378 protein-coding genes, 6 pseudogenes and 1 riboswitch (2 of these 385 only partly in view) are annotated in these 461,373 nt (G+C 63.2%); of the genes and pseudogenes, 145 read left to right on the top strand and 239 right to left on the bottom strand.

The genetic code is table 11. The annotated features are described in order from the left end of the window. From D8W71_RS13785 to nhaA, 8 genes are all read left to right on the top strand, one after another. Nucleotides 1-1,119, top strand: the 3' portion of a protein-coding gene (locus tag D8W71_RS13785; protein ID WP_236077425.1) for a condensation domain-containing protein. The gene continues 276 nt to the left of window position 1, outside the view; 1,119 of the gene's 1,395 nt are visible here — the last part of the coding sequence; its start codon lies off the left edge, out of view; the stop codon is at nt 1,117-1,119. A gap of 65 nt (nt 1,120-1,184) precedes the next feature. Then, nucleotides 1,185-2,081 (top strand): sulfurtransferase, encoded by an 897-nt coding sequence (locus D8W71_RS13780; RefSeq protein ID WP_121114151.1) that lies wholly within the window; start codon nt 1,185-1,187, stop codon nt 2,079-2,081. A 2-nt stretch (nt 2,082-2,083) separates the two neighbouring features. After that, the gene (locus D8W71_RS13775; RefSeq protein ID WP_121114150.1) at nt 2,084-2,497 is read left to right on the top strand and encodes a SufE family protein; all 414 of its coding nucleotides are present in this window, start codon (nt 2,084-2,086) and stop codon (nt 2,495-2,497) included. A gap of 121 nt (nt 2,498-2,618) precedes the next feature. Continuing rightward, nucleotides 2,619-4,094: a condensation domain-containing protein gene (locus D8W71_RS13770; protein ID WP_121119141.1), complete on the top strand. Its 1,476-nt coding sequence runs from the start codon at nt 2,619-2,621 to the stop codon at nt 4,092-4,094. 147 nt (nt 4,095-4,241) lie between these two features. Beyond that, nucleotides 4,242-6,038, top strand: a complete 1,797-nt coding sequence (locus D8W71_RS13765; protein ID WP_121114149.1) for an acetyl/propionyl/methylcrotonyl-CoA carboxylase subunit alpha — start codon at nt 4,242-4,244, stop codon at nt 6,036-6,038. 37 nt (nt 6,039-6,075) lie between these two features. Further along, nucleotides 6,076-6,510, top strand: a complete 435-nt coding sequence (locus D8W71_RS13760; RefSeq protein WP_121114148.1) for a DUF1707 SHOCT-like domain-containing protein — start codon at nt 6,076-6,078, stop codon at nt 6,508-6,510. Further along, nucleotides 6,507-7,214, top strand: a complete 708-nt coding sequence (locus tag D8W71_RS13755; protein WP_121114147.1) for a haloacid dehalogenase type II — start codon at nt 6,507-6,509, stop codon at nt 7,212-7,214. Before D8W71_RS13760 ends, D8W71_RS13755 begins: the two co-directional genes overlap by 4 nt. 154 nt (nt 7,215-7,368) lie before the next feature. Next, a complete protein-coding gene (nhaA, locus tag D8W71_RS13750) occupies nt 7,369-8,679 on the top strand; it encodes a Na+/H+ antiporter NhaA (RefSeq protein WP_121114146.1) in 1,311 nt (436 codons plus the stop codon). Here nhaA and D8W71_RS13745 read toward each other — a convergent pair. From D8W71_RS13745 to D8W71_RS13735, 3 genes are all read right to left on the bottom strand, one after another. Next, a complete protein-coding gene (locus D8W71_RS13745) occupies nt 8,661-9,275 on the bottom strand; it encodes an AAA family ATPase (protein ID WP_442971970.1) in 615 nt (204 codons plus the stop codon). The genes nhaA and D8W71_RS13745 overlap by 19 nt on opposite strands. Before the next feature lie 5 nt (nt 9,276-9,280). Further along, complete coding sequence (locus D8W71_RS13740) at nt 9,281-9,664, bottom strand: VOC family protein (protein ID WP_121119137.1); 384 nt, start codon at nt 9,662-9,664, stop codon at nt 9,281-9,283. Nucleotides 9,665-9,826: 162 nt separating this feature from the next. Next, nucleotides 9,827-10,204, bottom strand: a complete 378-nt coding sequence (locus D8W71_RS13735; RefSeq protein WP_121114145.1) for a VOC family protein — start codon at nt 10,202-10,204, stop codon at nt 9,827-9,829. Nucleotides 10,205-10,259: 55 nt separating this feature from the next. On the opposite strand from D8W71_RS13735, the gene D8W71_RS13730 reads away from it, so the two are divergent. After that, nucleotides 10,260-11,102 (top strand): helix-turn-helix transcriptional regulator, encoded by an 843-nt coding sequence (locus D8W71_RS13730; RefSeq protein WP_236077424.1) that lies wholly within the window; start codon nt 10,260-10,262, stop codon nt 11,100-11,102. Between the two features lie 70 nt (nt 11,103-11,172). On the opposite strand, the gene D8W71_RS13725 is transcribed toward D8W71_RS13730, so the two are convergent. After that, nucleotides 11,173-11,709, bottom strand: a complete 537-nt coding sequence (locus D8W71_RS13725; RefSeq protein WP_121114144.1) for a nucleotidyltransferase family protein — start codon at nt 11,707-11,709, stop codon at nt 11,173-11,175. 163 nt (nt 11,710-11,872) lie between these two features. Between D8W71_RS13725 and uraD (D8W71_RS13720) the strand changes: the two genes are divergently transcribed. Genes uraD (D8W71_RS13720) through pucL form a run of 4 tightly spaced genes read left to right on the top strand, consistent with a single transcriptional unit; the run spans nt 11,873 to nt 15,535 of the window. After that, the gene (gene uraD / locus D8W71_RS13720; RefSeq protein ID WP_121114143.1) at nt 11,873-13,777 is read left to right on the top strand and encodes a 2-oxo-4-hydroxy-4-carboxy-5-ureidoimidazoline decarboxylase; all 1,905 of its coding nucleotides are present in this window, start codon (nt 11,873-11,875) and stop codon (nt 13,775-13,777) included. Between the two features lie 9 nt (nt 13,778-13,786). Next, on the top strand, nt 13,787-14,290 hold the full coding sequence (gene uraD / locus D8W71_RS13715) for a 2-oxo-4-hydroxy-4-carboxy-5-ureidoimidazoline decarboxylase (protein WP_121114142.1): 504 nt from the start codon (nt 13,787-13,789) through the stop codon (nt 14,288-14,290). Next, nucleotides 14,287-14,613 (top strand): hydroxyisourate hydrolase, encoded by a 327-nt coding sequence (gene uraH, locus D8W71_RS13710; RefSeq protein WP_121114141.1) that lies wholly within the window; start codon nt 14,287-14,289, stop codon nt 14,611-14,613. The genes uraD (D8W71_RS13715) and uraH overlap by 4 nt, the downstream gene beginning before the upstream one ends. 1 nt (nt 14,614) lies before the next feature. Next, nucleotides 14,615-15,535: a factor-independent urate hydroxylase gene (gene pucL, locus D8W71_RS13705; RefSeq protein ID WP_121114140.1), complete on the top strand. Its 921-nt coding sequence runs from the start codon at nt 14,615-14,617 to the stop codon at nt 15,533-15,535. A 20-nt stretch (nt 15,536-15,555) separates the two neighbouring features. On the opposite strand, the gene D8W71_RS13700 is transcribed toward pucL, so the two are convergent. Beyond that, entirely contained in the window at nt 15,556-16,185 is a 630-nt protein-coding gene (locus tag D8W71_RS13700) for a DUF2461 domain-containing protein (RefSeq protein WP_121114139.1), read from the bottom strand. Nucleotides 16,186-16,370: 185 nt separating this feature from the next. On the opposite strand from D8W71_RS13700, the gene D8W71_RS13695 reads away from it, so the two are divergent. Both D8W71_RS13695 and D8W71_RS13690 read left to right on the top strand, forming a co-directional pair. Continuing rightward, nucleotides 16,371-17,186 carry an FAD binding domain-containing protein gene (locus tag D8W71_RS13695; RefSeq protein ID WP_121114138.1) on the top strand — a complete coding sequence of 272 codons (816 nt, stop codon included), beginning with the start codon at nt 16,371-16,373 and terminating at the stop codon, nt 17,184-17,186. Further along, nucleotides 17,180-19,876 (top strand): molybdopterin-dependent oxidoreductase, encoded by a 2,697-nt coding sequence (locus D8W71_RS13690; RefSeq protein ID WP_121114137.1) that lies wholly within the window; start codon nt 17,180-17,182, stop codon nt 19,874-19,876. Before D8W71_RS13695 ends, D8W71_RS13690 begins: the two co-directional genes overlap by 7 nt. Here D8W71_RS13690 and D8W71_RS13685 read toward each other — a convergent pair. Both D8W71_RS13685 and D8W71_RS13680 read right to left on the bottom strand, forming a co-directional pair. Continuing rightward, nucleotides 19,825-20,901 (bottom strand): lysylphosphatidylglycerol synthase transmembrane domain-containing protein, encoded by a 1,077-nt coding sequence (locus tag D8W71_RS13685; protein WP_121114136.1) that lies wholly within the window; start codon nt 20,899-20,901, stop codon nt 19,825-19,827. The genes D8W71_RS13690 and D8W71_RS13685 overlap by 52 nt on opposite strands. Beyond that, the gene (locus D8W71_RS13680; protein WP_121114135.1) at nt 20,898-21,335 is read right to left on the bottom strand and encodes an Lrp/AsnC family transcriptional regulator; all 438 of its coding nucleotides are present in this window, start codon (nt 21,333-21,335) and stop codon (nt 20,898-20,900) included. Before D8W71_RS13680 ends, D8W71_RS13685 begins: the two co-directional genes overlap by 4 nt. An 83-nt stretch (nt 21,336-21,418) precedes the next feature. Here D8W71_RS13680 and D8W71_RS13675 point away from each other — a divergent pair, with 83 nt between their 5' ends. Beyond that, nucleotides 21,419-22,435 (top strand): acyl-CoA dehydrogenase family protein, encoded by a 1,017-nt coding sequence (locus D8W71_RS13675; protein WP_201265056.1) that lies wholly within the window; start codon nt 21,419-21,421, stop codon nt 22,433-22,435. On the opposite strand, the gene D8W71_RS13670 is transcribed toward D8W71_RS13675, so the two are convergent. Together D8W71_RS13670 and D8W71_RS13665 are read right to left on the bottom strand one after the other, a co-directional pair. Next, entirely contained in the window at nt 22,415-23,125 is a 711-nt protein-coding gene (locus D8W71_RS13670) for a CPBP family intramembrane glutamic endopeptidase (RefSeq protein WP_121114134.1), read from the bottom strand. The genes D8W71_RS13675 and D8W71_RS13670 overlap by 21 nt on opposite strands. A 39-nt stretch (nt 23,126-23,164) precedes the next feature. Next, a complete protein-coding gene (locus D8W71_RS13665) occupies nt 23,165-24,334 on the bottom strand; it encodes an NAD(P)H-binding protein (protein WP_121114133.1) in 1,170 nt (389 codons plus the stop codon). 68 nt (nt 24,335-24,402) lie between these two features. Here D8W71_RS13665 and D8W71_RS13660 point away from each other — a divergent pair, with 68 nt between their 5' ends. After that, complete coding sequence (locus tag D8W71_RS13660; RefSeq protein ID WP_121114132.1) at nt 24,403-25,002, top strand: ribulose 1,5-bisphosphate carboxylase large subunit; 600 nt, start codon at nt 24,403-24,405, stop codon at nt 25,000-25,002. 6 nt (nt 25,003-25,008) lie between these two features. Here D8W71_RS13660 and D8W71_RS13655 read toward each other — a convergent pair whose 3' ends face one another. Continuing rightward, nucleotides 25,009-26,142, bottom strand: coding sequence for an acyl-CoA dehydrogenase family protein (locus tag D8W71_RS13655; protein WP_121114131.1), 1,134 nt, complete (start codon nt 26,140-26,142; stop codon nt 25,009-25,011). A 302-nt stretch (nt 26,143-26,444) separates the two neighbouring features. Here D8W71_RS13655 and D8W71_RS13650 point away from each other — a divergent pair, with 302 nt between their 5' ends. After that, a complete protein-coding gene (locus D8W71_RS13650; protein WP_121114130.1) occupies nt 26,445-27,674 on the top strand; it encodes an aminotransferase class I/II-fold pyridoxal phosphate-dependent enzyme in 1,230 nt (409 codons plus the stop codon). Beyond that, nucleotides 27,671-29,218, top strand: a complete 1,548-nt coding sequence (locus D8W71_RS13645) for an NAD-dependent epimerase/dehydratase family protein (RefSeq protein ID WP_121114129.1) — start codon at nt 27,671-27,673, stop codon at nt 29,216-29,218. The genes D8W71_RS13650 and D8W71_RS13645 overlap by 4 nt, the downstream gene beginning before the upstream one ends. Here the strand turns inward: D8W71_RS13645 and D8W71_RS13640 are convergent. Both D8W71_RS13640 and D8W71_RS13635 read right to left on the bottom strand, forming a co-directional pair. Beyond that, nucleotides 29,133-29,672 carry a J-domain-containing protein gene (locus D8W71_RS13640; protein WP_121114128.1) on the bottom strand — a complete coding sequence of 180 codons (540 nt, stop codon included), beginning with the start codon at nt 29,670-29,672 and terminating at the stop codon, nt 29,133-29,135. The two genes, D8W71_RS13645 and D8W71_RS13640, sit on opposite strands and share 86 nt — an antisense overlap. A 50-nt stretch (nt 29,673-29,722) precedes the next feature. After that, complete coding sequence (locus D8W71_RS13635; protein ID WP_121114127.1) at nt 29,723-29,974, bottom strand: modification methylase HgiDII; 252 nt, start codon at nt 29,972-29,974, stop codon at nt 29,723-29,725. Nucleotides 29,975-30,059: 85 nt separating this feature from the next. On the opposite strand from D8W71_RS13635, the gene D8W71_RS13630 reads away from it, so the two are divergent. Next, nucleotides 30,060-34,598 carry an ATP-dependent helicase gene (locus tag D8W71_RS13630; RefSeq protein ID WP_121114126.1) on the top strand — a complete coding sequence of 1,513 codons (4,539 nt, stop codon included), beginning with the start codon at nt 30,060-30,062 and terminating at the stop codon, nt 34,596-34,598. 1 nt (nt 34,599) lies between these two features. Continuing rightward, nucleotides 34,600-35,382, top strand: coding sequence for a DNA-formamidopyrimidine glycosylase family protein (locus tag D8W71_RS13625; RefSeq protein WP_121114125.1), 783 nt, complete (start codon nt 34,600-34,602; stop codon nt 35,380-35,382). Between the two features lie 9 nt (nt 35,383-35,391). Here the strand turns inward: D8W71_RS13625 and D8W71_RS13620 are convergent, their stop codons facing one another. The 4 genes from D8W71_RS13620 to D8W71_RS13605 form a co-directional block, all read right to left on the bottom strand. Continuing rightward, nucleotides 35,392-35,877: a class I SAM-dependent methyltransferase gene (locus D8W71_RS13620; RefSeq protein WP_153275385.1), complete on the bottom strand. Its 486-nt coding sequence runs from the start codon at nt 35,875-35,877 to the stop codon at nt 35,392-35,394. A 110-nt stretch (nt 35,878-35,987) separates the two neighbouring features. Continuing rightward, nucleotides 35,988-37,736 (bottom strand): glycerol-3-phosphate dehydrogenase, encoded by a 1,749-nt coding sequence (gene glpD / locus D8W71_RS13615; RefSeq protein ID WP_121119131.1) that lies wholly within the window; start codon nt 37,734-37,736, stop codon nt 35,988-35,990. A 136-nt stretch (nt 37,737-37,872) separates the two neighbouring features. Beyond that, complete coding sequence (locus D8W71_RS13610) at nt 37,873-39,054, bottom strand: aminotransferase-like domain-containing protein (RefSeq protein ID WP_121114123.1); 1,182 nt, start codon at nt 39,052-39,054, stop codon at nt 37,873-37,875. A gap of 157 nt (nt 39,055-39,211) precedes the next feature. Beyond that, the gene (locus D8W71_RS13605) at nt 39,212-40,615 is read right to left on the bottom strand and encodes an NAD(P)H-quinone dehydrogenase (RefSeq protein WP_121114122.1); all 1,404 of its coding nucleotides are present in this window, start codon (nt 40,613-40,615) and stop codon (nt 39,212-39,214) included. 162 nt (nt 40,616-40,777) lie between these two features. Between D8W71_RS13605 and D8W71_RS13600 the strand changes: the two genes are divergently transcribed. Continuing rightward, complete coding sequence (locus D8W71_RS13600) at nt 40,778-41,242, top strand: gamma-glutamylcyclotransferase (protein WP_121114121.1); 465 nt, start codon at nt 40,778-40,780, stop codon at nt 41,240-41,242. A 59-nt stretch (nt 41,243-41,301) separates the two neighbouring features. Here D8W71_RS13600 and D8W71_RS13595 read toward each other — a convergent pair. From D8W71_RS13595 to D8W71_RS13585, 3 genes and pseudogenes are all read right to left on the bottom strand, one after another. Next, nucleotides 41,302-42,464: pseudogene (locus D8W71_RS13595) on the bottom strand (M20 family metallopeptidase). After that, on the bottom strand, nt 42,461-43,630 hold the full coding sequence (locus tag D8W71_RS13590) for a M20 family metallopeptidase (RefSeq protein ID WP_121114120.1): 1,170 nt from the start codon (nt 43,628-43,630) through the stop codon (nt 42,461-42,463). Before D8W71_RS13590 ends, D8W71_RS13595 begins: the two are co-directional and overlap by 4 nt. A 15-nt stretch (nt 43,631-43,645) precedes the next feature. Then, entirely contained in the window at nt 43,646-44,353 is a 708-nt protein-coding gene (locus D8W71_RS13585; RefSeq protein WP_121114119.1) for an enoyl-CoA hydratase/isomerase family protein, read from the bottom strand. A 188-nt stretch (nt 44,354-44,541) separates the two neighbouring features. On the opposite strand from D8W71_RS13585, the gene D8W71_RS13580 reads away from it, so the two are divergent. Together D8W71_RS13580 and D8W71_RS13575 are read left to right on the top strand one after the other, a co-directional pair. Next, on the top strand, nt 44,542-45,369 hold the full coding sequence (locus tag D8W71_RS13580) for a purine-nucleoside phosphorylase (protein WP_121114118.1): 828 nt from the start codon (nt 44,542-44,544) through the stop codon (nt 45,367-45,369). Then, a complete protein-coding gene (locus tag D8W71_RS13575; protein ID WP_121114117.1) occupies nt 45,366-46,967 on the top strand; it encodes a phospho-sugar mutase in 1,602 nt (533 codons plus the stop codon). The genes D8W71_RS13580 and D8W71_RS13575 overlap by 4 nt, the downstream gene beginning before the upstream one ends. A gap of 55 nt (nt 46,968-47,022) precedes the next feature. Here the strand turns inward: D8W71_RS13575 and D8W71_RS13570 are convergent, their stop codons facing one another. Both D8W71_RS13570 and upp read right to left on the bottom strand, forming a co-directional pair. Further along, nucleotides 47,023-47,853 (bottom strand): DUF2797 domain-containing protein, encoded by an 831-nt coding sequence (locus D8W71_RS13570; protein WP_236077423.1) that lies wholly within the window; start codon nt 47,851-47,853, stop codon nt 47,023-47,025. Between the two features lie 68 nt (nt 47,854-47,921). After that, complete coding sequence (gene upp, locus D8W71_RS13565) at nt 47,922-48,545, bottom strand: uracil phosphoribosyltransferase (RefSeq protein WP_121119127.1); 624 nt, start codon at nt 48,543-48,545, stop codon at nt 47,922-47,924. Between the two features lie 94 nt (nt 48,546-48,639). On the opposite strand from upp, the gene D8W71_RS13560 reads away from it, so the two are divergent. Genes D8W71_RS13560 through D8W71_RS13540 form a run of 5 tightly spaced genes read left to right on the top strand, consistent with a single transcriptional unit; the run spans nt 48,640 to nt 51,993 of the window. Then, on the top strand, nt 48,640-48,939 hold the full coding sequence (locus D8W71_RS13560) for a type VII secretion target (RefSeq protein ID WP_236077422.1): 300 nt from the start codon (nt 48,640-48,642) through the stop codon (nt 48,937-48,939). Beyond that, a complete protein-coding gene (locus D8W71_RS13555; RefSeq protein WP_121114115.1) occupies nt 48,936-50,084 on the top strand; it encodes a C40 family peptidase in 1,149 nt (382 codons plus the stop codon). Before D8W71_RS13560 ends, D8W71_RS13555 begins: the two co-directional genes overlap by 4 nt. After that, the gene (locus D8W71_RS13550) at nt 50,081-50,404 is read left to right on the top strand and encodes a hypothetical protein (RefSeq protein ID WP_121114114.1); all 324 of its coding nucleotides are present in this window, start codon (nt 50,081-50,083) and stop codon (nt 50,402-50,404) included. Before D8W71_RS13555 ends, D8W71_RS13550 begins: the two co-directional genes overlap by 4 nt. Continuing rightward, nucleotides 50,401-50,703, top strand: coding sequence for a YbaB/EbfC family nucleoid-associated protein (locus tag D8W71_RS13545; RefSeq protein WP_236077421.1), 303 nt, complete (start codon nt 50,401-50,403; stop codon nt 50,701-50,703). Before D8W71_RS13550 ends, D8W71_RS13545 begins: the two co-directional genes overlap by 4 nt. A 15-nt stretch (nt 50,704-50,718) precedes the next feature. Continuing rightward, nucleotides 50,719-51,993, top strand: a complete 1,275-nt coding sequence (locus D8W71_RS13540) for a primosomal protein (protein WP_121114113.1) — start codon at nt 50,719-50,721, stop codon at nt 51,991-51,993. 1 nt (nt 51,994) lies between these two features. Here D8W71_RS13540 and D8W71_RS13535 read toward each other — a convergent pair whose 3' ends face one another. Beyond that, nucleotides 51,995-53,119: an adenosine deaminase gene (locus D8W71_RS13535; protein ID WP_121114112.1), complete on the bottom strand. Its 1,125-nt coding sequence runs from the start codon at nt 53,117-53,119 to the stop codon at nt 51,995-51,997. A gap of 195 nt (nt 53,120-53,314) precedes the next feature. On the opposite strand from D8W71_RS13535, the gene D8W71_RS13530 reads away from it, so the two are divergent. Both D8W71_RS13530 and D8W71_RS13525 read left to right on the top strand, forming a co-directional pair. Beyond that, nucleotides 53,315-54,835: an APC family permease gene (locus D8W71_RS13530; RefSeq protein WP_121119123.1), complete on the top strand. Its 1,521-nt coding sequence runs from the start codon at nt 53,315-53,317 to the stop codon at nt 54,833-54,835. Between the two features lie 16 nt (nt 54,836-54,851). Continuing rightward, the gene (locus D8W71_RS13525) at nt 54,852-55,709 is read left to right on the top strand and encodes a universal stress protein (protein ID WP_121114111.1); all 858 of its coding nucleotides are present in this window, start codon (nt 54,852-54,854) and stop codon (nt 55,707-55,709) included. Nucleotides 55,710-55,727: 18 nt separating this feature from the next. Here the strand turns inward: D8W71_RS13525 and D8W71_RS13520 are convergent, their stop codons facing one another. Beyond that, entirely contained in the window at nt 55,728-57,140 is a 1,413-nt protein-coding gene (locus D8W71_RS13520) for an NAD(P)/FAD-dependent oxidoreductase (RefSeq protein ID WP_236077875.1), read from the bottom strand. Beyond that, a complete protein-coding gene (locus D8W71_RS13515; protein WP_121114109.1) occupies nt 57,137-58,654 on the bottom strand; it encodes a gamma-aminobutyraldehyde dehydrogenase in 1,518 nt (505 codons plus the stop codon). The genes D8W71_RS13520 and D8W71_RS13515 overlap by 4 nt, the downstream gene beginning before the upstream one ends. 141 nt (nt 58,655-58,795) lie before the next feature. Here D8W71_RS13515 and D8W71_RS13510 point away from each other — a divergent pair, with 141 nt between their 5' ends. Together D8W71_RS13510 and D8W71_RS13505 are read left to right on the top strand one after the other, a co-directional pair. Beyond that, nucleotides 58,796-59,260, top strand: a complete 465-nt coding sequence (locus tag D8W71_RS13510) for an Lrp/AsnC family transcriptional regulator (RefSeq protein ID WP_121114108.1) — start codon at nt 58,796-58,798, stop codon at nt 59,258-59,260. Continuing rightward, nucleotides 59,257-60,624, top strand: a complete 1,368-nt coding sequence (locus D8W71_RS13505; RefSeq protein WP_121114107.1) for an aspartate aminotransferase family protein — start codon at nt 59,257-59,259, stop codon at nt 60,622-60,624. Before D8W71_RS13510 ends, D8W71_RS13505 begins: the two co-directional genes overlap by 4 nt. Here the strand turns inward: D8W71_RS13505 and D8W71_RS13500 are convergent. Together D8W71_RS13500 and D8W71_RS13495 are read right to left on the bottom strand one after the other, a co-directional pair. Further along, the gene (locus tag D8W71_RS13500) at nt 60,621-61,901 is read right to left on the bottom strand and encodes a thymidine phosphorylase (protein WP_121114106.1); all 1,281 of its coding nucleotides are present in this window, start codon (nt 61,899-61,901) and stop codon (nt 60,621-60,623) included. The two genes, D8W71_RS13505 and D8W71_RS13500, sit on opposite strands and share 4 nt — an antisense overlap. After that, nucleotides 61,894-62,307, bottom strand: coding sequence for a cytidine deaminase (locus tag D8W71_RS13495; RefSeq protein WP_121114105.1), 414 nt, complete (start codon nt 62,305-62,307; stop codon nt 61,894-61,896). The genes D8W71_RS13500 and D8W71_RS13495 overlap by 8 nt, the downstream gene beginning before the upstream one ends. 269 nt (nt 62,308-62,576) lie before the next feature. On the opposite strand from D8W71_RS13495, the gene sdhC reads away from it, so the two are divergent. Genes sdhC through D8W71_RS13475 form a run of 4 tightly spaced genes read left to right on the top strand, consistent with a single transcriptional unit; the run spans nt 62,577 to nt 65,994 of the window. After that, a complete protein-coding gene (gene sdhC / locus D8W71_RS13490; RefSeq protein WP_121119121.1) occupies nt 62,577-62,987 on the top strand; it encodes a succinate dehydrogenase, cytochrome b556 subunit in 411 nt (136 codons plus the stop codon). Further along, nucleotides 62,987-63,442, top strand: a complete 456-nt coding sequence (locus D8W71_RS13485; protein WP_121114104.1) for a succinate dehydrogenase hydrophobic membrane anchor subunit — start codon at nt 62,987-62,989, stop codon at nt 63,440-63,442. Before sdhC ends, D8W71_RS13485 begins: the two co-directional genes overlap by 1 nt. Nucleotides 63,443-63,458: 16 nt before the next feature. Further along, on the top strand, nt 63,459-65,210 hold the full coding sequence (gene sdhA / locus D8W71_RS13480; RefSeq protein ID WP_121114103.1) for a succinate dehydrogenase flavoprotein subunit: 1,752 nt from the start codon (nt 63,459-63,461) through the stop codon (nt 65,208-65,210). Between the two features lies 1 nt (nt 65,211). Continuing rightward, nucleotides 65,212-65,994, top strand: a complete 783-nt coding sequence (locus D8W71_RS13475; protein WP_121114102.1) for a succinate dehydrogenase iron-sulfur subunit — start codon at nt 65,212-65,214, stop codon at nt 65,992-65,994. Nucleotides 65,995-66,070: 76 nt separating this feature from the next. Here the strand turns inward: D8W71_RS13475 and D8W71_RS13470 are convergent, their stop codons facing one another. Both D8W71_RS13470 and D8W71_RS13465 read right to left on the bottom strand, forming a co-directional pair. After that, a complete protein-coding gene (locus D8W71_RS13470) occupies nt 66,071-67,276 on the bottom strand; it encodes an acyl-CoA dehydrogenase family protein (RefSeq protein ID WP_121114101.1) in 1,206 nt (401 codons plus the stop codon). Continuing rightward, entirely contained in the window at nt 67,273-68,463 is a 1,191-nt protein-coding gene (locus tag D8W71_RS13465; protein WP_121114100.1) for a CaiB/BaiF CoA transferase family protein, read from the bottom strand. Before D8W71_RS13465 ends, D8W71_RS13470 begins: the two co-directional genes overlap by 4 nt. A 105-nt stretch (nt 68,464-68,568) precedes the next feature. On the opposite strand from D8W71_RS13465, the gene D8W71_RS13460 reads away from it, so the two are divergent. Continuing rightward, nucleotides 68,569-69,300 (top strand): IclR family transcriptional regulator, encoded by a 732-nt coding sequence (locus tag D8W71_RS13460; RefSeq protein ID WP_121114099.1) that lies wholly within the window; start codon nt 68,569-68,571, stop codon nt 69,298-69,300. A gap of 75 nt (nt 69,301-69,375) precedes the next feature. Here the strand turns inward: D8W71_RS13460 and D8W71_RS13455 are convergent, their stop codons facing one another. The 3 genes from D8W71_RS13455 to D8W71_RS13445 all read right to left on the bottom strand — a co-directional run bounded on the left by D8W71_RS13455 (nt 69,376) and on the right by D8W71_RS13445 (nt 72,437). Then, complete coding sequence (locus D8W71_RS13455; protein ID WP_121119119.1) at nt 69,376-70,203, bottom strand: aldo/keto reductase; 828 nt, start codon at nt 70,201-70,203, stop codon at nt 69,376-69,378. Nucleotides 70,204-70,247: 44 nt separating this feature from the next. Then, nucleotides 70,248-71,225: a Gfo/Idh/MocA family oxidoreductase gene (locus D8W71_RS13450; protein ID WP_121114098.1), complete on the bottom strand. Its 978-nt coding sequence runs from the start codon at nt 71,223-71,225 to the stop codon at nt 70,248-70,250. Nucleotides 71,226-71,405: 180 nt separating this feature from the next. After that, complete coding sequence (locus D8W71_RS13445) at nt 71,406-72,437, bottom strand: LacI family DNA-binding transcriptional regulator (RefSeq protein WP_121114097.1); 1,032 nt, start codon at nt 72,435-72,437, stop codon at nt 71,406-71,408. Between the two features lie 106 nt (nt 72,438-72,543). On the opposite strand from D8W71_RS13445, the gene D8W71_RS13440 reads away from it, so the two are divergent. The 4 genes and pseudogenes from D8W71_RS13440 to D8W71_RS28415 all read left to right on the top strand — a co-directional run bounded on the left by D8W71_RS13440 (nt 72,544) and on the right by D8W71_RS28415 (nt 76,288). Next, nucleotides 72,544-73,551, top strand: coding sequence for a Gfo/Idh/MocA family protein (locus D8W71_RS13440; RefSeq protein WP_121114096.1), 1,008 nt, complete (start codon nt 72,544-72,546; stop codon nt 73,549-73,551). Further along, complete coding sequence (locus D8W71_RS13435) at nt 73,548-74,450, top strand: sugar phosphate isomerase/epimerase family protein (RefSeq protein ID WP_121114095.1); 903 nt, start codon at nt 73,548-73,550, stop codon at nt 74,448-74,450. Before D8W71_RS13440 ends, D8W71_RS13435 begins: the two co-directional genes overlap by 4 nt. A gap of 4 nt (nt 74,451-74,454) precedes the next feature. After that, the gene (locus tag D8W71_RS13430; protein ID WP_121114094.1) at nt 74,455-75,435 is read left to right on the top strand and encodes a Gfo/Idh/MocA family protein; all 981 of its coding nucleotides are present in this window, start codon (nt 74,455-74,457) and stop codon (nt 75,433-75,435) included. 173 nt (nt 75,436-75,608) lie between these two features. Further along, nucleotides 75,609-76,288 (top strand): annotated as a pseudogene (locus D8W71_RS28415) (TIGR00266 family protein). A gap of 29 nt (nt 76,289-76,317) precedes the next feature. Here D8W71_RS28415 and D8W71_RS13420 read toward each other — a convergent pair. Then, nucleotides 76,318-77,481 (bottom strand): Gfo/Idh/MocA family protein, encoded by a 1,164-nt coding sequence (locus tag D8W71_RS13420; RefSeq protein WP_121114093.1) that lies wholly within the window; start codon nt 77,479-77,481, stop codon nt 76,318-76,320. A 145-nt stretch (nt 77,482-77,626) separates the two neighbouring features. Between D8W71_RS13420 and D8W71_RS13415 the strand changes: the two genes are divergently transcribed. After that, the gene (locus D8W71_RS13415; RefSeq protein WP_121119117.1) at nt 77,627-78,631 is read left to right on the top strand and encodes a LacI family DNA-binding transcriptional regulator; all 1,005 of its coding nucleotides are present in this window, start codon (nt 77,627-77,629) and stop codon (nt 78,629-78,631) included. Here D8W71_RS13415 and D8W71_RS13410 read toward each other — a convergent pair. Then, a complete protein-coding gene (locus D8W71_RS13410) occupies nt 78,628-79,410 on the bottom strand; it encodes a GntR family transcriptional regulator (RefSeq protein ID WP_121114092.1) in 783 nt (260 codons plus the stop codon). The genes D8W71_RS13415 and D8W71_RS13410 overlap by 4 nt on opposite strands. A gap of 219 nt (nt 79,411-79,629) precedes the next feature. Here D8W71_RS13410 and iolC point away from each other — a divergent pair, with 219 nt between their 5' ends. The 7 genes from iolC to D8W71_RS13375 all read left to right on the top strand — a co-directional run bounded on the left by iolC (nt 79,630) and on the right by D8W71_RS13375 (nt 87,234). Beyond that, a complete protein-coding gene (iolC, locus tag D8W71_RS13405; RefSeq protein ID WP_121114091.1) occupies nt 79,630-80,628 on the top strand; it encodes a 5-dehydro-2-deoxygluconokinase in 999 nt (332 codons plus the stop codon). Next, on the top strand, nt 80,621-81,520 hold the full coding sequence (locus D8W71_RS13400) for a Cgl0159 family (beta/alpha)8-fold protein (protein ID WP_121114090.1): 900 nt from the start codon (nt 80,621-80,623) through the stop codon (nt 81,518-81,520). Before iolC ends, D8W71_RS13400 begins: the two co-directional genes overlap by 8 nt. Nucleotides 81,521-81,523: 3 nt before the next feature. Continuing rightward, on the top strand, nt 81,524-82,420 hold the full coding sequence (iolB, locus tag D8W71_RS13395) for a 5-deoxy-glucuronate isomerase (RefSeq protein WP_121114089.1): 897 nt from the start codon (nt 81,524-81,526) through the stop codon (nt 82,418-82,420). Further along, the gene (iolD, locus tag D8W71_RS13390) at nt 82,417-84,375 is read left to right on the top strand and encodes a 3D-(3,5/4)-trihydroxycyclohexane-1,2-dione acylhydrolase (decyclizing) (protein ID WP_201265344.1); all 1,959 of its coding nucleotides are present in this window, start codon (nt 82,417-82,419) and stop codon (nt 84,373-84,375) included. The genes iolB and iolD overlap by 4 nt, the downstream gene beginning before the upstream one ends. 20 nt (nt 84,376-84,395) lie before the next feature. Then, nucleotides 84,396-85,271, top strand: a complete 876-nt coding sequence (locus D8W71_RS13385; protein WP_121114088.1) for a sugar phosphate isomerase/epimerase family protein — start codon at nt 84,396-84,398, stop codon at nt 85,269-85,271. 92 nt (nt 85,272-85,363) lie between these two features. After that, nucleotides 85,364-85,942 carry a MepB family protein gene (locus tag D8W71_RS13380; protein ID WP_236077873.1) on the top strand — a complete coding sequence of 193 codons (579 nt, stop codon included), beginning with the start codon at nt 85,364-85,366 and terminating at the stop codon, nt 85,940-85,942. Next, complete coding sequence (locus tag D8W71_RS13375) at nt 85,939-87,234, top strand: D-alanyl-D-alanine carboxypeptidase family protein (RefSeq protein ID WP_121114087.1); 1,296 nt, start codon at nt 85,939-85,941, stop codon at nt 87,232-87,234. Before D8W71_RS13380 ends, D8W71_RS13375 begins: the two co-directional genes overlap by 4 nt. Before the next feature lie 27 nt (nt 87,235-87,261). Here D8W71_RS13375 and yhjD read toward each other — a convergent pair whose 3' ends face one another. From yhjD to D8W71_RS13330, 9 genes and pseudogenes are all read right to left on the bottom strand, one after another. Then, nucleotides 87,262-88,287, bottom strand: a complete 1,026-nt coding sequence (yhjD, locus tag D8W71_RS13370) for an inner membrane protein YhjD (RefSeq protein WP_121114086.1) — start codon at nt 88,285-88,287, stop codon at nt 87,262-87,264. A 52-nt stretch (nt 88,288-88,339) separates the two neighbouring features. Continuing rightward, nucleotides 88,340-89,377 (bottom strand): tryptophan--tRNA ligase, encoded by a 1,038-nt coding sequence (gene trpS, locus D8W71_RS13365; RefSeq protein WP_121119111.1) that lies wholly within the window; start codon nt 89,375-89,377, stop codon nt 88,340-88,342. A 45-nt stretch (nt 89,378-89,422) separates the two neighbouring features. After that, complete coding sequence (locus D8W71_RS13360; protein ID WP_442972031.1) at nt 89,423-90,235, bottom strand: exodeoxyribonuclease III; 813 nt, start codon at nt 90,233-90,235, stop codon at nt 89,423-89,425. 54 nt (nt 90,236-90,289) lie between these two features. Continuing rightward, a pseudogene (yidC, locus tag D8W71_RS13355) lies at nt 90,290-91,180 on the bottom strand (membrane protein insertase YidC); the annotation flags it as partial. A gap of 63 nt (nt 91,181-91,243) precedes the next feature. Next, a complete protein-coding gene (locus D8W71_RS13350) occupies nt 91,244-91,564 on the bottom strand; it encodes a DUF6412 domain-containing protein (protein WP_236077872.1) in 321 nt (106 codons plus the stop codon). 62 nt (nt 91,565-91,626) lie between these two features. Then, complete coding sequence (locus D8W71_RS13345) at nt 91,627-91,917, bottom strand: DUF6412 domain-containing protein (protein WP_121114083.1); 291 nt, start codon at nt 91,915-91,917, stop codon at nt 91,627-91,629. Nucleotides 91,918-91,964: 47 nt separating this feature from the next. After that, nucleotides 91,965-93,449, bottom strand: a complete 1,485-nt coding sequence (locus D8W71_RS13340; protein WP_121114082.1) for a DUF4153 domain-containing protein — start codon at nt 93,447-93,449, stop codon at nt 91,965-91,967. 75 nt (nt 93,450-93,524) lie between these two features. Continuing rightward, nucleotides 93,525-94,511 (bottom strand): HAMP domain-containing sensor histidine kinase, encoded by a 987-nt coding sequence (locus tag D8W71_RS13335; protein ID WP_121114081.1) that lies wholly within the window; start codon nt 94,509-94,511, stop codon nt 93,525-93,527. Next, complete coding sequence (locus tag D8W71_RS13330; RefSeq protein WP_121114080.1) at nt 94,508-95,182, bottom strand: response regulator transcription factor; 675 nt, start codon at nt 95,180-95,182, stop codon at nt 94,508-94,510. The genes D8W71_RS13335 and D8W71_RS13330 overlap by 4 nt, the downstream gene beginning before the upstream one ends. Nucleotides 95,183-95,435: 253 nt before the next feature. On the opposite strand from D8W71_RS13330, the gene D8W71_RS13325 reads away from it, so the two are divergent. Further along, complete coding sequence (locus tag D8W71_RS13325; protein WP_121114079.1) at nt 95,436-96,473, top strand: ABC transporter substrate-binding protein; 1,038 nt, start codon at nt 95,436-95,438, stop codon at nt 96,471-96,473. A gap of 110 nt (nt 96,474-96,583) precedes the next feature. Here the strand turns inward: D8W71_RS13325 and D8W71_RS13320 are convergent, their stop codons facing one another. Next, the gene (locus D8W71_RS13320; protein WP_121114078.1) at nt 96,584-97,741 is read right to left on the bottom strand and encodes an MFS transporter; all 1,158 of its coding nucleotides are present in this window, start codon (nt 97,739-97,741) and stop codon (nt 96,584-96,586) included. 316 nt (nt 97,742-98,057) lie between these two features. After that, nucleotides 98,058-98,187: riboswitch (SAM riboswitch) on the top strand. Between the two features lie 177 nt (nt 98,188-98,364). Here D8W71_RS13320 and D8W71_RS13315 point away from each other — a divergent pair. Both D8W71_RS13315 and metX read left to right on the top strand, forming a co-directional pair. Next, nucleotides 98,365-99,702 carry a bifunctional o-acetylhomoserine/o-acetylserine sulfhydrylase gene (locus D8W71_RS13315; RefSeq protein ID WP_121114077.1) on the top strand — a complete coding sequence of 446 codons (1,338 nt, stop codon included), beginning with the start codon at nt 98,365-98,367 and terminating at the stop codon, nt 99,700-99,702. Then, nucleotides 99,699-100,856 carry a homoserine O-acetyltransferase MetX gene (metX, locus tag D8W71_RS13310; protein ID WP_121114076.1) on the top strand — a complete coding sequence of 386 codons (1,158 nt, stop codon included), beginning with the start codon at nt 99,699-99,701 and terminating at the stop codon, nt 100,854-100,856. The genes D8W71_RS13315 and metX overlap by 4 nt, the downstream gene beginning before the upstream one ends. 12 nt (nt 100,857-100,868) lie before the next feature. Here the strand turns inward: metX and D8W71_RS13305 are convergent, their stop codons facing one another. Genes D8W71_RS13305 through D8W71_RS13295 form a run of 3 tightly spaced genes read right to left on the bottom strand, consistent with a single transcriptional unit; the run spans nt 100,869 to nt 102,660 of the window. Next, nucleotides 100,869-101,144 (bottom strand): DUF3017 domain-containing protein, encoded by a 276-nt coding sequence (locus tag D8W71_RS13305; protein WP_121114075.1) that lies wholly within the window; start codon nt 101,142-101,144, stop codon nt 100,869-100,871. A 3-nt stretch (nt 101,145-101,147) separates the two neighbouring features. After that, nucleotides 101,148-102,014: a bifunctional methylenetetrahydrofolate dehydrogenase/methenyltetrahydrofolate cyclohydrolase gene (locus D8W71_RS13300; RefSeq protein ID WP_121114074.1), complete on the bottom strand. Its 867-nt coding sequence runs from the start codon at nt 102,012-102,014 to the stop codon at nt 101,148-101,150. Between the two features lie 37 nt (nt 102,015-102,051). Further along, on the bottom strand, nt 102,052-102,660 hold the full coding sequence (locus tag D8W71_RS13295) for a pentapeptide repeat-containing protein (protein ID WP_121114073.1): 609 nt from the start codon (nt 102,658-102,660) through the stop codon (nt 102,052-102,054). Between the two features lie 33 nt (nt 102,661-102,693). Here D8W71_RS13295 and D8W71_RS13290 point away from each other — a divergent pair, with 33 nt between their 5' ends. Further along, the gene (locus D8W71_RS13290; RefSeq protein WP_201265390.1) at nt 102,694-103,158 is read left to right on the top strand and encodes a tRNA (cytidine(34)-2'-O)-methyltransferase; all 465 of its coding nucleotides are present in this window, start codon (nt 102,694-102,696) and stop codon (nt 103,156-103,158) included. Here the strand turns inward: D8W71_RS13290 and D8W71_RS13285 are convergent. Further along, the gene (locus tag D8W71_RS13285; protein ID WP_121114071.1) at nt 103,155-104,099 is read right to left on the bottom strand and encodes a DUF4349 domain-containing protein; all 945 of its coding nucleotides are present in this window, start codon (nt 104,097-104,099) and stop codon (nt 103,155-103,157) included. The genes D8W71_RS13290 and D8W71_RS13285 overlap by 4 nt on opposite strands. Before the next feature lie 188 nt (nt 104,100-104,287). On the opposite strand from D8W71_RS13285, the gene D8W71_RS13280 reads away from it, so the two are divergent. The 3 genes from D8W71_RS13280 (at nt 104,288) to D8W71_RS13270 (ending at nt 107,748) form a co-directional block, all read left to right on the top strand. After that, the gene (locus D8W71_RS13280; RefSeq protein WP_328588829.1) at nt 104,288-104,803 is read left to right on the top strand and encodes a DUF6764 family protein; all 516 of its coding nucleotides are present in this window, start codon (nt 104,288-104,290) and stop codon (nt 104,801-104,803) included. A 205-nt stretch (nt 104,804-105,008) separates the two neighbouring features. Then, nucleotides 105,009-106,724 carry an aa3-type cytochrome oxidase subunit I gene (gene ctaD / locus D8W71_RS13275; protein ID WP_121114070.1) on the top strand — a complete coding sequence of 572 codons (1,716 nt, stop codon included), beginning with the start codon at nt 105,009-105,011 and terminating at the stop codon, nt 106,722-106,724. Between the two features lie 70 nt (nt 106,725-106,794). Then, a complete protein-coding gene (locus D8W71_RS13270) occupies nt 106,795-107,748 on the top strand; it encodes a HAMP domain-containing protein (RefSeq protein WP_121114069.1) in 954 nt (317 codons plus the stop codon). 4 nt (nt 107,749-107,752) lie between these two features. On the opposite strand, the gene D8W71_RS13265 is transcribed toward D8W71_RS13270, so the two are convergent. Further along, nucleotides 107,753-108,256, bottom strand: a complete 504-nt coding sequence (locus D8W71_RS13265) for a metallophosphoesterase family protein (protein WP_121119105.1) — start codon at nt 108,254-108,256, stop codon at nt 107,753-107,755. 59 nt (nt 108,257-108,315) lie between these two features. Beyond that, nucleotides 108,316-111,600 carry an error-prone DNA polymerase gene (locus tag D8W71_RS13260; RefSeq protein WP_121119103.1) on the bottom strand — a complete coding sequence of 1,095 codons (3,285 nt, stop codon included), beginning with the start codon at nt 111,598-111,600 and terminating at the stop codon, nt 108,316-108,318. A 205-nt stretch (nt 111,601-111,805) separates the two neighbouring features. Here D8W71_RS13260 and D8W71_RS13255 point away from each other — a divergent pair, with 205 nt between their 5' ends. Beyond that, nucleotides 111,806-113,935 carry an MMPL family transporter gene (locus D8W71_RS13255; RefSeq protein WP_201265342.1) on the top strand — a complete coding sequence of 710 codons (2,130 nt, stop codon included), beginning with the start codon at nt 111,806-111,808 and terminating at the stop codon, nt 113,933-113,935. A 337-nt stretch (nt 113,936-114,272) separates the two neighbouring features. Then, nucleotides 114,273-116,273 (top strand): SDR family oxidoreductase, encoded by a 2,001-nt coding sequence (locus D8W71_RS13250; RefSeq protein ID WP_121114068.1) that lies wholly within the window; start codon nt 114,273-114,275, stop codon nt 116,271-116,273. A 13-nt stretch (nt 116,274-116,286) separates the two neighbouring features. Here D8W71_RS13250 and D8W71_RS13245 read toward each other — a convergent pair whose 3' ends face one another. The 4 genes from D8W71_RS13245 to D8W71_RS13230 form a co-directional block, all read right to left on the bottom strand. Then, nucleotides 116,287-116,796: a hypothetical protein gene (locus D8W71_RS13245; protein WP_121114067.1), complete on the bottom strand. Its 510-nt coding sequence runs from the start codon at nt 116,794-116,796 to the stop codon at nt 116,287-116,289. Continuing rightward, nucleotides 116,796-117,578, bottom strand: a complete 783-nt coding sequence (locus D8W71_RS13240) for an alpha/beta fold hydrolase (protein ID WP_121114066.1) — start codon at nt 117,576-117,578, stop codon at nt 116,796-116,798. Before D8W71_RS13240 ends, D8W71_RS13245 begins: the two co-directional genes overlap by 1 nt. 61 nt (nt 117,579-117,639) lie before the next feature. Beyond that, complete coding sequence (locus D8W71_RS13235; RefSeq protein ID WP_121114065.1) at nt 117,640-119,193, bottom strand: DNA polymerase Y family protein; 1,554 nt, start codon at nt 119,191-119,193, stop codon at nt 117,640-117,642. Continuing rightward, nucleotides 119,190-120,059 carry a hypothetical protein gene (locus tag D8W71_RS13230; RefSeq protein ID WP_121114064.1) on the bottom strand — a complete coding sequence of 290 codons (870 nt, stop codon included), beginning with the start codon at nt 120,057-120,059 and terminating at the stop codon, nt 119,190-119,192. The genes D8W71_RS13235 and D8W71_RS13230 overlap by 4 nt, the downstream gene beginning before the upstream one ends. A 209-nt stretch (nt 120,060-120,268) precedes the next feature. On the opposite strand from D8W71_RS13230, the gene D8W71_RS13225 reads away from it, so the two are divergent. Continuing rightward, nucleotides 120,269-121,492: a serine/threonine-protein kinase gene (locus tag D8W71_RS13225; RefSeq protein WP_121114063.1), complete on the top strand. Its 1,224-nt coding sequence runs from the start codon at nt 120,269-120,271 to the stop codon at nt 121,490-121,492. On the opposite strand, the gene D8W71_RS13220 is transcribed toward D8W71_RS13225, so the two are convergent. The 6 genes from D8W71_RS13220 to D8W71_RS13195 form a co-directional block, all read right to left on the bottom strand. Continuing rightward, complete coding sequence (locus D8W71_RS13220; RefSeq protein WP_236077870.1) at nt 121,485-122,159, bottom strand: response regulator transcription factor; 675 nt, start codon at nt 122,157-122,159, stop codon at nt 121,485-121,487. The genes D8W71_RS13225 and D8W71_RS13220 overlap by 8 nt on opposite strands. Next, nucleotides 122,156-123,295: a sensor histidine kinase gene (locus D8W71_RS13215; protein ID WP_121114061.1), complete on the bottom strand. Its 1,140-nt coding sequence runs from the start codon at nt 123,293-123,295 to the stop codon at nt 122,156-122,158. The genes D8W71_RS13220 and D8W71_RS13215 overlap by 4 nt, the downstream gene beginning before the upstream one ends. Further along, the gene (locus D8W71_RS13210) at nt 123,292-123,978 is read right to left on the bottom strand and encodes a YqeB family protein (protein WP_121119099.1); all 687 of its coding nucleotides are present in this window, start codon (nt 123,976-123,978) and stop codon (nt 123,292-123,294) included. The genes D8W71_RS13215 and D8W71_RS13210 overlap by 4 nt, the downstream gene beginning before the upstream one ends. 68 nt (nt 123,979-124,046) lie before the next feature. After that, nucleotides 124,047-124,694 carry a response regulator gene (locus tag D8W71_RS13205; RefSeq protein ID WP_121114060.1) on the bottom strand — a complete coding sequence of 216 codons (648 nt, stop codon included), beginning with the start codon at nt 124,692-124,694 and terminating at the stop codon, nt 124,047-124,049. Then, nucleotides 124,691-125,986: an ATP-binding protein gene (locus tag D8W71_RS13200; protein WP_121114059.1), complete on the bottom strand. Its 1,296-nt coding sequence runs from the start codon at nt 125,984-125,986 to the stop codon at nt 124,691-124,693. Before D8W71_RS13200 ends, D8W71_RS13205 begins: the two co-directional genes overlap by 4 nt. A 77-nt stretch (nt 125,987-126,063) precedes the next feature. After that, nucleotides 126,064-126,813 carry an NADPH-dependent F420 reductase gene (locus D8W71_RS13195; RefSeq protein WP_121114058.1) on the bottom strand — a complete coding sequence of 250 codons (750 nt, stop codon included), beginning with the start codon at nt 126,811-126,813 and terminating at the stop codon, nt 126,064-126,066. Between the two features lie 50 nt (nt 126,814-126,863). On the opposite strand from D8W71_RS13195, the gene D8W71_RS13190 reads away from it, so the two are divergent. Then, nucleotides 126,864-128,273, top strand: a complete 1,410-nt coding sequence (locus D8W71_RS13190) for a PspC domain-containing protein (RefSeq protein WP_121114057.1) — start codon at nt 126,864-126,866, stop codon at nt 128,271-128,273. After that, nucleotides 128,266-128,511, top strand: coding sequence for a hypothetical protein (locus D8W71_RS13185; protein ID WP_121114056.1), 246 nt, complete (start codon nt 128,266-128,268; stop codon nt 128,509-128,511). Before D8W71_RS13190 ends, D8W71_RS13185 begins: the two co-directional genes overlap by 8 nt. Nucleotides 128,512-128,514: 3 nt before the next feature. On the opposite strand, the gene guaA is transcribed toward D8W71_RS13185, so the two are convergent. The 4 genes from guaA to guaB form a co-directional block, all read right to left on the bottom strand. Beyond that, nucleotides 128,515-130,104, bottom strand: a complete 1,590-nt coding sequence (gene guaA / locus D8W71_RS13180) for a glutamine-hydrolyzing GMP synthase (RefSeq protein WP_121114055.1) — start codon at nt 130,102-130,104, stop codon at nt 128,515-128,517. Nucleotides 130,105-130,137: 33 nt separating this feature from the next. Beyond that, nucleotides 130,138-131,895 carry a GMC oxidoreductase gene (locus D8W71_RS13175; RefSeq protein ID WP_121114054.1) on the bottom strand — a complete coding sequence of 586 codons (1,758 nt, stop codon included), beginning with the start codon at nt 131,893-131,895 and terminating at the stop codon, nt 130,138-130,140. 274 nt (nt 131,896-132,169) lie between these two features. Beyond that, nucleotides 132,170-133,309, bottom strand: a complete 1,140-nt coding sequence (locus tag D8W71_RS13170; protein WP_121114053.1) for a GuaB3 family IMP dehydrogenase-related protein — start codon at nt 133,307-133,309, stop codon at nt 132,170-132,172. A gap of 49 nt (nt 133,310-133,358) precedes the next feature. After that, the gene (guaB, locus tag D8W71_RS13165; protein ID WP_201265340.1) at nt 133,359-134,882 is read right to left on the bottom strand and encodes an IMP dehydrogenase; all 1,524 of its coding nucleotides are present in this window, start codon (nt 134,880-134,882) and stop codon (nt 133,359-133,361) included. Between the two features lie 276 nt (nt 134,883-135,158). On the opposite strand from guaB, the gene D8W71_RS13160 reads away from it, so the two are divergent. After that, nucleotides 135,159-135,563, top strand: a complete 405-nt coding sequence (locus tag D8W71_RS13160) for a DUF5319 domain-containing protein (RefSeq protein WP_075838865.1) — start codon at nt 135,159-135,161, stop codon at nt 135,561-135,563. Nucleotides 135,564-135,652: 89 nt separating this feature from the next. Here the strand turns inward: D8W71_RS13160 and D8W71_RS13155 are convergent, their stop codons facing one another. From D8W71_RS13155 to D8W71_RS13145, 3 genes are all read right to left on the bottom strand, one after another. Next, a complete protein-coding gene (locus D8W71_RS13155) occupies nt 135,653-136,651 on the bottom strand; it encodes an anti-sigma-D factor RsdA (RefSeq protein WP_121114051.1) in 999 nt (332 codons plus the stop codon). After that, the gene (locus D8W71_RS13150) at nt 136,644-137,222 is read right to left on the bottom strand and encodes a sigma-70 family RNA polymerase sigma factor (RefSeq protein WP_121114050.1); all 579 of its coding nucleotides are present in this window, start codon (nt 137,220-137,222) and stop codon (nt 136,644-136,646) included. Before D8W71_RS13150 ends, D8W71_RS13155 begins: the two co-directional genes overlap by 8 nt. A 122-nt stretch (nt 137,223-137,344) precedes the next feature. Then, a complete protein-coding gene (locus D8W71_RS13145) occupies nt 137,345-138,178 on the bottom strand; it encodes a hypothetical protein (protein WP_121114049.1) in 834 nt (277 codons plus the stop codon). 795 nt (nt 138,179-138,973) lie between these two features. Here D8W71_RS13145 and D8W71_RS13140 point away from each other — a divergent pair. Next, nucleotides 138,974-139,267, top strand: coding sequence for a WhiB family transcriptional regulator (locus D8W71_RS13140; protein WP_121114048.1), 294 nt, complete (start codon nt 138,974-138,976; stop codon nt 139,265-139,267). 71 nt (nt 139,268-139,338) lie between these two features. Here the strand turns inward: D8W71_RS13140 and groL are convergent, their stop codons facing one another. The 4 genes from groL to D8W71_RS27980 form a co-directional block, all read right to left on the bottom strand. Then, nucleotides 139,339-140,952, bottom strand: coding sequence for a chaperonin GroEL (gene groL, locus D8W71_RS13135; protein WP_121114047.1), 1,614 nt, complete (start codon nt 140,950-140,952; stop codon nt 139,339-139,341). A gap of 98 nt (nt 140,953-141,050) precedes the next feature. Then, nucleotides 141,051-141,350: a co-chaperone GroES gene (gene groES, locus D8W71_RS13130; protein ID WP_008718149.1), complete on the bottom strand. Its 300-nt coding sequence runs from the start codon at nt 141,348-141,350 to the stop codon at nt 141,051-141,053. Between the two features lie 301 nt (nt 141,351-141,651). Continuing rightward, nucleotides 141,652-141,852 carry a potassium channel family protein gene (locus tag D8W71_RS27985; RefSeq protein ID WP_236077868.1) on the bottom strand — a complete coding sequence of 67 codons (201 nt, stop codon included), beginning with the start codon at nt 141,850-141,852 and terminating at the stop codon, nt 141,652-141,654. Next, a complete protein-coding gene (locus D8W71_RS27980) occupies nt 141,828-142,205 on the bottom strand; it encodes a hypothetical protein (RefSeq protein WP_236077867.1) in 378 nt (125 codons plus the stop codon). Before D8W71_RS27980 ends, D8W71_RS27985 begins: the two co-directional genes overlap by 25 nt. 140 nt (nt 142,206-142,345) lie before the next feature. On the opposite strand from D8W71_RS27980, the gene D8W71_RS13120 reads away from it, so the two are divergent. Then, nucleotides 142,346-144,073: an Hsp70 family protein gene (locus D8W71_RS13120; protein ID WP_121114046.1), complete on the top strand. Its 1,728-nt coding sequence runs from the start codon at nt 142,346-142,348 to the stop codon at nt 144,071-144,073. A gap of 1 nt (nt 144,074) precedes the next feature. Here the strand turns inward: D8W71_RS13120 and tsaD are convergent, their stop codons facing one another. The 8 genes from tsaD to glmS form a co-directional block, all read right to left on the bottom strand. Continuing rightward, nucleotides 144,075-145,130, bottom strand: a complete 1,056-nt coding sequence (gene tsaD / locus D8W71_RS13115; protein WP_121114045.1) for a tRNA (adenosine(37)-N6)-threonylcarbamoyltransferase complex transferase subunit TsaD — start codon at nt 145,128-145,130, stop codon at nt 144,075-144,077. Next, nucleotides 145,127-145,618, bottom strand: coding sequence for a ribosomal protein S18-alanine N-acetyltransferase (gene rimI, locus D8W71_RS13110; RefSeq protein ID WP_121114044.1), 492 nt, complete (start codon nt 145,616-145,618; stop codon nt 145,127-145,129). Before rimI ends, tsaD begins: the two co-directional genes overlap by 4 nt. Further along, nucleotides 145,615-146,277: a tRNA (adenosine(37)-N6)-threonylcarbamoyltransferase complex dimerization subunit type 1 TsaB gene (gene tsaB / locus D8W71_RS13105; RefSeq protein WP_121114043.1), complete on the bottom strand. Its 663-nt coding sequence runs from the start codon at nt 146,275-146,277 to the stop codon at nt 145,615-145,617. Before tsaB ends, rimI begins: the two co-directional genes overlap by 4 nt. Nucleotides 146,278-146,343: 66 nt before the next feature. Next, complete coding sequence (gene tsaE / locus D8W71_RS13100; RefSeq protein ID WP_121119097.1) at nt 146,344-146,799, bottom strand: tRNA (adenosine(37)-N6)-threonylcarbamoyltransferase complex ATPase subunit type 1 TsaE; 456 nt, start codon at nt 146,797-146,799, stop codon at nt 146,344-146,346. A gap of 31 nt (nt 146,800-146,830) precedes the next feature. Continuing rightward, complete coding sequence (locus D8W71_RS13095; protein ID WP_121114042.1) at nt 146,831-147,871, bottom strand: alpha/beta fold hydrolase; 1,041 nt, start codon at nt 147,869-147,871, stop codon at nt 146,831-146,833. After that, complete coding sequence (gene alr, locus D8W71_RS13090) at nt 147,868-149,202, bottom strand: alanine racemase (RefSeq protein ID WP_121114041.1); 1,335 nt, start codon at nt 149,200-149,202, stop codon at nt 147,868-147,870. Before alr ends, D8W71_RS13095 begins: the two co-directional genes overlap by 4 nt. Next, the gene (locus D8W71_RS13085) at nt 149,199-150,638 is read right to left on the bottom strand and encodes an NAD(P)H-hydrate dehydratase (RefSeq protein WP_121114040.1); all 1,440 of its coding nucleotides are present in this window, start codon (nt 150,636-150,638) and stop codon (nt 149,199-149,201) included. Before D8W71_RS13085 ends, alr begins: the two co-directional genes overlap by 4 nt. A gap of 31 nt (nt 150,639-150,669) precedes the next feature. Next, nucleotides 150,670-152,532, bottom strand: a complete 1,863-nt coding sequence (glmS, locus tag D8W71_RS13080; protein WP_121114039.1) for a glutamine--fructose-6-phosphate transaminase (isomerizing) — start codon at nt 152,530-152,532, stop codon at nt 150,670-150,672. A gap of 75 nt (nt 152,533-152,607) precedes the next feature. Here glmS and D8W71_RS13075 point away from each other — a divergent pair, with 75 nt between their 5' ends. Continuing rightward, nucleotides 152,608-153,462 (top strand): dienelactone hydrolase family protein, encoded by an 855-nt coding sequence (locus tag D8W71_RS13075; protein ID WP_121114038.1) that lies wholly within the window; start codon nt 152,608-152,610, stop codon nt 153,460-153,462. Nucleotides 153,463-153,478: 16 nt separating this feature from the next. Here the strand turns inward: D8W71_RS13075 and D8W71_RS13070 are convergent, their stop codons facing one another. The 3 genes from D8W71_RS13070 to D8W71_RS13050 are packed head-to-tail and all read right to left on the bottom strand — an operon-like array spanning nt 153,479 to nt 155,948. Next, entirely contained in the window at nt 153,479-153,679 is a 201-nt protein-coding gene (locus tag D8W71_RS13070) for a hypothetical protein (protein WP_121114037.1), read from the bottom strand. After that, the gene (locus D8W71_RS27375; protein ID WP_153275384.1) at nt 153,676-155,649 is read right to left on the bottom strand and encodes a hypothetical protein; all 1,974 of its coding nucleotides are present in this window, start codon (nt 155,647-155,649) and stop codon (nt 153,676-153,678) included. Before D8W71_RS27375 ends, D8W71_RS13070 begins: the two co-directional genes overlap by 4 nt. Further along, complete coding sequence (locus D8W71_RS13050) at nt 155,646-155,948, bottom strand: hypothetical protein (protein WP_121114033.1); 303 nt, start codon at nt 155,946-155,948, stop codon at nt 155,646-155,648. Before D8W71_RS13050 ends, D8W71_RS27375 begins: the two co-directional genes overlap by 4 nt. 155 nt (nt 155,949-156,103) lie before the next feature. On the opposite strand from D8W71_RS13050, the gene D8W71_RS13045 reads away from it, so the two are divergent. Further along, complete coding sequence (locus D8W71_RS13045) at nt 156,104-157,144, top strand: LLM class F420-dependent oxidoreductase (RefSeq protein ID WP_121114032.1); 1,041 nt, start codon at nt 156,104-156,106, stop codon at nt 157,142-157,144. A 3-nt stretch (nt 157,145-157,147) separates the two neighbouring features. On the opposite strand, the gene glmM is transcribed toward D8W71_RS13045, so the two are convergent. From glmM to eccCa, 8 genes are all read right to left on the bottom strand, one after another. Next, the gene (glmM, locus tag D8W71_RS13040) at nt 157,148-158,482 is read right to left on the bottom strand and encodes a phosphoglucosamine mutase (RefSeq protein ID WP_121114031.1); all 1,335 of its coding nucleotides are present in this window, start codon (nt 158,480-158,482) and stop codon (nt 157,148-157,150) included. Between the two features lie 115 nt (nt 158,483-158,597). Continuing rightward, the gene (gene rpsI, locus D8W71_RS13035) at nt 158,598-159,143 is read right to left on the bottom strand and encodes a 30S ribosomal protein S9 (RefSeq protein WP_121114030.1); all 546 of its coding nucleotides are present in this window, start codon (nt 159,141-159,143) and stop codon (nt 158,598-158,600) included. Next, nucleotides 159,140-159,583 (bottom strand): 50S ribosomal protein L13, encoded by a 444-nt coding sequence (gene rplM, locus D8W71_RS13030; RefSeq protein ID WP_121119095.1) that lies wholly within the window; start codon nt 159,581-159,583, stop codon nt 159,140-159,142. Before rplM ends, rpsI begins: the two co-directional genes overlap by 4 nt. Before the next feature lie 184 nt (nt 159,584-159,767). Next, nucleotides 159,768-160,109: a TraR/DksA family transcriptional regulator gene (locus D8W71_RS13025; RefSeq protein WP_236077865.1), complete on the bottom strand. Its 342-nt coding sequence runs from the start codon at nt 160,107-160,109 to the stop codon at nt 159,768-159,770. Nucleotides 160,110-160,211: 102 nt separating this feature from the next. Continuing rightward, complete coding sequence (locus tag D8W71_RS13020) at nt 160,212-160,505, bottom strand: WXG100 family type VII secretion target (RefSeq protein ID WP_121114028.1); 294 nt, start codon at nt 160,503-160,505, stop codon at nt 160,212-160,214. A gap of 83 nt (nt 160,506-160,588) precedes the next feature. Continuing rightward, nucleotides 160,589-160,897, bottom strand: a complete 309-nt coding sequence (locus tag D8W71_RS13015) for a WXG100 family type VII secretion target (protein WP_236077864.1) — start codon at nt 160,895-160,897, stop codon at nt 160,589-160,591. Nucleotides 160,898-161,063: 166 nt separating this feature from the next. Beyond that, complete coding sequence (locus D8W71_RS13010) at nt 161,064-162,698, bottom strand: type VII secretion-associated protein (RefSeq protein ID WP_153275383.1); 1,635 nt, start codon at nt 162,696-162,698, stop codon at nt 161,064-161,066. After that, entirely contained in the window at nt 162,695-166,714 is a 4,020-nt protein-coding gene (gene eccCa, locus D8W71_RS13005) for a type VII secretion protein EccCa (RefSeq protein WP_236077863.1), read from the bottom strand. Before eccCa ends, D8W71_RS13010 begins: the two co-directional genes overlap by 4 nt. Nucleotides 166,715-166,955: 241 nt before the next feature. Here eccCa and D8W71_RS13000 point away from each other — a divergent pair, with 241 nt between their 5' ends. From D8W71_RS13000 to mycP, 3 genes are all read left to right on the top strand, one after another. Next, nucleotides 166,956-167,966, top strand: coding sequence for an LLM class flavin-dependent oxidoreductase (locus D8W71_RS13000; RefSeq protein ID WP_121119091.1), 1,011 nt, complete (start codon nt 166,956-166,958; stop codon nt 167,964-167,966). A gap of 102 nt (nt 167,967-168,068) precedes the next feature. Then, nucleotides 168,069-169,577, top strand: coding sequence for a type VII secretion integral membrane protein EccD (eccD, locus tag D8W71_RS12995; RefSeq protein ID WP_121114026.1), 1,509 nt, complete (start codon nt 168,069-168,071; stop codon nt 169,575-169,577). Next, nucleotides 169,535-171,025, top strand: a complete 1,491-nt coding sequence (mycP, locus tag D8W71_RS12990) for a type VII secretion-associated serine protease mycosin (RefSeq protein WP_121114025.1) — start codon at nt 169,535-169,537, stop codon at nt 171,023-171,025. The genes eccD and mycP overlap by 43 nt, the downstream gene beginning before the upstream one ends. Here mycP and eccB read toward each other — a convergent pair. Then, nucleotides 170,974-172,425 (bottom strand): type VII secretion protein EccB, encoded by a 1,452-nt coding sequence (eccB, locus tag D8W71_RS12985; protein WP_121114024.1) that lies wholly within the window; start codon nt 172,423-172,425, stop codon nt 170,974-170,976. The genes mycP and eccB overlap by 52 nt on opposite strands. Before the next feature lie 251 nt (nt 172,426-172,676). On the opposite strand from eccB, the gene eccE reads away from it, so the two are divergent. Then, nucleotides 172,677-174,440 (top strand): type VII secretion protein EccE, encoded by a 1,764-nt coding sequence (eccE, locus tag D8W71_RS12980; RefSeq protein ID WP_121114023.1) that lies wholly within the window; start codon nt 172,677-172,679, stop codon nt 174,438-174,440. Here the strand turns inward: eccE and D8W71_RS12975 are convergent. Further along, a complete protein-coding gene (locus tag D8W71_RS12975; RefSeq protein WP_121114022.1) occupies nt 174,425-174,991 on the bottom strand; it encodes an NADPH-dependent FMN reductase in 567 nt (188 codons plus the stop codon). The two genes, eccE and D8W71_RS12975, sit on opposite strands and share 16 nt — an antisense overlap. Before the next feature lie 79 nt (nt 174,992-175,070). Here D8W71_RS12975 and D8W71_RS12970 point away from each other — a divergent pair, with 79 nt between their 5' ends. After that, complete coding sequence (locus D8W71_RS12970) at nt 175,071-176,726, top strand: amidase (RefSeq protein WP_121114021.1); 1,656 nt, start codon at nt 175,071-175,073, stop codon at nt 176,724-176,726. 6 nt (nt 176,727-176,732) lie between these two features. Here the strand turns inward: D8W71_RS12970 and truA are convergent, their stop codons facing one another. The 22 genes from truA to rplN form a co-directional block, all read right to left on the bottom strand. Then, nucleotides 176,733-177,641 (bottom strand): tRNA pseudouridine(38-40) synthase TruA, encoded by a 909-nt coding sequence (gene truA, locus D8W71_RS12965; RefSeq protein ID WP_121114020.1) that lies wholly within the window; start codon nt 177,639-177,641, stop codon nt 176,733-176,735. A 5-nt stretch (nt 177,642-177,646) separates the two neighbouring features. After that, nucleotides 177,647-178,219, bottom strand: a complete 573-nt coding sequence (gene rplQ, locus D8W71_RS12960) for a 50S ribosomal protein L17 (protein WP_121114019.1) — start codon at nt 178,217-178,219, stop codon at nt 177,647-177,649. 34 nt (nt 178,220-178,253) lie between these two features. Then, the gene (locus tag D8W71_RS12955; RefSeq protein WP_121114018.1) at nt 178,254-179,318 is read right to left on the bottom strand and encodes a DNA-directed RNA polymerase subunit alpha; all 1,065 of its coding nucleotides are present in this window, start codon (nt 179,316-179,318) and stop codon (nt 178,254-178,256) included. A 97-nt stretch (nt 179,319-179,415) separates the two neighbouring features. Continuing rightward, nucleotides 179,416-180,021, bottom strand: coding sequence for a 30S ribosomal protein S4 (rpsD, locus tag D8W71_RS12950; RefSeq protein WP_121114017.1), 606 nt, complete (start codon nt 180,019-180,021; stop codon nt 179,416-179,418). Between the two features lie 25 nt (nt 180,022-180,046). Next, entirely contained in the window at nt 180,047-180,457 is a 411-nt protein-coding gene (gene rpsK, locus D8W71_RS12945; protein ID WP_121114016.1) for a 30S ribosomal protein S11, read from the bottom strand. Further along, nucleotides 180,457-180,831: a 30S ribosomal protein S13 gene (rpsM, locus tag D8W71_RS12940; RefSeq protein ID WP_121114015.1), complete on the bottom strand. Its 375-nt coding sequence runs from the start codon at nt 180,829-180,831 to the stop codon at nt 180,457-180,459. The genes rpsK and rpsM overlap by 1 nt, the downstream gene beginning before the upstream one ends. Before the next feature lie 206 nt (nt 180,832-181,037). Further along, nucleotides 181,038-181,151 (bottom strand): 50S ribosomal protein L36, encoded by a 114-nt coding sequence (gene rpmJ / locus D8W71_RS12935; RefSeq protein ID WP_025347279.1) that lies wholly within the window; start codon nt 181,149-181,151, stop codon nt 181,038-181,040. A gap of 91 nt (nt 181,152-181,242) precedes the next feature. Continuing rightward, nucleotides 181,243-181,464 (bottom strand): translation initiation factor IF-1, encoded by a 222-nt coding sequence (infA, locus tag D8W71_RS12930; RefSeq protein WP_005140011.1) that lies wholly within the window; start codon nt 181,462-181,464, stop codon nt 181,243-181,245. Nucleotides 181,465-181,684: 220 nt separating this feature from the next. Continuing rightward, nucleotides 181,685-182,482: a type I methionyl aminopeptidase gene (gene map / locus D8W71_RS12925; RefSeq protein WP_121114014.1), complete on the bottom strand. Its 798-nt coding sequence runs from the start codon at nt 182,480-182,482 to the stop codon at nt 181,685-181,687. Continuing rightward, complete coding sequence (locus D8W71_RS12920; RefSeq protein ID WP_121114013.1) at nt 182,482-183,036, bottom strand: adenylate kinase; 555 nt, start codon at nt 183,034-183,036, stop codon at nt 182,482-182,484. The genes map and D8W71_RS12920 overlap by 1 nt, the downstream gene beginning before the upstream one ends. Further along, the gene (gene secY, locus D8W71_RS12915; protein WP_121119089.1) at nt 183,033-184,355 is read right to left on the bottom strand and encodes a preprotein translocase subunit SecY; all 1,323 of its coding nucleotides are present in this window, start codon (nt 184,353-184,355) and stop codon (nt 183,033-183,035) included. Before secY ends, D8W71_RS12920 begins: the two co-directional genes overlap by 4 nt. A gap of 298 nt (nt 184,356-184,653) precedes the next feature. Continuing rightward, nucleotides 184,654-185,097, bottom strand: coding sequence for a 50S ribosomal protein L15 (rplO, locus tag D8W71_RS12910; RefSeq protein WP_121114012.1), 444 nt, complete (start codon nt 185,095-185,097; stop codon nt 184,654-184,656). Between the two features lie 2 nt (nt 185,098-185,099). Continuing rightward, nucleotides 185,100-185,279: a 50S ribosomal protein L30 gene (gene rpmD, locus D8W71_RS12905; RefSeq protein WP_037108932.1), complete on the bottom strand. Its 180-nt coding sequence runs from the start codon at nt 185,277-185,279 to the stop codon at nt 185,100-185,102. Continuing rightward, on the bottom strand, nt 185,279-185,947 hold the full coding sequence (rpsE, locus tag D8W71_RS12900) for a 30S ribosomal protein S5 (RefSeq protein WP_121114011.1): 669 nt from the start codon (nt 185,945-185,947) through the stop codon (nt 185,279-185,281). The genes rpmD and rpsE overlap by 1 nt, the downstream gene beginning before the upstream one ends. A gap of 34 nt (nt 185,948-185,981) precedes the next feature. After that, the gene (gene rplR, locus D8W71_RS12895; RefSeq protein WP_121114010.1) at nt 185,982-186,395 is read right to left on the bottom strand and encodes a 50S ribosomal protein L18; all 414 of its coding nucleotides are present in this window, start codon (nt 186,393-186,395) and stop codon (nt 185,982-185,984) included. 1 nt (nt 186,396) lies between these two features. Beyond that, nucleotides 186,397-186,936 (bottom strand): 50S ribosomal protein L6, encoded by a 540-nt coding sequence (gene rplF, locus D8W71_RS12890; protein ID WP_121114009.1) that lies wholly within the window; start codon nt 186,934-186,936, stop codon nt 186,397-186,399. A 15-nt stretch (nt 186,937-186,951) separates the two neighbouring features. Beyond that, nucleotides 186,952-187,350 carry a 30S ribosomal protein S8 gene (gene rpsH, locus D8W71_RS12885; RefSeq protein WP_068380855.1) on the bottom strand — a complete coding sequence of 133 codons (399 nt, stop codon included), beginning with the start codon at nt 187,348-187,350 and terminating at the stop codon, nt 186,952-186,954. 539 nt (nt 187,351-187,889) lie between these two features. Next, complete coding sequence (locus D8W71_RS12880) at nt 187,890-189,356, bottom strand: APC family permease (protein ID WP_121114008.1); 1,467 nt, start codon at nt 189,354-189,356, stop codon at nt 187,890-187,892. 150 nt (nt 189,357-189,506) lie between these two features. Then, the gene (locus D8W71_RS12875; protein ID WP_019663559.1) at nt 189,507-189,692 is read right to left on the bottom strand and encodes a type Z 30S ribosomal protein S14; all 186 of its coding nucleotides are present in this window, start codon (nt 189,690-189,692) and stop codon (nt 189,507-189,509) included. Nucleotides 189,693-189,696: 4 nt separating this feature from the next. Continuing rightward, nucleotides 189,697-190,269, bottom strand: coding sequence for a 50S ribosomal protein L5 (rplE, locus tag D8W71_RS12870; RefSeq protein ID WP_121114007.1), 573 nt, complete (start codon nt 190,267-190,269; stop codon nt 189,697-189,699). Nucleotide 190,270: 1 nt separating this feature from the next. Next, on the bottom strand, nt 190,271-190,588 hold the full coding sequence (gene rplX / locus D8W71_RS12865) for a 50S ribosomal protein L24 (protein ID WP_115963675.1): 318 nt from the start codon (nt 190,586-190,588) through the stop codon (nt 190,271-190,273). Next, nucleotides 190,589-190,957: a 50S ribosomal protein L14 gene (gene rplN, locus D8W71_RS12860; protein ID WP_008718280.1), complete on the bottom strand. Its 369-nt coding sequence runs from the start codon at nt 190,955-190,957 to the stop codon at nt 190,589-190,591. Between the two features lie 382 nt (nt 190,958-191,339). Here rplN and D8W71_RS12855 point away from each other — a divergent pair, with 382 nt between their 5' ends. Together D8W71_RS12855 and D8W71_RS12850 are read left to right on the top strand one after the other, a co-directional pair. Further along, a complete protein-coding gene (locus tag D8W71_RS12855) occupies nt 191,340-192,179 on the top strand; it encodes a hypothetical protein (RefSeq protein ID WP_153275382.1) in 840 nt (279 codons plus the stop codon). A gap of 115 nt (nt 192,180-192,294) precedes the next feature. Continuing rightward, the gene (locus D8W71_RS12850; RefSeq protein WP_121114005.1) at nt 192,295-193,644 is read left to right on the top strand and encodes an AIM24 family protein; all 1,350 of its coding nucleotides are present in this window, start codon (nt 192,295-192,297) and stop codon (nt 193,642-193,644) included. Nucleotides 193,645-193,716: 72 nt separating this feature from the next. Here D8W71_RS12850 and rpsQ read toward each other — a convergent pair whose 3' ends face one another. The 11 genes from rpsQ to rpsJ are packed head-to-tail and all read right to left on the bottom strand — an operon-like array spanning nt 193,717 to nt 199,007. Then, nucleotides 193,717-193,995, bottom strand: a complete 279-nt coding sequence (gene rpsQ / locus D8W71_RS12845; RefSeq protein ID WP_068380845.1) for a 30S ribosomal protein S17 — start codon at nt 193,993-193,995, stop codon at nt 193,717-193,719. After that, nucleotides 193,992-194,237, bottom strand: a complete 246-nt coding sequence (gene rpmC / locus D8W71_RS12840; protein WP_019663551.1) for a 50S ribosomal protein L29 — start codon at nt 194,235-194,237, stop codon at nt 193,992-193,994. The genes rpsQ and rpmC overlap by 4 nt, the downstream gene beginning before the upstream one ends. Next, nucleotides 194,237-194,653 carry a 50S ribosomal protein L16 gene (gene rplP, locus D8W71_RS12835; protein WP_121114004.1) on the bottom strand — a complete coding sequence of 139 codons (417 nt, stop codon included), beginning with the start codon at nt 194,651-194,653 and terminating at the stop codon, nt 194,237-194,239. Before rplP ends, rpmC begins: the two co-directional genes overlap by 1 nt. A gap of 2 nt (nt 194,654-194,655) precedes the next feature. Further along, the gene (gene rpsC, locus D8W71_RS12830) at nt 194,656-195,459 is read right to left on the bottom strand and encodes a 30S ribosomal protein S3 (RefSeq protein ID WP_121114003.1); all 804 of its coding nucleotides are present in this window, start codon (nt 195,457-195,459) and stop codon (nt 194,656-194,658) included. After that, nucleotides 195,459-195,881: a 50S ribosomal protein L22 gene (rplV, locus tag D8W71_RS12825; protein ID WP_121114002.1), complete on the bottom strand. Its 423-nt coding sequence runs from the start codon at nt 195,879-195,881 to the stop codon at nt 195,459-195,461. The genes rpsC and rplV overlap by 1 nt, the downstream gene beginning before the upstream one ends. Continuing rightward, nucleotides 195,878-196,159 carry a 30S ribosomal protein S19 gene (rpsS, locus tag D8W71_RS12820; RefSeq protein ID WP_008718309.1) on the bottom strand — a complete coding sequence of 94 codons (282 nt, stop codon included), beginning with the start codon at nt 196,157-196,159 and terminating at the stop codon, nt 195,878-195,880. The genes rplV and rpsS overlap by 4 nt, the downstream gene beginning before the upstream one ends. Before the next feature lie 13 nt (nt 196,160-196,172). Continuing rightward, the gene (gene rplB, locus D8W71_RS12815) at nt 196,173-197,012 is read right to left on the bottom strand and encodes a 50S ribosomal protein L2 (protein ID WP_121114001.1); all 840 of its coding nucleotides are present in this window, start codon (nt 197,010-197,012) and stop codon (nt 196,173-196,175) included. Between the two features lie 39 nt (nt 197,013-197,051). Continuing rightward, complete coding sequence (gene rplW, locus D8W71_RS12810; RefSeq protein ID WP_121114000.1) at nt 197,052-197,357, bottom strand: 50S ribosomal protein L23; 306 nt, start codon at nt 197,355-197,357, stop codon at nt 197,052-197,054. Then, the gene (gene rplD, locus D8W71_RS12805) at nt 197,354-198,025 is read right to left on the bottom strand and encodes a 50S ribosomal protein L4 (protein ID WP_121113999.1); all 672 of its coding nucleotides are present in this window, start codon (nt 198,023-198,025) and stop codon (nt 197,354-197,356) included. Before rplD ends, rplW begins: the two co-directional genes overlap by 4 nt. Then, on the bottom strand, nt 198,022-198,687 hold the full coding sequence (gene rplC, locus D8W71_RS12800) for a 50S ribosomal protein L3 (protein ID WP_121119087.1): 666 nt from the start codon (nt 198,685-198,687) through the stop codon (nt 198,022-198,024). Before rplC ends, rplD begins: the two co-directional genes overlap by 4 nt. Before the next feature lie 14 nt (nt 198,688-198,701). Then, nucleotides 198,702-199,007 carry a 30S ribosomal protein S10 gene (gene rpsJ, locus D8W71_RS12795; RefSeq protein ID WP_003938093.1) on the bottom strand — a complete coding sequence of 102 codons (306 nt, stop codon included), beginning with the start codon at nt 199,005-199,007 and terminating at the stop codon, nt 198,702-198,704. 520 nt (nt 199,008-199,527) lie between these two features. Here rpsJ and D8W71_RS12790 point away from each other — a divergent pair. The 7 genes from D8W71_RS12790 (at nt 199,528) to D8W71_RS12760 (ending at nt 205,870) form a co-directional block, all read left to right on the top strand. After that, a complete protein-coding gene (locus D8W71_RS12790) occupies nt 199,528-200,019 on the top strand; it encodes a hotdog fold domain-containing protein (protein ID WP_121113998.1) in 492 nt (163 codons plus the stop codon). Between the two features lie 19 nt (nt 200,020-200,038). After that, the gene (locus D8W71_RS12785) at nt 200,039-200,935 is read left to right on the top strand and encodes a prephenate dehydrogenase dimerization domain-containing protein (protein WP_121113997.1); all 897 of its coding nucleotides are present in this window, start codon (nt 200,039-200,041) and stop codon (nt 200,933-200,935) included. A gap of 5 nt (nt 200,936-200,940) precedes the next feature. Next, nucleotides 200,941-201,885, top strand: coding sequence for a diiron oxygenase (locus tag D8W71_RS12780; protein WP_121119085.1), 945 nt, complete (start codon nt 200,941-200,943; stop codon nt 201,883-201,885). A gap of 124 nt (nt 201,886-202,009) precedes the next feature. Next, nucleotides 202,010-202,981, top strand: coding sequence for an ATP-binding cassette domain-containing protein (locus D8W71_RS12775; protein WP_121119083.1), 972 nt, complete (start codon nt 202,010-202,012; stop codon nt 202,979-202,981). Further along, nucleotides 202,978-203,823 (top strand): ABC transporter permease, encoded by an 846-nt coding sequence (locus tag D8W71_RS12770; RefSeq protein WP_121113996.1) that lies wholly within the window; start codon nt 202,978-202,980, stop codon nt 203,821-203,823. Before D8W71_RS12775 ends, D8W71_RS12770 begins: the two co-directional genes overlap by 4 nt. Nucleotides 203,824-203,825: 2 nt before the next feature. Beyond that, a complete protein-coding gene (locus D8W71_RS12765; protein WP_121119081.1) occupies nt 203,826-204,674 on the top strand; it encodes an ABC transporter permease in 849 nt (282 codons plus the stop codon). 230 nt (nt 204,675-204,904) lie between these two features. Continuing rightward, nucleotides 204,905-205,870, top strand: a complete 966-nt coding sequence (locus D8W71_RS12760) for an esterase/lipase family protein (RefSeq protein ID WP_236077861.1) — start codon at nt 204,905-204,907, stop codon at nt 205,868-205,870. Between the two features lie 45 nt (nt 205,871-205,915). Here D8W71_RS12760 and D8W71_RS12755 read toward each other — a convergent pair whose 3' ends face one another. The 9 genes from D8W71_RS12755 to D8W71_RS12710 all read right to left on the bottom strand — a co-directional run bounded on the left by D8W71_RS12755 (nt 205,916) and on the right by D8W71_RS12710 (nt 292,871). Further along, nucleotides 205,916-219,892 carry a non-ribosomal peptide synthetase gene (locus D8W71_RS12755; protein WP_121113995.1) on the bottom strand — a complete coding sequence of 4,659 codons (13,977 nt, stop codon included), beginning with the start codon at nt 219,890-219,892 and terminating at the stop codon, nt 205,916-205,918. A 140-nt stretch (nt 219,893-220,032) separates the two neighbouring features. Then, nucleotides 220,033-232,737 (bottom strand): non-ribosomal peptide synthetase, encoded by a 12,705-nt coding sequence (locus D8W71_RS12750; RefSeq protein WP_121113994.1) that lies wholly within the window; start codon nt 232,735-232,737, stop codon nt 220,033-220,035. A 426-nt stretch (nt 232,738-233,163) separates the two neighbouring features. Beyond that, entirely contained in the window at nt 233,164-236,907 is a 3,744-nt protein-coding gene (locus tag D8W71_RS28185) for a non-ribosomal peptide synthetase (protein WP_153275381.1), read from the bottom strand. Then, on the bottom strand, nt 236,898-245,390 hold the full coding sequence (locus tag D8W71_RS12735) for an amino acid adenylation domain-containing protein (protein WP_442972049.1): 8,493 nt from the start codon (nt 245,388-245,390) through the stop codon (nt 236,898-236,900). The genes D8W71_RS28185 and D8W71_RS12735 overlap by 10 nt, the downstream gene beginning before the upstream one ends. 326 nt (nt 245,391-245,716) lie before the next feature. Next, nucleotides 245,717-259,774, bottom strand: a complete 14,058-nt coding sequence (locus tag D8W71_RS12730) for a non-ribosomal peptide synthetase (RefSeq protein ID WP_121113990.1) — start codon at nt 259,772-259,774, stop codon at nt 245,717-245,719. A 112-nt stretch (nt 259,775-259,886) separates the two neighbouring features. Then, nucleotides 259,887-290,012, bottom strand: coding sequence for a non-ribosomal peptide synthase/polyketide synthase (locus tag D8W71_RS12725; protein ID WP_121113989.1), 30,126 nt, complete (start codon nt 290,010-290,012; stop codon nt 259,887-259,889). Nucleotides 290,013-290,384: 372 nt separating this feature from the next. Continuing rightward, nucleotides 290,385-290,810: a PPOX class F420-dependent oxidoreductase gene (locus tag D8W71_RS12720; RefSeq protein WP_121113988.1), complete on the bottom strand. Its 426-nt coding sequence runs from the start codon at nt 290,808-290,810 to the stop codon at nt 290,385-290,387. 10 nt (nt 290,811-290,820) lie between these two features. Continuing rightward, complete coding sequence (locus D8W71_RS12715; protein ID WP_121113987.1) at nt 290,821-291,426, bottom strand: TetR/AcrR family transcriptional regulator; 606 nt, start codon at nt 291,424-291,426, stop codon at nt 290,821-290,823. Continuing rightward, nucleotides 291,423-292,871, bottom strand: coding sequence for an amidohydrolase (locus tag D8W71_RS12710; RefSeq protein WP_121113986.1), 1,449 nt, complete (start codon nt 292,869-292,871; stop codon nt 291,423-291,425). Before D8W71_RS12710 ends, D8W71_RS12715 begins: the two co-directional genes overlap by 4 nt. A gap of 41 nt (nt 292,872-292,912) precedes the next feature. Between D8W71_RS12710 and D8W71_RS12705 the strand changes: the two genes are divergently transcribed. Continuing rightward, a complete protein-coding gene (locus D8W71_RS12705) occupies nt 292,913-293,350 on the top strand; it encodes an acyl-CoA thioesterase (RefSeq protein ID WP_121119077.1) in 438 nt (145 codons plus the stop codon). Here D8W71_RS12705 and D8W71_RS12700 read toward each other — a convergent pair. The 13 genes from D8W71_RS12700 to mftE all read right to left on the bottom strand — a co-directional run bounded on the left by D8W71_RS12700 (nt 293,338) and on the right by mftE (nt 309,278). After that, nucleotides 293,338-295,278, bottom strand: coding sequence for an acetoacetate--CoA ligase (locus tag D8W71_RS12700; protein WP_121113985.1), 1,941 nt, complete (start codon nt 295,276-295,278; stop codon nt 293,338-293,340). The genes D8W71_RS12705 and D8W71_RS12700 overlap by 13 nt on opposite strands. 179 nt (nt 295,279-295,457) lie before the next feature. Next, nucleotides 295,458-297,080 carry an AMP-binding protein gene (locus tag D8W71_RS12695; RefSeq protein WP_201265338.1) on the bottom strand — a complete coding sequence of 541 codons (1,623 nt, stop codon included), beginning with the start codon at nt 297,078-297,080 and terminating at the stop codon, nt 295,458-295,460. Between the two features lie 54 nt (nt 297,081-297,134). Next, entirely contained in the window at nt 297,135-297,908 is a 774-nt protein-coding gene (eutC, locus tag D8W71_RS12690; RefSeq protein WP_121113983.1) for an ethanolamine ammonia-lyase subunit EutC, read from the bottom strand. Continuing rightward, nucleotides 297,905-299,317 carry an ethanolamine ammonia-lyase subunit EutB gene (locus tag D8W71_RS12685; RefSeq protein ID WP_121113982.1) on the bottom strand — a complete coding sequence of 471 codons (1,413 nt, stop codon included), beginning with the start codon at nt 299,315-299,317 and terminating at the stop codon, nt 297,905-297,907. The genes eutC and D8W71_RS12685 overlap by 4 nt, the downstream gene beginning before the upstream one ends. Continuing rightward, nucleotides 299,314-300,753, bottom strand: coding sequence for an ethanolamine permease (gene eat / locus D8W71_RS12680; RefSeq protein WP_121113981.1), 1,440 nt, complete (start codon nt 300,751-300,753; stop codon nt 299,314-299,316). The genes D8W71_RS12685 and eat overlap by 4 nt, the downstream gene beginning before the upstream one ends. Before the next feature lie 121 nt (nt 300,754-300,874). Further along, complete coding sequence (locus D8W71_RS12675) at nt 300,875-301,843, bottom strand: cation diffusion facilitator family transporter (protein WP_121113979.1); 969 nt, start codon at nt 301,841-301,843, stop codon at nt 300,875-300,877. 26 nt (nt 301,844-301,869) lie between these two features. Next, entirely contained in the window at nt 301,870-302,409 is a 540-nt protein-coding gene (locus tag D8W71_RS12670; protein WP_201265337.1) for a DUF779 domain-containing protein, read from the bottom strand. After that, on the bottom strand, nt 302,409-303,932 hold the full coding sequence (gene adh / locus D8W71_RS12665) for an aldehyde dehydrogenase (protein ID WP_121113977.1): 1,524 nt from the start codon (nt 303,930-303,932) through the stop codon (nt 302,409-302,411). The genes D8W71_RS12670 and adh overlap by 1 nt, the downstream gene beginning before the upstream one ends. 98 nt (nt 303,933-304,030) lie before the next feature. Beyond that, nucleotides 304,031-305,323, bottom strand: a complete 1,293-nt coding sequence (locus tag D8W71_RS12660; protein WP_121113975.1) for a helix-turn-helix domain-containing protein — start codon at nt 305,321-305,323, stop codon at nt 304,031-304,033. Nucleotides 305,324-305,436: 113 nt separating this feature from the next. Continuing rightward, entirely contained in the window at nt 305,437-305,571 is a 135-nt protein-coding gene (locus D8W71_RS28180; RefSeq protein ID WP_268959862.1) for a hypothetical protein, read from the bottom strand. 50 nt (nt 305,572-305,621) lie between these two features. Further along, nucleotides 305,622-307,070, bottom strand: coding sequence for a mycofactocin dehydrogenase MftG (mftG, locus tag D8W71_RS12655; protein ID WP_121113973.1), 1,449 nt, complete (start codon nt 307,068-307,070; stop codon nt 305,622-305,624). After that, on the bottom strand, nt 307,067-308,464 hold the full coding sequence (gene mftF / locus D8W71_RS12650; RefSeq protein WP_201265336.1) for a mycofactocin biosynthesis glycosyltransferase MftF: 1,398 nt from the start codon (nt 308,462-308,464) through the stop codon (nt 307,067-307,069). The genes mftG and mftF overlap by 4 nt, the downstream gene beginning before the upstream one ends. A 103-nt stretch (nt 308,465-308,567) precedes the next feature. Beyond that, nucleotides 308,568-309,278 (bottom strand): mycofactocin biosynthesis peptidyl-dipeptidase MftE, encoded by a 711-nt coding sequence (mftE, locus tag D8W71_RS12645; RefSeq protein ID WP_442972030.1) that lies wholly within the window; start codon nt 309,276-309,278, stop codon nt 308,568-308,570. 126 nt (nt 309,279-309,404) lie between these two features. Here mftE and D8W71_RS12640 point away from each other — a divergent pair, with 126 nt between their 5' ends. From D8W71_RS12640 to D8W71_RS12630, 3 genes and pseudogenes are all read left to right on the top strand, one after another. Continuing rightward, entirely contained in the window at nt 309,405-310,121 is a 717-nt protein-coding gene (locus D8W71_RS12640; protein ID WP_121113966.1) for a GntR family transcriptional regulator, read from the top strand. A gap of 134 nt (nt 310,122-310,255) precedes the next feature. Then, nucleotides 310,256-311,815 (top strand): annotated as a pseudogene (locus D8W71_RS12635) (NCS1 family nucleobase:cation symporter-1). 10 nt (nt 311,816-311,825) lie between these two features. Continuing rightward, complete coding sequence (locus tag D8W71_RS12630) at nt 311,826-312,566, top strand: aspartate/glutamate racemase family protein (protein ID WP_121113964.1); 741 nt, start codon at nt 311,826-311,828, stop codon at nt 312,564-312,566. 69 nt (nt 312,567-312,635) lie between these two features. Here D8W71_RS12630 and D8W71_RS12625 read toward each other — a convergent pair whose 3' ends face one another. Both D8W71_RS12625 and D8W71_RS12620 read right to left on the bottom strand, forming a co-directional pair. Then, entirely contained in the window at nt 312,636-313,286 is a 651-nt protein-coding gene (locus tag D8W71_RS12625; protein ID WP_121113962.1) for a Rid family hydrolase, read from the bottom strand. A 27-nt stretch (nt 313,287-313,313) separates the two neighbouring features. Further along, a complete protein-coding gene (locus D8W71_RS12620) occupies nt 313,314-314,891 on the bottom strand; it encodes a flavin monoamine oxidase family protein (RefSeq protein WP_121113960.1) in 1,578 nt (525 codons plus the stop codon). Nucleotides 314,892-315,140: 249 nt separating this feature from the next. On the opposite strand from D8W71_RS12620, the gene D8W71_RS12615 reads away from it, so the two are divergent. Continuing rightward, entirely contained in the window at nt 315,141-316,646 is a 1,506-nt protein-coding gene (locus D8W71_RS12615; RefSeq protein ID WP_121119074.1) for an APC family permease, read from the top strand. Continuing rightward, a complete protein-coding gene (locus D8W71_RS12610) occupies nt 316,646-317,386 on the top strand; it encodes an IclR family transcriptional regulator (protein WP_121113958.1) in 741 nt (246 codons plus the stop codon). The genes D8W71_RS12615 and D8W71_RS12610 overlap by 1 nt, the downstream gene beginning before the upstream one ends. A 21-nt stretch (nt 317,387-317,407) precedes the next feature. On the opposite strand, the gene mftD (D8W71_RS12605) is transcribed toward D8W71_RS12610, so the two are convergent. From mftD (D8W71_RS12605) to mftA, 5 genes are all read right to left on the bottom strand, one after another. Beyond that, entirely contained in the window at nt 317,408-318,580 is a 1,173-nt protein-coding gene (gene mftD, locus D8W71_RS12605) for a pre-mycofactocin synthase MftD (RefSeq protein WP_121119072.1), read from the bottom strand. Between the two features lie 10 nt (nt 318,581-318,590). Next, on the bottom strand, nt 318,591-319,766 hold the full coding sequence (gene mftD / locus D8W71_RS12600; RefSeq protein WP_121113956.1) for a pre-mycofactocin synthase MftD: 1,176 nt from the start codon (nt 319,764-319,766) through the stop codon (nt 318,591-318,593). Between the two features lie 12 nt (nt 319,767-319,778). Then, the gene (mftC, locus tag D8W71_RS12595; protein WP_121113954.1) at nt 319,779-321,011 is read right to left on the bottom strand and encodes a mycofactocin radical SAM maturase; all 1,233 of its coding nucleotides are present in this window, start codon (nt 321,009-321,011) and stop codon (nt 319,779-319,781) included. Between the two features lie 99 nt (nt 321,012-321,110). Beyond that, entirely contained in the window at nt 321,111-321,401 is a 291-nt protein-coding gene (gene mftB, locus D8W71_RS12590) for a mycofactocin biosynthesis chaperone MftB (protein ID WP_121113951.1), read from the bottom strand. A 2-nt stretch (nt 321,402-321,403) separates the two neighbouring features. Beyond that, on the bottom strand, nt 321,404-321,517 hold the full coding sequence (gene mftA, locus D8W71_RS12585; protein ID WP_072803353.1) for a mycofactocin precursor MftA: 114 nt from the start codon (nt 321,515-321,517) through the stop codon (nt 321,404-321,406). A gap of 114 nt (nt 321,518-321,631) precedes the next feature. Here mftA and mftR point away from each other — a divergent pair, with 114 nt between their 5' ends. Both mftR and mftM read left to right on the top strand, forming a co-directional pair. Further along, complete coding sequence (gene mftR, locus D8W71_RS12580) at nt 321,632-322,261, top strand: mycofactocin system transcriptional regulator (protein WP_121113949.1); 630 nt, start codon at nt 321,632-321,634, stop codon at nt 322,259-322,261. Next, a complete protein-coding gene (gene mftM / locus D8W71_RS12575; protein WP_121113947.1) occupies nt 322,258-323,079 on the top strand; it encodes a mycofactocin oligosaccharide methyltransferase MftM in 822 nt (273 codons plus the stop codon). The genes mftR and mftM overlap by 4 nt, the downstream gene beginning before the upstream one ends. Here the strand turns inward: mftM and D8W71_RS12570 are convergent. From D8W71_RS12570 to D8W71_RS12560, 3 genes are read right to left on the bottom strand one after another with little or no spacing between them, the layout of a single operon-like run. Continuing rightward, nucleotides 323,072-323,722, bottom strand: coding sequence for a MadR family response regulator transcription factor (locus D8W71_RS12570; RefSeq protein ID WP_121113945.1), 651 nt, complete (start codon nt 323,720-323,722; stop codon nt 323,072-323,074). The genes mftM and D8W71_RS12570 overlap by 8 nt on opposite strands. Before the next feature lie 6 nt (nt 323,723-323,728). After that, nucleotides 323,729-325,066, bottom strand: coding sequence for a MadS family sensor histidine kinase (locus D8W71_RS12565; protein ID WP_121113943.1), 1,338 nt, complete (start codon nt 325,064-325,066; stop codon nt 323,729-323,731). Continuing rightward, nucleotides 325,063-326,280, bottom strand: coding sequence for an iron-containing alcohol dehydrogenase (locus tag D8W71_RS12560; RefSeq protein WP_121113941.1), 1,218 nt, complete (start codon nt 326,278-326,280; stop codon nt 325,063-325,065). The genes D8W71_RS12565 and D8W71_RS12560 overlap by 4 nt, the downstream gene beginning before the upstream one ends. 260 nt (nt 326,281-326,540) lie before the next feature. On the opposite strand from D8W71_RS12560, the gene D8W71_RS12555 reads away from it, so the two are divergent. Beyond that, the gene (locus tag D8W71_RS12555; protein ID WP_121113939.1) at nt 326,541-327,578 is read left to right on the top strand and encodes a ferredoxin--NADP reductase; all 1,038 of its coding nucleotides are present in this window, start codon (nt 326,541-326,543) and stop codon (nt 327,576-327,578) included. Here the strand turns inward: D8W71_RS12555 and D8W71_RS12550 are convergent. The 6 genes from D8W71_RS12550 to D8W71_RS12525 all read right to left on the bottom strand — a co-directional run bounded on the left by D8W71_RS12550 (nt 327,550) and on the right by D8W71_RS12525 (nt 333,935). Then, the gene (locus D8W71_RS12550; protein ID WP_121113937.1) at nt 327,550-328,200 is read right to left on the bottom strand and encodes an ABC transporter ATP-binding protein; all 651 of its coding nucleotides are present in this window, start codon (nt 328,198-328,200) and stop codon (nt 327,550-327,552) included. The two genes, D8W71_RS12555 and D8W71_RS12550, sit on opposite strands and share 29 nt — an antisense overlap. Beyond that, nucleotides 328,197-329,108, bottom strand: coding sequence for an oligopeptide/dipeptide ABC transporter ATP-binding protein (locus tag D8W71_RS12545; protein WP_121113935.1), 912 nt, complete (start codon nt 329,106-329,108; stop codon nt 328,197-328,199). The genes D8W71_RS12550 and D8W71_RS12545 overlap by 4 nt, the downstream gene beginning before the upstream one ends. Continuing rightward, nucleotides 329,105-329,926 (bottom strand): ABC transporter permease, encoded by an 822-nt coding sequence (locus D8W71_RS12540; RefSeq protein WP_121113933.1) that lies wholly within the window; start codon nt 329,924-329,926, stop codon nt 329,105-329,107. Before D8W71_RS12540 ends, D8W71_RS12545 begins: the two co-directional genes overlap by 4 nt. Continuing rightward, the gene (locus D8W71_RS12535) at nt 329,919-330,995 is read right to left on the bottom strand and encodes an ABC transporter permease (RefSeq protein WP_121113931.1); all 1,077 of its coding nucleotides are present in this window, start codon (nt 330,993-330,995) and stop codon (nt 329,919-329,921) included. Before D8W71_RS12535 ends, D8W71_RS12540 begins: the two co-directional genes overlap by 8 nt. Beyond that, nucleotides 330,950-332,566, bottom strand: a complete 1,617-nt coding sequence (locus tag D8W71_RS12530) for an ABC transporter substrate-binding protein (protein WP_121119070.1) — start codon at nt 332,564-332,566, stop codon at nt 330,950-330,952. The genes D8W71_RS12535 and D8W71_RS12530 overlap by 46 nt, the downstream gene beginning before the upstream one ends. A gap of 124 nt (nt 332,567-332,690) precedes the next feature. Further along, nucleotides 332,691-333,935, bottom strand: a complete 1,245-nt coding sequence (locus tag D8W71_RS12525) for an MFS transporter (RefSeq protein WP_121113928.1) — start codon at nt 333,933-333,935, stop codon at nt 332,691-332,693. Between the two features lie 97 nt (nt 333,936-334,032). Here D8W71_RS12525 and D8W71_RS12520 point away from each other — a divergent pair, with 97 nt between their 5' ends. Continuing rightward, complete coding sequence (locus tag D8W71_RS12520; protein ID WP_121113926.1) at nt 334,033-334,599, top strand: TetR/AcrR family transcriptional regulator; 567 nt, start codon at nt 334,033-334,035, stop codon at nt 334,597-334,599. Here the strand turns inward: D8W71_RS12520 and D8W71_RS12515 are convergent. Further along, the gene (locus tag D8W71_RS12515; protein ID WP_121113924.1) at nt 334,567-335,340 is read right to left on the bottom strand and encodes a glutamate racemase; all 774 of its coding nucleotides are present in this window, start codon (nt 335,338-335,340) and stop codon (nt 334,567-334,569) included. The two genes, D8W71_RS12520 and D8W71_RS12515, sit on opposite strands and share 33 nt — an antisense overlap. 5 nt (nt 335,341-335,345) lie before the next feature. Beyond that, complete coding sequence (locus D8W71_RS12510) at nt 335,346-336,521, bottom strand: cystathionine gamma-synthase (RefSeq protein ID WP_121113922.1); 1,176 nt, start codon at nt 336,519-336,521, stop codon at nt 335,346-335,348. A 73-nt stretch (nt 336,522-336,594) separates the two neighbouring features. On the opposite strand from D8W71_RS12510, the gene D8W71_RS12505 reads away from it, so the two are divergent. Continuing rightward, the gene (locus D8W71_RS12505) at nt 336,595-337,767 is read left to right on the top strand and encodes an acyl-CoA dehydrogenase family protein (protein ID WP_121113920.1); all 1,173 of its coding nucleotides are present in this window, start codon (nt 336,595-336,597) and stop codon (nt 337,765-337,767) included. Nucleotides 337,768-337,844: 77 nt separating this feature from the next. Here the strand turns inward: D8W71_RS12505 and D8W71_RS12500 are convergent, their stop codons facing one another. Continuing rightward, nucleotides 337,845-339,230, bottom strand: coding sequence for a cystathionine beta-synthase (locus tag D8W71_RS12500; RefSeq protein ID WP_121113917.1), 1,386 nt, complete (start codon nt 339,228-339,230; stop codon nt 337,845-337,847). Nucleotides 339,231-339,370: 140 nt separating this feature from the next. Between D8W71_RS12500 and D8W71_RS12495 the strand changes: the two genes are divergently transcribed. After that, entirely contained in the window at nt 339,371-340,333 is a 963-nt protein-coding gene (locus D8W71_RS12495) for an SGNH/GDSL hydrolase family protein (protein WP_121113915.1), read from the top strand. Nucleotides 340,334-340,395: 62 nt separating this feature from the next. Continuing rightward, nucleotides 340,396-341,616 carry an acetyl-CoA C-acetyltransferase gene (locus D8W71_RS12490; protein ID WP_121119068.1) on the top strand — a complete coding sequence of 407 codons (1,221 nt, stop codon included), beginning with the start codon at nt 340,396-340,398 and terminating at the stop codon, nt 341,614-341,616. 335 nt (nt 341,617-341,951) lie between these two features. Here D8W71_RS12490 and D8W71_RS12485 read toward each other — a convergent pair whose 3' ends face one another. Next, complete coding sequence (locus D8W71_RS12485; RefSeq protein WP_121113913.1) at nt 341,952-342,470, bottom strand: hypothetical protein; 519 nt, start codon at nt 342,468-342,470, stop codon at nt 341,952-341,954. Between the two features lie 63 nt (nt 342,471-342,533). Between D8W71_RS12485 and D8W71_RS12480 the strand changes: the two genes are divergently transcribed. After that, nucleotides 342,534-343,040 (top strand): hypothetical protein, encoded by a 507-nt coding sequence (locus D8W71_RS12480; RefSeq protein WP_153275380.1) that lies wholly within the window; start codon nt 342,534-342,536, stop codon nt 343,038-343,040. A gap of 29 nt (nt 343,041-343,069) precedes the next feature. On the opposite strand, the gene D8W71_RS12475 is transcribed toward D8W71_RS12480, so the two are convergent. Then, nucleotides 343,070-343,366: a hypothetical protein gene (locus D8W71_RS12475; protein ID WP_153275379.1), complete on the bottom strand. Its 297-nt coding sequence runs from the start codon at nt 343,364-343,366 to the stop codon at nt 343,070-343,072. A gap of 1,013 nt (nt 343,367-344,379) precedes the next feature. Here D8W71_RS12475 and D8W71_RS12465 point away from each other — a divergent pair. Beyond that, on the top strand, nt 344,380-344,736 hold the full coding sequence (locus D8W71_RS12465) for a 4-fold beta flower protein (protein ID WP_121113904.1): 357 nt from the start codon (nt 344,380-344,382) through the stop codon (nt 344,734-344,736). 108 nt (nt 344,737-344,844) lie between these two features. On the opposite strand, the gene D8W71_RS12460 is transcribed toward D8W71_RS12465, so the two are convergent. The 4 genes from D8W71_RS12460 to D8W71_RS12450 form a co-directional block, all read right to left on the bottom strand. Next, a complete protein-coding gene (locus D8W71_RS12460) occupies nt 344,845-345,660 on the bottom strand; it encodes a hypothetical protein (RefSeq protein ID WP_121113902.1) in 816 nt (271 codons plus the stop codon). A gap of 63 nt (nt 345,661-345,723) precedes the next feature. Further along, nucleotides 345,724-345,924 carry a hypothetical protein gene (locus D8W71_RS12455; RefSeq protein WP_121113900.1) on the bottom strand — a complete coding sequence of 67 codons (201 nt, stop codon included), beginning with the start codon at nt 345,922-345,924 and terminating at the stop codon, nt 345,724-345,726. A gap of 50 nt (nt 345,925-345,974) precedes the next feature. Then, entirely contained in the window at nt 345,975-346,148 is a 174-nt protein-coding gene (locus D8W71_RS27370; RefSeq protein WP_153275377.1) for a hypothetical protein, read from the bottom strand. 40 nt (nt 346,149-346,188) lie between these two features. Continuing rightward, nucleotides 346,189-346,926 (bottom strand): GAF domain-containing protein, encoded by a 738-nt coding sequence (locus D8W71_RS12450; RefSeq protein ID WP_153275376.1) that lies wholly within the window; start codon nt 346,924-346,926, stop codon nt 346,189-346,191. Between the two features lie 244 nt (nt 346,927-347,170). Here D8W71_RS12450 and D8W71_RS12445 point away from each other — a divergent pair, with 244 nt between their 5' ends. Then, entirely contained in the window at nt 347,171-347,677 is a 507-nt protein-coding gene (locus D8W71_RS12445; RefSeq protein WP_153275375.1) for a hypothetical protein, read from the top strand. 137 nt (nt 347,678-347,814) lie between these two features. Here the strand turns inward: D8W71_RS12445 and D8W71_RS27365 are convergent, their stop codons facing one another. Further along, nucleotides 347,815-347,970 (bottom strand): hypothetical protein, encoded by a 156-nt coding sequence (locus D8W71_RS27365; protein WP_153275374.1) that lies wholly within the window; start codon nt 347,968-347,970, stop codon nt 347,815-347,817. Between the two features lie 181 nt (nt 347,971-348,151). Next, nucleotides 348,152-348,994 carry a Bax inhibitor-1/YccA family protein gene (locus tag D8W71_RS12440; protein WP_121119066.1) on the bottom strand — a complete coding sequence of 281 codons (843 nt, stop codon included), beginning with the start codon at nt 348,992-348,994 and terminating at the stop codon, nt 348,152-348,154. Nucleotides 348,995-349,215: 221 nt separating this feature from the next. On the opposite strand from D8W71_RS12440, the gene D8W71_RS12435 reads away from it, so the two are divergent. After that, a complete protein-coding gene (locus D8W71_RS12435) occupies nt 349,216-349,638 on the top strand; it encodes a hypothetical protein (RefSeq protein WP_201265335.1) in 423 nt (140 codons plus the stop codon). 10 nt (nt 349,639-349,648) lie between these two features. Here D8W71_RS12435 and D8W71_RS12430 read toward each other — a convergent pair whose 3' ends face one another. Beyond that, on the bottom strand, nt 349,649-350,770 hold the full coding sequence (locus tag D8W71_RS12430; protein WP_121113894.1) for a class I SAM-dependent methyltransferase: 1,122 nt from the start codon (nt 350,768-350,770) through the stop codon (nt 349,649-349,651). Nucleotides 350,771-350,889: 119 nt separating this feature from the next. Between D8W71_RS12430 and D8W71_RS27620 the strand changes: the two genes are divergently transcribed. Further along, nucleotides 350,890-351,027: a hypothetical protein gene (locus tag D8W71_RS27620; protein ID WP_201265333.1), complete on the top strand. Its 138-nt coding sequence runs from the start codon at nt 350,890-350,892 to the stop codon at nt 351,025-351,027. Here D8W71_RS27620 and D8W71_RS12425 read toward each other — a convergent pair. Further along, nucleotides 351,010-351,534, bottom strand: coding sequence for a peroxiredoxin (locus tag D8W71_RS12425; RefSeq protein WP_121119062.1), 525 nt, complete (start codon nt 351,532-351,534; stop codon nt 351,010-351,012). The two genes, D8W71_RS27620 and D8W71_RS12425, sit on opposite strands and share 18 nt — an antisense overlap. Nucleotides 351,535-351,644: 110 nt before the next feature. Here D8W71_RS12425 and D8W71_RS12420 point away from each other — a divergent pair, with 110 nt between their 5' ends. Together D8W71_RS12420 and D8W71_RS12415 are read left to right on the top strand one after the other, a co-directional pair. Further along, nucleotides 351,645-352,799 carry an NAD(P)/FAD-dependent oxidoreductase gene (locus D8W71_RS12420; RefSeq protein ID WP_121113892.1) on the top strand — a complete coding sequence of 385 codons (1,155 nt, stop codon included), beginning with the start codon at nt 351,645-351,647 and terminating at the stop codon, nt 352,797-352,799. Then, nucleotides 352,796-353,278: an Lrp/AsnC family transcriptional regulator gene (locus D8W71_RS12415; protein WP_121113890.1), complete on the top strand. Its 483-nt coding sequence runs from the start codon at nt 352,796-352,798 to the stop codon at nt 353,276-353,278. The genes D8W71_RS12420 and D8W71_RS12415 overlap by 4 nt, the downstream gene beginning before the upstream one ends. A gap of 80 nt (nt 353,279-353,358) precedes the next feature. On the opposite strand, the gene D8W71_RS12410 is transcribed toward D8W71_RS12415, so the two are convergent. Both D8W71_RS12410 and D8W71_RS12405 read right to left on the bottom strand, forming a co-directional pair. After that, entirely contained in the window at nt 353,359-355,044 is a 1,686-nt protein-coding gene (locus D8W71_RS12410; protein ID WP_201265332.1) for a flavin monoamine oxidase family protein, read from the bottom strand. Next, nucleotides 355,041-355,853: a carbon-nitrogen hydrolase family protein gene (locus D8W71_RS12405; RefSeq protein ID WP_121113888.1), complete on the bottom strand. Its 813-nt coding sequence runs from the start codon at nt 355,851-355,853 to the stop codon at nt 355,041-355,043. Before D8W71_RS12405 ends, D8W71_RS12410 begins: the two co-directional genes overlap by 4 nt. Before the next feature lie 152 nt (nt 355,854-356,005). Between D8W71_RS12405 and speB the strand changes: the two genes are divergently transcribed. The 6 genes from speB to D8W71_RS27610 all read left to right on the top strand — a co-directional run bounded on the left by speB (nt 356,006) and on the right by D8W71_RS27610 (nt 360,668). After that, nucleotides 356,006-356,956: an agmatinase gene (speB, locus tag D8W71_RS12400; RefSeq protein ID WP_121113886.1), complete on the top strand. Its 951-nt coding sequence runs from the start codon at nt 356,006-356,008 to the stop codon at nt 356,954-356,956. A 21-nt stretch (nt 356,957-356,977) separates the two neighbouring features. Further along, on the top strand, nt 356,978-358,150 hold the full coding sequence (locus D8W71_RS12395) for a PucR family transcriptional regulator (RefSeq protein ID WP_121113884.1): 1,173 nt from the start codon (nt 356,978-356,980) through the stop codon (nt 358,148-358,150). A 150-nt stretch (nt 358,151-358,300) separates the two neighbouring features. Beyond that, a complete protein-coding gene (locus D8W71_RS27615) occupies nt 358,301-358,456 on the top strand; it encodes a hypothetical protein (protein ID WP_201265331.1) in 156 nt (51 codons plus the stop codon). Further along, the gene (locus D8W71_RS12390; RefSeq protein WP_121113882.1) at nt 358,453-359,508 is read left to right on the top strand and encodes a TerC family protein; all 1,056 of its coding nucleotides are present in this window, start codon (nt 358,453-358,455) and stop codon (nt 359,506-359,508) included. Before D8W71_RS27615 ends, D8W71_RS12390 begins: the two co-directional genes overlap by 4 nt. A gap of 61 nt (nt 359,509-359,569) precedes the next feature. Next, complete coding sequence (locus D8W71_RS12385; protein WP_121119058.1) at nt 359,570-360,118, top strand: Dps family protein; 549 nt, start codon at nt 359,570-359,572, stop codon at nt 360,116-360,118. A 394-nt stretch (nt 360,119-360,512) separates the two neighbouring features. After that, complete coding sequence (locus D8W71_RS27610) at nt 360,513-360,668, top strand: DUF6131 family protein (protein ID WP_201265330.1); 156 nt, start codon at nt 360,513-360,515, stop codon at nt 360,666-360,668. Between the two features lie 94 nt (nt 360,669-360,762). Here the strand turns inward: D8W71_RS27610 and D8W71_RS12380 are convergent, their stop codons facing one another. Next, entirely contained in the window at nt 360,763-361,785 is a 1,023-nt protein-coding gene (locus D8W71_RS12380) for an LLM class flavin-dependent oxidoreductase (protein ID WP_121113880.1), read from the bottom strand. Nucleotides 361,786-362,015: 230 nt separating this feature from the next. Between D8W71_RS12380 and D8W71_RS12375 the strand changes: the two genes are divergently transcribed. After that, nucleotides 362,016-362,600, top strand: coding sequence for a giguanylate cyclase (locus tag D8W71_RS12375; RefSeq protein ID WP_121113878.1), 585 nt, complete (start codon nt 362,016-362,018; stop codon nt 362,598-362,600). 11 nt (nt 362,601-362,611) lie between these two features. Here the strand turns inward: D8W71_RS12375 and D8W71_RS12370 are convergent, their stop codons facing one another. Beyond that, complete coding sequence (locus D8W71_RS12370; RefSeq protein ID WP_121113876.1) at nt 362,612-363,286, bottom strand: NAD-dependent deacylase; 675 nt, start codon at nt 363,284-363,286, stop codon at nt 362,612-362,614. A gap of 90 nt (nt 363,287-363,376) precedes the next feature. Here D8W71_RS12370 and D8W71_RS12365 point away from each other — a divergent pair, with 90 nt between their 5' ends. From D8W71_RS12365 to D8W71_RS12355, 3 genes are all read left to right on the top strand, one after another. Beyond that, a complete protein-coding gene (locus tag D8W71_RS12365) occupies nt 363,377-364,135 on the top strand; it encodes a TIGR02391 family protein (RefSeq protein ID WP_161965462.1) in 759 nt (252 codons plus the stop codon). Nucleotides 364,136-364,245: 110 nt separating this feature from the next. Then, nucleotides 364,246-364,530, top strand: a complete 285-nt coding sequence (locus tag D8W71_RS12360) for a hypothetical protein (RefSeq protein WP_121113872.1) — start codon at nt 364,246-364,248, stop codon at nt 364,528-364,530. 459 nt (nt 364,531-364,989) lie between these two features. Then, nucleotides 364,990-365,415 carry a hypothetical protein gene (locus D8W71_RS12355; RefSeq protein WP_121113870.1) on the top strand — a complete coding sequence of 142 codons (426 nt, stop codon included), beginning with the start codon at nt 364,990-364,992 and terminating at the stop codon, nt 365,413-365,415. Nucleotides 365,416-365,821: 406 nt separating this feature from the next. Here D8W71_RS12355 and D8W71_RS12345 read toward each other — a convergent pair whose 3' ends face one another. The 7 genes from D8W71_RS12345 to D8W71_RS12310 form a co-directional block, all read right to left on the bottom strand. Further along, entirely contained in the window at nt 365,822-367,285 is a 1,464-nt protein-coding gene (locus D8W71_RS12345) for a phage major capsid protein (RefSeq protein WP_121113866.1), read from the bottom strand. 4 nt (nt 367,286-367,289) lie between these two features. After that, nucleotides 367,290-367,919: an HK97 family phage prohead protease gene (locus tag D8W71_RS12340; protein ID WP_121113864.1), complete on the bottom strand. Its 630-nt coding sequence runs from the start codon at nt 367,917-367,919 to the stop codon at nt 367,290-367,292. Nucleotides 367,920-368,100: 181 nt separating this feature from the next. Further along, the gene (locus D8W71_RS12335) at nt 368,101-368,370 is read right to left on the bottom strand and encodes a hypothetical protein (protein ID WP_121113862.1); all 270 of its coding nucleotides are present in this window, start codon (nt 368,368-368,370) and stop codon (nt 368,101-368,103) included. Nucleotides 368,371-368,963: 593 nt separating this feature from the next. Continuing rightward, nucleotides 368,964-369,224 (bottom strand): hypothetical protein, encoded by a 261-nt coding sequence (locus D8W71_RS12325; protein ID WP_121113858.1) that lies wholly within the window; start codon nt 369,222-369,224, stop codon nt 368,964-368,966. A gap of 138 nt (nt 369,225-369,362) precedes the next feature. Then, nucleotides 369,363-370,409, bottom strand: coding sequence for an AAA family ATPase (locus D8W71_RS12320; RefSeq protein ID WP_161965461.1), 1,047 nt, complete (start codon nt 370,407-370,409; stop codon nt 369,363-369,365). Between the two features lie 294 nt (nt 370,410-370,703). Continuing rightward, a complete protein-coding gene (locus tag D8W71_RS12315; protein ID WP_121113854.1) occupies nt 370,704-370,889 on the bottom strand; it encodes a helix-turn-helix domain-containing protein in 186 nt (61 codons plus the stop codon). Nucleotides 370,890-371,287: 398 nt separating this feature from the next. After that, nucleotides 371,288-372,709 carry a recombinase family protein gene (locus D8W71_RS12310; RefSeq protein WP_121113852.1) on the bottom strand — a complete coding sequence of 474 codons (1,422 nt, stop codon included), beginning with the start codon at nt 372,707-372,709 and terminating at the stop codon, nt 371,288-371,290. Nucleotides 372,710-373,160: 451 nt separating this feature from the next. On the opposite strand from D8W71_RS12310, the gene D8W71_RS12305 reads away from it, so the two are divergent. Further along, nucleotides 373,161-374,171, top strand: coding sequence for a DICT sensory domain-containing protein (locus D8W71_RS12305; RefSeq protein ID WP_236077860.1), 1,011 nt, complete (start codon nt 373,161-373,163; stop codon nt 374,169-374,171). On the opposite strand, the gene D8W71_RS12300 is transcribed toward D8W71_RS12305, so the two are convergent. From D8W71_RS12300 to D8W71_RS12280, 5 genes are all read right to left on the bottom strand, one after another. Next, complete coding sequence (locus D8W71_RS12300) at nt 374,168-375,472, bottom strand: lipase family protein (RefSeq protein ID WP_121119053.1); 1,305 nt, start codon at nt 375,470-375,472, stop codon at nt 374,168-374,170. The genes D8W71_RS12305 and D8W71_RS12300 overlap by 4 nt on opposite strands. A 179-nt stretch (nt 375,473-375,651) precedes the next feature. Then, nucleotides 375,652-376,389, bottom strand: a complete 738-nt coding sequence (locus tag D8W71_RS12295; RefSeq protein WP_236077859.1) for a TetR/AcrR family transcriptional regulator — start codon at nt 376,387-376,389, stop codon at nt 375,652-375,654. A gap of 28 nt (nt 376,390-376,417) precedes the next feature. Further along, nucleotides 376,418-377,785, bottom strand: a complete 1,368-nt coding sequence (locus D8W71_RS12290) for a glycosyltransferase (protein ID WP_121119049.1) — start codon at nt 377,783-377,785, stop codon at nt 376,418-376,420. Then, nucleotides 377,782-378,807 (bottom strand): hypothetical protein, encoded by a 1,026-nt coding sequence (locus D8W71_RS12285; RefSeq protein ID WP_121113850.1) that lies wholly within the window; start codon nt 378,805-378,807, stop codon nt 377,782-377,784. Before D8W71_RS12285 ends, D8W71_RS12290 begins: the two co-directional genes overlap by 4 nt. After that, a complete protein-coding gene (locus D8W71_RS12280) occupies nt 378,804-379,724 on the bottom strand; it encodes a WcbI family polysaccharide biosynthesis putative acetyltransferase (RefSeq protein ID WP_121113848.1) in 921 nt (306 codons plus the stop codon). The genes D8W71_RS12285 and D8W71_RS12280 overlap by 4 nt, the downstream gene beginning before the upstream one ends. A gap of 77 nt (nt 379,725-379,801) precedes the next feature. On the opposite strand from D8W71_RS12280, the gene D8W71_RS12275 reads away from it, so the two are divergent. The 5 genes from D8W71_RS12275 to D8W71_RS12255 are packed head-to-tail and all read left to right on the top strand — an operon-like array spanning nt 379,802 to nt 384,313. After that, complete coding sequence (locus tag D8W71_RS12275) at nt 379,802-380,911, top strand: hypothetical protein (RefSeq protein WP_236077858.1); 1,110 nt, start codon at nt 379,802-379,804, stop codon at nt 380,909-380,911. Beyond that, a complete protein-coding gene (locus D8W71_RS12270; protein WP_121113846.1) occupies nt 380,908-381,987 on the top strand; it encodes a glycosyltransferase family 4 protein in 1,080 nt (359 codons plus the stop codon). Before D8W71_RS12275 ends, D8W71_RS12270 begins: the two co-directional genes overlap by 4 nt. Then, nucleotides 381,984-382,973: a glycosyltransferase gene (locus D8W71_RS12265; RefSeq protein ID WP_121113844.1), complete on the top strand. Its 990-nt coding sequence runs from the start codon at nt 381,984-381,986 to the stop codon at nt 382,971-382,973. Before D8W71_RS12270 ends, D8W71_RS12265 begins: the two co-directional genes overlap by 4 nt. Then, nucleotides 382,970-383,821 (top strand): glycosyltransferase family 2 protein, encoded by an 852-nt coding sequence (locus D8W71_RS12260; RefSeq protein WP_121113842.1) that lies wholly within the window; start codon nt 382,970-382,972, stop codon nt 383,819-383,821. The genes D8W71_RS12265 and D8W71_RS12260 overlap by 4 nt, the downstream gene beginning before the upstream one ends. Further along, nucleotides 383,822-384,313, top strand: a complete 492-nt coding sequence (locus D8W71_RS12255; protein WP_236077857.1) for a GNAT family N-acetyltransferase — start codon at nt 383,822-383,824, stop codon at nt 384,311-384,313. 6 nt (nt 384,314-384,319) lie between these two features. On the opposite strand, the gene D8W71_RS12250 is transcribed toward D8W71_RS12255, so the two are convergent. Further along, the gene (locus tag D8W71_RS12250; protein WP_121113837.1) at nt 384,320-384,514 is read right to left on the bottom strand and encodes a hypothetical protein; all 195 of its coding nucleotides are present in this window, start codon (nt 384,512-384,514) and stop codon (nt 384,320-384,322) included. 72 nt (nt 384,515-384,586) lie between these two features. Here D8W71_RS12250 and glgX point away from each other — a divergent pair, with 72 nt between their 5' ends. Beyond that, nucleotides 384,587-386,614 carry a glycogen debranching protein GlgX gene (glgX, locus tag D8W71_RS12245; protein WP_121113835.1) on the top strand — a complete coding sequence of 676 codons (2,028 nt, stop codon included), beginning with the start codon at nt 384,587-384,589 and terminating at the stop codon, nt 386,612-386,614. Between the two features lie 3 nt (nt 386,615-386,617). Here the strand turns inward: glgX and D8W71_RS12240 are convergent, their stop codons facing one another. From D8W71_RS12240 to D8W71_RS12225, 4 genes are all read right to left on the bottom strand, one after another. Then, nucleotides 386,618-388,369, bottom strand: a complete 1,752-nt coding sequence (locus D8W71_RS12240; protein WP_121113833.1) for an acyl-CoA dehydrogenase — start codon at nt 388,367-388,369, stop codon at nt 386,618-386,620. Between the two features lie 10 nt (nt 388,370-388,379). Continuing rightward, the gene (locus tag D8W71_RS12235) at nt 388,380-389,048 is read right to left on the bottom strand and encodes a ScbR family autoregulator-binding transcription factor (RefSeq protein WP_121119045.1); all 669 of its coding nucleotides are present in this window, start codon (nt 389,046-389,048) and stop codon (nt 388,380-388,382) included. A gap of 123 nt (nt 389,049-389,171) precedes the next feature. Then, entirely contained in the window at nt 389,172-389,786 is a 615-nt protein-coding gene (gene idi / locus D8W71_RS12230) for an isopentenyl-diphosphate Delta-isomerase (RefSeq protein WP_121113831.1), read from the bottom strand. A 65-nt stretch (nt 389,787-389,851) separates the two neighbouring features. After that, nucleotides 389,852-390,409, bottom strand: coding sequence for a TetR/AcrR family transcriptional regulator (locus D8W71_RS12225; protein WP_121113829.1), 558 nt, complete (start codon nt 390,407-390,409; stop codon nt 389,852-389,854). 115 nt (nt 390,410-390,524) lie between these two features. Here D8W71_RS12225 and D8W71_RS12220 point away from each other — a divergent pair, with 115 nt between their 5' ends. Together D8W71_RS12220 and car are read left to right on the top strand one after the other, a co-directional pair. After that, nucleotides 390,525-391,448 carry a DAPG hydrolase family protein gene (locus D8W71_RS12220; protein ID WP_161965460.1) on the top strand — a complete coding sequence of 308 codons (924 nt, stop codon included), beginning with the start codon at nt 390,525-390,527 and terminating at the stop codon, nt 391,446-391,448. A 149-nt stretch (nt 391,449-391,597) separates the two neighbouring features. After that, a complete protein-coding gene (gene car, locus D8W71_RS12215) occupies nt 391,598-395,077 on the top strand; it encodes a carboxylic acid reductase (protein ID WP_201265329.1) in 3,480 nt (1,159 codons plus the stop codon). A 17-nt stretch (nt 395,078-395,094) separates the two neighbouring features. On the opposite strand, the gene D8W71_RS12210 is transcribed toward car, so the two are convergent. Further along, nucleotides 395,095-396,552, bottom strand: a complete 1,458-nt coding sequence (locus tag D8W71_RS12210; protein WP_121113825.1) for an FAD-dependent oxidoreductase — start codon at nt 396,550-396,552, stop codon at nt 395,095-395,097. Between the two features lie 36 nt (nt 396,553-396,588). Further along, on the bottom strand, nt 396,589-397,494 hold the full coding sequence (locus D8W71_RS12205; RefSeq protein ID WP_121113823.1) for an AurF N-oxygenase family protein: 906 nt from the start codon (nt 397,492-397,494) through the stop codon (nt 396,589-396,591). A gap of 153 nt (nt 397,495-397,647) precedes the next feature. Here D8W71_RS12205 and D8W71_RS12200 point away from each other — a divergent pair, with 153 nt between their 5' ends. Continuing rightward, complete coding sequence (locus D8W71_RS12200) at nt 397,648-398,646, top strand: 2-hydroxyacid dehydrogenase (protein WP_121113821.1); 999 nt, start codon at nt 397,648-397,650, stop codon at nt 398,644-398,646. Here the strand turns inward: D8W71_RS12200 and D8W71_RS12195 are convergent. The 7 genes and pseudogenes from D8W71_RS12195 to D8W71_RS12165 all read right to left on the bottom strand — a co-directional run bounded on the left by D8W71_RS12195 (nt 398,610) and on the right by D8W71_RS12165 (nt 405,573). Further along, nucleotides 398,610-399,605 carry an FUSC family protein gene (locus D8W71_RS12195; RefSeq protein ID WP_268959867.1) on the bottom strand — a complete coding sequence of 332 codons (996 nt, stop codon included), beginning with the start codon at nt 399,603-399,605 and terminating at the stop codon, nt 398,610-398,612. The genes D8W71_RS12200 and D8W71_RS12195 overlap by 37 nt on opposite strands. A gap of 173 nt (nt 399,606-399,778) precedes the next feature. Continuing rightward, nucleotides 399,779-400,563 (bottom strand): annotated as a pseudogene (locus D8W71_RS12190) (TauD/TfdA dioxygenase family protein). Continuing rightward, on the bottom strand, nt 400,560-401,582 hold the full coding sequence (locus tag D8W71_RS12185; protein ID WP_236077856.1) for a D-alanine--D-alanine ligase family protein: 1,023 nt from the start codon (nt 401,580-401,582) through the stop codon (nt 400,560-400,562). The pseudogene D8W71_RS12190 and the gene D8W71_RS12185 overlap by 4 nt, the downstream one beginning before the upstream one ends. Continuing rightward, a complete protein-coding gene (locus D8W71_RS12180) occupies nt 401,582-402,874 on the bottom strand; it encodes an ATP-grasp enzyme (protein WP_121113819.1) in 1,293 nt (430 codons plus the stop codon). The genes D8W71_RS12185 and D8W71_RS12180 overlap by 1 nt, the downstream gene beginning before the upstream one ends. Beyond that, a complete protein-coding gene (locus tag D8W71_RS12175) occupies nt 402,871-403,701 on the bottom strand; it encodes an O-methyltransferase (RefSeq protein WP_236077855.1) in 831 nt (276 codons plus the stop codon). Before D8W71_RS12175 ends, D8W71_RS12180 begins: the two co-directional genes overlap by 4 nt. Continuing rightward, entirely contained in the window at nt 403,694-404,908 is a 1,215-nt protein-coding gene (locus D8W71_RS12170) for a sedoheptulose 7-phosphate cyclase (protein WP_121113815.1), read from the bottom strand. Before D8W71_RS12170 ends, D8W71_RS12175 begins: the two co-directional genes overlap by 8 nt. Continuing rightward, nucleotides 404,905-405,573, bottom strand: coding sequence for an HAD family hydrolase (locus D8W71_RS12165; protein ID WP_121113813.1), 669 nt, complete (start codon nt 405,571-405,573; stop codon nt 404,905-404,907). Before D8W71_RS12165 ends, D8W71_RS12170 begins: the two co-directional genes overlap by 4 nt. 346 nt (nt 405,574-405,919) lie before the next feature. Here D8W71_RS12165 and D8W71_RS12160 point away from each other — a divergent pair, with 346 nt between their 5' ends. Continuing rightward, the gene (locus D8W71_RS12160) at nt 405,920-406,480 is read left to right on the top strand and encodes a hypothetical protein (protein WP_121113811.1); all 561 of its coding nucleotides are present in this window, start codon (nt 405,920-405,922) and stop codon (nt 406,478-406,480) included. A gap of 1 nt (nt 406,481) precedes the next feature. Continuing rightward, nucleotides 406,482-407,135 carry a CDP-alcohol phosphatidyltransferase family protein gene (locus tag D8W71_RS12155; protein ID WP_121113809.1) on the top strand — a complete coding sequence of 218 codons (654 nt, stop codon included), beginning with the start codon at nt 406,482-406,484 and terminating at the stop codon, nt 407,133-407,135. Here D8W71_RS12155 and D8W71_RS12150 read toward each other — a convergent pair. Next, entirely contained in the window at nt 407,086-407,937 is an 852-nt protein-coding gene (locus D8W71_RS12150; RefSeq protein ID WP_161965459.1) for a YhjD/YihY/BrkB family envelope integrity protein, read from the bottom strand. The two genes, D8W71_RS12155 and D8W71_RS12150, sit on opposite strands and share 50 nt — an antisense overlap. A 264-nt stretch (nt 407,938-408,201) precedes the next feature. On the opposite strand from D8W71_RS12150, the gene D8W71_RS12145 reads away from it, so the two are divergent. After that, nucleotides 408,202-409,302: a GGDEF domain-containing protein gene (locus tag D8W71_RS12145; RefSeq protein WP_236077854.1), complete on the top strand. Its 1,101-nt coding sequence runs from the start codon at nt 408,202-408,204 to the stop codon at nt 409,300-409,302. Between the two features lie 7 nt (nt 409,303-409,309). On the opposite strand, the gene D8W71_RS12140 is transcribed toward D8W71_RS12145, so the two are convergent. Then, entirely contained in the window at nt 409,310-409,939 is a 630-nt protein-coding gene (locus tag D8W71_RS12140) for a hypothetical protein (protein WP_236077853.1), read from the bottom strand. Nucleotides 409,940-410,381: 442 nt separating this feature from the next. Between D8W71_RS12140 and D8W71_RS12135 the strand changes: the two genes are divergently transcribed. Continuing rightward, nucleotides 410,382-411,392 carry an Rv1355c family protein gene (locus D8W71_RS12135; protein WP_121119038.1) on the top strand — a complete coding sequence of 337 codons (1,011 nt, stop codon included), beginning with the start codon at nt 410,382-410,384 and terminating at the stop codon, nt 411,390-411,392. A 35-nt stretch (nt 411,393-411,427) separates the two neighbouring features. On the opposite strand, the gene thiD is transcribed toward D8W71_RS12135, so the two are convergent. Together thiD and dapA are read right to left on the bottom strand one after the other, a co-directional pair. Next, nucleotides 411,428-412,219, bottom strand: a complete 792-nt coding sequence (gene thiD / locus D8W71_RS12130; protein ID WP_121113802.1) for a bifunctional hydroxymethylpyrimidine kinase/phosphomethylpyrimidine kinase — start codon at nt 412,217-412,219, stop codon at nt 411,428-411,430. A 62-nt stretch (nt 412,220-412,281) separates the two neighbouring features. Continuing rightward, on the bottom strand, nt 412,282-413,160 hold the full coding sequence (gene dapA, locus D8W71_RS12125) for a 4-hydroxy-tetrahydrodipicolinate synthase (RefSeq protein ID WP_121113800.1): 879 nt from the start codon (nt 413,158-413,160) through the stop codon (nt 412,282-412,284). Nucleotides 413,161-413,448: 288 nt separating this feature from the next. Between dapA and D8W71_RS12115 the strand changes: the two genes are divergently transcribed. Further along, a complete protein-coding gene (locus D8W71_RS12115; protein WP_236077852.1) occupies nt 413,449-414,072 on the top strand; it encodes a GAF and ANTAR domain-containing protein in 624 nt (207 codons plus the stop codon). Between the two features lie 183 nt (nt 414,073-414,255). Here D8W71_RS12115 and D8W71_RS27970 read toward each other — a convergent pair whose 3' ends face one another. From D8W71_RS27970 to D8W71_RS12095, 4 genes are all read right to left on the bottom strand, one after another. Then, nucleotides 414,256-414,591 carry a hypothetical protein gene (locus D8W71_RS27970; protein WP_236077851.1) on the bottom strand — a complete coding sequence of 112 codons (336 nt, stop codon included), beginning with the start codon at nt 414,589-414,591 and terminating at the stop codon, nt 414,256-414,258. A gap of 228 nt (nt 414,592-414,819) precedes the next feature. Then, on the bottom strand, nt 414,820-415,734 hold the full coding sequence (locus tag D8W71_RS12105) for a glycoside hydrolase family 43 protein (protein WP_121113794.1): 915 nt from the start codon (nt 415,732-415,734) through the stop codon (nt 414,820-414,822). 140 nt (nt 415,735-415,874) lie between these two features. Further along, complete coding sequence (locus D8W71_RS12100) at nt 415,875-417,188, bottom strand: PP2C family protein-serine/threonine phosphatase (RefSeq protein WP_121113792.1); 1,314 nt, start codon at nt 417,186-417,188, stop codon at nt 415,875-415,877. Nucleotides 417,189-417,282: 94 nt separating this feature from the next. Beyond that, nucleotides 417,283-417,720 carry an ATP-binding protein gene (locus tag D8W71_RS12095; RefSeq protein ID WP_121113790.1) on the bottom strand — a complete coding sequence of 146 codons (438 nt, stop codon included), beginning with the start codon at nt 417,718-417,720 and terminating at the stop codon, nt 417,283-417,285. A 143-nt stretch (nt 417,721-417,863) separates the two neighbouring features. Between D8W71_RS12095 and D8W71_RS12090 the strand changes: the two genes are divergently transcribed. Beyond that, nucleotides 417,864-418,223, top strand: coding sequence for an STAS domain-containing protein (locus tag D8W71_RS12090; protein ID WP_121119036.1), 360 nt, complete (start codon nt 417,864-417,866; stop codon nt 418,221-418,223). A gap of 17 nt (nt 418,224-418,240) precedes the next feature. Here the strand turns inward: D8W71_RS12090 and D8W71_RS12085 are convergent, their stop codons facing one another. The 9 genes from D8W71_RS12085 to D8W71_RS12045 all read right to left on the bottom strand — a co-directional run bounded on the left by D8W71_RS12085 (nt 418,241) and on the right by D8W71_RS12045 (nt 423,474). Further along, nucleotides 418,241-418,621 (bottom strand): STAS domain-containing protein, encoded by a 381-nt coding sequence (locus D8W71_RS12085; RefSeq protein ID WP_121113788.1) that lies wholly within the window; start codon nt 418,619-418,621, stop codon nt 418,241-418,243. Between the two features lie 88 nt (nt 418,622-418,709). Beyond that, nucleotides 418,710-419,102 carry an OsmC family protein gene (locus tag D8W71_RS12080; protein WP_121113786.1) on the bottom strand — a complete coding sequence of 131 codons (393 nt, stop codon included), beginning with the start codon at nt 419,100-419,102 and terminating at the stop codon, nt 418,710-418,712. Between the two features lie 62 nt (nt 419,103-419,164). Then, the gene (locus tag D8W71_RS12075; protein ID WP_121113784.1) at nt 419,165-420,346 is read right to left on the bottom strand and encodes a zinc-dependent alcohol dehydrogenase; all 1,182 of its coding nucleotides are present in this window, start codon (nt 420,344-420,346) and stop codon (nt 419,165-419,167) included. Between the two features lie 90 nt (nt 420,347-420,436). Then, a complete protein-coding gene (locus D8W71_RS12070; RefSeq protein ID WP_268959861.1) occupies nt 420,437-420,868 on the bottom strand; it encodes a DUF5313 family protein in 432 nt (143 codons plus the stop codon). Continuing rightward, the gene (locus D8W71_RS12065; RefSeq protein ID WP_121113782.1) at nt 420,865-421,329 is read right to left on the bottom strand and encodes a MarR family winged helix-turn-helix transcriptional regulator; all 465 of its coding nucleotides are present in this window, start codon (nt 421,327-421,329) and stop codon (nt 420,865-420,867) included. Before D8W71_RS12065 ends, D8W71_RS12070 begins: the two co-directional genes overlap by 4 nt. A gap of 50 nt (nt 421,330-421,379) precedes the next feature. After that, nucleotides 421,380-422,360 (bottom strand): YihY/virulence factor BrkB family protein, encoded by a 981-nt coding sequence (locus tag D8W71_RS12060; RefSeq protein ID WP_121113780.1) that lies wholly within the window; start codon nt 422,358-422,360, stop codon nt 421,380-421,382. Then, nucleotides 422,360-422,854 (bottom strand): CsbD family protein, encoded by a 495-nt coding sequence (locus tag D8W71_RS12055; RefSeq protein WP_121113778.1) that lies wholly within the window; start codon nt 422,852-422,854, stop codon nt 422,360-422,362. The genes D8W71_RS12060 and D8W71_RS12055 overlap by 1 nt, the downstream gene beginning before the upstream one ends. A gap of 80 nt (nt 422,855-422,934) precedes the next feature. Then, on the bottom strand, nt 422,935-423,201 hold the full coding sequence (locus D8W71_RS12050) for a DUF1049 domain-containing protein (RefSeq protein WP_121113776.1): 267 nt from the start codon (nt 423,199-423,201) through the stop codon (nt 422,935-422,937). 102 nt (nt 423,202-423,303) lie between these two features. After that, nucleotides 423,304-423,474, bottom strand: a complete 171-nt coding sequence (locus D8W71_RS12045; RefSeq protein WP_121113774.1) for a CsbD family protein — start codon at nt 423,472-423,474, stop codon at nt 423,304-423,306. Nucleotides 423,475-423,793: 319 nt separating this feature from the next. Between D8W71_RS12045 and D8W71_RS12040 the strand changes: the two genes are divergently transcribed. After that, nucleotides 423,794-424,450: a DedA family protein gene (locus tag D8W71_RS12040; RefSeq protein ID WP_121113772.1), complete on the top strand. Its 657-nt coding sequence runs from the start codon at nt 423,794-423,796 to the stop codon at nt 424,448-424,450. Nucleotides 424,451-424,517: 67 nt separating this feature from the next. Continuing rightward, nucleotides 424,518-425,825, top strand: coding sequence for a competence/damage-inducible protein A (locus D8W71_RS12035; protein ID WP_121113770.1), 1,308 nt, complete (start codon nt 424,518-424,520; stop codon nt 425,823-425,825). Here the strand turns inward: D8W71_RS12035 and sigJ are convergent. Further along, on the bottom strand, nt 425,800-426,708 hold the full coding sequence (sigJ, locus tag D8W71_RS12030) for an RNA polymerase sigma factor SigJ (RefSeq protein ID WP_121113768.1): 909 nt from the start codon (nt 426,706-426,708) through the stop codon (nt 425,800-425,802). The genes D8W71_RS12035 and sigJ overlap by 26 nt on opposite strands. A gap of 268 nt (nt 426,709-426,976) precedes the next feature. On the opposite strand from sigJ, the gene D8W71_RS12025 reads away from it, so the two are divergent. Further along, nucleotides 426,977-428,197 (top strand): NAD(P)/FAD-dependent oxidoreductase, encoded by a 1,221-nt coding sequence (locus tag D8W71_RS12025; RefSeq protein ID WP_121119032.1) that lies wholly within the window; start codon nt 426,977-426,979, stop codon nt 428,195-428,197. A 78-nt stretch (nt 428,198-428,275) separates the two neighbouring features. Here D8W71_RS12025 and D8W71_RS12020 read toward each other — a convergent pair whose 3' ends face one another. The 6 genes from D8W71_RS12020 to D8W71_RS11995 form a co-directional block, all read right to left on the bottom strand. Then, the gene (locus D8W71_RS12020) at nt 428,276-428,998 is read right to left on the bottom strand and encodes a TetR family transcriptional regulator (protein WP_161965458.1); all 723 of its coding nucleotides are present in this window, start codon (nt 428,996-428,998) and stop codon (nt 428,276-428,278) included. A gap of 34 nt (nt 428,999-429,032) precedes the next feature. After that, a complete protein-coding gene (locus tag D8W71_RS12015) occupies nt 429,033-429,836 on the bottom strand; it encodes an SDR family NAD(P)-dependent oxidoreductase (RefSeq protein WP_236077850.1) in 804 nt (267 codons plus the stop codon). Continuing rightward, entirely contained in the window at nt 429,833-430,825 is a 993-nt protein-coding gene (locus tag D8W71_RS12010) for an SDR family oxidoreductase (RefSeq protein ID WP_121113764.1), read from the bottom strand. The genes D8W71_RS12015 and D8W71_RS12010 overlap by 4 nt, the downstream gene beginning before the upstream one ends. A 121-nt stretch (nt 430,826-430,946) precedes the next feature. Next, nucleotides 430,947-432,137 carry a glutaminase A gene (gene glsA / locus D8W71_RS12005; protein WP_121113762.1) on the bottom strand — a complete coding sequence of 397 codons (1,191 nt, stop codon included), beginning with the start codon at nt 432,135-432,137 and terminating at the stop codon, nt 430,947-430,949. Between the two features lie 207 nt (nt 432,138-432,344). Continuing rightward, the gene (gene fdhA / locus D8W71_RS12000) at nt 432,345-433,562 is read right to left on the bottom strand and encodes a formaldehyde dehydrogenase, glutathione-independent (protein WP_121119028.1); all 1,218 of its coding nucleotides are present in this window, start codon (nt 433,560-433,562) and stop codon (nt 432,345-432,347) included. Between the two features lie 177 nt (nt 433,563-433,739). Further along, a complete protein-coding gene (locus D8W71_RS11995) occupies nt 433,740-434,306 on the bottom strand; it encodes a TetR/AcrR family transcriptional regulator (RefSeq protein ID WP_121113760.1) in 567 nt (188 codons plus the stop codon). 78 nt (nt 434,307-434,384) lie between these two features. Between D8W71_RS11995 and D8W71_RS11990 the strand changes: the two genes are divergently transcribed. The 4 genes from D8W71_RS11990 (at nt 434,385) to D8W71_RS11975 (ending at nt 437,911) form a co-directional block, all read left to right on the top strand. After that, a complete protein-coding gene (locus D8W71_RS11990; protein ID WP_121113758.1) occupies nt 434,385-435,182 on the top strand; it encodes an SDR family NAD(P)-dependent oxidoreductase in 798 nt (265 codons plus the stop codon). Between the two features lie 75 nt (nt 435,183-435,257). Next, nucleotides 435,258-436,208, top strand: coding sequence for an alpha/beta hydrolase (locus D8W71_RS11985; RefSeq protein WP_121113756.1), 951 nt, complete (start codon nt 435,258-435,260; stop codon nt 436,206-436,208). A gap of 43 nt (nt 436,209-436,251) precedes the next feature. Further along, complete coding sequence (locus D8W71_RS11980; RefSeq protein WP_121113754.1) at nt 436,252-436,797, top strand: DUF6924 domain-containing protein; 546 nt, start codon at nt 436,252-436,254, stop codon at nt 436,795-436,797. Beyond that, complete coding sequence (locus tag D8W71_RS11975) at nt 436,790-437,911, top strand: GGDEF domain-containing protein (protein ID WP_121113752.1); 1,122 nt, start codon at nt 436,790-436,792, stop codon at nt 437,909-437,911. Before D8W71_RS11980 ends, D8W71_RS11975 begins: the two co-directional genes overlap by 8 nt. 44 nt (nt 437,912-437,955) lie before the next feature. Here the strand turns inward: D8W71_RS11975 and D8W71_RS11970 are convergent, their stop codons facing one another. The 5 genes from D8W71_RS11970 to D8W71_RS11950 all read right to left on the bottom strand — a co-directional run bounded on the left by D8W71_RS11970 (nt 437,956) and on the right by D8W71_RS11950 (nt 443,559). Further along, entirely contained in the window at nt 437,956-438,252 is a 297-nt protein-coding gene (locus D8W71_RS11970) for a hypothetical protein (protein ID WP_236077849.1), read from the bottom strand. 153 nt (nt 438,253-438,405) lie between these two features. Then, nucleotides 438,406-439,512, bottom strand: coding sequence for an ABC transporter substrate-binding protein (locus tag D8W71_RS11965; protein ID WP_121113750.1), 1,107 nt, complete (start codon nt 439,510-439,512; stop codon nt 438,406-438,408). Beyond that, the gene (locus tag D8W71_RS11960; RefSeq protein ID WP_121113748.1) at nt 439,512-441,272 is read right to left on the bottom strand and encodes an ABC transporter permease; all 1,761 of its coding nucleotides are present in this window, start codon (nt 441,270-441,272) and stop codon (nt 439,512-439,514) included. The genes D8W71_RS11965 and D8W71_RS11960 overlap by 1 nt, the downstream gene beginning before the upstream one ends. Then, nucleotides 441,269-442,384 carry an ABC transporter ATP-binding protein gene (locus tag D8W71_RS11955; RefSeq protein ID WP_121113746.1) on the bottom strand — a complete coding sequence of 372 codons (1,116 nt, stop codon included), beginning with the start codon at nt 442,382-442,384 and terminating at the stop codon, nt 441,269-441,271. The genes D8W71_RS11960 and D8W71_RS11955 overlap by 4 nt, the downstream gene beginning before the upstream one ends. 44 nt (nt 442,385-442,428) lie before the next feature. Continuing rightward, nucleotides 442,429-443,559 (bottom strand): PrpF domain-containing protein, encoded by a 1,131-nt coding sequence (locus tag D8W71_RS11950; RefSeq protein WP_121113744.1) that lies wholly within the window; start codon nt 443,557-443,559, stop codon nt 442,429-442,431. 181 nt (nt 443,560-443,740) lie between these two features. Here D8W71_RS11950 and D8W71_RS11945 point away from each other — a divergent pair, with 181 nt between their 5' ends. Next, nucleotides 443,741-444,637, top strand: a complete 897-nt coding sequence (locus D8W71_RS11945) for a LysR family transcriptional regulator (protein ID WP_121113742.1) — start codon at nt 443,741-443,743, stop codon at nt 444,635-444,637. A 14-nt stretch (nt 444,638-444,651) separates the two neighbouring features. Here D8W71_RS11945 and D8W71_RS11940 read toward each other — a convergent pair whose 3' ends face one another. After that, nucleotides 444,652-445,788 (bottom strand): PrpF domain-containing protein, encoded by a 1,137-nt coding sequence (locus D8W71_RS11940; protein WP_121119026.1) that lies wholly within the window; start codon nt 445,786-445,788, stop codon nt 444,652-444,654. Nucleotides 445,789-445,901: 113 nt separating this feature from the next. After that, complete coding sequence (locus D8W71_RS11935) at nt 445,902-447,293, bottom strand: SLC13 family permease (protein ID WP_121113740.1); 1,392 nt, start codon at nt 447,291-447,293, stop codon at nt 445,902-445,904. Nucleotides 447,294-447,431: 138 nt separating this feature from the next. On the opposite strand from D8W71_RS11935, the gene D8W71_RS11930 reads away from it, so the two are divergent. Further along, nucleotides 447,432-448,421: a LysR family transcriptional regulator gene (locus D8W71_RS11930; protein WP_121113738.1), complete on the top strand. Its 990-nt coding sequence runs from the start codon at nt 447,432-447,434 to the stop codon at nt 448,419-448,421. On the opposite strand, the gene D8W71_RS11925 is transcribed toward D8W71_RS11930, so the two are convergent. Continuing rightward, entirely contained in the window at nt 448,399-448,962 is a 564-nt protein-coding gene (locus D8W71_RS11925) for a TetR/AcrR family transcriptional regulator (RefSeq protein ID WP_121113736.1), read from the bottom strand. The genes D8W71_RS11930 and D8W71_RS11925 overlap by 23 nt on opposite strands. Nucleotides 448,963-449,080: 118 nt before the next feature. Between D8W71_RS11925 and D8W71_RS11920 the strand changes: the two genes are divergently transcribed. After that, nucleotides 449,081-449,746, top strand: a complete 666-nt coding sequence (locus D8W71_RS11920) for an SDR family NAD(P)-dependent oxidoreductase (RefSeq protein WP_121113734.1) — start codon at nt 449,081-449,083, stop codon at nt 449,744-449,746. A gap of 12 nt (nt 449,747-449,758) precedes the next feature. Here D8W71_RS11920 and D8W71_RS11915 read toward each other — a convergent pair whose 3' ends face one another. Then, nucleotides 449,759-450,733, bottom strand: a complete 975-nt coding sequence (locus D8W71_RS11915) for an ABC transporter substrate-binding protein (protein WP_121119024.1) — start codon at nt 450,731-450,733, stop codon at nt 449,759-449,761. Nucleotides 450,734-451,051: 318 nt separating this feature from the next. Here D8W71_RS11915 and D8W71_RS11910 point away from each other — a divergent pair, with 318 nt between their 5' ends. The 5 genes and pseudogenes from D8W71_RS11910 to D8W71_RS11890 all read left to right on the top strand — a co-directional run bounded on the left by D8W71_RS11910 (nt 451,052) and on the right by D8W71_RS11890 (nt 455,542). Beyond that, on the top strand, nt 451,052-452,035 hold the full coding sequence (locus D8W71_RS11910) for an ABC transporter substrate-binding protein (protein ID WP_121113732.1): 984 nt from the start codon (nt 451,052-451,054) through the stop codon (nt 452,033-452,035). Next, the gene (locus D8W71_RS11905; RefSeq protein WP_121113731.1) at nt 452,032-452,838 is read left to right on the top strand and encodes an ABC transporter ATP-binding protein; all 807 of its coding nucleotides are present in this window, start codon (nt 452,032-452,034) and stop codon (nt 452,836-452,838) included. Before D8W71_RS11910 ends, D8W71_RS11905 begins: the two co-directional genes overlap by 4 nt. Further along, nucleotides 452,835-453,668: an ABC transporter permease gene (locus D8W71_RS11900; RefSeq protein ID WP_121113729.1), complete on the top strand. Its 834-nt coding sequence runs from the start codon at nt 452,835-452,837 to the stop codon at nt 453,666-453,668. The genes D8W71_RS11905 and D8W71_RS11900 overlap by 4 nt, the downstream gene beginning before the upstream one ends. Then, nucleotides 453,668-454,457, top strand: a pseudogene (locus D8W71_RS11895) (class II aldolase/adducin family protein). Before D8W71_RS11900 ends, D8W71_RS11895 begins: the two are co-directional and overlap by 1 nt. Before the next feature lie 272 nt (nt 454,458-454,729). Next, entirely contained in the window at nt 454,730-455,542 is an 813-nt protein-coding gene (locus D8W71_RS11890; RefSeq protein ID WP_442972048.1) for an IclR family transcriptional regulator, read from the top strand. 129 nt (nt 455,543-455,671) lie between these two features. On the opposite strand, the gene D8W71_RS11885 is transcribed toward D8W71_RS11890, so the two are convergent. Continuing rightward, complete coding sequence (locus D8W71_RS11885; RefSeq protein WP_121119023.1) at nt 455,672-457,117, bottom strand: aldehyde dehydrogenase family protein; 1,446 nt, start codon at nt 457,115-457,117, stop codon at nt 455,672-455,674. A gap of 238 nt (nt 457,118-457,355) precedes the next feature. Between D8W71_RS11885 and D8W71_RS11880 the strand changes: the two genes are divergently transcribed. From D8W71_RS11880 to D8W71_RS11870, 3 genes are all read left to right on the top strand, one after another. After that, a complete protein-coding gene (locus D8W71_RS11880) occupies nt 457,356-458,255 on the top strand; it encodes an IclR family transcriptional regulator (protein WP_121113725.1) in 900 nt (299 codons plus the stop codon). A gap of 162 nt (nt 458,256-458,417) precedes the next feature. Beyond that, a complete protein-coding gene (locus D8W71_RS11875; RefSeq protein ID WP_121113722.1) occupies nt 458,418-459,959 on the top strand; it encodes an AMP-binding protein in 1,542 nt (513 codons plus the stop codon). A gap of 10 nt (nt 459,960-459,969) precedes the next feature. Next, a protein-coding gene (locus D8W71_RS11870; protein ID WP_161965457.1) for a CaiB/BaiF CoA-transferase family protein crosses the window boundary here: on the top strand, nt 459,970-461,373 show its 5' portion. 882 nt of this gene lie beyond the right edge of the window; the window shows 1,404 of its 2,286 coding nt (coding positions 1-1,404); it begins with the start codon at nt 459,970-459,972; its stop codon lies off the right edge, out of view.

Genomic DNA, 461,373 nt, shown 5'->3' with positions numbered 1-461,373 from the left:
GCGACCGAGGACGGAATCTCGCGTCGAGTGTATTCCGCACCGGAAGCGACGGTCGGCGTTCCGATGCCGACTGACGTGCTCGCCGCCGACGAACTCAGCGCTCACATTCGCACACGGATGAATCTTCTGTGCCATCCGTCGCAGAGTCCATCGTATTCCTTTGCGGCGGTGGATCGCCCGGATTCGTCGACCATCGTGTGCGGGTTCGACCACGCACACGTAGACGCTGTGTCGATGACCGTCGCAGCAGAAGAGATCTCGTCGCTGTATCGCGCACGTACGAAGAACGAGCGCATCGAACTACCCTCCGTAGGCAGCTTCGTCGAGTACTGCGCCGCCGAAGCCGAGACACCCGAGGTTCCTGCGTCCGATCCACGAATTCGAGCGTGGTCCCAATTCGTTGCAGACTGCGGAGGGTCGACTCCGGGATTCCCGTTCGACCTCGGAGTACCTTCCGGCGCAAACGCACCCCAGGCCACCACGATCCGGCCGATCGCGACCGCGACCGATGCCGAGAGCTTCGAGCGCCGATGCCGAGAAGGCGGGGCCGGAATGTTCTCGGGCGTGGCCGCAGCGATGGCCACTGCGTCGGCAGATATCGGTGGCCCGCACACGCTTCCGCTACTGTTCCCGCTTCATACGCGCCGCGACTCCGAATTCGCGCACGCCCTGGGATGGTTCACCACGAACGCTCCGATGAGTGTCACCGCGACAGCCTCGTTCGCGGAGACACTGGAAGCGGCACACCGCGCGTTCCGCGACGCCCTGCCGTTGGGGACCGTTCCGATTCCACGCGTGCTCGCGGCCCTGGGGGACCAATTCGCGCGCACGCGCCACGACGTGTTCATGATTTCCTACGTCGACTACCGCACCCTTCCCGGCGCGGGTGACGCGTTGCGCAACGCGCACCACATCAGCAATGTCACCACCGCAGACGATGCCCAGTTCTGGGTGTCGCGTACCGAGGACGGCCTCTCGCTCCGTTCACGCTTTCCCGACACACCGCTGGGTCGTTCGGCGATCGAACGTTTCACCGACAGCCTGGCGACCCTGATAGCCACCCAATCCAGATTCGACTGTGAACCCAGTGAACTCTCACTCGTCGGACCGAGCGCATAGGATCGATCTCGTCAGTCCAAGAAGATCCGCAGTTCGTCCCGATCCACAGTAGGAGCGAAGAAGAAGTGCCCATAGCAGCAGATCCCACCCCCGCGTTCGGCGACTATGCGCACCCGGATCGCCTGGTGTCCACTCAGTGGCTCTCGGCGCACCTGGGAACCCCAGGCCTCAAGGTCGTCGAGTCCGACGAAGACGTGCTTCTCTACGACGTCGGCCATATCCCCGGTGCGGTCAAGATCGATTGGCACCTCGACCTCAACGACCCCGTCACGCGCGACTACATCGACGGTGAGCAGTTCGCTGCTCTGCTCGGGCGAAAGGGAATCTCCCGAGACGACACGGTCGTCATCTACGGCGACAAGAGCAACTGGTGGGCCGCATACGCACTCTGGGTGTTCACGCTGTTCGGACACGAGGACGTGCGTCTGCTCGACGGCGGCCGAGATGCGTGGTTGGCCGAGAACCGCGAAACGACTCTCGACGTACCCGAGTATCCGGCTAGCGAGTACCCGGTCGTCGAACGCAACGACGCTCCCATCCGCGCGTACGCAGCCGACGTGTTGTCGAGCCTGGGCTCGATTCCTCTCGTGGACGTCCGCTCCCCGGCGGAATACACCGGCGAACGCACGCACATGCCGGACTACCCAGAAGAGGGCGCGTTGCGCGGCGGACACATCCCGACGGCCAGAAGCATTCCGTGGGCCAAGGCTGCTGCCCCGGACGGACGTTTCCGAACCCGCGCAGAGCTCGACGAAATCTACGGCGATGTCGTGGCGAACGACGAGGTCATCGCGTACTGCCGCATCGGCGAGCGATCGAGCCATACGTGGTTCGTCCTCACTCACCTGCTCGGGCATGGATCAGTCCGCAACTACGACGGTTCGTGGACGGAATGGGGCAACGCAGTTCGTGTTCCCATCGCACGGGGCGAAGAGCCCGGCGAACTGCCTGCGAAGAACTAGCCATGGCAGACCTACCCGAGTCTCTTTCGGACATAGTCGAGGACTTCGTGGCAGTGAGCGGACAGAACAAGCTGCAACTGCTGCTGGAGTTCAGCCGTGAGCTGCCCGATTTGCCACCGCACCTGGAACAAGCGGCCATGGAACCGGTGCCCGAGTGCCAGTCCCCACTGTTCCTGTCCGTCGATGCCGACGACCGCGACCACGTGAAGCTGTACTTCAGCGCGCCACCCGAGGCACCGACGACGCGGGGCTTCGCGTCGATCCTGCACCAGGGCCTCGACGGTCACAGCGCTGAGGACATCGTGGCTGTCCCCGACGACTTCTACTTGGCTTTGGGGTTGGGCGATGCGGTCAGCCCGCTCCGGCTGCGCGGGATGTCAGCGATGCTCGCGCGCATCAAGCGCCATCTGAAGTAGACGGTCGAGGCGACCCACGGTGCGAACCCGTGGGTTGTCTTGATCGATACACCTTTCCTCTCGTACACTCGAGGCAGTTGTTGTTGTTTCAAGTCGTTTCCGAGAGATGGTTCAGGGCTGCATGGAGTTCACCGAGCTGGCCGATTACGCCATTCCTGCCGGAACCATGACCGAATGGATTCCGAGCGTCGGGCCGCATGCCAGCACTCCCGTGCTCGCCGGATGGCAACCGGACGATCGGCCCACGTCCTACGTCCACGAGGCCCACCTGCGGACCAGTCTCGCGAGCCCGCGGCGAGGCAAGGAAAGCTGGCTCGGCGCGGCATTCGAAATCGACGGGCCACTCGACAAGCCAGCGTTTCGCCAGGCCGTTCTCGCCTGGATCGACCGGCACGAGTCCATGCGTTCCCACGCGTCGATCGACGAGGACACGGGCGAGCTGTCCAGGGTTACGGCCGCCGAGAGTGCCATCGACATCTGGCAGGTCGAACAGGAGCGGTGCGAGCAGTCGAGCGAGGTGTTCGAGCATCTGCAGTATTTGTTCGACGAGTTCACCTCACCTCTGGCGTGGCCGTCGTACGCGTTCGTCACCGTCGAACCGCTCCCAGGTCGCGGGCCGGACCGCATCACTGTCCTTTTCGCCGCCGACCACTCGATCATCGACGGCCTCTCCACGGTCCTCGTAGCGCACGAGATCTCTGCGCTGTATGCCGAAGCAAAGGACGGCACCGCCGCCCGACTGTTCGAAGCGGGGAGTTATCTGGACTTCGGCGTGTCCGAACGTCGTGTTCACGCGGAGCTCGAACACACCCACGAAGCGGTGGTCACATGGCAACGCTTCCTCGACGAGGGTAATGGCGAGCTTCCGGCCTTTCCCCTCGACATCGGCACACCGAACGGCCACCACACGGCCCAGAGCGGTTTGTCCGCGTGGATCCTCGATGCCGAGCGTGCAGATGCTTTTTCCGTCTCGTGCCGCAAGACCGGCAACAGTCTGTTCTCGGGGCTGCTCGCCGCACTCGCAGTCGGCGGAGCCGAACTGTCCGGTGACACGCACTTTCGGACGGTCACACCGGTCCACACCCGCGATCAACCGCAGTGGGCGTCGTCGCTCGGATGGTTCGTCGGACTGTGCCCGGTGTCGTTCGACATCGCGGGCGCCGAGTCCTTCGGTTCCATCGTCGCTCAGGCCACCGAGCAGGTGACGGCAACCAAGCCCGTCGCGCGCGTTCCACTCGATCGGGTGTTCCGCACGCTGGGCACCACTGCGGCACCACGGTTCGTCGTGTCGTTCATGGACGTTCGTTTCGCTCCGATGGCAGAGCACTGGCACGACTGGAATGCCCGCGCCCTTCGGAGTAAGCAGTACGACCACGATGTCTACATCTGGATCAACCGGACACCGAGGGGTGTCAACATCTCGGCCAGGTACCCGAACACCGAAACGGCGACGACGAATGTGCACCAGTACGTCGCGGCGCTGCGGCGCATCCTCGACGAGGTCGTCGACACCGGCACCGCCACCCTCCCCGACCGGACTGCCCGCGGACGAAGGCTCGATGCAGCGGCGTCAGGTCCGGTTGCTACCAATCAGTAGTGGCGGTGGTGTTCTTTGGGGAGGTTCCCCAGAATCACCCTCCAGTTTCGGATGCGATCTCGGCTGTGCTTAAACTCCGAAGAGACGCTTGTAACAGTGCGGCGCAAACGGCACCTGCACAGAACACTCGACACTCCAGGAGGCTCAGTGCCCAGCCATGCCAGTGCGCATATCACCAAGGTTCTCGTCGCGAATCGCGGTGAGATCGCTGTACGGGTGATCAGGGCAGCAGCAGACGCGGGACTGACCAGTGTCGCCGTCTACGCAGAACCCGACGCCGACGCACCCTTCGTACGCCTCGCCGACGAAGCATTCGCCCTCGGCGGACAAACCTCCGCAGAGTCGTACCTGGTCATCGACAAGATCATCGACGCCGCGAAGAAGTCCGGCGCCGACGCCATCCACCCCGGGTACGGCTTCCTGTCCGAGAACGCCGACTTCGCCCAGGCAGTCATCGACGCCGGGTTGATCTGGATCGGACCGTCCCCGCAGTCCATCCGCGATCTCGGCGACAAGGTCACCGCCCGCCACATTGCCGCCCGCGCCAAGGCACCGTCGGTCCCTGGCACGTCCGAGCCCGTCAAAGATGCCGACGAGATCCTGGCCTTCGCCGACGAGCACGGCCTGCCCATTGCCATCAAGGCGGCCTTCGGTGGCGGCGGACGCGGCATGAAGGTAGCCCGCACCCGCGAGGAAATCCCCGAGCTGTTCGACTCGGCCACCCGTGAAGCGGTCTCCGCCTTCGGTCGCGGCGAATGCTTCGTCGAGCGCTACCTCGACAAGCCCCGCCACGTCGAAGCTCAGGTCATCGCCGATCAGCACGGCAACGTCGTCGTCGCCGGAACCCGTGACTGCTCGCTGCAGCGCCGCTTCCAGAAGCTCGTCGAAGAAGCACCGGCACCGTTCCTGACCGAAGAGCAGCGCGCCGAGATCCACTCCTCCGCCAAAGCCATCTGCCGCGAAGCCGGCTACTACGGCGCCGGCACCGTGGAGTACCTCGTCGGCCAGGACGGACTCGTGTCCTTCCTCGAGGTCAACACTCGCCTGCAGGTCGAGCACCCCGTCACCGAAGAGACCTCCGGCATCGACCTCGTGCTGCAGCAGTTCCGCATCGCCAACGGCGAAGAACTCTCCATCACCGAGGACCCGACACCGCGCGGACACTCCTTCGAATTCCGCATCAACGGCGAAGACGCGGGCCGCGGCTTCCTCCCCGCACCCGGACCGGTCACCACGTTCGTCGCACCCTCGGGCCCCGGCGTGCGCGTCGACTCCGGTGTCGAGTCCGGCTCCGTGATCGGTGGCCAGTTCGACTCGATGCTCGCCAAGCTCATCGTCACCGGCGCGACCCGCGAGGAAGCGCTCGCACGCTCGCGTCGCGCGCTGGCCGAATTCAAGGTCGAAGGCCTCGCGACGGTCATCCCGTTCCACGCTGCTGTGGTATCCGACCCCGCGTTCATCGGCGACGGCGAGTCCTTCTCCGTGCACACCCGGTGGATCGAAACCGAGTGGGACAACCAGGTTCCCCCGTTCACCGCAGGCGAGCCGATCGACGAGGACGAGGCATTGCCCCGTCAGGCTGTGGTCGTCGAGGTCGGTGGCCGACGCGTCGAGGTCTCGCTTCCTGGTCAGTTCTCGCTCGGCGGCGGATCAGGAGCCGGCGCCGGCGGCGCGATTCGTCGTAAGCCCAAGCCCCGCAAGCGTGGTGGTGCAGGCGCAGGAGCGGCCTCCGGTGACGCTGTCACCGCACCGATGCAGGGCACCGTCGTCAAGGTCGCCGTCGAAGAGGGCCAGGAGGTCGCCGAAGGCGATCTGATCGCCGTCCTCGAAGCGATGAAGATGGAAAACCCCGTCAACGCCCACAAAGCAGGGGTGGTCACGGGCCTGTCCGTGCAGCCAGGATCCGCCATCACCCAAGGCACCGTTCTCGCAGAACTGAAGTAGTACGAAAGAAAACGACGTCCGGGTTAGTCTGTCTTTCATGGCAGACAACCCGGACGTTCGTATAGGTACGGCCGAGCGCGAGCAAGCGCTTTCGAACCTGAGTCAGCACTTGAGCGACGGGCGTTTGACCCTGACGGAGTTCGACGAGCGCAGCGCCGTGGTCACCTCGGCTACGACCCGTCGCGAACTCGACTCCGTGTTCACCGATTTGCCGACGCCGTCGCTCGCGCCCACCGCGTCTCGCCCGCTCGACATATCCAAGTCCTCCAAGCCTGCAACTCCCGCATCGACACCGCCCGTCCCCGACGACGGGTGGGACTGGCGTAAGGCTGTGATGGGTGCTGCCCCCATCATCGCGTTGATCCTGTTCTTCGTTGTGCCAGTGTCGAACAGCTGGTTGTTCTTTCTTCTGATCCCGCTCGCCGGCGCCCTGTTGTTCGGCGGCGACCGCTCGAGGGGGCGTGACCGCTGACCACCCAGCTACCTGCCGCGAAAGCGCTGCTGTTCGACGTCTTCGGCACTGTCGTCGACTGGCGAACGAGCGTCGCCTCACAGGTTGCAGCAGCGCTGCCGTCGACGGTGGATTCGTACGCATTCGCCGATCGCTGGAGAAGTTTGTATCAGCCTGCGATGGAACTGGTTCGCTCCGGCCGCCGCGAGTTCACTCGCCTAGATGTGCTGCATCTCGAAAGTTTGCGCACCGTGCTGGCGGAATTCGAGGTGACGCTTCCCGAGGAAACCGTCGTCGACTTGAATCGTGCGTGGCACCGACTCGATCCCTGGCCGGACTCCGTGGACGGCATCACCCTCCTGAAGTCCGCACACATCGTTGCGCCGCTGTCGAACGGCAACATCTCGCTTCTGCTCGACATGGCAAAGAATGCGGGACTGCCGTGGGACGCGATCCTCGGCGCCGAACCCGTTCGCGCCTACAAGCCGATGCCCGACGCCTATCTCCGCACCGCAGACATCCTCGGCCTCGCCCCGGGCGAGTGCATGATGGTCGCGGCACACAACTCCGATCTGGCAGCAGCTCGTGACTGCGGCTTCCAGACCGCCTTCGTCGCCCGCCCGAGTGAACACGGACCCCGGCAGACCACCGACCTCTCGGCCGAGACGGATTGGACCTACAGCACCGACTCGATCATCGAACTGGCGAAGAAGATGGGCTGCTAGAGGCGCTGAAAGGCTCCGCGATTTCGCAGGGACGACGCCGTCTCGGTAGAGTTGTCAGCGGTGCGCCGGGAAGTCTGGTCGGCATGACTCGACCATGCCCAAAAGTTGTTCGCTCTTGTTTCGACTCGAGTGACAACCGACCCGAAAGGCCCAGATGCCTACAATCTCGTCGCGCCCGCCTCTGTTCTCCCGCGGTTCCTGGTCGGAAGCCGACCGGATAGCTGCGCTGCTTCGCAAAGAGACCGTTGGTGGCATTCTCTTGCTCATCGCGGCTGTTGCAGCACTCGTTTGGGCGAACTCGCCGTTCGCGCAGAGCTATCAGAGCCTGATGGACTTCCGAATCGGACCGTCGGCCGTGCACTTGGACCTTACGATATCCACTTGGGCGGCCGACGGGTTGCTCGCCATCTTCTTTTTCGTCGTCGGACTCGAGCTCAAGCGTGAATTCGTCGCTGGTGACCTGCGCGATCCGAAGCGCGCAGCGCTTCCCATTGCGGCCGCAATCGGCGGAATGTTGGTCCCCGCACTAATTTTCGTGCTCGTCAACCGCAACACAGGCGACGGCGCATTGCAGGGGTGGGCTATTCCCACAGCGACCGACATCGCATTTGCGGTAGCTATTCTCGCCGTCATCGGCACCCATCTACCCACCGCACTGAGGACATTCCTTCTTACGCTCGCAGTCGTGGACGACCTCCTGGCGATCACCGTCATTGCGATCTTCTACACGGACGAAGTCAACTTCATAGCGCTCGCTCTCGCTGTGATCCCGCTCGGTCTGTTCACGATTGCCGTCCAGAAACGAATACGGTCGTGGTGGATCCTCATTCCCCTTGCGATTGCAACGTGGGTGTTGGTACACGAGTCAGGCATCCACGCAACTGTCGCGGGAGTGCTCCTGGGTTTCGCAGTGCCGGTGATCCGAAGCCGTGCGGCGGGCGGACCGGATGCGGGTCCCGGCCTGGCCGAACACTTCGAACACCGTATTCGACCCATTTCGGCCGGCCTCGCAATTCCTGTGTTCGCATTCTGCGCGGCAGGCGTGACCGTCGGCGGCTTCAGCGGATTGAGCAGCGCGATCACGGACCCCGTGGCGCTCGGAATCGTTGCAGGCCTGGTGGTGGGCAAGACGGTCGGGATTTTCGGGGTCACGTTCCTATTGTCGAAGTTCACGAAGGCGTCGCTCGACAGCACGGTCAAGTGGATCGACGTCGTCGGAATCTCGATGCTGGCCGGCATCGGCTTCACAGTGTCGCTGCTGATCGGCGACCTCGCATTCGGGCCAGGTACCGAACGCGACGACCACGTCAAAATCGGTGTGCTCACGGGTTCGATCTTGGCGGCCCTGCTGGCCTCGGCCCTTCTTCGAGCGCGCAATACGGTCTATCGAAAAATTCACGAGGACGAGACCCGAGACGACGATCACGACGGCATTCCTGACGTCTATCAGCAGGGAAAGCCCTGAGAAGCTGCGTCCGCCAGCGGTCCCGACGTCCATCGGTCGGCCTCGTGGTGAGACCTCAGTCGGACTACGGGGAGGTCCGGACGGCGCTCGGCAACCGCACGCACTTTCCGCTGGGTCGTGCGATGTGTGGTCCATGCCCAACGGACGATGTGATCGCGTTCGACGAATATTCGATGCAGCGGAGCCTCGATGTTGCCGTTCCACAGGACTTCTCGTCGCAGACGCCGTCGGACGGTTCTCGCAATCACTTGCTGCATGACTGTCGATCGCGGCAGATCGAGCCAGACCATCAGGTCTGCTCGATCTGCCAGCCGATCGCGAACCAGGCCGTACTGCCACTCGGTCACCCACGACTCGCGGCTACTGAATGCGTCGACGTCGGATTCGAACGACTCACGCGGAATCCAACTAGGGCCGTGATAGAGCGCGTCGATCTCTGTGTGTTCGGTCCCGAGTACCGCCGCAAGTCGTCCTGACAGCGTCGTCTTGCCCGACCCTGACGTACCCGCAACAACAATGCGGGTCGGCCGCCCAGGAAGGGGGTCGTCAGGGCCGAGAATCACTAAGTCACCGTACAACGGCACATCTGTGCCCACGCCGCCTACTCCAGGTACGACGTGGTCAACATTTCTATGAAATGTCCACTCGGATCGCGGAAGTAGACTCCCCGCCCGCCGTGATCGTGATTGATCGTCCCCGGTGCAGCCATGCGCGGATCAGCCCAGTGTTCGACGCCCCATGACGTCAGTCGGGCATACGCCTGATCGAACAATGCGTCGTCCACGCGAAAGGCGTAATGCTGGGGCTGAATCTCTTCGAACGGGGGCGTTGCGAATTGAATCAACGTTCCGTCGCCCAACAGGACGTTCGAGAACGGGCCCCATGATTCGGCCTCGGGGAGGCCGAACAACTCACGAAAGAATCGGGACGACTCGACGCCGTCCTTGGACACGATGATGGTGTGGTCGAACGAAACAACAGACAACGCTGCCTCCAGGGCAGTTCGACGCCTCCATGCCTGACGCAGTCCGTCATCGGCACGCGACGTTGACACACATCATGCCTATCCCACGGCATACAGGTCAAGAGCGAAAAGTGCTCGCGTCCGAGCACCTTGAATTCCCGAATGCCCGGGAACCAGCATCGTTCAGCCCCAGTTCTCCGCTTTGGTCAGGCAGAAGGGATGCCCGGACGGGTCGAGCAGTACGCGCCAGGTCTCCCCCGGCTGATCGGTGGGCATTCTCGCGCCCAGGTCGACGGCCTTGCGTGCCGCGGAGTCGAGGTCCTCCACCGACAGATCGAAGTGAAACTGTTTGCTGCCGCTCGGATTAGGCCATGCCGGAGCCTGGTAATCCTCGACACGGCCGAAGCCCAGCGCGTGAGAAGGTCCGGCGAGCATCGCGTAGTCCTTTTCGGCGTGCACGATGGCCCAACCGAGCAGGGACGACCAGAACGAAGCACTCGCTTCGGGGTCCGTACAGTCCAGCGTGATCATTGCGAGCGTGGCGACGGGAGTATCGGTCATGGTCGGTCTCCTCGAGAAGTCGTTGCGTGTCGGTCCAGCCTCCTAGACTCGCCCTGTGACGGCTAGTAAAAATCCGACAGGCCCCACATCGACGGGCTCGGGTGTTCTGCGACCCGATCAGTTGGCCCGGCATGTCGACCTCGTCAGGCTGCCGTGCGCGCCGTCGCTCACGCCCTGGGTGGAGAACTACTGGATGCTGCACTGGGATCTTCCGGCCGGGACGTCGTACCGCAGTTCGACACTTCCGCATCCCGCGCACACCCTCAGCGTCGAGAAAGGCTGGGTGCGTGACGGTGTCGCTGCGCTCGGCGGACCCGTCGTCGTGACCGGCGTTCTCACTCGCCGCTTCGACGTGACTCTGGCCGCGATCGGTTGGGTCTTCGGTATCAAATTCCGCCCCGGTGGCTTCACCAGTCTGACCGGCGCCGATGCGAGGTCTCTCCGAGATGAAACGGTGTCTCCGCCATCGAAGATTCCGACAGCGACGGTCGATGCGTTGGCCCAACTCGGACCGCACCTGAGTGCTGACGCCTGTCGGGAGAGCGCAGACTCGGCGTTGGAGAACCTCGGTCGCACAACCGATCCCGACTACGAAGAGCTACTCGGCATCATCGCGGCCATGTTGGACGATCGCACGTTGATTCGCGTCGCGCAGGTCGAGGCACACTGCAACATCGGCGCGCGTCGGTTGCAACGACTGTTTGCGAAATACATCGGAGCGCCGCCCAAATGGGCCCTCGCGCGGTACCGCATCCACGACGTCGTGAGCGAACTGGACGGCGGGTACGACGGATCGCTCGCGGACCTGGCCGCGCGATACGGCTGGTTCGACCAGGCGCACTTCTCTCGTGAGTTCACCGAACTCGTCGGCGTCCCACCGAGTTCCTACGGGGCGTGAGTTCGAACTCCCACAGTCCGCCATCGACCTGCGACAACAGCCGCTCTCGTGCCTGTCGAGCCAACGACGATCACGATCGATAGTCCTGGTCCACACCCGTCGCCCACTCGGAACACTCCACGAAGGCCACGTCGTCACGGCCGCGAAGAAAATCGCGAGCGCCTGTGTCCCCAGTGGCGCCGGCGATGACCGCATCCCAGTATTCACGCCCGAACACAACCGGGTGGCCGGGAGAACCGTCGAACACGGCGCGTGCGAGCCCGGTGGCCCCAGCTGCCTCCAGCACCGCCGCCACCACCTCGGACCCGACGTCCGGGGTATCCACGACATGCACCACCGCGAACGAAGCATCATCTGCCGCCGACAAGCCTGCTCGAAGCGACGCGCCCATCCCCGTCGCCCAGTCGGGTGCCCACACGGCACGAGCACTGTCGGGCATCGGAGCATCCGCCGCACCCAGGACGACCACAACCTCGTCGCATCCACCGTCCACCAGAGCGTCGACGGCTGTCTGCAACCATCGGCCGCCTTCGGCAAGAACCTTCGGCGAGCCGTATCGGCGTCCGGCACCGGCGGCCAACAGCACTCCGACCGCATCCCGAGACACCTGGCGACCTCCGGTTGGGCGTTGAAACAACGACGATGGCGGGACGCCCGAACACTAATGTGCCCGCTCGACTCGCGGCAACCCGCGTCATGCCGGATTCTGGTAGCACTTCTCCTGCAGCGTCGCAGGATTTCATGCCAGCTTGCTACCGCGAGGTGCCCATATGTCGGTCCTACCCATCAAGCGTCGCCGCGTTCATCCAGTCGACGAGGTTCTGCCCGTCCCCAAATTGGCCGCGTACGGCTTTCAGCACGTCGTCGCGTTCTATGCGGGCGCGGTGCTGGTGCCGATCATCATCGGGAGCGCGATCGGCCTGACCAACGAGCAGTTGATCCATTTGATCAACGCAGACCTGTTCACCTGCGGTATCGCATCGATCATCCAGTCGGTCGGCTTCTGGAAGATCGGCGTACGACTCCCCCTTCTTCAGGGTGTGACGTTCGCGGGCGTGTCCCCGGTCATCGCGATAGCCATGGCGAACGGCGGCGGCACCGAGGGGTTGCTGTACGTCTACGGTGCAGTCATCGTGGCAGGCCTGGTCACGTTCTTCATGGCACCGTACTTCAGCAAACTGCTGAGATTCTTCCCACCGGTGGTGACGGGAACGGTCATCACCATCATCGGCGTAGCGCTACTGCCGGTCGCGGTGAACGACGCGGTCACCAATCCGGCTACCCACGAACAGGACCCGACCAACGGGCGCTGGATGGCATACGCCATCGGCACACTGCTGATCATCGTGCTCATCCAACGCTTCTTCAAGGGTTTCATGGCGACGATCGCGGTGTTGCTCGGCCTCGTCATCGGTAGCGCCGTCGCGTTCGTGCTGGGAGACATGAGTTTCGACGGCACCGGCGAAGCATCGTGGGTCGGTTTCACGCAACCGTTCCTGTTCGGCGCCCCGAAATTCAGTGCCATCGCGATCATCTCGATGATCGTGGTCATGTTGATCATCGCGGTGGAGACCACCGGCAGTGTCTACGCCACCGGCGAGATCGTCGGCAAACGCATCAAGAAGGACGACATCGCGGCAACTCTGCGCGCCGACGGTGTCGCCACGGTCATCGGCGGCACGTTCAATTCGTTCCCCTACACGGCCTTTTCGGAAAACGTCGGCCTCGTGCGGCTCACCGGCATTCGAAGTCGATGGGTCGTTGCAGCAGCCGGCGTGATCATGATCCTGCTCGGACTCCTGCCCAAGACGGCCGCGGTCGTGGCGTCCATCCCGCCTCCCGTCCTCGGCGGCGCCGCCCTCGCACTCTTCGCGACGGTTGCCGTCGTCGGCATCCAAACCCTCTCGAAGGTCGACTTCACCGACCACCGGAACCTCATCATCGTCGCCACGAGCCTCGGTCTTGCCATGCTGGTGACCATTCAACCGACTGTGTCGCAGGGTGTTCCTGCGTGGCTGGAAATGTTGTTCGGCAGCGGCATCGTTCTCGGCGCGGTCACCGCGATCGTTCTCAACGTTCTGTTCTTCCATATCGGCAACAAGGGGCAAGCAGTCGCGGGTGGACCGGGTAAGGGGATCACCCTCGACAAGGTGAACGCCATGACACCGGACGAGTTCGCTTCTACCTTCGGTGGTCTGGTCCAGGGAACACCCTGGGTCGTCGAGCGGGCATACCGACAGGCGCCGTTCGCCGACGCCCACAGCCTGCGAGAAGCGTTCCAGGAAGCGCTGCTGGCCGGCACCACCGAGGAACAACTCGAGCTCATCAACAACTACCCCGACCTCGGCAGCGAGGACGCCACAGGCACGCTCTATGCCACCGACCACACCGGACTGTCCAACCTCGAGGAGGACGAGCACGAGTCAGTCGTTCAGCTCGCCGCGGAGTACCGACAGCACTTCGGATTCCCGTTGGTCATCTGTGCTCGGGAAACCGAGCGCTACGACCGAGTGATCGCCAACGGGTGGTCCAGAATCGAGAACGCGACGGCAGCCGAGCGGTCGTTTGCGATGATCGAAATCGCCAAGATCGCGAACTACCGCTTCGACGACCTGGTTGCCGACGCCAACCCGATTGCGGCCGCCCGGTTCGGCCGGTTGTCCGAGCACAGATAGCGAGATGCGTTGTTACACGAATGGATAGGTTTGGACGGATTCAACAGACTCTCGGACCGGCAGGCGATGCATGCGCTCTTCGAGTGCTGCTCGTCGTCGATCTGGGCGCGCCGCGTCGCCGGCTCACGCCCGTACGCAACGCGAGATCTTTTACTGGACAGAGCAGATCGAGTACTCGCCGAACTACCCGAAGCTGAAATCGATCAGGCTCTGGACGGCCACCCCAGAATTGGTGCGAGGGCAGACAACGCGTCGTCGAAACGGGAACAGGCCGCGGTCCAGGGCGCGGGGTCGGACGTGCTGGCGGCGCTTGCCGAAGCGAACCGAAAGTACGAGGCCCAGTTCGGGCACGTGTATCTGGTGTGTGCCACCGGACGGTCGGCGCCGGACTTGCTCGGTATCCTCGAGGAGAGGCTGGGGAACGACCCCGAAACCGAACGACGGGTGCTGCGCGTGGAATTGGCAAAGATCAACCGGATTCGACTGAACCGTCTGCTCGGACCCGAGCAATGAGCGGGCTGAGCACGCATGTGCTCGACGCCGTCACCGGAAAACCCGCAGCCGGGATCAGGGTCGCGCTCTTCCGCGCCACGGACGGCGAAATCGCCGCTGCTGACACCAACACCGACGGGCGCGTACCCGAACTGTTGCCCGGGCCGATCGATGCAGGTAATTACCGACTCTCGTTCGACACGGGCAGCTACTTCGAGACCCTCGGCACGGAGACGTTCTACCCGGAAGTATCCATATCGTTCGTCGTCGACGACCCGGATGCGCACTATCACGTTCCGCTGTTGTTGTCCCCCTTCGCTTATTCCACCTATCGCGGGAGTTGACATGACCGACCTGAACGGCAAGATCGTGCTCGGCGCCAACCAGTACGGGAAGGCCGAGAACCGCGTCGTACGTATCTACCGCGACACTCCTCGCCATGAGATCCACGACATCAACGTCTCGAGTGCATTACGCGGCGATTTCTCCCCGGCCCACCTCGTCGGCGATCAGTCGAACGTGCTGCCGACCGACACGCAGAAGCAGACCGCGTACACCTACGCCAAGTCGAAAGGTCTGGTGCACATCGAGAGCTACGGCCTCGATCTCGCGCGGCACTACGTCGACGACGTCGACCCCGTCGAGGCTGCGCGTATCGAGCTCGAGGAGTATGCATGGCAGAGAGTTGTCATCGACGGCGTCGAACACGACCACACCTGGACGCGCAAAGGCGAAGAGATACGAACTGCCGCAGTCACCGTCGACGGCACAGGTGAGCACCAGAAAACCTGGGTGATCAGCGGTTTCAAGGAGATGATCATCCTCAAGTCCACGGGATCGGAGTTCGCAGGCTTCCTCGAAGACGAATTGACCGTCCTGGAACCGACCCACGATCGCGTGATGGCCACGTCGCTGACCGCGCAGTGGCGGTACACGCACACGGATGTCGATTGGGACGGCGTGTACGCAGGCGTGAAGGCGGCCATGGTCGAACGGTTCGCCAACTTGCAGTCTCTCGCCCTGCAACAGACGTTGTACGCGATGGGCGAGGCAGTACTGAAGAAGTACCCGTTCATCGCCGAGATCCGCATGTCCGCGCCCAACAAGCACCACTTCCTCTACGACATAGGAAGATTCGGTATCGAGAACTCGGGCGAAGTGTTCAACGCCGACGACCGCCCCTACGGCCTCATACAGGCAACGGTCGAACGAGAGGACGCCCCGGACGGCGGAAGCGCATGGCGTACCTACTCGGTGGTGGGTTAGGCGCCTTCGGCGCAGGTCGCCTAGTTCAACACCTGCTCCGCCCACTCGACCAGCGGGTTCATCTTTCGCCACGCATCGCGGATCTCCGCAGCAGCCTTCGGAGTTTCGAGCCACTCGGGTGAACCGAAATGTTTGCCGACGGTCAAGCTCTTGTGGCGCAGGAGATCGATGCGTGGGTGATCTGCGTCGTATCCACGGGGTTTGGTCTTGAGTTGGTCACCACCGACCTCGAAGCCGGCTTTGTTCATGCCTGCGATGATGCCCTCGAGCTCGGATCCGCGGACCTCGGTGTCGACGGCCTCCCTGAAGCGTGCGATGCCCTCGGTCGTCGAGTGATAGAAGCCGCCGGCGACGAACAGTCCGGCGGGGTCGATCTGAACGTAGTACCCCAGAGCCGGGCCCTTCGCGACGAACGCGCCTTGGTGTGCCTTGTACGGAGTCTTGTCCTTGGAGAACCGGACGTCGCGATACGGCCGAAACAGCTTCGCGGTTCCGAACTCGGGTTCCAGTTCGGCGAGGAGCGCCGTCATAGGTTCTTTGACCGACTCCTGATAGACGTCCTTGTGGGCGTTCCACCACACCTTGCTGTTGTCCGCTTCGAGGTCCTCGTAGAAGTCGAGCGCCGCGAACGGGATTCCAGTGAAAGCCATGTTCACGATTCTAGGTGTCGGTGTGCACAGCCTCGTCGAACGTCGGGCGGATGTCCATCCCTGCCCTGGTTGTACGAACGGACGACAACTGCGTTGTGTTTCGGCAACGTTTCCGGCGCATCGCACCAGTACCCCGCAGCCGTAACAGATGTTCACTAGAGTCAGGACGGTGGAGGTGGTGACGGATGGATCTGGGAACGATCGAGGACATCGTGGTCGCACGCGAGCGGTCCGAACTTCCTCTCGGTGACGAACACACCGCTGTCATCGCAGGCGGGACCTGGTTGTTATCGGAAAAGCAAGACCATCTACGACGCCTCGTCGACATCACCACCCTCGGGTGGGCCCCGCTGACCGAATCGGACGACGGTCTCGACATCGCGGCGACATGCACCATCGAGCAGCTCTCGCGAGCGAGCTTCGACCGCGACTGGCCGGCCACCACCCTGTTCCACCGGTGCGCAACCGCATTGCTCGCCTCGTTCAAAATCTGGAAAGTTGCGACCGTGGGCGGAAACGTGTGCTTGGCTTTGCCTGCAGGAGCGATGGTTTCGCTCACAACAGCGCTGGACGGGGTTGCGTTGGTTTGGTCACCTGACGGCACCGACTACCGTATTCCGGTGACCGATCTGGTCACCGGTCCACACGAGAACGCATTGAAGGCCGGCGAGGTGGTCCGCAGCATTCGACTTCCCGCCCACGCCTTGATGTCCCGGACCGCGTTCAGGAAGAACGCTCTGTCACCGCTCGGGCGGTCCGCGTCCGTCGTCATCGGCAGAATCGACCCCGGCAACCAATTCGTCCTGTCGGTCACCGCGTCGACCACACGCCCCTTCGTCCTGCGCTTCCCGGAACCTCCCACCGCCGAGGTTCTCGAATCAGCGCTTTCGGACAGCATTCCGAACTCCGCATGGTACGACGATCCGCACGGTGCACCGGACTGGCGTGAACACATCAGCCGCAAGTCGGCTCGGGAGATCCTCGAGGAGTTGACGTGTTAGTCGGCATCAACGGAACACCGACAGAGTGTTCTCCCCGTCCCGGCCAGTGTCTGCGCACAATGCTGCGCGATCATGCTCACTTCGAGGTCAAGAAGGGCTGCGACGCAGGCGACTGTGGCGCGTGTTCTGTGCTGGTGGACGGGGAACCAGTGCACTCGTGCATATTTCCTGCGTACCGCGCGGCGGAGAAGGAGGTCACGACCGTCGCGGGTCTCGGCACACCGGACGACCTCCACCCTGTCCAGCGTCGGTTCGTCGACGCAGGCGGATTTCAATGCGGATTCTGTACGGCGGGGATGGTGGTGACCGCGTCGACGCTGAGCGAGGACGATCTGACCGAACTTCCCGAGCGGTTGAAGGGAAACCTGTGTCGGTGCACGGGGTATCGATCCATCGACGACGCAGTGCACGGCGTTGTCAACACCGAGAAACCTACCGAAGGGCCGTCTGCGGGTCGATCGTTGTCGGCGCCCGCTGCGACGAGAATCGTCACCGGTACCGAGCCGTACACACTCGATTTCGCACCCACCGGTCTACTGCACGCGAGTGTGCTGCAGAGTCCGCATTCACATGCGCGCGTGCTGTCGATCGACGCCTCGGCGGCCGAGGCCCTCCCCGGCGTGCGGCTCGTTCTCACCTCCGCGGACAGTCCTGATCGCGTGTTCTCGACCGCTCGGCACGACCAACGCGCCGACGACCCCGACGACACCCGGCTCATCGACACCGTCATGCGTTTCAGGGGCCAGCGGGTCGCAGTCGTCGTCGCTGAATCTCTCGCTGCCGCCGAGGCGGGATGCCGAGCTCTTGTGGTCGACTACGAGGTACTGCCTGCGGTGTTCGACCCGGGTGACGCATCGCTGATCGGTGCTCCCCTGGTCCACGGCGACAAGGGGCCGGAGTCGAGGATTGCCGACCCGGCGCGCAACCTCGTCGCCGAACTGCACGGCGGAATCGGCGATGTCGATGCAGCCGTCGCGGACGCCGATGCCGTGGTCAGCGGGCACTTTCGTACCCAGCGAATTCAGCATGTCCATCTCGAAACCCATGGAACCATCGGGTGGATCGACGACGAAGGCAGGCTCACGCTCCGGACCAGCACTCAGGTTCCGTTCCTGGTCCGGGACGAGATCTGCGAAATCTTCGGCGTGGAACGCGAGAAGGTGCGTGTGTTCACCGCCCGGGTCGGCGGCGGATTCGGCGGTAAACAAGAACTGCTGACCGAGGATGTCGTCGCTCTGGCCGTGTTGAAAACGGGATCGCCCGTGCAGTTCGAATTCACCCGCAAGGACGAGTTCACGGTCGCTCCCTGTCGCCATCCGTTTCGGGTGGACGTCACAGCGGCAGCGACAGCCGACGGCACACTGACCGCGCTCGCCGTCGACATCGTCACCGATGCCGGTGCCTACGGCAATCACAGCCCAGGCGTCATGTTCCACGGGTGCGGCGAATCGGTTGCCATCTACCGCTGCGCGAACAAGCGAGTCGACGCGAAGTCGGTGTACACCAACAACATTCCTTCGGGCGCGTTCCGGGGCTACGGGTTGGGCCAGGTCATCTTCGCCGTCGAATCGGCACTCGACGACCTTGCTCGCGAGCTGGACCTCGATCCGTTCGAGTTCCGCAGGCGCAATGTGGTCGTGCCGGGCGATCCGCTCGTCGCAGCTCACGTCGAAGGCGAGGATCTGATGTTCGGGAGCTACGGCCTCGATCAATGCCTCGACTTGGCCGAGCAAGCGCTGCGATCGGGCAACGGCGTCTCGGCACCCGCTGGATGGAAAGTCGGTGAGGGCATGGCTGTAGCAATGATCGCGACAATTCCGCCGCGCGGCCACTTCTCGGACGCGTCGATCGCCCTGTTGGCCGACGGCCGGTACCGAGTTCGTGTCGGGACCGCCGAATTCGGCAACGGAACCACCACTGTGCACACGCAGATCGCCGCAACGGAACTGTGCACGACGCCCGAACGCATCATCGTCGTTCAATCGGACACGGACGCAACAACATACGACACCGGAGCATTCGGATCTGCTGGAACCGTCGTCGCAGGCAAGGCCCTTTACGCGGCGGCGCGGTCACTGTCCGCGCAGATACTGGGCGTAGCTGCGGGGATCACCGGATGCACTGCGGACGCATGCACTCTCGGGCCGGAGGGCGTCCAGTGCACCGCGCACTTCGTGTCGCTGTCCGACGTACTCGCGGCCGCGGGAGGAATTCTTGTCGCCGAAGGTGACAGTGGCGGCGTGCCGAGGTCACTTGCCTTCAACGTCCAGGCGTTCCGGGTCGCGGTCGAAGAGTCGACGGGCACCGTTGAAATCCTGCAGTCCATCCAAAGTGCAGACGCGGGAACCGTCATGAATCCTCAGCAATGCCGCGGACAGGTCGAAGGCGGCGTGGCACAGGGCATCGGATCCGCGCTCTACGAGGAGATTCGCACCGACGGAGCTGGGAGCGTGACCACCGATTCCATTCGCAGCTACCACGTTCCACAGTTTGCGGACATTCCTCGCACCGAGGTCTATTTCGCCGACACCTACGATCAGCTCGGCCCGTTCGGCGCCAAGTCGATGAGCGAATCCCCGTACAACCCCGTGGCTCCTGCGCTGGCCAACGCGATCAAGGACGCGGTGGGCTCGAGGCTCTACGAACTGCCGCTGTCTTCGGAACGGGTGTGGAGGTCGCTGGGGAGCTGAGTGGGCACCCGCCAGTTCTTGCTCAGTCTCCAGTAGAGGTACGAGACCAGCCCGAGCGGTATCGGGAGAAACCATGTTGCAAACCTGAACAGAAGCACGGCAGCAACGAGCTGGGCTTGCGCGGTCGTGTCGAGACCGACGCCGAGAACCGCAATCAGCGCCGCCTCGGCGACACCGAGGCCGCCGGGCGTCGGCGCCACGAATGCCGCCAGCCACATCGCGCCGAAGGCGACCACGATGCGATCCCAGCCGATCTCGTGATGGTCGAGCCCCGACATCCGAACCGCAACACCCAACACGAGCGCGCCGAGAAGTTGCGACAGCACCATGGTCGCCGTCAGCGATCGCCAGCAGGTGCGCACGCGCCCCAGCAAGTTGACGCGGAACTCGGTGAGCACTTCTTCCATGTCGCGCGGCTCGATTCGACCGATGCGCTTCGCGAGTGCGGCGCGCATCCGCGTCAGCACTCGCCCGATTCGCCGCGCGAACCCGTCATTGGTGATGACGAGCGCAACGACCAGGCAGACCGCCATGACCACCGCACACGCGCCTGCGGCGACCCACACCGCAGAGCCGGTGACGGAACCGAACGTCACCAGGATCACCAGAGCAATCGACATCAACAGGTATCGCGACAGATTGGTCCAGATTCCGATCGCGATGATGGACGTCGTACTGTCCGCCAACGCGAAGCCCCACGATCGGTACATTGCAAAAGTCAAACCCGTTGCGACGGTCCCACCTTCGGGAACGGTGTTGGCGAGCGCCAACGACGCCGTGCGCGCGACGCCGGCTTGACGCATGGTCAAGCCGGGGAGCGTGTAGATCATCGGTCGGAACATCGACGCGAGATACACGAGACCGAGGGCCGATACGACCACTACCGATTCGATCGAGATCGAATCGAGTGCGCTCGACACCGCGCCGGAGTGACCGACGGTGCGATAGAGGAGCCACATCACCAGGCCCACCACGCCGTAGGACAGCACGGCAGAGACGATCCTCCGGACTCCTGATTTCGTCATCGGTCGTAGAAGGTCTGAAGAATGATCGTGCTCCGTGTACGGACATTGGCCGTCGCACGAATCTCCTGGAGGAGTCGTTCGAGGTCACGAGGTGACTCGACGCGAACGAGCAGGACGTAGCTCTCCTCGCCTGCGACGGAGTGACACGATTCGATGGCACCGATATGGCGCAACCGAGCAGGCGCGTCGTCGGGCTGCGCAGGATCGATCGGCGTGATGGCGACGAAGGCAGACAGCGGGCGCCCCAACGCTTCTGGATCGACCTGGGCGGTGTACCCACGAATGACGCGTCGAGACTCGAGTCGACGAACCCTCGATTGCACCGCCGAGACCGACAGGCTTGCCTTTTCCGCAAGGGTCGCCAGAGTGGCGCGTCCGTCCGCGACGAGTTCGTCGATGATCAACCGATCGATCCGGTCGAGATTTTCACTCACCTGCGCAATGTAGCCCAGACCCGATGGTTTCGGCCCGTCGGACCACAGACAATTCGGCGCGCGGAAGGAATAGGATGCTGCAGGTGACGTCCTGGCCGGAGCGCGCCCACGATATTGCCGACACCGTATTGTTCCCTGCCGCCGAGTCGGTGGATGCCGACGGCGAAATTCCCCCCGGTCATTTCGAGGTCCTGGCTGCCGAAGGGTTCTACGGCCTCGCCGCGAACTCCGACGACGGCCCGGAATTCGACGAGTTACCCGAAATCATCGAGACACTGTGTGGCGGTTGTCTCGCAACAGCGTTCACATGGATGCAGCATGCCGGCGTCGTGATGTCGCTGTCGGGCACCGACAACGCCGCCATGAAGGATCGATATCTCGGCGCGCTGGTGGATGGCTCGGTCAAGGCAGGCGTGGCATTCGCGGGCGCGATCCCCAGGCCGCCCAAGTTGTACGCCCGCCGAACCGAGACCGGGTACGTTCTCGATGGATCGGCGCCGTTCGTCAGCGGCTGGGGCATCGTCGACATTCTCCAGGTGTCCGCACGGGACGAATTCGACGATTCCATCGTGCACTCGATCATTCCCGCCGTGTCGGTTACCGGCATCACCGTCGAACCTCTGTCGTTGATTGCTGCTGATGCAAGCAACACCGTGCGCCTACGATTCGACGGAGTCGAGATCGCCGACGGACAGGTTGTGTCCGTGGTCGGCGACGAACAATTCCAGGCCGGACAGCTGTACGGCTCGTGGATCAACGGGTGCATGGCGATGGGCGTTGCTCGGCGCGCGATCACTCAGATGGAGGAACTCGGCGTCGACACCGAATCGTTCTCGCGTGAACACGGCGTCGTCAGAACCCGATTCGACGACGCGTTGTCCGGCAATTACGACATTTTCCAAGCACGGGCGGAGGGTTCGAACTTGGCAGTGCGGGCCGCTGCGGCGCTCGTCGCTGCCACCGGATCCAGCGCTCTCGTCGGGCACGGTACCGCGGAGCGACTCGTGCGGGAGGCCACGTTCACGCTCGTCGGGGCGAGCAGGCCTCAGATCAGAACCGCGCTCCTGCGCACACTGTCGTCAGACGAACAGCGGCGGTAACACGAACACCATCACCGTCGACCACGCCACGTGAGTCAGTATCGGGGCCAAAATCCCACCCGATGCCCTTCGCTGCAGGCCCAGAACGAATCCAAGCGTGATCGCGGCGAATGCCAACATGGGATTGCCACTTGCCAAGGTGACCACGGTGTAGATGACCGTAGAAATCACAACCGGGTTCCTGCGACCGATTGCGGCAAACAACGCTCCGCGGAAGAAGATTTCCTCCGCGACGCCGTTCAACAATGTGATGAAGACGATGAGGGCAAGCGACCCGAAGCGCGCATGGGCCAGCACGTTTTCGGTGAACTCGGCCAGCGGCGGAATCTGACGCACGATCAGCGCGCCCACCACGAACACTGCTCCTGCGGCCAAGCCGATCAGGATAGGCGTGACGATCGGACGACGTATCGAACCCTTGAAGGTAATCCTGCCCAGGTGCAACGGACCGGACGCGAAGCCGCCGATTATCCATGCAGCAGCGAGCCCGAGGGTCAGTGGATAGAAGGCACTGTCACCGGGATCCACCGACAACGACAGGCCCAGCAGCGTCGCACCGATGACCAGGGTGACGACCACCACGATTCGGCGTCGGAGAAACGCTTTGTCGGTTTCTTCGTGGTTGCGATCCACTTTCTCCACGAGTGCCGATTTGACGACGTCTCTGACGCTCGTCTGCCAGGTCGGCATCACACCTCCGATTGTTGGTCCCCCATCATGCCCGATGCGCTAATTGCCGCGCACCCGTCGTATCACCGATCGTGCGCGGTCCGAAACCCCGTCGACCACGTCCAAGTTGGTACGAACGACCGCGGCGACCGGCCACGAGTACAACAGCTTTCTCGCCCCCAGGGATTCCAGCAAGCTCCACGTCTGCCCCGACGATGCAGCCACGCCGTAACGCCTGATCCCGAGCTCGTCGCCTCCGCTCCACGCCGCGTCGGTCACCGCGAGTCGCAACGGATCTTTGAGGGCCCGAACACCCGGTGGCGTTCCCACCGACCCCTGAACGCTTCGATGCATCGCATCGCGGATGGTTGTTCTGCCACCTTCGGGTTCCCCGGCGGCGTCCACGATGCGCTGTTCGGACGTCGTCATCGTGTTGTGGAGCGAGCCGACGAGATCCTCCGCCAGCGCGTCCGGGATCGGGATGATCTTGCCGATCACTCGCCCGGCGAGTCCAGTCGGAACTCCCGGAGCTGGCAGCCCGACACGGGTGAGTCCGGCCGCGTCGACATATGCGAACAGCAGGTCGCGATACGGGACGACGTCCGGCCCGCCGATGTCGTACGCCCCGGCGGGCACCGTGGAACGCGACGCAAGGAGATAGAACAGGACATCGTCGACCGCTATCGGCTGAACGGGGTGACTCAACCACGTCGGTAACGGGAGGACGAGAAGCCTGTCGGCGAGGTAGCGGAGCATCTCGTAGGAGGTCGAGCCGGCCCCGAGGACGATCGCCGCTTTGAGCCAGACCAAGTCGACACCCTCGACATCGAGCGCCTCACCCACATCAGCTCGGCTGGCAAGATGCTCGGACAATTCCTCGTCACCGGGGACGAATCCACCGAGGTAGACGATGCGTTTCACACCGGCAGCGGCCGCGGCGCGGGCGAACTGTTCGGCGGCGCGCTTGTCCTGCGCTCGGTAGTCGGACTGACCGATGGCGTGAACGAGGTAGTAGGCGACGTCGATGTCTCCCGCGGCCTCGAAAGCACCATGCAGAGACTCTTGATCGGAGGCGTCCAACGCACACGACTCGACGTCGTCCCACCAGTCGAATACCTTCAGAGAATCCGGGTTCCTCGACGCGGCAACAACTGTGTCACCCTCGTCGAGCAACGCAGCTACCAGACGCGAGCCGATGTACCCGCTCGCGCCGGTGACAAGAACTTTCATACTTCGAGGCTAACCGTATCTTCGAAGTACTGCCGGGGAGCCCACATCGCTGTGGCATTGTTTCGGTCATGGCACTCGAACGTGCGGGCGTGGCACTACCCGATCGGTACGGCGTACTCGGCGTCTTCGGAATCGGCGTCGACGTCGTTCGATTCGGTGCCCGGTGGACCAAGGACACTGCGATGTTCGCGCTGGCAGTCCCCGGCCGCGTCGAAGCGCTACTGGACGAAGTGTCCGCGCTCATGGTTCGGATCAACGCGGTAGTCGACGCCGCACAACAGGTTGTCGCCGAGGCACAAACCACGACCCGGTCGGCGGACGGCGTCATAACATCTGCGTCCAAGGCATCGGTGACAGCACTCGAGTTGGTAGAGCTGTTCGATCCCATTGCACAACGATCGGCACCGTTCGCGAAGAAGTTCGTCGACAACCTCGACGAGAACGAGGTGGATGCCGCGATCGCGATGGTCGATCAGCTGCCCGGTCTCGTCGAGCACATGGAAGCAGTCATTCCTATCCTGGCGACCCTGGATACCGTCGCCCCCGAGATCCACGAATTACTCGGCGTGACAAAGGATGTACGCCGCGCAGTGATCGGGATCCCGGGGTTCAAATTCTTCCGCAACCGCGGCCAGGACAAGTTGGACGACGAGGAACTTCAGGAGTGAGCAAGCCTATTTGACGAAGGCGAACTCGTCTCCGCCGTGGTACTTCGTCAGCGTCTCCGAGATGGATCTACGTGACGGCGGATGGAATGCGAAGGCTTGCAACGCGCCCGCGAGGTAGCCGATATCCGGCGACTTGATGAACCCGATGCCGCCGAGAGATTCCATGGCTGCCGAACTGGCACGGACCAGTGCGTCGCGAATTGCGATCCGACAGAACAACAGTCGCGCCGAAATGTCCTGCCCCCTCTCACCGTCGTCGACCGCCCGTGCGACGCTCTCGATTGCGGCCATACTGCTCTCGATATCCGCCGCGGCCCTGGTATATCCCTCGAAATCACCCTTGTCGGCCGCGAGCATCTTCTCGAGAAGCAATGTTGCACCGCCCAGATAGTTGGCACTGATTAGCATGCCGAACCACAAGTAGCCGGTCATCTCGTGAACCCCGTCGGGATCGTCGTCGCTGTTGAGCAGCACAAGATCGGCCGGAACCTGCACGTCGTGGAGATTGACCTCGTCGCTCTGCGATGCCTCCAGGAACGGGGTGTCCCAGAATTTCTCGACTGTCATACCGTCGAGGCCCGCGGGTATCAACGCCACCGCGCGCTCGCCGTCCTTCTCACCCACGCCTTCCACCTCGACGCTGGCCGTGAGCAGGTCCATCGATCCAGACAGGCTGCATGGCTTCTTGCTTCCGTTGACGACATAGACGTCTCCGACCCGCTTAGCCTTCATGGTCGGAATGAACACGCTCCCACCTGGTGTTCCCTCGGAGAATCCGGACGCGATCACAGCATGCTGTTCCACCAACCCCTTGACGAGCGCCCTGTCGTCCTCGGACGCACCTCGCGCGAACTCGATGAGCGACGCGATCGAGAGATGATGCATCGTGGTCGCGGCGCCGAGCGAAGGCGAACGCGAACCTATCGCACGCTGCGCGCGTACCGCTTCCAGCGCGGTCGCGCCACTGCCACCGAGTTCCTTGGGGACGATCAGCGCGGTACCGCCGAACTCCTTGAACTTGGCGATAGCGTCACTTCCCCTGCTTTCGAGGTCCGATAAAGGCGTACGGTCCAGATAATCGAACAAGCCCGGGATGTATTGCTCCAAAATTTCGCGCTCTCGAACCATCAATGCAGTCATGACTCTCCTACTAATCGAAATGGGCATGGCAAACAAAGGTGAATCGAATTCGCAACCATTACTGCGGTACCCCGGCACCTACCAGGCAAAACATACAAATCCAGGTAAAGAGCAGCCCATATCGGAAAGAGGGAATCAGTCGGTTTTTACTTTTATATGCGCGGACCAGCGCAAATACGGATATCACGATTTCGACCAATCCGATTTCGCACCGGTGTCGAACTACTTAGAGAATTCGCGACCATCGATTCACTGCTCGATCATTTGTCATGCACTACCGATGCGTCAGGAGACCTCACGCAATGACCGTAAACCGACTGATCAAGCGACTCGACGGAGACGAACGAGTCGACCTGCTACGTGCTGTGCAGGACAGCGACGTTTCACCTTATTTTCGCGTGATGGAGTCGGCCACCGCGCCGATCGTCCAGGTGGAGGGCAAGGACAAGATCATGTTGGGATCCAACAATTATCTGGGTCTCGCCGATCATCCCGACATCACCCAGGGCGCACAGGACGCTCTCGACACCTTCGGCTCCGCCATCACCGGCAGCCGTCTGCTCAACGGCACCATGGACATACACCTGGAGCTAGAGAACGAGATACGCGAATGGCATGGCACCGAGGACGCCATGGTGTTCACCACCGGCTACCAGACCAATCTCGGCACTATTGCCGCCGTCGTGGGCAAGGGCGATGTCATCGTCGTCGACTCGGCCGCACACGCATCCATCCGCGACGGCAGTTCGCTGTCCGGTGCGACCGTCCGCAAGTTCGCCCACAACGACATGGAGGACATGGAGAGAAAGCTCCAAGAGCCCGTTGTCGGTGATGGTGCCGTACTGGTGATCGTCGACGGCTTGTACTCGATGGAGGGAGACCTCGCACCCCTCGGTGAGGTGACCGCGCTGTGCAGGAAGTACGGTGCGGCGCTGATGGTAGACGAGGCCCACAGTCTGGGAATCTATGGCGAAAGCCTCACCGGCGCAGCAGAGTTGTTCGGCACCGCGGGCGAAACGGATATCAGGATGGCGTCGTTGTCCAAGAGCCCGAGCTCGACCGGCGGGTTCATCGCAGGGTCCCGCGACCTACTCGACTCTTTGCGAATCCACGCCAGGGCATTTTTGTTCACCACCTCCGGCGTTCCGGCTGCGGTCGGTGCTTCCCTTGCGTCGATCAAGCTGATCCGTAGCGAGGAGGGAAGGCAACGTGCGCGTCGCGTTCTCGACAACGCCGAAGCGCTCCGCAGTGGCCTGGCAGCGGAGGGCCTCGACGTCGGTGCACGCTCACCGATCCCCGGCGGCGACACGGTGTCACCGATAGTGTCGCTGCACATCGGTGACGATCTGGTCGCAATGAGTTTGTGGCGAACCCTGTTCGACAAGGGCATCTTCACCTCCGCGGCGCTGCACCCTGCTGTACCTCGCAACGGCGCACTACTCCGTCTGTGCGCAATGGCTTCTCACACCGACGACCAGATCCGCACCGCGATCGAGGTCATCTCCGAATCTGTCGCGGAGTTGCCCAAGTGAGCCTGCGCATCGCAGTGACCGGTGCGACAAGCGATTTCGCCAAAGCGATCTTGCCCGCACTACTGGACGACGAAGACGTCGGCTCGGTTCTCGGCATTGCGCGTCGGCCTCTCGCGATGTCGCATCCGAAACTGGAGTCGATCCGCTGCGATATCCGGTCGAACGATTTGACGGACGTACTCCGGGGCGCTGACGTAGTGATCCACCTGGCATTCGTCGTCGAGGAGTTGAAGGACAAGACGGAGACTCACGACATAAACCAGCGTGGATCACGCAACGTCCTCGATTCTGCCTACGAAGCAGGAGTCGAGCGTCTCGTCATCGCGTCGAGCATCAACGCTTACGGCCCTGAGATTCACGACAACCTGATCGACGAAAGCTATTACCCTGCCGGAGATTCCGACCGGTACTACTTCCACGACAAGGCCGAGGTCGAGCACTACGCCGAATGGTGGTTACGTAGGCACCCCGGCGAGATGGCGGTGTCCATGCTTCGCCCTACCTACATCATCGGGCCCGACTTCTCCAACGACGGAATCGATCAGTTCACCGGAAAGCTGGCGGCGTTTCCGCAAGCAGACAAGGCGTCGTACCAGTTTCTTCATCAACGTGATCTCGCCGATGCTTTCCACCGAGCTGCCAAACAGGACCTCGACGGGCCGTTCAACGTTGGACCACGTGACCGGACCGGCGTTCGTGAACTAGCTGCGATGCAGGGGCAATTGCTGTTCGACGTACCCGAGAAACCGGCTATCAAGGCGGCCAACCTCGCTTTTCGATTGGGACTGACTCCCTTCTCGGGCCAATGGGTGACGGCAGGCGAACCGGCGGTCGACTCGGCAGCATTGTCGGAGAAGACCGGGTGGGCACCGACACTCACCTCCCGCGAATGCGCCGCAATCATGATTCTGTTGCAGGGCAGGCCGATTCTCGACGGACTGTACGCATTGACTTCGCACGCAGCGTGCGAGGCCGCGTTGGAGCCTGCGTCCAACTTCGTCGGAACGACGGGAGGGACACACGTCCAGTTGCCGACGCCCACCGGTCGAGTTCACGCCGAGGTTCACCGTGGTTCAGGCGCTGGAACCGTCGTCGTCCCGGTCAGGCCGGGACTGCACGCTCGATATCTGACGCCGATGGCGCGGGAACTCGCCGACGCGGGCATTGATTGTGTCCTGCTCGATCTGCCGGGCCACGGCCTCAGCACCGGCAGGCGAGGGCGGTTCTCCCGAAAGGAGTTCGACGACGCGGTGCGCGCAGCGGTGTCCTACGCAGGAGCCGAGTTCGACACGGCGGTCGTGCTGGACGTGGGGGAATCCCTCGACGCGTCCAGGTCGGCGGCGGTCCGCTCGTGGCTGAGCCACCGTCCGATCAACGTCGACGACGGACTTCTTCCCCGACGTGTCCGACCATGGCACGGCTCACCTGCCGTCGAGACGGTGCGCGACGCGAAGGCCGTCATCGAACTCGTAGGCCAGAAGCGAGTCTCCTCAGAGCACGTCGCCATCTACTCGGGCGCGAAGGGTTCGGGACCGGCGTGCTGACTCCTGACACACCGTTCATACGTGTCGCGCGGACCTCTGCGTCGGCTGCCGCCCGGTTCACCCGCCATTGCTCGACCCACTCGTCGACGTCGACAGGAGAGATCGGTATCAACGGCGGCGAGGGCATCCGAATCCACGCGACCACTCGTGCGTTCAACTCGTTGAGCTGCTCACGCACCGAGTGCTCGAAGCGAAGTCCGATCAGCGTGCGCGGAAGTCGTTCGATCTCCTTACGAAGCTGAAGCGACTCGGGTAGGAGCGCATCGGTAGTCAGGTTCTCGCGCTGCAGGAACCCTCTGACCCACCACAGTTCGTCATCGGTGGATGCGGGGATCGGCTTGCCCGCGCCTTCGAGATTCTCGAACGCCCCTCGCTCCTGCGCCTCGCGAATCTGCTTGTCGACGAAGGACTCGAAGGTGACGCCCGGCTTCTTTCGTTCGGTCACACCGACCATGATGCCTTCGAATGCCTTCGGCTGATGCGAGAGCGGTGGATCTCGGGATGCTATCCGTACTCGGCGACGAGTCTGTCGAACTCCGCTCGGTCGACCAGCTGCGGCTCGCCGATAGCGAACGCCTGGGCGTACTTGCCTGCGAGGTGGTAGTCCCGGCCCATGGGACCGCGCTCGCCGTCGTCCTCGTCGTCCTGGATACTCGCACCAGGTGGGACCTCGTTCTGAAGGCCGTTCGTTTTTTCACCGAGCCGAGCGTCGAGCTTCGCGGCAATTTTCTGCATGATCTCTTGGTCGTCGGTCATCTGATGGCCCTACCCGATCTCTCCGTATTTCACACCCCACCGGCACCGGTGGTTGTGTGTCGGTGCCTCGGGGCATCATGGTCGGATGGCCCGAAGAAGTGGTACCGACGTCGACAACGCGGCTGCGCTGTCGAAATTCTCGGCATCCACCCAGGAATGGTTCACCGGGGCATTCCCCAGCCCCACCTCTGCGCAGGCGGGCGCGTGGAACGCCATCTCCAGCGGCAAGCACACCCTGGTGGTCGCTCCCACCGGTTCGGGTAAGACGCTGTCGGCGTTTCTGTGGTCGATCGATCAGTTGGCAAGCCGCGGCCCCGTCGAGGAGCGCAAGACGAAGGTTCTCTACATCTCCCCGCTCAAGGCGCTGGCAGTCGACGTCGAGCGCAACCTGAGGGCCCCACTCGTGGGCATCACTCAGACCGCCAAACGACTCGGGTTGGAACCGCCCGACATTTCCGTCGGTGTTCGCTCGGGCGACACAAGCCCGGCCGATCGACGATCGATGATCAAGACTCCCCCCGACATCCTCATCACGACGCCCGAGTCTCTGTTCTTGATGCTGACCTCCGCAGCGCGTGAATCTCTCGCCATCGTGGACACGGTCATCGTCGACGAAGTCCATGCCGTCGCAGGCACCAAGCGAGGCTCCCACCTCGCGCTGTCGCTCGAACGGCTCGATCTGATGCTTCAGAAGCCTGCGCAACGGATCGGCCTGTCCGCGACGGTTCGTCCGCATGAAGAAGTCGGACGGTTTCTCACCGGAGCAGCACCTATCGAGATCGTCGCGCCTCCAGCCCCCAAGACCTTCGATCTGACAGTGCAGGTCCCCGTCGAGGACATGACCGAACTCGGCGTCAAGGAGCCTGCCGACGGGTCGGCCTCTGCCGCGCCGCAACAAGGTTCCATCTGGCCGCACGTCGAAGAAAAGATCGTCGACCTCATCCTCGAGCACAAGTCGTGCATCGTCTTCGCGAACTCTCGCCGATTGTCGGAGCGGCTCACCGCCCGGCTCAACGAGGTGTACTCCGAGCGCCTCGGCGACGGGGTGGACACGACGCACGGACCTGCGTCGCTGATCGGCGCGTCGAGCGACGTCGGCCACGGCGCCGAGCCGCTACTCGCTCGCGCCCACCACGGCAGCGTCAGCAAGGATCAACGAGCTCTCATCGAGGACGACCTGAAGACAGGCAGACTCAGGTGCGTCGTTGCCACCAGCAGCCTCGAGCTGGGAATCGACATGGGCGCGGTCGATTTGGTTGTTCAGGTGGAGGCTCCGCCGTCCGTGGCAAGCGGACTGCAGCGCGTCGGCCGAGCAGGTCATCAGGTCGGCGAAATTTCCAAGGGCGTGCTGTTCCCCAAGCACCGCACAGATCTGATTCACTGCGCCGTCACGGTCGAGCGGATGACGACAGGCAAGATCGAAGCGATGTTCGTGCCTGCGAACCCACTGGACATCCTGGCTCAGCAGACCGTGGCCGCGTGCGCCCTCGAGCCGATCGACGCGCACGACTGGTTCGACGCCGTCCGCCGTACGGGCAGCTTCGCCACGCTCCCACGGTCTGCGTACGAATCGACACTCGACCTTCTGTCCGGACGCTATCCGTCCGACGAGTTCGCAGAACTACGCCCACGCCTCGTGTGGGACCGCGACGCCAATACCTTGACCGGTCGTCCCGGAGCGCAGCGCCTCGCCGTCACCTCGGGCGGTGCCATTCCGGACCGTGGCCTGTTCACCGTGTACATGGTCGGCGAAAAAGCTTCTCGTGTAGGTGAGCTCGACGAGGAAATGGTGTACGAGTCGCGCGTCGGCGATGTGTTCGCGCTCGGTGCTACCAGCTGGCGAATCGAGGAGATCACTCACGACCGTGTCCTCGTCAGCCCCGCGTACGGACAGCCGGGCAGACTGCCTTTCTGGCACGGCGACGGGCTCGGCCGGCCGGCCGAACTCGGGCGAGCGCTCGGCGAATTTCTGCGAAGCACGTCGGAGCGAGAAGCACTGGCGGACAGACTGTCAAGCGACGGTCTGGACGCCAATGCCGTCACCAACTTGATCGCGCTTCTCGATGAGCAGAACACTGCAACCGGACAGCTACCCACCGACCGGACGATGATCGTCGAACGATTCCGCGACGAACTCGGCGACTGGCGCCTGGTGCTGCACTCGACCTACGGCCAGCAAGTACACGCTCCGTGGGCGCTGGCCATCGGGGCCAGGTTGATCGAGCGGTACGGAATCGACGCAGCCCCCACCGCATCCGACGACGGAATCATCGTCCGACTCCCCGACACCGAAGATCGGCCTCCCGGTGCGGATCTGTTCGTGTTCGAGACGGACGAGATCGCGGACATCGTCACCGAGCAAGTGGGCGGGTCCGCCTTGTTCGCCTCGCGGTTCCGCGAATGCGCCGCGCGCGCACTGCTTCTCCCCCGTCGCAACCCCGGCAAGCGCGCGCCGCTCTGGCAGCAGCGACAGCGTTCGGCACAACTGCTCGACGTCGCACGGAAATACCCGACGTTCCCGATCCTGCTCGAGACCGTCCGCGAGTGCCTGCAGGATGTCTACGACCTTCCGGCGCTCGAGGAGATTCTCGCGCAGATCGGGCGCCGACAGATCCGCATAGTCGAGGTCGAGACCCCGTCGCCGTCGCCTTTCGCGAACTCGCTGCTGTTCAGCTACGTCGGTGCGTTCATGTACGAGGGCGACAGCCCCCTCGCGGAGCGTCGCGCCCAGGCCCTGTCCCTCGACTCGACTCTGCTGGCCGAACTTCTCGGCCGAGTAGAGCTTCGCGAACTGCTGGATCAGTCCATCATCGAGACCACCGAACTCGAACTTCAGCGACTTGCCACCGACCGCCACGCCAAGGACATCGAAGGTGTCGCGGATTTACTTCGCATGCTCGGACCGTTGACCGCCGAAGAAGTGGCGGCCCGAACCGATGGCGAGGAGTCCGGACTGTGGCTCAGCGAATTGGCTACCGCCCGCAGGGCTTTGGAGGTCAGCTTCGCAGGGTCGACGTGGTGGGCCGCAATCGAGGACGCAAGTCGGCTTCGCGACGCCTTGGGCGTCCCCCTACCCATCGGCACTCCCGCAGCCTTCATCGAACCGGTCGACGATCCCCTGACCGACCTGGTCAGCCGGTACGCACGCACCCACGGTCCGTTCTCGGTAGCCGATCTTGCTACCCGTTTCGGTCTGGGAACGGCGGTGGCTCGGAGCGCGCTCGCCGCTCTCGGCGCTGACAAGCGCGTCGTCGAGGGAGAGTTCCGACCGGAGAAGACCGGCAGCGAATGGTGCGACGCCGAAGTACTCCGTCGACTTCGGCGTCGATCCCTCGCCGCGGCCAGACACGAGATCGAACCGGTGGCCACCGCGACGCTCGGTCGATTCCTCCCTGCGTGGCAGCACGTCGACAGCCGCCAGCTCAGTGGGATCGACGGGGTCGCCACCATCGTCGAACAACTCTCGGGCGTTCCGATACCGGCATCGGCGTGGGAGCCGCTCGTTCTGGCATCGAGGGTGCGCAACTACTCGCCGGCGATGCTCGACGAACTGACCTCCACCGGCGAGGTCATGTGGTCCGGACACGGGTCCATCACGTCCAAAGACGGCTGGGTGTGCTTGCACATGGCCGACACTGCACCGCTGACACTCGCTCCTCCCGCAGAATCGGATCTGTCCGAACTACAACTCCGCGTGCTCGACGCAGTATCCGCGGGCGGGGCGTACTTCTTCCGGCAGCTGTCCGACACCGTAGGCAGCACCGACGACGACAGTTTGCATGCTGCGCTGTGGGAGCTGGTGTGGGCCGGGCGGCTCAGCAACGACACCTTTGCGCCGTTGCGCGCGCTGCTCAACGCAACCACGCGATCGGCCCCGAGCCATCGCGCGCCTCGCAGAACACCTCGGCTGAGGTCGTACCGCAGATTCGAACGCCCAACCCTGCCTACCCGCACCGGTCCGCCGACTGCAGGTGGACGGTGGTCCAGGCTGCCCGACCTCGAACCGGACGCCACTGTCCGCGCACATGCCACCGCCGACGTTCTGCTCGAACGCTACGGCGTGGTGACACGTGGCGCGGTCATGAACGAGGGTGTGCCAGGCGGATTCGCGACGATGTACAAGGTGCTCACCACCTTCGAGGACTCGGGCCGAAGCAGACGCGGATACTTCGTGGATTCCCTCGGCGGCGCCCAGTTCTCCACCTCCGAGGTGGTGGACCGTCTGCGCACGTACGAGGAGAGGGAAAAGACGGGCGCCGTCGTCATGGCAGCCTGCGATCCTGCCAATCCCTATGGTGCAGCGCTGAATTGGCCGAAGCGAGTGACCGAGGACGAGATCAAACATCGACCCGGCCGAAAAGCGGGCGCCCTTGTCGTACTGCACGAAGGCGAACTCGCAATGTATGTGGAGCGTGGAGGTAAGACCGTGCTCACTTTCTCGGACGACGATGCTGTCACGTCCACCGCGGCTCACGCGCTCGCCGCCACCGTCAAACGGGGCGGCGTGGACAAATTGCTCGTCGAACGAGTCGACGGAAACGACATTCATGGGACTGCATTCTCCAAGGTGCTGACGGAAGCCGGGTTCTCCGCCACTCCGCGCGGCCTGAGATTGAGGAGTTGACGTGCCCGAGGGCGATACCGTGTACCGGGCGGCGAACGTACTACGCGCGGCGCTCGAAGGCAAGGTTCTGACCGGCTGCGATATACGCGTACCCCGCTATGCCACAGTAGATTTCACCGGCCACACTGTGGAGGCGGTTCTGTCCCGCGGCAAACATTTGCTGATCAGGGTAGGTGGCTACTCGATCCATTCTCATCTCAAGATGGAGGGCACCTGGCAGGTCTACCCACGCGGCGGCAAGTGGAGGAAGCCCACATTCCAGGCGCGAGCAATCCTGACTACCGAGGATTCCCAGGCCGTCGGATTCGAGCTGGGCGTCCTCGAGATCGTCGCCGATGAGGACGACGCCGTCGGCTATCTCGGACCCGACCTCCTGGGCCCGGACTGGGACGCGGCGAAGGCTGTCGAAAACGTGAACGCCGACCTTGATCGGCCCATCGGACTCGCTCTCCTGGATCAGCGCAATCTCGCGGGCCTGGGGAACGTCTACCGCAACGAAATTTGCTTTCTCCGCGGCATCGATCCGCGCACGCCGGTCAAGGATGCAGGCAACATAGCCAAGGTCGTCGACCTGTCGTACCGCACCATCGTCGCCAACAAGGACCGAAGCCAGCGGGTTACCACCGGTGACCGTCGAGCCGGTAGGCACTTCTGGGTGTACGGGCGCGAGAACAAGCCGTGCAGGCGCTGCGGCACAACTGTCGAGTTCGGTCTGCTGGGCGACAACCCGCTGGAAGAGAGACAGATTTACTACTGCCCCTATTGCCAGCCTGGTCCCAGCTGACGCCCGAAGTCACGTCGCAAGCACGAAGAGCCACTGCTGGGTTCCGGGTTCACCGACGCGCTCCAACGACGTCACAGTCCATCCGGCGCTCTCGACTGCCTCGCGCACAGCCTGCTCGCGCCAGTAGGTGAAATGCCTGGGCAGGTCGAGTTTCGCGGTGCTCCATTCCTCACCGTCGCCTTCTTTGACGGTGAATGCCAGTACACGAGATGCACTTCTGGCGCGCTCGAGCACGTCGAAGAACTCGTCTCGCGTCAGATGCAGGAGAACTGCGTTGGCGAAAATGCCACCGTACGGCCCGCCCAGGTCGTCCGTGACGACATTCAGCCGGCGCGCAGCGTAACCATCCGCACGCATCCTGTCGACGAATGCGGCAGTCGCATCGCTTCTCTCGACCTGTAACCCCAATCCGTCGAGATACACCGCATCCCAGCCCGGGCCACTGCCGATCTCGAGGACACGGCCAATCCGTACGGCCGACGCGAACTCGGTCATGAACACCTCGAGTTCCGGGCGAGTTCGTTCCGTCCGTTCGATGTAGAGGGCGGCGGCGCTTTCGTATGTCGCCAGCGTCCTGTCTTCTTCGCCGACTTCCCCGTTCGGCACTAGTCGCGAACGGGTGGCATCGACACGCTGACGGGCTCGAGGATCTCCTGACGTGCTTCGGGGGCGACGACACGCAAAGCATCGGCCGATTCGTCGTCGGGCTGCATCTGCGATTTGATCTCTGCCTCCACACGTGCGTTGTACGTGTCCACCTCCCGGTCGACCATCGCGGAATCCCAACCGAGAACCGGGGCCACGAGCGCGGCCACCTGGCCTGCGCAATTGACGCCACGGTGCGAGTACTCGATCGAAATGCGGGTGCGACGCGACAGAATGTCCTCGAGATGGAGCGCTCCCTCCGCAGCAGCCGCGTACACGGCTTCGACCTGCAAGTAACTCGGGGCGTCCGTGATCGGCTGCAACAACTCGGGCTTGTCCTTCGCCAACTCCAGAACCTCGTCGATCAGCGAGCCGTACCGATCGAGGAGGTGCGTAACGCGATACGGGTGGAGCCCGTGCACCTCGGCGAGGTGATGTGCCTGGTTCACAAGCGCGAAGTAGCCATCGGCGCCGACCAGCGGTACCTTCTCGGTGATCGACGACGCCACCCTCGCGGGGATGTCCTCCGCAGCGAGGTCGACTGCATCCTCGGCCATCACGCGGTACGTGGTGTACTTCCCACCCGCGATGGCCACGAGACCGGGCGCCACCCTCGCGACGGCATGCTCGCGGGACAACTTCGAGGTTTCGTCGCTCTCCCCCGCGAGGAGGGGACGAAGTCCCGCGTAGACACCATCGATGTCCTCATGGGTCAGTGGCGTCACCAGAACGGTGTTGACCTCGCTCAGGATGTAGTCGATATCGGCCTTGGTTGCTGCCGGATGTGCGAGATCGAGCTTCCAATCGGTATCGGTGGTGCCGATGATCCAATGTGCACCCCACGGAATGATGAACAGCACCGACTTCTCGGTTCGGAGAATGATCGCTGCTTCACTGACGATGCGGTCGCGTGGAACGACGATGTGCACGCCTTTGGACGCCCGAACGCGGAAACGACCGCGCTGGGACGACAACGCCTGAATCTCGTCCGTCCACACGCCGGTCGCATTGATGACGACATGCCCGCGCACCTCCGTCGTCGCACCGTTCTCCGAATCACGCACGCGCACACCGGACACGCGGTCCGCCTCGCGTAGGAATCCGACCACCTGGGTCGACGTTCTCACCACTGCACCGTAATGCGCCGCAGTTCTGGCGACACTCATCGTGTGCCGGGCATCGTCGACGACGGTGTCGTAGTACCGAATTCCGCCGATCAGGGACTTGCGTTTGAGACCGGGCGACATACGCAACGCGCCCGACCGGGTGAGATGTTTCTGCGCGGGTACCGACTTGGCGCCGCCCATGGTGTCGTACAAGAAGATCCCAGCAGCTATGTACGGGCGCTCCCATACGCGATGGGTCAGCGGGAACAGAAATTTAAGCGGTTTGACCAAGTGCGGCGCGAGCGTGGACAACGACAGCTCACGTTCGTGCAGAGCCTCGCGCACCAACCCGAATTCGAGTTGCTCCAGATACCTGAGGCCGCCGTGAAACATCTTCGACGACCGACTCGACGTGCCGGACGCAAAATCCCGGGCTTCGACGAGCGCAACCTTGAGACCACGAGTCGCAGCGTCGAGTGCGGCGCCGGCACCGACGACACCGCCACCGACCACGACGACGTCGAACTGCTCGGATCCGAGCTTCTCCCACGCCTCGTCGCGCGCCTTCGGGCCAAGGAATGTGGTGTTCGATCGGTTGCTCAAGTGCTCGCTCCCCACGTGAATGGACTGAAGACAAAAGTTTCGGTGCCGAAACAAGGCTACCGTTCAAGCCGAGTACCCGCCCGTGCATCAGCCCTGGTGTGTGGGAGAGCACGTGACCTCCGACACCCTGACACGCTCACGACAGCGCGTGAGCCGCCTTCAGCCTTCGCACAGCTTCGTGCAGCACCGGGGCGGGCGAGCTGGTGAAACACAGACGGAAAGCGCCCCGATACGCCACGTCGTCCGCGAACGCCTTGCCTGGCACGAACGCGACGCCGTGGTCGATGGCCGAGGCCAACAACGCCGTCGTGTCGGTACCGTCGTGGAAATTCGCCCAGACGAACATACCGCCGTGTGCAGGCGACACCGACAGCGCGCCACCCATCTCGAACTGAAGCGCTCGAACCAATTCCATTGCACGGGAATGATATTCGGTCCTCAATGAAGTCAGATGCCGCTCGAGCCAGGCTGTGTCGGTCAGCAGATGTGCGGCCATCTGCTGAGTCAGCGAAGACCCGCACAGATCTGCACCCTGCTTGAGCAGCTCGACGGCGTCACACACCTGCTTCGGCGCAACCATCCACCCCACACGAAATGCCGGAGCCAGAATCTTCGACGCGCTCGACAACCGCACAACACGGTCGGAGTACGACGCGATCGGTGCCGGGGGCGGGGTGTCGAACCAGATTTCGCCGTAGGGATCGTCCTCGAGTATCCAGAATCCGTATTCATCCGCGAGTTCGGCCAGGTGACGACGTTTCGGCGTAGACATCGTCACACCCCGGGGATTGTGGAAATTGCTCACCGTGTGCACCAGCGCGGGCCGCAGTCCGGCGGCGAGCCGTCGCGCAAGTTCGTCGGTGTCCATCCCGTCTTCACCGATGGGGATTGCTCGAATATCGGCACCTGCGATCGAGAACACCTGCAGTGCACCGGTATACGCGGGCTCGTCGACCACGACGATCGAACCCGGATCGAGCAATGCCTGCGCCACGAGAGTCAGCGCCTGCTGAGATCCGTGGGTGATCACCACTTCGGCTGCGTCGACCGGGCGGCCGATGATGTTGGCTTCGCGTTCGGCGACGACGTCACGCAGTTCGCGCCAACCCGAGGTCTCGCAATACTGCACAGCCGATGAACTTTCGAGGACATCGACCGCAGCGGCTCTGATCCGCGTGGTCGGAATCAGTTCCGTTGCAGGCAGACCTCCCGCCAGGCTGATGACATCAGCGCGCGCCGTGAGGGCGAGAAGGTCCCGAATTGCGGAACTCTGCACCGAGTCGAGTCGGCGAGCCAGAGTAGGAAGTGAAGTAGTCATGATCGATGCTCCCGGCGTCGAGAAACGGATGTGAAATACCCGAGGATCGACTGGGGCGTGAAGTGAGCCGGATGGTGGTCGGCTCACTCCACTGTGTCATGACAATTCAAAATATGAAACCGTTGTCCCATCTGGTGAGACAGCGCGGTTCCGCGGCTCAGTCGAGGTCGTCGTGGCGCATGAGCTGGCGCGCAGCTTCGGTGATGGACCCCGTCAGCGACGGGTACACCGAGAACGTCGCTGCAAGATCGTTCACCGAGAGGTTGTTCTGCACCGCCATTGCGATCGGCAGGATAAGTTCCGATGCCGTCGGCGCAACGACCACGCCGCCGATGACGACGCCGGTCGCCGGACGGCAGAAGATCTTGACGAAACCGCGCTTGAGCCCCGACATCTTGGCGCGCGGGTTGGTGCTGAGCGGAAGCATCACAGTTCGAGCAGGCACCTCGCCGTTGTCGATCGCCGACTGGGCGACGCCCACCGAGGCGATCTCCGGCCGCGTGAACACTGCCGATGCGACGGTCTTGAGTTTGATCGGCGTAACCGCTTGTCCGAGTGCGTGATACATCGCTATACGCCCCTGCATCGCGGCTACCGACGCAAGCGGGAGCAGGCCGGTGCAGTCACCAGCCGCGTAGATCCCTGCAACCGATGTACGCGAGACGCGGTCCACCCGAAGGTAGCCGCCGCGATCGAGTTCGATGCCGACCTTTTCCAGGCCCAGGCCCGACGTGTTCGGCACGGAACCGACCGTCATCAACGCGTGGCTTCCCTCGACGGTTCGTCCGTCGGCGAGTTTGACGATCACCCCGGTTTCGGTCCGCTCCACCGAGTCCGCGCGCGCGTGCTTGACGAGCGTCACGCCGCGCTCGTTGAACGCATCTTCCAGCACGAGTGCGGCGTCCTCGTCCTCGTGAGGCAGAACGCGATCACGACTCGAGACCGCGGTGACCTTCACGCCCATCTCGGTGTAGGCGGACACGAACTCGGCGCCGGTGACACCGGATCCGACGACAACCAGATGCTCGGGCAATGCCTCCAGGTCGTAGAGCTGGCGCCAGTTGAGGATGCGCTCGCCGTCGGGCTCGGCACCGGTGAGGACGCGTGGACTCGCGCCTGTCGAGATGAGCACGACATCGGCGTCGAGAATTCGCGTCGATCCGTCGGCGAGTGTCGCGCGGATTTGATGCGCGGCCATACCCACCTGCGAATCGATCATTTCGGCGCGACCCGAGATGAGTTCGACCCCCACCGAACGCACTCGTGCCGCGATGTCGGCGGACTGAGCCTGCGCCAGCGACTTCACTCGCTCGTGGATCTGAGGCAGTGCGATTGCTGCCTTCGACGGGTCGAGGGAGATCCCCAGGTCGTTCGCGCGACGCATTTCCGTCCTGATGCCCGTCGACGCAATGAACGTCTTGGACGGAACACAGTCCCACAGGACGCAGGCGCCACCGATTCCCTCGGAGTCGACGAGTGTCACCGTTCCCCCGTGCTGCGCCGCCACCAGTGCTGCCTCGTACCCAGCAGGTCCGCCACCGATGATCACGATCCGCGTCATTGATCCTCTTTCGAATTGGGGGAGATTTCTGCCTCTACGCTATTCCAGTGACGCCCGTCATGCAGCGGTAAGGCTTACTTCACTTGACCCCGACCAGCGGCAATACCCTTGACGGGGGTTGCCCCGCGACCACCGATGTCCCGACGGTTTAGGCTTGCCGACGTGCCAATCTATGCCGCCTACGGATCGAACATGCATCCGGAGCAGATGTTGCAGCGTTGTCCGCACTCCCCCCTGTCCGGAACAGGATGGTTGCACGGGTGGCGGTTGACGTTCGGCGGCGGCGACATCGGCTGGGAGGGCGCACTCGCAACGGTCGCTCCTGACCAGGACGAGAAGGTTTTCGTCGTCCTGTACGACGTGTCCGAGGAAGACGAGGAGAGCCTCGACCGCTGGGAGGGGTCCGAACTCGGCATCCACCGCAAGGTCAGGCTCCGCATCGAGACCGCCGACGGACCGGTTCTGGCCTGGCTGTACGTGCTCGACGCCTACGAGGGCGGCCTACCTTCGGCGCGCTACCTCGGCGTCATGGCCGAGGCCGCAGAAATTGCGGGCGCTCCTGCGGAGTACGTCCGCGATCTGCGCACCCGCAACAGCCGCAACGTGGGGCCTGGCACCACCAGCTGATCTGTGAACGGAAATACATAGTGGACTCTGTATTTCCGTTCACGTGCGACGCAGTCGGCTTAGTTCGGTTCGAGCGCGATGCTTGTCATCACCTTGACGCCGACGGCAAGCGCGCGTTCGTCGAGGTCGAACGTGGGTTGATGAATGTCGAGCTGCGGACCCGTGCCCGACCAGACGCCCAACCTTGCCATCGCACCCGGGATGTCCTCCAGGTACCAGGAGAAATCCTCCCCGCCGCCCGACTGGGCAGTATCGGCAAGCGCAGCCGGGCCTACGCGTCGGATCGCGTTCTCGAAGGTTCTCGTCACCGCGGCGCCGTTGACCACGGGCGGAACCCCGCGCTTGTAGTTCAGTTCGAAACGCACACCCGTCGGCGCCAGAAGTCCGGTGACGATGTCCTCGACCATCGGTTCCAGCAACGCCCATGTCTCGTGATCACCGGTGCGTACCGTTCCCGTCAGCATCCCGGTCTGCGGAATCGCATTGGGGGCCTGTCCTGCCACAACCGCTCCCCACACCATGACGGTACTGGTGCGAGGGTCGATTCGGCGGCTGAGCATGCCGGGTAGTCCGGTGATGACAGTGCCCAACGCGTAGACGAGATCCGTCGTCAGATGGGGGCGCGAGGTATGGCCTCCGGGTGAATCGAGGCGTAGCTCCACCGTGTCCGCCGCCGAAGTGATCGCGCCGACGCGCACGCCGACCTTCCCGACCTCCAGTCGTGGATCACAGTGCAGCGCAAAGATCTTCGTGACATCGTCGAGTCCGCCTGCGGCCACGACGTCCAGCGCTCCACCGGGCATCACCTCCTCGGCAGGCTGGAAGATCAGCCGAATTCCGAAAGGCAGATCAGGCAACGACGACAACGCAAGCGCGGTGCCCAACAGCACCGTGGTGTGTGCGTCGTGCCCACATGCATGCGAGACGCCGGGGACCGTCGAGCTGTACGTTGCGCCCGTGAACTCCTGCAGCGGAAGCGCATCCATGTCGGCGCGAAGCGCGACACGAGGGCCACTCGGACCCATGTCGCAGATCAGGCCGGTACCTCCAGGCAGCAGCTTGGGGGTCAGCCCGCCGCTTCGAGCGTTTCCATGACGAACGACGTGGTGGCGAATTCCTGTCGAGCCAACTCGGGGTTGGCGTGAATGTGCCTTCGCCACTGCGACAGATCGTCGGTGTGGTCGAGAATCCACTTGTCGACGAGCGCGAACCTGTCGATCATCGCGCAGACCGAGCTTGGACGCCCTCGAGCAGGCGAGATCTGACGTCGGTGTCCTGTGACGCCGCTGCGGCCGTTCTTGCGAGCAGCCGGGCGCCGTCGAGAACCGCAGTGTCCGCGGATGCGGTGACGCACGCGGCCGCGAATTCGGGCTGATGCGTCACGGCGCCGGACGAATCCAAGCCGATGACGGGATGGATTCCCGGAAGTACATTCGTCACGTTTCCCATGTCGGTGCTGCCCAGAGGGCGAAATCCTTCCAGTTCAGGTGCAAGTGGTGTACGTCCGATCGCTTCGGCTTCACGCCTGAACTGCGCAACCAGCCAGGGATCGGGCGTCAGTTCTGCGTATGTCGGTGAGATGGTACGGATCTCGTGCGTACAACCCGTTGCGAGCGCGCCTGCGTCGAAACATCGATACGCCTTCTCTGTCAACGCAGCCAAGGACTCCGAGGTGTGCGCGCGAAGGTAGTAGAGAAGTTCGGAGTGGCCCGGAACGATATTGGGCGCGAGGCCGCCGTCGCTGACGATGCCGTGGAGCTGCTGACCCGGCGCAAGATGCTGTCGCAGCAACCCGATCGCGACCTGGCTGACAGTGAGCGCATCACCCGCGTTGATTCCCCACTCCGGCGCGGCCGACGCATGGGCCGCACGACCGGTGAAACGAACAGCTATATCGGAAAGAGCCAGCGACGTCGCGCCGACGATGTCGAAGGGGCCTGGATGGACCATCAATGCCGCGGCAACTCCGTCGAACACTCCGCGTTCGAGCATCAGCACCTTGCCGCCGCCGCTCTCCTCGGCCGGAGTGCCGAGCACCCGAATTGTGATGCCGAGTTTTTCGGCGAACGGCGCAAGCGCGATCGCAGCACCGACGGCCGACGCCGCGATGATGTTGTGGCCACATGCGTGGCCGATCTCGGGGAGCGCGTCGTACTCCGCGCAGATGCCGATGGTCAATTCACCTGACCCATAGCTCGCAGTGAACGCGGTCGGGATGTCTGCGACACCGGAATCGATCTCGAAGCCGTGTGAGGCGAGAACCTCGCAGACCTTTGCCGCGCTGCGATACTCCTCGAACGCCAACTCCGGCTCCGAATGAATCGAATGCGACAGCGCGATCAGCTCTGGTGCGGCCCTGCGCACACCGGCATCGGTCTCATCGATCACCGCACCAGTCTGTCACTACTGGTTTCCGAAGCTGAAGTTGCTCTCGCCCGTTGGAATGTTCAGTGCAGCGAGTACGTCCGTGTGGATCCCCGCTTTGATGCCGGCAAGGTTCTTTCCGCGCGTGCTGGTGAGCGCCGCTGCGCGCTCCACAGCCGAGGTGAGCACCTGATCTTCGGCCACTGCGACATCTGCGATCCCGGACGCGACGGCGTCGACGCCTCCGTACCGGCGTCCCGTCGTCATCGCTTCGACGGCCGTCTGCTTGGGCAACCGGCCGGTGACCAACGCCGACATGCCCACCGTGAAGGGCATGTTCAGGTTGACCTCGGGCAGACAGTAGAACCCACGATCGGCACGTACGACTCGGAAGTCGTGCGCGGTGGCCAGCATGGCACCAGCACCGAACGCATGCCCCTGCACCGCAGCAATCGTCGCCATCGGGAACGCGAGGAGACGCGTGTACAGCGTGTGGACGCGGTCGAGGTACCACGTGACGTTGTCGAGGTTGGCGAACAGCCAATCGGTATCGAGTCCGTTGGTGAAGAACTTGCCGGTCGCGGTGGTCACCAGCGCGGCTGGTCCGTCGATTGCTTCGACCTCGTCCAGGAGCGCATGGATCTTCTCGATCCAGTCGGGGTGGAATCGGTTCTCGACGTTCTCGGCACCGTCCTTGTCGCCGAGGAAGAGAATGTGGACGTCACCGTTGCGCTCCAGATATGGCATGAGCGAATACTACCCGGCAGTAACTTGAGCGCTGCAGCGATATCGGTGGGCAGGACGCACCACTCGTTCTCTCTCGAGCGGGGGATCCCCCGCTCGAGAGAGGGTGATGGGTGCACTGTGCCCACACATCACCCGAGACGATGGCGGCCGGCGCCCGATGCGAGCGATCGATCTCCTAGGGTTGTCCCGTGGGAACTACAGACGCGCACGAAGCCGATCCGACTGTCGACCCGACGGGTGCCGCAGCGACGGCCGCCGCCGCCATCGCCGACGCGACAGGAGTCGCCGAACATTCGGTGGCCATCGTCCTCGGCTCGGGCTGGCAAGCTGCCGCCGATCGATTCGGCGAGCCGACAGCCACGATCCGCATGGCCGACCTCCCCGGGTTCGCACCTCCTTCGGCGTCGGGACACTCTGGCACCATCACGTCGGTGAACGTGGACGGCACCCACACCCTTCTCCTACAGGGCCGCACGCACGCCTACGAGGGTCACGAACTTCGGCGCGTCGTGCACCCCGTCCGCACCGCCATCGCGGCAGGATCGACCACCGTCGTCCTCACCAATGCAGCAGGCGGCATCCGTGAGGGTATGAGCGTCGGGCAACCCGTCCTCATCTCGGACCATCTGAACCTAACGGCGAGGTCGCCACTGATCGGCGCCGAATTCGTCGATCTGGTCGACGCGTATTCGACCGAACTCCGCGAACTAGCCCGAAGCATCGACCCGTCGCTCGAAGACGGTGTTTACGCAGGCCTTCCCGGCCCGCACTACGAGACTCCTGCCGAGATTCGGATGCTCCGCACGATCGGAGCCGACCTCGTCGGCATGTCGACGGTGCACGAAACCATCGCGGCACGAGCCCTCGGCGCACGTGTTCTCGGAGTGTCCCTGGTGACCAATCTTGCGGCGGGGATGACCGGTGAACACCTCGACCACAAGGAAGTTCTCGAAGCGGGCAAGGCATCGGCATCGAGGATGGGTGAGCTGCTGTTTCAATTGGTGACGCAGCTGTGAGCTCGGAACTCGCCGCACAGGTCGCGGCCTGGATCGACGCTGATCCCGACCCGTCGACCCGTGAGGAACTGACCGAACTGACCGATGCCGAACTGGCAGAACGCTTCCGCGCTCCGCTGAGTTTCGGAACCGCAGGACTTCGCGGTGAAGTTCGCGGCGGACCGAACGGCATGAACGTCGCTGTCGTCGTACGAACGTCCGCGGGAATCGGTGCGTGGTTAAAAGAGCAGGGCCACGACGGATCGACGGTGGTCGTCGGGCGCGACGCCAGGCACGGTTCCGAAGCGTTTGCGACAGCCGCCTCCGAAACATTTGCAGCCCAGGGCTTTACGGTGATCCTACTTCCCCGGCCGCTCCCGACACCCGTCCTGGCGTTCGCCGTGCGCGCGCTCGACTCCGAGCTCGGAGTGCAGATCACTGCTTCTCACAACCCCGCCGCCGACAACGGCTACAAGGTCTATCTCAGGGGCGGAGCGCAGCTGATTCCTCCTGCCGACGGGCAGATCGAAGCCGAGATTGCCGCTGTCGGACGCGCCATCGACGTACCCCGAGCGCTCGTGGCCCCCGGCGGATCGGATGTGACCGCCCGCTACCTCGACACCCTCCCCCACCTCGTACGGTCCAGCAGCAGAAATATCCGCATCGCGTTGACGCCCATGCATGGCGTCGGAGGCGAAATCGCCTGTACCGCGTTGGGGGGACTCGGATTTCGTGACGTACACGTCGTGACAAGCCAATTCGATCCCGACCCCGAGTTTCCGACCGTCGCATTCCCCAACCCGGAAGAACCAGGAGCATCCGACGCGCTTCTCGCTCTGGCCGATGAGGTCGACGCCGATCTCGCGATAGCGCTCGATCCCGATGCGGACCGGTGTGCGATCGGCGCGCGCGGGCCGCTGGGTTGGCGCATGCTCAGCGGCGATGAAACCGGCGCTCTTCTCGCCGATCACATCCTGAAGTCTGCCCCACCGGATTCGTTGGTGGCCAACACGATCGTCTCGTCTCAGCTGCTGTCGGCGTTGGCCCCCGCACGTGGTGCGCGGTACGCCCGGACGTTGACCGGATTCAAATGGCTCGTGCGCGCTGGAAACGGCCTGGTCTACGCCTACGAGGAAGCGATCGGCCACTGCGTCGACCCGTCCTCGGTCAACGACAAGGACGGGATCTCGGCGGCAGTGATGCTGGCCGACCTTGCCGCGACGCTGAAATCCGAGGGCCGCACGGTTCTCGACGTACTGGACGCTCTGGCAGTCGAGTTCGGGGTGCACGCGGGCACCCAGGTATCCACCCGCGTGGACGATCTGAGCATGATCGAATCGATGATGGCACAGCTGCGTTCCGATCCCCCGGCCCAGCTGGCCGGTCGTCCGGTCACCGTCACCGACCTGCTCGAGGAACCGGGTCCGCTGCGCACCGACGCGGTCGAGCTTTCGGGCAACGGAATCCGGGTCATCGTACGACCGTCGGGAACCGAACCCAAGATGAAGGCGTACCTCGAGGTCATCGAGCCGACCGCGGACCTCGACGACCTCCCGAGGGCACGAGCCGCAGCCGAGACCACCCTGGAGGAGCTTCGAGTCTTCGCCCGCGGCCTGTAGTCCTGTTGTGAGCGGAAATACATACTCTGCTATGTATTTCCACTCACGTGGACCTTCAGAACAGCGCCGACTGCACCGGCGGCAGCTCGGTCGAATAATCACCGAATTCGACACGGCGCCCTTTGAGTTCGTGCAGGTCGACGACGTAGGAGCTGTCCTCGACCGTGACGACAGCAGTCTGTCCGATACACGCGTCGACGGTGAACCCATGAGTCCCGGCTGTGAGGTCGTTCGGGTATGCGAGCCTGTTTCCCGTTGCAAGGTCACGGAATCCCGGTGCTTGCCAGGACTCGTCGACGATCCTGTATTCGGTCTCTCCGTCCTCCGGCTCGATCATCGAGCGCACACGCGCAGCGAGGGCGCCGGTCGCGGCATCGAGTCGGGCGGTGTCGATCGGTAATGCCAACGCTGCGGCCTTCGCGGACGATCTGACGGCCTGCCGCACCTGGAGCGCCTCGGTCACCCGGTCTTCGAGTACGCGAATCACCTTGCCGTCCTCGGCCCGGGCGACGTACTGGGCGCACATGGCGCCTTGCTCGGCAAGCCTGCCCCACTTTCTCGTATCCGCGGCGGTACCGACCTTGTGCACGCCGTTCGCGAACGTCGCGATGTACAGCCAATGTGGTTGCATGACGTGCGCTTCGAGCTCACGAGAGACGAATCCACCCCGATGGATGGTGTGCACGAAGCGAAATCCGTCCTTGGACTCGCACTCCGCGCACTGCGATCCCACATCGACCGGACGTTGCTGCGGGCACGCGACGTACTCCGATCCCTTTCCCTTTCGAAAGGCGATCCGCCCGGTACACCATCGCTGCACTCCGAGGGCCGCGAACCCGACACGGTTGCCGCGCAGGCCGACATAGCCGACTTCACGTGTACCCACGTCGACGAAACGAATACGAGGATCGCCCTCACTCGCGGGCCACGTCACCCCGAGGACGAGTGAGGCGGTCAGCGCGGACCGAACTGACGGTCACCCGCGTCACCGAGCCCGGGAACGATGAAGGCGTCGTCGTTGAGTCCGTCGTCGATGCTGGCCGCGACCAGTCGCACCGGCAGTCCCGACGCCTCGAGCGCGGCCACTCCCTCGGGAGCCGCGACCACGCAAATGGCGGTGACGTCCGCTGCTCCTCGACCGACAAGCAGCTCGATGGTGTGAACCATGGACCCACCTGTGGCCAGCATCGGGTCGAGGACGTAGACGGGCGTGCTGGAGAGATCGTCGGGCAGCGACTCCATGTACGGGACCGGCTGATGAGTCTGCTCGTCCCTGGCCATCCCGACGAATCCGACGCGCGACTGCGGGATCAGCCCGCTGGCTTTTTCGACCATGCCGAGTCCTGCCCGTAGCACTGGAACCAGGAGCGGTGGTTTCGCCAACCTGGTGCCCTTGGTTACTGCCACCGGCGTCTTGACGTCGAAGACATCGATCGCGGCGTTGCGGGTGGCCTCGTAGACCAACATGTGTGTGAGCTGGCGGAGTGCAGAGCGAAATGTCGCATTGTCGCTGCGTTCGTCGCGCATCGTCGTGAGCAGGGCAGCGGCCAGTGGATGTTCGACCACATGAGTTTCCATGACGACAAGGATAATTGCGGGAACCGATCCGAGCTCACGTGCGTCGAAACCTGTAGGCACTTCTCTGCGAAGAGACAACTCCTTGGGGGCGGCGATGACAGAAGTATCGGCAGTATCGGCAGGAATACACGCGTATTCCGCGACGACAGCGGCCATGGCGACCGAACTTGCGGCTGCCGCAGCAGCAGCCGTCGCAACCGGCCCGGCGATGCTTGCGCCCGTGTTCGGGCTGATCGGAACCGAATTTCTCGCTGCGTTCACGGGGGTCCACTCCGCCCACGCTGCGGCAGTCAGCAGTTTGTCGCACACTGTCGCCAGCATCGGAACGGCCGCGGCGCAGTCCAGCGCGGAGTACGACCTCGCCGACGCAGCCACCGCAGCGAGCCTGCTGTGATCGACCTCCTGGCGAAACCCATCACCGATCTATTGGAGGCTTTCGGTTCCGGCGCCGTCCCTGCCGGCGGACCCGCCGATATTCTGAGGTCGTCGTCCCGTGCATTGGACGCGGTACAGGGAATCGGACGCTCGGCCATCGGCGAACTCGCGAGCACGTGGAGCGGGCCGGCGGCCGGCGCAGCGGTCGAACTTGCGGAAAAAGCACACACCAGCGCGCTCGGCCTCTCCGACCATGGCGCCGAGATAGCTGCCGTTGTCGATCGCGCGTGCGAAAAGGTCCATGCGGGACTCGTCGAACTGCAGGCGATACTGCAGTCGTTCGTGTCCGTTGCGACGGCGTCGGCGCCGATGCTCCTGACGCCGCCGGGGCAGTCGATGCTCATCGCCGCCGCGATCGAACATCTCCAGCGTGCCCTCGCCGTGGTGGCCCGAGTGCGCGGTGAGCTCGCCGTGCACACCGCCGAAATCAGCGCCTACAGTGAACCGCCACCGGTCCCCGGACCCGCGGGGACGGCGCCCGCAACCTCGCCTGCGTTCACCCCGTCGAATCACGGTTCCGATCCCGGTAGCCAATTCGGTCAGAATTTTCTGAAAACCGTCTCGTCATCGGCCTCGGAGTTCGTTCCCGACAGATCGACCAGCTTCGGGACATCCCCTGCTGCCGCCGTCTCTGCACCGTCGTCGCAGGACATGTCGATGTACAGCGGCGTCCCTCCGAAAACCTCGGCAGAGGAACAAGACTCGGGGCGAGGTGTCCAGGTTGCGCTCCCGGATGGAAGCGTCGCAGTCGCTCCGAACGAGCAGGCAGCAGGAGCCGTGCGGAGTGCGCTGACGCAGCAGGGCACCCCGTATGTGTGGGGCGGGACCGAGCCGGGACGCGGTCTCGATTGCAGCGGACTCACCCAGTGGGCGTACGGGGAGCAGGGCGTCGAGCTACCTCGGCTGGCTCAGGAACAGAACATCGGATCCCAGGTCCGTCAGGACGAACTCATGCCGGGCGATCTCGCGGTATGGGACGGGCACGTCGCCATGGTCATCGGCAACGGACAACTGGTCGAGGCGGGCGATCCGGTGCAGGTCGGAGACATCAGAACCACCAACAGCGGAATGGGATTCATGGGCTTCTACAGGCCGACCGAATGAACGAGACAGCGGCGTGGGCCGCCACGAGATCGAAGTCCGTTCGCGTTTGGGCGACCGAAGGCGGCGTTCCCACGGAAGTTCGGATCGATACTCACGAATTGCGCTTCGGCGGAACAGAATTGGCTCACACGATTCTCGACCTACACGCCCGGGCCACCGCGGCGGCCCGGGCGCAGCGGCGCGCACAGCTCGAACGCGAAGGCGTCACCGAGGACGTTCTCGATCGACTCGGCCTGCCTCGCCCATCGCAGATCGCCGAGACCGAGAACGACCTGATGGACGCCGAAGCTCCGCCGAAGAGCTGGCTCGAGTCGCTGTGAACGACAAACTCGACTCCATTGTCGAGCGCGCCGATCGCGCACTGGCAACAATGCACGACGCCTCCGAGACACTGTCGGCGCTACGAGTGATGCGGAGATCGGTGGACGGGCTCGTCACTGTGCTGGTCGACGGAACAGGGGCGATGATCGATCTCGAACTGGAACCTGATCTGTCCCGCACGTCGGTTCGACACCTCGAGGCCGCCATCGTCGCCACTGCATCCGAGGCTGCGACCGAGGCGCTGCGACAGCGTGCGCGCATCCTGGAGCAGATGCAAAGTTCGCTCTCAGGCACCTGAGATAGGGTTCCAGCCATGGCTGGCGACATCATCCCGATCGAACTTGGTCTCACCCGCGGCGACTTCGTGACCCTGTGGGCTCCTCAGTGGCACGAAGGCGACGACGAGTGGGAGGCGTTCCTCGGACACGAGGACGACCTGTACGGATTCGAAGCCGTCGCACATCTGGCCGCGTTCATTCGCACCGACGACGACAACGACCTCGTCGACCACCCGTCGTGGAAGATCGTCGTGGCCCTCGCCGCCAACGAACTCGAACCCGACGAACTCCACCGCTTCGACCTCGTCGGTGTGCCGGAACTGGTGGCCGAAGATCCCGACTCGGACATCCTCGCCGAGCTCGCCGCGACCTTCGAGATCGTGCAAACCCTCGGCGACGTATGCGAACTGAGCACTGTCACTTCGTTCTTCGCTGGTAATCCGCATCTCGGATCGGTCGGCATCGGCGTCGACGCGTACGTCGGCAAAGAAGGCCAGAACCTCTGGGACCGGATCGGTGCGTCGGTAGCCAAGAGCTGGGACGACGTCATCGACGCCATCGACTCCGTGGTCACCACACCGGATGTCGACGCCTCCGCCGTCGAGGTCGCCGAAGCAGAACTCCTCGCGGCAGCCGAGAACGAGGTCGACGTCGACGACGTCTCGGACGAAGACGACGACAACACGGAAGACGACAACACGGAAGACGAGATCACCGAAGACCAGCGCACGGCCGATCCCGTCGCCGACGCTGCCGCCGACGCGAACTTCTGGACCACGGTCGGAATCGACCCCGTCCGCATCATCACCTCCGAGGACACCTACTACACGCTGCGTTGCTACATGGACGACGAGCCGATCTTCCTGGGCCGCAACGGCAGTATCACGGTGTTTCGATCGGAACGAGCACTCGCGCGATACCTCGCGGACGACCACGATCACGATCTCGCGAAGGTAAGCACCTACGCAGAGGTGCAGACGGCGGCCATCGACGGATCGCTCGACATCACCGTCACCGACGACAACGTCTACGTGCTGCCCGGGTTGGCCGACGATCTCGCCGGTGGACCGGAAGCCGTCGACACCGATCAGTTGGATCTGGCGGTGGAACTCTTCACCGACGCAGCCGACTTCGCCGATGACGACTCGGTCGACACCGCACTGGCACGTTCGACGCCTCTGGGCTGGTACGTCTCGTACACCCTCGAACCCGACCCGAACAGACTCGCCCCGAGCGCGCCGTTCGATGCTGAAGCCGAGGCGTGGCGAGCACTCGAGCGTGAGTTCGAGGCCCGCCTCCGCAAGGAGTGATCTAGCCGACGAGAACCGCGTATCCCGGCTTGACGACGTCGTCGATCAATTCGAGTCGCTCGTCGAACGGGATGAACGCAGACTTCATCGCGTTGATCGTGAACCGCTCCAGATCGGTCCAGCCGTATCCGAAGGTCTGAACCAGCTTGTGCATTTCGCGCGTCATCGACGTATCGCTCATCAACCTGTTGTCCGTGTTGACCGTGACGCGGAAACGCAGGCGCGCGAGGAGGTCGAAGGGGTGCTTCTCGATGCTGTCGACGGCGCCGGTCTGGACGTTGGAACTGGGGCACAGCTCCAACGGCATTCGGGTGTCCCTGACGTAGGCCGCAAGGAGACCGAGTGATGGTGTGCCGTCGGACGCAATCGAGATGTCGTCGATGATCCGCACACCGTGACCCAGCCGGTCGGTGCCGCAGAATGCAACGGCTTCCTGAATCGACGGTAACCCGAAGGCTTCGCCGGCGTGAATAGTGAAGTGCGCGTTTGCTGCTCGCATGTACTCGAACGCATCGAGGTGCCGACTGGGAGGAAATCCCGCTTCCGCGCCTGCGATGTCGAATCCAACGACACCGCGGTCGCGGAACCGTACGGCGAGTTCGGCGATCTCGCGTGACCGAGCCGCATGCCGCATCGCCGTCAACAGGCATCCGACGCGAATTCGCTTGCCGTTCACGCGCGCCGCCGATTCACCCGCCCGGAACCCTTCCAGGACGTGCTCGACGACCTGATCGAGCGTAAGGCCGCGCTCCAAGTGCTGCTCGGGAGCGAACCGCACCTCGGCGTACACAACACCGTCGTCCGCCAGATCTTCCGCACATTCACGCGCAACGCGGAAGAGACCTTCCGGGGTCTGCATCACCGCAACCGTGTGCGCGAACGTCTCGAGGTAGCGCTCGAGCGAACCGCTGTCGGCTGCGTTGCGAAACCACTCACCGAGCGCCGGCCCGTCGTCGGCAGGCAACGCGTCGTAACCGCACTCCCGTGCGAGCTCCAGCACCGTCTGCGGCCGAAGTCCGCCGTCGAGATGGTCGTGGAGGAGCGCTTTCGGGGCTGTCTTGATGGAACCAAGGTCGAGCGGCGTCGCGCCGCTGTTCGGGATCGACGATACTTCGGCAGTACTCATGGTTCGACGGTAGCGCGAACGGGCCCTGCCCGCGTGGCATCGGAACCGAACCGCAGCGTGGTTCGGCTACCTCATCTACAACCCATTTCGTTGCATTGTCACCTCTTTGTAAACAATTCCGTCGATCCTTAGCGAGACTGCAACCGAAATCGTATCGTTTGGACAGTCGGTCCGACCCCCGAGCTTGGAGTGATCATGTCTGTTGCGGAACCGCCTGCGACGTCTCCCCCTCCCGACGTTCCAGCGGGCAAGGGCCTGAACACCGGGGCCCTCGGCCTCGTCGGAAACATCGTCATCGGACTGTCGGCGGTCGCCCCGGCGTACAGCCTCGCCGCGACACTCGGGTACGTCGTGCTTGCTGTCGGCGACAAGGCACCCGCGATGTTCCTGGTGGCGTTCGTGCCCATGCTGCTGACGGCGTTCGCCTACCGTGAGCTCGGGCGCGACACCCCCGATTGCGGCACGTCCTTCACCTGGGGCACCAAGGCATTCGGGCCATGGGTTGGATGGATGGCAGGATGGGGGCTAGCGGTGTCCGCAATCATCGTTCTCGCGAACGTCGCGGAAATCGCAGCGCTATACCTCTTCGAATTCCTGGGCCTGGAGGGTGCCGCCGAATCCACGGCCGCGAAAGTCGCGCTCGGTTCCTTCTTCATCGTGTCGATGACCTACGTCAGTTTCCGCGGAATCCTCATCAGCGAGCGGATGCAGAACGTGCTGCTGATCGTCCAGTTCGGCGTCCTCATCGGCGTCTCCGTCACCGCTCTGGTCAAGGTCGCGGCAGGCACAGCGGGCCCGCAGGCCATCACACCTCAGCTGAGTTGGATCATTCCCACCGGGGTCACGATGTCCGATGCAGCCCAAGCCATCATCCTCTGCATCTTCATCTACTGGGGCTGGGACGCGTGTCTCGCTGTCGGCGAGGAAACGCGAGATTCGGAGAAGACTCCAGGACGAGCCGCTGTTATCACAACGCTGATTCTCGTCGCGACGTACGTTCTCGTCGGATATGCGGTGCAATCCTTCGCGGGTTTCGGCGAGACCGGAATCGGCCTCAACAACCCGGACAATGTCGACGACGTCCTGACGATCCTCGGCGATCCGGTCGCAGGCTCGATCGTCGCGTCGCTGCTGCTGCTGACCGTCTCGATCTCGGCGCTGTCCTCGACCCAGACCACGATTCTGCCTACCGCCCGCGGAACTTTGTCGATGGCCGTCTACGAGGCCATCCCCAAGCGATTCGCCAGCGTGCACCCCAAGTACATGACGCCAGGGTTCGGAACACTCGTCATGGGTGGCGCCGCGCTTGCGTTCTACTTGGTACTGACGTTCGTCAGTGCGAATGCGCTTCAGGATTCGGTTGCGTCACTGGGTCTGGCAGTTGCGTTCTACTACGGCATCACCGCCTACGCATGCGTATGGTACTTCCGCCGGACACTGCTGAAGTCTCTTCGGAACCTCTTCATGCGCGGCATCTTCCCGCTCCTCGGCGGGCTGTCGATGACCTGGGCTTTCGTGCAGAGCGCCGTGGACATGATCAAACCCGATTACGGCTTCACCGTGTACGGTCCGATCGGTGGGGTGTTCGTCCTAGGAATCGGCATGCTCGTGCTCGGGATTCCGTTGATGCTGCTGTGCTTCGTCGGTAACCGAGACTTCTTCCAGGGCAAGACCTTGACTGCAGCCACCGAGGTCAAAGTCCCGGACACCTACTAGTAAGGATCTCGAGAAGATGAAACTCACTGTCGGGTACCTCGCCACCCCGAGTGGCGACGACGGCGTCGCGCTGGCCGCAGTACTGGCATCGGCACTCGACGCATCGATCGACATCGTCATCGTGATCCGCTCCGACGAGCCGGTGATGGAGGGAAGCGGTCCGTACCGAAAGGTGCTCACCGCTCAAGCCGAACAGTGGCTCGCGGCGGCGCGATCGCTCGTCCCGGGTGACTTCGACGTAACGACCCACATCGCCGAGCACGAATCGTTCGCTCAGGGTTTGATGGAATTCGCTGCCGAGCACGATGCGGACATGATCGTCGTCGGCGGGGCGGGCGACGGGCTGCTGAACCGGCATACGGTCGGAACTGTTGCCGCGCAGCTGCTGCACGCGTCTCCCGTTCCGCTCGCGCTCGCTCCCCGCGGATATCGCGATCGCGCCGGACGTGCGCTCTCCTGCCTCACCGCCGCCGTACCGACGCGCGCCGGTGCGGCCGACCCGTCAGCGCTGGCCATCGCGATCGCCAGCGCTGCACACGTCCCGCTGCGGCTGGTTTCGCTCGTGTCCTTGGAGGACGGCGGTTTCGACAGCGACGGTCCATCTCTCGAGACCCGACGTCGCTATGTCGCCGCGGCAGAAGCAAACTTGGAGAACGCGACTCGTCGACTTCCTGACATCGAGGGACTCGAATCCGTCGTCGCCGACGGATCGAGTCTGGACGAGGCCGTGGCGTCGCTGCAGTGGTCCGATGGGGACATTCTGTTCCTCGGTTCCAGCCGGCTTGCGGCACCGAAACGGGTGTTCCTCGGCTCGAGTGCGGCGAAAATTCTGCGGGCCACCCCTGCCCCGGTCGTGGTCGTACCGCACGAGTAGGCGCCGTCGGCGAAGCGCCTAACTGTCGAAGCCCAACCCTGCCTTGTCCATCGCTCGGAGCCACCAGCCGCGCTTACCTTCGTTGCGATCAGCTCGGGCGAACTGATGCCGGGTGATGTTGATGCCCAACGATTTGGCAGGCTCGGGCGGAAACGGTAGTGGTTTGCTGCGCACCATATTCAGTCTGGTGCGTTCGGTGTCGAGGCCATCCAGCAGGTCCAACGCCGTGCGAGCGCCGAAATGCGACGCCCCCACCCCGAGCCCGGTGAACCCCACAACGCTGGCGACGCGGCCGTCGATACCGAGATCCCAGAACGCACTGAACCGAGAGCACGTGTCGATGGCGCCGCCCCACGCATGAGTTGCCTTGATCCCCTCCAGAGCCGGGAACATCTGCAACAGATGCTCGGCAAGCAGCGCAAACGTATCGGGGTCCTGCCGGCGTCGCGGGTCGACGTCGTCGCCGAAGTAGAACGCCTCCCAACCGCCGAACAAGATTCGGTCGTCGGCGGTCAACCGGAAATAATGAAACCGGTTCCCGCTGTCGGCCAACCCTTCTCGGCCCGACCATCCGATGAGAGCCATCTGCTCGGCGGTCAGCGGCTCGGTCATGATGACGTAATCCCATACCGGCACGATCCGCCTGCGCACCGATTTCCTCAACGGCTTCGTCGCAGCAGTAGCCAACAGAACCCGGCGGGCCTGGACCGTCCCGTACCCGGTACTCACACGTACTCCGGCACCGGACTTCGTCAGCTCCCCCACCTGACTGTTCTCGTGGATCGTGACGCCGAGCGACTCGGCCGCATCGGCCAGACCCCAGGCCAATTTGGCCGGATCGACGAGCATCACGTCGGGATCGAACAGAGCCCCCTGCGCCATGGGAGAGGACACCCGGCGGGCAACGGCTTCTCGGTCCAGATACTCCATCGCCGCGCCTACACTCGACGCGTCCTTAGCCATTGCCCGCAGTTCATCGGTCTGCCACTCGAAGTTCGCGATATCGAGTTCACCGGTGCGCTCGATACCGGCGTCGATTCCATATCTCAGACAGCTACTTTCGATCGCATCGAGCGTATCCGTTCCCATCCGCACAAGCGTCGGCATCTCCTCGGCGTACCGATCGAGACCGTTACCGAGCCCATGAGTGAGGCTCGCCGAACAGAATCCACCGTTGCGTCCCGATGCGCCGTCGGCGATACGGTCACCTTCCAAGAGCACGATGGACCGGTCCGGATTCTCCTCCGCTGCCTGCACAGCTGCCCACAGTCCGGTGAAACCACCGCCGACGATCACGAGATCCGCCGCCGATACGCCGTGATATCGAGGCCTCGGAGCCGGCCGCTCCGGGCGATCGAGCCAGAACGACTCGGGCGCAGCGTTCGCCACCATGTCGAACCCGCGGGTCGTCGGCTTCTCGGCCCAACTCACTGTGCCCCTCCCGCCGTACCCGGTCGTTCCGCAGGCTCCACTCCTGCGAACACTGTTCTGTGCCATGGTTTACGAGCGACGCCGGTGATGTCGGTCATCACATGCTTGACCGTCGAATATTCCTCGAACGAGTAGGTCGACATGTCCTTACCGAATCCCGACGCACCCACACCCCCGTGCGGCATCTCGCTGATGATCGGAATGTGGTCGTTGATCCACACACATCCGGCATGGATCTCTCGCGACGCCCGTCCCGCCCGATAGAGGTCCCTCGTCCATGCTGATGCGGCCAAACCGAAGGACGTGTCGTTGGCCATACGAAGTGCGTCATCGTCACCGGAATGTTTCGACACCGTCAACACGGGCCCGAAGATCTCCTCGCGGTACACCTCGTCCCGCTCCCCCACCCCGGCGAGAAGGGTCGGCAGGTAGAACGCGCCTGGTGCGTCGGGGGCACGGCCACCGCACACCACCCGAGCCTCGGTACGCGCAACCATGGCCGCGACTCGATCTCGGTGGGCGAACGAGATCAGTGAACCCATGTCCGTGGACGGATCCGACGGGTCCCCGACCACGACGCACCGCATCAACTCGGCGACACCGTCGACGAACGCATCGTAGAGCGGTTCGGCCACAATGGCTCTCGTCGCCGCAGTGCAATCCTGGCCCGAATTGATCAGCGCGCCCGCCACGGCGCCGTGCACGGCGGCATCGAGGTCGGCGTCGTCGAACACTACGAACGGCGCCTTTCCTCCGAGTTCCAGTTGAACCCGCGTTCCGTTCACCGCAGCCTGGGCCATGACGGTTCGGCCGACGGGAGTCGAGCCGGTGAAGGTCATGACATCGATTCCTGGGTGGCCGGACAGCGCAGCGCCCGCGTCGACTCCGGTGCCGGTCACGACGTTGAACACGCCGTCGGGAAGGCCCGCCTCGGTGGCCAGTTGCGCCAATCGCAGCGTGGTCAGCGGCGTCAGCTCACTCGGCTTGAGGACCACGCAGCAGCCGGCCGCGAGGGCGGGTATCGCCTTCCACACCGCCATCTGCAGCGGGTAGTTCCACGGGGTGATCGACCCGACAACTCCGATGGCTTCACGGCGTATCGACGAGGTGTGCTCACCCGAATACTCCGCCGACGCCTTGCCCTCCAAATTCCGTGCTGCACCGGCGAAGAACTCGATGTTGTCGATGCTGCCCGGGACGTCGAACTCGGTCGCCAGTCGAATCGTCTTGCCGGTCTGCACCATCTCTTCGCGCGCGAAATCTCCCGCTCGACCGGCCACCAGAGATGCCAGTTCCCGCAGCACGGAGGCCCGGTGCGACGGCATCGCCTGCGACCACGCCGGAAACGCCTCGCGTGCAGCCGTAACCGCGGCGTCGACTTCGGTTGGTGTCGCCAGCCGTAGGTGTGCCACCGCGTGCCCGGTTGCCGGGTTCACCACTGTATGCGTGCCCCCGGTTCCGTCGACTGCTCGTCCAGCGATCCAGCAGCCCGCGATCATCGGCGCATTCTCCATAACCGAACCCTACCGAGGCCGCCACGGATTCTCTAGTTTTTCAGGCTCTTGACGACGGATTCGGCAGATTATCTGCGAAATAGAAACTGAATCCTTCCCAGCAGGGTTGAGAATTCACGTCGGACAGTCCACTATCGACGTATGCCCGAACAGCCGCCGACCCCGTTGGACGACGTTTCCAAAGCAATCATCGAGCAACTGCAAGAGGATGGTCGACGGTCGTACTCTGCCATCGGGAAGGCCGTCGGCCTCTCCGAAGCCGCCGTGCGACAGCGTGTTCAGAAGTTGACCGAAACCGGCGTCATGCAGATCGTCGCAGTCACCGACCCGGTTCAGGTTGGATTCAACCGTCAGGCAATGATCGGGATCAGGTGCACCGGTGACAGTTACGAGCTCGCCGAGGAACTCGCCGCCCTCGACGCCGTCGACTACGTCGTACTCACCGCCGGCTCGTTCGACATCGTCGTCGAGGTCGTGTGCGAGAACGACGAGCACCTGTTGCAGATTCTCAACAAGCACATTCGAACAATGCCCGGTATCACCAGTACCGAAACGCTTGTCTATCTCAAACTCGTCAAACAACAATACAATTGGGGTACCCGATGACGAAAACCACAGCCGAACTCGACGCCTCGGCCGCCCGGCACCTGTGGGGCCACTTCGCTCGCCACGGCGCAGGCGTCACGCCGCCCATCATCACCCGAGGCGAAGGCTCGACCATCTACGACTCCAACGGCAAGAGCTACATCGACGGTCTGTCGGGGCTCTTCGTCGTACAGGTAGGTCACGGCCGCGAAGAACTAGCCGAGGCCGCGGCGAAGCAGGCCAAGGAACTGGCGTTCTTTCCACTGTGGTCCTACGCGACTCCGCCTGCGATCGAGCTGGCGGAGCGGCTCGCCGGGTACACCCCGGGCGACCTCAATCGCGTCTTCTTCACCACCGGGGGCGGCGAGGCCGTCGAAAGTGCGTGGAAGCTGGCCAAGCAGTACTTCAAGAAGGTGGGCAAGCCAGGCAAGCACAAGGTCATCTCACGGGCGATCGCGTATCACGGAACTCCGCAGGGTGCGCTCGCGATAACGGGTATTCCGGCCCTCAAAGAGCCCTTCGAACCACTGACGCCAGGAGCATTCCGCGTTCCGAACACCAACATCTATCGCGCGCCCGCACCACTGGACACCGATCCGAAGGCCTTCGGAATCTGGGCTGCGGACCGCATCGCCGAAGCAATCGAGTTCGAGGGACCGGACACAGTGGCCGCGGTCTTCCTCGAACCGGTACAGAACGCAGGCGGTTGCTTCCCGCCACCGCCCGGGTACTTCGAGCGCGTCCGTGAGATCTGTGATCGCTACGACGTGCTGCTGGTATCCGACGAGGTAATCTGCGCGTTCGGCCGAATCGGATCGATGTTCGCGTGCACCGACTTCGGCTACACCCCCGACATCATCACCTGCGCAAAAGGGTTGACGTCCGGCTACTCGCCCATCGGCGCGATGATCGCATCCGACAGGCTGTTCGAGCCGTTCGACGACGGCACTTCCAGCTTCGCTCACGGATACACCTTCGGCGGGCACCCGGTGTCCTCGGCGGTCGCAATGGCCAACCTCGACATCTTCGAGCGCGAGGGGATCAATGCCCACGTCGCGCAGAACGCACCCGCGTTCCGCGCGACGCTGGAGAAACTGAACGACCTCCCCATCGTCGGTGACGTCCGCGGTGAGGGGTATTTCTACGGAATCGAACTGGTCAAGGACAAGGCCACGAAGGAAACCTTCACCGACGCCGAAGCCGAGCGCATTCTGCGTGGTTTCCTCTCCACCGCCCTGTTCGACGCCGGCCTGTACTGCCGTGCCGACGACCGCGGCGACCCCGTCGTCCAGCTCGCCCCTCCACTGATCTGCGGACAGAAGGAGTTCGACGAGATGGAGTCCATCCTGCGCAGCGTGCTCACCGAAGCGGGCCAGCTCCTCTAGAGGCCGACACGTTCGATGACTATCGGCGACGTTTCGTAGGCGTCGCCGATAGTCCAGGCGTCGGCGATGGCCGCGGTGGCGTGCTCGAACTTCTCCGGAGTGTCCGTGTAGAGCGTTGCCAGCGGCTGCCCCGCGAGCACCCGGTCACCGGGCTTCGCGTGCAGCCGAACGCCTGCCGCCGCCTGGACCGGTTGCCCCTGCCGCTCGCGGCCTGCGCCGAGACGCCACGCAGCGACGCCGACCCCCATTGCATCGAGAGCGGTCACGACACCATCGGACTCGGCTGTGATGACCTGAGATTCCTTCGCTACCGGCAGCGCCGCGCCCGGGTCGCCGCCCTGTGCGGCGATCATCGCGCGCCACCGGTCCATCGCGCTGCCGTCGGCGAGCTTGTCGGCAGGGTCGACGCCCTCGATTCCCGCTGCCGTCAGCATGGTCCGCGCGAGGGTCACCGTCAGTTCGACGATGTCCGCCGGTCCGCCGCCCGCAAGGACTTCCAGCGATTCCTCCACCTCTACGGCATTGCCCGCGGTGAGACCGAGCGGTGAATCCATCGCGGTGAGCAGGGCAACCGTGCGCACTCCCGCGTCGGTGCCGAGGGCCACCATCGCTTCTGCCAGAGCACGTGCGTCGGACAAGTTCTTCATGAATGCACCTGCGCCGACCTTGACATCGAGGACCAGCGCGCCTGTGCCCTCGGCGATCTTCTTGCTCATGATCGAACTGGCAATGAGCGGGATCGATTCCACGGTTCCGGTGACGTCACGCAATGCATAGAGCCGTTTGTCGGCAGGCGCGAGGTCCGCGCCCGCTGCGCACACCACCGCGCCGACAGCGGGATCGGCGAGGATCGAATGGATCTCGTCGCCGGTCAGGTCCGCGCGCCATCCTGGAATCGACTCGAGCTTGTCGAGCGTTCCCCCGGTGTGGCCGAGCCCGCGACCGGACAACTGCGGAACCGCAGCCCCACAAGCAGCGACGAGCGGGGCCAGCGGCAGCGTGATCTTGTCTCCCACACCTCCGGTCGAGTGCTTGTCGACCGTGGGCACAGGAAGCGACGAGAAGTCCATTCGGCTACCGGACGCAATCATCGCCGCGGTCCACCGGCTCAGTTCCGGCCTCGTCATACCGCGCCACAGAATGGCCATCGCCAACGCCGACATCTGCTCGTCGGCGACCACCCCTTTGGTGAAGGCGTCGACGACCCAGTCGATTTGCGCGGAAGTGAGCGTGTGGCCGTCGCGCTTGGCTGCGATGATCGAAACTGCGTCAGACATGGTCGACCACTCTGCCCGAATCGAGGTCATCCGGCCCGAAGGCGGCGGGAAGCAACTGCCCCAGCGGCGTGGGGCCACTGTCGGTGTCCACGAGCAGATCCGCTCCACCGAATTCGAACAGCAACTGCCTGCACCGTCCGCACGGCATCAGGCGAGCACCACGACTGTCACAACAGGTGAATGCGACGAGCCGCCCCCCGCCCGTCGCCTGCAGATTGGACACCAGTCCGCACTCCGCACACAGGCCCAAACCATATGAGACATTTTCCACATTGCACCCGGTGACAATTCGATCATCGTCGACTATCGCTGCGGCGCCCACCGGATAGTTGGAGTACGGCGCATAGGCTTGCCTCATAACCTGATGAGCACTGTCTCGCAACGTTTTCCAGTCAATTTCAGCCATAGGTCCAATACAATCATGCCGTCGAGCCGGGTGCAGTGCGGTTGACTGAACCGATCATGAAGAATTGGAAAGGCAAACCTAACAACGAAATACTGGTCAGTACGAATCTCGAGTCGAATTAGTTCCATGTTTCCAATGGGTTTACAGTTCAAAGACGGCGGCTCTTCGATAACCGTTCGGAGCCGGAGTACGACAAATCGAGCCAGGCGTCCAAGCCCCGGCTACCAGGCTCGACGCGTCCACCAATGACGTTGGAGGCTTTGCACTCGATGAGTAGCACGACGGAAGTCGCTCCGGCCAAGGAGCGTAAGCGGTCCCTGTATCGCGGGGACCCAGGCATGTGGTCCTGGGTTCTGCACCGGATCACCGGTGTATTGGTCTTCTTCTTCTTGTTCGTCCACGTTCTCGACACCGCGATGGTGCGTGTCAATCCGGAGACGTACGACGCGATCATCGACACCTACAAGACGCCGCTCGTCGGCCTCATGGAGATCGGTCTCGTCGCTGCAGTGCTCTATCACGCACTCAACGGCATCCGCGTCATGCTGGTGGACTTCTGGTCACAGGGACCGAAGTACCAGAAGCTGATGCTGTGGATCATCGCCGCGGTGTGGATCGTGGTCATGGTTCCGGGAGCGGGCCGAATCTTCTACAACATGTTCACAGCGAGCGGGCACTGATGGCAACGACACACGGACCCGAGGCCAAGTCCCTCGGCAAGAACTACGACCGCCCAGCCAGTCTGGACAACCCACGTTCGCCGCGACGGAAGTCGCGGGGCAACTTCGAGCTGTATGCATGGCTGTTCATGCGCTTCTCGGGCCTCGCACTCGTCGTCCTCGTCCTGGGCCACATGTTCATCATGCTGATGCTCGACGAAGGCGTGCACCGGATCAACTTCGCGTTCGTCGCCGGACGTTGGTCGAGTCCCTTCTGGCAGTTCTGGGATCTGACGATGCTGTGGCTGGCCCAACTGCACGGTGGCAACGGCCTGCGCACCATCATCGCGGACTACTCCCGCAAGGACTCGACGCGATTCTGGTTGACGACTCTCCTCGTCCTGTCGATGATCCTCATCATGGGCCTCGGCACCTACGTCATCTTCACCTTCGATCCGAACATCTCGGCGAGCTAAGGGAACTGAAGCATTCATGCAGGAACATCGTTATGACGTGCTCATCGTCGGCGCCGGCGGCGCAGGCATGCGAGCTGCCATCGAAGCCGGCCCACAGGCTCGCACGGCGGTACTGACCAAGCTCTACCCGACGCGGTCGCACACCGGTGCGGCTCAGGGCGGCATGTGCGCCGCCCTCGCGAACGTCGAGGAAGACAACTGGGAGTGGCACACCTTCGACACCGTCAAGGGTGGCGATTACCTCGCCGACCAGGACGCCGTCGAGATCATGGCCAAGGAAGCGATCGACGCAGTCCTCGATCTCGAGAAGATGGGTCTGCCGTTCAACCGCACACCCGAGGGCAAGATCGACCAGCGTCGCTTCGGTGGCCACACCCGTGACCACGGTAAAGCCCCTGTTCGTCGTGCGTGTTACGCCGCAGACCGCACCGGCCACATGATTCTTCAGACGCTGTACCAGAACTGCGTCAAGCACGACGTCGAGTTCTACAACGAGTTCTATGCACTCGATCTCTGCCTCACCGAGACCGACAACGGCCCGGTCGCCACCGGCATCGTCGCGTACGAGCTGGCCACCGGTGAACTGCATATCTTCCACGCCAAGTCGATCATATTCGCGACCGGCGGCTCGGGACGTATCTACAAGACCACGTCCAACGCGCACACCCTGACCGGCGACGGCATGAGCATCGTCTTCCGCAAGGGTCTGCCCCTCGAAGACATGGAATTTCACCAGTTCCATCCGACAGGTCTCGCCGGCCTTGGCATTCTCATTTCCGAGGCCGTGCGAGGCGAGGGCGGCATCCTCCGCAACGAATCGGGCGAACGCTTCATGGAGCGCTACGCCCCGACCATCAAAGACCTCGCGCCCCGCGACATCGTCGCGCGGTCGATGGTGCTCGAGGTGCTCGAGGGACGCGGCGGCGGACCCAACAAGGACTACGTCTACATCGACGTGACCCATATCCCGGAAGAGGTTCTCGACGAGAAGCTCCCCGACATCATGGAGTTCTCGCGCACGTACCTCGGCGTGGATCCCGTGAAGGAGCCGGTGCCGGTCTACCCCACCTGTCACTACGTCATGGGCGGTATTCCCACCAAGATTCGCGGTGAGGTGCTGCGCAACAACGACGACATCGTGCCCGGCCTGTACGCCGCGGGCGAGTGCGCCTGCGTGTCGGTGCACGGCGCGAACCGTCTCGGCACCAACTCCCTGCTCGACATCAACGTCTTCGGACGGCGCGCGGGTATCGCAGCGGCAGAGTACGCAAACTCGGTGGACTTCACCCCGCTCCCCGAGGAGCCGGCCAAGATGGTCGAAGAATGGCTCGAGCTGGTCCTGTCCGATCACGGGCACGAGCGCGTCGCCGACATCCGGTCCGAGATGCAGCAGTCGATGGACAACAACGCCTCGGTGTTCCGCACCCAGGAGCGACTCGAGACCGCACTCAAGGATGTGCGCGCCCTCAAGGAGCGCTACAACCACATCACCGTGCAGGACAAGGGCAAGCGCTACAACAGCGATCTGCTCGAGGCCATCGAGCTCGGCTTCCTCCTCGAAATGGCCGAGGTGACCGTCGTGGGTGCTCTGAACCGCAAGGAATCGCGCGGTGGACATGCGCGCGAGGACTTCCCGGACCGCAACGACGCCGAGTACATGAAGCACACCATGGCCTACAAAGAAGGCACTGGCCTGCTCACCGACATCCGTCTGGACTACAAGCCGGTAATCCAGACCCGCTACGAGCCGATGGAGCGGAAGTACTGACATGAGCGCACCCACACTGGACAAGAAATCCGATCAGAACGATCTGCCTCCCGTACCGGACGAAGCAGTCATGGTCACGCTCAAGATCGCTCGGTTCAACCCCGAGAGCGGCGACGGACAACGGTGGGACACCTTCCAGGTGCCCACGCTGCCGACGGATCGTCTGCTCAACCTGTTGCACTACGTCAAGGGCTACCTCGACGGCACGCTCACCTTCCGTCGTTCGTGCGCGCACGGAGTCTGCGGCAGTGACGCGATGCGCATCAACGGGGTCAACCGTCTCGCCTGCAAGGTGCTGATGCGTGACATGCTCCCGAAGGACTCGTCGAAGACCCTCAACATCACAATCGAGCCCATCAGGGGTCTACCGGTCGAGAAGGACCTCATCGTCAACATGGAGCCGTTCTTCGACGCGTTCCGCGCCGTCAAGCCGTTCCTCATGACGACGGGTAACGAGCCGACTCGGGAGCGGATTCAGTCCGCCGCCGACCGCGCACGGTTCGACGATACGACCAAGTGCATCCTGTGTGCTTGCTGCACCACGTCGTGCCCGGTCTTCTGGAGCGACGGCAGCTACTTCGGTCCGGCTGCGATCGTCAACGCGCACCGGTTCATCTTCGACAGCCGCGACGAAGGTGCCTCCGAGCGTCTGGACATCCTCAACGACGTCGAGGGTGTGTGGCGCTGCCGCACCACCTTCAACTGCACCGACGCATGTCCCCGCGGCATCCAGGTGACCAAGGCAATCCAGGAAGTCAAGCGAGCGCTGTTGTTCGCTCGCTAGAATCTCACTCGCAAACAAGGTCCATTCATACGATTTGATCGTATGAATGGACCTTGTTTGCATTCTGGGGGGACGGTCAGACGAACGCGCTGAATCCCGTCACTCCCCTGCCCACGATGAGGTTGTTCATCTGCGAGGTTCCCTCGTACGAGTACAGGGCTTCGGCGTCGGTGAAGTAACGAATCACGTCGTGCTCGATCAGGATTCCGTTGCCGCCCATGATCTCTCGGGCCCAGCCGACGACCTCACGCAGACGCGTCGTGCAATAAGTTTTGGACAACGCCGCATGCTCGTCGTAGTGGATGCCTGCGTCCTGTAGCTGCGACACCCGCAATGCCATGCCGAGGCACGCGGTGATGTTGCCCGCCATCCGTGCGATGAGGTCCGAGATGAGCTGGAACGACGCGATCGGCTTGCCGAACTGCTCACGTTCCTGGGCGTACGCAACAGCCCGCTCGAACGCGCCGATCATGACGCCTACCGCTCCCCACGCAACGCCGCCTCGCGTCAGGCGCAGCACCTTGGACGTATCGGCGAACGAGTTCGCGTGTTCGAGCTTGTTGGCCACCGGGACTCGGCATTCCTCCAGATATACATCCGCATTTTCGACGGCACGGAGCGAGTACTTCCCTTCGATCTTCTCGGCGCGGAAGCCGTCGAACTCCTTCTCCACGACGAATCCTTTGACCTCGCCGTCGGCTTCGTCCTTCGCGAACACAATGATCAGGTCGGCGAACGTTGCGTTGCCGATCCATCGTTTGCTGCCGTTCAGAATCCAGTGGTCTCCGTCGAGGCGAGCGGTGGTCTCCAGTCCGCCCGACACGTCGGAACCGCCGTGAGGTTCGGACAGCCCGAAGGCACCGATCTTTTCCATGCGGCGCATGGACGGCAGCCAGCGCTCGCGCTGTTCCTCGGACCCGAGTATCGAGATACTGCTCATCGCCAGCCCGCTGTGCACGCTGAACATCGTCCCCGTCGACGGGTCGATTCGTGAGAACTCCATGCCGAGCCACCCGGTGAGCACTTTGCGTGCCGGCGTGCGTCCCTCGAATTCGTATCCGAGTCCGGTGATCTCGAGCTCGGCGATCTTCGGGAGCAAGTGCACAGGCGACTGGGCCTTCTCCCAGAACTCGTTGGCCCGTGGCGCGACCTCGGCGGCCAGAAAATCCCGCACCTTCAGCACGATCTCGGCTTCGTCGTCGGTCAGAATGCCTTGGTAACCGAACAGATCAGCGGCGAGGAAATCAGGTTCGAGCGGTCCGAGCGGGTCGTGCTTACTCATGAGAGGGACTCCTTTGTCCTGTCGGTCGACTCCACTGATACCCGATTCAGCTCGGCGAACACCTCGTCGTTGTGCTCACCCAGGCCGGGGGCCGGGCGACGAATCGACAGCGGAGTCTTGCTGAACCGCATGGGGATTCCGACGGCTCGGTAGGCACCCTCAGTGGGATGCTCGGCGACATCGAGGAGATGACCGTCTTGTACGTAGCGCGAATCCGACGCGTTCTCCATGTCGAGAACCGCAGCCATCGGAATGCTGTACGACGCGCACAGACTTTCCCACTCCGCCGTGGTCCGCTCCGGAGCGATCGCCTCGATCGCCCCGTACAGCTCGCCCATATCGTCGAGAACGGCCTGCCACGTCGAGAACCGAGGATCGTCGTTGAGGTCCCCGTGGCCAGAGGCGTCGAAGAAGTCGTGCACGTTGGCCGGGCTGTACGGCAGGATGCACGCCCACCCGTCCTTCGTCTGCACGGCACCGTGATTCGCACTGAGTGACCGGTAGAACCCCGTTGGCCCCACGGGCGGTTCGAAGGTGTGGCCGCCCAGATGTTCGACGAGATTGAACGCGAGCATGGTGTCGGTCATCGGCACCTCGATGTGCTGCCCCTCCCCGGTTGCACGCAGGTGGACGACAGCTGCCAGCGTGGAGTAGACGATGGTCAGGGCGCAGACCTTGTCGGCCAGAATCGTCGGAACGTAGTTGGCCTTACCGGTCGCGCGCCGCATGAGGTCGGTCAACCCGCTGGCCGCTTGGACGATCTCGTCGTACGCAGCGTGATCGGCAAGGTCGGAGTCGGACCGGAACCCCTGCGCGCTCGTGTAGACCAGGCTCGGGTAGCGGTCCTTCAGCGATTCGTAATCGAAGCCGAGCCGCGCCAGCGCGCCCGGTCGCATGTTGGTGACGAGTACATCCGCATCGGCCAGCAGCCGATGCAGATCGTTCTTTCCGCCTTCGGTCTTGAGGTCGAGCATGACGCTGCGCTTGTTTCGGTTGACGTTGAGCGCGAGCGCACCCATTCCGTCGCCGCGGCGAGGTACCGACCGCCGGGTGGAGTCACCGGTGGGCGACTCCACTTTGACGACGTCGGCTCCCAGGTCACCGAGTATCTGCGCCGCATACGGCCCCATGACGACGGTGGCGAGATCGATCACCCGAATGCCTTCGAGCGGTCCCTGTGTGCTCATGAGCTCCTCCTGATGTCTCCCCCGACCGATGCACACAACATTACCTACGCTAACAAGTTATACGCAATGTATTAACCGCCATACCTATATAGATAGAATCGATCAATGGCCGAAGACAAACGCCGCCCCCACCATCGAGCGGTCGACCGGATCGCAGCGCTGCTCGGCGCGGCCACGACCGAACCGCGCGGGCTCACGCTGACCGAGCTTGCCCGTTCCATCGACGCGCCTCTGTCGTCTGTGCAGAAGCTCGCGTACGGACTCGTCGCGTCGGGGTTTCTCGACGAGCGAGATGGGAGATACACGGTCGGACCGTTGTCGGCGGTGCTCGAACGGCGATCGGGTCGCACGGCCATCGCGGATTTCTCACGGTCCCGCCTGGCCGAACTTCACGAGCGAACCGGTGCGGCCGCGTTGCTCGTCGTCCGAATCGGCGACGACGCCGTCAATATCGAATCCGTCGGCCTCACCGACGCAGCGGCATTCGTCGACACGACACGATGGCGCTACCCCCTGCCCGCCACCGCAGGCGGACGTGTCCTGCTGGCCTATATGCCGGAGCGACCCCGCCGGGAGTGGGCCGCCGAGAATCTCCGCGAGGATCCGGAACGGACGATGATTCTTCTCGACGAGCTGGACACCATCCGCCGTACCGGAATCGCGGTAGGCCCGAGCGGAACCCTCCGCCCTGATCTCGAATCGGTTGCTGTTCCCCTGGTTCGCGACGGAGAAGTAGTGGCCGCGGTCGCTCTCACCCGTTCCCGCGTCGGCGCTCGCATACCTCTCGGCGCACTGAAGGATGCACTGTCGGCAGCAGTCAGCGGGCCACTGCCGTGACCGCTCGTCCCGCGCCCTTCGGCAGCAGCGGCCCGCCGAGTACGGCGAGGCTCATGGATACACCCGGCGCGGCGCTCAGAACTCCTCGTAGATGTCGGGATCCTGATCCCAGATTCGACCGCGTTCCAAACCCGAGATAGCAGCGACCTCCTCGTCGGTGAGTTCGAAGCCGAAAACGTCGAGGTTCTGCTTCTGCCGATCGGGGTTGGACGACTTCGGCAACGGAATCGCGCCGAGTTGCACGTGCCACCGCAGCACGACCTGACCGGGCGAGACACCGTGAGCGTGGGCGGCGTCGGCAACCGGAGATGCCTTCAGAAGTTCCGAACCACGCCCCAGGGGGCTCCAACTCTCGGTCACGATGCCGTGCTGCGCGTGGTAGGCGCGGAGTTCTGCCTGTGGGAAGTACGGATGCAGCTCGATCTGGTTGACCGACGGCACGACCGAAGTCTCCGCCTCCAGTCGATCCAGGTGCGCAGCAGTGAAATTCGAGACACCGATCGATTTGACCAGACCATCCTTCTGCAGATCGATCATCGCGCGCCAGGTGTCGACGTACTTGTCCACCTTCGGCAGCGGCCAGTGGATGAGCAACAGATCGATATAGTCGACGCCCAGATCGTTCAACGACGATCGGGCTGACTCCTTGGCCTCGTCGTATCCGTGGAATCGGCCGGGAATCTTCGTCGTGATGCGGATGTCTTCGCGAGGGACGGTCGACGCAGCGACGGCGCGTCCGACACCAGGCTCAGTTCCGTAGCTGAGTGCGGTGTCGATGAGCCGATACCCGGAATCCAAGGCGGCGGTCACTGTCGCCGCCATGTCCTCGCCGTCGGCTTCGACCGTGCCGAGGCCGAGCGCGGGAAGCTCTGTTCCATCGTTCAGAGTGACTGTCGGTGTCATGGGTGCCTCCAAGATGTGTTGTGACTCAGCCTCTGTGTCGTGGCTCAGTACTCGACGGCGACCGTGCGGCCACCTGAATTCATCGATAGCACGAGCGCGTCGGCGACGAGTCCCGCACGTAGTCCGGCATCGGCGTCGGCGAGGGTCGACGGCCGGTTCTGCTCGATGGAGTCGATCCATTCCTGCAATTCGAGACGGTATGCCTCGGCGTAGCGCGGGACCCAGTCGAGGGGATACTCGATGGAGCGTTTCAGTTCGCTGTCAACGATGACGTGCGCTGGGACTGCGAACGACGCGACACCGTCCTCGCCGACGATCTCACACCGCGTGTCGTAGCCGTAGCGCGCATTGACGAACAGTTCGACGGTCATGAGCACGTCGGATTCGGTACGCAGCAACATGATCTGCGGATCCTGGCGAATACCGGAGTGCTTCGAGGTGCGGCCTGCATGCCAGCTCACTTCGGAGATCGGTGAACCCAGCAACCACGGCATGATGTCGAGCTCGTGTATCGCGGAGTTGGTGATCGTCGCCGCCGAGTCGCCCGGACCTGCAACAACATTGCGGCTGACGCAGTGTGCGACGAGAGTCTCACCGATTCTGTCGGCAGACGATGCGCGCTTGAGTTCGTTGTACGCCGGGTCGAACCGCCGCATGAAACCGACGGTGATCAAATTGCGGACACCCTGCGCGGCAATGATTTTCCGGCACTCCTCGGCTGTCGGCGCCAAGGGCTTCTCACACAGAACCGGCTTGTTCGCAGCGAGCGCGGCGTGAACGAGCTCAGCGTGCGTGGAGTCGTGCGAGGCGACAATGACGGCGTCGACACTATCGCTCGCGATCAGTTCGAGTCCGTCTGCGGCAACCGCGGCATCGCGCATTTCGGCGGCGACGGACTTGGCCCGTTCGGCGTCGAAGTCCGCAACGACCGACACCTCCGCACCCGAAATCGAGCCGTTGATCTTGCGAGCATGGTCGGCGCCCATGACGCCGACACCGATGATTCCAACGCGTACAGTCATGCTCCGAGTATTACATCTGAATGTCCTGACAAAGGCCATTTCGATGAGAACTGAGTGCGGCTCTTCCCGCCCGTGCGCGCGTAGTTACCTCCCCACGTAACTACGCACTCACCACCTCTGACCTGATCGTGCGCGCGTAGTTACGCCGGGCGGTGCATGTTCACGCACGGGCGGAGCCACTCACGGCATATTGAACCGCGTCAGCACCTGTATTCGGGACCGATCGCCGACGACACCGTCGAATCCGCCTCCCGCCTGCATGAGAACTCGACAAGCAAGGCGCGCGTCCGCACGGAGGTCGTGGTGCAGAACCGCGGACAGCGCCCCCGATCTCAGCAACGGGCGATTGTCACCGTCGAGATCGTGCCCCACGAACACGCGACAGCGCCTACGCGCTCTCTCGAATGCCCTGACGGCTCCTGTGTTGCCGCCTCCGATGGAATAGACAGCCTCGATTCCTGGGTGGTCGGCAAGTGCCCGTTCTACGAGGCGCTCGACGGTCTCGTCGCGGCCCTCACTGTCGGTGATCTCCACAACGCGTCGCCCCGCAGGATCGCCTCGCTCGGCTCCCAGGGCGCGCAACGTCGTCCTGAAGCCGATCTCGCGTTCACCTTCGTTCCGAAAGATGTTGCTGGTCAAGATGATCAAGACCGTCGAATCGGCATCGGACAGCCAACTGTCCACCAGGTAGGCCGCCGTCGCCCCCGCCGCGCGGTTGTCGATCCCCACGTAGTTGACCCGCGCGCTCCCCGGAACGTCGGTGACATAGGTGACGACAGGTATTCCGATCCCGACCAGTCGATCGATCGCGGCAACGACGTCCGGATCGTCGGGAGCTTTGACTATCACTCCGTGCGAACCACGACTCGTGAATCTGCCGAGTGTCTCCACCATGTTCGGGACCGATTCGGTCTCCCTGAAGTGAAACCTGCATCTGACGACCGCGGGTGACAGCATGGGCAGTTCCGCTTCGACTGCCGCTCTGAATTCGGCCGAGAACCGGGCAGGGGTCTGCATGACGACGTCGAACAGGAACTTTCGTCCATTCAGCCGCAGTTGCGACCGCTGCTTGTCCAGATCCGAGATAGCCTGTTGCACTTCCGCTCTGGTGTTCGCGCGAACCCCTGGCCTTTCATGCAGAACGCGATCGACGGTCGCTTCGCTCAACCCTGCTTGCTGGGCGATCTCACGGACTTTGTATCGGTGCGTCACTGGCAGCTCCCTGAGGCGTTTTTGACGGCTTTTACGCCTTGATCGTACGGCAGATCACCGTCAGACTCGAGGTCTACAACTCCTCTCCGCTTAAGGATCACCTCTGATGGGCGTAACCGTCGGCGTCATCGGCCTCGGCCGAATCGGCGCTTTCCACACCGAAACTCTGAGCTCACTACCTGGTGTCGACGACGTGGTCGTGACCGACGAGCGATCTTCGGTCACCGAATCCGTTGCGACGAAGTTCGGTGCCACGGCAGTCGACAGTGCTGCTGCACTCATCGCCTCCGGAATCGACGGCGTGGTCGTTGCCGCCGCCACGCCCGCGCATGCATCGCTAGTTCTCGCGTGCGTGGACGCCGGAATTCCGGTCTTCTGCGAGAAGCCGATCGCCGCGACGCCGGGTGAGAGCCTGGCCGTGGTCCAGGGCATCGAGTCCAGTGGCGTTCAGGTCCAGATCGGCTACAACCGCCGGTTCGCACCCGCGTTCGCCGCCGCCAAGAGCGCGGTGGCGTCAGGCGATCTCGGTTGGCTGCACACCGTACGCTCCACCACACTCGATCCCGCTCCCCCGCCGCTGGAGTACGTCGCGGTCTCCGGCGGAATCTTCCGTGACTGCAGCGTCCACGATTTCGACATCGTCCGGTGGATCGTCGGCCACGAGGTCGCCGAGGTCTACGCGGCAGGATCGAACCAGGGTGATCCCAAGTTCACCGAATACGGCGATGTCGACACCGCCACCACGACTCTCACGTTCGAGAACGGCACCATCGGCGTCGTCTCCAACACCCGATACAACGCGCGCGGGTACGACTGCCGCCTCGAAGTACATGGCTCGAACGACGCCGTGGTCGCCGGATGGGACGAGCAGGTTCCGGTCCGCAACCTCGAAACCGGCACCACCTTCCCGAACGGCACACCGCACTCCTTCTTCATGGATCGCTTCACCTCCGCCTATCAGGTGGAATTGGGCGCGTTCATCGATGTGATCGCCGGACGCATCGAATCCCCCTGCACCGCACGCGATGCACTCGAAGTGGCCTACATCGCCGAGGCCGCAACCCTGTCCCTGCAACAGCACCGCCCGGTGCGAATCGACGAGGTACGACTGTGAGCACAACCGAAACGACCACTGAAATCCGCATCGCCGGCGCGCCCATTTCGTGGGGCGTCTGCGAGGTCCCCGGGTGGGGGTATCAAATCGCATCCGATCGCGTCCTGACCGAGATGCGCGACGCCGGCCTCACAGCCACCGAGGTGGGCCCCGAGGGCTTCCTCCCCGCGGACCCGAACGAGCTCGCTGCAACTCTCGACAAGTTCGACCTCGAGTCGGTCGGCGGGTTCGCACCCGTTCTGCTGCACCATGCCAACCATGACCCGGTCCCCGGCATCGCACCACTGCTCGACGCCTTCGTCGCCTCCCGTGCCGAGGTTCTCGTGCTCGCCGCCGCCACCGGAAGCGACGGCTACGATTCTCGCCCCGAGCTCGACGATGCGCAGTGGGACACGTTGCTGCGCAACCTCGATCGACTGCAGGAAGCGGCGGCCGAGCGCGGTATCCGTGCAGTCCTGCACCCGCACGTCGGAACGATGATCGAGAAGCGCGACGAGGTCTACCGCGTCCTGAACGGCGCGTCCATCCCGCTGTGCCTCGATACGGGCCACCTCCTCATCGGCGGAACCAACCCGCTCGAACTGGTGGAGGCCTACGCGTCGCGCATCACCCATGCACACCTCAAGGACGTGGACGCTGCCCTCGCCGCCCGCGTTCAGTCCGGTGAACTGACCTACACCGAGGCTGTCGCACAGGGTATGTACACGCCGCTCGGAACAGGCGACGTCGGCATCGGCAAGATCGTGAACGAGCTTCTCGACGCCGGATTCGACGGTTGGTTCGTGCTGGAGCAGGACACAATTCTCGCCGAAGAGCCCACCGATGCAGGTCCAGTCTCCGACGTGATTGCAAGCGTCGCATACCTGCGCAGCGTCGTCGATGCTCGCGTTTCGTCCTAGCGGCATGAGCGCACTCCGAATCGGCGTCCTCGGCGCATCACGAATCGCCGAGGTCGCCATTGTCGAGCCTGCCCACATTCTGGGTCATCGCCTTGTCGCGTGCGCTGCGCGCGACAAGGCGCGAGCCTCGGCCTTCGCCGAGAAGTACGGCGTGGAGAGGGTTCTCGAGTCCTACCAGGATGTGATCGACGACGCCGAAGTCGACGTCGTCTACAACCCGCTCGCGAACTCACTGCACGCGCCGTGGAATCTCGCGGCCGTGCGCGCAGGCAAGCCGGTGCTGACCGAAAAGCCGTTCGCCCGTGATCGTGCCGAAGCAGCGAGCGTCGCAGACGCTGCAGCTTCGGCGGAGGTCACCGTCATGGAAGGGTTCCACTACCTGTTCCATCCGGTGTCTCGGCGGCTGCAACAGTTGGTCGAGGACGGCACCCTCGGCGAACTGCGACACGTCGAGATCGTGATGCGGATGCCCGCGCCGGAGCCGGACGATCTCCGATGGTCGCTCGAGCTGGCAGGCGGGGTGATGATGGACCTGGGATGCTACGGCCTGCACGCGCAACGCCTGTTCGGGCTGTATGCGGGCGGGGACCCCACGATCTCGACGGCCACAGCAGTCGAGCGCTACCCCGGAGTCGACGAGTCACTCGACGTAAACCTCGAATTTCCCAGCGGTGCGACAGGCACGTCGTCCAATTCGATGATCGATCCGGACTACCTGTTCACGGCGAAGGTGATCGGTTCGAAAGGTGAGGCGTTCGCGCACAACTTCATCAAACCCAACGAGGATGATCGGGTCAGCATCACGATCGGATCGGAGACCACCGTCGAGCATCTCGGAAAACGCTCGTCGTACACGTATCAGCTCGAGGCCTTCGCCGCCCACGTGCTGAACGGTGCACCGCTCCCCCTCGGCGCCGCCGATGCCGTCACCAACATGGCATTGATCGACGACGCCTACCGCGCGGCCGGGATGTCGCCCCGCTGACCGATTCGGCGGGGCGAAAGCCGACGCCGGCACCGCGAGGACGAACCGAAACCGGCCGCGGATCGTGACCGAATGGCCGCAACCGACCACTCGCCCCGAGCGAATCGCATTGCTGGATAGCCGATCCGACGAACCCCGGTGCAACCGGCCGCGCTCGCCTACAGTTCTATCGCATGGACATTGACCTGCGTCATGCACCGTCGTCGACCGTTGCTCGCTGCGTACTCGCGGGCGGTGAATGCCTCGACGTCGAAGGTGGGTCGATGGTTGCCTGCTCTGCCGACATGCACGTGGAGGCCAGCACGCCGGGCGGATTCCTCGGCGGATTGAAGCGAGCCGCGCTCAGTGACGGTTCCTACTTCGTCACCACGTACACCGCACCGAGCGGGGCGGCTGGGTCGACGTCGCCGGTCACCTTCCGGGAGACACCGTCGCGCTTCCCGTCACGTCCGGCCAGGATTTCTATCTGGGGCAGGGAGCGTGGCTCGCGAATTCGAAGGGTGTGAGCGTTGTTTCCCAGTGGGGCGGGATGAAGAACGTCTTCGGAGGGCAGGGCGGGTTCGGATTCAAGGCATCCGGTGACGGGCAGGTTCTTCTCGCCGTCTACGGTGCCATCGACACGGTGAATCTAGCTGCAGGGGAATCGATCACCATCGATTCCGGGCACGTCGTTGCCTACCACCTGAACATGAGCTTCGAGATGCGCAGGGCGGTACGTGGTAAGACGATGCAGAGCCTGAAGTCCGGCGAGGGGTGGGTTTTCGACTTCACCGGGCCGGGCACGGTGCTGACACAAACCAGAAACCCCAAGGCGCTGGAGCGCCTGATCGCCGAGCGTTCGGCCGCAAAATAGACCAGTGGCAGCCGACTAGGCCACTACGGCTAAGCGCCGGGCTCGACCCAGCTTCCCGACGCGACCGACTCGGTCATCGCATCGAGGACCTCGGCACTGCGGACCGCGTCCCACACCGTCGCGCCGACGGGCTTGCCTTCTGCGATGGACTGCAGGAACCGCTTGGCCTCGATGACCTTGAGGTCGTCGTATCCCATCGCGGAGGCCGAACCGGGCTGGAACGCGCCGTACTCACCCTGCTTCGGGCCGACGAACAGAGTCGATACCGGCTGATCTTGGTACCGATCTCCGACGCTCACACCGAGCTCACCGAGCCGGCGGAAGTCCCAGAAGACCGCGCCTTTCGTTCCGTGGATCTCGAAGCCGTATGCATTCTGTTCGCCCACTGACACACGGCTCGCCTCGAGGGTTGCGCGAGCGCCCGATGCGAGGCGAATCTGACTGCTGACGTAGTCCTCGTTCTCGACCGGGCCGAGTTCACCGCCGGTGGCGAGTGCATGCCCGCTCGTCGCACCGCTCGGCTTCGCGCGCTGCGGCACGAACACTGCGGTGTCGGCGACGAGAGAATCGATGTCTCCCAACAAGTACCAGAGTAGATCGGACCCGTGCGATGCTAGGTCTCCGAGCACACCGTTGCCACCACGGGCTCGCTCGAACCGCCAGCTGAGGGCGCCGTCGGGGTGGGCGGCGTAGTCACTGAAGAAGCGGAACCGCGCGTGCGTCACGGACCCGATCTCACCGGAGGAGATGAGCGCCTTGGCTTCTTCGACTGCCGGCGCGTTTCGATAGTTGAACCCGACGGCCGTTTGCACGCCTGCTGCGTCGGCGGCGAGTGCGACAGCACGGGCGTCGTCTGCGGACAGACCGACCGGCTTCTCGATCCAGATGTGCTTGCCTGCTGCCGCCATCGCCGTTCCGATGCTGCGGTGCAAGAAGTTCGGCGCAGTGATGGACACCGCCCCGATCGACGAGTCGGTTTCGATATCGTGCCAGTCGGTGGTTGCGTTCTCGAACCCGAACTGCGCTACCGCCTCTTCCGAACGGCCCGGCACTTCGTCAGCTACCGACGCAAGCGTCGGCGCGAGTGCCAGGTTCGGATAATGGTGAAGCAGGCGGGCGTAGGCCTGCGTATGCACGCGACCCATCCAGCCGAAACCGGTGACACCTACACGGATGGCCTGCGCTGCACTCACTGTGAATCTCCTCGTCCACCGACGAACCGACTATTTTGGACCGGTCCAACCTGCACTAGAGTGTGCGGTACGGACCGCACCGAAGTCAACACCGACACTGCTAGCGTTTCCTTGCGAGGCACGCGAGAAGAATGGAGCACCGAAGTTGACCCAGCCGACCATTCGAACTGTCGCTGCACACGCAGGCGTGTCCAAATCGCTTGTATCACTGGTTCTTCGAGGTTCGAGCTCGGTCAGCGACGACAAGCGCAGCGCCGTCGAGAGGGCCATCCGTGAACTCGGATACCGCCCCAACCTCAGCGCACGCAGCCTGACGCAGCAACGCACCGACATCGTCGGCGTACTCCTCAACGATCTACGCAACCCGTGGTTCGTCGACTGTCTCGAAGGTATGAATTCGGTTCTGCGAGAGAATGGAATGACAATGTTCCTCGCCGACGGTCGACTCGACCGCAGCTCGGACGAGGCCCATCTCGAGAGCTTCATGAACCTGCGACTCGACGGCCTCGCGCTCGTCGGAACGAGGATGCCGAGTCGAGCGATAGCCGAGGCGGCCGCATCGATGCCGACCGTCGTCGTCGCCAGCCGAGACCTCGACCTCCCCGGAGTCGACGTCGTGGCCAACGACGACGAACTCGGGACGAAACTCGCCGTCGATCACCTCGTGGGTCTCGGGCATCGCCGAATCGCTCATATCGCGGGAATCGGTGCGGTGGGCGATATCCGAGAGACCAGCTACCGAGCCGCGATGGCGGCACACGGACTGACGAGGCACGTACGTGTCGAACCAAGCGACATGACCGAGGACGACGGCCACGCCGCTGCCGCGCGATTGTTCGACGGACGGACACGACCGTCCGCCGTCTACGCCGTCAACGACATCGTTGCGATCGGTGCCATGACAGCGTGCCAAGATCGCGGATTGGCCATTCCGCAGGACGTCTCGGTCGTCGGTTACGACAACACATACATCGCGCGCCTGCGACACGTGTGGTTGACCAGCGTGGACAACGCAACAATCGAAGTGGGGCGACGCGCCGCCACCGCGCTGGTCTCTAGGATGAGCGACAAGAACTCCGCGGGGTCGTTGGAACTCGTGCCTCCCGCCCTGCAGATCAGGGGCTCGACGGCTGGAACCGAACTACGCTAACGATCTACCACGGTGGTGTCGAAGTAGTAGCGCGAGGCACGGTATGCATGCGAACCGAACTCCACCACGCTGCCCGAATCGTCGAACGCCGTGCGATGCATGGTGAGCAACGGGGCCTTGTACTTTTCGTCGAGCAGTTGCGCCTCGTCGCGATCGGCCGCTTTCGCGCCGATGCGCTGACGCGCGAGCCGAATGTGCACTCCCCGAGTGCGGAGCGACTGATACAGACCCTGCGACTCGAGTTCGTCGGCGTCGGGAGCAATAGCGGACGGCAAGTGGTTGGTCATCAGCGCGAGCGGCTCACCGTTGGTGCTTCGAAGCCTTTTGATCGTCACGACCTCGGTGGCGTCGGAGAGATTGAGCTCTCGCGCAACCTCGTCGGTCGGGATTCCCACGTGATAGTCGAGAAGTTTGGTCGACGGGCTCTGCCCGGCGCGAGCCAGGTCGTCGAACAGGCTGGTGAGTTCGACCGGCCGGTGGACGGGACTCTGCACGACCTGGGTACCGACGCCTCGCTTGCGAACCAGCAGACCCTTGTCCACCAATTCCTGAATCGCACGCCGAGTAGTGGGCCGGGAGAGATTGAGTCGTTTGGCGAGAGCCAATTCGTTCTCGAATCGATCTCCGGGCGCCAACTGCCCGCCCAGGATGGCAGCCTCGATCGCCTGGGCCAGCTGGAAGTACAGCGGTACCGGACTTCCCCTGTCCAACTCCACGGACAAGGGTGTTGCCACTGATGCGCCAGTTCGGGTCCGACCAGTGGTCACATTCGACCCCATACCTACATTCGACGCAGTCATGACCGATGGCTCCGTATCTCGAAGTGGGCGACACCGTCCGCCCGGCTTGATCGGAAGTGTAGGCGAACACTAACATCACCTTGACCGGTAGTAAGAATGTCAGGACAAACTATTGACATCAACGTGTGGCCTGGCGCACAGTAGAACGCGACGAGCCGCCGGCACGCGAACCACCTCCGCGAAGCCCTCTACACCCTCATGGAGTCGATCTTGACCACCTCAGCCGATGCGAACACCACGGCATTCGACGTCCTCGCCATCGGGCGAAGTGGCGTCGACATCTATCCGCTGCAGACCGGCGTCGGCCTGGAAGACGTCGAGTCCTTCGGGAAGTTTCTCGGTGGAAGCGCAGCCAACGTGACGGTCGCTGCAGCGCGTCTCGGCGAGAAGTCCGCCTTGATTTCAGGTGTCGGCAACGATCCGTTCGGGCGCTACGTCGCTGCCGAACTCGCGCGCCTCGGAGTGGACAATCGATTCGTCGTCACGGACACCCAATTCGCCACACCCGTCACGTTCTGCGAGATTTTCCCGCCCGACGACTTCCCGCTGTACTTCTACCGCAAGCCCTCGGCGCCGGACCTGCAGATCACGCCGCAGAACATCGATACCGAAGCGGTGAAGAGCGCTCGTCTGTACTGGTCGACCGTTACCGGTCTGTCGGAGGAGCCGAGCCGCAGCGCGCATTTCGCAGCGTGGGAGGCGCGAGGACGGGCACCGCTGACGGTTCTCGATCTCGACTACCGTCCCATGTTCTGGGAGTCCACCGCTGCAGCTACCGAGCAGGTGCGGAAAGCCCTGCAGCACGTCACCGTCGCCGTCGGCAACAAGGAGGAGTGTGAGGTCGCCGTCGGCGAGACCGACCCACACAAAGCAGCCGACGCACTGCTCGATCTCGGCGTCGAGCTTGCCATCGTCAAGATGGGCCCCAAGGGCGTCATGGGCAAGACCAGATCCCAGACCGTCACTGTCCCGCCCAATTTCGTCGACGTCGTCAACGGGCTCGGTGCAGGCGACAGCTTCGGTGGATCGCTGTGCCACGGACTGCTGGCAGGGTGGCCGCTGGAGAAGATCCTTCGATACGGCAACGCAGCAGGCGCGATCGTCGCTTCGCGTCTCGAGTGCTCCACCGCCATGCCGACCGCCGCCGAGGTAGCAGCCCTCGCAGAAGAAACTGCCACGGAGGCCGTCAATGTCTGAGACCACGCTGACCCAGCCCGCCGCTTCGACGTACGCCGAGGTCACCGCAATTCGTGCGAGCGACCCACACGCGATCGAGCGCGCCTGGGCCACCCGCCTCACGCGCGAGACCATCCGCGGCAACGGCAGGCTCATGATCGTCGCCGCAGATCACCCCGCTCGCGGCGCACTGTCGGTGGGCACCGACCAGACCGCGATGAACAGCCGCACCGAGCTGCTCGACCGCCTGCGTACTGCTCTCGCCAACCCCGGCGTGGACGGCGTCCTCGCCTCCTCGGAGATCCTCGACGACCTCGTGCTTCTCGGGGCGCTGGAGGACAAGGTCGTCTTCTCTTCGATGAACCGCGGCGGTCTGGCCGGCGCGTCGTTCGAGCTCGACGACCGAATGACCGGTGCTACCGCAGCGTCGACCGCCAAAGCACGGATGAACGGCGCGAAGATGCTCACCCGCATTGCTCTCGACGATCCAGGCACCCTCGCAACGATGACCGCCTGCGCGCAGGCGATCGATGAACTCGCCGCACACCAACTCATCGCGATGGTCGAGCCCTTTCTGTCCAGTCGTGTCGAGGGTCGCGTCAAGAACGACCTGAGCGCCGACGCCGTCATCAAGTCCATCCACATCACCCAAGGCCTCGGATCGACCTCCGCCTACACCTGGATGAAACTGCCGGTCGTCGACGAGATGGAACGCGTCATGGACGCAACGACTCTCCCGACGCTGCTTCTCGGCGGAGATCCGCAGACCGCTCCCGAGGAGACCTACGCCAGCTGGGCGAAGGCACTCGAGATCCCCGCCGTGAGGGGCTTGATCGTCGGACGCACATTGCTCTACCCCAAGGACGGCAACGTCGAAGCAGCTGTCGGTACCGCAGTCGACATGGTGAGGTGAGAGATGAACTCCGAGTTCTACATCGCAGCAGGATCGGGCAGCAAGGACGGGTTCGACGTAGTCGTGACGCCCGAGTCCGCGGGATGGACCGAATCCAGCCTGCGGACGGTCACTTTGACGGCTGGCCAGTCCTTGGATCTCGACTCCGGTCCCGACGAGATCATGGTCGTGCCGCTCTCGGGCTCGGCCACCGTCTCCAGTGACGGCACGAAGTTCGACCTCGCCGGCCGCGCATCGGTCTTCGACGGTCCCTCCGACTTCGCCTATGTCGGGCGGGATTCCGCGTACACGCTGTCGAGTGTCGACGGCGGACGGTTCGCCCTGTGCGGCGCCCGCGCCGACAAGAAGCTTCCGTTCCGCTACGTGCCCGCAGCCGACGTCTCCGTCGAGCTTCGCGGCGCAGGCAATTGCAGCCGTCAGGTTCACAACTTCGGCACCGCCGATACTTTCGAGGCCGATTCGCTCATCGCGTGCGAGGTCATCACCCCCGGTGGCAACTGGTCGTCGTACCCGGGCCACAAGCACGACGAGAACACACCGACCGAGTCCGCGCTCGAAGAGATCTACTACTTCGAGATCGCCGAAGGCCCCGACGGCAGCAACGGCTTCGGCTACCACCGCGTCTACGGCACTCCGGCACGGCCCATCGAGGTGCTCGAAGAGGTCCGCACCGGCGACGTTGTACTCGTGCCGCACGGCTACCACGGCCCGTCCGTCGCTGCTCCCGGGTACCACATGTACTACCTGAACGTCATGGCCGGACCGGGCAAAGAACGCGCCTGGAACATCGTCGACGATCCCGAGCACACCTGGATCCGCGGCACCTGGGCCGACCAGGCCGTCGATCCCAGACTTCCCTTGAACGGCCTAACCCTCGACTCCGCACCGACAGGAGCATGACCGTGGTGTCCACCGCACCGATCTCGGCGAGCAAGACCGAGAACACCGAACCCGTAGTGCACCTCACCGTGTCCCAGGCAACCGTGAAGTTTCTCGCGAACCAGTTCGTCGAGCGGGACGGCGTTCGCACGAAGTTCTTCGCCGGAGCATTCGGCATCTTCGGCCACGGCAACGTCGCAGGTCTCGGCCAGGCGCTTCTGCAGGCCGAAATCGACGCCGTCGAAGCGGGCACCGAGCCGGAACTCCCCTACGTCCTCGGACGCAACGAGCAGGCCATGGTGCACAGCGCCGTCGCGTACGCACGCCAGAAGGATCGCCTCCAGACCTGGGCCGTCACCGCCAGCGTCGGACCGGGTTCGACCAACATGCTGACCGGCGCCGCGCTCGCGACGATCAACCGTCTGCCCGTATTGCTGCTTCCCGCAGACACGTTCGCCACCCGGGCGAGTGCGCCCGTACTGCAGGAGCTCGAGCTCCCGTCCAGCGGCGACATCACCGTCAACGACGCGTTCAAGCCGCTGTCGCGCTACTTCGACCGGGTGTGGCGTCCCGAGCAGCTGCCGAGTGCATTACTCGGCGCAATGCGTGTACTCACCGATCCCGTCGAGACCGGTGCCGCCACCATCGCCATCCCCCAGGACGTTCAGGCCGAGGCCTTCGATTGGCCCGAGTCCCTGTTCGCGCCGCGCACGTGGCACGTAGCGCGCCCGCTACCGGAGAAGTCCGTCGTCTCCCGTGCTGCCGAGGTCATCCGCAGCGCAAAGAAGCCCCTGATCGTCGCAGGCGGCGGCGTCATCTACTCCGGTGCCACCGAATCGCTTGCAGCCCTGTGCGAGAAGACCGGAATCCCGGTCGGCCAGAGCCAGGCAGGTAAGGGATCGCTGACCTACGACCACCCCCAGTCCGTCGGCGCCCTCGGATCCACCGGCACCACCGCAGCCAACGCGATCGCGACCGAAGCAGACGTGATCATCGGAATCGGTACTCGCTACAGCGATTTCACGTCCGCCTCGCGGACGGCGTTCAACAACCCCGACGTTCGCTTCGTCAACATCAACGTCGCGTCGATCGACTCGGTGAAGCAGGGTGGCATCTCGGTCGTCTCCGACGCCCGCGAAGCACTCGACGCCTTGATCGAGGCGCTGGGCGACTACGAGGTTCCCGCCGAATACCGGACTCGCACGGCCGAACTGGCAGCGGAGTGGGACGCGACCGTGTCCGCGGTGTACAAGATCGAGGATTCGACGGCGCCGTTGAACCAGAATCAGGTCATCGGCCTGGCCAACACGCTGTCCGATCCCCGCGACGTCGTAGTATGTGCTGCCGGCTCGATGCCAGGTGATCTGCACAAACTCTGGCGCACGCGCGATTCCAAGGGCTACCACGTCGAGTACGGTTTCTCGTGCATGGGTTACGAGGTCGCAGGCGGCATCGGCGCCAAGATGGCCGAGCCCGACCGCGACGTATTCGTCATGGTCGGCGACGGCTCCTACCTGATGATGGCAACCGAACTCGTCACCGCCGTGCAGGAGGGCGTCAAGATCATCATGATCCTCGTCCAGAACCATGGCTTCGCATCCATCGGCTCGCTGTCGGAATCCCTCGGCTCACAACGCTTCGGAACCGACTACCGCTACCGCGGACAAGACGGCAGACTGGACGGCGCAATTCTGCCGGTCGATCTGGCGGCCAACGCGGCCAGCCTCGGTGTCGAGGTGGTGCGAGTGAACAACGGCAACGAGTTCACCGACGCAGTCAAGGCTGCCAAGGCGAGCACGACATCCACTGTCATTCACGTGGAAACCGACCCGCTGATCGCGGCGCCGGATTCCGAATCCTGGTGGGACGTTCCGGTGAGCGCGACGTCGACGCTCGAATCCACCCAGACTGCATACGCCACCTACGAGAAGTGGAAGAAGATTCAGCGCCCCTTCCTTCGTCCGTCCGGCAACTGAACCCCTAGGACCGCAGAACCATGAAAATCGCTCTCGATCCAACGCCGTTTCACCATGACTTCTCGTTGTTGGAGCTGCCCCGCGTAGTCGCGGATCTGGGTTACGACTACTTGCAGCTCACGCCGCACGTGGACATGATCCCGTTCTTCAATCACCCCAAAGCCGACGACGACCTCGTCGCCAAGTTCAAGAAGGCATGCAAGGACGCAGGCGTCGGCATTGCATCGGTTCTGCCGGTACTGCGCTGGTCGGGTCCCGACGAGGATGCCCGCGAAGCCGCTGTGCGGTATTGGAAGCGCGCTATCCAGATCACCGTCGACCTCGGTGTGAACGTCATGAACACAGAGTTCAGTGGTCGACCGGAGAAGGCAGAAGAGTCCGAGCGCGCGTTCTACCGCTCCATGGAAGAGCTCGTTCCGATCGTCGAACGAGAAGGCATCGACGTCCGCATCGATCCGCACCCCGACGATTTCGTCGAGGACGGACAGGCTGCGATTCGCGTCATCCGCGGTATCAACTCGAAGAACATCGGCATGGCCGTAGTGGCCTGCCATCAGTTCCACATGGGCGGCGATCTTCCCGGAATCATGCGCACCGCAGGTGATCTCGTTCGCCTCGTGCACGTCGCAGACACCATGGATCACCACCGGTCGCACGGCCTCCGCTACATCACCAACCCTCCCGGCAACGCCGTACGAGTGCACCAACATCTCAAGATCGGTGACGGAGATGTCAACTGGGACGAGTTCTTCGGGAGCCTGGGCGAACTCGGTTTCTACGGCAAGGACGACACCGTCATGGTGTCGAGCGTCTTCGCCGAGAACGAGAACGCAGACGAAGTCTCCCGCTACCAACTGAAGACGATGAACGAATTCGTCGGCAAGTACAAGGATTGAAGCCAGCGGCGGGACCGTGCCAGCGAATCGACGAGGGACGTGTCCGGGTAAAGGGTTTTCGCGTCCGCCGTCGTTCGTAGCAGACTGGAACAATGCTGCACCCTGAGCTTCTCGAACTGAAGCGACTCGTCTTCGACATCGACGGATCGACGCTGACGGACATCGTTCAAGAGGCTGAGAGTGCCGAGTACGGGGCCTGCGCATTCCTCAGAGACACTGTGCCGGTGCGGTTTAGGGTCGCACGCACCACGCCGAAGAAAATCGGGCAATTCGTCACGTTCTGGAAGCGAGCAGGCAACGGCCCGATCGAACCCTTCGACGAGAACGACGACCTAGAGATCCTTGTCGTCGTCACCCGGACGCCCGAACGGTTCGGCTATTTCGAGTTCCCCAAGCATGTTCTACGTGAGCGCGGTGTCCTTTCTATGCCGGGCAAGGAAGGCAAACGCGCCTTCCGCGTGTATCCGACCTGGGACTCGCCGGTGAGCCGAACTGCCTTGGCGACGCAGCTATGGCAATCGCGTTACTTCACCGATCTCTCGCCCGGCACCGCTTGCACACTATCGAGGAGAACCGACGGGAAGCCGTCGATTCTCCTCGATAGTGTGCACCCAGATCCGGTGGGTCTACTCGGTGAGCCCAGCCCGACCGCCTATGGTGATTCGCGATGAGAACGATTTCGAGGGTGTGCGCTGCCCTGACCACGACGGCGATCCTGTTCACGACGGCTGGTCCGGCGTATGCGCAACCCGAGGATCCTCCCGTCGCCACCACCACCCCGTTCACGACGCCCAACACCGAGGACTGCCCGCAGGCGACGACGCCGCCGCCCGCGATCGACCTGTCCGAGGTCCCGGCACCCGGAGAGACCGTGCCGGCTCCGCTACCGGTCCCAGCCGATGCGGTCGGAGGCGACGCTCTCGCCGAATGCGGAACGATCACTCCCGACGGTGCACCACCGCTTCCTGCCGACATTTCGGCGACCGGATGGGTGTTGTCGGACCTCGACTCCGGCGACGTTCTCGCTGCCAAGGACCCCCACGGCCGGTACCGTCCGGCGAGCACCATCAAGATTCTTCTCGCACTCGTCGCGCTGGAGGAACTGAATTTGAACACGACCGTCGTCGCCACCGCCGAGGATGCCAACGCAGAAGGTAGCGCAGTCGGCATCGGCAAAGGTGGCGTCTACAGCAACTTCCAGCTGATGCAAGGTCTGGTGATGGCGTCGGGGAACGACGCAGCCCATGCGCTTGCGGCCCAACTCGGCGGCGACGCAGCCACTGTCGAGAAGATGAACGCCAAAGCCGAGTCGCTGGGCGCGCTCGATACTCGAACGGCGACACCGTCCGGACTCGACGGACCCGGAATGTCCAGCTCGGCTTACGATCTGGCTCTCTTCTTCCGCGCGGCGATGGAGAACCCGACCTTTGCGCAACTGATCTCGACCGAAACGGTCCAGTTCCCTGGGTTTCCCAAAGATCCCGAGATTCCCGACGATGTCGACCGACCTGGCTTCACACTGTCCAACGACAATCAGCTCTTGTACAACTACGACGGCGCTCTGGGAGGCAAGACCGGCTACACCGACGACGCCCGACAGACTTTCGTCGGCGGCGCAGACAAGAACGGTCGACGCCTGGCCATCACCATCATGAAGGGCGATGTTTTCCCGATCCGGCCGTGGGAGCAAGCTGCTCGGCTTCTCGACTACGGCTACGCCCTCCCGGCGTCGGCGGCCGTCGGCACGCTGGTGCAGGAGGACTCGGTCGGCGATGTCACGAGCACACGCGCTCCGGTTCCTACTCTCGCGTCTCCGCCGAGCGAGAACTCCGGCTCGGCCGAGCGAGAATCCGCACTCGAGTCCGGTGGCGACAACGCGATACGTATCGGCATCGGCGTCATCGGTGCACTGGTTGTGCTCGGTCTCCTGTTGTGGGCGCGCCAACTCGGCCGCAGACGCTGAACTCCTCGCGCATGACGCGAAAGGTCGTCAGCGCCTGCGACCGAGGAATCCGAGCCCGACTGCTGCGAGGGCACCCGCGCCGACGAGCGCGATACCGCCCTTCACCGACGGTCCGTCGTTGACCTCGACACGGGTGGTGATCACGGCCGGTTCCGGCGGCGGCACGAAGGCCAGAGCCAGGCTTTCGGCGGTGGTTGCAGCAAATGCGGTGGCGAACAACAGGAACCGAGACGTCGTGAACACGAACACCAACAGGCCGATGATCGGCCCGAACACCACTCCTGCCGGCCCGTTCGTCACCGATGCAAGGTAGATCGCGGCAATCTGCTTGAAGATCTCGAAGCCGATCGCCGCAATCAGACCACCCTTGACCGCGCTTCGGAACGGGACAGGCTCGCGAGGGAGACGCGAAATGACCCACACGAACAGTGCCCACGTCGCTGCCAAAGCCAACAGCACCGACACGATGCGCAGCAGCACGCTCACACCGGGGACCTCACCGAGATTGACCAACTCGAGCAGACTCTTCATGACCGAGCCGCCGTTCAGAGCGGACAACCCCAGCGACACGGCAAGAGCCAGTCCCAGCCCGACAAGTGCAGCCAGATCCTTGAGCTTGGTGGCGAGGAAGCTGCCCGGTTCGTGCACGGATTCCCACATCGCCGTCAACGCTTCCCGCAAGTTGGCGATCCATCCGAGTCCTGCATAGAGCGCACCGAGCAAACCGATGATGCCGACGCTGGTTCTCGACTCGACTGCTGTGTTGATCAGGTCGTTGATGGTGTCGCCCAAACTGCCAGGCACGTTCTGCGCGATCTGTTCTCTGATTTCGTCCAGCCATTCGGGCTGTCCCACGAGAACGAATCCCGCAGCGGCGAACGCGACCATCAGCAAAGGAAACAGGGCCAGGACGCTGAAGTAGGTCATCCCGGCGGCGTAGTAATCGCCCTTCTGCGCCTGGTATCGCGATGCGGCACGAACAGTATGGTCGAACCACGGCCACTTCTCGCGACGCTCCTGCAGTATTGCGCCGAAGTCAGGAACGACAATCACCCTCTCGAAGTAGGCTCTCCGTCAGTCCCCCCACTGCCGGTGAGTGCGCGGTCTAAGAATTCGGAGCCAGGAACCCCACTCGGTCGTACACCTGTGCCAACGTGCGTGACGCTACCTCCCTGGCCCGATCCGCGCCGTCCGCAAGGATGCGGTCCAACTCGGCAATATCGGACATATACCCGTCGACACTGGCTTTAAGCGGCGTGACGAACTCCGTGAGCACATCGGCCGTTTCGGACTTCAAGTCCCCGTAGCCCTTGCCCTCGTACGCCGCCACCAGCTCGTCGATCGACCGGTCCGACAATGCGGACTGAATGACCAGCAGGTTGCTGACGCCGGGCTTGTTTACTGGGTCGAAGATGATGTCGCGCTCGTTGTCGGTGACCGCTGAACGCAGCTTCTTCGCCGTCACCTTCGGATCGTCCAGCAAATTAACGATTCCGGCAGGGTTGGACCCCGACTTGCTCATCTTCGACGTCGGCTCTTGCAGATCGAAGATCTTCGCCGTGCCCTTGATGATGTGTGCATCCGGAACGACGAAGGTCTTCTTGAAGCGAGTGTTGAAGCGCTGAGCGAGATCACGAGTCAGCTCCAAGTGCTGGCGCTGGTCTTCGCCGACCGGCACCAGGTTGGGGCGGTAGAGCAAGATGTCTGCGGCCTGCAGAATCGGATACGTGAACAGACCCACCGACGTCTGATCGCGGCCCTGCTTGGCGGACTTGTCCTTGAACTGCGTCATCCGCCCTGCCTCACCGAAACCGGTGATGCAGTTGAGGACCCACGCCAGCTGTGCGTGCTCGGGGACCTGACTCTGCACGAACAACGTGGAACGCTTCGGATCGATACCGACCGCCAACAGTTGCGCGGCCGCGATACGTGTTCGGTTCCGCAGGCCCTTGGGATCCTGCGGAACCGTGATGGCGTGCAGATCCGGGATGAAGTAGAAGGCGTCGTACTCGTCCTGCAAGGCCACCCACTGACGAACGGCACCGAGGTAGTTCCCGAGGTGGAACGAGTCCGCCGTCGGCTGAATGCCGGAGAGCACGCGCTGACGCGGTGCCTGTGGTGCGTCGGTAGGTGAAGAAGACATGGTCATGATCTTTTCACGACCGAGCAACGCCTTTTCCTCCAGGCTCTAGCGGTAACGGACCGTCACCGGAGCATGGTCGGACCAGCGTTGGTCGTAGGCCTCCGCCCGCTCGGTGACGGCCTCCTTGGCACGTTCGGCGAGCGTGGGCGTCGCGAACTGGTAGTCGATGCGCCAGCCTGCGTCGTTGTCGAACGCCTTTCCTCGGTACGACCACCAGCTGTACGGGCCCTCCACGTCCGGGTGCAACGCCCGCACGACATCCGTCCACGGTGCATTCTCGGCCAGAAGCGCCGCTACCCACTCGCGTTCTTCCGGAAGGAAGCCGGAGTTCTTGCGATTGGTCTTCCATGCCTTGAGGTCGTTCTCGGTGTGCGCGATGTTCCAATCGCCGCAGACGACGACGTCGCGATCGGCCGCCTTGGCCGCCTTGGCGATCTTGGCGAGGTACTTGGCGAACGCCGCCATGAACCTCTCCTTCTCGTCCTGCCGCTCGGTGCCTACCTCTCCCGACGGTAGATACAGACTGGCGACCGTCACATCCCCGAAATCGGCCTCGATGTAGCGGCCCGACTCGACGAATTCCTTGGCGCCGATGCCGACCCGCACGGCATCGGGTGCCGTGCGGGAGAGCACCGCAACGCCGTTTCTCCCCTTGGCTGACGGCTCCGCCGACGCCAGGTGCCATCCCGCGTCCAGCGCAGGCGCGAGCGCCTTGGTCAATTCGCCATCGTTGGCGCGCGTTTCCTGCAGACAGATGACGTCGGCATCGGTTGCCTCCAACCAGGGCAGCATGCCTTTCCTGGCGGCAGCACGGACTCCGTTGACATTGACTGTGGACACAACGAATGGATTAGGCACGCCGGAAACGGTAGCCGACGGGACCGACAGCGGAGGAATTCGTCAGCGTCGTCGCGGCTTCGCTCCGGGCTTGGGTGCGACTGCGCGCACCTCGGGAACAGGCGCGGACGCGTCCTCGACGTCGAGCCGCCGGTACACCAGATGCTGTTGACCGTACGTCCATGCGTTGTTCGCGACCCAGTACAGCAGTACCGCGATCGGCAGCACCGGGCCGCCGACGAGAACGCCTGCGGGAAACACCCACAGCAACAATCGGTTCATCATGGCAGTCTGCGGATTGGCGCGAGCCGCATCGTCCTGTCTGGCAATCGAAGCCCGTGAATTGAAATGCGTTGCAACACTGGCCAGCACCATCAATGGAACGGCGACGAGGGCGATGGTCATCACCGTCGGGACCCCACCGAAGGGCGCAAACGCTTCCAAGGTTGCGCGAGAGCTGTTGATGGCAGCCGAGATCGGCGCACCGAACAGCCGTGCATCCAGGAAGGACTGCACGTCGGCCGCGCTGAAGAAGTAATTCGCGGTGTTCGCGTTCTCCTGCGGAGACATTCCGAGCTGCCCGAACCCGGTGCCAGTGCGATTGAACGATCGGAGGACGTGAAGTAGTCCGATGAACACCGGTGCCTGAGCCAGCAGCGGAAGGCATCCGAGCAGAGGGTTGAATCCATGGGCCTTCTGCAGTTTCTGGATCGCGGCAGCTTGGGCAGCCCGGTCACCCTTGTACTTCTTCTGCAAGGCCTTGATCTCGGGTTGCAGTTTTTTCATCGTCAGTTGTGTTCGTAGTTGCTTGACGAACGGTTTGTACAGGACGAGCCGGAGAGTGAACACCAGGAACACGACGGCCAAGGCCCACGTGAGGCCGCTGTCCGGGCCTAGAACCGAACCGAACACGGTGTGCCAGACCCACAGAATTCCGGACACGGGGTAGTAGATGAAGTCGAGCATGAGAGTGCACCTCTTCGAGAGTGACGGTCGATGGACGTTTCGACCTGTCCTTCTGCGCCTTGTTCAGGGCGCAGAATGACTGGCCGGAAGTCCTTCTCCCGGTGCTCTCGGCATGGGGCGTCCCGGTGAATCGGGACGGTGTTGGCGACGGAAGTCGCCCCGGAGGCGTCGTTCCTCTGCTGGACGATGTCCGCGGACATCGTTGCGCGGCAGGATCACCGCAGACTCGCAGGCGCCGACCGCAACGAGTGCCGCGACGGCAATGCCCATCAGGGCAACGTGCAGACCGGACTGATCGTCCACGACGACCAGCAGGAGAAGTGCAAGAGCAGAGAGAGCTGCGAGCGGCATGTAGCCGCTACGCGGAAACCGAAGACGAAGCATGCGAGCTCCCGGATGAAAATCGGACTGTCAGGGACCGGTCCGAGGGAGCTCATGCAAAAACGTCAGAGCGCCCCCGCCAGGACGCCCGGTGCGCGCGGCATAGGTCGGCCTGCCTCGTCGGGACGCTGCTGCCGACGGAACGAGCCGCGGAGACGGCGCTGCTGATCACCTGGACCGTGCCCGTTTCCGAACACCACACTCAACAGGTGTGTCCGACCTCCGACGATCTGGGCCGTGACGACGACAGCGCTGAGAACCAGGCCGAAGGCGACCGACGCAATTGCGGAGTCAGGGAGTGTGGCAAGCATCAGGAGGAGAACCAGACACGTTGCGACCAGACCTATGTGTCGCATGGCTTTACCTCCTTCTGCTCCTGAGCTGTCGGCGCCACCTTATCGCGTCACGGGGTCGATGTGCACGCGAGCACCGGATCACTCTCACGAATTCGGTCCGCATTCGCGTCGGCGAGGTTCCATCCACGCCACCCCCTCGACGTGTCCGCTGCCGGAAGCACGCAACTCCGGTACGGCTCGGGAAGGCGATCGAGTTCGGGGACTGCGTCGGTCGACAGTCCTGAAAGGTACTGCGTGTCGATCTTGCCCGTGGATGCGAATCGGTCGACGTTGTGGCCCGCGACGTACGCGTCCGGGTTGATGACTGCGAGGCCGAGCACGGTCAGAGCCGCGCCTACGCCGACCGCCCGGGGAAGCCAACGAGCCGACATCCGTACCCCCGAGACCATGACGAGCACGAATACCGAACCCAGCCACCACTCGACCGAGGTGACGAAGAGCCTCAGCGTCGTATATCCGTACTGCTGTTCGTACAGCGACATTCGATGCAGGGCGGAAGCGACGACGACGAGCGAGAGGACACACAGCACGCCGAGCACAGAGCGGAGGGCAGCTCGGTCCCCCACCGATTCACGCGGCGCTTTCCTGACAACGACGGCAATGACGAGCAACGTCAATGCTGTGACCGCCAGCAGTTGCCAGAATCCCTGGCGCGCATACTCCGCGTTGGTCAAACCGTCGGTCACCCGGACATGGGCCTGTCCACCGAACAGCGTCGTGATCTGGACAGCGACGAACACCGCGAACAAGATCACGAGCGACGCCGCGGGAACGATCCACTCCCATCTCGAAACGGTCGAGGGCGACGGGTGCGCAATTCGGTCGAATCGCGGCCGATGTGTGAACAGATACGACGCCGCAAGTGCCCCACCGGCCACCAGTAGGAACAGCGCGACTCTTCCGGCGGCTGCTGACGGATCCCACTGCGGCACCACAGCATCGAGCATTCTCTCGAAGGTCGGATCGGCGGCGGCGAACAACGCCGAGAAGACGACCACGACCACGCCGGTCACGACGGTTACTACGACAATTCTTGCCGGATCGATGCGCCCGGTGTCGAGACGACGCACCCCGCGGGATGCCCACCGCATCGTCCTGACCGGCAACAACACCGGGGTGAGCGCCCCGAGGAATGTTCCGCGCCACGTCCAGGACCTCGAGAGCACGGCACCGGAGACCGCGACAGCTGCCCACACGCACATCGTCACCAGCCAATCCGACGAACGGAACACTGCGACCGATGTCAGAGCCAGAATGGCGGCAGCCCCCGCGACATCCCACGGGGACGGTCGTCGACGCCCCGAACACACGATGGCCACGAGCACCGCGGCGGCCGTGATCGGATAGCCGATACCCCTCTCCCCCAGCATGATCGCGCCGATCCCGCCCGCCACGGCGGCGGTAATCAGTGCTCGACCGGGGGCGGCCGCGTAGCGCAGTACCGGCCAGACCCTGGACGGCCATGGGGACCATCGTCGTTGTTTCCCTTGACTTTCCGACGGTACTTGCGGGACCTGCGTGGTGACGCTCATCTGGAACCTCTTTCGTTTTTCGGGCATGGCAGTGGCCGGCGTCACGAGGTACGTGCGCCGTTCGGGAAGCGGGTTTTACGAGTGAGGGATTCGGACTCTGATGTGGCAGCCAGGCGATCGGTCGAGTACTTCGATGCTGCCGCCGTGCAACTCGGTAGCCCACTTGGCGATGGCCAGCCCCAAGCCGGTACCTCCGTCGGTCGCACCTCCCCGGGTGAATCGATCGAACACCGAAAGGCGCTCCCCCGGAGGTATTCCCGGACCGGCGTCGACGACGTCCAGCCATACACCGTCGACAACCGCGCAAGCGGACACGGTCACGTCGGTTCCTGCGGGCGCGTGCCGCACCGCGTTGGCGACGAGATTGGTGACGATCTGAGTGAGCCTCGGCAGGTCGGCGGACAGTTCGAGGCTCGGCGGCTCGACTCGAACGCGCACACCGTCGTACTCGCAGGCCACGGAGTCGAGAAACTCGGCCACCGAGAACCGTTCGGGACGCAGCGGAAGCACTCCACCTTCGAGCCTGGACAGATCGAGGAGTTCGGTTACCAGATCGCCGAGCTTCTCGGTCTGCCGCAACGCGAGAGCGAGTGTCGTCTCGTCGGGTTCGGTGATTCCGTCCACGATGTTCTCGAGGACTGCACGCAAGGCTGCGATAGGTGTCTTCAGTTCGTGAGAGACATTTCCGATCAGTTCTCGGCGGTAGGTGTCCGCCTCTTCGAGATCACTGGACATGACGTTGAATGCTTCGGCCAACTGTCCGACCTCGTCCCGCGAGGAAGCACGCACACGAGTCGAGTAGTCGCCGGCAGCCATCGACTTCGCTGCCGCGGTCATTTCACGCAGCGGGGAGGTCATGCCGTGCGCCAGTACCTGTGTCGCCGCCAAGGACATGACGAGTGCCGCGAGCAGTGCATACCTGAACTGCCAGCCGGCACCGAACCAGAACACGATGCTGGCGACGACGAGAACGATCCCGACTATCAGCGACACCTTCAGCTTGAACGACCGCAACCGATCGAGCGGGCGAGGTAACCTCCGTACCATCTCGCCGACGGTCATCGCGGTACGTCCATCGCGTATCCGACGCCGTGGACGGTTCGGATCATCTCGCCGCCGATCTTGCGGCGCAACGCTTTCACGTGGCTGTCGACAGTACGACTGCTCGCCGAGTCCTCCCAGCCCCACAACTCCGCCAGAAGCGTGTCGCGGGCGATTGCCGCACCGGGGCGGGAGGAAAGATACGACAGAATGTCGAATTCGGTACGTGTCAGGTGTATTTCACCACCCGGACCCGATACACGCCGAGCGTGATGATCGATCCGAATCGGACCGAGGGTGATGATGGGCGACTCGTTCGAGACGTTTCGTTCCGCCCGCCGGATCAGCGCATGCACTCGGGCGACTACCTCGCGCATGCTGAACGGTTTGGAAAGGTAGTCGTCGGCCCCGACTCCGAGGCCCACGAGCATGTCCGTCTCGTCGGACTTCGCCGTCAGCATCAATACCGGAACGGGCCGGTCTGCCTGAATCCTGCGGCAGACCTCGAGACCGTCGAAACCCGGGAGCATGACGTCGAGTACGACCACGTCGGGTCGGACCCGCGCGCACAACTGCACCGCCTTCGGTCCATCCGCGGCCTCTACGACGTCGAAACCCTCGCCGCGCAGCCGCGCGGCAAGTGCTCCGGAGATGGTCGGCTCGTCGTCGACGACCAGGACGGTGCGGTTCATGTATTCGACCCTAGAGGGCTGTCGTGGAGGAGACGGCCAGGAAATGTGGAGGTTCGGTGAAGATCGCGGATGGGGCGGTTCACCGCCAGGAACGAATGTGTTCGCGCTACCCGATTGCGTTCGCGCGTACCCGATCGGGGGCGCACGAACGCACTCCGTCAGCGGGAACCAAGTGTTCGCTAGTGAGGATCGGCTACCCTTACCGCAAACCGGAGACATTGCTCTCTGTCGTATCCCCCCGAAAGGCGTATCCATGGTTGCATCCCGGCGATTGCTACAACTGAGCGCAGCCGTCACAGCTGCTGCTTTGCTGATGTCCGCGTGTTCCAGCTCGTCCGACGACCAGGCGGAACCCACAAGCACCAGTTCGGGTGGCGCCTTCCCCGTCACCGTGGACCATGCGTTCGGCGAAACGACCGTCGACGCAGAACCGACGCGCGTCGTCTCGGTGGGATACACCGAACAGGACACTCTGCTTGCACTCGGCGTGAAGCCCGTCGGCGTCACGGAGTGGTACGGCGAGCAGCCTTTCGCGACGTGGCCGTGGGCGCAGGAGGCGTTGGGCGATTCCCAGCCCGAGGTCCTCGATATTTCCGATGGCTTCCAGTACGAGCGGATCGTCGGACTCGAACCTGACTTGATCATTGCGACGAACGCAGGCCTCGACCAGGAAAGCTACGACAGACTCAGCGAGATCGCGCCGACCATTGCCCAGTCGGGCGACTCGTCCGCCAGCTTCTCCCCGTGGGACGAACAGGCCAGAAACATCGGTGCAGCCGTTGGCAAAACGGACGAGATCGAAGACATCATCGCCGGCATCGACGAGAAGTTCGCCGCCGCCAGGGCGGAACACCCGGAGTTCGAGGGCACCAAGGCGATCTTCCTTCAGAACGCCATCTACGAGGGCGACGCAATCGCCTACCAGAACGGCCTCAGCACCGACTTCCTGACCGACCTCGGTTTCGTGGTTCCATCGGACCTCGACGCCTTCGCGCCGGCCGACGGTAGTGGCCAGGCATACATTCCGCTGGAGAATCTCTCGGTGCTCGACTCGGCCGACGTTCTCTTGTGGGGGACCGAGAAGCCCGAGGACCGCACCGCCCTCGAGCAAGAGCGCGTGTACCAGAACCTCGAACGGGTCAAGGAGAACAAGCTCGTCTTCACCGACGCCGTCACGGCCGGCGCGATCTACTTCACCAGTCCGCTGAGCCTGCCGTACGTCATCGACCAACTGGTGCCTGCATTCGCGAGCACACTTGCCGGCGAGGGCGCGGCGACGACCACGAGCTGACCGAGTCCTGCGCCGAGATCGAGGTTGTGCGCCGAAACCGCAGACTTTCGCGGCACAACCTCGATCTCGACCGGGCTCAGGCAGCGAAGTACGTCAGGCAGCGAGGTGCGTCAGGAAGCTTTGAGCGCGGTGGCGTCGCTGCGTCGCTGCATCCACATGGCCGTTGCCAGCACGGCGAGACCTGCCACCGCCAGCATCGAACCGACTGCCGCAGGCGCGGTGTATCCGAATCCCGCGGCAATGACTGCGCCGCCGAGAGCAGCGCCGATCGCATTCGCCAGATTGAACGCCGCGTGATTGAGCGACGCGGCAAGGGTCTGGGCATCGTCGGCGACGTCCATCAACCGCGTCTGCAAACCGGGGATGACCGATGAACCCGATGCGCCGATCAGAAATACGAGAACGAGCGCGCTGATCGGGTTGTGTGAAGCAACCACGAACACGGCGAGAAATACCGCCATCGACGCAAGGCCGATGAAGGTCCCGCGCAACTGGTACCGATCAGCGAGCCAACCTCCGACGAAGTTGCCTGCAACCATGCCGAGGCCGTAGATCATCAGTGCGACCGGTACGAACGCACGGGCCAACCCGGCAACATCGGTGAGAGTGGATGCAATGTAGGTGTAGACGGCGAACATGCCGCCGAATCCGACCATGCCGACGAACAACGTCATCCACACCTGACCACGTCGCAGAGCGCCGAGTTCGGTGATCGGATTGGTGGTCGGCATGCCGTCGAGACGCGGCATCCACATGATCAGGGCGGTGACGGTCAGCGCGCCGATGACAGCGACGACCGCGAATGCACTGCGCCAGCCGAGCGCCTGGCCCAGCCACGTCGCCGCGGGGACGCCGACGACGTTCGCGACCGAGAGACCCATCATGACCATCGCCACGGCCTTGGCCCGCTTACCCGGCTCGGCGAGATGCGCGGCAACAAGGGCCGCGATGCCGAAAAACGCACCGTGAGGAAGACCTGCGACGAACCTCGATGCCACCAGCTCACCGAAGCTGGGCGCGAACACCGTCCCGAGATTTCCGAGGGTGAACGCCACCATGAGTCCGATCAGCAGCACACGTCGCGGAACCCGAGCGGCAAGGGTGGCGATCGCGGGCGCACCGACGACGACGCCGAGTGCGTAGGCCGAGATCATGTGACCGGCGGACGGTTCGGAGATTCCCATCGTCGTCGCAACGTCGGGAAGAAGACCCATCGACGCGAACTCGGTGGTTCCGATTCCGAACCCACCGATCGACAACGCGAGCATCGCGAGCCGCCTGCGAGAAGAGAGGGGCCTACGACTGCCGCTCGGACCGTTCGACACCCTGTCGCGCACCGCGCTGACATTTTTGGCGAAAGCCGAATCGGTGACAGTCACAGCAAAACAACCTTGTCTCGAAGGGGGAGGTATCGACGCGAACCCAAGAGGGAACGGCCACTGAATCGATTCTGTTCCCTCGACCGATCAAATTTCGAATCGCCACACGGTGATTGTGCTCACCCAGTCGACTCGCATCCCGTTGGGAGGAATCACCGAGAGTCGTTGTTTCCCGATCTCGGTGACCCCGCTAGGATTCACCGCAGGTCATGAGTACCAGCATCAAGCCCCGGCTTGCTGGTCGGCAACCCTCCAACCGCGGTGGGGTGCCCCGGGTGACAAGACCTGGTTGGTCGGCGACGCGTACCTGCGCCGCCAACGAGCAAGCGCGGGTCCGCCTCATCGAGATGGAAGACGAGGTCGGCGGACCCACCGAACGAGCGCGACTGGAAACAGCGCGCTCGAAAAGGAGGTTCACCATGTGTTGTTGTACCGATACGCCCCGCCCAGGCTCCCACCACGAGAGCCCATTCGAAATTTGAACATCCTTCGAAGACGGAGTTATCACTCACATGACCGACAGCACCCCTGACGTCGTAGACGCAGCAGGCACCCCCATCGAGGACCCCACCGCATCGTGGAGCTTCGAGACCAAGCAGATCCACACCGGACAGACGCCGGACGGCGCCACGAACGCCCGCGCGCTGCCGATCTACCAGACCACCTCGTACACCTTCGACAACACCGATCACGCTGCCGCGTTGTTCGGGCTCGCCGAGCCCGGCAATATTTACACCCGCATCATCAACCCCACCCAGGACGTCGTCGAGCAGCGCATCGCCGCTCTGGAAGGTGGAGTTGCAGCGCTCCTACTCGCCTCCGGGCAGGCCGCGGAGACCTTCGCGATTCTCAATCTGGCCGAGGCAGGCGACCACATCGTCGCGAGCCCACGCCTCTACGGCGGAACGTACAACCTCTTCCACTACACACTCCCCAAACTCGGAATCACCGTGACTTTCGTCGACGATCCCGACGACCTGGAGCAGTGGCGAGCAGCGATCACCCCGAAGACCAAGGCGTTCTACGGTGAGACCATCTCCAACCCGAAGAACGACATCTTCGACATTCCCGGCATCTCCGGGGTAGCCCACGAGAACGGCATTCCGTTGATCGTCGACAACACCGTCGCGACGCCGTACCTCATCCGGCCGTTGGAGCATGGGGCCGACATCGTCGTCCATTCGGCGACCAAGTATCTCGGCGGCCACGGGACGGCCATCGCAGGTGTCATCGTCGACGGCGGCACGTTCGACTGGACGCAGGGGCGTCACGCCAACTTCACCACCCCCGACCCCAGCTACCACGGCGTGGTGTTCGCCGACCTGGGTGCACCCGCGTTCGCTCTCAAGGCCCGCGTGCAATTGCTCCGCGACATCGGCGCAGCAGTGTCGCCGTTCAATGCCTTCCTCATCAGCCAAGGACTGGAAACGCTGAGTCTGCGCATCGAGCGGCATGTCGAGAACGCACAGAAGGTCGCCGCGTTCATCGAGGCACGCGAGGACGTCGAGTCCGTCAACTACGCAGGCCTGAAGTCCTCGCCGTGGTACCAGCGTGGACAGGAGTTGGCCCCTAAGGGGCAGGGCGCGATCATCGCGTTCGAACTGAAGGGCGGCATCGACGCGGGCAAGAAGTTCGTCAACGCACTCAGCCTTCACAGCCATGTCGCTAACATCGGTGATGTGCGTTCACTTGTCATTCACCCCGCATCGACAACCCACTCCCAGCTGACACCGGAGGAGCAACTCGCCTCGGGCGTCACCCCCGGTTTGGTCAGGCTCGCTGTGGGCATCGAAGGGATCGACGACATCCTCGCCGATCTCGAAACCGGATTCGCCGCGGCGGCATCTTGACAATCGGCTCTGTGCACGACGTCCGTCCGGCTGCGGGCTTTCCGCCGCCGGACGGACGGCTCGGCAGTATCGACATCGGCCCACTCGAATTGGAGAGCGGCGCATCGCTTCCTGCGGTATCCGTTGCTGTTCAGCGCTGGGGTGAGCTCGCTCCCGGTCGCGACAATGTCGTGCTGGTCGAGCACGCACTGACGGGCGATTCGCACGTCAGCGGACCCGCCGACGACCACCATGCCCTTCCGGGCTGGTGGAACGGCATGGTCGGACCAGGCGCACCCATCGATACCGACGAGTGGTGCGTCATCGCATCCAACGTTCTCGGCGGGTGCGGTGGCACGACTGGACCCAGCTCGCTCGCATCCGACGGCACTCCCTACGGCAGCAGATTTCCGGAAATCTCCATCCGCGACCAAGTCGCAGCTGAGGCTGCGCTGGCGGATGTTCTCGGGATCGAGCGGTTCGCCGCGGTTGTCGGCGGATCGATGGGCGGCATGCGGACACTCGAGTGGATCGTCGAACACCCCGACCGTGTCGGGGCTGCGCTCGTACTCGCCGTCGGCGCGCGCGCGACCGCAGACCAAATCGGTACCCAAACCACGCAGATCGACGCCATCACGTCCGATCCCGAATGGCAGGGCGGCAACTATCACGGCACCGGGCGATCGCCACGAGCCGGACTGAAGATTGCTCGGCGTATCGCACACTTGACCTACCGCACCGAGAGCGAACTCGATCTGAGGTTCTCGAACTCCGCACAGGATGACGAAAACCCTTGGAACGGCGGAAGATACGCAATCGAAAGCTACCTCCAACATCAAGCAAACAAGTTGGCGGACAGGTTCGACGCCAGTACCTACGTCCTGCTGAGCGAAGCGATGAACAGACACGACATCGGACGCGGACGCGGAGGAATCGACGCCGCCCTCGCCCGTGCGACGGTTCCCACGATCGTGGGTGGAGTCGATTCGGACCGTCTGTATCCCCTGCGCCAGCAGAAGGAAATCGCCCGTGGCTTGCCGGAGTGCAGTGGCCTCGAGGTCATTCAGTCCAGAGACGGCCACGACGGATTTCTCACCGAGGCAGGTGCGGTGGCCGTACTACTGGGCGAGACGATGGCGAACGCGCGGTCCGCACGCGCAGCCAAGACGGGCTGACGGTAGCTGCCGTCAGTCCGTTCCGAGCGGGTCGATCGAGGACGAGAGAAACACGATCGCCCCTCCGACGAGGGCAAGTGCAGACACGTCGAACGGACGTGAACGGACCGCCAGAAGCCCCACCTGATTCTCAGGCAGACACAACCTGAACCCAGCTGCAAGGATCGTTGCGATTCCCAGCACGAACGAACCACGTCGCCAGCGATCCGCAAGAACCAGTAACAACGCGCCGGCTATCACGACCAGCACGGCCAACAGGGGCAGGTTCTTGCGGATCTGAGCGCGCACCGGTCAGACCGCAGCCTGCGCGGACAGCTCCCGCTCGGCGCGTTCGACGACATTGGTCAACAGAAAAGCCCTGGTCAGCGGGCCGACTCCACCCGGGTTCGGCGAAAGATGACCCGCGACGTCCGCGACATCGGGGGCCACGTCGCCGCGGAGCCCGTCCTCGGTCCTTGTCACGCCGACGTCGAGTACGGCAGCGCCTGGCTTAACCATGTCGGCGGTGACGATTCCGGGAACCCCTGCCGCGGCGATGACGATGTCGGCCCGCGATACCTCAGCGGCAAGATCCTTCGTTCCGGTGTGGCACAGGGTGACCGTCGCGTTCTCGGATTTGCGGGTCAGCAGCAGACCGATCGGACGCCCCACCGTCACGCCGCGACCGATTACCACCGCGCGAGCACCGTCGAGGGGAACGTCGTAACGGCGGAGGAGGTGAACGATTCCCCGCGGGGTGCACGGAAGTGCCGCTTCCTTGCCCAGCACGAGGCGTCCGAGGTTGATCGGGTGCAGACCATCGGCGTCTTTGTCGGGATCGATACGTTCCAGGGCGGCGTTCTCGTCCAGGTGCCCCGGAAGAGGCAACTGCACGATGTATCCGGTGCACGCCGGGTCGGCGTTGAGTTCGTCGATGACGGCTTCCAGATCCGCCTGGCTGATATCTGCCGGCAGGTCACGACGGATGGAGGTGATCCCGACCTTCGCGCAGTCGTTGTGCTTTCCGCGGACGTACGCTGCCGAACCCGGGTCGTCGCCGACCAGGACCGTTCCGAGCCCCGGCACGACGCCGTTCCGACGCAGGGTCGCCACGCGCTCCGTCAAATCGACGAAGATCTCGTCGCGGGTAGCTTTACCGTCCAGAATCGTTGCAGTCACACAGCCATTGTTCCAGGGCCGTTTGACTGCACTGTCGTCAACCCTCGACCGACAAGCCGTTCGCCTGTGCATACGCGGCCGCTTGAATTAGTTCGATCCGCGCTCCGGCGAGCGATGCCGCCACCCAGAGGTTCGCATCCACGCGTGCAGACCTCAGATCGGCGGAATCCAGTTTCGCGCCCGTAGCGCGCGCCCCCGTGAGATCTGCCGACGTCAACGTCGCCTTCCGTAGGTCTGCGTTGACCAGATTCGCTTCGCCGAAACGGCACCCGGTCAGATCGACACCGCGCAGATCGGCCCCTCCGAACCCGACAAGGGTGAAGTCGACCTCGTCGTACGTCGCCGGCCGCAATCGACAGTCGACGAACGTCGACCCGATGAACGTCGAATGACGAAAAACACTGTGCTGAAGATTGGTTCGTGTGAACGTGCACGATCGGAACGCGACGTCGACGTGAACGGACTCGGTCAGGTCCGTGCCGGTGAAATCGCATTCGGTGAACACGACCGACGTCGATTTCACTCCGCTGAGGTCGGCGTCGCGGAAAGTGCACGCGAGAAAATTCCGACCGTTCCACTCCTGCTGGTCGAGCCTGGCATCGCTGAAATCTTCTCCGACAATCTGTTCGTCATCCACCTGCACCATCCTTCCCGCGAAGGTGATGGCAGAGTGAACCGGGTGTTTCGACTCATGTTCTTCGAGCCCCGCATACCCCAGAACACCGGCAACGCCATCCGGCTCGTCGCGGGCACCGGATGCGAGCTGCATCTGGTGGGCCCTCTCGGCTTCGACATGTCCGAACCCAAACTGAAACGCGCAGGCCTCGATTACCACGACCTGGCGTCGGTGACCGTGCATGCGGATCTTCCGTCGGCGTGGGATGCGCTGAAGCCCGAAAGGGTGTTCGCCTACACCGCCCATTCGACCCGCTTTCACACCGACGTTTCCTACATGCCCGGCGACGTTCTGCTTTTCGGACCCGAACCCACAGGTCTACCCGAGGACGTGTTGAACGATCCCGAAGTGACCGACAAGCTACGGATCCCGATGCTCCCCGGTCGCCGCTCGCTCAACCTTGCCAACGCCGCCGCTGTGGTGATGTACGAGGCGTGGCGGCAGCACGGCTTCGACGGAAGCGTCTAAGTTCTCTTCGTCTCCGGCTCGCTCGAATCCGGCTCGCTCGAATCCGGAACGCTCGGCTCGACCGGCTCCTGGGTGATGCCGGCGGCCCGAGACGGCCTAGTTCTGGAACCGACGACCCGCACCACCGCGTAGACCAGCCCGGCCCCGACGAACAACGCACCCAGCCACGGGATCGCGCGACCGAGAGAGACGACGCCGTTTTGCAGGGCGTCGACCAACGAGTGCCATCCTGCGATCAGCCCGTCGACGAAATTGTCGGGACCTGGCGACGGGGTGACATCGTCGGTGCTGAATTGCACTGTGATGGTGGACAACTCCACCTGGTCCGCGAGGTAGTTCTTCTGTGACGTGAGACTGTCGAGCTCTCCCTGCCTACTGGACAGCGCCGACTCCGCCTCGATCAGATCAGCGGTGTTACCGGCCCCTGCGATGAGCGCGCGCAACCTGTCCACCGAGGCCTGTAGCGCGCCGATACGCGCGTCGAGATCCTGATACTGCATCGTCACGTCGTCCCGGCTGATGCTGACACTGGTGACCTTGCCGAGGGCCTCGATACTGTCCACCGTGGCGGTCAGCTCCGCCGCCGGAATGCGTGCGGTCAGCGAACTGCTCGCAGGCGTGTTGTCCGTTGCCGGATTCTCGGTCCTGTTGTCGATCCGGCCGCCTGCATCCTCGACGACCTCGACGGCGCGGCGCGCCGCTTCGACGGGATCGGAAGCGGTCACGAAAATCTGGCCTGTCACAACCTCTTTGCGATCCGCAGGCTGCGGAGCTTGACGGGTGACGCTGTCGGCCTCGGGCGCGAACGCGGCACCGGGCGCAGACATCGGCGAGTCGACAGCAGGAGCCTGGGCGCCACCACTCGACCCGCCGTCCGATGCGCCGCAGCCGGCGAGCAGAACGAGGGACCCGGCAAGTGCGGCGATCAGTGAGCGCTTCATCCTGTCAGATGCTAGAGCACTCCTCACGCCGCGAGGATGCGTCGTGACGTGCACGTGCCGAATTGTTACACCAGTAGGGAACATTCACTGATGACCTGGCGGCGGAACCGGGGTACGGTGTGCCGCACCGACCGAAATTCTTTCCGTGAAGGAGCCCCCTGTTGTTTTCCGCTTCGTCTTCTCGTTCCATTCTCCGCCGCTCCCCCCAGGTTGGCTCCTCCAGTCGATTCTTCCGTGCCGCAACACTTTTCGCATTCAGTAGCTCTATCGCAGCTGCCGGATTCATCGGTACGGGCGTGGCGTCGGCAGCCCCGGTGACGTGTGTGTCCCCTCCCTCGGCCAACGACATCCAGGTCGACGGGACCGCGAGTTGCGGCGCGACGGCACTCGATACTGCACGCGCAAGCGCATCAGCCACTGACAGCGGTACCGCTGTCAGTGTCGCTGAGAGCGCTGGCAACACCTCGACGCTCGCGACCGGCTACGGAACAGCCCTCGGGGCATCGCGCGCGGGCGGCACTGCCTACGCGGGGGCTCTCGGCGGAGGCATTGCGCACTCCTGGGCAGACAACGGCGGCACGACGATTGCCATCGCCGGCTGGGGCTCGGGCGCGACCGCCGAGGCCGCAGGTGTCGATTGCGTCGGACAATGGTCGCTCGCATTGAACCTCGCATCGGGACAGTTCTGCGCTTTCGGCAGCTGACGCACTCCTGAAGTAGAAGCCCTGCTGTCCTCATTGGATGGCGGGGCTTCTCTCGTCTCGGTCGACAAGCTCCACAATCTACGACCATGGGTAGTACGAGCGGCTCCCCCGGTTTACGATGACTGCACTCGCATCTTCAGGAGGATCAGTGACTGCTCTGGCACCCAGGCCGACCGTGGAAGCTTCACGGCCTTTTCCGCCGCGGATGGGACCGAAGGGTTCTTTTCTTCACAAGGCGGTGACGACGACTGATCCCAAGGTGTTGGGGATCATGTATATCGCGACGTCGATCGCGTTTTTCTTGGTCGGTGGGTTGATGGCGTTGTTGATGCGCGCCGAGTTGGCTGTGCCGGGGATGCAGTTCTTGTCCAACGAGCAGTACAACCAGTTGTTCACCATGCACGGCACGATCATGTTGCTGTTGTATGCGACGCCGATCGTGTTCGGGTTCGCCAATTACATTCTGCCGTTGCAGATCGGTGCTCCTGATGTGGCGTTCCCCCGGTTGAATGCGTTTTCCTACTGGCTGTATCTGTTCGGTGCGTTGATCACCACTGCAGGGTTCATCACTCCTGGTGGTGCTGCTGATTTCGGGTGGACTGCGTACACCCCGCTCACCTCGGCGTTGCATTCGCCGGGTGTGGGTGCCGATCTGTGGATCATGGGGTTGGCGGTTGCTGGTTTGGGCACCATTTTGGGTGGTGTAAACATGATCACCACGGTCATCTGTTTGCGTGCTCCGGGTATGACGATGTTCCGGATGCCGATCTTCACCTGGAACATTCTGGTCACTTCGATCTTGATTCTTCTTGCGTTCCCGTTGTTGACGGCGGCGTTGTTGGGGTTGGCGGCGGATCGTCATCTCGGTGCGCACCTGTTCGATCCGGCGACCGGTGGTGTGTTGTTGTGGCAGCACTTGTTCTGGTTCTTCGGTCATCCCGAGGTGTACATCATCGCGTTGCCGTTCTTCGGGATCGTGTCGGAGATTTTCCCGGTGTTCTCGCGTAAGCCGATGTTCGGGTACACCACGTTGATCTACGCGACGATCGCCATCGCGGCATTGTCGATCGCGGTGTGGGCGCATCACATGTATGCCACCGGTGCGGTGCTTCTTCCGTTCTTCTCGTTCATGACGTTCCTGATCGCGGTGCCGACGGGTGTGAAGATCTTCAACTGGATCGGCACGATGTGGCGTGGGCAGGTGACGTTGGAGACTCCGATGTTGTTCTCCATCGGGTTTTTGATCACGTTCCTGTTCGGTGGTCTGTCCGGTGTGTTGCTCGCCAGTCCGCCGATCGATTTCCATGTCACCGACACCTACTTCGTGATCGCGCACTTCCATTACGTGGTGTTCGGGACGGTGGTGTTCGCTACGTATGCGGGTATCTACTTCTGGTTCCCGAAGATGACGGGGCGGATGATGGACGAGACCCTCGGGAAGTGGCATTTCTGGTTGACGTTCTTCGGGTTCCACGGCACGTTCCTGGTTCAGCATTGGCTCGGTAACGAAGGTATGCCGCGTCGGTACGCGGATTACTTGTCCTCGGACGGGTTCACGACGCTCAACATCATTTCCACGATCGGTGCGTTCGTGCTCGGTGCGTCGACGTTGCCGTTCGTGTGGAATGTGTTCAAGTCCTACCGGTACGGCGAGGTCGTCACCGTCGATGATCCGTGGGGGTACGGCAATTCGTTGGAGTGGGCTACCTCCTGCCCGCCGCCGCGGCACAATTTCACCGAACTGCCCAGGATCCGTTCGGAGCGGCCGGCGTTCGAGTTGCATTACCCGCACATGGTCGAACGCCTACGCGCCGAAGCCCACGTCGGGCCTGGTAGCCATGGCGGACACACCACCGAAGTCCTCGAGAAGGCACGCCGCGAACCACTCGCCACCAGCGACCACGAACATTCAGGAGACTGACCGATCCACAGGTCACCGCACCGCACCTCTCAGAAGGCTCTCAGCACCCAAGGGTCATACTCGATCGGTGATGACCTTCCGTGCTGCTCATCGACCCCGAACGCTCTCGCTGCACGGACGCATCTGGGTTCTCACGATCAGCGTGGCCGCTCTCGCAGTCGCCGTCAGCGCACTGGCGATCTACCTCGTCGCCGAACAGTCTCTGCGGGCCCAACTCGGTGACCGGGTGTCACGCAACGCCGATGCGCTGATCACCGGCGCATCGACGGGTGTGCCGTCGACCGCGTTCGGTTTCGCCGCAGGCAACCCGGGCGGTCCCGCCGTCAAAGTCGCATTGGTGACTTCGAGCGGTGAGTTCATCACGTTCAACACCCAATCCAAGCCGTTCACCAACGAAGCGGGCATCCTGGACGAACCCGAACAGAGCGTAGTGAACGGCACGACGAACGAGTCGCTACGCGAAGTACGCGGATATGCGCTCAGCGCCAAACGCACGGTGTCGGGCGAAACTCTGATGGTCGCGGAGTCACTCGATTCCAACGATCCGCTACTCGCGAAACTCACGTTGGCGCTCGTCATGATCGGTGCCTTTCTCGTCGCACTGGCCGGCGTGGCCGGCTCGGCGGTAGCTCGGACCGGTCTCCGACCCGTCAAGCGGCTCCGCAACGCGACAGAGCGGGTCGCGAAAACAGGTGAACTCGAACCGATTGCCATCACCGGTGACGACGAGCTCGCATCCCTCGCCACCAGCTACAACGAGATGCTCACTGCGCTTTCGGCCTCCGGCGCTCGACAGAACAAGTTGGTCACCGACGCCGGAGAGGAGCTGATGGAGCCACTCCACACGCTCCGGACGAAGATCGACACCGTCATGGCTCTGGACTCGGACGACCCTCCGCCTCTGAGCGAGGCCGAACAGGACGCCCTCCGAGCGAGCGTCATGACCGACATGGACGTGATCATTCGCTTGGTCCACGACCTGGTCGATCAAGCCCGCGATCAGTCGGAGACGGCGCAGTCCTGACCGGCTATGTCGCCCTCTCGATCCGGTGAAGTTCGACGTCCCTCAGCATCGACTTCTCGATCACTGCGGTCATGAACGTGCAGTGCGGTTGTCGTCGGCGATCGGTGGGCGATCCAGGGTTCAGCAGACGCAAACCGTTCTTCGCTGTCGTGTCCCATGGAATGTGGCTGTGTCCGAACACCAGTACATCGGTGTCGGGGTACGCAGCAGCCATGCGCTCTTCTCGCCCGGCAGCTGCTCCGGTCTCGTGAACGACGCTGATTCTCACCCCGTCGAGTGTCACGTCTGCGCGCTCGGGCATGCGTGATCTCAAGTCTTCGCCGTCGTTGTTACCCCAGCACGCGACCAGCTGTGACGAGCGTTCGAGCAATTGCTCGAACATGTCGAGCTCGACCCAATCTCCAGCGTGGATGACGACATCGGCCTTGTCGACGGCATTCCAGACTTGCTCCGGGAGGCGACGCGCCCGCTTGGGCACGTGTGTGTCGGCGATCAACAGTAGGTGCACGTGGTCCAGTCTGCCTGCTGCGTGCAAATCGGGAGTTCGTGGCCACGCAGGTGAGTTGTTCATCGAAAGTCTCTCGACTTGGACTGAACTCTGAGATCCATCAGCTGTAGGTGATCGGCCACGACGGTTGCTGCCCCCTCTGCGTTCTGCACTTTGCCGCGGATCAGCAGCGCGGGAGCGGTGAGCGCCAGTTTTCGATACTTGGCCCATAATCCCACCGAACACACGACGTTGACCATTCCTGTCTCGTCTTCCAGGTTGATGAAGGTGACTCCTGCCGCAGTTGCCGGCCTCTGACGATGTGTCACTGCACCACCGACGAGTACGCGGTCACCGTCCGGTACCTGTAGCAGTCGATTTGCCGGGAGAACCCCCATCCGGTCCAGCTTGTCCCGAAAGAACTGCGTCGGATACGAATTGGGTGAGACACCTGTTGCCCAGACGTCAGCAGAGGCCAGATCCAGATCGCTCATGCCGGGCAACACAGGTGCGCGCGTGGACGCCCCCAGTCCGGGAAGTAGATGTGAGCGTTCTCCCGCAGCGGCACCCGCCGCCCACAGCGCTTGCCGACGAGTGATTCCGAAGCAACCGAGAGCGCCTGCTGTGGCTAGAGATTCGGCCTGAGACGTCGACAGTTCGACTCTCCCGGTGAGGTCGACGAAGGACATGTACGGTCCGTCCACGACCCGAGCCTCGACAATCCGCTCCGCGAGATCGCGCCCGATGTGCCGCACATCGGCCAGGCCCATCCGAATCTCGAGACCGTCTCCGGTGAGATCCGCGTACCAGGAGCTGGCGTTGACGTCGGGTCCATGGACCTGGACGCCATGACGACGTGCGTCGGCCACCAACGACTGAGGAGAGTAGAAGCCCATCGGCTGAGCACGTAACAAACCTGCGCAGAACGCGGCGGGGTGATGAAGTTTGAACCAGGACGAATAGAACACCAGAGATGCGAAGCTCTGCGAGTGACTCTCGGGAAAACCGAAATTCGCGAAGGCAGAGAGTTTTTCGTAGATTCGGTCGGCAGCATCGCCGACGATGCCGTGCAACTCACGCATGCCGTCGTAGAATCTGCCACGTAGTTCGTTCATCTTTTCCGGGGAACGCTTCGACCCCATGGCGCGGCGCAACTGATCTGCATCTGCTGCGCTGAATCCAGCGACGTCGATCGCCATCTGCATGAGCTGCTCCTGGAAGAGCGGTACCCCGAGCGTCCGATCGAGCGCTTTCTTCAACGACGGATGATCGAAGGTGACCGGTTCGAGTCCGTTGCGACGCTTGATGTACGGATGAACGGAACCTCCTTGGATAGGACCTGGCCTGATCAACGCGACTTCGACCACCAAGTCGTAGAACTCTCGTGGTTTCAGTCGAGGGAGTGTGGCCATCTGAGCTCGTGACTCGACTTGGAACACGCCGATCGAGTCGGCGCGCTGCAGCATGTCGTACACCGCTTTCTCACTCAGGTCGATGTCCGCCAGATCGATCCGAACATCCTTGTGTTCGTCCACCAGGTCGATCATGTAGTGCAGAGCCGACAACATACCGAGACCCAGCATGTCGAACTTGACCAATCCCACTGCGGCACAGTCGTCCTTGTCCCATTGCAGCACACTCCGGTCTGCCATCGTCGCCCATTCGACCGGGCAGACGTCGGCGATCGGACGATCACAGATCACCATTCCGCCCGAGTGGATACCGAGATGACGGGGAAAACCTTCGATCTGCCTCGCCAGGTCGAGAACAGGTTTAGGTATGTCACTTCCTTCCTGGTCACCGACGCCCGACCAGCGTGTGACCTGTTTGCTCCAGGCGTCCTGCTGCCCTTGAGAGAAACCGAGCGCACGCGCCATGTCACGGACCGAGGATTTCCCTCGGTAGGTGATGACGTTCGCTACCTGAGCAGCATGCGAACGTCCGTACTTCCGGTAGACGTGCTGGATCGCCTCTTCGCGTCTGTCCGACTCGATGTCGACGTCGATGTCGGGAGGGCCGTCTCGCTCGGGTGCGAGGAACCGCTCGAACAACAGCTTGTTGGCGACGGGGTCGACGTTGGTGATGCCGATGGCGTAGCAGACCGCAGAGTTGGCTGCCGATCCTCTTCCCTGACAAAGAATGTCGTGACTCTTGCAGAACGCCACGATGTCGTGGACGACGAGAAAATACCCAGGAAAGGTCAACCGTTCGATGATGTCGAGTTCGTACTCGATCTGCGCGTACGCCGCCGGGTGGCTCGTCGGCGAACCGTATCGGCGTGCTGCGCCGTCCAGCGTGAGCATGCGAAGGTAGCTGATCTCGGTGTGGCCTGCAGGCACATCGAACGGAGGCAGTTGCGGGGCGATCAATCGGAGATCGAACGCACACTCACGTCCAAGTTCGGCAGCCGCGCGCACGACGCCTGGATAGTGCCTGAACAGCCCCGCCATCTCCTCTCCCGAGCGCAGATGCGTCCCACCGGTCGGCGCTGACCATCCCGACGCCTCGTCAAGACCACTGCGTGCCCGAACCGCAGCCATCGCCATAGCTAGATGCCTGCTGGCCGGAGTGGCGTAGTGAGCAGCGGTCGTGGCAACGACGGGGAGAGAGCAGCGTGTCGCGGCCTCGTACAACGCGTCGTTTCGCTCGTCGTCCTCCGGCACACCGTGACGGGTGAGCTCGACCGTCACCCTGCCAGCACCGAATCTGTCGACCAGATCGTGCAGTGCGGCGTCGACCGCCTCCGGTCCCCCGTACTCCAGTGCCCGTCGAACATGCCCTTTTCGGCAGCCGGTGAGGATCTGCCAGTGCCCACCCGAAGCGCGAGAGACCGCATCGAAGTCGTATTGCGGCTTGCCCTTGACCCCTCCCGCCAGATGGGCCGTCGCGATCTCGCGTGAGAGCCTCCGGTACCCCTCCTGCCCACGTGCGAGGACCAGAAGGTGCACGCCGTCCGGATCCACTTCACCGGCCCTCGATGTCGTCGCCCCCAACGACAATTCGGCGCCGAAGACGGTGCCTATACCGAGCGCTTTGGCCGCCTCCGCGAATCGTACGACTCCGTAGAAGCCGTCGTGGTCGGTGATCGCGACCGACTCGAGCCCGAGACGGACCGCCTCCTCGACCATGGCCTCGGGCTGGCTTGCACCGTCCAGAAAGCTGAATGCGGAGTGGGCGTGCAACTCCGCATACGGTGTCGTCGATGTTTCGGCTCTGGACACTCGTCCCTCGTAGGCCGCGCGCTTGCGCGACCACGCCGGACTGTCACCACCGTCGCCGACGATGTCGGTCTTCTGCGGCTTCGGCCGCCCCGACAGAACCCGTTCCATCTCCGACCACGTCGGCGGACCATCGTTCCAACCCATTGTGGTCCCCTTCTCACACGCGTGCACGAGCTTGATGTGCACGACCTGCTATGCACGACTTCGACACTGTTCGAACGGCGGGGAAGGCATCGATCGAACGTATGTTCCCATTAGAGCTCACGGTACCGACAGAAATCAATCCGTCGCACCGAGCCGTTAGGCTCGCCCGGGACCTGAAGCAGAAACCGAGAGAGCCGGAGATGAAGTGACACGTTGGGCCTCGTTCGTCGTATCGAACAAGCGATGGGTGCTCTCACTCGCGATCGTCGTCGTCGCACTCAGCGGCGTATGGGGACTCGGCGTTTTCGGCAAACTCAGCGAGGGCGGTTTCATCGATCCAGGTAGTGAGGCCGCCGAGGTGAGCTCACTCGTCGCGGGACTCGGCCAACCCACGCCCGACATCGTCGCGATCTACACCGCACCCGAGGGCAAGACCATCGACGACATCGCGCCTGACGTCGCCGCCGTTCTCGACGAGTTCCAGACCGAATACACGGTGGAGAACGTCAGCTCCTACTGGACTGCGAACTCCGCCGCCAAGCCGTTCCTCGTCTCCACTGACGGCACCAAAGCCCTGGCCACCGTCACACTTGGCCCCGATTCCGGCGTCACGTTCGCGAACTTCGGAGAGCTGCCACCCAAGCTCGTAGTACCGGATGTGACCTCTCAGTTCGCCGGCGGATCTGTGGTCGGCGTCTCGTTCAGCACCACCCTTCAGAGCGATCTCGTTCGCTCCGAAGCGATCGCCATTCCCATCACTCTGATTCTGCTCATCGTCATCTTCGGCGGTGTCGTCGCAGCAGCAGTGCCGGTGTTCGTCGGGGTGCTCAGCGTTGTCAGCGCGCTGGCGATACTCCGTGTGCTGACGACGGTGACCCAGGTCAGTTCATTTTCGATCAACGTCGCGTCACTGCTCGGACTCGGTCTCGCGATCGACTACGGGCTGTTCATCGTCAGTCGATTCCGTGAAGAAATGCGCGCAGGCGCAGAGCCGACGGATGCAGCGATTCGCACGGTGCTCACCGCAGGACGCACCGTCGTATTCTCGGGCCTGCTGCTGATCTGCGCTTTCGCAGGAATGCTCGTGTTCCCGCAACCCGTCGTCAAATCGCTCGGCTTCGGCGCGATGGCCGCAGTAGCCTCCGCAGCAGTTCTGTCCCTCACAGCAGTGCCGGCACTCCTCGCGATTCTCGGACAACGCATCAACTCGCTCACATGGAGCAGAACTGCCTCGGATCGCGGAGAAGCGCGCGCACACAAGTTCTGGGGTGGCGTCGTCACCCGAGTCATGCGCAAACCGGGAATCGTAGCTGCGGTGATCGTCGCCGCGCTTCTCGTTCTGTCAGCACCGATCCTGAAGGTGACACTGGGTGAGGTCGACTACACCGCACTCCCCAAGGACGACCCAGCCCGGGTAGCCGTCGAGACCTTGAACACGGAGTTTCCCACCACCGGCGAGGGTGCCACCGTTGTCCTACGCGGCACAGACGGCCAGAAGCCTCAAGGCTCCCCCATCGCCGACATCACTCGTCAGGCAGAAGCCGTCGACGGCATCGCTCGCGTCGAATTCACCGGCTCTGCAGACGATTTCGTTGTCATCCAGGCAACCTTCAGCGAGCCGAGCGGCGGCGAGACCGAAGTGGAATCGACCAGCGCAGCCGTCTCGAGCCTGCGTCAGATGACGCCTCCCGCAGGCACCGAACTGTTGGTCGGCGGCTCACGCGCACTCGTCGACGACGGCAATGCCGCAATCGCGAAGTGGCTGCCGGCCATGATCGCGATCATGGTGATCTCGACGCTGATCTTGCTGTTCCTCGCGTTCGGGTCGATCGTGTTGCCGATCAAGGCCGTACTCATGGCCGGACTGAGCCTCGGAGCCACATTCGGCGTGCTCACCTGGGTCTTCCAAGAAGGCCACGGCGCAGAACTGCTCGGGGTCACGCCCGCGCCACTCGAAGCGACGTTCGTCGTTCTCATCCTCGCCGTCGTGTTCGGGCTCTCCACCGACTACGAGGTGTTCCTGATGTCCCGCATGGTCGAGGCACGCACGTCCGGTGCTTCCACCGAAGAAGCGGTGATCGTCGGCGCACAACGCACCGGACGGATCGTCACCGCTGCCGCACTCATTCTCATCGTCGTCACCGGAGCGTTCACGATCTCCGACCTGTCGATCATGCGGTTCCTCGGCCTCGGAATGATCCTCGCGCTCATCGTCGACGCCACGATCATCAGGATGCTCCTCGTCCCCTCGCTGGTGAAGCTCATGGGCGAAGCGAACTGGTGGGCGCCTGCGTGGATGAAACGGGTGCACGAGAAAGTCGGTATCGGGCACTAGGCCGAACTGTTCGCGGCCGGAGGTGACCGAATGTCTGATCCGGTCACCTCCCGGGCTAGCGAACGGCTCATTCGGTCTCGGCAGGTGAGCGAATGTCTGTTTCAGTCACCCTGAGTGAGCGAACGGCTCATTCGGTCTCGGCAGGTGAGCGAATGTCTGTTTCAGTCACTCAGAGTGAGCGAATGTCTGTTTCGGTCACTCAGAGTGAGCGAACGGCTCATTCAGTCACTCAGAGTGCGCGAACGGCTCATTCGGTCATCCTCCGAGCAAGCGAATGTGACATTCGGTCACCACTCGGGTCTGGCCCATGAACTTACCTAGGAGTAAGTTAGCGACCATGGCGAACTACATCGTTACCGGCGGTACGGGCTTTCTCGGGCAAAATGTGCTCCCACTGATCCTCGACCGCGATCCCGCTGCCGAGGTCCACGTGCTGGTTCGCCAACAGTCGATCGGAAAGCTCGAGCGGCAAGTCGAAGCACTGGAGGGCAAGAACCGCGTCCACCCCCTCGTCGGCGATCTCACCGCACCGAAATTAGGGCTCGGGGAGATTCCGTCCGACATCGATCACATCGTTCACCTCGGCGCCATCTACGACATGACGGCGGGTGACGAGCAGGCCTCTACCAACGTCGAGGGCACCCGAGCCGTCGTGGATCTCGCAATCGACACTGGTGCTCGGCTGCACCACATCTCATCCATTGCCGTTGCCGGTGACTATCGAGGCACGTTCACCGAGAACGATTTCCAGAAGGGACAACACTTCCCGACGGCATATCACCGAACCAAGTTCGAGTCGGAGGAGATCGTTCGCGAGTCGGCGACAGACTGGCGGGTCTACCGGCCATCCGCGATACTCGGCCATTCCGAAACCGGCGCGATCGACAAGATCGACGGGCCCTACTTCTTCTTTCCATTCTTCGCCGAACTCGCCAAACTTCCTTCCGCACTTCCCATCACGGTACCGGACATCGGTGCCACCAATCTCGTCCCGGTCGACTTCGTCGCTGCAGCGATCGTCGAGTTGATTCACCGTAACCCGCTGGGCCATCGCGTCTTTCATCTCGTCAACCCAGAACCGCAGCCGATGCGTGAAGTGTACGAAGCGTTCAGCGCGGCCGCAGGAGCGAGAGCAAAGGTCGTGGGAATACCTGGGTCCGTTGCCGCACCCGTCGTTGCTCCCCGGTTCGGCGCGATACGAAGTGGCCGTAATGCGGTCCTCGCACGACTCGGCGTACCGCCGGTCATGCTCGACCACCTCACGATACCGACGGTGTTCGATTCCGCATCGACGCAGGAAGCATTGAGCGCCAGCGAGATAGCGCCACCTCCACTGGCGGAGTACGCCGGTGCGCTGTGGAAACACTGGCAGCGTCACCTGGACCCGAACCGGGCGCGCAGACGAGACCCGCGCGGCCCTCTTTTCGGACGTCACATCGTCATCACCGGCGGGTCCTCAGGCATAGGACAGGCCAGTGCCGAGGCCGCGGCGCGCAAAGGTGCGACGGTCATTCTGCTCGCTCGCGGAGCCGAGCAGTTGGAATCGGTCGTAGCGGGCATCCGCGAGACCGGAGGCGACGCCTACGGCTATCCCTGCGATGTCACCGATACCGAATCCGTCGAGCACACGGTCAAAACCATTGTGAGCGAGCATGATCACGTGGACATGCTGGTCAACAACGCAGGCCGATCGATCAGACGATCGTTGTACCGATCTACCGATCGCCTACACGATTACGAGCGAACCATGGCGGTCAACTACTTCGGCGCCGTGCGTTTGGTCCTTGCGCTTATTCCCCACATGAGGGAACGACGCTTCGGACATGTCGTCAACATCAGCAGCGCTGCGGTCCAAGGTACGACGCCTCGGTTCTCGGCCTACGTCGCCAGCAAAGCAGCTCTCGATGCGTTCTCCGACGTCGCTGCGACCGAAACGCTGTCCGACGGAATCACGTTCACCACCATTCACATGCCGCTGGTAGCGACGCCCATGATCACGCCGACGGGCGACAAGAACGTCGGACCGGTCGTGACGCCAGAGAAAGCCGCCGCAATGGTGATGCGTGCACTGATCGACAAGCCGAAGCGCATCGACACCCCGATCGGCACACTCGGCCAGTTCGGCAGCATCTTTGTTCCGAGGGGCAAGGATCGAACGATGCACCAGTTCTATCGCCGGTTCCCCGATTCCGCTGCCGCCAGGGGCGAAAAGTACGAAACCACGGCCGTTCCGACGGACTTCGCACCGAAGAAGCAGTACGACGCCGCCGCACCTTCTGCACGCGTCGCCAAGCTGGCACGACGGTTGGGACGACTCGTCCCCGGAGCCAACTGGTAGAAGGCAACTGTGGTCAGGATCTGAGCGCGCGTGCCCAGATCCGACCGAAACCGACGGCGAGGTACGCCAGGGTCCCGAGCGCGAGAACCCATTTGGTGGTGCTCACAACGGTGGTCGCCCGTACCACCGAATCGGTGATGTGTTCGGGGTGATCCAGCAGGTGCAACCCGACGATGTTTTCGACGTAGTCACCTGCTGCGGAGAGAACTGGCGAAAGAGCAAGAGCGCGAGCAACATCGGGGCTCATTGGTGCCGATTCGGCAAGCCTCGACGCGCCGGACCGCAAAGCGAATGCGTAGATCGCCGGGTGCACGAAGTCCGGATAGTAGTGACTGCGAAAGCGAGCGGTGTCCTCGGCGTCCATCTTGGCGAGGATCTCGCGATACCGTTCGGCTGACCACGCCGTCTGGACCTCGAGCACGCGAGGCCCTGCAGGACCGAGCAGTCGGACGATGTTGGATTGGGAGACGACGAAAGCCGTCGACCAAGCAAGAAGCGGAATGTCTCGAGTGGTGAGTCCCATCATCCGATCGTAGGGCCTCGGCCGGTCGAGTCATCCCGCATCAGGAACGGGAGGACTACAGCTTCGAAATGTCGGTATCGGTCACGGTGAATGCTGTGACCGGTCTCGAAGGATACGACGGAGCAGTCAGCGATCGCGGCTACCATCGTCTCGAGTCGCGCGGGGTCCACCATTCCGCCCGGCCCACCCCGGAGTACGAGGGTCGACGCGCTGATCTTCGAAAGCCTTTCCCACCACAACGGATTCGGCCGGCGGAATTGAGCGAGAGCCGGTGCGGTCATGGAACGGTCGAAGGCGAACACTGCCCGCGGGTGTTTGACGATGCTCGTTCCTGCATGCCACAGTTCGCTCGGACTTGGTAGGCGCCCGGTGAGTGTCGGAGGATCGTCACCTGGCCTGATGGGGATTGGCATCTCCTCGACCACGAGTGAACGCACCGCGGCGGGTCTGGTGTGCGCAACCACTGACACCGCGTATCCACCGAGTGAATGCCCGACGAGATCCGCTACGGTCACGTCCAGATGGTCGAGTACGGCAATAACATCGGCCCCGAATGCGTCGAACGAGTAGTCGGCAGTGTGCGCGCTCCGGCCGTGGCCGCGCAGGTCGATGGCCACGACTCGGCGGCCCGCCGCCTTCAGGGCAGTTGCGAACCTGTTCCACGTGCTGCTGTCGCCACCCATGCCGTGTACGAGAACAACCGGCACGTCGTCGGAGCCTCCGAAATCTCGGTATGCGATTCGGACGCCGCCGACGTCGAGTTCGGTCACGTGAACACTCATTGTCTCAGGGTAGAGCGACGGCTCGGAGTTGAGCGAAGCCAGTGGTCCGTCCCCGGCTCGGTCACTCGTAGATACCTTCCACTCGCCAGCCTTCGTCGTCGTAGAACAACAACAAAGCCCGGTTCTCCTCGAACAGCACCTGAACTCGTGCTCCCTCCACACCCATTGCGGGGTCCCACCACCGCTCGTCGACCGACCACGGCCCTGCCCAGCCTCGGAGAGTCCACATCTTGCTTCCCCAACGTAAGACGACGGGTTCTGTGTCGAAGCCGCCGCGCTCCTCGATGCGCACAGCGTTGCCGTTGCTGTCCTCCAGCACTACCCGAGGGGACGTGTCGAGCACTGCTGCCGGCGCCGGTTGCGGCATCCGCCCCGGCCACGGGGCCGATGGGTCGGACAACGGAACCAACTCGTCGCCGAGGCTGCGCAAAGTAACCCGCTCTGCAGGCCCTCTACCTCCGCTCAGTACGCCGATCTTCACCGCGTCACCACCGAGAAGGCCCTGTACCCGTACCAGCGCACGCCTCGCCCGTTCCTCCTCGTCTCCGACGCTCCCCCACAGTCCCAGCTGAAGATCGCCTGCAGCAACGACTTCCACCGGTTCCAACCGCAGCATCGTGATACCTGCCGTCGGCCGCTTCTCGCTACGGCCGGTGAGCCATCCGTCGAGTTGCCATCGCACTCGATCGGCAGTCCCCTCAGGCGTCAACGGTTCGGCGCACCGCCATATCCGTGACAGATTCTCCCCGTTACCGGTGGATGCGTGCACAAGAAGCCGAGTACAGGCAACCGCTGCCGCGGCGAGTTTGGTATGCAACCTTTCTGCCATGCCACGACCGGCGAACGCAGCCGCGTCGACGCGATCGATCGGTGGATCACATGGGTACTCCACATTCAGATCCGGTGGAAGAGCCCGTGCGGACGGCGGCCTCTCCGCCTCGCCCCGCGCACTCCGATGCGCCAACACCGCATCGGTCCCGAAGCGCGACGCCACATCACCTGGAGTGAGAGCGGCGAAATCACCGATGGTGCGTAGGCCCAGGCGCCGAAGAAGATCGATCAGGTTCTCCCGATCCGCCGCAGCGAGGCTCGGCTCGGCCGCGAGCTCGGACACCGGTAGCGGCGCGAGGTAGCGCGCACCACCGGACCGCGGGACGATCACCGCATGCCGCGCCGCGACGACCGCCGTCGACAATTCGTCGGCAATTCCGACCTGACATTCCACTCCTGCACCTGCCGCCTGGTCGATCAACCGCTCGACCGCCTTGTGCTCGGACCCGAAATATCTGCTCACACCACGGGCACCGAGGATCAGCAAGCCCGGCCGCAGCACCTCGACACCGGGTGCAATCGCATCGATTGCAGCAGCGACAGGCTCGAACATCCGCCCGTCGCGATCCGAATCTGCCGTTGTCACATACACATCGGGGCAGCGCGCCTGTGCCTCTCGTTTACGGAGACCTCGTCGTACTCCTTCGGCCCGCGCCGGAGCGGAACAAGCGATGACACGATTCGCCGACACCACCGCCACTGGAGTCGTCGCAGGAAGATCGGCAACGGCGGCAGCAGCGACGGCCGGCCAGTCCGGGCACCAGAGCGCCAATACGCGGCTCATGCCAGCACCGCGATCCGGTGGGAGGAGTTGTCGTTCACGCCGACATTCCGCGGAGCGTGGAACCATTCGATACGACCTCGCTCGGACCGAAGATCGAAACACGTACTGCGTGGCCGCATCGCTTTGCCGTGAGCGCGCACTTCCAACTGCAGGGAGCGAAGTCTGCCGCGACCGGCCTGATCTCCTGTGCCCACCCCGACGACGCCGCGCACCACGGCGTCGAGTCGTAGGTCGACTCCGTCCCAGTGCCCGTCCGCGACCATCAACGACGCCCCCTTGCTCCGCGCCCTGGCAACGACGGCACGTGCCCTTGTCGGAGGCACCGAGCGGCCACCGAGACCCAACACCACCAGATCCAGCCCGTCGAGCAGGATGGCCGCCACCTCGACTGGGTCGTCACCGGGATCGGGTACGACAGCCAGCCGATTCAGGTCCGCGCCCATCTCCGCTGCCGCCAACAAACCGAACCTGGGCTGCCCCACCACCGCGACATGACCACCGGATGCGGTGACCGACGCCACCAAACCGAGCATCAGCGAGCCGGCACCCGATATTGCTGTCACCGACCCGCGAGCCAGGCCACCGTGTGGGAGTAAATCGGCGAGCGCATGGGGAACGGTCAGCACGGCCTTGGCCGGAGAAGGCTGTCGGTCTTCGTTTTCTCGCGCGGGGTCGACGTCCTGCACCGGGCTGGGCGAGGTCCCCTGGTACGACACCGACCGTGTCTCACCTCGTGAAGGAACCGCAGCCATTCGTCGTCGTAGATGCTCGACTCTTTCCGGCAGCGACATATTGCGCAAATCCGGGTCGGGCAGTGCCGAACCGGAGGATGCTGAATCGGAGGATGCCGAGTCGTGAACTGACATACTTTCCTCCCCGTGAATCGATGAAAATCAGCTATGAGGTCCGTCCGAAAGACGACGGGGAAGTTTCGTCTTCGAACACACTTTCGAACATACTCAAGTAAAGCTGCTTCGCCGAGCGTCGTCAAGATGGCCGCCCAGCCCCTGGTGGGGTCCCATTACCCGCCCCCGTGTGGCCATCGTCGGCACCGACGCTCACCGTCAACTAACCTGTGGGCGTGACCGAGCAGCAACGCGCCGTACGGGTCGTCGGACCCGACTACCTCCTCGCAGGCAGATACCGCCTCGCCTACAAACTCGGCGGGGGCGGAATGGGCGCTGTGTGGCTCGCACAGGACACGCTGATGGGCCGCAAGGTCGCAGTCAAGCAGGTCACGTCGACGGCTGACCTGAGCGACAAAGCAGCCAGGGAAGTGCGCAATCGTGCCATGCGAGAGGGCCGTATCGCTGCCCGCTTGTCGAGTCCACATGCCATCGCAATGCACGACGTCGCGATCGAGGACGGCGAACCATGGCTCGTCATGGAGTACATGCCTTCGCGATCTCTAGCGCAGGCGCTCAACGCGACCGACTCACTCCCCCCGTACGAAGTTGCCCAGGTCGGCGCGCAGGTAGCCGATGCGCTCACCGAGGCACACGAGGCCGGAATAGTGCATCGTGACATCAAACCGGGCAACATCCTCATCGCCGATCGTGGGCGGACACTCGGAATAGTCAAGATCAGCGATTTCGGCATCTCACGCGCGAAAGGCGATGTGGAGGAATCGGATTCCTCCGTCATCACCGGGACACCTGCGTATTTTGCACCGGAGGTCGCGCGCGGCCAGGATCCCACCGAGGCGAGCGACGTGTTCTCGCTGGGTGCCACGCTGTACACCGCCATCGAAGGCAAGCCGCCGTTCGACATCGACCAGGACTCCATTGCCCTGCTCCATCGCGTCGCCAGGGGCCAGATCATCGCACCGACCAGATCGGGTGATCTCACTCCGGCACTGCTGCACATGCTCGAACCCGATCCTGCACGCCGACCGACGATGGCGCAGGCCCGCGACGAAATCATCGCAAGCGCCATCAGTAGCCGAGGATCCATCGCTCAATTGCGCGGTGTTCCCCTCACCTCTTCCGCCGGCACCGTACCGTCGTGGGCTCACCGGTCCACGCCCGTCGCCGAAGCGCGTCGACCATCGCGAGAGTTCGGCCGAACCGTCACCGGACTACCCGCCGTACGATCCGCCGGACTGTCCGAGGACAAGACCCCGAAGCCTTACGCGCCACCGCCATTCGAGACTCCGAAGAAGAAGAATCCGCTCGATGTCGTACTCGACCGTATCGACGACGTAGTGGGCGACAAGATCGACGTCTCACCCGCGATCGTCCTCGCGGTGCTCGTCGGAGTGGTGCTTCTGCTCCTCGTCGCATTGATCGTTGTCATCTAGTTCTTCGAGTACGTGAACGGCCGCCGAGCGGCCTGGACTCGAAGACAGCGATGGCGATCTGGACTCGATTGGTGCAGTCGAGCTTGGACAGAATTCGCGAGACGTACGTTTTGACCGTGGCGATGCTCATGTAGAGACTTGCGCTGATCTCTGCGTTCGACAATCCCTCGGAGACGGCGATTGCCACCTCCAGTTCCCGTGAGGAAAGAACGTCCAGCGAGTTCACGGGCGGATTCGAGCGCGAATCGTGTTCGCGCCATGCAGAGACCAATCTTCCGACGGCAGACGGTGACAGCATCGACTCTCCATCACTCACCTTCTTGACAGCATCGATGATGTCGCGAGGTGGTGTGTCCTTGAGCAGAAAACCGTTCGCTCCCAACCTGAGGGCGTGTAGAAGATACTCGTCGGTGTCGAACGTGGTCAGCACGAGGACAGCCGGGGAGGCGTCATCCGATTTCAAGATTTCGGTCGCAGCCAACCCGTCCATCACCGGCATGCGAATATCCATCAGCACTACATCTGGTTGCAGGGCACGAGCCACTCGGAGGCCCTCTTCACCATCTGGTGCCTCACCCACGACCCTGATTCCGCTGTCCGACTGCACAATCAACGACAGACCGGATCGAACGAGTGCGTCGTCGTCGACGATCAGCAAGTCAATCATGCCGGCCACGGCAGCCATGCATCCAGAACGTAGACAGTCGACTCCGCTCCGGCCCTGACTCCGTGCTCGAGTCGACCACCCGACAACGTCAATCGCTCGGTCAGGCCTATCAACCCGGAATGAGAACCGGGCACGTCGGATGCACGGGTCCCGAGCGCGTTGGTCACCGACACCCTCGCATCACCGCCCTCGATCCACATCCGCACCGAGACATCGGATCCCGCGGCATGTTTACGCGCGTTGGTCAGTCCCTCCTGCACGACCCGAAAGACGTTTCGGCTCGATGTAGCCGGAACCCTCCGATCGGACGACAAGGTGTCCTCGAATTCCACACGAACCCCCGCCGCTCGTATCTCGTCGATCAGACCGGGTATGTCTGCGACGGATGATCCTGGCCTCATCGGCGGCGAATCCTCGTCCGATCTGAGGACTCCGAGTATTTCTCGCAGGTCGTCGAGCGCGCCATGAGCGCTGGCTCTGATCGTCCCCGCAATGGCCTCGATTTCCGCTCTGTCCGCATCTGCGCGGACCTCCAACGCACCCGCGTGCAAACTGACCATCGAAATGCGGTGAGCGAGAGCATCGTGCATTTCGCGTGCTATCCGCTCGCGCTCTTGTCCTCGTACTCGATCAGCACGTTCTAGCGCCGCCGCTTCTGCTTTGTCGGCACGATCTCGCAACGAGTCGATCACCTCTCGACGCGCTTTGACGACCATGCCCCACGCAATCGGAATACTGGACAGGGCAACACTCAGAATCAGTGTCGCGTAGAAGGATTGTCCTGACTCGAAGACTTTCAGCCAGAATGCGGACACGATCAAGTGGACGGCTGCGACGGTGATCGCCATCCTCCACGATCGACGTGAGGCGACCGTGTACAGGCCAACAAGCCCGGCGCCACCGACCGCGTCGGTGACCAACATCGGCACAGCGATGACCAGCGCAATTGCCACCGGCCAACGTCGCCTCCACCACAGCGACGCCGCCGATGCCAGCGAAAGTGTGACTACGAGAGCAATTCTCGGGCCTGACATCGACTCGGGTAGCTCCGCAACGACCAGCGCTGAGACCGCGAGGGCCAGGACGATTCCGCCGATGTCCCAGCAGCGGTCTCGCCGGCCGATCGACGGTCTCACGCGCGCACCAACGGTCGCCAGTACTGTTTGTTCTTTCTGTCTCGCACCACGATTCCGAGCCTGTCCAGCTCGACACGTAGTTCCGACGCATCCGAACGGGACTTCTTCTCCAGTGCTTTCTCTCGCGCACGCATCACAGCGTTGATCTCCGCGGGGAGCAACGGTGTCCCCGACACCCAGCGCTGATACAGACTCTCGTACGGGTCACCGTCGGCGAACGAGTAACCGTGCGAGGTGAACACCCGTTCCACCGCCTGGGCTTTCTCCTCGATCGGAGCACGGACGACCTGTCGTGACGATGAATCGAGCACCACGAGTTCCTTACCGTCCACGAACACCGTCGCAGCCTCGGACCGGTGGAACTCTGCGGTCTCACCGTCTCGAGTCACACGAAACCCCGACTCCGCGACGACCACCCTGAGACTCTCGTACAACACGAATGCCACGAACACAGCACCGAGAACCACGCCAACAGCCGCAAGAACGTACTGCGCCCACCAACTCGACCACGAGGCTACGAGTTCGAACGGGCCCTGAAACGGTATCCACGCCAGCCTCGTCACCCAGGATGCGAGGGACGGGAGAAAGAACCCGAGCGCACCACCGATCAGGGGAGCAACTACGCCGAGGAACACACGGTCACCGGTCGAGAGCCACAGAACCGACTCGTTCTTGTTCGCCATGTCCACAACGCTAGCCAGCCGAACAACAACTTGGACAGTCGCCGAAAGTCTACGAAGCGGAGCTGCTGTCAGTCGATCCGACGCTTGTGCGCCCATCTCGTCAGAGCGTTTCGGTTCGACTGTTGGGTTTTTCGAAGCACGTTCGACGCATGAGTCTCGACGGTCTTGACGGAGATGAACAGATCCTCGGCGATCTCCCGGTAGGTGTACCCACGCGCCAAGAGCCGCAGGACCTCCATTTCTCGGGGCGTCAACGAATCGAGCTCGGGATCGAGAGGAGGCTCGGGTGCCGCAGACTTACCAGTGAACGAGTCGAGAACGAACCCTGCCAGACGCGGGGAGAACACAGCGTCTCCCCCGGCGACTCGCCGTACTCCGTCGGCGAGCTCGGAACCTGAAATCGTCTTGGTGACGTACCCACGTGCGCCGGCGCGGATGACCGCGATGACATCCTCGGCGGCGTCGGAGACCGACAGGGCGAGGAACACCGGGCCCGAGGAGATCCGACCGAGGACGGCGACACCACCACCATCGGGCATGTGCACGTCGAGCAGAACCACGTCGGGCTTCGTGGCCTCGATACCGGCCACCGCATCCGCGACCCCGCCTGCTTCCCCGACCACTTCGATGTCGTTCTCGCGGGCCAACTCGGTACGAACTCCGGAGCGGAAGACAGCATGATCGTCGACGAGAAAGACACGGAAGGTGTCGGTCACCTTGGCTGCTCCTGCGGTATCGGTTGCTCGGTGGTCTTGGAACTTCTCGCGCCGGCGTCGTCGGCGACATCGTTGCGAGGCATGAGAATTCGAACCTCGGTTCCCTTGCCTACCTGGGAGCGTACCGACACCTCACCGCCGCGGCGTTCGATTCTGGCCCGTATCGACTTGGCGAGGCCCTGACGGTCCATCGGTACGAGGTTTTCGTCGAACCCCGTCCCTCTGTCGCGAACGAACACCGTCACCTTGTCTGCCTCGGTTTCGGCGAACAGGTCGATGTTGGTCTCGCCCGAATGCTTCGCGGCATTGACCAATGCTTCACGGGTGGCGCCGAGCAATGCTGTGAAGTGCTCGCGTTGCAAACCCGACGATGATTCGTCGACGGACAGCTGCACGTCGCCGACCGTGATCGGCCTGACCGTGACACCGTGCTGGTCCTCGACCTCACCCGCGATGGTCTTGAGCGCTTCGGCGAGCGAGGAGTGGTCCTGATCGCCGCCGTCGAACAACCACTTGCGAAGTTCGCGTTCCTGGCCGCGCGCAAGCCTCATCACTTCCTGCGGCTGGTCGGATTGTTTCTGTATGAGCGCAAGAGTTTGCAGCACCGAGTCGTGCAAGTGCGAAGCGATCTCCTCGCGCTCGTCGTTGCGGATACGAGCCGAGCGCTCGGCGTTGAGCGTCCGCCACATTCGCAACCACAGAGGGACGGTCAGCAGCGCCGCTCCGACGAGAGTGACGACGACAGCGAGCAACGACGACCGGACCGACGCGATGTCGACGCGCGCCAACACGACCACCCCGAGGCCGAGCACGATCAGCGTGGCGCCCCCGACCACCCGCGCCCAGCTGAGGACCGTGGGCTTCTTCGGCATGCCGAGGATGGAACGGGGACCTTCGGAATCGAACTCGCGCCACACCAGCGCGGCACCGACCACGACGACGACGATCGGTACCAGTGCCGATGCCGCAGTTCCGTTCGCCAACCAGGCCAACCCCGCGGCCAAACCGAGCCCGAGGGCAGCGAGGCCGAGAGCACGCTGCCGCTCGGCCGAACTCGGGCGTTCTACGTCGTCGCCTGCCGAGGTGAACACCCACAGCAGGCCGTAGGCGAAAATTCCTGCACCGGCCATGATCGCAAGCAAGGCGAGGGCGACTCGAACCTTGAACACGTCCACGCCGAGGTGGTCGGACAGACCACCGGCCACACCGCCCACGATGCGTCCGCCGCCGCGACGGTGGAACGTCGCCGGTTCGGGGCCCGCAGACGTGGGCAGTGGGTCGACAGGATTCACGTCTCCGATCCTGGCACGAATCGGACCATCTGCGCATCAGGGTCTCCCCTGATCTTCACGCCCCTGATCTCACGCCATCACGCGCGCCATTCCTCGGTCCGCTCGTTCGTTGCCTCGGTGAGTGCCTTCGCGACACCCTCGGCGTCGTAGTCCTTTCCGTACACCGGGGTGCCGGGCTGCTGACGCCAGGACTCGGCCAGGGTGCCGCCGTCGACCGGATCGAAACCGAGCTGGTCGACGATGTCGAACACCAACTTCTTGCCGGGACCGTCGGCGCCCGCGATCGGGAGCGCGATGCGTCCCGCGGTGCCGGCAGACACGCCCTTCTGCAGCAGATGTTTCCAGTAGATACCGTTGAACACCTTCACGACGTCGTCGGACCGGGACCCGAGATGCTCGGCGACCCACACACTTTCGGCCTTTCCGTCCTCGATGTCGGCGATCAGACCGTCACGCTGCTGCGGGTAGTAGTTGTTGGTCTCGATGATCGGTGCACCCGGCTTCGCCGATTCCACGATGTTCGACGGTAGGTCCGGGGTGTTCTTCTGCGGGATGCTCACGATGACGAGATCCGCGTCCTGAGCTGCTTCGGTGTTTCGGACCGCGGTCGCGCCGGTTTCGGCGGCGAGCTCGGACAGCGTCTCAGGTTCGCGCGAGTTCGATACCCGCACCTCGTGTCCCAGCGCTGCAAGTCTGCGCGTCAGCGTTCCGCCGATGGCTCCGGCTCCGATGATCCCAATCTTCACTTCGTGTCTCCTCGACCGTGGACGACTGCTTACTCTCCTACCAAGCCGACTCGTCCCCTGTTCATTCCTGGGACGGAAGATCAGGGCGATCCCTGATACCGAAGTGCAGGCCGAGAGGCCACGATGTTGTCATGACCAATGCAACCGTCTCCGAACAGCTTCAGCAGATGTGGCGCACCCGGCCGTATCGGTTGCCTCAGCGGGGCCACGTAGCGGGTGTCGCAGCAGGCATCGGTTACCGCTACGGCGTGGATCCGGTTCTTGTTCGAGTCGCGCTCGTCGTCGGAACCATCTTCGGAGGCGCCGGTATCGTCCTCTACCTCGCAGCATGGCTGCTGCTGAGCAAGGCGGGCGACTCGGCTTCGCCCGCCGAGTCCTTGATGGGCCGCGGCACCAGCTCCGATTCCAACACCAAAATCGTCGTTCTGTTGGTGGCACTGGTCATCGCGGTTACGACGATCGGACCGGTCGGCGTCGGACTCGGCGGTTCGGGCGTCATCAGCACGGTCGCCCTCCTGGCAGGACTGTGGTTGCTGCACCAGCGGCGACCGGAGCCACCGGAATTCCTTCCCGGGGGTGCCCAGGTCTACGCCCAGCAGGGATTCCCGATCTCGTTCAACACCCCGTACAACCCGAGCCCCCCGTTCTCGACTGGATCTTGGGCAGGCGCAGCGTACCGACCTCCGGGCTACGACGCTGCGCGAGGCGCCTACACCCCACCCGCGTACACGCCCTACACCACACTTCCCAAGAGTTACGTCCCGTCGACACCTCCCGAACAGGCGACCGACACGTCTGCGGCCACCGACGGTTCCAGCAGCGCACGTACCGAGGTGAACCTCAGCAAATCCGGGTCTCACCCGATGCCGCCTGCCTGGGATCCACTCGGCGTCGCGCCCTTCGCGTGGGACCTACCCGAACCGAGCACGGTGTACGTGCCCGAAACGACAGAGAAGAAGAAGCGATCGAGGTGGACGTCCAGCTTCATCGGTCTTGCTCTCGTGGCGACGGCGATCACCGGCGGTATCGCCGCCGCCACGGGTTCCGAATGGCTGAGCCCCGCGCGAATCGGCGCGGTAGGGCTGACCGTCGTCGCCATCGGATTGATCCTCGGCGCATTCCTCCGCAAGGGCTACGGGTTGCTTGTCGTCACCGGCCCGCTGTTGGCCTTCGTCGTACTGGCGTCCCTCGTCGGGCCGGTCTCGTTCGACGAGCAGTATGCAGGCGAACGGAACTACGCGCCCACGACTGTCGCAGAACTCCAGCCGAACTACACCGTGCAGTTAGGTGATCTACAACTCGACCTGCGCGGACTGGACCTGACCGAGAGCAAGTCGATCTCGGTCGCGGTGACCATGGGCAACGCGAGCATCTACGTCCCGAAGTCGATGAGCATCGTCACCGACTGCAGCGCCGTCGCGGGCGATACGAACTGCGGGCCGAACGACGTTCTCCAGCAAGGAAGTTCATCGGACAACCCGTCGGTCCTCACCATCGAAGGCTCCGTTCGGGCAGGAAACTTGGAGGTCATCCGTGGCTGAGACATGGCAGTACGGCGACAGCGATGAGGACACGCCCACCGAGAACCAGGCACGCACCAGACCGTCGGCGCTGCTCTTTCTCGTCGGACTCGCCGCCCTCATCGTGAGCGTCAGCGCTTTGGTAGGACCGTCGGCGATAGAAGCACTCGGACAGGTTCAGTTCCGCTGGGTCTTCGTCGTCGCCGCGATCGTCATCGGGCTGGCACTACTGATTGCTCCGAACCGCAAAGGCTCGTAACGCTCACTCCCACTCGATCGTGCCCGGCGGCTTGCTCGTCACGTCGAGAACGACCCGGTTGACCTCCGACACCTCGTTGGTCACCCGGGTCGAGATGGTTTCCAGAACGTCGTACGGAAGACGGGTCCAGTCCGCTGTCATGGCGTCCTCGCTCGAGACCGGACGCAACACGATCGGGTGGCCGTAGGTACGACCGTCACCCTGAACGCCGACAGAGCGGACGTCGGCCAGCAATACCACCGGGCACTGCCAGATCTGCTGATCCAGGCCTGCCGCGGTGAGTTCCTCACGAACGATGGAATCTGCCTGCCGCAACGTTGCAAGACGCTCGCGCGTGATTTCGCCGACGATCCGGATGGCAAGGCCTGGCCCGGGGAACGGCTGCCTGCCGACGATGTCCTCGGGCAATCCGAGTTCACGACCCACGGCGCGAACCTCGTCCTTGAACAGTGTGCGCAGCGGTTCGACGAGCGCGAACTGGAGATCATCCGGCAGTCCGCCGACATTGTGATGGCTCTTGATGTTCGCGGTACCGGAGCCACCGCCCGACTCGACCACATCGGGATACAGCGTGCCCTGAACGAGGAATTCGACCTCGGCACCCTGAGCCGCGTTCTCCCCCAGCACTTCTGCAACCGCACCCTCGAAGCTGCGAATGAACTCACGGCCGATGATCTTGCGCTTCTCCTCGGGATCGGACACACCGTCGAGGGCGCCGAGGAAGGTGTCGACCGCGTCGACCGTGACCAACTTGGCGCCCGTGGCGGCGACGAAGTCCTGCTGGACCTGCTCGCGCTCGCCCTCACGCAGTAGACCGTGATCGACGAACACACAGGTCAAGCGGTCTCCGATGGCGCGCTGCACGAGAGCCGCTGCGACCGCAGAGTCGACGCCCCCCGACAACCCACAGATCGCGTGACCGGTCTCGCCGATCTGTTCCTGTACCTGCTCGACAAGCGCATCGGCGATGTTCGCCGCCGTCCACTCGGGCTTGATTCCCGCTGTCTCGTGCAGAAATCGACTGAGCACCTGCTGCCCGTGCGGCGAATGCAGAACCTCCGGGTGGTACTGAACGCCCGCGAGTCGACGCTCGGTGTTCTCGAATGCCGCGACCGGCGCACCCGCGCTCGTCGCGGTGACGGTGAAACCTTCGGGCGCTTCGGTTACCGCGTCGCCGTGACTCATCCACACCGGCTGCGTTGCGGGCAGACCGTCGTGCAGTACGCCACCGTCGACGGACAATTGCGTGCGACCGTATTCACGGGTACCGGTGTGCGCGACCGTTCCTCCGAGCGCCTGAGCCATTGCCTGAAACCCGTAGCAGATCCCGAACACGGGAACATCGAGGTCGAAGACTTTGGCGTCGAGCGCCGGAGCGCCCTCGGCGTAGACACTCGACGGACCGCCGGACAATACGAGCGCGATCGGGTTCTTCTCTGCGATCTCCTCGACCGAAGCGGTATGCGAGATAACCTCGGAATACACGTTGGCTTCACGAACACGTCGGGCGATCAGCTGTGCGTACTGTGCGCCGAAATCGATGACGAGAACGGGCCGGGGCAGGGCGGGATCGGGCTGCTGCGATGCGGTCACCAGGTCAGTCTAGTTGCGTCCGGGTAAGCAGATTTACGCAGCACCGGAGGCGGCAGGCTTGGGACTGCGGATCTCGACAATTGGAAGCCGAAGCGCGGCGGGAGCCGATACGGGCACGACGGGATGCTTCGGTGCAATCGGATCGATCCGCTCGTATGCGAGGCCCTGACGTGGTCGGAGGTCCTGCTCACCCTTGTTGGGCCACAGCGCCGCCGAGCGCTCGGCCTGGGCACTGATGGTGAGCGAGGGGTTGACGCCAAGGTTTGCCGACACAGCCGAGCCGTCGACGACGAACATCGTCGGATAGCCGTGGACGCGGTGATACGGGTCGATGACGCCGTGCTCGGAATCGGAGGAGATAGCGCAGCCACCCAGGAAGTGCGCGGTCAGCGGGATGTTGAACAGCTCGCCCCAGGTGCCACCCGCAACGCCGCCGATCTTCTTCGCAATGCGGCGGGTGGCGTCGTTGCCTTCCGGGATCCATGTCGGGTTGGGCTCACCGTGGCCCTGTTTGCTCGAGACCTTCCGTCCGAACAATCCGCGCTTGGTGAAGGTGGTGATCGAGTTGTCCAGATTCTGCATGACGAGCGCGATGATGGTGCGCTCGCTCCAGTTCTTGGTGTTGACCACCCGAACGAAGTCGAGAGGATGAGAGATGAGCGCTACGAGGAATTTGAGCCACCGCGGAATCCTGCCGCCACCGTCGGTCATCAGTGTCTGCAGCAAGCCCATCGCATTCGAACCCTTGCCGTAGCGGCACGGCTCGATGTGCGTATTGGGAGACGGGTGGAACGACGAGGTGATTGCGACACCTCGGGTGAGGTCCATCGTCGGATCGACCTTCAACTTGGCTGCCCCGACGATGGACTCGGAGTTGGTTCGAGTCAGCTCGCCGAGCGTGTCCGACAGGCGAGGCAGTGCACCGTCGTCCTTCATTTTGTGCAGCAGGTTCTGGGTTCCCCACGTACCTGCAGCCAGCACGACGTGCCCTGCCGTGTACGTCTTGGGCTGCTTGCGCACCCATGCGCCGGTGCGCTCGGTCTGCACATCCCACGTGCCGTCGTCGAGCGCGCGTAGCCCGCTCACCGTGGTCATCGGAATGATGTCGGCGCCCGCGCGCTCGGCGAGAGCGAGGTAGTTCTTGAGCAGTGTGTTCTTTGCGCCGTGGCGACAGCCAGTCATGCACTCACCACATTCGATGCATCCCGTTCGATCCGGACCTACACCGCCGAAGTAGGGGTCGGCGACCTTCTTGCCCGGTTCGTCGCCGAAGAAGACGCCGACGGGAGTCTGGATGAAGGTGTCGGCTACTCCCATGTCCTCGGCCACCGACTTCATGACCTCGTCGGCCGGCGTCATGTGTGGGTTCCGAACGACCCCGAGCATCCGGGTCGCCTGGTCGTAGAACGGGGTCAGCTCACTGTTCCAGTCGGTGATGTGCGCCCACTGCTTGTCCTTGAAGAACGGCTCGGGCGGCTGGTACAGCGTGTTCGCGTAGTTCAGCGAACCACCGCCGACGCCGGCGCCGGCGAGGATGAGGCAGTCGCGCAGGAGGTGGACGCGCTGAATCCCGAAGCAGCCGAGCTTGGGAGCCCAGAGGAAGCGCTTGAGATCCCAGCTGGTCTTGGCGAAGTCCTTGTCCTCGTAACGGCGACCGGCCTCGAGAATTCCTACCGTGTAGCCCTTCTCCACCAGCCGCAGAGCTGTGACGCTACCGCCGAAACCGGATCCGACGATCAGGACGTCGTAGTCCGTCTTTCGACCGTGTGAACCCCGCACCTGTGAACCCATGGTGACCTCCGCCTCGTACCTACCGTCGCCGGATCAACGCGCAATGTGATTGCGAACACACCTTAGATGACACCGGCGACAAACTGACAAGAACCTTGTGACAGTTGACACAACACACTGTAGCTGTAACTCAAAGTATCACCAACTGAGGTAAGGCTCAGTCGGACATAGCGGTGACCGAATGAGTCGTTCGGTGGACACCAGGTCGCACCCGAAACGCCGAAAGGCGCGCACCCGGGCAACGGGTACGCGCCTTTCAGGCGGTAGGTGAGGGTCAGGCCCGAACGTTCAGGCCGACCTTCTGGAATTCCTTGAGGTCGGAGTATCCGGACTTCGCCATCGACCGGCGCAGGCCGCCCACGAGGTTGATCGATCCGTAGGGCTCACTCGACGGACCGTTGAGCACCTTATCGAGACTTGGACGCTCCCCAGCAGCGACGGGAAGCAGCGCGCCGCGCGGCATCGACGGATGCGCTGCAGCCGAAGGCCAGTACCAACCGCCACCAGGTGCCTCTGCTGCTGCGGCGAGAGGTGCACCCAGAACCGCTGCATCCGCACCGCACGCGATCGCTTTCGCGAGACCACCGGAGGTGACGATGTCGCCGTCCGCAATGACGTGCACGTACCGCCCGCCGGTCTCGTCGAGGTAGTCGCGACGAGCCGCGGCCGCATCGGCAATTGCAGTCGCCATCGGAACGCCGATGCCGAGCACCTCACCGGTAGTCGTTCCGCCTTCGACCGAGCCGTACCCGACGATGACGCCCGCAGCTCCGGTGCGCATCAAGTGAAGCGCGGTGCGGTGGTCGCTGACTCCGCCCGCGATGACCGGCACGTCCAGTTCGGCGATGAACGTCTTGAGGTTCAGCGGCTCCTCGTCACCGTGCGCGACGTGCTCCGCAGAGATGATGGTGCCCTGGATGACGAGCAGGTCGATACCTGCTGCGACGAGTGCGGGGGTCAGCGACTTGGCGCTCTGCGGACTCACTCGCACCGCAACCGTCACACCCGCGGCCCTGACCTGTGCCACCGCGGCGGCGAGTAGATCGGGCTGCAACGGTGCCGCGTGAAGCTTCTGCAGAAACGCAACGGGCGCGTCGGCGTCGAAATCGTTTTCCGCGATCGCGACCAGTTCGTCGATCTTCGCCTGAACATCAGGGTGACGGGCCCACAGACCCTCACCGTTGATGACTCCGAGTCCGCCCTGCTTGCCGAGTTCGATCGCGAACTCCGGCGATACGAGAGCGTCGGTCGGATGAGCGAGCACCGGAATGTCGAACCGGTACGCGTCGAGCTGCCAGGCCGTCGACACCTCCTTCGACGACCGAGTACGACGCGAGGGCACGATGTCGATGTCGTCGAGCTGGTAGGTACGCCGGGCTTCTCTGCCCATGCCGATTTCAACGAGGTCGCGCACGCGCGCCCCTTTCTCGAGTGGTTCGTCTGGAATTGTGACCGAGCGAAGTTCAGCGCGTGGTGTAGTTCGGCGCTTCCGCGGTCATCGTGATGTCGTGCGGGTGGCTTTCCTTCAGACCGGCCGCGGTGATCTGCACGAACTGCGCGTTCTGCAGGTCCTCGATCGAAGTGGAACCGGTGTAGCCCATTGCTGCACGAAGGCCACCGGTGAGCTGGTGGATGACCTGAGACAACGGACCACGGTACGGAACGCGACCCTCGATGCCCTCTGGTACCAACTTGTCCTCGGCGAGCACGTCATCCTGGAAGTAGCGGTCCTTGGAGAAGGACTTGGCTGCGCCTCGGCCCTGCATCGCGCCGAGCGAGCCCATGCCGCGGTAGCTTTTGAACTGCTTTCCGTTGACCAGGATCAACTCGCCCGGCGATTCGGCGGTGCCGGCCAGGAGCGAACCGAGCATGGCCGTCGACGCGCCTGCGGCGAGCGCTTTGGCGATGTCGCCGGAGAACTGCATTCCGCCGTCGGCGATGACCGGGACTCCGTGTGGCTTGCACGCGGCGACGGCTTCGAGGATGGCGGTGATCTGCGGAGCACCGACACCGGCGACGACACGCGTGGTGCAGATGGAGCCTGGTCCGACCCCGACCTTGACCGCATCCGCCCCCGCCTCGACGAGCGCGAGTGCGCCTGCGCGGGTGGCGACGTTGCCGCCGACGACCTGAACGCGGTCCCCGACCTCGGCCTTGAGCTTGCTCACCATTTCCAGCACCTGCGAGTTGTGGCCGTGTGCAGTGTCGACGATCAACACGTCTACCCCGGCATCGGTGAGTGCCATCGACCGTGCCCAGGCATCTTGTCCGACACCGACCGCAGCCCCGACCAGAAGTCGGCCGTCGCGGTCCTTCGTGGCGTCGGGATGCTGCTCGGTCTTGACGAAGTCCTTCACAGTGATCAGGCCGGTGAGCGCACCTTGACCATCCACGATGGGGAGCTTCTCGATCTTGTGGCGCCGGAGTAGTCCGAGCGCGGCTTCCGCCGTCACGCCCTCTCGGGCAGTGATGAGCGGAGCTTTTGTCATCACGTCGGCGACACGCCGGTTCTGGTCCACCTCGAACCGCATGTCTCGGTTGGTGATGATGCCGACGAGTGCGCCGGTCTCGTCGGTGACCGGAAGTCCCGAAATGCGGAAGCGGGCGCACATCGCGTCGACCTCGGCGAGCGTGTCGGTGGGCTTGCACGTGACCGGATCGGTGACCATGCCTGCCTCGGATCGCTTGACGGTCTCGACCTGCGAGGCCTGATCCTGCAGCGACAGATTTCGATGCAGTACGCCCATTCCACCGGCGCGCGCCATGGCAATAGCCATCCGCGCCTCGGTGACGGTGTCCATCGCGGAGCTGACGAGCGGTGTACGTAACCGGATCTCGCGAGTGATCTGGCTCGACGTATCGACCGCGCTGGGAATCAGGTCCGACGCTGCAGGCAGTAGCAGAACATCGTCGAACGTGAGACCGAGCATGGCGACCTTGGTGGGGTCGTCCCCACCGGTACGGACATGGGCTCCGGAACTACTCATGTGGATCTGGCCCTCCCTAGAGCCTGGTTGCATCTCTTCGGCGCACCGTGGAAGGTGCACTGAAGAAAGGCGTGTTCGAGAACGGATGGAGAACATGGACGCGCTCGCTCGGCCGCGGCGCCTGCCGTCCATGGTATCGGCTTCTATCAACCAGCGTGAACGCGCACCGACAAGGCCTCGGAAACGGACTTCGACGACGTCGACAGACCCGATCGGTCGGTGTGTCGAACCACGAACGGCTGGCGCAGACCCACCAGTCCTGCGTACCGTGGAGGTGTGCGCGATCAACTGCCTCCAGGTCTACCGCCGGATCCGTTCGCCGGAGACCCCGCCGACCCATCGGCCGCTCTCGACGCGATCGAGCCCGGACAGCCACTCGACCCTCAGGAACGGCTCGCCGTCGAAGAAGATCTTGCTGACCTCGCCGTGTACGAGGCACTTCTCGGACACCGAGGAATACGTGGTCTCGTCGTGTGCTGCGAGGACTGCCAGCAGGACCACTACCACGACTGGGACATGCTTCGGGCCAACCTCCTGCAACTGCTCGTCGACGGAACCGTGCGTCCACACGAGCCTGCGTACGACCCGGTTCCCGACGCATACGTCACCTGGGACTACTGCCGCGGCTACGCCGACGCGTCGATGAACGACGCACTGCACGGCGACGGTTACGACAACTAGCAGACAACGAAAAGTGCCCCACACGGAATTCGTGTGGGGCACTTTTCGTTGCGCGTCCGGCAAGTCAGCGCATCCGATAGAAGCTCGACTCAGCCACCGTTGTCGAGCGTGTCGACTCGGGGCTGCGAGGTTCCGTCGACCGCACCGCTGGCGGTGGCCGTCGTCGGCCCTGGCTCATCGAGGATCGTCGGGCCTGGATCGGTCGTCGTCGTCACTGCAGTATCCGACGGCGGCGGTGTGACTGGCAGGCTCGTCACCGGCGGCGGAACTACGACTGTCGTCGTAGTCAGATCCGGCGTCACCGGAACCGACGTTACCGGCACGACAGGAGCCTCCGGAAGCACTGGATTCTGCAGCGGGATCGACGGATCGACCAGCGTCGGCGCGACAGGAGGGACTGAAGGGATGATGGCCTGCAACTGCTCGACGAGTCGCTGGAGCCAAATTTCCAAGTCTGTGCGCTGCGCCTGATCGACGACAGCCCCGGCGTTCTCCGAGGCACCTTCGAGCAACGCCTGCGCGCCCTCGACGTCGCCGGAGGCGATCAACTGTTCGGCCTGCTCTAGCTTGGACGTCGTATCGATCTGCGCGACAGTCGAATCGGCCTGCTGAGAGAAGACTACCGACTTGACGCTCCACAACGGATCACCCGGAGCCGAGTTGTACGAGAACACGACCAGTCCGCCCATGACCAGAGCGATGGCGGCCGCTGCTCCGGCAACGGGCCGAAGTAGACCGGACCGGGATCTACTGGACGCCGAGCGTTTGAGCCCCACGGCCGCGATCTCTCGGTCGACTGCGGCGGCCACCTCGTCCAAATCGGGGCCTGCCGGCATCGCCGGGGTCGAAATTTCTGCACGCCAGTTCGCTAGCAGCAACGCCAGCTGGTACTCATCGGCATCGTCCGTTGCGACGGGACCGTCGCCTCGGATGGCTTCGATGAGTGCATCGTCGCGGCGGACCGCTGCGATGTCGACCGGCGACGAGTCGTTGATCGAATCGCCGAACGAGTCACCGGACGGACCCTCGGCCGAGGAATCGGATCGACCGATACGGGGAATGCCATCACGGCCGTTGTTCCTAGCCATACATTTCACCCGCTTTCACAACTTCGTTCTTCAACTTCGCGATGGCTCGGTGTTGAGCCACCCGGATCGCACCTGCAGTACTACCGACCGCCGCTGCTGTTTCCTCGGCCGACAATCCGACGACCAACCTCAGCACGAGAATTTCTCGGTGCTTGGCAGGCAAGGTGTCCAGCAATGCGGTCATCTGTCTACTCGACTCGGACTCGAGAGCTCGCTGCTCCGGACCGTGTTCCGTCGACACGACATCTGGTACTTCGGCGGCAGGATCCGATTTGTTACGCGACGCGCTTCGGTGTGCATCAGCAACCTTGTGAGCGGCTATCCCGTACACGAACGCCATGAAGGGCCTGCCCTGATCCTGGTAACGCGGCAGGGCGGTCATGACTGCCATGCACACCTCCTGCGCTACGTCGTCGGCCGAGAGCTGACCACGCTCGGCCGATCCCACACGCGCACGGCAGTACCGCACAACGAGTGGTCGGATGATTTCGAGTACCCGGGAGAGAGCTGCTCTATCGCCTTGCGCTGCGGCAACGACGAAGGAGTCCAACTCCTCACCCGTACTGTTCATCGCTCAACGATTCCCCGCGTTACAGTGGCGCCGCCGTTTCGGCGAGCGCTTCCACCAGTAAGTGGAACTTCGTAAGGATAGCGACCTTCGATCCCCGCAACCGAACCACTCGGTCGGTCATCTCACTTACCTTCCAATACTCCGCCACGTCGGGCGAGCAGCGAAGCACATTCAGCGATGATCTTCGGCGATCCGTCCATCTCCCCGAGACCGTTCGACAACATCGCAGCAGCCCACCGCAGTGGCACGAGTCCGTACCCCGAGCAGGCGCTGAGCACAGCTGAAACAGTCGTCCGCCCGCGTTCGACGTCGCCGGACGAGCTGAAGGCGGCCGCGACGATCAACTCGGTCTTGGTTCGATGGCGTAACGAAACGGTCTCGGCAGCGAGCTCGCGCGCGTCGAGCGCGTGTCGAACCGCGGCGGAACCGTCACCTGACACCATCGCCAATTCGGAGCGCACCCAGACGAGCCGCAGGCGTTGTCTCCATAGTCCGTCGAGGCAGTCGGCTTCGTTCAGTTCGCTGGCGCACCGGCTGAGAAACACCTCCGCCGCCCCGAAGCGACCAACGCCGAGCGCGTCGGCAGCCAGTCCCGTGAGCGCATCACACCGAGCCTCTGTCACCCGAGGATCGGCCGCCCGCGAGCCGACGCCGACGAGCGCGATCGCCGCTCCGTCGTATCGAGACGCGGCTACATGTCGCCCCATCTGTCGCGACCACGACGCACGAGTGGACGCCGTCAGGGAGCGGAGCGCCCGAGGGAGCTCGGGGCACCGTTCGACACCGTCGAGTTCGGCGGACGCTGCGCTGTACCTTCCCTGCCCGCCGAGAGCCACCGCGCGGTACCACCGGTCACGCAGTCCGATCCCCTCCTGCAGCGGCCACCGACCGGGATCACGGCCCCACGCCGCATCGGCAAGGACCCCATCACCGCGGGTTGAATCGACTTTGTCCACGCATCGAACTTACGGGGCCACGTGGAGTTCTCGTGCCGGCGGACGGCGCCTCCCGTTCGGCGCATATGCATCTTCTTCCGCCATGAACCCGGCCGATAACTTGATTCGACGATGCCGAACGCGCAAAAACATTCGAAGATATGTTTCACGGATTTAACATTCACTTTTATGGACAATCGGTGAGCGGTTTCTGACGATTCTGTAGCCGGGAGGTTAATCGCGAGAAATGCGCCGCCTGCATCGCCCGGGCACGGTGCCGATCCGCCCGACGAAACTTTGGGCCGAGCATTCGGCTCCGGCACCCACACTGAACCGAGTGCACTCCGGCCTCGTTCGAGCACTCCACCTTCGAGATCCGGGGCCGACAACCGGCATCCCACCTGCATGAATGGTCGCTTCGCTTTCCGTCGCCACCGTACTGGACCATCGGACACACCGTCGGTTCGTCGACGATGGAGAATCGCCGAAGATCGGCCTGCGCTCGCGGTTCTCGGGGACAGAACGGACGCTCGCCTATTGCATGCGAACCGACCGTTGTAAATGTCAACGGCGTTAACTTCTCGAGTTCGACCTATGCAAATGGCCACGGTGAACAACTATTGACGCGATTTCGTCGCCACGAATAACGTTGACGTTGTTCGGTGGGGCTCGGCAAGTAATCCGACGCGTTTCACCACAAACGAGTTCACCACAAGTTCGACCTCACCGCCGAGCGAAATACGAAGTCGCATTTCCAAGCTTCGTCTTCACGCGTCGCCGCTTATGTTACGGCGAGCACACACCCTAGGAGTTCTCATGCCTCAGCCGAACCATCTCCCTGGGCCGAACGCCGATATCTGGGACTGGCAGATGCACGGCCTGTGCCGCGGCGTCGACTCGTCGATGTTCTTCCACCCCGACGGCGAACGAGGGCGCGCACGCGCCCAACGCGAGTTGCGCGCCAAGGAAATGTGCCGCAGTTGCCCGGTGCTCGCACAATGCCGCTCGCACGCGCTCAGCGTGTCCGAGCCGTACGGCATCTGGGGCGGCATGTCCGAGACCGAACGCGAGACACACGCTCGCCACACTCGTAGGCGCGTCGCAGTCTGACGGACCGAAGACACGAAAAAGCGGGGCCTCGTCGACAGTCCGACGGGGCCCCGCTTCGTGGTCCAGCTACCTCAGTGGCTGTGGCCGTGTCCGCCTGCGGGCTCTTCGAAGTCCGCCGGCTTCTCGACGATCGCGCTCTCGGTCGTCAGGATCATGCGCGCAACCGATGCGGCATTGACCACGGCCGAGCGAGTGACCTTCACCGGGTCCACGACACCGTCGGCGAGCAGATCGCCGTAGGTGAGGGTCGCGGCGTTGAAACCGTGGCCCTTCGCAAGCTCGGCGACCTTGGCGACGACGACGGATCCATCGACGCCTGCGTTGGTGGCGATCCAGAACAACGGAGCGTTCAGTGCGGTGCGCACGACCGCGACGCCAGTGGCCTCGTCGCCGGTCAGGCCGAGGTTATCGGCGAGCGACAGACCAGCCTGCGTCAACGCCGAACCGCCACCGGGAACGATGCCTTCCTCGACGGCTGCCTTGGCTGCATTCACCGCATCTTCGACGCGGAACTTGCGTTCCTTCAGCTCGGTCTCGGTGGCAGCACCGACCTTGATCACAGCGACGCCGCCGGAGAGCTTCGCGAGACGCTCCTCGAGCTTCTCCCGATCCCACTCGGAGTCGGTGTTCTCGATTTCGCGACGCAACTGACCGACGCGTGCGTCGATGTCGCTCTGCGTTCCTGCACCGTCGACGATGGTGGTCTCGTCCTTGGTGACGACGACGCGACGAGCCTGACCGAGGAGGTCGAGTCCGGCTTCCTTGAGGCTGAGGCCGACGTCGGCGGTGATGACCTGACCGGCGGTGACGACAGCGAGGTCGTCGAGGAATGCCTTACGGCGGTCACCGAAGAACGGCGCCTTGACGGCAACTGCCTTGATGGTCTTGCGGATCGAGTTCACGACGAGGGTGGACAGAACTTCGCCCTCGGTGTCCTCGGCGATGATGAGCAGCGGTTTGCCACTCTCGGCAACCTTCTCGAGCAGCGGCAGGAAGTCGGGAAGCGACGTGATCTTCTCGCGGTGCAGAAGGATGTACGCATCTTCGAGCACGGCCTGCTGTGCATCGAGATCGGTCACGAAGTACGGCGACAGGTAACCCTTGTCGAACTGCACACCTTCGGTGACGACCAGTTCGGTGCTGAGGCTCGAGGACTCCTCGACCGTCACGACACCATCGGCGCCGACGCGAGTAAGCGCCTCGCCGACGAGCTCGCCGATCTCGGGGTCACGCGAGGACACGGTGGCGACCTGGGCAATGGCTTCCTTGCCCTCGACAGGTGTTGCCGCGGCGAGAAGCGCCTCGGCGACCTTGTCCGCTGCTTTGGCAATGCCGACGCCCAGCGCGATCGGATTCGCGCCTGCTGCGATGTTCTTCAGTCCGCCACGCACGAGTGCCTGAGCGAGAACGGTGGCCGTGGTGGTGCCGTCGCCTGCTACATCGTTGGTCTTGGTGGCGACGCTCTTCACGAGCTGTGCGCCGAGGTTCTCGAACGGGTCTTCCAGATCGATCTCGCGAGCGATCGAAACACCGTCGTTGGTGACCGTCGGTCCGCCGAATGCCTTGGCGAGAACGACGTGCCGTCCGCGGGGTCCGAGCGTCACCTTGACGGCGTCGGCAAGCTTGTCGACGCCACGCTCGAGTGCCCGACGGGCTTCCTCGTTGAATTGGATTTGCTTTGCCATGTTCCGGTATTACTCCTTCGAGTCTTAGAACCCGATCGAACGCAGTCCGCCCCGGGACCGAATCGAAATCGGGTTCCGGGGCGGGATGCGTTTATGGCCTACTTGGCGATGACTGCCAGCACGTCGCGTGCCGACAGAATCAGGTACTCCTCGCCGGCGTACTTGATTTCGGTGCCGCCGTACTTGCTGTAGATGACGGTGTCGCCTTCTTTGACGTCGACCGGGATCCGGTTGCCCTTTTCGGTGACACGGCCTTCGCCGACAGCGACGACGGTGCCTTCCTGAGGCTTCTCCTTGGCTGTGTCGGGGATGACCAGACCGGAGGCGGTCGTCGTCTCGGCCTCGTTGGCCTGGACGAGGATCTTGTCCTCGAGCGGCTTGATTTTCACGCTCGCCACGTTGAGCCCTCCATTGTTACGGGGTACGCGTCCGGGGTCGGATCCCCGGACAGCTGTGTTGGTAGTGCACGTTCGGTGCCCTGTGCTCGTTCCCGTCGTCGCGGGTTCCGGGACTTCGCTCAGCGCTGACTAGCACTCTATACACGCGAGTGCCAGCACTCAACCCCTACGTGTGCAAGCACTGGCGCCGGCGCTACGCCCGCAGCGAAATCTGGGCGACCGACTCGCTTACCAGCGGCGCAACGTCGGTCCACGCTTGCGCGAACACGCGGGAGACTTCGGATTCTGCCCGGTTGCGGGCCTACCCACTCGTACCGCTGGGGTGTCGACGAGCTTGGCCGCGGCGCACTGCGGCAAGAAGAAGCCGACCACCGAGGGCGATGATCACGAGATTCCCGATCATCTGAATCGAGACGACCGCACGAGCAAAATCGGTGGACGCGGTGATATCACCGAATCCAACCGTGGAAAAGACGGTCAGCGTGAAATAGAGGCCACCCATTCGCGAGACCGGCTCGCTGAAATTTTGAGCGGCAGACGCGGCAATGAGGTGATAAGCCGTGAAAAACCGATCAAATACATCGGCACCACCATGGCAATCGCTTCGACACCCTGCACTGCCGGGTAATCGGCCCTCATCACTTTCATCCCTTGCCACCCACACATCACAACCACCACCACCAGCGCCGATGCGAGAAACAAGATCGATCCCAGATCGGCAACCGACTCCATCGGAACGACGAAATACAGGACGGTGAGAATGACAGCCGTTGCTCCCGATCTCACCGATGCACGGAGTAACAGTGCCCATCGAGCCTTGTCGTCCAACATTGAATAAGACTCGGTAGTTGTCATTTTTCCGCTTTCGCCGACGCTTTCGACTCGATGCGTTCAAGTCATAACCCTCGAGTCGTGTCGTGTTTCCCATTCCCGCTATCCGTTCTGTAACGTTAAGATAACGAGACGGGATATCTATGTCTGACGGGAGGTGCGCGATGAGGATCGGAATCGGTGTTTCCACCGGAACCCAAGTCGTTTGCGCGGCTCTCGTAGTCGAAGAGGACGACGGTTCTCGGTCCGTCGAGTACCGCACAATCTCGACCGACAGCGAGGTCAACACCGATACCGGTGACCTGGTGTCCTCTGCGATCGAGCTGATGGCTTCCCTCGCCCCCGCCCCGCCCGGAGTCGGGGCACACGGCAGCGAGCGCCGCGTTCCCGATGTCGTCGCTGTGACACACCGAACCCAGGAGCAGGCAACGTCCGTTCGGTCGGCTCTCGCACGCACTCGCTGGACGGCGGTGCTCGTACCTGAGGCTGCGGCTGCGCACGCCTTTCTCGACGACGCCGGGTTGATCGCCCGCTATGGCGCAGTCGTCATCGTCGATGTCGGCGCGACGGGCACAACAGCTTCTGTCGTCGATACCGGCTCCGGCGTACTGCTCGCCGCGGACCGAACCGAGCACTTCAGCGGCGACGTTGTCGACCGGCTCGTCAAAGACTTGGCGCAGGGCAGCCCTACGGCCGCCCGCGCGGTACGGGACGACATTCGCGACGACCGAGGCGTCGGCTCCGCCCGGTATCGAGCTGTCAAAGAACACCTCTCCGCCCACGACTCGGCCGAGGTAAGAGGCCCGATGGGCAGCTCGTCCATCGACCGTGCGGAATTCGATCACGCCGTGCGGCCGTACGCGACGAACACGGCGCTTTTCACCGAACGCACTGCTGCACAGGCGGTATCGACGCCGGAGGCGGTGATCCTCATCGGCGGCGGCGCGAAGGTTCCAGTCGTGCGCGCCGAGTTCGACACACTCCTGTCGATGGCCGTCCTTGCCCCGGCTGACCCCGACACCATCCTCGCGACCGGCGCGGCGCACCTTGCCCTGAACGGACACACGGGCGGCTTCCCGATGGCCGGTCCCGGCGCGGGCAGCAGCGCTCGATCGATCGGGCGTTTCTCGGGCGCCCTGGTCGGCGCGCTGCTGGTCGGTGGAATCGTCGTCGCATACGGTGTGCAGACGCTTGCGCCGAACGACCGGTCCTCCGTATCGCCTGCTGGCTCCGCAGCTACAAGCGCCGCATCAGAAAATGACCCACCAATCGCAGACGGCGATGGGAGCCTCGTCGACGCCGGAACACGAACGAGCGCGCGGCCCGCTCCCGCCACCGGGAGCCCCGCCGGGCCGTCGCCGAGCGATTCCGCCGCTTCTCAGCCGGCGGTGACCACGCGTCCGTCGGTGACGCCGTCACTGCATCCGGCTCCCGACCTCCCACTCATACCGTGGCCTGCATCGCCTCGGACGTCCCCCGAGATCAGCGCTACATCGCCCTCGACACCTCGACCGATAGCCCCTGGCCCGACGAGCCCCGATCCGACGGGCCCTGTGACGACGAGCCCCGATCCTACGAGCCCCGTCACGACGAGCCCCGTGACGACGACTCCCGCGAATCCGTCGCCCGGCGGTTCGACGGATCTGCCGCCAACGGAGGGCCCAGGGGAATCCACGACGCCCAGGCCCGCGACGGGCGGATCCACCGAGCTGTCGCCCCCGCCGGTTCCGGCGATCACCGTTCCCACGACAGATGTCAACGACACTCCGTCTCCGGGCTTGTCGCCACCGACGTCCGTGTGGGCACCGCCTCCGACTGTTCAGGAACAGGCCGAGCCGACGCCGCGATCGGAAGCACGGACAACGGCTGCTCCGCCACCGCCCCAGAGCTGACTCAGTCGCCGACTCGGGCGCTCCCGGCCAGGATGCTGACCGACACAGGCAGGCCCGGATCGGTCGCAACCCGAAGATCGGACGGCTCAGCTCCTGCTGCCACGAGATGCGCGCCGAGCGCCGCGATCATCACCCCGTTGTCGGTACACAGTCTGGGCTTGGGGATACGGAGTGTCAGACCTGCCGACGCACAACGTGACTCGACCAACGATCGAATTCGGGAATTCGCTGTCGCCCCTCCGCCCAGCACGAGGGTATCGACGTTCACGTCTTCAGCGGCGCGCAGTGCCTTCATGGTCAGAACGTCGGCGACCGATTCCTGGAACGATGCCGCGATGTCCGCGACCGGAACGATCTCGCCTGCGCGAGTACGCGCCTCGACGAAACGTGCGACGGCGGTCTTGACGCCCGAAAACGAGAAGTCGTAGCGGGCGTCCCGCGGGCCGGTCATCCCTCGGGGAAATGAAATAGCGTGCGGGTCTCCTTCGCGCGCAGCGTCATCGAGCGCCGGCCCACCTGGATAGCCGAGGCCGAGCAACCGAGCGACCTTGTCGAACGCTTCACCGGCGGCATCGTCGACGGTGGTGCCGAGTTCGACGATCGGTGCCCCGAGATCGTCGACGTGCAGCAAGTGCGTGTGGCCGCCCGAGACGAGAAGAGCTACACACGGGGGCATCGGTCCATGTTCGAGCGTGTCGACCGCTACGTGTCCTCCGAGATGGTTGACCGCGTAAAACGGCACTCCCCACGCGGCTGCATAGGCTTTGGCCGCAGCAACTCCCACCAGGAGAGCCCCGGCCAGTCCGGGCCCGATCGTCACTGCAACCGCGTCGGGACGATCGATGCCGGCAGCGGCGAGTGCGCGCCGCATCGTCGGGACCATCGCTTCCAAGTGCGCGCGCGACGCGACCTCGGGAACGACACCTCCGTACCGTGCGTGTTCGTCGACGCTCGATGCGACCTCGTCGGCAAGCAGTTCGCACACTCCCGAGTCGTGCCACCGGACGATTCCAACGCCCGTCTCGTCGCACGAACTCTCGATCCCCATGACGATCACGCCGATGCACCCGCCTTTCTGCTCGGTCGCTGCATCGTGAAAGCATCTGCGCCACTGGGTTGGTAGTAGTTTCGTCTGGTACCGACCACGGCGAAACCTTCACGAAGGTACAGCTCGAGTGCCGCCGTGTTGTCGGTACGGACTTCGAGGAACACCGACCCTCCGTGCGAATCCGCGGCCGCGAGAAGATCGCCCAGCAAACGTCCGCCGATACCGCGACGGTGCGCGGCCGGATCGACACCGATGGTGTGCACCTCGGATTCCGCGGACGCACCGGTGCCGAGCAATGCTATTCCTGCATAGCCGAGCAAGACGTCGCCCTCACGAGCGGCAACATAATGATTGTGCGGCGCAGCAAGTTCCGACAAGAACGCTTTCTCGGTCCACGGGTCGTCGCCGGGAAAAAGCAACCGCTCCAACTCGGCGCAGCGCGCCGCGTCGGAAGCAACCATCGGCGTGATCGATACTTCGTCTCTCGTGCCGGTCATCGGCTTGCCTGTTTCGCGGCTTCGCGTTCGGCGATGGTCTTCGCATCCGGCCGCCGCAGGTAGAGCGGAACGAGCGCGTCGGCGGCCTCGCCCGATCCGAGAGCATGCGCAGCCGCAAGCACGAGACCGTCCGGTGTGGGCGAGATCGCCTCACGCAGCGGGAGTTCGAACAGAGCAGCATGCTCTCGCGATCCGGCAACCGCTGTCGCCGAACCGATGTCGACCGAGTCCGCCGCGCCGACGTCAGGGCCCGAGACCCGAACCCCAGCGCTGTATCGAGCCGAGTAGACCTCGCGCCTGCGGGCATCGGTCACCACGAGCAGTTCCGGCTCGTCGGAAAGCTGGGCAGCTATGGCGTCGAGACTGCACACGCCGTGTACTGGGAGGCCGAGCGCGTCGCCGAAGGCCGACGCCGTGGCCATCCCGACGCGCAGGCCGGTGAACGGACCGGGGCCGACACCGACGACTACCGCATCGAGGTCCCGCGGAGTCAGGTTGACCTCCGCCAGACACTCGAGAATGCCCGGAGTGAGAACCTCCGCATGCAACCGGGGGTCGACAACGACGCGGGCCGCGAGGACTTCGGCCGCACCATCGTGAAAGCGGACCAGACCAGCAGTCACCGCGGGCGTGGAAGTATCGACGGCGAGAACAAGCACGATGGTTCAGACTACCCGCCCGCGGGCGGCATCTTGCATCCTGCGTCGAGCGCAGCCGGGCAGGTGCTACGGAGCCGCCACACGACTGACTCGAACGCGACGAACATCGGTGTCGGGATCCCGGCGGATTCGCACCGCGATGTGCCCATCGGACAGCGCCTCGACCAGGCCCTCTCCCCACTCGACCACCACGACAGCATCGGCGAGATCGGAATCGAGATCCAGAGCGTCGAGCTCGTCGAGGGCGGACTGCCCCGTCATGCCCAACCGGTAGGCGTCGACATGGACGAGTGCCACCGGCGGCAGACCACCGGGCCGCTCGCCCGGGCGGTGCTCACGCGCAATGACGAACGTCGGCGAGCTCACGCGACCCGTCACACCGAGACCCGCCGCGATACCCCTGGTCATAGCGGTCTTTCCTGCCCCAAGCGGACCGTCGAGCACTACGAGATCGCCTGCGACCAAAGTCTGTGCGAGTCGGTACCCCACCTGCTCGGTGTCCTCGACGGCCGCGAGCAGCATCTCGTCACCGTCGAACGCTAGTTCCTCGGCGTCAGACAATTCCCCTCCTGCCCGACCGCCTCTTCGCCCTCAACTCCATCGCCCGTGTGCCGAGCCGGATCAGTGCAGCGTTGACCTTGTCGGGAAATTCGAGTTGGACCAGATGTCCCGCCTGCCGGATTCGCACCATCTCGGCCTCGGGAAGGGCGTCGGCGAGAGCGACGGAGCTGTCGAACGGGATGATCCAGTCGTCGTCCCCGCAGATCACCGTCGCCGGAATACGGGCCAGCTCGACCAGGGCATCACTCTCGTCGTGCAATTCCAACGTCTCGAGAAAGTTCACGATGGTGACCACGGAGGTGTCGTCGATCATGCTCTGAGAGAAGTCGACGAGCCGCGGGCTCACTCGCGTTCCATACGACGCCGCCCTCAACACCGGAGCGATGAGCCTCTTGGCCGCACCGCGGCCGAACTGCACTACTCCCGGAGACGTGCGCACGGCGAGACGGAACGCATCGACGACGGGATTGTCGAGGCTGCGCCCGAGGCCGGTCTCGGCGAGTCCGGCCGCCGTCGTCGAGATCAGTGCGACACCCACCACGCGTTCGCGGACGAGTTCGGGCTTCTGCCGTGTCATCGACAACACCGTCATTCCCCCCATCGAATGCCCGATGAGGATGAGGTGCCCCCGCGGCGCGACGCTCCTGATGACTGCATCGAGATCGAGCCCGAGTTGAGCGATCGTGCAGCTCTCGGACGACGGAATTCCGGATCGGCCGTGGCCGCGCTGGTCGTAGAACACCATGCGAACCTTCGAGCCCCACTCCTGTTCCAACGCCTGACGCTGGAAGTGCCAGGAGGACATTCGCAGGCAGTAGCCGTGTACGAACACCGCGGTGATCGGGGCGTCGACCGGACCGACTTCCCGCACGGCGAGCGGGACTCCGTCGTCGGCGGTCACGATCGACCCGCGGTCGGCCTCCATCAACCCCAGGTTCTCCGTGGCCATCGGATCCTTGTTGGAGCGCAGGACGGTTTCGCGCACCGCGATGCCCACGCTGTTCAGGATGGAAAGGTTGCCGGGTAGCTTCACGTCGCCGCCTCCCCCGATGTCGTGTCGCCGGATGTCGTGTCGATGGACGTCGTTGGGCTCGGGGCAGTCGGCTGCACGGGGCCGCCGCGGTGGATACGGCGAGCGCGACCGCCGATCCGGGTGACGACCTCGTAGTGGATCGTGCCGAGCGTGTCGGCCCACTCCTGTGCGAGAGGTTCGCCGTCGACGCCGGAACCGAACAGAACAGCGGTGTCTCCGACTTCGACACCGCCACCGTTCGGACCGAGATCGACCACGAACTGATCCATGCACACTCGTCCCACCGACGGAAAGCGCCTGCCCCTTATCGAGACGTCGAATCGGCCACTCAAGTTCCGGGTGACGCCGTCGGCGTATCCCATGGGTACCAGTCCGACGACGGTGTCCTCCGCAGCCGTCCATGTGTGTCCGTACGAGACGCTCTCGCCTTTTCCGACACGCTTGACGAGCGCGATCTGCGACGTCACCGTCATCGCCGGAGTCAAACCGAAGTGGCTTAGCTCGGGAATCGGCGACAGCCCGTACGCCGCGATTCCCGGACGAGTCATGTCGAAACGCAGATCAGGTCGCGTCAGCGTGGCTGCCGAGTTCGCCAAATGCACGAGTTCGGGCGGCATCCCTGCCGAGCGGGCACGAACGACGGATTCGCGCAGAATCGTCGCCTGCCGGTCGTTGGCGGGATGTTCGGGGGTATCGGCGCATGCGAGGTGCGAGAACATCGCACGAAATCGCACGGACTCCTCAGCGGCCGCACGAGCCAGAAGTGGGAACACCTCGTCCAGGTCGCCAGGCAGCAGGCCGTTGCGGTTGAGGCCGGTGTCGATCTTCAGCGACACCACCGCGGTGTGCTGGACGCGCTGTGCTGCCGCGATGACGGCGGTCAACTGCTGTACCGAGGAGACAGCGATCTCGATCTCGTTGGCGATCGCCGGCGCGAAGTCCGTATCGACACCGTGGAGCCACGACAGTATCGGCGCTCCGATCCCCGCCGTGCGCAGCGCCACCGCCTCGTCGACCGTGGTTACTCCGAGCTCGGACGCACCGGCGCCCAGCGCGGCGCGAGCGACGTGTTCGGCACCGTGGTTGTAGCCGTCCGCTTTGACCACGACCATGGTCGCGGCGTCCGCTGAGTGTTCACGTAACACCCGAACGTTGTCGGCGACCGCGCCCAAATCGATTGTCACCGATGACCCTGCGCCGGTATCGGGGCTGCCCGGGCCAACAGCAATGCCGTTCACGCCGGTAGCTTGTGCGTTGTCCACAGCAGTCGATAGTGCCACCCACGGCACCGGAACGCGTATTCGCCCAAGGCGAGACGCCTCTGACGTCATCGCCCGACTGTGACCGAACGCACCGACCGAATCGCGTCGGGTACCGCCGTGAGCAGCGGACTGGCCGAAATCGGAGCTGCAAATTCACCGGTCGGCCCGTACGCTGCCGTCGCTGCCGCGAGCGCATGTACGCGAGCTCCGCATGCGGCTGCGGTGAGAGGCTCCAGTCCGTTCGCCACGAGCGCGCCTACGATGCCCGACAGCACGTCTCCCGAACCCGCCGTCGACGCAGCGGACCCGCCTGCATCGTTGACCAGCACCCGCCCGCTGGGATCGGCGATCACTGTGGCACGGCCCTTCAGCAGTACCGTCACTCCCCACTGGGCGGCAAGCGCGCGCACCGATCCGACACGATCCGGCCCAGGAGCAGATCCGGTCAGACGTTCGAACTCCCCCGCGTGCGGTGTCAGCACAGTAGGTGCGGACCGCCCGCGGACGAGATCGGGTGAGGACGCGAGAATCGTCAGCGCATCGGCATCGACCACCACCGGCACATCGGATTCCAGTGCGCCCGCCAGCCAGGATTTGGACATCTCCCCCGTGCCGAAACCCGGGCCGACCACCCATGCCTGAACTCGACCCGCGCTGCCCGGATCGGCCGCGGCCACGACCTCGGGATACCGCGATACGACGTCGGCGCCCGCACTTCCGACGTACCGGACCATTCCGGAGGTGGCGGCGACGGCGGCGCCCACGCTGAGCATGGCGGCACCGGGGAAGCGGTCGCTTCCTGCCATCACTCCGACGACGCCTTGCGAATACTTGTCGTCCGCGGCTGTCGGGATCGGCCACGTCGCGCCGACGTCCGCGGGCGAAAGCGAGCCGAGGAACCCCTCGGGCAAGGACAAGCCGATATCGATGAGTTCGACTCTGCCGCAATAAGGTACGGCCAATACGTGCGCCGGTTTGCGAGCACCGAATGCAACGGTGACCTCCGCGCGCACAGCCGGTCCGTCGACAGCGCCGGTGACCGGGTCGACCCCGCTGGGAATGTCGACCGCGATGATCGGAGCGGTAATTCTTCCGACGATGTCGGCCGCTTCCGGTCGCAGCGCCCCGCGGCCCGAGATGCCGACGATGGCGTCGATCACCACGTCGGGCGTTCCGGGTTCGTCGACCACACGACCTCCGGCTCGCCGGAACTCCGCGAGCCCGCCTGGATGAGCTCGCTCCGGGGCCAGCAAGACCGCGGTTACCCGCGCGCCGCGGCGCCGAAGAATCGCGCCCGCGAACAAGCCGTCGCCCCCGTTGTCGCCGGATCCGACGAGAACACAGATCTCACGCCCGGCGACTCCGCCGGTGCGATCGATCGATTCGGCAGCCACGACGCCGGCCAATCCGTGTGCGGCCCTGCGCATCAGCGTTCCGGCAGGTAGTGCATCGAGCAACGGCCGTTCGGCGCCGCGTACCTGTTCTGGCGTGTAGTAGCTCCGCATCGGGTGTCTCTCTCCCCCTCCTCCGACCGGACTACTCGACGGTGACCGACTTCGCCAGGTTTCGCGGCTTGTCGACGTCGTAACCGCGCGTCTGCGCGACCTCGGCGGCGAAGACCTGAAGCGGGACCGTCGACAGCAACGGCTGCAACAGGGTCGGCGCGGCCGGGATCTCGATCAGGTGGTCTGCGAACGGACGTACTGCGTCGTCGCCTTCCTCGGCGATGACGACCGTGCGCGCCCCGCGCGCCTGAATTTCACGAATGTTGCTGAGCAACTTCGAATGAAGTACTGCCCGCCCCTTCGGCGACGGCATCACGACGATGACGGGCAAACCGTCTTCGATCAGCGCGATCGGGCCGTGCTTGAGCTCGCCGGCTGCGAACCCCTCGGCGTGCATGTACGCAAGTTCCTTGAGCTTGAGAGCGCCTTCGAGGGCCACCGGGTAGCCGACGTGGCGCCCGAGGAACAAGATGGTCGGCGACGTGGCAAGTTCGCGCGCCAGCTCCCGAACCGGTTCGACCGAATCGAGAACGCGTTGAACCAGTTCCGGCATCGCTTCCAGGTCGGCGAACTCGCGCGCAACCTCGTCGGGGTACTTGGTGCCGCGCGCCTGGGCCAAGGCCAGCCCGACGAGATAGTTGGCCGTGACCTGTGCGAGAAAGGCCTTCGTCGATGCGACGCCGATCTCGGGTCCGGTCCTCGTGTACAGCACGGCATCGGCCTCACGCGGAATTTGCGAGCCGTTGGTGTTGCACACCGCGAGGACTTTCGCGTTCTGCTCCTTGGCGTGGCGAACAGCCTCCAACGTGTCCGCTGTCTCCCCCGACTGGGAGATGGCCACGACCAGTGTCGACCGATCCAGCACCGGATCGCGGTACCGGAACTCACTTGCCAGCTCTACCTCGACCGGAAGCCGCGTCCAGTGTTCGATCGCGTATTTCGCAAGAAGTCCGGAGTGGTACGAACTGCCACAGGCCACGACGAAGATCTTGTCGACGTCGCGCAATTCCTGGTCCGACAATCGTTGCTCGTCGAGCACGATCCGTCGGTTCTCGAAGTGTCCCAGTAGCGTGTCCGCGATGGCGGTCGGCTGCTCCTGGATCTCCTTGAGCATGAAGTAGTCGTAGCCGCCCTTCTCGGCCGCGGCCAGATCCCAGTCGATGTGGAACGGGCGTCCCGACGCCTCTTCCCCGTCGAATCCGGTGATCTCGTATCCGTCTCGGGTGATGACGACGACCTGGTCCTGACCGAGTTCGACGGCCTCACGGGTGTGCTCGATGAACGCCGCGACGTCCGAGCCGAGGAACATCTCGCCCTCGCCCACTCCGACGACGAGTGGGGTCGACCGGCGGGCAGCGACGATGGTGTCGGCATGATCCGAGTGGGTGAAGACGAGAGTGAACGCGCCCTCGAGCCTGCGGAGAACAGCCTTCGCACTGGCTACGAAGTCACCCTTCGTAGCGCCCGACGCGTAGGCGCGGGAGACCAGATGCACTGCGACCTCGGTGTCGGTGTCGCTCGAGAACTCGATTCCTTCGGTTTCGAGTTCGGCGCGCAGAGGACCGAAGTTCTCGATGATGCCGTTGTGCACGACCGCGACCGAACCGGAGGCGTCACGGTGCGGGTGCGCGTTGCGGTCCGTCGGGCGACCGTGGGTGGCCCAGCGGGTGTGCCCCATGCCTGCCGTGCCTGTGAACTTCTCGGCGCCGATCTCGTCGAGCTCGGCCTCCAAGTTGGCAAGACGGCCTGCTTTACGTTCGACCGCGGTGTTGCCCGCACCGTCGAGAATTGCGATGCCCGCCGAGTCGTAGCCCCTGTATTCCATGCGCCGAAGCGCCTCGACCACGACGCCCAGAGCTGGGCGGTGACCGACGTATCCCACGATTCCGCACATGGTGGTTCAGGGTACCCGTCGCCGCAGCGCCCCCATACCTGCGTCGAGGACACACGATCCGATAGCGTTGCGGCTGTGGCGACACCAAAGAAGCTCGCAGGTGAATTAGGTAGACGTGGACCGCACAAGGTGCTGCGGGGCAATCTGGCTCTCGCCGGTCAGCCCGGCATCGTGTTCACCCCTGCCACCGGCTACAACCTGCCTGCGGTGGCCTTCGGCCACGGGTGGTTGCTCGGTGCAGAACGGTATGCGAACACCCTGAAGCATCTCGCGTCGTGGGGAATCGTTGCCGCTGCACCCGACACCGAGCGCGGGCCACTTGCATCACATCGCGGCCTCGCTGCCGATCTCGGCACAACCCTCGACATCGTCACCGGCGTACGACTCGGCACCGGCGACATCAGCGTTCATCCGGACAAACTGGCGGTAGCAGGCCACGGGATGGGTGCGAGCGTCGCCGTACTCGAAGCCGCTGCCCGTTCCGACATAAAAGCGGTCGCCGCGTTGTACCCGGCACCGTCGTCCCCCAGCGCCGAGGACGCCGCGGCAACCTTGTCGATTCCGAGTCTCGTTCTCGGCGATCCAGCGCTCACCGACTCGCTCAACGACAACACCCTCTCGCTTGCAGGGGCGTTGACAGGCCCGTCGACGTTCCGACGCCTGTCCAAAGGGACGTCGGACGGAATCGTCGAGGGTCGTCGCCTCTTGAGCCCTCTCGGCGTAGGAGGCACCGAGAAGGCCACCGTGCACACCACCCGCGCTCTGCTCACAGCCTTTCTGCTGTTCCACCTGACGGGTGACAAGCAGTACGGCGAACTCGCCGGTGCTGCAGAAGTGAAGGGCACCAAGGTGGTCGACCCACACGCACCGATCGCAGATCAGCCGAAGCCGAGCCCGCTGTCGGCAATCCGCGCAGTCGTCGGTCGCTGATCACCCCTGACCGGGGTCACACCAGCCAGCTCGACGGCGGTTCATCGTCCGGTGTCTCCGCGTACGGATGTGCGCCGGGGATCGGGTCGATCCGCTGCGGCTTCGACTCACTCGCGACAGCTCGTACCGCGTCCTCGAAGCGTTTTCGCGACGCGGTCATGGCATCGGAGTGCTCGTTGGCAATTCGATCGAACCGTGCCCTCCACCAGTCGGTCACAGTGGGCCCGCCTCTGCTATTCGTGCACCCGACGCGGGTGATTCACTTGCGGCCGGTGGGTCCGCGACCGTGCCCTCGTGCTGCGGATCCGGAGCGGCCGGAGGTATCGGGGCGTCCGGTATCGGGGCGTCAGGCGGCGCTGGACCGTCGACAGGTGTCACCGGTTCTCCCTGGTGCGGAGGATCGGGATCCGTGGGCGGATTCGCCGGCACGACATCCTGCGGTTCGACAGCGGTGACGACCGGCTCGGGACCGACGGTCGGTGGCGGCATGACCTCGGCAGCGGGAAACACCGGTGCCTGAGCCTGCATCTGCTCGACAATCGGGAGTCCGAACGGACCGGGCCTCAGTTCGAAACGCGTGTTGTCCCCGTTCGGGGCTCTCAGATCCAATGCGACTGTTCCATTGTGCGCCAACGACAACCGCGCACTGTGCCCGTCGAGCGCAGCTTCGAGGTGGCCGCGTTCGGTGAAACCGTCGACGACCGGCGCAGGTGGAATCAGTGCCGGCACGTGCGGAACAGGGCCGGTCGATACGTTCGGTCCTGGTGCGTGATCGATGCCGGACTTAGACCAAGACCCAGGGCCTGGCGGTGGCTGCGGCCCGACATCGACGGGCGAAATCGTCGGCGTTCCCGTTCCCGGCGTCTGCGGGCGCGGTTCAGGCTGTGAGCCCGGTGCAGGCTGGCCCTCGTCACCGGGCGACGAAAGCTTCTCGCACGCGTCGTCGAGCAAGGCCTTCACTTGCGAGGTCAGATCCTGCCCGGCCCTCTCGATCGCCGCGACGATGTCTCGGCCGCTGGGTAGGTCACCGAACATCGAACGGAGCGCGGCAGGCAGGTCGTGCGGAGGCAACGCCGACCCGGGCGACGACTCTGCGGCCCCAGGTGTTCCAGTTGCACCGGTTGCAGGTTCACGATCGTCCGGGCCGTCCCCGCCCGAGGGGCCGACCCGAGGCCGAACCGTAGATGCGTCGGGCTCGCGGACCGAAGTCTGTGCACCGCCGCCGGCACCGCCATCAGCACCGGGACCGGGACCGGGACCGGGACCGGGACCGCCACCATGGCTGGCACCTGCACCGGCAGGTTCGGTTGGTAGCGCGACCGTACGGGGAGCCGGAAAAGCACTCGTCTCGACGGCTTCGGCGAGTTCGGCCAACGTCGTCAGATAGTTGCGCACTGCGATGTCGGTCGACACGCACGCATCCACAAGGTGCTGAGCGGCCGCCGAAACGATTCGAGCAAAGGTGTTGCCGAGCCATTCCTGACACACACCTCGAGCATGAATCAGAGCGATTTCGAGTGAGTTGACGGTCGGAGTCGGCGGCAGCAGTGATGGCAAGACGACGCCGGGCAGAGGCGTCGGCGCGGGTGCGACGACTGCAGGCAGGTAGGGGGCAACGACGTCGATGAAGTTCTGACCGTGCGCCGTGATCAAGGGGTTGTCATCGATGCTCAGTTGGGCCAGGGCATCGATCGCTTCGACGCCGATCAGCGGGATCCCGTCGATCGACGACCGATCGGGCGCGCCGAGGCCGGTCGGGTCGAACGCCGAGACGTCGGCCGCTTTCGCGTCCAACACCGATCGGATCTGATCGACGGCACACGACATCGCCGTAGCCAAGTGGTACGTCGCCTCGGTTCGCTGCGAACCGAGTGTTCGGTCCGCGCGGACGTCGGCGAGAGCCTGCTGGCCGGCTGTGCCCACCCAGGCGCCCGACAGAGTGTCCACCAACATGCTCTGGTGCTCCACCTCCGCCCTCGCGGCAGTGACAGCGTCACCGAGCACCCGAGCATCGTCAGCCAAAACGTCCAGGTCGAGTCCTCTTTGCTCGTCGTAGCGTGCGCACAACCCTGGATACGTCCAAGGCGAATCGGACACGACGCGATGAAGGATGGGGATGTACTTCTCGAAGTACATCAGCCCCACGGCGCCCGAGTCGAGAATCTGGTCGACAGTGCGGCCCGTCACCGCCGACCACCCTGATCCGCCATGAACGACGCCGTATAACCATCCGAGCCCTGATACCCCGCGACACTTGCTCGCAGCGCTCCGGCGTTGTCCTCGCTCGCCTCGCTCCACCGACGGAAGCTCGCCTCGACTCCGTCAAACCGTAAAGCGATCCGTGCGCCGAGTTCACCGTAGTTGCGTCCGGCGGTATCCCCGTCGAACGCGAGCTTCGCGATCTCGCCCGCCACGGCGCCGATCACCTCGGACGAATGTTCGAATCCGAGCGCCACTTCGGCGACTTTCTCGACATCGATCTCCATCTTCGGCCAATCCCCCACGTCGTCGCGATCGAAGAACGCATACCGTTCCTGCTCTGTTCGACGCAGCCCGCACGGAAACGGTTCCGCTCGGCGTCCGGTAACGTCCGATGTCGGTAACTCGTGTCACATATAAAATCCACGTCGAGGAGATTCGAATGCACATCGGTACGTCCCTGAACTACTCGGGCGGATTCAAGGAAACCGTCGCCGAGGTGACCGAACTCGAAAAAGCAGGACTCGACATCATCTTCGTGCCCGAGGCCTACTCGTTCGACGCGGTCAGCCAACTCGGCTTTCTGGCCGCGAAGACCTCGACCATCAAGATCGCGTCCGGGATCTTCCAGATCTACACCAGAACCCCTTCGCTGACCGCGATGACGGCCGCCGGTTTGGACTATGTGTCCGAAGGTCGCTTCGTGCTCGGCCTCGGCGCGTCCGGTCCTCAGGTCGTCGAGGGTTTCCACGGCGTCAAGTACGACGCACCGATCGCCAGGACTCGCGAGGTCATCGAGATCTGCCGCCAGGTCTGGCGCCGCGAGAAGGTCGAGCACCAGGGGAAGTACTACCAGATTCCGTTGCCGGCCGACAAGGGAACCGGACTGGGCAAGCCGCTCAAGCTCATCAATCACCCTGTCCGCGATCGCATCCCGGTCGTCATCGCCGCACTCGGCCCGAAGAACGTCGAACTCACGGCCGAGATCGCAGAGGGATGGCAGCCGATCTTCTACTACCCGGAGAAGGCCGATCAGGTCTGGGGCGATGCATTGACCGCAGGTAAGGCGAAGCGCGATGCTGCTCTCGGTGATCTCGAAGTGTTCGCCAGTCCCACACTCGCGATCGGCGAGGACGCCGAGAAGTACCTACCGTGGGTGAAGCCGCATTTGGCCCTGTACATCGGCGGAATGGGCGCCAAAGGCAAGAACTTCTACAACGACCTCGCGCAGCGCTACGGCTACGAAGCAGAAGCCGAGAAGATTCAGGACCTCTACCTCGCGGGCAAGAAAGAGGAAGCAGCAGCGGCAGTTCCGGACGAACTGGTGCGCGCGGTCAATCTCATCGGGCCGGAAAGTTACGTCAAGGAGCGTGTCGCGGCGTTCGCCGAAGCCGGCGTCACGACGCTGAACGTCACACCCCTTGCCGATGACACCGCAGGTCGCGTTGCGCAGTTGACTGCGCTACGCAACCTCACCGCCTGACGTTCAGACCTGCCCGACCCGGCTCGCCAGATCCTCGGCGAGTCGGCGGGCGAGGTCGGGCTCTTCAGCCTCGACCATGACCCGAACCAGTTGCTCGGTGCCACTGGGGCGCAACAACACTCGACCCGTGTCGCCCAACACGCGCTCGACCTCGGCGACACTTTCGAGCACCGACGGCGCCGATGCGACTGCGCTCTTGTCCGAGACCTTCACGTTGATGAGCACCTGCGGCAGCGTTGTCATCACCGACGCGAGATCCGCGAGCGATTTCGACGTGGTCGCCATTCGTCCCATCACGAGCAAGGCCGTCAGAACACCGTCGCCCGTCGTTCCGAACTCCGGGATCACGACGTGCCCGCTCTGCTCGCCGCCGAGCGCGAATCCACCGGCCCGCAACTCTTCCAGCACGTATCGGTCACCCACTGCGGCCGTTCTGACCGAGATACCTGCCTCACGCATCGCTATGTGCAAACCCAGGTTGCTCATGACAGTAGCGACCAAAGTGTCCTCGACGAGGCTTCCGGATTCCTTCATCCCGACCGCGAGGACGGCCATGATCGCATCGCCGTCGACGATCGCACCGGTCGCGTCCACGGCAAGACACCTGTCGGCGTCACCGTCGTGCGCGATCCCCAGATCCGCCCCGTGCTCGACGACCGACTTCTGCAGGTCGTCCATGTGCGTCGACCCACAGCCGTCGTTGATGTTCAGCCCGTCCGGTTGAGCGTTGATCGCCACGACCGTCGCACCCGCAGCCGCGTAGATCCTCGGCGCCACCGCCGAAGCCGCGCCGTGCGCGCAATCGACCACGACGGTCAACCCGTCGAGCGATCCGGTCAGCGCTTTACCCACGTGTGCGACGTATCGGTCAGCGGCGTCAGGAGCTTGCCGTACTCGACCGATGTCGGCACCGGTCGGGGACTGCGCCAGCCGAGGCTCGGCGATGGCAAACTCGATGCGGTCTTCGACGTCGTCGTCGAGCTTGCGTCCGCCTGCGGCGAATATCTTGATTCCGTTGTCCGGCATGGGATTGTGCGATGCCGAGATCATCACACCGAGTGCAGCGCCGTACTCGGCAGTGAGAAATGCGACTGCGGGCGTCGGCAGAACACCGACATCGACGACGTCGACACCGGACGCGGTGAGTCCGGCCGTGACGGCTGCCGCGAGCATCTCCCCGCTCGCGCGTGGATCTCGACCCACGACCGCGAGCAGTCTGTTGCCGGACGGCGGTGCAAGCACCTCAGCCGCAGCCTTGGCCACCTTCAATGCCAATTCCGGGGTCAACAGCCCGTTGGCCAGACCCCGTACGCCGTCGGTACCGAACAGTCGAGTCATGCCGACACGTCCCCCTTAGCCGGAAAGTAAAAGCAGAAGTTCGAAACAAAAGCCGCGAGGGCAGGCATCCGGTACAGATGGACGCCTGCCCTCGCGGGTAGATCGGTGTAAAACGTCAGCGCTTGGAGTACTGCGACGCCTTACGGGCCTTCTTCAGGCCGTACTTCTTACGCTCGACTGCACGGGCGTCACGCGTGAGGAAGCCTGCAGCCTTGAGCGGCGGGCGATCCTCCGGGGTGACCTCGATAAGTGCGCGCGAGATGGCCAGACGCAAAGCGCCTGCCTGACCCGAAGGTCCGCCACCGTGCAGAAGCGCGATGACGTCGAAGGACTCTGCGCGATCGACGAGAACCAGCGGAGCCTTGATCAGCTGCTGGTGCACCTTGTTCGGGAAGTAGTCTTCGAGGCTACGGCCGTTGAGCTTGAAGCCACCGGTGCCCGGCGAGAACCGGACGCGAGCAACAGCTTCCTTACGACGACCGACGGTCTGGACCGGGCGGTCGAACAGGATCGGCGCAGGCGCTGCTGCGGCTTCGATCTCTTCGACGACCTCGGGATCTTCGACTGCCACGAACTCGTCCGCGGCGATCTCGACCTCTGCGGACTCGATGTCAGACGGGTTCTCCTGCGACGTCACGTCATTTCCCTCCGGCGCCGTCACTGGGACACCTGCTTGATCTCGAACGGAACGGGCTGCTGAGCGGTGTGGGGGTGGTTCGGTCCCGCGTACACCTTGAGCTTGCCCGCGATGGCATTACCGAGCTTGTTCTTGGGGATCATGCCCTTGACGGCCTTCTCCACGAGACGATCGGGGTGAGACTCCAGCACCTGGCGAGTCGAACGCGACTTCAGGCCGCCCGGATGACCGGAGTGGTGGTGGTGGAACTTGCCGTCGAGCTTGTTGCCACTGATGGCAACTTTCTCGGCGTTGATGATGACGACAAAATCGCCACCGTCGACGTTGGGTGCGTAGGTCGGCTTGTGCTTGCCGCGGAGCAGAGTCGCAGCCTGGACGGCAAGGCGTCCGAGCACGACGTCCGTAGCGTCGATCACATGCCAAGTCCGGGTGGTGTCCCCGGCCTTCGGGCTATATGTAGACACAGAAATTCCTGTCTTCATGATGTCGCTGCTGGCCAAGACGAGTTGATGACCTCGGCGGCCAGTTGAGACCCGAGATCAAGAGCTCGACACGCGTAAAAGCGCGGCGAGCCCATACACGCCAAAGGAGGACGATACCGGGTACGTGTCTCCCAGGTCAAAACGTGCTTTCTCCCGGGGCTCCCGCCTAGCGAAGTCGCGCGCACCCGATGCAGCGACGCGCGGCAGGCAATGCGTCGAGACGGGCGTCGGCAATGGCCTCGCCGCACCTCTCGCACGTGCCGTAGGTTCCGGCGACGACCCGCCCCGAGGCCTCGTCGAGTTCCCTCAACTCGTTCTCTGCGTCCCGGGCGAGTGAGCCGACCGTCGCTCGCTCGAACGCGATGGTCGACCCCTCTGGGTCGTGCTCGTCGTCGTCGGTGGACCACTTCGATCCTTCGACGATCGCCAGGAACTGCGCACGCAACGATTCGAGCCGGGCCGTGACGATCGTTCTCGCCTCGTCGATCCGTCGAATATCACGCTCCACGCATGCCAGTGAACTACGAAACGCCGACCCGCGCAGCATTCGGCCCCGATGTCGATCGACATCGGGGCCGTAGTGAGCGCAGGGATCGGATAAGTCCGAATCCTAGGAGAAGCGAGACCTGTTCACTGCTTCCTGCTCCTGCATCCGCTGGTTGCCGGAGTTCACCGCGCCGATCAGGCTCTGAAGAACGCCGTTCAGTTCGGCCTGCGCCGAATTCCACTCGGCCTGCTTCACCTGGTACGCGTCGGAGTCCGCGCCCTGCCAAGTCGCGACCAGCGGCTGTATCGTGGACTTGACCTCGTCGAGGCGCTCGTTCAGCGACGACCATTTGGTCGTCAGCCCACCGGCGAGATCCCCGATCGCGCCGAAGTTGTACTTGATTTCACCGTTCATCATCGATTCCTCGCGTTGATTCGGTCGACAGACGTCGACTCGGAATGGGCTTGCATACTTCGTGTCACGACTACGAGAACGGCCGATCAGAGGTTGAGGCTGCTGCCGACCGTATTGATCTGGGAGACGTTGTCCTGCTCGGATTGGTCGTACTGAACACCGCTGGTCTTGATCGACTCCCCGATGCCGGCGAGCGCGTTCTCCAACTTGAATGCACTGGAGTCCCAGCTGGTCATGACCTGCGCGAACGTGGTCGACGCCGTGCCCTTCCATATTCCGGACGCTGCAAGATCCACGTCCGCACGCAACGCGCGCAGAAGTCCGCCGATCTGCTCCCTCAGACCATCGACCTTCGCGGACACTGCGAGCATGGTCTGAATGTCGGTTTCTGCCATGATCGACTCCTTCACGTTCTTCGGTTTCGAGCACTCGGGCGAATACTCGGTCGAGGCTTCGGATCGCCGCGGCGCACCTGCGGATCTCCCCCTACATCTGATTGGACGCAGCTACATGGGCGTTCGGTTCCATCGAAAGCAGGAATTCTCGAAATGCTGTTCGCGATCACCCGATATCCGCGACAACCAAACTTGCGACGGCGAGGTCGCAGTCGCCCGCAAGCGTGGGCTCGTCCCCTTCCGCGCTTTGGCAACCGATGCTGACCTGAAGATCGTCGTCGACGAAGATCCGCCAGTGCACGACCGAAAAATCTCCAGGTGATTCGACATAGGAAATACCGGTTCTTCCCCCGAAATCAGTTGCACGCGTGTAACTCCCAAATGAGCTACCCTCTCCGCGCGAAGCAAGTTGCCCCTCCAGGTCATTCGCGACCTCGTCGAACGTCGTGCCAGGTCTCAATTCCACACTCGTCACGACAATCCTGCGTTCCGGCAGGTCGACAGGCACGAGAAGAACTCGTCCCGGTTCGACGCGCTCCGACCACGAAGCGGGTACTTCCACGCTCGCTCGCCCGAACGTGAATCGCGTCGTACGAGGGGCTGGCTCGGTCGGCGTCGCGGCCGAGGTGGTCGTGGCTGTCGCGGTGGTAGTCGGAATGCTCGAGTCGGGTTCGGATCGAGGAACGGGGGGCGACGGAGTTTGCGAGGACCGAGCCGGGATCGCCACGGGCGTCGGTGAATCGGAGACGGCTCGAATCGCCACGACTCCGAGAACGACGGCCAGCACGACTGCGACCGCGGCCCCCACTGCCAGCATGGCAGTGGGGCGCTCGGACGGAGGCGTCGACGCCACCTCGTCCAACCATGCCGCTGCACGGGCCGTTCTCGGCGGTGGCAGAAATAAGTCGCTGGGCGATGCGGCCGGGTTCGGGTCGCGGACACCTGCAGGCTCGGACAGCCCGATTCCCACCGCCGCGGATCGAACGATGTCGGACCCGGACACTTCACGAACACGGTAGGAGTTGTCGCCGAGGATGTCCGTCGGCAACGTGGTGAGGCTCGTTGCGAGCACCACCACGTCGATCGGGCCCCGCCCGGACCCCGTTGCCGCACAGGCCGAGACGCGTTGTGTGATCGAGGCACGCGCCCCGCTGTCGCCTCCCCCACCCCCGAGATCGTCAGCCCTGAGATCTACAGCGCCGACTGCGTCCCACCGAACGGCCCGTTCGTACGCGCTCGCCGGTCGATCCGGCGCGGGCCCAGGCGATGAAAGCGACAGACTGCTCACCGTGGACGCGAACTCGCCGACCTCCACGACCACCGCGAAGGACGGCGCACGTTCGCCCAGCGACCGCACGGCCGCCGACGCGGCGTCGATCACCACCACTTCGCGGGCAAGGGCCGCCGCGGCACGTCGAACCACCGTCTGCCTGTGGACACCCCACGACGACGGGCAGATCACCTCGAGTAGGTCGACCGGGGCGACGGCGCCGGACCACGCCAGCGCGTCGCCGATCGTTCCACCGACTACCTGCTCTATGGGCACAGGAGTCGAACCGATCACGATCTCGTCGTCGTCGATGTATGCCCACGGAAACCGTTCGATCTCCGATGACGACAGATCCTCCTCGTCGGCTCTGGTTCGCCCCTCGTCCGCCGGCCGTAGGAACGCAAGCACGCCTGCGCGCATTGTCAGGGCAGTGTCGAACCGATGCTGCCGCACAACGTCGTCCGTGCCCACCCCTACCGAGACGAACCCGTCGCCGAGGTGCACCGCGGCGTGGACGCGAACGGAGTTCATTCCGGCGACCACGCGAGCTGCACCAGAGATTGACCTCGCCTGTCCACCAGAATTCCACGTCCAGGTTGCATCGGAGACGGTTTGACCGCGCCGATCAAGTTGCCCTCGTCGCGGCTTCCGCTCATCACGAGCCCCGGAGAGACCAGATCACGCATGCGAGAGATGATCTGGTCGTACATCGTTCGCGATGCGCCCCCGGAACGGCGCGCCACGACGAGGTGCAATCCGATGTCGCGGGCATGCGGAAGGTAGTCCGCCAACACCGTGAGCGGATTTCCCGACGCCGTCGCAACCAGGTCGTAATCGTCGACGACGACGAAGATTTCCGGCCCACTCCACCACGACCGCTCGCGCAGCTGTTGCGGCGTGACGTCCGGCCCGGGCATGCGTTCGGCGATCTTCGACGCGAGTTCGTTCATCATCGTCGACAGGACGGATTGAGACGCCGCGTATCCGGCGAGGTGGTCGGAGTCGACCACTCCCAGCATCGTCCGTCGATAGTCGGCGAGAATCAGCTTGACCTGCGAGGGCGAGTTCGCTTGCACCAACGACGAGCAGATGGATTTGAGCAACGCAGTCTTGCCGCACTCCGTGTCACCGAATACCAGGAAATGTGCCTGTTCCGCAAAATCGATTGCTACAGGGCTCAGTTCCGCCTCGTCGATCCCGACCGGAACCCACAGCTCAGGTACGGCCCCCCGCTCACGCGGCCACCGACCGACCAGCGACCTCCGCAGTTCGGTCAGCGGCAGGTTGTCCGGCAACATGCGTACTGTCGGCGCCTTGTGGCCGACGAATCGCGCACCGATCGTCGATACGGCCGACGAGATGCCGACGCCGAGATCGGATGTCGACTCCGAGCCGTCCAGTCGCGGGAGCCCGATCAGCAGGTGGAGGCCGTCCTTCGTCATCCCTCGACCTGGGCGGCTTTCCGGGACCTGGGCGGCCTTGGCCCTCCCGAACTCCGAGTCCGACGCGTCGCCCAGCCTGAGCTCGATTCGGGTACCGATCAAATCCTTGGTGGCGGGACGTATCTCGGCCCACCTCGACGCGGTGACGAGAAGATGAACTCCGTACGACAGACCCTGAGCGGCGATTGCCGCGAGTTGTGGTTCGAGTGACTCGAAATCGGACCTGATGGATCCCCATCCGTCCACGACGAGGAACACGTCACCGAAAATATCCTCGTCGTCGGTTCGAGACGCGGTCCGCGGATCGGCCCGGCGACGTCGAAGATCAGGCATCGAGTCGATACCTCGCTGGCGAAAGATGCGTTCACGCCTGCCGATCACCGACGTGACCTCGGCGACGGTTCTTCGCACCCGGTCTACATCGAGTCGGTTGGCAACCGAACCCACGTGAGGAAGGTCGGCGATACCCCCCAGAGCTCCCCCGCCGAAGTCGAGGCAGTAGAACTGCACCTGACGGGGAGTGTGCGTGGAGGCCAGGGACATGACCAGCGTCCTCACCGCCGTCGACTTGCCGGATTGCGGCCCGCCGACAATTGCTGAGTGCCCCTGTGCGGCAGAGAGATCGACCTGCAGAAGTTCGCGTCGTTGATCGAACGGTCGATCGACGACGCCGATGGGAACCCGAAGCGTCGCGATTCTCTCCTCACCTGCACCGGCGATGTCGACGAGGAGTCCGTCGAGACTCGGCGACCGATCGAGCGGTGGCAGCCACACGTCGTGCGCCGGCGTCCCGTGACCGCGAACTCGGTCCACGACGACATCGAGAACGGTTCGACCGTCCTGAGACGCCGCAGGGTCCTCGTCGGCAGGCGCTCGACGCTCATGGTCGGCCGGCACCGAGGACACGTCCGTCGACAGCGCCGGTGCAACTGGAACCGGAAAGGCTCCGAACACCCGCGGGCGAATGTCGTCGACCGTGTGCCCGTTTCCCACGGACGCCGCTCGCGGGCGAACATAAGGTCCCGACACATAGGCGGCTGCGAAGCGCATTATTTCGGCAGAGTCGCATTTGAGATAGCCGGCACCGGGTTGCGCAGGCAAGTGGTAGGCGTCGGGCACTCCCAGGACAGTCCTGGACTCGTTGGCGGAGAAAGTCTTCAGCCCGATTCGATAGGACAGATGACTGTCCAGCCCGCGCAGTTTTCCCTCCTCCAAACGTTGGCTCGCGAGGAGAAGATGCATGTGCAACGACCTACCCAGGCGTCCGATCGCGACGAACAGATCGGCGAAGTCCGGCTGTTGACTCAACAACTCGGAGAACTCGTCCACGACGATGAACAGCGCAGGCATCGGTGCCATAGCGGCCCCACCCGCTCGCGCCTTTTCGTAATCGGTCACATTCGCGAAGTTGCCCGCGTCGCGCAACGCCTCTTGCCTGCGGTTCATCTCACCCGCCAGCGCATCCTTCATTCGGTCGACGAGGGCAAGATCATCGGACAAGTTGGTGATGACCGCCGCAACGTGAGGAACGTCCTCCAAGCCGGCGAACGTCGCCCCACCCTTGAAGTCGACGAGCACGAGATTCAGCTGATCCGGGCTGTGTGTGGCGACCAGACCGAGGACAAGAGTGCGCAGGAACTCGGACTTCCCGGACCCTGTTGCACCGATACACAGCCCGTGCGGACCCATACCGTTCTCCGCCGATTCCTTGAGATCGATCTCCACCGGACTTCCGTCGGGTGCGACACCGATCGGCACGCGCAAGCGATCGCGCCCACGCCGTGGTGTCCACATCCGAGCGGGGTCGAGCGCACCGACATCGCCGATGGCGAGCAGACGGTTCCAGCTCGAGATCGAGTCCGTGTCGCTCACCGAGGAGTCGACGCCGGTACTCGACGTCGTTCTGAAGGGCGACAGACGACGCGCAACGGTCTCTGCTTGCGCGAGACTCATGGTGTCCGCACGACCGAAGATCTCGACGTTCGGTCCACTCACAGCGCCGACCTTGCCGCCCTCGACGATCAGGCGAAGACCACGGCTCGCGGCGAGCGAGGTGGCGAAGTCGGACAGATCCACGACGGTGACGGCTTCGAGCCCGGTCCGGATCACGTCGGTACCACTGTTGTCGAGTAGACCTCCGTCGACGACGATGACGAAGTGCGGAACTCCTGGGGTCGCGGGCGCGCCGCGACTGAACCGGTTTCGAAGCGAGAGATGTTCGCCGAGAGCGGTTTCGAGTTCGAGGAACGAACCGTAGATCATCCGCGCGGTTCCTACCCCGTCGCTGATGATGTCGTGCTGGGCGTGGGGCAGCCATTTGACCCAATCCCAGTGGTACACGGTGTCCGGCCCACAGACGACCGCGACTTTCACATGGTCCGAATCGTGAAAAGTGCACAGCGACGCCAACAGAGCGCGAACCGTGGAGCGCGCGGCCGAGCGGTCACCTGCGATGGACATGGCCGCGAATCCACGCAGTGACACGGCGGTCGGCAAATCCTCCACCACCGAATGTGTGCGGACGAACCGTCTCAGCGACACCGCGGACACCGGCTCCAACTCCTCGACGGGGCCGGTCTCCGGTGGAACAAGACGCGTGGCGAGCCGCTGGGAGCCGCGCCCGATCCGTGCGTGACAGAAATCGGGATCCGCGCTGCGCCGCTCCCACATTCGTTCCGTGCCGACGAACGTCCACAGAACGTCGGGAGCCGGGTGGGACCACTCGAGCGCAGTACGTTGATCGATCGAGGTGATCCTCACGTCCTTGCGCAGCTGATCGAGGTATCGAAGATAGTCCTTGCGGTCCTCGTTGGCTTCCGCCGTTCTGGCCCCGCCGCCCCTGCCGCCGCCCGCAACCATGCCGAGCATCGAGACCAACATCATCGCCGGGAACATCAACATCATCGGGTTGGCGGCCATGCCCGAGGTGAACATGAGCGCCACCATCCCGACCATGGCCGCCACCATGACGACGGGCATCAGCTTGGTCATCAGGTTGCCGGGAACGATCCTCGGGATCTCCGGCGGCGCCTGCAACGTCACCTCACCGCCCGGTGTCCGGGGCACGGCTCGTCGCGCGCCGCGAACGAATCGGACGGTACTCACGCTTGCACCACGATCACCCTGAACCAGCCCCCACCGGTCGACATCCCCAAGTGCCGCGCCCACGCTCGTTCCCAGGCGAGGGTGACACTGCCGCGAAAGGCTAACCCATCGGGCCATGTTCGGCCACCCTCACCCGAGGACAGGAATAGCCCGAGCCCCCCGACGGTTGAATCCCGCAGTGCGAAGTTGCACAGTCGAACCGCCTGCGTTCGGCTGTCGAATCGAAAGGCTGGCGTTGACCGTGTCCGTACCACTCTCCATTCTCGATCTGGCTCACATCGGCGAAGGCGAGAGCGTCAAAGATAGCTTCGACGCCAGCGTCGAACTGGCCAAACACGCGGAGTCGTGGGGTTACGAGCGGATCTGGTACGCCGAGCACCACAACATGCGAACGATCGCGTCGTCGGCAACAAGCGTGCTGATCGGGCATGTAGCGGCCAACACCAGCACCATCAGGCTCGGTTCCGGTGGAATCATGCTTCCCAACCATGCGCCCCTGACCATCGCCGAGCAGTTCGGGACCCTTGCCACCCTCCATCCGGGACGTATCGACCTCGGTTTGGGCCGTGCCCCGGGAAGCGACCAGCAGACGATGCGTGCGATGCGGCGAGACCCGTCATCGGCCGATCGGTTTCCGCAGGAAGTCCAGGAGCTTCAGGGCTTTCTGTCACACGAGTCGCGCGTGCCCGGAGTAATCGCGACGCCCGGATTCGGTACCGATGTACCGCTGTACATCCTCGGATCGTCTCTGTTCGGCGCGCAGCTGGCGGCGGCTCTCGGCCTACCATTCGCGTTCGCGTCGCACTTCTCGCCCGATGCGCTCGAACAGGCCGTGGCCATCTACCGTCGCGACTTCCGACCGTCGGCTCAGCTCGAAACCCCCTACGTCATCGCAGGCGTCAACGTCATCGCATCCGACACCGAAGCCGACGCCCAGCGGCAATTCCTGGCGACCAAACGAAGCCGAGTGAGTCTGTTGCTGGGCCGAGGCCGCACCTTCACCGACGAAGAAGCAGACATGCTGCTCGATGCACCCCAGGGCCAGCACATTCTGCAGATGACCAAGTACACGGCCGTGGGCACGCCGTCCACAGTCAAGGACTACCTCGACAAGTTCGTGGTGCACGCCGATGCCGACGAGCTCATCGTCGCGTCCGGCGTCGGAGATCGTAAGTCCTGGCTCCGGTCCTACGAGTTGCTCGCCGAGGTGAGCGAGCTGTCCCGCCGGAAGGCCGCAGGCGTGCCTGCCTGAATGCGCCACCCCTGATCGGTCCCATCCCCGGGCGGCGTGCGCGTGTCGTAGAGTCGCGTGCAGCCAGAGGGACGCTGGCACGATGAGTTCCGGGGGGAATGCATGACGGGGGATCTTTCACGCGCGGTGGACCAGCGCGGTCTGCAGGCCCGCGGGCACGGGGACGACGTACCGGTCCGCGGCGGCGCTGCGGGCGCCGCCGCGCTCGACCTGTGCAGGCTGACGATCATGGGGCAGGCCGTTCAGGTCGACATGGCCCTGCCGAGCGACGTCCCCATCTCGTTGTTGATTCCAGGCATCGTCGACGTTCTCGATTCCCGTGGGACCTCGCCTGCGTTCGATCGGCACGGTAAATCCTGGGTGTTGTCCAGAGTCGGAATGCCGCCTGTCGACGACACACTCACCTTGAACGAAGCATCCATCCACGACGGTGAATTGCTCGTTCTCGGAACTGCGGACGCCCCAGCCCCAGCACCACTCTTCGACGATTTGATGTATGCGGTGGCAACCGCGGGGAGCCCAACCACCGGGCTGTGGTCAGCGCGCACTGCACAGCGAGTCGGCTTCGCTGTGGGCGCCGCCGCACTCGCCCTGGCCTGTATAGCTTTGGTGCTGCCATTGCTGAACGAACAGAACACAGACACGCGATACGGTCAGGGCATCGAAGCTGCCATCGGGGCCGCCGCCGCAGCTGTTCTCTTCGTCGCAGCCGGGTCTGTCGTCGGTCGGTTCTACCGGGACGACCGGACCGGAGTCTTCCTGTCCGGCTGTGCACTTCCCCTGATGTTCACTGCAGGCGTCCGTTTCGTCCCGGGCGAGTTCGGTGCGCCGCATCTCTTACTCGGAGGTGCACTCGTTGGTGCGTCCGCCATTTTCGCGGTTCGCCTCGGAGATCACGGTTCGGCGCTGTTCACCGCCGCGGCGTCGGCCGCAGTGATCCTATGCGGTGCGACCTCGGTCGACGTGTTCACCGACGTGCCTCTCAGCACGATCGGCGCTGGGACCTCGATCTTCGGACTGGTCTGTCTCGCGCTCGCCCCGCGGCTGTCGATGATGCAGGCGCGACTTCCACTGCCGCCGGTCCCCACCGCAGGTGCATCACTCGACGAAACGAGCGATGACGACCAGCCGAACACCTCCGATCTGTCGAACCTCGCGCTGCGTGCACGGAGCTATCTGACCGGACTCGTGTGCGCTGCATGCGCAGCAACGACCATCGGCGCAGCGGTTGCCGCCCTCGGATCGCCTTCCTCCGGGATCTATTGGCCCGGAGTAGCTCTGGCAGTTACGACCGCCCTGATCCTTCTGCTCCGTGGTCGCACGTTCGCGGCGGTGCACCACGCCGCACCCCTCGTGGCCGGCGGCGCGTCGATCCTTCTCGTACTCACCGCTGTGGCCGTGTTCTCGGGCTCGGGCGTACCCCTGGCGATGTTCGCGTCGTGCATCCTCATCGTGCTCGGCGCCCTGTTCTTCGGGTCCTTCGTTCCGATCAGGGAGTACTCGCCGGTGCTTCGCCGCGGAGCAGAACTCGTCGAGTACGCCGCCATCGCAGTCGTGCTGCCGCTCGCATGCTGGGTGTGCGGGCTGTATTCGGCCATGCGCGCGCTGTGATCGACCGGGCACACCGATCGGCCCGCGGCGCTCTCATCGTCGCGTGCATCGTCGCCGCAGCAGCACTCGGTGCCGGTGTGGGCTCCGCGTCAGCCGATCGCCCGGTGATCGACCCAGCACTCCTACCGGAGCCGGCGCCCGCAGCCCCGCCGGAGCCGACCGAGCAACGCAACGCGTGCGTACCGGTCTCGGACGTCGCAGATGCAAATACAATGCCCCCCGAACTGGCGACCCTCGACTTCGGCTCTGTCTGGCCGCTCACTCGCGGAGCAGGCCAGATCGTGGCCGTCATCGACACAGGCGTGTCGCCACATCCGCGACTTCCTGGTCTCCGCCCGGGCGGTGACTACGTCTCCACCGGCGACGGACTGTCGGACTGCGATGCGCACGGGACACTGGTCGCGGGCCTCATCGCTGCAACCCGCCAACCGGGTAGCGGATTCTCCGGGGGAGCGCCCGATGCGCAGATCATCTCGATTCGTCAGTCCAGCAATGCTTTCGGACGAGAGCGGCAACCGGGTGAGGACGAACAGATAGATTCCTCGGCGCAGAACGCATCCGGTTACGGCAACGTGACGACGATGGCGATGGCTGTGCGGACAGCCGCCGATCTCGGTGCGACGGTCATCAATATCTCCGAAGTCGCGTGTGTGCCCGGCGGCTCCGGTGCTCCCGACGGACCACTCGGCGCTGCAATCGATTACGCCGCCCGAGTGAAGAACGTCGTCGTGGTCGCTGCGGCTGGAAACACCGGTGGCGCAGGAGGTTCACCCTGCGAGGTCCAGAATCCGCTCCCCGATCCGGCAGACCCGTACGCCAACCAATGGGATCGCATTTCGACGATCGCGACACCGGCGTGGTTCGACCAAGTCCTCACTGTCGGTTCCATCGGCCCCGACGGCTCTCCAGCAGGATTCACTCTCGCCGGACCGTGGGTCGACGTTGCGGCCCCCGGCACGTCGATGACCTCACTGTCTCCCACCGGTCCAGGCCTTGTCGACGGCACCGTCGACAATCAAGGCAACGTGTCACCGATACAAGGCACCAGCTTCTCGGCGCCGCTGGTCTCCGCGGTGGCCGCACTCGTCCGGGCACACCGGCCCGACCTCGACGCAGCACAGGTGATCGAGCGGATCAAAGCCACCGCACACTCGCCGGCCGAGGGCTGGAACCCGCTGGTCGGCCACGGCGTCGTGGATCCGTTGGCCGCGGTCACCGGCGAAGTGGGCGGCAGCCCGCGGCAGGTTCCGGCGGAGTCCATCGCCATCGACGCTCCCGTCGCTCCTCCGCAGCCCGACACCCGCCCCCGGACCGTCGCACTGACCGGAACCGCAGCCGTCGCGATCGTTCTCGTACTCGGCCTCGGTGTATCGGGTCCGTTGCGCAGGACCCGCCCTCACTTGGACGGAAGAGCCGCTGCGTCCGGATCCGGACCGACCCCGTCGTGAGCGGTCAAGGCCGCTTCTCGGCTGAGAGTCGGTCCTGCACCCAACAGTTCGACTATCTGCCACGGAGCCGACGCCGCAGCACCGAACCCCAGCGCCTTGGCTGCATCAACGTCGGCGACGCCGAACCGAACTCCGGTGTCGGCCACGAAAAAGTACGCGTCCCGCCGAAGACTCGTCGGCGAGATCCCGGTTGTCTGAACGAAACCTCCGCTACCCGGCGACACGAAGACCTCGTCGGCTGCAGGGCCAGCCCCGTCCGCTTGCGCCAGCCTGACCGGGTGCGCCGAACCGTCCAGCGGGAGAGTGCGGCCCGCCGAGGTCTGCAAGCGCGCGGTCGGGCCACCATCGGGCGCAGGCTGGGGAAGCCAGGACAGGCATGCAACCGGCTCGGCGACACGGTCCACGACGCTCGGCCGGGTGCGCGGGAAAGAGTCGACAGCAAGTTGATTCACCGTAGGCGCACGCATCAGTACGTCAGGATTGAGCGAGTCGATCTCCGGACTGCCCTGGGAATCCGCAAACTTCATCAGTTGTGCGGTCGCTTCGCTGATCGACTGAATACCGTCCGCGAGAACCACGTAGTACCGAACGTCGACCCCTGACACCTTGACCACCGAACCGATCGTTTTACCTGCGATGTCGTACGACGGCGTACCCCCGGCGAACGGAACGGGCGGCGCGATGATCGGAGGGACCACAGGAACCGAATTCGCCAGGGCGGAACTCACCTCCGCCGGAACTGCTCCTTCCAAACCGAGCGCGCGCACGACAGACCGATCCTCGAGATCGATCCGCGCACGAACACCTCCATACACGAGAAACACGCCGTCGGGCGTGCGCCACAGCAACGCTTCGGTGTCCGTCAACGGGGCGATATCGTCGTTGTGCACAGGTTCACCGGCCATGACCGACGTGCCCGCCACCGCACCGCCGCTCCCGAGCGTGTCGCACACAGTCCACCCGACAGCGGACCCGTCCTCGTCGTACGGCAAAGACGAAGGTGCACCGGGGATTCCGACCAACGAGCCACGACGCTTGCTCGCCAACTCAGATTCCTTGACGATCGTCGGATTGTCCGGTTGGCCGACGATCAAACGCGCCGACGCCAGATTGAGCACGGGGTGCACCGTGTCGTCGAGCCGGACGAACATTGCCCCCGAGTCCTTGCCGACGATGATGGACGCGTCACCGATCTTGTCCAGCGGACGCAACAGCGCCAGAGCGGCACAACCCGCCAGTCCGAGACACGCGATCACCAAACCCACCGCAAGCGCCCGAGTTTGCGAACGCATCGGATCATGCAGCATCCGCACATCTCGGCGCACCAAGGCATGTTCCATTCGTCGAACGAGAAATCTGTACCCGCCGACCTGCCACTTCGTTGTCGGCGTCGCCGCCACGATTCCCCCTGAAGTCGTCCGCCGACATTCCCCCTGAAGTCGGACCTGGGTCACACTACCTACCCACGGGTCGGTTCCGCAGGCTCCACTGCCCCATCATCTAGGTCATTCCGCAGGCTCCACTCCCCCCCATCATCTAAGTCATTCCGCAGGCTCCACTCCCACCTTGGATCGGGGCGGGGTAGAGTCCCCACGAGTCGGGCTGGGGAGCCGGCTCGTCGTTGATACCTTCGGGGGGAGGATTTCGAAGTATGGCTGTGCTTGCCGGCCGTCGCGCACCCGCGACTGACGCGGAACCCCCACGCCCCCGACGCGACGTTCCCGCCGCACCTAGAGGTCACAGAGGACCCAGAGGACACAAGCCTCGACGACAGTACGGGCTACACCGCCCGACACTACGACGCGCGCTCGGAATCGAAGTGGCTGCCGTACTGGTGTGTACGCTCGCCATCGCACTACGCATACCGTCGACAACCGTTGCCGTGGTTGTCATCCCGATGGCGCTACTTCCTTTTGTCGTCGTTGCCGGGCGCTCACTGCTCGACTGGGCATTCACCGCGATCCGATACACCACCAAATACGCGCCCCCGACGGGAGTTACGTCCGAGCACATCGACGATGACGGCACGCCGATCGGGATACACCGGATAGGTGAACGAGTGTCGTGTGTCCTCGAACTTCGTCCTGCCAGTGGGGTCGCCACCAGACTCGGCCGCTCCAGCGCCATCACCGACGGTTCACTCGACATCGGAGTTCTCGCCGATCAGCTTGTACAGCACGATATTTCGCTCAGTGGCGTCACCGTCGTCGGGCATGGTGCACGAAGTGCTTCCGGTTCACCGGCCACGGACGTGTACGAGGATCTCATCGGTCCGCTTCCGGCGGTCGCAACGAGAACGGTATGGATAGTCGTCACACTGGAGGCACACGCGAACGAGCTCGCTGCGCACGCGCGCGGTGGTGGGACCGTCGGGATGGACCGCACGGCGACGATCGCGACGCGCCGTGTCGCACGAGCTCTCGACACACACGGCATCTCGTCGCGACTACTCAGCCGCAGCGGAATTCAATCGGCTGCAGCGCACATGTTGCGCGGTGTATCCGTCGATTCGCTCGACGAGACGTGGCGCGCAGCGAAGATGCCAGGCGTCATCCGCACCGGCTTCGGACTCGATTGTCGCGCACTCGACGCTGCTGGACTAGCGGATCTTTGGGCCGTTCCTGCCTTGTCCACCACCGTCGTCATCCGACTGACTCCGACCGCACGCCAAGAACGAATCGCCTTGGATGGGTCCTGCGGATTCGTCACGCGCACCCACGCCCCCTCGGCGCCACTTCCCGGCGCACTGTCCATGAACGGTCGCCAGCGACAGGCGCTTCTCACGTCACTCCCGCTGTCGATCGAAGCCCGCGGATCCAGTGACTCGGTCTGCGCGGTCACCCGGGCACACGCGAGCGAGCTACAGCTACCCGTGGCCGGATGCGGTCAGTTGGTGGGTTCGGATTCCTCCGGTCATGGCGTCGCGCTTCGGATCCACGGCTCGGACGTTGCGTCCGTCCACGTCGTCGGGGAGTTGTATCTGGCTCAGCAGCTTGTCTTTCGCGCGATCGCCGTCGGCGCCCGGATCCTCGTTCGGACCGACCGGCCTCACGCATGGGGACCGATGGTCGACTCGGTGGCGACCCCGGACAAACTTAGAATCGACGGAGGTCATCACAGAGCAGGCACCCGGATCGAGTTGGTTGTGCATGACTTCTCCTCTGCGGTCGATGCACTCGACACGACGCGAAACGACGGCGTCACCGTTCTGACCCTGACCGAACACATCCCCGCGACCCCAATGCCGGACCCGGACGTCTCCATCGTTCAACCTGGCGCAGCGGGTGATCGTGTCCTCGTGCGAACCCCGAACGCGCAACTCGATCTGGTGCTTGTCACAATCCCTCGCGAGACCGCATTCATCGGCCGGCCGCGAAGTCTCCGTCAAGCAACAAACGCCTACCGACCTGGATAGGGGTCCGTCCCGCGCATCTCCCTGGCGGCCGCAGCCCACCACCACAGTTGATCGAGCATTCGTGAGGCCGCGTCGACCGCAGCGTCCTCCACCGCACTACGGTTGTCGCCGAACACCTTCCGTACCTGCGCAATAGCAACGCTGTCGCGAACCGACACCATGTGAAGTTCGGCGGCTACCTGCCGTAGTTGCTCCGTCGCTCGCGCACCGCCGGAAAGCCCTCCGTACGAGACGAATCCGATCGGCTTTCCCCGCCACTCGTACTTCACGGAGTCGAGAGCAGTTTTCAGTGAGCCCGGGTAACCGTGGTTGTACTCCGGCGTCACCACCACCACGGCGTCGGCGCTGTAGATGGCGTTCGCCAGAACGTCGGTAGACGGTGAGCGAACCAGGTCGTGTGGAAGATCGAGGTCCATCACGTCGACGACCGCGGTCGTGAATTCGGCTCGCTTCGCTGCCACTCCGAGGAACCAATCGGCAACGGAAGGACCGATTCTGCCGGACCTGACGCTACCGATCATGACGACCAAGTCGATCGGCGCTGCAGACATTCACTCAGCGTACTTCCCTCTCCGTGAACCGGCCGTGACGGTGCATACGCCGACACATCAGGTCGGCTAGTCTCGCTGCATGGTGCGATCGCTGTCCAGACGGGCGTTCATCGGCTCAGCGGCTGCCGGTGGGATCGGAATTGCCCTCACGCGTCACCCGGGCGCATCCGCGAACCCGACCGCAGCTCTGCCATCACCGGATTCGATCTCGGTCACCGATCCTTCTCTACTGTCCGCGACGGAGGCTGCAAGCCTTCTCCAGTCCGGGAACCTCAGCCCCCGGGAGTTGCTCGACGCGTGCCTGATTCGGAGTCGGGAATACGACGGACGCATCGGCGCGTGGGTGCGGATCTATCCCGAGTTCGCCTACGCCGCGGCTGACGCCGCCGCCGATCGCCTCACCGCGCGGGCAACCGACGCGGAATCACCCCCGCTGGTGTGCGGCCTGCCGCTTGCGCTCAAAGATCTCTATGCCGTATCCGGACTACCGCTGACCGCGTCGAGCAACGTTCTTACCGGCAACATCGCAGCCGGGGATTCTGGGGTATGGAGCCGCCTGAAGAACGCAGGAATGGTCCTTCTCGGGCACGCACACACGCACGAGTTCGCAATCGGAGTCACCACGCCCCAGGTAGGCAATCCGTGGAACACCAGTTTCTCTCCCGGTGGTTCTTCAGGGGGCAGCGCCGCCGTGCTGGCTGCGCGATTCGCTCCGCTCGCGACCGGAAGCGACACCGGCGGATCCATTCGAATACCGGCGAGCGCCTGCGGAATCTCGAGTATCAAGCCGACGTTCGGGCGATGCAGCACGGCAGGCATGATCCCGTTGACGTGGACGCGCGATCACGCAGGCCCCATGGCTCGAAGCCTCGCCGACGCCTCGCTGATGTTGCGGTACATGGCCGGCCGCGACGACGCGGACCCCGCAACACGCGCCGCTCCGGACGAGGTCTTTCCGCTTTCGGCGTCCGGCGCGGACACGCCTCTGGCCTCCGTTCGAATCGGAGTGCCCACCAACGCCGTCAACGGACTCCCCGGTCCCCTGTCGACACTGTTCGCCCGAGCACTCGACACCGCGCGCTCCCTCGGCGCCGAAATCGTGGACGTCACCATGCCCGACTACCCGACCAGTCTCCTTCTCGGCGACAAATGCGAAATGGGCGCGTACCACCAGCAGTTCGCCGCGCGTATCGGCTTGTACAGTCCGTCCAGCGCGGCCGCGGTGGGCCAGGCGGCCGCGGCCCTCGCGACGCCCGTCGCGGAATACATCGGGTTCGAGCGCGACCGTATGAGGTATCAACGAGACTTCAACCGCATGTTCTCGGACAATTCGATCACTGCGATCGTTCTGCCCGGCGCGGTGGCCGACGGGATAGAACGCGGCGTCGGGGAGGCATTGGGCGTGCTCAACAACTCGGTGGCCGACGTCCGATGGGCCAACTACTCCGGTGCTCCCGCCGTCACGATTCCAGTCGGCCGCTCGACCCTCACAGGATTGCCTTTCGGTATCCAGATCGGCGGTCTGCCATGGTCGGACGTCGCCACCATAGAGATCGGTCTCGAGTTGCAGGCTGTGCTGGGAGTGTGGCAGGACGCACCGTCGATCGATCCGGCTCCGCGAGACATCCCGACGTACCTGGTCGCGAACCCAGGTCCGGGGCCGGACCCGACCAACACCATCGGCGCGGCGACTCCCTTGGGAACTCTGCCGACGGTATCCGACGATCCCCGGTAGATCCGGTCAACAGCACGCCGAATCGGTCGGGATACCGGGACGTGTCTCCCGGGTGGCTCGATTTCTCGCGGCGAGTTCGTGAACGTCCGGGTAGTCGACCGCGACAAGCGAAAGCCCATGGGCCGGAGCCACAGTCACCTCGCTCGATCGAGACCGTGTGTTCAACAGCGACGCCGTCCAGTCGGGCGATCTGCGCCCCTCCCCGACCGCCTGCATCGCACCGACCAGGCTACGAACCATCGACCAGCAGAACGCGTCAGCACTGACGTATGCAGTCAGTCGATCACCATCGAGACTCCATTCGAACCGTTGGAGCTCGCGTACGGTTGTAGCGCCGTCGCGGCGTTTGCAGAACGCCGCGAAATCATGCAATCCGACGAGCCGCGACGAGGCTTCGCGAACTGCATCCAGGTCGATCGCTCGCGGCCACGAAACCACGCCCCGGACATCCAGGGGGTCCACGCCGTATCGCGCTGTGCTGAAACGGTATTGGTAGTGTCGCCGCAGTGCGGAGAAGCGCGCATCGAACTCCGTCGGCACTTCCGCGACGGCTTTGATCCGCACGTCGAGCGGCAGGAACCTGGCCATCCGGCGGACAAGCTTCTGCGGCTCGGCAAGACTCGGCGGCTCGTCGATTGCTCCGCTCACCTCGAAGTGGGCTACCTGACCGCTCGCGTGCACCCCCGCGTCCGTTCGTCCGGCGACGGTCAGCTCGATCTCTTGCCGCAACACCGTGGACAACGCCTCTTCCAAGACACCGCACACTGTTCTGAGGCCGGGTTGACGAGCCCACCCCGAGAAGTCGGTGCCGTCGTAGGCGACATCGAGCCGATATCTGGTGGTACGTACCGAAAAAGCGGGCTCGTCGTCCCCTGGGGGATCGACGAGCCCGCTTCGGTCCTGCGAAGAGGTCAAGAGGACTAGTCCTTCTTGGCTTCTTCTGCCTCGGCTGCGTCACCGGCATGGGCATCGTTGTCCTCGATACCCTCGACGACTGCTTCGGCGTTTTCGACCTGAGCGTCGGTCGCGTCGGCTTCGACAGCCTCCACGACGTTCTCCTCGGCCGGTGCCTCAGCAGCAGCGGGTGCCTGCGAAGCCTTCACGCGACGAGCGCGATCTGCTTCGTTGGACACCGTCTGCTCGTTGACGAGCTCGATGATGGCCATCGGCGAGTTGTCACCCTTGCGGGGGACGGTCTTGATGATGCGCGTGTAGCCACCGTCGCGATCGGCGAAGAAAGGCCCGATCTCGGCGAAGAGCTTGTGCACGACATCTTTGTTGTTGATCGTCTTGAGAACCTCACGGCGATGTGCGAGGTCACCCTTTTTGGCGTGGGTGACCAGCTTCTCGGCGTGGGGACGAAGGCGCTTGGCCTTCGACTCGGTCGTGGTGATGCGGCCGTGCTCGAAGAGTGCCGTCGCCAGGTTGGCCAGGATGGCCTTCTGGTGCGACGCCGACCCGCCGAGACGGCGGCCCTTGGTGGGCTTGGGCATGATGAATCTCCTAGTAAGAGCTCAAGCGAGCTGATTACAGCTGTTCTGTCTCGGCGTAGTCCTGCTCGGCGCCTTCGCTGTCTGCGAAGGAACTGGCGTCTGTGTCGCTCCACGTTCCCGTGGTGGCGTCGTATCCGGGCACGGTGGTCGGATCGAAGGACGCGGGGCTGTCCTTGAGGGAAAGACCGAGCGAGTGCAGCTTGACCTTCACCTCGTCGATGGACTTCTGTCCGAAGTTACGAATGTCCAGCAGATCGGACTCGGTACGACCAACCAACTCGCCGACGGTGTGAACACCCTCGCGCTTGAGGCAGTTGTAGGAACGAACCGTGAGGTCCAGATCCTCGATGGGGAGTCCGAAGGAAGCGATGTGATCGGCCTCGGCGGGCGAGGGTCCGATCTCGATTCCTTCTGCTTCGACGTTCAGCTCACGGGCGAGGCCGAAGAGCTCAACCAGGGTCTTGCCCGCAGATGCGAGCGCGTCCCGCGCGGTGATGGAGTTCTTGGTCTCCACGTCGAGAACGAGCCGATCGAAGTCGGTGCGCTGTTCGACGCGAGTGGCCTCCACCTTGTAGGTGACCTTGAGTACCGGCGAGTAGATCGAGTCGACCGGAATACGGCCGATCTCGGCGCCCGATGCCTTGTTCTGGACGGCGGGGACATAGCCGCGGCCGCGCTCTACTACGAGCTCGACCTCCAACTTGCCCTTGTCGTTCAAGGTCGCGATGTGCAGATCCGGGTTGTTCACCGTGACGCCGGCCGGGGGAACGATGTCGCCTGCAGTGACAGTGCCGGGGCCCTGCTTGCGGACGTACATGGTGACCGGCTCGTCCTCTTCGGAGCTCACGACGAGGCCCTTGAGGTTCAGGATGATGTCGGTGACATCTTCCTTGACTCCGGGGACGGTGGTGAATTCGTGGAGAACGCCGTCGATGCGGATGCTGGTGACAGCAGCGCCGGGGATCGACGACAGCAGGGTACGGCGGAGCGAGTTGCCGAGGGTGTAACCGAAGCCAGGCTCGAGCGGCTCGATGACGAATTTCGAGCGGTTGTCGGCAATGACCTCTTCGGTCAATGTCGGGCGCTGTGAAATGAGCATTGTGTGTTCCTCCTGTACGAACGTCCGCTATTTGACGTCCACGTGTGGAGGCGAGAACGCCTGCGGGTATCGATGAAACCCGCAGGCGTGCTGCGCCTTACTTCGAGTAGTACTCGACGATGAGCTGCTCCTGGAGCGGCACATCGATCTGTGCGCGCTCCGGTACCCGGTGAACCAGGATGCGAAGACGGTTCGGGATGACCTGCAGCCAAGAAGCGACGGGGCGATCCCCGTAGCTCTCGCGTGCGATCTGAATCGGCAGAGTCTGTGCCGACTTCTCGCGGACATCGATGATGTCGTACTGCGAGACGCGGTAGCTGGGGATGTCCACTCGCTTGTTGTTCACGAGGAAGTGGCCGTGGGTGACCAGCTGACGTGCCTGACGACGAGTGCGTGCCAGTCCGGCGCGGTACACGACGTTGTCGAGGCGAGTCTCGAGGATGGTCAACAGGTTCTCACCGGTCTTGCCGGGGCGGCTGTTGGCTTCCTTGTAGTAGAGACGGAACTGCTTCTCCATGACGCCGTAGGTGAAGCGAGCCTTCTGCTTCTCCTGCAGCTGGAGCAGGTACTCGCTCTCCTTGATCCGCGCGCGGCCGTGCTGGCCGGGCGGGTAGGGACGACGCTCGAACGCCTGGTCTCCTCCGATGAGGTCGACGCGCAGACGACGGGACTTGCGGGTCATAGGACCGGTATAACGTGCCATTACTTTTTAACCTTTCCCTTTCCCGCTAGACCCGACGCCGCTTCGGCGGACGGCAACCGTTGTGCGGCTGCGGAGTGACGTCGGAGATGGTGCCAACCTCCAGGCCTGCGGCCTGAAGTGAACGGATCGCGGTCTCACGGCCGGAGCCGGGTCCCTTGACGAACACGTCGACCTTCTTGACGCCGTGCTCCTGCGCCTTGCGCGCTGCGCTCTCGGCTGCAAGCTGTGCCGCGAACGGAGTCGACTTACGCGAGCCCTTGAAGCCCACGTGGCCCGACGACGCCCACGAGATGACGTTGCCGGCCGGGTCGGTGATCGACACGATCGTGTTGTTGAACGTGCTCTTGATGTGCGCAGATCCGTGCGGGACGTTCTTCTTGTCCCTGCGACGCGTCTTCTGCGCCTTCTTCGGTCCGGTGCGTGCTTTAGGGGGCATTACTTCGCCTTCTTCTTGCCGGCAATGGTGCGCTTCGGGCCCTTACGGGTGCGCGCATTGGTCTTGGTTCGCTGTCCACGGACGGGCAAACCACGACGGTGGCGAAGGCCCTGGTAGCAACCGATTTCGATCTTGCGACGAATGTCGGCTTGAACCTCGCGGCGCAAGTCGCCCTCGACCTTGAGGGACTCCTCGATGTACTCGCGGAGCTTCGTGAGATCTTCGTCGGACAGATCCTTGCTGCGCAGGTCCGGGTTGACACCGGTTGCGACGAGGATCTCCTTCGAGCGGGTACGGCCGACGCCGTAGATGTAAGTCAGTGCGATCTCCATGCGCTTTTCGCGCGGAAGATCCACACCTGCGAGACGTGCCATGTGGCATTCCTATTCATGTGCGGAGGTCTGCTCCCAGTCCGTCCCCTGTGCCTCTGTACTACTGAACCGTTCGCGCGAGCGAAGTGTTCGAAAACTCAGTGGGGCCCCGGCCTCCGTGCCGGGGGTGTGCCACGACGCGTGTGTCGTGGTTGGTGCTGGGAGGTCTTCTTCTAGCTATTGCCAAGCAGACTGCAAATGCTCGGTGGTTATCCCTGACGCTGCTTGTGACGCAGGTTGTCGCAGATGACCATGACTCGTCCGTTACGACGAATCACCTTGCACTTTTCGCAGATCTTCTTGACGCTCGGCTGAACCTTCACGTCGTTGATCTCCTGTGTGTAGCTCGCGCACCGGGAACTCCCGACTGCGCAAGCATGGTTCTCTCCGACCGGACGTGGCCGGAGAAGCTTGTTACTTGTAGCGGTAAACGATGCGTCCACGTGTGAGGTCGTACGGCGAGAGCTCCACCACGACGCGATCCTCTGGGAGGATACGAATGTAGTGCTGGCGCATCTTTCCGCTGATGTGTGCGAGCACCTTGTGGCCGTTCTCGAGCTCAATGCGAAACATCGCATTGGGCAAGGGTTCGACTACCCGGCCCTCGACCTCGATGGCACCGTCTTTCTTAGCCATATCCTCCGCGTCCCTGGCTTTACACCTGGTTGATTGCATCTGTTTCCGTTACCGTGATGCGCACTGGCCATCGGTTCGGCGCATTTGCCGAGCCGATAGTTGCGCCGGGTGTACGAGGGCCAGGCTTGCGCAGGCATGCGAACATCCGGCACGCATAGCGCACCGTCGACCTATGTTACCGGCAAAGTTCCACCAGGCCAAATGCGAGTGAAAGTTCGAGCTACGCCGGCCGGAGTGTGAGGATTCGCGGTCCGTCTTCGGTGACCGCGACGGTGTGCTCCCAGTGCGCCGCACGGGACCCGTCGGTCGTGACGACCGTCCAGTCATCGTCGAGGATCTCGGTTTCGTACGTGCCGAGAGTCAGCATCGGTTCGATGGCGAGTGTGGAACCTACGACCAACTCGGGGCCTTTGCCCGGAGCACCCTCGTTGGCAAGGAACGGTTCCATGTGCATTTCGCGACCGATACCGTGTCCGCCGTAGCCGTCGACGATGCCGTACTTGCGACCGTGCAGCTTCTCCGCCGCGTAGGTGCCGTTCTCGATGGCGTGGGACACGTCGGTGAGCCGGTTGCCGGGGAGCATGGCGGCGATCCCCGCCTCCATCGACAACCGCGTGGCCTCGCTGAGCAGTTCGTCGGCTTCGATGATGTTGCCAACGCCGAACGTCCACGCGGAGTCTCCGTGCCAACCGTCCAAGATGGCACCACAGTCGATCGAGATCAGGTCGCCTTCCGCCAGAACGTCTGCAGCCGAAGGAATCCCGTGCACGACCCGGTCGTTCACGGAAGAACAGATACTTCCGGTGAAGCCGTGGTAGCCGAGGAACGACGGGACTGCGCCGGCGTCACGAATCACTGCCTCCGCTACCCGGTCCAGCTCCAGCGTCGAGACACCTGGTTTCGCTGCCTCGCGCACTGCTACCAAGGCAGCGCCGACGACAGCGCCGGCCGCAGCCATCGCGTCGAGTTCACCGGGGCTGCGGAACGGCACCACCTTGCGCTTGCGACCGAACGCCATTACTTGTCGAGACCCTCGATCGCCTTCAACGCGCGGGCGCTGACTTCCTCTACCTCGCCGATCGCATCGACCGTGACGATCTGATCGGTGTAGTAGTCGAGCAAGGGCGCTGTCTCGTCGCGGTAGACCTTGAGCCGGTTGCGAATGACATCTTCCTGGTCGTCCGCGCGACCTCGTGAGAGCATCCGAGCAACGACCACGTCTTCGTCGACCACGAACGACAGCACTGCATCGAGCTTCGCACCGAGATCCGCGAGGATCTCCACGAGTGACTCGGCCTGGCCCGTGGAACGGGGAAAGCCGTCGAGCAGGAAGCCGTTGACTGCGTCGGGCTCGGCGAGGCGGCTGCGAACCATATCGACGGTCAGCTTGCTCGGAACGAGGTCTCCGGCGTCGAGGTACTTCTTCGCTTCGATACCGAGCGGGGTCTTTTCGCCGATGTTGGCGCGGAAGAGATCGCCTGTCGAGATGTGGGGCACGCCCAACTTCTGCGACAGAACCTCTGCTTGGGTGCCTTTGCCTGCACCGGGAGGACCAAGAAGAACGAGTCTCACTTGAGGAACCCTTCGTAGTTACGCTGCATCAACTGACTTTCGATCTGCTTCACGGTATCGAGTCCGACACTGACCATGATCAGCACTGCGGTACCACCGAACGGCAAGTTCTGCGCACCGCCGGAGCTTCCAATATCGAGGAACAGGTTGGGCAGCACGGCGATGGTGCCCAGGTAGATCGCGCCCGGCAGGGTGATGCGGCTCAGCACGTAGTTCAGGTAGTCGGCGGTCGGCCTGCCCGGACGAATGCCCGGGATGAACCCTCCGAACTTCTTCATCTCGTCGGCGCGTTCCTCGGGATTGAAGGTAATCGCGACGTAGAAGTACGTGAAGAAGACGATGAGTCCGAAGTAGATGGCGATGTAGACCGGGTTCGCCGGATTCACCAGATACTCGTTGATGATTCGCTGCCACCAGCTCGGATCTGTGGCCGTACTCGCGGACGTGAGCTGGGCGATCAGGTTGGGTAGATAAAGAAGTGAGGACGCGAAGATGACCGGGATGACGCCGGCCTGGTTGACCTTCAGCGGCAGATAGGTCGAGGACCCGCCGTACATCTTCCGTCCCACCATGCGCTTGGCGTACTGAACGGGGATCCGGCGCTGACCCTGCTCGACGAAAACGACACCGGCGATGATCAAGAACGCTGCAACACAAACCAGCCCGAAGACGAGGCCTCCGCGGCTGTCCAGGATGGACTGTCCCTCGGACGGAATGCGCGACGCAATGCCGGCGAAGATCAAAAGCGACATGCCGTTACCGACACCGCGTTCGGTGATGACCTCACCGAACCACATGACGACTGCTGCACCGGCGGTCATCACCAGCACGATGATGACGAGACCGAAGATCGACTGGTCCGCGATGATGTCTTGTTGGCATCCCTGAAGGAGCTGCCCGCGCGAGGCAAGAGCCACGAGACCGGTCGCCTGCAGGATCGCAAGAGCGATCGAGAGATAACGCGTGTACTGCGTCATCTTGGCCTGGCCGGCCTGGCCCTCCTTGCGGAGCTCTTCGAACTTCGGGATGACGACGGTGAGTAGCTGGACGATGATGCTCGCGGTGATGAACGGCATGATGCCGATCGCGAAAACCGAGAGCTGCAGAAGCGCGCCACCGGAGAACAAGTTGATGAGCGAGTAGATACCCGCTTGATCGCCACCGGAGACCTGGTCGATACAGGCTCGGACGTTGGCGTAATCCACACCGGGGGACGGGAGTGTAGCGCCGAAGCGATACAGGGCCACCAGACCGAGTGTGAAAAGGATCTTCCGTCTCAGGTCAGGAGTCCTGAGGGCCGACACGAAGGCGGAAAGCAAAGATCCTCCTGGCACGACTGCGATGGTGTCGAAACATCCTTCGAGACCTGACGGACTCTCGGGTGTTCGACCTTGGACCGCGAACGACATGGATCGTCCGCGTGAAAGGCATTGTCACTGAACTCTAGAACTCTAACAGTGCGCATCGGACCGCCGATCGGGCCATCCGGCCACTGACCGATCGGACCGGTGTCGACCTGCCCGCAATAGCAACGATGGCCGCAGCGTGAGCCTCGTAGGAGACTTGCCGCTGCGGCCATCGACACACATTGTGCTCACTCGACCGAAGTCGACGTGGCTATACCTCGGTTGCAGACCCGCCTGCGGCGGCGATCTTTTCCTTGGCGGAGCCGGTGAACTTGTTGACGGAAATATCGACCTTGACGGTCAGGTTTCCGTCGCCCAGAACCTTGACGGGCTCGTTCTTGCGGACTGCGCCCTTGGCGATGAGGTCGGCAATGCTGATCTCGCCACCTTCGGGGAACAGACGCTCGATGTCGCGAAGGTTCACGACCTGGAACTCGACCCGGTTCGGGTTGGTGAAGCCCTTGAGCTTCGGGAGACGCATGTGAAGTGGCATCTGGCCACCCTCGAAGCGCGCCGGCACGTTCTTGCGTGCGCCGGTTCCCTTGGTACCGCGTCCTGCGGTCTTGCCGCGCTTGCCACCTTCACCGCGGCCGACGCGAATCTTCGCCGACTTGGATCCGGGTGCGGGGCGCAGGTGATGCAGTTTGATGGTCATGGTTAGACCTCCTCAACAGTTACGAGGTGGCGCACAACGTTGACCAGACCTCGGGTCTGCGGGGTGTCCTCACGAAGAACGGACTGGCGAATGCCTTTGAGTCCGAGCGTCCGCAGGCTGTCCCGCTGGTTCGACTTCTGGCCGATGGTGCTCTTGATCTGAGTGACCTTCAGCTGTGCCATTACTTGACCGCTCCTGCCTGTGCACGTGCACGGAGCATTCCTGCGGGAGCAACCTCTTCGAGGGTGAGACCGCGGCGAGCCGCAACTTCCTCGGGACGCTGCAGACCCTTGAGGGCTGCGACCGTGGCGTGGACGACGTTGATGGCGTTGTCGCTACCGAGCGACTTCGACAGCACGTCGTGGATCCCGGCGCACTCCAGCACGGCGCGAACAGCACCACCGGCGATGACTCCGGTACCGGCACTGGCCGGACGGAGCATGACGATGCCCGCTGCTGCTTCACCCTGGACGGGGTGCGTGATGGTTCCGCCGATCATCGGGACACGGAAGAAGCTCTTACGAGCCTCCTCGACGCCCTTCTGGATCGCCGCGGGAACCTCTTTGGCCTTGCCGTAGCCGACGCCGACCAATCCGTTGCCGTCTCCGACGATGACGAGGGCGGTGAAGCTGAAGCGACGACCACCCTTGACGACCTTGGAGACGCGGTTGATCGCGACTACGCGCTCGATGAAGTTGGACTTCTCGGCAGCGTTTCCGCCGCGCGAGTTGTCACGACGGTCACGGCCACCACGGTTGTCACCGCGCTGGTTGTTGTCACCGCCTGTATTCGGTCCACTGTTCTGTCCGGCGGGGCCGCTTCCGCCGTCACGCCGTTGACGTCCCGGCATCAGGCTGTCCTTCCGTTGTCAGTAAGAGTCATCATCAGAATGCCAACCCGCCTTCGCGAGCAGCTTCTGCCAGTGCCGCGATGCGGCCGCTGTAGCTGTTGCCGCCACGGTCGAACACAACCGCGTCGATTCCAGCGGCCTTCGCGCGGCTGGCGATGAGCTCGCCGACCTTGGCGCTCTGGGCCTTCTTGTCTCCCTCGAGTGCACGCACGTCGGCTTCGATCGTCGATGCGCTGGCCAGCGTGTGGCCCGCGAGATCGTCGATCAGCTGAACGTGAATGTGACGCGAGGAGCGGTTGACGACCAAGCGAGGACGCTCGGGCGTTCCGGAGATCTTCTTGCGAAGGCGGAAGTGACGACGCGCCTTCGACAGGCGACGCTTCGTGGACACATCGGTGCCGCGTGGCCTGCGGTCGACCTTCGCCTTGTCTTCTGTTTGCTGGCTCATATCACTTACCCGTCTTTCCGACCTTGCGGCGGATAACTTCACCCTCGTAGCGGATGCCCTTGCCCTTGTACGGGTCCGGGCGACGCAAACGACGGATGTTGGCAGCGATCTGACCGACCGCCTGCTTGTCGATTCCGGTGATGGTGAATCGCGTGGGCGACTCCACCGTGAACGTGATGCCCTCCGGCGCTTCGATCAGCACAGGGTGGCTGTACCCGAGCGCGAACTCGAGGTCCTTGCCCTTGAGTACGGTGCGGTAACCGACGCCGTGGATCTCCATCTTGGTGGTGTAACCGTTGGTGACACCGGTGATGAGGTTGGCGACGAGAGTCCGCGACAGGCCATGCAGCGAGCGACTACGACGCTCGTCGTCCGGACGGGTGACGGCGATGGTGCCGTCGTCCGCGCGAGCGATCTGAATGGGCTCGGCGATCGTCAGGCTGAGAGCACCCTTGGGGCCCTTGACCGCGACGTTCTGACCTTCGATGGTGATGTCGACGCCCGCGGGGACAGCGACTGGCAATTTTCCAATACGTGACATGGTGGTTGCCCTCCCCTACCAGACGTAGGCGAGGACTTCTCCGCCCACACCCTGCTTGGCCGCCTGACGCTCTGTGAGCAAACCGGTGGACGTGGAGATGATCGCCACGCCCAGGCCGCCGAGAACCTTGGGCAGATTGGTGGATTTTGCGTACACGCGAAGGCCAGGCTTCGAGATGCGACGCACGCCTGCGAGACTGCGCTCACGGCTGGGTCCGTACTTGAGGTCGACGATGAGGGTCTTGCCCACCTCGGCGTCCTCGGTACGGAAGTCGGAGATGTAGCCCTCACGCTTGAGGATCTCGGCGATGTTCGCCTTCAGCTTCGAATGGGGAAGCTTCACCTCGTCGTGGTACGCCGAGTTGGCGTTGCGCAGACGCGTCAAGAAGTCTGCAATTGGATCGGTCATCGTCATGGTGTGACCTGTGCACCTTTCTCGCAGCGGTTCCCATGCAGCACGCGCGAACTGGTGCCTCTGGGTCGAAAGAACCCGTCGGGCCTGGTTCGTCACATCGTGGGCCTACAGCGAAGTGAACATGTCCTGACCGACTGTTGCCGGTCAGGGGTTGCGCTCCAAGCAATGCATCGCTGCACTGCCAGGTGTTACGAGCTTCCGCATGCGGAGGACTCGAGGTTGCGTCAAGTTATTGCAAGGACTCGTGTGCAGGCACGACGAAGCCCGGGCAACCGCATAAGTGTAGGCAACCGGTGCACAAAGTCCAAATCGCACCTGCTATGCGCGGAATTCAGCCGCGCGTCGCACATGGTTCGCCGACGCTCCAGGTGACCGAATGGCTCATTCGCTCCGATGTGGCGTCTACGCGCGGGTTCCAGCCCACGCGTGCGTTGCAACACACGCACCCACTGCAACCCACGCAACCAGCACCCCGGGTGACCGAATGGCTCATTCGCTCCCCGCTTCCCGGGGCCCGGGGGTCTCACGGGACAGGCAGCTCAGTGTTCGTCGAGCTTGTCGGCGTCGATTCGCGGCGCTCCCTGGCCCGTTGCCTTGTTCACGAGGTACGTAACAGCCCACAGCACGACGCCGAGCAACAACATCGCGCCTGCGATCTTGTACTGGATCATCTGTGATTCGGTGCGCGCCCACGGACCGACCAAGAACAGACACAGAGCGGCACCAGCGACCGGCACCCACACCGGCGCGCGGAAGAACGTCTTGTCCGCGCGCTGTTTAAGTACCAGACACGCGACGTTGACCACCGCGAATACGCCCAACAGCAACAAACCTGTCGTTCCCGACAGTGCGCTTACCACGGAGTTTCCACTCAACCGGTTGACTACCACGATGAGCACTACGGCCAGCAGTGTTGTGAAAACAATTGCGGCCCAGGGTGATCTGCGTTTCGGCAACACAGCGCCGAGTGCGGTCGGGAGCACCCGCTGGCGTGCCAGACCATAAATACATCGACTTGCCATCAGCATGTTGATGAGTGCGGTGTTGGCCACCGCAAATACAGTCATGTAAGGGAAAACTTCGTCGATCGGGAGATTAGGTGCTCCGACGCGAACGACGTGAAGCAGAATTCCTTCGCTCCCCGAGTCGTAATTCAGTGGAAGCACAGCAATCACCGCCACAACAACCAATACGTATATGAGGCACGCAATTCCGAGTCCGGACAGCATCATCTTGGGGAAGATCTTCTGCGGTTCCTTCGTTTCCTCGACCATGTTCACCGAGTCCTCGAAACCCACCATCGCGAAGAAGGCAATAGTCGTCGCGATCGTCACCGCGAGAAATATCCCTTTCTCGTTCTGATCTTCGAAGACAACGAGATTGGCGATATCGCCTTCTGCGCTCCCCTGCCCGACCGCGATGAAGCCGATCACGATGACGATCGCCAGGGCTACCATTTCGATGGCGGTGAGCACGACATTGAATTTCACGGATTCACCTACGCCGCGCAGGTTGATGGCGGCCAGAAATCCCATGAACAGGAGGGCTACGACGAGTTGCGACGTCGATCCTGTGGGGATGTCGAACCAGCCGAGACCGTCTGCATCGCTGAAGGTCTCGTGCAGTCCCGCCAGCAAGTTGCCGGCGACGACGTTGGACGAGGTCGCAGCGCTCGTGATTCCAGAACAGATCACCGCGAAGGCAACGATGAACGTCGCGAAATGAATGCCGAACGCTTTGTGGGTGTACAGCGCAGCACCGGCCGCCTGTGGGTATTTCGTCACCAGTTCCAGATAGGAGAACGCAGTGAGCGTCGCGACGACGAATGCCAGCACGAACGGCACCCACGCAATGCCGCCGACGTTCGAGATCATGTCGCCTGTGACGGCGTAGACCCCGGCGCCGAGGATGTCACCGACGATGAACAGGAGCAGGAGACCAGGTCCGAGGACGCGTTTCAGTTCACCTGGTTCCGCTTGCGTTTCATCCTGCTTCAGTGCTGCCATGGCGAACCTCCTGTGGAGTCAGTTCGATTGACAGTAGACCTGCCAGGGGGTTGCAGCAGCACAAAACGGGCGTGGGTTCCTTTCGGAACCCACGCCCGTCAGCGTGGTTACTACGAGACCCGAAGGTCCAGCTTTACCGGGACTTCGATGTCACCAGGAGCTCTTGTGGACGCCGGGGAGTTCTCCGCGGTGTGCCATTTCGCGAACGCAGATACGGCACAGGCCGAACTTGCGGAACACGGAGTGGGGACGGCCGCAGCGGTTGCAACGCGTGTAGCCACGCACTGCGAACTTCGGCTTCTTGTTGGCCTTGTTGACCAATGCCTTCTTCGCCATGGACTCAGTTCTCCTTGAACGGGAAGCCGAGGTGCTTGAGCAGCGCGCGGCCTTCTTCGTTGTTGGTTGCGGTGGTCACCACAGTGATGTCCATGCCGCGCGGACGATCGATCTTGTCCACGTCGATCTCGTGGAACATCGACTGCTCGTTGAGGCCGAACGTGTAGTTGCCGTTGCCGTCGAACTGCGTGCCGGAGAGGCCACGGAAGTCCCTGATTCGGGGAAGGGCAATGGAGGTCAGGCGGTCCAGGAACTCCCACATGCGGTCGCCACGAAGCGTGACGCGTGCGCCGATGGGCATTCCTTCACGGAGCTTGAACTGCGCGATGGACTTGCGAGCCTTGCGGATCTCCGGCTTCTGGCCGGTGATCGCTGCGAGGTCGGCAACTGCACCGTTGATCAGCTTCGCGTCACGGGCGGCGTCGCCGACGCCCATGTTGACGACGACCTTGACGACGCCGGGGATCTGCATGACGTTCTCGTATGCAAACTCGGTGTTGAGGGCGTCTTTGATCTCGGCACGGTAGCGCGCCTTGAGGCGAGGCTGAACGCCTGCCTTGTTCTCAGTGGTAGTCATCTCAGATGTCCTTCCCGTTCTTCCGGGAAATGCGAACGCGCTTGCCGGACTCCTCGTCGGTGCGGTAGCCCACGCGAGTGGGGTTTCCGTCCGAGTCGATGACCGCGACGTTCGAAATGTGGATCGGGGCTTCCTGCGTGACGATTCCGCCCGAAGACGCGCCACGCTGGTTAGCGGAGACCGCAGTGTGCTTCTTGATGCGGTTCACGCCCTCGACGAGGACCTTGGAGTCAGCGGGGTAGGCCTGAATGACCTTGCCCTTGGCGCCCTTGTCCTTGCCTGCGATCACGAGAACGGTGTCGCCCTTGTGCACCTTCATTTACAGCACCTCCGGGGCGAGCGAGACGATCTTCATGAACTTCTTCTCACGCAGCTCGCGGCCGACCGGGCCGAAGATGCGGGTTCCGCGAGGATCGTTGTCCGGCTTGATCAGCACGGCAGCGTTCTCGTCGAAACGGATGTAGGAACCGTCCGGGCGGCGACGCTCCTTGACGGTACGGACGATGACCGCCTTGACGACCTCGCCCTTCTTGATATTTCCACCGGGGATGGCGTCTTTCACCGTAGCTACGATGATGTCGCCGATTCCGGCGTAGCGACGTGACGAGCCACCGAGAACGCGGATGCAAAGGATTTCCTTAGCGCCCGTGTTGTCAGCGACGCGTACTCGCGACTCCTGCTGAATCACAAACTTCTCCTAGACCTGGATGTGCATACGTGCCGGATTTCCGTCCCGACACGCGCGGTCGGCTGCATACAACGCGGGCGCACGAAGGCACACCGCTGCCACAGGCAACCGGTCAAGTGTAGGGGACGGACCAGGTGCACACCAAATCGTCCCTGGTTAACGACGCGAGGATTCCACACGCGCGGGATTCGTTCCCGCTCCCCGAATACGCTACCGCTCCTCCGATCGGGACGCGGGAACGTATTCCAGCCGCGGGAACGCCTGTAGCTCCCTGCGGCCAGCCAAGTCAGTGGCGGCAATCCGTCGAAACCTGTCGGTGCCATGGTTCACGATCTCGCGCATGGAACCGTTCCTCAGCCGTCGCGAAGCCCACGATCGGGGTATGACCGATGACATTCTCCGCACAGCGCACCGCAAAGGTGAGCTGACGAGGCTCAGGCCAGGCGCATATGTCGACGGAGCTCAGTGGGCCGAGATGTCCCGTGCCGAACAGTATCGACGACGAGTCCTTGCCTACGCAGCCGACACCGATGCCATCGTCAGTCATGACTCGGCGGCTGCTCTACTGGGGCGTCCGCTCCTTCGGCCGGACCATACGCTTGTGCACTTCACATCGGACGGGCGCGGAGGTGGAAAGAAGTCGTCTTCCCGAATCCTCCATCGAGCGCCGCTCCAGAGTGAAGACGTCATCGTGATCGACGGAATCGTGGTGACTTCGCCGATGCGGACAGCCCTCGACGTCGGATGCGCGGGCACATTCGTCCAAGCTGTGTGCGCAATCGAGTCGGCGTTGAGAGTGTCGACGACCAAGCCGCAGCTAGTACTCGATCGGCTTGGGCGTCGGAGGGGGATTGCACATGTTCGTGACGCCGTCGAATACGCGAGCCCCTTGACCGAGAGCATCGGCGAATCATGGTCACGCGTACTCATGCACCGGTGGCCGGACATACCCGAGCCCCGTTTACAACACGAATTCCACGACGAGCACGGCCGTCTGATCGCACGAACCGATTTCGACTGGAATGCGAAGCTCGTGGGCGAATCCGACGGAATGAGCAAGTACACCTCCGACGCCCCCGCAGTCGTGACTAAGGAGAAGCTGCGAGAAGATGCGATTCGTCGCCGAGGCACCCATGTCGTTCGGTGGACCTGGGCAGACCTCGTGAAACCCGAACGTTTGCACAGAATCCTGCTCGACGGCCTCCGAATCGCAGGTCTATAACTGTTCCCGCTCCCCGAATACGCTACCGCTCCTCCGATCGCGACCGCGGGAACGCAATCCGGTCGCGCGAACGTATCCGAGCTCCCCAAGGGATAGCACTGGCACACTGGGACCAATGAAGACCCTCGCTCGCGGGGAGAACTGCCCCGCCCCACCAGGGACGCTGACCGTGATGCTGCGGACGCAAGCTGCGGTCGACGTCTCCGCGCTGTTGCTCGCCGCGAATGGCAAGGTCCGCTCCGACGACGACCTCATCTTCTACAACCAGCCCGCAGGCCCGGGTATCGAATACCAGCGCGATCCCGGCGGCCACCGAATAGTCATCGAACCGTCGCAACTGCCGTCGGACATCGACACCGTAGCGATTACGGCCTCACTGGACGGCACAGGTCCTCTGACATTCGCGTCAGCCGGTCCAGTCGAGACGACCGTCGCCGATACGTCTGGGACGCCGTTCGTCGCCTATCCCGCAGACGCCTTGGGTCAAGAAAACGCACTCGTGTGTCTCGAGATCTACCGACGTGCAGACGCGTGGAAGATTCGCGCCGTCGGACAGGGCTATACCGACGGGTTGGCCGGTATAGCAACAGCATTCGGTATCGAGATCGACGACACCGAAGCCGACGAGGACTACACCCCAGCACCACTGACACCGGCTGCATCTCAACACCCCTCCCCAGCCCAAGCCCAAGCCCCAGTCCAGGCCCCGACCTCAGGAGGACATCTCCCCATGAAGAGCGATCTGTTCGCACCGGAGCACTCCGAGGTGCCAGGGGCGGGAATTCAGAAACAGGGCAGCAAGATGTGTCGCGTCGGAATGAACGGCGACGTCATGGCTCGAGCCGGATCCATGGTGGCCTACCAGGGCGATCTGAAGTTCGAGGCCAAAGGTGCAGGAGGACTGGGACGCGCGTTCAAGCAGGCGTTGTCCGGGGAAGGCGTTCCCCTCATGACGGTGTCCGGCAGGGGCGATCTGTTCCTGGCCAATGCAGCCCAGGACGTTCACCTCATCGACTTGGACGGCACGGATGGCCTGACGATCAACGGCGCAAACGTTCTCGCGTTCGAGTCGACCCTGACGTACGACGTCAAGCGTGTTCAGGGCGCAGCAGCCGGCGGCAACGCAGGCTTCTTCAACTGTGTCTTCACCGGCCGCGGCCGGATTGCGATCACGACCGACGGAGTGCCGGTGGTCCTGCAGGTCGATCAGCCGACGTTCGCAGACCCGCAAGCTGCGGTGGCGTGGTCGTCCAGTTTGTCCACCAGAGTGAAGAAGAACGATTCGTTCGGCCTCGGGACATTGATCGGACGCAGCACCGGCGAACGGTTCACCCTCGAATTCGCGGGCCAAGGGTTCGTCGTCGTCCAACCCTCCGAGCAACCGCCTGGCGGCCTGATCGGTGGTAGCGGCAGCGGCGAGCAAGCAGGAGTCGGCGGTGCACTCGGCGGGCTACTGGGCCGCTGACACGAACCACCACTGGACACGAAAAAGCCCACCCCCGAACGGGAGTGGGCTTTTTCGCAGCAAAACAGATGCTTATTTGGCCTTTTCGAGAACCTCGACCAGTCGCCAGTGCTTCGTGGCGGACAGCGGGCGGGTCTCCATGAGCTGAACGCGATCGCCTACGCCGGCGTCGCCCTTCTCGTCATGTGCCTTGACCTTGGTGGTCCGACGGATGACCTTGCTGTAGAGAGGGTGCTTGACCCTGTCTTCCAGCTCGACCACGATCGTCTTCTCCATCTTGTCGGATACGACGTAGCCGATCCGAACCTTGCGGTTGTTGCGCTCTTCAGTCACAGTCTTTTCCTCGCTCATGCCGCGTCACCTGCAGTGTCGTCGGCAGGACCTGTAGCCAGGCCGAGCTCACGCTCACGCAGCACGGTGTAGATGCGCGCGATCTCGTGACGAACGGTGCGCAGTCGACGGTTGTTGTCCAGCTGGCCGGTAGCCATCTGGAAACGAAGGTTGAACAGCTCTTCCTTCGACTCACGCAGCTTGGTGACCAGCTCTTCACCGGTGAGCTCGCGGAGCTCTGCGGCTGGGGTTCCGGTAGCCATCAGAACTGCTCCTCCCTGGTGATGATGCGTGCCTTCATCGGCAGCTTGTGGATAGCGCGAGTCAGTGCCTGACGCGCGACGGTCTCGTCGGGGAACGAGAGCTCGAAGAGCACGCGACCCGGCTTGACGTTGGCGATCCACCACTCGGGCGAACCCTTACCGGAACCCATGCGGGTCTCGGCAGGCTTCTTGGTGAGCGGGCGGTCCGGGAAGATGTTGATCCAGACCTTGCCGCCACGCTTGATGTGGCGGGTGATCGCGATACGAGCGGACTCGATCTGACGGTTGGTGATGTAGGCCGGCTCGAGAGCCTGAATGCCGTAGTCACCGAACGTCACAGCGGTGCCGCCCTTGGCAGCGCCCGAACGCTTCGGGTGGTGCTGCTTACGGTGCTTGACCCGGCGTGGGATCAACATAGTCAGCCCTCCTGATTCGGCTCGGTCGAGGCCGGGGCCTCTGCGGAAGCCGCGCGGCCGGCCTCGGTGCTGGTCGCCGTGGTGCCCGAAGCACCGGAGCGACGCGGACGCGATGGACGCTCACGACGCGGGCGATCGGCACCTGCAGCAGGTGCTGCAGCGGCGAGCTCACGCTTGCCACCGACGATGTCGCCCTTGTAGATCCACACCTTCACGCCGATACGGCCGAAGGTGGTCTTGGCTTCGTAGAGCCCGTAGTCGATGTCCGCGCGAAGCGTGTGCAGCGGCACACGGCCTTCGCGGTAGAACTCCGAGCGGGACATCTCGGCGCCGCCGAGTCGACCGGAGCACTGGACACGAATGCCCTTGACGTTCGGCTGACGCATGGCCGACTGAATGGCCTTACGCATTGCGCGGCGGAATGCGACGCGGTTGCTGAGCTGCTCTGCAACACCCTGAGCCACGAGCTGAGCTTCGGACTCGGCGTTCTTGACCTCGAGGATGTTGAGCTGAACCTGCTTGCCGGTCAGCTTTTCGAGTGCTCCGCGGATGCGGTCGGCCTCGGCGCCACGACGACCGATGACGATGCCCGGGCGTGCCGTGTGGATGTCCACGCGAACACGGTCACGGGTGCGCTCGATCTCGACCTTCGCGATGCCCGCGCGCTCCATGCCGGTGGCGAGAAGCTTACGGATCGCGACGTCTTCCTTGACGTACTCCGAGTACTGCTTGTCTGCGTACCAGCGCGACTTCCAGTCAGTGGTGATACCGAGGCGGAAGCCGTGCGGGTTGATTTTCTGACCCACTACTGAGCCCCTTCCTTGGACGCCTGGCCCTTACGACGGTTGCGACTTGTTCCGCCGGTCTTGGGCAGGCTCTCGACGATCACCGTGATGTGGCTGGTGCGCTTGCGGATCCGGAATGCCCGGCCCTGTGCACGTGGCTGGAAACGCTTGCCCGTCTTGCCTTCGTCGACGAAAGCAGTGGCGACGATCAGCGTGCTCGGGTCGAGATCCAGGTTGTTCTCGGCGTTGGCAGCTGCAGAGGCGATCACCTTGGCGACCGGCTCGCTGGCTGCCTGCGGCGCGAACTTCAGGATGTTGAGCGCGTCCTCGACGGAGCGCCCGCGAACCAGATCCACGACGCGACGTGCCTTCATCGGCGTGACGCTGACGTGCTTCGCAACGGCCTTGGCAGTCGGGTTGACGGCGGTTTCGGTCTTGCTCATCGCCTCTTCGCCTTCCGGTCGTCCTTGATGTGACCCTTGAACGTACGGGTCGGTGCGAACTCTCCGAGCTTGTGGCCGACCATGGAGTCGGACACGAACACCGGTACGTGCTTACGACCGTCGTGGACGGCGAAAGTGTGACCGATGAAGTCGGGGAGGATTGTCGATCGACGGGACCAGGTCTTGATGACCTGCTTGGTTCCCTTGTCGTTCTGGACGTCAACCTTCGCGAGGAGGTGATCGTCTACGAACGGGCCTTTCTTCAGGCTGCGTGGCATTCTGAACTCCCTCCTAGCGCTTGTTCTTGCCGGTACGACGACGACGGACAATCAGCTTGTCGCTCGCCTTCTTCTTACTGCGGGTACGGCCTTCGGCCTGTCCCCAAGGGCTGACCGGGTGGCGTCCACCGGAGGTCTTGCCCTCGCCGCCACCGTGCGGGTGGTCGACCGGGTTCATCACGACACCACGAACGGTCGGGCGCTTGCCCTTCCAACGCATACGGCCGGCTTTACCCCAGTTGATGTTCGACTGCTCGGCGTTGCCGACCTCGCCGACAGTTGCGCGGCAGCGCACGTCGACGCGACGGATTTCACCGGACGGCATACGCAGGGTCGCGTAGGGGCCTTCCTTACCGAGGAGCTGGATGCTTGCGCCTGCGGAGCGTGCCATCTTGGCGCCGCCACCCGGACGAAGCTCGACCGCGTGGATGGTCGTACCCGTCGGGATGTTGCGCAAAGGCAGGTTGTTGCCCGGCTTGATGTCGGCGCCTGCGCCCTGCTCGATCGGCGAACCCTGAGCGATGCCCTTGGGAGCCACGATGTAGCGCTTCTCACCGTCTGCGTAGTGCAGCAGAGCGATGTTGGCGGTGCGGTTGGGGTCGTACTCGATGTGAGCGACCTTGGCCGGCACGCCGTCCTTGTCGTTGCGACGGAAATCGATCAGACGGTACGCGCGCTTGTGTCCGCCACCCTTGTGCCGAGTGGTGATACGACCGTGTGCGTTACGTCCACCGCGACCGTGCAGGGGGCGAACCAGCGACTTCTCGGGCGTGCTGCGAGTGATCTCCGCGAAATCGGAGACACTGGAGCCGCGGCGGCCCGGAGTGGTCGGCTTGTACTTACGGATTGCCATGAGTCTTCTCGTCCTCTATATCCGAAGAGTCCCAGTCGCTTACGCGACCGGACCTCCGAAGATCTCGATGGGCTTGCTGTCGGCGGAGAGCGTTACGAGCGCGCGCTTGGTGTCCTTGCGCTTGCCGTAACCGGCACGGGTCCGCTTACGCTTGCCCTGACGGTTCTGCGTGTTGACGCTGGTCACGGTGACGTCGAAGATCTTCTCGACGGCGATCTTGATCTGCGTCTTGTTCGAATCCGGGTGCACCAGGAAGGTGTACGTGCCTTCTTCGATCAGTCCGTAGGACTTCTCGGAGATGACCGGAGCCAGCAGGATGTCGCGGGGATCGGCGATGGTGGTCACTTGGTTCCCTCCTCGTTCTTCGCAGGCCCTGCGATGAACTTGTTCAGCGCTTCCACGCTGAATACGACGTCATCGGCTTCGAGCACGTCGTACGTGTTGAGCTGGTCGGGTGCGATGGGGTGCACGCCTTCCAGGTTCTGAACGCTCTTCCACGCTGCAACGTCTTCGCGGCCGACGACCAGAAGAACCTTCTTGCGATCGGAGATCTCGGCGAGGAAGGACTTCGCGACCTTCGTCGACGGGGTCTGTCCTGCAACCAGTTCCGTGATCACGTGCAGACGCTCGCTGCGGGCCCGATCGGAGAGGGCTCCGCGCAGTGCAGCGGCCTTCATCTTCTTGGGGGTCCGCTGGCTGTAGTCGCGCGGCTGTGGTCCGTGAACGGTTCCACCGCCGACGAACTGCGGCGCACGGGTCGAGCCCTGGCGTGCACGGCCGGTGCCCTTCTGGCGGTACGGCTTCTTGCCGCCACCGCGAACCTCGCCACGAGTCTTCGTGGAGTGGGTTCCCTGACGAGCGGCAGCGAGCTGAGCCACGACGACCTGGTGCAGGAGCGCGATGTTGGCAGGCGCGTCGAAGATCTCGGCGGGGAGATCGACGGTGCCGTTGGTCTTGCCACCGGCTTCTTTGACGTCCAGCGTCAGGTTGGTCTTCTTCTCGAGGCTGGTCATGCCCGTGCACCACCCTTCAATGCAGACTTGACGATCACGACGTTGCCGCGACGGCCCGGGATTGCTCCCTTGATCAAGAGCAGACCGTTCTCGCTGTCCACCTTGTGGACCGAGAGGTTCTGCGTTGTGACGCGGTCGCCACCCATACGGCCGGACATGCGCATTCCCTTGAACACGCGGCCCGGAGTGGCGCAGCCACCGATGGATCCCGGACGACGGTGCACGGCCTGAGCACCGTGGCTCGCGCCCTGGCCCTTGAAGCCGTGACGCTTCATCGTTCCGGCAAAGCCCTTGCCCTTGCTGGTTCCGGTGACGTCGACGTATGCGCCGTCCTCGAATACAGCTGCGGTGAGCTCCTGGCCGACCTCGAACTGCGAGGCGTCGGCGACGCGGATCTCCACGACATGGCGGCGAGGCGTGACGCCTGCCTTCTCGAACTGGCCGGAGACCGGCTTGTTCACCTTGCGGGGATCGATCGCACCGAAGGCGACCTGGACGGCGCTGTAGCCGTCACGTTCCTGCGTGCGGATCTGGGTGACCACGTTGGGGCCGGCCTTGATCACGGTCACGGGAACGACGCGGTTGTTCTCGTCGAAGACCTGAGTCATTCCGAGCTTGGTGCCCAGAATGCCTGTTGCAGGCCGATTCTTGTTATCAGTCATCGTTGTCTCCGCGCTCACTGGATGTTGACGTCGACACTGGCAGGCAGGTCGATGCGCATGAGCGCGTCGACCGTCTTCGGCGTCGGGTCGAGGATGTCAATGAGCCGCTTGTGAGTACGCATCTCGAAGTGTTCGCGCGAGTCCTTGTACTTATGGGGCGAACGGATGACGCAGTACACGTTCTTTTCGGTCGGCAACGGCACCGGTCCGACGACGCGGGCACCCGTACGGGTGACCGTTTCGACGATCTTGCGCGCTGACGCGTCGATCGCCTCATGGTCGTAGGCCTTGAGCCTGATGCGGATCTTTTGTCCCGCCACGCTTAGTGTCCTTTTCTTGCCGCTTGTCGTGAAGCCGGCCGTTCGGCCTGCTCCACCTCGTCTGCACAGTCCCCGAGCCGCTCGGCTGACGCCGAAAGGACTCGAACTGCCCTCGTGCACACACGACGAAACGAACGTTGGCGATCAGGGAGACCCGATCCGTTGCCGCTGTTCATCTGTCATGGTTCTCCGGTCCACGCGGTCGGGCGTGTCGTATTTCTACTGACACTTCTTTCCGCTTGCTCTTCTTCGATGACCGTTGCCGTGAGGCACCGCGAACATCTCCGAGCCGGCAAACCGAACGCACTCACGTGGAGTGCTGGTTCTGTTTCTGCTCTTACCTGGTTCGGGCCGCACGAAAGCGCGTCCCGTGTCCAGGCAACCCGACCAGTATGCCGTAGACCGGGCCCGAGCACAACTCGCGCCCCCAGCCCCGTGCGTGCGTAGTTACGTCCCTGTGTCACTACCCACGCACGGGCGGCGGAGCCGCACCTATCTTACCGAGCGGTAAGATACGGCGATGACCACCACGACCAAGTCCTACGGACCCACCTACGGGATCTGGCAGAAGCTGCCGGACAACCTTCTCGGGCAGGCCGTCTTCTCATTCGGGATGTGCTTGCGTGTCCCCTACTTCGGCTCGATTCTCCCCCACGTGCAACTCCTGGAACCCGGTCGCTGCGAGGTCCGAGCGCCGAAATGGTGGGGAATCCGCAACCATCTCGGAACCTTCCACGCGATCGCTGCATGCAACCTCGCCGAGGTCGCGATGGGAATGCTCGCAGAAGCAACGGTCCCGACTACGCATCGATGGATCCCCAAAGAGATGACCGTCGGTTATCTCACGAAGGCGAACACGTCTCTGACCGCAGTTGCCGAACTGGTCGAGTTGCCCGATTTCGACTCGATCGTCGACGGGACCGACCTGGTGATTCCAGTGTCGATCACCGACAAGTCGGGGACCGAGGTCGTTCACGCCGACATCACGGTCTGGATCTCACCAGTTCGCTGACGACCCACATACTGGACGAATGAACACGTACGACTCGGTGGTGGTCGGTGGAAGCGGCGCAGTTGGGACGATGATCGCCCGCCTTCTCGCTCGCGACGGACGATCTGTCGTGACGGTGGACCCATGTGCCGGTATTTCTTCCGAAAAGCTGGTGATGCACCGTCTCGGCGACATACTCGAGCCCGACGAGGGCCTTCGGGCGATCCTGAGGGAAGCACGTCTCGTGGTCCTCGCGGTGCCCGAGTCCGTCGGCGAGCGCGTTTCTTTCGCACACTTCGCTCCCGGAGCGCTCGTGGTGGAGACGTTGTCGGTGAAGTCCGGGTTTGCTACCAAGGTCGCCGCAGATGCGCCTCACCTGGCAGTCGTCGGGATCAATCCCATGTTCGCGCCATCGCTGGGGATCGAAGGCCGTCCCGTCGCCGCTGTCACTCATCGACATGGGCCGGGGGTCGACGAGTTCCTCGCCGACATCGCCGAGTGGGGTGGCCGGGTCGTCGAGGTCGACGCGGACACGCACGACCGACTCGCCGCCGCGACGCAGGCTCTGACTCACGCGAGCGTTCTGGCATTCGGATCCGCGCTGGCCACGCTCGACGTCGACCCAGCCCTGGTCGAGGCCATCGCCCCTCCCCCGGCGCGCGCGGCACTTGCTCTCCTCGCTCGGATCACCGGCGGCGAACCCGAGGTGTACTGGGACGTACAGTCCGGAAATCCGTACGCAGGCGCGGCACGGGCAGCCCTGGCCACCGCGGTACACCAGTTGGACGACGCAGTCGGCTCCGGCAGCGAATCGCGATTCGCTGACATCCTCTCCGCCGCGGAAGGTTCGATCCCTGATGGGGACCGGTATCGAGCGCTGTGTGCCCGACTGTTCGGTATTGTGCGGGAACCAGCCAGTGAGGGGGATCGAACGTGATCGAGATGCCATCGCTGCCCGAGTACGACACCGACGACATCGTCGAGAGTGCTGTCGTGTCGAGATTGGCGGCCAACTGGGGTCAGAGAGCCACAGTGAAGAAGGTCGAACCGGATCTGGACGATCTCTTCGATCACGACAAGCACGATTACCCGGAAGCACTCATACCGTTCGCCAAGCACGAGATCTACCGCGGCCTGGCCGAGGCGTCCAAGGAACGGATCCGCGCCTGGGGCTGGATTGCGTTCAACAAGAACGTGATGGACGTCGAACAGCACATAGTCAACCCAGGTTTCTCGCTTCTCGCGCGGGACGCGTTCGACACGAAAATGGGTGACGTACTCGCCGTAGCGGTTACTCAAGCGATGGTGGACGAGCAATATCACACGCTGATGCACCTGAACGCGAGCTCGCTGACCCGTCGGCAACGCGGTTGGTCCATGCCCGAGCGCGCGCTGCCCTTCAGTGCCGTGATCCGACGCCAACAACGATCCCAGCTGGAAGCGCAGAGCAGTTCGGACGCTGCTTTGAGTGCACTGGCCTACACCACCGTCGCAGAAATTTCGATCACCTCGTATCTCGATCTGATCGAGGACAACGAGCTGATTCAGCCGGTCAACCGTGCCACCGTGAAGTTGCACAACAGGGACGAGTACTGCCACGCATCGATCGCGGACGAAATGGCCGTGATCGTGTTCGACGCTCTCGCCCCTGCGGAGAGAACTCTGTTTCTCACCGGCCTTGCCGAAGGAATGGACGCGTTTTCGTCGACGGACTTCTCGACGTGGGAGGCCATTCTTCGCCACGAGAATGTCGTTGGCTGGGAGCGGATGCTGACCGATACTCGAAACGACAGTTCACGCCAGAAATTGGTTCAGGATTACAGCGGAATTCGGTCGCTGTGCCGCAAGCTCGACGTCGAGGACGAAATCGGCATCGACTGGCCGTGAGCGGTCGGGCCGAGCAGAAGTTTGCGGCAGGTAGCATTTCGGAGTGTTGCCTGAATCGACCGCAGGTACCCGGCGCACTTTTGCCAGTTTGCTCACCGACGAACATCTACCGCACGGAGAATCGATGCCCTTATCCGAGGACGCAGCAGTACTGGTGGAGGACGTCCACAAATCGTTCGGCGACGTCCATGCTCTCCAAGGCATCAGTTTTTCTGCGCCACGCGGCACGGTGCTCGGCATTCTCGGCCCGAATGGCGCGGGCAAGACCACAACGGTCAAGGTGCTGTCGACTTTGATCAAACCGGACTCGGGTCGAGCTGTCGTGGACGGCCACGACGTAGCCACCGCAGCGCCCGCGGTACGCCGATCGATCATGATGACCGGGCAGTATGCAGCGCTGGACGACACACTTTCCGGCCGAGAGAACATCGAGCTGTTCGGACGTCTGATGGGCCTCGACAAGAAGGCGTCGAAGACACGAGCGAATGCGTTGCTCGAAGAGTTCGATCTGGCGGACACCGGCAAGCGACCAGTGCGTGGCTACTCGGGCGGTATGCGTCGCCGCATCGACATCGCATGCGGACTGGTCGTTCGCCCTGCTGTGGTGTTTCTCGACGAGCCGACCACCGGACTGGACCCCCGGTCCCGCCAGGGCGTGTGGTCGCTGGTGGAGGCGTTGAAAGCTCAGGGAATCACCGTGCTTCTGACGACGCAGTACCTCGAGGAGGCCGACGTCCTCAGCGACAACATCATCGTTATCGACAAGGGGACGGTCGTCGCCGAGGGAACGAGCGATCAACTCAAGGCCATGACCGGCGGGAATTTTTGCGAGGTGGTCCCGTTCGATCCAGACCAACTGGCCGCAGTGGTCCACGTGCTCGGCGAACTCGTACCCCCGGCCGTCGCCGCCGACGTGCGTCCTGGTGCCGATCGTCTGTCGATCCCGGCGCCCGACGGAGCAGCCACCTTGTCCGAGGTGCTGCGTCGGATCGATCAAGCAGGAATCCCTCTGGCGGACATCGCACTGCGTCGTCCATCGCTCGACGACGTCTTCCTGTCGTTGACCGGCCGCAACGACGCCGCGCCCACTCGATGACCGCCGCGGCGCAGAACTCACGATCGATCTCCGAGGGCGTTGGCTCGGCCGAGACCGCGAGTCGTCCACGCAAGTCGAGATTCGAACCCTCGGGCTTCGTCCAGTGGCGTGTTCTCACTGCCCGGACCATCCGAACCATGGTGCGGAAGGGCGAACTCGTTCTCGCCGTCGTCGCACCGCTCGTGTTCACACTCGGGTTCTATCTGCCGTTGAAATTCGTGATGCAGTTTCAGGGCATCGACTACGCGCAGTTCCTGATGCCCATCATCGTCCTGCAGGCCATGGCGTTCACCGCGATCACCTCGGCGCAGCGCGCGTCGACCGAGGCGCTCACCGGACTCTCGACGCGCTTGAAAACGATGCCCGTGGTCATCGGTGCACCGCTGATGGCCCGAATGAGCAGCGCTTTCGTACGGTCGCTCGTGACGTTGACCGCCGCACTGATCTACGGATACGTCATCGGATTCAGATTCAGCGCGGGCGCTCTGCAGGCAGCGCTGTTCTGCGTGACGGCGCTGGCCATCAGCACCATTCTGTCGTTCGGGGCGGACGCCATCGGCACGATGTCCAAGAGTCCGGAAGCGACGAGCCAGGCTCTGACTCTGCCGCAGCTGGTCCTCGGAATGGCATCGACGGGCTTCGTACCGGAATCGGGATTTCCGGAGTGGATCCGCCCGTTCGTCCGTAACCAACCGATCTCGCAGTTCTCGTCCGCCATGCGAGACATGGCCGACGGCTCGGTCAGCTTCTCGCTGATCTTCCCGGCACTGGCGTGGATCGTCGGTTTGGCCGTGGTACTGATTCCCCTCGCGCTGTGGGCAAGCCTCGGACGGAGGGACTGACGATGACCGACGTACAACCGCACCCCATGGCACTCGACACCCTGGACTTCCCAGAACCCAACAAGCCCCTGCCCGAGACATCTCTCGCTGCGCTGTGGACCCATAGCCTCATCCAGTGCAAGAGGCTTCTGACACGGTGGTCGCGTGACACCACCACCATGATTCAAGCCGTCCTCTACCCAGCGCTGACACTGCTCATGTTTCGCGTCGTACTCGGTGATTCCATCTCGATGGCGACCGGGCAACCCGCGGTCTACGGTCAGGTTCCACTGATTGCACTGATCGGCGCGATGTTCGGCTCGATCGTGAGTGCGGTCGGCCTGAAACAGGAGCGCATCTCCGGTCTTCTGTCGCGGTTCTGGACCATGCCGACCCACCGCGCAGCCGGATTGGTCGGCAGGATGATGGCCGAGGCAGTTCGCGTTCTCGTGACAACGATCGTCATCGTTGCAATGGGCTTTGCCCTGGGCTTCCGCTTCAACGAAGGAATTCTGGCCGCAATCGGTCTGATCCTGCTACCGATTGTCTTCGGCCTCGGTTTCGCGGTCATGATCACATTCCTGGCCACCATTGCAGGGGACGCGCCTCTCGTCGAACTGGTGTCCATCCTCTGCACCTTGCTGATGTTCTTCAATTCCGGGTTCGTACCGGTCGCGGCATATCCGCCCTGGCTCCAGCCCGTCGTCGCTGCTCAGCCGATGTCGTGTGCGGTCGACGCCATGAAGGCACTTGCTCTTGGAGGCCCAACACTTACGCCTATCCTGCAGACGCTTGCGTGGTCCCTCGGTCTTGTCGTGATCTTTCTGATTCCCGCGATAAAGGGGTATCGACGAGCGTCGACTTCGGGTTGAGAATGTTCGAAACACATAGCCGATCTTCTGTTGCAGGTCGAAGTTCGACAGATACCAATCGGATTGCAATGGGAAATTTCACAACGAAGAAATTTGCATTCGAAGAATATTCTCGCGATGCTGGAGCGTCGGCGAAAAGTAGATTGGCTGTCGCGCCCTGAGCGCGTTACAGCTGAATACCAGTAGCTGACGAACTTTCAACGAGTACTCGGCGACATGAGGAGCCTGCAGTGAAGATCGGTCGTGTGATCCGGCGCCGGACGATCATCGCCGTCGCTACGACGATGATCGCAGTTGCCGGAGTCGGAGTCTCCGTCGCGGCACCGACTGCAACAGGCGATCCGCTTCCCGTGGCGTCCATCGACAGGATGGGCAGTCCACCAGAAGGATCCAACAACTGGTCATGTGTCCCCTCGGAGGCTCATCCGCGGCCCGTCGTGCTCATTCATGGGACCGACACCAACATGCAGGAATCTTGGCCGGTGTTGTCACAGGACTTGGCTTCGCAGGGATACTGCGTGTTCGCTCTCAACTACGGCGCTCTTCCGGTGTTCTGGGATCCGAATCACCTCGTCTGGGGTGTAGGCGATATCGAACAGTCCGCGGTCGAGGTGGAGCGTTTCGTCGACTCCGTCCTGCAGAGCACCGGCGCATCCCAGGTCGACATGGTCGGCCACTCGCAAGGTGGGACGGTGGCGCGGCAGTACCTGAAGTTCAACGGCGGAGCCGACCCGTCCGACCCGACTCAGAGCAAAGTACACCGGTTGATCACGCTGGGAGCGACCAACCACGGCACAAGCTGGAACGGCATCCAGCAGCTCTACCTTCTTGCGACATCCCTAGGTCTGCCGCGCGACCTGACATCGAAACTCGTGTTCGGGATCGCCGGTGATCAGCAGTTGATCGGGTCGCCGATGCTCAAGAAGCTGAACGCGGGCAGTGAAGTGATGGCCGGAGTCGACTACACCGTCATCGCGACGCGCAGCGATGGGGTCGTCACGCCACCGGAGCGCACGTTCTTGAACGACCGTGGGACGGGCCAGGTCACCAATCAATGGGTTCAAGATCTCTGCCCGGCGAGCACGGTGTCGCACATGGGTCTGACCAGCGACCCCGATGTCGTCTACATGGTCAGCAGCGCCTTGGATCCGTCCTATGCCGACCGCAACCCGCTGGTGTGCTCCGGGACGCCCTGACCGGCATTTCGTTCACGCGCCCCCGATCGAACGAACGTCAGGCCCTCAGCCTTCTGCCTCCCACGGAGCCGGCCTGGTCGCGTCCAACCGTACGACGTGATCGACGACCGACTCGACATCGTGGGGCTGCTGGGAAGATGGCGCCACGAGGTGCGTGACCCATGCTTGTTCCACCGCCTCGTTCGACGCGGTCGAAGCGATAGAAACGACAGCGGCGCCAGCCGCGGCCGCAACCAGTAGCCCCAAGCCATCCCACGGGCCCGCATCTGCGACCTGCGACCCACCTGCAATCCACAGCCGGGAGTCGTAGTCGACATTCCACGCGCGCCTGTACCGCTCGGCTCGCTCCACCGCCTCGGCGTGCGACAACCTCGATACTGCGGTCCCGTCCACCACCACGAACGCGACGTCGTTCGGTCCGAGAAGACGAGTCCGCGACGCGTAGTCGATCGGCCGAGGCGAGTACGACGCAACACTCGCTGCGATCTCTGCATCGCCCAGATCGATGACGGTCGAAGTGTCGGCCGAATTCGGACTTGGATTCTTGGTCAGAACGAACTGAGCATGTGGGGTGCCCGCGTCGACAGCATTTCCATTGCCGAACCACACTGCTGCGCCGCACAACCACACGGCCCACGACGCAACAACGAAATCGACCGATACCGGCAGTTCGATGGCAACGAGGTCTCCCGGTCCCACATCCCGCGCAGCGAGGAATCGCGCGAGTTGCGAACTTCTGTCGGACAGCTGAAGATAGCTGGTCTCCCCCGCTCCGGTCACGATCGCGGGAGCCTCCACCTCGGCTTCGACGGCCTCGTCGAACACTTGCGCCACAGTCCGCCTCGTCGAATGCCGATCCCCTTCGGCCGAGCCTGCAGGCGACGGCCCGACCTCGCCGGCCGAGACGTCGATGTCACCCACGACGGTGTTCGGTTCCAGGGCTACTACCCGCAGCACGGTGTCCAGCCTCTCGGCCAAGACCTCGATCGTGGCTCTGTCGAACAAGTCGGTCGAGTAGATCATCGTGCAGGTCAACGTCGGGTCGCCGACCGTCGACTGCGTCTCGGAGAACACCAACTGCAGGTCGTACTTCGCAGCGTGGTCCGCTGTGTCCAGCCCTGTGATCGCCACATCGGGGAGCGACAGTCGCGTCGTTCCGAGGTTCTGCAGGGCGACAACAACGTCGAAGAACGGCGATCTCGACGAGGACCGCGGAGGGTCGAGCAGGTCGACGACCCGGTCGAACGGGATGTCGGAGTGAGCGAAAGCATCGAGATCCGTATCGCGCACCGCGCTGAGAACCTCGGCCACGGTCACATCCGACTGCACTCGCGTTCTCAGCACCAGTGTGTTGACGAACATTCCGACGATCTCGTCGAGCGCAGGCTCGCCGCGTCCTGCTACGGGAGTTCCGACTGCGACATCCTCGTCGCCCGACATCCGGCCGAGCAGGATCACGACCGCGGCATGCAAAGCCATGAACAGCGAAGCATTGTGATCGTGAGCGGTGCCTTCGAGAGACGCCAGTAAGTCCGTGTCGACCACGAATTCGTGAGCTGCACCGTCGCTCGTCCGCTTCACCGTCCGAGGCCGGTCCGTGACCAGACTCCGTTGCTCGCTCAGGCCCGCCAGGGTGCTGCGCCAAAACTGCATCTGCACCGCAATGATGGATGCGGGATCCTCCTCGTCGCCCAGCACCTCCCTCTGCCACAGCACGAAGTCGGCGTACTGAATCTCGAGCGGATTCCACCCCGGGAGTTGCCTCAGCGAACGGGCGGCGTACGCAGTCATCAGGTCACGTGTGAGCGGGCCGGCCGAATACCCGTCTGCAGCAACGTGATGCGCCACAAGGACGAACACATGGTCGTCGTGTGACAGCTCGAGTAGATGCACGAGCAGCGGTGGTGCAGCGGTGACGTCAAAGGCGGTTGCAAACAGTACGCGCAGGCGGCCCTCCAGGTCTGCCAGGTCCACTTTCTCAGGGCGCAGGTCCAGTTCGAGATCCTCGGCAGGTGTGATTTCCTGCGTTCCATGGCCGTTCACTTCTGGATAGCGCGTGCGCAGCGACTCATGCCGCGTGATCACGTCGGCGACCGCGAGCGCGAGCGCCCCCGTGTCCAGCATCCCGGTGATCCTCAGAGCGAAGGGGATGTTGTACGTCGACGACGTCGGATCCAGCCTGCCCAACAACCACATCCGCTGCTGCGCGTAGGACAGAGGAACGATCTCGGGCCTGGAACGTGCGACAAGCGCACGTCGTCCGCCGGCGCCGACGGCAGATTCGAGTCGAGCCGCAAGGTCCGCCACTGTCGCCGTCTCGAACAGAAGTCGGACGGAAACGACTGTATCGAGTGCCGCACCGAGGCGAGAGACCACTCGGGTGGCTATCAACGAATTGCCACCGAGCGTGAAGAAGTCGTCGTCCGCACCGACACGATCGAGCCCGAGCACTTCCGCGTACACGCCGGCCACTATCTCTTCGACAGGGTTCGACGGAGCGCGGAATTCGGATTCGACCAGCACCGGAGGTGGCAGCGCGCGACTGTCCAGTTTGCCGTTGACCGTCAAGGGGATCGCTTGGATGGCGACGAACGCCGACGGCACCATGTAGTCGGGGACCCGCTGTTCGACGCCTCGCCGAAGCTCCTCGAGTCGATGGTTGCCATCGACCACGACGTACGCGACGAGCTGCGCACCCCCGGGCGGAACGTCCCGAACGACGACCGCCGAGGACGTCACCCCTGGCTGCGCCGAGACCGCCGCGTGGACTTCACCGAGTTCTATCCGGAAACCGCGGATCTTCACCTGGTCGTCGGCTCTTCCGAGGTACTCCAGTTCGCCCGTCGTCTCGGTCGGAAGCCATCGTGCCCTGTCGCCGGTGCGATACAGCAGCCCGCCGGGTCGGCCGAAAGGATCGGCGACGAATCGCGTCGCCGACAGGCCCGTCCTGCCCCGGTATCCGCGAGCGACCTGACCGCCCGCCACATACAGTTCGCCTGCGACCCCGATCGGCGTGGGCCGAAGGCGCCGATCGAGTACGTAGACGCGCAGACCCGGTATCGGACGACCGATGATCGACGCCGGACCGATGTCTCGCGCGGTCAGGGGTCTGATCGATACGTGCACGGTGGTCTCGGTGATCCCGTACAGGTTGACCAATCGAGGTCCCCCGCCGCCGACCAAGCCGCCGCCGTCCAGTCCGTCGCCGTGGCGTTCGAACCAACTCTTCAACCGGGACGGCGCAAGCGCCTCGCCACCGAACAAGATGTAACGCAACGACAGTGCGACCGGCGGCAGAACACGATCGACTTCGGCCAACAGGTGAAAAGCGGACGGTGTCTGGTTCAACACGGTGACGTTCTCGGTCTCGAGAACCGTGCGGAATGCCTCCGGTGATCGAGACGTGTAGTAGTCGATCACGACGAGAGTCCCGCCGTGCAGCAACGCACCCCACATTTCCCACACCGAGAAATCGAAAGCGTAGGAGTGGAACATCGTCCACACATCGTTTTCGTCGAAACGAAATGTCGAGTCGGAGTTGTCGAAGAGTTCGAGGACGTTCCTGTGGGTTACCCCGACACCCTTGGGTGTTCCGCTGGATCCCGACGTGTAGATCACATAGGCGAGGTTGGTTGGGGCCAGCGGCGAATGCCTTTCGACGTCCGTGACGACACCGAGGTGCTCACTCGTCGGGTGCCCCACGTTCGGACGTATCAGGGGAACGTCGCCGAAGTACTCACTGGGCGCGTCGGCAAGGACGGCAATAGGACCGGCATCGGCGACCAGGAACTCGATGCGCTCGGGCGGATACGTGGGGTCGACGGGTAGATACCCGGCACCCGAGGTCGTCACCGCCAGCAGCGCCACGATCAGGTCGGGTGAGCGGGGCAACGCGACGGCGACCAGTGTCTCGGGCCCCGCGCCGACCGCTATGAGTCGACGGGCAAGAAGGTCGACACGGCGACCCAATTCGTCGTACGACATGGTCGTGCTTTCGAATCGCACCGCCACACGGTCAGGCCAGGACCGGGTGGTCGCCTGGAACCTGTCGACAAGCGTCTCCGCCGATCGCCCAACGGTGTCGATCGCCGTCGTCGCAGCAGGAGCGGTCTCGCTCCATCGATTCACCAGTGTCTCGCGCTCGGAACTCGGCATCGAGTCGACATCGCCGACCGGTCGGTCCGGGGCCTCGAGGACACCTGAGAGCAACGAGCCGAACCCGGCTGCAATTCGCTCGACGGTCGAATGATCGAACAGGTCTGTCGCATACAGGAATTCGATATCCCAACCCGACACTCCCCCGGCCGCGTCATGCGAGTCGGACGCCGTCACCTGTAGATCGAACTTTGCCGACGCCGTCTCGAACTCGATCGCACTGATCGTCAGGTCGGGCAATTCCAGTTGTGCTCGACCGAGGTTCTGGAAGGTGAACATGACCTGGAACAACGGATGACGCCCGTGTGCGCGAGGCGGGTCGAGCGCATCGACGACCTCTTCGAACGGAATGTCCGCGTGAGCGAACGCGGCAAGATCGGCATCCCGTGTCCCCGAGACCAAGGCGGAGAACGTGCGCCTGGGATCTACGGGAGTGCGCAGCACAAGAGTGTTCACGAACATTCCGATGACGTCGTCGAGAACGGCGTTCCCGCGTCCTGCGACCGGCGTTCCGATCGCGACGTCGTCAGTGTCCGACAGCCTCCCTAATAGCAGGGCCAGCGCCGCATGCAAGACCATGAACGGCGTCGCACGTGCTTCGTGTGCGAACGAAGTCACCTTCGCTCGAAGCGATGCATCTATCGGTATCGACACGGCGGCGGCACGATTCGACTGCGTCGCCGGTCTGGAACGGTCGGTGGGGAGGTCGATCTCGGGGGGCAGGCCGGAGAGACGGTCGATCCAGAACGCGGTCTGCGTCGACGCGATCGACGACGCATCGTCGTTCGAACCGAGGAGCTCGCGCTGCCAGACTGCGTAATCTGCATATTGCACCGATGGACGTTCCCATCCGGGAATCCGACCCGACTTACGAGCTGCGTACGCACGCACGATATCTCGGGTCAGCGGGGCGATCGAGAATCCGTCGATGGAAATGTGATGTGCCACGACCACGAGGACGTGCTCTGCGTCCGATTCACGCAGCAGCGCCGCGCGAATCGGTACCTCGGCTGTTACGTCGAAGCCTGTCGACACCATCGTCAGCACCTGATCCATGGCCGACGCCGACTCGACATCGCGAACCGCCAGTACTACCGGTCTCGATTCGACGGTACGGATCACCTGACTACCGACACCGTCGACATCCGGGTACACGGTTCTCAATATGTCGTGCCGCGCAACTACATCCGCAAACGCGGCAGCGAACGCCGATGTGTCGAGCCGACCGGTCAGACGGATCGTCACCGGAACATTGTGTGCTGCAGACTCAGGCTCGAGCCTGTTCAGAAACCACATTCTCTGTTGCGCGAGCGACAACGGAACCGGGCCGACGCCGGACCGACGCACACCGATGGGCGGACGACGGGCGCCGCCGGACTCCGACTCGACCCGTGCGGCAAGCGCTTCGACCCCAGGGGCTTCGAACAGGAGCCGAAGCGGAATTTCGCGCCCCAGGGCGGTGCCGAGCCGGGCGACAACGCGCGTGGCGATCAACGAATTGCCGCCGAGACCGAAGAATTCGTCGTCGAGACCGACCCTGTCCACTCCGAGTAGATCTCCGTAAGTTCCGGCGACGAGTTCTTCGACTGGCGTGGATGGCGGATGGTACACCTTGACTTCGAACACTGGGGCAGGCAGTGCTCGTCGATCGAGTTTTCCGTTCGAGCCGAGAGGCATTCGGTCCAGAACGACCACGACCGCCGGCACCATGTAGTCCGGCACCAGGTCTCCCAGAGACGCCCGAACCGCGGCCGGATCCACCGTCGTTCCCGCTCTCGGCACGACGTACCCGACCAACACGTCGCCCATCGTGGCGTCCGATCGAAGAACGACCACACTGCGGTGAACATGCGGGTGCCGATCCAGCGCAGCTTCTACCTCCCCGCACTCGATACGCTGCCCGCGCAACTTGACCTGGAAGTCGCGGCGGCCGACATAGTCCAACTCGCCGCTCGGGTTCCGCCGAACGAGGTCGCCCGTGCGGTATAGCCTGCCGCCGTCGAGATCGAACGGGTCGGCAACGAATCGCTCCGAGGTCAAGTCGGGTCTCGACGCGTATGCTCTGGCCAACTGAACTCCGGCCAGATACAGCTCCCCGACGACCCCTGACGGCACGGGATGCAAACGGCCGTCCAGGACGTAGGCACGGGTGCCGGTCACCGGTAGGCCGATTGGAATGCTCACCTGGTCGGTGGGTACGAATTCGTGGAAGGTCACGTCGACCGCTGCTTCGGTCGGACCGTACAGGTTCGCCAGGAATACCGACGGCAGCACCGACTTCAGCGCACGGGCCGTCGATACCGGGAGCGCCTCGCCCGAGGCGAAAATGCGACGGAGCGACGTGTTCAGCGGAGCCGCGGGTTCCGCTGCGAACACGGCCAGCATCGAGGGAACGAAATGCGCGACGGTGACGGCGTTCGCCTCGAGTACACGGGCGAGATAGGCCGGATCGCGGTGCCCATCGTGCCTTGCGATCACCATCCGAGCCCCGGTCTGCAACGGCCAGAACAATTCCCACAGTGACACGTCGAACGTGACCGGGGTTTTGAGGATCACCACGTCGTCGTTCGAGAGTCGGTACTCGGACTGCATCCAGTTCAACCGGTTGACGATGGCGCGGTGACTGACTACGACGCCCTTGGGCCGACCGGTGGATCCGGAAGTGAAGAGCACGTAAGCCGCGTTGTCCGGGTGCACGCGATCTCGTGGCCGGGCATCCCCCACCTGCACATCCACTGCGAAATTCCGGGCCGAGTCGTTCACCACGACGACAGGAACGTCGATACCAGTGAGGTCGTCGGGCGAAGTGACCAGAGCCAGCGACACATTCGCAGTGTCCACGAGGTAACGCACGCGGTCCATCGGTTGGTGAGGATCGATCGGTACGTACGCCGCGCCCGCGGACACGATCGCGTAGATCGCGACCACCAGTTCCGGCGACCGATTCATGACCACTGCGACAGCACTTTCGGCGCCGACGCCGGCCGCGTTCAGAGTTCGAGCAAGCGTCTCGACGCGTATCGCGAACTCGCCATACGACATCGACCGGTCTTCGTACGTGATCGCAACAGCGTCAGGCGACGTGGCCGCTTGCTCGTGGAACCGGTCGAGCAACAGTTCGTCGGTGCACGGACGCTCGATTCGGGCAGTCTCCCCCACGACAGCGTCGACTTCCACACCGCTGAGGATGTCGATGTCCCCTACGACGACCAACCGATCGGTCACGATCGTCTCCAGGATCCGCAGGAAACGCTCGCCGGCCGCCGCTACGGTGGACTCGTCGAACAAGTCGGTGAGGTAGAGAAACTGGGCGAGCATACCGAGCGGCTCGCCCGAACTGTCGAACTCTTCCGACATCGTCAGATACAGATCGAATTTCGACAAACCGGTTTCGAGTTCGACGCCCGCTGCTCTGATACCCGGTAACTCTGCAGTACTTCGGCCGAGGTTCTGGAAAGCCAGCATGACCTGGAACAGAGGTTGACGTGTCGTCGAACGTGGCGGATCGAGTACTTCCACCAACCTCTCGAACGGTATGTCGGCATGCGCGAACGCGTCGAGATCTGTTTCGCGAACCGATGACAGAATTTCTTCCGCGGTCGCGTCGTCCCGGATTTCCGTACGAAGAACGAGCGTGTTGACGAACATTCCGATCACATCGTCCAACTCACGTTCTCCGCGACCGGCGATCGGAGTGCCGATGGCGATGTCCTGACTGCTGGACAACCGCGCAAGAAGTATCGCGAACGCCGCATGCACGATCATGAACGGCGTGCATCCGATCTCCAGCCCGAGCGCCACCACCGATCTGTGTAGCGCGCCGTTGACGGAGAACGCATGCACGGCACCGCGTTCGGAAGGGATCGATGGCCGAGGGTGATCGGTAGGCAAGTCGAGATAGTCGGAGATGCCATCGAGTTCCCGAGTCCAGAAACGGATCTGAGTACTGATCAGCGAATCGGGGTCGGACTGGTCACCGAGCATCTCACGCTGCCACACGGCGTAGTCGGCGTACTGCACGGTCAGCGGTTCCCAGTCGAGTTCCCGCCCGGTTGCCCGCGCCGAGTAGGCAGCGACGATATCGCGGATCAACGGGCCCATCGAGAACCCGTCGGCAGCGATGTGATGCACCACCACCGCGAGGATGTCCCGATCGTCTCCCAGTCGATACAGGTGCGCTCGGAACGGTGCGACGTGCGCAAGCGCGAAGCCCTCGGTGACGAGTTCTCGGATTCTCGTCAGCGCATCGCCCTCGGAGCAGTGGGACACTCCGAGCACGAAGGGACTCGACTCGATCGGTGCCACCACCTGGTAGCCAACCCCATCGGACTCGGGATAGATGGTTCGGAGTGACTCGTGTCGACGTCGCACGTCGTCGATCGCAGACCGCAATGCGTCGACCTCGAGACCGCCGTCGAGCCGAACGACGATGGGAATGTTGTACGCAGCGGAATTCGGTTCGAACTTGTCGAGAAACCACATCCGCTGCTGGGCAAGCGACAGCGGTACACGACGAGGTCGACGCCCCGCTACAAGGGGAATTCGTCCACCGACACCGATCGTGCCTTCCATCGATGCTGCCAACCCGGCAACCGTCGGAGTGTCGAATATGGCACGGACGGGAACGCGCGTGTCCAGGACGGCACCGATGCGGGAAACCACCTGCGTCGCCACCAGGGAATTGCCACCGAGCGCGAAGAAGTCGTCGTCGAGGCCCGGTTCGTCCACACCCAGCATCTCGCCGAAGACCTTCGCGATCACCTGTTCGGTGTGCGTAGTCGGCTGACGAAAAGCCCGGACTTCGAAGATCGGTTGCGGGAGCGCTTTTCGGTCCAACTTGCCCGACGCGGAGATCGGGAGCGCATCCAGAACCAACACGACCGCCGGAACCATGTACGCCGGGAGGCTCGAGCCCACACGACCGCGCAGGAGATCGGTGTCCACCGCGGTTCCACGCGCAGGCACCACGTAGGCGACGAGCCGTTCGCTTCGAACGATCACGACCGCCTGTGACACCGAACTGTCGGCCAGGAGCGCGGACTCGATTTCACCGAGTTCGATCCGCAAGCCTCGCAATTTGACCTGGTGATCGATGCGCCCGACGTATTCGAGTTCCCCGCCCGGTGTCCACCGCACGACATCTCCTGTGCGGTACAGACGCCCGCCCGACACGTCGAACGGATCGGCGACGAATCGGTCGGAGGTGAGGTCCGGTCTACTCACGTAACCGCGAGCCAACTGCGCACCAGCGAGGTACAACTCACCGACTACACCGATCACTACCGGACGTAGCCGGTTGTCGAGAACGTAGACCCTGGTGTTGAACACCGGCAGACCTATCGGAACTGTCGCGACGTCGGACCCGGTGAATTCGTGGAAGGTCACGTCCACCGCGGCCTCGGTCGGGCCGTAAAGATTGACGACCCGCACGTCGGTCACGGCCCGTCTGAGCGCCCGTGCGGTGGCAGGCGGCAGCGCTTCACCCGAGGCGAACAGCAATCGGAGAGCGTCCGCACGTTTCGCCTTGGCTTCGGCGGCGAAGACCGCGGCCATCGACGGCACGAAGTGTACGACCGTCACTCGTTCGGTATCCATCAACTCCGCGAGATAGGTCGGATCCCGGTGGCCGTCCGGGCGTGCGATAACCAACCGAGCACCGACCTGCAACGGCCAGAACAACTCCCACACCGACACGTCGAACGTCACCGGAGTCTTCTGCACGACCACGTCGTCGGAACGTAGTCGATACTCCTCCTGCATCCAGACCAGTCGATTGACGATCGCACGATGATCGACGGCCACGCCCTTCGGCTTGCCAGTCGAACCGGAAGTGAACAGCACGTATGCAGCGTTGCCGGGTCCGGCGGACGCAGGCGTTGCTCGGACCGTCGGGCGCAGACGCGCGTCCGCGTCGAATGACTCGTCGTCGACGAAAACGACACTGGCGATGGACGATTCGAACTCGTCGCGAGTGGTCGACAGCACGGTGACCGCCCCGGACGTTCGAAGAATGTACTCCACTCGTTCCGTCGGTTGTTCGGGATCGACGGGAACGTAGGCACCCCCCGCGCGAACGACGGCATAGATGGCCACCATCAGATCGAACGATCGCCGCATCGCCACCGCAACAGCAGTTTCCGGCCCCACACCCTCGGCGACGAGGAATCGAGCGAGACGCTCCACGCGGGCGTCGAACTGCGCGTACGTCAGCGAATCCCCTTCGTACGTCAGGGCGATCGCATTCGGAGACTTCGCGACCTGCGCCTCGAACATCGACACGAGCGTCGCCGACGGATCCACCTCGCGGTACGTGGAATTGACATCGCCGATCAACGACTCGGACTCGGCTTCGTCGGCCAGCTCGATGTCGCCGACGATCACCGATGGGTCCTCGGCAACGGCCTCGAGCACCGCGACCAGACGTCGAGAGATGTTTTCGACCGTCGAGTCTTCGAACAGGTCGCTGGCGTACGTGGTCTCGATACTCAGCCCGGCAGGTTCACCCTGTGCCCCAACGTGTTCGGTTACCGCGAAATCGAGATCCACCTTTGCCATGGACACGTCGACGTCGACTGGATCGACGGTGAGACCGTCCAGCTGGAAATGGGTGAACCCGACGTCCCGGAACGTCATCGACACCTGGTAGAGAGGCTGACGTCCGTGCGAGCGAACTGGGTCCACGACCTCCACGACGCGCTCGAACGGCACGTCCGCATGGGCGAACGCGGCGAGATCCGTCTCGCGAACACCGGCCAGAACCTCGTCGAACCGCCACGAATTCTGCAGTCGGACACGCAAAACCAGGGTGTTGACGAACATTCCGATCACGTCGTCGAGAACAGCCTCACCACGTCCTGCGACGGGCGTACCCACCGCGATGTCGTCGCTGCCGGACAACCGCGACAACAACACCGACAAGGCAGCATGAACCACCATGAACAATGTTGCGCCGCGCGCGCGACCGAGCTGCACGAGTGTCGCATGGGTGTCCGAGTCGATCGTACGAGCATGTGTGCTGCCGCGGCCCGACCACAGGACGGGACGCGGCATGTCGAGCGGAAGATCGATCTGCTCTTCGAGCCCCGACAATGCGGTGGCCCAGAACTGCTCCTGCACCGACATCATCGAGTGCGGATCGTCCGACGAGCCCAGCAACGCTTTCTGCCACAGCGAGTAGTCCGGGTACTCGACTTCGAGCGGCCGCCAGTCGGGTACGCGTCCTCCCGCACGCGCTGTGTAGGAGATCATGACGTCCCGGGCGATGGGTACCATCGAAAAACCGTCGGCGGCAATGTGATGCACGACCACGACCAGGATGTGTTCGAGATCCGTGAGCTCGAACAGTCTGACTCGAAACGGCGGCGCCGAAGACACGTCGAACGGCATGTTCACCGTCGCGACGATGTCGCCGAGAAGCTCGTCCTGACCGCTGCGCGCAACAACCCAATCGATTCCCCACCCATCACGTGCCCCGACATCTTGGATGCCGACGCCGTTCACTTCCGGATAGCGGGTGCGCAGAGGGGCATGACGGTTGACCAGATCGATCACCGCAGCCCGCAGAGCGGCGACGTCGAGCCGTCCTGCCATTCGAACGACCAGCGAGATGTTGTCCGCCGACGATTCGGGATCCAATCGGTTGAGGAACCACATTCGCTGCTGCGCGGGAGACAGCGGAATTCTCTCCGGCCAGGGCACCGCCCCGAGGCGCACCGCTGCCGCGTCGGCGGGATCGGCGGACTCGAGCAGCCTCGCCCACTGCGCCACGGTCGCGGCGTCGAAGAATTCGCGAACCGGAGCTTTCACGCCGTACCGACTGTTGAGACGAGACACGAGGCGGGTTGCGGTGAGCGAGTTGCCGCCGAGCGCGAAGAAGTCGTCGTCACGTCCGACTCGGTCCACGCCGAGAATCGCAACGAACTCGGACGCGACGACCATCTCGACGTCCGTCGACGGTGGGTCGTAGGACGCGTGCTGTTCGGCCGGTTCCGGTAGCGCACCGCGATCGAGCTTTCCCGACGCTCCCAACGGCATCGTGTCGAGAACCATCAACGCGGCGGGCACCATGTAGTCGGGTAACGCAACCCGCATCGAAGACCACAGCTCGGAGACGTCCAGCACGCTGTCTCGAGCGGGAACGAGATACCCGACCAGTCGGTCACCTCGCACCGCTACAGCGCTCTGCGAGACAGCCGCAGAACGCTCGAGCACAGCCTCGATCTCGCCCGGCTCGATGCGCAGTCCGTGAAGCTTGATCTGAGTATCGGTACGACCGAGGTAGATCAGGGAGCCGTGCTCGTCGGTTTTGACCAAATCTCCGGTGCGGTACATCCGGGTACCCGACCCAAATGGATCCGCGACGAATCGCTCCGCAGTCGTGTGCGGCCGCCCCAGGTAGCCCCGCGCGAGTTGGACCCCCGTGATGTAGAGCTCGCCGACTGCACCCGGTGGGACAGGTCCGAGCGAAGCGTCCAGGACACGCAGTTCGGTGTCGTCCACGGCCGTACCGATGGGGACGGACAGCGGGGCCGGGAGGACTCGATGGTGGGTGACGTCGATTGCGGCTTCGGTCGGCCCGTAGAGGTTGTGAAGCTCGGCGTCGAGTCGTTCGCCGAATCGACGTGCGGTTCCGAGGGTCAGTTCTTCACCCGACGCGAAGACGAAACGAAGCGTGGTGAGGTCGGCAACCGAAGGCGCGTCGACGAACACCGCGAGCATCGACGGTACGAAATGCACCACCGTCGCGCCGGAACTGTCGATCAACGCGGCCAGGTGATCGGGATCGCGGTGAGCATCGGGTTCTGCCACCACGAGCGTGGCCCCGACTCCGAGGGGCCAGAAGAACTCCCAGACAGACACATCGAACGTGAACGGAGTCTTCTGGAGTACGACGTCGTCCTCGTTCAACGAATACCGGTTCTGGCGCCAGTTCAAATTGGCCGTGACCGCGGAGTGGGGAACGGCGACGCCCTTGGGGCGACCGGTGGATCCGGATGTGAAGATCACATACGCAAGATCATCGGGGCGTGTCGGTGACCTACGCTCGTCGTCTCCCAACCTGCTGCCACCCAGCCCGGCGATCTCCGCCGAACGTATGTCCACGGTTCGCACAGACGCCGGGAGCCGCGCTGCGCTGTCCTCGTTGCCGAGAATCAGCAACGGTCGCGCAATGCTCAGGACGTACTCGAGTCGTTCCTCGGGATGGTCAGGATCGAGCGGGACGTAGGCGCCGCCTGCCTTCACAATCCCGTACATTCCGACCACGAGGTCGATCGACCGCCGAAGTGCGAGGCCTACCGTCCGGTTCGGACCGACCCCGCGAGTCACCAGAAATCGCGCGACGCGGTTAGAACGTCGTTCCAACTCGCCGTAGGTGAGCTCTTGTCCGCCGAACCGAAGTGCAACACGGTCGGGGTGACGATCGACCTGCGCTTCGAATGCGTCGAGCAACACCTGGCCCTGCCCAGTCTCGGCCACACCGGATGTGTCCAGACCGAGGACCGCCGCGGCGTCTACCAGGAGAGAGTTCACTGCCCGATCGAGGGCGCCGTCATCCGATTCCAGGGCTGTCGGGGCAACTTCGGCTATGACGAGTGGAACAAGCGACTCCGGTCCGAGAGCGCCGCCCATTGCGGTGTCGAGCTTCTCGAGGTGCTTTCGCAGATGACCGAACGAAACACGAACGGACCCGAAGGCGAGTGCCGTCCGCCCCGGATCGATCTCGGCAACGTCTGCGACGATCCACGGCACGTCGGTAATCGACAGCGCCCTATCGGCGCCTTGACCGACAACCATGCAGTAAGAACCCTCCCACGCTCCGTACCCGACGCCATCGTGAATTCCCGCGACGAATCGGGATGCAGACACCGGCTACTTTTCACCCAGGCTACTGCCGAGCGTGCTCGCCTCAGCGCAGGAGGGGAGTAATTGTGACAACTCTCAACGAGAAGTTGCTCGTGTTCGCCGGAGCCGATCTGCGCAGAAACCGGTCGAGGCCGCGTCCGGGATCAGTCGCCGTGGTCTCCACTACTGCGGAGCGCGATGCATCCGACCTGCTGGAACGGATCGCGCACCACAGCCTCCACCAGATCGACGTAGTCCGCCCCGATCCGCGACACCGTCGACGCGTCGAAGAGTGCCGTGTCGTATGTGATCGCGAAGACCAATCCGGGCAGTCCGGCTGCGTCGACGGACTCCTCGACCGAGAAGTGAAGTTCGTATTTGGCGACCCTCGCGTCGAATCCGACACTGGCGACCAGGAGGCCGGACAGCTCGAGAGAACTCCACCCCAGGTTCTGGTAGGTCAACGCCATCTGCAGCGGCGGTCTCGAACCCTCAGCCCCGCCGCGAGTGCACTCTGCCATGACCCGATCGAACGGTGCGTCGGAGTGCGCGAAAGCGTTCAAGTCTGCCTCACGCACCTGATCCACGACGCCGTCGAATGTGTCGGATGCCGAAATAGCGCTCCTGAGCACGACCGAGTTGACGAACATGCCGATCAGACCATCGAGCTCAGGCTCCCCGCGCCCTGCGATCGGTGCACTGAACGCAATGTCCGAGGACGACGACATTCGACCGATCAGAACCGCGAGGGCAGCGTGCACGACCATGAACGACGTCGCATGCTTGGTGCGGGCGAACGATTCGACAGCGGCTGTGAGATCAGGCGAGACCGGAAACTCGGCGGTTGCTCCCACCCGTGTCGAGGTGGACGGGCCTGGCCGTCGATCGAACGGTAACTCGATCCGATCGACGAGACCGTCCAGATGACGACGCCAATAACGCAGCTGGTCCGACATCAGACGAGAAGGTGCATCCTCGGTACCCAGCAACTCGTGGTGCCACAACGTGTAGTCGGCGTACTGCACGGCAAGTGGCTCCCACTGGGGCACGTCGCCCACTACCCGTGCGGCGTAGGCCACCATCAGATCCGTCGTGAGAGGTCTCATGGAAAATCCGTCGGCAGCGATGTGGTGCGCCACGAACACTGTGACGTGTTCTTCGTCGGACACTCGCAGCAGCGTTGCCCTGATCGGAACCTGCGTTGTGACGTCGAAACCACGGCCCACGAATTCCTCGACGACGGCCGTGACGGCACCCTTGCCTATGTCGGTCGGCGATAGGTCGAGACGGACCTCACCGGTGGGTCGTATCTCCTGGTATCCGTTGCCGTCGAACTCGGGGAAGACCGTTCGCAGCGCCTCGTGCCTGTCCAGAAGATCGTCGACGGCTGCCTGCAGCGCCGGTACGTTCAGCGCCCCCGTGAGCCTGACGGCGACGGGGATGTTTCGGGAACTCGAGGTCGGGTTCTTTCTGTTCTCGATCCACATCCGTTGCTGCGAATAGGACAACGGGATTCGGGCCGGCCGCGGTCTGGCTGACAACATCGGCCGATCGTCGATATTCGCAAGTAAGTCGACACGGGCGGCGAACTTCTCGATCGTCGGCGCCTCGAACAGCGTCCGGATCGGTATACGCCGTCCGAGTGCATCGCCTGTCCGCGCAACGAGTTGTGTTGCAATGAGCGAGTTTCCGCCGAGCACGAAGAAGTCGTCGTCCAATCCAGGATCGACGATGCCCAGCAGATCGCCGACGATGGACGCAACGGCGCGCTCTGTATCGCTCTGCGGCGTCCTGTATTCGGCGGCCTGGAATGTCGGCTCCGGCAGGGCTCGACGGTCGAGCTTCCCCGTCGGCCCGAGTGGAAGTGCGGGCAGAACGATGATTGCCGACGGCACCATGTACGCGGGCAGAACTGCCGCGACCTCCGCGGAGAGGTCGGCGGGCTCGATGCCCGTCGACGAACCGACGTATGCAACGAGACGCTCACCGAGGGTGTCGTCGCGATGCAGTATTACCGCGGCTGACTGGACGTCGGCGTTCTGCGAGAGAACGGCCTCGATCTCACCGGGCTCGATACGCTGGCCGCGCAACTCGATCTGGAAGTCGGTCCGTCCCCGGTAGACGAGCTCACCCTCGGGCGTCCAGTGCACCAGATCGCCCGTTCTGTAGATCCGAGCCCCGGGCTCGTACGGGTCGGCGACGAATCGCTCCGACGTGAGTGCGGGACGTCCACGATACCCGCGAGCAAGCTGCGATCCTCCGATGTAGAGCTCACCGGGCACGCCTACGGGGACGGGTCGGAGTCGAGCGTCGAGCACATGAGCCGTCGTATTCCACACTGGCTTCCCGACGGTCACCTTCGATGTATTCGGGAACACTTGTACCGCCGTGACCACCTCGACCTCGGCCGGACCGTACCAATTGTGCAGATCTGCCTCGTTCAGTTCGTGGAACTGCGCCGAGATCGCCGGCGTGAGGGCCTCACCCGCCGCGAACACGCGCCGGACGGATGTTCCCAGCCCGCCCACGGCGTGGGCGTAGGCGCTCAGCATGGACGGCACGAAATGAAGAGTGGTGATCGAGAACCGATCGATCACCTCGGACAGGTACGCGGGATCGCGATGTCCACCGGGCTCGGCCAACACCAGCCGCGCGCCAGTCTGCAAGGTCCAGAACAGTTCCCAGACCGATACGTCGAAGGTGATCGGCGTCTTGTGCAGAACAGCATCCGTGGAATCGAGCGGATACACCGACTGCGCCCAGGCAAGCTGATTGGCCGTCGCCGCATGGGTCAGCTCGATGCCTTTGGGGCGACCGGTCGACCCGGACGTGAACATGATGTAGGCCAAGGCATTCGGCCGTAGCGGCCGCTCGCGGTCTTCGTCGGTCATCGGCTCGTCCGACCACGAATCGAGCGCGATCTCGTCCAGGTCGATTACCTCCGTGTAGGAGGGAGCTCGGTGATGCTGCGAGCCGGCGACCACGACGAGAACAGGTTTCGCAGAGTCGAGGACGGTGTGATTGCGTTCGAGCGGCTGCTCGGGGTCCAAGGGTATGTACGCTGCACCGGTCTTCAACACCGCGTACATCGCGACGACCATCTCGATCGACCGGGTCATGTAAACGGCAGCGGTCGATTCGGCGTGAAGGCCACGTGCGACAAGCGCACGTGCAGTTCTATTCACACGTCGGTCCAGCTCGAGATAGGTCAGAGATCGATCGTCTTCGATCAACGCGATAGCGTCGGGCGTTCGGACCACCTGGGCTTCGAACATCGACACGAGGGTCGAACTGCGGTCGAGTTCATGTCCGGTCGAGTTCCATTGCGACAATGCCGCCCGGTCGACCTCGTCCACGAGGTCGACATCGCCGATCGCCGTAGTGGGGTCGGTAACAGCGGCAGAGAGGACAGAGGCGAAACGTCGTCCCACCGCGGAAATGGACTCTCGATCGAACAGCGCCGTCGAATAGGTGACCGACATCGACAGTCCATTGCGGTTCCTGTCCGCATCGGCCATGTCGACGAACGAGAATTGCAGGTCGTATTTGGCTGTCCGCGTGTCGGAGTCGACATGTGCAACCGACAGCCCATCGAGCGCCAACTCCTCCTGGGCGAAGTTCTGAAAGACGATCAGGACCTGAAACAGCGGTGAATGGGCGGTGGACCTCACCGGGGCCAACTCGTCTACCAACCAGTCGAACGGCAACGTCGCGTGGCCGAACGCGCCGATGTCCGTTTCTCTCACATCACCGAACAGATCTACGAACGTGGACTTCGGGTCGACGTCAGTACGAAGAACGAGAGTGTTGACGAACATCCCGATCAGGTTGTCCAGCTCCTGTTCGCCGCGACCTGCGGTCGGCGTGCCCACTGCGATGTCGGACTCACCCGACCATCGAGCCAAGGTCGCCGCGAGCGCGGCATGCACGACCATGAACCTCGTAACTCCGTGTTCGCGCGACACGCGTTCTATTCCGGCCAGCGTGGCCTCGTCCAGGTCGAAGTCCACCGATGCGCCCTGCGTGGACCTAACGGCGGAACGGGGTCGGTCCAGCGGCAAGCCCAGTGTTTCGGGAAGGCCGTCGAGCTGTCCGCGCCAGTAGCCGATCTCGGAGTGCGCTAACGATGTCGGATCATGTGCAGCTCCCAGAGCCTCACGCTGCCACAGAGTGAAATCTGCGTACTGTACGGACAAAGGTTCCCATGTCGGTGCCGAACCGCGCGATCGCGACCCGTACGCCACCATGACGTCGCGGGCGAGAGGTGCGATCGAAGAGCCGTCTGCTGCGATGTGGTGGACGACGACGACAAGCACGTGCTCGTCCGGGGCGACCGCGAAAAGCGCTGCACGAATCGGCACCTGAGACTCGACGTCGAATCCGCCACTCACGACGGCAGTGACGCGGTGCTCGATCTCCGCCTCGGACACCGAAACAGGTGTCAGATCCAGACGGATGTCGTCGACCGACATCACCCGCTGAACGGGCGTTCCCTCGATCACCGGGTAGACCGTCCTGAGCGTTTCGTGACGGGCGAGCACGTCGTGGACCGCGAGACCGAGAGCGTCGGTGTCGAGAGATCCGGACATCCGAACCGCCAACGGGACGTTGTATACCGCCGATTCCGGCTCCAACCTGTTCAAGAACCACATCCGTTGCTGCGCAAGCGACAACGGCACCACGTCCGGACGAACCCGCGCCACCAACGGTGCCCCTACACCGACACCACTACCCGACACCACCCAACCGGCCAACGCCCCCACCGACGACAACTCGAACAGCACCCCCACCGGAACTCGAACACCCAGCAACGCACCCACACGCGACGCCACCTGCGTTGCAATCAGCGAATTACCACCGAGCGCAAAGAAGTCGTCGTCCACACCCACCCGATCCACACCCAACACATCCTCGAACACCCCCGCCACCACGACCTCCGCCTCCGACACCGGCGCTCGAAACACACCCACCGACACCACCGGATCGACCAACGCGCCCCGATCCAGCTTCCCCGACGCAGTCACCGGCAACACATCGAGCGGCACGAACACCGACGGCACCATGTAGGACGGCACACGATCGCCCACGAACGACTTCAACACATCCCCGTCCACACGACCGTCGACACCCACCACATACGCGACCAACCGATCACCACGAACCTCCACCACCGCACGATCAACCGACCCATGCTCCCCCAGAACCGACTCGATCTCACCCAACTCGATCCGCTGTCCACGCAACTTGATCTGACCATCCGCACGAGAAACGAAATGCAAGTCCCCGAACCGATCCCACCGAACCAGATCACCCGTCCGATACATCCGCCCACCACCGACGAACGGACTCGCAACAAACCGCTCCGCCGACAAACCGGACCTACCGAAGTACCCTCGCGCCAACTGCACACCCGACAAATACAACTCACCCACCACACCCACCGGAACCGGATGCAAACGACTGTCCAACACGGCAACCGACGAATTCCACACCGGCACACCGATCGGCACACCTGAACCACCGACACCGACATCGCCGGTGAAAAACGCAGTCGCGTGCACCGCGAACTCTGTCGGACCGTACAGATTGTGCAACCGTGCCGACGCCAACACCTTTGCAGCAGACACTGCAACCGACGTACCGAACGCCTCACCCGCCACCAGAACATGACGCAACGAAGACACATCGGCATCGCCCACACCACCGACGAACACAGACAACATCGACGGCACGAACGACACCGCCGTCACACCCTCCGACTCGATCACCGACGCCACGTAGCCCACGTCCCGATGACCACCCGGCTCCGCGACCACCAATCGCGCACCACACACCAACGCCCCGAACAACTCCCACACCGACACATCGAACGTGAACGGTGTCTTCTGCAACACCACATCACCCTCACCCAACCCGAACTCAGCCACCAACCACGACAACTGATTCACCACCGCCTCGTGCGACACCGCCACACCCTTCGGCCGCCCCGTCGAACCCGACGTGAACATCACATACGCCGCATTCGTCGCACGCAACGGGCTCCTGCGATCCGCATCTGTCACCACATCGCCGGAGAAACCAGCCACTGCAGCCTCATCGACCTCTGACACCACCAGTACCGGATCCACAACCTCGACCACATAATTCGAACGTTCCACCGGACCGTCTGGATCCACCGGAACATACGCACCACCGGCAACCACCACCGCATGGACCACCACAACCATCTCCACCGAGCGACGCATCGACACCACCACCCGCGACTCCGGCCCCACCCCCATCGAAATCAGCCATCGCGCCGTCCGGGCCACCCGAACCCCGAACTCCTCGTACGACAACGACACCCCACCGAACGACACCGCCACGGCGGTCCGATCGCGAACCACCTGCGACCCCACCAGCTCGGCAACCGTCTCCGTCGATCCCACAACCTCGACCCCACTGGAGAGCACTTCGCCGCGAGCCGCATCACTGCGCAGATCGACATCGCCGACGACCGCATCCGGCGACACCACCACCTGCTCGAGCACACTCGTCAGCCGCTCCCCCAGGGTTACGATCGACGCCTCGTCGAACAGATCGCGTGCGTACGTCATGGTCACGACGTAGCCCGTCGCAGTCCCCGGCGTGCGGTCCCCCGGACCACGATCCTCGGCGTCCCACTGTTCGGCGACCGTGAACTGGAGATCCATCTTCGCCGTGTTCGCGGGCAAGTCCACCGCGGAGACCGTGAGGCCGGGAAGTTCGAACGCGGTCCGTTCGAGATTCTGGAACGCGAGTAGAACCTGAACGAGTGGATGCCTGGACTGTGACCTCGGCGGATCGAGAACTTCCACTATCCGCTCGAAGGGGACATCCGAATTGTCGAATGCAGCCAGGTCGGTGCGGACGACCTCGTCGAGTACGTCGTCGAAGGTCTGCGCGGGGTCGAGTTGGGTGCGGAGTACGAGCGTGCCCACGAACATTCCGACAAGGTCGTCGAGTGCTGCGTCTCCGCGCCCCGCAACCGGCGTGCCCACAGCCACGTCCCAGCTTCCCGACAGCCGAGCCAACACGACGGCCAACGCCGCATGGAAGACCATGAACGGGGTGCAGCGATGAGTCCGTGCGAGTTGGGCGATACGTCGATGCGTGTTCCGATCGATCTCGAACGCCACGGAGTCACCACGCCCGGACATGACTGTCGGCCTTGGATGGTCGACAGGAAGATCGAGCTGCCCGGGCAGTCCATTCAATTCGGCAGCCCAGAAACCCTCCTGTTGCGCCATGATCGATGCCGGATCTTCGGACGCGCCCAGTGCTTCCAGTTGCCACAGCGTGTAGTCGGCGTACTGAACCGGTAGCGGCGTCCAGTTCGGCTCGTCACCGAGCACTCGCGCCGAGTACGCAATCATGACGTCGCGTGCCAACGGGGTCATCGAATACCCGTCGGCTGCAATGTGATGCGTGACGAGCACGAGGACATGGTCGTCGGGGGCCAGCCGTAGGATCTGCGTGCGAAGCGGAACCTGGTTCGCCAGGTCGAAGGGGGCAGCTACCGTCGAGGTGACCTGCTCGATCAACGATTCGGTCGACGCGTCGCGAGGGCGTAGGTCCAGCTCGACATCGTCGACGGACAGAATTCGTTGGCTACCGACTCCGTCGGTGTCGGGGTAGACGGTCCGCAGAATCTCGTGTCGTGCAACGACGTCTTCGATCGCGTCTTGCAGCGCGCGGAGATTTAGACTTCCGGTCAACCTGACAGCGACCGGGATGTTGTCGACCGTCGACTCGGGGTTCAACCGACCGAGGAACCACATGCGCCGTTGCGCGAGCGACAGCGGGATGACTGCAGGTCGTTCCCTTGCCGCCAGAGCGATGCCTGCACCGTTACCGGCATGCCCGGCGACCCGTGCAGCGAGCGCCGCGACGGTCGGGGCCTCGAACACGGCTCGGACGGGCACCTGAGTGTCCATGGCGACACCCAAACGCGAAACCAGCTGAGTTGCGAGCAACGAGTTACCGCCGAGCGCAAAGAAGTCGTCGTCGGCGCCGACCTCGGTCGCACCGAGCAACTGGGTGATGATCTGGGCAACTGTCTCTTCGGCCGATGTGCTCGGCTTTCGGTACTCGGTCGTTTCGAACACCGGCTCCGGAAGCGCCGCGCGATCGATCTTGCCGTTCGCGGTCAACGGAATCGCGTCGAGCACGACCAACGCGGTGGGCACCATGTACGACGGAAGGCGTTGGGCGAGAATGGCCTTCACCAACGAGACATCGACGTCACCGACTATATAGCCAACCAGTCTTGTGCCCAGGTGTCGGTCGGTTCGGTCGATCGCCACTGCATCGACGATTCCATCGACAGCGCGAAGGGCCAGCTCGATGTCGCCCAGCTCGATTCGGTATCCGCGAATTTTCACCTGGAAGTCCGCGCGTCCGACGAAATCGAGCGTTCTCTCCTTCGTCCACCGAACCAGATCGCCCGTCCGGTACAACCGCCCACTCCGGCCGAACGGATCTGCGACGAACCTTTCTGCGGTCAGGTCGGGCCGCCCATGGTAACCACGAGCCAGCTGGACGCCGGCCACATAGAGCTCTCCTACGACTCCGTCCGGCACCGGCGCCAGCCGCGGATCCAGAACGAACACTCGAGTGTTCCATTCCGGAGTGCCGATGGGGATCGAGTCCGCACGCGAGTCGATCAGTCGGTGACGTGTTACGGACACCGTTGCTTCGGTGGGTCCGTAAAGATTGTCCAGTCGGAAGTCCCGACCGGCTGACACCTGTGCGGCGGTGTGTGGAGGGAAGGCCTCGCCGATCACCAATACCCGCTCGAGGGCGTTCGGCAATCCGTCGACGCCCAGTGCGCCCAGCATCGACGGCACAACGAAGAGGGTCGACACCTCCTCGGCCGCCATCAACGCGTTCAGGTACTGGACGTCACCGTGGCGATCCTGCTCGGCGACAACGATTCGCCCACCACTGGTCGGCATCGACCACAGTTCCCACACGGAGAGGTCGAAGGTGACCGGAGTCTTGAGTACCGTCGAGTCCTGGGCGTTCGAGCGGTACTCGTGTCGCATCCACTCCAGCTGGTTGACCACCGAAGCGTGTTCGACGGCAACTCCTTTGGGCGCGCCGGTAGAGCCGGAAGTGAAAATGACGTACGCCGTGTTGCCGGGACGCAGCGGCGAAGTCCGTTCGTCGTCGCGAACAGGCTCGCAAGAGAACCCGGCTGTCTCGACTGTGTCGAGTTCGATGACCCGAACATTCGTTTCCGTCGCGAAACCGACTGCGGCCGAGGTCAACACCGCTGCAGGTTGCGCGGAACCGAGAATCTGATCGGTTCGAGTGAGAGGTTGCGCCGGATCCAGCGGCACGTATGCAGCGCCCGCTTTGACGACGGCGTACATCGCGACCAGCAGCTCGGGGGAACGCGGAAGCGCCAGCGCCACGAGAGACTCGGGACCGAACCCCTCACCGATCAGCACGCGGGCGAGGGCGTTCACGCGCCCGTCGAACTCGCTGTAGGACCACACGGCCTGGCCGCAGACGATTGCCGGCGCCTTCGGATCCGCCGCGACCCTCGCGTCGAAGAGTGATACGAGCGTTGCGGCGGGGTCCACGTGCTCGGCTGTATCGTTCCGGACCTCGAGCACATCGGTACGGTCTTCGCTGCCGAGAACGTCGATATCGCCGATCACTGCCGACGGGTTGTCGACCACCGCTCGAAGAACCCGCATGTATGTGGTAGTTATCGCAGCGGCCGTGGAACTTTCGAACAAGGACGACGCGTACGTGAGTGCCGCGTGCATTCCTGCCGGAGCACCGTCGTTGCCGTAGGTGTCCGAAACAACGAGGTGGAGGTCGAACTTGGATATTTTCACCTCTGAATCGACGCCGGTCACGTCGAGACCGGGCAGCTCGAGGTGAGTCCGAGCAAGATTCTGGAACGAGAGCCCAACCTGAAAAAGTGGGTGGCGTGCTGTCGACCGTGCTGGATCCAGAACCCCGACGAGTGTCTCGAACGGGACGTCCGCGTGCCCGAAAGCTTCGAGATCGGTATCGCGAACAGTGGCAAGGAAGTCCGTGAACTGCGACTCCCAGCGCACCAGGGTTCGGAACACCACTGTGTTGGCGAACATTCCGATGAGGTCGTCGAGTTTGGCCTCGCCGCGGCCTGCGATCGGTGACCCGATCGCGATGTCGGTGCGCTGCGATAGCCTGGACAGCGTCACCGCCCACGCGGCGTGGACGATCATGAACAACGACGCGTTGGAGTTTCTGGCGACCTCCTGCAAATTCGCGTGCAGGTCCGCGTCGATGTCGAAGGCTACTTCTCCGCCGACCATCGACTGAACCGCAGGACGAGGCCGGTCGAACGGCAGGTTGAGTTGATCGGGAAGGCCCGCAAGTTCCGATGTCCAGAACTGAATCTGGGCATGGGCCGCAGATTTCGTGTCGTTCTCGTCGCCCAACAGTTCGCGCTGCCACAACGTGTAGTCCGCGTACTGGATCTCGAGCGGTGCCCATCCTGGCTCCCGCCCACTCGACCGCGCGGTGTAGGCGAGCATCACATCGCGGATCAAGGGCCCTACGGAGGATCCGTCCGCCGCAATGTGGTGCACCACGACGACGAGAACGTGCTCGGTCTCGGTCACTTCGAACAATGTGACACGAATCGGTACCTCGGACGTGACGTCGAACGCGCAGTCGAGGGTGGCCTGAACGTCCGCAGCCACCTTCGCCTTCGTCGTGCGTGTCAGTGACACAGCCACGCCCGCTTCGCCCGATTCCAGCACGACCTGGTGCGGGCCTGTGTCGTCGGAGGGATAGATCGTGCGCAGAGATTCGTGGCGCTCGATAACATCGGCAACTGCGAGACGCACTGCGTCGACATTCAGCTCGCCCGACAGGCGGACTGCAATAGGGATGTTGTACGCCGAGGACGAAGGATCGAACCGATTGAGGAACCACATCCTTTGTTGCGCAAGAGAAAGCGGTATCCTCGCTGGACGAGGACGCGCTTCGAGGTCGACCCTGTCCTCCTGCTCCTGAGCATCGATCGCAGCAGCCAGCCCGGATACCGATGGCTCGTCGAACAGCACACGCGCGGGCACTCGCTTGTGCAATCGCGCCCCGATCCGGGCAGCTACCTGAGTCCCGATCAAGGAATTGCCGCCGAGATCGAAGAAGTCGTCGTCGACACCCACCGACTCACGCGAGAGAAGCTCGGCGAAGACCGACGCCACGGCTTCCTCGGTCGGCGTCGACGGGGCACGGTACTCACGGGCCACGAACACCGGGGCAGGAAGAGCCGAGCGATCGACCTTCCCCGCCCCGGTGAGAGGCACGTGGTCGATCAACATCAACGCCGACGGGACCATGTGCCCGGGCAGGGACTGCCGCATCCATTCGAGCAGCGTCGACGATTCCGGCGATGTCCCGTCGGCGGGCAGCGCATACGAGACGAGCGCAGTGCTGCCTGCGCCCGCATCGGTCCCGATCGTCAGCGCGAAGTCGACCTCGGGATGGCCGCCGAGAACAGCGTCGATCTCACCGAGTTCGACGCGGAATCCTCTGATCTTCACTTGGAAATCGTTGCGTCCCAAGTACTCCAGGTCACCCGACGCATCGACACGGACCAGGTCACCGGTCCGGTACATCCGGCTGCCCGACGGGTCGAACGGGTCGGGCAAGAACCGCGACGCGGTCAATGCACTGCGCCGATGGTAGCCCCGAGCGACACCGGGACCTGCGAGATACAGCTCCCCGGCGACGCCGGGAGGAACCACCGACAACCGTGCGTCCAGAACGTACGCCTTCATCCCGTCCACGGGCTCACCCATCGTGACCGGCTCACCCACGACGAGAGGGGCCGACATAGTGGCGAAGATGCTCGCTTCGGTGGGCCCGTATCCATTGAACAGCGCGCGACCAGGAGCCCATCTGGCGACCAGATCGGCGCCGAATGCTTCCCCGCCGACGACCAGGGCCGCCAGGTCCGGCAGCTCGTCGCCGTCGATCGACGTCAACGCCGCAGGTGTCGAGAATCCGTGCGTCACTTTCTCGCGTCGAAGCAGGTCCTCGAGCTCGGCACCACCGTAGTTGTCCGGCGGTGCGATGATCATCGTTGCGCTCGAGCCGATCGCAAGTAGGTAGTCGAACACCGACACGTCGAAACTGGGCGAGGTGAAGTGCAGCGTGCGCGACTGCGGCGTCAGTTCCAGCACGCGAACGGCGTGCGCACACAGCGAAGCCAACCCAGCCTGGGTCACGACTACACCCTTGGGCAGGCCGGTGGAGCCCGAGGTGTAGATCACATACGCGGCGTTGGCAGCACGCAACGTGGATGTCCGCTCGACCGTCGAGATCGGGTCGCCCGGGAGTGATGCAAGCACCGTCTGCACCGACTCGTCGTCCAAGAACGTCCACTCACACGACGAGGGCAGCGCGTCGCGGTGCGCCGAGATCGTGATTCCACGGGTTGCCCCGGAGTCACCGACCATATGCTCGATTCTCGCGGTGGGATACGACGGATCGATGGGGAGAAACGCCGCGCCGGTCTTCATGACGGCCCACATCGCGGTGATCGACTCCACGCTTCTCTGCAGTGCGACTGCGATCGTGGATTCCGGGCCTGCTCCCGCGTTCATCAGAAGCCTGGCAAGTGTGGATGAGCGAACATCGAGTTCGGCGTACGAGACGGTTCGGTCGCCGTCGACCAGCGCGATTGCATCCGGATTGCGCTCGACAGCTGTTGCAAGCAGGGCGGGAAGCAGGGTGGCCCGTGCACGCTTCGGCTTTCGAGCGCGCGGGCCGCGTTCCTTGCGCTCACCGGCGGTCCGGTCGGGTGCTGAAGCTGTCGACGTGGACCGCGAATTCATATGTCAATACCCCTGACCGTCGATCTGTGCTATGAGGTCGTTTCGCCCCATTCCGCCACGATTACGCCGTCGAATTGCCGCTATCTCATCGACGCATTCCCGCAACAAAACTATTACATCATGATTACGACGCAAGTCCACGAACACCTGGACACCTACGCGGAAACGGCCAACAGGCTTGTGCTACGGAACAATTGATCGAATTGTCCATACTTCAAACAAACCGACCGAACATTGTGTTGACGGTCGCGCTAAACAATTACCGGTAAATTACAGCGTTTCAAGCCAATCGACCGAAGTAGTGCACTGGACTCACCGAATTGTTCCGATCGACGGCGCGTCGGTCGACTGACAACACCTCGTTTCGAACCGAAAATGGCCCCTCCGCAGGACGAAGGGGCCATTTTTACAGCTGATTCGACCGTCTCAGGCCACCGGAGTGCTGCGCGACGGCCGAACGACTCGATCACGCAACGTTCGGTTCAGGACGGCAGCGATCTCCTTCAGGTTCTCCGGTGACGCCATCTCACCGTGGCTGCTGTCGATGACATGATTGCTCGTCGTTCCACTCACATGACCGTCCCAGTCCGAGGAACGGCCATCGCCTGTCGGGTCGTCCGCCCCCGCTGCGAAGTACACGAGATCGCCCAGGAACACGGCGGGCTCGTACTCGTTGATCAGTGTCGTCGACCGAATCGAACTATCCACCAACGATGCGAGACGGTCGGCGGAAATCCCGGAGAACGGCTCGGGCATCGTTGCCAGCACGTCCGCGATGTCTTGGATCGACATCGTCGTACCTGGCTCCACGTGCCCCGGTAGCAGGCCGGCAAACAGATCTGTCAGAGCGAGGCCTACGTTGGTGGCAACGGAGTCGGCGTCTTCACCCGGTGACGTCTCCAGGGTGCTGTCCATCATCGCCAACACCGAGACTTCGTTGCCCTTGCCCTGCAGCTGCACGGCGGCGGCGTGTGCGAGAACACCGCCGAGCGACCAACCCAACAACATGTACGGCCCCTCCGGCTGCACGCGTTGCATTTCGCGCACGTAGCGCGCCGCCCACTCGTCGATCGAGGTCGGATTCCAGTCTTCCTCGGTGAGAGCCGGCGACTGCAACGTGGTTATCGCCACCTCGGAATCGAGGTGCGTCGCGAGATTGGCGAACACCCACGACAAACCGGCCATCGGGTGAATGCACCACAGACGAGGCCCGGATCGGGCGTCCCTGATAGGCAGCACAACGTCCAGTGCGTTGCGTGAACCGACGTTCTGCGTCGAACTCGCGGCGATCCGCGACGCCAGGCGTTCGACCGTCGAATCCGAGAACAAGGACATCAAGGGCACCTCGGTGTCCAGGTCAGCGCGCAGCCGCGCCACGACCTGCGTCGCGACCAACGAGTTGCCACCCAACTCGAAGAAATCATCGTCGAGACCCACCTGCGACACGCCCAACACATCCGCGAACACACCCGCCACCGCCTCTTCCACGGGTGACGACGGCGCCCTGAACACCCGTGGCTCGAATTCCGGCTCCGGCAACGCCCGCCTGTCCAACTTCCCCGCCGGGTTGAGTGGCAACTGGTCCAGCACCACGAAAGCCGAAGGCACCATGTACGACGGAAGGGTCGCGGAGACGTGACCCAACACCTCTGTTCGCGTCGGTACCTCACCGGGCGCCGGCACGACGTAGGCCACCAGTCGATCGCCGGTGGGCGAGCTCGCGACCACGACAACAGCTTGAATGACTGTCCGGTGGCCCAGCAATGCGGATTCGATTTCGCCCAGTTCGATCCGCTGACCTCGGAACTTGACCTGAAAGTCGGTTCTTCCGATGTACTCGAGCACGCCGTCTTTTCGGCGTCGCACCAGATCGCCCGTTCGATACATCGAGGCGCCGGACCCCGTTGCGGAAGCGACGAATCTACCCGCAGTCAGATCGGGCCGAGACACGTAACCCCGCGCCAATTGCGAACCCAGCAAGTACAGCTCTCCCGGCACTCCATCTGCTACCGGATGAAGACGACTGTCGAGAACCAACAACCCGACATTCCACTCCGGCAGACCTATCGGCACCGACCCCCGATCGTCGACGCTCGCCTCCCAGGACGTCACCGATACGGCAGCCTCGGTCGGACCGTACAGATTGTGTATCCGTGCGTCGCTGATCTTCCGGAAATCCTCCACTGTCTCCAATGGAAGTGCCTCACCGATGACGAACACGTCCCTCAGCGAACGAATCTGTTCAGCGCGTGCGAGTGACCCGAACACCGTCAGCATCGACGGCACGAAGTCGGTCAGCGTGACCTGCCGCTCGTGGATGAGGTGGGCAAGCTGAACAGGGTCGCGATGCCCGTCCGCCGTCGCCAGAACCAGAGTTGCACCGGCCCGTAGGGGCAGGAAGTAGCCCCAGAGTGAGACGTCGAACGTCGTTGCCGTCTTCTGCAGATACACATCCGCAGAGGTGAACTCGTACCGGTCGGACATCCATTCGAGCTGATTCACGATTGCTCGGTGCGAAACCGCGACCCCCTTCGGCCGACCGGTGGAGCCCGAGGTGAACAGAACGTACGCCGTGTTGAAGGGGCGGACGACTGCGTTCAGCTCGCCCGGAGCAATCGGAAGATCACTCAGCCCCGACAGATCAAGTACGTCCAAGTCGAAGACTGCGCCCTCGAAATCGACAAGGACGTCGTCGGCCGAGGCGCGAAGCACACACAACGGCCGTGCAGTCTCGAGAATGTACGAGGTCCTCTCGGCTGGATGATCGGGATCGAGGGGAAGGTACGCCCCGCCCGCACGGACCACGGCATACATCGCGACAACGAGATCGACCGAACGACGAATCGACAGTCCGACAACGGTTTCCGGACCGACCCCCTGACCGATGAGGTGACGCGCCAACCTGTTGACACGAGCGTCGAATTCACCGTACGACAACTCGATTCCCTCGAACACGACTGCCAGCGAATCCGCGCTTTCCGACACTCGATCCGTGAAATGGTCCAACATCAATTTCTCGGGAACATCATGCTCCACTACACGCGAGGACGCCGAGATCTCCTCCGACTCGCCACGTTCCAGAATTCGATAGTCGCCGACGGCAATGCCCGCGTCCGAGACGATCTCCTCCAGCAGAACTCCGAACCGATCGACCATCCGCACCGCCGACGCTTCGTCGAACAGGGACGACATGTACGTCAAGCTCATACCGAGCCCAGCGGGGGCACCGTCCTCGTCGTAGGTATCCGACACCACCAAATGAAGATCGAACTGCGAGATGTTCAAATCCGCATCCACACCCGCCACCGACAACGACGGCAACTCCAACGCCGTCGACTGCACATTCTGAAAAGACAACGCCACCTGGAACAACGGATGCCGCGCCGTCGACCGCGCCGGATTGAGAACCTCCACCAACCGCTCGAACGGCACATCAGCATGCGCAAACGCCCGAAGATCACTCTCCCGCACCGAATCCAACAACTCCACGAACGAACTCGCAGGATCGACCACACTCCGCAACACCAACGTATTGGCGAACATCCCGATCACATCATCGAGAGCAGCCTCACCACGACCAGCAATCGGCGACCCCACCACCACATCCGACGACCCCGACAACCGCGACAACAACGCCGCCCACGCCGCATGCACCGCCATGAACAACGTCGCATTCGACTCACGAGCAATCCGCATCAACCCCGACTGCACCGCCGCATCAACCCCGAAATCGACTTTCCCACCCGCAAGAGACTGCACCGCAGGACGAGGCCGATCCGTCGGCAGATCGATCTGATCCGGAAGACCCGCCAACTCCGACTTCCAGAACGAAATCTGCTCGTGCGCAACCGAAGACGGATCACCCTCCGAACCGAGAACCTCACGCTGCCACAACGTGAAATCCGCATACTGCACCTCGAGCGAACGCCACCCCGGAGCATCCCCCGACACCCGCGCCGCATACGCCACCATCAAATCCCGAGTCAACGGCCCCATCGACGAACGATCACCGGAAATATGATGAACCACGAACGCCAACACGAACTCCACATCCGACACCCGATACAACCGAACCCGAACCGGCACCTCCGCCGTCACATCGAACGGCTGCACCGCCAACGAACCCACCACAGAAACAACCTCGTCCGCAGCCACATCGATCACCACCACCCGAACACCCGCATCGGCAACCGACACAATCCGCTGAACCGGCGCACCTCGACCTCCGGATACACCGTTCGCAACGACTCGTGCCGAGCCACCACATCACCCACCGCAGAACCCAACGCCGACACATCCAACGCACCCGACAACCTGATCGCAACCGGAATGTTGTACGCCGCAGACTCAGGATCGAACCTGTTCAAGAACCACATACGCTGCTGCGCAAGCGACAACGGAATACGATCCGGCCGAACACCAGCAACCAACGCCGCCCGCGCACCCGAACCGACCTGCGACTCCACCCGAGCCGCCAAAGCCTCCACCGACGACACCTCGAACAACACCCGCACCGGAATCTGCGCATCCAACGCAACACCCAACCGCGCAACCACCTGCGTCGCGATCAACGAGTTACCACCCAACTCGAAGAAATCATCATCGAGACCCACCCGCGGAACCCCCAACACATCCGCGAACACACCCGCCACCGCCTCCTCCACCGACGACGACGGCGCCCGAAACACCCGCGCCTCGAACTCCGGCTCCGGCAACGCACCCCGATCCAACTTCCCGTTCACCGTCAACGGCAACGCATCCAACACCACGAACACCGACGGCACCATGTACGACGGAAGACGATCGGACACAACACCCTTCAACACCCCCACATCCAGCGACACACCCTCCTCACCGACCACATACGCAACCAACCGATCACCCAACCGATCATCACCACGAGCAACCACCACCGCATCACGCACACCCACAACACCACCAAGAACCGACTCGATCTCACCCAACTCGATACGGAACCCACGCACCTTCACCTGAAAATCACTACGCCCCACATAATCGAGCACACCATCACCAGTCCACCGCACCACATCACCCGTGCGATACAACCGCGAACCATCACCGGCAAACGGATCCGCAACAAACCGCTCCGCCGTCAAATCCACCCGACCCTGATACCCACGAGCCAACTGCACACCCGCCAAATACAACTCACCCACCACACCCACCGGCACCCGATGAAGACGAGAATCCAACACGAACACCCGAGAATTCCACTCAGGACGACCAATCGGAACCGACGAACCCAACGGCAACACAACACGATTCGACGTCACCGACACCGCAGCCTCCGTCGGACCGTACACATTGTCCAACCGCACCTCACCACCACCACGCAACACAGACTCAGCAGTCGACACCGGCAACGCCTCACCGATCGCCAACACCCTCCGCACCGACACCGGCAACGAACCACCCGACGCCGCCACAACCGCACCCAACACCGACGGCACCACATGCAACGTCGTCACCGACTCACGCTCGATCAACTCCGACAAATACGCCGGATCACGATGACCATCAGCCGACGCAACCACCACACGCCCACCCACACCAACCCACGACCACAACTCCCACACCGACAAATCGAACGTCGCAGCAGTCTTGAGCAACGACACATCAGAACCATCGAGACCGTACTCGAACCTCTTCCACTCCAACTGATTCACCACAGCCCGATGCGACACAGCAACACCCTTCGGCCGCCCCGTCGAACCCGACGTGAAAATCACATACGCCGCGTTATCCGGCCGCAACCGACCCACCCGCTCCGCATCCGAGACCACACCCCCACCGAACGAACTCACATCCACCGACTCCACATCCACCACCACCGCACCCACATCCGGCACCACCACACCACCATCACGCCCAGCAACCAACACCACCACCGGACGAGCCGACTCGAACACCAACCCCATCCGCTCCACCGGCTGATCAGGATCCACCGGCACATACGCACCACCCGCCACCACCACCGCATACATCGCCACCACCAACGACTCCGAACGCCGCATCGCAACAACAACCAACGACTCAGGACCCACACCCACCGACACCAAATACCGCGCCAACCGATTCACCCGCGAACCGAACTCCCCATACGTCCACGAACCCGAACCGAACACCACCGCAACCGAATCCGCAGCACCCACAACACTCGACTCGAACAACGACACCAACGTCGCACCCGAATCCACCACACGCGAGGTCTCATTCCACGAACCCAACACACCCAACTCCACCGAACCCACCACATCCACATCACCCACAGGACGCGACGGCTCGGCTTCAACGAACGACAGAAACATCACCAAACGTTCTGCGATCGTCCGAGCGGTCACTTCGTCGAACAGGGACGACATGTACGTCAAGCTCATACCGAGCCCAGCGGGGGCACCGTCCTCGTCGTAGGTATCCGACACCACCAAATGAAGATCGAACTGCGAGATGTTCAAATCCGCATCCACACCCGCCACCGACAACGACGGCAACTCCAACGCCGTCGACTGCACATTCTGAAAAGACAACGCCACCTGGAACAACGGATGCCGCGCCGTCGACCGCGCCGGATTGAGAACCTCCACCAACCGCTCGAACGGCACATCAGCATGCGCAAACGCCCGAAGATCACTCTCCCGCACCGAATCCAACAACTCCACGAACGAACTCGCAGGATCGACCACACTCCGCAACACCAACGTATTGGCGAACATCCCGATCACATCATCGAGAGCAGCCTCACCACGACCAGCAATCGGCGACCCCACCACCACATCCGACGACCCCGACAACCGCGACAACAACGCCGCCCACGCCGCATGCACCGCCATGAACAACGTCGCATTCGACTCACGAGCAATCCGCATCAACCCCGACTGCACCGCGGGGTCGACGCTGAAATCGACTTTCCCACCCGCAAGAGACTGCACCGCAGGACGAGGCCGATCCGTCGGCAGATCGATCTGATCCGGAAGACCCGCCAACTCCGACTTCCAGAACGAAATCTGCTCGTGCGCAACCGAAGACGGATCAACCTCCGAACCGAGAACCTCACGCTGCCACACCGCATAATCGGCGTACTGCACCTCGAGCGGCGACCACGCGGGCACCTGGCCCGACACCCGCGCCGCATACGCCACCATCAAATCCCGGGTCAACGGGCCCATCGAGCCACCGTCTGCTGAAATGTGTTGGACGACCAGCGCCAACACGAACTCCACATCCGACACCCGATACAACCGAACCCGAACCGGCACCTCCGCCGTCACATCGAACGGCTGCACCGCCAACGAACCCACCACAGAAACAACCTCGTCCGCAGCCACATCGATCACCACCACCCGAACACCCGCATCGGCAACCGACACAATCCGCTGAACCGGCGCACCCTCGACCTCCGGATACACCGTTCGCAACGACTCGTGCCGAGCCACCACATCACCCACCGCAGAACCCAACGCCGACACATCCAACGCACCCGACAACCTGATCGCAACCGGAATGTTGTACGCCGCAGACTCAGGATCGAACCTGTTCAAGAACCACATACGCTGCTGCGCAAGCGACAACGGAATACGATCCGGCCGAACACCAGCAACCAACGCCGCCCGCGCACCCGAACCGACCTGCGACTCCACCCGAGCCGCCAAAGCCTCCACCGACGACACCTCGAACAACACCCGCACCGGAATCTGCGCATCCAACGCAACACCCAACCGCGCAACCACCTGCGTCGCGATCAACGAGTTACCACCCAACTCGAAGAAATCATCATCGAGACCCACCCGCGGAACCCCCAACACATCCGCGAACACACCCGCCACCGCCTCCTCCACCGACGACGACGGCGCCCGAAACACCCGCGCCTCGAACTCCGGCTCCGGCAACGCACCCCGATCCAACTTCCCGTTCACCGTCAACGGCAACGCATCCAACACCACGAACACCGACGGCACCATGTACGACGGAAGACGATCGGACACAACACCCTTCAACACCCCCACATCCAGCGACACACCCTCCTCACCGACCACATACGCAACCAACCGATCACCCAACCGATCATCACCACGAGCAACCACCACCGCATCACGCACACCCACAACACCACCAAGAACCGACTCGATCTCACCCAACTCGATACGGAACCCACGCACCTTCACCTGAAAATCACTACGCCCCACATAATCGAGCACACCATCACCAGTCCACCGCACCACATCACCCGTGCGATACAACCGCGAACCATCACCGGCAAACGGATCCGCAACAAACCGCTCCGCCGTCAAATCCACCCGACCCTGATACCCACGAGCCAACTGCACACCCGCCAAATACAACTCACCCACCACACCCACCGGCACCCGATGAAGACGAGAATCCAACACGAACACCCGAGAATTCCACTCAGGACGACCAATCGGAACCGACGAACCCAACGGCAACACAACACGATTCGACGTCACCGACACCGCAGCCTCCGTCGGACCGTACACATTGTCCAACCGCACCTCACCACCACCACGCAACACAGACTCAGCAGTCGACACCGGCAACGCCTCACCGATCGCCAACACCCTCCGCACCGACACCGGCAACGAACCACCCGACGCCGCCACAGCCGCACCCAACACCGACGGCACCACATGCAACGTCGTCACCGACTCACGCTCGATCAACTCCGACAAATACGCCGGATCACGATGACCATCAGCCGACGCAACCACCACACGCCCACCCACACCAACCCACGACCACAACTCCCACACCGACAAATCGAACGTCGCAGCAGTCTTGAGCAACGACACATCAGAACCATCGAGACCGTACTCGAACCTCTTCCACTCCAACTGATTCACCACAGCCCGATGCGACACAGCAACACCCTTCGGCCGCCCCGTCGAACCCGACGTGAAAATCACATACGCCGCGTTATCCGGCCGCAACCGACCCACCCGCTCCGCATCCGAGACCACACCCCCACCGAACGAACTCACATCCACCGACTCCACATCCACCACCACCGCACCCACATCCGGCACCACCACACCACCATCACGCCCAGCAACCAACACCACCACCGGACGAGCCGACTCGAACACCAACCCCATCCGCTCCACCGGCTGATCAGGATCCACCGGCACATACGCACCACCCGCCACCACCACCGCATACATCGCCACCACCAACGACTCCGAACGCCGCATCGCAACAACAACCAACGACTCAGGACCCACACCCACCGACACCAAATACCGCGCCAACCGATTCACCCGCGAACCGAACTCCCCATACGTCCACGAACCCGAACCGAACACCACCGCAACCGAATCCGCAGCACCCACAACACTCGACTCGAACAACGACACCAACGTCGCACCCGAATCCACCACACGCGAGGTCTCATTCCACGAACCCAACACACCCAACTCCACCGAACCCACCACATCCACATCACCCACAGGACGCGACGCATCGACAACCACCGCAGACAACAACCCCACGAAACGGTCGACGATCCGCTTCGCCGACACTTCGTCGAACAACGAAGTCGCAAACTTCAGCGTTCCTCCGATGCCGCTGGGGTTGCCTGCGTCGTCGTACTGATCCGAGACGATCAGATGCAAATCGAATTGTGCGACCTCGGCGTCCGCGTCGACCACGGCGACGGCTAGATCGGGCAGGTGAAACTCGATCTTGTCTAGGTTCTGAAAAGACAATCCCACCTGGAACAACGGATGCCGCGCCGTCGACCGCGCCGGATTGAGAACCTCCACCAACCGCTCGAACGGCACATCGGCATTGGCCAGCGCACGCACGTCGTTCTCACGAACAGTTGCCACCAACTGCTCGAAACTGGCTGCGGCATCGACCACTGTCCGAAAGACCAACGTATTGGCGAACATCCCGATCACATCATCGAGAGCAGCCTCACCACGACCAGCAATCGGCGACCCCACCACCACATCCGAAGACCCCGACAACCTCGACAACAACGCCGCCCACGCCGCATGCACCGCCATGAACAACGTCGCATTCGACTCACGAGCAATCCGCATCAACCCCGACTGCACCGCGGGGTCGACGCTGAAATCGACTTTCCCACCCGCAAGAGACTGCACCGCAGGACGAGGCCGATCCGTCGGCAGATCGATCTGATCCGGAAGACCCGCCAACTCCGACTTCCAGAACGAAATCTGCTCGTGCGCAACCGAAGACGGATCAACCTCCGAACCGAGAACCTCACGCTGCCACACCGCATAATCGGCGTACTGCACCTCGAGCGGCGACCACGCGGGCACCTGGCCCGACACCCGCGCCGCATACGCCACCATCAAATCCCGGGTCAACGGGCCCATCGAGCCACCGTCTGCTGAAATGTGTTGGACGACCAGCGCCAACACGAACTCCACATCCGACACCCGATACAACCGAACCCGAACCGGAACCTCGACCGTCACATCGAACGCGGTCGAGGCCAGAGCGTGCACCTCGGCCAGAATCTGCTCTTCCGTCACATCGACGGTGACCATGTCCACGACGCTTTCGGGTCCGAGAACTCGTTGGACCGGCCCGTCCATGTCGTAGGGATAGATCGTCCGCAGCGGCTCGTGCCGAGCCACCACATCACCCACTGCAGCGCCCAACGCCGACACATCCAACGCACCCGACAGCCTGATTGCTACCGGAATGTTGTACGCCGCAGACTCGGTGTCGAACCTGTTCAAGAACCACATACGCTGCTGCGCGAGCGACAGCGGAACCCTCTCCGGACGCGGAATACCGCCCAGCGCGACACGTCGCTCGCCGCCCACCTTGCCTGCCGCAGCGGCTGCAAGCCCGGCAACCGTCGAATCGACGAACACCTCACGCGCGCCGAAGTTCACGTCGAGCGCGGCACCTATACGTGCTGCAAGACGCGTCGCGGACAACGAGTTGCCACCCAACTCGAAGAAGTCGTCATCGAGACCGACCTGTTCGACGCCCAGGATCTCCGAGAAAACCCTGGCGACAACAACTTCCGATTCTGTTTCGGGACGCCGATATTCGCGCGCGGCGAAAACCGGAGCAGGTAGTTTGTCCCTGTCCAGTTTGCCGGAGGGCGTCAGCGGCACTTCGTCGATGATCATGATCGCCGACGGGATCATGTGCCGCGGCAGCGTTTTACCGACGTAATCGGAAAGTTCTGCGGTGTCCGGGCTGCTCGACGTCGCCGGACGCACATACGAGGCGAGGACGGTGTCACCGTCTGCACCCGGGTATCCGACAGTCACCGCGAACTGGACGGAAGGATGAGTGGAGAGCGCGGAGTCGATTTCACCCAGCTCGATACGAAAGCCCCGAACCTTCACCTGTTGGTCGTTGCGCTCGACGAATTGCAACGAGTTCGCCGAGTTCCGGCGGACGACATCACCGGTCCGGTACATCCTGGTCTGCTCGGCCCCGAATGGGTTCGCGACGAATCTTTCGGCTGTCAGACCAGGTTTGCCGCGGTAGCCGCGGGCAAGACCAGCGCCCGACAGATAGAGCTCGCCCGCAACGCCGGCCGGAACGGGGCGCAGGCGCCGATCCAGGACGTGCGCCGTCGTCCCGGCTATCGCATCACCGATCGAAACAGGGTTGCCCGGAACCAACGCGTTCGAGATATTGCTTGCCACAGTCGACTCGGTGGGACCGTAGGCATCGAAGAACCGGTGGTCGCCTCCCCAGGCGTCGACCAGCTCCGGAGGGCATGCTTCCCCGCCCACCACCACGACGTCGAGGGTCGGCAGGTCGACATTGTCCACAGATGCCAGGGCCGCCGGAGTGACGAACGCGTGCGTGATCGACTCGCGTCGAAGGAGGTCCGCGAGTTCCTCGCCACCGAAGATGTCGGTGGGAGCGATGATCATCGTCGACGAGGCCGCGACGGCGAGCAACAACTCGAGAATGGATGCATCGAAGCTGGGCGATGCAAAATGCAACGTACGGGACGACGAGGTCGTGCCGTACCTTTCGCGCTGTTCCGTCGCCAGATCGGCCAGACCGGAATGAGTGACGACCACGCCCTTGGGTAACCCGGTGGACCCCGAGGTGTAGATCACGTATGCGGGGTTGTCGGCACGCAATGGCGAAAGACGATCGGACACCGCGATCTTTTCCTCCGACATGGCGTCCAAGGATGACTCGACCGCGGCGTCGTCGAGAACAATCCACGTGCAGTCGTCGGGCAGCTGGTCTACGAACTGTGCCGTCGTGATTCCGATACGTGCACCCGAATCGGTCAGCATATGGTGGACTCGGCCGACCGGGTAGTTCGGATCGACGGGCACGAATGCTGCACCTGTCTTCGTGACAGCCCACAGCGACAGAACCGATTCGATCGACCGCGTGATGCCGATGGCAACTACCGCCTCCGGCCCGGCGCCGTGCGCGATGAGAAGACGAGCGAGTCGTGACGACCGACGGTCCAACTCCGAGTACGACAAGGTGCGGCTGCCGGAGACGACTGCATCGTGGTTCGGATCGACTTCCACCGCAGCCGACAGAAGCTGCGGGAGCATGGACACGTTTCGCTGTCGCCGCGGACGACGGGGGCGAGCGCGACGACCGTCCGTTCGCTTCGCACCCGGCGAGTCTTCGTCACGCGGCATCTCGTTGCGGCTCACAGGTCACAACCCAGGTTGCTCATGATTTCGGTGTCGCCCGTGTTCGTCCGCACTAGGTAAATCGCCCCTTTGTTAGCGCCCGACGTGACCTTGTGTCTACTTCTTACTTGCCTTGCGTGCCGTCGGGCCGGTTTCCATTGTCCAGGAAGTCCACGGGGGTCGCGCAGGCAACCCGCCGAAGACAACACTCGTGGAGCTTGGGGTATATCGGAGGCCTCCGATTACGTGTTACCCGACTCGGCCACTTCCCGCTGTCGGTTCAGTCGAATGGCCGGTCGAGCCCATCTGTCGAACCGTGAGCAACGGGCCCGTCAGTTCGCACCGAACGGCGACACCCCCGTGACCACGGACACCGTGTCCGTCCCGCCGAGGCCGGCCGCGTCACCGTTCGCGTCCACGAGAACGACGACCTCCAGATCTTCGAGATCCGACATGTCGAGGACCTGAGCATCGGCCGCACCGAGGAACGCGTGTGTCACCCATTCGTCCGCCAGCAGGTCGGCAAGATCTGTTTCAGGCGCGCTCGTCGGAACTATCCACGCGGCGCCGACGGTCGCGGCGGCAACCACCGCATACACCTGCCACGCAACGGATGCGGTGGACGCGGCGAACATACGCGATTCGTAGGTGATGTCGAGCCGCTCGTTCGATGCTGACATGACGGTGACAACGTCCTTGTGCGCACGCTCGATCAGCGTATCGGCGTCGCCGACTACTACGACTGCTATGTCGTCGACACCGAGAAGACGTGTGCGAGCGGAGTATGCGATCGGCCGTGACGACGCGGACGCCACCGCGCCGACGGTCGCGGGATCGTCGACAGCGATGAGTACCGCGCCGCTATCGCCCTGAGCGCCTGGGGCGCCGGTAGTACCGACGACGAACTGAGCGGACGAGGCCGAGACGAGCGTCGCGTCGTCCTGCTCACCGTCGCCGACTACGACGGCGCCACCCGCGAGAACCACTGCCCATACCGCTACCGCCCAATCGATCGACACAGGCAGGGCGACGACGACTTTGACGTCGGGACCGACTCCCGCATCGATGAGTACTCGCGCAAGACGAGACGCGCGGCCTTCGACTTCGAGGTAGGTCAGCTCGTCACCATCGTGCGCAAAAGCCGTCGCCTCGGGGTCCAATTCGACCACCGATCCGATCACCTGCGGTAGCGATCGCTCGATAGCCGTCGCCGACTGCGGCGCTTCCGCAGACGCCCGTTTCGCGGTTTCCTCGCGTTCGTCGTCGGACATGATGTCGATGTCGCCGACAATGGCACGAGGATCGGCTGCGGCGGCATCGAGTATGCGAGTCAACCGGACGGCGAACGACTCAGCCGTGCTCTCGTCGAACAAATCGGTGGCGTACAGGAGCGAGCCGAACAGTCCTGTGGGCGTGCCTGATTCGTCGAATCGCTCCTCGACGGTGAATTGGAGGTCGAACTTCGCTTCCAGTTCACCGGTGTCGAGTGCTTCCACCGACAGCTTCGGAAGGTCCAAACGCACGCGCTCCAGATTCTGGAAGGACAGGGCAACCTGGAAGATCGGATGCCGGGCCTGCGAACGGGTGGACACTACTGCGTCGGCGACCTCCTCGAAGGGGATGTCGGCATTGTCGAACGCGTCGAGATCTGTTGTGCGGATGTTGTCGACCAGCTGCGCGAACGATGTACCGAATTCGACTTCGGTACGCAAGGCCAGCGTGTTGACGAACATACCGATCAAATCATCGAGTTCGGCCGCTCCTCGGCCGGCGACGGGCGTACCGATCACGACGTCGCCGTTCCCGCTCAGCCTGCCCAGAAGTACAGCCAGCGCAGCATGTACGACCATGAACATCGACGTCCCACGTCCCTGGGTGAACTCGATCAGTTTCGAGTGGGACGACGCCTGCAGCGCGAATTCGACCGAGCGCCCCTGCATGGATCGGGTCAGCGGACGAGGTCGATCACTCGGAAGATCAAGCGTGTCGGGGCTGCCGGACAGCGTTCTCTTCCAATACGCCACTTGCTCGGCTGCAAGTGATTGCGGATCATCGGCAGTGCCGACGACCTGACGCTGCCACAGTGCGAAATCAGCGTAGTGAAGCGGAAGTGGCCCCCACCCTGGTTCGCTGCCCGCTGCCCGCGCTGCGTATGCCGTCATGACGTCGCGAGCCAGAGGCGCAATGGACGCGCCATCGGCCGATATGTGATGCACGACGAGAGCCAGAACGTGGTCGGTGGGTGATATTTCGACGAGGGCGACCCTCACCGGCACAGCCGTTGCGACGTCGAAGCCTCCGAGCACTGTGTCTGCGATGATGCGGTGGGCGTCGACCTCGTTCGCGACGGTGCGCGGGGTGAGATCGAAAGACACGTCCTGTGCGGGCAGAACCCGCTGTTCGGGGCCATTCGCGTCGGACGGATATATCGTGCGCAACGCCTCGTGTCGGACGACCACATCGGCGACGGCCGCTCGGAGTGCATCCACATCCAGCTCACCGGTCAATCGGACCGCGAGAGGAATGTTGTATGCGCCCGATTGAGTATCCAGGTGGTTGAGCACCCACATCCTCTGCTGAGCCAACGACAAGGGGATCCGGTCGGGGCGTTCACCTGCAGTCAGCGCAGGCCTGTTCCCGCTGCCGGCAAGCCTGAAAACGGCTTCGGCGAACGACGCCACAGTTGTCGAATCGAAGAGCAATCGCACCGGGATCGCGGCGTCGAGTGCACTGCCGAGTCTGGACACCACCTGGGTGGCGATGAGCGAGTTACCTCCCAGGTCGAAGAAGTCGTCGTCGAGACCGACGCGCGGCACTCCGAGGACGTCGGCGAAAACCTCGGCGACGATACGTTCGGTTTCGGATGCAGGTTCGCGGAATTCACGCGTGTGCACTGTCGGTTCAGGGAGTGCTTTGCGGTCGAGTTTGCCGTTGACCGTCAACGGAATCACCTCGACCGACACGAACGCCGACGGCACCATGTACTCCGGAACCAACTCCGCCACACCGGCTCTGACGTCCTCGACGTGTGCATCACCGACGACATAGGCAACCAAACGCTGCGCACCCGGCGAATCCTCACGCACGATCACCGCAGCAGCAGTCACACCGCCCTGCGCCGACACCGCCGCCTCGATCTCACCGAGCTCGATACGGAAGCCGCGGACCTTCACCTGATCATCGGCACGGCCGAGGTACACCAGCTCACCGCTACCGTCCACGTTCTCGATCCAGCGAGCAACGTCGCCGGTGCGGTAAAGCCTGCCGTCGCCGAATGGGTTCGCCACGAACCGCACCGCCGACAGATCAGCCCGACCGAGGTACCCGCGAGCCAACTGCCCACCCGACACGTAGAGCTCACCTGCGACACCGACCGGAACCGGTTGCAGCCGGGTGTCCAACACGTACACCCCGAGACCCGAAATGGGCGCACCGATCACCGACGCCGACCCGATCGACTGCGCCGACAACGCACGGAACGACACATGCACCGTCGTCTCGGTGATGCCGTACATGTTCACCAACAACGGACCCGACCGCACACCCGATTCGGATGCACTGCCGTCACCATGCCGAGCGAACCACCCCTCCAACCGCCGCGGCTCCAAAGCCTCACCACCGAAAACCACGTAACGCAAAGCCAGCTCGCCTGCATCCGCACCCTGAACCCGGTCGAGCTCGGCCAACTGGTAGAACGCCGACGGAGTCTGATTCAGCACCGTCACACCCTCGGTGACGAGCAGTTCCCGGAACGCCTCGGGCGAACGCGAGGTGAAGTAATCCACCACCACCAACGTCCCGCCGTACAACAACGGGCCCCACAACTCCCACACCGAAAAATCGAACGCATACGAGTGAAACATCGTCCACACATCATCGCCACCGAAACCGAACGAGCCATCGGTGTTGTCCATCAACCGCAACACCGTGTGATGCGGAATCAACACACCCTTCGGCCTACCCGTCGAACCCGACGTGTAAATCACATACGCCAAATTCTCCGCACCCAACGGCGCCACACGATCGAAATCCGTCACCGGACTCGAATCCCACTCCCCCGCAGCGTCACTCACATCGACCACGACGATGTCGCCATCACGAACAGCCGACATCGACTCACCAGCAAGCACATCCGGCGTCGTCACGACAGCCACCGGCGACGCATCAGCCACCATGAACTCGACCCGATCACTCGGATACGACGGATCCACCGGCAAATACCCCGCACCGGACTTCACCACCGCCACCAACGCCACCACCAACTCCACCGACCGCGGCAACGCCACCGCCACCAACGAGTCCGGTCCCGCCCCCACAGCGATCAACCGCCGCGCCAACCGGTTCGCCGACGCATCCAACTCGCGATACGTCACCGACCGATCCCCGAACCGCACCGCGATGCCATCCGGATTCGCCGCCACCGACCCATCGAAACGATCCACCACAGTACCGGCACCAACCGACACATCAGGACCCGACGAACTCCACTGCGACAGAACACGATCACGGGTCACAGCATCGACGATCTCGATATCCCCCACCACAACGGACGAATCCGCCGCGATCGCACCGAGGACTGCCAGGAACTGCTCACCCATCGACTCGATGGTCGAGGACTCGAACACATCCGTCGCGTAACTGACGTAACACCTCAACCCACCCGGAAGCCCAGAATCTAGCTGCGCAGCTTCCTCGAACGTGAACTGCACATCGAACTTCGCGATCTCCGCATCGAACTGCAGTGCCTCCGCAGACAACCCGGGAAGTTCGAGGGCGGTATGGCCCAGATTCTGGAAGGCGAGCACCACCTGCACCAGCGGATGCCGTGCCTGCGAACGCTGCGGATCGAGCACCTCGACGAGACGCTCGAACGGCACATCGGCGTGTCCGAACGCCTGCAGATCCACCTCACGCGTATGAGCAAGAAGATCCGCGAACCCAGTTCCAGGCTCCACCTGCGTCCGCAACACCAAAGTATTGACGAACATCCCGATCAAATCGTCCAGACGTGCATCGCCGCGTCCGGCAATCGGCGTACCGATCGCAACATCCTCCGACGCCGACAACCGCGACATCAACACAGCCAACGCCGCATGCACCACCATGAACAACGACGAATTCTTCTCACGCGCCAGATGATCCAACTGCGCATGCAACTCCGGCGACACCGTGAACGAACTCGTCCGACCCCGATAACTCGCCTGCTCAGGCCTGACATGATCGAACGGAAGCTCGATCTGATCATCGAGCCCCGACAACTGAGAAACCCAATACGCCACCTGCTCCGACGCGAGCGACGACGGATCGTCCTCGCTGCCGAGCACGCCGCGTTGCCACAACGTGTAATCCGCGTACTGCACCTCCAGCGGCTGCCACGTCGGTGCGTCGCCTGCCGTCCGCGCAGCGTAGGCGACCATCACGTCGCGAGTCAGCGGGCCCATCGAGAACCCGTCCGCAGCGATGTGGTGAACCACGAACACCAACACGTGATCGAACTCGCCGAGCTCGAACAACCGCACCCGCACCGGAACATCGCGGGTGACGTCGAAACCAACGGACACCGTCTCGACCACCGCACGAAGAACATCGTTCTCCTCCACGGCAACCGGATCCAGATCCATCGTCACCTGCGACGGATCGAGCACCACCTGATGGCCGACACCATCGGACTCCGGATACACCGTCCGCAGCGTTTCGTGCCGAGCCACAAGATCACGCACCGCCGAGGCCAATGCCGCGACATCCAGTCCTCCGGTCAGCCGAATCGCGACCGGAATGTTGTTGACCGCCGACTCAGTGTCGAACCGATTCAAGAACCACATCCGCTGCTGAGCCAGCGACAACGGAATCTGCTCCGGGCGTGGACCCGCCACCAAAGCAGCACGACCACCCGCCCCGACATGATCTTCCACCCGACGAGCCAGACCAACCACAGTCGAAGCGTCGAACAACGCACGCACCGGAACAGCACCATCGAGGGCCGCACTCAGACGAGCCGCGACCTGAGTCGCAATCAACGAGTTACCACCCAAAGCGAAGAAATCGTCGTCCAAACCCACGGCGGAAACGTCGAGCACGTCGGCGAACACGTCGGCCACGATCTGCTCGACCGGAGTCACCGGCGCCCGGTACTCACGCGCTTCGAATTCCGGTTCCGGCAATGCCTTTCGATCCAGTTTGCCGGACACCGTCAGAGGAAGAACATCGAGCACCACGTACGCCGTCGGGACCATGAACGCCGGCAGACGCCCAGCCACACGATCGGCAATATCCGTTGTCGAGATATCCCCACCGGCCGAATTCCCAGCCGGCACGATCCACGCCACGAGTCGATCCGCACGAACCGCTACCACAGCCTGCGCCACGGACTCGTCCGCGAGCAACGCCGACTCGATCTCCCCGAGTTCGATGCGCTGCCCGCGCAGCTTGACCTGGAAATCCGAACGTCCGACGTACACGAGCTCCCCGGCACCGTTCCACCGGACCACGTCTCCTGTGCGATACAGCCTGCCTGCACCGAACGGATTGGCGACGAACCTGTCGGCAGTCAAATCCGGGCGAGAACTGTACCCACGAGCCAACTGAACACCACCGAGATACAGCTCACCCTCGGAACCGTCGGGCGCCAGCCGGAGCGCGTTGTCCAACACGTACACCGCGGTGTTCCACACCGGTCGACCGATGGGCACGCCAGCGACGTCACCGGACACGTACTCGTGGTACGTGACGTCGACGGCAGCTTCAGTCGGTCCGTAAAGGTTCACAAGCCGCGCCGACGGCACCAACTGCGTGAACTTGGCAGCCGTGGTGGACGGCAGAGCTTCACCGGACGCGAACACCCAACGCAAACTACGCACATCCGCGACAGACGGTTCCGCAGTGAACACCCCCAACATCGACGGCACGAAATGCGCCACCGACACCGACTCACCCACGAAAAGCTCAGCAAGATACGCCGGGTCACGGTGACCATCAGGCCTCGCAACCACCATCCGCGCACCAACCTGCAACGGCCAGAACAACTCCCACACCGACACATCGAACGTCACCGGCGTCTTCTGCACGACGACATCCGACTCGGTCAACCCGTACTCGGCCTGCATCCATTCGAGACGATTCACGATCGCCCGATGGGTGATCGTGACGCCCTTGGGCCGACCCGTCGAACCCGACGTGAACAGCACATACGCACAGTTGTCGGGACCCGGAACGGCAACAAGCTCCGCTGCGTCGAGCGGATCATCCGAGAATCCCTCCAGCGCAACCTCGTCGATGAACACCACCGGAACGCCACCTCCGACCGCTAGCGCATCGTGCGCAGTCGAAAGCACCAGGACAGCATTCGAAGTGTCCACGATGTAGTCGATACGATCGCCCGGCTGCTCCGGGTCGAGCGGAACATACGCCCCACCTGCCCGCAGTACCGCATAGATACCGACCAGCAATTCCACCGACCGGCGCATACCCACCGCGACGGCGGTATCAGGGCCAACACCTCGGCCGACCAGATACCGCGCAAGGCGGTTCACCCGCGCCGAGAACTCTCGATAGGTGATCGTCTCGCCCTCGAAACTGATCGCCGACGCATCCGGCGTCCGGTCGACTTGCCGGTCGAACGCGTCCAAGAGCACGCGCTCGTCGACGTCGTGGTCGGTCGCGTTCCGCGTTTCCATCAGCAATCGGCGCTCACCGGCGTCGAGCAAGTCCAGCCCGCTCACCGGCGCAGAGGGATCGGCAGCGATTGCCGAGAGAACCCGTGTGAATCGCGCCGCGAGAACGTCGACTCCTGATGCGTCGAACAGGTCCGTTGCGTAGTTCAACTCGATCGACCAGCCCTGAGCGTCTGCCGTGTCCGACACCGCGATCTGAAGGTCGAATTTGGCGATGCCCGGGTCGAAGTCGACGGCGGACACCGAGAGATTGGGCAGCTCCAGTTGGGAGTGGCCAAGGTTCTGGAACACCAGGGCTATCTGGAACAGCGGATGGTGAGCGGTCGACCGGACCGGATCGAGGATTTCGACCAGCCGCTCGAACGGAATGTCGGCGTGGGCGAATGCCGCAAGATCATCCGTGCGGACCTGCTGCAGGATGTCGTCGAAGCTCGACCACGGACCGACGTGTGTCCTCAGGACCAGCGTGTTCACGAACATGCCGATCATGTCGTCGAGCGCGGCGTCACCGCGGCCTGCGATTGGAGCACCGATCACGATGTCGTCGGTCCCGGACAACCCGGCCAATAGAACAGCGACTGCGGAGTGAACCACCATGAACGGAGTCGCGCGATTGTCCGACGCCACCTTCTCGATGCCGGCCCGGAGCTCCGGCGAGACTTCGAAACGGTAGGTACGCCCCTCGTAGGACGCCACGTTCGGTCGCCGACGCTCGAACGGAAGAGTGAGCTGCTCCGGAATGCCGTCCAGCCGAGACTGCCAGTACGCGCTTTGGGCGTAGAGAATGGAGTCCGGGTCTTCTTCGCTTCCGAGGGCCTCACGCTGCCACAGCGTGTAATCGGCGTACTGCACTGGGAGAGGTTCCCAAAACAGATCTTCCCCCGCTGCACGCGCGGTGTACGCCCGCACGACATCTCGTGTCAGCGGGCCGAGCGAGTAGCCATCGGCCGCGATGTGGTGGATCACGAACACCAGAACATGTTCGGTCGACGACACCTCGAACAGTCTCACCCGGAACGGCGGCGCCGTAGTGACGTCGAAACCGGTGAGCACGAGTTCCTCGATGGCTGCGATCAACCGGTCGGAATCGACGGGTATCGGGGCGAGGTCGGGAATGACCGACCGAGTCGGGACCGGGACCTGGTATCCCACACCGTCGATCTCCGGGTAGGCCGTACGGAGCGACTCGTGACGTGCGAGCACATCGGCGACAGCTACGTGCAACGCATGCCGATCCAGCAATCCGGACAGCCTGATGGCGGCAGGAATGTTGTTGACGGCAGATTCGGGCTCCAGCCGGTTCAGGAACCACATCCGCTGCTGCGCCAGCGACAACGGGATGTCGTCCGGGCGCGTCCGAGGGACCAGCGGAATCCTGGTGTCGGTATGCGACTCCAGTTGCACTGCAAGCTGTTCGACAGTAGGCGCTTCGAACAATGCGCGGAGTGCAACTTTCGACCCGAGTAGCTCGCTCAGCCGCGCCACCACACGCGTCGCGATGAGCGAGTTGCCACCGAGCGCGAAGAAGTCGTCTTTTCGCCCGACTCTGGCGACACCGAGCACTTCCTCGAACACAGCGGCGACACTTTGCTCGACAGGGTCGACGGGGGCTTCGAAGCGAACGGATTCGAGAACAGGTTCAGGAAGGGCCGCGCGGTCGAGCTTGCCCGAGGTGTTGAGTGGAAACTGCTCCAGAACCATGACGGTTCCAGGAATCATGTAGGCCGGTAGAACCGAACGGAGCTTGTCACGCAGACTCGGGACGTCGACGGTCGAACCGGGAGACGGCAGAACGTAGCCGACCAATTGGTCGCCGGTGGCCGTAGAGACGACGCGCACCGCCGCCTGGGAAACTTCGTCGTGCAGAGCGAGTGCACCCTCGACCTCGCCCAGCTCGATGCGCTGGCCCCGGAACTTGACTTGAAAATCGGTTCTGCCGAGGTAGTCGAGTCGCCCGGACGAATCCCATCGAACCAAGTCGCCCGTGCGGTACATCCGGCTCGACGCGGACCGACTCGACTCGCCGAACGGGTTGGCAACGAAACGACCCGCGGTGAGATCGGGGCGTCCGAGGTAGCCGCGCGCGAGCTGTACGCCACCGAGATACAGCTCACCCGTGACACCGTCGGCCACGGGGTTCAGCCTCGAATCGAGAACGTACACCTGCGAATTCGACTCGGGGACACCGATATCGACTGACGACCCGGATGCCGTGGCGGTAGCGGTGACGTCCGAGTAGGTGATGGAGACAGCGGCTTCTGTCGGCCCGTACAGGTTGTGGACCCGCGCCGAGGACACCCGAGCGAAGGCCTTGACCGTCTCTACCGGCAACGCTTCGCCGATGACGAAAATGCGGTCGAGGGACTCGATCGACCCAGGCTCGACCGTCGATGCGAAGACCGACAACATGGTTGGAACGAAGTCGGTCACGGTGACGCGTCGCCGTCTGATCACGCCGGCCAGGTAGTCGGGATCCCGGTGCCCCTCGGGGGTCGCAACCACCAGGGTCGTGCCATGGCGCAGAGGCAGTAGATATCCCCACAAGGACACGTCGAACGTGGTTGCGGTCTTCTGCAGGTACACATCGGAAGAATCGAGCTGGTACTCCGACTGCATCCAGTCCAACTGGTTGACGATCGCGCGATGGCTGACAGCAACACCTTTGGGCTTACCTGTCGAACCCGACGTGAAGATCACGTACGCGACGCCGTCCGGCTTGGGACGGTAAGACCTGCTCCGGCCAGACCCGAGTCGGCTGGACCCGGGTCGGAACGACTCGAGCGCAGTCGCCCCATTGACGGCTGTTTCGGGCAAGGCGTCGACGTCGATCGTCGTGGTGGAGGTCGGAGGAACGAAACCGTCGCTGCTCTTGATCAGAATGCACGCGGGCTGCGCCTGCTCGAGGATGTACGCAATTCGTTCGGAGGGGTGATCGGGATCGATCGGTACGAACCCGGATCCCGCTCGTAGCGCGGCGTACACGGCCACGACGACGTCTATGGACCGTCTGATCGCCACCGCGACAAGTTGTTCGGGTCCGGTTCCGAGACGGGACAGAGCCTCGGCTACGTGGTCGATTCGTGCGTCGAGTTCGGCGAAGGTGACGGCGACATCCTCGTATACGACTGCGACATCGGTCGGGTGCGATGCGACGTGAGCGTCGAACGCGTCGAGAACGAGGGCGTCCGAGACCGGGCCATCGGTGTCGTTACGTGCTCGGAGCAGAGCATGCGTCTCCGCCTCGGACAGTATAACGATGTCTCCCACCGGGATCGCCGCATCCTCGCACATCTGCTCGAGGATTCCGACCAGGCGAGAAGCGAATCGGCCGATCGACGATTCCGTGAAAAGATCGGTGGCATAGGTGAATTCGAAGGTCCACCCACCGCTCGTGTCGTCCGATACCGTCACCTGCAGGTCGAACTTGGCTGCGGTGACGTCCATGCCGACGGCGCCGATCGTGACGCCCGGCAGTTCGAAGGACTCCGTCTCGAGGTTCTGGAAGAACAGCGCAATCTGGACCAGTGGATGGCGCCCCTGCGATCGTGCTGGGTCCAGCCGTTCCACCAAACTCTCGAACGGTACGTCGGCGTGTGCGAACGCGTCGAGATCGATCCGCCGAACCGACGCGAGTAGCTCCGTCACCGACGAACTCGGATCGACGTCGGTGCGCAGGACGAGTGTGTTGACGAACATTCCGATGAGCTCGTCGAGCTCCGGTTCACCGCGTCCGGCTACGGGAGCACCTACTGCTATGTCCGTGGTTGCGGACAACCGCGAGAGAAGTATTGCCAGCGCGGTGTGGACCACCATGAACGGGGTCACGTGCGATGCTCGGGCGAGTTCGTCCACTGCAGAGCGAGTGTCGGCACCTACGCCGAACCGCAACGTACGACCCAATCCCGTCGCTACGGAAGGTCGTTCGTTATCGGTGGGAATGTCCAACTGAGCGGGTAGCCCGCGGAGCCGGTCCGTCCAGTACTTCAACTGCTGTCCCGCGAGGGAGTTCTCGTCGCGCAAGTCCCCCAGCTGGGCGCGTTGCCACAGCGTGTAGTCCGCGTACTGCACCGGTAGCGGAGCCCAGCGCGGTGCGTCACCCGCAGTGCGCGACAAGTAGGCCGTCATGAGATCGCGAACCAGCGGTCCGAAGGAGAAGCCGTCGGCTGCTACGTGGTGCAGGACGACCACGAGGATATGTTCGGTGTCGGTGATTCGAAGAAGTCTCGTACGGACGGGGACTTCCGAGGTGACGTCGAAGCCTGCCGTTGCCTCGCCGAAAACCGTCGACTCGACCTGCAGATTCGAGATACTGCCAACCCTCAGTTCGACAGCGGCCTCGCCCTGATCCAGAACCCGTTGAGTGCCTGTGCCGTCCACCTCCGGGTAGACCGTACGCAGTGTCTCGTGACGTTCCACCAGATCCGAGACCGCAGCCTGCATCGAATCGATGTCCACCGTGCCCGTCAACTTCACCGCGACCGGAATGTTGTTGGCTCCGGACTGCGGGTCGAGCCTGTTCAGGAACCACATACGTTGCTGGGCGAGCGACAGCGGAAGCACATCGGGTCGATCGCGCTTCGTCAGCGGTTCCAGGATGGGACCACCCATCGAGCGGGCCGAATCCACCTCGGCTGCCAGGCCTGCAGCAGTCGGGGCGTCGAAGAACCCCCGAACGTCGATCTTCACTTTCAGGTCGGCATTGACGCGCGCAATTGCCCGTGTCGCACTCAGCGAGTTGCCACCGAGCAGGAAGAAGTCGTCGTCGACACCGATCGGGCTCGAACCGAGAATGTCTTCGAAGACGGCGACGAGTGTCCGTTCGACGGCCGTTGCCGGTGCACGGTACTCAGCTTTCAGAGTGTCGGTATCCGGCTTGGGTAGAGCGCCGCGGTCCAACTTGCCACTCGCGTTGAGCGGGAACGCGTCGAGCGCGACGAACACGGCAGGCACCATGTAGTCCGGCAGAGCGTCGCGTACGCCTGCCGCCAGCGCGTCCGAATTCGCCTCACCTGTACTCGTGACGACGTAGGCGACGAGACGATCGTCGACGCCGGTCTCGGAATCGTCCGACAGCACGACGACAACCGCTTGCTGGACGGTGTCCTGGGCGAGCAATGCCGCTTCGATCTCACCGAGTTCGATCCGCAGTCCGCGAAGCTTGACCTGAAAGTCCGTGCGGCCCAAGTACTCGAGCACGCCTGCAGAGTTCCACCGTACGAGGTCACCGGTGCGGTACATGCGCTGCCCCGAGCCCGCGACGACATCGGCCACGAAACGGTCGGCCGTCAGATCCGGTCGGTTCAGGTAGCCGCGCGCCAATTGAACACCGGACAGGTAGAGCTCGCCCGGGACGCCGGGGGGCGTCCGGTTCAATCCCTCGTCGAGAACGTGCAGTTCGGTGCGCGGTACCGCGACACCGATCGGTACCGACACCGCGTCGGAGCTGTCCGTGCGGTGATACGTGACGTCGACTGCTGCTTCCGTCGGCCCGTACAGGTTGTGCAATTCGGCATCGAACAGGGAGTGAAAGCTCCTCGCAGCACTGGCTGGTAGTGCCTCGCCCGACGCGAATACTTGTCGCAGACTCGGAATTCCGTCTGTGACCGAGGGATCGCCGAACTGGCCGAGGAACACCGACAGCATCGACGGTACGAAGTGCGCGGTGGTCACCGAGCGTTCGGACATTGTCTCGGCAATGTAGGCGGGGTCGCGGTGACCGTCCGGCGCGGCAATGACGAGCGATGCGCCGGTCTGCAACGGCCAGAAGAACTCCCACACCGACACGTCGAACGTGAACGGGGTCTTCTGCAGAACCACGTCGTCGGCAGTCAGCGGGTAGTCGGCCTGGCGCCAGTCGAGGTTCGCGACGATTGCCTCGTGCGACACCGCAACGCCCTTGGGCCGACCGGTCGATCCTGACGTGAAGATCACGTAAGCGGTGTTTTCCGGCCGCGGACCGCCCAGAACACGCTCGCCATCGGTGAGCGGGTCGGGCGAGTACGCCGAGAGGTCCTCGGTGTCGACGATCAGCGTCGCCATCGAGGCAGGAAGTTCGGTCTGCTCGGTCGAGGCTGTCAGCACCAGCGCGGGCTCGGCGATTGAGAGAACGTACGAGATACGGTCGGCAGGATGGCTCGGATCGAGCGGGACGTACGCGGCGCCCGCCTCCACGATCGCGTACATGGCCACGAGCAAGTCGATCGAACGAGAAATCGACAGCCCGACGCGCACGTCGGGGCCGACCCCCGATTCGAGGAGCCGACGCGCCAAGCGATTGACGCGCTCGTCGAATTCGGCGTATGTGAGCGTGGTGTCCTCGAAGACCAGCGCAACCGCGTCGGGAGTCCGCTCGACCTGCGCACGAAACCGTGAGGGCAAGGTATCCGCACTTCGGCCGGGCTGAGTGGGAGCGTCGTCGCCCAACACCGACCGTGCATCGTCGACGACGGCTGCCACGATGCCCTCCAGACCGCCGTCGGCAGTCTCGACCGCACCGGGGACCAGAGTGGACAACGCCAACGGCACCAGGGCATCGGCGCCCAGAACGCCGCCCATCGCAGTGTCGAGACTGCTCAGCTCCCGATGCAGGTCCCCGTAGGACACAGAGACATCGCCCAACGCGATAGCGGTCCGGTCTGCGTCGGCGACCACAACACGGGCAACGAGCCCAGGTAGATCGTCGATCGCCGTCGAATGCGAACCGGATCCACCAAACACCATCTACTTTTCCTCCCAATCACACACATGTCGACTCAGGGATCGATTATCCCTACTACTACCCGCTCACCGCCCACGTCCCCCTCTTTCGGTTGGCATGCGTCGCGGATATGTGTCAGCGCCCGATCACCGATTCGGCAGCGCCGATCATGGATGTGATCGCCGCTGCATATCCTTCGGCACCGAGCGCAGGAAGGATTCCTGGTACCAGCTGCGACAACGCGACGGTCACCAATGCCTCCGGCTTCAGCGTCGCACCCATTGCCTTCGATACCGCACTCAGCTTTCCTGCCAACTCCTCGAACGTGACGTCTCTGCCTTCGTGGCTCAGGACGATCGACGACGGCGAAGCCTGCGCGGCCTCGGAGACGAGCGACGGAAGATCATCGACGGTCCTGGCCGCCCGCTTCGGTGCGAATGCAGCACGCTCCGCTTCGGACAGAATGTCGATCGACCTCAACGTCACGGACGGATCCTGCGTGACGGCATCGAGAATTCGAAGGAACCGATCCGCGAACTTCTCGACCGTCGATCTCGTGAACAGCGACGTTGCGTAGTTGAACAATGCGCGCACATCCGTCAACGCTCCGGACTCGTCGAACTGCTCGATTGCCGTCAACTGAAGATCGAACTTCGCTTGATCCTCGTCAGCGGCCAGTGTCGACACCTCGAGCCCTGGCAGCGCGAACGTGCCGCTGACCGCGTTCTGGAACGTCAACATGACCTGGAACAGCGGTGTGTACGCGCTCGACCGAGTCCGCCCCATCTGTTCGACGAGCCGTTCGAACGGCACGTCCGCGTGGCCGAATGCCGAAAGATCGGTCTCCCTCGTCCGAGACAGCAGCTCGGAGAACGTGATTCCGCCTTCCACGTGGGTGCGCAGCACCAAAGTGTTGACGAACATGCCAACGAGGTCGTCGAGCGCTTCCTCGCCGCGGCCCGCGGTAGGCGTTCCGATTGCGATGTCGTCGGTACCGCTCAGCCGCGCCAGAAGCACTGCAAGCGCACTGTGGACGAGCATGAACACGGTCGCATTGTGTTCGCGAGCGGTCTTCTCGATGCGCTGAGCGATGTCGGGCCCGAACGTGAATTCGTACGCTGCACCGATCGTCGACTGCCGCGGTGGCCGCGGATTGTCGGTCGGCAGCGGCAGAAGATCGGGCAGGCCCGCGAGTTCGTTGGTCCAGTAGGACAGCTGTGAGGACAGTGCGCTGTCCGGATCGTCCTCGCTGCCGAGGACCTCGCGCTGCCAGAGGCTGAAGTCCGCGTACTGCACAGGCAACGGCGCCCACTGTGGCGCATCTCCCGCGGCTCGGGAGGTGTACGCGAGCATCACGTCGCGAATCAACGGACGCATGGAGAATCCGTCGGCCGTGATGTGGTGTGCGACGAGCGCGAACACGTGGTCGGTGTCGCTGAGCCGGAACAGCGAGGCTCGAACCGGCACCTGCGTGGTCACGTCGAACCCTCCGCCGAGCACCTGCCCGACGCGGCCGAAGACGTCGTCCTCGGTCACCTTGACGGGAGTCAGATCCGGCATGGCATCTCGAACCGAACCGATCACCTGAATCGGTCCGTCTGCGCTGTCCGGGTACGTCGTACGCAGCACCTCGTGGCGGTCGATGACGTCCGCCATCGCAGCGGAGAACGCAGCGACGTCCAGCGCGCCGGTAAACCTGACCGCGGCCGGAATGTTGTACGCCGCGGATTCCGTGTCGACCTGGTTGATGGTCCACATGCGTTGCTGAGCAAGCGACAACGGCACTGCGTCCGGCCGCTGCTGTGCCACAAGTGGAACCCGGGCCCCGCCGCCGACGAGCGGTTGGATTCGTGCCGCCAAAGCCGCCACCGTGGACGCCTCGAAGATCGTGCGGACCGGCACACGAGTGTCCAGGGCCGCGCCGAGCCTCGACACGACCTGGGTCGCGATCAAGGAGTTACCGCCGAGCGCGAAGAAGTCGTCGTCCAAGCCGACCCGATCGAGTCCGAGGATGTCGGCCAGCGTCCGTGCCACGACCTCCTCGACGGGGTTGGTCGGAGCGCGGAACTCCGTAGCCGTCGTCTCGGGCTTCGGCAACACCTTGCGATCGAGCTTGCCGTTCGTGTTGAGCGGAAGAGCGTCGAGCACGACGAACGCCGACGGCACCATGTACGACGGCAAAGTCTTGCTCAACCCAGCCCGAACAGCCTCCGTGTCGACGCCGACAGTGTCCAGCTCGCCCGTATCGATCGGCACCACGTAAGCCACGAGCTGATCGCCTGTTCGGCCGTCGTTGTACACGGTAACTGCCGTGTCACGAATCGAGTCGTAGCCGCGCAGCGCACTCTCGATCTCGCCGAGCTCGATGCGGTAACCACGAATCTTGACCTGGAAGTCCGCACGCTCGACGTACTCCAATTCGCCTGCGGCCGTCCATTTCACGATGTCGCCGGTACGGTACATCCGCGCACCGTTCACGCCGAACGGACCTGCGACGAAGCGGTCCGCACTGAGGTCGGGTCGACCGTGGTAACCACGAGCCAACTGCGCGCCGACGAGGTACAGCTCACCTCGTACTCCGACCGGCACCGGCTGCAGCCGTGAGTCGAGGACCAGTACACCGCTGTTCCATTCCGGTCGACCGATCGGCACCATAGCTGCGTCGTCGTCGTTCACTCGGTGCGAGGTGATCGACACTGCTGCTTCGGTCGGGCCGTACAGGTTCAGTAGCTCGGCCGAGCTGCTCTCTCGGAACGCCCGGGCAGTCGCGGCGGGTAGTGCCTCGCCGATTGCGAGGACCCGACGCAGTGTCGCGGGCATCGAACCGCCCGAGACGGTAGTGAGCATCGACAGCATCGACGGAACTACGTGCAGCGTCGTCACCTGTTGGTCGCGCATCAACGCGAGCAGATAGTCGGGGTCGCGATGGCCGTCGGCAGTTGCGATGACGACGGACGCACCGACGGTCAGCGCTGACCAGAATTCCCACACCGACAGGTCGAACGTGGCAACAGTCTTCAGCAAGACCGAGTCGGACGGTCCCATGTCGAACTCGGCGTGCTTCCACAGCAATTGGTTGACGATCGCGCCGTGGGAGACCGCGACACCCTTGGGCTTGCCCGTCGACCCGGACGTGAAGATCACGTATGCGGTGTTGTCGCTCCGCAGCGGCGACACTCGTTCGGTCGCGCTGATCGAGGACGTGTCCGTGTTCGCCGCCTCCAGGTCGGCAAGGTCGACTGCGTTGTCCACTGCGACTGCGTCGTTCGCGGTGGTGATCACGCACAGCGGCTGTGCCACACCGAGGATGTACGAGGTGCGCTCGGCAGGCTGGTCAGGATCGAGTGGCACATAGGCGCCGCCGGCCTCGACGATTGCGTACATGCCCACGAGAAGATCGACCGACCTGCGAATCGCCAGTCCAACGAGGATCTCCGGTCCCACGCCGCGGTCGATCAACGACCGAGCTACCCGGTGCACGCGGGCCCCGAAGTCGGCGTACGAGATCGATTCGCCTTCGTACACCAGAGCCGTGGCGTCCGGGTTCGTACGAACCTGCCTGTCGAACAGATCGACGAGGGTAAGCGCGGTGTCTACGCTGTGTGCGGTGTCGTTCCACTCCGATACCACCGCACGACGCTCGTCCGAGTCGAGAATCTCGATGTCCCCCACTGCCGCAGAGGGATTCGCGACGACCTCGTCGAGAACCCGCACGAACCGCGCGACGATGTTCTGCACCGTCGAGGCCTCGAACAGATCGCTCGCGTAGGTCATGAGCGCTTCGAAACCTGCAGGCGCGCCGGCGTCGTCGTAGTGATCGGCCAGGATCAGGTGCAGGTCGAACTGCGAGTTCCCTGAATCCGCATCCACCGCCGACACGGTCAGGTCCCCGAGCTCGAGCGACGACCGTGCGACGTTCTGGAACGAGAACCCGACCTGGAACAGCGGGTGCCTGGCGGTCGAGCGCGCCGGATTGAGCACCTCGACGAGACGCTCGAACGGTACGTCCGCGTTCGCGAACGCCTGCAGATCGGTCTCGCGTGCCTGCGCCAGCAGTTCGGTGTAGCTCAACCCGCCGTCGACATCCAGTCTGAAAACGAGCGTGTTGACGAACATTCCGACGAGATTGTCGAGTGCCGCTTCACCACGGCCGGCGATCGGGGTACCGACGGCAATGTCGTTCATCCCCGACAGGCGCGCAAGCACCACCGAGAACGCAGCATGCACGGCCATGAACACGGTGGAGTTGTTGGCTCTGGCCAGGTCCTGCAACGCCGCGTGGGTCTGTGCCGACACCTCGAATTGGACGCGGTCACCCCGGAACGTCTGATCCGCTGGGCGCGGCTTGTCGATGGGCAACGTCAACTGGTCAGGAAGGTCCGCCAACGCGGTCTTCCAGTACGCGAGCTGCTGCGCACCAACCGAGCTCGGATCGTCCTCGCGTCCGAGAACCTCGCGCTGCCACAGTGCGTAGTCCGCGTACTGAATCGGCAACGGTGCCCAGTCCGGCTCGGCGCCTGTGGTGCGAGCTGCATAGGCAGTCATGAGGTCTGTCGTCATGGGCACCATCGACGAACCGTCCGCTGAGATGTGGTGCACCACCATGGCCACGACGAACTCGTCTGCCGCGAGGCAGAACAGGGTGACCCTGACCGGAACCTCGGCAGTCACGTCGAATTGCGTTGCTGCCAAAGCCATCACCTTCGCGGTGACAGAATCGGCGTCTGCGTCTTCCACCTGCAGCGAGATCCCAGCACGCTCGGTCGACAGAACCTGCTGCACCGGACCGGTATCGGTGTCCGGATATATGGTGCGCAACGTTTCGTGCCGATTGACGAGATCGCCGATCGCAGCGGCGAACGCATCCTCGTCGAGCGTGCCGGACAACCGAAGCGCCATCGGAATGTTGTATGCCGTGGACGCACTGTCGAAGCGGTTGAGGAACCACATGCGCTGCTGTGCAAGCGACAGCGGAACCCTGGCCGGGCGCTGCTTCGCAACCAGCTCCGTGCGACCACCACCGACTGCAGTTTCGACGCGGGCTGCGAGGTCACCCACCGAGGACGCCTCGAAGAGCAATCGCACCGGAACCGAGGCGTCGAGTGCACTGCCCAGCCGCGACACGACCTGGGTTGCAATCAGCGAGTTGCCGCCGAGAGCGAAGAAATCGTCGTCGACACCCACGCGTGACGCCCCGAGAACATCGGCGAACACACCCGCCACGATCTCCTCGATGGGCGTCGAGGGCGCACGGAACACAGTCGACACGGCGGTCGGCTCCGGCAACGCCTTGCGGTCGAGTTTGCCGTTGACCGTCAACGGAATCACCTCGACCGACACGAACGCCGCCGGCACCATGTACTCCGGAACCAACTCCGCCACACCGGCTCTGACGTCCTCGACGTGTGCATCACCGACGACATAGGCAACCAAACGCTGCGCACCCGGCGAATCCTCACGCACGATCACCGCAGCAGCAGTCACACCCTCCTGCGCAGACACCGCCGCCTCGATCTCACCGAGCTCGATACGGAAACCCCGGACCTTCACCTGATCATCCGCACGGCCGAGGTACACCAGCTCACCGCTACCGTCCACGCTCTCGATCCAGCGAGCAACGTCGCCGGTGCGGTAAAGCCTGCCGTCGCCGAATGGGTTCGCCACGAACCGCACCGCCGACAGATCAGCCCGACCGAGATACCCACGCGCCAACTGCCCACCCGACACATAGAGCTCACCCGCAACACCGACCGGAACCGGTTGCAAGCGGGTGTCCAACACGTACACCCCGAGACCCGAAATGGGCGCACCGATCACCGACGCCGACCCGATCGACTGCGCCGACAACGCACGGAACGACACATGCACCGTCGTCTCGGTGATGCCGTACATGTTCACCAACAACGGACCCGACCGCACACCCGACTCGGATGCACTGCCGTCACCATGCCGAGCGAACCACCCCTCCAAACGCCGCGGCTCCAAAGCCTCACCACCGAAAACCACATAACGCAAAGCAAGTTCACCTGCGTCGGCACCCTGAACCCGGTCGACCTCGGCCAACTGGTAGAACGCCGACGGAGTCTGATTGAGCACCGTCACACCCTCGGTGACGAGCAGTTCCCGGAACGCCTCGGGCGAACGCGAGGTGAAGTAATCCACCACCACCAACGTCCCGCCGTACAACAACGGTCCCCACAACTCCCACACCGAGAAGTCGAACGCATACGAATGGAACATCGTCCACACATCATCGCCACCGAAACCGAACGAGCCATCGGTGTTGTCCATCAACTGCAGCACGGTCCTGTGCGGGACGAGCACGCCCTTGGGCCTGCCCGTCGAACCCGACGTGTAGATGACGTAAGCAAGGTTGTCCGCGTTCAGCGGTGCCGCTCGCTCCGAGTCGGTGATAGTTGCCGAATCCCAGGCAGCCGAATCATCTCGAGCTACATCGACAACGGTGATGTCACCGTCGCGCACACTCGCCATCGACTCACCGGCCAACACGTCGGACGTCGTCACGACCGCTACCGGCGACGCATCGGCCACCATGAACTCGATGCGATCGCTCGGGTACGACGGATCCACCGGCAGGTAACCTGCGCCGGACTTGACCACGGCGAGCAATGCCACGACCATATCCACCGACCGCGGCAACGCAACCGCCACCAGGGCGTCGGGACGAGCCCCTGCCGCGATCAGCCGTCGGGCCATCCGGTTCACGGAGGCATCCAGCTCACGGTAGGTGACGGCCGTGTCCCCGAACCGCACCGCGATGCCGTCCGGGTTCTTCGTCACGGACGCATCGAAACGATCCACCAGAGTGCCTGCGCCCACAGACACGCCACCGGAACGGACGTCCGGTCCGGATGTGCTCCACTGCGTCAGAACACGATCGCGTGTGGCGGCGTCGACGATCTCGATGTCACCGACGGGGATCGACGAGTCCGCAGCGACACCGCCGAGGACTGCGAGGAACTGCTCCCCCATCGACTCGATGGTCGAGGACTCGAACACATCCGTCGCGTAGCTGACGTAGCACGTCAGGCCGCCGAGCTTGTCGGCTTCCTCGAACGTGAACTGCACATCGAACTTCGCGATCTCCGCATCGAACTGCAGTGCCTCCGCAGACAACCCCGCAAGCTCCAGAGCGGTATGGCCCAGATTCTGGAAGGCGAGCACCACCTGCACCAGCGGATGCCGAGCCTGCGAACGCTGCGGGTCCAGCACCTCGACGAGACGCTCGAACGGAACTTCGGCGTGTCCGAACGCCTGCAGATCCACCTCACGCGTATGAGCAAGAAGATCCGCGAACCCAGTTCCAGGCTCGACCTGCGTCCGCAACACCAAAGTATTGACGAACATCCCGATCAAATCGTCCAGACGTGCATCGCCGCGTCCGGCGATCGGCGTACCGATCGCAACATCGTCCGACGCCGACAACCGCGACATCAACACAGCCAACGCCGCATGCACCACCATGAACAACGACGAATTGTTCTCACGCGCCAAGTGATCCAACTGCGCATGCAACTCCGGCGGCACCGTGAACGAACTCGTCCGACCCCGATAGCTCGCCTGTTCGGGCCTGGCGTGATCGAAGGGAAGCTCGATCTGGTCCGCGAGTCCGGTCAGCTGCGAAGTCCAGTAGGCGACCTGCTCCGACGCCAGCGACGACGGATCGTCCTCGCTGCCGAGCGCAGCACGTTGCCACAGCGTGTAGTCCGCGTACTGAACGTCGAGCGGCGCCCAGGTCGGTGCGTCGCCGGCCGTCCGCGCAGCGTAGGCGACCATCACGTCGCGAGTCAGCGGGCCCATCGAGAACCCGTCGGCGGCGATGTGGTGAACCACGAACACCAACACGTGATCGAACTCGCCGAGCTCGAACAACCGCACCCGCACCGGAACATCCCGAGCGACGTCGAAACCAACGGACACCGTCTCGACCACCGCACGAAGAACATCGTTCTCCCCCACGGCGACCGGCTCCAGATCGACCGGCACAGCCGATGCAGACAGCACCACCTGATGGCCGACACCGTCTGCCTCCGGGTAGACCGTGCGCAAGCTCTCGTGACGGGAGAGAACGTCACCGACCGCCTGCCTGAGCGCGTCGACATCGAGCGAACCCGACAGACGAATCGCTACTGGGATGTTGTTGACCGCAGACTCCGTGTCGAAGCGGTTGAGGAACCACATCCGCTGCTGAGCCAGCGACAACGGAATCTGCTCCGGGCGTGGACCCGCCACCAAAGCAGCACGACCACCTGCCCCGACATGATCTTCCACCCGACGAGCCAGACCAACCACAGTCGAAGCGTCGAACAACGCACGGACCGGAACGCTCGCATCCAACGCAGCACTCAACCGAGCAGCCACCTGAGTGGCGACGAGTGAGTTACCACCGAGAGAGAAGAAGTCGTCGTCCAGTCCCACGGCAGGTACGCCGAGGACGTCGGCGAACACGTCGGCCACGATCTGTTCGATCGGTGTGCCGGGTGCCCGGTACTCACGCGCTTCGAACTCCGGTTCCGGCAATGCCTTTCGATCCAGTTTGCCGGACACCGTCAGAGGAAGAACGTCGAGGACGACGAACGCCGTCGGGACCATGTAGGCAGGCAAGCGTGCGCCTGCGCGCTCGCCGATCTCATCGGTAGACGTATCCGAAGCGAGCACGATCCACGCCACGAGTCGATCCGCACGAACCGCTACCACAGCCTGCGCAACGGACTCGTCGGCGAGCAACGCCGACTCGATCTCCCCGAGTTCGATGCGCTGCCCACGCAGCTTGACCTGGAAATCCGAACGCCCGACGTAGACGAGTTCGCCGGCATCGTTCCACCGGACCACGTCTCCTGTGCGATACAGCCTGCCTGCACCGAACGGGTTGGCGACGAACCTGTCGGCAGTCAAATCCGGGCGAGAACTGTACCCACGAGCCAACTGGACGCCACCGAGATACAGCTCACCCTCGGAACCGTCGGGCGCGAGCCGGAGCGCGTTGTCCAACACGAACACCGCGGTGTTCCACACCGGTCGACCGATGGGCACGCCAGCGACGTCACCGGGCACGTACTCGTGGTACGTGACGTCGACCGCAGCCTCGGTCGGTCCGTAAAGGTTCACAAGCCGCGCCGACGGCACCAACTGCGTGAACTTGGCGGCCGTGGTGGACGGCAGAGCTTCACCGGACGCGAACACCCAACGCAAACTATCCACATCGGCGACAGACGGTTCCGCTGTGAACACCCCCAACATCGACGGCACGAAATGCGCCACCGACACCGACTCACCCACGAAAAGCTCGGCGAGATACGCCGGGTCACGGTGACCATCAGGCCTCGCAACCACCATCCGCGCACCAACCCGCAACGGCCAGAACAACTCCCAGACGGAGACGTCGAACGTCACCGGCGTCTTCTGCACCACCACATCCGACACGGTCAACCCGTACTCGGCCTGCATCCACTCCAAACGATTCACGATCGCCCGATGCGAAATTGCCACACCCTTCGGACGACCCGTCGAACCCGACGTGAACAACACGTAGGCGCTGTTGTCCGCGCTCCGAGCCGCCAGGCGTTCCGACGGTTCGAGTGGATCGGACGAGAACTCCTCCAGCGCAATACCGTCGACGAGAACGACCTCGGAATCGACGACGAGCGCGTCGCGCTCGGTCGACAGCACGAGTACGGCGTCGGAGGTGTCCAGGATGTACTGGATTCGGTCGGCCGGCTGCTCCGGGTCGAGCGGCACGTAGGCACCGCCTGCTTCGAGCACAGCGTAGACACCGACGAGGAGGTCGAACGAGCGGCGCATACCCACCGCGACGGCAGACTCCGGTCCGACACCGCGGCCGACCAGGTACCGCGCAAGGCGGTTCACCCGCACCGAGAACTCTCGGTAGGTGATCGTCTCGCCTCCGAAGGTCAGTGCAGGCGCATCCGGGGTACGGCGTACCTGCTCTGCGAACGAGTCGAGAAGCATGCGATCGTCCACTGCGCGGTCGGTCGCGTTCCGGTCGCGGGTGAGCGACACGCGCTCGCTGTCGTCGAGCAGTTCGATACTGCTCAGCGTCTGCGACGAGTCCGCGGCGACAGCTGTCAGAATTCGCTCCACCCGCTCGATCAGTGCTACCGCGGCGCCCCGATCGAACAGATCCTCGAAGTACTTGAGTGTCAGCCGAATACGGTCGTCGGACACGATGAGAAGCGTCAGCGGGTAGTGCGTGCTGTCGTTCGATTCGACACCGGTGACGGCCATGCCGTCGATATTCGATGCCTGTGCCGCAAGTCCTGCTTCGTCCACGGGGTACGACTCGAACACTGTCAACGTGTCGAACAAGTTTCCGACGCCTGCTGCCCGCTGCACCTCGGTCAGTCCGAGGTAGTGGTGATCGAGCAGGTCTGCCTGCTCGCCCTGCAGTCGTACGAGCGCGGATTCGATCGTCTCGGCGGGATCGAACCGGACGCGGACGGGGAGGGTGTTGATGAACAGTCCGACCATGGATTCGACTCCGGTCAGCCCTGCGGGCCTTCCCGAGACGGTGGCACCGAAGACCACGTCGTCACGCCCCGTAGACGCACCGAGCAGAATGCCCCACGCTGCTTGGACGAGCGTATTGACTGTGACGCCGAGTCGAGCACCCAGCGCGGACAACGACTCCGAGAGTTCCGTCGACAAAGCGGTCTCGACGGCACCGGACCTCGATGTGATCTCGCGGCCGAACGATGCGGGCGCGAGCAAGGTGGGCTCGGGTGCATCATCGAGCGCACGAGCCCATGCACGCGCAGACTCGGCGTGGTCCTGACGAGCGATCCACGACAGGAACGAACGGTACGACGCCACCCGGGGCAGCGACGACGAATCACCGCGAACGGCGTAGAGAACCAGCAGGTCTTTCATCAACAGCGGCATGGACCAGCCGTCGATCAGGATGTGGTGGTTCGCGAACAGGAGTCGGTACTCGCCCTCGCCCAGCTTCACCAGAGTAAATCTCACGAGAGGAGCTGCGGTGGTATCGAATTGGACTGCTTGTTCCGCTGCTCGCAGTTCTTCGTATGCGACCGAACGGTCGGCGGCCGGTAGATGCGAGAGATCGCGCTCGGACCACGGAACCGTGACGTCGTCGACCACGACCTGGACGGAGGAACCGTCCTCGGTCGTGACGAATGCTGTCCTGAGGTTGTCGTATCGGTCGAGGAGCGCCTGTGCGGCACCACGAAGACGGTCTGCGTCGACCTGGCCGGACAGCGTCAGCACCATTTGCATGGTGTAGACGTCAACCGAGGAGTCTGCGAGCATCGCGTGGAACAGAAGTCCGGACTGCAACGGCGCAAGCGACCACATGTCCGTCGTGGATGGGTAGCGCGCCTCGACGACATCGATGTCGTTCTGAGTCACCGCGACCAAAGGGACATCCGAGGGGGTCAGCCCACGAGCTCGTCCGTGTGCCACGTGTGCGGCCAGCGCGGTGAGCGCGGTGACCCACAACTCCGCCAAGTCTCGCACTTCGGCCCCGGTGAGGACACCGCTCGGGAACGCGAACGTTGCCGCGAGTTCGGAATTTTCACCGGCACCACGCACGATCGCGTTGATGTCCAGCACCTTGTTTGCGGGCATGTCCGCGTCGCCGACTACAACCAGGTCATCGAAATCGCCTGCAGGCAGCCACCCGTCGATACCGTCGGGCACCTCGCCCGTCGTCTGTCGACCGAGGTAGTTGAAGCTGATCTGTCCCGAGGACAGTGTCGATAGTTCTGCCGCCGTGTCGTCGTTCAGATACCGGAGGAGGCCGTATCCCATACCCTTGTCCGGAACCGCCAGAAGCTGTTCCTTCACAGCCTTCACGGCAGCGCCGATCTCGACGCCGCCATCGATCGCCGACGCGGTGTCGATGCCGCCGAGGTCGAGACGAACGGGGAAAGCGCTGGTGAACCAGCCGACTGTCCTGGACAAGTCCGCCCCGGGTACTACCGACTCTTCCCTGCCGTGGCCTTCCAGCTGAACGAGCGTCGAAGGTGCGTCGACACCCCGGGCTGCCCTCCACCGCGAAACCGCGAGAGCGAGCGTCGCGAGCAAGCCGTCGTTCACGCCACCACGGAACGCGTCCGGTATCGCGGTGAGCACGGCGTGAGTGACGTCGGCCGGTACAACCACCGACACTCGTTCGACTGTGGACTGTAGGTCGACACTCGGGTCGTACGGCCTCGAACCCAACTGTGGGTCCGGGCTGCCCGCGACTGCGCGCCACAGCTCGATCTCGGACATCCGTGCAGCGTTGTGTGCCTCGTCGTGCAGAGCGTGGGCCCAACGACGTTGCGAAGTACCGATCTCCGGTAGTACCGGAGTGTTACCCAAACTTAGCTGCGCCCACGCAGAAACGAAGTCGGGCACAAGGATTCGCCAGGAAACTCCGTCCACGACGAGGTGGTGAGCAATGACGACGATTCGGCCGGATCGTTCCGCACCGAAATCGGCCCAGACGAAGCGGAGCATATTGCCCCCGCGCGGAGACATCTGCTTCATCGATTCGTCGACAGCCCTGGCCACCACGGACAGAACTTCGTCGTGAGCGAGTGCGGGATCGATCTCGACACGGTCGATCGAAGAATCGACCTCCACTGCACCAGCCGGGGAAATCTCGAGACCCCACCCCTGGTCGTTGTGCACGAGCGTTGCGCGGAGCCCGTCGTGACGGTCGACCACCGCTTCGATCGTTCCGACAATTCCGGCTCTGTCGATCCCGACGGGCAGATCCAGCGTCACGGACTGAACGAATCGATCCAAAGATCCGCCACGTTCGACGACCGACTGCGCGAACGGCGTCAGCGGCATCCATCCGGTTCCGCCGCCCGGCAGTTCCTCCAACACCTGCGTGTCGGTTTCCAGCTCGGTCGTCGCCACAGCCGCGATAGCGGAAATCGTCTTGTACTCGAACACATCTCGCGGGGAGATGACGACGCCCTTCGCCCGCGCACGAGCGACGAGCTGGATGGAGACAATGCTGTCACCGCCGAGTGCGAAGAACGAATCGTCCACTCCGACACGATCGAGACCGAGAATCTCGGAGAAGATGCCACTCAGGACTCGTTCGACTTCGGTCTCTGCAGAACGGAACTCCCGATCGCTCTCGAATACCGGATCCGGCAGGGCCTTTCGATCGAGCTTGCCCGACGGTCCGAGAGGTAGAGCATCGAGGACCACGACCAAGGCCGGAACCATGTACGCGGGCACGACCGATGCGGTCGAACGCAGGAGCGCGTCGACATCGACAGAGCGCTCACGCGCGGGCACGACGTACGCCACCAACTGATCGGACCGAACCTGGACAACGGCGGTCGCGACGGTATCCACACTGACCAGGGCTGCTTCGATCTCGCCGAGTTCGATGCGGAGACCACGCAGTTTGACCTGAAAGTCCGTGCGTCCCAGATATTCGACCTCGCCGGTCGGCGTCCACTTCACCAGGTCGCCGGTGCGATACATCCGCGTTCCGTCGCCGAACGTCGACGCCACGAAGCGGTCCGACGACAGGTCGGGACGACCGAAGTAACCGCGTGCGACCTGCACTCCGGCGAGATACAACTCACCTGCGACTCCGACAGGGACTGGGCGAAGTCGCGAATCCAGCACGAGCAAGCGGGAGTTCCACACCGGGTATCCCATGGGCGCAGACGACCCGGCAATATCCCAACCTGGGACTCCTGCGACCGGGCGTGCAGTCGCATGCACGGTGAACTCGGTCGGGCCGTACAGATTGTGGATGGCAGCTTCCGGCAGACGCGATGCCGCCGACCTCACCACGGACGCGGGCAGCGCCTCACCAGCCACCAACACCGCTCGCAACGAGGCGCACCCGCCTGGAGCGACGGCCTCGACGAACGCAGACAGAACCGAGGGTACGAACGACGTGGCCGTCACACCTTCCGCTTCGATCACCGACACCAGGTACGCCGGATCGCGATGCCCATCCGGCACGGCCACAACGAGACGAGCACCGGACGCGGGAGCACCGAACAGTTCCCACACCGACACGTCGAACGTGAACGGAGTCTTGTGCAGAACCACGTCCTGTGGCCCGAGTCCGTATTCCGCGATCAGCCAGGTCACCTGGTTCACGGCCGCGGCATGCTGAACCGCGACACCCTTGGGACGCCCGGTCGAGCCCGACGTGAAGATCACGTAGGCCACGTTCGTCGGCCGGAGCGGCCGAATTCGGTCGGCATCGGTGACCACGCCGGTGCGGCGGTCGCCTTCCAGAAGATCCTCCACGAGGACGGTGTTCGCTCCCCGCGGCGCGACGTAGTCGTCGATAGCCGTCGACAGAACCAGCACCGGCGCAGCGGTATCGAGGATGTACTCGTTGCGCTCGACGGGTTGATCGGGGTCGATCGGAACGTAACCCGCCCCGGCCTTGAGCACGCCGTACAGAGCCACCATGAAGTCGAGTGACCTACGCATGGCAACTGCTACGAGCGCGTCCGCTCCCACTCCTCGCCCGATCAAGGCATGCGCCACAGCGTTGGATCGGCTGTCGAATTCCGCGTAGGTGAGCGAGCGACCCTCGAAGGTCAACGCGACCGCATCGGGCGTTGCACGGACCTGTGCCTCGAACAGGGACACGAGCGTCGCCGCAGGATCGACATCGTGCCCGGTGTCGTTGACCGTGCTCAGAAGCGCACGCTCAGCCGGGTCGGACAGGTCGATGTCGTCGACAGCCCTCGACCTGTCGGCCGCCATGGCTTCGAAAATCCGCTCCAACCGTCCCATCATCGAAGCGATCTCACTCGCGTCGAATACGTCGGTCAGATACTTGAGCTTGAGATGTACCTGATCGTCGACCGCGATCAGCAGCGTCAGCGGGTAGTGCGTCGCATCCTCCATCGCGACGTCCGCGACCGACATACCGTCGATGTTCTCGGCTTGCGCCGTGAGACCGGCTTCATCGACAGGATAGGACTCGAACACCGTGAGAGTGTCGAACAGTGGCCCGATGTTCGCGGCACGCTGTATCTCGTTGAGTCCGAGATAGTGATGGTCCAGAAGATCGGCCTGCTGGCCTTGCAACGCAAGCAGCAGGGACTCGATCGAGTCGTGACCGCCGATTCGTACGCGGACCGGGAGGGTGTTGATGAAGAGTCCGACCATGGATTCGACCCCGGTCAATCCGGCGGGACGACCGGACACGGTGGCGCCGAAGACGATGTCCTCGCGGCCCGTCGAACGCCCGAGGAGAACACCCCAGGCTGCCTGCACCATCGTGTTGAGGGTGACGCCGAGTCGAGCACCGGCGGACTGCAACGACGAGGACAGTGACCGGCTCAAGTCCAGGACATGTTCGGCCGCGTCGGACGAGACTGCTCGGTTCTGATCGACCGAGGACAGCAGAGTCGGCTCTTCGACGCCCGCCAAGGCCTCGACCCACTTCTGCTTCGAGACCGCCGCATCCTGCTCCGCGACCCACGCGAGGAAGGACTTGTACGAGCGGGCGCGCGGCAAGGAAGAGCCGTCACCGCGTAATGCGTACAGCGCCAGCAGGTCTCGCATGAGCAGCGGAGTCGACCAACCATCGAGAAGGAGGTGATGACTCGATACAAGGAACCTGTAGTCTCCCTCGGTCATCTTCACGAGGGTGAACCGCATGAGAGGCGGCGCCGTCAGGTCGAAGTGTCGAACCTTGTCGGTGACGCGAACGTCCTCGAAAGCGGCATCGCGATCGGACTCGGACAGTCCGGTCAGATCGACGACCGTCCACGGAACGTCCACGTGGTCGAGTACCACCTGGACGGACACCCCGTCCGCGTTCTGAACGAACGCCGTTCTGAGATTCTCGTGCCGGTCGAGCAACGCTTGTGCGGCAGAACGCAACCGGTCCGCGTCGACCTCGCCCGTCAGCTTCAGTAACACTCGCATCGTGTAGACGTCGACGGACGTTTGCGCCACGAGCGCGTGGAACAGAAGTCCTGATTGCAACGGAGCAAGCGACCAGATGTCGTCGATCGCGGTGTAGGCGGAGTCGAATCGATCGATGTCGTTCTGCGACAACGACACGAGCGTCACGTCCGACGGAGTCAGCCCTCCGGCGTCCTCGCGCCCGACGTGTTCGGCCAACGCCGACAGTGCGTCGGCCCACAGATCCGCGAACTCGGTCACATCCTCGCGGGACAGCAGCCCGTCGGGAAAGGTGAAGCTGGCAGTCAGCCGTGGTCCGGCCGCTGTGTCGACGACGGCGGAGTTGATGTCGATCGTCGCGTTCGCCGGCATATCGCTGTCACCAGGAGCGCTGACGTCGGCCAGCACCGTGGACGGCAGCCAGGCTCCGCCGGTCAGCTCTTCCGAGATACCTTGCGTCGAGACGCGTCCGAGGTAGTTGAAACTCAGCTGAGGTGTGTTCGACACCGATTCGAGAATCTTGCCGGTCTCGCCGTTGAGGTAGCGCAGCAGCCCGTAGCCCATGCCCTTGTCCGGCACGGCGAGCAACTGCTCTTTGACGGCCTTGACGGCGGATCCGATGGCCGGTCCTGCCGCGAACGCGTCGCGGAGGTCGATTCCGTGAAGGTCGAAGCGCACCGGGAATGCACTCGTGAACCAGCCGACGGTGCGAGAGAGGTCTGCCCCGGGAACCATGTCCTCTTCGCGGCCGTGGCCTTCGAGCTTGACCAGTACCTCGGCGAGTTCGAATCCACGGCGAGTTCGCCACTGCAGCAACGCCAATGCGAGTGCTGCGAGCAAACCGTCGTTGACGGCGCCGTGGAACGCGCCGGGCACGCCGGTGAGTACTGCCTCGGTGATTGCTTCCGAGAGCTCGACGTCCACCCTCGAGGTGGTCGACAACGTGTCGACGGCCGAGTCGAAGGGCCTCGAACCGAGCTGTGGATCACTTCCCGCAAGCGCCTCGGTCCACCACGTAACCTCTGCTTCGCGGGCGCTGTCGTGTGCGGCGTCGACGAGACCGTGCGCCCAGCGGCGCATCGATGTGCCGACCGGCCCAAGCGTGACTGCCTGCTCGGCCGCACCCTGACTCCACGCGATCGCCAGGTCCGGGAGCAGGATTCGCCAGGACACACCGTCCACCACGAAGTGATGCGCAACCACGAGCAGAAGCCCGGGCCGAACAGGTCCGTCCGAGGTGTCGAAGTCGAACCACACGGCTTCGAGCATCCGGCCCGATTCGGGATCCAGACGATCCCTGGCCGAGTCCAGTTCGATTTCGGCGCGGGCACGCAATGCGGCGTCGTCGATCGCATGGTCGAGCCTCACACGGACGAGGATCTTCTCCACGTCCACGGTTCCGCGATCGCGGACATGGACCGTCCACTCACCGCCCTCGACGCGTTCGACCACCGATCGCAACATGTCGTGGTGATCGACTACGGCGCCGACGGTCCGGCTGAGCAGCCCATGGTCGATTCCGGTCGGCAAGACCACTGCCACGGACTGTGCGAACCGCCCGAAGCTACCCGGCGCGTCGAGAATCGACTTCATGATGGGCGTGAGCGCGAGCGGACCGATGCCGCCGCCGGCCAATTCCTCGACGACCGGTCGTTCCTCGGCCTCGCCGATGACGGTTGCGACTTCGGCGAGTCCGGCTACGGACTTACGTTCGAAGACATCGCGCGGGCTGAAGGAGATTCCTCGGGCCTTGGCCCTCGAGACCAGCTGAATCGAGACGATGCTGTCGCCTCCGAGCGCGAAAAACGACTCGTCGACACTGACGCGGTCCATGTTCAACACGTCGGCGAACACCTCGGCGATGATCGTTTCGATCTCGTTGCTCGCGCCGCGGAACTCCTGCTCGGCGAAGACCGGCTCCGGTAGGGCGGCGCGGTCCAATTTGCCGACCGGCGTCAGCGGGACCGAGTCCAGAACGACGACCGATGCGGGGACCATGTGGCTGGGCAGTGACCGCGCCACGAACTCGACGAGCACGTCGATGTCGACAGTAGCGCCCTTGGTGGGCAGAACGTAGGACACCAGCCCGGTTGCGCCGCTGGGAAGTTCACGGCCCACGGTCGCCGCGAAAGACACTGTGTCGTGCTGCACGAGTGCTGCGTCGATCTCACCGAGTTCGACACGGAATCCGCGGACCTTGATCTGGAAATCCGAGCGGCCGACGAACTCCAGAGTGACCGCTGCGGGATCGGCGATGACCGCGTCGGACCCGTAGGTCCACCGCACGACGTCACCCGTCCGGTACATACGAGAACCTGGGGCGCCGTACGGGTTCGACACGAATCGCGACGCGGTCAGATCCTCGCGCCCGTGGTAGCCACGCGCCAACGCGCCGCCCGCGAGATAGAGCTCACCTGCTCCGCCGACCGGCACCGGGTTGAGTCGGCCGTCGAGAACCAGCGCAGACATGCCGTGGATGGGGCGGCCGACCGTGATCGGCATACCCGGCCGCAGCTCCGCGAACGTCGAGATGATCGTTGTCTCGGTGGGGCCGTAGCCGTTGAAGTACTTGCGTCCTGTACCCCACCGTGCCAGCAGATCAGGCGTCGTGACGTCGCCGCCGACCGACACGACTTTCAGACTGTCGATGCCCGAGTAGTCCATCGTTCCGAGCACTGCAGGCGTGATGATCGTGTGACTGACCTTCTCGGCCTTCAACAACTCGGCGAGATCCTCGCCGCCGATGATCGTCGACGGAACCACTACGAGAGTCGCGCCCTCGGAGAACGCCGCCATCCACTCGAGCACCGATGGATCGAAGCTCGGCGAGCAGATGTGCAGGAAGTGCGACGACGCGTCGAGGTGGTATAGGTCGGTCGCCGCGTCCAGGACTCCGCCGAGACCACTGTGCGTCACCACGACGCCCTTGGGCAGTCCCGTCGAGCCGGAGGTGTAGATCATGTAGGCCGCGTGGTCGATCGAGACCGGAGCTGTTCGGTCCGCGTCGGTGATCGGAGTCTCGGACCGATCGGCGAGCAAAGCATCGAACTCTGGGGTGTCGACGGTCAGCCACAGGGTGGCGTCGGGAAGGTCGTCGACGTAACGGGTCGACGTGACGCCGAACAACGCGCCCGAGTCGCCGAGCATGTGCTCGACGCGGCCCGGTGGGTACGTCGGGTCGACAGGTAGATGTGCCGCACCGGTTTTGGCGACAGCCCAGACTGCGAGGACCATGTCGTACGAGCGCGGAAACGCGAGCGCGACGATGCTGTCCGGTCCAGCGCCTCGTTCGATCAGCAGTCTCGCGAACTTGGTCGATGCGGCGTCGAGTTCTCGGTAGGTGATCGAACGGCCGTCCGCGCGAACAGCGATACCGTCGGGACTGATCTCCACTCCCCGATGGAAGATCTCGTGGAGCAGACCGCCGTGGGTCACGGTGTCGCCGTGGACGTGGGTCAGCCAGTCGTACTCGACGTCCTCGAGCAGAACGATGTCCCCGACGGGGCGCTCGGGATTCGCAACAGCGCTTTCGAGAACGCGAACGAATCGCTTGGCGAACGTCTCGACCGTGCCGGCATCGAACAACGCCGACGCATAGGTGAATTCGGCCGAAATCCCTGTCTGCATGCCGGCCTGATCGGTGTGCTCCGACAGCAACAGCGACAGATCGAACTTGGCGACGTCGATGTCGAAATCGACGGCTCCCACTTTCAGACCCGGCAGCTCGAAAGTCGTCTGGGGAAGGTTCTGGAAGGACAGGGCGACCTGGAACAGCGGGTGCCGGGCCGTCGACCGCTCAGGGTTGAGGATCTCCACCAACCGTTCGAACGGCACGTCGGCGTGACCGAACGCCTTGAGGTCGGTTTCTCGGTTCGCGTCCAGAAGTTCGGCGAAGGACGTGCTGCCTTCGACGACGGAGCGCAACACGAGAGTGTTGACGAACATACCGATGACGTCGTCGAGTTCTGCCTCGCCGCGACCCGCGATCGGGGTACCGATCGCGATGTCGGAAGTTCCGGACAACCGAGCCAACAGCACGGCCAAGGCCGAATGAACGACCATGAACAGCGTCGTTCCGGTGCTCCGTGCCAGGGCGACGAGTTCCCGGTGCAACTCCGGTTCGATGCGGAACGGGACGGTGCCGCCCTCGAAGGCCTGGACGGCAGGGCGTGGCCGGTCGAACGGGAGAACCAGTTCCTCCGGCAGACCGGCAAGGGTGCTCTTCCAGTACGCCGCCTGCGACGAGATCAACGAACCCGGATCATGCTCGTCGCCCAGAACCTCACGCTGCCAGAGCGTGAAGTCGGCGTACTGCACCGGGAGCGGGGGCCAGCCGGGTGCTTCCCCGACGGTGCGAGCCGCGTACGCAACCATCACATCGCGGGTCAGAGGGCCCATCGACCAGCCGTCGGCGCTGATGTGGTGCGCCACGAAGACCAGAACGAACTCGGTGTCCGACAGACTGAGTAGTTCCGCGTGCAACGGAACCTCGGTCGTGACGTCGAACCCCGTCGACATGACTTCGGTGATCCGGGCGATCAGATCGTCCTCGCGGACCGGTACGGGCGTCAGGACCGGCACTGCCGACGACGTCGGCAAGATGACCTGTGCAGCAACACCGTCGGTCTCCGGGTACACGGTGCGAAGAGACTCGTGGCGTTCGAGGACGTCGGCGATCGCAGCCTGCAATGCCGAGACGTCCAGGGTGCCGGAGAGTCTGATGGCGACGGGAAGGTTGTTCACGGCCGACTCGGTATCGAATCGGTTGAGGAACCACATACGCTGCTGCGCCAACGACAACGGAATTCGATCCGGGCGGGTTCCGGCTACCAACGGAACGCGTCCGCCGCCCACATGTGATTCGGCGCGTGCGGCCAGGCCTTCGACGGTGGACGCCTCGAACAGAACTCGAACCGGCACCCGCGCGCCGAGCGCAGCACCCACACGCGACACGACCTGCGTCGCAATCAGCGAGTTTCCGCCCAGTTCGAAGAAGTCGTCGTCGAGTCCGACGCGCGCGGCTCCCAGAACCTCGGCGAACACTCCGGCCACGATCTCCTCGACGGGAGTTCGAGGAGCGCGGAACTCCTTCGATTCGAAGATCGGGTCCGGCAACGCAGTGCGATCGAGCTTGCCGGACGCACCGACTGGCAATGCGTCCAACACCACGAACGTCGACGGAACCATGTAGGTCGGCAGAACATTCGCCACTGCACGCTGCAACACTCCGGTGTCGACCGACACACCATCGGCAGCAACGATGTATCCGACGAGTTGGTCCGAGCGCACCAACACGACCGTCTGCGCGACGGACGGATGGCCGAGCAACGCAGATTCGATCTCGCCGAGCTCGATGCGCAATCCACGCAACTTGACCTGGAAATCGGTCCGACCGAGGTACTCGAGCTCACCGGATGCGGTCCAGCGCACGAGGTCTCCGGTGCGGTACATGCGTCCGCCGTCGCCGAATTGAGACGCGACGAATCGGTCTGCGGTCAGATCCACGCGGCCGTAGTAGCCTCGCGCGACCTGCGTACCCGACAGATAGAGCTCTCCCGCGACACCGATGGGAACCGGCCGCAGCCGAGCGTCGAGAACGCGTACGCGGGTGTTCCAGACCGGGGATCCCATCGGAGCGGACGCACCGATAGCGCTCCATCCGGCCACGTTCGCGACCGGTCGCGCAGTGGCGTGTACCGCGAATTCGGTAGGCCCGTACAGGTTGTGGAATGCAGCGCGGGGCAGGGCTGCTGCTGCCGCATCCACGACCGACGCGGGCAATGCCTCGCCGGCGACAAGCACAGTGCGCAGGGACGAACAGCCGTCTGTCGGCACAGCCGCAACGAATGCCGACAGCACCGAGGGAACGAAGGACGTCGCTGTCACCGCCTCCGACTCGACGACCGAGACGAGGTATCCGGGATCACGGTGACCGTCGGGCTCCGCGACCACCAGGCGCGCACCGATGGACAAGGCACCGAACAGCTCCCACACCGACACGTCGAAGGTGAACGGGGTCTTTTGCAGGATGACGTCGGTGTTGTCGAATTCGTACTCGGCGACAAGCCAGGACACCTGGTTGACCACCGAAGCATGTGAAACGGCAACGCCTTTGGGTCGTCCTGTCGAGCCCGACGTGAAGATCACGTAAGCGACGTTGCTCGGGCGGAGTGGTACCGGACGCTCTGCGTCGGTCAGGGGGTTCGACGACACCGACTCGAGGTCCAGATCGTCGACGACGATCGTCGTGACACCCGACGGAGACTCGAACTCCTCGCGCGTCGTCGTCAGCACGGCAACCGGTGCCGCCACGTCGAGGATGTACTCGTTGCGCTCGGACGGCTGATCCGGGTCGATCGGCACATACCCTGCACCGGCACGAAGAACCGCGTACAGCGCGACCATCATGTCGATCGAGCGGCGCATGGCCACCCCGACGAGAACATCCGGACCTGCGCCGCGTTGGACGAGTACGCGGGCCAGACGTTCCACTCGAGCACCGAATTCGGCGTACGTGACGGAGGTGCCGTCGAACACCACGGCAGGCGCGTCCGGACGAGCGAGAACCTGGGCGTCGAACGCGTCCAGCAGAGTTGCTTCGGAGTCGAGCGCGTGCGCGGTGTTGTTCCAGGACTTCAGGATCAAGCCACGTTCGACAGCGTCGTACAGCTCGATATCGCCGACCGCGACTGTCGAGTCGGCGATGACGGCGTCGAGTACGTACAGGAAGCGGTCCGCAAACGAGGAAATGGTCGCTTCGTCGAACAGATCTGTGGCGTAGGTGAATTCGGCCGACAAACCGTCGGCCTTTCCACCCGAGGTCAGGCGTTCCGTCAGCGTCAGCTGTAGGTCGAACTTCGCCACGGCAACGTCGAGGTCGACGCTGTCGATGCTCAGTGCGGGCAGATCCAGATGCGTCGGTCCGAGGTTCTCGAAGGAAAGCATCACCTGGAAGAGCGGGTGACGCGCAGTGGAACGCGACGGGTTGAGCACCTCGACGAGTCGCTCGAACGGAATGTCCGAGTGAGCGAATGCACCGAGCGCAGCTTCCCTGGCGTGGGCCAGCTGATCGTTGAACGACTCGTGTCCGTCGACGCCGGTCCGCAGCACCAGAGTGTTGACGAACATTCCGACGACGTCGTCGAGCGCTTGCTCACCACGGCCGGCGACGGGCGTGCCGATTGCGATGTCTTCGGTACCGGACAACCGGGACAGCAGGACCGCGAGAGCAGCGTGCACGACCATGAACAACGATGCGTTTCGTTCGCGTCCAAGGTCGAGCAGCCCCTGATGGATGCGTGGTTCGATCTCGAACTCGACGGTCCCGCCGCCGAACGACTGCCGGGCCGGACGTGGACGATCGGTCGGGAGATCCAACTGATCGGGCAGTCCGTCGAGGTTGTTCCTCCAGTAGCGGACTTGCTGCGAGATCAACGAGGTCGTGTCGTCCTCGGATCCGAGTGTGGCGCGCTGCCACAACGTGTAGTCCGCGTACTGCACCGGAAGCGGCACCCACGCCGGGGACTCCCATTCGGTGCGCGCTGCGTACGCGACCATGACATCGCGTGCGAGTGGCCCCATCGACCAGCCGTCGGCGGAGATGTGGTGGACCACCATGGTCAGAACATGCTCGGTTGGAGCAATCTCGAACAGCTGCGCGCGAACCGGAACGTCGGCAGTGACGTCGAAGCCCGTGGACGCGAGGTGCGCGATGGCCTTCTGCAGTTCGGCTGCCGTGGTATCGACGGGCATCAGGTTCGGCACGATCTGAGCCGCATCCTGGACCACTTGGTGCGGTCCGTCGGCCGAATCGGGAAATACCGTGCGAAGCGATTCGTGTCGGTCGATGACGTCCATGATCGCCACCTGCAAGGCCGGCACGTCGAGGACTCCGGACAGACGCAACGCGATCGGGAGGTTGTAGGTCGCAGACTCGGTGTCGAACCGGTTCAGGAACCACATGCGCTGCTGCGAGAGCGATAGCGGAATGCGCTCTGGCCGAACACCTCTCGACAGCGCAATGCGGGCACCGCGGCCCGCTTCCTGTTCGACGCGTATCGCGAGTTGCGCCACCGTCGGGGACTCGAAGATCGCACGTACCGGTACCTGCGCGTCGAGAGCGGCACCGAGCCGCGCCACCACTTGGGTCGCGACCAGCGAGTTGCCACCCAGCTCGAAGAAGTCGTCGTCCAGCCCCACCACGGGCGCGCCGAGGACATCACTGAACACGGTCGCGACAGTTTCTTCGATCGGGGTTACGGGCGCACGGAACTGCCGGAAGCTGATTCCGAGCTCCGGGGCAGGCAGAGCGCGCCGGTCCAGCTTGCCGATCGGCGTGAGTGGAACCTCGTCGAGAACGACGATCGCCGACGGCACCATGTAGCTCGGAAGCAACCGGGCCACGAACGCGGACAGCTCTCCGCTGTCGATGTGCGAGGATCCATGCACATAGGACACGAGAGCTGTTTGCCCCGAGGGCATCTCGTGACCAATCGTTGCGGCGAACGTGACAGCGGGGGAAGTCTCCAAAGCCGCGTCGATCTCGCCCAATTCGATACGGAATCCACGAACCTTGACCTGGAAGTCGGAGCGGCCCACGTACTCGATCTCGAACGCGCTCGTCCAGCGAACGACATCGCCCGTGCGGTACATCCTCGTGCCCGGATCGCCGTGCGGATCGGCAACGAATCGCTCGGACGTCAGCCCAGCGCGCCGATAGTACCCACGCGCCACAGCCTCCCCCGACAGATAGAGCTCTCCTGCAACACCGGCAGGAACGGGCTGCAAGTGTGTGTCGAGGATCAGCGCACCGACACCGGGGACCGGTCCGCCAACGGTGATCGGCTCACCGACGAACAACTCACCGCGAGTCGACACGATCGTCGTTTCGGTGGGTCCGTACGCGTTGAAGAAGCGACGGCCGGGCGACCATCGAGCCACCAGATCGGCGGCCGACGCCTCGCCTCCGACGGACAGCAATTCCAACTCGTCGAGTCCGGCTGGATCCATGGAGCCGAGGACCGCAGGGGTGATGATCGCGTGCGTCACCGCTGCATCTGCAAAGAGTCGGTGCAGTTCCGGCCCGCCGATGATCGTCGGTGGCGCCACTACGAGCGCGGCGCCTGCCGAGGCAGCGAGCGCCCATTCGAGAACCGACGGGTCGAAACTCGGCGAAATAACGTGCGCGATACGCGAATTCGGGGTGACGCGGTACAGCTCGCGAGACTGGTCGATCAGCCCGGACAACCCGCGGTGCGTGACACTGACGCCCTTGGGCAAACCTGTCGAACCGGAGGTGTAGATGACGTATGCGGGATTGTCCAACCGCAATGGACTGATTCGGTCAGAGTCGGTGACAGGCTCGGCCGGAAACTTCCCGACGGCCGCTTCGAAGGTGGGATCGTCGATCGCCCACCACTGGCACGTCGCGGGCAGTTCCTCGACCCGCGCGGCCGACGTGATTCCGACGACTGCCCCGGAATCGGAGAGCATATGACGGACGCGGTCGACCGGATATTCCGGATCGACGGGTACCCATGCCGCACCGGACTTCGCGACCGCCCACACTGACAACACCATCTCGAGCGACCGGGGAAACGCGAGTGCGACAACAGTTTCCGGTCCGATGTTGCGAGCGATCAGGAAGCGCGCAAAGCGATCGGTGATCTCGTCCAGTTCTCGATACGTCACCTCGGCGCCTGCCGCGTGGACGGCGACACCGTCGGGATTCGACACGACACCGGCTGCCAGGAATTCCGGAAGCAGGCGGCTCGACCGGGGCGCTCCCCCGTGAACGGACGTCAACTGTCGAGCTTCGTCCGGCTCCAGGATGTCGATCGCCCCGAGCGGAACAGATGCGTCGGCGACGATCGCGTCGAGGATGCGAAGGAACCGCTCGGCGAACCCTTCGATGGTGGAAGCGTCGAACAGGTCCGTTGCGTAGTCGAAGGTCGCTTCGATCCGGTCCGGTCGCCCATTCTCGTCGAGATGTTCGGTCAACCACAGTTGGAGATCGAACTTCGCGATCGGAACGTCGAGTTCCTCTGCAACGACCCGTAATCCGGCGAAGTCGAGTTCCCGAACTCTCGCAGTTTCCAGCGACAACGCAACTTGAAAGAGGGGGTGACGGGCGGTCGACCGCGCCGGATTGAGCACCTCGACGAGTCGCTCGAACGGAATGTCGGCATGTGCGAACGCCGAGAGGTTGGCGTTTCGAACTTGGTCGAGCAGCTGTTCGAAGGATTCGTGCGGATCCACACGGGCGCGCAGCACGAGCGTGTTGACGAACATGCCGATGATGTCGTCGAGTCGTTCGTTGGCACGACCTGCGATCGGCGCACCGATCGCAATGTCGCCCGTTCCGCTCAGCCGCGACAGTAGAACTGCGTACGCGGCTTGCACGACCATGAACAGCGACGCTTGGTGAGAGCGCGCGACGGCGGCGAGCTGCTCGTGCACCCGGGCATCGATGACGAATCGACTCTTTGCACCCCCGTTGGTGGCAACCGCGGGTCGGGGTCGGTCGGACGGAAGATCGAGCTGGTCGGGAAGTTCGTCGAGCGCGTGTACCCAGTAGTTGATCTGCTTGGCGGAGAGCGAGTTCGAGTCGTTCTCCAGGCCGAGCGCGCTGCGCTGCCACAGTGCGTAGTCCGCATACTGGATTTCCAGCGGCGCCCACGAAGGAGCGCGTCCGCTGGTTCGCGCCTCGTAGGCCACCATGATGTCACGCGCGAGTGGACCGAAGGACAATCCGTCTGCCGCGATGTGGTGGAGCACCATGGCGAGCACGTATTCGGTGTCGGACAACTTGAAGAGTTCGACACGAAATGGCGCTGCAAGCGACACGTCGAAGCCTTGGCGTGCGAGCTCGACCAATCTGCTGGTCAACGAAAGTTGGTCGACATTCGTCGCCGTCAAACCTGTGAACACATCGTGGCTTGGGAGTATCACCTGCCGGGGCGAATCGTCCACCTGCGGATAGACGGTCCGCAGGCTCTCGTGGCGCGATACGACGTCCGAGAATGCCTGCGACACTGCGTGTTCGTCGACCTCACCGCTCATGCGAACCATGAAGGGCAGGTTGTAGGCCGCAGTATCAGGGTCGAAGCGGTTCAGGAACCACATCCGCTGTTGTGCCAGCGACAGCGGGATGACCTCGGGTCTGGTGGTCGCCACGAGATCAGGTCCGACGGAGCCTTGCGCGATCGCATTCTCGGCACGGGCAGCGAGAGCACCGACCGTCGGCGCTTCGAACAATTCGCGGACTCCGAGACGCACACCGAGCGCACTACCGACTCGCGTCACGAGTTGCGTCGCGATCAGCGAGTTTCCACCGAGCTCGAAGAAGTCCTCGTCGAGACCGACTTGGCTCACCCCGAGTACGTCCTCGTACACCCCAGCGACGACGTACTCGGCCCGGGACTGCGGGGCACGATATTTCTTGGCGCTCGAGAAGGTCGGGGCAGGAAGCGCTTTCCTGTCCAACTTGCCAGATGTGTTGAGCGGCAACTCGTCCAGAACCATCAGCGCGGCCGGAACCATGTAGGACGGCAGTGATCCGCCCGCGAACTCGCTGAGTTCCGCGGTGTCGATGACAGCGTCGGGACTTGCGACGACATATCCGACCAGTTGGTCACCGGTGGCCGTGGACACGACCAATACCACTGCCTGCGAGACGGACTGGTGGGCGAGGAGAACAGTCTCGATTTCGCCCAGTTCGATTCGCTGACCACGGAACTTCACCTGGAAGTCCGTGCGGCCGATGTACTCGATGTTGCCGTCGGCCCGCCACTCGACCAGGTCGCCGGTGCGATACATTCGTGCTCCCGCACCACCGAACGGGTTTGCGACGAACCGATCCGAACTCAAGTCGGGCCGGCCTACGTATCCCCGCGCCAGCTGAATGCCCGCGAGATACAGTTCTCCTGGCTGCCCCACCGGCGTGGGTCGGAGCCTGGCGTCGAGCACAAGCACCTTGGTGTTCCATTCCGGCACACCGATAGGCACCGAGCGAGTGTCCTGAACACCGCTTTCGTAGAAGGTGACGGACACTGCCGCCTCCGTGGGACCGTACAAGTTGTGCAGACCCGCTCCGCAGATGGCTCGGAATCCGGCCGCGGTTTCGGCGGGCAGCGCCTCGCCGATCACGAATACGTGACGAAGTGTCGAGCAGGTTCCGACGGGAGCATTCGCGACGAACACGGTCAGCATCGACGGTACGAAATCGGTTACGGTGACACCGAGTTCGGCGATTCTGTTCGCGACGTAGATGGAGTCGCGGTGTCCATCCGGCGTTGCCAGCACCATGGTGGCGCCCACCTGTAGCGGGAGGAAGAAACCCCACAGAGACACGTCGAACGTCGTCGCGGTTTTCTGCAGGTAGACGTCCGACGCGTCGAGTGCGTACTCGGTACGCATCCAACGCAATTGGTTGTCGATCGCCTCGTGCGTGACTGCAACCCCCTTGGGCCTGCCGGTCGAGCCCGAGGTGTAGATGACGTAGGCCGTGTTGCCGATTCGCAACGGCGAAAGCCGATGCCGGTCGTCGACCCGCGTCGTGTCCAGGCCGTCGAACTCCAACCGATCGACCTCGACGATGTCAGTGCCTACCGGCAATTCGACGCCGTCTCGGGCCACGGTGAGCACGCACAGCGGATTGGCCGACTCGAGAATGTAAGCCGTGCGGTCGGCGGGGTGGTCTGGATCGATCGGAACCCACGCACCGCCCGCTTCGACGATGGCGTACATCGCGACGACCAAATCGAGCGAGCGTCGAATCGACAGTCCGACGAGAGTCTCGGGACCGACGCCCTTGTCGATCAGGATGCGGGCCAGTCCACTGACCCGGGACGCCATATCTGCATAGGTCAGCGAGTCGTCCTCGTAGACCAATGCCGTCGACGCCGGTGCGGAGTCGACTCGGTCGTGGAACTCCGACAGCAAGGTTCGCTGCTCGAACTCGTGGTCGGTCGCGTTCCACACCTCGAGGATCGACTTCTGCTCAGCCGGTGTCGAAAGCTGCAGATCCCAGACTTCGGTCGACGGATCGGCAGCGGCGAAGCGGTCCAGGAACTGGACGAACCGGGTGTGATTTCGTTCCGACTCCTCGGCGGAGTACAGGTTCGGGTTCGACTCGAAGTCGATGTGCGTCTTGCTGCCCGCCACACTCGTGTACAGGTTGAGGCCGAAATCCTCGATGAGGCCGGTCGACAGGATGTTGATGCCGCCGACCATCGAACCGAGACGCACCTCGCCGAAGAACAGCATGATGTTGACCCACGGACCGAAGAACGACGCTTGCCCGCTGGCGCCGCCTGCATCGCGGCGGATGTCCTCGTGTCGGTAGCGCTGGTGTCGTAGCGCACCGGTGACCTCGGTACCGATGCGAGCAAGGAGTTGCTCTACCGTCGTGTCGGCGCTTACATCGATGCGCAGTGGAACGACGTTGGAGACCATTCCGCCCGATCGGCGTAACACAGCCGTTGTTCGTGCCGTGACCGGCAAACTGAGGACGACGTCTTCGCGGCCCGTCATCTGGGCGAGGTACGCGGCGAATGCGGCGATCACCACTGTCGCCAGCGTGGTGTCGGTCGCTCCGGTCATCCGGTCGATGTTCTCCACCGCCGAAGTCGACAGAGAAGTGGTGTCGATTTGAGAGACCGGCGCCGGTGCTGCAGTGCGACCGGCGAGAGTCGTGGGCGAGTCGAGACCGGCAATCCGGTCCGCCCAGTACGTTCGATCGGTTTCGAAGCGGGTCGAATCGCGGTAGGCGATGTCGAGGTCGTATACCTTTTGGAGGTCCGAGGACAGATTCTTCTTGGGGTCGGTTCCCTCCACCGCGGCCGTGTACAACTCCGCAGCGCGGTTCATGAACGTCACTGCTCCGAAGCCGTCGAGGACGACGTGGTGCACCCGCTCGTACCAGAAGTAGACGTCGTCTTCGAGGTGCAAGATCGTTGCAGAGATCAGACGATCGCGGAGGATGTCGATCGGCGCGCTGTAATCGGCGCGCATCCACGACAGAGCTACTGCGCGCGGATCGGCTTCTCCTCGCAGATCGCGGTAGCCGAGCGTGTCGTCGAGAGACGGGTCTACGTACTGACGAGGTTCGGCGTCGACCTCGACGATTCGGACGAAACCGGACTGAAGTTCGAGGGCAGCCTCGGACGATGCGCGCTGGAGTAGGTCCCGGTCGAGCTCACCTCGGAGCTCTACGTACTGGGCGATATTGGCCGGTACGGACGGATCGACGTGCTGTGCGAACCACATGCCGAGCTGTGCGGGCGAGAGCGGAAAGACCGGGCCAGGTGCCTGCGCACCTGCGGTTGCACCTTCGGCTGACTCTTCCCAACCTAGCGGGTCCAATCGATTCCTCTCTTTCCCACAATCACACGCCCCCGAAGAGTGTCACGTCCGTCGACAACTTCGAGCACCGAACAATCGAATCTAATTGGTTTCTTCAATGAGAACGAACTGCCGTACCGAGAGCGGGCAAAGTTACCCACCAGTACATCTTCCTTCAGGGTGGGGAGCGTTACACGGCCCGACGATCAACACCTGCCTGCACGTACCCGACGTGGCAGCAACCGGGAGTCGGTGGAACGGTCTGCTCGGCTTCTCGATCCGGCGAGGATCCGAGAATTCGCACGGGTAGATCGTCCTGTTGCAGCACCTGTCCAATCTACAGGGCGGGAAGTCGCCCGGACGAAGGCCGTGTCGTAGCTGCGGAACGACGACTCAGGCCGTCGCGTCGAGCGACGCGATGACCTTCGTCGGCCGCAGACGCACCACCAGTTCACCGGGTACACCGTTCCGCTTGCCGAACTCTGCGGCGCGTTCTGCGCCCATGTATCGACCGCCGATAGCTGTGGCCGTGTCCAAAAGATCTTGGGGATCTTCCGATGCTTCGGCAACGCCCTGAACCTGTACGAACGCGTACGGAGGTTCTTCCAGGTCCACCGTCAGCACGAGCCTGGGATCCCGCGCAATTGCTTTCCCCTTGGCTGTATCGGCACCCGTGTTGAAGACGATCGCATCCCCCTCGAGCACGAACCACACAGGAGCGACGAGCGGTCGGCCGTCCGAAGCGACGAAGCCGAGCTTGCCCGTTCGAGTCCCCTCTTCGAGAAACTCTCGGACGTCTGGATCTGCGAGGGTTGCCATTCGATCGAACCTACCGCCCGGCACCGACAATGCGCCGCGCAATTGCGAGGTAGACCTCCGTCAGGTCCGCGGGGCTCAGCGGGCCGTCCGGCCGGTACCACCCAGCGATCCCGACGCACATCGTCGTCACCGCCCTCGACGCATCTGCCGGATGCTGTAAATCGAAGTCGCCGGTTTCGATCCCGGCCACCACGATTGCGTCGAGCATCCTTTGTTGTTCGTCGCGCCTCGCGACGTAGTCGGCACGGTTGGTCGGTTCGAGGCTCCGAATCTCGGTCGAGCCGAGGAGCGCCTGGTCTCGCCGATGCATGTGGAACAGCAGCAGCGACTCCACGACAGCGTCGAACCGTTGCTGGGCGGTCGGCCCTGCCTGGTCCTGTGCCTGTTTCGACCTCTCGATCAGTTCGTCCATTGCCGCCGACATCAACCCGACGAGGATCGCTTGTTTGGAGGGGTAATGGTGGTACAGACCAGGCACCGACAATCCAGCCCTGCCTGCGATCTCGCGTACCGATGTTCCGTGGTAGCCCTGTTCGACGAAGATCGAGAGAGCCGACGCCAACGGGGCCGAAAGGTCCGGTGGCCCGTACGCCCGCCAATCGACTGGAGTGGTCACGAGGACTCGGCCTCGAACGTGACGAGGCCACCGCGCACAGTTCCGAGGATCGGAAGGGCGCGAAGGTCATGGTTGCTCTGAACGGCCGGGTGCTCGGCGAGAAGGACGAGGTCGGCTGCGTCGCCCACCTCGACCCGTCCACGACCGCCGCACGCTGCCTCCAGCGCGACCCCGATCGGTAGGGCCTGCGCCGACTGCCACGGCGGCCGCTCGTCGTCGGTTCGCCACACCGCGTCGGCGACGGCGTCGAGCGGTGCGGGCGGGCTCACAGGGGCATCCGATCCGAACAGCAATCTCACACCCTCGAGGTGCAGAGCGAGGTACGGGTACGCAATCGACGGCCGACCGCCCCAGAGTTCGTCCGCGACGTCGCGGTCGCTCATAGCGTGCTGCGGCTGGATCGACGCCGTCACACCCAACTGCGCGAAGCGCGCAACGTCCGCGGGGAGAAGTTGCTGAGCATGTTCGATTCGCCCGCCGCCGCCGACTCGCTCGAACGCGTCGAGGGCCAGCGTATTCGCCCTGTCACCGATGGCGTGGATCGCAGGGGTGATCCCACCGGCACGCGCACGTTCCATGATCTCGACGAGATCCTCGTGCGATTCGAGCAACAGTCCCGTCGAATTCCCGCCCGGATACGGATCGTGGCAGCACGCGGTTCGTGTGTTGAGTGAGCCGTCGAACATGACCTTCAACGGCCCGAGAGCGACGTGCTCGAACGCGACGTCGCCGGTACGGGCACCCAGAACCAGCTCGTGCTCCAACCACTCGCGCCATACCGCAAAGTGGACGTCGACGGCAGGCGCTGCGTGCTCGCCTCGCCGACCCCACACCGCCCTGTTGTCCGCGTACTCGAAGTCCGTTACGGAGGTGATCCCCCGTCCGGCCAGCTGGGCGGTAGCCGCGAGGGTGTCACGGTCCCCCTCGTCGGTATCGGTGAGCTTGTCGAGCGCGTTCAGCGCCTCCATGCAGTCGTGATCGCGCAGCACACCGGTCGGATGGTCGATGCCCAGTTCGGCCAGAAGCGCAGGACTGAGCCACAGAGTGTGCAGATCCATGCTGGTGATTGCCGCACGACGTCCAGGCAAGGCGTTGTGCAACACATCCTTGTGCGGGGCGTCCGGCCACAGCGCGTCTCGGAAACCCTGGGCGCGGAGTACTCCGTGCCCGTGTCGATCGTTGGAACGAGCCAGGATATCGACGAGGTCGATGGCCGAATCCGCACCCGATACGTCGATCCGTGACAGCGAGGCCGCCCACTGAGTCAGATGGACATGATTGTCGACGAACGACGGCAACAGCGCACCGCCTCTGCCGTCGAGCACGTCCCCTTCGATCGGGCGAGCCGTCGACTGGGCGGAGTCGATCTCTGCGATTCGGCCGTCCACCGTCTGGACGTCGACGGCAGCGCTGCCGGGAGTCAAGATCACGTTTCTGATCAACACACCCGGACTCTAATTCACCGGTACGTGAGAGTGTGGTGCGCGTGAGCCAAGACGAACCCGTGGGCTACCACGCCACCATCACCGTCCGCTGGTCGGACATGGATGCCTTCGCGCACATCAACCATGCGCGGATGGTCACGCTGCTCGAGGAAGCGCGGATCGAATGGCTTCTGAGCGAGGGCGAAGCAAACCAGTCGCTGATCAAGAGTGCCCTGATCGCGAACGTGAACATCTCGTACAAGAAGCCGTTACGCCACGCCGACAGTCCACTCGACATCACGCTGTGGTTCGAGCGAGTTCGATCGGTCGACTTCACCATCGGATACGAAGTCCGTGCAGCAGGCGCACCTGCCGAATCCGCTCCCGCGGTACTCGCCAAAACTCAGATGGCGATGGTGGACGTCGGCTCGGAAAGCCTGCGCCGCATCACCGCCGAGGAAAAGGAGTACCTCGCACGGTGGACACGTCACCGCGCATGAGCACGACCCTGTTCGATGTACCAGTCCACCAGCTCCGGTACGTCGACAGCGCTTCGGTCCAGAGCGCGTGACGCGTCGCGCCCCTGAAATATCTTCTTCAGCGGCACTTCGAGTTTCTTTCCCGTTCTGGTATGCGGAATCCCAGGTGCAGAGATGATCTCGTCCGGTACATGACGCGGTGACGCATGCTCTCGGATGGAGGTCTTGATTCGAGACACGAGAGCACCGTCCAATTCGGCACCCTCTGCGAGGACGACGAACAACGGCATCCAGTAGTCACCGTTCTCGGATTCGATCCCGAGGACCAGTGATTCGACGATCTCGGGCAACGACTCGACTGCCTGGTAAATGTCGGCACTGCCCATCCTGATGCCGTTGCGGTTGAGCGTCGAGTCGGAGCGGCCGTGCACCACCACGCTCCCGTGTTCGGTCCTCGTGATCCAGTCGCCATGACGCCATATCCCGGGGTACGTGTCGAAGTACGCTTCCCGGTAACGACTTCCGTCCTCGTCGTTCCAGAACCGGACCGGCATCGACGGCATCGGTTTAGTCACCACGAGTTCGCCGACCTCACCTCGGACCGGTTCACCGTTCTCGTCGAACGAATCCAGCGCGACACCGAGGAAGGGAGCAGACAGCTCTCCTGGCCACACTGCAACTGTCCGCACACCGCCGGCGAATGCCGAAACCACGTCGGTGCCGCCCGAAATCGAGAACACCGGAATGTGCTCACCTACGTTGTCCGCCAGCCAGATCGAAGACGAAGCGGGAAGAGACGACCCGGTTATCCCGATCGCTCGAAGCGCGCTCAGCTCGTGTTCCTGCGACGGATGCGAACCTGCCTTGATGCACGAGAGCACATAGCCCGGGCTCGTACCGAGAAACGTCACCTTCTCCCGCGCCGCAATCGCCCACAGGGCGTCGGGCGTCGGGAATCCGGGACTACCATCGGCGCACACGATCGTCGCGCCGACGAGAAGGCCCGCTACTTGGAAGTTCCACATCATCCAGCTGGGGCTCGTGTACCAGAAGAACGTGTCGCCGGGACCGATGTCCGACTGCAGCGCAACAGATTTGAGGTGTTCGAGGAGAACCCCTCCGTGTCCGTGCACGATTCCCTTGGGTAGCCCCGTGGTACCGGAGGAGAAGACCACCCACAGCGGATGGTCGAACGCAACTGGTGTTGCGCGCCATTCGTGTTCGCCCGCAGTGGCGTCGAGCCACGTCGTGGCATCGGCAACCTGGCCTTCCCCGACCTGAATCACCGTCGTCACCGTCGACAGTCCTGCACGCAGCGCAGTCACGTCGGCTGTCTTGTCGTGAAACTTGCCGCCGTAGCAGTAACCGTCGGCAGCGACGAGCACTTTCGGATCCAGCTGACCGAGTCTGTCGAGCGCGGCCGATGACGAGTAGTCCTGGCCGCACGCCGACCACACCGCACCGATGCTCGCAGTCGCGAGGAACGCCACCACCGCCTCTGGAATGTTCGGAAGGTAGCCGACGACGCGGTCTCCCGTCGTCACGCCGGACGCAGTGAGCGTCGCGGCCAGGGAACCGACCTGCCTGGCCAGTTCCGTCCAGCTCGTCGTTGTGGCAGTTCCGTCCTCGCGCACGTATCGGATTGCCGGGCCACCAGCCGCGACGTGCCGTCTCACCTGGTCGGCGTAGTTCAATGTTGCGCCTGGAAACCACTGTGCACCGGGCATGGTGCTCGATCCGATCGCGCCGGAAGCATCGGTGGCTGCATCGACGTCGAAGTAGTCCCACACCGCCTGCCAGAACAGGTCCAGATTGTCGACCGACCATTCCCACAGCTGGGTGTAGTCAGCGGCGACCACCCCGTGCTGTTGCTCGACGAACCGGCCGAAGTCGGTGATACGTGCGCTCTCGATATCCTGCGGCGACGGCGTCCACTGCGGTTCGGTCATGGCCTCAGTATTCCTCGAGCCCCGTGCTCACAACCGAGATGTTCGTTTACACCGCATTTTGACGTTGTGAACAGACGAAACCGTTGTACGGAGCGCGCAGACAGAATGGCACGAACGAACCAATATTGATCCACACCCCCAAGAACTACGGTTGTGAACGGACAAAACCGTTGTACGAGTCAGATGAGATCGAGCGACCGCTCACGCATCTCGACCTTGCGTACCTTTCCGGTCACGGTCATCGGAAACTCGTCGACGAGATGTACGTATCGCGGGATCTTGTAGTGCGCGAGCTTGCCTGAGCAGAAGGCCTTCAGTCCGTCCGCATCCAACGGCGGCGCACCGTCGTTGAGGCGTATCCACACCATCAGTTCCTCGCCGTACTTGGAGTCGGGAACTCCGATGACCTGTGCGTCGAGAATGTCCGGGTGGGTGTAGAGAAATTCCTCGACCTCCCTCGGGTACACGTTCTCTCCGCCGCGAATGATCATGTCCTTGATGCGGCCGGTGATCGAGACGTAACCGTCGACGTCCATGACGCCGATGTCCCCGGTGTGCATCCAGCCTTCGGCGTCGATCGCTTCGGCCGTTTTCTGCGGCTGCTCCCAGTAGCCGAGCATCACCGAGTATCCGCGTGTGCAGAGCTCCCCCGCCTCACCACGCGGCAGTGTCGAGGCGTCCGTCGGGTCGACGATCTTCACTTCCAGATGTGGCCCGACTGCCCCGACGGTCGACACTCGCTGATCGATGGTGTCGTCGCTTCGGGTCTGAAGCGAGACCGGAGACGTCTCGGTCATGCCGTAACAGATCGACACCTCCGACATACCCATCCGTTCGATGACGTGCCGCATCACCTCCGTCGGGCACGGTGAACCCGCCATTATCCCCGTTCGCAAGGTGGCCAAGTCGTACGAATCGAATTCGGCGAGAGCAAGTTCGGCGATGAACATCGTCGGGACACCGTACAGCGACGTGCACTTCTCCTGTTGCACGGCCGCCAACGTCGACGCAGGATCGAACGCCGGACCAGGGATGACGATCGCGCTGCCGTGGCTGGTGCAGGCGAGGTTGCCCATCACCATTCCGAAACAGTGATAGAACGGCACAGGAATACACACGCGGTCGACTTCGGTGTAGTGGCACAGCTCGCCCACGAAGTAGCCGTTGTTCAGAATGTTTCGATGACTGAGCGTCGCTCCCTTGGGGAATCCTGTTGTCCCCGAGGTGTACTGGATGTTGATCGGATCGTCCGCGGTCAGCTGCCGCTGCATCTCGGCAACGAGTGTCGGATTCTCCGCCAATGCCCGATGCCCCCGGTCGGTCATCAGCTCCCAGCCGAAGCTGCCGATGAACACGACCTCGCGAAGTTCCTCTGTTTCGGTCCGTGCTTCGGCGATCATGGCACCGTAATCAGCACCCTTGAAATCCGGCGCCGACAGCAACAGAGACACCCCGGCCTGCTTCAATACGAAACTCAGTTCGTGAGCTCGATACGCGGGATTGATGTTGACCAGGATCGCACCGATCTTGGCCGTTGCGTACTGAGCCAGAACCCATTCGGGGCAGTTCGGTGCCCATATTCCGACGCGATCGCCCCGCGCCACACCCTTGACGAGCAGACCTGCGGCCAACAGCTCGACGTCGGCGAGAAATTCCGAATACGTCCATCGTCGTCCCGACGGCACGTCGACGAGGGCATCGCGTCCGGCGTGCGCAGATGCAGTTCGATCGAGGTTCGCACCGATCGTGTCGTCGAGCAGCGGTGTGATCGAACTTCCCGACGAGAAGCTGAGATTCTCCATGACAACCACGATAGTGACTCCGGTCACCGAGGCTCTACCCCCGGACAGGGGTGATCATTCGATGGTCAGGACATCCGACGACTCCAGGGCGTCGGCTCGAGAGGTGTCCTTGAGCGCTACGCCGGACCTCCCGAGCTGACGTGCGCCGGAGATCAGACTCGCGACAATCTTGGCGGACTGTCGATACCCCAGACCCTCCGGCGGATGAATGTTGGAGATGCAATTTCGGTCGGCATCCGACTTTCCGGGCGCGGGTAGGTGGGTCAGGTAAATCCCGAGACTGTCCGCCACCGACAGTCCCGGTCGTTCCCCGATCAGTACGACGACGGTGCGAACCCCCATGGCTTCGGCGATGTGGTCGCCGAGAGCAACCCGCGCCTCGGTCGCAATGACCGGCGGTGCAATGGAATACGTCTCCGACAGTTCGGCGGCGAGCGCGTCCAACATAGCTGCGCCGTGATCCATCAACGCACGCGGCGACAAACCGTCGCTCAGCACGATTCCCACGTCGAAGTTGCCCTTGGTGATCGACGACAGGTCCTCCGGCAGTCGACCGAGATCGGGCCTGCGCAGATACTCTGCTCTCGATGTCGCCCTGGAGGTGACCACCGCGGGCGAACCGATGCCGACCTCTCCGACGTCCGCGGCGAAGCTCTCGACGTTCAGGGGCATGTGCACCGCATCTCGCGCTGCCGCGTGGGCGGATCGGAACTCGAGCACGCGACGAGTCGGCAGCGAATCACCGGTGCGACCCAATCCGATTCGTGCTTGGGTACTCAGTCGAAGTTCCCGCCAGAACTCGTCGTCGGGACGTTCGATCTCGCTCATCGTGCACCCGTCAATGCTCGAAGCGGCGAGCCCGCCGCGTCGACCTCGAGGATTCGGCCTGTGGAATCCGTCATTCCGAGTCGGTCGAGCCACGCTGCGAACTCCGGGGCCGGCTTCAAACCGAGCACCTGTCGTACGTAGAGCACATCGTGAAAGCTCAGAGACTGATACCCCAGCATCACGTCGTCGGCGCCTGGGACTGCGATGACGAACGCGACACCTGCCGCACCCAACAGGGTGAGCAGCGTGTCCATGTCGTCCTGGTCGGCTTCGGCGTGGTTGGTGTAGCAGACGTCGACGCCCATCGGCAGGCCGAGAAGCTTGCCGCAGAAGTGGTCTTCGAGCCCGGCCCTGATGATCTGCTTGCCGTCGTACAGGTACTCCGGCCCGATGAAACCCACGACGGTATTGACCAAGAGGGGTTCGAGATCGCGGCACACCGCATAAGCGCGGGCCTCCAGTGTCTGTTGATCGACCGGCTTACCTCCGGTACCCAGGTGCGCGCCGGCACTGAGCGCCGAGCCTTGCCCTGTCTCGAGGTACATGACGTTGTTCCCGACGGTTCCGCGATGCAGTGATCGCCCCGCCTCGTTGGCTTCGCGGAGCAACGGAACGTTCACCCCGAAACCGGAATTGGCTCCCTCGGTTCCGGCGACGGACTGGAACACCAGGTCCACCGGCACGCCTTTGGAGATCAATTCCATCGTCGTCGTGACGTGCGAGAGCACGCACGACTGAGTCGGGATCTCGAAGCGCTGTCTGATCTCGTCGAGCAGGTACAGCAGGTCCGACGTTGCGTGCGGAGAATCCGTTGCCGGATTGATGCCGATTACCGCGTCCCCTGACCCGAGCAGGAGTCCGTCCAGCGTCGCGGCGGCGATACCCCGCGGATCGTCGGTCGGGTGATTGGGTTGCAACCGAGTGCTCAGAGTCCCTGGCAGACCGACGGTCGTCCTGAATGCGGACGTCACCTCTGCTGCGCGCGCAACGGCGATCAAATCCTGGTTGCGCATGATCTTCGACACCGCCGCCACCATTTCCGGCGTCAGCCCCGCAGCGACCGACCGCAGAATCACCGCCGAATCAGGTGATGCGGCAGCGTCGAGCAGCCAATCGCGAAGACCCCCGACCGTGAGGTGCGAAATGGCGCCGAACGCAACGCGGTCGTGGGCGTCGATGATGAGCCTGGTGACCTCGTCGCTCTCGTACGGAACGAGCAGGTCGTGGAGGAAGACATCCAACGACACCTCCGACAGTGCCCACTGGGCGGCGGCCCGCTCCGCGTCGGATTCGGCGGCGCATCCGGCCAGCTCGTCACCGGACCGAAGAGGCGTGGCCTTGGCCATCAGTTCGACGAGTCCGTCGAACTGATACGTGGTGCCCGAAACCTGTTGCGTGTACATGCTCATTCGAGTTCGGCTTCTGCTTTCGCGAGGGCTGCAAACTCTTCGTCGGGTGAGTTCGCGACGAGGTGGTGACGACTGTAGATGCCGAAATACAGCATGAAGGCCGCGAACACTCCGAGGCACCACAGTGCCGCTGTGCTGTCGACGAGGAACGTCGCGATGACGGCGAGTGCCGCGATCACAAGGGCGAAACCGGTAGTGACGATGCCGCCTGGGGTGCGATAGGGCCGTTCCATCTCCGGTTCCTTGCGACGCAGCACGATGTGGCTGATCATCATCAGAACGTAACTCAGTGCTGCACCGAAAACAGCCATGTTCAGCAGCATTGCGCCCTGCCCGGTGAGCGAGAGCAGGAAGCCGATGACGCCCGGAACGATGAGCGCAAGCGTCGGCGCCTTGCGGGAGTTGGTTACAGACAGAGTCTTCGGTAGATATCCCGCGCGAGAGAGCGCGAACAACTGTCTGGAGTACGCGTACATGATCGAGAAGAAGCTGGCGATCAGACCCGCCAGCCCGATGTAGTTGACCACCTTCGCCGCGGTCCCGTCACCGAGTGCTTCGACCAAGGGATTGCCCGAGGACTGCATGGCGTCGGCCCCACCCGCGCCCGTCACGAGGAACAGAACGCCCGCGCCGGTCATCAGCAGCACGATCATGGCTGCGATGATGCCGCGCGGAACGTTCTTGGTCGGATCCTTGGCTTCCTCGGCGGCGAGCGGAACGCCTTCGATCGCGAGGAAGAACCAGATCGCGAACGGGACCGCTGCCCAAATTCCGAGGTATCCGAACGGGAGGAAGCTCGACGCACCGGCGGCGTCCGTCGGGGCGATGTCCGTGAGGTTCGCGGAATCGAACTGGCCGAGCGCGGACAACGCGAAGATCACCAGTCCCACGAGTGCGATCGCGGTGATGACGAACATGATCTTGAGGGCCTCGCCTGCGCCTGCCAGGTGGATACCGATGAAGATCGCGTACACCGCGAGATACACCCACCAACCGTCGGTGATTCCGAAGAGTCCGAGCGACTCGACGTACGCGCCGATGAATGTGGCGATGGCTGCCGGGGCGATGGCGTACTCGATCAGAATGGCCGTGCCGGTGGCGAACCCGCCCCACGGACCGAGGGCTCTGCGAGCGAACGTGTAACCGCCGCCTGCGGCAGGCAAGGCCGACGACATCTCGGCCATCCCCAGAACCATCGCCAAGTACATTCCTGCAATCAGAATGCCTGCAATGAGCAGCCCACCGAAGCCGCCTTGCTCGAGCCCGAAGTTCCAGCCCGAGTAGTCACCGGAGATGACGTAGCTGACGCCAAGGCCCGCGAGAAGGACCCAGCCCGCGGTGCCCTTCTTCAGCTGACGCTTGGCCAGATAGTCACTGCCCTCGACGTGGGATTCGGTCCCGTCGTGATGCGTGCCAGTTGGTTCTTTGACGGACATGGCCTTGCCTCTCTCGAAGCGATGAGTTCTTTTCGCGTGGGGGGGTCGAACTGAATCGAATCAAGATATGCCCACGGTGTAAGCATCGAGTCATCGCAATATGACGAGAGAATTACATCGCTCAGTCGGCCACGGGGCCGATGTCTCCCTCGTCGGGTTCTGCGACTGTCAACACTGCGTCCACCACAGCCTTGTTGGTTTCGAGCTCACGCTCCAGCCGCCGGAGCGTGTGCGCGATCGAGGACTCGACCGAGTCACCGACAAGGTCGACGCTCGCAACCAGAAGAATCTGCTTCGGGCCAACGAATTCGATCCGAACGAATCGAACGGATGCCACCTCGGGAAGCTGTTCGATTCGTTGTACAACTGCGTTCCATAATGCGCGCGAACCAGGTTCGCCGGTGAGGAATCGGCGATTTCGATCGATGAGGACGAACGCCACTATCGCGAGCAGGATGCCTACGAGTATGGATCCGGCTGCGTCCCACGCACTCGACCCAGTGAGTTGGTGCAGTCCGATTCCGCCTGCGGCGAGGAGGATTCCGATCAGAGCCGCGCTGTCCTCGGCGAACACCGCGCGCAGGGTGGGATCCGATGTCTCCAACGCGTAGTCGAGAAAGTCCTTCTCGTATTCCGCTGCCTCTCCGCGTATCTGGCGAACCGATTGCAGAAATGAAATGCCCTCGAGGACGAATGCAAGAGCAAGCACGATGTACGCGACGGTGTAGTTTTCGCTCCCCGATTCGCCTGCGAGCAATGAGGTGATGCCGTGCCATATCGACACCGCCGCTCCCGCGACGAACAGCCCGACAGCGGCAAGCGTCGACCAGAAGTACGTTTCCCGGCCGTATCCGAGGGGCCGTTGCTCGTCGGGTCCGCGGGAGCCGCGCTTGTTGGCGACGAGAAGGAAAATCTCGTTACCGGTGTCGGCCCAGGAATGCGACGCCTCGGCCACCATCGACGCCGAACCGGTCAAGATGGCTGCCACCGTTTTCGCAATGGCGACGCCCAGGTTGGCAGCGAATGCGATGACGACGGTACGAAGGCTTTCGCTACCCGTACCGCCATCGTTCGTGCTGGAGGATTTCACGTTTCGGCTTTAGGCGCCTCCGGCGCCTAACCCTGAAGCATTCCTGGAACCGGGCAGGCGTCGACGGCCTCGGCGACGACAATGACATCGCCCGGAACCGGCGGCCTCCGCCCCTCTTCCCAGTCGACGCCGACGAAGGGGGTGACCTCCTTCAGGATGTCGTACTCCTCCTGAGTGAAGGCACGTCCTCGGCTCAGGAAACGAAGCCCCTCCGGAGTTTCGAGCGAAAAGCCCGATCCCCGGCCCGGGACGACGTCGAGCACCATTTGCGTGTGCTTCCACGCCTCGAACTGCGAACCCGAAATCCAGACCGGTACGGCGTCGGTTCCCTCGGGGAGGTCGGTCGGAACATCACCGACCCCGAGCCTCAGGTCGAGCAGTCCGAGCAGTACATCCCGGTCTCCGACGATGAATTCGTTTGCGGGATAACACATCGGTGACGACCCGTCGCAGCAGCCGCCGGACTGATGCATCATCAGTGCGCCGTGGATACCGCCGAGGCGACGGAGGAGCTCCATCGCCCCGGCGGTGGTTCTGAGACGCGCTGGTACTCGCGCGTCCTGCATCAGAAGAAGCCCTGGGCCTTCTGGGCGTAGCTGACCAGTAGGTTTTTCGTCTGCTGGTAGTGATCGAGCATCATCTTGTGATTCTCGCGGCCGATGCCGGACTGCTTGTATCCACCGAATGCAGCGTGCGCCGGGTACTGGTGGTAGGTGTTGGTCCACACACGACCGGCCTTGATGTCGCGGCCTGCGCGGTATGCGACGCCACCGTCGCGCGACCAGACACCTGCGCCGAGTCCGTAGAGGGTGTCGTTGGCGATGGAGATGGCCTCGTCGTAGTCCTTGAAGGACGTCACCGACACGACCGGTCCGAAGATCTCCTCTTGGAAGATTCGCATGTTGTTCTTGCCGGTGAAGATGGTCGGCTGGACGTAGTAGCCGCCGTTGAGATCTCCGCCGAGCTGAGCACGCTCACCTCCGGTGACGACCTGAGCGCCTTCACCCTTGCCGATCTCGATATAGGACAGGATCTTCTCGAGCTGGTCGTTGGACGCCTGCGCACCGATCATGGTCTCGGTGTCGAGCGGATCGCCCTGACGGACTGCCTTGGTACGGATAGCGGCGAGCGCGAGGAACTCGTCGTAGATGTCGGCTTGGATGAGCGAGCGCGACGGGCAGGTGCAGACCTCGCCCTGGTTGAGCGCGAACATCGTGAAGCCTTCGAGCGCCTTGTCCTGGTAATCGTCGTTCGACGAGAGGACGTCGGAGAAGAACACATTGGGGCTCTTGCCGCCCAGTTCCAGCGTGACCGGAATGAGGTTCTGCGACGCGTACTGCATGATCAGGCGTCCGGTGGTGGTCTCACCGGTGAACGCGATCTTGGCGATGCGCGGGCTCGACGCCAGCGGCTTGCCTGCTTCGGTGCCGAATCCGTTGACGATGTTGAGCACGCCCGGCGGGAGCAGATCGCCGATGATCGAGATCAAGTGCAGGATCGACGCCGGGGTCTGCTCGGCCGGCTTGAGGACGACGGCGTTGCCTGCGGCCAATGCGGGAGCGAGCTTCCACACGGCCATGAGGATCGGGAAGTTCCAGGGAATGATCTGGCCGACGACGCCGAGAGGCTCGTGGAAGTGGTACGCGACGGTGTCCTCGTCGATCTCCGACAGCGAACCCTCCTGTGCGCGAATGCATCCGGCGAAGTACCGGAAGTGATCCACGGCCAACGGGATGTCCGCGTTGAGGGTCTCGCGAATCGGCTTGCCGTTGTCCCAGGACTCGGCAAGTGCAATCGATTCGAGGTTCTCGGCGATGCGGTCGGCGATCTTGTTGAGAATCACGGCGCGCTCTGCCGCGGAGGTCTTGCCCCAGGCAGGTGCGGCTGCATGAGCAGCGTCGAGTGCGAGCTCGATGTCCTCGGACGTGGACCGGGCGACCTCGGTGAAGTTCTCACCCGTGACGGGCGTCGGGTTCTCGAAGTACTGTCCCTTGACTGGCGGTACCCATTCGCCACCGATCCAGTTGTCGTAACGCGGCTGGAAAGACATGACAGCGTCGGCGGTACCGGGGCGGGCGTAGACGGACATCTAGTGGCTCCTTCTGATCAACAGAACTGATGTGATTCAGAACACTAGGGTGCGCAACGTTGCAACTACGTTGCTGCACTGCATGCCAAAAACTTCGGTCAGACGCCCAACTGACGATCGAGGAGGTTGATACGCGCGTTGACCTGGCCGTACAGAGCAGAGTCGCGGCTCAGGGTCGCTCGGTACGCCTCCCACGCAATGACGTCGGTGCGTCCATGGATCGACGAAGTCCACTGGGCCAGCAACACGGGATCCCCGGCGCGTAGTAATGCTGCCTGCACGCGCGAGCGCAATTCCTCACGAATATCTTCGATCCCAGGCGCTGCGGATCCAGGCAACACCGGACCGGTGTAGATCCGCAGTGCGGCGTCGATATCGCCGCGGTCCAGCGCCCGACGAATATCGCCGACATCGGAGCCGAGCTCTCCCACCAACCGATACGGCCGCGACGCCAGTCCGGCCGCCCCGAAGGTTTTTCGCAGACGCGACATCTCAGCACGGATGGTGACGGAGTCGAGTTCGTGCTCGTCGAGCAGGACCGCCAAATGGTCCGAACTGAGGCCTTCCGGATGATCGGCGAGCAGCAGAAGAATTTCCGCGTGCCTCTGCGACAGCGGCAGCCGTCCACTGCTTCGCACGAGTCCCGGCCTACCGGAGCCGAGCACCTCCAGACGAGGAGACGTGTCTCCCAATGACTTCGGTGAGTTCAACAGGTGCAGTCGCAGCTCCGACTCCGCGGCTGCGACGGTGGCTCGAATGAGCGACAGCACTTCGGGAACTGCAACGCGTGGACCACCGGTGATGTCGATGGCCCCCAGAATCTGACCGCTCGTGGGGTGATGAACCGGGGCGGCGGAACAGCTCCATTCGTGTACGGACCTGCTGAAGTGCTCGGCTGCGAAAATCTGAACGCAATGATCGACGGCCAGCGCTGTTCCCGGCGCGTTCGTTCCCTTGCTCTCTTCGCTCCAGTCGACGCCTTCGGCGAAGTTCATCGACTGGGCTCGGTCCTTTGCCGCCGAATCCCCCTCGACCCACAACAACCGGCCTTCCGCGTCGGAGATGGCGACGAGCAGACCCGTGTCGGCGGCGTCCTCGACGAGCAACTTGCGTATGACCGGGCGGATGATCGACATCGGATGGTCGTTGCGGTACCGGTCGAGTTCGGCACCGGACAGCACCAGAGACTCGTCCCCGCCGTCCGGGTTCACGCCTTTCGTTTTGCTACGCAACCAGGAATCGAGTACGACGGAGCGCACGTTGGTGGACGACGGTCCGTTGTCGACGAACAGTTGATGCGCGGTGGTCATTCGACGAGCTAGAACGTCGATGTCCTCACCAGGGCGAACGGCTACCCACGGGTTGCCCTGCCCTGGCAATCTCACAGTCATCACACAGTTACCTCTTCTGGCGTGGTCGCACCACTGTAACCCAGCTCACACACGCAGAATACAGGCCCTCCGAGCCTCGGGGGCGCTTCCCGAGGCCAGAGGGGTCTGCGAAGTCAGCGCTTCTTGACCGTAGCGGAAATGTCGATGCTTGTGTCGCCCGAGGCCTTCGTCTTCTTGTCCGCTCGCTTCTCCTTCAACGACTTTCCGGACTTCTTGGTCATGGAGTTGCGCGGAGATTTGTCAGACATCGGGTTTGCCCCATTCTCTGCGAACCGAGAATGGTCCACAGACCACGAACCTACGCCACCGTGCCTCGCACGAGGTCCGATGCGCGTTCGGCCAGCATGATCGCGGTCGCGTGCGGCCCCCTGGTGGGCACTACCGGGAATGCCGAGGTGTCCACGACACGCAGCCCGTCGATTCCGCGAACTCGACACTCGTCGTCGAGAACGGAATTGCCTTGACCCATCGCGCAACTGCCCGACAGGTGAAGGGAGGTTCCGAGCCTACCCAGCAGCGGGTCCCCCGAGCCGGGAGCGATCGGCACGACGCCTCCCAGCATGTCGCCGACGAGATCGACCCCACCTGCCAGCGCAGCCCGGTCGGACGCCGCTTCGAGGTACCGATACCGCACGATCGGCGCATCAGCCGGGTCGTTCGATCGCAGCGACAGAGAGCCGCGACTCTCGGGTTTCATCAGTCCGACCCCGATCATCGGATCGCCGATCGGATGAAACGGGATCATGCGATCGAACGCTGCTGAGTACGGTCGGATTTCGAGGTCGTCGACGTGCAGCACGGCCTCCAGCAGCGAAGCCGGTCGACCCGTATCCGGAAAGCTATAGTAGACACCGACTTCCGGATGGTCGCTGATTTCACGACCAACTCGTGGGTGATCGAGAACGACCGAGATCCCATGCAGCCGTAGCTCTTCCGAAGGACCGACGCCGGAAAGCATCAGAAGCTGGGGCGTCCGTACGGCACCGCTGCACAGAATCACAGTGTTCGCCGCCACCCGCTCGACACCTCCCCGGCGCGCAACGAGGACGCCGGTGGCCCTCGTACCGTCGAACGTCACCGACAGCACCGTCGACCGATCCTCGACTGTCAGGTTCGGCCGAGAAAGCGCCGGAAGAAGGTACGCGAGAGCAGAATTCGTACGTATGTCGCCAATCACGTTGCGCGGCACGGCGCCGACGCCTCCGACCGAGTCCGGCGCGTTCTTGTCGTCGTCGGCGGCGAACCCTGCTCGCCGCGCAGCGTCGACGAACATGTCGGTGATAGGTGCACGCGCACCGGCGGCTACTCGCGAGACAGGCATCGGTCCGGCGTCTCCGTGCGCCGATCCCGTGAAATCGACGTCGGACTCGAGGCGACGAAAGTACGGAAGAACATCGGCGAACGACCACGACGCCGGCCAGGCGTCGAAGTCCGATGGTCGGGCCCGGATGAAATACCCACCGTTGACCGCGCCGGATCCGCCGAGAACGCGGCCTCGGGCGATGACCCGAGGAGTCGACGGCGTCAGTTCGGCGGGGTAGGTGTCGACCCATGGACTGCTCGGACCGACCGGAAGCAGGCGTGAATCCGTCACTTCCGACGGGACGTCACCGAGGGAGGCAAACCCTGGCCCGGACTCGAGCAGGAGGACCTCGAGCGAGGGATCCTCGCTGAGTCTCGCGGCCATGACGCAGCCGCACGAGCCTCCACCGACGACGAGAGCATCGACGTGGCGAACTCGGCTCATGTGTCCAATCGTGGCAGCAGTGCCGCGGCGCTACGCGAATGGACCGCTCCCCGCCACAGACCGGCCCCGTAGGCGACGTCGTCGATTCGCTTGAAGACCGAGTACCGCACGGGGTCGAGACCGCCGAGCTCACGGTGCTTGTACCAGTCCGACATAGCCTCTGCCACAGCCAATCCCAGTGCAATTCTTCGGATTCTGGCGGACAGCACCACCGCCAGCAGTGTTATCGGCCAATAGTGTCGGAACAGCGCCGACGTCAGCTGCCAGAGTCCACCGACGAATCCTTCGGTGGCAAGGATCGCCGCGATTCGCGTGGGTTGATCGAGACCGACGAACATCTTTCGGAGTCGGCCGATTGTGACGCCCAGGGTCAGTAACGCCCCGAGAAGCCCGAACCTGGTGAAACTTGCCGCGAACAAGCAGGCGACCAGCGTCCACGGCGACATCGAGATCGGTGGCACCATTCCTGGATGCCGCTCGGCGAGCGGACTGGCCCCGGTGCCGTAGAACATTTTGCGGCCGAACCATCGGCCGAAGGTCACCCGGTGTTCGTGGGCGACGTTTGCGACTGGCTCGTACCTCAGCCGCCACCCCGCTTCCTGCAACCTCCAGCAGAGATCGACATCCTCGGCGACGTGCATCGATTCGTCGAATCCCCCGCATTCCTCGGCGACCTGCCGACGGATCAGCATGGCAGCGCTCGGCACGTAGGACACCGAACTTCCCGCGCGTACGGCCGCTTCTTTCCGTCCCAGGTCCAATGACGATCGAGCGTGCTCGTACCGTGCGAGCGCGTTGCCCTCGGGTTCGAGCGCAACGATTCGCGGAGCGACCAGTGCGACCGCGGGGTCGGAGAAGTGACCGAGCATGACTTCGAGCCATCCCTTGCGCGGTACGACATCGGAGTCGAGAAATGCGACGAAATCCGTGGTTGCACTGCGTAATCCCGTGTTGCGAGCGGCAGCGGGACCTCGGGAGACCTCATGCCTGAGCACCGTCACCCCACCCACGCTCCACGTCAGGTGCGGCGGCGTGACGGGATCGTCCGAACCGTCGTCGACAACAATGACGTTGAGACCGTGCAGGGCTGGAAGTAGTCGACTCAGCCCTGCCTCGTTGTTCTTCGACGGCACGACGACGGTGACATCTCTGGGCGACGGGATCGACATCGGTCGCGGGTTCGCAACACCCGAGTCGAGCAGTTTTCGTGCCACGAGTGCGGACTGCGAATCGGTGACCTCGAGGAAGCCGTCGCCGATCATGGCCGCAGCCGTGGGGGCAAGCTTGAGCATCCTGGTCGGAGATCCCCCGATCAGCACACGTCCGTCCGAGTATCTGCGTACACGAGGATCGACGCGCACCCCGAATCCATCAGGCAATCGACCTTGACCCATCAGGTGATCGTAAGCGGACAAAGCGGCGAAGTGGTATCGACCGCCATAGAAATCAGGGAACATACCGTCGGTCTTTTTCGGCGGCTGAAACCGTACCGCGCGATCACGTCAACATTCCCCGTTGCGACGGCATCCATCGGTCGAGCGCGGCGGCGCTGCGCTCGGTCATCTCGGCCATGATGTCTCTGCCCTCCGTCGCCGACGAACGTCGCGGGTCGCCGAGAACACCGTTCGGGGCCACCGCGCGCACCCCGCCCTCCCGTAGGCGCGGAAGTAGGTCTGCGATGTCGTCGGTGTTGCCCACCTCGGCCCGCGAGATGTCGACCATTTCAGGCGAAAGCCAGAGCAGGAGTGAAGTTTCGGTGCGTCCCGCATGCGCGTCGGCGCCCGGCACCGCACAGGGAATCCATGCGACATCACGGCCCTCGTAGCGCAGCAGCTCGACGGCGCCGATCAACGTAGCAACGTTGCCACCGTGGCCGTTGACGAACACCACCCGGTTCGCCCACCGGCACGCGGACCGGCCGTATTCGACGAGCACCGACCGCAAGGCGTTCGACCCGATCGAGATGGTTCCGGGGAAGCCCTCGTGCTCGCCGCTCGCCCCGTACGCGATCGACGGTGCGACGACGACCCCCGGCAAACGCTGAGCAAGAGCCTCGGCCACACGCGTATCGGTGTCGAGAGGAAGGTGCGGGCCGTGTTGTTCGAACGCACCCACAGGAACGGCGAGCGTGACCCCCGGGTCGACCTCGGGCCAGCCGGCCTGACCGAGTCGTTCGAAGGCAGGTTGCAGATCGTCGTGGGGTGGCACAAGGGCCGATGCTAGCGCGGACGAACCCAGGCTCCTTCTTGGACGTTCTTTCACACGGCGGAAACAATGGAACGCTAGATTGCCCGCCATGCGGTGAGAAGGTTTTCGTACGAGAGAAGGAGCATCATGCCCCCACGTCGCCGGTCGGTGCTTCTGTCGCAGTTGCGCATCGTCGAGCCCGGAGGCAGACAGTCGACCATCCTCGACGAGCTTCGGCGCGTCATTCTTTCCGGCGACGCCCCGCCCAACACCGCTATTCCTCTCAATGAAGTCGCGGAGATATTCGGCGTCAGCAGAATTCCCGTGCGCGAATCGTTGAAGACGTTGATCGGTGAAAGATTGGTCGATCATCGTCCCAATCTCGGATACACGGTGGCGCAATTGACTTCCGCCGAATTGCGCGAGATGTACATTGTGCGCGAAGTGCTGGAGTCCGCGGCATTGTCGACCGCAGCACTGTCGGCCACCGACAGTGATCGAGAAGTGGCAATAGAAGCCAGTCGCGTTCTGGAACAGAGTATTACCGTCGACGATCCCCGTGAGTACCACCGCAGAAGTCGCGAGTTCCACATGGCCCTGACTCGACCGTCACGAATGAAAAGATTGCTGCATATGCTGGAATCAGCGTGGAACATCACCGAGCCCGTGCAGCCGATGGTGCACGTTGCGGGCGCGGACCGCGCATCCCTGCATTCCGATCATGCGGCCATGCTCGACGCTTTTCTCGAACGGGATTCCGCCAAACTTCTGGAGATCGCACAATTCCACTCAGGACGTCTCAATGCGGTCATTTCGTCCATCACGAGCGACTCCGGACTGCTTGCCGATCCACACTCCGAGTGAGTGAAGAAAGATATATTCCTGCCGTCACGTGAGTGCAACACTTCGTCGATACCTTGTGATTCGCCGGTCCTCGCCACACCAACGGCAACGACCGATCCACACCCGGACTCGGAAGCGACGCATCAGGAGCATCGATGACAGATACAGCGAACGGCCCCGTAGGCTCTGTGGGCGACATGGTCGAGGCTGCAGGCCACCCGGTCGGCGGCGGACTGATCAAGGACAGCTACGACCCGAGACTGACCAACGAGGACCTCGCGCCGCTGAGGAAGCAGTCGTGGACCTCCTACAACCTGTTCGCCTTCTGGATGTCCGACGTGCACTCCGTCGGCGGATACGTCACCGCCGGAAGCTTGTTCGCCCTCGGCCTTGCCAGCTGGCAGGTTCTCATCTCTCTGCTCGTCGGCATTGCCATCGTGTACTTCTTCTGCAACCTCGTCGCCAAGCCGAGCCAGGCGTCGGGTGTTCCCTACCCGGTCATCTGCCGGGCATCCTTCGGAGTTCTCGGCGCGAACATCCCGGCGATCATTCGCGGATTGATCGCCGTCGCCTGGTACGGAATTCAGACATTCCTCGCATCGGCTGCCCTCGACATCGTCCTCATCAAACTGTTTCCAAGCCTCGCTCCGTATGCGGTGACCGCCGACTACGGATTCGCCGGACTGTCCGCCCTCGGCTGGGCAAGCTTCCTGTTCCTTTGAGTTCTGCAGGCTGCAGTGTTCTGGCGCGGAATGGAATCGATCCGTAAGTTCATCGACTTCTGTGGTCCGGCCGTCTACGTGGTCATGTTCGCCCTGTGCGGATACCTCATTTGGAAAGCCGGTTGGAGTGCAATCGATCTGAACCTCGGCGAGGTCGAGTACACCGGATTCAGCGCAGTACCCGTCATGCTCGGCGCTATCGCACTGGTGGTCGCCTACTTCTCCGGCCCGATGCTCAACTTCGGTGACTTCTCCCGGTACGGCAAGTCCTACGCGGCGGTGAAGAAGGGCAACTTCCTCGGACTTCCGGTCAACTTCCTCGTCTTCTCGATCCTGGTCGTCGTCACCGCGTCATTGACGCTTCCAGTCTTCGGTGAGCTCATCACCGACCCGGTCGAGACCGTCGCCCGAATCGACAGCACCTTCGCCATTGTTCTCGGCGCGCTGACCTTCACGATCGCCACGATCGGCATCAACATCGTCGCCAACTTCATCTCCCCTGCGTTCGACTTCTCCAACGTGAGCCCACAGAAGATCAGCTGGCGCGCGGGCGGAATGATTGCCGCCGTCGGCTCCGTGCTGATCACACCGTGGAACCTCTACAACAACCCCGAGGTCATCCACTTGACGCTGGAGACTCTCGGCGCATTCATCGGACCTCTGTTCGGCGTTCTCATTGCCGACTACTACCTCGTGCGTAAGCAGAAGGTAGTCGTCGACGAGCTGTTCACGATGGACCCCACCGGAAAGTACTGGTACTCCAAGGGTTACAACCCGGCCGCGGTGTACGCCACTGTCGTCGGAGCTCTCCTCGCGATGTTCACCGTGTTGTTCAACGGGGCAATCGACGGCATGGAAATCTCCGGCATGTCCACCGCGTCGAAGTACAGCTGGTTCATCGGCTGCGGCGTCGGATTCGCCCTGTACTACTACCTGGCGACGAAGACCCGGCTCGCCGTCACCGATCATCTCGACGAACCAGTGAAAGCATAGGATCTCGAACGTGCTCATCAAGGTCGTCAACCCCAACACCACGTTGTCGATGACCGCCACGATCGAGCGGTGTGCCCGGGCCGTTGCAAGCCCGGGCACACGCGTCGAGGCGGTCAGCCCGTCGATGGGCCCAGCGTCCATCGAATCCCATGTGGACGAGGCCCTGAGCGTCCCGGGCATTCTGGAACAGATCGCCCTCGGCGAGACACAGGGTGTCGACGGTTATGTCATCGCCTGCTTCGGCGACCCGGGTATGGACGCCGCGCGAGAGGCGGCGTCGGGACCTGTCGTCGGTATCGCCGAGGCCGCCATGCATACGGCAACTTTTCTCGGGCGGGGTTTCTCCGTCGTAACAACCTTGGGCCGAACCACAGGCCGTGCATGGGATCTGGCCGCACACTACGGGTTCTCGCGGCAATGCACCGGGATTCACGCCTGTGAGATTCCGGTGCTCGAGCTGGAGACGGATCCCGACGCACGCAAGGTCATCACCGAGGCGTGTCGCGATGCCGCACTCCAGGACGGCAGCGATGCCATCGTGCTGGGGTGCGCGGGGATGGCCGACCTGTGTGAGCACATCTCGTCGGAGATCGGATTGCCGGTGATCGACGGTGTCGCTGCTGCGACCCTGACCGTGCAATCGCTCGTCGCAATGGGACTGCGCACCGGCAAGCGGGGAGAATTCGCTCCGCCGCTCCCCAAGGCATACACGGGTCTGCTCTCGGATTTCGGAACCGCAGCTCCGCGCTAGTGGCACGGGTAAGTGCCCTAGGGGGCGCTTATCCGTGCCACTGGCGCGGAACGCCACCTGCCGCTGGCGCTACCTGACCGCGTCGACCTCCACCTCGACGAGCCAGCCCTGGACCGGCAACGTCGCCACTTCGAGGGCGAAACGGGACGGCCGTGCCGAATTGCGTTCGATGGGTGCCGCAGGCTCGGCGGTGCCCATCGGCACCAGTTCCGTCTCGTCGGTGTCGAGGTTCGTGTTCGCGAAGAACTGGCGGTACGCGCGGTTCCACCCCGCGTAGTCGGCACGGTCGGTGCCAGGCGCATTGTCGAGGAACACACGCATGCTCACGACGTCCTCCAGCGAATAGCCCTGATCTTCGAGGTTGTCTCGGATCTTCTTCAGCACCCCGATCCCCTGCGCTTCGGTAACGGTTACCCCGGCTGGAAGTGTGCCATCGGAGAACTGATCGGTGTCGATGTACGACTCCGGACTGCCCTCGGGCGCATCCTCGTTCATCGCCGTGGCGCCGATCCCGCTGGTCTTGTACACCGTTGCGTCGCCTGCTATCTCGACGCCCTGCGCAATCATCGGATTCGGTTCACCTGGCTCGATGACCGACCTGGCCCCCGAAGTTGATTCGGTGTCCGCAGGCGCTGCGTCGGAGTCCGAGGAGCATGCACCGGCACAGAGGATGGCGCCGGCTGCGAGCGCGGCGGCGAAGGAGCGTGTGACTTTGGACAAGGGATTCCTTTCGTTGAGATTCGGTGATCAGGACGCGGTGACGCGCTCGTGGATCGAGGTGACGACGTCGCGCGCAGAGGTGAACGCGCCGTGCTGCCATGCGATGGCGTTGGACAGGTGATCGCCTGCGAAGTAGATGTGCTCGACCGGTTCGAGAAGCTTCTCGTACTCGGCGGTCGCAACTCCCCCGTGCGAGTCCCCTGCTCCGGCCCACGAGACCCACGCACTCTCGGAGTACTTCGTTCGCCGCCAGCTACCGGAGAAGGACGAGCTGATGTTTTTGGTGTAGTTGTCTCCGTGGATCATCGAACCCTCGGCGACGGCTTTCGCCAAACGCTGCTTGTGCGTCAGGGATTCGAACGCCTGATGCCGCTTACCGGTGTTGTAGTAGGCGACGACCACGCCGCGGTCGGAGTTGTAATGGTCGTACGGGAACATGATCTGCGAAATATCCATGTCGGTGTTGCTGGCTCCGCCGTAGATTCGCTCGTCGGTCTCCCACCACCGACGTGAGTACTCGATCCCGAGCTTGCCCGACGGGGTCGACTTGGCGGCCTTCAGCGCCAGTAGTACGTCGGCCGGGAGGTTGTTGTCCAGCCGGGTGACAAGCGCGGGCGGAATGGTGCAGATGACATAGTCGGCCGAGATGGATTCAGCCGAGCCGTCTTTCACGTACTCCACCGTCGCGCCGTCCGCCGTGTTGTTCAACGCGGTCACTTCGGCTCCGTAGACGATGTTGTCTCCGCCGATGGCGTCGGCGAATGCGTAGTAGATGCGATCCATGCCGCCCACCGGGGAGAACATCAGCATTGCTTGGTCGTAACCGAACTCGAAGCTGAAGTTGCGGCCGATACCACTACGAATGACGTCGGACATCGACTCGGGTTTCGTTTCCTCACCGAAGTTCAGCCCGGCACCTGGCTCGGCGCTGTACCCGCGGCGTGTCGATCCGATGTACCGACCGTCGTCGGACAGGTCACCGAAGTCGCTGAGGAACTCCGACAAAGCATCCTTGTCGTCCGGCGTCAGGACGTCGTCGAGAGCCCCGCGGCTCGACGCCTTCTGCAGCAGCTCGGACATGTACCCGTACGTGTCGGCCTTCGCTGCCCGATACGACACCGACCTCTGGTTCAGAGCCGTGTCGCTCTTGTAGTTCACGAAGGTGTTCGCGTTCTGATTGCCGAACGTCTGGAGCTCGACACCGAGTTCTTTGCAGTAGTCCATCGTGATGTGGCTCTGAGGAATTCGCGTTGCGCCGATGTTGTAGAAGTGCCCTTCGGAGAACGTGCATTTCTGGGTTTCTCCGTTCAGGTCGGTCTCCTCCCCCCCTGCGCGGATCGACCAGACGCGTCCACCCGGCCGTTGCCGCGCCTCGAGAATCGTCACCGAGTAGCCGGCCTTCTGCAGCTCGTAGGTGGCGCAGAGTCCTGCGGGTCCGCCGCCGAGGACGACCACCGTCGGGCTTCCCTCCACCCGTCCGATCAGGTCGCCCATCGCCGGCGCCTGAAATCGTTTCGGGCTTGCGCTCGCCGCGGGCGCAAGCCCGATCGTCGACATCGCTCCGTACGCGAGCCCCGCGCCACCCGTGACGCCCAGGCCACGCATGAACGACCTCCGTGTTACTGCCATTTCACGCTCCTATTCTTCGCGACCGAACGCGTGCCTTCTCGACCGGTTTCGATATCGATCAATGGTGGAATGTCGAGGATTCCGGAATGCAAAGCGCGCACTACGTTCACCGAACTTCGGATGAGAACGAACAGTGGATTGCCGAATCGGTTCTCACTCGCATGTTTTCAGCGGAAGCCTGGCCGCAACACGGTCGCAACAAAGCGGCGCTATTTTTCGCACATCATGTCTGCTCTCGAACACGCCATCACCGCGTCCTTCGCCCCGCAGGAGCCGCATCGCCCTGCGTTGTCACCGCTGCGTGCGCTCGGCCGCAGGCAACTGTCGGGTATCGAGGTGTTCGCACAATCGGTGGCCACGACTGCCCCGGCTGCGTCGATGGTGATCCTCCCGATCACGATGCTGACCCACGAGAGATTGTTGGGTGGGCTGCTGACTGTGTTGGCCGCAACGATCGTGGTGTCGCTGATCGCGTTCTGTGTCTCCCAGTTCACCCGCCGGTTCTCGTCCTCGGGTGGGCTCTACAGTTTCGCTGTCAAAGGATCGGGGCCGCGAGGAGCGCTGACCGTCGGAACCGCGATGGCATGCAAGTACTGCGCCAGCGGCGTGATGACCCTGTACTTCGGCGGACAAGCCGTGCGAACGGTGTTGCGCGAACTCGGCATTCCAACCGGAGGCACCGGCGGAGCGATCGCGATCCATGCCGTCATCGCCGCCGTGATACTCGGTTGTCTTCTCCGGGGCGTCAGATTCGCGGCCACCGCGATTCTGGTGGTCGAACTCTGCTCACTGCTGTTCATCGCCACCCTGTTGCTGTTTTCCGACGGTCGACCCGTCGAGATCGAACCGTCGGGTGCGCCCAACGGTCTGCTGCTCGTCGCCCTCGGTACATTGTTCTCGCTGGCCGGATTCGAGAGCGCCACCTTCTTCGCGCCCGAAACCAAACGCCCACTCGTCAACGTCACCAGGACGGTTCTGCTGACGCCTATCATCTGCGGCGGGTTGTTCACCTTCGCCGCGTGGGCAGTGTGGTCGGGACGTGGAGGCGTTCTGATGGACGCATACCTGCACGGCACGTCCACAGGTATCGACGCGTGGCTCGTCGTCGCGTTGAACATCGGTCTGAGCTGTTCGTGGCTCGCATCGTCGATGGCGTCGTCCAATGCAGTATCGAGGTTGCTGTACACGATGGGGGTCGAGCACGTCGTTTCCCGTCGTTTCGCAGTGGTGCACCGGAAATTCCGCACCCCGCACGTCGCTCTGGTCGTCGTTGTCGCAGGCTTGACCGTGCTCAGCTCGATACTCGTCCTTCTGGGCGGCTCGGTGATGCTCGACGACGTTCGGTTGTTGGCGCGGGCGGCGGTCATCGTCGGATACGCTGCCGTCGCGATCGCCGCCGTGGTGTTTCTCCGGCGAATCGGCGAGCTCACCTCCATGGTGGTGCTCGCAGGAGTACTGGCCTGCTCTGCCGGATGTGCCGTTCTCGTCAACCTCGTCGTGACGGTGAGTCTGCAGCAGAACGTCACATTGCTCGCAATGCTTGCCGCGCTGGCTCTGTCCGGAATCGTATGGCGTTCGTGGCTGCACCACAGCAACCCTCGCTCGCTGACGGCCATCGGAGTCTTCGACAGCGCCGAGAGCCATGACGTGCTCCCAGGCGCGGTGTCGTACGGTGAGAATGCACGCGGCGCAGTCGCACTCGTGAAGAGCCCCCGACCAGATCCACGCTGATGGCCTTGCGGACATCGAGGGCGACCGAGGTCGGCGGACACGAACCACGAGCGGTGCAGAAAGCACTCGCTCTACTCGAAGCCGTCGCACACATCGGTTCGGGCGCGACGGCCAAGCAAGTGGCGCATGCGACGGGCATTCCCGCGGCAACGGCGTACCGCTTGCTCAACCTTCTCGTCGCGGACGGTTTTCTCGTGCGCATCGACGACCTGTCGGGCTTCGCGCTCGGCCGGCGCACGCGAGAGCTCGCAGGCGCCGCCCCGGCCTCGGACGTCCACTACGCCCAAGTGGTGGATGATCTTCGCTCCCGCATCCGGTTCGGTGTGTACCTGGCCTCGTACGCCAGCGATCGCATTCAGTTTCTCGACCGCGATCCGGACCACGAATTGTCCGGTGAGACAGCGTTACTGACACACGTTCACGCGTCGGCGATCGGAAAGCTGCTCCTCGCGAACCGACCGGACGGTGACGCGCTGGCCGAACTGCGAAAGTTCACCTCGCACACCAAAGTCGACCTCGCCGAGCTTGCCATCGAGCTCAGCCTCATACGATCCACCGACATCGCCGTCGAGGTGGACGAGATCAAGGTCGGGCGCTCGGCTGTCGCGGTCCCCGTGCGCGACGAGCACGGCAGGGTATCCGGTTGTCTCGCGGTGATCGGCAGGACGAGACGACTGGATCCCCGAGATCCCGAGCTCGTGAGTCTCCTCAGATCGAGCGCGCATCAGGTGCATATGTGAAGCAGAGGTTCCAGGCTCCGCCTAGTGGCGCGCCTGCCGTTCGAAATCCGGTGGAACAACTACATCCGCCGGCGAAAGATCGTGCACCGACGAATGCCCGAGCCCGAGCACGGCCGAGTCCACCCCGCCGCGCAGAATATCGAGCACATTTTCGACGCCCGTCCGACCGCCCGCAGCCAAACCCCATAGGTAGGCCCGGCCGATCAGAACAGCACGTGCGCCGAGCGCGAGCGACTTGACCACATCACTGCCGCGCCTGATGCCGCCGTCGAGCGTGATCTCGACCTGATCGCCCACCGCGTCCACGATGCTGGGCAGCAGTCGTACGGATGCCGGAGTGCCGTCGAGGTTGTTACCGCCGTGATTGGACACCGAGAGTGCGGTGACACCCGCGTCGACCGCCCGGTGCGCATCATCGACCCTCGAGATGCCCTTGAGCATGAACGGGCCGTCCCACTGCTCACGGAGCCAGGCAATGTCCTCCCACGTCGGGAGGGGCGTGGACATCCATTCGCGGTACGCGCCGAAGAACGTCGGGGCCTGGCCCCGAGGAGCGAGATTCGGAGCGGCAAGGTCGGGAACTGCACCCGTTCTGGCGAACTGCCACAACCACTTCGGTCGACCCAAGGCCTCGGGCGCAAATCGGATCATGGTCCCTAGGTCGACCTGCTCGGGAATTGACGGACTACCCCAGTCTCGTCCCTCGGAAAAGGACCAATCCATCGTCAGAATCAGACCGACAGCACCCGCCTCGCGCGCACGCTGGACGAGCCCGAGCAACATCTCGCGGTTACCGACCCAGTGCAGCTGAAAGAACGTCTGCGGGTTCGCTGCAACGACGTCCTCGATGGGCTTGCTGGCGAACAACGACAAACCCATCGAGATCCCTCGCGCAGCCGCTGCGCGTGCGACCGCGACCTCACCGTCCGGGTGCACGGCTTGCACACCCGTCGGTGAGATCATGACCGGGAACGAAAGCGGTTGTCCCATCACCGTTGTCGACAGATCACGCTTGTCCGACAAGCCGGCTACATGCGGGGCGAACCCCAATTCACCGAATGCCGCCGTGTTGTCGCCTGCAGTGATCCCGCGCTCCGAGCCCGCCACCAACGCGGCGTACACCGACTTCGGAAGACGCTTCTTCGCACGACGCTGCGCCTCGGCAACAGACTCGAACCACCCGTTCTTGCGCAGCATTCTCCGCTCAGACGCCCAGTTTCCGGTCGAACCCTGCCGGGATCACCACATCCGACGGTGAGAGGTCGTGCACCGACGAGTGACCGAGCCCCAGAACTGCAGAGTCGACGCCGCCGCGCAGGATGTCGAGAACGTTCTCCACTCCTGCCTGGCCGTTGGCCGAAAGACCCCACAGATACGCACGTCCGATCAGTACGGCGCGGGCGCCGAGTGCAAGCGCTTTGACGACATCGCTGCCGCGCCTGATACCGCCGTCGAGGGTGATCTCGATCTGATCGCCCACCGCCTCCGCGATGGCAGGCAGAGCGCGAATCGGTGCAGGCGTGCCGTCGAGGTTGTTGCCGCCGTGATTGGACACCGAAATAGCAGTGACGCCCGCGTCGACGGCCCTTTTCGCGTCGTCGACACGCATGACGCCCTTGAGCATGAACGGCCCGCCCCACTGCTCACGCAGCCACGCAACGTCCTCCCACGTAGGAAGCGGGGTGCCCATCCACTCGCCGTACGCACCGAAGAACGTCGGAGCGACGCCGCCGGGCGGAGTCAGGTTGGGCGTCGACAGGTCGGGCAGCTTGCCCGACTTCGCGAACTCGTACAACCACTTCGGCCGCATGATGCCCTCGGGTGCGAACTGTGCCATCGCCTTGAGGTCCAGCTTCTCGGGAATCGACGGGCTGCCCCAGTCGCGACCGTTCGAGAAGGACCAGTCCAGCGTCATGATCAAGCCGACCGCACCAGCAGCCCTGGCGCGTTCCATGCGCTGAAGCAGGACCTCCCGCGAACCGACCCAGTACATCTGGAAGAAGGTCTGCGGATTGGCCGCCGCGACTTCCTCGACGGACTTGCTCGCGAACGAGGACAGACCCACCGGGATACCGCGTGCCGCTGCTGCTCGCGCAACGGCGACCTCACCGTCCGGGTGCACAGCCTGTACACCCGTCGGCGAAATGATGACCGGAAACGAGAGTGGTTGTCCCATGACCATTGTCGACAGATCACGCTTGTCCGACAGACCGGCTACGTGGGGGGCGAACCCCAGCTCACCGAATGCCGCCGTGTTGTCATCGACTGTGATGCCCCGCTCCGAGCCCGCCACCAACGCGGCGTACACGGATTTGGGGAGACGCTTCTTGGCACGCCGTTGCGCCTCGGCAACGGTCTCGAACCACGCACTCTTGGCCATAACTATGTGTTCCTATTCCATTCCTGCGAGCGGGTTTTCGTCGCAGATCTTCGCCGGTGGCCGCATCATCAGAGTGAGCGGTACCGACGCTCTCGGGGTTTTGCGCTGTCCGGTACGAGAGTGGTCGACACTCGACTTGGGGATCTCCCCCGCCGCAGCCAACGCCATCTCACCGTTGCCGATCACGCATTCGGGATCCGGACCGTCCATGGGGAGGCCGGTGAAGAACTTGGCTGCCATGCAGCCGCCTCGGCACGCATCGAAGTGCGCACATTTGGTGCAGGCACCCGACGTCTGCGGAGATCGCAAATCCTGGAACAGCTCCGAGGTCTGCCATACGGATTGGAAGCCGCCCATACCGTCTTTTGCGTCGCGGACGATGTTGCCGGCGAGGAAGTTCTCGTGGATGGCGAACGGGCAGGCGTAGACGTCGCCGATCGGGTCGATCAAACACACCACACGCCCGGCACCACACAGATTCAGACCCGGCAACGCGTCACCGAATGCGGACAGGTGGAAGAACGAATCCCCCGTCAACACGCCCTCACCGTTGGCGACGAGCCAGTTGTACAGCTCACGCTGCTGGCCTGCGGTGGGATGCAGGTCGTCCCACACGTCGGCACCGCGGCCCGACGGGCGAAGACGCGTGATCCGAAGCGTCGCACCGTATTTGTCGGCCAGCGCCTTGAACGTGTCCAACTGGCTGACGTTGTGCCGAGTGACCACCACCGAGATCTTGGCGTCCTTGAAACCGGCTTCCTGAAGATTCTCCAACGCTCGAATTGCCATGTCGAACGAACCCGGCCCGCGCACCGCGTCGTTGACCTCTGCGGTCGCGCCGTCGATGGAGATCTGTACGTCGACGTAGTCCGACGCCGCCAGACGCGCTGCTACCTTCTTGTCGATCTTGACGCCGTTGGTGGAGAACTTGACGCCCACCTGATGTGCCGTCGCATAGTCGACGAGCTCCCAGAAGTCCGAACGCACCGTCGGCTCACCGCCGCCGATGTTGACATAGAACACCTGCATCTTCTGCAGCTCGTCGATGATCGACTTGCACTGTTCGGTGGAGAGCTCGTTGGGATCGCGCCGGCCGGACGAGGACAGGCAATGTACGCACGAGAGGTTGCAGGCGTAGGTCAACTCCCAGGTCAGGCAGATCGGTGCGTCGAGGCCGAGTTCGAACTGGTCGACCAACTTGCCCACCGCGGGCGGGGGTGCGGGTCTTTCGAGCATGGAGGTCATGGGCTGTCCTCTTTCGATCATTGGGGTCAAAGAGCCATCGGGGTGAAAGAGCGATCGGGGTGAAAGAGCACTGACGAAGGGCTGGTTCGTCAGGTGTGGCTAGAGCTTGGAGATCATCTTCGAATCAGCCAGCGTGGACAGCGCTTTCACATACGGCGCCATACCGGATTCGCTGATACCTGCGGCCGCGATCGCCGACCGCATATCGGGATGCTCGGGAAAGGACTCGATGATCGCCACGATCGTGCGGTTCTTGAGAAAGGAGAGCTTCCGTGTCCCGAAGTGGTAGAGCAGCGCCCCGAAAGACTCGGGACGCAGCGCCACCTGCGGGTGAAGAGCCCAGCGAGCATCCAGATCGAGCTCCTGGCGGACCTTCACATCTGCGGTCATGGTCAGTACACGCCGCACATGCCGTCGATGGAAACCTCTTCCACGAGAGACTCTTCGACCAGGTCGGATTCGACCACAGCAGCGTTCACAACATCTGTCTTGGGGTTCTGAGACATCTTGTACCTCCATCGGAGAGAATCATCGGATCAGTCACAGCCAGCGGTAACAGTGACCTGGTTCACCACAATAATGGCATTGAGTGCAGAATAGCTACGATCGAGGAGAAAAAAGTGGTCAGCCGCAGGAAACCGTCCGGACGGGTAGGTCGACGCCCGTCCACTACGCGGGGGCAGATCAGCGATCTCGCTATCGAACTGTTCACCGAGAACGGTTTCGACTCCACGAGTGTCGACGACATCGCCGAGGCGGCCGGCATCGCTCGCCGCACGTTCTTTCGGTATTTCCCTTCCAAGAACGCAGTCCCGTGGGGCGACTTCGACGAGCAACTAGCTGCACTACGGACGCTCATGGCCGAACTACCGACGAACATTTCCCTCGCCGAGGGCATACGCTCGGCGCTGTTGCAATTCAATACCTTCCCCGAGGACGAAAAGCCCGTGCATCGCCAGAGAATGGAACTCATTCTCCGCAATTCGGCGCTGCAGGGATACTCGACGCTGATGTACGAGGGCTGGCGCGGGGTCATCGCCGAATACGTGGCCGCGCGAACGGATTCCAGTCCGACAGATCATTTTCCGCGAACTGTTGGCTGGATGGTCCTCGGTGTGGCAATGTCTGCGTACGAGCAGTGGCTCACCGACGAAACGCTCGAACTCGCGCAACTGCTGTCCGACGGCACCCGTTCTCTCTACCTGGGCCTCGACGGCGCGTACGCACTCCCACCGAAAGAATCCACATGACCGAACTCGACGCCCTCGCCCCTGGCACCACGGGACGTTGGGCCCACGACGGCGTCGTCGTCGAGTACGCCGCCGACCTGCCCGTCGGCGCCGTGGAAATCGATACAACCACACCGAGGACCGTCCGCCACGGACTGACCTCGGCTCAGATCAGCGAAAGCCTCGTCGAGCGGATCACCGGCCTCGATCTGTCCCAGCGAGACTTCGAACTGGTCATGGTCGGCCTTGTCAGGTCGACCGTCGCCGATCCTGTAGAGGCCTGGACCACCTATTACCGCAATTCGCTCGACGAACTTCTCTCCGGCGCCGCAGCTTTCGCACCCATCCATGACCGGGCGCAGTCGCTCGTCCGAGGATCGGTCCTCGATCTGGGATCGTGCTTCGGCTTCTTTCCGCTCCGGCTCGCATTGAGTGGAGTAACGGTGACCGCCACCGACCTCTCCGCAGGCACGATGCGCTTGCTCGGCACGGTCGCCCCCCACCTCGGCGTCACCATCGAGGTCATCACCAGCAACGCAGCAGGCGTTCCGGTCGCCGACAACTCGGTCGACACCGTCACCGCACTGCATCTCCTCGAGCATGTCGACGATGCCCTCGGCGAGCGAATTCTGGTCGAGGCCATACGAATTGCGCGCGAACGCGTCGTGGTGGCGGTCCCCTACGAATCCGAGGCCACAGCCTGTCACGGGCACGTCAGGACCTTCGACAACGACGCGCTGCACGCGCTCGGCTCACGGACGGGCGTCCCGTTCGAGGTCGACGAGCATCATGGGGGCTGGCTGGTTCTGGACACCGCACGAGCAGCAGCCCTCAGATAAGACCCTTCTTGCTGGCCGTGTACACGGCTTCGGCCCGTCTGGACACACCCAGCTTGCGCATGATGTTGCTGACATGAAACTTGACCGTGGTTGCCGAGATGAACAATGCGGTGCCGATACTGCTGTTGGACAGTCCCGTTGCCAGCAGCCTGAGCACTTCGAGTTCGCGGTCGGTCAGACGCTCGACCGTTGATCCTTGACCGTTGAGCGACCGGATCACTGCCGACGCGCTTCGCGAATCGAACGCGCTCTCGCCCCTCGAGACGGCACGAATGGCTCGAACCAGTTCCGTGGTGTCGACATCCTTGACGACGTATCCACGCGCTCCCGCATGCACTGCCTCCACGACCAGTCGATCGTCGAGGAACGTCGTCAGCACAAGCAGGCCGATGCCGGGGTGCGCACCCGACAGCTGGCCACACAGAGCGAGACCTTCGTAGTCGGTACTCGCGGACAGTTTCAGATCCATCAGCACGATGTCCGGCTTCACCCGTTCGACGACCGCGAGACCCTCACCGCGAGAGGAGGCTTCGCCCACCACGGACAGGTCCGCTTCGCGTTCGAGTACCGACCTCAAACCATCGCGCAGAATTGCATGATCGTCGACCAGCACGATCCGGACCAGCGCAGTGTTCACGGTCATATCTGCTCATTCTCTCGAGGAAGGCACCCGAACCGAAATCCGAACACCTCCGATACGGGCCTTACGGACTTCGAGCACGCCGCCGTGCTCGCGCGCACGAGCGGCCATGTTCGCCAAACCTCGGTGCCGTCCGTCGACGTCGTTGTTCTCGGCCAGACGCAACATCACTCGCAGATGTGCAGGGTCACCGCCACCGTCGTCGGCGATCGAGAGGTAGACATGCTCGTTTCGATAGGCGAGCCTGATGACAGCTCTCTTCGCGCCGGCATGAACAGCCGTGTTGAACAGGGCTTCTCCTGCGATGCGAAGGAGCCCGTGCTCGCACTCGCTACTGAGTTCCACCGGTGTTCCCTCGACACGAAGCGACACCTGCAACTCGTCCGGCATGTGCACGATCGACAGCTGTTCGAGCATTTCGGGCAGGGTGGTCCTGTCGGCGTCCTGAGAATGATTGAGCGCGTAGATCGCCGATCGCAGTTGCTCGACGGCGCGGCGGGTCAGCTCCTTGGCGAGATCGAGGCGTTCCGACCTCTCCGCAGCGGGGATGTCACTACGGCAGACCTCGATCTGCATCCCCGCCGACAGTACTGCCTGGGTGACGCTGTCGTGCAGCTCTCGGGCGATGCGGTGACGTTCGTCGTCGAGTACTTGATGTCGCTGCGCCGCACCGAGTTGGCGTTGTGTCGCTTCCAGTTCCGCGTTGCGAAGTGCCAGATCCGCCGCTGTGCGGTTGGCTTCCGCGTAGGCGGTCTCGGTGCGTTCGAGCAGCGTGTGACGACTTTGGTACAGCGCCGAATTCTGCAGCGCCACAGCAGTCTGACTTGCAAGGATGCTCAGCACCGACGAGTCCGTGGCGTCGAGAACCCGCCTCTTCGGTGTCCATGCCGCGATAGCACCGACGACTCCGCCGTCCAGCGCGATAGGAACGAAAGCATGGTGCGCCGCGATCCGAGGTTCACGACCGTCTCCGGTAGTGGCGAGACGGATCGCTTCGAGGCAATCCACCACGTCGTCGGGCAGTGGCGGTCCGACGACGTTGTCGACAAGGAACGGCGTCGCGTCCGGTCCGAGGACCAATCGACGCGGACCGGCGTCCGGCAGGGCACCGTCGGCGAGCGCGAAGACCACCCACTGTGCACTCAGATGGGCACGGGCAGCCTCGGCGACGGCACAGATCAACGTCTCGGGGCCATCGACCGTGCGTACGAGTGCCCGCGAGATCAGCTCCAACGCATGTACGACGCGTTCGAGCCGCTCGGCAGCACCACGGTACTGCGGGTAGAACGTGCTCTTACCCGATCGCAGACCCGTCAGCAGTGACAGATCCGGCTGCTGCGCGGTCACAGAGCCGACCTGAACAGGGCCGACATCTCGTCGTGAGACGCCCGACGAGGGTTGGTCGACATACAGGCGTCACGTAGCGCGTTGGTGGCGAGGACATCGATGTCGGTGTCGCTGACGCCGATTTCACGCAAGCCTTTCGGGACGCCGACACTGCGGGCCAGCTCCTCGACACGTTCGGCGACCGCAAGCGCCGCCTCCTGCGCTGGGCCTCGGCCTTCGGGGAGGCCGAGACTGGTGGCGATGGCAACGTACGGAAGCGGATCGGTTGCGGCATTGAACCTGATGACGTGCGGCAGCAATACGCCGTTGATGACGCCGTGCGGAAGGTCGAGCAGCCCACCCACCTGATGGCTCATCGCGTGGGTTGCGCCCAGGATTGCATTGGTGAACGCGAGTCCCGCTTCGAGCGAGGCTTGAGCCATCGACGTCCGCGCCCGCATGTCCGACGGCACATCCATGGTCCGTTCCAGGTGCGAGGTCACCATGGTGACGGCACGCAATGCGTGGTGGTCGGTGAGCTGATTGTGGCCGAGTGAGACGAACGCCTCGATTCCGTGGGTCAGGGCGTCGAGTCCTGTTGCAGCATTGAGCCATTCCGGCATCGTCGTGAGCAGTGTCGGGTCGATGACCGTGATATCGGGTACGAGTGCACGGCCGAGGATGGTGATCTTCGTCGAGCGCGCAGTATCTGTGACGATGCAGAACTGGGACACGTCGGCACCGGTGCCCGACGTGGTCGGCACCATGACGAGCGGCGGGATCGGCCGTGTAGCGCGGTCGACACCCTCGTAGTCGAGAATCGATCCGCCGTTGCCGGCCAGCACGGCGATACCCTTCGCGGCGTCCATGACGGATCCACCGCCGAGTGCCACCAGGACGTCGCATCCCCGTTCCTGGTAGATCTCGTGGCCTGCCTCGATCTCGATGTCTTTGGGATTGGGGGTGAGCCCGCTCCACAACGTCGGAGAGAGACCCTGTTCCGCGAGGAGCAGCGTCAGTTGTGCTACCCAGCCCGCGCCGATCAGACCGGCGTCGCTGACGACCATCGGCCGCTGCGCACCGAGTCGTAGCGCTGCGTGAGCGACCTCGACCAACGAGTCCTGACCGAACACGATCTCGGGCGCATGAAATTTGAGCACCCGCGGCGACTCGATCGAGCTGCGGTGCGAGTGCAGGTCATGCAAAGCCTGACTGGTCGCGGCCGTTTCGATCATTGGTATCGCCTCTGCGCTTCCCGGCGGCAACGTCACCCGCTACCGCCTGTGATTCACGTTACAACGATAGTCTTCCTCAACCGCCCCCGCCCACCAGCTGCCGGGCAGGTGCTCACCTACCCGATCGGGCAGGTAGGGCGCTCCGCACCCCTTGTATGGATGTTCGGGCGCCCGAGCCGACTTTCCATACACAGGGTGGCGCAGCGACCCCGTGCCACGGTAAACTAGAACACGTTCTATTTTCGAGGGAGAGGGCGACGATGAGCACTGCCGACGAGCGGCACAGCGCCAGGTCATTGCTGCTCACTGTCTCCGAGATCGTCGAGGAGACTGGCGACGCACGGTCGATCGTGTTCGAGCGCACCGAGAACTTCGACTACCGACCCGGACAATTTCTCACGCTGCGCATCCCCAGCGAACGAACCGGATCGGTCGCCAGGTGCTACTCCCTCGCCAGCTCGCCACATACCGACGAGCTGCCGAAGGTGACGGTCAAACGCACCGCGGACGGGTACGGGTCCAATTGGGTCTGTGACAACCTCGCGGCAGGCGACGTCGTCGAGGCCCTGCCTCCCTCCGGCCGGTTCACCCCGCCCGATCTCGACGACGACCTGCTCCTGTTCGCTGCCGGATCAGGAATCACGCCGATCATGTCGATCGTCAAATCTGCGTTGCACGATGGCGTCGGATCCATCGCCCTGTTCTATGCAAACCGAAACGAGAGCTCGGTTATCTTCGCGGACGAGCTGCGCACCCTTGCCGTGGAGTATCCGCGCAGACTCACCGTCGTACATTGGCTCGAATCGCTGCAGGGAATCCCCACCATCGATCAATTGTCTTCTGCTGCAGTGCATTATCGCGAGCACCGGGCGTTCATGTGTGGTCCGGGGGCGTTCATGGATGCGGTGCACAAAGCTCTGACTGCGACGGGGTTTCCGCACGGTCGCGTTCACAGCGAGGTGTTCGCGTCGCTGACCGGTGATCCGTTCACCGACGTCGTTGTCTCCGCAGAGGAGGACACCGGCTCCGGTTCCACCGCCACGGTGGAACTGGACGGTGAAAGTCACGACCTCACCTGGCCCCGGAAACAAACTCTGGTGGACGTGATGCTTGCGGCGGGCATAGCAGTCCCCTACTCGTGCCGCGAGGGTGAGTGCGGCTCGTGCGCGTGCACCCTTCTCGAAGGCGAAGTGGCCATGGACAATTCGGAGATCCTCGACGACGAGGACATCGCCGACGGAATGATCCTGGGGTGCCAGGCCCGGCCGGTCAGCGACCACCTACGGATCGAATTCTGACGGCGTTCGCTCCCACCGCGGCGAGGAGTTCTGTGTCGTGGCTGATCATCAGAACGCCCATGCCCGCATCGCGGGCTTCCTTCTGCACGAGCCTGACTATCGATGCTGTCGTGGCGGTGTCGAGCATCGCGGTCACCTCGTCGCAAATCAGATACTTCGGCTCCTGCGCGAGTGCTCGCGCTACACAGGCACGTTGAAGCTGACCGTCGCTCACCTGGTGTGGACGGCGCGACAACAGATCCGGCGTGAGCCCGACTCGCGCCGCCAGATCCTCCACCACTATCGTGCGATGCACTATCGACGCGGGTTGTTCGATGATCGCGCGCAGCGTCATGCGAGGATCGGTAGCGGCCCGTGGAGACTGGAACACCATCGCGATCCGTCGACGGATATCGGCCGGCACCGAGTATCCGACACCGCGCGCCGGGATTCCGTCGATCGACACTAAGCCCGCCGACGGTTTCAGCAGAAGCGCGAGTACCCGCGCAAGAGTCGACTTTCCCGTTCCCGACGGACCCGCCAACCCGACGAGAGAACCGGGCGGGACCGAAATCGAGTAATCATCGAGCACATTGGACGTTCCAGGGTACCCGGCCGTGACGTTCACAGCGTCCAGACTCATACTCTGACCTTCGTTCGATACGCGCGAGAACCGACGGTGACCAATTCGGTCGGTCCACCCGATTGAGATGTCTCAGGCCGCCTCAGATGGTAGACGCATTCGTCGGGCAGATTCGTCAGCCGCGGCGGACTTCCAGGCATGGGATGGAGTCCACGAGAGGGTAGAGCTCTCAGCAGGTCTCGGGTGTAGTCGTGCAGGGGGTCCTCGAACACCAGGGCGGCCGGGCCGGTTTCCATGATGCGCGACGCGTACATCACCGCGACGCGGTCGGCGACAGCAGTGCGGATCAGCGATGACACGTCGTGGGTGATCAGCAGAACGGCCGCTCCGTCGTCGGCGGATCGCTTGAGCAAGAACAGGATTCGTTCGGTCAGTTCACCGTCGAGGTTGGCTGTCGGTTCGTCGGCCACGATCACCGATGGATCGCCGACGAGCGCTCCCGCGATTGCAACCCGCTGAGCCATGCCGCCGGACAGTTGATGCGGGTAGCAGTCGAGGTCGCGTGGATCGAGTCCCACTGTGCGGGCGAGGTCGTCGGGCCGGTGGCGCGAGCGGAGAGCCGAGACCGTCTCGCTGAGTTGAGATCGGGCGCTGCGCACCGGCGTAAGGTGGGAGGCAGCCGACTGCGGAATCAACGCGACGTCACGGCCCCGGAAATCGCGGTCGACGAACACGTCGATCGTTCGGTCGGCGGTCGTCACCCGCACGCATCCCGTCACGGAGGCCCCCGCAGGTAACATTGCCATGACCGCTGAAGCCAGAATCGATTTGCCGCAACCCGATTCGCCGACGAGCGCGGTGATCGACCCAGCCTCCACGGTCAATGACACGTCGGAGGCGGCGTGCACGACCGACCCGTCCGCGAGTGGGATTCGAATCGTGAGATTCTCGATCGACAGTGCGCTCACAGTTGTAGCTCCGAGGGAGTGGGCGGAGACACCGCCGAGCGGAGTGCCGAACCTGCGACCGCGACGGCGACCGTAGCCAGCACCAGAATCCCAGCCGGAAACACCAAGGTCCACCATCCGCCCAGTAGCAGCGAACTGCGCGCCTCGGACAACAGCGTGCCGAGGCTCGGTTCGTGCGGTGGGAGGCCGAATCCCAGGAAAGACAGGGTCGATTCGTGCCAGATCGCATGCGGGAGGAGAAGCACCACGGCGATCAACGCCTGTGGAAGTACCGCGGGCACAATATGACGAATGACGACGTGGTGTCTGCTCGCACCCGCGAGTATTGCCGCATCGATGTAGGGACGCTCGCGAAGCCCGAGGATCTCCGAACGAACGATCCGCGCCACCTGCGTCCAGTGCGTCAACGCGATCGACAGCACGATCGCCGCGAGGCTCCCGCGGAACATGGCGACGATGACGATTCCGAGCAGCAGGTGCGGAAGTGCGTTGATCGCGTCGGTACTGCGCATGACAACGCGATCGACGTGTCCGCCCCACACTCCTGCCACCGCACCGACGATGCTGCCGATGACGGTTGCGAGCAGCGCGCAGGCCGCGGCGATCAGCAGTGAGGTTCGAATCGCGGCCGCACTGCGGACGAACAAATCTCGTCCCGCCGAATCGGTACCGAACCAATGTGACAACGACGGGCCCTGGCGTGCCGCGGCGAAGTCGGTGATTCGGTCGTCCAGCCCGGACAGCCACGGTGTGGCGATCGCGTAGAGCGCGAGCGCAGCCAACACCGTTCCCGCAACCCACGCCCTGCGCCTATCCATCGGTCTTCACCCGCGGGTCCAGCACCGCGACGGCGATATCGGCGAGTAGCGATCCGATCATGACCGCGAGTGTGGTTCCGACGGTCAAGATCGCGAGCAGGGCCATGTCCAGATCGCGAGCCGATTGCACGATCGCTCCGGCAATACCCGGCCAGGAGAACACCTCTTCGACGAGCACCGCTCCGACCACGAGTTCGGGCAGTCTCACTCCGAGAACGTTGACGAACGGCGCAAGAGAGGTAGGCACGATGTGCTTGGTCGTCACAGTCCGTGCCGGGATGCCGCGTGCCACGGCCCCAGCGACGAAATCCTCACCGCGAGAGGTCGACACGGACTCCCGGACCGCCAGGAGCAACCACGGAAGCTGAGACACGGCCAGAACGGCGACGGGAAGGGCCATGTGCCGCAGCACTCCCCCGACCGTGGGGTCGCCGCCACCGTCGGTAAGCCCCGCGACGGGCAGCCATCCGAGCCCGAGCGCAAAGAGTGCGATCGCTCCCAGTGACAGTACGAACGGTGGAAGCCCCTGTACGGCAATGCAGAAAGCAGTGATGCAGCGATCGAGTACCCCGCCGCTCCGGATACCCGCCACGACACCGAGCACAAGCGCGAGCGTCGCCGCCACCGCCAACCCGACACCCGCCAGCAGCAGAGTCCACGGCACGCGCGAGGTGAGCACATCGATCACAGGTTGGCCGAACGACCGCGACATGCCGAGATCGCCGGTGAAAATCCCCTGTATCCACTGCCAGTAGGCCGTGAACCATGGTCGCTCTAGACCGAGCTGGTCGGCGATCATCACTTTGTCCGCGTCGGAGGTGGACGTGTACCGCACGCCCAGATACGCGACCAGCGGATCGAACGGCGAGAGCGCGGCCGCGGCGAACAACCCCGCAGACACTGCAGCACACACGGGTACGACGAACAGGAGCCGTCGCCGGATCATCCGGAAAATTTCGCGACGCCTGGAACCTCGGTCGTGACGCGCGGTGGTCGAAGCCACCGGTCTTGCGTCAACGGCGGTCACGACTGCTTCGACCACGTCTGCAGCGACCACCACGGTCCCCATGTGACGCCGTGGCTGTGCGGTTCGAGAATCGGTCCGGATGCGGTCCAATCCGAATCCTTCGACACGTAGGTGTGATCGAGGAACACGAGGAACACGAATCCGGGATCCTCGACGTAGGCCTGCTGGACTTGCCGGTACGCCGACGTGCGTTCCGAAGTATCGAGACTTCGCCGTCCGATGTCGAGTGCAGCATCGACAGCGGGATTGGCGTAGTCGCTCGCGTTGTCGTAGATGCTGCCGACGCCCTGCTGCACGAAAGCCGAATCGAGGGTGTTGTAGACCTGGGTGTCCGGATCGTACGGTTCCGATCCCCCTCCGAGCAGTGTGCCGTCGTAGGAGATGCGGGGATCGATACGATCCCACGACAGCGCTTCGAGGTTCACCTCGATCCCGACGGCCAGAGCATCGGATGCAAAGGCCTGAGCGAGATCTCGGCGAACGGTGTCGGTGGAGTTGTACATGATCGTGAACTCCGCCCGCAGGCCGGCCTTCGATCTGATCCCGTCACTGCCTCGGGCCCAGCCTCCGTCGTCGAGAATGCGCTCGGCACCCGACCGGTCGTAGGCGAACACGGCCGCGGGATCGTATGCGTCCCCGTACACCTCGGGAATCGGCGTCGCGGCCGCGCGGCCGTACCCACCGAGCACGTTGTCGACCATCGACTGTCGATCTGCTGCCAAATTCAGTGCCATTCGCACGGCCTTGTCGCCTGCGACCGGATTGTTCGTCGGCAGCGACACCCCACGCCAGTCTGCGGAGATGTTGGACGACAACGACATTCCCTCGCGGTCGTCAAGAGTCTCGGCCAGCAGCGGGGGCAGGTTGGTGCCGTCGATCTCACCTGCAGCCATCCTCTGTGCCCGCGTGTTGTCATCGGGCACGTACAGCAACGTCAGCTTCTTCATCGCAGGCGCGCCGCCGAAGTAGGTCTCGTTCGCCTCGAACACCGCACGGTCGGGTGTCAGGTCGACGAGTACGTACGGCCCGGTCCCGATCGGTGCCGTGTTGAGGGGAGATTCAGCAGCCAAGCCGGGCATCGCGACCGCTTCCTCCGGGACGATCCCGATGAGGAGCTTGGTCGGAAATGCTGCGTACGGGTAGGCGAGCCTGAATTCGACGGTCCGGTCGTCGCGTGCGGTGACGTCGGTGATCATGTCGAAGGAACTACGGGCCTCCGACGCCGAAGCCGGGTCGAGGATTGCGTCGTACGTCGCAACGACGTCGGCCGCGTCGAAGGTCGAACCGTCCGAGAACGTGACGCCCTCGCGGAGGGGAATCGTCCACACGGTTGCTTCGGCATTCGCGGTGGGCAGCTCTGCCGCCAACGAAGGCACGAAGCCCGGCAGTCCTGCGGCACCGTCGAGTTTCAGCAGTCCGTCGTACATCTTGGCCTCGCCCGCAGCACCGTAACCGGCGATCGGGTTGTATCCGCCTAACTCGTAACCGTCGGCGAGCACGAGCCCGTCAGCGCTCTGCGGGTCTCGCGAGCCGGTCGGCGCACTACACGACGACAGTGCGAGGGCGCAGGCGGCGGCCAGTGCGAGACCTACTACCGACCCGGTCCGGATCATCGACCCTCCTCGTTCATCTGAGCACTTGTTCAGATGTACGAATGGTGCCACAGAGCCCGAGGGTCGGCAGTGGATCGATCGGCCACCACTAGGTCGCCGTGGCCGATCCGGTCGATCGAGTAGGTCAGGTGCCTCTCCGCTCGCGGCGAGACGCCACGGTGAAGCCGATGGACGATGCGAGAGCCAGCACGATGACGAATCCGCCGTAGACCAGGGCTGTTGGCTCCAAGCCGAATGAATGAACTGCGAGTCCACCGATCACTGCGGGGACGCTGAACGCCAGGTAGCTGAGCACGAACGTCGTGGCGAACACGCTCCCCCGCTCGTCGGCCGGAACAAGCGCGCCAAGCGTCCGCATCGCACCGAGGAACGTGCCTCCCCAGCCGGCGCCCGCTATCACCGAACCGAGGAAGTACATGGGCACCGACACCAGCGAGATCGAGACCAAGGACACCGCGACGCCTAGCGCTAGAACTATGGCGCCGACGATCATGACGGCCCGCGGCGGCAGGGTTCGAACGCAGGCAGCAGCGAGTGCACCGGAGAAGAACAGCGCAAAGATTTCGAGGCCGCAGACAATGTGGTTGTCGATCCCGAAGATCGAACCGACGATCGACGGACCGAGCGAGAGATGGAATCCACCGAGCGACCATGTCGCGATCAAGGCGGGCACGATCATGAGGAACGGCACCCGCGCACCGGTCGGGAACGACGCCCTCGGCAGCAGGAGTGTGGCCAAGTGCCTGCGCGATTCGACCGTCCGCAGCGCGGAGGTTTCCGGCACGAACACCAGTGCAGCAGCGAGCAGAACCACAACGCCGATGAGGAGCGCATAGACCAGAACCGTCGGAGCTGGGGCCAGTTGAACCAGAAGGCCTGCGCCGAGAGCCCCCGAGGCCAGACCGACCGACGGCGCCACACTGTTCACCAGTGGTCCGGCCGAGGAATTGGGCTGGAGGTCGATGACAGCGGCACTGAGTGCGCCGGTGGCGGTCCCTGCCGCGAGCCCCTGCACCACCCGGGCTGCGATCAACCCTGGCACACCGTCGGCCACGATGAACAGCACCAGGCTTATCACCAGAAGCACGAGAGCGCCGATGAGAATCGGCTTGCGCCCGATGTGATCGGACAGACTCCCGACGGTCAGCAACGCGAGCAGGAGCGCGACGGCGTAGACGGCGAACACGACGGTCACCATCGTCGCCGAGAAGCCCCACTGCTGCTGGTACACGGGATACAGCGGCGACGGCGCAGCTGAGGATGCCATGACCACCAGATACGTGATGCCGACGGTCCAGAACGCCAGGGCCGGATTCATGTGTCTTCCCGTCCGCGTGGGAATCACGCCGCCGAGTTGGGTGTTGACCATGCATGCCTCCGCCGTTTGCTTAACGCAAGATCCGTTGCTTTAACTCACGATAGACCGAACTCGCCATTAAAGCCAATTGATTTGCTTTAATGGTGGTATGTCCCTTTCCGAGAATTCGGTTCATCGGCGCCCTGGAGGCCGCAGCGCCCGCATCCGTGCGAATGTTCACCGCGCAGTGACCGAGTTGATCGGCGAAGATGCCGAACCGCTGACCGTTCCCCTCGTCGCCGAGCGAGCTGGTGTTGCTCCAACGACGGTCTACCGGCGCTGGGGCGATCTGGATTCCCTGCGGACCGAGGTGGCACTCGAGGTTCTGACCGCCGATGCGGCGGTACCCGACACCGGTGATCTGCGACGCGACCTGTCGATCTGGTGCGAGTTCCTCGTCACCGACATCGCACGGCCGGAGCGGACAGCTTTCCTTCGCGCCGTGGTCGGGTCCACCAAGGACGACACAGGTAAGAGCCACTGCCTCGACAAACGCGAAGTCCAAGTCGAGACAATTCTGCGCCAAGCCGCCGATCGCGGAGAACGCCCTCCCACCCACGAGGCCGTCATGGACGTCGTCGTCGCGCCGCTCTACTTCCGTGTTCTCTTCGGGATTCCTGGGGCCGATTCCGGCTACGCCAGGTCACTGGTGGACCGGCTGCTCCCCAGCAAGTAATCGCCCCTCTGCATAGGCGAGAGCACTCTGCGGCAAGGCGCCGGGTCGTCCGCTCAGCGACACCGTGACCGCACCCGATCCCCTGTGCGTGTCGCTCGACTCGTCGATCCTCCGGAGGGTTTGTCGTGCAACCGCTTCCGCGCTGTCGAACAGTGCAACCCCAGGCCGGAGCGACGCCAGAATCTCCGACACCACCAAGGGATAGTGAGTACACCCGAGGACCAGCGACTCGACGTCGTCGGGTGTGGCCGCTGCAGCCGCAGCGATTGCGGCCGAGACACCTTCGGCGTCACCGCGATCGATCGAATCCGCGAGCCCGTGGCATGCGATCGCCGCGACGTCCCGTCCCGCGGCGAATTCCTCGATCAACCGGGCCTGATAGGCACTGGCCGTCGTCGCTGCGGTGGCCCACACCGCGATCCGATTGCTCACCGTGGCAGCAGGTTTGATGGCAGGCACTGTGCCGACTACAGGAACGGACGGACCGAGATGGGCGCGAACGTGCGCCAACGCTGTCACGCTTGCCGTGTTGCACGGCAGCACGATCACGCCGGCACCGGCGTCCATCGCGCGATCCACTGCGCCGAGAACCCGCTCGACCACCCAGGCGTCGGGCTTCGGCCCCCAAGGCGCCTGATCCGGGTCCATCAGCAGGATCAGATCGAGCTCGGGACGTAGCTTCTTCAGCCATGCCGACGTCGGCAGCATGCCGAGCCCCGAGTCGATCAGTCCGACGATCATCTTCTCTACTTGCCCAGCGCTTGCTCGATGTCGCCGACCAGGTCGGCAGCGTCTTCGATGCCTACGGACAAACGAACCAGATCGTCGGGAACCTCGAGAAGCGAGCCTGCCGTCGACGCGTGCGTCATCGCGCCCGGATGCTCGATGAGTGATTCGACTCCGCCGAGCGATTCGGCAAGGGTGAATATCTCGGTTCGCGCGCACAGGTCGAGCGCAGCTTGCTTACCGCCGGCCAAACGGACGGAGATCATGCCGCCGAAGCGTCGCATCTGCTTGGCCGCGACAGCGTGTGACGGGTGAGACTCGAGCCCGGGGTAGATGACCTGCGATACCGCGGAATGACCGTCGAGCAACTCGACGAGGGCCTCGGCGTTGTCGCTGTGCCGTTCCATGCGCAGCGCGAGGGTCTTGATGCCTCGCAGGGTCAGGAACGCGTCGAACGGGCCGGGCACGCCGCCCGCGCCGTTCTGCAGGAACGCGAAGGCCGCATCGAGTTCCTCGTCATCCGTGATCAGTGCGCCGCCGACGACGTCGGAGTGGCCGCCGATGTACTTGGTCGTCGAGTGCAGGACCACGTCGGCCCCGAGTGAGAGCGGCTGCTGAAGGTAGGGCGACGCGAACGTGTTGTCGACGACGAGCTTGGCGTTCTTCTCGTGCGCCACACCCGCAAGTGCCTCGATGTCGCCGACGTTCAGAAGCGGGTTGGTCGGCGTCTCGACCCATACGAGCTTGGTGTTGGGGCGAATCGCGTCGCGCACTGCGTCGACATCGGACACCGCTGCGACCGAGTACTCGATGCCCCACTGGGTGAAGACCTTGTCGATCAGCCGGAAGGTGCCGCCGTAGGCGTCGTTGGGGATGACGAGGTGGTCACCCGGCCGGAGAGTAGAGCGCAGAAGTGCGTCGGTGGCTGCCATGCCCGAGGAGAATGCGCGACCGTACGTGCCGGACTCGATGGCGGCCAGATTGGCTTCGAGAGGCCGACGCGTGGGATTGCCGGTGCGGGCGTACTCGAAGCCGCTGCGCATTCCGCCGACGCCGTCCTGAGCGAACGTCGAGCTTGCATAGATCGGGACGTTGACCGCACCGGTCAATGGGTCCGGCTCGTAACCGGCATGAACCGCTTTGGTCGAGAATCCCTGCCAGGAAAGGTTGTCTGCCTTGCTGCGGTGCTCACTCATGGCTTTCAGACTAATGGGCGAGAGTTCTGGGTAGCCTGCGGGAGACACCGCTAGCGAAATGAGGCGTTTGAACGTGGCCGATTCACAGTCCGTCGACGAGCTGTTCTCCATCGATTCCCTTCTCGATACCGAGGAGAAGGAGATCCGCGACACCGTCCGAAAGCTGGGCAACGAACGTATACGGCCCCACCTGGCCGACTGGTTCGAGGAAGGCACCGTCCCGGCGCGAGAGCTGGCGAAGGAACTCGGAGCGCTCGGTCTGCTCGGCATGCACCTCGAGGGCTACGGCTGCGCAGGCACCTCGGCCACGGCCTACGGGCTGGCCTGCCTGGAGCTGGAAGCCATGGATTCGGGCATTCGTTCGCTGGTCTCCGTTCAGGGTTCGCTCGCGATGTTCGCGATCTGGAAGTACGGATCGGAAGAGCAGAAGCAGCATTGGCTGCCCGGGATGGCGGAGGGCAACCTCATCGGCTGCTTCGGATTGACCGAAGCGGACTTCGGCTCCAATCCCGGCGGGATGCGTACGCGCGCCAAGAAGGACGGCAGCGATTGGATCCTGAACGGCAGCAAGATGTGGATCACCAACGGACCCGTTGCCGATGTCGCGGTGGTGTGGGCACAGACCGACGACAAAATTCGAGGCTTCGTCGTCCCGACGGACTCGCCCGGATTCACTGCGAACACCGTCAAGAAGAAGCTCTCGCTCCGAGCCTCGATCACCGGTGAGCTTGTGTTCGAGGACGTGCGTTTGCCCGAGGACGCGATGCTGCCCGAGGCCCGGGGGCTGAGCGGACCACTCAGCTGCCTGAACGAGGCACGGTTCGGCATTATCTTCGGCGCCATGGGCGCGGCGCGCGACTGCATCGAGTCCGCGATCGAGTACTCGAAGACCCGCGAAGTGTTCGACAAGCCACTCGGCGGATACCAGCTGACCCAGGCGAAACTCGCGAACATGGCGCTCGAGCTCGGCAAGGGCGAGCTACTCGCTCTGCACCTCGGCCGACTCAAGGACAAAGGCGAACTACGAGGCGAGCAAGTCTCCGTCGGCAAGCTCAACAACGTCCGCGAGGCCATCAAGATCGCGCGGGAGTGCCGCACGATCCTCGGTGCGAACGGGATCACCCTCGAATATCCAGTGCTGAGGCACGCCAACAACCTCGAGTCGGTGCTCACCTACGAGGGCACCTCGGAGGTGCATCAGCTCGTCGTCGGCCAGGCTCTCACCGGGTCGAGCGCGGTTAGGTAGGCGCTCCGCGCCAGTGGTGTGGTTATGTGCCCCAGGGGGCACATAACCACACCACTGGCGGCGGAGCCGCCCGCAGGTCAAGCGCCCTGGCTGAGAAATCCGAGCAGGTCGTGTCGGGTGATGACGCCGACGGGCTTGCCCTCTTCGACGACCATGAGCGCGTCGGTCTCCCCCAGTGCCTTCGTTGCGTCGGAGACGTGCTCGCCCGCGCCGATGAGCGGGAACGGGCTGCTCATGTGCTTGGCGACCGGATCGGCCAACGCAGCACGTCCTTCGAACACAGCGCTGAGTAGGTCGCGTTCGGTGACGCTACCGGCAACCTCACCGGCCATGACAGGGGGTTCGGCGCCGACGACAGGCATCTGGGAGACGCCGTATTCGCGCAGAATCTCGATGGCATCGCGGACAGTTTCCGACGGGTGCGTGTGCACCAGATCGGGCAGGGCGCCGGACTTCCCTCGAAGCACGTCGCCGACCAGCGGCTCGTTGGTATTTCCGTCGAGGCGTGAACGCAGGAAGCCGTACGACGACATCCAGTCGTCGTTGAAGATCTTCGCCAGGTAGCCGCGGCCACCGTCTGGGAGCAGAACCACGACCAAGGCGTCGGGACCTTCTCGTTCGGCGATCTTGATGGCACCGACTGCTGCCATGCCGCAAGATCCGCCGACCAGCAGGCCCTCCTCACGAGCGAGGCGACGTGTCATGTCGAAGGAGTCGGCGTCCGAGACAGCAATGATCTCGTCGGGAATCGACGGGTCGTACGCGGACGGCCAGAAGTCCTCTCCGACGCCCTCGACGAGGTACGGACGACCGGTCCCGCCGGAGTACACCGAGCCCTCGGGGTCGACTCCGATGACCTTGACCTTGCCGCCGGATACTTCCTTGAGGTACTTGCCGGTGCCGGAGATGGTTCCACCGGTGCCGACGCCCGCGACGAAGTGGGTGATCTTGCCGTCGGTGTCGGCCCAGATCTCGGGGCCCGTCGTCTCGTAGTGGCTCTGCGGGCCCGCCGGATTTGCGTACTGGTTCGGCTTCCACGCTCCGTCGATCTCACGGACGAGGCGATCGGACACGCTGTAATAGCTGTTGGGATCCTCGGGGGCGACGGCTGTGGGGCACACGACGACCTCGGCACCGTAGGCGCGCAGGACGTTGCGCTTGTCCTCACCGACCTTGTCGGGGCAGACGAACACGCACTTGTAGCCGCGCTGCTGTGCGACGAGGGCGAGTCCGACGCCGGTGTTGCCCGAGGTCGGTTCGACGATCGTTCCGCCGGGCTTCAATTCGCCCGACGCCTCGGCCGCGTCGATCATCTTGATCGCGATTCTGTCCTTCGACGAGCCACCCGGGTTGAGGTATTCGATCTTGGCTGCAACCGTCCCCGCGTTGTCGCCGACAACAGAGGAAAGCTTGACCAAGGGGGTGTTGCCGATGAGTTCGGTGACGTGCTGAGCAATGCGCATGGCTCCATCTTCCCAGATGGCTTCAGGAGCGGAGCCTGCGGAATGACCAGTAACGGGTTATGCAGGCTGCTCGGTACCGGCGTGGCCTGAGAATCGAATGCATACGATGGGGTCGTGGCGCAGAACGTAGGAGACAAACCGTGCCGGTGAACGGGTGGCGCAACGCAGCGAAAGCAGGGGCGGCAACGGTCATTGCAGGTTCCTCAGCAGGGACGGCGTCGTGGGCTGCGTACCGGCACCTCATGTCGCAGGCAACGTCGGCGCGAGGCGTCATCGGGCGCTCGACCGCGAAACCACCCGAGGCCGATGGCGTCTACGGCCCAGGTGACCTCGAACCGGAGCGGTGGAGGTTCGGGAGTTCAGCAGATATTCACCTGATGATCTTCGGCGACTCGACAGCAGCGGGCGTCGGCTGCGCGGTTGCGGGCGAGGTGCCGGGCGTTCTTGTAGCGCGTGGACTCGCCGAGGAGACCGACAAGCGAATCCGGCTCAGCACCAAAGCAATCGGCGGGGCGACGTCGAAGGGCCTCGAGGGCCAGGTCGACGCAATGTTCGTCGCCGGGCCGCCACCGGACGCCGCGGTCATTCTCATCGGCGCCAACGACGTCACCAAGAAGTTCTCCATCGCGGCGTCGGCCGAGCGGCTCGGCAACGCCGTCGAACGCCTCACTGCCGCGGGAACTGTCGTGGTCGTCGGAACGTGCCCCGATCTCGGGGTCATCACGGCCATCCCCCAGCCTCTGCGAACCGTGGTCCGCAATTGGGGTCTTCGCCTTGCCCGGGCACAGACCGAGGCAACGCTGAAAGCCGGCGGACATCCTGTGGCGCTCGCCGACCTCCTCGCTCCCGAGTTCCTCGCCGCACCCGACACGATGTTCTCGGCCGACCGTTTTCACCCGTCTGCGGCCGGTTACGAGCTTGCTGCACGTCAGCTGCTGCCAGTGTTGGCCGCCGCGCTCGGCGAATGGCACGGCGGTCCGCTCCCCGACCTGCCCGAGGTCTCTGCTGCGGCGGAGTCACGCAGATTTCTACCGCGCGCGGTGGCCTCGCTCGATCGTTTCGTTCGTCGACGAGGAGCCGAAATCGAGGCGCAGAACGGGTAGGGGTGTTCATCCGCCCTCTACTGGGCGGTAACTTCAGCTGTACACAATCCAAAGGAGAGTTCATGCCAGAGGCAGTGATCGTCAGTACCGCTCGCTCACCCATCGGTCGCGCGATGAAGGGGTCGCTCAAGGACATTCGTCCCGACGACCTGACCGTGCAAATGGTGGCCGCCGCGCTCGCCAAGGTGCCCGAGTTGGATCCGACCGACATCGACGACCTCCTGCTCGGCTGCGGCCTCCCTGGCGGAATGCAGGGCAACAACCTCGCTCGCATCGTTGCCGTTCTTCTCGGCTACGACTCGCTGCCGGGCACCACCATCACTCGCTACTGTTCGTCGTCGCTGCAGACCACTCGTATGGCTCTGCACGCGATCAAGGCAGGCGAGGGTGACGTGTTCATCTCCGCAGGTGTCGAGAGCGTCTCCAACTTCATCCACGGCAGCTCCGACTCACTTCCGCAGAGCCACAACCCACTGTTCGCCGACGCCGAAGCCCGCACCAAGAAGGCCCAGGAAGAAGGCGCGGACAGCTGGACCGATCCGCGCGAGAACGGCGACCTGCCCGATGCCTACATCGCCATGGGTCAGACCGCAGAGAACGTCTCACTCCTCACCGGTATCAGCCGCGAAGAGCAGGACCACTGGGCAGTCCGCAGCCAGAACCGCGCCGAGGAAGCTATCAACTCAGGCTTCTTCGAACGCGAGATCACCCCGGTCACCCTGCCCGACGGCACCGTCGTGACCGCTGACGACGGCCCCCGCGCCGGCACGACGTACGAGAAGATCAGTGGGCTCAAGCCCGTCTTCCGTCCGAACGGAACGGTCACCGCAGGCAACGCGTGCCCCCTCAACGACGGTGCGGCTGCGCTCGTCATCATGAGCGACACCAAGGCGAAGGCCCTCGGGCTGACCCCACTCGCGCGCATCGTGTCCACCGGCGTCACCGGCACCTCCCCCGAGATCATGGGCCTCGGCCCGATCGAGGCGACCAAGCGCGCGCTGAAGATCGCCGGATTGGGCATCTCCGACATCGACCTGTTCGAGATCAACGAAGCCTTCGCCGTTCAGGTCCTCGGCTCCGCCCGCGATCTCGGCATCGACCACGACAAGCTGAACATTTCCGGTGGCGCCATCGCTGTCGGACACCCGTTCGGCATGACGGGTGCTCGTATCACCACGACCCTGCTCAACAACCTCAAGACGCAGGACAAGACGTTCGGTGTCGAGACCATGTGCGTCGGCGGCGGCATGGGCATGGCAATGGTGCTCGAACGCCTCAGCTGACACACCCACACACGAGAAAGGCCCCGCACACTCGATGAGTGTGCGGGGCCTTTTCGGTGAGTACTAGTCGTTGTTGAATCGACTTCTAATAGTTCGCGGCGGATCGGCTCCGTACGTTTTTCGATGTCAATGCGGGTGAACGCATTCTTCCGCACACCTGTGAACCCGGGCGAATGACACAGGGTTGTGTCATCGCCGCAGTTGACGCGGTTCGGGTGTGGACCCGGGGATCGGATTCGAGATCCGACCCTTGCGGGTGTCACCCGCGCGGCACGTTGAGTACCCGTTTTGTTGACGCCACCGAAAAGGTGGCCAACCGTGCAGGACCGGGGTAATCAGGCCGCCGATGGGTCCCGCGCAAATTCCGTGGCGACTGACAAAAGAAAGTCGCTCGCCGAGTCCGCAACCCAATGATTTGCCGGTCCATCGACCAACGGCACCTGCACCTCAACACCGTCGCCGAAGCGAATCGAACCACTGGCCCGCCACGGATACTCCGAATTGAATTCCCGCTGGGTTGCCTGGACGGACCCCAGCTCGATCGACGAAATCGACGACAAGCGGCGAACCCACCCATCAGTTCGAGTCACCTCACCCCGACCCGAACTCCCGGCCTGCCAGTCGTCGTCACCAGTGTTCTCGAACTCCACGAACGCGAGACACACCGGCGTCAGCCACAGGCCCCGCCAGACTGTCTTGGAGCCGTCACCGAACGCACGGTCCGCGATCCCCGCGGTAGGAACCTGACCGCCCGTCAATGTGATCAGACCCTGCATCACGATCGTCGGCGCGTAGCCGTTGAACGAAGTACAGAACGGCTGGAACTCCTTGTACTGCTCCGAGTTGATCATCATCCGCCCACGGTATCGACCGACCCACCCGAAATGGACAACGGCCGACCGAAATCAACCGTTCGAATGACCACAGTTCTGAACACCGTGGTTGTACAGCGTGCCGACGTCAGCATCGTGGCTGCTCGGGGCTTTCGCCTCGTTGACCATCCTGTGCGGCACACTCAGGCGGTGCAGAACGTCTCCGCAGTCTATGTATTGCCTACGTTCGCGTTAGCCTTTCAGCTGATCGGCGTCTACCTGGTGGTGCAGGAATTACGCAGAGCATCTCATCTGACCAGCACGCTGAGCCATCAGTTGAATGAGATCGCAAAGGTGTGGAACACGGCCGACGAAGACGCCAGGCAGCAGGTGCATGGAGAATTGGTTGACGATGGGATATTCGCACCCATAGCGGTCGAAGCCGTCGCCACCAACAGACGCGTCCAGCTCGTCAACCTCTCCGTACAGCGGATTGCCGACTACAGCACTTCGGTCAACCGAACGAGCAAGATCGTGGCCGTTGCGGGACCAACGTGCCTTGCTCTCGGTATTGTGCTTAGTTTCGTGGCTGGCATTGTCGCTACGTTCTGAGTAACTGCTGAGTCAGCAACGCGCTTGAGTCAGTCGAACTTGATCTTCTCGGCGAGTTGGCGCAGGCGCTCCACCTCTGCGATTCGAGCACGCTCGGCCTCTTCCTCTCTGCGCGCGACGATTGCTGCGTGCTCGTCCTGCGTTCGACCACGAGCCTCTACGGTCGCCAAAATCGACGCAATGTCGTCAGTGGTCTCGGCAACCGTCTCCAAAGTCGTCCACGCGATCTCCAGGGTGCTCCCGTACGCGCGCATGCCTCGCGCGATAGCCGGAACACCGTGGTACTCGGCTGCAGTGACCTGGCGAGAAAGTTTCAGCGTGACCATGTATCGACCGTTCTCGTCCACGTCGTTCAGCGACGGCGGGTTAACTGCGATGACCTTGAGCGGTACGGGCGTGGTGTCAGGTCATGGCGGAATCCTATGCCGACCACCGGACACGATTGAGCAGGACGATCAGTGTCGGCATCCGCAGGATGATCGGAAGGCGGCACGGCGATTTGACTGACAGCTAGTCGCGGTCAGCCAGCTCTTGGCCTGGGTCCGAGTCTGGACGGTCTGATGACTTTCTCTGCAAGAAGCTATTAACGACGGGCGCTGCAGCACCGATGCCGAAAACCGTTGCGCCCCCGATTGCCACCGTGGAATTGTCGATAAGAAACACACAGCACGCGGCTAAGGCTAGGCATGCGACGCAGAGCAATATTGCGTACAACTGGCCACGAAGGTCCAACTTCACCGCAGTATCGACGCCAACCTCGTTTATTCGCCGATCGGACCTCATGTTTGCGTGGGCCTCATCGACAATCTCGCGAGCCAGACCGGGCATTACGCGCTCATAGTCGGCAAGTTCAGCCGCCGACGGGAGAGGGCCGCTCCGCGAGTACTTGAGGGTGACTGAACCCTCGAAAGGCAGTTCCATCTGCTCCGGAGGAATTACCTCGGATTCTGCATCTGCATCTGCTTGCTCAGCGAGTCGCCTACTTGAACCCATCCCCGCACCGTTCGCGTCCGCGAGTTTTTGCGAGCGGTCAACACTGCTCGAGTCGTGCGACTCCCGTTGCTCAGGCTGATGGTCCTGTACCCCTGACTGATCGCCCGAATCCTGGTCATGACTCAAAGTTACCTCACTGTCGTTTCAAGTTGGGTATCAATTCGACTCTGTGGGTCGCGTCATGTCGACGCCTGCCCGCGCGTGTACACAACGTCCGCGACGACAGGAGCAGGGTACTGCTGGGCGGCGTTACCGAATACGGCGGGATAGCCGCTCGGTGTGGTCATGGTTCGCCCTCAGAGAAACCGCCGTCCGTAGCGCTGGAGGAGAGACCAGACTGTCCAGCATGACCGAAACCACCCTGTACGACCGCAATGGCAAGTCTGTCGCCTACATCGTCGAGGATGGCGCGATTTACACGTGGTCAGGTCGCGCTCAGAGCTACTTGGACTCTGACCGTGTCTACGGCTGGAACGGTCGGCACCTCGGCTGGTTCGACGGCGGCATCGTTTACGACCTGGGTGGGCGACGGGTTGGGTTTACCCGTCAAACATGCCCTTGCACGGTGAGCACGTCCCCGACGAAGAGCACGAAGAGCACGCGTTCTACCAAGAGCACGAGAAGCACGGCCCGGACCCGGCCGTCGTTCTCCTCGGCGGATTCCGAGTCCAGTTTGGAAGCTTTTCTGCTGGGCGCGCAGTAGCAGCCACAGTCCAGCGAGCCCTGTGACCCAGGATGCCGATCTCCAGTGGTGGTCTAGGTCTGCCCCGTACGTCACAACTCTGGCGGGTGACAGATGTACACCGCTGGCCTACCCGCGCCTACCGATAATTTTGTCGACCTGCTTCTCAAGCCCGAGTAGCGACTGGTAGCGGTGGTTCCGGCCGTGGACGAGCTGGTAGGCCACGACCTCCCCCTTGTCGAGTTTGCCGATGCCGTTCAGTTCGCCGAGCAGGCGGATGAGGTCTCGTTTGCCGGGTGCGTCGTGCCAGCCGTTGTTCCCGGCCCAATCGATGGCCTTGAGGATTCGTTCGTGCTCGGGCGTCCTCGAGACCGAGTGAATTCGTGGCGGGACCGAACCAAGATTCGCGGCACCGATTTCGTCCGCCCATCTGTCTGCCAGCCACGACGGATCTTCGACTACAGCGATCGAACCGCGGCGCCCATATCGCATAGCGAGTTCGAGCTCCTTCAACGCCGGCGCATAGACCAGCATTGCACTACCCCTCACCGCGTGAGACCTGCCCTCGTTCAGCGGCGTCAGCACGGGCCGCTTCTTCGCGAACGACTCCAATGACCTTGTTCCACTGAGACTTCCGATGCTGGGGACCAAGATCGTCGGGTTGGGATCGTGCCGCAGCACGAACGCAATCGCGAGCTGCACCGGTGCATCGAAACCGGTGTCGGGGTTGTAGGGGAAATATGCGGCAGTCGGAAAGTCGGCAGACATGGGGGCGAGCCTATAGCCGGACTTCGACGGTCCGTGGCTGGTCGGGATTATCTCGTTGGCGCCGACGAGATGATCGATCACGCTCCCAGTCTTGAACACGACGGTGCCCGCGGGCACCGTTCCACGGGTGTCCTGCGGGCTGTCGTTTCGGCGCTGAGGGATGCAGACACCGCTCATGCATTCCGCTCACCGGTCAATTCACCTCAACCCCGGGCGCGGTGAGTTTGACGCCGAAACCGTTCAGATCGTGTCAGCCAGTAGCTCGCTCAGGGTGTGGCCACCACGAGCTGCGTTGGCTTCCCAGTACGCGCGGTTGTCGTCCGTGCGTCGGGTGGGACAGTTCGGTGCGGCTTCCTCTTGGGCGTCGAAGCTGGGTGCGATCCGTTCGTTCAGCTCGATCTCGTCGTCGGTGTAGGACGTGCCGACCGATCCTGTGCCCAAGATGCCGTCGTGTCGCTAGCTACCCAGCAAACTTTACGAGCGGCCAGTGCCTACGAAGCGCCGTGGGTTTCGCTCCGTACACGCTGTACCCAGTTGTGCAGCCGACGACGTTGGATCGCCTCGCGTTCGGGATCACGGTTCTCCTGTGCTTGAACGGCTTCTTCGAACGCACGCCGCATCGTTTCTCGAATCTGCTCACTCGGCATCGGTGTCGCTGTGCTCATGTTTCGATCAACCTCCTCATGTTTGAGGTTAGCCTCTGGGTCAGACATGTTGTTCAGGTCCGGTCACGATACGTCGTTCTGCTGCGCTGCGCGCTGCGTTCACTTTCTGAGGTGACATGCACGTAGCCTCGCCCGCGGCGATGAGCCGGGCGAGCACCCTCATCATCGCGACGTCTACGTCGCTGAATCCGTCGACTTCAAGCGTGTTGGCCGTGAGCATCCCCATCTCGATTCCGCCGGCGCGAACGGCTATCGATACGTACGACTTATACACTCGACCATCGAAGTTCGACCCGTCAGGGATATGGACCGCAATGTCACGTTCGTAGGTCACGTTGTCACTGGTGAGCAGTCGCCACACGTTAGTGTCCGTGCCACTAGCCTCATCGAAGTCCGTCGTGAACTCGTCTAGACGGTCCGGACCCCAGGATGCCACTCGTTTCATGGTGCGAGTCGGTGCCGCTAAGTCCCTCACCTGGAAGTAGCCGACGCGAGGTTTGTCGTTCGTCAATAGCGTGCATGTGGCTGTCACGACATCTTGCAAGAAGCCCGTCAAGTCCTTGTCCGACTTGGCGACCGATAGTTCGCGGAGCCGGTCTGAGGCTCCGAGAAATGCACCGTTCACTTCAGCTTTGGTGCGAAACTCGGTCTCGTCGAGCTGCCTCCTCACTGTCTTCTCTGACGCTTTCAGCGACTCCTTCACCTTGTGCTCGTTACGGGACTTGAGAAACACCGTCACGGCAGTCAGAACTGCTAGCACGGTAGCGGCAATGTTCACGGCGACAAGTGCACTGCCCTCTGTGGTTCGAGACAACAAAGTTGCTCCCGCCGTTCCGATTCCGAAGACCAGCGCGAGTGTGTTGAACAAGAATGCGCGATCTTTCACCGGTTTGGCAGTGTCCTGGTCCACCGCGACACCTTCTCACATCAGCAAGCCGGTATGCAGCAGTCGGCCAAGTTCAAATGCTGGAGCAGTCTCTCGATCAAGGTGCGGATCCCCAATTTCGCATATGGTCCACCTCATGATCGATTGGGGATCGGTACCGGCCTGGCTCGGCGCGGTGGGGACGATCAGCGCCGTGGCTGTAGCACTCACCCTCGCGGTCCGTGACAGCCGCCGGTATGCGGCAGACGAAGTCGTTCGTGCCGCAGAGCGCCGCGATCTCGAAGCAGCGCAAGCACGCCTAATATTCTTCGAGCTGAGCGCGTTCGGTGGCGTCAAAGTGACGATCGTCAACCGCAGCGACGCACCGATTCACCATGTTTCACTGGAAGGTGTCGTCAAGGTCGACTCGCCCGATGCCATCTGGAGAGTGAACCCGCGGGTCCGAGGCGCACGAGCAGAGACGAACACCATCGACGCCCAAGGTGAATTCATGATTCCCGTTGAGCACCTCGACACGACGGGAACAGTTCTGAACCACCGCACCGGCGAATACAAGGTCACCTTCAGTTTCCTCGACGCTGCGGGACTGCGCTGGAGCAAGAGAGGCATGAACGCCCCAATTCGGGTACTCACCGACGAGTGAACGACGAAACCCGCAGGCATCGTTCCACGGATGTCCTGCGGGCTGTCGCATCGGCGCTGAGGGATGCAGACACCGCTCATGCATTCCGCTCACCGGTCAACTCACCTCAACCCCGGGCGCGGTGAGTTTGACGCCGATCAGTCCGGCACCGACTTACGAAACCGAGACCAGTCGAACGGCTCGTCGCCGTTCACCTCGATCGTGGGCAACGGCGCACCGTCATGTTCCTGCGACCACGCCGTACGGGCAGCAAGGAACTCAGCGAACGCTGCCTTCCACGCAGCCGACGTCACAGCGCGGGTGTACCTGCACTCGCAGAACGATGCCCTGACTGCCGCCGCCGAGAGTTACGGCGCAGTTGTGTCAAAGCGTGTCACCGACACAGCCTGACGAAACGAAAAGCCCCCGACCCACACTCGAAAGTGCAGGCCAGGGGCTAGATCGGAACTGGGGAGCTTCCCGATTGGTGCTAGATCAGTCGTTGTTGAAGTAGCTGAGCAGACGCAGGATCTCGACGTACAACCACACGAGGGTGATGGTCAGGCCGAGGGCGACGCCCCATGCTGCCTTCTCCGGAGCCTGAGCGCGGATCAGCTGGTCGGCCTGGTCGAAGTCCAGCAGGAAGCTGAACGCGGCGATGCCGATGCAGACGAGGCTGAAGATGATCGCGATCGGGCCACCGTCGCGGAGGCCGAGGCCGCCATCCATGAAGAAGCTGGCGACGAGGTTGCCGAGAGCCAGGACGACGACGCCGATGAGTGCGCCGACGATCATGCGGGTCAAACGAGGCGTGACGCGGATGGCGCCGGTCTTGTAGACGACCAACATTCCGAAGAACACACCGAATGTTCCGAGAACAGCCTGGGCGATGAGAGTCCCTGCAGCCACATTCTGGATCGGGAACGTGAACATGAACGACAGCGCACCGAGGAAAAAGCCCTCGGCTACCGCGTATGCCAACACGATCGCCTTGTTGTCCATCTTGCGACCGAACGTGGCGAAGAGGACGAGGCCGAGACCCACGAGGCCGCCACCGATGACGAACGGTGCCGCGAGGCCCGGGTTACCGTCGACGAGGAGGTAGGACACGATGGCCGTGATGGCAAGAACACCGAGCGTGATGCCGGTCTTGGTCACGACGTCGTCGATGGTCATGGCCCGCGTGTCCGGACCGGTCTGGTACGGCTGTGGCTGACCCTGGGGTCCGCCGAACTGTGTGGCCTGCGAGGCGCCTGCCGTCGCACTGCCGAAAGTGGCGTATCCGCCGCCCTCCTGCTTGGGCAGGTTGCGGAACACCGGGTTGCTGGAGGTGCGCACCGTGTCACGTCCCTTCTGAAGGTGCATGCCTTCGTAGATTCGGGCCGATTGCCGAGGGGGTCCCCGGGCTGTTGTACGTAGAACGTGCCACATACGGACAAAAGTTCCCAGTCGGACCGACCTCAACTCCCGACAAATCGGACTTTACCGCCTCGTGGGGTCGAATGCGCATTCCTACCCCTGTTTCTCGGCGCCTTCTTGTGGGCATGGACTATGGAGTGATGAGCATCGAAGACGGACCAGGCGACACATTGGACCAGAGCGAAAGCGTCGATTCGGACGAGATTCGCAACGACGACGGCGACACCGTGGTGGACGCACCCGATCACTACAGCGAATCGGACAAGTTCGGTACCACCGCTGCCGAAGCGCGCGAAGGCGAGAGCCTGGACGAGAAGCTGAGCGAGGAAGAACCGGACACCCCGCTCGAAGACGACGACCGCTCGGTCAACGAGATTCCGGACGACGAGTTGACCGAAGAAGTCGTCGACCACGAGATTCTCGAATCCGACGAGGCACCTGACATCGACTATGCCGACGGTCAGCGTCAAGCCGAGATCATCGAGGGGACTCTCGTCGAAGATCGTGGGCGCAATCGAGGCCAGATCGACGGCACGCCGGAGGACGGCGGACCGGTCGAGTAGCGACCGACGCCTACACGACCGACCGGGTGACGGTGAATTTCGCGTTCTTTCCCGCCACCGCGGTCGGTCCGACGGCCTTTCCCAACGCCCCTCGATAACCCAGGTGCGTGTTGTACACCGTCCACATTTCGCCGCCCGACCGAAGCACTCTGCCCGCCGCCTCGAACAACTTCTCGGCGCTTCCCGTGTGCAGCGACGCCCCCTCGTGGAACGGCGGGTTGCACACGATCAGATCCACCGACGCTGCCGGGAACGTCGACATCGCGTCGTCGCGCACTACATCGATGTCGAGTCCATTCGCTTCGGCGGTCGCCCGCGCCGAGTCGATGGCTGCCGCGGAACGGTCGGTTGCATGTACCCGTGCGTCGCCGCGGGCCCGCGCCAGTAAGCAGGCCAGAATTCCCGTCCCGCATCCGAGGTCGACGATCTGGCGCGCATCCGGCATCATCCGCGGTTCGAATCCCGCGAGGAACCGCGTACCGATGTCCAATTTGGTGCCTGCGAAGACCGCACCGTGTGCCACGACGGTGAGATCGACGTCAGCGAGGTCCGCAGTCATCGGAAAGGTCCTCGCAGACGGGCGTATCGGGTGCGTCGCTGTCAGGACGCGCGCCTTCTGACGTCCTCTCCCTGCGACCACAGAGCCGAACGATGCTCCCAGTACCGAGTTCATAGCCGGGGTCATGTGTTTGTCTCGTCCTCCGGCAAAGACCTGCACGTCGGCAGCGGCGAAGGAGGCTATGGCCTCGGCGATCTCGGTGAGTTCGGCAAGGCTCCTCGGCAATTGCATCACCACCAGGTTCACCTCGCGCAGCAGCGCTTCGTCCAGCCCGTGCTGACGGTGCACACCATCGAGCCCGGCGTCGGCTGCGTTGTGCGACAACGCGATTTCGCCGGTGTACGAATCCTGGTGCACCCGGATGTCGGTGACACCGTGCCGCGCGGCGAGCCCGAGGGTCAAGGCGCCGTAACGATCGCCGATCACTGCAATGGTCCGAGCGCGGACGTCGGGAACGCCCTCGTTCACCGCGTCGAGTATCAGGCGGTCTGCCGCGTCGACGGCAAAGAGATTGGTTGCCTCCGCATCGGGGCGGCGGCGCAGTCCGGCAAGGACTGATTCGAGGTCGGGCACGTGATGAGTCTTCCATTCGGTCTCGTGGCTGTTCGGACAAGTCGAACGTCGGTATTTTCCTGGGCGACAATCAGCGAGTCCGAGTGGCATTTCCACACGATCGAGAGCATGCTCGTGGGATGGAACCATCGAAGCAGACCGAGGCATTGTTCAGCCACATCGACAACGCCGCCGTCGACGCCCCCTCCGAGAACACGAAGCCAGCCGTCTACACGACGCTCTTCAGCGGGGAGAACACCTCAGGACAGGTAGCGTAAATAGTCCAGCGCCTTGTCTGCGTGTACGTGTGCACGCTCGCTTGTCACCACCAACCTGATCACCCTGTTTCGGTCGATCACGAAGGTCGTCCTCTTGACCGACAGCAGCTGACGGATCATTCCTCGCTGCGCGGCATGTGACTTTCGACTCTCGATCTCTTTCCGGCGTCTACGCCTGGCAAACCAGCCCCCGCGTCGCACTCCGAACTCTCCTGCAACCGAGGCGTCGGAGTCCGCCAACAACGGGTAGTCGAACGATCTCTGCAGTGCGAAATGTGACTGCTTGTCCGAGGTGTCGGTACTGATACCCACTCGCTGGGCTCCGAGCGCATCGAACGAGCGGCCGAGGTCCCTGAAGTGGCAGGCCTCGGCGGTACAGATCGGGCTCGACGCTGCGGGATAGAAGAACAGCACGACAGGCCCGGCTGCCAGCAGTTCACTGAGGGACCTGATGTTTCCCTCGTGATCCGGTAGCCGGAAGTCCGGCGCCGTTTGGCCAGTGCGCATGGTGGACAGGGTACGTGTCCGTTTCGGTATGTCGAATTCGACAAAGCATCGTCCTCGAATGCCGCCGGCGTGCCCGAGTCCGCCCGGATGGGCCAGTACAGTCACAGCGCATGGACGATCAGCAGCCAGGGTTCGACGTGATCGTCATCGGGGGCGGTATCGCCGGAGTGTCCATCGCATACGAGCTTGCCGCAGACCGCTCGGTTTGCCTTGTCGAGTCCGAGGCGACGCTGGCGTTCCACACGACGGGCAGATCGGCTGCTCTGTTCCTCGAGACCTACGGCAACGACACGATTCGCGCCCTCACGACGGCGAGCAGGCAGTTCCTGAGCGACCCTCCCGGGCACTGGGACAGTGAGCTTCTCTCGCCGCGATCCTTGCTTCAATTCGCTGCACGTGGACGCGGTGACACGCTGGAGGCGATGTACTCCCGTGTCCGCACGCTGACGCCCGATGCCGAGTTGATCTCCCCGGTCGATGCGGCAACGCTCTGTCCATTGCTGCGACCCGAACGTATCGATCTCGCACTGTTTGAGCCAGGCTCGATGGAGGTCGACGTGCACGCCCTCCATCAGGGTTTCGTTCGCGGCCTCCGCAGCCGCGGCGGAGCCGTGGCCACATCCAGCGGCGTCGTCGGCCTGCAGCGGAAAGACGGGATGTGGGTCGTCGCGTCCGCTGACGGCACCGTCCGTCGGGCATCGATTGTCGTGAATGCCGCGGGCGCATGGGCGGATTCCGTCGGCGAACGGGCTGGAGCATCACGAGTCGGATTGCAACCTCTGCGTCGCACCATCTTCATGATCAGCGCGCCCGACGGGATCGACGCCGACGCTCTCCCTACCCTCAGTGACATTGACGAAAGCTTCTACCTCAAGCCCGAAGGCGCGCAAATTCTATGCTCGCCTGCGGACGAGACGCCCACAGAACCGTACGACGCGCGTCCGGACGAACTCGAGATCGCCCGTGCACTGGACGCCATCGGAGAGACCACGACACTGACCGCACGGCATGTCAGGTCGTCGTGGGCCGGCCTGCGAAGTTTCGTCGCCGATCGCACACCCGTGGTGGGTTTCGACGACACTGTCGACGGCTTCTTCTGGTGCGCGGGCCAGGGCGGGTACGGGATTCAGACGTGCGCTGCCCTTGCGCGCGTCGGCGCAGCGCTCGTTCGCGGCGATTCCGTGCCCGTCGACGCGGTCGAGCGCGGCCTCCGCGTCGCAGATCTGATGCCGGGCAGACCGATGCGCACTACCGTGGACGAATGACCGATTTCGACCGAACCGACGCCCGACTCCTGCTCGCCCTGTGTGAGAAACCACGCGCGACCGGCGTCGAGCTTGCGAACGGCCTCGGCTTGTCCCGCAATACAGTTCAGGCTCGGCTTGCACGGTGGGAGGACAGGGATGCGCTCACACCCATCGACCACCGGGTGCGTCCGCGAAGCCTCGGATATGCGCTACAAGCGTTCGTGACCACACGAGTGGATCAACACACCTTGGCCTCGGTCACCGACCACCTACGGACCATCCCTGAGGTGCTGGAGGTGTTCGGTCTGTCCGGCGCGTCCGACATGCACATCCGAATTGCCGCGCTCGACGCGGACGACCTGTATCGCGTCGCCGGATTGATTCTCAAGATTCCCGGAGTCGAGCGCACCAACATGGCCATCGCAATGAGTGAACTGATTCCGTATCGGACGACACCGCTGCTGGAACGCGCGGCAGCCACAGGAGACCGGCAATGATGGCCGAACTTTCGGTGAACCGGCGCCGCCCCCGACGCGGCGCCGGCCCCTCGTAGACGTTATCCCACCAGGCCCCACCCCTACGTGTCGCCCAACCGGAGCGGCGCAATCTGCTCGAACACGTCGCCCGGACCAGGGTTGCCCGGTGCCGATCGGCCGCCCAGATGATGTACGACGCCCCAGACCGAATTCAGTGCCGTCTGGATGGCGCCCTCGGCCCACCCGGCGGTCCAGGAGATATCGTCGCCCGCAAGGAAAAGCCCGCGGTGGCGCTCGGCGAAGGAATCTTGAACGAAGTGTCCGAACAATCTCTCCTGATAGCGGTAGTGCCCAGGCAAATTCGCCTTGAACGCGCCCATGAAGTCTCGTTCCGTCTCCCACGACAGCGTGACCGGTTCACCGATGATGTGCGATCTGAAATCGACGCCTGGATAGATTCCTTCCAACGACCGCAGGACGATGTTGGCGCGCTCGCGGGCGTTCAGGGCCAGCAACTTGAGCGAATCGTCCGACCAGGTGTAGGACAGACAGATCAGGCCGGGTCTGCCTTCACCTTGGTCCAGTAGATACGTTCCCCTACTCATGCGGTCGGTGAGCGTCATACTCACCACGTCGCGACCGGTCTTGGGGTCCTTGTCCTTCCAGAACGGTCGATCGACGAGAACGAAAACCTTCGTCGAGCCCATGTAGTGAGTGCGCTCGATCGCGGTCCAGTGATCGATCGGCAGCAGGTCGTCCTCGCACTCGATGGAGCTGAGCAGCATCCAACTCTGTGCGGTCACCACAGCGGCCTGGTATGTCTTTTCGGTGCCGGTGGCGTCCCGCAACAGAATTCCCGCCTCTGTCCGGCGAAGCGCCGTGACCCGAGGCGCAGGATTGCCACCGTTGAGGGACGCCACCGACGTGCCTGCGGGCCAGTGCGGAGATTCCAGCGGCGCATTCCACAAGCCGACCGGAACCTGCTGCGCACCGCCGACGATCCCGCGGTGGTGATCGTCGGCGGCCGTGACGACGACGCGCAATATCTCGAGGATGGAATTGGGATAGTCCGTGTCCCAACCACCGGTTCCGAAACCGACCTGCCCGAACACTTCTCGTAGCCGGAACGACCGAAAGTGCTCCGACGCAGCGAGAAAACCGTAGAAGGTCTGGTCGTCGAATCGAACGACGAGATCGTTCCACAGTCGCTTGATCTCGGCGGTGTCTCTCGCTCGAATCGCACGTTGCAACGGCACGAGGTCGGCGTGATCCTCGAGCGTGCGTTGCCATGCGAGCGACACCTCGGCGAACACCTCGGGCAGATCACCCAGGCTCTGCGCGTAGTGGCTTTCACCCTTGAGGTCGATGACCGTGCTCGGAGTGACCTCGGCAAGCGGGTTCGGGAACGGTTCCGTGTCGAGTGCAAGCAGATCGAGGTACCGGAACAGCGCGGTCGACGACGGCGGAAACCGCATCGCTCCCATTTCGGCGACGATGCCGCTGTGCCCGTCGAACGGGACCGAACGCATGCGACCACCGATCTGATCCGATTCGTGCACAACCGGTTCGAGCCCCAGCTTGGCCAATTCGTATGCAGCAACGATCCCGGCGAGCCCGCCGCCGATAATCGCGACTTCGGTCCCGATTGCCGACTGCGGTACGGAGCCTAGACCGCCGGGATGGGCCAGGTAGTCGTCGTATGCAAACGGGAAGTCCGGCCCGAACATCGTCAGCGGCCGAGCATCGGAGTCCGTGGACGTGCTGTCCGGTGTGACTGGAGTGGTCACGAACGACCCCTTCCGTGTGCTGTGTACAAATCCGGCCTCCGGTCGTCGAGATGAGTGTTGACTGTTCTGGATTCGAGCAACGTGGCGGTATCGATGTCGACCAGGATGGATTCCTGCACGCGACCGGCGCGAGCGAGTTCGGATCCGTCGGGCGCGATCGCGCATGTGAGCCCGCAATACTCCAGGTCGGACTCACGTCCACAGCGATTGACGTACGCGATGAACAGTTGGCTCTCGTATGCTCGCGCCGGCACGACATGGGTGGCGACGATGTCGAACGGCATCATCAGACCGGTCGGCACGATGAGCCACTGCGTTCCCGAATCCGAATGTGCGCGAACGGCTTCGGGGAACTCCACGTCGTAACAGGTCAACAACCCGCAGGTTATTCCGCCGATGTCGAACTGCACGACGAGGTCGTTACCCGCCAGAAAGTGCCCTCGGTCGAGGTCACCGAACAGATGGGTCTTGCGGTACCGCGCCACCGACGTCCCGTCCGCGTCGACCACCTGTACGGAGTTGTAGATTCCCCCGTCCGCCGACTCCGGATAGCCGTAGACGATGGCCACTCCTGTCGTCCGCGCGATCGACGAAAACGACTCGTAGATCGGTCCGTCGGCAGGTTCCGCGCGAACATCGACGAGGTCGCCTATGTCGTATCCGGTTGCCGACATCTCGGGTGTGACGAGGATGCTCGCCCCGGCATCCGCAGCGCGTTCGGCGGCACCGGCTATCGCGTCGAGATTGGCGCGGACCTCCCCCGAGAACTGCGGGCCTTGAAACAACGACGCACGGACGGTCGCGGTCATGGCTGCTTCCTCTCTGCTGGAGACTGAAGCGGACGATACTCGCCGAACGACATGGTTGCGGGGACTGCGGACCGATGGCCGCACCGCGCTGACGCCCCAAGACATGTCACCGTTATCGAGCGCGTTTCTCCGGAGTACGACAGAGTCGATTCATGACCGACCAACATCGGCCCGTAGGGCCTGTCGACGCCACGAAAGTACCGCGTTACGCCGAGCCCACCACGTTCGCGCGCCTCCCCCGGCTCGACGAGGTGTCACGCGCCGACGTGACGATCCTCGGAGTTCCGTTCGACTCGGGAGTCAGCTACCGACCGGGGGCTCGGTTCGGCCCGAGTCACATCAGGGCGTCGTCGAAACTCCTTCGCCCGTACAACCCTGCTCTGAAGGTATCGCCCTTCGCGAATCAACAGGTCGCCGACTTCGGGGACATCGGAGTGAACCCGTTCGACATCACCGAGGCCCTCGCCACCGTCGAGTCCGCAGTCACCGATCTACGCAAGGACGGGTCCTCGGTGCTCACGATCGGCGGGGATCACACCATCGCGCTTCCCATTCTGCGTTCGCTCGCCCGGGATCACGGACCTCTCGCCGTGCTCCACTTCGACGCTCACCTCGACACCTGGGACACCTACTTCGGTGCCCCCTTCACCCACGGCACTCCGTTTCGTCGGGCGAGCGAGGAAGGGTTGATCGATCTGGAGCGGTCGCAACACATCGGAATCCGCGGTCCGCTCTACAGCGAACAGGACCTGGAGGACGACGGGATCCTCGGCTTCCAAGTGATCCGATCCGACGATTACGAATTCGACGGCGTGGCAAGCATCGTCGATCGCATGCGCGCACGCCTCGATACGGGACCGGTCTACGTCTCGGTCGACATCGACGTGCTCGATCCGGCGCACGCACCGGGAACTGGGACGCCGGAAGCCGGGGGCATGACCTCGCGCGAATTGCTGAACACGTTGCGCGGACTCGTGGGTGTCAACGTTGTCGGTGCCGACATCGTCGAGGTGGCACCTGCCTACGACCATGCCGAGATCACGGGCATCGCCGCCGCGCACGTCGCCTACGAGTTGCTCTCGGTGCTGGCGCTGGGCCGCTGACCGGCCGCATACCATCGACCGGTGGCACAGAATTCTGCATTCGAGAACGGATCGCAACGAGCCGTCGCGGATCTTGCGGCCGAGGATGCAGGTGGACTGCCGACCGAACTGCTCGGTGACTTCCTCGACGTATTGACCTCCGCGGTGTCCGATGGCCGGCCGTTGTCCAAACGCCAGCTGCGCACGTTGCGCACCCACGGCGACACGGCAGCGCGCCAGGGCGTCGCGCTGCGCGCGTTGTTGGATCTGTACCTGTCTTCCGCGTGGAGATTGTGGCGCACCTTGCCAGCCGTGGTGAACGCCGCGAAGGACCCGGACGCGGTGGTGACGGCGGGCGAGGTGATGCTGCACGCCGTCGACGACGCGGTCGCCGAGCTCGCGGAGGGCTATCAGCTCTCACGACGCTCACTCGTTCGAGCAGAGGTATCGGCTCGGCGCGAGTTCGTCGACGACCTGCTCTCGGGTAGCGCCGACATCGCGGGGGTCATCGGCCGTGCCGAGAACTTCGGTTTGGACCTCACCAGCCCACACGCAGTGATCGTCGTCGAAGGGCCGGTGCCGTTCACCGACGGCAGTGCCGTGATCACCGAGGTCGAACGTTCGGTGGAGGGCAGCAAAGCCGACACCGGCGTCTTGGTCGCCAGCAAGCAGGGGCGGCTCGTCGTGGTATTCGCAGCGCCGGACAACCGGGCCGTCGAGTACGTGGTCGACCGTGTGCGCATCGCAACCGAGAAGGCCTACGCGGACGGGAAGTCCCGAAAGCTCGGTGTCGGGCGTGCAGGCGCCAGCGTGACAGGAGTGGTGTCCTCCTATCGTGAAGCACTCGATGCGCTCGACCTCGGTTCGAGGCTCGGATTGTCCGCGGTGGTCGTCGACGCCCGGGAACTGCTCGTCTACCGGGTGCTGCTCGATGATCGAGCTGCGATCACCGATCTCGTCGAGACCGTGCTGACTCCGCTGACCACAGCGCGCGGAGGTGCCGGACCGCTGTTGGACACGCTGTTCGCCTATTTCGATTCCGGCGGCAACTCCGCAATGACAGCGCGCGCAATGCACTTGTCCGTTCGAGCGGTCACCTACCGACTCGCACGCATCGCCGAGCTCTCCGGCCACGACGTCAACGACCCCAGCGAGCGCTTTTCATTGCAGACTGCGGTGTACGGGGCCAAGTTGCTCGGGTGGCCGACCACGTGATCTGTGCTTTGTTGCCGGATTACGGCAATAGAGATCGGACAAACATATCCGGATTCGGACAGTGAATGCCGCATTCACAACAGGCACACTGGAGAAGTCGCGGCCGAACCACCACCGCCGCAGTGAACTGAAGGACAGGAGCACCGTTTCATGGCATCGATGATCTCGAAACTGCAGGTGTTCGCACGAAGCCCGCAGGGTAAGAAACTGATCGCGCAGGCACGCGCCTACGCCACCAAACCCGAGAACCAGGCCAAGTTGAAAAGCCTCGGATCTCGACTCAAGAATAAGGACACTCGCCGATGAACGTCCCGGTATGGGCATGGGCGGCATTCGCCGCCGTTGTTGTCATCCTGCTGGCCATCGACCTACTTGCGCACCGAGGCGCGCACATCATCGGCTTCAGGGAAGCTGCATGGTGGAGCGCACTGTGGGTGGGCGTCGCATTGATCTTCGGCGGTGTCGTCTTCGCAACACTCGGCACCACTGCCGGCGTCGAGTACACCACCGCGTGGCTCCTCGAGAAGAGCTTGTCGGTGGACAATCTCTTCGTCTTCGCCCTGATCTTCGGTTACTTCAAAGTCCCGCGTGAGTACCAGCACCGTGTGTTGTTCTTCGGTGTCATCGGCGCGTTGGTCTTCCGCGGAATCTTCCTCGCCGCAGGCGTGGCCATCGTCAGCAAGTTCACGGTCGTTCTGTTCGTCTTCGCAGCGATCCTTCTCTACAGCGCATGGAAGCTGATGAAGGACGAGGAGGATTCGTACGATCCGAGCCAGTCGATCGCCGTCCGCCTCCTGCGCAAGATCATTCCGGTCCGCGACGAATACGACGGCACCAAGTTCTTCGTCAAGGAAGCAGGCAAGCGCGTCGCGACGCCGCTGCTGGCGGTCGTAGTGGCCATCGAAGCCGCAGACCTCGTGTTCGCGGTGGACAGCGTCCCCGCGGTCCTCGCGGTGAGCGACGATCCGTTCATCATCTACTCGTCCAACGCCTTCGCAATCCTCGGCCTGCGTGCGCTCTACTTCCTGCTGTCCGGACTGCTGGACAAGTTCCACTTCCTGTCCAAGGGCCTGGCGATCATCCTCGGGTTCATCGGCATCAAGCTGGTACTCCAAGCAAGCCACAAGGTGATCAGCACGTCCATCCCCGAGATTCCCTCCTACATCTCGCTGGTGGTCATCATCGTGGTGCTGGCAGGCTCGATCATTTTGAGCCTGAAAATCCCGCCCAAGAACGAGCCGGAGGACCCGGCTGTCGACACCGGTTCGGCGGACCCGTCGAGCACAGGTCTCGGTTCGAGCCCCGGCGCCGATGCTTCGTCGGCAGGATCGCTCTCGAAGGATCCGGACACGAAGTAGTGATCATCACGTCGGCTGCCCGAGGTGTTTCGTACAGAAGCACCCCGGGTAGCCGGTGTTCATGAGCACTTCGAATTCGTACACCGTTCCCGGTTTGAGCACCGACGAAGGCGAGCGCATCGCAGCGCTGCTGCAGGACCGCCTGAACGCTTACAACGATCTACACCTGACCCTCAAGCACATCCACTGGAATGTGGTCGGCCCCAACTTCATCTCGGTTCACGAGATGCTCGACCCACAGGTCGAAGCTGTTCGAGGATTCGCTGACGACGTCGCCGAGCGCATCGCCACTCTCGGCTCCTCGGCACTCGGAACCCCGGGCACCATCGTGAAGCAGCGCTCGTGGGACGACTACTCGATCGGCCGCGCTACGGCGATCGAACACCTGGGCGCACTTGATCTCGTCTACGTGGGGGTGATCGGCGATACCCGCAAGGCAATCGACGAGATCGGCAAGATCGACCCGGTTACCGAAGACCTGCTGATCGGCCAAAGCGGTCAGCTCGAGTTGTTCCACTGGTTCGTTCGCGCGCACTTGGAGAACTCCGGCGGACAGCTGTCGACGGCCGGCGCAAGCAGCGAGAACGAAGCAGCCCGCGACGCAAGCTGACATTTTTCGCACTGACGCCCTCGCACACTCTTGTGCGGGGGCGTTCTGCGCGCCGGTCAGCAGTGTCCGTTCTCTTTCCCGACCGGGCTGAACGACTGCAGTAACGATCGATGTTTCGAACCGAATGCGCCGGGGTACCACCAGTTGCCCGGCGCATCGGCGAAGTGCCCGCCCGAGCAACTTCAGTGCGTGGTGACATCTGCGCACCGAGGAAAATTTGTGGTGGGTGCACGCGGAGCAGCAACGGATCGACTACTTGTGAAAAGTACGAATTCCATTGCAACAATGCATATTCGACGAAATACCCGGGTACGTTGGAGGAGTTCGGCGATCAACGAATGCAGGTCGGCGGATGTCGCGACAGCGGCACCGGAAATCGAAAGAAGGTAAGACAGTGATCGTCCTGGGAATCATCCTCGCGCTGATCGGCTTTTTCGCCAAGATCAGCATCTTGACCACGATCGGAATCATTCTGGTCGTCGTCGGTGCAGTCCTCACCATCCTCGGCGCAACAGGCCGCGCAGTGGGCGGACGCAAAACTTTCTATTGATCCACATGCAGTGAATCGACACGACGAAGCCCCGCCCGGTCGAACCGGCGCGGGGCTTCGTCGTCGACACAGTGGTGTTCAGAATCGGTGGTGTTCAGAACGCCGTCGACTCCCATCCGAGCGCAGGTCCCAACGTCGTGGCCATGTCGGTGAGTATTTGAACGTAATCCTCGTGCTCGAAGCTGAACGGGAGCGCGAAGGCCACTTCGTCCACCTCCCGGAAGGCGGCGTTTGCGTAGAGCGCCTCCACGATCTCCTCCGACGTGCCGACGATGTCGGCCGCGAACATCATCCGCGCCGGCCCCTGAGGTTCGGTTGTGCGTGCCGATCGGCCTTCCGCATACGCACGGTATTTCGCGATTTGCTCGTCGGACGCCGAATCGGTGGGGATAACGACGAGCCCCTGCGATACGCGGGCGTTCTCCCCGTCCGGATGGTGCGCACGGAACCGCAGGATGTGCGAGAGCTGGATCGCGTCGAAGTCCTCGCTCTCCTCGGCTTTGACGACGCTGCTGACGAGTAGGTTCATCCGTGCCTCGCCTGCCCATTGCGCCGAACCGAGACTCGCAGCGCCGTACCACATACGACTGCGCAGCCCGGCAGAGTGCGGTTGCACTCGGTCCGAGAACTGCTCGATTCCGACGGTGCCACTCCAGTCGGAGGCAGGTTCGCCCGCGACGAGTCCGAGCAATCTGTCGACGCGTTGGTAGCCGAAGTCCTCTGCGTCTGCCGTGTCGGGGTACAGCGCATCCTTGACCCGGTCCCACTGCATAGGAGTACCGACGCTCACCCCCGGGTTGATACGTCCACCGGACAGAATGTCCACCGTGGCCAGATCCTCGGCCAGCCGCAACGGGTTTTCCCAACCGAGCGGAGTCACTGCGGTGCCGAGCTCGATTCTCGTGGTTCGCTGCGACGCGGCAGCCATGACAGCGATCGGCGACGATATCCCGAACTGAAGGTGTCTGTGCCGCAGCCATGCACTGTCGAATCCCAGTCGCTCGCCCAACTCGATGATCTTCAGCGTGGATTCGTGACCGAGCGCGGGACGGTCCGGGTCGAACAGTCCTATCGTCAGAAATCCGAGCTTGCGTAGGCGCGCTGAGCGTCGAGGCATGTCTTTCCCTCCAATGGGTCAGGCGTTGTGGTGTGACCGTTCTACCTCAGTGCGTAACCACCGTCGGGGTACAGCGTCGCGACGGTGTTCAAGGGAGAGAACCCTTCGACTCGAGATGATTTCAAGAACACGCTTCCGCGCGGCCCATTCTGTGGAATCGATAAAACCTCGGCGTAAGCAATCGGTGTGTTTGAATCGGTCAGAGGTATCGACCCGAGGGGTGAAGCAACATGACCAGGGCAGTGGCGTCCTCCGAAGTGCACTACGAATGGGGCGTCGACCTGATGTTCTCGCTCGCCGTGGGCGGGATCGTCAAGAAGGTCGTCGCCCTCGCGACATTGAGCATGGCGGTGGTGGTCACCCTCGAGATTGCGTTCGGGTACGGCGCAACGACGCCAATTCCGACGGCCGTCCAATGGACATCGATGATCGCGGCCTACATCATGGGTCTGTTCTGGCTGTTCGGCCCCTGGCCGACGCTGAGGCAGGCCTTTGCGTTCGTGGTCATCGCGAATATCGCGATCTTCGCCGCGACCATCGTCGCCGACTTCCCGCCCGAGATAACGCTCGGAAAAACCGCATTCTTCATCGAAATCGGTATGTTCGTCGGCTTCTTCTTCGAACGGTGGATGCTGGCGTTCCACGTGCTGTTCTGCATCCTTGCAACGAGCTTCATCGCGATATACGTAGTCGTGTACGAAGGCGTCGCGGTCCTGATGTCGTTCGTCGTGTGGTCTCCCGTCGTCGTGTCCATCGGCGGCTTCGTACTTCTGCTTCATTTTGCAGTGCGATCGATGCGGCTCGAGTTCGAGTGACCGGTCACGGTTCAGATCAGTGAGTGCACCAATGCCGGAAGCCCGATCGCCGCGGTGGTCCGCCACCGGTGATCAGCCATGTCCGAAATATCGGTCTCCACGGGGTTGATCTCGACGACCTTCGCTCCCACACTCCTGGCCATGGCCGGAAGACCTGCAAATGGGAATACGACTCCGGAAGTTCCCACCACGAGAACGAGGTCAGCGTTTTCGACAGTGCTCACCGCCCTACCCCATTCCGCCTCCGGCAGAGGCTCGCCGAACCAGACTGCCCCCGGACGCATGGGTCCTCCGCACTCCGGACACGGCGGCGGGGGTATGCGATCGACTGCCTCGTCGAGTTCCTCGGGTTCTGGTTGTGAGTGGACGCCGCATTCCGAACAACGTGGATCGAACAAGCTGCCGTGTACGTGAGCAACGACCGTCGAGCCCGCACGCTCGTGTAAGTCATCGACGTTCTGGGTGGCGATGTCGAGATGCGCACTCTGTTGCCATGTTGTCAGCGCACGGTGCCCGGCGTTCGGTTCCGATTGCTGGACGAGTTTCGCGCGCCACTGATACCAGCCCCACACCAGATCGCTGTCGCGCGCCCAGCCCTCGGGGCTCGCAAGATCCGCCGGCTCGAAGGTGGACCAGAGTCCGGTCTGCGCGTCTCGGAATGTGGGTATCCCGGACTCGGCGGAAATGCGATAACGGGTGTTGTTCGTAGCCGGTTACTTCCCGGCCAAAACGCATGGTCGCAACCAGTGTCGGTCGGCGCACCTAAACTCAATCAGGTGGACATAGCGCGCATCAAGGTGGAGCTGCAGACCTGGCTTAAGCTGGCCGACCGGCTGGAAGAGATCCGTTACTCGTCGTACACCTCAGCGAACATCGAACGAATTGATCTTGTCAATGAACTGTTTGACCGGCACATCAGCACCCTGAAGATTGTGCGCCGCGTACTCAACAACCCGCAGATCCCGAACATCGTCAAGCGTGAGTACTCGAAGATCCAAGATCCGAAACGCGTTGAGACTATTCCCGGTGCGACCCTTGTCCGGCAGGCTCTCGGCTCTCTCGATAGAAGCGCCGACATCACCAAAGCTCTCGGGTCGACTGCTCCCACGCTGTCCGCCGATAAGCTGCACACCTCTGTGTGGGCACCAGCGTCGACTCTGTGGGCAAGTGGTCACCACGGAATGGCCGTGCAGCGTGCAGCGACAAACCTGAGCGGGCACGTGCAGGATTTGATCGGGCGCTATGACCTGAACGATGCAGCGCTTATGCAGGAGGCATTTTCGTCCGCGCCGCCGAAACAGAGCCGTCCGCGCCTGCGCTGGCCCGGCGATCCTGCTGCCCTCACCGTGAAAGCGATGAACGACGGCATCCGCGCGTTCTCCGTGGGCTGCTTCCAAGCGATTCGAAATCCACTGACACACTCGGTCGACGAGATTCCGAAGCAGGTAGCGCTCGAACAGTTGTCCGCGCTAAGTGTGCTGGCGCGCTGGGTGGACGAGTGCGAGAAGCTGGAGGAATCCGCCGACGAGAGGTAGTGCGCGACGGCTCGTCTCACCACGCAGTCGGGGGCGTTCCGCTGTGCGTGCGCGCCTATAGGAGGACGATTGAGCTAAGCGGTCGCTGGACGATACCGGAGGTGTGAGAGATGGCTACAGACGATGAAGCCGAGAGAGCCACCAGCGAACAGCTGCACGATGCGGCGGTGTTCTGGGCGACGGCGCGGGAGGAACTCCTACTCAGGCCCGTCGATGGCGATGACGCGGCACTCGCACGGCTGGACCACTACGCACGCCGCGTGACGGCACAGCGCACCAAGCGCGGCGACAACTACACCCTTGATCACAAGCTCGTGCAGATCCAGGACGGCGCACTGGACGCCATACGCGAGAATCGAATCAACTTGCTGGGCGGGTTTCGTGCACCTGACTAGGCCGTGCACACGGAAAAATCGACCCATCGAAGTCTCATCACGGAGAAGTCGACGGGCCGATTTCATCCAAAAAATATCCACAAACCATGCAGAAACTTTGACTGTTTGTCCTGTCAAAAGTAGCCTATTTGGCCACCCCGAAAGCACAAAAATCTGAAAAACTCAAAACCTACCCTGTTTGACCTGCGGTTTAAGCCTCTGACCAGGCGTTTTGTGAGGATTTTTCATCAGAGAGAGATATCGGGCCGAGAGCGGGGTCGGCCACCTCCGGATTTTTACGTCCGACCCCTCCCCCCCTACCATCGGCCACCATCCACGGCGATGCATAGCCATTCATCCGTCATCCGCTCCAGCCTATGGGCACGGGTACTGGACACGTTGGAATGCCAAGGCGCATAGTGGTGTTGAGATAAGTAGACGCATCGTCATCCCAACCCACAGACCAGGACGCCACAGACCATGGACGCCACAGTCGCCAGCCAGCGCACCGACCACATCCGTTCCACCGCAATCACTCTCACGCTGAAGACAGTGAAGCTGTTGCAACACAAACGAACTGAACAAGCAACAACAATGATCATTCGAACAACGATGCAACTAGCACTGACTGCAACGGTTGGCATGGTGGTAGCTGTCGGTGCTGCACTGTCTCTCACGCTCTACGCACTGGCATGGGTGGCGCGCTTCCTCTACTCGGTTCACGGTGGCGTGTTCGGGTTGGGTGGTATGCACTTCGAGTGGTTGGTCAACGTTGGTTGGATAACAAGCGACACAACGCAATCACTGTTCAGCAAGACATGGAACACGACAGGTCAAGCAACAGAGATTGTGGTTGCTGCATTGTTCAGAGGACTGACTGCGGCGCTCACGCCAGCGACGGTGTAGATAACACGAAAGCCCCGACCTCTGCCAGCGCTCGGAGGAATCGAGAAGAAGCTCCTGCGCTGAAACAAAGATCGGGGCTACGTTGCTCACCAGCTCGGCGGTTTCGGGCGGCTAGCCGGTAAGCGATCCCGAACGTGATGCCGCATCGGTTGTGTGCGAACACGCGATCGCCTGTTCGGGAAGATCAATTCAGTCTGCCATCGGATAAACCGGGGCATACGTTGCGGTGCGCGGAGGTAACGAGTCCAGGCCATACAGCCATGCTGAGTAGTTCTCGGGCTCGTCGATCCATCGATCGGGGTCACGGAGTGCGTACTCGGAACCTCGTTCGGTCCGGCTGCCCCTCGGTACCACGACCGTAGACCCTTCCGAATCTACGGTCGTGAAACTGTAGGGTGCCACCAGATTACGCGGTTGTGGCAACGTTCAGCGCTCGGAATCCGTTGGGATTGACGACGTCCCCGCCGACACGGGCGTACATGACTGCCCCGCGCTGTCCGGTGGGTCGACGGCTCGGTCCGACCAGATTCTGAATAAACTCTAGCGTTGTCCCAATTCTGTTGACCACCACATAGTTGGACCAATCACCATAGACCACAACAACATTCGCCGTATCGGTCACAGCCGGGTTGATATCGTCCAGGCTCGATACTTCGTTGATCTTGCGGTTGAGCAAACGCCCGTCGGCCAGCTCGGGGAATTTCAACGCCCCGTTTCCGGTTTCGAACTGCCTGAGCACGTTGAGGTTACCGAGATTGACGGCCCACTGTGCGTTCGGCTGGAACCTCGGCGGTAGCGCGCTCTGGAGTCGGAAGATGTCCGCTGCAGACACAACCTCGGGCGTACCCGGCGTGAGGATGTACGGTGCACCTGCGGCGAGCAACGCGGTGACTACGCCCCTCGGCTGATTGGTGCCTGTGCCGGTCGTGAGCGCGGTTGCCGTGAGCTGTTCGAGTCCGTCGGCCAACAGAGCCTGTAGCTCGGCCAGAAAATCGCCTGCACTGTCCTGCTCGACCTCCCACGAAAATGGGATGAACGCATCCTGCTTGTACACGGGGATAACAGGATTCGCGAGTGTCGGAGATGCATCGGCCATTTCGGTGGCTTCCGGCGTCCACTCAGCGGTCACACCAGCACTCGAGACACCACGCCACGCCTGCCCGGTGATCGTCACGTTCCTTGCAATCTCACGGATCGGATTGACCGACCCTCCCGACGTCAGAATGATCGACGGATCGAGACTCAGCGGCACGAGGTGCCCGCCCTGCGATCCGGTGCCCTCGTTGAGTGCACGAGAAACGGTCTGTACGGCCCTGTACGCGTCCGCCTCGGCTGCGGTCCACTCCAGGTGGCCACGGTCGGGATCGACGGCCAGTTTTGCGAATGCGGTCCTGTACGCCGGGTCTCCGACTGCACGAGCCCACCGAGTGACCGAACGACCCTCGTCGCCACCGAGCAGCTTTTCCACCGTGCCTGCGGCGTCCTCGGTCATGTTCTTGGCTTTGACGTCGCCGTCGAGGTTGCGGAGTACCGCGTCACGCTCGGTCGGTGCAGTGCGTGTCGACGGGCCGTGAGTGCGCTTGGACGAGTCCTCGGAGTGCCCACCGTGAACGAGTGCTACTGCCTCGGCGAAGCGCTCGGCCTGGTCGTCGAGGAATTCGATACCCTCGGTTAGCTCGTCCCATCGGGAACTCTCGTTCTCGTCGAGTTCGCCGCGTGTCTCGTTTTCGTGCACCAGATTAGCCAGCTCCGAACGCAATTCCTCGCGGCGGCTCTCGGCAGCGTCTCCGTTGAGTCCACGGAGTCCGAGCGTGTCGGCTGCGCCGTTGTTGTTGCCCGCTGTCGCGGTGTTCTTACGTCGTCTACTCATCTTCTTACCTTCCTAAATCGATCAGTTGTAGTTGCCGCCGTGCGGCTGAAATGCTGAGTGTGCGCGGTGCGTTGGATCGAACGCCTACCGATGTCGTCGCGTACGCGGGTCTCACTACGGGGCCGCATTCGCTCACGGAGAGCGACGTAATGGTGCGTCGGATCGGGTCACCGTTTGGGTGGTACAGCGCGGTTTCGACTTCTTGCAGCGTCAGATACTTACCTCGGCTGTTCTGCCATGTGTCGCGTAGAACGTTCATGGTGATCGACATTCCGGTGATACCCCCGCCTGCGATAGCTTGGCGTACGGGTAGAACCAGATCGTTGTCGAACAGTCGTCCACGCACGAACAGGCCGTGATCGTCGGGACGGACCTCGGTATACGCACCGATCGGTACAGCGCCGACCCGGACATCGCGCCCGTGGTTGAACTGCATCTGCGGAAACTTTGCATTTTTCGGATACGCGGATTTAGCGATACGTTCGATGAAGTGGCCTTCGTACGAATGGATCTCGGTGTCGGTGTCGAAGACTGTTGCGTAGCCCTCGATAGTCAAACCGTCACCGTCGTCCTCGGTGGATCGCACTTCAAAAGGAACGTCGAAACTCCGCGTGAGTGCTGGCTTTGTGGCCATCGTTGTCTCACTTCGGGTTTGGTGAATGTGCCCACAGGTCGATCGACCCGGCACCGAATGAGCCTGCCACCTGGCGTTAACTGCAATCCGGCGCACATCCAATCGGACGGCCAAACCAGTTCGCTCGGTAGTTCTCTGTTCGGTGCCGAGTCTATCGGCCTGCGCGGTTAGCTACAAACTTTCAGTCCAGCAGCTCGGAGATGTCGTCGGGCGCTGTGACGAACTGGCCGCTGTTGACGTCGAAGTCGGGATCGGCAAGCGTTTCTCGGTCGACGGTCGCCAGCAACACATCTCCCGCGTAGTACTCGACCGATTCACCCTCGATACGTCCGGTGATCCCAGGGTTATCTCTGATCTGTTGTCGGACTTCCTCGGACTGTAAACCGATCGCGTGCAGTAGCAGCGTGGAGGTGTTGCGGTTGATTATCTCTAGCTGTTCTTCGTCGGTCATGATCTTCTACCGTTCTTTCGTCGAGGTACTGCGAACTTGCCTTCGTTCCACATGCGGCTTCTAGGCTTCGGTTCGTTCGCTTCGGGTTTCCTGCAGCAGACCCACTTGTATCTACCGTCGAGCAGGTAGTAGGTGATCTCCTGTCCGAGTCGTATCGGACCGTTGCACAGCGGGCATGTGCTGGCTATCTTCGCCTTCACGATGCGTCTTCGTCGTTGTATACGTAGGTAATTCGGCCGTTCTCGCCGGCTCGGAGATGCCCGTATCCGATCTGCCTCTCGACTTCCCAGGGCGTGAATCCTGCTCTTTCCAGGCTTTCCAGAGTCTCACCGTGGACATGTGATCGAACTCGGAGGAGTAGTTGATCCGTGCGCGTCATCATTCGTCGTCGTACCGTTCGTCTAGTGCTGCGAAGTCTTCCGGCTTGGGGTAGTTCGGAACCATGCCCATCTCGCGGATACAGGCGGAACAATCCGAACCGTTGGCGTGATAGAAGCGGTCCATGCTCCGAACTAATACAGCCGGGGCTCCACACACGGGACACGGACCCAGAATGTCCCGTCGACCCCTGGGGCGCTTGCAGTAGCGCGTCATCATGCGTGTAGCTCCAGACGGGCCTTGTCGGTGATGACGTACTGGGTCTCCTGGCTTTGTGGGACCGTCCGGTCTTCGGCGATGTCGCCTAGGTCGCTGAGAGCGCTTGTGAGCGTCCAGATGACCGCTTTGGGTAGTCCGGTGAGGTTACGTAGTGTTTTGAGCGTCTGGGGGCCGTGGCCGTCGAGAACGCGCAGCACCTTCAGCTCTCGGGCGGTGAGGTAGTGGGCGCTGGTGTTGGGTGCGCTGTTGGTGGTCATAAGTAAGTTCCAATTCCGTGAGATTTAGCGGTTGTCTCATTCCTCCTGGGGTCTAAAGACCCCCCAGTCAGTGAGACTTGAGATTTCGAGTGAGATTTCAGTGAGACTTCAAATGAGACTTTGAGACAGTTCACCGCGCTAACCAACTGCGGGAAGGTAGCGAAGAGGGCGCTTGTTCGGATCGACATGCTTCAGCGCACCGTCCTTGACCAGCTTGGGAAGCCATCTGAGGACCGTCGGACGCGAGATATCGAACTCGTTGGCGAGCTTGACGATCATCGCGCCGGTAAGCCCATCGATGTCCGCGTGTTGAGACACCAACTGAGACAACTTCGCTCCGGTTTCGTGAGATTTCGACCCCTTTGTCTCATCGGGTTTTGAGACTCCAGCCGTCATGACAACCAGGCTCGTTCGACGCTCTTCGGGGAGGTGTGCGAGTGCCTGATTTGCCACCGTCCAGGGCTTCATGTCGAAGTAGTACGGGCGCTCGGGTGTCTCCACATCCTTGTGCTTGTCGACGGTGACGATGAGCTTGAGGCGGTCCGATTTCAGAATCAGGTTCGTCCAAACCGCGCCATCGAACACCGTCGACCCTCGGGCTGCCGTTCCGCTTCGTGCCATGTGATGCACGAACAACACCGTCGCGCCCGTCTTGTGCCGAATGAGGTCTGCGGCGTTGACGGCGTCACCCATGTCCTTGGCGCTGTTCTCGTCCAGCGAGGAGGTACAGCGCGAACGTGTGTCGAACACCACCAGCACCGGATTGAGTTCGACAGCCTGCTCAGCGAACGACGTGTACTGCCCCCGCGCCCCCAACTGCAACGGGGCGGGTAGTACGAGCAGGTTCTCACGCAGTGCAGCTCGTTTACCGGCGTTGCGTGGTCCGGGTAGTGTCGCCTCGGCCCATGCGAGCACGCGCAGCAGCACACCCGACGCACCCTCGGATGCGATGTAGACGACCTTGCCGCACTTGCGCACCGGGAAGCCCTCCCACGACTCCAAGCCGGACGCGATCGCGCACGCCCAACTCAGCGCCAGGAACGATTTGTACGTACCTGGTTGGCCGGACATCTGCGCGAGTGTGTCGGCGTAGAGAAACTTGTCGATGATCGGTTCCGGCGTCGGTAGGTTCTTCAGGCCGTCCAGGGTGAGAAGTTTCTCTGCCCAAATGATTTCGTCGCTCACTGCTCCATCACCGGCCTGTGTTGCGGGCACAGTAATTCGCCGCATGTGAATTTCCAATCGCGCATGCGACCGTGCCGGGGCTTCGCTCCACACACTGCACATCGGGACGTGTGCTGTTTCGCTGCGGCTGACTCGTTACGCGTGGACATCAGCGATCACCACCCGGCAACAGGTCGAAGACGGTTCGTGCGCTCTGATCCTGGGCTAGACGTCGACGGCGCTTATCGGCTATCTCGGCGGCGTCGGCGGTCTGATCGTCGTCACGGCGCTGCCCACTGACTTGCCCGTACATCTTCATCGTGCGCGCTGAGTAGTCAGGAACGCGTCGAGGTCGGCCTGAGCGATCCGTACGGGCGAGTTCTGGGCGGTGCCGAGCTTGTGCGCTTTGAGCTGCCCTCGGCTGATGTAGTACTGAATGGTGCGCTTTTGGAGCTTGAGGGTTGCGGCTACCTCGTCCAGGGTGAAGAAATATTCCGGCATGGCTGTCCTTCCGAATATTGCTGTGACAGAGCGGCTTCCACTCGACTGGACTCTGGTTCGTCCACGGTGCGATGCTCTGAGGTGCCTTCGGAGGTGCTGAGGTGCTGCCGATGTCCCGACCAGACCGGGAACTGTGGTGCATTACGGCGCAAAGCTGAGCGTAACCATGGAGGGTATCCAGATGCGGCCAAACATCGGGCCCTTCTTACGTACGCCGCACGGTCACTCGTGACATGACGAAACGTTGCTGCCGACGGACCACCGGCCTTACGATGGGTTCTCTCTTGACGAGGGTTGTGTGGGTTCTGTTTGCTGGCGAAGTGATGTCCGCTGGCACGATGGCCTCGGTTGGTGTCTAGCCTGCCGGGGCCATCGTCGTGTCCAGAGTCAAATGAATCTCATTCTTTGAGCAGCAGGATCGACGACGCGCCGCGACTGATGTCCCAGAACGCCACCGACGCCGGATCGAACACGCGCTGCCCCCTACCGGTCGGCTGTATCTCGATCCGCAGGCACGCACGCACGAACGACCGGCGCTGCGGCACATCAGCACTCTCCCACGTCACCGCCGAATCGAACGCCAGCGCGTACAGAATCGGGTTCGTCGCGACGGACGCGGCACGTTCACGGGCTGCCTCGATCCGGGGTCGTAGTGCCGTCTCCTGCGCCGCCAGACGGTCTATCGAGATATCACCGCGTGAGTAGGCTGCGTCGACGTCGGCCAGCAGCTTTTCCAGCCGTGCGGCCTCTTCGAGGTGTTCGTGCGCGGCGTCCGGTTCTGCCTCGGCGAAGAATCCGTCGACCCTCCATTGCTCTATCAACCGGCGTAGGTGGCGCACTGCGAGCTTGTCGACCTCCTCGGCCTGGCGGCTGACATGGCCTGTAGGACAACGATACTGGGGAACCTTGTCGGGCCGATTCTGCCAGTTGACCGTTTGGCCGCACTTGTAACACGTGGCGATGCCGGTCAGCAGGTGTTTCACTTCGAGTCCGCGCCGTGGGTTCGGGTCGGCCTGATTGCCGTACCGCGCCACGAGTTGCCGGTGCTGCGACTCGGTGATGATCGGCTCCCACACGGCAGGGCCGTCGAGCTTCTGACCGCGCAGCACACGGATACCGGCCAATGACTCACGGAGGAGCATCTGCCGCAGAGTGCGAGTCTGCCACGGTTTACCCGTGCTCGTAGTCAGACCGGAATCGTTCCAGCGCTTAACTATTCGATAGATCGTCGTTGTTCCGGCCAGCAGTCCGTCCACTGCTTCTCGGATTGCGTCGGCTGCCACGGGGTCGAGTTCCCATGTCTTGTCGCCGGTTGCGGGGTCGAACACGCGTCGGTATCCGAATCCGAGTTGAGCGTGCACCTTACCGAGCTTCGCCCGTGCGTCGACGTCGCGCTTGACGCGCTTTCGGGTCTTCGCTGTCTCGTAGACGGCGGCGACGTGGCTCTGATTGGCCTGCTGCTCGTCGTCCGGGTCGTCGAGGTCCAGCAACCGGGTACCGGTGAACAGACGGACACCACGGGCGCGACACAGCTCGGTCAGCGCGGCCCATTCATCCGTGCGACGAGTAGCGCGAGAGGTTTCCCACACGGCCAGGATGTCACCGGATTCGAGAATCGTTTTCAGTTGGGCGTAGCCGGGTCGATCCTTGGTCGAGAACCGCGATGCCCCGATACCGACGTCCTTCACTACCGGGCCGAGAGTCCACCCGTGTGCCAGAGCTTCGGCCTGCAATGCGTCTACTTGCTGTTCGACGGACTTGCCGACGCCGGATCGGTCCATGCTCACACGGGCGTAGGTGACCATCCGGGGTGTCGTCATATCGGCATTCTGCCACGGAGTGCTGTTATCGCATGCTGGTTTCGGCGGACATCCCGGCTCCGGTCAAGACAGCAATACGCTCTGCGCTTCGTGCCAGTTCGACTACAGCAGTTGGCACCTCGACGTCGGTCATGATCTGCAGTGTGCCACGGGCCCAGCGACTACCCGTTCGAAGCGTCGGGCGGCGTCTTCGACCGTCCGCCCATACACAGTTGCGAGCACCGATAGCCGTTATCTTTACGTTATTTCCGTTATGAAGTCGTGACACAACGGTTGGCTTCGCAGAAATGTTCTTCGGTCACGCTGGACACCGTCGGAGTCTGCAGAGAGAAGAACATGGAAGACGTGGCGTGCGCACACGAGGATGCAGCTCTTATTTTCGCGGTAGGCGCTCTAGGTACGGCCGTTCTGGCTGCGGCCGTACCGTGACCACTCGTAGCGCAGTAACCGGGTGAGTACCGGGCGAAGTCCAGCATCGGAATTGACCCTCGTAGACAGCGGCGCGCATCGGGTCGACCTGCTCTCCGACGCCTGTGTCGTCGACGACAGATCCTTGATGTCGAATCCTGCGGACCTGCTGGCCCGGGTGGACCGCGCGAGAGACGAACACCGTCGGATCGCGGTAACCGATGTCGGCACCCGGCCGGAGTCGCTGTCGATATTGCCCCTCATCGAACCCGACATCATCGTTCTCGCCCCGGAACTCGCAGGCGCGAACGCCGATGTCTCCGCCGCTGCACGCGCACTTCACGTGTTGGCTGCTCAAGCCGAACGCACCGGTGCAGTCATCATCGCGAGCGGCGTCGACTCCGAACGTCACCGGAGACGGGCACTGGCCCTGGGCGCGACTTATGGAATGGGCGAACTGTTCCCGCCCGTCTCCGCTGCCAAGTACCCGGCAAAGGGACCGATGACCACACCGACGTGGAGTACGCCGCCAGCGGACTCTCGTTCACCGTTCGACATCGCGTCCGCCGAACAGCCCAGCACGGTCAGCACCAAGCAACTCCTCATCGAGATGAGCACGCAGATCGAGTTACAGGCGTCCGACGCCGGACCGGACACGTTGACCCTCGGCACATTTCAGCACGCCCGCCAATTCTCCACCCGCACAAGGCGACGCTGGCAGACAATGGCCGCCAGGACCGCCTACACCGGTGTGTACGGCATCGAGATGGCCGATGTCTCGACGCCGGGAATCGTAACCTGCTCGCTCGATCCGGTAGACGACTTGGTCGAGGAGTGGAACGTTGTCGTTCTCGGTCAGTTCTTCTGCTGCACCCTCTCCGCCAAAGATCTACACAGCGGCAACAGCGACCACGAACGCGAATTCGAATACGTGGTCTCGCACGATCGGGGAACGGTTGTCCGATGTGCTCGTGCGGTCCTGTCGCGCTTCGAGGCACGGCGAGCTGCCCGCCCCTTCGGCCGGGCAGCTGGAGAACACGACAGGACCGATTAGGAACCGATCGGCGTCCCGAACAACCCTGCTACGAGGTCGCCCACCGTGCGCTGCCACACCGGCCACGTCTCGGGATCCAGTGCCATCGACCCGACGTCGGTAGTACTGCAGCCCTGTTGCGCAGGTATTCCGGCGAAGCGGTCTCCCAGCCACAACAGCGCCTTCGGCAAGCCGATCACGTCGAGGGTCAGGTGCTCACTGAAATGGTCCCGCGTGTACACGACGCTCGCGGCGGGGTCTGCGCAGTAGGCGTCGACCAATCGGTTGACCGGTCCGACGGGTACGAGCCAATCGGGATTCGACTGGAACATGTACATCGGGACATCGGGAACCCGTTGTCCCATTCGGAGTTTGGCGAGAACGCGCTGGGCCTCCGGCTCGAGCAGGGGATCACCCGGGGTGTCGAACAATCCCTTGAGATTCAAGAACGGGAAGATCGACGAATTCCACGCGACACACAGGTTGTCCTTGGCGGCGAACAAGGCCTGGCCGAGAGGATTCAGGTGCTGCGCGACGAACGTGGCCATCTCGGGGTCCTCGCGGCTCACGCCGATGATTCCGGAGGCGACGATGCCCGAGCCGAGCGCATTGTTCGCGTTGTCCACGAGCGCCCCGACATCCGCGACGATGCCGCCTTCGGCCGCTCCGACAATGTTCAGATCAGGCGCATACGAGCTGCGCAGCTCAGCCGCATGGCCGGTCGCGATCGAGCCACCGGAATAGCCGAGCATGCCCACCTTGGTGTCCCTGCCCGCGAGACCGAGCTGGTCGAAATTCTCGGCCGCCCTGATTCCGTCCAACGTGATCCGCCCTGCCAGTGGACCCGACGCGAACGAGGAGTTCGGCCCCTGATGGTCGGGGACCACCACTGCCCACCCCTGCGCGAGGGCTGCTTGAATCTCCAGGAACTGCCCGCCGCCGGTGACGGCGCCGGTCAGCGGCCATGGAATCGAACCTTGTTGCAGCACATAGGACGACGCGCAGTATCCGCCGAGAGAGTCCTCGGCGATCTGATACGACAGCAGCGGCCGTGGTTCGGTCGTTACGCCACGAGGCTTCAGAACGGTGGCAACGGCAGGAATCGCCACGTCCCGGCTGTTGTTGGACCGGTAGGACAATTGCCACGCATCGACATTGACCGGGATGACCCCCAGGTTCGCGACGTTGACCGGGCGTGACGAGATGATCTCCCCCGGCGACGCCGCTTCGACGATATCGGCGGACGGAGAGTAGAACTCCGCGTCGAGCTCGGGGATTTTCGGGAACGCGGGTATCGGCTGCGCCCCCGCGGGTAGACCCATGGTCAGCGGCGCCAGCGCAACCAGCCCAGCGAGGGCGCACCCAACCCATCTGCTCTTCAACACAACGAAACCTCCCCGACCGAGAAGTTAGATATCGATGTCTAACTTCGATTGGAATGGACAGTAGAGCCAAGTGACATGGATTACAACCCTCGCCGCACTTGAAGCCGCGACACAGGTCAGCGGGAGATGATCGAATCCAGGAAGGCAACCATGACGTCCGTGAGATCGTCGATCGGCGGCCGAGGTTCCGTCGTGCTCCATTGTTGAACCAAGGCAATGAGCGCGCCGATGAAGGCTGTCGACGCCATCGAATAGCCCCCGGGCGGCACGTAGTCCACACCCACTGCGCCCCGAATGGTGCTCTCGAAGAACTGACGCCACACAGCCCGCTCGTCCATTCGATGCTTCTCCATCATCGGACTGACTCCGACGCTGTCGACGAACGAAATTCGCGCTCGTCGTGCGTCGCTTCCGATGGATTCGACGTACGCTGCCATCGCTACGGCCGCGAGATCGTGAGGATCGGTTGAATCGGTGCGGCTCAATGCCTCGGTGGTTGCAACCTTGGCGTCCGCCTGAATGGAGTCGTAGAGCGCGATGAGAGCAGCCTCGCGGCTGGCGAACTCGTCGTAGAACTGTCGGCGGGCAAGCCCGGCCGCCTTGCAGAGATCTGCTACCGAGCTTGCGGTGTAACCCTTTTCGGAAAAGACGTCCAGCGCGGCGGCCAGGAACTTCGATCGCCGCTCGGCTCGGCGATCATCGACGGATCGGCCACCGTAGGTGCGGAGCGCATCGCCCGGAGGTTCCACGGAGTCGGCGATGTACCGCACGTCATTCGTGCCGGACGGTTGCTGCGCCATCGATCTCCTCTCGTCTCGGTCCATGATCGCGCGGATCGGCGGCGACCTCGACATCTGCGTGACAGGAGTCTCATTCTATGTGCTACCAGCTCAACCACGGTTCGTCGGCGACGACCGTCAGACCCAGGTCGACGGTGCCGACGTGCCGAACACCGAACAACGCGGTGCGAAGATCGCTGTCGTCGAAGTCCGAGTAGCTCACCCACCGTCGTGCGCGATGAATCGCCCGCGAGGTCCAGACCGTCACCGACGCACCGGACGACACTTCGAACTCGACGACGACGCCGCCCGCTCGGCCCGGCCCGAGTAGGTCTTCCATCTTGTTCAGCGATTCGTCCGCGAAGCGCACGCGGCCCACGACGTCGATCGAAAATCGGGCTCGACCGAGTATCGACTCGTCCGGCCGACCGATTCGAATGCGTGAGTCCCACACCCCCAGCCGGCCGTGAACGGCTTCCGCGTCTTCGCCGACCAGCCACACTGCGCAGTCGCCCTGCCGAAGTATCGAGGCGACGGTGCTCGTCAGCGATGCAGGCGAGTGTCCATCGACCGACACCGTTACCGCGACGTCGGGTACGCGATACCGCAAACCCGCCATCCGAGCCGCAGGATCGGTGATCAGCGGCGCCAGCGCGAGGGCCTCGCCGTTCTTCTGCTCGGTCCTGCGTGCGACGTCTCGCTCGCCCCAATCGGGTCCGTCGTGCCAGGCAACAGCATCGGGTTCGTGTGCGAACACGGCTCCCATCATGAACGCCCTGTTCGCGAACTCCCAGTCCTCACCACCGTAACTCGTGAACGAAGAGTCGAAACCGCCTACATCGTCGAACAATTCACGACTGCAGGTCAGCACCGCACTGATGATGTATTTGTATCCGTCCCATCCCGGGAAAAGCAGATTGTCGGTCCGGCGGTAACCGTCGACCAACCAGGACGGTTCGTTCTCGTTCGAATCCTGTCGGAGTACAGCGTCGGCCATCCACCGGCGCAGCGATGTCGGCGTGAACTCGGACAGGTCTGTGTGCTTCCGGCGTCCGACCACCAGCGCGTCGGGAAGCACCGAGGGCAGCCTGACAGCTCGGCGTAGGTAGTCCGGAGCGGGCACGGTGTCGGCGTCCAGGAAACACAGAATCGTTCCGACGGACGCCGCGGCGCCAAGATTTCGTGCCGCGGCAGCGCGGAACCCCTCGTCCTCCTGGCGAACCGAAGACACGTCGAGCCGCGGGGTCCACGGACCTAGCGCGGGCGGCACCGCCGAGCCGTCGTCGGCAACGACTACGTCGATCTTCTCCGGCGGATAGTCCTGCAATGTCAGGGCAGCGAGCACGAGATCGAGCTGTCGCGGCTGGTCGTAGTACGGAATCACGACACTGACCGTCGGCAGCCCAGCAGGCTCCGGTGCAAGGTCGAAGCGATTGTCGGGCACCACCGAGCGCCCGTCACGCAGCATCATCTCGCCCACCTTCGAAACAGTGTCGAATACTGCAGCGCAACGTCGGCGGGCGACGGTACCGGTTCGATGTCGACCTCACGCCACGTCCTGGACGGCTCCGCGAGGCATTCGGCTATCGCTTCCCGCAGCGACGTCTCGTCGTCTTCGTGGAACAAGACCGATCCGGGTGATCGCGCATCGAGTTCGACTGTGTACGACGTCTTCGGCACGAGCGGCTTTCGGCCGGAACCGATCCAGGTGTTGATGGACCCCGATGCGGACATGTGGCGGTGATACGCCACAGGTACGGTGACACCGGCGATCCTTCGACGCAGCTCCTCGTTGGTAAGAAAACCCGTTGTCTCACAGCGTCGTCCTGATCTTCGAGCCTCCTCGCGAAGTTCGTCGATCAGATACTCGTGGCCCGGTGACGGCGCTCCGAGAGCAAGAAATGCCACCGACTGCGGCATATCCCGAAGCGCACGTGCGGTCTCTATGTGACCCTTGCCCGGGTAGACGAATCCGAGTACTCCCACCGTCGGTTCGCTCCACGCCGTCGGTCTCTCGTACGTATGACTCTCGATGGCGAGCGGGACGATCTCCGGGTTCAACCGAGCGTCGACGTGTTCGGCGAGCAACACTGCCTCGTGGCGACTCGACACTACGAGTCCGGCCGCGACTGAGGCAACCGACCGATAGAACGCTGCACGGGCGGCCATCGACCCACCGTCGGAAGGCTGAGGGATGTCATGCATCGTCACCGACACGGGCCTGGCAAGCCGGTTCGATATTCGGCGTATCGCCTCGGTCGCGTCTGCCGGAGAACGTCCGAACAAGCGATCCGTGACGTGCATGTGGATCCACTCGCAGCGACGCATCGATTCGGGAACGTCCGCGTCGGGCGCATCCATCCGGGCGACGGAATGCGCTTCACCCAGATTCGTCAGCGCCTCCGCTACGTCGAGCGCGTACCTGACGACGCCATGCGTGTTCGGTCCGACGACAAGATGTCCCACCGCAGGGCTGGTGTCGGGCAGAGTCATACGGTCAGACCGAGAATGTCGATCAGGTCACCGTAACGCGCGACCGCCGCGTCGACGAACTCGGGATGCTCTGCGTACCAGCGCGTTTGAACCTTTCGAATCCACTCCTGGCCGACCGGTGCGCCGTCCACCGTCCATGTCTCGCGCACCTGCGCATCGAGCCTCAGTGCGTCGATGACCCCGTCCTCCAGCGGCGCACGGATCATTCCCAACAATTCTCGTTGCGGCGGCACAGGGTTCGAGCAACCGAGACGCTCCAGGATTCGTCGGCCGAGTTCGAGAAGTACCTCGTTCCCCGGATGGTTGATCGTGTGCGCCGCACGTGCTCCGAACGAAGCGAGCGTGTCCGAGACTCCGATGTCGCAGTGTTCGCGCTCTCGCCTGGCGAGTTCGTCGATACTCCACTCGGCTGCGGCACGCACAGCGGCCGCGGAAACACCCTTGTCCCAGGCGCCGAGAATCGTTCGTAGATCGTGGTAGGGCACACCGGGTGGCACTGCCGACGGATTCGACGGATGCCGAACGATGACCTGGAACGGGTAGAGGCCGCCGTACCGAACGACTGGCCACACGATGGAAGTCGACGGTGAATTCGACCTCGCCAACATGTCGGACGTTCCGATCGGAAGCCCGCGGTAACCAGCGCGGATCGGTTGCGATACCAGCACCGCTGCCGCGTCCACCGCGCGTTCGACGTACTCGAGGTCTCCGATTTCCAGTTCGTGTACCGGGGGAACGCGCATCGTTCGATACGGCAGATCCTCCGCGCTCGACAACACGATCCGGAGCGCCTCTGCCTGACAGTTTCCCCATACGAGGCAGATCGGCCGGTCATCGGCCGACCGAGCGAGTCCGTAGAACTCGCCGTAATGCAGCCTGCGCTGCTCGCTGTAGTATTCGAGTGTCTCCGCAGACATCAATTCCCCCTCTCGAGCAGCCGGGCCGGGTCGACCACACCCCCGTATAGCCCCTCGCGCTGCAAAGGAACCCTCGATTGATCAATTCCTACTCGATCATCCCCGATCCGAGCCGGCGCCCGGTCACTGTCGCATCGGTTCCGACCGGTCATGCGTACGTTGCGCACCTCGATGCCGTCGGCGGATCGGAATCGGTCATCAGGCTGCCCGATCCGGTGCCGCCGGGAGCAGAAGGCACCAGTCGTTGGTGGCCACCGCGCTGGCTCGACCCGGAATGGTTGGTTGCCCACATCGACCAGTTCGACGTACTACATGTGCATTTCGGGTTCGACGCCATGGCTGTCGCAGACCTCGAGGACATCGTGCGAATTCTCGGGACGGCGGGCAAGCCCTTGGTGCTGACCGTTCACGATCTGCACAATCCACATTTCGTCGACAACTCGACGCACCTCGCGCATCTGGACGTTCTCGTACCTGCGGCCGCCGAGGTGATCACCTTGACCGACGGAGCTGCGCAGGAGATCGCAGCCAGGTGGGATCGACGCGCGGTCGTGCTGCCCCATCCGCACGTCGTACCGCTCGATCAAATCGGCGCGAAGCGTGCGTCGTCGTCGACCTTCGTCGTCGGAGTGCACCTCAAAAGCCTCCGTGCGAACCTCGACCCTTTCGCCGTTCTCGATTCGGTAGTGGACACGACGCTCGGGTTTCCCGATGCCCGCGTACGGATCGACATCGACGAAGGCACTGAGGGTACGGCGGGAACCTGGACGGAGTTGGAGCGCTATCGAGCGATGCCAGGTGTCGACGTTCGAATTCATCCACGATTCGACGACGAACAATTGTGGCAATACCTGCGCGAGATCGACGTGTCGATACTCCCCTATCGGTTCGGCACGCACTCGGGCTGGCTCGAGGCGTGTTACGACGTCGGGACCGCGGTGATCGCTCCGGACTGCGGCTACTTCGCCGATCAGCGACCCTGCCGCACATTCGATTTCGGAGACGGAAGATTCGACCCGACTTCCCTGGCGTCCGCGATCCGGGCGAGCTACTCCGATCGTGCCCGGCAACCGACCGCGAGCAGGGACGCCAGGGAGCACGAGCGAAACGCACTTGCCTCGGCGCACCACGAGATCTATGCACGCGCGCTCGCCCGCGTGGCAGTCACGGCCGGATCGCAGCCATGACCGAGAACTTGCGGATCGCCTTACTCGGATCGTCCAATTTTCCTGTCGCCGAGCCGTATGCGGGCGGCATGGAAGCTCACATCGGCCAGTTGGCAAGAGCTCTGACCGAACGCGGACACTCAGTGACCCTGTTCGCCGCCGAGGGCTCGACAATCGACGTCGCGCAGAACGTACTCACGGTCGCGCGCTTGGAGTTGAGTGCTGTATCGAAGGCCGACATCACCACGCCTGCACTGGCTGTGAGCGAGCACCATGCCTACCTGTCGGTGATGCTCGAGCTCGCGGGTGAACGCCGCGACGAGTTCGACGTGATCCACAACCACAGCCTGCACTACCTGCCGATCGCGATGTCGCGCACCGTCCACACCCCGATGCTGACCACACTTCACACACCCCCGTTCGCGTGGTTGGAATCGGCGATCGCGGTCTCGCGGAGCACGGCCTCCGAGTTCGCGGCTGTCAGTGCACACGCCGCGCGACAGTGGGCGCCCGTGGTGGGCGACATCAACGTCGTCCTCAACGGCATCTCACTCGATCGCTGGCCCTCGGGCCCGGGCGGCGACCGCGCAGTGTGGTCTGGCCGCCTGGTTCCGGAGAAAGGCCCGCACCTAGCCATCGATGCGGCCCGGCTCGCCGGAATTTCTCTCGTACTGGCAGGACCGATCTCGAACACCGCGTATTTCGACGCCGAGGTCGCCCCGAGATTGGGAGGGAACGTCACGTATGCGGGCCATCTTCGCCAGCAGGAGTTGGCCACCCTCGTAGGCGCTTCCGCAGTCGCGCTCGTAACTCCAGTCTGGGAGGAACCGTACGGTCTCGTCGTCGCCGAGGCATTGTCGTGCGGCACCCCGGTTGCCGCATTCGCGCGCGGCGGAATCCCCGAGATCGTCGATCGATCGTCCGGTCGGCTCGCGGATGCGGACGACGTGCAGGATCTGGCGCGAGCGATTCTCGAAGCGGCCGAGCTCTCTCGCGTCGACGCGCGGGCCCGTGCGGAATCGGTCTGTTCCGAGACCCGAATGGTCGAGCAGTATCTGGGGCTTTACCGATCGATGGTGCTGGACGTGGCCGCGTGATCGGGTACTACGCACATCACCACGGTTCCGGTCACGTCACGCGGGCGACATCGATCGCAGCCGCGCTCGACGAGCCCGTCACCGTGCTGTCGTCGAGTCGGCGACCGGCGCACAGCGAGGTGGAGTGGATAACGCTCCCACTCGACACCGACGACAGCGACACCGAAGCGCCGTCCGATCACACCGCGGGCGGCATCGTTCACTGGGCACCGGTCGGCGTCCGAGGGCTCACCGACCGCATGGCCGCCATCGCCGACTGGATCGCTAGGGAGCGGCCGAGTGTGTTCGTCGTCGACGTCTCCGTGGAGGTCGTATTGTTCGTCCGTTTGCTCGGCGTGAAGGTCACGGTAATGGCCATGCCGGGTGAACGAACCGACGATCCTCATCAGCTTGCGTACCGGGCGGCCACGACGATCATTGCGCCGTGGTCACAGGGCTTCTACGATCCCAGCTGGCTGCATCCGTATTCGTCCAAAACCTGGTACGTCGGGGCGATCAGCCGCTTCGACGGTCGTCCGAAGGAACCGTTGCCAGCCGAGCCCACGGTGCTCGTCCTCGGCGGCGCAGGCGGGACTTCACTGACCACCGCGGACATCGCCGCCGCCCACACTGCGAACCCCCACTATCATTGGCGTGCAGCAGGTCTCGACGAAGCCTCCTGGATGGACGACGTATGGCCCGCACTGTGTTCGGCAACGGTGGTCGTCACCCACGCCGGCCAGAACGCAATTGCGGACTGCGCGTGCGCCGGTGGGTCGGCTGTCGTCGTTCCCCAGCAACGTCCATTTCACGAACAGCACGCGACCGCCCGAGCACTGGAGGCCGCGGGCGCGGCCGTCCTGGCCCCGCAGTGGCCGAGCCCACAGGACTGGGCAGCGTTGCTGCCGCGCGCGCGGGCACTCGACACGAGAGCATGGGATCGACTTCGTCCGACACGCGCAGCACTTCGCGCGGCACAGGCGCTCGTCGATACGGCAAACCGATGAAGATCGCGGTGATCACTGTGGTCGCGGGTCGTCACGACCACCTGACCGCACAGATCGAAGGTCTAGCTCGGTCTTCGCTGAAAGCCTGTAAACACGTGGTGGTGTCGATGGGCGACGACGGGATCCGCGGAGTCGTCGACGCAGCGGACAGCGACGCCGAGGTCATGTATCTCGACCGAACGGAGCGGTCGTTGCCGCTCGCGAGGGCCCGAAACCTCGGCGCCGGCACTGCAATCGAGCGGGGCGCCGACTTGCTCGTATTTCTCGACGTCGACTGCACCCCCGGCGAACACATGCTGACCCGTTACGCCGCGGCCACCGACCGACACGACGGCACCCTGCTGTGTGGGCCGGTGACGTATTTGCCGCCCAACGACTCAGGTTGGAGCGCAGCGCAACTGCGCTCGGCAACCGATCCACACCCGGCGCGCCCCAACCCGGACGACGGCGCCGTGATCGTCGGTACCGATTACGACCTGTTCTGGTCACTGTCGTTCGCCGTCACCCCGAGCACGTGGCGCACGATCGGCGGGTTTCACGAGGGCTACCACGGCTACGGCGGCGAGGACACCGACTTCGCGGCCGTGGCACAGGCGTCGGGAATCGGTGTGAGGTGGGTCGGCGGGGCCCATGCCTATCACCTTCATCACCCCGTGTCGTCACCGCCCGTCGAGCATCTGGTCGACATAGTGCGCAATTCGACAGTGTTTCATCGCCGTTGGAACCGCTGGCCGATGACGGGCTGGCTCGACGAGTTCGAACGCCGCGGTTTGATAGAACGGGTGAACTCGGAACCTGCGGGTATACGAATACTGGACAATAAAGCGAACACGGAGGAAACGCCCTAGATGACAACGCTACCCATGAACGGTGTTGCTACGCGTCCACCCACTCTCACCAGAGCATGGGCACCCGACCTCGCCACCGACCGTCTGTACGCGCTCTTGAAGCTGCGTGTCGAGGTGTTCGTCGTAGAACAGGCACTGTTCTACCCCGAGCTGGATGGATTCGATCTGCTTGCGTCGACGCGCCATTTCTGGCTGGAACGTGACGGCGAGGTGATCGGGACCGTGCGATTGCTGGAGGAATCGGAAGGACACTCGAGCACCTTCAGGCTCGGACATTTGTGCACGCGGCGTTCTGACCGTGGCCATGGCCACACCACACGGTTACTTCAGGCGGCTCTGGCGGACGTGGGCGAGGCCCCATGCCGAATCGATTCACCGAGCTATCTCGTGGACATGTATCTGGCCCATGGATTCGTTCAATGTGGGGACGAGAAAATCGACAACGGGGTACCGCTGGTCCCCCTGATCAGGAATCAGACGAACCAGCGGTAATCGGACCTACTTGCTGGCCGAATTGCCCTCGGTGTCATCGACGAAAGCCCAGTCACCGTCGTGGTCGACTTCGAGGCGCCACCCCAGTTCGGAGTTGTCGGCTTTCTCGTCGATGAACCATGTGTACGCATCCTCGGCGCTGTCGATGTTCTTGGTCGCGACGACGTCGCCTGTCGGGTTGAGAACTCTGTAATCAGCCATGTGTGTGCCGTACCCGACACCGGGGTGTTCCCAAACGTGTTTGCTGCCCCTTCCGCGGGGTAATGACCAGCAATGACCGAAGTGAGCACCCCTTATCCTCTTGGAGTTTCGCTGCTGCCGAACGGCAGAGCCAACGTCGCGGTGTACTCCGAGACCGCCGATGTCGTCACGGTCGTCGTCTTCGACGACGATGGCGCCGAGGCGTCGTCGACAGTGTTGCGTGACCGAACTGGACACGTCTTTCACGGATTCGTCGATGGCATGCGTGGCGGCTCGACCTACGGCTTCAGGGTCGACGGACCCTGGAACCCCGCAGAAGGGCTGCGTCACAACGCGAACAAGCTCCTTCTCGATCCTTATGCTCGCGCGATAACCGGATCGGTCGACTGGAACGAGTCGGTCTTCTCCCATCTGCACGACGAACCGGAGACGCTCAACGAGGCCGATTCCGCCGACTCCATGCCTCGATCGGTGGTCACATACTCCGAGTTCGATTGGGGTACCGACACTCCGCCTCGAATCCCTCTTTCAGAAAGCGTTGTCTACGAGGTCCATGTCAAGGGGTTCACTGCGCTCCATCCGGGAGTCGACGAGAACATCCGAGGTACGTACGCGGGCCTTGCACATCCCGCGGCAATACGGTCTCTGACCGATCTCGGTGTCACGGCCGTCGAGCTTATGCCCATCCACCAGTTCGTCCAGGATTCGCATCTGCTCGAGGAGGGGCGCCGTAACTACTGGGGTTACAACTCCATCGGTTTCCTCGCTCCGCACGGCGAGTACAGCAGCGCCGGTGATACCGGTGGTCAGGTCGACGAATTCAAGTCGATGGTCAAGGCGCTTCACGCCGCGGGCATCGAAGTCATCCTCGACGTCGTCTACAACCACACTGCCGAGGGCAATCACCTGGGACCGACGTTGTCGTTCAAGGGAATCGACAACCGCTCCTACTACCGGTTGGTCGAGGACGACAGGGGCTCCTACTTCGACACGACGGGGACCGGCAACAGCGTCAACGTCGGTCACCCGGCGGCTTTGGCGTTGATCATGGACTCGTTGCGCTACTGGGTCACCGAGATGCACGTCGACGGTTTCCGATTCGACCTTGCCAGCACGCTGACTCGCCAGGACTCGGATCTCGACAAGCACAGCGCGTTTCTCGATCTGGTGCACCAGGATCCGACGCTGGCGTCGGTCAAGCTCATCGCCGAGCCCTGGGACACCCATGGGTACCAGGTCGGCGGATTTCCGGCTCGGTGGTCGGAATGGAACGGCAAGTTCCGCGACGACGTTCGCGACTTCTGGCGCGGTGAGGTCGGCTCACTCGGGGCCTTCGCGCAGCGGATCACCGGCAGCCCGGACGTCTACGAGAGCACCCGCCGACCGACGTTGGCCAGCGTCAACTTCGTCACCGCTCACGATGGGTTCACTCTCGCGGATCTGAACAGTTACGACGACAAGCACAACGATGCGAACGGCGAGAACAACGAGGACGGTGAATCCGACAACCGATCGTGGGGCGGCGGCGCCGAGGGCCCGACCGAGGACGAAGGAATACGCGCTCTGCGTGCGCGGCAGCAACGCAACCACCTCGCCACCCTGCTGCTGTCGGCCGGGGTTCCGATGATCCTCGGTGGTGACGAGATCGGCCGCACTCAGAACGGGAACAACAATGCCTACTGCCAGGACAACGAGCTGTCCTGGTTCCACTGGGACGACGCCGATCAGGATCTCCGGCAGTTCACCGCCGATCTCATCGATCTCCGACGCGAGCACTCGGCCCTTCGGCCGACGTGGTTCCGGCACGACAGCGACTCCGACGCCGACACCTACGTCGATTTCTACCGTGCGGACGGCGCGAAACTGACCGACGAGGACTGGTCCGACGGCGCCGCGCTGTCGCTGCTGGTCGAGCTCGCGTCGGTGGACGACGAGTCGACCTTCGGTTGGCTGGTGAACAGCTCCGGTGGCACAGTCGAGTTCACGCTGCCCGGCGCGGACTGGCAGCAGGTGCTCTCGAGCGATCCGGACCAGGCCTACGAGAAGTCAGGTAAGACAATTCTCGTACGAGAACACTCGTTCACCTTGCTGATGCGCTGACGGCTAGAACCACGCTGGATCCATGTCCAGCGTGGTTCGGTCCAGGCTCGACAACAGATCGAGTTGCGGCGTCACCTTGGGTAGCTCGTAAACGAAGAAGTACTTGGCTGCCTGACGCTTGCCGTCGTAGAAGTCTCCACTCTTGGAGTCCACGGCTGTGAGCTGTTCGAGCCACATCCACGCAATGACGATGTGTCCGAACGCTTCCAGGTAGACAGTGGAGTTCGCGAGCGCGAGCGCCGGATCCCCCGTCGACCACAGCGCCGCCGTGACATCGACGATTCGTCTCCACGACGACTCCAATTGCTCTGCGAATGCTGCAGTGTCGCCGCCGATGTCGCGCGCCCGACGGACAGTCTCGGACAAACGAGCGTCCAGCAGCCCGAGAGCGGCACCACCCTGCATCGTCACCTTGCGGCCGAGCAAGTCCAACCCTTGAATGCCGTGCGTACCCTCGTGAATCGGGTTGAGCCTGTTGTCCCGGTAATACTGTTCGACGTCGTAGTCGCGGGTGTATCCGTATCCGCCGTGGATCTGGATCGCGAGACTGTTCGCTTCGAGACACCACTGCGACGGCCAGCTCTTCGCGATGGGTGTCAGCAGATCGAGCAGCAGCGTGTTCTCCTGCTCGTCCACGAGTTTCGAGCAGTAGAGCCCGAGCGCCAACGCCCCCTCGACGTAGGACTTCTGTGCCAGGAGCATGCGCTTGATGTCGGCGTGTTCGATCAGGGCCACCGGCGCCGAGGACGGATCTTTCGCTCCGAGTGGGCGACCCTGCGTTCGAACCTTCGCGTACTCGAGCGACTTGAGGTATCCGACGTAGCCGAGCGAGATCGCAAGGAAACCTACCCCGATGCGCGCTTCGTTCATCATATGGAACATGTAGGACAGCCCGCGATGCTCCTCGCCGACAAGGTACCCCACTGCACCCGATTCGCCTGCCACGCAGTGCGTTCCGTCACCGAAGTTCAGCAACGTGTTCGTAGTACCCCGGTTGCCCATCTTGTGATTGAGCCCGACGAGGGTGACGTCGTTTCGGGTTCCGTCGGGCAGCACCTTCGGTACGACGAACAGCGAAATCCCTTTGACTCCCGCGCCCCCGCCTGCGGCTTTGGCGAGAACGAGATGCACGATGTTCTCGGTCAGTTCGTGATCGCCTCCCGAAATCCACATCTTCGTTCCGGTGATGCGGTAGCTGTCGTCGTCCTGCTTCACCGCTCGCGTGGTGATGTCGGCGAGGGACGAACCCGCCTGCGGCTCGGACAGACACATGGTGCCGAACCAGCGACCTTCGAGCATGGGCCGGACGTAATCGTCGATCTGCGACGGGGTGCCGTACGTGGCGATCAGGTTGGCGTTGGCCATCGTGAGGAACGGATACGACGAGGTCGACGCATTTGCCGCTTGAAACCACGCCATCGCTGCTCTGGCCACGGTCGTCGGCAACTGCATGCCGCCAAGGCTCTCGTCGAACTGGCCTGCGATCAGACCTGCGCCTGCGTAGATGTCGAGCGCCGCCTTGACCTCCGGGATCATCTGGACGGTCCCGTCGGGTCGCATGCGCGGCTCGGTGGCGTCCGAGAGCTTGTTGTGCGGTTCGAAGTGCTTGTGCGCGATATCGGCACACAGGTCGAGGACGGCGTCGAACGTCTCCTTCGAATGCTCGGCGAAGCGCGCATCGGACGTCAGCGACTCCACGTCCAGCCACTCGTAGAGCAGAAAATCGAGGTCGCGACGGGACAGTACTTCGGTCATGAAATCCAGACTAGGCGCTTGCCTCGAGAGCGGTCGAGCGAGCCACGCTCCACGTTCGCGGTGCGCACCTGGCCAGTCCGACGGCACGTTCGAGAGCATGCGGTGCGACCACGGCCGGTAGGAGCAGAGTCCACATTTCGGACAAGCGATCGTAGAGGTCGTCGCGTCCGTGGAGAACCTGGGACAGAGTCTGCACGCCGGTGAACGCACCGACGACGAACCGCGCCAACGCCTCGGCGTCGACACCCTCGGCGAGGTCGCCTTCTGTGCCTGCCCGTTTCGCGAGAGCAGTGATCGATTCGATCCAGTCGACATAGGGCCGCTGGACCGGTCCTTGGATACTGCCGATCTCGAGCGTCAACCGCATGCCTCCGCGAGCGATGGGCTCCTCCACCAGCTGACGCGCCATCTCCTGACTTACGTAGATCAGGGCGTCGAGGGCCACCGACACCTGGGAGTCGATCGCAAGCGCGCCGTCCATGGCCATCTGGTGCTGCGCGTCGATGACGGCGTGCGCCAGTTCTTCCTTGGACGCGTAGTGGAAGTACATCGCCCCTTTGGTCACCCCGGCGTGGGCGAGAATCGTCGACAAGCTTGCGGTCCCGTAACCAAACTTCTCGAAGCTGACCGCCGCACCCAACAGGACGGCCTGACGGGTGTTCTCAGCGCGTTGCTGCATGAGCACCGCCCGATCGTTCTACCCGTTTCGTCCCATTCGACGCCCTCTGCATGTAGTGCACTGGTCAATCATATCTTCTCGCCGTCGGTTGTTCGAATGACGGCGAGCAGCCCGGCTGGGCGGTCAGGCCTGGTCGAGAAGATATCGAGCCGCCTCAGGAAGGTCCTCGGGTCGTCCTGTCTGCCACTGGGACGGCTCGTCACCGAGCGCCCGCAAGTGCGGTAGCTGCTCTCTGCACCATGGCGACACCGCCCCGCCTTCGTCCACGAACCGAACGAACTCCGCCCAGGGAATCCACTCGGCACGCGAGACCTCGTCGGGATTGGGGACGGGGGCGGGGCCGTCGTACAGGGCGCCGAACACGGGACACAGCTCGTTCTCCACGGTTCCGTCGTCCATCACGGCTCGATACCGAAAGTCCGGCAGCAGCAACCGCATTGCCTCGACGACAATCCCCAACTCCTGGTTCACCCTGCGCACGACAGCCTTGCCCAGATCCTCGTCGGGCGCGGGGTGCCCGCAGCAGCTGTTCGTCGTCACCGAGGGCCACGTCTTCTTGTGACCGGCGCGTTGCGTGATCAGGACGTTTCCCCGAGAGTCGAAGACATAACAGGAGAAGGCGAGGTGCAACGGAGTCCGGTCGGTGTGAACGGTGGCTTTGGGCGACGTACCGACCGCGCGTCCCTCGTCGTCGACGAGAACGACGTATTCGGTGACCATCGGCGAAGTGGTGGACATATGTCCATGTTCCCAGACTTCTCGGCCCTGCAAACCTTCGATGGTCTTCGTCGTTCGGATACGGACTACTGCGACGCCACAATCGCCGCGATCTCGCGCACGTCCTCACCCCGCAGCGGCCGGTTGCCGATCATCACCTGCCTGCGCAACAGACCGTCGACCGAAAGGGCGAAGAGTTCTGCGGTTGCCGGGGTGGACGCAACCCCCGCTGCAGCTTTCCCGTCACGAACCATCTGCACGAACGCCCCCAACTGCTCGTCGAAGGTCTCACGCAACACTGGATGTGTCAAAGACTCACCCTGCAAGTGATGCCTCGCAATCACGCGGGCTCGATTGGACTCGGAACACATGTCCGTGACGAAACCGACCACGGCATCGACGACCACTTCGTGCGACCACTCCTCCAGTGAGAAGTGCTTCGCAGCTGTGGCCAAGTCGCGAACGAACACCTCACGAAGCGCCAATGTCAGCAGGTCGGTTCGACTGGGCGCGTGATAGTTCACCGCCCCCGGCTTGAGACCGGCGGCCGCGTCGACAGCTCGGTGAGTCAGTCCGCGTGGCCCTTTCTCGGCCAGCACGGTCACTGCGGCTGCGGCCAGAGCGCCCTTTCGGCTCAGTTCCATTGTCCGAGCCTAACGACTTCGGGCAGTGGAACTGAGCTGAAAGGTCCCCCTGGGCCTTGACCGAAGTTTCACGTCCGGCATATCCTCAACAGATGTTGAGACCTGGGGCCGATCGATGACGTGGATCAAGAATCGCCGGACGTTTTTGGGTGCAGCCGGGGTCTCGGTGTTCGCAGCCGCCTTCGGCTCGCGCGGACGAGCGACCGCACAACCGTTCGCACAGTCGTGCGCAGCGCGGTACCAGGGCTACCGACCCGAGGACTTTGCGCGCCCCTACGCACGTTTCATGGCCGCGAGCACTGCCCGCGCTCCGCGGCCTGTTCTCGACGCGTACGCCGCAGGCCCGATCGACCCCGCGACCATCCCGACCTTCGATGCCGTGACGGCAGATTTGGCCGCTTCCGGATACTCACCCGTCGAAACCGGTTTCGGCCGACTACCCGACGGAGTTGTGTTCGCCGCCGTCAAGACGGACATGCCGCGGGTGACCGCGACGATGTGGGACTGGTGGTTCGGGTGGCATTCCACCGAGCCCGCCCGGTACAAGCTGTGGCATCCCGACGCACATCTTCACGCGTCGCTTCGCGACGACCGCACAGCCGCTGCGATTCCGGACAGGGCGAAGTACATCGGCAACACGACCTACGTCGACGAGTACGTCGGCCCCAAACTTCAGCAACTCGCGATCGAGTTTCGCGATCCCGTCCAGCACGGCTTCGACATCCCTGCGGAACACACCGTGGTACTCGGCCGCGTCGGGAGCAGCATCGCTCCCGTCGATCTCGGCTGGCTCGCCCATCAGGTGCGTCCGACGCCCGAAGGATGCGAAATGCGCAGTCGGTTCTACCTGAACATGCGAGGTATGCACGTTCCCAATCTGCGAGAAGCGGCCTGCGCCGTGAGCAGAGGCCCGTCGATCGATCCGACGGACCTCGTTCTCGGACTCGACCTGGCGAGAGATTTGATGTTGCACTGCGGACAAGAGATGAACCACTTGGCCGGTTTCCTTCCGGAACTACATGCGGAGTTCTCGTCCTGACCAGCGAATAGTCCATTGGCACAGTAATTTTCAGGATCTAACGGACAAGTCGGACTATGAGCAGTGTCACGATTGCGTCACCCCCCGAGGGGCATATCCTTACTTTAGGTAAGGAAATGACTACCGGCTCACGGAGGGGACTTTCACGCATGACTTCTGCCACGGACACCACACTCACGCGTCGCTTTGCCGACCTGCACAGCACCGACGAGCAGTTTCGCGCAGCCGAGCCGGATCCCGCTGTCGCCGACGCAGCCTTGGCCCACACAACGAACCTCTCTCGCGTCGTCGCCGAGATCATGACCGGGTACGCCGATCGACCCGCGCTCGGACAGCGTGCGCGCGATGTCGTCGACGGCGAGGTCCGACTGCTGCCACGCATGGACACAGTCACGTACGCGGAGATCTGGGAGCAGGCAGGCGCGCTGGCCGCAGCTCTGCGTAGTGGCGAGAACGCTGTCGAACCCGGCGAATTCTTTGCGACCCTCGGTTTCGCAGGCGTCGACTATGTGGTCGCCGAACTCGCAACCGTACGACTCGGCGCCGTCGCCGTGCCGCTGCAAGCAGGTGCGAGCGCACGTCAGCTCACTGACATCGTCGCCGAGGCGGCGCCGAGCATCATCGCCGCAGACAGTGAGAACCTTTCCGTGGCAGTCGAAGTCGCGCAGGGGTGCCCATCCGTACGCAGGATCGTAGTGCTGAATCACGACGCTCGCGTAGACCTCGACAGTCAGCGGCTTGCCGCCGCGCAAGGGGTGGGCGTCATTGTCGAGCCCCTGGCAGATTGCGTTGCGCGGGGTCGAGAGCAGTCCGAGTTTCCACTCGTCGAGTCCTCCGATCCCGAGCGCCTCGCCACTCTGATCTACACCTCGGGCAGCACTGGAACTCCCAAGGGCGCCATACACACCGAACGTATCGTGTCCGGCACCTGGACCGGCGCCTGGCACAGCACCGGTTCGTCGGAGGACACGGAACCGGGATTTCCGGTCGTGGCACTCGACTACCTGCCGATGAGCCACCTCGCCGGCCGCGGTCTGGTGTTCTCGACGCTCGCAGCAGGTGGCACAGTGAATTTCGCCGGCTCCAGTGACCTCTCGACCTTGTTCGAGGACTTCTCCCTGACGCGGCCCACCCTTGCTCTGCTGATCCCTCGTGTGTGCGAGATGATTCGCCACAACGCCCTCGCCGAGATCGACTTTCGCCTCGACGGAGGTGCCGATCCCCAGACCGTCCGCGAGCAAGTTCTCACCGAGTTCCGCACCGATACCTTCGGCGGACGCATCCTCGCTGCGGTGGTCGGTACTGCGCCGATCGCCCCCGAGGTGAAGGATTTCGTCGCAGAGATGCTCGATACGCAGGTCCAGGACAACTACGGATCGACCGAGGCTGGAATGGTGTTGCACGACGGCGTCGTCAGGCGGCCCCCGGTGCTCGAGTACAAGCTCGCCGACGTTCCCGAACTCGGATACTTCATCAGCGATACACCGCACCCTCGCGGGGAGCTACTGCTCAAAACGGAATCGATCACACCGGGCTACTACAAGCGTCCCGAGGTCACCGCCGAGATGTTCGACGCCGATGGCTTCTACCGCACCGGCGACGTCGTGGCCGAGCTCGCACCCGACCATCTCGCGTATGTCGACCGACGCAAGAATGTACTCAAGCTCGCGCAGGGCGAGTTCGTTGCGCTCGCCCGGCTGGAGGCACTGTTCGGAACGAGCGAACTCGTCGATCAAATCTTCGTGTACGGCAACAGTCAGAGGGCCTATCTGCTCGCCGTCGTCGTGCCCGCTCCCGCAGCGCGCGACGCTGGATCCGTCCTGTCGTCACTGCAGGCAATCGCACGTGACGAGGGGCTCGAGTCGTACGAAATTCCACGCGAGGTAATCGTTGACTCCGAGCCGTTCTCACAGGAGAACGGTCTGCTGTCCGGTGCCGGAAAGCAGTTGCGTCCCAAACTGATCGAACGCTACGGCTCGAAGCTCGAGACCCGATACGCCGAACTCGAGAATTCGCAGACCGATCGTCTCCGCGAACTGCGTCGCCTCGGTCCGGACGCTCCGGTCCTGAAAACGGTCTCGGAGTCGGCGCAGGCTCTTCTCGGGTGCGCAGGTAGCGACGTCAACCCGGACGCCCGATTCGCCGATCTCGGTGGAGATTCGTTGTCCGCGTTGACGTTCTCCAACCTGCTGCGCGACATCTTCGACGTCGAGGTGCCGGTGGGCATCGTCACCGGGCCGTCGACCGATCTCCGCGCCATCGCCGATCACATCACGGCCCGCCTGGGTTCCGACGCGGACACGGTGACGTTCGATTCGGTGCACGGAAAGGGCGCAGGCGAAGTCCGCGCAACGGATCTCACGCTCGATGCGTTCCTGGACGCCGATGCTTATGCAACAGCGCAGAACGCATCGGAGCCTCACGCACACACTCGCACCGTCCTGTTGACCGGCGCCAACGGATACCTGGGACGCTTCTTGTGCTTGGACTGGCTTCAGCGCATGGCCGATGTCGGCGGCACCGTGATCTGCCTGGTCCGCGGCCGGGACACGGAAGACGCGCGAGCCCGTCTGGATGCTGCGTTCGACTCCGGCGACGACAAATTGTCCGCTCGATACTTCCATCTCGCAGACTCGGCCCTCGAAGTCGTCGCAGGAGACATCGGCGAGGCCAGGCTGGGTCTCGCCGACTCGACCTGGACATCACTTGCATCGCGGGTCGACCGCATCGTCCACCCCGCGGCCCTGGTCAACCACGCGCTTCCCTACCAGCACATGTTCGGCCCGAATGTAGTCGGCACCGCCGAAATAATCCGGCTCGCGACCACGAACCATCTCAAGCCGGTGACCTACCTGTCCACGGTGGCGGTCGCAGCGGGCGTCGAGAACTTCGTAGAGGACGGCGACATCCGCGTCGAGAGTCCGTCGCGAAGCGTCGACGAGTCGTACGCCAACGGGTACGGAACATCGAAGTGGGCCGGAGAAGTGTTGCTTCGCAACGCATTCGAAGAGTTCGGTCTTCCGGTCACGGTCTTCCGCTCGGACATGATCCTCGCGCACAGCACCTGGACCGGCCAGTTGAACGTGCCGGATGTGTTCACTCGACTGGTGTTGTCGGTGGCTGCAACCGGAATCGCACCTCGAAGCTTCTACCGCACCGATACCGGCGCGCCGTTGGATGCAGCCGGACGACCCCGTGCTCACTACGACGGGCTTCCTGCCGATTTCAGCGCCGCTGCAATCACGGCCCTCGGCGGCGACGTCACTGCGGGGTACAGCACCTTCGACGTGCTCAACCCGCACGACGACGGAATCTCCCTGGACACGTTCGTCGACTGGATGATCGAGTCGGGTCGCACCATCGAACGGATCGACGACTACGACGAGTGGTTCACCCGATTCTCCTCTGCGATCGACGATCTGCCGGAATCACAGAGATCTCGCTCGTTGTTGCCGCTGCTGCACGCGTACGAGCAGCCGGACTATCCAGCCGCAGGCGCTCACCTTCCCGCGGAAGCGTTCCGTGCCGCGGTCGCCGAAGAGGGTGACGATATTCCGCACCTCGATCGCGCATTGATCGCGAAGTACCTGAGTGATCTCGAACAGCTGGGGCTGCTCGCTCCCGCTTGAGTGCCGACGATGTTGTTCTACCGAGTGCGCAGCCGCGACAAACGTTTCTTCGGCTCGGGAGGGTTCGCAGCAATATCCTGCAGCAGTGCGTCGACGGTTTCCTCGGCGTCGACCTTGTTGTCGCCGATGCCACCGGTCGCTCCGCGTTTGGCCCACCCGACTACGTAGCGTCGCGCCATCGGCTCACCGTCTTCGGCCACGACACGGCCGTCGACATTGCGGATCGCCCCGAGGACCTCGTTGAACGGCATTCCCGGCGAGGGCGTACCGCGGTATCCGATGGCCAGCAGCACGAGGTCCGACTCCGCCGTTGTTCCGTCGGAGAACTCGACCGAGTCGACGCGGGGGGAACCGTTCAGCCGCACAGGGGCACGACCGAAGCTGAACACGACGCGCCGCGCGGTGCCCGGGACTGCATCGTCCACGCTCGCAACACCCTGCAGCGCCGACCCGGGAGCCGAGATAGGGAGTTCGTCGATCGCTGAGAGTGCCTCGGCCGGGCCGCTCACAGCGACATCGACACCGCGCCTGTTCACGAGAGCCTGAGCTTCCGATCTGGTGAACGCCGCGAACTCAGGTCCCCGGCGTGCTGCGACGACGACCTCGGTCACCGCGCTCCCCCGAAGGGCGGCAAGAGCGTGCGGCGAGATGTCGGTACCGACGAGGTCGGCGGGATCCGCGGTGAGGATGCGAGCCGCATCGAGTGCGACGTTGCCGTTGCCGATGATGGTCACGCGCCGAACATCGCTGAGATCGATGGCATCGGCGGACACATCGGGATGGCCGGTGTACCAGCCCACAAGGGTTCTGGCGCTGAGAGATCCGGGGAGGTCGATACCGGGAATGTCGAGGGGACGGTCGTTGTCGGCACCCGTGCCATAAACGACTGCATCGAATCGGCGGCCCAGATCATCGTGCGTGATGTCGGTGCCGATGTCGACGCCTAGCTTCATCGTCACCCGAGGGTGCACGAACACGCTGCGGAAGTGTTCACCGATTCTTCGGGTACCCACGTGGTCCGGCGCGACGCCGAAACGCGCGAGACCACCGGGAACAGCCAGCCTGTCGTAGAACGTGATTCGGCTGCTCGGGACGCGGAGCAACGCCTGCGCGGCGTAACACGCGGCGGGTCCGGTGCCGACAATGGCGACGTCGAAACGCGGCATGCTGTTGATCGACGCCGGTGGAAATTTCGGTGCGCCCCACTCCGCCACCGAGGGTCGATCCCGATAGTAGTCGGCGTTGATGTCGGCGTAGATCGCCTGATCGCCGGTCAGCCTCGAGACCCTGGTGATCGCATCGACTGGGCACGCGTCGGCGCATGCGCCGCAATCGATGCAACTACGAGGATCGATGTAGAGGAGTTCGGTCTTGCCGAAATCCGGCTCGTCGGGCGTCGGGTGGATGCAGTTGACCGGGCACACCGACAGGCACGACGCGTCGTTGCAGCAGTTCTGGGTGATGGCGAACGCCACGTCAGATCTCCGTACTTTCGTGTCGAGAAGCAGAGATCACAGCATGTGGAGGCGCTTGTAGATCGCCTCGGCCGGCTTCGTGACCAGCCCGCAATCGTGCAGGAACGCCATCAAATGCTCGCTCGACGTCCGCATCATCATGTGATGGTGAGCGTTGTTCTTCGCCTCCCGAACAGCGCGGTCGACGTCCAAGCCTGCCGCCTCGTAGACACCTTTGTTCACCATGTTCGACACGATGATCCGCGCGGCGATTGCGACGACTAGAGCACTGGCCTTGCGGCGCCCGACGCTCTTGCCCTGAATGCGTTCACGCATCTGCGCGCGAGCGAAGGTCATGTGACGCGATTCTTCGACGACGTGAATCTTGCTCGTCGTGCGAACCAGCGGAAGGACGTTCTCGCCGCGCATCCAGTCACGCTGCATGACGTCGAGAACCTCCTCGGCAACGAGAATTCCGCCGTAGGCGGCCTCGGCGGAGGCGAGCGCCTTGAAACCGCGGCCCAGTTCGATGCTCATGCGCCGCGGCAGGTAAGCCTTGATGCCCATCTTCGTGCACGCGCGAGCGAACATGATCGAATGGCGGCATTCGTCGGCGATTTCGGTGAGCGCGAACTGAAAGTCGGAGTCGGACGAGTCCTGGCAGTACTGATCGCGAAGCACCATCTGCTGGAGAATCATCTCGAACCAGATGCCTGTGCTCATGATCGAGCAGACCTCGTGGCGCGTGAGCAGGATGCGCTGATCCTCGGTCATCTCGTTCCACAGGTCGGTTCCGTACAGCGTGCTCCACTCCGGATTGAGGCCGTAGAGCTTCGGATCGAGATCCTCGTCCCACGCCACTTCCTCGGACGGGTCGTACGAGAGCTGCGCAGCCGAATCGAGCAAACGCGCCGAGACGTCCTCGGCATCGAGAATGCTGGTCGTTGCTGTGGATGCGGTCATGTGCTTCCATCCCTCCGTCGACAGTGAAGACGTTATGTGTAACTGACAATACCAGTTACTTTTCATCACAGGCACCTCTTCGCCGGAATCCGTCGGCGTCTGTCGTGTGACGTGCGGGGTCCGCGGCGAACCTGGTCGGTAAAGTCTCGACCAATGGACACGATCTTGCTGCTCACGACGGACCAGGACGACGTCATCTCACGCGCGATCGAATCGGCCGTCGGCGACGGCGGTCGAGTCGTCCGGCCGGCCGAGCGAACACTGCCGGCGGTGCGCGAGCTTCTGCCCGATTCCGATGTCGTCATCGGGGACTGGAGCGGCGACCTCCCTCTCGGCCCGGAAGAAGCGGCACTCGGCCCTCGTGTCAAATTGATTCAACAGCCAGGCATCGGAGTCAACTTCATCGACGTGGACGCCTGGTCCCGAGCGGGTGTTCCCGTCTCCAACGCCCCAGGCGGCAACACCGAGTCCGTCGCGGAGTGGGCCGTTACAGCCGCATCGTTCCTGAACAGATCGATGGGATGGGCCGACGCGCAGGTTCGAGCAGGCGAATGGCCGCAGGAGTCCATTCTGTACGAGGGTTGCCGCGAACTCGGCGAGTGCCGCGTGGGCATCGTCGGGTTCGGCGACATCGGCCGGCGAGCCGCGACGTTGTTCTCGGCGTACGGATGCGAGGTCAGCTACTTCAGCAGACACGAGAGGCCGGCGTCAGGACTGGAATACCGCCTGTTGCCGGATCTCGTCGCGGCGTCGGACATCGTCGTCGTTGCCGTGCCGCTGACACCGCACACACGCAACCTGATCGGTGCGTCTCACTTCGACGCAATGCCGGCCGACTCCATCTTCGTCAACGTCGCACGGGGAGGCGTCGTCGACGAGGGCGCGTTGATCGACGCCCTCGCGACCGGAAGTATCGGCGGCGCCGCTCTCGACGTCGTCGCCACCGAACCCCTCCCCGCCGACTCACGCCTCCGCACGCTGGACAACGTGCTCCTCAGCCCTCACGTTGCCGGTGGTACTTCGACTGCACTACGGCGCATTTCGTCGATGGTCGCCGAGAACACCGCGCGAGTGCTCCGAGGTGAACCGCCGCTGTGGGTGGTGCAGGCACCCTCTCACCCAGTGGCAACAGACCCGTCACCCAGTCGGTAGAGCGTGGCGTTGACGGCGTCGATCGCGACGACGATCCCCGCGATCGCATCGGCATCGCGGCCGGCGTCGTGCAGAGAAGATCGGACGACTTCGCTCAGGCGCATCGCCTCGGGTAGGTGATCGCTCGTCAACCGTGAATACGGGGTGTGATGACGAGCGGGATCGTGCCCCAACTCGTCCATGGCGTCGGCGACCATGTCAAGAAGGTCCGCTACGTCTTCGCGGTGCCCCTCACGGCCCTCCTCGGACATCTGCGACAGACCTTCGACCCCGACCACGACGGCCGCCAGCGATATGAGAGTCCGATCGAGGGCGGTAGCCACGGGACGATAGATTCCGTCGCCGCCGACGCGGGCCCATCCCCAGCGTCTGATATTTCCCCGCAGACTGTCCTTGCCCCGATCGAGCGCTGCGGTCACGCCCGAGGCCTTGAACAGCTCCCAGAGCTCGGTACGAAGTTCCCACTGGACGTGTTGCCCGTCTCGGACCACGCGAGCCACACTGCGCAGAAGATCGGCCTGGCCCTTCGACCGCGCCACGATGAGATCCCGTGCCTCGGAGAGAAACTCCGGTGGTAGCACGATTGCGTTGACCGCTATGCCCACCGCCGCTCCCAAAGCGACGTCGACGATTCGATAGAGCACCATGCTTTCGTCGGTCGCGGTCCCGTACAACAGAACCAACAGCGCAGTGATCGCGATCCACATTCCGTCCGGGGAGAAGATCCTCCACCGACCGATCACAGTTCCGACCGCAACGGTTACCGCGACCGCCGGAACCGTGGGCAGCACGAAAGCAGCCGCGGCCGCGAGCGCGACACCGATGGTCACCACACCGACCTGACGGACCGCGGCAGAACCCGAGGCGCGTACCGTCACGCCTATCATGAACAAAGCTGTATACGGTGCCAGGAAACTCTGAGGGCTTCCGACCACATCATCGGCCAACCACCATGCCACTACTGCAGCAATCGTCGACTTGGCCGCAGCGACGAGCCAAGGCCCGCCGCTGTTCCGCACAATTTCTTTACCCCGCACCGATGTTTGCTACCCGAGAGGCTGCCGGGTAAAACACGACCACCGATCAGATCGGCCCAGGCATTCGCGGAGGGACACCAGTCAACGGCGGCAGGTTACGGACGGCCGGTCATGGACGACTCGGGCTGATTTGCCACCATTCCGCGGTGCATGACTCTGGCTCCTTCGACGCCGCTGTGATCCGCTTTGTGCATGACACATCGGTTGTCCCACATCACCACATCGCCCGGCGCCCAGGGATGACGGTAGAGATTGTCCTCGCGCGTGGAATGATCGACGAGATAGCGAACGAACTCCCCTGCGTCGTCTTGCGCCATTCCACTCACCGCGACGCAACGGGCAGGTGCCGACAGGTACAGGGCCTTCCGCCCCGAGATAGGATGCTGCCTGACGAGCGGATGGACTGCCGAGCCGTCGATCCCGTCCAATCCCGTGACCCTGTGGGTGACGGTCCGCTTTTCGATGAATGCCCGGTCCTCGCGCGGGAGGGTGTCGTAGGCGCGGTATTGGTCACTGAACACGGTCGTACCTCCGCGGGACGGAACCTCAACAGCGCGGAGTGCGGTGTACGCGGGCGGGTTCGACACGTAGGTCGTGTCGACGTGGAAGGTGGATTTCGGCGGGTCTTCCGGCCGAGATTGCTGATCACGTTGAGATCCGGGTATCCGTCGACGGGCGTCTCGCCTTCGGTGAACACCAGATCGCCGAACGACATCAGGAACGCCAGGAAGGCATCGTTGTCCACCACTTGGTTCGGCAGCACGATCACCCCGCGCTCGGCGAGCACGCGCTCGATGGTCGTCACCGACGCCGAATCGAGTGCTCCGACAGCGACTTCGGTGACAAGTGCACCCAGCGGTGCCAGTGTCTCGACCCTCATCGGCCGTTCACCTCTCGTTCTATCTCCGCCAATGCGATCGCGAACAATTCACGGACTTCGATGCCTGCGGCGGCGGCCATGACCGCGACGACACTGCTCGGCGAGTACGAGCAGTACAGACCCGCTTCGAGAAACCAGGGATTACCCTCGGGATCGATCCGAAAGTCGAACAATCCGTAATGCCTGCAGCCCAAGGCGTCATAACACGTCCGGGCAGCCGCCCACACTGCGCCGACGATCGGATCGTCGGCGTCGACGATCCACGCCTTGGAGTCGTCCTTCGCGACGAGGAACAGATCTCCTGAGTCGGATCGGTCGAGCTTGTCCGTGCTGCGCCTGATCTCCGTGTCCACGGCGTACTCCTCCAGCGGCAGACACATCAGCTCACCGTCACGATCGACGACCCCGCACCGCACCTCACGTCCCAACGGAATGTACTGCTCCACCAGTGCTGATGCCGAATACTGCAAGGCAAGATCGACCGCATCGCCGAGCTCCTGCGAGTCCCGGACGAGCGATACTCCCATCGAGTTGTCGGCGTCCACAGGCTTGACGACAACCGGAAGAGCAACAAGCGAACCGGTCGACGACCGAACGACCTCGCCGCGCGGAACCGCCACTCCGGCTGCTGCCACCACCGCGCGGGCGCGATGCTTGTCCGCTGTCAAAGCCATCGTTTCGGGTGTGTTTCCGACGTACGGAACGCCGATCAGGTCGAACGCAGCACGGAAGGTCGTCATGCCAGGTCTGCAGAACATCTGGGGTACGACGACATCGATCTCGTTACGTATCACCCACGCCAGCGCCTCGGGTGTCGCCAACGGCTCGGCGGCCTCGATACCCTCGAGGTCGAGGCCCGACGGGAACCGCCACGTGCCGTCCGGAGCGACGACCGCGACATACACGCAATAGTCGGGGTTTCCTACCATCGCATCGAGAAATCCCTGCGCGTACACCCGTGACAACTCGGCATGGAAATCGTCGACAGCGGATCCGACCAGCGTCAACAGATTGATCATCAGTCCCCTCCCGATTCGACGAGTTTGCCTATGTTGAAGTCGATTCGAGACCAACTGCCTCCGCCTACGAGGTTCTTGACCAGCAACGACGGGATGTGAAGGTGATGCACCAGGAAGTACGGGAGCGGATCCCACCCTGCGAAGATTGCGTCCGTACCGCGGAAGATCGTCCGAATACGTTGCGCACGTTCAGGTTCACGAAGCAGACGCCACAGCTCGTGGTAGATCCAGTACGTCGGTTTCGACTCCGCTGTCGGCACGACAACCTCCGATGTCCCCTCGAGGTACGCAGCCGACAATCGTCGGTTGTCGTAGAACATCGTGATCGCGGAGTGCGTTCGAGGGTTGCACTCGATCGCATATGCACGACCGTCCTCGGCCTCGATGAAATCGAACGCAAGCTGCCCCGTGGCACCGACGGATTTCACGAAATGTTCTACCCACGATCGTATCTCGGGTTTGTCGACCATCTCGTAGTTGACCTGGAACGCGGATGATTCGCAGCATGCGTACACCTGGAGGCTGCCGTCGCGGGCTGTTCCGTGCGTGCAGTACTCCTGGCCGGATACGAACTCCTGAAGTATCCACGGGTCTGAATCCGAGATGCCCAGGCTACGAGCGAACTCCACATTGCGCTCGGGCGTCGACGCCGACAGCCGCGTCAGATCCATGCGTCCCACCGGGTTGTAGGCGATTCGTTTGAGGATGTACTCGCTGCCCGGTCGAAAATCGAACGAGCTGACCTGTTCGGCGTCGGTGATGCGCTCCCAGTGTGGGACCCGCAAGCCGAACGACTCGGCCGCGCCTGAGAACGTGGATTTGTCGTCGAGCATCCGCACGGTGGCCGAATCACCGTGCACGACTTCGCACAGGTCGTCGAGCAGCGCGCGCGCATCCGCGTCATGAATACTTGCGGCCGGGCTGGCGACGGGGACGAACACGTCGACACCTTCGGTTTCCACCACTGCGCGTAGCGCTCGGGCATACCCGGGGTCGGTGACGTCGGGGATGGCGTAGAACTTGTCGACCGCCCGTGAGAAGCGGTGGCCGGTGAAGCGGTACTTGGACGACTCGACTAGCACGACGCGATGTCCGTCGAGGTGGAATGCCCGCGCGAGGGCAAGGGCTTTGGTCATCTTGCCCCCGCTCACGAGGACGGTGCGCCCCGATGCCGGGACCCGACGAGGGCGCCGAACCACGAGCGCTGCTCCCACGATCGCGAGGTCGATGGGCACGGTGAGCGCGAGTCCCCCGAGGGCTGCCATCGACTTCAGCATCGACGAGCCCGTCATGGGTTCACCCGACGAATGAGCGTCACCCCGTCACGCACTGGCAGAAGTACCTGTTCGACCCGCGGATCGGCGGCGACGAATCGATTGAATTTTTCGATGGCGTCGCCGTTCGGCGTCCTGCCCGCTTCGCTGGCATAGGGCGCACCCTGCATAAGCGTGTTGTCCACTGCGATCACGGCGTCCGGCGCAAGCAACCCGCTGTCCAAGAGACGGCGGTAGTAATCCAAGTACCCGGTCTTGTCCGCATCGATGAACACGAGATCGAACACCGATCCAGCTTCGGCCAGCCGTTCGAGAGTGCCGGCAGCCGGCCCGACCTGGACTGTGATCTTGTGACCTGCGGGCGAAGCTGCGAAGCATTCACGCGCGAAGTCCGCAACGAACGCATCCACCTCGCAGGCGACCACCGTCCCGTGCGGTGGCACCGCCTCAGCCATCGCCAGAGCCGAGTAGCCGGTGAACATTCCGATTTCCAGAACGCGTTCGGCGCGGGTCATGTGCACGAGAAACTTGAGCACCTGGCCCTCGACGTGCCCGGACAGCATCTCTTGTTCCAACGGACCCGACCCCGCTACGAGCCCTCGGGCCTCCCAGTTGATTTCGCGGGTCCTCCGGGACAGTTCGGACAGCGCGAGAGATTCGTCGGTGGTGCATCGATCGAGGTACGGATCGAGGCCTGCGGCGAGGTCACTCGCTCGCCTCAGCCTCGACCGGAACTCCTCGTCCACCCGACCCTCGTCATGTGCACGCACCAACTGAGCGAGCTCGGACGCCAGGATCGTTGTCGGTGTCACCGACCGCGGCGTCCGAGCCCGCACGTCAGGCATCGACGCCGCCGGTGAACATCTCCACTCCTGCTCCGCCACGCTCGAAGTCGACACATACCTTTTTGTGCAACGTCAAGATGTCGGCCAGTTCGTCGACAGTGATGTCGTTGAGGAAGCGGCACGCGCCGATGGGATCGGGAACCGCTGCACGCAGGATTCCGTCTCGTGTTCTGAGGATGGACGTCGTCGCCTCTGCGAGCAACTCCGGAGTGAGGTACTCGCTGTCGAGGGCTAGTCCCAGTCGATTCATCGTACCGAGTACTCGGTCGCGATCCTGGGTAGTGATCAGGCCACGTTCCTCGGCCAAGGTCGTCGACAGAGCCATGTCGATGTTGATCGCGTGACCGTGGAAAAACGGTGCGGGCGGGGTGAGTTCGAGTGTCGGACTCCATGTGTGGCCGAACGCGATGACGCGGTCGAGCTGGATTTCGTGAAGGTTGGGCGCTTCGAGTTCGAGCATCGTCTCGATGGCCTTGTAGGTGAGCTTGTCCGCGATGGCGCGGACTTCGGCGGATCCGCCTCGATGCCCGAATCGTGTGCTGAGAAGTTCGACGCCGTGCTCGTCGAGCATATCGAAGATCTCGGCGTTTCCGACAACCGAGATCTTGATGAGCTCAGCCATCCCGTTGCGGATCTGATCCTCGGGAAGCGTTCCGAGGAAAGAGAAGTCGAGCAGCACCTTTTGCGACGCGTGATACGCGCCGAGGCGGTTCTTGTGCTTTCCGTAGTTGACCGCGACCTTGATGGAGACACTGGCGTCGATCAGCCCGATCAGGGTGGTCGGGATACGGATGTAGGGGGTATTGCGTCGATAGCTCGCGCACGCGAAACCCGCCACGTCGGTGGTCAATCCACCGCCCACCACCAAGACCGGCTCGGTTCGTACCAGACCGAACTCGTCGAACCGGCCGACGATCTGCTCGAATGTCTCCAGCGACTTCGCGGTCTCCGCAATCTTCACGGGGACGACTGTGAGATCGATCGAGTGGTGATCGAAATAGGCGTGGATACGATCGCGGTACAGGCCGTACACCGTCTCGTCCACGACCATCAGAGCCCTGCCGTACGGCGTGTAGCTGTCGGCAAGTTCGGTGTTGGCAGGGTCGAACACCCCGTCGACGTAGACGAGGTCGTACTCGATCCGCTCGTACCCCTCGACGTGGAATGCGCGCTCTGTGGCGGTGACCGTGGCTTCCATCTCACTCATCGTCGGCCCTCCGCCCAGTTGCGGAGCTGGTCGGGATCCAGACGGTCGACCGTTCCAACTGCCGCAGAAAAGTCTCCACCGGTGGTGTTGGAGTTCGGAAATGCGACGCACGCGATGGATGCAGCCGCAGCGGATTCGAGTCCGCCGACGTTGTCCTCGATGGCGATGCAGTGCTCCGCGCTCTCCCCGAGTCCGTCGACGGCGAAGCGGTACGCCTCCGGGTCGGGCTTGACTCCGCTGACCTGCGTCTTGTCGACCACTATGTCGAAGGCATCTGCGCTGAGTTTTTCGAACGAGTCCAGGAGGGCCGAGACGTTCTCGGGTGACGTGGTGGTCACCAGTCCCAGCTTGAGTCCGTGCTCGCGTGCACTCGCCACGGTTTCGAGTACCCCGGGCCTCGGCTCGATCCCCTCGGTGGACAGTAGTTTTCGAAAGATCTCGGACTTGGTGGAATGTACTGCGGCAGAGTCGACTTCCTGACCCTGCGATGCGGCGAAGGTGGCGATTCGGTCAGCCCCGCCGTTGCTGCCCAGCATCGAGGCGTAGTCCTCGCGGGACCAGTTCCAGCTCAGATCGTGCTGTGCGAAGGCGTCGTTGAACGAACGCCGCTGAAGCTCGGACGTGTCGGCAAGGGTGCTGATGGATCCGAAAAGAATTGCGGTCATATGAGTTTCCTCCGCGGTGGTTGGAGCGGTACGAGAGGTTCGACCGTGAGTAGCGCTGGTGCAGTTACCACTCACGTTCGAGGAGTTTCAAGGTGCTTCCGGTATCGAGTGTGTCGACGCGGGGTGTCAGCTGGCCCGTCGCAAAGATCACGAACGGATCACGGAATATAACAGGACAGTAACGGCACTCGAACCCGCCACGGGGATGTGTGAACTCGCGAACGTCGGGTATTGACGCAGAGGCGACAACTCGGTGCAGCCACAGCCGTTTCGTTTGCGCCATCCACTTGCGAAACGATCACGGGTCGCCGATTCGTGGTCATCGCAGGTATTCGAAAGGCTTTCGATGCCAACAAAGAACACAGTGATTCGCGCACTTCACGACGTCGGCGCTGCGGCGTGGTTCGGCGGTTCGCTCATGGGCGCGATCGGGGTCAACGGGGCCGCCTCAGCGGTTCACGACCCACGCGACCGCGCACGCGTGGCCGCCGCCGGGTGGGCAAAATGGTCACCGGCGAACGCAGTCGCGATCGGTGCGCACGTCATAGGTGGGGCCGGAATCCTCATCGCCAATCGCGAGCGAGCCAAGCACCAGCAGGGGGTCACGGCCAACACGACGGTCAAGGTTGTCGTGACCGGCGCAGCATTGGCCGCCACCGCATACAGCGGCATTCTCGGCGCGAAGACCGCCCAGGCATCCGGCCACCCCGTCGACTCGGCAACCGAGCCTGCTTCGGGTACACCACCGGAGGCGGCGTCGGCGCAGAAGCAGCTGCAGTACCTGCAGTGGGCGCTTCCAGTTCTCACCGGAGTGATCGTCGTTCTGGGAGCACAGCAGGGTGAGCAGCAGCGACCGGCGCAGATTCTGTCCGGCGTCGCGAGCAAGATCGTCGCCCGCGCGAGCTGACATGCTCGACCGGCAGGGATATTTCGCCAACTGGTCTGCGCTGCACAGCAATATCGACCCAGGCTCCGTCAGGTTCGTCGCACCGTGGCTCCGAGTCATGTATGCGGCGAGCCGCCCGCTGGTCGCTCGTGGCGTTTCACCGCACAGCGTGACGGCGGCTGGAGTCGTCATGGCCGCAGCCGCCGTCGCAGCGTCGGCTGCCGGTGCACACTGGCCCCTGCTCGCTGCAGGCGTCATCGCGCTGTCGGCGCTTCTCGACGGTGTCGACGGCGCGGTTGCGGTGGTGGGCCGATCCGAATCGCGCTGGGGCTACGTGCTCGACACCGTCGCCGACCGATGCAGCGAGTTGCTGTTTCTCGGCTGCGCATTCGTGCTCGGCGCGCCGGTACCTCTGCTCATCGCGATCGGAGCGTCGACGCTCCTACAAGAATCTGCCAGAGCTCGGGCCGTGGCCGCTGGACTCGACGACGTAGGTGTGCTGACCGTATGGGAGCGCCCGTCACGAGTGGTGACGGCGTTGGTTCTCACCATCGGCTGTGGTTTGGTGCCGAGTTCGAGTGCTTTCGTCGCCCTCATGTCGAGCATCGTCGGGGTGACGCTTGCGCTCATCGGTTTCGTGCAACTGATGGCCGTTCTTCGCCGTCGCTTGAGCTGACGCGGTCGAATTGGTACAGCACCACCCACCCCACCAGGACGAGTACGTGCAGAAGGAACATCCACAGCGCGATGGCAATCCCACCGCCGATGGCGTCCAGACCCCCGAAGGGCGCGCCGATGTCGACCGGTATCGCAAGGAAGAGCACAAAGCCCCACACGAATCCCGACACAATCGATGACGCGACCAGCGAACCGAGAATCAGGTGCAGCAACCGGATTCTGTGCGGCGCAACGATCCCGTAGACCCATCCGAGCGGAACCGCCAGGACCAACCACAAGCACTGGAATCCGAGCCAGACCCTCAGCGTCAGTTGGCCGGCGCCTCCCCCAGTGGTGAACCGTTCCAATCCCTCTGCCGCCAGGAGCAGTATCGACAGAAGTATCGGCGCGAGCAAGCCGAACGGGAGCACCAAGATGCGCCCCCGCCAGCCGAGAAACGATTCCTCCACCGGAGTGAACTGGGTCAGTGCGCGCCGCAGACCTTCTCCGTAGAACGTCGCGGGGAAAAGCGAGACGATGATTCCCAGGGGACCCAGATCGACTCCCGCCTGAACGAGTGCAGCCAAGGCGGTGCGAGCACCGAGCGTGTCGGGCAGCAGCATCGCCATGTCACCGAAACGGTCGACGACCCATTCCCGCGTCCACAGCGCACTCGACGCCCTGATCGTGAGTAGGAGCAAAGGAACAATCGCGATCGCGGCGTAGAACGTCAGCCCACCGGCGATCAGTGCTGTGTCTTTTCCCGCCAGGTCGTTCTTCGCTTCTCTGGCCGCGACAACCAGACGTGCCGCAAGTGACATGTTGACCGCATGTCCGAAATTTGGTCCGCGGAAACGTCCAAGCAAAATGTGCACCGACGTTTGTGATGCTTCAGTCCGCTGATACGGACCATTGGGTCGGTTCCAGGGTTGGTTGGGATCATCGAAATCGGGGGTGGTCGAGGCTATGCTGGCGTGGACCGACCGTCCGCACCGATACGAGGCAGCCGACATATGAGCGTGATACCGCGCCGAACGAGTACGGAGCCCCGTCGCTCTGCGTCACGGTTCGATACGCGGACGGCGATGGTCATCGCGAGCGCCTCTGGGGCGCTCCCGCTGCTCTTCATCGCAATGGTCTCACCCACGTTCTTGAAACCGGGAGCATTCCCGCTGCTTTCGGCAATCATCGCGTTCACTGCAATCACAGTGTTGTTCGCTGCAAAGATCGGTCGATTGACCGATGTTCAGTTCGCCATCCTCGGCACCGGCGGCATGATCGGCGTCGCGGTGTCCGCGTATCTGATCGCCGACCCCACCGGGACCCGGGCTGTTACATCGATGCTGGCCGTCGTGCCCGCGATCGCTGCCTCGGGGTCGCCCGGACGGGTGACGGCCGCGGTGACGTCGGGCTCGGTGCTTCTTGCGACGTGGTTGTCAGTCATTACCCTGTCCGAATCCGGGCTCGCCGTCACGTTCGTCGCAGTGGGTGCTGCAGCGACGACTGTCTTGGTTCCCGTCGTTCTGATCGCAGCGCTACGGCGTTCGTTGCTCGCGGTCAACGACCGCCTCAGCGTGCTCGCCAACACCGATCCGCTCACACGACTGCTCAACCGTCGCGGAATGCTGTCCCAGGTCGAGGCGCTTTTGGACAAGGCCTGCACCAGCCGAGGTCGGGTGTGGGCGTACGTCGTCGACATCGACCACTTCAAGGCCGTCAACGACAGCTTCGGTCATGCTGCGGGCGATCAGGTGTTGGTCACCATCGCCGAGGCCCTGCGACACGCAACCGACAGGACCGGTTCGCAGGAAGCGATCGTGTCCAGGATCGGCGGCGAGGAATTTCTCATTCTCACGGAACTACAACCGCGGGCCCCTCTCGAAGCAGCCATCCTCGAACGAGTACGGGCAGAATGCGACGTCACCGTCAGCGTCGGCTCGGTAACGGTCGACGTACGTGCCTCTCTCGATCCCCGCCTGAGCTTTGAAGCCGAGCACGAGAGTCCGCACGTTGAGCACGTCATCGACACGATCATGCATGCGGCCGACAACGCGCTCTACGATGCGAAATCCAGCGGCCGTGACAGATCAGCCCACGCCGGCGCTGTCCTGGTGACATGGAAAGCCCGCACCGCCGAGGAACGCAGCGAGATCGCCGCAGATCTTGCGCGCCGGGCGATGCCGTGACCCTTCCTCACGCAACCGCAGAGGAGAAGTCGTGGCCGCACAATGCAGTGGCGTCGGTAACCATTGCTTCCCACACCGATGGTTGGGCTTCGCGGCCGAAGGTCTCGCGGTCCCACCACATCAGCCGGGTCCGATACTGATCGCTCGGGTATGCCGCGGCGGGCACCGTCACATCGATACGTCCACCCGACGACTCCCACTGGCGCAGAACGTGATCGGCGGCGCTGGCGAACAGGTAACGACTTCCCGTCAGTTCGATCGTAGGAAGCGCTGTTCTGGCAAGCATCGCCGACACCTGACGGCCAGGACCTCCGCTTCCGACCCACGCGCTCTTCATCTCGACGATGCCCTGCGGCAAGCGCGAACGTAGTTGACCGGCAACCACATCGAGCCCAGGCGAGTGTTCCCATTCGGTGAGGACGTGCGACTGCTCGATCACGGTGTACGGGCCTTGCGCGCGAACTCCACCCAGCATTTCGCCCTCACGACCCAGTACGACGTAGAACAGTGTCGTGGTCGCGCCGGATGCGACCTCGTCGATGTCGAGCGCGCGAGTCACGCCGTGCCGTGAGTACGATGCCCACGCGCCGTCGACATAGCGATCCCACAGATTCGGCGCTGCGGAAGGAGTGGCCACGACCAGCTCCATTGTCCCGTCGGCCGACACGCTGGAACGCGGTCCGAACGACGAATTCAGGAGACCGAGACGCGGAGACAGCCGCGTCCTGAGGGGGTTCGTGTCTCGACCTCTGTGGTGAACGGTCGACGGAAAAGCGGCTCTCGCAGTGTGCACAACCACGTCTACTCCTCGGTTACAGTCCGACTCCGAGCGGGCCGGACGATACGACTGCCGGACGACAGTTCCTTCATTGTTCCTGCTGGGTCGGCTATTTTCCCCTCTGAACTGGTCAGATGTGGTCGGTAAACCGTCCAAAGTGATGAGATGGCACACACGGGTGCCGCTGACTGTCCAGGATCTGCACCCGAAGTTTGTGGAAGCTCACGAGAATTTTCGCGTCCGATACCGTATCGGCAGCGGGCGAATCAACGCCGCACATGGAATACGAACGAGGGTGGACGTGGCAGAGCATCACGTACTGGATCTGGGTGTAGCGGCGGACCGCGCACGGTACGACGAGCTGATCGGTCGGGGTGGAACTCATGTCGTGGATACGACTCCGAATCAGCGGGGGTCCCTCGGCGAACTTCTGCCGACACCCTCGAAGGACATTCTCGACGAAGACCTCCGCTGGGTGCACTATCCCTGGCGCCGTTCCCTCGTTCGCGTACTGGGCCCACGGGCGTTCCGCCTGCTGAGGCTGGATCGAAACCGGAACAAGATCACTGCGGTCGAGCAGGACGCGATGACCGAGCTTCGAGTCGGTGTCGTCGGGCTCAGTGTCGGCCATGCCGTCGCACACACCCTCGCTATCGAAGGGCTGTGCGGCGAACTGCGCCTCGCAGACTTCGACGACCTCGATTTGTCCAACCTCAACCGCGTTCCGGCGTCACTCTTCGACCTCGATGTCAACAAGACCGTCGTCGCCGCACGCCGAATCGCCGAACTGGACCCCTACTTGTCAGTGACGACCTTCCCGGAGGGACTTGTCGCGAGTACGTTCGACGCGTTTCTGGACGGACTGGACATCGTCATCGACGAATGCGATTCGCTCGATACGAAATTGGTTCTCCGCGAGCATGCGCGACGCCGTCGAATCCCGGTCGTCATGGAAACCAGCGACGGCGGAATCCTCGATGTAGAGCGGTTCGACCTGGAGCCGGATCGTCCACTGCTGCACGGGTTGCTCGGTGATCTCGACGCCTCAGCCCTGGCCGACATCACACCGGAACAGAAGGCCCCGCTCGCGGCCCGGATCCTCGATCCGTCGAAACTGACGCCACGAATGTTGGCATCGATACCGGAAATCGGTCGGACGCTGTCCACGTGGCCACAGCTCGGGGGCGACGTTGCTCTGGGAGGTGCGTCCGTCGCAGCTGTCGTACGCGCGTTCGGCATCGGCTCGCCCCCGCCCTCGGGACGAGTCCGGATCAACCTCGACACCCACATCGCGGGCATAGTCGATCTATAGAACGCCCGAAGGTATGGCTCGAGCTGCGGTCAGGGTCAGTTCTGCCAGCCGACTGCGGTGAACGGTGCGGCAGTGGTGATCCGACCGACGATTCCTGCGTGCGCGAAATCTTTGGCCGCGCCGACGGCGTCGAGAACGGATGACCCTGCGGCGAGCTCGGCTGTGATGGCGGCGGCGAATACACATCCTGCACCGGAAACGCGTTCGTTTCCGATCTTCGGCGCGCGGAGAATCGTCACGTCCTTGCCGTCGAAGAACACATCGATCGCCTCGTCGCCGGGCAGTCCGGTACCGCCTTTCACCGCGACATAGCGCGGACCCAGATCGGCGATGCGCCGCGCTGCCTCGGCGAGATCGTCGATGGTCTCGAGCGTCTCCATACCGGAAAGCGTCTGTGCTTCGAACAAGTTCGGGGTGATGACTGTAGCCAACGGCAGGATCTCGCTGCGCAACGCATTGTCGGTATCGAGCGCTGCCCCCGGTTCCTGGCCTTTGCAGATCAAGACGGGATCGACCACTACATGTCGCCACGGCTGCTTCTTCAGTGCATTCGCGACGGTTTCCACGGTGTCCGGAGTTCCCAGCATGCCGATCTTGACAACGTCCAGATCATGGGCCGCGGTTGCGGCCTCGATCTGATCGGCGATGACGGGACCGGCGATCGGTACGAAACGGTGACCCCAATCGGACTTCGGATCGAACGACACGATGCACGTGATCGTTCCGACGCCGTAGACACCGAGCCTCTCGAAGGTCTTGAGGTCGGCTTGTAGGCCGGCTCCCCCGGTGGCTTCCGAGCCTGCGATGACGTACGCGATCTTGGACATGCGTCGATTATGGCCGAGGGTGCCCGGTCGATTCGAATCGGACGCCCGAGATGGGCGCGGGCTCAGTCCAGAAGACCTGCGGTCCGAAGAGCTGCGCGCACGTCTTCGTGGTGCCACTCGTCGAGTTCGACGAGCGGGAGCCGGATTCCGCCCTTCATCAATCCCATTTCGGCGAGTGCCCATTTGACCGGGATCGGGTTGGGCTCTGCGAACAGTGCGCTGTGCAACCCGGCCAGGGTCGCGTCGATCTCGGATGCCAGTTCCGCGTTGCCTGCCAATGCTGCCGCACACATACGAGCCATGGCCTCGGGCGCGACGTTGGCTGTGACGGAGATGTTTCCGTGGAAGCCTGCCAGCATGCTCGCGCGGGCCGTGCCGTCGTCGCCGGAGTACAGCGCGAAATCTTCGAGCTCGAGTGCGACGAGGTCCCGCACTCGGTCGAGGTCGCCTGCGGCTTCTTTGAGCCCGACGATGTTCGGCACCTGCGCCAGTCGTGCGACCGTCGACGGCAACATGTCGCAGCCCGTTCGAGACGGAACGTTGTAGAGATACTGCGGGATGTCCACGGCCTCGGCGATCGCCACGAAGTGTCGGTACAGCCCCTCTTGCGGTGGCTTGACGTAGTACGGGGTCACGAGCAGAGCACCGTCCGCGCCCGCAGCCCGTGCAGACGTGGTCAGATGAATCGCCTCGGTGGTCGAGTTGGCCCCGGTGCCTGCGATGACGGGCACACGACCCGCTACGACGTCGATCGTGCGTCGGATGACCTCGGTGTGTTCGGTCACCGACAGCGTGGACGCCTCGCCGCTTGTCCCGACGGACACGATGGCCGACGTACCAGCGGTGACCTGGCGTTCCACGAGCACTTCGAGTGCGCCGTGGTCGACTTCCCCCGTTTCGGACATCGGGGTGACAATTGCAACGACGCTGCCGGTGATCACGCTGTGACGCCTTCCGTCATGTGTTGGAGATTTCGATCCGAATCGTAGACGACACCGACGACCCGGGCGTTCGCCGCACGTGGTCGTATAAAATTGCGAAGCCGGCCTTACCTGCCGGTACGGGCGTCCAGCAGAAGGCGCACGACCGGGGATCCAGAGCAGGGGAACTGCGGGATTCACTACGAGAGGGAACTGCGGATGCCGCGTACGCCGAATGAAGGCCGCCAGTCGGAGACGGCTGTATCACTCGCCGAATTCGCTCGTACTCTTCGTGATTCGAGGCGTTCGATGCCGCAGACGCTCGACGAGATCCTCCGTAGTGCACGGGTTATGATCGCGGGCACCACCACTGCGTGCATCACCACCCTGAACAAGGGTGAGCGAACCGTCCTCGCAACCACGGACCCGTTGGCCGAAGAGTTGTGTCTACTCCAATACGAACTCGACGAGGGACCGGTCATCACCGAGGTTCGACATCTCGACGTCGTGGTGTCCGAGGATCTCGAGAACGAGAACCGTTGGCCGCGGTTCGCAGTCGCCGCCCGTGGCAACGGCATTGCATCACTCGCTGCCTTTCAGCTCTACAGCAACGCCGACGATCTGGGGGTCCTGCAGCTCTACAGCGCGGAGACCGGAGCCTTCGATGCCGACGCAGTCACCGTCGGTGAGGCGTTCGCGGCCCACGCAGCTATTGCGATGCTCGCTGCGCGAGACGACGAGCAGTTCCGAGCGGGCCTGGCCAACCGAGACATCATCGGTCAGGCGAAGGGAATGATCATGGAGCGATTCGACATCGATGCCGTGCAGGCCTTCGAGTTGTTGTCCAAGCTGTCTCAGCAACAGAACAGGCGACTGCACCTCGTGGCCCGCGAACTCGTCGAAACAGATCACCCGACCCCTGCGGACATCTGATCCCCGAACGGTTGTTTTCGCACAATGGGTTTCGAGTGCACGCTCACGAGGAATGGCTATGTCGGCGTCGTGCAGTCTGCGACGCCCGCGGACGGTGGCGTGGTTGAGCAAACAGCTATGCGGCCGTCCGTCGTCAATTGCCGAAGCACGCCGGACAGAAAAATCTCGGGGCGTGCCGACCCGTCAGACCGCAGAGGAGTTCGTCTCGTTCCGCGTGCGGACGAACACCGTCCTCCTGACTGCGGGCACCTGAACGGTGCCGTCGATTCGGAGTGAAACCTCGTAGCGTCCACCCGCCAGAGCGAACGTCGACATGGTCACGCTGCTCTCCCCCGCCGGCACGACCACACTGTGGCTCAGCGAGAAGACGCCGTTGTGCAACACCTCGCACACCTGACCGGGGACCAGGTTCTCCGCACGCACCCTGATCACGTTCGCACCCGTGGCTGTCCGTACCACCGATACTGCCGCAACCGATACAGCCGGACCCGACGCGGCTGCGGCCTCCGGGGTGCGCACAACACTCAGGTGACTCCGATTGCCTCGCACTGTCGATGAACCTCCGTCTTGACTGCCTTCCGCACTCGGCCCAGCACCTTTTCGGTGCGCGGTGCGCTCAGGTAGGTATTCGGAGCACGGCGGTGGACGTATGGGTGACGGTCCGGCGGGACATCGGGACTCTTGTCTTCGAGCGAGCACGGGGCAGTCGTCGACGGCTCGTGGAACCGACCGACGACCGAGTCGGTGTCAGGCCGGCTCGCGCAGCACCCCGACGTGGCGGACCGACCCCGAAAGGCCGGGGAGTTCTTTGGGCGCCGACCACGTGTTGAGCCCGTCCGAACTGTCGGAGTAGAAGTACTTGCCCTCGATGTAGGCGTCGTAATAGATTCGCCAATCACCGTTCGGCAACTCGGCCAATGCAGGGCCCTCGCGCAACGTGCCCCAATCACCCGGCGGGACGAACGTGTACGGACCGGTGAGCGACGGCGCAATCGCATGTTCGATGAACTTGTGTGTCTCGTTCTTGGTGAACGCGTGATAGGTCGAGTTCACCTTGACGATGGTTGTGTCGATTCGGTCCGCCCCGAGCCCTGCGAGCGGGACCGGCATGCTCCACGTGCTCAGCGACGAATCCTGCGCTGTCAGAAGGTACGGAACGAATCCGCCTCCGGTCGACAGCGAGACGATGATGTTGACGCGGTCACCGTCGACGAACCATTCGGGCGCCCACGCCTTGGTCGTGAACGGCGACAGCGACGGGATGTCCGGGAAGCCGGCCGATCCCGAGAGCAGCCCCTTACCATCGCCCGTTCCAGGCAACAGGAAGCAGCACAAGGGCACTGGCAGGGACTTCATCGGCGTCCAGTTGATGCGGTCTTCGCTTCGCGCGAAGCCGATGTCCGTCCCACCCGTCGTGTAGGTGATGTAGTACGCCCCATCGGTGTGCTTGAACACGCTCGGGTCGCGCATCAGTCCCGTCGCCGGTCGGTAGGCCGAGAGTCCAATCGCGTCGAACTGTGTGCCGTCGGTCGATTGGTAGACGTCCAAGTCTCGGTCGCTGACATTGCTGAAGGCCACCATCGTGTACTGCGCCGCTGACGGCGCGGCTGCACTGATTCCCTGCGAGGCGAACAGCAGGCCCGTAATTGCCAGGACCACCATCGGTACGACGGACAGTCGGGATTGCTCTTTCGACATCACCGCTGCAGTATTCACTACCCCACTGCACCATGCGTAACTTTGGCACCCGAACGATATGAATCGTTACCGCGCCCAATCGATCGAGCACCCTGTTGTAGCGCTCAATTTCCGAGAGCGAGTAGCGCAACGTCGTCCTGGAGCCCCGCACCGAATCCCGCGAGAAGTCCCACCAGGTCGTCGATGATTCGCGCGGGCGTCGTCGGAGCAGCCGCCGCGGCGAACGCCTCGAGCGCCCCGGAGTCGTCGTAGCGGGCACGGCCCGGACCGACGTGCGCTTCGGTCAGTCCGTCGGTGTAGAGCAGCACCACGTCCCCGGGGGCAAGAGTGATCTCCGCCGCCCGGAAATGAGGGGTGCGCAGAGCTCCAACGAGCTGTCCGCCGATGGTGTCGACGTAGTCCGCGGTGCCATCGGCTCGAATGTGCAGCGCCGGTGGATGTCCGCCGCTGGCCAGGTGAATTGCCACACCAGTCTCTCCAGGGGTGATCGTTCCGTAGACGACCGTGCAGAACCGGGGGTCGTCACCGCGAAATTCGTGATGCAGCACAGTGTTGAGATTGTCGAGGACTGTCACCGGGTCGCGGTCGAACACAGCCGCTGCGCGCAGCGTGTACCGCGTCAACGATGTCACCGCCGCAGCGCCGGCACCTTTGCCGCTGACATCACCGAGGAAGAAGCCCCAGGTCTTGTCATCGAGAGGAAACACGTCGTAGAAGTCTCCGCCGACTTCCTCGGTCGAGGAATGGTGGTAGTAGCCGATTGCCTCCATGCCCGCCGGAGCGGAGAGAACCGGAGGCAGCAGGGTGCGCTGGAGCGTCGTGGCCAGAATCTGAATCTGGGTGCGTTCGGATTCGGCAGTCTTGCGAGCGTCCTCCGACTCCCCGAGAGCGGACTGAGATCGGGTCAGCGCGTTTTCGACATCGGTTTGAGCAGCTACGGCGTCGTCGCGGGCATCGATCAAGTTCCGTTCGCGAATGCGGTGAGCGGCAGCGCTGTGCAGACTGAGCCGAACCACCGCCCCGGACGGCTCGACGCTACGGTTCGCCATGATCTGCACCGCGACCGAAGCATCGAGACCGGTGACCAAGTCCGCCGATGCTCCGACAGCCATACCGGCTTCGGCGTCGGCCTCGACGCTGGAATCCAACAGGGCGGCAATCGTGGACGAACTGGACGGAGCGAACAAAGCACCGACCGAGCTACCGACGACGTCGTCGACCGTCGACTGGACGACCCTGCACAGAGTCGCATTCGCATAACGGATGATGCCGGTCGATGCATCTACGGCCAAGTATCCGGTCGGCGCGGTATCGAGGAGCCGAAGAGCCTGACGTGGATCGAGTGCGCCGGATGCCTCGAAGTCGCTAGCTGTCTTGGAGTCGGCGGACACAGAGGGGAGATCGTCGCTCGACGTCATGGTTTTCCGCCTCCGATCGTCCACGTCGTTGTCTTGAACTCAGAACCCCGTACCTGCAAGTTCTACCAAATTCCGTTCTACCCGATCGTCGACCTTATGCGCGCGGGGGTGTTCGGTCAGTCTCGACGGGCGATGCGTCCCATCCGAGGGTGACGGTTGTCCCGACCCCGTCGTGTTCCACGTCGAATCTGTCGGTTACCTTCGACGCCAGGTCCAGACCGCGTCCGCGGTATGCGCTCGCCGTCGGGGGGTGCCACTCTCCGGCGTCCGAAACCGTGACGGTGACCATCGACGCGTCGTGCACCGCAGTGATGGTCAGCGGCCCCACACCTGACACCCCCGTGTACGCGTGTTCGACGCTGTTGGCCATCGCCTCGTACGCAGCCAGAGCGACATCGTTCGTAATTGCCGTCAGACCACGTTGTTCGAGCCATGCATACAACCGACGACGCAGCATCCCGGCTGCCTCGGCTGTGGCGGTGCCGCTGTACGTCCACCGCGATCCATCGTTCACGGCGTGGTCGCTGATCATGTCGGACCACTCGACGTTCGTTGGACGATCATGTCTGTGGGCTACCCACTCTCGTCGTTTTACACCGGCGTCGGGGCTTCGTGGACGTTTCCGAGAAGCGTGCGGGCTCCGCCGAGTCCGCGTGTGCGGGTACCGTCGCGGAAATGGTGGACCATCCCGCGGACGATTCGTTCGAAGTCGGCGTATCCGAGCACGATGGCGTGGTGGTCGTCTCGGTGCGGGGAGCGCTCGATGTGGTCACGTCGGTACACCTGACCGACGCAGCCTCGCCCGCCGCCGAAAACGCGAACAACGGATTGATCATCGACCTGACGGAGGTGGACATGCTGTCCTCCAGCGGACTCACAGCCCTTCTGCGTACGGTCGACCTTCTACCGACAGGCGCTTCGGCCGCGTTGATCGCACCACACCCCGGAGTGCAGCGTCCGATAACTTTGAGCGGCCTGGACCGTGTCATCACCACAGTGACCGACCTGGATGACGCCGTCGAAGCGGTGCGCTGACCGCCTGCCGAACTCCCTCAGTCGGTGCCTGGCCCAGATCCCTGCGCGGACTCGACTGCCGACGTGCGCGTGCTGTGCACGCTCAATACGTCGGTGAGACCGGCCAATTCGAAGGGACGACGAGTTGCCGGCTTGTTTGCAACGACGAGGATGGACGTTTCTTCGCCAACGCGATCATGCGCCGAGACAAGGACGGTCATCGCGCTCGTGCCGAGAAACCCCACTTCGGTGAAGTCGACGACCAGGGCTGTCGGTGACGCCGTCAGTGCGGACTCGATTGCAGACCGAAACGACTCCGTGGTGGTCATGTCGATATCTCCGATCACCGTCACCACCGATGTCGAACCGAAGGCTTCGACCTCGATCTCGAAGCGCGGACCACTAGAGCTGTCAGGCACGTTTCTTCCTCCAAGCCGCGTCAATGCCGCACGTCTACACGCGGCATCTGAGTTCGGCCGCGCCTTGCGGCAGTCTACTAGGGAGGGCCTATGCAAGTGCCACGTCGACCCCTTCGACCGCCTTCAAGAACGGGCAGATCGACATTGCTTGACTGAGGGTGTCGTTCGGGTTTTCCGAGTCCGGGAGACTCACCCTCAGCGAGAATCCTGCGCTGTACCCGACGGAGTCCGTGTCTGACAGAGTGACCGACGCCTCGACCGCTGCTCCATCCACGGTTTCCCCCGCCGTTCCAGCCGCGATTCGCAACGCTTCGATCAAGCACGACGCCAGAGCCGCGGCCATCAACTGCTCGGGATTCGTCGAACCCCCGGGGCCGCCCAATTCCGTTGGCTCGTGGACGTTCACGGACAATTCGTCGTCACTGGACTTTACCGATCCTGGGACGGCAGTAACTGTGGCGGTATACAAGTTTGTGGGCATGGTTCAAGGATGTCCCTCCTGCGATTCCCCGAAACATGCAGCCCTGCAACGGCAGGAATCCCTCACGGCTGAAGGATGATCTTCACCGCCCCGTCTTGCTTTTTCTGAAAGATCTCGTATGCATGCGGAGCATCGTCCAGCGACAGAGTGTGTGTGGCGAAAGTGTCGACTCCAAGGGGGTCCTCGTCGGTGAGCAAGGGCATGATGTCGTCGACCCACTTCTTCACGTTGGCTTGGCCCATGCGAAGTTGAATCTGCTTGTCGAACAGCGTGAGCATCGGAATCGGGTCGGCCATGCCCCCGTACACACCGATCAGAGAGATAGTGCCGCCGCGGCGCACGATGTCGATGGCCGCGTAGAACGCGTCGAGCCGATCCACACCCGCCTTCTGCATCATCGCTTTTCCCATGAAGTCCGGCAACAGACCGGTGACCTGTTGGGCCGCCTTCGCGATCGGCGAACCGTGGGCTTCCATTCCGACCGCATCGATCACAGCATCGGGACCCCGGCCGTCCGTGAGGTCCCGAATCACGTCACCGAGATCACCCGCGTGCTGCGACTGATCGACAGTTCGAATTCCGCGGGCTTGCGCCCGTGCGAGCCGCTCGGGAACTCTGTCCACGGCTATGACCTCGTAGCCGAGGTGCGCGGCTATGCGCGCCGCCATGTCGCCGATCGGGCCAAGGCCTAGTACAGCGACCGAACCCCCGTCAGGAATGTCTGCGTACGCGACCGCTTGCCAGGCGGTGGGTAAGACGTCGGACAGGTACACGAAGCGCGAATCTGCAGGGCCCTCAGGCACTTTGATGTGAGTGAACTGCGCCTGCGGCACCCGCAGCAGTTCCGCCTGCCCACCCGGGACACTTCCGTACAGCTCGGAATATCCGAACAGTGCTGCGCCCATACCCTGTTCGCGCACCTGCGTGGTTTCGCATTGTGTGTACAGCGTCTGATTGCACATGAAACAGCTGCCGCAGGAGATTTGGAACGGGACCACAATCCTGTCGCCCACAGCGAGGTTGGTTACTTCGGAGCCGACTTCCCGAACGATCCCCATCGGCTCGTGCCCCAGGATGTCCCCCGGATTCATGAATGCGCCGAGCACCTCGTACAGGTGCAGATCGGACCCGCAGATATTGGTGGACGTGACCTCGATGATCGCGTCCGTCGGCTTCTCGATGATGGGGTCGGGAACGGTATCGACGCGAACGTCTCGCTTGCCGTGCCAGGTCACTGCTCTCATGCGGATCCTCCTCGTCGAGCCGGAGCCGGCGTGGCGTGCCCGTGTCTGGAACTACGGCCGGCAGACATCGACTACCCCGTTCACGCCGTCTCAATCGAGGGTTCGTCGGCCGGCAGTCGGGGGCAGAGGCCGTTCCTGAGACGGACCATGCAACTTCTCGTATGTCGATCGCTCCTGCGCCATTCGTTTCTGTGCTCGATCGCTTTTCAGATCGGGCGGCAGTCCGTGCAGTTCGAGCCGTCTCGCCCGGTTCAGATCCATGAAGGCGAGGGTGTAGAACAACGCCAACAGGACACTGAGAAGCACCATTGCGCCGCGCAACCACAGCGCACCGGGAAAGAGCACAAGGAACGCCAGAAAGATCGGCGTGAACGGCAGAAGCCCACGGATCAGATGTCGAGGTACCGCGCCGGGGCCGACCAGGTCCCTGCGGACCCAATTCTGCATGGAGCGCGGCAGCGGCCTGCCGAACACCGAGTACATGAACCATTGTGCGACGGAGGGACGAATACGATTCTTCACAGGGTCAGAGCTCCTGCGGCAGTTGCTGATTCGTTGATTCGAGTCAACGCAAGTCGAAGCGTTTCCAACTCGGCGACATCGACGCCGAGCTTGTCTACGACTGCGCCTGGTATCGCCTCCGCCCGCGATCTCAGGGCGGCGCCGCGTTCACTGAGGTGCACCTCCAGCACGCGTTCATCGGCCGCGCTGCGTTTGCGCTCGAGAAGTCCGGCCGTCTCCAGCCTCTTGAGCAGAGGCGACAACGTGGGCGAATCCAGCTGAAGCGCTTCACCGATACCCTTCACGGACCGGGGTGACTGTTCCCACAGCGCGAGCATCACCAGGTACTGAGGGTGTGTGAGACCCATCGGCTCCAGCAACGGCCGATACACCGCAAGCACCGCACGGTTGGCCACCGCGAGCGCAAAACACACCTGCCGTTCGAGCGCGAGTGGATCCTCGGTCACTACTGCCTTTGCCATGCAGTCGACCTTACGCCGAATCGAGCGTGCACGAATAGATTGTGCGTTAACTAACTTGGATCGGTGTGCTCCTCCGAGCGACGATTCTCGTCGTAGGTGACAGTGATGTCTTGAAAGCCTTTGTTGCGTTGGGCTTCGGCTTGCCCGGTGTACGAGTTCTTGTCCCCCTCGGTCAGCTCGACGTTGTCGGTGAACGGGGTCAGCAGAGCTCGAGGATGCAGGTGGTCCACTCGAACAGCATTGATCTCGATACAGATCACGATGAGGACCGACGCCACGTACAAGAATCCCAACAGGCCGAGAACAATCGCGAACACACCGTTGCTGGTGCTGACATTCCCCACTACATATCGAATGTAGATTCCACCGAACGACTGGAGCGCCTGCCAGATGACCGCAGCCACAAGGGCTCCGGGAAGGACATCCCGAACTGTCAGCTGTCGCGCCGTGCCGATCCGGAAGGCGGCGGTGAAGACCACGACATTGACCATGATCGCCCCTGCGAGGGCGAGAATACCGCCGGCAACACCGAACAGTCCCGACGATGCCACCACGTTGAGAACAGTCAGGCCGACTATGGACGTACCGACTGTGGTCAGCAGGAGCAGTCCCCGGAGCCGCGCTCGAATGGGGTCGGGTTGGTTGTTGCGCGGCACCGACCATGCGGTGTTCAGGGCGTGTTGAGCAGCCAACGACACCCCGAGGCCGCCGTACAGCGAGCCGAGGACGCCGATCACTATTGCGGTGACGCCGCCACTGAGACGATCCGGCTCGCCGAGCTGATCGCCGATCACCGGGATTTGGCTCATTGCCGAGTCGAGGATGCGCTCCTGTAAGTCGGGATTTCCCGACAGGACGATTCCGAGCAGCGTGGTGAACAACAGAAGCAGTGGAAACAGCGACAGAAACGCGTAGTACGCGATCAGCGCGGCGAGGTACCCACCGCGGTCGTCGAGAAATTTGTAGACGACCGCGATGGGGAATCCGGCACCAGGATGGTTCCGTTGAAATTCGTCCAAGCGTGCAACCATCAGCGGCCGAAGAGTGACTTCGATCGACCGACCCGCGGAGCAATGAACGCGTTGCGCACGCGACGGCGACGGTTCCGACGGTTGAGCAGGACCGCGACTAGACCCACACCGGCCAACGCTGCGGCGATCACCAACGTACGGGGAGATTTTGCCGTGTCGACCACGGTATCGACGTCGATGTCACGGGCCTTGGAAACCGCGGTGTCAGCCAGATCGGTGACCTTGTCGGCGGCATCGGACGCCGTGGCAGCAGCGGTGTCAGCGATCGACGACGCGCTCTCGACTGCCGAATCAGCGACGTCGGAGACCGTGTCCACTGCGTCGTCCACGACGTCGGACACGGTATCGGCTGCCTGATGCGCGTTACCCTTTGCCTTCTGCGCCGTTCCTTCTCCGCGGAGTTCGTCGTCGCCGGTGGCCTCGCCGATCTGGGCTTTCGCCTCGCCTGCAACTTCTTCGGCCTTGTGCTTCGCCTTGTCGATGAAATCGGACATTGTTTTCCTCCAGTTGGACATAGGAAGCGGGATCCGCCGGGTTTTCAGGCTGCACCCGGCGGTCGATCGATAGGCTCGTGTCAGCGAACGGCGCTGCGTACACGCAACGCTGCGGTGACGGCGAGAGTGATGACGGAGCCGACAGCGGCGGCGCCGAGGAGCCATACCCCCTGGGGAAGGCCGAAGTTCCAGCCGATGAAGTTCACATTCTCGTGGACAGTGTTCTGTAGAACGAAGATCACCAGCGCGATGGTGAACACGAGAGCAACAACCAACGCAAGCTTGGAGGCAAATCCTCCACGGCGGCGTGGGGCGGTGTGAGCGGAGGTGGAATCGGTCGCGATCATGATGGTCCTTCAGGTGATGGGGGTAGTGGATCGGGGGCCGAGGGCCGCCGATCCTGGAGATCAGCGGCCCTCGAGGCATAGAGGGGTGGAGCAGTTTCGGGACTACTTGAACGTGTCCTTGATGTTCTCGCCGACCTTCTTCACGCCCGCTGCGCCCTGGTCCTTCTTGCCCTCGGCCTCGAGATCCTTGTTGTCGGTGGCGTCACCGACAACCTCCTTGACCTTGCCGATTGCGTCTTCTGCTGCATTCTTGGCCTTGTCGACGAAGCTCATTGTGGCCGTCCTCTCCAGTAGGTGTTGTTGAAAGTTGCAGTTCTATAGTCGGTTTTCGTGGCCGAAAGCAAACGTTTGGATTGAGTGATCTACATCACTCGACTTGAATGCCGGGACGCCTGCCCGTACCGGTTTGCAGCGCTTCGACCTGGGGAGTTAATCCAACGCCTCTCAATAATCTGCTCTTGTTGTTGCGTGGCGGAAGACGCAGCTCAGTTGAACGGCGCGCCCCCAGCGCCTGCATGTGTTAGAGAGCAAGTCCGTGCGACACACGAAGTGCGGGAGTGGTCGTTTCGTCCGTTTCGCTAGAGTCGATGCAATGAACGAGACCGAACTCGGCGGAATAGCGGGCTGGGCCGTCAGCCTCATGGAGGCGATCGGAGGCCCGGGCGCCGGAATCGCGGTAGCTGCGGAGAACTTCTTTCCACCGCTTCCGAGCGAGATCATCCTGCCTCTCGCCGGCTTCACCGCGTCGCAAGGCGGGATGACACTGTTCGGTGCGCTTTTCTGGACCACAGCAGGTTCGGTCGTCGGCGCCTTGATTCTGTACTGGCTCGGAATCAAGCTCGGCCGAGATCGGATGTACGCGATCGTCGATCGCATTCCGTTCGTCGGTACCGAAGACCTCAGCAAAGCCGAGGACTGGTTCAACCGGCACGGGCGATCGGCGGTGTTCTTCGGACGAATGATCCCAGTCGTGCGATCGGGCATCTCCATCCCCGCAGGTGTGTCGCGAATGCCGCTGGCTCAGTTCACTGTTTACACGATCCTGGGCAGTCTGATTTGGAACTCCATCTTCGTTCTCGCCGGCTACTTCCTCGGCGAGAACTGGCACTACGTCGAGAACTACGCATCGGTGTTCCAGTACATAGTCATCGGTGCGCTGATCCTGTTGATCGGGTTCTTCGTGGTGAAGAAAATTCGCTCACGAGGAGATCGGGCATCGTCGAGGCCGGCGTCACATTCCGATCAGTGACATCGCACTCGGAGCGACGCAGCTCCTGTACGTCTTCGGGGCCACCAATCGCCAGTAAGGTCGAAGTATGGCGCCAAGAGCGGGTGTAGTGGTTACGGGAACCGAGGTCCTCTCCGGTCGGGTCACCGATCGGAACGGCCCATGGGTCGCCCAGCGGCTCCTCGAAATGGGGGTGGACGTCGTGCACATAACGGTGTGCGGCGACCGGCCGGCGGACATGACCGCACAGCTGCAGTTTCTTGCGGATCAGCAGGTCGACCTGATCGTCACCACGGGAGGCTTGGGGCCTACCGCAGACGACCTCACCGTTTCGACCGTCGCCGCTCTCTACGGTCTCGAGGTGCACCTCGATGTCGAACTCGAGCAACGCATCGAAAAGATCGTCCGGCGCTGGCGGAGCCGGCTGAGTTCTGCTGTCGACTCCGAGCCCCTGCGTGCCGGCATTCGCAAACAAGCGATGGTCCCGGACGGCGCTTCCTCAATCGCGCCGACTGGCACAGCCCCGGGTCTCGCGATCCCGGCCACCGGTTCGGGAACTCTGCCCACAGTGTTGATCTTGCCGGGCCCTCCCACGGAGTTGCAGGCAATGTGGCCGCAGGCACTCGAAAGCCCACCCGTCGCTCAGGTCCTGTTGAACCGCAGAGAAGTTCGTCAGGACACCATCCGCGCGTACGGCCTCTCCGAGGCCGACCTCGCCGCAACGTTGCGCAGCGCCGAGCAGGACATCGCAGGCTTCGGCGATCTCGAGATCACCACGTGTCTACGGCTCGGCGAGCTCGAGATGGTCACCCGTTTCGCGGAAACAGCGGCGGCCGCATACGAGGACCTGTCGGCTCTGGTCGAGAAAAATCATGGCGGCACGATCTTTTCGACCGACGGATCCACCATCGACGACATCGTGGCGACCCGATTGGCCGGCCACCGGATCGCGACTGCGGAATCGTGCACGGGCGGCTTGATCGCAGCGCGTCTCACCGATCGCGCAGGATCGTCGGCATACGTGATCGGTGCCGTGGTGTCCTACGCGAACGAGGCCAAAACCGGTCTACTCGATGTCCCCGCAAGCATGATCGACGAATTCGGCGCCGTGAGTGAACAGGTGGCAGCCCGGATGGCGGAGGGTGCCGTGAGCCGAGTCGGCGTCGATATCGCGGTATCGACCAGCGGAATCGCAGGACCCGGCGGCGGCACCGATCTGAAACCGGTAGGCACGGTGTGCTTCGCAATCGCCGTCGACGGCCGGCCGACCGTCACCCGCACACTCCTGCTTCCCGGCGACAGGGCAAGCGTGCGTGCACTGTCCACCACCGCAGCTATGCACATGCTTGCCGATGCGCTCGCTTCACCGCTCATCGACGCTGATTCCACAGGGTGAGCTTGTAGGGATTCATCATCAACGCAATGTCGGTGACAACGTCGCCGGCGACCTCCAGTGTCGCCACTCCTAGGATTTTTCCGTCGTCCCACAGCGCAAATCCGAGGCCGTCGGGAGTGTCCTGTTCCTCGACCAGTGCATTGCCGAATTTCGCCAGCGATCCGAGAAGGAACCGTGCGACCTTGTCCGCGCCGGCGACAGGATTGCGGGCAGCCGTCACGAACCCGCCACCGTCCGAGCGGAGCACCACACCGGGATCGAGCACTGCAACGAGTCCGGCAACATCGCCTGTTCGAACTGCAGCGGCGAAGGCACGAACGATGTCGTCGTGCGCCGCGCGGGAAGCGCGGCTACTCTGCTTGGTCCGAACACGGCGCCGGGCAGAGGAGGCAAGCTGACGACACGCTGCCGGCGTACGTCCGACGATCTCGGCGATGTCGGCAAAAGGAACGGCGAAGACATCGTGCAAGACGAACGCGACGCGCTCTGCCGGAGTCATGGAGTCGAGGACAACGAGCAAAGCAGTGCTGACAGAATCATCGAGGGTGACGTGTTCGAGAGGGTCCTCGGCGGCAGATCCCGTTGCTGGAAACGCATAAGCCGGAACAGGCTCCGGTAACCAAGGACCGACGTAACTTTCGCGGCGTCGGCGAGCAGACGCCAGAATGTTGAGGCAAACGCGGCTGGCGGCCCGCATCAACCAAGCCTGAGGGATGTCGATCGCCTTGCGCTCCTCGGGCGTCAATCGATACCACCGAAAGTACGCCTCTTGCACCGCATCCTCCGCCTCGGCGACGGTGCCGAGCATGCGAAACGCCAGTGAAACCAGCTGACGACGTTCGCCGATCACATCCGCGTGAAATGAATCATCGTGGTCGTCCATCTCCTGTCACCTTCCGTTCCGGATCGAGGCGGCCCGGGGTCGTCCTATCGGGGATGCCCTGTGGAGAGCGTGCGCGCGAAGCACGAGAAAGTTCATGCCCATCAGACAAGGTAGCGACACCGAGTGTGAGGTGCGACGACATTCGGCGTACCAACTCGTGCCGTGAACCACCTCACAAGCAGGTCCGGCACCTCACAAAACTGCGGTCTGCGTTGTCTAGTGATCGACAACCACCACAATCAGGAGGACTGCAATGTCGCCGAACAACATGACGGACCATTCGATGGACCGAACCCGAGCGGTAGTACTCGGAGGCGGCTACGCGGGCGCCCTTGCCGCCAACAGATTGCAACAGAACCCATCAATCGATGTCACCGTCGTCAATCCGCGCGCCGAGTTCGTTCACCGTGTCCGACTTCACGAAATGGTTGCCCGAAGCGGCGAAGCGACCGCGAACCTCGCAGGTTTGTTGGGCGACGGTATCCACCTGATCGTCGACACCGCCGAAAAAGTGAACCCTGCCGAACGCACTGTCGAACTCGCGTCCGGCGCAGAAATTTCTTACGACTACTTGATCTACGCCGTAGGCAGTACCGGGAAGGTCCCACTCTCTGTGCCCGGAGCCGCGCAGTTCAGCTACCCGATCGGCGAGCTCGAGCAGGCGGAGCGGCTCCGCTCGACGCTCGACGAAACGCCTCCGAAAGCCCGAATATGCGTAGTGGGTGGAGGTCTGACCGGAATCGAGGCCGCAGCCGAGCTCGCCGAACAGCGACCCGACGTCACGGTCGTGCTGTTGTGTGGAGGCGTTCTCGGTCCAACGTTGGGTGAACGCGCTCGCGCATCGACGCGTCGCCAGCTCGAGCGGCTGAATGTAGACGTACAGGACACGGCGATCGTCGCAAAGGTCGAGTCCGACAAGGTGTGCCTCGCAGACGGGACGGTAGTGCCTGCAACGGTGACCATCTGGACCGCCGGCTTCGGGGTGCCGACACTGGCAGCCGACAGCGGTCTTCGTACGGATCCGATGGGAAGGCTACTGACCGACGAAGCCCTGATCAGCCTCGATGACCCGCGAATAGTAGCCGCTGGGGACTCAGCGGCGCCGTCCGGACAGTCGCTACGGATGAGTTGCCAAGCTGCAATGCCCCTGGCTGCCCGAGCAGCCGGCACGGTGCTCGACCTCGTCGCCGGACGCGAGCCAGTGGCTCGCACACAGGCTTTCGTCGGAACCAACATCAGCATCGGACGGCGTTACGGCACCATTCAACTGTCGAAGAAGAACGACACACCGCGAGGTCTCTACATCGGCGGCAAAGTGGCAGCGACAATCAAAGAATTTGTCTGCACGAAGGTCATCGACCAGATCGAAAAAGAGGGCCGTAGGCCAGGTTCGTACCGCTGGCCCGGCGCAAAGAAACAGACGGTGCGTGCGAACACCCCCAGTGGATCGTCGGACCTCATCCCCACGCTCCGCAACGACGGGAACTGACCTACTCGATACCGCCTTGTTCGAACCCCCGCATCGAACTGTCCCGTCTAATCGTTCGTCGTTCTGTGGAACGTTGGATCAGTTTTCGGATGTTGGAATCAGGAGGTGCACTCTGGAGACGAGTTTCAAGGCGGTGTCGGGGTCGGCTCCATCGAAAACGGCAGTGTGGATGCCGCGCATTGCCCCGGTGAGGAGCCGGGCTGCGTCGGAGAGTCGAGTCCTGGGGTCGATCTGTCCTTCTCGGGCAGCGGAACGGAGCAGTTCGGTGATGGCTTCGACAAAGTTGTCGTGCCAGTGCTCGGCCGTACCTTCTGATTGCGGGACCCCGAGATTGCGGAACAATACGTGGGTGCGCGGGGTGTCATAGATGCTCTCGGCGGCAATTCGCAGAAATGTCTGCAGTTGCTCGAGCGGGGCGTCCGGCCAGGTGGCGTTCACCGACTTGTCGTGGATGCGTTCTATCAGGACGGCGGCAGCATCGTCGACTGCGGCCTGGAAGAGTTCACGTTTGCTCGTGAAATGATGGAATGCAGTTCTGGGCGCGAGACCGCATCGGGCAGCAACACTTTCGATCGTGATGTCCACGTAATCGGCGTGCCGGAGCAATTCCTGTGTTGCCTCGACGAGACGCATCCGCGCTGGACCTGGTTTGTCTGTGGTCGACGACTCGACCCAGCGGTACAACGTGGTGGTGTGGATGCCCAGGGATCCCGCTACGGCAGTTGGGCTTTCGGCACCCCCGAATGCCCGTGCCACTGCCTCCTGGCGATCGGCGAGTGTGAACTTGGAGACTCTGGCCATGGTCGTGACAGTACATTCCTGGAACCGGCGTGGTCTACGAGATCGAAGGGGGCTGGTGAAGGATTCGCGCGAGGACGGGCAGTAGAACCCGAGTGGGGACGATACCCGCCATGGCTGCTTGCACTGCGTTGCGGCGGCCCGAGATGACATGTGGCCGACTCCTTCTCGTGTCCAGCGCTCGCATCGCGGTGGCCACGACCTGGGCCGAAGTCTGGTAGGTTCCTGTGGCCGTGGCGGAGTCGCCGATGACGTCGAAGAACTCGGTGTGCGTGGGTCCGGGGTTGAGCGCGAATACTCTGACTCCGTGTTGTGCCGATTCGTACCACAGGGACTGGCTGAAGCTCAGAACGAATGCTTTTGCAGCCGCGTACACGGCGAGCGTCGGGACAGGCTGGAACGCAGTCGTGCTGGCCACGTTGACGATGGTGCCGTCTCTGCGGGCGATCATGTCGGGCAGGAAGGCCGAGCATATGTCCACCACAGCCCGGATATCGACGGCGACAAGCCGCTCGAAGTCGTCGGCGTCGCCATCGGTGAAAGGTCCTTGTACGGCGAATCCCGCGTTGTTGACGACGAGGTCGATGCGCTCGGGGACGACGTCGCGCAGCCTGCGGCCGCTTGCGGGCTCGGACAGGTCCCACGGCACGGTTCTACAGTCCACGCCGTGGGTCGACACGAGCTCTTCCGCCAGTGCTTTCAGGCGGTCTTCCCGTCGTGCGACGAGCACCAGATCGGAACCGCGGGCGGCCAGCACTCGCGCAAACTCGGCGCCGATTCCCGAACTCGCGCCGGTGATCAGAGAGCGGGCCGGCCGACAGCGAGACATGATGCGACTCATCGGTCCGAATCATTCCGTGTGCGTTCGAGTTCCGCTGTGGAGCGGCGCGCGAATTCCTCGTACGAGGTGGGTTCGCGTCCGAGTAGTGCAGGCAAAGTCGTCAGGTCGCCTGCCGGTAGGCCATGGCCGTCGTAGTGGGTCATCATCGTCCGATACGCCCGGCGTGCGTCCGCTGGCCAATTCTTCATGTCACGAGGGTTCGACGCTGCCTGCGCACCGCTGATGAGGTGCCTGAAGGAGTGCAATTTCGTAGATCGCACAGCATGTCCGACGACCGAGGCCACCGCAGGCAGCATATTCAACGAGTTCGTCAGGGACGAGGGTGGGATTCTGACGGCGGTCACCGGATGGCCCAACACGCGCGACCATATCTCTGCCATCTCGTGGCGTGTCAGTTCCACCGTCGAGAGGTCGTAGGTGCGACCGGTGTGTGGTGTCGGGTCGATCAGGATGCTCGCGGCCGCTTCGGCGACGTCGGCGACATCGACGACGCCCATGACACTGTCCGGTGAGACCGGGTAGGGCATGACTCCCGCCTGTAGAAATTCCCACACCTCGAGATAGTTCTGCATGTAGTGCGATGGCCTGAGCACCGTGGTGGGGATCCCGCTCTCGCATAGCAGGCCTTCGGCGACGTCCTTCTGATGATGGTGCGTCAGCTGATGCAGGTCCGGATGAATTACAGAGTGGAACACGATGTGCTGCACTCCGTTTGCGGGCACGGCCGCGATCAGGTGTTCGACGATGGGTCGCTCGTCGATGATCTGCGTCGGCGCGGCATGGTACAGAACGCTGGCTCCGGTCAGGGCTGCGTCCAAAGTCTTCGGTGACCGAAGATCACCGATGACGACCTCGGTTGCGCCGTCTTGGCGGGTCGTCGCAGCCTGAGCCTCGTTCTTCACGACAGCGCGGACAGGCACATTCTGTGCGGTCAGTTGCCGAACGAGGAGCCGTCCGACTCCGCCCGCGGCGCTGGTCACTGTGATCATCGGACCTCCTCGGTGGTGAGTGCGGTGCACACCGGACTCATTTGCGAATATTGCACACAGAATGCACATACCGCAACAGGTGGATCCGCGACAGAACCCGTCGCCCGCTGGAGGATCTGATTTACAGGAGCTCGTGGGGGTCGGTTATCGATACCCGATGGCCATCGGCGCCTAGTCGTCCGATTGCCTCGGTGAGTAGGCGACGAGCGGCGTCGTCGACTGCCCGTACATTCTCGAAACACAGCTCCACACGGTTACCGTCGGGGAACCCGGATGTAAGCCGGGTGAGAATCGACTCGGCGCCAGCGAATCGCAGATCGCCTTGCAATTCGATCATGGTGGTACCGGATCGTTCTTCGATGGAGCGAACTGCGGACTCCCCGGAGGCACTGACATGCATCATGTGCAGTTCGAGATCCCGCGAGAGTCGTTCGAAGACGGCGACGGCACGGACGCTGTTGCCGTGTTCGTTCAACCGTGGTGAAATCACTGCAATCCCGACTTGACCGGGTAGGACACCCATGATCGCGCCTGCCACACCGCTTTTGGCGGGAATGCCGACACTCGACATCCAGTTTCCGCTCCCGTCGTACATCCCGCAGGTTGCCATCGTGGACAACACGTGCCGAGTGATTCGTGCATCCAACAGCCTCGCACCACCGTGGGGGTCGATGCCCCCGTTGGCCATCACTGCCGCGATTGCGGCGAGATCACGGCAGTTGACCGAAATGGCGCACTGGCCGGCATAACCATCGACGACCTCAGCGGGCTCCGCCCCTAACTTATTCATGGCCTTGAGCAGATGAGCAATCCCGGTGTTGCGATCGTCCGCTGCCAGTTCCGCCTGGTGCACAGCGTCATCGACCGGCAATGTTCGGCCCGCCACCCGGCTGTGCAGCTCCCGGATTCGCTCGAGTCGGTGACTGGCCGAGTCGGCACGGACCATCGAATGCACGGCGAGTGCACCGGCATTGATGAGCGCATTACGGGGGCGACCGGTGCCGGGCTCGAGCGAAATCTCGTTGAACGAGTCACCGGACGGTTCGACGTCGACCACCTCGAGCAATGCGTCGAGCCCGTGGTCGTCCAGTGCAAGCGCATACGTGAGTGTCTTGGCGATCGACTGAATCGAGAACTCGGTCTCGGCGTCACCAGCGGTGTACATCGATCCGCCGACCGTGGCCAGTGCAATTCCGAAGAGCTCAGGATCGGCTGCGGCGAGCTCGTCGTTGCCTCGAGGTATCGAACCCTCGTCGAGATCTTCACACTCCCGCAGAACGGACTCGAGGTATTCAGGGATTGGGGACTGCATCAGAGTTGTTACGCCTTTTGCACATTCATGGAGGGGTCGGGGAGAATGAAATTCGTCTGCGCATAGGCGCTCACGGTGCTGCTCATGAGAGGGTGGCTACCCCGTAGCCCTTGATGCCACACATTCCGCGCACCAGAAAACTGTTCCAACGCACACGGTCACCCTCGCCGAACCCGCACCGAGGGTGACCGCGATAAGTGTGTGCAGTCAGCGCGCGATCATTCCGTGCGGATCGATGACGAATTTCTGGGCGACTCCGCTGTCGAATTCGCGGTATCCACGGGGCGCGTCATCGAGCGAGATGACCGTGGCGTTGACAGCCTTGGCGATCGAAACTCGTTCCTTCAGAATCGCGTTCATCAGCTCGCGATGGTAGCTCATCACCGGGCATTGGCCTGTTGCGAAAGACAGCGATTTCGCCCATCCGGTACCGAGGCTGAGCGAGAGCGCTCCTCGCTGGGCCGCCTCGTCCACGCCACCGGGATCTCCGGTGACATACAGCCCGGGGATACCGATGCCGCCGCCGGCCGTGGTGATGTCCATCAGCGAGTTGAGCACTGTCGCAGGGGCCTCGTGGGACGAGTCGCCGCCGTGACCTCTGGCCTCGAAGCCGACGGCATCCACTGCGGCGTCGACCTCGGGAACACCGAGGATCTGTTCGATCTGGTCCTGCGGCGCGCCCTTGCCCACGTCGACCGTTTCGCATCCGAATGTGCGAGCCTGAGCAAGTCTTTCGGCATTCATGTCGCCGACGATCACCACCGATGCCCCCAACAGCTGAGCACCCACCGCAGCGGCAAGTCCGACCGGACCCGCACCCGCGATGTACACGGTGGCACCGGGCTTGACTCCAGCGGTCACTGCTCCGTGGAAGCCGGTGGGAAAGATGTCGGAGAGCATTGTCAGGTCGAGAATCTTCTCCATAGCCTGATCGCGGTCGGGGAACTTGAGCAGGTTGAAGTCTGCATACGGTGCCATGACGTACTCGGCCTGGCCACCCACCCAACCGCCCATATCCACGTAGCCGAAGGCCGAACCCGGCCGATCTGGATTCACGTTCAAGCAGATTCCGGTTTTGCGCTCCTTACAGTTTCGACACCGTCCACACGCGATGTTGAAGGGAACGGAGCAGATGTCCCCGACCTTCAGGAACTCGACATCTCGCCCGACCTCGACGATCTCGCCCGTGATCTCGTGCCCGAGGACCAGCCCCTCCGGTGCCGTAGTGCGTCCGCGGACCATGTGCTGATCGCTACCGCAGATGTTGGTGGACACAACCTTGAGGATGACGCCGTGCTCGCACTTGCGACCGACGTTGGCCGGGTTGACCCCCGGACCGTCGGTCAACTCCAACCCGGGATAAGCGATGTCCTGAACTTCCACTTTCCCTGGTCCGGCGTACGCAACTGCTCTGTTGTCTGCCATGAGTTCTCCTCGTCGGTAGGTGCACTGTGCGATCGACATGTCGAAACCCGCCGAGCACGTGTACTTCCCGTCGACAAGCTGCAGCGCACGACTCAGCGTGTGTCCCGCATCACACCATAGTATGCGCAAGTCCGAATGTGGGGTTCGCCGACTGCCCGTGCCCGCGCGCCGGCCAGGTCATTCAGCCGCAGGAACACGCGATGCAGGAAGCATGGACTCGACCAGCTGGTCGATCACTGCTCGCACGACGTCGGGCGATGGAGCGTGCGTCAGCAACCCCTCCACGACGAACGTCCCGATGCGCAGCATGGCATCGGCTTCGTCGCCCACCAGGCCCGATGCCTCGATATCGGCGGTGAACAGCGATTCGGCAAAGAAATGAAAACCGTTGTGCCAGTTTTCTATCGCGGGAGACTTGGATACACGGTCGTGCACGGTGGACACCAGCGGGCCCACTCTCTGCAACCGCTCCACCAGCCAGACCAAGCGGTCCGCCAGTGGACGATCCGCCACGTTCAGGTAGTCCGCCGTGTCCTCCGCCGCGATCGCGGTCAGCACGGCGACCAGGATGTCGTCCTTGTCGTCGAAATACCAATACACCGTGTTCGAGGTGATGCCGACAGCTTTCGCCAATCGGCTGATCGATGCACGGTCGAAGCCGTCGGAAACGAACATGTCGCGAGCGGCAGCCACGATATCGTCTCGCTTGCTCTCCCTGTCGTGCAGTCCGCGATTCCTGGGCATGCCGGTCAGTCTATCTTGAATGCCGTTCAAGACCCTGCTACTGTTCTTGATGACCGTTCAAGAGATGGAGGCCGGACAATGCCGCGCACCGGACGTACGGCCCTGATCACCGGGGCGTCAGCAGGCATCGGGGCAGCATTTGCCCGTCACCTCGCCGCCGAGGGCAACAATCTCGTTCTCGTCGCTCGCCGTGAGGATCGACTGACCGCGCTGGCCGAGGAGCTCACCACTCGCCACCACGTGCGGTGCGACGTAGTGGCCGCAGACTTGGCCGATCGTCACGCTCCCCGCGCCATCATGGAACGCACGCAGGCTCTGGGTATCGACATCGACGTCCTCGTCAACAACGCGGGAATGTCCGGAAATTCGACGTTTGCGGACGCCCCGTTCGATGCGCTTTCCGCAGAAATACAGGTGATGATCACCGCCGTCACCGAGCTTGCCCACCGCACGGTTCCAGGAATGAAAGAACGCGGATACGGACGGATAATCAACCTGTCGTCGTTGGCTGCCTTCATGCCACCGGCTGCGAGCCTGCTCTACACCGGCATCAAGTCCTACGTCCTCGATGTCTCGCAAGCACTCGACATGGAGTTACGTCCGCACGGGATCCACGTCACGGCCCTGTGCCCGGGCTTCACTCACAGTGAATTTCACGACGTCATGGGAACCCGCGATGCAGCTACCGCGAAACTGCCGTCGGTCCTCTGGCAGAATCCCGAAGACGTTGCGAGGGAGGGCTGGCGCGCAGTCAACGCCGGCAAACCGGTCTGCATACCGGGGTTTGTGAACAAGGTGACTGCGGCCGCAGTCAAACCGATTCCCACCCGCTTCGGTTACTACCTGGGTCGAACCTTCAATCCGTTCAAACACTGAGACCGCGAAGACCAATGTGCTGAGCGCACAACGCTAGAACAGACCGGCACAGCCGCAAAACAGAGGAACCTGCGCATGACCACCAACGAGCACCCCAACTTCACCCGCACCGAGACATCGTTCCTATCGCGCGGCATCCGTTGCGCAGCAACTGTATTTCGTCCCGAAACGGCGAACGCCTCGCCGCTTCCGGCGATCGTGATGGCGCACGGATTCGGCACGCCCCGGGCAATGCGCCTGTACGCGTACGCGGAGCAGTTCGTTGCGGCCGGTTACATCGTGTGCGTCTTCGACTACCGGTACTTCGGGGACAGCGACGGCCATCCACGACAATTGTTGGACGTAGCCCAGCAGCTCGTCGACTGGCGCACTGCGGTCGACTTCGCACGCACACTCGACGGAGTCGATTCGAGCAGGATCGTCGGATGGGGCACATCCTTCGCCGGTGGCCACGTACTCACCCTCGCGGGCACGGGCGTCGAATTCGCCGCCGTCATAGCGCAAGTGCCGCACATCGACGGTATCGCCGCCGTCCGTGCAGTCGGATTGCGCCACTCACTCCGCGTGGGACCTGCCGCTATCAGAGACGGCATCCGATCACTCCTCCGGCGGCCACCGCACTACATCGACAGTGTCGGACTGCCTGGGACGCGTGCGGTGATGGTCTCCCCGGATGCGATCACCGGTCGCGATCGACTGGTCCAGGAATCCGGCCTGTCCGACGGCGACTATCCCGAAACCGTTGCCGCACGCATTCTCCTGAAAATCTGGCAATACTCCCCCGGCCGCACGGTGTCGTCAATCGCGTGCCCCACGTTGGTGCAGATCATGTCCGAAGATGTCGTGACGCCTGCCGCGGTTGCGCAACGCGCCGCAGGCAAAATTCGCAAGGCCACGGTCCGTACCTACGACGGCGGCCACTTCGACCCTTACGTCGATCCGCTGTTTTCCGCAGTGATCGGCGACCAACTCACCTTCCTCGCCGACAACGTGCCGCTGACGCTGCGGGCGGCTCCCACCGCCTGATCGTCCGGTCCACCGTGCCCCTTAGCATCAGGATTGGATATCCATGCCCGAAGCCTCGAAAAAATCCGAACTGTGGCTCGTACGAACCTGTTTCGACGACGACTTCCGCTGGAATGCGATCGAGGCCGATGCCAGGAAGACTCGTTCACGATTGCCCGAGGCAACCTTGGTCGTCTCCGCCGACCACACGCAATGTAGTCAACGAATTCGCCGAATCATGACGCATCTGGCCGCCCGGGCCCAAGAGAACCGGCGACTCCACGTAGCGATAGCCGACAAACAGACTTTCGGTCACCCCGATCAGCTGCTTCTGACGGTGGACTGCTCCACGATGCCGCGCACCATCGCACAGCTGCCCCTCGAGCGACTCGCCCCGCGCCACGCGTTCCTGTTGGGCACCACCGACCGGCCGTCGCGCGACGGACGCGGCCCCGATTCCGACCGAACACCGATGTCGCGGACAGAACGGGAGCCGAAAACTCCGCAGGCGACCCGCGACAACTCAGACCTCGCTCTGCTCGTCGCCGACGCCATCCGGACCGGCCAAGTGTGGAAGCGAGCGATGACCCGGGACATACCTCATGGGTAGGCACCGAGAAAGCACGCGCATGTCGGCGCCGGACTATCCCGGCGACATGGCGGCCGTTCCGGCTCTTCACTCCGAACCGCCAGCCCCGGTGCTGCGTATCGCCGTCGTCGTGCAGACACTGCTGTTCGGTGCTTTCGGCGTCGTCGCTACCTTCGCGCATGACGGTCCGTCCGAGGGGCTCGGCACGGTGATCGTGTACGGAGTCTGTGTATCGACAGTTCCCGTCGCGATAGTGATGAACAGGGCCGACTTCGGTGTCGACTGGTGGTCCCGACGCGCACCCGTCAACAACTGGTTCGTCGTGTACTGCGAGCTAGGCGTCACGACCGTCACAGCGACCTTTGCAGATCCAGTGGCGGCCTTGCACGGCGCGATGCTGCTCGCGCTTGTCGGCGCGTACGCTGCTCACTTCGCACATCCGAAAGCTATCTGGCTCCACATCGCGTGGAGCACCAGCTACGTCCTGGCACTCGGAGCCTGGGCACTTACTCTGCCGGGGCAGGACACCATCTCCATCGGCCTGCGAGTCGTAGTGGCCATCCTCGTCGTCAACGGGGCCGTAATATCGTTGTCGACCTTTTCCTCTGCCATCCTAAAATCCAATCGGATCTACCTCTCCGACTCCATGACCGACCCATTGACGGGAGTGTCGAACCGTCGTGGACTCGAAGCCCGGGCGTTCGATGCCAGCGGACGGGTCGACCCTTCGCACCAGTGCGTTCTCTTGATCGACATCGACGACTTCAAAGCAGTCAACGACAGCCACGGGCACACTGCCGGTGACGTTGTACTCAGGCTGACTGCGATGCGATTGACCACCTCCGCTGGGCGGCACGCCACCGTCGCCCGTCTGGGCGGGGACGAATTCGCCGTCGTAGTTCCCCATCCGACTCCGAACCTCCGAGCGTTTGCAGACAGGCTGCGACACGCCACCCACAACGTCGAGGACGAAACTCCGATTACCGTGAGTATCGGTGCAGCACTGCCTCAACGGGTTGGGGATTCACCTCGCGAGGTGTTCGTCGCAACACAGGCTGCCGCCGACGAGGCCCTGTATCGCGCCAAACACGAAGGCCGCAACCGCACCGCACTCGCAAGCACCACGAAATCCTGAAGCGGGCCGGATCTGGCTGGCGAGAAATGGATAGGCTCCGAACGTCAGGCCTGATGCCGGGTGTGCAGCGCGCGAACCGCATCGTCGAACTCCAACTGTCCCATTCGGCTGGCGACTGCTCGCCTGACCAACTCCGCGTGAGTCTCCCCCGCCAGCCCGCTGAGCGGCTGATCCAGGTCGAGGTTCTTCGGAAACGCGTAGCCCTCCGCGGACGCCGCGATCACATTGTCGACTTCGCGGTTCCTGCATCTGTCCGCCCAGTCGAGCAGCGTTGGGTAGATCGCCGAGACCATCGCTACGCGATCGACGCTGTCCAAGGCTCGCCCGAACGGCGACGACACCTGATGTTGCTCCCACAACCCGCAGACCCATCAATTTCTCCTCAGGGGTGTATCCGGGGCTCGGTGCCGTGATCTTTCTCGGCGAGCCGAAAGACCCGACAGAGGCGGCCGCTGTGTCCTGTGAACACAGCGGCCGCCTCGGTGATGCACTTGCTATTCGTTGTAGCCGAAGATCGCGTTCCATGCCTCTTGGTCGTCGGCGGAGTTTTCGATCGATTCCGATTGCGTGATTCGGTTGACCTTGGGGTCGGTGAACTCCGGCAGCTCGATTCCGCGAATCACCGGTGGATCGATGTCGTTGCGCACCGAGTACTCACCGAGATCGCTGAACACCTGCTGCCCCCTCTTGGAGAGGTTCCAGTTCATGAACACCTGAGCGGCCGCAATGTTTTTCGCCGTGGATGCAACCCCGGTGTAGTAGTCGTAGGCCGTGAGACCCTCCTCCGGTACCACGAAGTTGACCGGCGCATTCTCGTTGTTGGCAATGTTGACGCTACTGACCACCACGGTCCCCGCTTCGATCTCACCGCGGGCGAGTGCATCGAGCTGGGCTCCGATGGAATCGAATACTCTTGCTTCCGAGGAGTATTCACGGAGGTAGTCGTCGCCGAGCACCTCCCGCTGGAACCGAGTCAGCGCCAGTGCACTACCACCGGCTCCGGCCTGAGCGATACCCAGATTGCCCTTCCATCGATCGTCGAGGAGATTCGCCCACGACGTCGGCCTGTCGTCGCCGTCGATGAGCGCACTGTTGTAACCCATCGTGTAGATCGGGTCGAAGGTGCGGTAGTAGTTGCCACCGTCGAACACCACGTCGTCCTGCAACTCGGCCGCCGTCGGCGGCGTGTAGGGCTGGAAGACACCACGTTCGCTCAGTCCGCTGACGAAGCCGGCATCGGAGATCCGGACGACGTCAGCATCGAGACGGCCTGCGCCGTACTCGGCGACCAACCGCTCGTAGAGACGGTTGGGTGTCAGGCGAACCAGTTTGACGTCGAGACCGGTGTCCTTCTCGAAGTTCTTCAGCACCGTTGCCTCGGTGACGGCGGTGTAGCCGCTGTAGAGCGTAATGCCACCCTCGGCCTGAGCCTGCGTCCACAGATCCGGATCGGCTATCTGCTCGCCGTCGATCACCAGTCCGTTGTCGGTGATGATCTCCTCTGCGGCACGAGCCAGGTCGGGTCGCTCGGGCGGCGGTGAACACGCGGTGGCCGTTGCCAGTGCGACCCCGAGCGCGATTCCTGTGACCAATTTTCTCATCAGACACTTTCCTTGGATCCGAAGCGGCGCGAGAGGATGGCGAGCACACCGATCACGACGCAGTACAGCAGGCTCAGCTCAGCCGCCGACTGGAACGAGCCGTTGTCGTAGGCGTCGAAGATCGCGATCGAGAGCAACCGGGTGTCGGAGGTGAACAGGAACAGCGCGGCGGTGAGCTCACGCATGGACAGCATCAGCAGCAACAGGAAGGTCGAGGACAGACCGACCTTGAGCAGCGGAGCGGTGACGAACGAGATCGCCCGGTGCCGCCGTGCACCCAGCATGACGGCGCTGTCCTCCAAGTCCTTGTCCAACTGGATGATCGACGCAGAGACACCGCGGTAGCCCTGGGGAATGGTGACAGCGACGAACGCGATCACCAGCACCGCGAGCGTTCCGTAGATCGGCAGCGGAAGCGCCAGCCACGTCCACAGCAGACCCAGGCCGAGCACGATGGCAGGAACCGCCAGCGGCAGCATCGCCAGGTATTCCAACAGCTTCCGGCCGGGAGCGTTCGTCCGATACCTCGTGTACGCCAAGGCGAAGCAGAACGCGGTACCGATAGCGGCAGTGGCAACACCGACGATGACGCTGTTGGTCATCACGCTGTGGAAGTCGGCACTGCGCAACGTTTCTCCCAGTCCCCAGAACGACAGCGCACCCGAGTCGAAGAGCTGACCGATGTTCGCTACGTACGGGCTGGTCTGCAACGCCGCCAACACCAAGGCGATCAAGGGCAGCAGAACGGCCAGTGTGAAGTACACCCACGCGAACACAGCAGCCGGGATGCGCCATGCCCGTAGCGGAACCTGCCGCGCCCGAACACCTTTGCCGCTGACGGTGGTGTATTCCTTGCTGCTCATCGCGCGCTGCTGGAAGGCGACGACGGCCACCAGCAAGACGGTGAGAACCACTGCGACAGCGGCGGCGTCGTTGCCGCGGGCCGGTGATGCGTTCATCAGTCGATAGATCAGAGTCGGCAGCGTATCGACTCCGCCGGGCACACCGATCACCTGTGCCACCGGGAAGTTCTCGACAGTGAGCGCGAAGACCAGGATTCCCGAGCCGATCACGGCAGGCATGACGAGCGGGAACGTGATCTTGCTCAGCATCTTCGTCAACTTCGCGCCGTGCAGACTGGCGGCGTCCTCGAGGTCGGGATTCATCAACGAGAGCGCGGAGTGAACCATCAGGAACGGATACGGCGCGTAGTAGATACCAAGGATGAAGATCATCCCGCCGAAGCTGTAGATGTCGATGAAGCCGGGAAGACCGATCGCGCTCAGAACCAGGTTGATGTACCCGGTGGCAGGCCCGGCCAACAATGCCCAGGCCAGTGCTCCGACGAGCGCCGGGAGGAAAAGCGGCGCAATACCGATGCCGTAGATCATCTTTCGACCCGGAACGTTGGTACGTGCTGCGAGGAAGGCAAGAGTGCACCCGATCGCCAACGCGACGATCGAGGACCCGATGCCGACGAGTGCCGAATTCCACAGGGCGCTCTGCGCGGTCGAGGATCCGAGCAGCGAGAAGTTGTCGAGGGTGAAGTTGCCGAAGTCGAACAGCGACGTTCGTTCGGCGTTGTCGGTGAATGCGCCCATCACGATGAAGAACATCGGGAAGAGCACGATCACGGTGAGCAGAGCCAACTGCAGAAGCGTCGGAATCCACTTCTTCAGACCGGGCCTGCGCTGGGGTGTCGGAGTGTCGACGGTCGGCTTGGCCGTGGTGACGGGTCGATCGTCGGTAGGTGCGCTCATACCGGCACCGCCTCGGAGGCGACGCGATCGTCGACGAGAACCTGGGCTCCGCCGGGAACTGCGGTGATTCGAGCGCGTTCTCCCATGCCCAGGATTCGGCTGGCGTGACCGGTCGCGACTGCTTCGATCTCGGGTCCGTCGTCGAGGGTGACGCGGTACCGGATGGACGCACCTTGGTAGCTGGCGACGTCGACAGTGCCCATCCAGGACTGGCCCTCCGGCCCGGCATCGTCCAACGGGGTGACCAACAGATCCTCGGGCCGCAGGCACACTACAACGTGGCCGTCGCCCGCCGGAGCGGTATCGACCGCCACTGCAATGCGTTGGAAGTCGGTCAGTTCCATCATTGCGCGGGGGCCCGATGCCGGTGTGGCACGGAAGATGTTGCCGACGCCGAGGAACTCGGCCACCGAGGCAGACGTCGGTGAGGTGTAGATGTCCTCCGGCGTGCCGATCTGTACGATGCGTCCGTCTTGCATCAACGCGATTCGGTCTGCGAGCGCGAATGCCTCGACCTGGTCGTGGGTAACGTAGACGGTGGTCAGTCCGAGACGGAGCTGCAATTCGCGCAGCTCCATCCTGAGTCGTTCGCGCAGTCGCGCATCCAGGTTCGACAGGGGCTCGTCGAGAAGAAGAACGCTGGGACGCATCACCAGCGACCGGGCGAGCGCCACGCGCTGCATCTGGCCACCACTGAGCAGGCTCGCTCCCCGGTGCGCCATTTCCCCGAGCCCGACGAGGTCGAGTGCCTCGAGAACGCGCTGGTTCATTTCGGTCTTGTTGACCTTCTGCATCTTCAGCGAGAACGACACGTTGTCGAACACCGTCCGGTGCGGCCACACGGCATAGGACTGAAAGACCATGCCCACGTTGCGCTTGTGCGGCGGGATCGTCTTGTTCTTGTCCGAGTCGTGGACCACGCGGTCACCGATGGTGATGCGGCCGGCGCTGGGGGTCTCGAGCCCTGCGACACAGCGCATCGTGCTGGTCTTACCGCACCCGGACTGCCCCAGCAGCACCAGAGATTCTCCGTCGGCGATCTCCAGATCGAGATCGCGGACGACGGTGTTTCCCGAGTAGGCGAGGCTGAGATTCTCGATACTAACCTTCATGATCTTCCTTTTCTTCAGTCGTCAATACCGTGTTCACAGTCGAGCTAACCGATCGAAAGCGCCGTCCGCGCAGCCGAAACGAACAATTCCGCGGTCGCTATTCGGCGTGCAGCGCGGTGGAGGGTCACGCTGGTGAGATTGCCGTCCGCAGCGATGTCGACATCGACGGCCAACACACCTGCCGGTGTCCCCAGCCGCAGAGTCGAGGTGGCGGCACCGTCGACGACCCGATCGACCACACCGCCGCGCACAGTGGCGGCAGCGGCCACCGCCACTGCTGACGTCAGACCGATGGACGGGTGCGGGGCCATCATCGAGAGCATCCGCACACAGACGTCGTACTCACCGGCGCTGACGAGCGTTCCGTCCTCCAGGTGGTAGTCCACGGGCGGGGAGATGATGCCGACTTTCGGCACCGCGTGTGTGATCGGATCCTCCGGACGCGAAAGACCCATGAGCAGCGCTGCACTACGACGAAGTTCGACGAGCAGCGGAACCCGCTCTGTCAGTTCGGCACTGGTTTCTGCTCCGGTCATACCCAGATCAGTTGCGTCGAACAGTGCGGCGGGAGCTCCGGCGACGACCATGGTGCCGCGGTATCGCTGACCGTGCAGTTCGACGGTGTCCTCCACCGCGCCGGTGGGAAGCAATCGGGTGCGATCGGCAGCAAGATCGACGAACGTCAGCCCGACCGGGACTCCGAGGGCCGACGTACCGGCGACCTGGGCCGAGCCCTCGGACGGAACGACGCCGCCGGGGGTATCGATCTCGGTGAGCAGGACGGCACCGGTATTGCGATTACGCAGTCGAACGACGGTGGTGACCTGATCGATTGCCACCAGCCCCTGCTGCAGTGCATACAGGCCGATCGCCGTGGCACAGTTGCCGCAGTTGCTGCCCCACTCCACTTTTCGATCACCGATAGCCACCTGAGCGAAGAGGTAGTCGACGTCGATGCCGTCCTCGGATGACCTGCTGACGATAGCCGCTTTGGAAGTGGTGGAGCTTCCACCGCCGACGCCGTCGAGTTGGCGCGGATCCCCGGACCCGAAGGCGGAGACCAGGATCTCGTCCAGGCTTCCTGCTTGTTCGATCAGTGGCTCGACGTCGACGGAGCTGAAGAGCCAGCACTTGCTGGTCCCTCCCCTCATCCACGTGCCACGCAGTGAGTACATTCTCGGCTACCTTCCGATCGTTACTCTCGAAAACGTTCTTGGAGCTGAACATTCGAGGGAGTGCTTCCATGATGTGACGCAGCTCTCGCGCAGTTACTGCACATAGCCTGCATCACACAGCCGTCGAGTACAATTACGAAAAAGTCGAGATACCTTAACTTTTACTGAAGGCGGTTCGATCATGTTCGACACCCGACGCTTACTGCTTCTGGTCGAAGTCGTGCGCAGCGGGTCGATCACGGCAGCCGCAAGTCGGTTGAGCTTCACCACATCTGCCGTTTCGCAACAGCTCAGCAAGCTCGAGCTGGAGGCTGGGCAGCCACTGCTGGAGCGTCATGCCCGAGGGGTCCGACTCACCGAGGCAGGCGAGGTCCTGGTGCGGCACGCCGAGAGGATCGAAGTTCAATTACTCGCCGCACGAAACGAACTCGAAGATCTGTCGGGTCTCCGCGCCGGAACATTGCGGATCGGCACCTTCCCCACGGCCGGATCAAGTCTCCTGCCACCGGTGGTCAAACTGTTCAAGTCCCGCCATCCCGCTGTGGCTTTGACTGTGCGCAGCTCGAGGTTCGCCGGACTGCGAGGAATGCTCGACACCCGCGAGGTGGAGCTGTCTCTACTCTGGGATTACGAGTGGGCCAGAATCACCGACTCGGACCTGACGGTGCACCAGCTCATCGTCGACCCGCCGATGCTGGTCGTCGCCGTCAACCACCATCTGGCAGAACGTGATTCGGTGGACATGACCGAGCTCGAGCACGAGCAGTGGATCACACGGGAGGACACTCATCCGGTCGGCACCGCGCTCGAGCGCGCATGCCACGCTGCGGGTTTCTCCCCCACCGTCTCGTTCGCGGCGAACGACTACCAGGAAGCTCAGGCGATGGTAGCTGTGGATCTGGGCGTTTCGTTTGCACCGCGCATGGCGCTGTCGAATATTCGTGACGATGTGCGCCTGGTGCCCTTGACTGGTGCACCGTCGCGTCGAATTTTGTTGGCGCACCTGACAGAGCAGAAGCTATCACCGAGTGCGACGGTGCTGCTGAAGATTTTCAAGGACGTTGCTGCGCGGTTTTGAGGCACCGCACAACCTCAGGCGGAGTGTGCGCCGACCAGAGCGGGCATCGGCACCACGAAGAGGTCTGCGGTGGCGATACGCCGGACTGCGCGGTGCAGGGTGACCGACTGCAGCAACCCGTTGCCGTCCACCGTGTAGTCGACCTCGAGCACCCCCGCGGCGGTACCGATACGAATGGTCCCCGGACGGCCAGCGCCTGCGTTGGCCGTCACTACCCCGCCGATGACGGTTGCTGCGGCGGCCACGGCTACCGCCGAGGTGAGCCCGATGGCCGGATGCGGTGCCATCATCGAGAGCATGCGCACCGAGATATCGTAGTCGGTGGCAGCGACATGCTCGCCCGTCGTGGTGACGTAATCCTGTGGCGGTCCGACGATTCCGACCTTCGGAACAGCATGCGAGACAGGCTCTTCGGGCTTACTTAGACCCATCCGCAGAGCTGCCTGTCGGCGTAGCGCGATGAGCGTGGGGACGTACGCGGCGAGAACGTCGTTGCCCTCCGACCCGTTCAGCCCGAAATCGGCGGCGTCGAACAATGCGGCGGGCGCGCCCGCCCGAACGAACGTTCCTCGAAACTCGGTGTCGTCGAGGGTAACTCGATCGATCTCCGCGCCGGTTGGGAGCATCGTCACGCGGTCCGAGGCCGGATCCGTGAAGGTCAAGCCCACCGGAACGCCGAGGGCCGTGGTGCCCGGGACGGACGCGTCGCCCTCCGCAGGAATACGTCCGCCGGGCGTCGAGATCTCCGCCGCCAGAATCGCGCCGGTGTTCTCGTTACGCATTCGCACCACGGTGACGCGGTCATCGACGGCGACGAGGCCGGTCTGCACTGCGTAGAGGCCGATCGCCGTCGCACAGTTTCCGCAGTTGCTGGCCCACTCGACGGTGCGGTTCTCGATGGCGACCTGAGCGAAGAGGTAGTCGACGTCGATACCGGGCGCGCTCGAGCGTCGCACGATGGCTGCCTTCGAGGTGGTGGAGCTACCTCCACCGACCCCGTCGAGCTGGCGGGGGTCACCGGAACCGAAGGCTGCGGTCAGGATGTTGTCGAGACCGCCGGCGTCGGCGATGTACGGGTCGATGTCGACCGCGTTGAACAGCCAGCACTTGCTGGTGCCTCCGCGCATCCACGTTCCTCGAAGAGTGAACATCTGGTGTGCCTTCCGATCAGGATCCGATGCTTCCACCCTGCGACAGAGGATGATCAAGCACAATTACGAAATATGTTCACGCCGTGCAGCAGCGCTTAACGCGAAGGCTGCGGTCAGAACACGGAGGGGACGACAACCAGGATCAACCAGCACAGGGCAGGCGCGATCGCCACGACGATTCCGGCGTTGAGCAGCAGCTGACGGTAGAAGCGTGGGCGCTCGATGTTCTGCGCGTTGGCCAGCACGAGAGCACCGTTGGTCGAGAAGGGCGAGACGTCGACGACGGTGGCGGAGATGGCCAGAGCTGCGACGACGCCGACGACGGGCAGCGCGCCGGTGCCGAGCAACGGCATCGCCAGCGGAATGACGGCGGCCAGCAGCGCGGTGGAGGAAGCGAAGGCCGAGGTGACGCCGATGACGTAGCAGAGCACGATGGCCACGATGATGGGAGCGCCGATGGTGATGGCCATCTCGGCGAGATGATCGATGGTGCCGACTTCCTGCAGGATCGAAATGTACGTAACCATGCCGGCGACCAGCAGAACCGTCGACCAGCTGATGTCTGCAATGGCCTCGTTTTGCTTCTTCAGATCCGTGAACGCCAGGACTGCGCCGGCTGCGATGGCGATGAAGCTGATCGGCAGGTGCAGAACGAGCACGAGCACGAGAAGCGCGCCGATGAGGAAGAGCGTGAGCTTCTGTACGAACGTGATCGGGGCCGGGGCGTCGACCAGCGCGGTCGTCGTCGGGCGAGTGAGCACCTGGGTGCTGCCACCGCCGGCGCTGCTACCACCGGTACCGCCGCCGGCGGGGACCGGTGTCTTGACGCCCGATCCACCCACCGGGCCACTGCCGGGTGCGGGGTCGGTCGATCCGGTTGCGGTGTATTCGAAGCCCTTCACGCGTGCCAGGGCCGCGTAGCCGACGACCGTCAGTACCGAGAGCAGCAGGTTGATGCCGTAGCTGGCGAAGAACAGGGTCCACGGGTCGAGTGCGAGGCCGTTGTTTTCGACGATGTCTCGGACGAGAACGCCGGATACGGAGATCGGAGAGAACGCGCCTGCGTGCGCACCATTGATCACCATGATTCCCATGACCAGCGGGCTCATACCGGTACGGGCGGCGAATGCCATGGCTGCGGGCACGATCAACGCGACTGCGGCTGGGCTGAAGGTACCGAGCGCCGTCAATACCGAGGCGACGAAGAAGAACACCCACGGAACTACCGTCACCCGCCCGTGCACTGCCCGGATGCAGCTGTTGACCAGTAGGTCTATTGTGCCGTTGCGCTTTGCCATACCGAAGAAGTACGTGACGCCGACGATGGTCAACACGATCGAACTGGGGAACGCGGTGAGGATTTCCTTGTCGTCGTATCCCAATGCGAAGTACCCGACTACGAAGGCACCGATGAAGCCGAGGATGCCGATGTTGATCGGAAAGAAGGTTGCGATCACGAACATCGCAACCAATGCGATGAGCGGAAGGATCTCGATGGAGGTCATGGGCGTCTTTCAGGTGGCTGGGTAAGTGCTCGGTTACATCCGCACTCGAACGTTGTATCTGTCACATTATTGACGCAAGACTTTTAGGACAATATCGTTCTGCTACCTAGTCGTTTAGCTCAGCTGAAAGATGTACGCATGAACCACACCTTCGACGTCGTGACGTTGTTCCTTCTGCTGGACATCGCCGAGGCCGGCTCCCTGACCGCAGGGGCCGAGCGGGCGAATATGACACCGTCTGCTGCGTCCCAACGGATCAGCAAACTCGAATTCGGCATCAAGCAGCCGGTGTTGACTCGGTTGCCACGCGGGGTGCAGCTCACCGAAGCCGGTGAGATACTCACCAGCCGGGCACGCCTCTTCCGCCGGGAGATGCGTGCTGCCAGTGGCGACCTGGAGGCCATCCGGGGTCTCGAACGCGGGTCGGTCCGCCTCGGATCGTTCCCGACCGTCAGCGCGTCGCTACTCTCCGATGCGCTGAAGGACTACCACTCGCGGTGGCCGGGGATCGACGTGCGTGTGCGGTCGGCAGTGCGTCCACAGTTGCTCGACATGCTGCATTCGAGCGAAATCGACTTGGCGTTGCTGTGGAGCTACGCCTGGACCGAGGAGGCCGAGCGATCGCTGTCACTCGAGCCGCTGATGGAAGACCAGACCGTACTGCTGCTTCCGATCGACGACGAGCGAGTCGAACACGACGTGTCCCTGCATGAGCTTCGGACCGCTCGGTGGATTATCCGCAGCAACGACCACCCTGCTGCCGAAGTGCTGTATCGAAGTTGCCGGGTGGCGAATTTCGAACCCGACGTGGTGTACGAGGCCCACGACTATCAAGAAATCGAGGCCATGGTTGCCGCGGGCGTCGGGATTGCCATGGTGCCTCGATTGTCGGTGGTGCACCACCGACCCGACGTCACCGCAATTGCCTTTCCGGAATCGGACCGCGTGCCGACCCGCGTCATCTACATCGCCTCACTCGCCCGGCGTCAGTACACCCCGGCGATGTACGCGATCTCGACCGCGCTGCGCGGTGCAGCCGAGCGCATCGCGGCCGTGAACGACGCAGCAACGGGAGAGGGAGGGAACACGTCGCTGCGCAGTGGAGCTACTGCGTCCACGCCGCGGTAAGACCGCGGTCGACCACGCGACGCCAGCCCGACGGTGCCGCCTCGTCGCGGCTCGCGGTGCCTGCCATCCACAACATCGCCATGAGGTCGTCCGCCGAGAACGACGTCGAGAGCACGCCGGCGCCATGTGCCTCTTCGACGAGTCGACCGCCCAGAGCCGTCGAGCGCTCGCAGGCGTCGATCAACGTGGTCGCGTTCGGAAACCGCCGGAGCATGGCGTCGTTCAGCGCCGGGTCGCTCAGCTGAAGATCGATCATGCTGTCGACGAACGTCTGCAACCTCGCACGGGGCGACCCCTGAGCCAGCGTGTGCTCGGTGAGTGTCATGAGCTTCTCGCCCGCGACGGCAGGAACGACGGCGTCGATGAGTGCCTCGCGTGATCCGACACGGTTGTAGAGCGTGCCGATACTCACGCCAGCTTCCCGGGCGATGTCCTCCAGGGGTGCCCCCAACCCATGCTCGGCGAACACCCTCAGGGCTGCGGAATGGAGCTTGTCCAAGTTCGCCTGTGCGTCGCGCCGAAGGGTTTTGTCGGGGACCATGCCAGCTCCTAGATGTTGAGTATGGCCTCAAGTTAGGGTACAAGTTAATTGAGGCCAACCTCAACTTAGCCCATCACGTGTCTGCACCGCCTGTCCGGCGGCTCGCGAAAGGATCCACATGCCTCTCATCACCATCATCGGAGCTGGCCCCGGCCTCGGTCTGGAAATCGCCCGCGCATTCGGCCGCAAGGGCTTCGATATCGCCCTGGTCGCTCGCAACCAGGCCAAGCTCGATGCCCTCGCCGGCACGCTGACCGATGAAGGGTTTCGAGCTCGCGGCTTTGCCGCCGATGTCAGTCGGCCCGACACGATCACAGCCGCCCTCAGCCAGATCAAGGCCGAACTCGGACCGATCGACGTGCTGGAATTCTCCCCGGCGGATCCAACGCTCGTTCCCGTCGACGTGCTCGACGTAGCCCCTGAGAACCTGCAGCCGCAGATCGACTTCTATATCGGCGGAGCGCTACACGCCATCGGCGATGTGATCCCCGACATGGTCGCCGCCGGCACCGGAACCATTCTCGTGACCACCGGCGGCGGCTCGATCAGTCCGATGCCGTTCCTGGGGAACATCAACATCGCCGCCGCGGGCCTTCGCAACTGGGTGCTGAACCTGCACAACGCCCTCGAACCCAAGGGCGTCTACGTCGCCCATGTCGGCATCACCGCCCTCATCGGGGGAGGTCATCCCGAGGCAGAACCGGACATCATCGCGAAGGCATACACGGCGTTGTACGACGAGCGCCATGCCGCCGAATTGCACTACGTCGCGTACGACGCGTGATTCTCCCAGCCGTCAGCCTCCGTGCTGTGAGACCCAGCCGCTGAGCAGCACCTTCGACGGGTCGACCGGCCCGGCCATCTTGCCCTGTGCTGTGAAGAAGTCGACCAAGCTCTGCGCTTGTTGGACGTCGGCTTCGGTGAAGTCTCGACCACCGAAGTCGATCTGCGACGCCCGATCCTGCGCTTCGGCGGCATCCATCTGGATCTCCGAGGACACCGCCCTCGCTGCACGAGCCGGATCGGTGTTCACGATGGCAGATGCCTCGGCAATGACCGAGAACACCCTTCCAGCGAGTTCCTCGTTGGCCTCGAGCCAACCCTCGGATGCAATGATCCACTGCGAGTACTTGGCACCGAAGTCACCGGTCGTCGCGACAACTGTCGACCCGGCATCCTCCGCTTGGGCAATCCACGGGTCGAAGGAAATGAACCCGTCGATGTCACCTCGCGCCAGAAGCGCCGGCTGCTCCGGCGGGCTCGTGGTCACCAGAGTCACCGCAGCTGGATCCAACCCCAGGCTCCGAAGGTACAGATCGGTGAAGTACAAACCGATACCGGGAAACACCCCCATGGTCTTGATGTCCGCTGGTGCGACCCCGTCCCGGAGGACGACCTGGAAGTAGCGATCCGAATCCTGGAACACCCCGAGGGCACGAAGCCCCGGGTTCGCAGCCATGACGGTCAGCGCGGTCGAATCGGCATTCCCGGACAACTCCGAAGTTCCCGCCACCACGTTCTGCGCGCCGGCCGCCCCGCCCTCTGTCTGGATGACCTCGACATCGAGGCCTGCGGCCTCGAACATTCCCTCACTGTCGGCGAGGAAAATCGGCGCGTACGACGGGTCGACACCGACCGAGATTCGTACCAGATCGGCGGTCGCCGCTGCTTCGGTGGCAGGTCGCGAGCAGCCTGCTGCGAACACGACCACAGAGGCCACGACGACGGCCAGTACCCGACCGGCGGTGGGGAGAGTGCGTGTGAAGAGCATATTTTGCCTTTCGATGTGGATTGCAGTCGAACAGGTGCGCCAGCAGTCCCGTGTATCGGAAAACATGATGATGTCGGAACTCGCGCCGACGTGTACGTCCGACGGTCCGGCCACCAGACCCGTCGTTCGACGTCCCGAGCCCGGGGTGACACGGCCATGGACTCACTCGACGTCGGTGTCCTGGATTTCGGCCACGTTAAGACCTCGGTCGGGTCCACACGGTGGACCGAGTTGGTGGGCGTGAACTCAGACCGCCACTAGCTTTGCCTCACACCACCGCAAATGCGGTCCAGATCACAGTAAGGAAAGCGTGCGCCCATGGCCCCACGATCGACAATCAAGAAGTCGAGTCTTGTTGCAATCGCCGCAGTCGCCGCGCTGTTCGCAGGGGCGTGCAGCCGTCCGGCGACCGAGTCCGCGGATGCGGCGAGCAGCACCGGCAGCATTCGCATCGCTGTCGGCATCGACGCCTCATATGCACCGTTCTTCCTTGCCGACGAGCGAGGCCTTTTCGAGAAGGCCGGCCTCGACGTCGAATTGGTTCAGTTCGGCCGCGGTGGCGAAGCCGTCGACGCACTGTCCACCGGCCAGGTACAGATGGCGGGTAGTTCGGATACGACCACGATCGCTCAGCTCCAACAGAACCCAGCGCTGCGTGCCATGTACTCGTACGAGTCCTCGGGCGAATACATCAAAGTTGTGCTCCGCAACGGCGTCGACGGTCCGCAATCGATACGCAAGCTCGGCATCGTTGCCGGCCTCAGCCAGATCTCGACCGTCAAGTATTTGGAAGCGAACGGTGTGTCTCCCGACTCCGTGGAGATGATCTCGGCAACACCGACGGATATGCCCGCACTCCTCAGTCGCGGTGACATCGACGGATATGTGATGTGGGAGCCCTGGCCGGCAGCTGCGATCGAGCAAGGAACCGGCAGGGTCGTAGCGACCACAGGCGACTTCGATTGGTACTACCACCACTGGGCGATCACGACCCAATCGTGGCTCGACGGCAACGAGGACACCGCACGCGCCGTTCGAGACGTGCTGTCGGAGGCAAGTGCGGATGTCGAAGCAGACCCGCAGGCCGCGGCGGCGGCAACGATGGCCGCAGTGAACACCGACGAAGCACAGACGTTGACCGCGATCGACGAAATCGATTACGCGGTGGAGGATTTGACGGCGACCAGTGTCGCCGATGCACAGACCGTGGTCGATTTCTATACCGAGATCGGCGTCATGAACAACCAACCCGACCTGAACACGGCGCTCCTCGTCGGTTGGTCGACGGAGGGATCGCGATGAGTGTGGACACAGTGGAGGGCGTTCCGATCGAGGCACGCGACGTAGCCATCAGATTCGGAGAATTGGAGGTAGTCAGCGGCATCGACCTGGACATTCGACCAGGCGAGTTCGTCTGTCTGCTCGGGCCCAGTGGCTGCGGCAAGTCGACGCTTCTGTCGGCCCTTGCCGGGTTCGTAGCGGTGGCAGCAGGCGACATCAGTTGCGACGGCGAGACGGTGAAAGGAAACAACACCCACGCCGGCATGGTGTTCCAGAGTTCGGAAGCGCTGTTCGAGTGGATGACGGTCAGCCAGAACGTGGCGTACGGCCCCCGAATGCACGGATCGAGCAAGTCCGAACAGTCCCGTATCGCAGCCGAGTACCTGGGCATGGTCGGGTTGAAGCACGCAGGCAGCAAATACCCCACGCAATTGTCCGGTGGCATGAAGCAACGTGTTCAGATCGCGCGCGTGCTGGCCAATCAACCTCGCTTGGTGCTGATGGACGAGCCGTTCGGTGCTCTCGACGCCCAGACGCGTCAAGTTCTTCAAACCGAACTGGACGGAATCTGGCGGCGCACCGGATGCACCGTCGTGTTCGTCACCCATGACATCGACGAAGCGATCACCCTGGCCGACCGTGTCGTCGTCATGACAGCCGGTCCGAGCGCTCGAATCAAGAGCGTGTACGAGGTCGATGCTCCGCGTCCGCGTGACCGCAATCATCCCGCCGTTGTAGACCTGTACGAACGACTACGAGATGACATTCGAGCCGAAGTGGTTGCCTCGCTTCGCAATCAAGGAATCGAGGAGGACACGCTATGACCGCCGTGATCGCTGGACGCACCGAGGCTGGACCGTCGACCAAGCCTGGTCGGGGCAACCGGGCGTGGGGTGCGGGAAAATCTGCTGTACGTACCGCTGCTCTGTTCGTCGTCTCGGCCGCAATCGGTCTCGCACTCTGGTCGTTCCTGGCGTGGTGGTACGGACCGACGACCATGGCGTCTCCGGCAGCCGTCATCTCTGCTGCGAAAGAACTGTCCGACAGCGGGGTCCTGTGGACATCGATCCAGGCATCCGGACAACGCATCCTCATCGGTTGGGTTATGGGTGTGATCGTGGGAGCACCGGTAGGAATCCTGATGGGACGCATCAACATCGTCCGCCAGCTGCTCGATCCGTACATCGAATTCTTCAGGTTCATCCCGCCCATCGCGTTCGTCACGCTCGCGGTGGTGTGGTTCGGCATCGGCGAAACGTCCAAAGTCGTCCTCATCTTCTACACCTCGGTGTTCATCGTGACCGTGAGTACGATCGCTGCGACAGTGTCGATCAGCGAAAACAAGCTGCAAGCCGCCACGAACCTCGGTGCCGGCCGGCTACAGATCATGAAGACTGTCGTACTGCCGTCCACGGTCCCGGGAATCGTGACCGGAGCTCGGTTGGCCATGGGTAACAGCTTCTTGACCATCGTGTCGGCCGAGATCGTCGCCGCCGATGCAGGCATCGGCTCCATGATCTGGCAAGCGCGAAACTACGGCCGCATCGACTGGACATTCGTCGGCATCATCACCCTCGGAATCATGGGCTTTCTGTTCGACCGCGTACTGAGATTGCTCTCCAAACGGTTCCTCGGCCGTTACGGAGTCAAGTGATTCCGGGCCCGGCCCCATCCATTGCCGAACTCGCCTCGATACCGGATCCGCCTACCGGTCTGACCACTGAGGAAGAGCGCACCCGACGCAAGATCGCGGTCGTGGGCGGCTACCGCATACTGTCGCGATTCGGCCTCGACGAAGGCATCTCCGGCCATATCACCGCCCGTGACCCGGAAGATCCCGACACGTTCTGGACCGCGCCGTTCGGACGCCATTTCTCACAGGTACGGCCCGAGGAGCTACTGCACGTCGGTGCCGACGGCACCGTTCTGTCCGGATCGGGACCGCTCAATCGCGCGGCCTTCGTCATCCACTCCAAGGTGCACGAAGCACGCCCGGATGTGATCCGGAGCCGTACACGCACACGGGCTGCACGGCAAAGCGTTCTCGGCCCTGCACCGGCTCCTGCAGCCGATCACGCAGGACGCCTGCGCTTTCCACCAGGATCACGCACTGTACGACGAGTACCACGGAGTCGCACTCGACGCCGAAGAAGGGTCGAGGATTGCCGCGGCCCTTGGTACGAACAAGGCCGTGATCCTCTCCAACCACGGCCACCTCACCGTGGGAACCTCGGTCGAGGCTGCCGTGTGGTGGTACGTCTCGATGGAACGGTCCATGCAAGCCGAGCTGGCCGCGTGCGCGGCCGGAGATCCAGTGGTTCTGCACGACAAGATCGCGGCACAGACATTCGAGGCGGTCGGGGTGGACAAGGTCGGTTGGTTCGCATACTCGACCATCATTCAGAAAATTGCTGCTGAAGAGCCGGACATCTTCGACGCGTGACCCTCGTTCGGGGAGTGATCGCTACCGCCCGCACCGTCATGTGTCGGTGCGGGCGTCGAAGCACGGCCGGCCCGATAGCCCTGCGCAATTGTTAACACCTCGAAACGGGTTCACCCAGTGGACCCTGAAACCCGAACAAAAAGTAAACAAGGGCCTAACGTCGAAATGTCGGGGTTTCCGACATTTCGACGTTAGAGGTGAGCATGTCTTCCGCACTCTCCGCACGAACTGCGAACGGTCCGCGACCACTGGACATCGAGCCGGCTGCGGACATGACGTCGGTGTTGGCAAAAGCCAGGCTGATCGTCGACACGTTCGACAGTACGAACACCGACCTCTCGCTGACCGAGCTCACGCGCCGCAGTGGAGTGTCCAAAGCCAGCGTGCATCGACTTGCCGGCGAGTTGGTCGAGTGGGGTTTGCTCGAACGTGCGGGCACGAAGTACCGATTGGGATTACGCCTGTTCGAGCTCGGCCAGATGGTCCCCCGGCAGCGGATTCTTCGCGACGCGGCCCTGCCGTACATGGAGGACTTACTTCTCGCCACTCAAGAGACCGTCCACTTCGCTGTGCGTGAAGGGTTCGACGTGCTCTACATCGAGAAGATCGTGGGCCATCGGGGCTTGAACGAGAACTCGAGGGTGGCGGGGCGACTTCCGCTGTACAGCACGGCAACGGGAAAAATCATGTTGGCGTTCTCGCCACGAGAGGTCTTCGACGAGGTAGTTGCGCAGGGCTTCGTCGCCCACACCTCACGCACGACGATGTCGGTAGCGGTCCTGGCTCAGCAACTCGAGCGAATGCGCAAGGACCAATTGGCGGTGGAAGTAGAAGAAACGCGACTGGGCTACATGAGCGTCGCGGTACCCGTTTTCAGCGGCAATGCTGTCCTGGCGGGCGCCTTGTCGGTGACCGCACCGACCTCGAGAATGAACGTCAATCGCGTTGCCGGAGCGCTGCGTACCGCCGGAATCGGAATTTCGCGCAGCCTGCAGGCAATGCGGTGCCTCCAACCGGCGGGTGCTGCGCGCGGAGGCGGGACGTGCCACCCCACCGTGTGCGCTTTCAACGGCTGTGGCAAATAGTTGGAAGAGCGGCTTCGCCGCAAGTGAGCGGAACTTCGTAGCAGAGAACGAGTTTCCGCGCATGTGGCGAAGCCGCTCACTCACGGCGATGGACGAAGTTCAGCCCACCGCCGTGCGGACTCGGCCCTGCTAGGCGAGGTTGATGAACGTCGTCTTGACTTCGGTGTAGGCATCGATCGAATGGGAACCGAATTCACGGCCCCAGCCACTCATCCCGAAACCACCCCAGGGTGATGCCGGGTCGAGCAGCGGCAGCTGATTGACGAATACGGTGCCGAAGCGCAACCTGGGCGGGAGTGTGAGAGCGGAGTCGAGTGCTTTCGTCCACACCACCGCAGCCAACCCGTAGTCGGTGTCGTTCGCCCGGGCGATGACCTCGTCCTCGTCGTCGTACGCCATGACCGACAGCACCGGCCCGAAAATTTCATCACGGGCGATGGTCATGTCGTCGCGCACTCCGGCGAACACCGTTGGCTTGTAGAAGAAACCATCGGCCAGATCTCCCTGGACGCGGCTTCCGCCCGTCACCAACTCGGCCCCTTGCGACTGGCCGGATTCCACGTAGGAATGCACTCGATCGAGATGTTCCTGGGATACCAACGGACCGATCACGGTCGACGGATCCGATCCGAGACCGATCTGCAAAGCATCGGCCGCCGCGGCGATCTTGGAGGTGAACTCCTCCGCACGCGAGCTGTGCACGAAGAACCTGGTGTAGGCGCCACAGGCCTGACCTGTGTTGAATACCGCACCCTGCAGATTGCCGGCGACGGCAGCATCGATGTCGGCATCGGCAGCGATGATGCTGGGGGCTTTCCCACCGAGTTCGAGCGATACTCGCTTCAGATTTCCAGCCGAGGCTCGAACGATGTGCTGCCCGGTCTCGGTCGAGCCGGTGAACGACACCTTGTCGACATTGCGATGAGCAACCAACGCTTTTCCGACTTCGGGTCCTCCGGTCAACAGGTTGACCACCCCTGCCGGCACTCCCGCTTCGAGGCACAATTCGACCAGCTTCATGGTCGACAGCGGCGTCTGTTCGGCAGGTTTGAGAACCACCGCATTGCCCGTGGCCAACGCCGGTGCCAACTTCCACGCGGCAATGGCCAACGGGAAGTTCCACGGTGTGATCAGCGCACAGACCCCGACCGGCACGCGCTGCTGGAAACTGAGGTTCCCGGGAATGGACACGGGAGATACGGTGCCCTCGATCTTGGTTGCATAACCCGCGTAGTACCGGAAGACCTGAGCGGTCAGCGGTAGGTTGACGCCGACACTCATAAAGGTCGGCTGCCCCTGGTCGGCGGTCTCGAGTGCTGCGATTTCCTCGGCGTCTCGCTCGATCAAGTCAGCGATCTTCCATAGAAGCCGCCCTCGTGCGTCCGGGCTCATACCCTGCCAGGCGTTGGATTCGAACCCCGCACGTGCCGCTGCCACCGCAGCGTCGACGTCCGAGATCGTGGCTTCGGCGAACCGTCCGATCACCTGGTTCGTAGCTGGATCCACGGTCTCGCCGGTACGGCCGTCGGAGGCATCGACCCACTCGTTTGCGATGAGCAATTGCGTGTTGTGCATGTGTTTCCTCAACATCTCGTTCGGCGAGCGCCATATTGGACTTCGACGGTCCAATGTGCCAGCCGTAAGCCGACCCCGTATCGAAGTGTTTCGGTGACCGAACCGACCCCGAACGTTCCATGCGTCGTAAACAGCGCGTTGCAATCTGCTCACCGGGCTGGACATTGTTATCCATCTGGATAATGATGGTAGTTGTGACAGGGCGCACACCCGTCACCCGTAAGCGCAGGAGGCAACCATGTCCGTGTTGGCACACCCGTTCGACGACCTGGATGAGGACTCGTCGCTGGCCCCGCCGAACTCAGTGCTCGGAAAAGCCTTCTCGATACTCTCGGCCTTCGACGGCGACAGTGATTCCCTGCGCCTCGTCGATCTCTGTCAGCGCAGTGGGGTGCCCAAGCCGTCGGTCTACCGGTTGGCACAAGAGTTGGTCGCTCTCGGTTTGCTCGAGCGTGTCGGTCACGAGTACCGAATCGGATTCAGCGTCTTCGCCCTGAGTCAACGTGCGGGGAGCACATCGCTGCTTCGGCGAGTGGGCAGGCCGGTCCTCGTCGATCTGGTCGCGTCGACGCGCGGGACCGCACACCTGGCAATCCTCAAAGGCACGCATACCTGTTACCTGGAGAAGCTGGGCGGAACACGGAGTGTGCACTCGCTCTCTCGTGTCGGCGGCCGTCTTCCACTGACGTGCACTGCGTCGGGAAAGCTGCTTCTCGCTATGGCTCCCGACCCCAACCGACTTCTCGAGCAGCTGATGGACAGCGACTTCCCACGGCTGACCGCACAGAGCGCGCGAAACATGCAAGCCGTTCGCCGCGAGCTGGTGTCGATTCGCACTCAGCGCCTGGCCACCGAGCGCGAAGAGGCTTTGGTCGGATACAAGAGCTTCGCCGTGCCCATCTACGATTCCGGCGACAACGCCATCGCGGCGCTGTCGCTGACAGTGCCGGTGGACCACACCGGTGACGCCGCATTGATCAACGCACTGCGGCTCGCATCGCACGGAATCACCGTTCAGCACACTCGCGCGGCAATGAGCACGCCCGGCGTCGTTGCGGCACAACGACTGGCGGAGCCCGTATCGCTCAACGGACCCGATTCGTTCGTCGAACGTCGTTCAGCTGCGAGGCTGGAGTAGTTCTGCCACAACGGCAGTGACGCCGCAGTCCGTCGAGTGAGGTAAATCCATGCCAATCGCCACCAGAGTCGCCGTTATCGAATCTGGGAACATCGGAACCGATGTGATGACGAAGATCGGACGCTCTCTCGGTCTGGTGGCCGAAGGCGAAGCACAGCCGGCGTGATTACCCCGACCTCGTGGGCCGAGGCGCTCGAGCTTCGTGCGCACGCCGATGCCGACGGTGAAGTAATCCGTCGCGTCGGCGGTCCGAGCATCAGCGCCGGTCGGCTGCTCGAAGATGCGCTGACCATGGCCGGCTCGATGTCCACCGTCGTCGGCGCCGGCACCGTCGTCGCGACCGCGTGCTCATCCGGACCCGCCGCCGCGATACTCACCACTGCGATCTCGTGGCTCGGAGCAATCGAACTGCCGATCCCCACGGCTCTGGATCCCGGCGTTGCTCGTCAACTGATGGATGCGGGCAGTGTTGTGCTCACTGTCGCGTCACCGGCACGGTTGGCCGCGGAGCCACATCTGATTCAGCTCGGTGAGTCGATCGGCGTCTCCACCATGACTGTCGACGGCCGCTGGCAGGGCTTGGCTGCGGTGACCGACCGTACCGGGCCCCGACCGGCCCGTTTTCGGACGTCCGTGGGCGACCCGGCGGCGATCATGGTGACATCGGGTACCGGAGGGCGCCCGAAAGGCGCACTCCTGTGCAATGGCGTCGGTATCGGTCAGGCCCAACGTGTCTGCCGCGCCATGGCGTACGACACCGACGATGTTCTGCTGAACGTTTTTCCCTGGCAACACGTCAATGCCCGGCATGCAGCGTTCCTCCCCGCGGTGATGTCCGGAGCCCGGCTGGTCGTCGACGACTTCTCCGCACGACGGTTCTGGCGCACCGCCAGAGAAGAGCACATCACCGCCTTCAACTTCATGGGTGCGGTCTGCGCCATACTGCTTCGCTCCCCCGCCACTGAAGACGATCGCGCACATACGATTTCGCGAGCCTACGGTGGGCCTGCTCCGGACTGGATGTTCCACAGCGTCGCCGAGCGTTTCGGTGTAGAACTACGGCAGGCATATGCATCGACCGAGCTCGGTGATGTCGCCACGACCGGTGCGGAACCTCTTCCGGGAGCGGCCGGTCGAGTCGTCGACGACTATCGAGTACGCGTGGTGGGAAACGACGGACGCACAGTCGACGGCGGAACCGCCGGCTCGCTCGAGGTACAACCACGTCGTGAAAATCTGACGTTCACCGAGTACATCGGAGAACCCGAGATCACCCGCAACGCCTGGCGTGACGGTTGGTTCGTCACCGGTGACCGCGGCCGGTTGGTCGATGGATGGCTCTACTACGAGGGGCGAACCGCAGACACGATCAGGCGCCGGGGATTGACTGTCGATGCCGAACGAGTGGAGTGGGTGGCGTCCGGCCACCCGGACGTTGCCCACGCTGCTGCTGTCGGCGTGCCGTCCGAGCTGACCGAGGACGAGGTTCTGCTCGCCGTCGTCCCCCGCCACGGACGACACATCTGCCCGCGCGATCTTCTCCGATATTGCGCCCAGGAATTGCCGCGCCACGAGGTTCCCCGGTACGTCAACGTGGAGACCGCCTTGCCGACCACGGCCAGTAAGAAACTCAACCGGCGCGCACTACGCGATCGGGGTATACCAACCTCCGCGTTCGATGCCGAAGCGCACCAACAAGATTAGGAGCTTCCACTTGTCCGTTCCTGCGATTCGCGTCCTGGACCTCACCGATCGGCTCGGCTATCAGGCCGCGCGTGTGTTCGTCGGCCTCGGTGCCGACGTGGTACGGGTAGCCCTGCACGAAAATTCGGATTCCGCGGCAGATCAGTTGCACTGGCACGCCGGAAAGAAGGTCGTACGCCATTCGGGCAGCGTCTCGGACGCCACGTTGATCGAACTGATCACCGAGGCTGACGTAGTACTCGAGTCCGGCCCGGTGCCGGGGCTTCGGACCCTAGCTCTGCGCGACACGCATCCGTCGCTGTGGACTGGGATCGTGCACACGGTGATCACACCGTTCGGAACTTCGGGACCACGACGAGAGTGGCTGGGCGACGACACCGTGATCACCGCAGCAGGCGGGATGGCGTGGCTGTGCGGCGATGCCGGGCAGGCCCCCGAGCCACCGCCGCGCGAGCAGGGTACCCAGCTCGCCGGCACCCACGGTGCCATCGGAGCACTCCTCGCCCTCATTGCCCGACGTCGAACGAACACAGGTCAATTGGTCGAAATCTCCGCTCAGGAAGCTGTCGCCGCCACACTGGAGATCGGTGCCATCTCGTGGATACACGGCCAGACGATTCCCGGACGCACATCCGGCATCTACGGTCATGTTGCCCACCGAGTGTTCCGGGCGTCCGACGGATTCCTCGCCGGCGGGTACTCCGGATCCCCTCGCATGTGGACGGACCTCCTGGCCTGGATGGTCGAAGAGGGCGAGGCCGAGGATCTGGCCGATGAACGCTGGCAGGACAACGATATTCGGTGGCGCGAGCGAGCACACGTGGATGCAGTGGTGTCCCGCTTCACCGGTCGACGTTCGGCCAGAACGTTCGCCGAGGAGGCCCGCCGCCGAGCATTGCCGTGGGCAGAAGTGGCGAACGGCCAGGCGCTACTGGACAATCCGCAGCTGCGAGATCGACAGTTCTTCGTACACAGTGGAACCAAAGGCAACTACCAGGACGTCGGCTTCGGCTGGGAGTCACCCGCGCTGCCGAGACCCGTACGCCTCGACGAACCCCGTGAAGTCGCGGCAAACGAAGTTTGGACGGTTCCACGATCGAACCCGAGCGCCGACGCCGCCGAGGAGCATCGGGGGCGCGCAGAGGCCAACGGAGTGAGCACCACTGGCGCACTGAACGGTGTCCGCGTTCTCGATCTGACCTGGGTTCTGGCCGGCCCATACGTCACTAAGACATTCGCCGAACATGGTGCCGACATTCTCAAGGTCGAGTCGTACCACCGAAAGGATCCGACCCGCTTCTCGCCGGGGATGAGACTGCGCCCCGACGCCGGGTTCGACGACGGTGGCTACTTCCTCAACTTCAATCGCAACAAGAGAAGCATTGCGTTGAATCTGAAGACCGAAGCAGGCCAG

This window comes from Rhodococcus sp. P1Y, from assembly GCF_003641205.1.
Classification (GTDB): Bacteria; Actinomycetota; Actinomycetes; order Mycobacteriales; family Mycobacteriaceae; genus Rhodococcoides.
This window is presented reverse-complemented; position numbering and strand designations above follow the sequence as displayed.

Excerpts from the sequence above, each read along its gene's own strand:
- D8W71_RS12480 (WP_153275380.1), top strand. The coding sequence starts at position 342,534 with ATGACCACAGTTCTGAACACCGTGGTTGTACAGCGTGCCGACGTCAGC.
- car (WP_201265329.1), top strand. The coding sequence starts at position 391,598 with ATGACTTCTGCCACGGACACCACACTCACGCGTCGCTTTGCCGACCTG.
- sdhA (WP_121114103.1), top strand. The coding sequence starts at position 63,459 with ATGCAGGAACATCGTTATGACGTGCTCATCGTCGGCGCCGGCGGCGCA.
- rplF (WP_121114009.1), bottom strand. The coding sequence starts at position 186,936 with ATGTCACGTATTGGAAAATTGCCAGTCGCTGTCCCCGCGGGCGTCGAC.
- D8W71_RS13495 (WP_121114105.1), bottom strand. The coding sequence starts at position 62,307 with ATGGCTGAAATTGACTGGAAAACGTTGCGAGACAGTGCTCATCAGGTT.
- D8W71_RS12435 (WP_201265335.1), top strand. The coding sequence starts at position 349,216 with ATGAGCATCGAAGACGGACCAGGCGACACATTGGACCAGAGCGAAAGC.
- D8W71_RS12100 (WP_121113792.1), bottom strand. The coding sequence starts at position 417,188 with ATGACGTCGAGCGACGATCTCCCCTCTGTGTCCGCCGACTCCAAGACA.
- D8W71_RS13220 (WP_236077870.1), bottom strand. The coding sequence starts at position 122,159 with ATGATTGACTTGCTGATCGTCGACGACGACGCACTCGTTCGATCCGGT.
- D8W71_RS13120 (WP_121114046.1), top strand. The coding sequence starts at position 142,346 with ATGAGGATCGGAATCGGTGTTTCCACCGGAACCCAAGTCGTTTGCGCG.
- idi (WP_121113831.1), bottom strand. The coding sequence starts at position 389,786 with ATGTCCACCACTTCGCCGATGGTCACCGAATACGTCGTTCTCGTCGAC.
- D8W71_RS11880 (WP_121113725.1), top strand. The coding sequence starts at position 457,356 with ATGTCCGTGTTGGCACACCCGTTCGACGACCTGGATGAGGACTCGTCG.
- D8W71_RS12310 (WP_121113852.1), bottom strand. The coding sequence starts at position 372,709 with ATGACGACACCCCGGATGGTCACCTACGCCCGTGTGAGCATGGACCGA.
- D8W71_RS12225 (WP_121113829.1), bottom strand. The coding sequence starts at position 390,409 with ATGGAACTGAGCCGAAAGGGCGCTCTGGCCGCAGCCGCAGTGACCGTG.
- D8W71_RS13380 (WP_236077873.1), top strand. The coding sequence starts at position 85,364 with ATGCTGCACCCTGAGCTTCTCGAACTGAAGCGACTCGTCTTCGACATC.
- D8W71_RS12515 (WP_121113924.1), bottom strand. The coding sequence starts at position 335,340 with ATGATCGTCGGACTGATCGACTCGGGGCTCGGCATGCTGCCGACGTCG.
- rpsM (WP_121114015.1), bottom strand. The coding sequence starts at position 180,831 with ATGGCACGTCTCGCAGGTGTGGATCTTCCGCGCGAAAAGCGCATGGAG.
- D8W71_RS13455 (WP_121119119.1), bottom strand. The coding sequence starts at position 70,203 with ATGACACCGACAGTCACTCTGAACGATGGAACAGAGCTTCCCGCGCTC.
- D8W71_RS11890 (WP_442972048.1), top strand. The coding sequence starts at position 454,730 with ATGACGTCGGTGTTGGCAAAAGCCAGGCTGATCGTCGACACGTTCGAC.
- rplC (WP_121119087.1), bottom strand. The coding sequence starts at position 198,687 with ATGACTGATAACAAGAATCGGCCTGCAACAGGCATTCTGGGCACCAAG.
- D8W71_RS12290 (WP_121119049.1), bottom strand. The coding sequence starts at position 377,785 with ATGATGCTGCGTGACGGGCGCTCGGTGGTGCCCGACAATCGCTTCGAC.
- D8W71_RS27620 (WP_201265333.1), top strand. The coding sequence starts at position 350,890 with ATGGAACCATCGAAGCAGACCGAGGCATTGTTCAGCCACATCGACAAC.
- D8W71_RS12475 (WP_153275379.1), bottom strand. The coding sequence starts at position 343,366 with ATGGTCACGCTGAAACTTTCTCGCCAGGTCACTGCAGCCGAGTACCAC.
- D8W71_RS11955 (WP_121113746.1), bottom strand. The coding sequence starts at position 442,384 with ATGAAGGTTAGTATCGAGAATCTCAGCCTCGCCTACTCGGGAAACACC.
- D8W71_RS11925 (WP_121113736.1), bottom strand. The coding sequence starts at position 448,962 with ATGGTCCCCGACAAAACCCTTCGGCGCGACGCACAGGCGAACTTGGAC.
- D8W71_RS13190 (WP_121114057.1), top strand. The coding sequence starts at position 126,864 with ATGACCAATGCAACCGTCTCCGAACAGCTTCAGCAGATGTGGCGCACC.
- D8W71_RS12150 (WP_161965459.1), bottom strand. The coding sequence starts at position 407,937 with ATGTCACTTGCGGCACGTCTGGTTGTCGCGGCCAGAGAAGCGAAGAAC.
- D8W71_RS12255 (WP_236077857.1), top strand. The coding sequence starts at position 383,822 with ATGACAACGCTACCCATGAACGGTGTTGCTACGCGTCCACCCACTCTC.
- D8W71_RS13655 (WP_121114131.1), bottom strand. The coding sequence starts at position 26,142 with ATGACTGCATTGATGGTTCGAGAGCGCGAAATTTTGGAGCAATACATC.
- D8W71_RS12385 (WP_121119058.1), top strand. The coding sequence starts at position 359,570 with ATGAGCACTTCGAATTCGTACACCGTTCCCGGTTTGAGCACCGACGAA.
- D8W71_RS12010 (WP_121113764.1), bottom strand. The coding sequence starts at position 430,825 with ATGATCACAGTGACCAGCGCCGCGGGCGGAGTCGGACGGCTCCTCGTT.
- D8W71_RS11995 (WP_121113760.1), bottom strand. The coding sequence starts at position 434,306 with ATGCCCAGGAATCGCGGACTGCACGACAGGGAGAGCAAGCGAGACGAT.
- D8W71_RS12145 (WP_236077854.1), top strand. The coding sequence starts at position 408,202 with ATGGTCATCGCGAGCGCCTCTGGGGCGCTCCCGCTGCTCTTCATCGCA.
- D8W71_RS13695 (WP_121114138.1), top strand. The coding sequence starts at position 16,371 with ATGGATCTGGGAACGATCGAGGACATCGTGGTCGCACGCGAGCGGTCC.
- D8W71_RS11990 (WP_121113758.1), top strand. The coding sequence starts at position 434,385 with ATGCCGCGCACCGGACGTACGGCCCTGATCACCGGGGCGTCAGCAGGC.
- D8W71_RS11975 (WP_121113752.1), top strand. The coding sequence starts at position 436,790 with ATGGGTAGGCACCGAGAAAGCACGCGCATGTCGGCGCCGGACTATCCC.
- D8W71_RS12465 (WP_121113904.1), top strand. The coding sequence starts at position 344,380 with ATGACCGAAACCACCCTGTACGACCGCAATGGCAAGTCTGTCGCCTAC.
- D8W71_RS13650 (WP_121114130.1), top strand. The coding sequence starts at position 26,445 with ATGACCGTAAACCGACTGATCAAGCGACTCGACGGAGACGAACGAGTC.
- D8W71_RS13335 (WP_121114081.1), bottom strand. The coding sequence starts at position 94,511 with ATGACCGTCGGCGAGATGGTACGGAGGTTACCTCGCCCGCTCGATCGG.
- rpsK (WP_121114016.1), bottom strand. The coding sequence starts at position 180,457 with ATGCCCCCTAAAGCACGCACCGGACCGAAGAAGGCGCAGAAGACGCGT.
- D8W71_RS12535 (WP_121113931.1), bottom strand. The coding sequence starts at position 330,995 with ATGGGGACCGTGGTGGTCGCTGCAGACGTGGTCGAAGCAGTCGTGACC.
- D8W71_RS12340 (WP_121113864.1), bottom strand. The coding sequence starts at position 367,919 with ATGGCCACAAAGCCAGCACTCACGCGGAGTTTCGACGTTCCTTTTGAA.
- rpsD (WP_121114017.1), bottom strand. The coding sequence starts at position 180,021 with ATGGCACGTTATACCGGTCCTATGACCCGCAAGTCCCGTCGTCTGCGC.
- D8W71_RS13410 (WP_121114092.1), bottom strand. The coding sequence starts at position 79,410 with ATGGGGTCGAATGTGACCACTGGTCGGACCCGAACTGGCGCATCAGTG.
- upp (WP_121119127.1), bottom strand. The coding sequence starts at position 48,545 with ATGGAAACTCATGTGGTCGAACATCCACTGGCCGCTGCCCTGCTCACG.
- D8W71_RS11905 (WP_121113731.1), top strand. The coding sequence starts at position 452,032 with ATGAGTGTGGACACAGTGGAGGGCGTTCCGATCGAGGCACGCGACGTA.
- D8W71_RS13530 (WP_121119123.1), top strand. The coding sequence starts at position 53,315 with ATGTCTGTTGCGGAACCGCCTGCGACGTCTCCCCCTCCCGACGTTCCA.
- D8W71_RS12045 (WP_121113774.1), bottom strand. The coding sequence starts at position 423,474 with ATGAGCTTCGTCGACAAGGCCAAGAATGCAGCAGAAGACGCAATCGGC.
- D8W71_RS13465 (WP_121114100.1), bottom strand. The coding sequence starts at position 68,463 with ATGAGCACACAGGGACCGCTCGAAGGCATTCGGGTGATCGATCTCGCC.
- D8W71_RS12105 (WP_121113794.1), bottom strand. The coding sequence starts at position 415,734 with ATGGTGGTCCTGGCAATTACGGGCCTGCTGTTCGCCTCGCAGGGAATC.
- D8W71_RS13605 (WP_121114122.1), bottom strand. The coding sequence starts at position 40,615 with ATGACGCGGATCGTGATCATCGGTGGCGGACCTGCTGGGTACGAGGCA.
- rplB (WP_121114001.1), bottom strand. The coding sequence starts at position 197,012 with ATGGCAATCCGTAAGTACAAGCCGACCACTCCGGGCCGCCGCGGCTCC.
- D8W71_RS12620 (WP_121113960.1), bottom strand. The coding sequence starts at position 314,891 with ATGCGTGGCCTGGGCGTCACGGGTGGCGCGGGGCTCGCGTACGGAGCG.
- D8W71_RS13485 (WP_121114104.1), top strand. The coding sequence starts at position 62,987 with ATGGCAACGACACACGGACCCGAGGCCAAGTCCCTCGGCAAGAACTAC.
- D8W71_RS13505 (WP_121114107.1), top strand. The coding sequence starts at position 59,257 with ATGACGAAAACCACAGCCGAACTCGACGCCTCGGCCGCCCGGCACCTG.
- D8W71_RS12090 (WP_121119036.1), top strand. The coding sequence starts at position 417,864 with ATGGTGGACCATCCCGCGGACGATTCGTTCGAAGTCGGCGTATCCGAG.
- D8W71_RS12200 (WP_121113821.1), top strand. The coding sequence starts at position 397,648 with ATGGACACGATCTTGCTGCTCACGACGGACCAGGACGACGTCATCTCA.
- D8W71_RS13735 (WP_121114145.1), bottom strand. The coding sequence starts at position 10,204 with ATGACCGATACTCCCGTCGCCACGCTCGCAATGATCACGCTGGACTGT.
- D8W71_RS13240 (WP_121114066.1), bottom strand. The coding sequence starts at position 117,578 with ATGAGTGTTCACGTGACCGAACTCGACGTCGGCGGCGTCCGAATCGCA.
- adh (WP_121113977.1), bottom strand. The coding sequence starts at position 303,932 with ATGTCCGTCTACGCCCGCCCCGGTACCGCCGACGCTGTCATGTCTTTC.
- D8W71_RS13515 (WP_121114109.1), bottom strand. The coding sequence starts at position 58,654 with ATGGAGAATGCGCCGATGATCGCGGGCTGCTGGATCGCTGGACGAGCA.
- D8W71_RS12780 (WP_121119085.1), top strand. The coding sequence starts at position 200,941 with ATGCCATCGCTGCCCGAGTACGACACCGACGACATCGTCGAGAGTGCT.
- sigJ (WP_121113768.1), bottom strand. The coding sequence starts at position 426,708 with ATGGACGACCACGATGATTCATTTCACGCGGATGTGATCGGCGAACGT.
- D8W71_RS13235 (WP_121114065.1), bottom strand. The coding sequence starts at position 119,193 with ATGAGCCGCGTATTGGCGCTCTGGTGCCCGGACTGGCCGGCCGTCGCT.
- D8W71_RS13010 (WP_153275383.1), bottom strand. The coding sequence starts at position 162,698 with ATGAACTCCGTTCGCGTCCACGCCGCGGTGCACCTCGGCGACGGGTTC.
- D8W71_RS13260 (WP_121119103.1), bottom strand. The coding sequence starts at position 111,600 with ATGGGTTGGAACGATGGTCCGCCGACGTGGTCGGAGATGGAACGGGTT.
- D8W71_RS11885 (WP_121119023.1), bottom strand. The coding sequence starts at position 457,117 with ATGCACAACACGCAATTGCTCATCGCAAACGAGTGGGTCGATGCCTCC.
- D8W71_RS13320 (WP_121114078.1), bottom strand. The coding sequence starts at position 97,741 with ATGCTCGCGTTGTCGATCGGTGGGTTCGGAATCGGAACCACCGAGTTC.
- D8W71_RS13550 (WP_121114114.1), top strand. The coding sequence starts at position 50,081 with ATGAACGAGACAGCGGCGTGGGCCGCCACGAGATCGAAGTCCGTTCGC.
- D8W71_RS12510 (WP_121113922.1), bottom strand. The coding sequence starts at position 336,521 with ATGAGTGAGCACCGCAGCAAGGCAGACAACCTTTCCTGGCAGGGATTC.
- D8W71_RS13015 (WP_236077864.1), bottom strand. The coding sequence starts at position 160,897 with ATGGCAGAAACCGACATTCAGACCATGCTCGCAGTGTCCGCGAAGGTC.
- D8W71_RS12075 (WP_121113784.1), bottom strand. The coding sequence starts at position 420,346 with ATGAGAGCAGTGACCTGGCACGGCAAGCGAGACGTTCGCGTCGATACC.
- D8W71_RS13150 (WP_121114050.1), bottom strand. The coding sequence starts at position 137,222 with ATGAACAGTACGGGTGAGGAGTTGGACTCCTTCGTCGTTGCCGCAGCG.
- D8W71_RS11940 (WP_121119026.1), bottom strand. The coding sequence starts at position 445,788 with ATGTTCACTCTTCGAGGAACGTGGATGCGCGGAGGCACCAGCAAGTGC.
- D8W71_RS11935 (WP_121113740.1), bottom strand. The coding sequence starts at position 447,293 with ATGACCTCCATCGAGATCCTTCCGCTCATCGCATTGGTTGCGATGTTC.
- D8W71_RS13155 (WP_121114051.1), bottom strand. The coding sequence starts at position 136,651 with ATGGCTAGGAACAACGGCCGTGATGGCATTCCCCGTATCGGTCGATCC.
- pucL (WP_121114140.1), top strand. The coding sequence starts at position 14,615 with ATGACCGACCTGAACGGCAAGATCGTGCTCGGCGCCAACCAGTACGGG.
- D8W71_RS13245 (WP_121114067.1), bottom strand. The coding sequence starts at position 116,796 with ATGGGACTCACCACTCGAGACATTCCGCTTCTTGCTTGGTCGACGGCT.
- ctaD (WP_121114070.1), top strand. The coding sequence starts at position 105,009 with ATGGGACCGAAGGGTTCTTTTCTTCACAAGGCGGTGACGACGACTGAT.
- D8W71_RS13525 (WP_121114111.1), top strand. The coding sequence starts at position 54,852 with ATGAAACTCACTGTCGGGTACCTCGCCACCCCGAGTGGCGACGACGGC.
- D8W71_RS12615 (WP_121119074.1), top strand. The coding sequence starts at position 315,141 with ATGTCTGCTCTCGAACACGCCATCACCGCGTCCTTCGCCCCGCAGGAG.
- rplR (WP_121114010.1), bottom strand. The coding sequence starts at position 186,395 with ATGAGCCAGCAAACAGAAGACAAGGCGAAGGTCGACCGCAGGCCACGC.
- D8W71_RS13385 (WP_121114088.1), top strand. The coding sequence starts at position 84,396 with ATGAAAATCGCTCTCGATCCAACGCCGTTTCACCATGACTTCTCGTTG.
- rplP (WP_121114004.1), bottom strand. The coding sequence starts at position 194,653 with ATGTTGATCCCACGCCGGGTCAAGCACCGTAAGCAGCACCACCCGAAG.
- iolB (WP_121114089.1), top strand. The coding sequence starts at position 81,524 with ATGAACTCCGAGTTCTACATCGCAGCAGGATCGGGCAGCAAGGACGGG.
- D8W71_RS13250 (WP_121114068.1), top strand. The coding sequence starts at position 114,273 with ATGGCGAACTACATCGTTACCGGCGGTACGGGCTTTCTCGGGCAAAAT.
- D8W71_RS12850 (WP_121114005.1), top strand. The coding sequence starts at position 192,295 with ATGAAGACCCTCGCTCGCGGGGAGAACTGCCCCGCCCCACCAGGGACG.
- D8W71_RS12020 (WP_161965458.1), bottom strand. The coding sequence starts at position 428,998 with ATGGCCAGAGTCTCCAAGTTCACACTCGCCGATCGCCAGGAGGCAGTG.
- rpsH (WP_068380855.1), bottom strand. The coding sequence starts at position 187,350 with ATGACGATGACCGATCCAATTGCAGACTTCTTGACGCGTCTGCGCAAC.
- map (WP_121114014.1), bottom strand. The coding sequence starts at position 182,482 with ATGGCGTTCGGTCGCAAGCGCAAGGTGGTGCCGTTCCGCAGCCCCGGT.
- D8W71_RS11910 (WP_121113732.1), top strand. The coding sequence starts at position 451,052 with ATGGCCCCACGATCGACAATCAAGAAGTCGAGTCTTGTTGCAATCGCC.
- D8W71_RS13540 (WP_121114113.1), top strand. The coding sequence starts at position 50,719 with ATGGCTGGCGACATCATCCCGATCGAACTTGGTCTCACCCGCGGCGAC.
- glsA (WP_121113762.1), bottom strand. The coding sequence starts at position 432,137 with ATGCAGTCCCCAATCCCTGAATACCTCGAGTCCGTTCTGCGGGAGTGT.
- guaB (WP_201265340.1), bottom strand. The coding sequence starts at position 134,882 with ATGAGTAGTTCCGGAGCCCATGTCCGTACCGGTGGGGACGACCCCACC.
- D8W71_RS13285 (WP_121114071.1), bottom strand. The coding sequence starts at position 104,099 with ATGAAGCGCTCACTGATCGCCGCACTTGCCGGGTCCCTCGTTCTGCTC.
- D8W71_RS12730 (WP_121113990.1), bottom strand. The coding sequence starts at position 259,774 with ATGGTGTTTGGTGGATCCGGTTCGCATTCGACGGCGATCGACGATCTA.
- D8W71_RS13610 (WP_121114123.1), bottom strand. The coding sequence starts at position 39,054 with ATGACTACTTCACTTCCTACTCTGGCTCGCCGACTCGACTCGGTGCAG.
- D8W71_RS12165 (WP_121113813.1), bottom strand. The coding sequence starts at position 405,573 with ATGACCGCAATTCTTTTCGGATCCATCAGCACCCTTGCCGACACGTCC.
- D8W71_RS13640 (WP_121114128.1), bottom strand. The coding sequence starts at position 29,672 with ATGGTCGGTGTGACCGAACGAAAGAAGCCGGGCGTCACCTTCGAGTCC.
- D8W71_RS13760 (WP_121114148.1), top strand. The coding sequence starts at position 6,076 with ATGGCAGACAACCCGGACGTTCGTATAGGTACGGCCGAGCGCGAGCAA.
- D8W71_RS13475 (WP_121114102.1), top strand. The coding sequence starts at position 65,212 with ATGAGCGCACCCACACTGGACAAGAAATCCGATCAGAACGATCTGCCT.
- D8W71_RS28180 (WP_268959862.1), bottom strand. The coding sequence starts at position 305,571 with ATGTCTGACAAATCTCCGCGCAACTCCATGACCAAGAAGTCCGGAAAG.
- D8W71_RS13325 (WP_121114079.1), top strand. The coding sequence starts at position 95,436 with ATGGTTGCATCCCGGCGATTGCTACAACTGAGCGCAGCCGTCACAGCT.
- D8W71_RS12770 (WP_121113996.1), top strand. The coding sequence starts at position 202,978 with ATGACCGCCGCGGCGCAGAACTCACGATCGATCTCCGAGGGCGTTGGC.
- D8W71_RS12485 (WP_121113913.1), bottom strand. The coding sequence starts at position 342,470 with ATGATGATCAACTCGGAGCAGTACAAGGAGTTCCAGCCGTTCTGTACT.
- D8W71_RS12240 (WP_121113833.1), bottom strand. The coding sequence starts at position 388,369 with ATGACCGAAGTACTGTCCCGTCGCGACCTCGATTTTCTGCTCTACGAG.
- D8W71_RS13210 (WP_121119099.1), bottom strand. The coding sequence starts at position 123,978 with ATGGCGAACAAGAACGAGTCGGTTCTGTGGCTCTCGACCGGTGACCGT.
- D8W71_RS12460 (WP_121113902.1), bottom strand. The coding sequence starts at position 345,660 with ATGAGCGGTGTCTGCATCCCTCAGCGCCGAAACGACAGCCCGCAGGAC.
- D8W71_RS12500 (WP_121113917.1), bottom strand. The coding sequence starts at position 339,230 with ATGCGCATTGCTCAGCACGTCACCGAACTCATCGGCAACACCCCCTTG.
- mftM (WP_121113947.1), top strand. The coding sequence starts at position 322,258 with ATGACCGAACTCGACGCCCTCGCCCCTGGCACCACGGGACGTTGGGCC.
- D8W71_RS12040 (WP_121113772.1), top strand. The coding sequence starts at position 423,794 with ATGAACGAGACCGAACTCGGCGGAATAGCGGGCTGGGCCGTCAGCCTC.
- mftD (WP_121113956.1), bottom strand. The coding sequence starts at position 319,766 with ATGGCCAAGAGTGCGTGGTTCGAGACCGTTGCCGAGGCGCAACGGCGT.
- D8W71_RS13400 (WP_121114090.1), top strand. The coding sequence starts at position 80,621 with ATGTCTGAGACCACGCTGACCCAGCCCGCCGCTTCGACGTACGCCGAG.
- D8W71_RS13630 (WP_121114126.1), top strand. The coding sequence starts at position 30,060 with ATGGCCCGAAGAAGTGGTACCGACGTCGACAACGCGGCTGCGCTGTCG.
- glmS (WP_121114039.1), bottom strand. The coding sequence starts at position 152,532 with ATGTGCGGAATCGTGGGATACGTCGGTCACCGCCCAGCTCTGGGCGTC.
- D8W71_RS12610 (WP_121113958.1), top strand. The coding sequence starts at position 316,646 with ATGGCCTTGCGGACATCGAGGGCGACCGAGGTCGGCGGACACGAACCA.
- D8W71_RS13440 (WP_121114096.1), top strand. The coding sequence starts at position 72,544 with ATGGGCGTAACCGTCGGCGTCATCGGCCTCGGCCGAATCGGCGCTTTC.
- D8W71_RS13315 (WP_121114077.1), top strand. The coding sequence starts at position 98,365 with ATGACCGACAGCACCCCTGACGTCGTAGACGCAGCAGGCACCCCCATC.
- D8W71_RS12670 (WP_201265337.1), bottom strand. The coding sequence starts at position 302,409 with ATGCAGGACGCGCGAGTACCAGCGCGTCTCAGAACCACCGCCGGGGCG.
- D8W71_RS13345 (WP_121114083.1), bottom strand. The coding sequence starts at position 91,917 with ATGCGACACATAGGTCTGGTCGCAACGTGTCTGGTTCTCCTCCTGATG.
- D8W71_RS11930 (WP_121113738.1), top strand. The coding sequence starts at position 447,432 with ATGAACCACACCTTCGACGTCGTGACGTTGTTCCTTCTGCTGGACATC.
- D8W71_RS12360 (WP_121113872.1), top strand. The coding sequence starts at position 364,246 with ATGGCTACAGACGATGAAGCCGAGAGAGCCACCAGCGAACAGCTGCAC.
- D8W71_RS12160 (WP_121113811.1), top strand. The coding sequence starts at position 405,920 with ATGCCAACAAAGAACACAGTGATTCGCGCACTTCACGACGTCGGCGCT.
- D8W71_RS11945 (WP_121113742.1), top strand. The coding sequence starts at position 443,741 with ATGTTCGACACCCGACGCTTACTGCTTCTGGTCGAAGTCGTGCGCAGC.
- mftB (WP_121113951.1), bottom strand. The coding sequence starts at position 321,401 with ATGACCGCAGATGTGAAGGTCCGCCAGGAGCTCGATCTGGATGCTCGC.
- D8W71_RS13500 (WP_121114106.1), bottom strand. The coding sequence starts at position 61,901 with ATGTCTGACGCAGTTTCGATCATCGCAGCCAAGCGCGACGGCCACACG.
- D8W71_RS12060 (WP_121113780.1), bottom strand. The coding sequence starts at position 422,360 with ATGGTTGCACGCTTGGACGAATTTCAACGGAACCATCCTGGTGCCGGA.
- rplD (WP_121113999.1), bottom strand. The coding sequence starts at position 198,025 with ATGACCAGCCTCGAGAAGAAGACCAACCTGACGCTGGACGTCAAAGAA.
- mftC (WP_121113954.1), bottom strand. The coding sequence starts at position 321,011 with ATGACCTCCATGCTCGAAAGACCCGCACCCCCGCCCGCGGTGGGCAAG.
- rplV (WP_121114002.1), bottom strand. The coding sequence starts at position 195,881 with ATGAGCAAGACCGAAACCGCCGTCAACCCGACTGCCAAGGCCGTTGCG.
- D8W71_RS12390 (WP_121113882.1), top strand. The coding sequence starts at position 358,453 with ATGAACGTCCCGGTATGGGCATGGGCGGCATTCGCCGCCGTTGTTGTC.
- mftA (WP_072803353.1), bottom strand. The coding sequence starts at position 321,517 with ATGTCTCAGAACCCCAAGACAGATGTTGTGAACGCTGCTGTGGTCGAA.
- D8W71_RS13230 (WP_121114064.1), bottom strand. The coding sequence starts at position 120,059 with ATGTCAGTTCACGACTCGGCATCCTCCGATTCAGCATCCTCCGGTTCG.
- D8W71_RS13660 (WP_121114132.1), top strand. The coding sequence starts at position 24,403 with ATGGCACTCGAACGTGCGGGCGTGGCACTACCCGATCGGTACGGCGTA.
- nhaA (WP_121114146.1), top strand. The coding sequence starts at position 7,369 with ATGCCTACAATCTCGTCGCGCCCGCCTCTGTTCTCCCGCGGTTCCTGG.
- D8W71_RS13670 (WP_121114134.1), bottom strand. The coding sequence starts at position 23,125 with ATGCCGACCTGGCAGACGAGCGTCAGAGACGTCGTCAAATCGGCACTC.
- D8W71_RS12285 (WP_121113850.1), bottom strand. The coding sequence starts at position 378,807 with ATGACTCTGCCCGACACCAGCCCTGCGGTGGGACATCTTGTCGTCGGA.
- D8W71_RS12570 (WP_121113945.1), bottom strand. The coding sequence starts at position 323,722 with ATGACCGTGAACACTGCGCTGGTCCGGATCGTGCTGGTCGACGATCAT.
- D8W71_RS12735 (WP_442972049.1), bottom strand. The coding sequence starts at position 245,390 with ATGCCGCGTGACGAAGACTCGCCGGGTGCGAAGCGAACGGACGGTCGT.
- D8W71_RS12445 (WP_153275375.1), top strand. The coding sequence starts at position 347,171 with ATGATCGATTGGGGATCGGTACCGGCCTGGCTCGGCGCGGTGGGGACG.
- D8W71_RS12205 (WP_121113823.1), bottom strand. The coding sequence starts at position 397,494 with ATGACCGCATCCACAGCAACGACCAGCATTCTCGATGCCGAGGACGTC.
- D8W71_RS12490 (WP_121119068.1), top strand. The coding sequence starts at position 340,396 with ATGCCAGAGGCAGTGATCGTCAGTACCGCTCGCTCACCCATCGGTCGC.
- D8W71_RS12790 (WP_121113998.1), top strand. The coding sequence starts at position 199,528 with ATGACCACCACGACCAAGTCCTACGGACCCACCTACGGGATCTGGCAG.
- eccE (WP_121114023.1), top strand. The coding sequence starts at position 172,677 with ATGGCTGTGCTTGCCGGCCGTCGCGCACCCGCGACTGACGCGGAACCC.
- D8W71_RS12315 (WP_121113854.1), bottom strand. The coding sequence starts at position 370,889 with ATGCCGGAATATTTCTTCACCCTGGACGAGGTAGCCGCAACCCTCAAG.
- tsaE (WP_121119097.1), bottom strand. The coding sequence starts at position 146,799 with ATGCTGCTCGCGGCCGTCGAGGACACCGAGCAGGTGGGGTACCGACTC.
- sdhC (WP_121119121.1), top strand. The coding sequence starts at position 62,577 with ATGAGTAGCACGACGGAAGTCGCTCCGGCCAAGGAGCGTAAGCGGTCC.
- D8W71_RS13585 (WP_121114119.1), bottom strand. The coding sequence starts at position 44,353 with ATGCCATATCTGGAGCGCAACGGTGACGTCCACATTCTCTTCCTCGGC.
- D8W71_RS13770 (WP_121119141.1), top strand. The coding sequence starts at position 2,619 with ATGGAGTTCACCGAGCTGGCCGATTACGCCATTCCTGCCGGAACCATG.
- D8W71_RS12015 (WP_236077850.1), bottom strand. The coding sequence starts at position 429,836 with ATGAGTCGCATCATGTCTCGCTGTCGGCCGGCCCGCTCTCTGATCACC.
- D8W71_RS12080 (WP_121113786.1), bottom strand. The coding sequence starts at position 419,102 with ATGCCCACAAACTTGTATACCGCCACAGTTACTGCCGTCCCAGGATCG.
- D8W71_RS12380 (WP_121113880.1), bottom strand. The coding sequence starts at position 361,785 with ATGCCTCGACGCTCAGCGCGCCTACGCAAGCTCGGATTTCTGACGATA.
- D8W71_RS12270 (WP_121113846.1), top strand. The coding sequence starts at position 380,908 with ATGACCGAGAACTTGCGGATCGCCTTACTCGGATCGTCCAATTTTCCT.
- D8W71_RS12540 (WP_121113933.1), bottom strand. The coding sequence starts at position 329,926 with ATGGATAGGCGCAGGGCGTGGGTTGCGGGAACGGTGTTGGCTGCGCTC.
- eat (WP_121113981.1), bottom strand. The coding sequence starts at position 300,753 with ATGTCCGTCAAAGAACCAACTGGCACGCATCACGACGGGACCGAATCC.
- groL (WP_121114047.1), bottom strand. The coding sequence starts at position 140,952 with ATGGCAAAGCAAATCCAATTCAACGAGGAAGCCCGTCGGGCACTCGAG.
- speB (WP_121113886.1), top strand. The coding sequence starts at position 356,006 with ATGACCGACCAACATCGGCCCGTAGGGCCTGTCGACGCCACGAAAGTA.
- D8W71_RS12415 (WP_121113890.1), top strand. The coding sequence starts at position 352,796 with ATGACCGATTTCGACCGAACCGACGCCCGACTCCTGCTCGCCCTGTGT.
- D8W71_RS11915 (WP_121119024.1), bottom strand. The coding sequence starts at position 450,733 with ATGCTCTTCACACGCACTCTCCCCACCGCCGGTCGGGTACTGGCCGTC.
- uraH (WP_121114141.1), top strand. The coding sequence starts at position 14,287 with ATGAGCGGGCTGAGCACGCATGTGCTCGACGCCGTCACCGGAAAACCC.
- D8W71_RS12260 (WP_121113842.1), top strand. The coding sequence starts at position 382,970 with ATGAAGATCGCGGTGATCACTGTGGTCGCGGGTCGTCACGACCACCTG.
- glgX (WP_121113835.1), top strand. The coding sequence starts at position 384,587 with ATGACCGAAGTGAGCACCCCTTATCCTCTTGGAGTTTCGCTGCTGCCG.
- D8W71_RS12525 (WP_121113928.1), bottom strand. The coding sequence starts at position 333,935 with ATGGTCAACACCCAACTCGGCGGCGTGATTCCCACGCGGACGGGAAGA.
- D8W71_RS12405 (WP_121113888.1), bottom strand. The coding sequence starts at position 355,853 with ATGACCGCGACCGTCCGTGCGTCGTTGTTTCAAGGCCCGCAGTTCTCG.
- D8W71_RS12095 (WP_121113790.1), bottom strand. The coding sequence starts at position 417,720 with ATGATCAGCGACCACGCCGTGAACGATGGATCGCGGTGGACGTACAGC.
- D8W71_RS12300 (WP_121119053.1), bottom strand. The coding sequence starts at position 375,472 with ATGGGTCTACCCGCGGGGGCGCAGCCGATACCCGCGTTCCCGAAAATC.
- uraD (WP_121114143.1), top strand. The coding sequence starts at position 11,873 with ATGTCGGTCCTACCCATCAAGCGTCGCCGCGTTCATCCAGTCGACGAG.
- mftG (WP_121113973.1), bottom strand. The coding sequence starts at position 307,070 with ATGAGCCGAGTTCGCCACGTCGATGCTCTCGTCGTCGGTGGAGGCTCG.
- D8W71_RS13460 (WP_121114099.1), top strand. The coding sequence starts at position 68,569 with ATGGCCGAAGACAAACGCCGCCCCCACCATCGAGCGGTCGACCGGATC.
- D8W71_RS12640 (WP_121113966.1), top strand. The coding sequence starts at position 309,405 with ATGCCCCCACGTCGCCGGTCGGTGCTTCTGTCGCAGTTGCGCATCGTC.
- D8W71_RS13665 (WP_121114133.1), bottom strand. The coding sequence starts at position 24,334 with ATGAAAGTTCTTGTCACCGGCGCGAGCGGGTACATCGGCTCGCGTCTG.
- rplQ (WP_121114019.1), bottom strand. The coding sequence starts at position 178,219 with ATGCCCAAGCCCACCAAGGGCCGCCGTCTCGGCGGGTCGGCGTCGCAC.
- mftF (WP_201265336.1), bottom strand. The coding sequence starts at position 308,464 with ATGGGTCAAGGTCGATTGCCTGATGGATTCGGGGTGCGCGTCGATCCT.
- D8W71_RS12975 (WP_121114022.1), bottom strand. The coding sequence starts at position 174,991 with ATGTCTGCAGCGCCGATCGACTTGGTCGTCATGATCGGTAGCGTCAGG.
- glmM (WP_121114031.1), bottom strand. The coding sequence starts at position 158,482 with ATGACTCGACTGTTCGGTACCGACGGCGTACGGGGTCTGGCCAACGGG.
- D8W71_RS12955 (WP_121114018.1), bottom strand. The coding sequence starts at position 179,318 with ATGCTCATTTCACAGCGCCCGACATTGACCGAAGAGGTCATTGCCGAC.
- D8W71_RS12420 (WP_121113892.1), top strand. The coding sequence starts at position 351,645 with ATGGACGATCAGCAGCCAGGGTTCGACGTGATCGTCATCGGGGGCGGT.
- alr (WP_121114041.1), bottom strand. The coding sequence starts at position 149,202 with ATGACGTCAGAGGCGTCTCGCCTTGGGCGAATACGCGTTCCGGTGCCG.
- D8W71_RS27615 (WP_201265331.1), top strand. The coding sequence starts at position 358,301 with ATGGCATCGATGATCTCGAAACTGCAGGTGTTCGCACGAAGCCCGCAG.
- D8W71_RS13270 (WP_121114069.1), top strand. The coding sequence starts at position 106,795 with ATGACCTTCCGTGCTGCTCATCGACCCCGAACGCTCTCGCTGCACGGA.
- D8W71_RS11950 (WP_121113744.1), bottom strand. The coding sequence starts at position 443,559 with ATGTACTCACTGCGTGGCACGTGGATGAGGGGAGGGACCAGCAAGTGC.
- D8W71_RS12785 (WP_121113997.1), top strand. The coding sequence starts at position 200,039 with ATGAACACGTACGACTCGGTGGTGGTCGGTGGAAGCGGCGCAGTTGGG.
- D8W71_RS11985 (WP_121113756.1), top strand. The coding sequence starts at position 435,258 with ATGACCACCAACGAGCACCCCAACTTCACCCGCACCGAGACATCGTTC.
- D8W71_RS12280 (WP_121113848.1), bottom strand. The coding sequence starts at position 379,724 with ATGTCTGCGGAGACACTCGAATACTACAGCGAGCAGCGCAGGCTGCAT.
- D8W71_RS13635 (WP_121114127.1), bottom strand. The coding sequence starts at position 29,974 with ATGACCGACGACCAAGAGATCATGCAGAAAATTGCCGCGAAGCTCGAC.
- D8W71_RS12685 (WP_121113982.1), bottom strand. The coding sequence starts at position 299,317 with ATGAGCATGTACACGCAACAGGTTTCGGGCACCACGTATCAGTTCGAC.
- rplE (WP_121114007.1), bottom strand. The coding sequence starts at position 190,269 with ATGACTACCACTGAGAACAAGGCAGGCGTTCAGCCTCGCCTCAAGGCG.
- D8W71_RS13510 (WP_121114108.1), top strand. The coding sequence starts at position 58,796 with ATGCCCGAACAGCCGCCGACCCCGTTGGACGACGTTTCCAAAGCAATC.
- D8W71_RS27370 (WP_153275377.1), bottom strand. The coding sequence starts at position 346,148 with ATGAGCACAGCGACACCGATGCCGAGTGAGCAGATTCGAGAAACGATG.
- D8W71_RS12555 (WP_121113939.1), top strand. The coding sequence starts at position 326,541 with ATGAGCACTGCCGACGAGCGGCACAGCGCCAGGTCATTGCTGCTCACT.
- D8W71_RS13330 (WP_121114080.1), bottom strand. The coding sequence starts at position 95,182 with ATGAACCGCACCGTCCTGGTCGTCGACGACGAGCCGACCATCTCCGGA.
- D8W71_RS13295 (WP_121114073.1), bottom strand. The coding sequence starts at position 102,660 with ATGGTGCAGGTGGATGACGAACAGATTGTCGGAGAAGATTTCAGCGAT.
- D8W71_RS11900 (WP_121113729.1), top strand. The coding sequence starts at position 452,835 with ATGACCGCCGTGATCGCTGGACGCACCGAGGCTGGACCGTCGACCAAG.
- D8W71_RS12050 (WP_121113776.1), bottom strand. The coding sequence starts at position 423,201 with ATGATCGCGACCGATTCCACCTCCGCTCACACCGCCCCACGCCGCCGT.
- D8W71_RS13350 (WP_236077872.1), bottom strand. The coding sequence starts at position 91,564 with ATGCTTCGTCTTCGGTTTCCGCGTAGCGGCTACATGCCGCTCGCAGCT.
- rpsQ (WP_068380845.1), bottom strand. The coding sequence starts at position 193,995 with ATGAGCGAGGAAAAGACTGTGACTGAAGAGCGCAACAACCGCAAGGTT.
- D8W71_RS11980 (WP_121113754.1), top strand. The coding sequence starts at position 436,252 with ATGCCCGAAGCCTCGAAAAAATCCGAACTGTGGCTCGTACGAACCTGT.
- D8W71_RS13340 (WP_121114082.1), bottom strand. The coding sequence starts at position 93,449 with ATGAGCGTCACCACGCAGGTCCCGCAAGTACCGTCGGAAAGTCAAGGG.
- D8W71_RS12560 (WP_121113941.1), bottom strand. The coding sequence starts at position 326,280 with ATGATCGAAACGGCCGCGACCAGTCAGGCTTTGCATGACCTGCACTCG.
- D8W71_RS13450 (WP_121114098.1), bottom strand. The coding sequence starts at position 71,225 with ATGACTGTACGCGTTGGAATCATCGGTGTCGGCGTCATGGGCGCCGAC.
- D8W71_RS13020 (WP_121114028.1), bottom strand. The coding sequence starts at position 160,505 with ATGATGAACGGTGAAATCAAGTACAACTTCGGCGCGATCGGGGATCTC.
- D8W71_RS13620 (WP_153275385.1), bottom strand. The coding sequence starts at position 35,877 with ATGACCGAGTTCGCGTCGGCCGTACGGATTGGCCGTGTCCTCGAGATC.
- D8W71_RS12025 (WP_121119032.1), top strand. The coding sequence starts at position 426,977 with ATGACGGACCATTCGATGGACCGAACCCGAGCGGTAGTACTCGGAGGC.
- rimI (WP_121114044.1), bottom strand. The coding sequence starts at position 145,618 with ATGACCGGCACGAGAGACGAAGTATCGATCACGCCGATGGTTGCTTCC.
- D8W71_RS12750 (WP_121113994.1), bottom strand. The coding sequence starts at position 232,737 with ATGAATTCGCGGTCCACGTCGACAGCTTCAGCACCCGACCGGACCGCC.
- D8W71_RS12335 (WP_121113862.1), bottom strand. The coding sequence starts at position 368,370 with ATGACCGACGAAGAACAGCTAGAGATAATCAACCGCAACACCTCCACG.
- D8W71_RS12220 (WP_161965460.1), top strand. The coding sequence starts at position 390,525 with ATGACGTGGATCAAGAATCGCCGGACGTTTTTGGGTGCAGCCGGGGTC.
- D8W71_RS12530 (WP_121119070.1), bottom strand. The coding sequence starts at position 332,566 with ATGATCCGGACCGGGTCGGTAGTAGGTCTCGCACTGGCCGCCGCCTGC.
- D8W71_RS13430 (WP_121114094.1), top strand. The coding sequence starts at position 74,455 with ATGAGCGCACTCCGAATCGGCGTCCTCGGCGCATCACGAATCGCCGAG.
- D8W71_RS12855 (WP_153275382.1), top strand. The coding sequence starts at position 191,340 with ATGACCGATGACATTCTCCGCACAGCGCACCGCAAAGGTGAGCTGACG.
- D8W71_RS12660 (WP_121113975.1), bottom strand. The coding sequence starts at position 305,323 with ATGACTGTGAGATTGCCAGGGCAGGGCAACCCGTGGGTAGCCGTTCGC.
- D8W71_RS13050 (WP_121114033.1), bottom strand. The coding sequence starts at position 155,948 with ATGGAGATCGATGTCGAGAAAGTCGCCGAAGTGGCGCTCGGATTCGAA.
- D8W71_RS13085 (WP_121114040.1), bottom strand. The coding sequence starts at position 150,638 with ATGCGGAGCTACTACACGCCAGAACAGGTACGCGGCGCCGAACGGCCG.
- D8W71_RS27985 (WP_236077868.1), bottom strand. The coding sequence starts at position 141,852 with ATGGGTGGCCTCTATTTCACGCTGACCGTCTTTTCCACGGTTGGATTC.
- infA (WP_005140011.1), bottom strand. The coding sequence starts at position 181,464 with ATGGCTAAGAAAGACGGTGCCATCGAGGTCGAGGGCCGGGTAGTCGAA.
- D8W71_RS12065 (WP_121113782.1), bottom strand. The coding sequence starts at position 421,329 with ATGGCAAAGGCAGTAGTGACCGAGGATCCACTCGCGCTCGAACGGCAG.
- D8W71_RS12425 (WP_121119062.1), bottom strand. The coding sequence starts at position 351,534 with ATGCGCACTGGCCAAACGGCGCCGGACTTCCGGCTACCGGATCACGAG.
- D8W71_RS12325 (WP_121113858.1), bottom strand. The coding sequence starts at position 369,224 with ATGACCACCAACAGCGCACCCAACACCAGCGCCCACTACCTCACCGCC.
- D8W71_RS12175 (WP_236077855.1), bottom strand. The coding sequence starts at position 403,701 with ATGCCTGACGTGCGGGCTCGGACGCCGCGGTCGGTGACACCGACAACG.
- D8W71_RS12765 (WP_121119081.1), top strand. The coding sequence starts at position 203,826 with ATGACCGACGTACAACCGCACCCCATGGCACTCGACACCCTGGACTTC.
- rpsS (WP_008718309.1), bottom strand. The coding sequence starts at position 196,159 with ATGCCACGCAGCCTGAAGAAAGGCCCGTTCGTAGACGATCACCTCCTC.
- D8W71_RS12970 (WP_121114021.1), top strand. The coding sequence starts at position 175,071 with ATGGTGCGATCGCTGTCCAGACGGGCGTTCATCGGCTCAGCGGCTGCC.
- D8W71_RS12355 (WP_121113870.1), top strand. The coding sequence starts at position 364,990 with ATGGACGCCACAGTCGCCAGCCAGCGCACCGACCACATCCGTTCCACC.
- D8W71_RS13175 (WP_121114054.1), bottom strand. The coding sequence starts at position 131,895 with ATGGGTTCACAGGTGCGGGGTTCACACGGTCGAAAGACGGACTACGAC.
- eutC (WP_121113983.1), bottom strand. The coding sequence starts at position 297,908 with ATGAGCGAGATCGAACGTCCCGACGACGAGTTCTGGCGGGAACTTCGA.
- thiD (WP_121113802.1), bottom strand. The coding sequence starts at position 412,219 with ATGTCCAAGATCGCGTACGTCATCGCAGGCTCGGAAGCCACCGGGGGA.
- trpS (WP_121119111.1), bottom strand. The coding sequence starts at position 89,377 with ATGTCTTCTTCACCTACCGACGCACCACAGGCACCGCGTCAGCGCGTG.
- D8W71_RS12155 (WP_121113809.1), top strand. The coding sequence starts at position 406,482 with ATGCTCGACCGGCAGGGATATTTCGCCAACTGGTCTGCGCTGCACAGC.
- D8W71_RS12550 (WP_121113937.1), bottom strand. The coding sequence starts at position 328,200 with ATGAGTCTGGACGCTGTGAACGTCACGGCCGGGTACCCTGGAACGTCC.
- D8W71_RS12295 (WP_236077859.1), bottom strand. The coding sequence starts at position 376,389 with ATGTCGAGGTCGCCGCCGATCCGCGCGATCATGGACCGAGACGAGAGG.
- fdhA (WP_121119028.1), bottom strand. The coding sequence starts at position 433,562 with ATGGCAGACAACAGAGCAGTTGCGTACGCCGGACCAGGGAAAGTGGAA.
- D8W71_RS27980 (WP_236077867.1), bottom strand. The coding sequence starts at position 142,205 with ATGACAACTACCGAGTCTTATTCAATGTTGGACGACAAGGCTCGATGG.
- D8W71_RS12880 (WP_121114008.1), bottom strand. The coding sequence starts at position 189,356 with ATGGCAGCACTGAAGCAGGATGAAACGCAAGCGGAACCAGGTGAACTG.
- D8W71_RS13700 (WP_121114139.1), bottom strand. The coding sequence starts at position 16,185 with ATGGCTTTCACTGGAATCCCGTTCGCGGCGCTCGACTTCTACGAGGAC.
- D8W71_RS12055 (WP_121113778.1), bottom strand. The coding sequence starts at position 422,854 with ATGTCCGATTTCATCGACAAGGCGAAGCACAAGGCCGAAGAAGTTGCA.
- D8W71_RS11965 (WP_121113750.1), bottom strand. The coding sequence starts at position 439,512 with ATGAGAAAATTGGTCACAGGAATCGCGCTCGGGGTCGCACTGGCAACG.
- eccD (WP_121114026.1), top strand. The coding sequence starts at position 168,069 with ATGACGGGGGATCTTTCACGCGCGGTGGACCAGCGCGGTCTGCAGGCC.
- D8W71_RS12375 (WP_121113878.1), top strand. The coding sequence starts at position 362,016 with ATGACCAGGGCAGTGGCGTCCTCCGAAGTGCACTACGAATGGGGCGTC.
- D8W71_RS12185 (WP_236077856.1), bottom strand. The coding sequence starts at position 401,582 with ATGATCAATCTGTTGACGCTGGTCGGATCCGCTGTCGACGATTTCCAT.
- D8W71_RS12345 (WP_121113866.1), bottom strand. The coding sequence starts at position 367,285 with ATGAGTAGACGACGTAAGAACACCGCGACAGCGGGCAACAACAACGGC.
- rpsE (WP_121114011.1), bottom strand. The coding sequence starts at position 185,947 with ATGCCGGGACGTCAACGGCGTGACGGCGGAAGCGGCCCCGCCGGACAG.
- D8W71_RS12250 (WP_121113837.1), bottom strand. The coding sequence starts at position 384,514 with ATGGCTGATTACAGAGTTCTCAACCCGACAGGCGACGTCGTCGCGACC.
- D8W71_RS13045 (WP_121114032.1), top strand. The coding sequence starts at position 156,104 with ATGCACATCGGTACGTCCCTGAACTACTCGGGCGGATTCAAGGAAACC.
- D8W71_RS12775 (WP_121119083.1), top strand. The coding sequence starts at position 202,010 with ATGCCCTTATCCGAGGACGCAGCAGTACTGGTGGAGGACGTCCACAAA.
- D8W71_RS13685 (WP_121114136.1), bottom strand. The coding sequence starts at position 20,901 with ATGACGAAATCAGGAGTCCGGAGGATCGTCTCTGCCGTGCTGTCCTAC.
- D8W71_RS12180 (WP_121113819.1), bottom strand. The coding sequence starts at position 402,874 with ATGACGGGCTCGTCGATGCTGAAGTCGATGGCAGCCCTCGGGGGACTC.
- D8W71_RS12695 (WP_201265338.1), bottom strand. The coding sequence starts at position 297,080 with ATGGAGAATCTCAGCTTCTCGTCGGGAAGTTCGATCACACCGCTGCTC.
- D8W71_RS13775 (WP_121114150.1), top strand. The coding sequence starts at position 2,084 with ATGGCAGACCTACCCGAGTCTCTTTCGGACATAGTCGAGGACTTCGTG.
- D8W71_RS12875 (WP_019663559.1), bottom strand. The coding sequence starts at position 189,692 with ATGGCGAAGAAGGCATTGGTCAACAAGGCCAACAAGAAGCCGAAGTTC.
- D8W71_RS13535 (WP_121114112.1), bottom strand. The coding sequence starts at position 53,119 with ATGAGTACTGCCGAAGTATCGTCGATCCCGAACAGCGGCGCGACGCCG.
- iolD (WP_201265344.1), top strand. The coding sequence starts at position 82,417 with ATGACCGTGGTGTCCACCGCACCGATCTCGGCGAGCAAGACCGAGAAC.
- D8W71_RS12035 (WP_121113770.1), top strand. The coding sequence starts at position 424,518 with ATGGCGCCAAGAGCGGGTGTAGTGGTTACGGGAACCGAGGTCCTCTCC.
- iolC (WP_121114091.1), top strand. The coding sequence starts at position 79,630 with ATGGAGTCGATCTTGACCACCTCAGCCGATGCGAACACCACGGCATTC.
- D8W71_RS12170 (WP_121113815.1), bottom strand. The coding sequence starts at position 404,908 with ATGAGTGAGATGGAAGCCACGGTCACCGCCACAGAGCGCGCATTCCAC.
- D8W71_RS11960 (WP_121113748.1), bottom strand. The coding sequence starts at position 441,272 with ATGAGCGCACCTACCGACGATCGACCCGTCACCACGGCCAAGCCGACC.
- rplO (WP_121114012.1), bottom strand. The coding sequence starts at position 185,097 with ATGACCATCAAACTGCATCACCTGCGCCCCGCACCCGGATCCAAGTCG.
- D8W71_RS12700 (WP_121113985.1), bottom strand. The coding sequence starts at position 295,278 with ATGACCGAACCGCAGTGGACGCCGTCGCCGCAGGATATCGAGAGCGCA.
- D8W71_RS12720 (WP_121113988.1), bottom strand. The coding sequence starts at position 290,810 with ATGGCAACCCTCGCAGATCCAGACGTCCGAGAGTTTCTCGAAGAGGGG.
- D8W71_RS12235 (WP_121119045.1), bottom strand. The coding sequence starts at position 389,048 with ATGCAGCAACGCGCTGAGAACACCCGTCAGGCCGTCCTGTTGGGTGCG.
- D8W71_RS13470 (WP_121114101.1), bottom strand. The coding sequence starts at position 67,276 with ATGAGTAAGCACGACCCGCTCGGACCGCTCGAACCTGATTTCCTCGCC.
- D8W71_RS13140 (WP_121114048.1), top strand. The coding sequence starts at position 138,974 with ATGCCTCAGCCGAACCATCTCCCTGGGCCGAACGCCGATATCTGGGAC.
- D8W71_RS12520 (WP_121113926.1), top strand. The coding sequence starts at position 334,033 with ATGTCCCTTTCCGAGAATTCGGTTCATCGGCGCCCTGGAGGCCGCAGC.
- D8W71_RS13560 (WP_236077422.1), top strand. The coding sequence starts at position 48,640 with ATGACAGAAGTATCGGCAGTATCGGCAGGAATACACGCGTATTCCGCG.
- mycP (WP_121114025.1), top strand. The coding sequence starts at position 169,535 with ATGCTGGGTGTGCGGGCTGTATTCGGCCATGCGCGCGCTGTGATCGAC.
- rplX (WP_115963675.1), bottom strand. The coding sequence starts at position 190,588 with ATGAAGGTGCACAAGGGCGACACCGTTCTCGTGATCGCAGGCAAGGAC.
- D8W71_RS12115 (WP_236077852.1), top strand. The coding sequence starts at position 413,449 with ATGCCGCAGACGCTCGACGAGATCCTCCGTAGTGCACGGGTTATGATC.
- rpmC (WP_019663551.1), bottom strand. The coding sequence starts at position 194,237 with ATGGCTACCGGAACCCCAGCCGCAGAGCTCCGCGAGCTCACCGGTGAA.
- D8W71_RS11920 (WP_121113734.1), top strand. The coding sequence starts at position 449,081 with ATGCCTCTCATCACCATCATCGGAGCTGGCCCCGGCCTCGGTCTGGAA.
- D8W71_RS13375 (WP_121114087.1), top strand. The coding sequence starts at position 85,939 with ATGAGAACGATTTCGAGGGTGTGCGCTGCCCTGACCACGACGGCGATC.
- rpmD (WP_037108932.1), bottom strand. The coding sequence starts at position 185,279 with ATGGCACAGCTGAAGGTCACTCAGATCAAGAGCACCATCGGCCAGAAG.